At 72.1% G+C, this 366640-nt stretch carries 308 protein-coding genes, 5 tRNA genes, 41 pseudogenes and 1 riboswitch; of the genes and pseudogenes, 221 read left to right on the top strand and 133 right to left on the bottom strand.

What is annotated here, in order from left to right; translation table 11 throughout:
* Positions 1-122: 122 nt before the first annotated feature.
* The 3 genes and pseudogenes from ENC19_RS20165 to ENC19_RS20155 all read right to left on the bottom strand — a co-directional run.
* On the bottom strand, positions 123-1097 hold the full coding sequence (locus ENC19_RS20165; RefSeq protein WP_164448655.1) for an NAD-dependent epimerase/dehydratase family protein: 975 nt from the start codon (positions 1095-1097) through the stop codon (positions 123-125).
* Positions 1098-1142: 45 nt separating this feature from the next.
* Positions 1143-1671: pseudogene (locus tag ENC19_RS20160) on the bottom strand (flavin reductase family protein); the annotation flags it as partial.
* Positions 1672-1736: 65 nt separating this feature from the next.
* Positions 1737-2640: pseudogene (locus tag ENC19_RS20155) on the bottom strand (ABC transporter permease); the annotation flags it as partial.
* A 234-nt stretch (positions 2641-2874) separates the two neighbouring features.
* Between ENC19_RS20155 and ENC19_RS20150 the strand changes: the two are divergent.
* Positions 2875-3417, top strand: a complete 543-nt coding sequence (locus tag ENC19_RS20150; protein WP_373688924.1) for a hypothetical protein — start codon at positions 2875-2877, stop codon at positions 3415-3417.
* 70 nt (positions 3418-3487) lie between these two features.
* Positions 3488-4922 (top strand): annotated as a pseudogene (locus ENC19_RS20145) (serine/threonine-protein kinase).
* A 24-nt stretch (positions 4923-4946) separates the two neighbouring features.
* On the opposite strand, the gene ENC19_RS20140 reads toward ENC19_RS20145, so the two are convergent.
* Together ENC19_RS20140 and ENC19_RS20135 are read right to left on the bottom strand one after the other, a co-directional pair.
* Entirely contained in the window at positions 4947-5282 is a 336-nt protein-coding gene (locus ENC19_RS20140; RefSeq protein WP_164448654.1) for a hypothetical protein, read from the bottom strand.
* A gap of 239 nt (positions 5283-5521) precedes the next feature.
* Positions 5522-5875: a winged helix-turn-helix transcriptional regulator gene (locus tag ENC19_RS20135; protein WP_164448653.1), complete on the bottom strand. Its 354-nt coding sequence runs from the start codon at positions 5873-5875 to the stop codon at positions 5522-5524.
* A gap of 79 nt (positions 5876-5954) precedes the next feature.
* On the opposite strand from ENC19_RS20135, the gene ENC19_RS20130 reads away from it, so the two are divergent.
* The 3 genes from ENC19_RS20130 (at position 5955) to ENC19_RS20120 (ending at position 8742) form a co-directional block, all read left to right on the top strand.
* On the top strand, positions 5955-6569 hold the full coding sequence (locus ENC19_RS20130; protein ID WP_164448652.1) for a hypothetical protein: 615 nt from the start codon (positions 5955-5957) through the stop codon (positions 6567-6569).
* A gap of 95 nt (positions 6570-6664) precedes the next feature.
* Positions 6665-7606, top strand: a complete 942-nt coding sequence (locus tag ENC19_RS20125) for a transporter substrate-binding domain-containing protein (protein ID WP_164448651.1) — start codon at positions 6665-6667, stop codon at positions 7604-7606.
* Positions 7603-8742 carry a hypothetical protein gene (locus ENC19_RS20120; RefSeq protein ID WP_164448650.1) on the top strand — a complete coding sequence of 380 codons (1140 nt, stop codon included), beginning with the start codon at positions 7603-7605 and terminating at the stop codon, positions 8740-8742. Before ENC19_RS20125 ends, ENC19_RS20120 begins: the two co-directional genes overlap by 4 nt.
* 97 nt (positions 8743-8839) lie before the next feature.
* Here ENC19_RS20120 and ENC19_RS20115 read toward each other — a convergent pair whose 3' ends face one another.
* From ENC19_RS20115 to ENC19_RS20080, 8 genes and pseudogenes are all read right to left on the bottom strand, one after another.
* Entirely contained in the window at positions 8840-10003 is a 1164-nt protein-coding gene (locus tag ENC19_RS20115; protein ID WP_164448649.1) for an acyl-CoA dehydrogenase family protein, read from the bottom strand.
* Positions 10000-12023 (bottom strand): annotated as a pseudogene (locus tag ENC19_RS20110) (ATP-binding protein). The gene ENC19_RS20115 and the pseudogene ENC19_RS20110 overlap by 4 nt, the downstream one beginning before the upstream one ends.
* Positions 12024-12141: 118 nt before the next feature.
* Positions 12142-13743 carry an acyl-CoA carboxylase subunit beta gene (locus ENC19_RS20105; RefSeq protein WP_164448648.1) on the bottom strand — a complete coding sequence of 534 codons (1602 nt, stop codon included), beginning with the start codon at positions 13741-13743 and terminating at the stop codon, positions 12142-12144.
* Positions 13740-14948 (bottom strand): acyl-CoA dehydrogenase family protein, encoded by a 1209-nt coding sequence (locus tag ENC19_RS20100; protein ID WP_164448647.1) that lies wholly within the window; start codon positions 14946-14948, stop codon positions 13740-13742. Before ENC19_RS20100 ends, ENC19_RS20105 begins: the two co-directional genes overlap by 4 nt.
* On the bottom strand, positions 14945-16648 hold the full coding sequence (locus tag ENC19_RS20095) for an acyclic terpene utilization AtuA family protein (RefSeq protein WP_164448646.1): 1704 nt from the start codon (positions 16646-16648) through the stop codon (positions 14945-14947). Before ENC19_RS20095 ends, ENC19_RS20100 begins: the two co-directional genes overlap by 4 nt.
* Positions 16649-16678: 30 nt before the next feature.
* A pseudogene (locus tag ENC19_RS20090) lies at positions 16679-17490 on the bottom strand (TIGR03084 family metal-binding protein).
* Between the two features lie 25 nt (positions 17491-17515).
* On the bottom strand, positions 17516-18136 hold the full coding sequence (locus ENC19_RS20085; protein WP_164448645.1) for a TetR/AcrR family transcriptional regulator: 621 nt from the start codon (positions 18134-18136) through the stop codon (positions 17516-17518).
* Positions 18137-18287: 151 nt separating this feature from the next.
* Positions 18288-18965 (bottom strand): Crp/Fnr family transcriptional regulator, encoded by a 678-nt coding sequence (locus ENC19_RS20080; protein WP_013736306.1) that lies wholly within the window; start codon positions 18963-18965, stop codon positions 18288-18290.
* A gap of 220 nt (positions 18966-19185) precedes the next feature.
* On the opposite strand from ENC19_RS20080, the gene ENC19_RS20075 reads away from it, so the two are divergent.
* The 6 genes from ENC19_RS20075 to ENC19_RS20050 all read left to right on the top strand — a co-directional run bounded on the left by ENC19_RS20075 (position 19186) and on the right by ENC19_RS20050 (position 24447).
* A complete protein-coding gene (locus ENC19_RS20075) occupies positions 19186-19848 on the top strand; it encodes an adenosylcobinamide amidohydrolase (RefSeq protein WP_164448644.1) in 663 nt (220 codons plus the stop codon).
* Between the two features lie 58 nt (positions 19849-19906).
* Complete coding sequence (locus ENC19_RS20070; RefSeq protein WP_164448643.1) at positions 19907-21058, top strand: CapA family protein; 1152 nt, start codon at positions 19907-19909, stop codon at positions 21056-21058.
* Between the two features lie 55 nt (positions 21059-21113).
* A complete protein-coding gene (gene nth / locus ENC19_RS20065; protein WP_164448642.1) occupies positions 21114-21893 on the top strand; it encodes an endonuclease III in 780 nt (259 codons plus the stop codon).
* Entirely contained in the window at positions 21890-22498 is a 609-nt protein-coding gene (locus ENC19_RS20060; RefSeq protein WP_164448641.1) for a TlpA family protein disulfide reductase, read from the top strand. The genes nth and ENC19_RS20060 overlap by 4 nt, the downstream gene beginning before the upstream one ends.
* A 2-nt stretch (positions 22499-22500) precedes the next feature.
* The gene (locus tag ENC19_RS20055; protein WP_164448688.1) at positions 22501-23205 is read left to right on the top strand and encodes an NUDIX hydrolase; all 705 of its coding nucleotides are present in this window, start codon (positions 22501-22503) and stop codon (positions 23203-23205) included.
* A gap of 63 nt (positions 23206-23268) precedes the next feature.
* On the top strand, positions 23269-24447 hold the full coding sequence (locus ENC19_RS20050; protein ID WP_164448640.1) for a MarP family serine protease: 1179 nt from the start codon (positions 23269-23271) through the stop codon (positions 24445-24447).
* Between the two features lie 7 nt (positions 24448-24454).
* Here the strand turns inward: ENC19_RS20050 and ENC19_RS20045 are convergent, their stop codons facing one another.
* The 3 genes and pseudogenes from ENC19_RS20045 to eccCa form a co-directional block, all read right to left on the bottom strand.
* Complete coding sequence (locus ENC19_RS20045; RefSeq protein WP_309246297.1) at positions 24455-25069, bottom strand: phosphatase PAP2 family protein; 615 nt, start codon at positions 25067-25069, stop codon at positions 24455-24457.
* Positions 25070-25251: 182 nt separating this feature from the next.
* Complete coding sequence (gene mycP / locus ENC19_RS20040) at positions 25252-26574, bottom strand: type VII secretion-associated serine protease mycosin (RefSeq protein ID WP_208020957.1); 1323 nt, start codon at positions 26572-26574, stop codon at positions 25252-25254.
* A 73-nt stretch (positions 26575-26647) separates the two neighbouring features.
* Positions 26648-30585, bottom strand: a pseudogene (gene eccCa / locus ENC19_RS20035) (type VII secretion protein EccCa).
* 100 nt (positions 30586-30685) lie between these two features.
* On the opposite strand from eccCa, the gene eccD reads away from it, so the two are divergent.
* Positions 30686-32086 carry a type VII secretion integral membrane protein EccD gene (gene eccD, locus ENC19_RS20030; protein ID WP_164448639.1) on the top strand — a complete coding sequence of 467 codons (1401 nt, stop codon included), beginning with the start codon at positions 30686-30688 and terminating at the stop codon, positions 32084-32086.
* A 26-nt stretch (positions 32087-32112) separates the two neighbouring features.
* Here the strand turns inward: eccD and ENC19_RS20025 are convergent, their stop codons facing one another.
* Complete coding sequence (locus ENC19_RS20025) at positions 32113-32619, bottom strand: inorganic diphosphatase (RefSeq protein ID WP_093409905.1); 507 nt, start codon at positions 32617-32619, stop codon at positions 32113-32115.
* A gap of 574 nt (positions 32620-33193) precedes the next feature.
* Here ENC19_RS20025 and dacB point away from each other — a divergent pair.
* The 4 genes and pseudogenes from dacB to ENC19_RS30445 all read left to right on the top strand — a co-directional run bounded on the left by dacB (position 33194) and on the right by ENC19_RS30445 (position 38631).
* Positions 33194-34711: a D-alanyl-D-alanine carboxypeptidase/D-alanyl-D-alanine endopeptidase gene (gene dacB, locus ENC19_RS20020; RefSeq protein WP_164448685.1), complete on the top strand. Its 1518-nt coding sequence runs from the start codon at positions 33194-33196 to the stop codon at positions 34709-34711.
* 148 nt (positions 34712-34859) lie between these two features.
* Positions 34860-35927 (top strand): zinc-dependent metalloprotease, encoded by a 1068-nt coding sequence (locus ENC19_RS20015; protein ID WP_164448638.1) that lies wholly within the window; start codon positions 34860-34862, stop codon positions 35925-35927.
* 16 nt (positions 35928-35943) lie between these two features.
* Positions 35944-37001: pseudogene (tilS, locus tag ENC19_RS20010) on the top strand (tRNA lysidine(34) synthetase TilS).
* A complete protein-coding gene (locus tag ENC19_RS30445; protein ID WP_328824312.1) occupies positions 36907-38631 on the top strand; it encodes a gamma-glutamyltransferase family protein in 1725 nt (574 codons plus the stop codon). Before tilS ends, ENC19_RS30445 begins: the two are co-directional and overlap by 95 nt.
* A gap of 24 nt (positions 38632-38655) precedes the next feature.
* Here ENC19_RS30445 and ENC19_RS20000 read toward each other — a convergent pair whose 3' ends face one another.
* Complete coding sequence (locus tag ENC19_RS20000; protein ID WP_164448637.1) at positions 38656-39618, bottom strand: GlxA family transcriptional regulator; 963 nt, start codon at positions 39616-39618, stop codon at positions 38656-38658.
* A gap of 152 nt (positions 39619-39770) precedes the next feature.
* Between ENC19_RS20000 and ENC19_RS29365 the strand changes: the two genes are divergently transcribed.
* From ENC19_RS29365 to folE, 4 genes are all read left to right on the top strand, one after another.
* Positions 39771-39908, top strand: coding sequence for a hypothetical protein (locus tag ENC19_RS29365; RefSeq protein WP_166458812.1), 138 nt, complete (start codon positions 39771-39773; stop codon positions 39906-39908).
* 99 nt (positions 39909-40007) lie between these two features.
* On the top strand, positions 40008-40583 hold the full coding sequence (gene hpt / locus ENC19_RS19995) for a hypoxanthine phosphoribosyltransferase (RefSeq protein ID WP_164448636.1): 576 nt from the start codon (positions 40008-40010) through the stop codon (positions 40581-40583).
* Between the two features lie 325 nt (positions 40584-40908).
* Positions 40909-42927: an ATP-dependent zinc metalloprotease FtsH gene (ftsH, locus tag ENC19_RS19990; RefSeq protein ID WP_164448635.1), complete on the top strand. Its 2019-nt coding sequence runs from the start codon at positions 40909-40911 to the stop codon at positions 42925-42927.
* A 38-nt stretch (positions 42928-42965) separates the two neighbouring features.
* Positions 42966-43628, top strand: coding sequence for a GTP cyclohydrolase I FolE (gene folE / locus ENC19_RS19985; RefSeq protein WP_166458880.1), 663 nt, complete (start codon positions 42966-42968; stop codon positions 43626-43628).
* Between the two features lie 11 nt (positions 43629-43639).
* On the opposite strand, the gene ENC19_RS19980 is transcribed toward folE, so the two are convergent.
* The gene (locus tag ENC19_RS19980) at positions 43640-44275 is read right to left on the bottom strand and encodes a hypothetical protein (protein ID WP_164448634.1); all 636 of its coding nucleotides are present in this window, start codon (positions 44273-44275) and stop codon (positions 43640-43642) included.
* A gap of 70 nt (positions 44276-44345) precedes the next feature.
* Positions 44346-46897: pseudogene (locus ENC19_RS19975) on the bottom strand (FtsK/SpoIIIE domain-containing protein).
* Positions 46898-47095: 198 nt separating this feature from the next.
* On the opposite strand from ENC19_RS19975, the gene ENC19_RS19970 reads away from it, so the two are divergent.
* Positions 47096-47650, top strand: coding sequence for a hypothetical protein (locus tag ENC19_RS19970; RefSeq protein WP_164448683.1), 555 nt, complete (start codon positions 47096-47098; stop codon positions 47648-47650).
* A gap of 2 nt (positions 47651-47652) precedes the next feature.
* On the opposite strand, the gene ENC19_RS19965 is transcribed toward ENC19_RS19970, so the two are convergent.
* The 8 genes and pseudogenes from ENC19_RS19965 to ENC19_RS19935 all read right to left on the bottom strand — a co-directional run bounded on the left by ENC19_RS19965 (position 47653) and on the right by ENC19_RS19935 (position 55969).
* On the bottom strand, positions 47653-48246 hold the full coding sequence (locus ENC19_RS19965; protein ID WP_164448633.1) for a hypothetical protein: 594 nt from the start codon (positions 48244-48246) through the stop codon (positions 47653-47655).
* Positions 48247-48259: 13 nt separating this feature from the next.
* Positions 48260-49426, bottom strand: a complete 1167-nt coding sequence (locus tag ENC19_RS19960; protein WP_164448632.1) for a M23 family metallopeptidase — start codon at positions 49424-49426, stop codon at positions 48260-48262.
* Positions 49419-49979, bottom strand: coding sequence for a hypothetical protein (locus ENC19_RS19955; RefSeq protein WP_164448631.1), 561 nt, complete (start codon positions 49977-49979; stop codon positions 49419-49421). The genes ENC19_RS19960 and ENC19_RS19955 overlap by 8 nt, the downstream gene beginning before the upstream one ends.
* Positions 49976-51916: an MraY family glycosyltransferase gene (locus tag ENC19_RS19950; protein WP_164448630.1), complete on the bottom strand. Its 1941-nt coding sequence runs from the start codon at positions 51914-51916 to the stop codon at positions 49976-49978. The genes ENC19_RS19955 and ENC19_RS19950 overlap by 4 nt, the downstream gene beginning before the upstream one ends.
* Before the next feature lie 2 nt (positions 51917-51918).
* Positions 51919-54587: pseudogene (locus ENC19_RS19945) on the bottom strand (ATP-binding protein); the annotation flags it as partial.
* Positions 54588-54955: 368 nt separating this feature from the next.
* Positions 54956-55226, bottom strand: a pseudogene (locus ENC19_RS31915) (hypothetical protein); the annotation flags it as partial.
* 49 nt (positions 55227-55275) lie between these two features.
* A complete protein-coding gene (locus ENC19_RS19940; RefSeq protein WP_164448629.1) occupies positions 55276-55638 on the bottom strand; it encodes a hypothetical protein in 363 nt (120 codons plus the stop codon).
* 13 nt (positions 55639-55651) lie between these two features.
* A complete protein-coding gene (locus tag ENC19_RS19935; protein ID WP_164448628.1) occupies positions 55652-55969 on the bottom strand; it encodes a hypothetical protein in 318 nt (105 codons plus the stop codon).
* A gap of 343 nt (positions 55970-56312) precedes the next feature.
* On the opposite strand from ENC19_RS19935, the pseudogene folP reads away from it, so the two are divergent.
* The 7 genes and pseudogenes from folP (at position 56313) to ENC19_RS19900 (ending at position 61067) form a co-directional block, all read left to right on the top strand.
* Positions 56313-57253: pseudogene (gene folP, locus ENC19_RS19930) on the top strand (dihydropteroate synthase).
* Positions 57250-57615: a dihydroneopterin aldolase gene (gene folB / locus ENC19_RS19925; protein ID WP_164448627.1), complete on the top strand. Its 366-nt coding sequence runs from the start codon at positions 57250-57252 to the stop codon at positions 57613-57615. Before folP ends, folB begins: the two are co-directional and overlap by 4 nt.
* Positions 57612-58139, top strand: a complete 528-nt coding sequence (gene folK, locus ENC19_RS19920) for a 2-amino-4-hydroxy-6-hydroxymethyldihydropteridine diphosphokinase (protein WP_164448626.1) — start codon at positions 57612-57614, stop codon at positions 58137-58139. Before folB ends, folK begins: the two co-directional genes overlap by 4 nt.
* A gap of 109 nt (positions 58140-58248) precedes the next feature.
* Positions 58249-58734, top strand: a complete 486-nt coding sequence (locus ENC19_RS19915) for a DUF3180 domain-containing protein (RefSeq protein WP_208020961.1) — start codon at positions 58249-58251, stop codon at positions 58732-58734.
* Between the two features lie 199 nt (positions 58735-58933).
* A complete protein-coding gene (locus ENC19_RS19910) occupies positions 58934-60139 on the top strand; it encodes an ABC transporter permease (protein WP_164448624.1) in 1206 nt (401 codons plus the stop codon).
* Between the two features lie 55 nt (positions 60140-60194).
* Entirely contained in the window at positions 60195-60500 is a 306-nt protein-coding gene (locus tag ENC19_RS19905) for a hypothetical protein (RefSeq protein ID WP_093409856.1), read from the top strand.
* A 75-nt stretch (positions 60501-60575) separates the two neighbouring features.
* Entirely contained in the window at positions 60576-61067 is a 492-nt protein-coding gene (locus ENC19_RS19900; protein WP_164448623.1) for a hypothetical protein, read from the top strand.
* Between the two features lie 108 nt (positions 61068-61175).
* Here ENC19_RS19900 and ENC19_RS19895 read toward each other — a convergent pair whose 3' ends face one another.
* Positions 61176-62171 (bottom strand): ABC transporter ATP-binding protein, encoded by a 996-nt coding sequence (locus ENC19_RS19895; protein WP_164448622.1) that lies wholly within the window; start codon positions 62169-62171, stop codon positions 61176-61178.
* Between the two features lie 2 nt (positions 62172-62173).
* On the opposite strand from ENC19_RS19895, the gene ENC19_RS19890 reads away from it, so the two are divergent.
* From ENC19_RS19890 to ENC19_RS19875, 4 genes are all read left to right on the top strand, one after another.
* Positions 62174-62860, top strand: a complete 687-nt coding sequence (locus tag ENC19_RS19890; RefSeq protein ID WP_164448621.1) for an ABC transporter permease — start codon at positions 62174-62176, stop codon at positions 62858-62860.
* The gene (locus ENC19_RS19885; protein ID WP_164448620.1) at positions 62857-63591 is read left to right on the top strand and encodes an ABC transporter permease; all 735 of its coding nucleotides are present in this window, start codon (positions 62857-62859) and stop codon (positions 63589-63591) included. Before ENC19_RS19890 ends, ENC19_RS19885 begins: the two co-directional genes overlap by 4 nt.
* A gap of 244 nt (positions 63592-63835) precedes the next feature.
* Entirely contained in the window at positions 63836-64837 is a 1002-nt protein-coding gene (locus ENC19_RS19880) for a glycine betaine ABC transporter substrate-binding protein (RefSeq protein ID WP_235944937.1), read from the top strand.
* 160 nt (positions 64838-64997) lie between these two features.
* Positions 64998-66623 (top strand): hypothetical protein, encoded by a 1626-nt coding sequence (locus ENC19_RS19875; protein WP_208020956.1) that lies wholly within the window; start codon positions 64998-65000, stop codon positions 66621-66623.
* 44 nt (positions 66624-66667) lie between these two features.
* On the opposite strand, the gene ENC19_RS19870 is transcribed toward ENC19_RS19875, so the two are convergent.
* Complete coding sequence (locus ENC19_RS19870) at positions 66668-67849, bottom strand: NADH-quinone oxidoreductase subunit D (protein ID WP_208020955.1); 1182 nt, start codon at positions 67847-67849, stop codon at positions 66668-66670.
* 37 nt (positions 67850-67886) lie between these two features.
* Positions 67887-69258, bottom strand: a pseudogene (locus ENC19_RS29575) (SAM-dependent methyltransferase).
* Positions 69259-69373: 115 nt separating this feature from the next.
* Between ENC19_RS29575 and ENC19_RS31910 the strand changes: the two are divergent.
* From ENC19_RS31910 to ENC19_RS19830, 7 genes and pseudogenes are all read left to right on the top strand, one after another.
* A pseudogene (locus ENC19_RS31910) lies at positions 69374-70358 on the top strand (DUF2520 domain-containing protein).
* Positions 70359-70396: 38 nt separating this feature from the next.
* A complete protein-coding gene (panC, locus tag ENC19_RS19855) occupies positions 70397-71245 on the top strand; it encodes a pantoate--beta-alanine ligase (protein WP_164448682.1) in 849 nt (282 codons plus the stop codon).
* Positions 71246-71273: 28 nt separating this feature from the next.
* A complete protein-coding gene (gene panD / locus ENC19_RS19850) occupies positions 71274-71693 on the top strand; it encodes an aspartate 1-decarboxylase (RefSeq protein WP_164448617.1) in 420 nt (139 codons plus the stop codon).
* Between the two features lie 186 nt (positions 71694-71879).
* Positions 71880-72776: a septum formation family protein gene (locus tag ENC19_RS19845; RefSeq protein WP_164448616.1), complete on the top strand. Its 897-nt coding sequence runs from the start codon at positions 71880-71882 to the stop codon at positions 72774-72776.
* A 61-nt stretch (positions 72777-72837) separates the two neighbouring features.
* A complete protein-coding gene (locus ENC19_RS19840; RefSeq protein WP_164448615.1) occupies positions 72838-74532 on the top strand; it encodes an L-aspartate oxidase in 1695 nt (564 codons plus the stop codon).
* Complete coding sequence (nadC, locus tag ENC19_RS19835) at positions 74529-75425, top strand: carboxylating nicotinate-nucleotide diphosphorylase (RefSeq protein WP_164448614.1); 897 nt, start codon at positions 74529-74531, stop codon at positions 75423-75425. Before ENC19_RS19840 ends, nadC begins: the two co-directional genes overlap by 4 nt.
* 19 nt (positions 75426-75444) lie before the next feature.
* A complete protein-coding gene (locus tag ENC19_RS19830) occupies positions 75445-76203 on the top strand; it encodes a type III pantothenate kinase (protein WP_164448613.1) in 759 nt (252 codons plus the stop codon).
* A 194-nt stretch (positions 76204-76397) separates the two neighbouring features.
* Here ENC19_RS19830 and ENC19_RS19825 read toward each other — a convergent pair whose 3' ends face one another.
* Positions 76398-77138: a class I SAM-dependent methyltransferase gene (locus tag ENC19_RS19825; RefSeq protein ID WP_164448612.1), complete on the bottom strand. Its 741-nt coding sequence runs from the start codon at positions 77136-77138 to the stop codon at positions 76398-76400.
* Positions 77139-77228: 90 nt separating this feature from the next.
* Here ENC19_RS19825 and lysS point away from each other — a divergent pair, with 90 nt between their 5' ends.
* The 4 genes from lysS (at position 77229) to ENC19_RS19805 (ending at position 83156) form a co-directional block, all read left to right on the top strand.
* Positions 77229-78737 carry a lysine--tRNA ligase gene (lysS, locus tag ENC19_RS19820; RefSeq protein WP_164448611.1) on the top strand — a complete coding sequence of 503 codons (1509 nt, stop codon included), beginning with the start codon at positions 77229-77231 and terminating at the stop codon, positions 78735-78737.
* A gap of 112 nt (positions 78738-78849) precedes the next feature.
* Positions 78850-79200 (top strand): histone-like nucleoid-structuring protein Lsr2, encoded by a 351-nt coding sequence (locus ENC19_RS19815; RefSeq protein ID WP_093409819.1) that lies wholly within the window; start codon positions 78850-78852, stop codon positions 79198-79200.
* Positions 79201-79628: 428 nt separating this feature from the next.
* The gene (locus ENC19_RS19810; RefSeq protein WP_164448681.1) at positions 79629-82163 is read left to right on the top strand and encodes an ATP-dependent Clp protease ATP-binding subunit; all 2535 of its coding nucleotides are present in this window, start codon (positions 79629-79631) and stop codon (positions 82161-82163) included.
* A 339-nt stretch (positions 82164-82502) separates the two neighbouring features.
* On the top strand, positions 82503-83156 hold the full coding sequence (locus ENC19_RS19805) for a C39 family peptidase (RefSeq protein WP_164448680.1): 654 nt from the start codon (positions 82503-82505) through the stop codon (positions 83154-83156).
* Positions 83157-83205: 49 nt separating this feature from the next.
* Here the strand turns inward: ENC19_RS19805 and ENC19_RS19800 are convergent, their stop codons facing one another.
* Positions 83206-84108 (bottom strand): A/G-specific adenine glycosylase, encoded by a 903-nt coding sequence (locus ENC19_RS19800; protein WP_164448610.1) that lies wholly within the window; start codon positions 84106-84108, stop codon positions 83206-83208.
* Positions 84109-84203: 95 nt separating this feature from the next.
* On the opposite strand from ENC19_RS19800, the gene ENC19_RS19795 reads away from it, so the two are divergent.
* The 3 genes from ENC19_RS19795 (at position 84204) to ENC19_RS19785 (ending at position 86181) form a co-directional block, all read left to right on the top strand.
* The gene (locus tag ENC19_RS19795) at positions 84204-84716 is read left to right on the top strand and encodes a glycine cleavage system protein R (RefSeq protein WP_164448609.1); all 513 of its coding nucleotides are present in this window, start codon (positions 84204-84206) and stop codon (positions 84714-84716) included.
* On the top strand, positions 84713-85306 hold the full coding sequence (locus tag ENC19_RS19790; RefSeq protein ID WP_164448608.1) for a peptide deformylase: 594 nt from the start codon (positions 84713-84715) through the stop codon (positions 85304-85306). The genes ENC19_RS19795 and ENC19_RS19790 overlap by 4 nt, the downstream gene beginning before the upstream one ends.
* 137 nt (positions 85307-85443) lie before the next feature.
* On the top strand, positions 85444-86181 hold the full coding sequence (locus tag ENC19_RS19785; RefSeq protein ID WP_164448607.1) for a hypothetical protein: 738 nt from the start codon (positions 85444-85446) through the stop codon (positions 86179-86181).
* Positions 86182-86244: 63 nt separating this feature from the next.
* Here the strand turns inward: ENC19_RS19785 and disA are convergent, their stop codons facing one another.
* The 4 genes from disA to ENC19_RS19765 all read right to left on the bottom strand — a co-directional run bounded on the left by disA (position 86245) and on the right by ENC19_RS19765 (position 90805).
* Positions 86245-87423 (bottom strand): DNA integrity scanning diadenylate cyclase DisA, encoded by a 1179-nt coding sequence (gene disA, locus ENC19_RS19780; protein WP_164448606.1) that lies wholly within the window; start codon positions 87421-87423, stop codon positions 86245-86247.
* A 97-nt stretch (positions 87424-87520) separates the two neighbouring features.
* Positions 87521-89017: a DNA repair protein RadA gene (gene radA / locus ENC19_RS19775; protein ID WP_166458810.1), complete on the bottom strand. Its 1497-nt coding sequence runs from the start codon at positions 89015-89017 to the stop codon at positions 87521-87523.
* A 72-nt stretch (positions 89018-89089) separates the two neighbouring features.
* Positions 89090-89827, bottom strand: a complete 738-nt coding sequence (locus ENC19_RS19770) for a hypothetical protein (RefSeq protein WP_164448605.1) — start codon at positions 89825-89827, stop codon at positions 89090-89092.
* Positions 89828-89965: 138 nt separating this feature from the next.
* Positions 89966-90805: a UbiA family prenyltransferase gene (locus ENC19_RS19765; RefSeq protein WP_164448604.1), complete on the bottom strand. Its 840-nt coding sequence runs from the start codon at positions 90803-90805 to the stop codon at positions 89966-89968.
* Between the two features lie 46 nt (positions 90806-90851).
* Between ENC19_RS19765 and ENC19_RS19760 the strand changes: the two are divergent.
* The 4 genes and pseudogenes from ENC19_RS19760 (at position 90852) to ENC19_RS19745 (ending at position 94572) form a co-directional block, all read left to right on the top strand.
* Positions 90852-91587: pseudogene (locus ENC19_RS19760) on the top strand (methyltransferase domain-containing protein).
* Between the two features lie 60 nt (positions 91588-91647).
* Positions 91648-92804: pseudogene (locus ENC19_RS19755) on the top strand (acyl-CoA dehydrogenase family protein).
* Positions 92805-92896: 92 nt separating this feature from the next.
* Positions 92897-93946 carry a type III polyketide synthase gene (locus tag ENC19_RS19750; protein ID WP_164448603.1) on the top strand — a complete coding sequence of 350 codons (1050 nt, stop codon included), beginning with the start codon at positions 92897-92899 and terminating at the stop codon, positions 93944-93946.
* Between the two features lie 26 nt (positions 93947-93972).
* A complete protein-coding gene (locus ENC19_RS19745; protein ID WP_164448602.1) occupies positions 93973-94572 on the top strand; it encodes a hypothetical protein in 600 nt (199 codons plus the stop codon).
* Between the two features lie 34 nt (positions 94573-94606).
* Here the strand turns inward: ENC19_RS19745 and ENC19_RS19740 are convergent.
* Positions 94607-95277: pseudogene (locus ENC19_RS19740) on the bottom strand (hypothetical protein).
* Positions 95278-95649: 372 nt separating this feature from the next.
* Here ENC19_RS19740 and ENC19_RS19735 point away from each other — a divergent pair.
* The 4 genes and pseudogenes from ENC19_RS19735 to ENC19_RS30430 all read left to right on the top strand — a co-directional run.
* Positions 95650-96135 (top strand): CarD family transcriptional regulator, encoded by a 486-nt coding sequence (locus ENC19_RS19735; protein WP_007073334.1) that lies wholly within the window; start codon positions 95650-95652, stop codon positions 96133-96135.
* Positions 96136-96191: 56 nt separating this feature from the next.
* Complete coding sequence (ispD, locus tag ENC19_RS19730; RefSeq protein WP_164448601.1) at positions 96192-96887, top strand: 2-C-methyl-D-erythritol 4-phosphate cytidylyltransferase; 696 nt, start codon at positions 96192-96194, stop codon at positions 96885-96887.
* Positions 96888-96903: 16 nt separating this feature from the next.
* Positions 96904-97386 (top strand): 2-C-methyl-D-erythritol 2,4-cyclodiphosphate synthase, encoded by a 483-nt coding sequence (gene ispF / locus ENC19_RS19725; protein ID WP_164448600.1) that lies wholly within the window; start codon positions 96904-96906, stop codon positions 97384-97386.
* A gap of 10 nt (positions 97387-97396) precedes the next feature.
* A pseudogene (locus ENC19_RS30430) lies at positions 97397-98011 on the top strand (tetratricopeptide repeat protein); the annotation flags it as partial.
* Positions 98012-98697: 686 nt separating this feature from the next.
* On the opposite strand, the gene ENC19_RS19715 reads toward ENC19_RS30430, so the two are convergent.
* A complete protein-coding gene (locus ENC19_RS19715) occupies positions 98698-99864 on the bottom strand; it encodes a homogentisate 1,2-dioxygenase (protein WP_164448598.1) in 1167 nt (388 codons plus the stop codon).
* Positions 99865-99944: 80 nt separating this feature from the next.
* Here ENC19_RS19715 and ENC19_RS19710 point away from each other — a divergent pair, with 80 nt between their 5' ends.
* The 6 genes and pseudogenes from ENC19_RS19710 (at position 99945) to ENC19_RS19685 (ending at position 104923) form a co-directional block, all read left to right on the top strand.
* Entirely contained in the window at positions 99945-100811 is an 867-nt protein-coding gene (locus tag ENC19_RS19710; protein ID WP_164448597.1) for a hypothetical protein, read from the top strand.
* Positions 100808-102022, top strand: a complete 1215-nt coding sequence (fahA, locus tag ENC19_RS19705) for a fumarylacetoacetase (RefSeq protein ID WP_164448596.1) — start codon at positions 100808-100810, stop codon at positions 102020-102022. The genes ENC19_RS19710 and fahA overlap by 4 nt, the downstream gene beginning before the upstream one ends.
* A gap of 175 nt (positions 102023-102197) precedes the next feature.
* A complete protein-coding gene (locus tag ENC19_RS19700) occupies positions 102198-102407 on the top strand; it encodes a DUF397 domain-containing protein (protein WP_164448677.1) in 210 nt (69 codons plus the stop codon).
* A 93-nt stretch (positions 102408-102500) separates the two neighbouring features.
* The gene (locus ENC19_RS19695; RefSeq protein WP_164448595.1) at positions 102501-102971 is read left to right on the top strand and encodes an SRPBCC family protein; all 471 of its coding nucleotides are present in this window, start codon (positions 102501-102503) and stop codon (positions 102969-102971) included.
* Positions 102972-103080: 109 nt separating this feature from the next.
* Positions 103081-104330: pseudogene (locus ENC19_RS31905) on the top strand (outer membrane protein assembly factor BamB family protein).
* A gap of 56 nt (positions 104331-104386) precedes the next feature.
* Positions 104387-104923, top strand: a complete 537-nt coding sequence (locus tag ENC19_RS19685) for a WxL domain-containing protein (RefSeq protein ID WP_164448594.1) — start codon at positions 104387-104389, stop codon at positions 104921-104923.
* Here the strand turns inward: ENC19_RS19685 and ENC19_RS30425 are convergent.
* Entirely contained in the window at positions 104904-105248 is a 345-nt protein-coding gene (locus ENC19_RS30425; protein ID WP_235944933.1) for a hypothetical protein, read from the bottom strand. The genes ENC19_RS19685 and ENC19_RS30425 overlap by 20 nt on opposite strands.
* A gap of 95 nt (positions 105249-105343) precedes the next feature.
* Here ENC19_RS30425 and ENC19_RS30420 point away from each other — a divergent pair, with 95 nt between their 5' ends.
* Entirely contained in the window at positions 105344-105523 is a 180-nt protein-coding gene (locus ENC19_RS30420; protein WP_235944932.1) for a hypothetical protein, read from the top strand.
* Positions 105524-105740: 217 nt separating this feature from the next.
* A complete protein-coding gene (locus ENC19_RS19675) occupies positions 105741-106640 on the top strand; it encodes a COG1361 family protein (RefSeq protein WP_208020954.1) in 900 nt (299 codons plus the stop codon).
* Positions 106641-106706: 66 nt separating this feature from the next.
* Here the strand turns inward: ENC19_RS19675 and hisC are convergent, their stop codons facing one another.
* From hisC to hppD, 4 genes are all read right to left on the bottom strand, one after another.
* Positions 106707-107807 carry a histidinol-phosphate transaminase gene (gene hisC / locus ENC19_RS19670; RefSeq protein WP_164448593.1) on the bottom strand — a complete coding sequence of 367 codons (1101 nt, stop codon included), beginning with the start codon at positions 107805-107807 and terminating at the stop codon, positions 106707-106709.
* Entirely contained in the window at positions 107804-108787 is a 984-nt protein-coding gene (locus tag ENC19_RS19665; protein WP_164448592.1) for an RDD family protein, read from the bottom strand. The genes hisC and ENC19_RS19665 overlap by 4 nt, the downstream gene beginning before the upstream one ends.
* A 22-nt stretch (positions 108788-108809) precedes the next feature.
* Positions 108810-109334, bottom strand: a complete 525-nt coding sequence (locus ENC19_RS19660; RefSeq protein ID WP_164448591.1) for an RDD family protein — start codon at positions 109332-109334, stop codon at positions 108810-108812.
* Positions 109335-109604: 270 nt separating this feature from the next.
* The gene (hppD, locus tag ENC19_RS19655) at positions 109605-110810 is read right to left on the bottom strand and encodes a 4-hydroxyphenylpyruvate dioxygenase (protein WP_164448590.1); all 1206 of its coding nucleotides are present in this window, start codon (positions 110808-110810) and stop codon (positions 109605-109607) included.
* A 141-nt stretch (positions 110811-110951) separates the two neighbouring features.
* Here hppD and ENC19_RS19650 point away from each other — a divergent pair, with 141 nt between their 5' ends.
* Positions 110952-111437: an Lrp/AsnC family transcriptional regulator gene (locus ENC19_RS19650; protein WP_164448589.1), complete on the top strand. Its 486-nt coding sequence runs from the start codon at positions 110952-110954 to the stop codon at positions 111435-111437.
* A 6-nt stretch (positions 111438-111443) separates the two neighbouring features.
* Here the strand turns inward: ENC19_RS19650 and ENC19_RS19645 are convergent, their stop codons facing one another.
* Positions 111444-112430, bottom strand: a complete 987-nt coding sequence (locus ENC19_RS19645; protein WP_164448588.1) for an ArsR/SmtB family transcription factor — start codon at positions 112428-112430, stop codon at positions 111444-111446.
* Between the two features lie 80 nt (positions 112431-112510).
* Here ENC19_RS19645 and ENC19_RS19640 point away from each other — a divergent pair, with 80 nt between their 5' ends.
* From ENC19_RS19640 to ENC19_RS19625, 4 genes are all read left to right on the top strand, one after another.
* Positions 112511-113839 (top strand): MFS transporter, encoded by a 1329-nt coding sequence (locus ENC19_RS19640; RefSeq protein ID WP_164448675.1) that lies wholly within the window; start codon positions 112511-112513, stop codon positions 113837-113839.
* Positions 113808-115244 (top strand): outer membrane protein assembly factor BamB family protein, encoded by a 1437-nt coding sequence (locus tag ENC19_RS19635; RefSeq protein ID WP_164448587.1) that lies wholly within the window; start codon positions 113808-113810, stop codon positions 115242-115244. The genes ENC19_RS19640 and ENC19_RS19635 overlap by 32 nt, the downstream gene beginning before the upstream one ends.
* 134 nt (positions 115245-115378) lie before the next feature.
* Positions 115379-117043, top strand: coding sequence for a fumarate hydratase (locus tag ENC19_RS19630; protein WP_164448586.1), 1665 nt, complete (start codon positions 115379-115381; stop codon positions 117041-117043).
* Positions 117044-117093: 50 nt separating this feature from the next.
* A complete protein-coding gene (locus ENC19_RS19625; protein ID WP_166458807.1) occupies positions 117094-118503 on the top strand; it encodes a class II fumarate hydratase in 1410 nt (469 codons plus the stop codon).
* Positions 118504-118688: 185 nt separating this feature from the next.
* Here ENC19_RS19625 and ENC19_RS19620 read toward each other — a convergent pair whose 3' ends face one another.
* Entirely contained in the window at positions 118689-118967 is a 279-nt protein-coding gene (locus ENC19_RS19620; protein WP_164448584.1) for a hypothetical protein, read from the bottom strand.
* Positions 118968-119388: 421 nt separating this feature from the next.
* Here ENC19_RS19620 and ENC19_RS19615 point away from each other — a divergent pair, with 421 nt between their 5' ends.
* Genes ENC19_RS19615 through ENC19_RS19605 form a run of 3 tightly spaced genes read left to right on the top strand, consistent with a single transcriptional unit; the run spans position 119389 to position 120772 of the window.
* A complete protein-coding gene (locus ENC19_RS19615) occupies positions 119389-120201 on the top strand; it encodes a helix-turn-helix domain-containing protein (protein ID WP_164448583.1) in 813 nt (270 codons plus the stop codon).
* Positions 120192-120380 (top strand): DUF397 domain-containing protein, encoded by a 189-nt coding sequence (locus tag ENC19_RS19610; RefSeq protein WP_164448582.1) that lies wholly within the window; start codon positions 120192-120194, stop codon positions 120378-120380. The genes ENC19_RS19615 and ENC19_RS19610 overlap by 10 nt, the downstream gene beginning before the upstream one ends.
* Positions 120377-120772, top strand: coding sequence for a pyridoxamine 5'-phosphate oxidase family protein (locus ENC19_RS19605; protein WP_164448581.1), 396 nt, complete (start codon positions 120377-120379; stop codon positions 120770-120772). The genes ENC19_RS19610 and ENC19_RS19605 overlap by 4 nt, the downstream gene beginning before the upstream one ends.
* A gap of 127 nt (positions 120773-120899) precedes the next feature.
* Here the strand turns inward: ENC19_RS19605 and ENC19_RS19600 are convergent, their stop codons facing one another.
* Entirely contained in the window at positions 120900-121445 is a 546-nt protein-coding gene (locus ENC19_RS19600; RefSeq protein WP_164448580.1) for a CGNR zinc finger domain-containing protein, read from the bottom strand.
* Positions 121446-121528: 83 nt separating this feature from the next.
* Here ENC19_RS19600 and ENC19_RS19595 point away from each other — a divergent pair, with 83 nt between their 5' ends.
* Genes ENC19_RS19595 through ENC19_RS19585 form a run of 3 tightly spaced genes read left to right on the top strand, consistent with a single transcriptional unit; the run spans position 121529 to position 124954 of the window.
* Positions 121529-122488: an EamA family transporter gene (locus tag ENC19_RS19595; RefSeq protein WP_164448579.1), complete on the top strand. Its 960-nt coding sequence runs from the start codon at positions 121529-121531 to the stop codon at positions 122486-122488.
* 13 nt (positions 122489-122501) lie between these two features.
* On the top strand, positions 122502-123242 hold the full coding sequence (locus ENC19_RS19590) for an HAD family hydrolase (protein ID WP_164448578.1): 741 nt from the start codon (positions 122502-122504) through the stop codon (positions 123240-123242).
* Positions 123243-123277: 35 nt separating this feature from the next.
* Positions 123278-124954, top strand: a complete 1677-nt coding sequence (locus ENC19_RS19585; protein ID WP_164448577.1) for a S8 family serine peptidase — start codon at positions 123278-123280, stop codon at positions 124952-124954.
* 58 nt (positions 124955-125012) lie between these two features.
* Here ENC19_RS19585 and ENC19_RS19580 read toward each other — a convergent pair whose 3' ends face one another.
* Complete coding sequence (locus ENC19_RS19580) at positions 125013-125777, bottom strand: endonuclease domain-containing protein (protein WP_235944931.1); 765 nt, start codon at positions 125775-125777, stop codon at positions 125013-125015.
* 502 nt (positions 125778-126279) lie between these two features.
* Entirely contained in the window at positions 126280-126888 is a 609-nt protein-coding gene (locus ENC19_RS19575) for an IclR family transcriptional regulator (protein ID WP_166458862.1), read from the bottom strand.
* Positions 126889-127195: 307 nt separating this feature from the next.
* On the opposite strand from ENC19_RS19575, the gene cysS reads away from it, so the two are divergent.
* Positions 127196-128611 carry a cysteine--tRNA ligase gene (gene cysS, locus ENC19_RS19570; RefSeq protein ID WP_164448576.1) on the top strand — a complete coding sequence of 472 codons (1416 nt, stop codon included), beginning with the start codon at positions 127196-127198 and terminating at the stop codon, positions 128609-128611.
* Entirely contained in the window at positions 128611-129732 is a 1122-nt protein-coding gene (gene rlmB, locus ENC19_RS19565; protein ID WP_164448575.1) for a 23S rRNA (guanosine(2251)-2'-O)-methyltransferase RlmB, read from the top strand. Before cysS ends, rlmB begins: the two co-directional genes overlap by 1 nt.
* Positions 129733-129798: 66 nt before the next feature.
* Here the strand turns inward: rlmB and ENC19_RS19560 are convergent, their stop codons facing one another.
* Complete coding sequence (locus tag ENC19_RS19560; RefSeq protein WP_164448574.1) at positions 129799-130890, bottom strand: ABC transporter ATP-binding protein; 1092 nt, start codon at positions 130888-130890, stop codon at positions 129799-129801.
* Positions 130891-131210: 320 nt separating this feature from the next.
* On the opposite strand from ENC19_RS19560, the gene ENC19_RS19555 reads away from it, so the two are divergent.
* The 3 genes from ENC19_RS19555 to ENC19_RS19545 all read left to right on the top strand — a co-directional run bounded on the left by ENC19_RS19555 (position 131211) and on the right by ENC19_RS19545 (position 134005).
* Positions 131211-131287, top strand: a tRNA-Thr gene (locus ENC19_RS19555).
* Between the two features lie 125 nt (positions 131288-131412).
* On the top strand, positions 131413-132291 hold the full coding sequence (locus tag ENC19_RS19550; protein WP_328824306.1) for a hypothetical protein: 879 nt from the start codon (positions 131413-131415) through the stop codon (positions 132289-132291).
* 76 nt (positions 132292-132367) lie between these two features.
* Positions 132368-134005: a hypothetical protein gene (locus ENC19_RS19545; RefSeq protein WP_164448573.1), complete on the top strand. Its 1638-nt coding sequence runs from the start codon at positions 132368-132370 to the stop codon at positions 134003-134005.
* Between the two features lie 99 nt (positions 134006-134104).
* Here ENC19_RS19545 and ENC19_RS19540 read toward each other — a convergent pair whose 3' ends face one another.
* Both ENC19_RS19540 and ENC19_RS19535 read right to left on the bottom strand, forming a co-directional pair.
* Positions 134105-135220, bottom strand: a complete 1116-nt coding sequence (locus tag ENC19_RS19540) for a glycosyltransferase (RefSeq protein ID WP_164448572.1) — start codon at positions 135218-135220, stop codon at positions 134105-134107.
* A complete protein-coding gene (locus ENC19_RS19535) occupies positions 135207-136307 on the bottom strand; it encodes a glycosyltransferase family 2 protein (RefSeq protein WP_164448571.1) in 1101 nt (366 codons plus the stop codon). The genes ENC19_RS19540 and ENC19_RS19535 overlap by 14 nt, the downstream gene beginning before the upstream one ends.
* Before the next feature lie 206 nt (positions 136308-136513).
* Here ENC19_RS19535 and ENC19_RS19530 point away from each other — a divergent pair, with 206 nt between their 5' ends.
* On the top strand, positions 136514-137281 hold the full coding sequence (locus ENC19_RS19530) for an enoyl-CoA hydratase/isomerase family protein (RefSeq protein ID WP_164448570.1): 768 nt from the start codon (positions 136514-136516) through the stop codon (positions 137279-137281).
* 230 nt (positions 137282-137511) lie between these two features.
* On the opposite strand, the gene ENC19_RS19525 is transcribed toward ENC19_RS19530, so the two are convergent.
* Together ENC19_RS19525 and ENC19_RS19520 are read right to left on the bottom strand one after the other, a co-directional pair.
* On the bottom strand, positions 137512-139038 hold the full coding sequence (locus ENC19_RS19525; protein WP_164448569.1) for a hydroxysqualene dehydroxylase: 1527 nt from the start codon (positions 139036-139038) through the stop codon (positions 137512-137514).
* Between the two features lie 30 nt (positions 139039-139068).
* The gene (locus ENC19_RS19520; protein WP_164448568.1) at positions 139069-139551 is read right to left on the bottom strand and encodes an MSMEG_6728 family protein; all 483 of its coding nucleotides are present in this window, start codon (positions 139549-139551) and stop codon (positions 139069-139071) included.
* A 100-nt stretch (positions 139552-139651) separates the two neighbouring features.
* Between ENC19_RS19520 and ENC19_RS19515 the strand changes: the two are divergent.
* Positions 139652-141527, top strand: a pseudogene (locus ENC19_RS19515) (potassium channel family protein).
* On the opposite strand, the gene ENC19_RS19510 reads toward ENC19_RS19515, so the two are convergent.
* Together ENC19_RS19510 and ENC19_RS19505 are read right to left on the bottom strand one after the other, a co-directional pair.
* The gene (locus ENC19_RS19510) at positions 141439-142671 is read right to left on the bottom strand and encodes an APC family permease (RefSeq protein WP_164448567.1); all 1233 of its coding nucleotides are present in this window, start codon (positions 142669-142671) and stop codon (positions 141439-141441) included. The pseudogene ENC19_RS19515 and the gene ENC19_RS19510 overlap by 89 nt on opposite strands.
* Before the next feature lie 9 nt (positions 142672-142680).
* Entirely contained in the window at positions 142681-143448 is a 768-nt protein-coding gene (locus ENC19_RS19505; RefSeq protein ID WP_164448566.1) for a phosphatase PAP2 family protein, read from the bottom strand.
* 103 nt (positions 143449-143551) lie between these two features.
* Between ENC19_RS19505 and ENC19_RS19500 the strand changes: the two genes are divergently transcribed.
* Entirely contained in the window at positions 143552-144760 is a 1209-nt protein-coding gene (locus ENC19_RS19500; RefSeq protein WP_164448565.1) for a DUF4032 domain-containing protein, read from the top strand.
* 16 nt (positions 144761-144776) lie between these two features.
* Here the strand turns inward: ENC19_RS19500 and nagA are convergent, their stop codons facing one another.
* The 3 genes and pseudogenes from nagA to ENC19_RS19485 form a co-directional block, all read right to left on the bottom strand.
* The gene (gene nagA, locus ENC19_RS19495) at positions 144777-145886 is read right to left on the bottom strand and encodes an N-acetylglucosamine-6-phosphate deacetylase (protein WP_164448564.1); all 1110 of its coding nucleotides are present in this window, start codon (positions 145884-145886) and stop codon (positions 144777-144779) included.
* Positions 145883-146850: pseudogene (locus ENC19_RS19490) on the bottom strand (ROK family protein). The gene nagA and the pseudogene ENC19_RS19490 overlap by 4 nt, the downstream one beginning before the upstream one ends.
* 41 nt (positions 146851-146891) lie before the next feature.
* Complete coding sequence (locus ENC19_RS19485; protein WP_164448563.1) at positions 146892-147821, bottom strand: SIS domain-containing protein; 930 nt, start codon at positions 147819-147821, stop codon at positions 146892-146894.
* A gap of 195 nt (positions 147822-148016) precedes the next feature.
* On the opposite strand from ENC19_RS19485, the gene ENC19_RS19480 reads away from it, so the two are divergent.
* The 6 genes from ENC19_RS19480 (at position 148017) to ENC19_RS19455 (ending at position 153142) form a co-directional block, all read left to right on the top strand.
* Positions 148017-148802, top strand: a complete 786-nt coding sequence (locus ENC19_RS19480; protein WP_164448562.1) for a DeoR/GlpR family DNA-binding transcription regulator — start codon at positions 148017-148019, stop codon at positions 148800-148802.
* Between the two features lie 154 nt (positions 148803-148956).
* Positions 148957-149967 (top strand): ATP-binding cassette domain-containing protein, encoded by a 1011-nt coding sequence (locus ENC19_RS19475; RefSeq protein ID WP_164448561.1) that lies wholly within the window; start codon positions 148957-148959, stop codon positions 149965-149967.
* Positions 149964-150977: an ABC transporter permease subunit gene (locus tag ENC19_RS19470; protein ID WP_164448560.1), complete on the top strand. Its 1014-nt coding sequence runs from the start codon at positions 149964-149966 to the stop codon at positions 150975-150977. Before ENC19_RS19475 ends, ENC19_RS19470 begins: the two co-directional genes overlap by 4 nt.
* Positions 150978-151136: 159 nt before the next feature.
* A complete protein-coding gene (locus ENC19_RS19465) occupies positions 151137-151514 on the top strand; it encodes a DUF3263 domain-containing protein (protein WP_164448559.1) in 378 nt (125 codons plus the stop codon).
* Positions 151515-151688: 174 nt separating this feature from the next.
* Complete coding sequence (locus tag ENC19_RS19460) at positions 151689-152531, top strand: hypothetical protein (RefSeq protein WP_235944930.1); 843 nt, start codon at positions 151689-151691, stop codon at positions 152529-152531.
* Between the two features lie 104 nt (positions 152532-152635).
* On the top strand, positions 152636-153142 hold the full coding sequence (locus ENC19_RS19455; RefSeq protein WP_164448558.1) for a GNAT family N-acetyltransferase: 507 nt from the start codon (positions 152636-152638) through the stop codon (positions 153140-153142).
* Positions 153143-153152: 10 nt separating this feature from the next.
* On the opposite strand, the pseudogene ENC19_RS31900 reads toward ENC19_RS19455, so the two are convergent.
* The 7 genes and pseudogenes from ENC19_RS31900 to ENC19_RS19420 form a co-directional block, all read right to left on the bottom strand.
* Positions 153153-155528 (bottom strand): annotated as a pseudogene (locus ENC19_RS31900) (AAA family ATPase).
* Positions 155529-155563: 35 nt separating this feature from the next.
* Positions 155564-155758: a hypothetical protein gene (locus tag ENC19_RS30415; RefSeq protein WP_235944929.1), complete on the bottom strand. Its 195-nt coding sequence runs from the start codon at positions 155756-155758 to the stop codon at positions 155564-155566.
* A 362-nt stretch (positions 155759-156120) separates the two neighbouring features.
* Complete coding sequence (locus ENC19_RS19440) at positions 156121-156666, bottom strand: GTP-binding protein (RefSeq protein WP_408058087.1); 546 nt, start codon at positions 156664-156666, stop codon at positions 156121-156123.
* Positions 156667-156867: 201 nt separating this feature from the next.
* On the bottom strand, positions 156868-157350 hold the full coding sequence (locus ENC19_RS19435) for a DUF742 domain-containing protein (RefSeq protein ID WP_164448557.1): 483 nt from the start codon (positions 157348-157350) through the stop codon (positions 156868-156870).
* Positions 157347-157811, bottom strand: coding sequence for a roadblock/LC7 domain-containing protein (locus tag ENC19_RS19430; RefSeq protein WP_164448556.1), 465 nt, complete (start codon positions 157809-157811; stop codon positions 157347-157349). The genes ENC19_RS19435 and ENC19_RS19430 overlap by 4 nt, the downstream gene beginning before the upstream one ends.
* Positions 157808-160390: a sensor histidine kinase gene (locus ENC19_RS19425; protein WP_164448555.1), complete on the bottom strand. Its 2583-nt coding sequence runs from the start codon at positions 160388-160390 to the stop codon at positions 157808-157810. Before ENC19_RS19425 ends, ENC19_RS19430 begins: the two co-directional genes overlap by 4 nt.
* Entirely contained in the window at positions 160377-161549 is a 1173-nt protein-coding gene (locus ENC19_RS19420; RefSeq protein ID WP_164448554.1) for a hypothetical protein, read from the bottom strand. The genes ENC19_RS19425 and ENC19_RS19420 overlap by 14 nt, the downstream gene beginning before the upstream one ends.
* 369 nt (positions 161550-161918) lie before the next feature.
* Here ENC19_RS19420 and ENC19_RS19415 point away from each other — a divergent pair, with 369 nt between their 5' ends.
* Both ENC19_RS19415 and ENC19_RS19410 read left to right on the top strand, forming a co-directional pair.
* Positions 161919-164786 (top strand): alpha/beta fold hydrolase, encoded by a 2868-nt coding sequence (locus tag ENC19_RS19415; RefSeq protein WP_164448553.1) that lies wholly within the window; start codon positions 161919-161921, stop codon positions 164784-164786.
* Positions 164786-165685 (top strand): ABC transporter permease, encoded by a 900-nt coding sequence (locus tag ENC19_RS19410; RefSeq protein ID WP_164448552.1) that lies wholly within the window; start codon positions 164786-164788, stop codon positions 165683-165685. The genes ENC19_RS19415 and ENC19_RS19410 overlap by 1 nt, the downstream gene beginning before the upstream one ends.
* A gap of 27 nt (positions 165686-165712) precedes the next feature.
* On the opposite strand, the gene ENC19_RS19405 is transcribed toward ENC19_RS19410, so the two are convergent.
* Positions 165713-166465: a DUF4232 domain-containing protein gene (locus tag ENC19_RS19405; RefSeq protein WP_164448551.1), complete on the bottom strand. Its 753-nt coding sequence runs from the start codon at positions 166463-166465 to the stop codon at positions 165713-165715.
* Between the two features lie 204 nt (positions 166466-166669).
* Between ENC19_RS19405 and ENC19_RS19400 the strand changes: the two genes are divergently transcribed.
* The 5 genes and pseudogenes from ENC19_RS19400 (at position 166670) to paaN (ending at position 172721) form a co-directional block, all read left to right on the top strand.
* On the top strand, positions 166670-167116 hold the full coding sequence (locus ENC19_RS19400; RefSeq protein ID WP_164448550.1) for a DoxX family protein: 447 nt from the start codon (positions 166670-166672) through the stop codon (positions 167114-167116).
* 120 nt (positions 167117-167236) lie between these two features.
* Positions 167237-167372: riboswitch (SAM riboswitch) on the top strand.
* A 9-nt stretch (positions 167373-167381) separates the two neighbouring features.
* Positions 167382-168668, top strand: a complete 1287-nt coding sequence (gene thrC / locus ENC19_RS19395) for a threonine synthase (RefSeq protein WP_164448549.1) — start codon at positions 167382-167384, stop codon at positions 168666-168668.
* 236 nt (positions 168669-168904) lie between these two features.
* On the top strand, positions 168905-169924 hold the full coding sequence (locus ENC19_RS19390) for a GNAT family N-acetyltransferase (protein ID WP_164448548.1): 1020 nt from the start codon (positions 168905-168907) through the stop codon (positions 169922-169924).
* A gap of 51 nt (positions 169925-169975) precedes the next feature.
* A pseudogene (locus ENC19_RS19385) lies at positions 169976-170994 on the top strand (GNAT family N-acetyltransferase).
* Positions 170995-171047: 53 nt separating this feature from the next.
* Positions 171048-172721 carry a phenylacetic acid degradation protein PaaN gene (gene paaN, locus ENC19_RS19380; RefSeq protein ID WP_208020952.1) on the top strand — a complete coding sequence of 558 codons (1674 nt, stop codon included), beginning with the start codon at positions 171048-171050 and terminating at the stop codon, positions 172719-172721.
* Positions 172722-172740: 19 nt separating this feature from the next.
* Here paaN and ENC19_RS19375 read toward each other — a convergent pair whose 3' ends face one another.
* Positions 172741-173271 carry a GNAT family N-acetyltransferase gene (locus tag ENC19_RS19375; protein WP_164448546.1) on the bottom strand — a complete coding sequence of 177 codons (531 nt, stop codon included), beginning with the start codon at positions 173269-173271 and terminating at the stop codon, positions 172741-172743.
* A gap of 210 nt (positions 173272-173481) precedes the next feature.
* Between ENC19_RS19375 and ENC19_RS19370 the strand changes: the two genes are divergently transcribed.
* The 3 genes from ENC19_RS19370 (at position 173482) to groL (ending at position 176780) form a co-directional block, all read left to right on the top strand.
* On the top strand, positions 173482-173685 hold the full coding sequence (locus ENC19_RS19370) for a cold-shock protein (RefSeq protein ID WP_018787966.1): 204 nt from the start codon (positions 173482-173484) through the stop codon (positions 173683-173685).
* 129 nt (positions 173686-173814) lie between these two features.
* Complete coding sequence (locus ENC19_RS19365; protein ID WP_164448545.1) at positions 173815-174882, top strand: hypothetical protein; 1068 nt, start codon at positions 173815-173817, stop codon at positions 174880-174882.
* Between the two features lie 275 nt (positions 174883-175157).
* Entirely contained in the window at positions 175158-176780 is a 1623-nt protein-coding gene (gene groL, locus ENC19_RS19360; protein ID WP_164448544.1) for a chaperonin GroEL, read from the top strand.
* A 97-nt stretch (positions 176781-176877) separates the two neighbouring features.
* On the opposite strand, the gene ENC19_RS19355 is transcribed toward groL, so the two are convergent.
* From ENC19_RS19355 to ENC19_RS19350, 3 genes and pseudogenes are all read right to left on the bottom strand, one after another.
* Positions 176878-177120 (bottom strand): hypothetical protein, encoded by a 243-nt coding sequence (locus ENC19_RS19355; protein ID WP_373688927.1) that lies wholly within the window; start codon positions 177118-177120, stop codon positions 176878-176880.
* Between the two features lie 151 nt (positions 177121-177271).
* Positions 177272-177403 (bottom strand): hypothetical protein, encoded by a 132-nt coding sequence (locus tag ENC19_RS31065; RefSeq protein ID WP_268968058.1) that lies wholly within the window; start codon positions 177401-177403, stop codon positions 177272-177274.
* Positions 177404-177555: 152 nt separating this feature from the next.
* Positions 177556-180194, bottom strand: a pseudogene (locus ENC19_RS19350) (S8 family serine peptidase).
* A 114-nt stretch (positions 180195-180308) separates the two neighbouring features.
* Between ENC19_RS19350 and ENC19_RS19345 the strand changes: the two are divergent.
* Positions 180309-182132 carry a glycerol-3-phosphate dehydrogenase/oxidase gene (locus tag ENC19_RS19345; RefSeq protein ID WP_164448543.1) on the top strand — a complete coding sequence of 608 codons (1824 nt, stop codon included), beginning with the start codon at positions 180309-180311 and terminating at the stop codon, positions 182130-182132.
* An 86-nt stretch (positions 182133-182218) separates the two neighbouring features.
* The gene (locus tag ENC19_RS19340; RefSeq protein ID WP_166458802.1) at positions 182219-182743 is read left to right on the top strand and encodes a hypothetical protein; all 525 of its coding nucleotides are present in this window, start codon (positions 182219-182221) and stop codon (positions 182741-182743) included.
* A gap of 22 nt (positions 182744-182765) precedes the next feature.
* Here ENC19_RS19340 and ENC19_RS19335 read toward each other — a convergent pair whose 3' ends face one another.
* A complete protein-coding gene (locus ENC19_RS19335) occupies positions 182766-184166 on the bottom strand; it encodes an FAD-binding oxidoreductase (RefSeq protein ID WP_164448541.1) in 1401 nt (466 codons plus the stop codon).
* A gap of 66 nt (positions 184167-184232) precedes the next feature.
* Here ENC19_RS19335 and ENC19_RS19330 point away from each other — a divergent pair, with 66 nt between their 5' ends.
* On the top strand, positions 184233-184547 hold the full coding sequence (locus ENC19_RS19330; protein WP_164448540.1) for a DUF4031 domain-containing protein: 315 nt from the start codon (positions 184233-184235) through the stop codon (positions 184545-184547).
* Between the two features lie 41 nt (positions 184548-184588).
* On the opposite strand, the gene ENC19_RS19325 is transcribed toward ENC19_RS19330, so the two are convergent.
* Positions 184589-185233 (bottom strand): HD domain-containing protein, encoded by a 645-nt coding sequence (locus tag ENC19_RS19325; protein ID WP_164448539.1) that lies wholly within the window; start codon positions 185231-185233, stop codon positions 184589-184591.
* Between the two features lie 103 nt (positions 185234-185336).
* On the opposite strand from ENC19_RS19325, the gene ENC19_RS19320 reads away from it, so the two are divergent.
* Together ENC19_RS19320 and ENC19_RS19315 are read left to right on the top strand one after the other, a co-directional pair.
* On the top strand, positions 185337-186593 hold the full coding sequence (locus ENC19_RS19320) for an FUSC family protein (protein WP_328824311.1): 1257 nt from the start codon (positions 185337-185339) through the stop codon (positions 186591-186593).
* A 17-nt stretch (positions 186594-186610) separates the two neighbouring features.
* Complete coding sequence (locus tag ENC19_RS19315; RefSeq protein ID WP_164448537.1) at positions 186611-188107, top strand: PrsW family intramembrane metalloprotease; 1497 nt, start codon at positions 186611-186613, stop codon at positions 188105-188107.
* Positions 188108-188153: 46 nt separating this feature from the next.
* On the opposite strand, the gene ENC19_RS29360 is transcribed toward ENC19_RS19315, so the two are convergent.
* Complete coding sequence (locus tag ENC19_RS29360) at positions 188154-188321, bottom strand: hypothetical protein (protein WP_166458800.1); 168 nt, start codon at positions 188319-188321, stop codon at positions 188154-188156.
* Positions 188322-188407: 86 nt separating this feature from the next.
* The gene (locus tag ENC19_RS19310; protein WP_164448536.1) at positions 188408-188743 is read right to left on the bottom strand and encodes a GroES family chaperonin; all 336 of its coding nucleotides are present in this window, start codon (positions 188741-188743) and stop codon (positions 188408-188410) included.
* A gap of 169 nt (positions 188744-188912) precedes the next feature.
* Between ENC19_RS19310 and ENC19_RS19305 the strand changes: the two genes are divergently transcribed.
* On the top strand, positions 188913-190211 hold the full coding sequence (locus ENC19_RS19305) for an AI-2E family transporter (RefSeq protein ID WP_166458799.1): 1299 nt from the start codon (positions 188913-188915) through the stop codon (positions 190209-190211).
* 98 nt (positions 190212-190309) lie between these two features.
* Here the strand turns inward: ENC19_RS19305 and ENC19_RS30400 are convergent.
* A pseudogene (locus ENC19_RS30400) lies at positions 190310-192551 on the bottom strand (ATP-dependent DNA helicase).
* Between the two features lie 74 nt (positions 192552-192625).
* Here ENC19_RS30400 and ENC19_RS19295 point away from each other — a divergent pair.
* From ENC19_RS19295 to ENC19_RS19280, 4 genes are all read left to right on the top strand, one after another.
* Positions 192626-193132 (top strand): DUF402 domain-containing protein, encoded by a 507-nt coding sequence (locus ENC19_RS19295; protein ID WP_164448534.1) that lies wholly within the window; start codon positions 192626-192628, stop codon positions 193130-193132.
* Positions 193133-193186: 54 nt separating this feature from the next.
* Positions 193187-194119 carry a PPK2 family polyphosphate kinase gene (locus tag ENC19_RS19290; protein WP_164448533.1) on the top strand — a complete coding sequence of 311 codons (933 nt, stop codon included), beginning with the start codon at positions 193187-193189 and terminating at the stop codon, positions 194117-194119.
* 133 nt (positions 194120-194252) lie between these two features.
* Positions 194253-194879 carry a DUF47 domain-containing protein gene (locus ENC19_RS19285; RefSeq protein ID WP_093403380.1) on the top strand — a complete coding sequence of 209 codons (627 nt, stop codon included), beginning with the start codon at positions 194253-194255 and terminating at the stop codon, positions 194877-194879.
* A 4-nt stretch (positions 194880-194883) separates the two neighbouring features.
* Positions 194884-195888, top strand: coding sequence for an inorganic phosphate transporter (locus tag ENC19_RS19280; RefSeq protein ID WP_164448532.1), 1005 nt, complete (start codon positions 194884-194886; stop codon positions 195886-195888).
* Between the two features lie 49 nt (positions 195889-195937).
* On the opposite strand, the gene ENC19_RS19275 is transcribed toward ENC19_RS19280, so the two are convergent.
* Positions 195938-196906 carry a Gfo/Idh/MocA family protein gene (locus tag ENC19_RS19275; RefSeq protein WP_164448531.1) on the bottom strand — a complete coding sequence of 323 codons (969 nt, stop codon included), beginning with the start codon at positions 196904-196906 and terminating at the stop codon, positions 195938-195940.
* Positions 196907-196975: 69 nt separating this feature from the next.
* On the opposite strand from ENC19_RS19275, the gene ENC19_RS19270 reads away from it, so the two are divergent.
* Positions 196976-197806 carry an NUDIX hydrolase gene (locus ENC19_RS19270; RefSeq protein ID WP_164448530.1) on the top strand — a complete coding sequence of 277 codons (831 nt, stop codon included), beginning with the start codon at positions 196976-196978 and terminating at the stop codon, positions 197804-197806.
* A gap of 10 nt (positions 197807-197816) precedes the next feature.
* Here ENC19_RS19270 and mshD read toward each other — a convergent pair.
* The 3 genes and pseudogenes from mshD to ENC19_RS19255 form a co-directional block, all read right to left on the bottom strand.
* A pseudogene (gene mshD, locus ENC19_RS19265) lies at positions 197817-198742 on the bottom strand (mycothiol synthase).
* Positions 198743-198799: 57 nt separating this feature from the next.
* Positions 198800-199672, bottom strand: a complete 873-nt coding sequence (locus tag ENC19_RS19260; RefSeq protein WP_164448529.1) for a polysaccharide deacetylase family protein — start codon at positions 199670-199672, stop codon at positions 198800-198802.
* 70 nt (positions 199673-199742) lie between these two features.
* Entirely contained in the window at positions 199743-200486 is a 744-nt protein-coding gene (locus ENC19_RS19255; RefSeq protein ID WP_281604656.1) for a winged helix-turn-helix transcriptional regulator, read from the bottom strand.
* A 248-nt stretch (positions 200487-200734) separates the two neighbouring features.
* Between ENC19_RS19255 and ENC19_RS19250 the strand changes: the two genes are divergently transcribed.
* From ENC19_RS19250 to ENC19_RS19235, 5 genes are all read left to right on the top strand, one after another.
* The gene (locus tag ENC19_RS19250; RefSeq protein ID WP_164448528.1) at positions 200735-201766 is read left to right on the top strand and encodes a hypothetical protein; all 1032 of its coding nucleotides are present in this window, start codon (positions 200735-200737) and stop codon (positions 201764-201766) included.
* Positions 201767-201872: 106 nt separating this feature from the next.
* The gene (locus ENC19_RS19245; protein ID WP_164448527.1) at positions 201873-202658 is read left to right on the top strand and encodes an LmeA family phospholipid-binding protein; all 786 of its coding nucleotides are present in this window, start codon (positions 201873-201875) and stop codon (positions 202656-202658) included.
* 72 nt (positions 202659-202730) lie between these two features.
* Positions 202731-202808, top strand: a complete 78-nt coding sequence (locus ENC19_RS31485; protein WP_311202345.1) for an Ms5788A family Cys-rich leader peptide — start codon at positions 202731-202733, stop codon at positions 202806-202808.
* A 211-nt stretch (positions 202809-203019) separates the two neighbouring features.
* Positions 203020-203868: a sulfurtransferase gene (locus ENC19_RS19240; protein ID WP_164448526.1), complete on the top strand. Its 849-nt coding sequence runs from the start codon at positions 203020-203022 to the stop codon at positions 203866-203868.
* A gap of 1 nt (position 203869) precedes the next feature.
* Positions 203870-204205: a DUF1416 domain-containing protein gene (locus tag ENC19_RS19235; RefSeq protein WP_164448525.1), complete on the top strand. Its 336-nt coding sequence runs from the start codon at positions 203870-203872 to the stop codon at positions 204203-204205.
* 234 nt (positions 204206-204439) lie between these two features.
* Here ENC19_RS19235 and ENC19_RS19230 read toward each other — a convergent pair whose 3' ends face one another.
* A complete protein-coding gene (locus ENC19_RS19230; protein WP_164448524.1) occupies positions 204440-208816 on the bottom strand; it encodes a S8 family serine peptidase in 4377 nt (1458 codons plus the stop codon).
* 289 nt (positions 208817-209105) lie between these two features.
* Between ENC19_RS19230 and ENC19_RS19225 the strand changes: the two genes are divergently transcribed.
* Both ENC19_RS19225 and ENC19_RS19220 read left to right on the top strand, forming a co-directional pair.
* Entirely contained in the window at positions 209106-209645 is a 540-nt protein-coding gene (locus ENC19_RS19225) for a winged helix-turn-helix domain-containing protein (RefSeq protein ID WP_164448523.1), read from the top strand.
* 12 nt (positions 209646-209657) lie between these two features.
* Positions 209658-210516, top strand: a pseudogene (locus ENC19_RS19220) (hypothetical protein).
* 21 nt (positions 210517-210537) lie between these two features.
* On the opposite strand, the gene ENC19_RS19215 reads toward ENC19_RS19220, so the two are convergent.
* The 3 genes from ENC19_RS19215 to ENC19_RS19205 all read right to left on the bottom strand — a co-directional run bounded on the left by ENC19_RS19215 (position 210538) and on the right by ENC19_RS19205 (position 213435).
* Complete coding sequence (locus tag ENC19_RS19215) at positions 210538-212589, bottom strand: amylo-alpha-1,6-glucosidase (protein ID WP_164448522.1); 2052 nt, start codon at positions 212587-212589, stop codon at positions 210538-210540.
* On the bottom strand, positions 212586-212966 hold the full coding sequence (locus tag ENC19_RS19210; RefSeq protein WP_164448521.1) for an SCP2 sterol-binding domain-containing protein: 381 nt from the start codon (positions 212964-212966) through the stop codon (positions 212586-212588). The genes ENC19_RS19215 and ENC19_RS19210 overlap by 4 nt, the downstream gene beginning before the upstream one ends.
* A gap of 94 nt (positions 212967-213060) precedes the next feature.
* Positions 213061-213435, bottom strand: a complete 375-nt coding sequence (locus ENC19_RS19205; protein ID WP_164448520.1) for a DsrE family protein — start codon at positions 213433-213435, stop codon at positions 213061-213063.
* A gap of 12 nt (positions 213436-213447) precedes the next feature.
* Between ENC19_RS19205 and mtfM the strand changes: the two genes are divergently transcribed.
* Positions 213448-213552: a small membrane protein MtfM gene (gene mtfM / locus ENC19_RS31060; RefSeq protein ID WP_046570768.1), complete on the top strand. Its 105-nt coding sequence runs from the start codon at positions 213448-213450 to the stop codon at positions 213550-213552.
* A gap of 4 nt (positions 213553-213556) precedes the next feature.
* Complete coding sequence (locus tag ENC19_RS19200) at positions 213557-214150, top strand: FABP family protein (protein ID WP_164448519.1); 594 nt, start codon at positions 213557-213559, stop codon at positions 214148-214150.
* Positions 214151-214211: 61 nt separating this feature from the next.
* On the opposite strand, the gene ENC19_RS19195 is transcribed toward ENC19_RS19200, so the two are convergent.
* A complete protein-coding gene (locus tag ENC19_RS19195) occupies positions 214212-215060 on the bottom strand; it encodes an aminotransferase class IV (RefSeq protein WP_164448518.1) in 849 nt (282 codons plus the stop codon).
* A 68-nt stretch (positions 215061-215128) separates the two neighbouring features.
* On the opposite strand from ENC19_RS19195, the gene ENC19_RS19190 reads away from it, so the two are divergent.
* From ENC19_RS19190 to ENC19_RS19175, 4 genes are all read left to right on the top strand, one after another.
* Positions 215129-215557, top strand: a complete 429-nt coding sequence (locus ENC19_RS19190; RefSeq protein WP_164448517.1) for a Fur family transcriptional regulator — start codon at positions 215129-215131, stop codon at positions 215555-215557.
* On the top strand, positions 215554-216666 hold the full coding sequence (ygfZ, locus tag ENC19_RS19185) for a CAF17-like 4Fe-4S cluster assembly/insertion protein YgfZ (RefSeq protein WP_164448516.1): 1113 nt from the start codon (positions 215554-215556) through the stop codon (positions 216664-216666). The genes ENC19_RS19190 and ygfZ overlap by 4 nt, the downstream gene beginning before the upstream one ends.
* Before the next feature lie 44 nt (positions 216667-216710).
* Entirely contained in the window at positions 216711-217538 is an 828-nt protein-coding gene (locus ENC19_RS19180) for a BKACE family enzyme (protein WP_164448515.1), read from the top strand.
* Positions 217539-217631: 93 nt separating this feature from the next.
* Positions 217632-218591 (top strand): asparaginase, encoded by a 960-nt coding sequence (locus tag ENC19_RS19175; protein ID WP_164448514.1) that lies wholly within the window; start codon positions 217632-217634, stop codon positions 218589-218591.
* A gap of 108 nt (positions 218592-218699) precedes the next feature.
* Here the strand turns inward: ENC19_RS19175 and ENC19_RS19170 are convergent, their stop codons facing one another.
* A complete protein-coding gene (locus ENC19_RS19170) occupies positions 218700-219497 on the bottom strand; it encodes an alpha/beta fold hydrolase (protein WP_164448513.1) in 798 nt (265 codons plus the stop codon).
* A gap of 111 nt (positions 219498-219608) precedes the next feature.
* Between ENC19_RS19170 and ENC19_RS19165 the strand changes: the two genes are divergently transcribed.
* From ENC19_RS19165 to ENC19_RS19145, 5 genes and pseudogenes are all read left to right on the top strand, one after another.
* Complete coding sequence (locus ENC19_RS19165) at positions 219609-220265, top strand: helix-turn-helix domain-containing protein (RefSeq protein ID WP_164448512.1); 657 nt, start codon at positions 219609-219611, stop codon at positions 220263-220265.
* A 2-nt stretch (positions 220266-220267) separates the two neighbouring features.
* Positions 220268-221065 (top strand): hypothetical protein, encoded by a 798-nt coding sequence (locus ENC19_RS19160; RefSeq protein ID WP_164448511.1) that lies wholly within the window; start codon positions 220268-220270, stop codon positions 221063-221065.
* A 70-nt stretch (positions 221066-221135) separates the two neighbouring features.
* Positions 221136-221450, top strand: a complete 315-nt coding sequence (locus tag ENC19_RS19155) for a DUF2516 family protein (protein ID WP_164448510.1) — start codon at positions 221136-221138, stop codon at positions 221448-221450.
* A pseudogene (locus ENC19_RS19150) lies at positions 221447-222325 on the top strand (alpha/beta fold hydrolase); the annotation flags it as partial. The gene ENC19_RS19155 and the pseudogene ENC19_RS19150, both read left to right, overlap by 4 nt.
* 216 nt (positions 222326-222541) lie before the next feature.
* Positions 222542-223456 (top strand): SDR family oxidoreductase, encoded by a 915-nt coding sequence (locus tag ENC19_RS19145; RefSeq protein WP_164448509.1) that lies wholly within the window; start codon positions 222542-222544, stop codon positions 223454-223456.
* A gap of 62 nt (positions 223457-223518) precedes the next feature.
* On the opposite strand, the gene ENC19_RS19140 is transcribed toward ENC19_RS19145, so the two are convergent.
* From ENC19_RS19140 to ENC19_RS19120, 5 genes are read right to left on the bottom strand one after another with little or no spacing between them, the layout of a single operon-like run.
* Positions 223519-224517, bottom strand: a complete 999-nt coding sequence (locus ENC19_RS19140; protein WP_164448508.1) for a helix-turn-helix transcriptional regulator — start codon at positions 224515-224517, stop codon at positions 223519-223521.
* Positions 224518-224523: 6 nt separating this feature from the next.
* Entirely contained in the window at positions 224524-225174 is a 651-nt protein-coding gene (locus ENC19_RS19135; protein ID WP_164448507.1) for a response regulator, read from the bottom strand.
* A complete protein-coding gene (locus ENC19_RS19130) occupies positions 225171-226493 on the bottom strand; it encodes a sensor histidine kinase (RefSeq protein WP_235944926.1) in 1323 nt (440 codons plus the stop codon). Before ENC19_RS19130 ends, ENC19_RS19135 begins: the two co-directional genes overlap by 4 nt.
* A 4-nt stretch (positions 226494-226497) precedes the next feature.
* Positions 226498-227232, bottom strand: coding sequence for an ABC transporter permease (locus ENC19_RS19125; RefSeq protein WP_164448506.1), 735 nt, complete (start codon positions 227230-227232; stop codon positions 226498-226500).
* Between the two features lie 11 nt (positions 227233-227243).
* Entirely contained in the window at positions 227244-228152 is a 909-nt protein-coding gene (locus ENC19_RS19120) for an ABC transporter ATP-binding protein (protein WP_164448505.1), read from the bottom strand.
* 128 nt (positions 228153-228280) lie between these two features.
* On the opposite strand from ENC19_RS19120, the gene ENC19_RS19115 reads away from it, so the two are divergent.
* Both ENC19_RS19115 and ENC19_RS19110 read left to right on the top strand, forming a co-directional pair.
* Complete coding sequence (locus tag ENC19_RS19115; protein ID WP_164448504.1) at positions 228281-229102, top strand: EI24 domain-containing protein; 822 nt, start codon at positions 228281-228283, stop codon at positions 229100-229102.
* 1 nt (position 229103) lies between these two features.
* On the top strand, positions 229104-229673 hold the full coding sequence (locus ENC19_RS19110) for an O-acetyl-ADP-ribose deacetylase (protein WP_164448503.1): 570 nt from the start codon (positions 229104-229106) through the stop codon (positions 229671-229673).
* Here the strand turns inward: ENC19_RS19110 and ENC19_RS19105 are convergent.
* The 8 genes from ENC19_RS19105 to ENC19_RS19070 form a co-directional block, all read right to left on the bottom strand.
* Positions 229616-230533: a GNAT family N-acetyltransferase gene (locus ENC19_RS19105; RefSeq protein WP_164448502.1), complete on the bottom strand. Its 918-nt coding sequence runs from the start codon at positions 230531-230533 to the stop codon at positions 229616-229618. The genes ENC19_RS19110 and ENC19_RS19105 overlap by 58 nt on opposite strands.
* A 123-nt stretch (positions 230534-230656) precedes the next feature.
* Positions 230657-231610, bottom strand: a complete 954-nt coding sequence (locus tag ENC19_RS19100) for an endonuclease domain-containing protein (RefSeq protein ID WP_164448501.1) — start codon at positions 231608-231610, stop codon at positions 230657-230659.
* 93 nt (positions 231611-231703) lie between these two features.
* The gene (locus tag ENC19_RS19095; RefSeq protein ID WP_164448500.1) at positions 231704-232711 is read right to left on the bottom strand and encodes a LacI family DNA-binding transcriptional regulator; all 1008 of its coding nucleotides are present in this window, start codon (positions 232709-232711) and stop codon (positions 231704-231706) included.
* Positions 232712-232730: 19 nt separating this feature from the next.
* The gene (locus ENC19_RS19090) at positions 232731-234101 is read right to left on the bottom strand and encodes a GH1 family beta-glucosidase (protein ID WP_164448499.1); all 1371 of its coding nucleotides are present in this window, start codon (positions 234099-234101) and stop codon (positions 232731-232733) included.
* Positions 234098-234931, bottom strand: coding sequence for a carbohydrate ABC transporter permease (locus ENC19_RS19085; RefSeq protein ID WP_164448498.1), 834 nt, complete (start codon positions 234929-234931; stop codon positions 234098-234100). The genes ENC19_RS19090 and ENC19_RS19085 overlap by 4 nt, the downstream gene beginning before the upstream one ends.
* A gap of 76 nt (positions 234932-235007) precedes the next feature.
* On the bottom strand, positions 235008-236015 hold the full coding sequence (locus ENC19_RS19080; RefSeq protein WP_164448497.1) for a carbohydrate ABC transporter permease: 1008 nt from the start codon (positions 236013-236015) through the stop codon (positions 235008-235010).
* 113 nt (positions 236016-236128) lie between these two features.
* Positions 236129-237436 (bottom strand): ABC transporter substrate-binding protein, encoded by a 1308-nt coding sequence (locus ENC19_RS19075; protein WP_164448496.1) that lies wholly within the window; start codon positions 237434-237436, stop codon positions 236129-236131.
* Between the two features lie 176 nt (positions 237437-237612).
* On the bottom strand, positions 237613-238377 hold the full coding sequence (locus ENC19_RS19070) for a maleylpyruvate isomerase family mycothiol-dependent enzyme (protein ID WP_164448494.1): 765 nt from the start codon (positions 238375-238377) through the stop codon (positions 237613-237615).
* Positions 238378-238447: 70 nt separating this feature from the next.
* Here ENC19_RS19070 and ENC19_RS19065 point away from each other — a divergent pair, with 70 nt between their 5' ends.
* Entirely contained in the window at positions 238448-239530 is a 1083-nt protein-coding gene (locus ENC19_RS19065; RefSeq protein WP_164448493.1) for a UDP-N-acetylmuramate dehydrogenase, read from the top strand.
* Between the two features lie 84 nt (positions 239531-239614).
* Here the strand turns inward: ENC19_RS19065 and ENC19_RS19060 are convergent, their stop codons facing one another.
* Together ENC19_RS19060 and ENC19_RS19055 are read right to left on the bottom strand one after the other, a co-directional pair.
* Complete coding sequence (locus tag ENC19_RS19060; protein ID WP_164448491.1) at positions 239615-240409, bottom strand: class I SAM-dependent methyltransferase; 795 nt, start codon at positions 240407-240409, stop codon at positions 239615-239617.
* Positions 240409-241173 carry an SDR family oxidoreductase gene (locus tag ENC19_RS19055; protein ID WP_164448490.1) on the bottom strand — a complete coding sequence of 255 codons (765 nt, stop codon included), beginning with the start codon at positions 241171-241173 and terminating at the stop codon, positions 240409-240411. Before ENC19_RS19055 ends, ENC19_RS19060 begins: the two co-directional genes overlap by 1 nt.
* A 184-nt stretch (positions 241174-241357) precedes the next feature.
* On the opposite strand from ENC19_RS19055, the gene mshA reads away from it, so the two are divergent.
* The 4 genes and pseudogenes from mshA to ENC19_RS31890 all read left to right on the top strand — a co-directional run bounded on the left by mshA (position 241358) and on the right by ENC19_RS31890 (position 244361).
* Positions 241358-242701: a D-inositol-3-phosphate glycosyltransferase gene (gene mshA / locus ENC19_RS19050; protein WP_164448488.1), complete on the top strand. Its 1344-nt coding sequence runs from the start codon at positions 241358-241360 to the stop codon at positions 242699-242701.
* Between the two features lie 102 nt (positions 242702-242803).
* On the top strand, positions 242804-243337 hold the full coding sequence (locus ENC19_RS19045) for a type III secretion system chaperone family protein (RefSeq protein ID WP_164448487.1): 534 nt from the start codon (positions 242804-242806) through the stop codon (positions 243335-243337).
* Between the two features lie 152 nt (positions 243338-243489).
* Positions 243490-243677: pseudogene (locus ENC19_RS31895) on the top strand (hypothetical protein); the annotation flags it as partial.
* A 66-nt stretch (positions 243678-243743) separates the two neighbouring features.
* Entirely contained in the window at positions 243744-244361 is a 618-nt protein-coding gene (locus ENC19_RS31890; protein ID WP_408058088.1) for a hypothetical protein, read from the top strand.
* Positions 244362-244727: 366 nt separating this feature from the next.
* Here the strand turns inward: ENC19_RS31890 and ENC19_RS19035 are convergent, their stop codons facing one another.
* Together ENC19_RS19035 and ENC19_RS19030 are read right to left on the bottom strand one after the other, a co-directional pair.
* On the bottom strand, positions 244728-246041 hold the full coding sequence (locus ENC19_RS19035) for an MFS transporter (RefSeq protein ID WP_164448486.1): 1314 nt from the start codon (positions 246039-246041) through the stop codon (positions 244728-244730).
* Positions 246042-246093: 52 nt separating this feature from the next.
* Positions 246094-247401, bottom strand: coding sequence for an MDR family MFS transporter (locus tag ENC19_RS19030; RefSeq protein WP_164448485.1), 1308 nt, complete (start codon positions 247399-247401; stop codon positions 246094-246096).
* A 151-nt stretch (positions 247402-247552) separates the two neighbouring features.
* On the opposite strand from ENC19_RS19030, the gene ENC19_RS19025 reads away from it, so the two are divergent.
* Positions 247553-248320, top strand: a complete 768-nt coding sequence (locus ENC19_RS19025) for a phosphoglyceromutase (RefSeq protein WP_164448484.1) — start codon at positions 247553-247555, stop codon at positions 248318-248320.
* A 60-nt stretch (positions 248321-248380) separates the two neighbouring features.
* Here ENC19_RS19025 and phoU read toward each other — a convergent pair whose 3' ends face one another.
* The gene (gene phoU, locus ENC19_RS19020; protein ID WP_164448668.1) at positions 248381-249031 is read right to left on the bottom strand and encodes a phosphate signaling complex protein PhoU; all 651 of its coding nucleotides are present in this window, start codon (positions 249029-249031) and stop codon (positions 248381-248383) included.
* Positions 249032-249232: 201 nt separating this feature from the next.
* Here phoU and ENC19_RS19015 point away from each other — a divergent pair, with 201 nt between their 5' ends.
* Together ENC19_RS19015 and ENC19_RS19010 are read left to right on the top strand one after the other, a co-directional pair.
* Positions 249233-250471, top strand: coding sequence for an ATP-binding protein (locus tag ENC19_RS19015; RefSeq protein WP_373688930.1), 1239 nt, complete (start codon positions 249233-249235; stop codon positions 250469-250471).
* A gap of 57 nt (positions 250472-250528) precedes the next feature.
* Positions 250529-251212 (top strand): response regulator transcription factor, encoded by a 684-nt coding sequence (locus ENC19_RS19010; protein WP_093403456.1) that lies wholly within the window; start codon positions 250529-250531, stop codon positions 251210-251212.
* 346 nt (positions 251213-251558) lie between these two features.
* On the opposite strand, the gene ENC19_RS19005 is transcribed toward ENC19_RS19010, so the two are convergent.
* Positions 251559-252368, bottom strand: coding sequence for a hypothetical protein (locus ENC19_RS19005; protein ID WP_164448483.1), 810 nt, complete (start codon positions 252366-252368; stop codon positions 251559-251561).
* Between the two features lie 72 nt (positions 252369-252440).
* Here ENC19_RS19005 and ENC19_RS19000 point away from each other — a divergent pair, with 72 nt between their 5' ends.
* A complete protein-coding gene (locus tag ENC19_RS19000) occupies positions 252441-253385 on the top strand; it encodes a Ppx/GppA phosphatase family protein (RefSeq protein ID WP_164448482.1) in 945 nt (314 codons plus the stop codon).
* A 75-nt stretch (positions 253386-253460) separates the two neighbouring features.
* The gene (locus tag ENC19_RS18995; RefSeq protein WP_216592841.1) at positions 253461-254267 is read left to right on the top strand and encodes a sugar phosphate isomerase/epimerase family protein; all 807 of its coding nucleotides are present in this window, start codon (positions 253461-253463) and stop codon (positions 254265-254267) included.
* Positions 254268-254298: 31 nt separating this feature from the next.
* Here the strand turns inward: ENC19_RS18995 and ENC19_RS18990 are convergent, their stop codons facing one another.
* The 3 genes from ENC19_RS18990 to ENC19_RS18980 are packed head-to-tail and all read right to left on the bottom strand — an operon-like array spanning position 254299 to position 256286.
* A complete protein-coding gene (locus ENC19_RS18990) occupies positions 254299-254856 on the bottom strand; it encodes a CGNR zinc finger domain-containing protein (protein WP_164448481.1) in 558 nt (185 codons plus the stop codon).
* 18 nt (positions 254857-254874) lie between these two features.
* Complete coding sequence (locus tag ENC19_RS18985) at positions 254875-256041, bottom strand: glutathionylspermidine synthase family protein (RefSeq protein WP_164448480.1); 1167 nt, start codon at positions 256039-256041, stop codon at positions 254875-254877.
* 2 nt (positions 256042-256043) lie between these two features.
* A complete protein-coding gene (locus ENC19_RS18980; protein ID WP_164448479.1) occupies positions 256044-256286 on the bottom strand; it encodes a hypothetical protein in 243 nt (80 codons plus the stop codon).
* Positions 256287-256421: 135 nt separating this feature from the next.
* Between ENC19_RS18980 and ENC19_RS18975 the strand changes: the two genes are divergently transcribed.
* The 11 genes from ENC19_RS18975 to ENC19_RS18925 all read left to right on the top strand — a co-directional run bounded on the left by ENC19_RS18975 (position 256422) and on the right by ENC19_RS18925 (position 266527).
* Positions 256422-257342: a proline dehydrogenase family protein gene (locus tag ENC19_RS18975; RefSeq protein WP_164448478.1), complete on the top strand. Its 921-nt coding sequence runs from the start codon at positions 256422-256424 to the stop codon at positions 257340-257342.
* A gap of 91 nt (positions 257343-257433) precedes the next feature.
* Positions 257434-258234 carry an alpha/beta fold hydrolase gene (locus tag ENC19_RS18970; protein WP_164448477.1) on the top strand — a complete coding sequence of 267 codons (801 nt, stop codon included), beginning with the start codon at positions 257434-257436 and terminating at the stop codon, positions 258232-258234.
* Complete coding sequence (locus tag ENC19_RS18965; RefSeq protein ID WP_164448476.1) at positions 258227-258814, top strand: TetR/AcrR family transcriptional regulator; 588 nt, start codon at positions 258227-258229, stop codon at positions 258812-258814. The genes ENC19_RS18970 and ENC19_RS18965 overlap by 8 nt, the downstream gene beginning before the upstream one ends.
* A gap of 232 nt (positions 258815-259046) precedes the next feature.
* Entirely contained in the window at positions 259047-260297 is a 1251-nt protein-coding gene (locus ENC19_RS18960) for a M1 family metallopeptidase (protein ID WP_164448475.1), read from the top strand.
* 42 nt (positions 260298-260339) lie between these two features.
* A complete protein-coding gene (locus ENC19_RS18955) occupies positions 260340-261728 on the top strand; it encodes an efflux RND transporter periplasmic adaptor subunit (RefSeq protein WP_164448474.1) in 1389 nt (462 codons plus the stop codon).
* Positions 261725-262435, top strand: coding sequence for an ABC transporter ATP-binding protein (locus ENC19_RS18950; protein ID WP_164448473.1), 711 nt, complete (start codon positions 261725-261727; stop codon positions 262433-262435). Before ENC19_RS18955 ends, ENC19_RS18950 begins: the two co-directional genes overlap by 4 nt.
* Positions 262432-263616, top strand: a complete 1185-nt coding sequence (locus ENC19_RS18945) for an ABC transporter permease (RefSeq protein ID WP_164448472.1) — start codon at positions 262432-262434, stop codon at positions 263614-263616. The genes ENC19_RS18950 and ENC19_RS18945 overlap by 4 nt, the downstream gene beginning before the upstream one ends.
* A 225-nt stretch (positions 263617-263841) precedes the next feature.
* Positions 263842-264051: a helix-turn-helix domain-containing protein gene (locus ENC19_RS18940; protein WP_007465625.1), complete on the top strand. Its 210-nt coding sequence runs from the start codon at positions 263842-263844 to the stop codon at positions 264049-264051.
* Between the two features lie 221 nt (positions 264052-264272).
* A complete protein-coding gene (locus ENC19_RS18935) occupies positions 264273-264374 on the top strand; it encodes a 30S ribosomal protein bS22 (protein WP_007465623.1) in 102 nt (33 codons plus the stop codon).
* Between the two features lie 117 nt (positions 264375-264491).
* Complete coding sequence (locus tag ENC19_RS18930) at positions 264492-265565, top strand: NAD-dependent epimerase/dehydratase family protein (protein ID WP_164448471.1); 1074 nt, start codon at positions 264492-264494, stop codon at positions 265563-265565.
* A gap of 62 nt (positions 265566-265627) precedes the next feature.
* The gene (locus ENC19_RS18925; RefSeq protein WP_164448665.1) at positions 265628-266527 is read left to right on the top strand and encodes a lysophospholipid acyltransferase family protein; all 900 of its coding nucleotides are present in this window, start codon (positions 265628-265630) and stop codon (positions 266525-266527) included.
* Here the strand turns inward: ENC19_RS18925 and ENC19_RS18920 are convergent.
* A complete protein-coding gene (locus tag ENC19_RS18920) occupies positions 266469-267101 on the bottom strand; it encodes a hypothetical protein (RefSeq protein ID WP_164448470.1) in 633 nt (210 codons plus the stop codon). The genes ENC19_RS18925 and ENC19_RS18920 overlap by 59 nt on opposite strands.
* Before the next feature lie 293 nt (positions 267102-267394).
* Between ENC19_RS18920 and ENC19_RS18915 the strand changes: the two genes are divergently transcribed.
* Both ENC19_RS18915 and ENC19_RS18910 read left to right on the top strand, forming a co-directional pair.
* Entirely contained in the window at positions 267395-267829 is a 435-nt protein-coding gene (locus tag ENC19_RS18915; protein ID WP_164448469.1) for a hypothetical protein, read from the top strand.
* 133 nt (positions 267830-267962) lie between these two features.
* On the top strand, positions 267963-270836 hold the full coding sequence (locus tag ENC19_RS18910; RefSeq protein WP_328824303.1) for a hypothetical protein: 2874 nt from the start codon (positions 267963-267965) through the stop codon (positions 270834-270836).
* 144 nt (positions 270837-270980) lie between these two features.
* On the opposite strand, the gene ENC19_RS18905 is transcribed toward ENC19_RS18910, so the two are convergent.
* Both ENC19_RS18905 and ENC19_RS18900 read right to left on the bottom strand, forming a co-directional pair.
* Positions 270981-271841, bottom strand: a complete 861-nt coding sequence (locus ENC19_RS18905; protein WP_164448468.1) for a DUF5667 domain-containing protein — start codon at positions 271839-271841, stop codon at positions 270981-270983.
* 282 nt (positions 271842-272123) lie between these two features.
* Entirely contained in the window at positions 272124-273071 is a 948-nt protein-coding gene (locus ENC19_RS18900; RefSeq protein ID WP_164448467.1) for an ECF subfamily RNA polymerase sigma factor, BldN family, read from the bottom strand.
* A gap of 539 nt (positions 273072-273610) precedes the next feature.
* Between ENC19_RS18900 and ENC19_RS18895 the strand changes: the two genes are divergently transcribed.
* The 9 genes and pseudogenes from ENC19_RS18895 to ENC19_RS18855 all read left to right on the top strand — a co-directional run bounded on the left by ENC19_RS18895 (position 273611) and on the right by ENC19_RS18855 (position 283135).
* Complete coding sequence (locus ENC19_RS18895) at positions 273611-275188, top strand: AMP-binding protein (protein ID WP_281602936.1); 1578 nt, start codon at positions 273611-273613, stop codon at positions 275186-275188.
* Positions 275181-275432 (top strand): glutaredoxin family protein, encoded by a 252-nt coding sequence (locus ENC19_RS18890; protein WP_093403479.1) that lies wholly within the window; start codon positions 275181-275183, stop codon positions 275430-275432. Before ENC19_RS18895 ends, ENC19_RS18890 begins: the two co-directional genes overlap by 8 nt.
* Positions 275433-275470: 38 nt before the next feature.
* A complete protein-coding gene (locus tag ENC19_RS18885; RefSeq protein ID WP_164448465.1) occupies positions 275471-276139 on the top strand; it encodes an HAD family hydrolase in 669 nt (222 codons plus the stop codon).
* A 337-nt stretch (positions 276140-276476) separates the two neighbouring features.
* Positions 276477-277247 (top strand): redox-sensing transcriptional repressor Rex, encoded by a 771-nt coding sequence (locus tag ENC19_RS18880; protein ID WP_164448464.1) that lies wholly within the window; start codon positions 276477-276479, stop codon positions 277245-277247.
* Positions 277244-278572 (top strand): glutamyl-tRNA reductase, encoded by a 1329-nt coding sequence (locus ENC19_RS18875; protein WP_164448463.1) that lies wholly within the window; start codon positions 277244-277246, stop codon positions 278570-278572. The genes ENC19_RS18880 and ENC19_RS18875 overlap by 4 nt, the downstream gene beginning before the upstream one ends.
* Positions 278569-279539 (top strand): annotated as a pseudogene (hemC, locus tag ENC19_RS18870) (hydroxymethylbilane synthase). Before ENC19_RS18875 ends, hemC begins: the two are co-directional and overlap by 4 nt.
* Positions 279536-281116 (top strand): bifunctional uroporphyrinogen-III C-methyltransferase/uroporphyrinogen-III synthase, encoded by a 1581-nt coding sequence (locus ENC19_RS18865; RefSeq protein ID WP_164448462.1) that lies wholly within the window; start codon positions 279536-279538, stop codon positions 281114-281116. The pseudogene hemC and the gene ENC19_RS18865 overlap by 4 nt, the downstream one beginning before the upstream one ends.
* A gap of 35 nt (positions 281117-281151) precedes the next feature.
* Positions 281152-282135, top strand: coding sequence for a porphobilinogen synthase (gene hemB, locus ENC19_RS18860; protein ID WP_164448461.1), 984 nt, complete (start codon positions 281152-281154; stop codon positions 282133-282135).
* A 493-nt stretch (positions 282136-282628) separates the two neighbouring features.
* Positions 282629-283135 carry a helix-turn-helix domain-containing protein gene (locus tag ENC19_RS18855; protein WP_164448459.1) on the top strand — a complete coding sequence of 169 codons (507 nt, stop codon included), beginning with the start codon at positions 282629-282631 and terminating at the stop codon, positions 283133-283135.
* A gap of 19 nt (positions 283136-283154) precedes the next feature.
* Here ENC19_RS18855 and ENC19_RS18850 read toward each other — a convergent pair whose 3' ends face one another.
* Both ENC19_RS18850 and ENC19_RS18845 read right to left on the bottom strand, forming a co-directional pair.
* Positions 283155-284171, bottom strand: coding sequence for a GNAT family N-acetyltransferase (locus tag ENC19_RS18850; RefSeq protein WP_164448663.1), 1017 nt, complete (start codon positions 284169-284171; stop codon positions 283155-283157).
* A gap of 72 nt (positions 284172-284243) precedes the next feature.
* Positions 284244-285472: pseudogene (locus tag ENC19_RS18845) on the bottom strand (lytic murein transglycosylase).
* Between the two features lie 56 nt (positions 285473-285528).
* Here ENC19_RS18845 and ENC19_RS18840 point away from each other — a divergent pair.
* The gene (locus ENC19_RS18840) at positions 285529-285747 is read left to right on the top strand and encodes an FmdB family zinc ribbon protein (protein WP_164448458.1); all 219 of its coding nucleotides are present in this window, start codon (positions 285529-285531) and stop codon (positions 285745-285747) included.
* Between the two features lie 165 nt (positions 285748-285912).
* Positions 285913-288740 (top strand): annotated as a pseudogene (locus ENC19_RS18835) (ATP-binding protein).
* A 63-nt stretch (positions 288741-288803) separates the two neighbouring features.
* Here the strand turns inward: ENC19_RS18835 and ENC19_RS18830 are convergent.
* From ENC19_RS18830 to ENC19_RS31480, 4 genes and pseudogenes are all read right to left on the bottom strand, one after another.
* Positions 288804-289340, bottom strand: coding sequence for a phospholipase (locus ENC19_RS18830; protein ID WP_164448457.1), 537 nt, complete (start codon positions 289338-289340; stop codon positions 288804-288806).
* A gap of 180 nt (positions 289341-289520) precedes the next feature.
* A complete protein-coding gene (locus ENC19_RS18825) occupies positions 289521-290246 on the bottom strand; it encodes a methyltransferase domain-containing protein (protein ID WP_164448455.1) in 726 nt (241 codons plus the stop codon).
* 76 nt (positions 290247-290322) lie between these two features.
* Positions 290323-290634 carry a hypothetical protein gene (locus ENC19_RS18820; protein WP_164448454.1) on the bottom strand — a complete coding sequence of 104 codons (312 nt, stop codon included), beginning with the start codon at positions 290632-290634 and terminating at the stop codon, positions 290323-290325.
* A gap of 37 nt (positions 290635-290671) precedes the next feature.
* A pseudogene (locus ENC19_RS31480) lies at positions 290672-292308 on the bottom strand (ABC-F family ATP-binding cassette domain-containing protein).
* 61 nt (positions 292309-292369) lie between these two features.
* Between ENC19_RS31480 and ENC19_RS18810 the strand changes: the two are divergent.
* From ENC19_RS18810 to ENC19_RS18800, 3 genes are all read left to right on the top strand, one after another.
* Positions 292370-293122, top strand: a complete 753-nt coding sequence (locus ENC19_RS18810; protein WP_093403500.1) for an ROK family protein — start codon at positions 292370-292372, stop codon at positions 293120-293122.
* Positions 293123-293222: 100 nt separating this feature from the next.
* On the top strand, positions 293223-293591 hold the full coding sequence (locus ENC19_RS18805; protein WP_164448452.1) for a tetratricopeptide repeat protein: 369 nt from the start codon (positions 293223-293225) through the stop codon (positions 293589-293591).
* Between the two features lie 149 nt (positions 293592-293740).
* Positions 293741-293995 carry a Smr/MutS family protein gene (locus ENC19_RS18800; protein ID WP_013736060.1) on the top strand — a complete coding sequence of 85 codons (255 nt, stop codon included), beginning with the start codon at positions 293741-293743 and terminating at the stop codon, positions 293993-293995.
* A gap of 5 nt (positions 293996-294000) precedes the next feature.
* On the opposite strand, the pseudogene ENC19_RS18795 reads toward ENC19_RS18800, so the two are convergent.
* Positions 294001-296376 (bottom strand): annotated as a pseudogene (locus ENC19_RS18795) (M28 family peptidase).
* Positions 296377-296536: 160 nt separating this feature from the next.
* On the opposite strand from ENC19_RS18795, the gene ENC19_RS18790 reads away from it, so the two are divergent.
* The 7 genes from ENC19_RS18790 to ENC19_RS18760 all read left to right on the top strand — a co-directional run bounded on the left by ENC19_RS18790 (position 296537) and on the right by ENC19_RS18760 (position 305458).
* The gene (locus ENC19_RS18790; protein WP_216592847.1) at positions 296537-297787 is read left to right on the top strand and encodes a PP2C family protein-serine/threonine phosphatase; all 1251 of its coding nucleotides are present in this window, start codon (positions 296537-296539) and stop codon (positions 297785-297787) included.
* Positions 297784-299592, top strand: a complete 1809-nt coding sequence (locus tag ENC19_RS18785) for a sensor histidine kinase (RefSeq protein WP_281602945.1) — start codon at positions 297784-297786, stop codon at positions 299590-299592. Before ENC19_RS18790 ends, ENC19_RS18785 begins: the two co-directional genes overlap by 4 nt.
* The gene (locus ENC19_RS18780; protein ID WP_164448451.1) at positions 299589-300041 is read left to right on the top strand and encodes a response regulator; all 453 of its coding nucleotides are present in this window, start codon (positions 299589-299591) and stop codon (positions 300039-300041) included. The genes ENC19_RS18785 and ENC19_RS18780 overlap by 4 nt, the downstream gene beginning before the upstream one ends.
* Positions 300034-300843 carry an inositol monophosphatase family protein gene (locus tag ENC19_RS18775; RefSeq protein ID WP_164448450.1) on the top strand — a complete coding sequence of 270 codons (810 nt, stop codon included), beginning with the start codon at positions 300034-300036 and terminating at the stop codon, positions 300841-300843. Before ENC19_RS18780 ends, ENC19_RS18775 begins: the two co-directional genes overlap by 8 nt.
* 290 nt (positions 300844-301133) lie before the next feature.
* On the top strand, positions 301134-302138 hold the full coding sequence (locus ENC19_RS18770) for a coiled-coil domain-containing protein (RefSeq protein ID WP_164448660.1): 1005 nt from the start codon (positions 301134-301136) through the stop codon (positions 302136-302138).
* 36 nt (positions 302139-302174) lie between these two features.
* Positions 302175-303728: a fused MFS/spermidine synthase gene (locus ENC19_RS18765; RefSeq protein WP_164448449.1), complete on the top strand. Its 1554-nt coding sequence runs from the start codon at positions 302175-302177 to the stop codon at positions 303726-303728.
* 71 nt (positions 303729-303799) lie between these two features.
* Positions 303800-305458: a serine/threonine-protein kinase gene (locus ENC19_RS18760; protein WP_164448448.1), complete on the top strand. Its 1659-nt coding sequence runs from the start codon at positions 303800-303802 to the stop codon at positions 305456-305458.
* A 9-nt stretch (positions 305459-305467) separates the two neighbouring features.
* Here the strand turns inward: ENC19_RS18760 and ENC19_RS18755 are convergent, their stop codons facing one another.
* Together ENC19_RS18755 and ENC19_RS18750 are read right to left on the bottom strand one after the other, a co-directional pair.
* Entirely contained in the window at positions 305468-306139 is a 672-nt protein-coding gene (locus ENC19_RS18755) for a potassium channel family protein (protein ID WP_166458794.1), read from the bottom strand.
* Positions 306129-307463, bottom strand: a complete 1335-nt coding sequence (locus ENC19_RS18750) for a TrkH family potassium uptake protein (RefSeq protein WP_164448446.1) — start codon at positions 307461-307463, stop codon at positions 306129-306131. The genes ENC19_RS18755 and ENC19_RS18750 overlap by 11 nt, the downstream gene beginning before the upstream one ends.
* Positions 307464-307656: 193 nt before the next feature.
* On the opposite strand from ENC19_RS18750, the gene ENC19_RS18745 reads away from it, so the two are divergent.
* The gene (locus ENC19_RS18745) at positions 307657-308778 is read left to right on the top strand and encodes a glycerophosphodiester phosphodiesterase (RefSeq protein ID WP_164448445.1); all 1122 of its coding nucleotides are present in this window, start codon (positions 307657-307659) and stop codon (positions 308776-308778) included.
* A gap of 400 nt (positions 308779-309178) precedes the next feature.
* Here the strand turns inward: ENC19_RS18745 and ENC19_RS29570 are convergent, their stop codons facing one another.
* Entirely contained in the window at positions 309179-309778 is a 600-nt protein-coding gene (locus tag ENC19_RS29570; protein WP_208020951.1) for an LPXTG cell wall anchor domain-containing protein, read from the bottom strand.
* A gap of 417 nt (positions 309779-310195) precedes the next feature.
* Between ENC19_RS29570 and ENC19_RS18735 the strand changes: the two genes are divergently transcribed.
* The 6 genes from ENC19_RS18735 (at position 310196) to ENC19_RS18710 (ending at position 315877) form a co-directional block, all read left to right on the top strand.
* Complete coding sequence (locus ENC19_RS18735) at positions 310196-311401, top strand: substrate-binding domain-containing protein (protein WP_164448444.1); 1206 nt, start codon at positions 310196-310198, stop codon at positions 311399-311401.
* 7 nt (positions 311402-311408) lie between these two features.
* Complete coding sequence (locus ENC19_RS18730) at positions 311409-312152, top strand: ABC transporter ATP-binding protein (protein WP_164448441.1); 744 nt, start codon at positions 311409-311411, stop codon at positions 312150-312152.
* Entirely contained in the window at positions 312149-312934 is a 786-nt protein-coding gene (locus tag ENC19_RS18725; RefSeq protein WP_164448440.1) for an ABC transporter ATP-binding protein, read from the top strand. Before ENC19_RS18730 ends, ENC19_RS18725 begins: the two co-directional genes overlap by 4 nt.
* Entirely contained in the window at positions 312934-313824 is an 891-nt protein-coding gene (locus ENC19_RS18720; protein WP_164448439.1) for a branched-chain amino acid ABC transporter permease, read from the top strand. Before ENC19_RS18725 ends, ENC19_RS18720 begins: the two co-directional genes overlap by 1 nt.
* On the top strand, positions 313821-314951 hold the full coding sequence (locus tag ENC19_RS18715; RefSeq protein WP_164448438.1) for a branched-chain amino acid ABC transporter permease: 1131 nt from the start codon (positions 313821-313823) through the stop codon (positions 314949-314951). The genes ENC19_RS18720 and ENC19_RS18715 overlap by 4 nt, the downstream gene beginning before the upstream one ends.
* A 179-nt stretch (positions 314952-315130) precedes the next feature.
* The gene (locus ENC19_RS18710) at positions 315131-315877 is read left to right on the top strand and encodes an SDR family NAD(P)-dependent oxidoreductase (protein ID WP_164448437.1); all 747 of its coding nucleotides are present in this window, start codon (positions 315131-315133) and stop codon (positions 315875-315877) included.
* A gap of 4 nt (positions 315878-315881) precedes the next feature.
* On the opposite strand, the gene ENC19_RS18705 is transcribed toward ENC19_RS18710, so the two are convergent.
* Positions 315882-316670 (bottom strand): hypothetical protein, encoded by a 789-nt coding sequence (locus ENC19_RS18705; protein ID WP_164448436.1) that lies wholly within the window; start codon positions 316668-316670, stop codon positions 315882-315884.
* 92 nt (positions 316671-316762) lie between these two features.
* Here ENC19_RS18705 and ENC19_RS18700 point away from each other — a divergent pair.
* Both ENC19_RS18700 and ENC19_RS18695 read left to right on the top strand, forming a co-directional pair.
* A pseudogene (locus ENC19_RS18700) lies at positions 316763-318936 on the top strand (RecQ family ATP-dependent DNA helicase).
* A gap of 149 nt (positions 318937-319085) precedes the next feature.
* Positions 319086-320033: a hypothetical protein gene (locus tag ENC19_RS18695; protein ID WP_164448435.1), complete on the top strand. Its 948-nt coding sequence runs from the start codon at positions 319086-319088 to the stop codon at positions 320031-320033.
* Positions 320034-320038: 5 nt separating this feature from the next.
* Here ENC19_RS18695 and ENC19_RS18690 read toward each other — a convergent pair whose 3' ends face one another.
* From ENC19_RS18690 to ENC19_RS18680, 3 genes and pseudogenes are all read right to left on the bottom strand, one after another.
* On the bottom strand, positions 320039-320491 hold the full coding sequence (locus tag ENC19_RS18690) for a helix-turn-helix domain-containing protein (RefSeq protein WP_164448434.1): 453 nt from the start codon (positions 320489-320491) through the stop codon (positions 320039-320041).
* Positions 320492-320609: 118 nt separating this feature from the next.
* Positions 320610-321782 carry a class I SAM-dependent methyltransferase gene (locus ENC19_RS18685; protein WP_164448433.1) on the bottom strand — a complete coding sequence of 391 codons (1173 nt, stop codon included), beginning with the start codon at positions 321780-321782 and terminating at the stop codon, positions 320610-320612.
* Positions 321783-322008: 226 nt separating this feature from the next.
* Positions 322009-323713: pseudogene (locus ENC19_RS18680) on the bottom strand (DEAD/DEAH box helicase).
* A gap of 335 nt (positions 323714-324048) precedes the next feature.
* On the opposite strand from ENC19_RS18680, the gene ENC19_RS18675 reads away from it, so the two are divergent.
* Positions 324049-324750: a ferritin-like fold-containing protein gene (locus ENC19_RS18675; RefSeq protein WP_164448432.1), complete on the top strand. Its 702-nt coding sequence runs from the start codon at positions 324049-324051 to the stop codon at positions 324748-324750.
* Positions 324751-324814: 64 nt separating this feature from the next.
* Here ENC19_RS18675 and ENC19_RS18670 read toward each other — a convergent pair whose 3' ends face one another.
* Entirely contained in the window at positions 324815-325042 is a 228-nt protein-coding gene (locus ENC19_RS18670) for a DUF3107 domain-containing protein (RefSeq protein ID WP_099849490.1), read from the bottom strand.
* 63 nt (positions 325043-325105) lie between these two features.
* Positions 325106-325744: a TetR/AcrR family transcriptional regulator gene (locus ENC19_RS18665; RefSeq protein WP_131302398.1), complete on the bottom strand. Its 639-nt coding sequence runs from the start codon at positions 325742-325744 to the stop codon at positions 325106-325108.
* A gap of 146 nt (positions 325745-325890) precedes the next feature.
* On the opposite strand from ENC19_RS18665, the gene ENC19_RS31885 reads away from it, so the two are divergent.
* The 7 genes from ENC19_RS31885 to ENC19_RS18630 all read left to right on the top strand — a co-directional run bounded on the left by ENC19_RS31885 (position 325891) and on the right by ENC19_RS18630 (position 333847).
* Positions 325891-327840, top strand: coding sequence for a hypothetical protein (locus tag ENC19_RS31885; protein WP_235944923.1), 1950 nt, complete (start codon positions 325891-325893; stop codon positions 327838-327840).
* Positions 327782-328798, top strand: coding sequence for a hypothetical protein (locus tag ENC19_RS31880; protein ID WP_235944922.1), 1017 nt, complete (start codon positions 327782-327784; stop codon positions 328796-328798). The genes ENC19_RS31885 and ENC19_RS31880 overlap by 59 nt, the downstream gene beginning before the upstream one ends.
* A gap of 23 nt (positions 328799-328821) precedes the next feature.
* Positions 328822-329796, top strand: a complete 975-nt coding sequence (locus ENC19_RS18650; protein ID WP_164448430.1) for an alpha/beta fold hydrolase — start codon at positions 328822-328824, stop codon at positions 329794-329796.
* Positions 329797-329959: 163 nt separating this feature from the next.
* Complete coding sequence (locus tag ENC19_RS18645; protein ID WP_235944921.1) at positions 329960-330745, top strand: DUF3152 domain-containing protein; 786 nt, start codon at positions 329960-329962, stop codon at positions 330743-330745.
* Positions 330746-330897: 152 nt separating this feature from the next.
* Positions 330898-331623 (top strand): DUF3152 domain-containing protein, encoded by a 726-nt coding sequence (locus ENC19_RS18640; RefSeq protein ID WP_309246296.1) that lies wholly within the window; start codon positions 330898-330900, stop codon positions 331621-331623.
* Between the two features lie 90 nt (positions 331624-331713).
* A complete protein-coding gene (gene moeZ / locus ENC19_RS18635; protein WP_164448428.1) occupies positions 331714-332895 on the top strand; it encodes an adenylyltransferase/sulfurtransferase MoeZ in 1182 nt (393 codons plus the stop codon).
* A gap of 31 nt (positions 332896-332926) precedes the next feature.
* Positions 332927-333847 (top strand): prenyltransferase/squalene oxidase repeat-containing protein, encoded by a 921-nt coding sequence (locus tag ENC19_RS18630; protein ID WP_235944920.1) that lies wholly within the window; start codon positions 332927-332929, stop codon positions 333845-333847.
* A 42-nt stretch (positions 333848-333889) separates the two neighbouring features.
* Here ENC19_RS18630 and ENC19_RS18625 read toward each other — a convergent pair whose 3' ends face one another.
* Together ENC19_RS18625 and proB are read right to left on the bottom strand one after the other, a co-directional pair.
* Complete coding sequence (locus tag ENC19_RS18625; protein ID WP_164448427.1) at positions 333890-335134, bottom strand: glutamate-5-semialdehyde dehydrogenase; 1245 nt, start codon at positions 335132-335134, stop codon at positions 333890-333892.
* A gap of 36 nt (positions 335135-335170) precedes the next feature.
* On the bottom strand, positions 335171-336280 hold the full coding sequence (gene proB, locus ENC19_RS18620) for a glutamate 5-kinase (protein ID WP_281602963.1): 1110 nt from the start codon (positions 336278-336280) through the stop codon (positions 335171-335173).
* 61 nt (positions 336281-336341) lie between these two features.
* On the opposite strand from proB, the gene ENC19_RS18615 reads away from it, so the two are divergent.
* From ENC19_RS18615 to ENC19_RS18595, 5 genes are all read left to right on the top strand, one after another.
* Positions 336342-336656, top strand: a complete 315-nt coding sequence (locus tag ENC19_RS18615; protein ID WP_164448425.1) for an MGMT family protein — start codon at positions 336342-336344, stop codon at positions 336654-336656.
* A 32-nt stretch (positions 336657-336688) separates the two neighbouring features.
* On the top strand, positions 336689-338191 hold the full coding sequence (locus tag ENC19_RS18610) for an MFS transporter (RefSeq protein ID WP_164448424.1): 1503 nt from the start codon (positions 336689-336691) through the stop codon (positions 338189-338191).
* On the top strand, positions 338188-339651 hold the full coding sequence (locus tag ENC19_RS18605; protein WP_164448423.1) for a pyridoxal phosphate-dependent decarboxylase family protein: 1464 nt from the start codon (positions 338188-338190) through the stop codon (positions 339649-339651). The genes ENC19_RS18610 and ENC19_RS18605 overlap by 4 nt, the downstream gene beginning before the upstream one ends.
* 112 nt (positions 339652-339763) lie before the next feature.
* Positions 339764-340342 (top strand): NADH-quinone oxidoreductase subunit B, encoded by a 579-nt coding sequence (locus ENC19_RS18600; RefSeq protein ID WP_164448422.1) that lies wholly within the window; start codon positions 339764-339766, stop codon positions 340340-340342.
* A 105-nt stretch (positions 340343-340447) separates the two neighbouring features.
* Positions 340448-341761 (top strand): DUF2252 domain-containing protein, encoded by a 1314-nt coding sequence (locus ENC19_RS18595; RefSeq protein ID WP_164448421.1) that lies wholly within the window; start codon positions 340448-340450, stop codon positions 341759-341761.
* 18 nt (positions 341762-341779) lie between these two features.
* On the opposite strand, the gene ENC19_RS18590 is transcribed toward ENC19_RS18595, so the two are convergent.
* Positions 341780-342826, bottom strand: a complete 1047-nt coding sequence (locus ENC19_RS18590) for a glucose 1-dehydrogenase (RefSeq protein WP_281602968.1) — start codon at positions 342824-342826, stop codon at positions 341780-341782.
* 157 nt (positions 342827-342983) lie between these two features.
* On the opposite strand from ENC19_RS18590, the pseudogene ENC19_RS18585 reads away from it, so the two are divergent.
* Positions 342984-343580 (top strand): annotated as a pseudogene (locus ENC19_RS18585) (NADH-quinone oxidoreductase subunit C); the annotation flags it as partial.
* 198 nt (positions 343581-343778) lie between these two features.
* Positions 343779-344741: a complex I subunit 1/NuoH family protein gene (locus ENC19_RS18580; RefSeq protein WP_164448418.1), complete on the top strand. Its 963-nt coding sequence runs from the start codon at positions 343779-343781 to the stop codon at positions 344739-344741.
* Positions 344742-344841: 100 nt separating this feature from the next.
* Here the strand turns inward: ENC19_RS18580 and ENC19_RS18575 are convergent, their stop codons facing one another.
* Both ENC19_RS18575 and ENC19_RS18570 read right to left on the bottom strand, forming a co-directional pair.
* Entirely contained in the window at positions 344842-345873 is a 1032-nt protein-coding gene (locus ENC19_RS18575) for a glutathione S-transferase family protein (protein ID WP_164448417.1), read from the bottom strand.
* Positions 345874-345980: 107 nt separating this feature from the next.
* Positions 345981-346553 carry a Uma2 family endonuclease gene (locus tag ENC19_RS18570; protein WP_164448416.1) on the bottom strand — a complete coding sequence of 191 codons (573 nt, stop codon included), beginning with the start codon at positions 346551-346553 and terminating at the stop codon, positions 345981-345983.
* A gap of 96 nt (positions 346554-346649) precedes the next feature.
* Here ENC19_RS18570 and ENC19_RS18565 point away from each other — a divergent pair.
* From ENC19_RS18565 to ENC19_RS18520, 9 genes and pseudogenes are all read left to right on the top strand, one after another.
* Positions 346650-347287, top strand: a pseudogene (locus ENC19_RS18565) (NuoI/complex I 23 kDa subunit family protein).
* The gene (locus ENC19_RS18560) at positions 347284-347820 is read left to right on the top strand and encodes an NADH-quinone oxidoreductase subunit J family protein (protein WP_164448415.1); all 537 of its coding nucleotides are present in this window, start codon (positions 347284-347286) and stop codon (positions 347818-347820) included. Before ENC19_RS18565 ends, ENC19_RS18560 begins: the two are co-directional and overlap by 4 nt.
* Positions 347817-348242: an NADH-quinone oxidoreductase subunit NuoK gene (gene nuoK / locus ENC19_RS18555; protein ID WP_281602972.1), complete on the top strand. Its 426-nt coding sequence runs from the start codon at positions 347817-347819 to the stop codon at positions 348240-348242. Before ENC19_RS18560 ends, nuoK begins: the two co-directional genes overlap by 4 nt.
* Positions 348239-350184 (top strand): annotated as a pseudogene (locus ENC19_RS18550) (NADH-quinone oxidoreductase subunit 5 family protein). Before nuoK ends, ENC19_RS18550 begins: the two are co-directional and overlap by 4 nt.
* 45 nt (positions 350185-350229) lie before the next feature.
* A pseudogene (locus ENC19_RS18540) lies at positions 350230-351800 on the top strand (complex I subunit 4 family protein).
* A 156-nt stretch (positions 351801-351956) separates the two neighbouring features.
* Positions 351957-353427: pseudogene (locus ENC19_RS18535) on the top strand (NADH-quinone oxidoreductase subunit N).
* Positions 353428-353544: 117 nt separating this feature from the next.
* Positions 353545-354417 (top strand): zinc metalloprotease HtpX, encoded by an 873-nt coding sequence (gene htpX / locus ENC19_RS18530; protein ID WP_164448412.1) that lies wholly within the window; start codon positions 353545-353547, stop codon positions 354415-354417.
* A gap of 270 nt (positions 354418-354687) precedes the next feature.
* A complete protein-coding gene (locus ENC19_RS18525) occupies positions 354688-355947 on the top strand; it encodes an MFS transporter (RefSeq protein ID WP_164448411.1) in 1260 nt (419 codons plus the stop codon).
* A gap of 228 nt (positions 355948-356175) precedes the next feature.
* Positions 356176-356646, top strand: a complete 471-nt coding sequence (locus ENC19_RS18520) for a GNAT family N-acetyltransferase (RefSeq protein ID WP_164448410.1) — start codon at positions 356176-356178, stop codon at positions 356644-356646.
* Between the two features lie 18 nt (positions 356647-356664).
* Here ENC19_RS18520 and ENC19_RS18515 read toward each other — a convergent pair whose 3' ends face one another.
* On the bottom strand, positions 356665-357159 hold the full coding sequence (locus tag ENC19_RS18515; protein WP_164448656.1) for a YajQ family cyclic di-GMP-binding protein: 495 nt from the start codon (positions 357157-357159) through the stop codon (positions 356665-356667).
* 149 nt (positions 357160-357308) lie between these two features.
* Here ENC19_RS18515 and ENC19_RS18510 point away from each other — a divergent pair.
* From ENC19_RS18510 to ENC19_RS18440, 16 genes and pseudogenes are all read left to right on the top strand, one after another.
* Positions 357309-357392: transfer RNA gene (locus tag ENC19_RS18510), tRNA-Tyr, on the top strand.
* 485 nt (positions 357393-357877) lie between these two features.
* The gene (locus ENC19_RS18505; protein WP_164448409.1) at positions 357878-358024 is read left to right on the top strand and encodes a hypothetical protein; all 147 of its coding nucleotides are present in this window, start codon (positions 357878-357880) and stop codon (positions 358022-358024) included.
* A gap of 64 nt (positions 358025-358088) precedes the next feature.
* The gene (locus ENC19_RS18500) at positions 358089-360617 is read left to right on the top strand and encodes a putative bifunctional diguanylate cyclase/phosphodiesterase (RefSeq protein WP_164448408.1); all 2529 of its coding nucleotides are present in this window, start codon (positions 358089-358091) and stop codon (positions 360615-360617) included.
* Positions 360618-360709: 92 nt separating this feature from the next.
* Positions 360710-360782: transfer RNA gene (locus ENC19_RS18495), tRNA-Thr, on the top strand.
* Between the two features lie 25 nt (positions 360783-360807).
* Positions 360808-360880, top strand: a tRNA-Met gene (locus ENC19_RS18490).
* A gap of 132 nt (positions 360881-361012) precedes the next feature.
* The gene (gene rpmG, locus ENC19_RS18485) at positions 361013-361180 is read left to right on the top strand and encodes a 50S ribosomal protein L33 (protein ID WP_093403583.1); all 168 of its coding nucleotides are present in this window, start codon (positions 361013-361015) and stop codon (positions 361178-361180) included.
* 124 nt (positions 361181-361304) lie between these two features.
* Positions 361305-361751: a MaoC family dehydratase N-terminal domain-containing protein gene (locus ENC19_RS18480; protein ID WP_164448407.1), complete on the top strand. Its 447-nt coding sequence runs from the start codon at positions 361305-361307 to the stop codon at positions 361749-361751.
* A 1-nt stretch (position 361752) separates the two neighbouring features.
* Positions 361753-362145, top strand: coding sequence for a MaoC family dehydratase (locus ENC19_RS18475; RefSeq protein ID WP_164448406.1), 393 nt, complete (start codon positions 361753-361755; stop codon positions 362143-362145).
* 137 nt (positions 362146-362282) lie between these two features.
* Positions 362283-362355 (top strand) — tRNA-Trp (locus ENC19_RS18470).
* Positions 362356-362566: 211 nt separating this feature from the next.
* Positions 362567-362956 carry a preprotein translocase subunit SecE gene (gene secE / locus ENC19_RS18465; RefSeq protein WP_164448405.1) on the top strand — a complete coding sequence of 130 codons (390 nt, stop codon included), beginning with the start codon at positions 362567-362569 and terminating at the stop codon, positions 362954-362956.
* 37 nt (positions 362957-362993) lie between these two features.
* Positions 362994-363716, top strand: coding sequence for a transcription termination/antitermination protein NusG (gene nusG, locus ENC19_RS18460; RefSeq protein ID WP_164448404.1), 723 nt, complete (start codon positions 362994-362996; stop codon positions 363714-363716).
* Between the two features lie 197 nt (positions 363717-363913).
* Positions 363914-364345, top strand: coding sequence for a 50S ribosomal protein L11 (rplK, locus tag ENC19_RS18455; RefSeq protein WP_093403591.1), 432 nt, complete (start codon positions 363914-363916; stop codon positions 364343-364345).
* 83 nt (positions 364346-364428) lie between these two features.
* A complete protein-coding gene (rplA, locus tag ENC19_RS18450; protein WP_164448403.1) occupies positions 364429-365145 on the top strand; it encodes a 50S ribosomal protein L1 in 717 nt (238 codons plus the stop codon).
* A gap of 74 nt (positions 365146-365219) precedes the next feature.
* Positions 365220-365330: pseudogene (locus ENC19_RS31470) on the top strand (ABC transporter ATP-binding protein); the annotation flags it as partial.
* A 91-nt stretch (positions 365331-365421) separates the two neighbouring features.
* Positions 365422-366006 carry an ATP-binding cassette domain-containing protein gene (locus ENC19_RS30380; protein WP_328824299.1) on the top strand — a complete coding sequence of 195 codons (585 nt, stop codon included), beginning with the start codon at positions 365422-365424 and terminating at the stop codon, positions 366004-366006.
* Positions 366003-366640, top strand: a 638-nt coding sequence (locus ENC19_RS18440; protein ID WP_164448402.1) for a hypothetical protein, incomplete at its 3' end; no start/stop codon positions are given. The genes ENC19_RS30380 and ENC19_RS18440, both read left to right, overlap by 4 nt.

The raw sequence follows: 366640 nt of genomic DNA, 5'->3' as shown, positions 1-366640 counted from the left end.
GGCCGGCAGGGCGGCGGAAATGGTCGCTGACATGTAACTCAATGTACGCAGCACGAGCCAGTCTCGCCCCTACCGCGGTTTCCGGGGACGACGGCGGTGTCGCCCCTGCCCCGTCCGTGCGACTACCCCAGCCGCTTGCGGAAGTGTTCGATGGTGCGCCGCAGTCCCTCCTCCGGCGCGACGGTCGGCTCGTAGCCGAGCGCTTCCCGGGCGAGGGTGAGATCCGGACGACGCATCTCCGGATCGTCGGCGCTACGCGTGACGAATGTCACCTGAGAGCGGCTGTCGCAGAGCGACACGATCGTCTCGGCCAGCTCCCGCATGCTCATCTCGTGCTCGGTGCCGCAGTTCACCGGCCCGCTCTCGGTCGAGTCCAGCAACAGCAGGATGCCCCGGACCAGGTCGGCGACGTAGCAGATGGAACGGGTCTGGTTGCCGGTGCCGTGCACCGTGATCGGCTCGCCCCGCATCGCCTGCGAGATGAAGGTCGGGATGGCCCGCCCGTCGTCGGGCCGCATCCTCGGCCCGTAGGTGTTGAAGATCCGCACGATCGCGGTGTCCACGCCTCGACTGCGGCGGTACGCCATCGTCGCGGCCTCCGAGAAGCGCTTCGCCTCGTCGTAGACGCTGCGAATGCCGATCGGGTTGACGTTGCCCCAGTACGTCTCCCGCTGCGGGTGTTCCTTCGGGTCGCCGTACGCCTCCGAGGTGGAGGCCAGCAGGAACCGGGCGCCGTCGGCTGCGGCCCGCTCCAGCAGGTGCAGGGTGGCCACCGAGCCGACCCGCAGGATCTCCACCGGCAGCTTCTCGAAGTCCGTCGGGCTGGCCGGCGAGGCCATGTGCAGGATCGCGTCGAACCGCTCCGCCACCGCCGGATGGCTGGGCAACCCGTCGGAGATGTCGGCCTCCACCAGCGTGAAGGTCGGCGTGTCGAGCAGGTGTGCGACGTTCTCCTTGGACCCGGTGACGAAGTTGTCGAGGGCGACGACTGTGCAGCCGCGCTCGATCAGGGAATCCACCAGGTGCGACGGGACGAACCCGGCCCCGCCGGTGACCAGGATGCGGTGACCGGGACCGAAGCGCTGCTCAACCTTCATGAGTTGTCAGCCTAAAGGAGCCCGGTGGCCGGTCCGTCGGGACGGTCAGGCCAGTCCCCGGTAGCGGCCCCGGTGGTGCAGCAGCGGCTCCACGTCGTCGGTCAGTTCCACCCGCTCGATGGTCGCCTCCACCAGCAGACCCCAGCCGTACTGCCGGGCACCGTCGAGGCGGCAGCCGGCCCAGCCGCCCGCGTCGTCCGGCACCGGCCCGTACGGCGTGTCCAGCCAGCCACCGATGGCGAACAGGCCGCCCGGCGAGGGGAACAGGCCGGCGAACCGGTCGGCGAGCTGCCGGTGCGACGGACCGGGCCACGGCGAAAACGGCCGGCCTCCTGACCGCCGCCCACAGCTCCGACTCGGCGTCCACCAGCCTGAAGGAGCAGTCGGCCTGGCTCACCCTCGGCGACCAGGGTCGACGACAATGTCAGGCCGGCCGGCCCCGGCGCCGTCCAGAGGGTCACCGGCGCGGCGAGCCGGCCCCGCAGCCGGCGTACGGGGCGAACGATCCTCGGCCGGCGCGGCGAACGGTCGGTGTGGTGGATCCGGGCACCTGCCCATGATTCACGTGAAACATTGTGACCCGTCCGCCCGGTTCGTGGGCCTCGGCTACAGTTTCGCGAGATGCGGCATATTAAAAACTCAGGTGGACACCACACGGCGATCTGGTGCGACGGTCAGCGGCGGGGTGACCAGGGCGAGCAGTTCGGGCTGGCGGCGGTCCAGCACGTCGCCGGCCAGGTACGCGCCGAGCAGCGCCGCGCCGACGCCGTAGGCCACGCCCAGCGGCAGGCCCAGCCAGAGCCACGCGTCGCCGAGCAGTGCCGCGAGCGAGCACCATCGGTGCGGCGAGCGCCCCGGTGGCCACCATGGCCAGCAGGGTCAGCATGCCCTTGACCACCCCGGCTCCGCTGTTCATCGCGAACGGGTTGCTCGTCTCCGGCAGCGAGCAATACCCAGCACCGAGACGAACGAGCTGACCGCCAACCCGGCACCGTAGGTGGCGACCAGTGCACCCGCCAGCGAACTGATCCACGTCGGCTCGCCGAGCACCAGCGATCACCACGGCGACCACCGCCAGCATCGGCAGCACGTAGAGCGAGAACGCGGTGATCCGGCGCGCAGCTCCAGCCGCCCGGCACACCGGCCAATACGTTTGCCGCGGTACGCGCTGCCGTCGAAGCCGAACTGGTTGGCCAGTCACCGCGGCGAGCAGACCGACGAAGAGCATGGGAGAGGCTGACCAGCACCGGCGAGGAGTCCCTGGCGGCGCTGAAGCCCTGCTCGCTGTCGAAGGTGAAGCCCCGCCCACCGAAATTGACCATCACCGGCACGAAGAGACCGACCACCGCGATGGTGATCAGGTTGGCGCGTCGTCGTATGTCCCGCCACCAGTAGCGGGCCTCCTGGCGACCAGGCACCGGAACCGTCCTGGTGCAGCCAGCCGGTGGCTCCGGGGGAAGAGCTGGGCCACCACGCCGCCGGTGACTCCGGCCGTGCCCGGGTGGGTCCGGCGGTCGCCGCCCACCATCGCCGACTCCAGCGAGCTGACCGGCTCGGCCGCGACGTCGACGGGCTCCGCCCGGCGGCCCGGCCGGTGTGCCCACGCGGTGGGCGCGGGGTCGAGGACCGGGTCGGACCTCGATCCGATTCGTCCGGTCGATCGATGGCCGGTGCGGATCTGCCGGTTTCGGGGATGTGACCGGTCGGGGCCGGCGGCTAGCGTGGCGGGTGCACGCCACCGTCGATGTCGTCGGTCGTGCCGTCGAGGGGGGCGAAGATGAGGCTGCCGCGTTCGGTCGCCGGATGGACGATCGCGGTGTTCGGCGTGCTGGCGCTGGTGTTGGGGGCGGTCGGCCTGCTCTGGCCGGAGGCACTGCTGCGGATGCTCGGCTTCGAGATTCCACCGAGCCGCGCACCTGGCGACTACACGGGTGTCTTCGTGACGGCCTCCTCGATGGCCTCGTTCAACATGGGGGTCTACTACCTGCTCGCCACGGCCACCGAGTGGCGTGCCTTCTACCGCTTCACGGTGGTGTTCCGGCTGGTCACGTCCGCGGTTTTCACCCTCGCGGTGCTGGCCGACATCGCGCCGGGACGGTTCTTCGGGGTGGCGGCCTGGGAGGGCCTGGGCGCGTTGGCGACCGCCGGCGGCCTCTGGTGGGACGCACGTCGGTCCACCGGCGCGGGTACGACCGGTGTCCGACGGATCATCGATCCGACGGTCGGGAGCGGATCGACTCCCGACGAAGCGGAGCGCGACGACGACCGGCGCGGTGCCGGAACATCGGCTGTGGGGCCGGCCACCGATGCGGTTCAGTGAGCGGCCGGCAGAGTTCGGTATTTTCGAGGTTGTGACCGACACCCCGCCCGGCGCCCTGCCGACGCCCATCGTGCCTGGTCTGACTGATTTGCAGGTATTCGCCCGAGGTGGCTACGCCACCGTCTACCGGGCGACGCAGATCTCGGTGGGTCGCGAGGTCGCCGTGAAGGTGGAGAACCGGACGCTGGTCAGCGACCGGGACCAGGCCCGCTTTCTGCGCGAGGCGCGAGCGGCCGGTCGGATGTCGTCCCACCCGCACGTGGTCGACCTGTTCGACGTCGGGGTCACCATCGACCAGCACCCATACCTGATCATGGAACTGTGCGACGGTTCGTACGCCGAGCGGATGCGCAACTCGCCGCTGGACGCCGTCGAGGCCCGCGATCTCGGTGTCAAGATCGCGGACGCCATCGCCCACTCGCACGCCGCCGGCGTGCTGCACCGTGACGTCAAGCCGGCGAACATCCTCCACTCGCATTTCAACCCGGCGGTACTCGCCGACTTCGGCCTCGCCGTGGTCGCCGAGATGCGGGACGCCTCGGTGGCGCTGGAGGTGCTCACGCCGGCGTACGCGCCGCCGGAGATGTTCAGCCACAGTCCACCGTCGCCGGCCGTCGACGTGTACGCGCTCTGCGCCACCCTCTACGCGGTCATGCACGGCCGGCCGCCGCGCTGGCAGAGCGAGCGCAACCCGAGCCTGGTCACCGTGCTGGAGATGTTCCACCAGCCGATCCCCGGCCTGCCCGGCGTCCCGAAGGCCCTGATCGACGTGCTGCGGGCCGGCATGGCCAACGATCCCGCGGACCGGCCGTCCGCCGCGGAACTGCGCGACCTGCTCACCAACCTCACATTGGACGGCTCAGGCGCAGCGGACGGCGGGGCGAGTCCCGGGGTGGCACCGATCGGCGGTGCTGCCACCGGTGGCCATGACGCCGGCCGCCCCGCACCGCCGGCCGGGGCGGATCCACCGAGCGCAGCCGGCGCCGACGCTGGTTCCTCGGTGCGGCGGGGGTGGTCGCTCTGCCGCCTCGGCGGGCGTCGGTGCCTGGGCGGCCGGTGGCGGGCCGTCGCCGCAGCCCAGCATCCCGGCCCGTCCGGCGGCAACCGGGATGCTCCGCCCAGGTTGCGCCACCCACCCCGAGGCGCTTCCCGCCGGTGCCCAGTGCGCGACGGAACTGGAGTGCTTCGGGCCGGTGCAGGTGCGTGGCCAGCGGGCCGAGGCCAGCCGGATGCCCTGCGACGCCCGGCACACCTGGGAGAGCTACGCCCAGGGGCGGTTGCCGGCCGCGCTGGCCGACGCCGGGCACGACGAGATCGTCGCCGACCCCCGAGTCCGGCAGGTCTGCAACGAGGAGACGTTCCGCCTGGTCAGTGGGCTGCGCCAGGCGGTTGGTTGGAATCTTGAGGTGCTGCCGCCGGCGGACGCGGACACCGACCTCACCTACCGCTGCCTGGCCGGGCGGGGCCTGAACGGGCTGGCTTCGCCCACGCTCACCAGCGGCTGATCCGTCCCTGACGGCCGGGGAGGGTCAGCGTGCCCGCCGATCGCGTCGATGTCGGTCCCGCATCGCGCGGACCGCCTCCCGGTCGCCCAGGGTCTCCAGTGTGTCGGCATCGATGCCGGACGGCTCGATCCCCGGCCCCACGGACGGCTGCCCGCGCTCGAGTCGAGCGTCGGCGTCACGCTGACGGGCAGCGGTGACGGCCACTCCCGCGACGGTGGCGAGCAGTACACAGAGCAGCGCGCCCGCCACCCCGAGCAGATCCTGCCGACGCCCTACCACCAGCACCGCGAGCAGCCAGAACGCCGCCAAGGCCGCGACCACCGCCACGGTCCGTGCGTCGGATCCTGAGAACCGTCTCACCCGTCCAGAATGTCGGAGATTGCCGATCTGTCAACAGCAGCCAGCTTCACCGCGCGGAACAGCTGACAAACAACAGCTTGCCGGATGGCGGTGAGCTGCGACAGTGCCGGGCGAGTCGGAAATGCGCCCTTCTGGGCGACGACACTCGTCACCGGACGACCGACTGCCCGGTCGCCCGGTGCCGTCACCGGGGACCCCGCCGCGCCAACGGCCACGGGCGTGTGGTCACCGCCGGCCCGTCAGCGGGCACCGAGCCGTCGGGTGCCGGGCAGGTGGGTGATGCCCCAGGTGGCGATGCTGTCCAGCACCGGCGCGAGCTCCCGGCCGCGCTCGGTCAGGTGGTACTCGTACCGCCGGGGACGCTCGCTGTAGAGGTGGCGTGCGACGATTCCGCACTCCTCCAGCCGACGGAGCCGGTCTGCGAGCGTGTTGGTCGGCATCGCTTCGGCTGCGGCCGCCAGGTCGGCGAATCTGAGCTCACCGCGGAACAGCAGGTCACGCACGATGAGCAGGGACCATCGGTCGCCGACGAGATCCAGCGTGCCGGCGATCGCGCAGTCCGAGCGGGGGGCCGCGTTCCGGGTCGATGACATCCGCACCTCCGAGTCACTTGCGACATACAAGTTACCCCCCTAGAGTCACTTGCAAAACACAAGTCACTTGGAGGGGCCCGTGACCGTGCCCGCGCGTACCCGGTCTTCCTGGTTGTCGAGCCCACCCGCGATCGTCGCCGTCGGCTGGTTCTGCGCCGCGCTCGCGGCGAGCGCCCTGGGTGCCTTCCGTACCTCACCGGGCGACCCGCCGGTGGCGCTGGCCCTCGCCGCTGGCCTACCGCCGCTGACGGTGCTCGTCCTCGCCGGGTGCTCGTCACGATTCCGTGCCTGGGCCCGCAGTCTCGAGCTACGGTTCCTCACCCTGTTGCAGACCTGGCGGGTCGCGGGACTGGCGTTCCTGGCGCTCGCCGCCGTCGACGCGCTACCGGCTGGCTTCGCCCTGCCGGCCGGTCTCGGCGACGTGGCCATCGGGCTGACCGCGCCGCTGATGGCGGCCTTCGTGGTCGACCGCGCCAACCGGATCTTCGTCATCTGGACGGCCCTGGGCATCGCCGACCTGCTTCTCGCCGTCACTCTCGGCGTCCTCTACTCGGCCAGTCCGGCCGGTCTGCTGCGCGTCGATCTCGACACCGGACTCATGTCCACGCTGCCGATGAGCCTCGTCCCCGCCTTCGGCGTCCCCATCACCCTGGTCGCCCACCTGCTGTCGCTGATCAGGCTCTCCGGGCGCTGAGCGCCCGCCGGGACCGGCCCGCCGGATGGTGGTACCTCGACACGGACGGCTACTTTCAGTGCCACAGGAGACACCGAACCGTAGCGAGGTTGCCAATGGGTGTAAGCCTCTCCAGCTCCCGGTGGCGCTCGGTGGCCACCACGGCGGCGGTCGCGCTGACCCTGCTGCTCGGTGCGGCGGCGGGCTGCGACAGTCGGAAGGAGCCGGATCTGCCGTCCGTGCAGGAGAAGCTCCGCGAGTCGCACATCTGGGGCCAGCCGGTCCTACGGATCGGGGTGGCCGACGACGAACCGCTGATGGGTGAGATCCGCGACGGAGACCACGTCGGTTTCGACGTCGAGATCGCCCGGTACATCGCCGCCTCCCTCGGCTACGAGGGAGAGCACCGGCTGGAGTTCGTGGCGGTGTCCACGGAGGACCGGATCCCGGCTCTGCAGGGCGGAGTGGTGGACCTGGTGGTCTCCAGCTTCTCGATCACGGAAGAACGCAAGAAGCTCGTCAGCTTCGCCGGGCCGTACTTCGTGACCACGCAGGAGGTGCTGGTGCCGACCCGGCACAAGGACACCATCCGCACCATCGAGGACCTACGGAACCCGACGTACCGGATCTGCACCAGCGGCGGCTCCACCACCGAGGCGGAGTTGGAGAAGAACCAGGTCCGCACGCTTGTGGTGAAGGACGTCTGGGACTGCGTCAAGGGCATCCGGGCCGGCAAGTACGACGCGGTCAGCTCCGACGAGACGATCCTCGCCGGCTTCCTGGCCCGGTACCCGACCGAGTTCGAGATCGTCGACATGCCGTTCGGCACCAGCGAACTACTCGGCGTCGGCGTGCCGATCGGTGACCCGGCGCTGCGCGACCTGGTCGCCTACTTCCTCGACAAGAGCTACCAGCAGGGACGCAGCGGAGAGGCCAGTCCGTGGCTGACCGCGTACAACCGCACGTTGGGGCCGTGGCTGCGGGGCGAGAAACGGCAGCCGCAACCACTTGACGTACCGAGGCTCGTGGACTTCGACGACAAGGCACCGCAACGATGAGTGCGGCACCCGCCACCGCCGCCGACGACCCGGGCACCGACGGTCCACCGCCGCCCGTGCTACGGACAGCCGCGCCGCCGTCGGCGTTGCCGACGGGGTTGCCGATCCCGGCGGGACGGGCCGAACCGGGCCCCGGCGCGCTGCGGACGGAGGCCGCTGGCGGCTGGGATCAGGTGGAGCGGCGGGCCCGCGCCAGCCAGTCGTTCTGGACGGCGGTGGTCGGCGTACCGGCGATCTTCTCGGTGTTGCGGCTCGGCATCGAGGCCGGCGGAGAGTTGCAGACCACCTTGCTGCTGGTGGCCAACGTGGGACCGGTCAACCTGCTCGCCGGCTTCCTCACCACGGCGGCCCGCCTGCTCTCCACCGTGCTGGTCGCGGTGTTCGCGCTCGGCGGGGTGCTCGCCGCCAGCGGTCATCGGCTGACCCGCCGGCCGCTCTTCGCCCGGTGGACGGAGATCACGCCGGGCTGGTTCGTCGCGGCGAGTTTCCTGATGGCGCTGGTGACCTGGCCGCTGCTGTACCTTCCGCTGCTGCTGCCCACCTTCGCGGCGGCTTTCCAGCTCCGGCCGGAACGCCTGCACGAGCGCCCCGCCGTGCGTGCCCTGATCCTCGTCGCGGCGTACGCCGGCTACCTCTGGCTGCTCGTGCCGACGCTGCGCGACGCCTGGCGGCAGGGCGAGCCGCTGCCGATCGTGCTCCTCGTCGCACCACCGCTGCTGGCTCTCTTCGTCGCCGGACCACTGCCCAGCGTGGTCATCCGCCCGCTCGCCCCGGTGACCCAGCTCGCCGTGCTGGTGGTGCTGGTCTGGGCGGCGCTGCCGGTGATCAGTACCCCCGTGCTGCCGCTGACGGTGACCACGGTAGGCGAAGCGGGCGCCGCCTCTGTGGATGCCACCGAGGAGATCCGTGGACACGTGGTCACCACCGACGACGTCAACATGGTGATCCTGCAGGAACGCGGCGGCGTGCGGTACGTGCCGGTCGACCAGGTACGCGGACAGGTGCTCTGCCCCTCGGAGGAGGAACTGCCCCGGTACCGGCTGCGCATCCACGACTTCCACGTCGAGGACTCGCTGCTGGAAGGACTCGGCCGTCGGGTACGCCCGGTCCACCGGGTCGACGCCGCCTGTCGCTGAGTCTGGGGCGACAGCGCGTCCGCCGTCGCGGGTTGCGGCATGTTGCGCCTTCCACCGGAAATGATCGCGCGACCTGCCGCATCTCGTGATGATCGAGTCAGTAGGACTTGTCCTGGCCGAGAACGTGTTGGGCGACGAAGTTGAGGATCATCTCCCGGCTGACCGGGGCGATCCGGCCCGCCCGTACCGCCCCGAGCAGGGTGGCCACGCCGTACTCGGTGGTCATGCCGGCGCCGCCGAGCGCCTGCACGGCGGTGTCCACCGCCAGCGCCGCCGCGTCGCCGGCCGCGTACTTCGCCATGTTGGCGGAGACGGCCGCCTCCAGGTCCCGGCCGGCGTCGTAGAGCGCCGCCGCCTTCTGGATCATCAGCCGCGCCAGCTCCACCTGCACCGCCGCGTGCGCGAGGGGATGTGCCACTCCCTGGTGGGAGCCGATCGTCCGGCCGCCCCACACCTTCCGGGTCGCGGTGTACTCCGAGGCGCGTTCGATGGCGTACCGGCCGGTGCCGGCGCCCATCGCGGCGACCGTGATGCGCTCCGGGTTGAGCCCGGCGAAGAGCGCCGGGAGCCCGGCGTCGAGCGACCCGCCGACCAGCGCGTCGCCGGGCAACCGCACCTCGTCCAGGTAGAGCAGGAACTGGTTCTCCGGCGACACGATCTCCATGTCCAGCTTGGACCGGGTCAGCCCGGCCGCGTCGGTCGGCACGATGAACAACGCCGGCTTCAACTTCCCTGTCGAGGAATCCTCGGTCCGGGCCACCACCAGGACAAACTGGGCCTCGTCGACGCCGGAGATGTAGCACTTGCGGCCGGACAGCACCCAGTCGTCACCGTCGCGGCGGGCCACCGTGGCGAGGCGGTGGAAGTTCGAACCGGCCTCCGGCTCGGTGATCGCAAAGACGATCTTCTGAGAGCCGTCGGCCAGCCCTGGCAGGTGGCGTTTGCGCTGCTCCTCGGTGCCGTGTCGGTTGATGACGGTGGCCGCGATGGCGGGGGAGACCACGAGCAGCAGCAGCGGGCAACCGGCCGCGGCCAGCTCCTCGCAGACGATGGCCAGCTCGGTGATGCCACCGCCCCCGCCGCCGTACTCGGTGGGGATGTTGACGCCGAGATAACCGAGTTCGCCGGCCTCCTGCCACAGCTCGGTGGTGTGCTCGCCGGCCTTCGCCTTCTCCACGAAGTACCGGTGGCCGTACCGCCGGCCCAACGCCCGCACGGCGTCGCGGAGTTGGTCCTGCTCGGAGGTGAGGTCGAAGTTCATGACGGCGACTCCTCGTCGGGGGTGACCACGGCCAGCACGGCGGCGGTGTCGACCTGACCGCCGGCCGGCACCGGCAGCTCGGCGACCAGACCGTCGGTGGGGGCGAGCACGGGATGTTCCAGCTTCATCGCTTCCAGGGTCAGCAGCAGGTCACCGGCGGCCACCCGCTGACCGACCCGGACGTGCACCCGGGCCACCGTGCCGGGCAGCGGCGCGACCAGCGACCCGGCGGCCAGCTCCGCGGTGGGCAGCGGGAAACGCGGCAGCTCGGTGAGGCTCATCGCCCCCTCCGGGCCGTCCACGAAGACCTGCGATCCCACCCGGTGTACGCGGTAGGTCCGCCGCACCCCGTCGACATCGAGCACGACCCGCTCCGGGTACGCCTCGACCAGCGCGACGGCCGGCGTTGCCGGGCCGGTGCCGCCCTCCGGGGTCGCGGTGCCGGCGGAGTCGGCGGAGGACACCGACCACTCGGCGAGGCCGCCCGAGCGGTCCAGCCGGTAGCGGGTCTCGATTGCCTCGCCGTCCGGGCCGGCGAACCGGATGACCTGCGGGAAGGCGGGCACATTGCGCCAGCCCGACGGCAGGCCGGCCAGCACCGGAGCGGTAGCCCGGCGAGCGGCGGCCGACGCCAGCGCGGCGGCCAGTGCGACCAGGGGCACCTCGGCGGCGGGCAGGATCGGCTCGAAGACCTCGGGGTGCCGGTCAGGAAGCCGGTATCGACGTCGACGGCGGCGAACTCCGGGCTACGCAGGACGCGGACCAGCAGATCCCGGTTGGTGGCCACACCGTGCAGTTCGGCGCGGGCCAGCGCGCGGGCCAGGGCCCGGGCCGCCTCCGCGCGGGTGGGCGCCCACGCGATCACCTTGGCGAGCATCGAGTCGTAGTGGATGCTCACCGCCGACCCGTCGACCACGCCGGAGTCCAGGCGCACGCCCGGTGTGGTCAGCGGCCCGAACTCGGCCGCCACGCCGGGTAGGGCGAACCGGTGCAGGGTGCCGGTCGCCGGTCGGTACCCGTGCGCGGGATCCTCGGCGCAGAGTCGTACCTCGATCGCGTGTCCGGTGGCCGGTGGCGTCGCGGCCAGCGGCAGCGCCCCGCCCTCGGCGACCAGCAGTTGCAGCCGCACCAGGTCCAGCCCGGTGGTCAGCTCGGTGACCGGGTGCTCCACCTGGAGGCGGGTGTTCATCTCCAGGAAGTGGATCTCCCCGTCTGGCGCGAGCAGGAACTCGACCGTGCCGGCACCGACATAGTCGACCGCCCGTCCGGCGGCCACCGCCGCCTCGTGCAGCCGCTCCCGCACCTCGCCGGCCAGGACGCCGGGCGCCTCCTCGACGATCTTCTGGTGCCGGCGCTGGATCGAGCAGTCCCGCGCGCCCAGGGCGACCACGGTGCCGAGGCTGTCGCCGAAGATCTGCACCTCGACGTGCCGGCCCCGTTCGACGTACCGCTCGATGAAGACCGTGTCGTCGCCGAACGCCGCGGCCGCCTCGCGGCGCGCGCCGGCCACGGCCTCGGTGAGCCCGGCGGCGTCGCGGACCACCCGCATGCCGCGCCCGCCGCCCCCGGCGGACGCCTTCACCAGCACCGGAAAGTCCGTCACCTGCCCCGGGTCGGTCCAGGTGGGCAGCATCGGTACGCCGGCCTCGGCGAGCAGCGCCTTGGCGGCCAGCTTGTCGCCCATCGCGGCGATCGCCTTCGCGGGCGGGCCGACCCAGGTCAGGCCCGCGTCGGCGACCGCCGTGGCGAACTCGGCGTTCTCGGCGAGGAAGCCGTAGCCGGGATGGACGGCGTCCGCACCGCACCGGCGGGCCGCATCCAGGACGAGATCGATGCGCAGGTACGTCTCGGCGGGCGCGTTACCGGGCAGCCGGACCGCCTGGTCGGCCTCGGCGACGAACGGCGCGTCGGCGTCCGCGTCGGAGTGCACGGCGACCGTCTCGATCCCGAGCGCCCGGCAGGTGGCGAAGACCCGACGGGCGATCTCCCCCCGGTTCGCGACCAGCAGCTTCCGAATCACCTGCTGTATCTCCTTTCGTTCGCGACTGCGGGACTCCGCTTCGCTGCGTTCCTCGCGCTCACGGGTGTCCGCCTTTCGTTCGCGACTGCGGGACTCCGCTTCGCTGCGTTCCTCGCGCTCACATCCGGAAGACGCCGAAGCCGGCGGTGCCCTGCACCGGTCCGCTGTGGATGGACGAGAGACACAGGCCGAGGACGGTACGGGTGTCCCGGGGGTCGATCACCCCGTCGTCGTAGAGCCGACCGGAGAGGAACAGCGCGCCGGACTGGGACTCGATCTGCTGCTCGACCATCATCCGCATCGCCGCGTCGGAGTCCTCGTCGAACTCGCGACCCCGGGCGGCGGCGGCCTGCCGGGCCACGATGGACAGCACCCCGGCCAACTGCGCCGGCCCCATCACCGCCGACCTGGCGTTGGGCCAGGTGAACAGGAACCTCGGCTCGTACGCCCGGCCACACATGCCGTAGTTGCCCGCGCCGTACGAGGCGCCCAGGTTCACCGTCAGGTGCGGCACCGTCGAGTTCGACACCGCATTGATCATCAGGGCGCCGTGCTTGATGATGCCGCGTTGTTCGTACTCGGTGCCGACCATGTAGCCGGTGGTGTTCTGTAGGAAGATCAGCGGGGTGTCGCTGGCGTTGGCGAGCTGGATGAACTGCGTCGCCTTCTGCGCCTCCTCGCTGAACAGCACCCCCCGGGCGTTGGCCAGCACGCCGACCGGGTACCCGTGCAGTTCACCCCAGCCGGTGACCAGCGCGGTGCCGTAGGCCGGCTTGAACTCGTCGAACTCGCTGCCGTCGAGCACCCGGGCGAGCACCTCGCGCGGATCGAACGGCACCTTGAGGTCGGCGCTGGCGATGCCGAGCAGCTCCTCCGGGTCGTACTTCGGTGGTCGCGGCATCGGGTTGCGCGGCGCCGGACCCCGCTTGCGCCAGTTGAGCCGGCGTACGCACTGCCGGGCCAGCCGGATGCCGTCGCGCTCGTCGGCGGCGAGGAAGTCGGCCAGGCCGGATGTCGTGGCGTGCATGGCCGCGCCGCCCAACGACTCGTCGTCGGCGTCCTCACCGGTGGCCATCTTCACCAGCGGCGGCCCGGCCAGGTAGACCTGCGAACGGTCCCGGATCATGATCGTGTAGTCGGACATCCCGGGCACGTACGCGCCACCGGCGGTGGCGTTGCCGAAGACCACGCTGACCGTGGGGATCTTCTCGGCCGAGAGCCGGGTCAGGTCGCGGAACACCCGGCCACCCGGAATGAAGATCTCCGCCTGGGTGGGCAGGTCCGCGCCGGCCGACTCGACCAGGTTCACCATCGGCAGCCGGTTGGCCAGGGCGATCTCGCCGGCCCGCCGGGTCTTCGCCAACGACCACGGGTTCACCGCGCCACCGCGTACCGTCGGATCGTTCGCGACGACCAGACACTCCACGCCCTCGACCACACCGATCCCGGTCACCACGCTGGCACCGATCGGAAAATCGGTGCCGTACGCGGCGACCGGCGACAGTTCGAGGAACGGGCTGTCCTGGTCCAGCAGCAGCTCGATGCGCTCGCGGGGGAGCAGCTTGCCGCGCTTGTGGTGCCGGGCCACGTACTTCTCGCCGCCGCCGGCTCGGGCGGTGTCGAGCGCGGCGTCCAGCTCGGCGAGGCTGTCCAGCAGCGCGTCCCGGTTCGCGTGGAAGGCCGGCGAGGATGGGTCGATCGCGGTGTCGAGTGTGCTCAAAGGCCCATTCCCTTCGCGATGATCTCGTTCATGATCTCGGTGGTGCCGCCGCCGATGCCGAGGATCCGGGCGTCGCGGTAGTGCCGCTCCACCTCGGCGTCGCGCAGATAGCCGAAGCCGCCGTGCAGTTGCAGGGCCTGATCGACGACCCGGTCGGCGGCCGAGACCGCCACGTTCTTCGCCATCGCCACCTCGGTCACCACCGGCTCACCCGCGGCCACCCGGGCGGCCACCTGGTGCACGTACGCCCGCGCCGCCTCGGCCCGGGTGTGCATCTCGGCCAGCCGGTGCCGGACCAGCTGCCGGCTCGCCAACGGCCGGCCGAAGGTCGACCGGTCACGGCACCAGCTGACGGCCAGCTCGACACAGCGCTGCGCGATGGCGTACGCCTGGGTGGCCAGGGAGAGGCGCTCGGCCGCGAACTGCTGCATGATCGCGAGGAAGCCGGTGTCCTCCTCGCCGATCCGGTTCGCCACCGGCACGCGTACGTCGACGAAGGAGAGTTCGGCGGTGTCCGAGCAGTGCCAGCCGAGCTTCTCCAACCGTCTGCCGACGGTGAAGCCGGGCGTTCCCTTGTCGATGACCAGCAGGCTCAGCGTCCCGCTGCCCGGCACGCCGGTGCGGACCGCAGTGGTCACGAAGTCCGCCCGGACTCCGCTGGTGATGTAGGTCTTCGCACCGTTGACCACGTAGTGGTCGCCGTCGAGGCGGGCGTGGGTGCGGATGCCCGCGACGTCCGAGCCGCCGTCTGGCTCGGTGATGGCCAGCGCGCCGATCATCGAACCGGCGAGCGTCGGCCGGACGTACCGGTCGATCAGGTCGTGCTCCCGGCCGGTCGGGTCGACGCTTCCGGGGGCGTCGGGTCGCCTGGGGAGTTTGCCGCCGGACCCGGCACCGGCCGCGGCGACCATGTGCGGCAGCGCGATGCCGTGCGTGAACAGGGCGGCAACCAGCCCCGACGAGCCGCCCGAGCGGATGATCTCCTCGGTGACGATGATCGAGTCGAGCAGGTCACCGCCGCTGCCGCCGACCGCCTCGGGGAAGCCGATGCCGAGCAGGCCGGTCTTCGCGGCGGTCGCGTGCAACTGGCGGGGCACCTCGCCGGCCCGCTCCCAGTCGGCCAGGTGCGGCAGCACCTCCCGGGTCACGAAGGCGCGGGTCAGCTCCCGCAGTTGACGCCGCTCGGGAGTGTCCACGATCGTCACGGCCGCACCCCCCGGTCGACCGGTGCGACGCTGGCCGCCGGTTCGACCGGCAGGTCGACGATCCGCGAGCGGAGCAACTCGCCGAGGGCCTTGGCCTGCGGGTCGAATCGGGTGGAGGCGGCCACCCCGGCACCGAGCAGCCCCCGGATCACGAAGTTGACGGCGCGCAGGTTCGGCAGTTCGTACCGTTCCACTGTCAACGGGGCGGTCTCCGGCAGCAGCTCCGCCAGCCGCGCCACCGTGAGCCAGCCGCGCAGCCAGGCCCAGGTCGAGTCGGTACGCGCCCAGACTCCCAGGTTCGCGTCGCCGCCCTTGTCACCCGACCGCGCACCGACCACCTCACCCAGCGGGCCTCGCCGGGTCGGACCCGTCGCCGCCGGTCCGGTCACCTCGGTCGCCGGCTCGCCGGCGACCGAGGTGACCGGCGGCGGGTCGATCGGCATCCGGGTGCCGTCGGGGAGCACGGCGACGTGGTCGACCGCCTCCTGTGGCACGGTGTCGGCGGTGAACACGCCGTACGGGGTGGCATCACCGGGCAGGGTGGTGAGGGTGCAGCCCGGGTAGGAGGCCAGGGCCAACTCGACCGCCGCCGCCGAGAAGGCCCGTCCGGCCCGCGTCCGGTCACCGTCGCGCAGATGTACGTGCAGCAGCGCGCTGGCCGTTTCGGTGTCGGCGGCATCCGGGTGGTCGGTGCGGGCCAGGGTGAACTCCAACCCGTCCGGACCGACCGTCTCGGTCAACTGCTCCCGGACCAGGTCCGCCTTGGCCGGGATGTCCAGCCCGCAGAGCACGAACGTCATGGAGTTGCGGAAACCACCGAGGTTGTTGACGCCCACCTTCAGCGTGTCCGGTGGCGGGGTGCCCCGGGTACCGCTGACGAGCACCCGGTCCGGACCGTCCTGAACCAGCCGGACCGAGTCGAGCCGGGTGACCACGTCCGGGCCCAGGTACGCCGGCCCGCCCACCTCGTACAACAACTGCGCGGTGACGGTCTCGACGGTGACCGCGCCGCCGGTGCCGGGATGCTTCGTGACCACCGCCGAGCCGTCCGCGCGCAGCTCGGCGACCGGAAAACCCGGGCGGCGTCCGCCGTCGGGCAGCTCGGTGAAGAAGCTGAAGTTGCCGCCGGTGACCTGCGCCCCGCATTCGATCAGGTGCCCGGCGACGGTGGCGCCGGCCAGCGCGTCGAGGTCGCCGCGCCCCCAGCCGAACCGGCTGATGGCCGGGCCGACGACCAGCGAGGCGTCGGTGACCCGGCCGGTCACCACCACGTCCGCCCCGGCGTCGAGGCAGGCCGCGATGCCGAACGCACCGAGGTAGGCGTTCGCGGTCAGCGCGTCCGGCCGGGCCAGGGCGTCACCCTCGACGTGCCCGACCCGGACGGGCAGCCCGAGCCGGTCGGCAAGGGTGCGGATCGCGGCGGCCAGCCCGGCCGGGTTGAGTCCACCGGCGTTCGTGACAAGCGTGACCCGCCGGTCGATCGCGGTGCCGAGACAGCCCTCCAGTTGCCGGAGAAAAGTCTTCGCGTAGCCCAGGTCGGGGTCCCGCATCCGGTCCCGGCCCAGGATGAGCATGGTCAACTCGGCCAGGTAGTCACCGGTCAACACGTCCAGCGCGCCGCCGTCGAGCATCTCCTGCCAGGCGGAGAACCGGTCACCGTAGAAACCGGAGGCGTTGCCGACCCGCAGCACCCCGCTCATCGGCGGCACCTCCGGGCCGCCGCCGCGCGGCTACGCCGCGCGCTCACGGCTGCGCTCCCGACGCGGTCGTGCGGGAGCGCGGCCGGTGCCGGGCGGGCCGGCGAAGGCCTGGGCGACGTCCAACCACCCGTCGGCGACCGGCCCGGTGGCGACCAGGCGGTGTCGGCGCGGTGCCGGCGCCGGGTCACCAGCAGGCAGAAGTCGAGCGCCGGACCGGTCACCCGGTCGGCGGCGTCCGCCGGGCCGAAGGTCCAGTTCTCCCCGCCGGGTGCCGTCAGCTCCACCCGGACCGGTGCCGTGGGCACCGCCCGACCGTGGGCGGCGAAGCTGTGCCCGACGGTACGGAAGCCGAGGTACGCGATGTGCCGCAGCCGGTCGGTGGCGGGCCGGGTGACGCCGAGCGCCTCGGCCACGTCCTCGCCGTGCGCCCAGGTCTCCATGATCCGGGCCGTCGCCATCGAGGCCGGTGACATGCGGGTTCCGTACCAGGGCAGCTTCTCTCCGGCGGGGGCGGCGGCGAGGGCTGCCGCGAGCGCCGAGCGGCCCTCCCGCCAGCGGGTGAGCAGGACGGCGGGCGGGGCGAGGAAGGCCGCCGCGCCGTCGTCGACCAGCCGGCCAGGGTCCGGTGCGGCGGTCACCGAGGCGTAGAAGGCCTCGGTGTCGGTCGCGGCGAGCCGGGCCACGTGATCCGTCCAGGCCAGGTGAGCGATCTGGTGGGCGATCGTCCAGCCCATCGCCGGAGTTGGTCGCTGCCAATCCTGCGGCGGCAGCGGCGCGACGAGCGCGTCGAGCTGCTCGGACTCGGTGGCCAGATCCGTGAGCAGGGCGGTCAGGTCGACCATGGTGCCTCCGGGCGGGTGGGGCCGGTCAGGGAGCGGTGTCCGTGGCGGCGAGCAGCGCGGTCAACTGGGTCTTCCAGGCTTGCAGCAGCGCGGTGCGGCGGGTCGAGTCGTCGCTGAGCAGGTTGGCGACGCCGAGCCCGCGCAGCAGGTCCAGCGTGGCCTGCACCGCCTCGCGTACGCCGGGGCGCCGCTCGTCCACCCCGAGCAGTTCGACGGTCAGCCGGTGCATCTCCCGACCGATCCGGGCTTCGAGCGGCAGCAGGGCGGTCCGCAGCTCGACGTCGGTGCGCGCGGCCACCCAGAGTTCGAGGGCGGCGACGAAGAGCGGCCCGGTGAAGGCGGCGGCGAGCAGGTCCACCACCCGGTCCAGCCGGTCGGCCTCGGCCGGCAGGGCGTCGGCCTCGGCCCGCAACTCGGCCGCCCGCCGCTCGGTGAGGTGCCCGACGGCCGCGGTTACCAGGGCGGCCCGGGTCGGGTAGTGGTGCAGTTGGGCACCCCGGGAGACGCCGGCCCGAGCGGCCACCACGGTGGTGGTGGTGCCGGACCAGCCGTGCTCCACCAGGCAGTCGACGGTCGCCTCCAACAACCGGGCCCGAGTGGCGCGACTGCGTTCCTGCTGCGGAACGCGAGTCGATGCGGCAGGCATGCGGACAGCCTGCCGCCCTAAAAACAAACAGTCAAGACTGACTTTTTCGGGAGCCGTCGATAGCGCAACTTCAGGGCTGCTGTTGCATCCGGCGCGCGGCAGGCAACAACAACCCTGAAGTTGCACACCCAGCTATGTGGGCTCAGGAAGGTCAGACGCGGGCGCGGCGGGCCAGGCGCTCCGGGTCGAGGATGATGATGCTCTTGCCGTCCAGGCGGAGCCAGCCGCGCGAGGCGAAATCGGCGAGAGCCTTGTTCACGGTCTCCCGGGAGGCGCCGACGAGCTGAGCGATCTCCTCCTGGGTCAGGTCGTGCGTCACCCGCAGCACGCCGCCGTCGCGGGTGCCGAAACGCCCGGCCATCTGGAGCAGGTTCTTGGCCACCCGGCCGGGCACGTCGGTGAAGATCAGATCCGCGAGGGCGTCGTTGGTCCGGCGCAGCCTGCGGGCCAGCACCCGCAGCAACTGCTCGGCGATCTCCGGTCGGTTGTTGAGCCACGGCCGCAGCGCCTGCTTACGCAACCGGGCCAGCCGGCTGTCGGTGACCGCGGTCGCGGTCGCCGTACGCGGACCCGGGTCGAACAGCGACAGCTCGCCGACCATGTCCGACGGACCCATCACGGCGATCAGGTTCTGCCGTCCGTCCGCTGCCCGGCGGCCGACCTTGATCTTGCCGGACAGCAGGATGTAGAGACTGTCGCCGGGCTCGCCCTCGTTGAAGACGACCTCGCCCTTGCGGACCTCGATCGTCTCCATCTCCTTGGCGAGCGCCTCGGCCGCCTCCGGGTCGACACCCTGGAAGATCCCGCTGCGGGCCAGTACCTCGTCCATCGCGCACCTCCGGTTGCGCGTGCCGTCTGCTCGGCCTGGGTCCGCCGTCCGCTGATCCCTCGCGCGCCGACCAGTCTAGGCGCACGTGAGCAGGAATCAGAGGCGCACCCCTGGAATCTTGATCGTTGGGCGTAACGTGCCCGTCGTGATCACCATCTAGAATCCCGCGCCTGGTCAGGCCGGGACCGGCGGGGCGGAGACCCGGACGTAGGGTCACCCCGTGCTGCCCGAGCCCCTGCTGACCACCCGGCGCGAGGACGAACGCGACATTCCGGTGCTCGTCTGGCGTGCCGGGCGACCGCTGCTGGCGGTCAGCTCCGCACCGCTGGGCGGTGGCATCGGCGTACGGCGGTGGGTGCTGAACGCGACGGTGCCCATGTCGTACGACCGGAACGACCCCGCCGACCACCTGGCCGAGCTGGCCCGGGAGTTCGACCTGGACGGGCCCGGAGTGGGCCTGATGACCGGGGTCGACGTGGCCGAGGTGGCGCGGCGGACCGATACCGGCGTGCAGGTCTGGGCCACCGTCGGGCTGGGTACTCCGGTGCCGGCGGCGGCGCCGACCGTGGCGGCACCGGCTCAGCCGGTCGGCACGGTGAACATCGTGGCGTGCGTTCCGGCGCGACTCGGCGACGCGGCGCTTGTCAACGTGGTCGCCACGGCCACCGAGGCCAAGGCGCAGGCGATCGCGGAGCTGGGGCTGAACGGCACCGGCACGCCGACGGACGCGGTCGCCGTGCTCTGCCCGCCGGACGGGCCGGCCCACGCCTACGGTGGCCCCCGCTCCACCTGGGGAGCACCGTTGGCCCGGGCGGTGCACGCCGCCGTGCTGGCGGTGGGCCGCGAGACCGTCGTCCCATGGTCGGATCGGCTCCGGGGCTGAAACTCCCCACCCGATCGGCGGTCGATTCCGTGATATCCGCCCGGTAGGGTCGCGCACGATGTACGCTGCCGCCCTCGCCACGCCCCGCCCCCGCCCCCGCCGCCGCACCCGCGCCGTGCTGGGGGTGCTGCTCGCCGCCCTGCTCCTCGCCGGCTGCGCCGGCACCGACGAGGGCCCGCTCTGGCAGCCCGGCACGGGCGGCGGCGAGGGGGCACCCGTCGAATCGGCCGCCCCCGAGGTCAAGAAGATCTCGCTCTCCGCCACCGGCGACATCGTGATGGCCATGGCACCCGACCGGCTGCCCCCGAACAACGGCAAGGGCTTCTTCAACTCGGTGAAGAAGGCGCTCGCCGCCGACCTGGTCATGGGCAACCTGGAAGAGCCGTTGACGGTGGACACCGGGACCGGCAAGTGCGGTGCCAACTCCACCCGCTGCTTCCAGTTCCGGGCTCCGCCGGAGTACGCCGCCCATCTCGCCGATGCCGGTTTCGACCTGCTCAACCAGGCCAACAACCACGGGTACGACTTCGGGCCGAAGGGCTACGAGAACACCCAGCAGGCGCTGGAGGAGCACGGGCTGGAGCACACCGGCGCGCCCGACCAGATCACCGTCGTCGAGGTGAAGGGCGTCAAGGCCGCCGTCGCCGGTTTCTCGTCGTACCAGTGGTCGAACAGTCTCACCGACATCCCGGCCGCGAAAAAGGTGATCAAGAAGGCCGCCGACCAGGCCGACATCGTCGTGGTGCAGGTGCACATGGGGGCCGAGGGGTCGGAGATGACGCGGGTGCGGCCCGGCACCGAGATGTTCCTCGGCGAGAACCGGGGCGACCCGATCAAGTTCTCCCGCGCCATGATCGACGCCGGTGCCGACCTGATCGTCGGCCACGGCCCGCACGTGCTACGCGGCATGGAGTTCTACAAGGGCCGGCTGATCGCGTACAGCCTGGGCAACTTCGCCGGCGGCGGCAACTCGCTGAGCAACAACGGCCGACTCGGTTGGGGCGGTGTGCTCAAGGTGTCCCTCGAAGCGGACGGTACCTGGGTCGGCGGGTCCTTCACCTCCACGTACATGGACGGCGCCCGCAAGCCCACCATCGACCCCGACGACCGTGGTCTGGGGCTGCTCCGAGACCTCACCGAGCTGGACTTCGCGAAGACCGGCGCTCGGTTCACCGACTCCGGAAAGATCAGTCCACCCGACGCGGACTGATCTCCGGCGGCACAGGCGTTCGAGCCGGTCGGACCGGCGACGTAGGCTGGCCGTCGTGACCAGAAGCGCTACCGAGACCGACCTGGGACGCACCCGTCGCGCGCGGCGGATCGGCCGTGAGCTGACCGAGACACACCCCGACGCGCACTGCGAACTCGACCACGGCAGCCCGCTGGAACTGGCCGTCGCGACCATCCTGTCGGCCCAGTGCACGGACAAGAAGGTCAACGAGGTCACTCCGAAACTCTTCGCCCGCTATCCGACCGCCGCCGACTACGCCGGGGCGGATCGCGGCGAGGTGGAGGAGATGATCAAGCCGACCGGCTTCTACCGCAACAAGACCACCTCGTTGATCCAGTTGGGCCAGGCCCTGGTCGAGCGCTACGACGGCCGGGTACCCAACCGGTTGGCGGACCTGGTCACCCTGCCCGGCATCGGCCGCAAGACCGCGAACGTCATCCTCGGCAACGCCTTCGACGTGCCCGGCATCACCGTCGACACGCACTTTCAGCGGCTGGTGCGGCGCTGGGGGCTGACCACCGAGACCGACCCGGTCAAGATCGAGCACGAGATCGGGGCGATGTTCCCGAAGCGCGACTGGACCATGCTGTCGCACCGGATCATCTTCCACGGCCGTCGGGTCTGTCACGCCCGCAAGCCCGCCTGCGGCGCCTGCACCCTGGCGAAGCTCTGCCCCTCGTACGGCACCGGACCGACCGAACCAGCCGCTGCCGCGAAGCTGCTCAAGGGCCCCCGCGCCCGTGACCTCGCGGCCGCCGCGGGCGTCGACCCCGAGCTGGTCCCGGCGCAGGCGGTGCGGGCGGAGGCACCGTGAACCGCCGGCTCGCGCTGCTGACCCTGCCGCTGCTGCTGGTGCTCGCCACCGCGTGCACCACCGACCCCGAGGCCCCCCGGCCGGCCGGGCAGGGCACGGTGGCCGCCCGTCCCTCCCCGTTCGAGGGCTGCGCCGACCTGACCGAAGGCCCGGCCGGTCCCGGCGACGACGAGGCGACCGGCGACCCGCTGCCCGAGCTGACCCTCACCTGCTTCACCGGTGGCACGCCGGTCGCCCTGCGGAACATCCGCGGACCGGCCGTGGTCAACATCTGGGCCTCCTGGTGCCCGCCCTGCCGCAAGGAACTCCCCGCCTTCCAGCGACTCCACGAACGCGCCGACGGGCAGCTGCGGGTGATCGGGGTGAACAGCCGGGACAGTCGCGAGGGCGCCCAGTCCATCGGTGAGGACTTCGGCGTACGGTTCCCGATGCTTGTCGACCAGGGCGAGGCGGTGCAGCGGGCACTGCGTCGCAACGCCGTCCCGCTCACCGTTTTCGTCGACGCCCGGGGCGGCGTCCGGCACATCGACAGCTCCGGCGCGCTGGACGACGCCCGCCTCGCCGAACTCGTCGGACAACACCTCGGTCTGACGGTGCGGGCGTGAACATGCCCGATCCGGCGGACCGTCAGCCGCCGGGCTGGTTGAAACCGCTGCTCGGTCGGCTCGGCACCGCGCGTACCGAGGACTTCACCCAACTGCGTACGCCGGACCAGGGTGGCCGGGAGAGCGCCGTGCTGGTGCTGCTCGGCGAGGACGCCGCCACCGGCCCGGACGTGCTGGTGCTGCAACGGGCCGCGACCCTGCGCAACCACGCCGGTCAACCGGCCTTTCCCGGCGGCGCGGCCGACCCGGAGGACGCCGACGCCGCCGCCACCGCGCTGCGCGAGGCGAACGAGGAGGTCGGGCTCGACCCGACCAGCGTCACCGTGCTGGCCCAACTGCCGAGGCTGTGGATACCGGTGAGCGACTTCGTGGTGACCCCGGTGCTCGCCTGGTGGCACGCCCCGCACCCGGTGGACTCCCGGGAGCCGGCCGAGGTGGCGCACGTCGCCCGGTTGCCGATCGCCGAGCTGGTCGACCCGGACAACCGGGTCCGGGTACGCCACTCCAGTGGCTGGATCGGTCCCGCCTTCTCCGTACGCGGGATGCTGGTCTGGGGGTTCACGGCCGGGGTGCTGGCCGCGCTGCTGGACATGGGTGGCTGGAGCCGTCCGTGGCCGCGCGGCCGAGTGATCGATCTTCCGCCGATCGGTGCGTCACCCGCCCCGTCGGCCGGCACCGACGAGGTCGACGAGAGCGCCCTGCGCTGATCTGACCGTCACCTTCCGCAAGCGATCGTCTTCGCGCGAGCCCCCGCCCCGTACGCTTGAGCCGTGTCGGCCGTGGATCTCGTCCTGCTGTTGCTCATGCTCGTGTTCGCGATCAGCGGATACCGACAGGGGTTCGTCATCGGGGTGCTCTCGTTCTCCGGGTTCTTCCTGGGTGCCCTGATCGGCCTGCAGGTCGGCCCGATGTTCGCCCAGCAGTTCGTGGACAGCGGCACCCGGGTGCTGATCTCGCTCGTCGCCATCTTCGGCCTCGCCGTGGTTGGTCAGGCGCTGGCCGGCTGGCTCGGCTCGCACCTGCGTCGCACCATCGCCAGCGACGTGGGACGGCGCGTTGACGACATCGGTGGCGCGTTCGTCTCGCTCTTCGCGGTGCTGCTGGTGGCCTGGCTGGTCGCGGTGCCGCTCGGCTCCTCCTCGCTGCCCTGGCTTGCCGCCTCCGTGCGGAGCAGTGCACTGCTCAACGTGGTGGACCGGGTGCTGCCCGACCAGGCGCAGCAGCTCTCCACCGCGCTGCGCGACACCGTCGACACCAACGGCTTCCCGGACGTCTTCGACGGGTTGCGGCGTACCCAGGCCCGGCAGGTCGAGCCGCCCGATCCGGCACTGGCCGGCTCCGAGGTGGTGAGCAGCGGCCAGCGCTCGGTGGTGAAGGTGCTCGGGTCGGCACCGAGCTGCTCGCGCCGGATCGAGGGGTCCGGCTTCGTGTACGCCGACGACCGGGTGATGACCAACGCGCACGTGGTCGCCGGCACCCGCTCGGTCGCGGTGGAACTGGGCGGGGACCGGTACGAGGGCGAGGTTGTCGTCTACGACCCCGACCGGGACCTAGCCGTGCTCTACGTACCCGGACTGCCCGGCCCGTCGATGCGGTTCGCCGCCGGGAACGCCACCACCGGGGCGGACGCGATCGTGCTCGGCTTCCCGCTGGACGGCCCGTACAACGCCCAGTCGGCGCGGATCCGCGACGTCGACCGGATCACCGGGCCGGACATCTACTCGTCGGGGAACGTGAACCGGGAGATCTACACGATCCGGGCGCTTGTCCGCAGCGGCAACTCGGGCGGTCCCCTGGTCTCCTCGAACGGCCTGGTGCTCGGGGTGATCTTCGCGGCTGCGGCCGACGACCCGAACACCGGGTTCGCGGTCACCGCCGCCGAGGCCCGCCCGGTGGCGCTGGCCGGTGCCGAACGCACCCGGGGCACCGACACCGGCGACTGCACCTGACGAAAGGTCAGCCCGACCGGCGCCGGGACCAGACGGTGAACCCGGTGGTGGTGGCGACGACCACCGCCACACCGAGCAGCCACCCGGCCAGCACGTCGCTGCTCCAGTGGACGCCGAGCGCGACCCGGCTGAACCCGGTCACCAGGGCGATCGTCAGCGCACCGAGCCAGACCGCCACGCGGGTCGCGGAACGGGGCCGGGTCCGGGGCACGAACACCACGAGCAGGATCCCGGCGGCGAGCATCGCGTTCAGCGCGTGACCCGACGGGAAGGCCAGCCCGGGTGCCTGCGCCACCGGGTCGGGCAGATCCGGTCGCCGTCGGCCCACGAGCAGTTTCAGCAGGGGGCCGAGCAGACCACCGAACACCATGGTGGTGGTGGCCCAGACCGCGAGCCGCCGGGCGCCGTCGCGGGCCAGCCAGATCACCAGGACCAACGCCGCGGCCCGCAGGGGCATCGGTGCGAAGAGGTCGGTCCAGAAGCTCATCGCCCGGACCCAGACCGGGTGATCCAGGGCGTACCCGTGCAGCTGAGTCGTGATCGCCAGGTCGAGTCGGCGCAGCGGCGGCCAGTCACTCAGCACCAGCATGGCGAGCAGCGCGAACGGCGCGACCAGCAACACGCCGGAGACGGCGTGCGCCGACCGTGCGGCCGGCCGGTCGTCCTGTCCGGGATCGTCCGAGTCGGCGGGTGCGGCCGGATCGACTCGCTCGAAGGTGCCCACGGCGATGGTTGTACCCCGATGGCCGGGCTGATCCCCGGCAGAAGCGCGAAAAATGCCGCGCTGACGACAGCGACGGTCGGTCAGCGGTACGATCGCCGGAACCGGCGCAGCATCAGCACCGCACCGGTGAGCAGCGCTACGAGGATGGCCGAGCCGATCCAGAGCCGCTCCGAGCCGGCGTCGTCCGGCGAACCGGCGGCCCGGGCCCGCCACCGGGTCTCCTGCCCGGAGCCGGTCAGACCGAGTTGCTCGGCGTCGGGATCGCCCGTCGTCGCGGAGCCGGGCGCGGGACCGAAGCCGGTCACGCCCGGCGGGTCGTTGTCGTCCAGCGGGTTCGCGTACGACGACGGCACCTCGGCGGTCAACGCCGCGACCGGGTCCACCAGGCCGTACCCGAACCGCTCGTCCCGACCGGTGGGCCCGATGTCCCTGGCGGTGACCAGCAGTCGGTTGACCACGTCACCGGCGGACATCTGCGGATAGCGGGATCGCACCAGGGCGGCGGTCGCGGCGACCAGCGGTGCCGCGAAGCTGGTGCCCTGCACCCGCCAGTAGCCGCCCGGAGGACGCGCCCCCACCAGCCCACTGGCGGGGGCGGTGAGGACCGTGGCCCGACCGGTGATCGCGCCGCTCCACAGGTTGTCGCTGTTGCGCTCCAGGCCGGAGACCGCGATGACGCCGGGCTCGCGGGCCGGGTACCACACCTTCGCCTCGGGCGAGGTGGCGAGATTCCCGGTGCAGGCGACCACCACGACGTCCCGGGCGAAGGCGTAGTCGATCGCCGCGGCCAGCGCCGCGCTGTCACCACTGCCGCCGAGCGACAGGTTGATCACCTTCGCGCCGTTGTCGACCGCCCATCGCACACCCTTGGCGACGATAAGCGCGTCGTCGTAGCGGTTCTCCGCGTCCAGCACCCGTACGGGCAGGATCCGGGCGTCCGGCGCGAGCCCCACCACGCCGCGGCGGTCGTCGTTGCGTCCCGCGATCAGGCCGGCGACCGTCGTGCCGTGCCCGACCGGATCCGCCTCGGCCGCCCCGCTCGGCGCGACCAGGTCGATCCCGGGTAGCACCTGGCCGGTCAGGTCCGGGTGCGAACCGTCCACCCCGGAATCGATCACGGCCACGACCACGCCGCGCCCGGTCGAGGTGCGCCAGGCCGTCCGCGCGCCCAGCTTGTCGAGCTGCCACTGCTCGTCGCGGACCTGGTCGGCGCGGCGCGCCGAGTCGGGGTTGTGCGCCACCGGCGTGCCGACCGGAGCCGTCCGGACCGGCACGGCGGAGGCGGGCACGACCGCGATGGCGGCCGACAGCGCGGCGGCGGCCGTCGCGAGCAGCGCGCGGTTGGCCAACCGCCCGGCCCTCGCCGGGCCACGGTGCCGCAGCCTGGTCACATCCTCAGCCATTCGTCGCGGGACACATGACGTTCGGAGATTACCGGTTCCGACCCGCCTACAGGGACGTTCCGTGGAGTCGGCGTCACTGTGGCGGCAGGTGAGCCAGTTGGACCAGGCGTACGCCCTCGCGTCGGGTGAACAGCCGGCCGCGCCCGGGCGGCAACGGACCCGGACGGACCGGACCGACGAGCGCCCCCTCCTCCGGGCTGCCCGACAGCACCAGGCCCGAGGTGGACAGTTCCCGTAGCCGCTGCACCAGCGGCTCGTACTGGGCGCGGGCGGCACCGCCGGTGCGGCGCGCCAGCACCAGGTGCAGTCCGACGTCGCGGGCGTGCGGCAGGTGTTCCTCCAGCGCCCGCAGCGGGTTCGCCGGCCCACTCGCCACCAGGTCGTAGTCGTCGACCAACACGAACAGCTCCGGGCCGGACCACCACGACCGCTCCCGCAACTGCGTCGGGCTGACCTGCGGGCCTGGTGCGCGGTCCGCCAGGTAACCGGCGGCCGACTCGACCAGGTCGGCGCTGTGCGCCGCGGCGGTGCCGTAGCCGATCAGGTGTTCGGTGGAGATGACACCGAGCAGGCTGCGTCGGTAGTCCACCAGGATCACCCGCGCCTGTTCCGGCGTGAACCGGGCGACGATCGAGGTGGCCAGGGCGCGCAGGAACGACGACTTGCCACTCTCGGCGTCGCCGTAGACCACGAGGTGCGGCTCGGTGCCGAAGTCGAGAACCACCGGACGTAGGTCCGCCTCGGCGACACCGACCGGGATCCGCAGCCCCGTCGTGGCGTCGAGGTCCAGGTCGGCGTAGGGCAGCACGGCCGGAAGCAGCCTGACCGGGGGCGCGACCGGACCGGACCACGCGTCACCGACCTGCTTCACCAGCCCGGCGGTGTCCGTGCCGGTCGTCCGGGGCAGCGCGGTGAGGAAGTGCAGGCCCGCCGGGGTGATGCCCCGCCCCGGGGTCCGCTCCGGCACGTGCGCCGCCGCCCGCCGGGCCACCACCGAGTCGGACGGATCACCGAGGCGCAGCTCAAGCCGGGAGCCGAAGAGATCCCGGATGGCCGGTCGGAAGTCCAGCCAACGCACCGCGGTGGCCACCACGTGCACGCCGTAGGAGAGCCCCCGGGTCGCCAGGTCGGTGATCAGCGGCTCCAGATCCTCGTACTCGCTTCGCAGCGTCGTCCACCCGTCAACGACGAGGAACACGTCGCCGAACACGTCGGCATCACCCGCGTCGGTGCCGCTGTCGCGTCGCTGTCGCCAGGCGGCCATCGACTCCACGCCCAGCTCGGCGAAGCGGCGCTCCCGGTCGGCGAGCAGGGTGGACATCTCGCCGACGGTACGGCGCACCCCGGTGGGGTCGGCCCGACCGGTGACCCCACCGACGTGCGGCAGGCCACGTACCGAGGCGAGCCCTCCGCCACCGAAGTCGAGACAGTAGACCTGCACCTCGGTCGGGGTGTGCGTGAGGGCCAGCGCGCAGACCAGCGTACGCAGCGCGGTGGACTTGCCGCTCTGCGTACCGCCGACCACCGCGACGTGGCCGGCGGCGCCGTCCAGCGCCAACCACAGCAGGTCGCGGCGCTGCTCGAAGGGCCGATCGACGACAGCCACCGGCACCTGGCGGGCGCCGTGCAGCTCGGGATTGTCGACGGTCAGCCCCCGGACCGGGTCGACCGTGAGCGGACCGACCAGCTCGTCCAGGGACGGGGCGGCGTCCAGCGGCGGCAGCCACACCTGGTGCGCCGGCGCGCCCTGCCCGGCCAGCCGGTCGACAAGCAGACGCAGCAGCGTCCGGGGTCGTCCGTCTCGTCCTCGGCAGCCGGCGGGGCCGGCGGCTGCGGCACCGGTGTGACGTGGGTGGAGAAGGCGAGCAGCCGGGGACGTTCGGTTCCGGCCGCGTCGGCCGCCAGCGCCCGCCGCCGCAACGGGCCGGAGATGTACGCGGTCTTGAACCGCCGCAGCGGCTCGGTGCCGAAGCGCAGGAAACCGTGCCCCGGCGACGGGGGCAGTTCGTGCGCGTCGGGCACCCCGAGCACCGTTCGGGACTCCAGCGAGGAGAAGGTCCGCAGACCGATCCGGTAGGACAGGTGAGTGTCCAGCCCGCGCAGTCGTCCCTCCTCCAGCCGCTGGCTCGCCAGCAGCAGATGCACCCCGAGCGACCGGCCCAGCCGGCCGATCTGGAGGAACAGGTCGATGAAGTCGGGCTTGGCCGACAACAGCTCGGAGAACTCGTCGCAGATCAGCAGCAGCGACGGCAGCGGGGGCAGCGGGTTGCCGGTCGCCCGGGCCCGCTCGTAGTCGCGCAAGCTGGCGAAGCTGCCGGCGCGGCGCAACAACTCCTGCCGGCGGACCAGCTCGCCGTTGATCGCGTCGACCATCCGGTCGACGAGCGGCAACGCGTCGGCCAGATTTGTGATCACGGCGGCGGTGTGCGGCAGGCGGTCGAAGGGCGCGAAGGTGGCCCCACCCTTGAAGTCGACGAGTACGAAGTTGAGCTGCTCGGCGGAGTGGGTGGTGGCCAGCCCGAGCACCAGGGTACGAAGCAGCTCGGACTTGCCGGAGCCGGTGGCGCCGATCAGCAGTCCGTGCGGGCCCATGCCGCCCTGCGCCGACTCCTTCAGGTCCAACTCGACCGCGCCGCCGTCCGGGCCGACGCCGATCGGTACCCGCAGCCGGTCCCGCGGCGATCTCGGCACCCACCCCTGTTGGGCGGTGAAGTCCTCCGGCTCACCGATGCCGAGCAGCTCCGGTAGACCCGGCTCGACACCGGGCGCGGCGTCGGCGCCCCCGGTGGCGGCCAGCCGCAGGGGTGCCAGCCGGCGGGCCACCGCCTCGGCCTCGGCGACCTCGATCGTGTCGGCCGTGCCCACCTCGGCCGATCCGTCGGAGGAGTGGGAGTGCAGTCGACCGTTGCGCAGCTCCAGCAGCAGCGAGAACCGGTCGAGCAGACGCGGCGGCGGGGTGTCCAGGTCGATCAGGGTCACCGCGTCGATGCCGCCGTCCCCGACCAGTTCGGTGGCGCCGGTGACGTCGCCGCCGTCGAACACGATCACCAGATGCGGCCCGTCCGTGGCCGGTCCGATCGGGCTGAATCTCGACCGGCTGGCCAGCACCTGGTCGAGCAGCCGTTCCAGCTCCGCCACGGAACTGGCCACCAGCCGCACCGGACCCAGGGCGTCCGTGCGGGTGGGGTGCTGGGCGTGGGGCAACCACTTGACCCACTCCCAGCGGACGCGTCGTTCCGGCCCGGCACAGACGGCGACCAGCAACTCGTCCGGGGCATGGAAGACCGCGAGCTGGGTGAGCACGGCCCGGGCCAGCGCCTGCGCGGCCGGCGAGCCGGTGGGGCCGACCGGCGCGGCCCGGACGAAGACCCGGGCGAAGCTGCGCAGCGAGAGAGCCACCGGCAGGTCCGGCACCACCGAGTACGCGTCCAGGAAACGGCGCAGCGCGCCCGCCGTCATCGGCTCCAGTTCCTCCGGTGGGCGGGTGACCGGCGGCACCAACGGCGTGGCCAGGGTCTGCGGCCCGACGGCGACCCGGACGACCGCGAAGTCCGGGTCCGTCGGCCGCCGCTCCCAGAGCCGGTGGCTGTGCACCGTCGACCAGAGCAGTGACGGATCGGGGTGCCGGTAACAGAGGCCGGCGCGCTGCCGCTCCACGGTCTGCCGCACCTGCCGACGCAGGGTGGCCAGATGCCGCAGGTACTCCCGGCGGGCCGTCATCATCTCGGACTTCGTCGGGCTGCCCGAGGCGCTGCCCCAGGAGGTCGCCAGCATCGCCAGGGAGGAGAGGCCGAACATGCCGCCGACCAGGTACGCGTACGTCCCGCCGCCGCGGCCGAACATCATCGCCATCGCGACCGTGCCGCCGAGCATCGGCAGCACCATCAGCAGCTGGTGCCAGCGCGTGCCGGTGCCGGCCGGAATCTCCGGGGGCGCCGGCAGCGGCAGGTCACCCATGGGCATGTCGGGCGCCGGGCGTCGTGCCGGCCGCCGGACGACGACAGTGGACACTCGACCTCCCGACTGCGCACGGTGACCCGAACCTGGCTCATGGTAGGTAAAGTCCTGTCGTCCGCGCAGCAGCAGGCCCGCTCGGGATGGAGATGAGTCGATGGCAGTCGGGCTCGCCCGGGTCACCGTCAGCACGCCCCGGCGGCGGGTCGACGTGGCGCTACCGGAGCAGGTGCCCCTCGCCGAGTTGCTGCCCGAGGTGCTGCGCCACGCCGGTGAGGGGCTCGCCGACGACGGAGAACAGCACGGCGGCTGGTTGCTCCGGCGAGCCGACGGCACCGTGCTGGCCGGCGGGCAGGCGCTGGCCGCTCAGGGGGTCCGCGACGGTGCGGTGCTGCACCTGGTACCGGCTCGCACCGAGTGGCCGGAGTTCGAGTACGACGACGTGGTGGAGGCCCTCGCCGACGCCGCCCGCCAGCGGGGCGGGGGCTGGTCATCCGGTGCCACCCGGACGGCGGCACTCGCCGGTGCCGGTGTTCCGCTCACCGTCGGCCTGCTCGCCCTGGCGGCCGCCGGGCCCGGCGACCCCGCCGGTTGGCCGGTCGCGACCGTGGTGGCGAGCCTGCTGGTGCTGGCCGGCACCGTGCTGTCCCGCGCACAGGGCGACGGGCCGGCCGGCGCCACCGTCGGCGGTCACGCGCTGCCCTACGCGGCGCTCGCCGGTGCCCTCGCCGTCAGCTCGGGCGATCCGGTCGGGCCGCTCGGCCCGCTGCGCTGGGTGGGCGCACCGGAGTTGCTCGCCGGGTCGATGGGGCTGCTGCTGGCCTCGGTGCTGGGGCTGTTCGGGGTGGCCACCCGACTGCGGGTCTTCGTGGCCGGCGCGGTGGTGGGCGCGGGAGCCGGATCGGCCGCCCTCGGCGGCCTGGTGCTCGAGCCGGCCGGTGCGGCCGCTGTCCTGCTGTGTGCGTTGACCTTCGCGGTCGGGGCTGCTCCGCTGCTGGCCATCCGGCTGGGCAAGGTGCCGTTGCCGCCGGTGACCCTGCCCACCGATCCGCCGAACGACTCGGACCGGGCCCGTGAGCTGCCGGATCGCGGTCGGGTGCGGGCGGCGGTGGTCCGTACCGAGGAGATGCTCACCGGCATGTTGATCGGCCAGGCCGTGCTGACCGTCGGCGCGGTCGTGATCCTCGTCAGCACCGGTGGCGTCTCCGGTTGGCTGCTGGTCGGGGTGACCTCGACGGTGCTGCTGCTACGTGCCCGACTCTTCACGACGGTCCAGCACCGGATCGCGCCGATGCTGGCCGGCCTGGCCGGGTACGCGGTCCTCGGCGGGGTACTGGCCGGGGCGGCCGACGCGGCGGTCCGGCTGATCATGGTCGCCGGTGGGCTGCTGGTCGCGTTGCTGGTGGTGGCGGGCGGCACGACGTACGCCCGCCGGCCGGTCTCCCCGTACGTCGGACGGGTCACCGACCTGGCCGACACCCTGCTGGTGGTCTCGGTGGTGCCGGTCGCCTGCGCGGTGCTCGGCCTCTACGGACGGGCCCGGGGGCTGCTCGGCTGAGCGTTCCCCGGGCCTCGTCGGCGACGTCAGTGGGTGGACTCGCCGCGTTCCTCGGCTTCCCTGGCGCGCCGGTACGAAGCCTGGATCTCCGCCTCGGCCTCGGTCCGACCCACCCAGGTGGCGCCCTCCACGGACTTGCCCGGCTCAAGATCCTTGTACACCTCGAAGAAGTGCTGGATCTCCAGCCGATCGAACTCGCCGAGGTGGTGGATGTCGCGCAGGTGCTCCTGCCGCGGGTCCTCGTAGGGAACGCAGAGGACCTTGTCGTCGCCGCCCTTCTCGTCCGTCATCCGGAACATGCCGATCGTGCGGCACCGGATCAGGCAGCCTGGGAAGGTCGGCTCGGGCACCAGCACCAGGGCGTCCAGCGGGTCGCCGTCCTCGCCCAGGGTGCCCTCGATGAAGCCGTAGTCGGCCGGGTACTGCGTGGAGGTGAAGAGGGTGCGGTCCAGCCGGATCCGCCCGGTCACGTGGTCCACCTCGTACTTGTTGCGGTGACCCTTGGGGATCTCAACCGTCACGTCGAAATCCATCTGCACGCTCCCTCGTTGGCCCACGCTGGCTTGACGGAACCGGCGGCAGAGCCAGGGAGGCGATTGCCAACCCGCCGACTCCGGCCGCCGCATAGTCTTCGGACCGAAGTAGTGTCACCCAGGCCGGTTCCCGGTGGGGGAGGAGGGGGTCGTGGGGAGGGAAGATTCACACTACCGTCCAGGCGATGCCGCCGAGGGCGCTACGAACCGACCGCCGGCCAAGCCGGTCGCCGGGCGGGTCCCGGTGCCGGACGCGCAGATCCTCCGACCACAACCTCCGACGCCGCCCGTAACACCGACAGCGGTGAACCGGTCCGAGGCGAATCCGCCCCTGGACACCTCGTCGCCGACGACACCGCCTCGGGGTGCCGCCTCCGGACGGGCCGCCGCGCCCGGCGCGGTCACCCCGACGAGCCCGGCCGCGCCCGGTGGTGCCGCCCCGACGAGTCCGGCCGCCGGTTCGGTCGCCGCCGCCCCGACGAGCCCGGCTGCCGGTTCGGTCGCCGCCGTTCCCACGAGTCCGGCCGTTCCCACGAGTCCGGCCGAGCCACCGACCGGACCGGCATCCGTGCCGGTGAGCCCAGCGCCGGTCGGGCCGGCTGCGGGCCCTACCGGCCAACCACCGGCCGGCGTCGCGCCACCACCGGTCGGGCCGGCACCGCGCCGGCGGCTGCCGCTGGTCCTCGCCGCCGTGCTGGTGCTGGTGCTGGTTGCCGTGGGCCTGGTCGTGGTCCGACCCGGGCCGGTGGAGCGCTGGTTGGGCGACGCGCCCGCGACACCGACGGCCAGCGGTGCGGTCGAGCCCGCGCCGGTCCCGGTGCTGGCCGCCGCCGACAGTGGCGCCCCGCCACCCAGCACGGACGGGCTCCGCAGCGCGCTGGAACCGCTGATCGACGACGACGCGCTGGGCGGCCGGGTGAACGTGGCGGTGGCCGACGCCCTCACCGGTGAGATGCTCTTCGACCGCGGTGGCCGGGAGGGGACCGTGCCGGCCTCGGTGACCAAGCTGTTGACCGCCGTGACGGTGTTGACCGCCCGAGGCCCCGGGCATCGGATCCCGACCCGGGCGGTGGCCGGTAAGCAGCCCGGCGAGGTGGTTCTGGTCGGTGGCGGGGACCCGACGTTGGCAGCCGACGCGAAGGGCTTCTACCCCGGGGCGGCCAGTCTCACCGAACTCGCCGAGCAGGTCCGTGCAGCGCTGGGCGGAGTCACCCCCACCAGAGTCGTCGTCGACTCCTCGCGCTACCCCGGTCCGGTCTACGGACCCGGCTGGGACGACGACATCCCCACCGGCGGCTACGGCGGGGCGATCACCGCGCTGATGCTCGACGGAGCCCGCAAGAGTCCGAAGGCCGGCCGGGGCTGGGCCGAACGCGTTGCCGAACCGGACCTGGTCGCCGGCCGGGCCTTCGCCGAACTGCTCGGAGTACCGGTCGACACCGTACGCAAGGGCACTGCCCCGGCGTCGACCGCGACGACCGGAGCCACCGACCCGGTCGGCGGCGCCGGACCCGGTGCCGAGCTCGGCGTGGTGTACTCGCCGCCGCTGATCCGGCTGGTCGACATCATGATCAGCGAGAGTGACAACATCGTCGCCGAGGCGCTGGCCCGCCAGGTCGCCCTGGCCCGGGACCGGCCGGCCTCCTTCGACGGTGCGGCGGCGGCGATGGCCGAGGTGGTGTCCGAGCTGGGTCTGCCGACCGGCGCACTCGACCTGGCGGACGGCAGCGGACTGTCCCGCAAGAACCTGATCAGCCCGGTCCTGCTGACCGAGCTGTTGGCGCTCGCGGCGAGCCCGGACCGACCCGAGCTTGCCGGCATCTTCGGCGGGCTGCCGGTCGCGGGCTGGTCCGGCACTCTGCGCGACCGGTACGGTGCGGCACCCGGCACGGCCGCCGGTGCCGGTGTGGTCCGCGCCAAGACCGGCACGTTGACCCGGGTGCACGCCATCGCGGGAGTGGTGACCACCACCGAAGGCCGCCTGCTCACCTTCGCGGTGCTCACCGACGACGTGCCGCCGGACGGGATGGAGCCGGCCCGGGCCGCGCTGGACCGGATCGCCGCCGCGCTGGCCGGCTGCGGCTGCCGCTGAGGCGGCTCGACGGCCACCGGTCCGGCGTAGCGCAGCGGCGGAGCGGGTCGCGGCCCTGGCCCCGCGACGGCCCGTCGTCCCCCGACCGGCGGACCGGCACCGGGTCGGCCGGCGGGTGGGGTGTCGTGACGCGGGTACGGTGGGTCGCATGGCGCAGTTCGTGGACTGGGATCTGGCTACCGCGACGGCGGGGGCTCTGGGCAAGTCGGGCCCCCGGGTGACGTACGCCGAGGCCACCGAGGTGGTTTCCGAGCTGCGCCGGCTGACCGACGAGGCGGCCGGGCACGTCGCCGACTACACCGGGCTGACCTCGCAGGTCCCCCATCCGCCGGTACGGGTGGTCGATCGGCGGGACTGGGCGGCGACGAACATCGCCGGCCTCCGCGAGGTGATCACCCCGCTGGTCGGCCGGCTCACCGAGGACAAGCAACCCGGTGCCCTCACCGAGGCGATCGGTTCCCGGGTGACTGGGGTGCAGGCCGGCACCGTGCTGGCCTACCTCTCCGGCCGGGTCCTCGGGCAGTACGAGGTCTTCTCCGCCGACCCCGGACAACTGCTCCTGGTCGCGCCGAACATCGTCGAGGTGGAGCGCAAGCTCGGCGCGGATCCACGCGACTTCCGGCTCTGGGTCTGCCTGCACGAGGTGACCCACCGGACGCAGTTCACCGCCGTGCCCTGGATGCGGGCCTACTTCCTCGGTGAGGTGCAGGCGTTCGTCGACGCCGCCCAGGGCGGCGAGCACCTGCTGGAGCGGCTGCGTCGGGGGGTGAGCACCCTCGCTGACGCGGTCCGCGACCCGCAGAGCCGGTCCAGTGTGCTGGACATCGTGCAGACGCCGGGGCAGCGTGCCGTGCTGGACCGGCTGACCGCCCTGATGACGCTGCTGGAGGGGCACGCCGAGTTCGTGATGGACGGCGTCGGACCGCAGGTGATCCCGAGTGTGGAGCGGATTCGGGCCGGCTTCAACCGGCGGCGCGAGGCCGGCAACCCGGTGGAGAAGGCGATCCGGCGGTTGATCGGCATCGACGTCAAGATGCGGCAGTACGCCGAGGGCCGCAGGTTCGTGCACGCCGTGGTGGACCGGGTCGGCATGGCCGGCTTCAACCGGGTCTTCGAGTCGCCGCTGACCCTGCCCCGGCTGTCCGAGCTGAGCGAACCGGATGCCTGGGTGGCACGGGTGCACGGGCCGGTCGGCCCGGTGCCGACGGCCGGCTGAGCGCGTCGCCGCGCCGATGGCCCCGCTGGCCCCGCCGGTGGCCGCGATCCGGATCGCGGTCCGGCGTGCGTTGGTCGATCTGCCGACGGACGGTCCGGTGCTGGTCGCCTGCTCGGGCGGGGCCGACTCGCTGGCCCTGGCCGCGGCCACCGCGTTCGTGGCACCCCGGGCCGGCCGTACCGCTGGACTGGTCACCGTCGATCACGGCTTGCAGGTCGGGTCGCGGGGCCGGGCCGAGGCGGTGGCGCGCTGGGCGGAGGCTGCCGGTCTGTCGCCGGTGGAGATGGTCCGCGTCGAGGTCGCCGGCCGGCCGGGTGGCCCCGAGGCGGCGGCCCGCGACGCCCGCTACCAGGCGCTGGCGGAGATCGCCGAGAGGCACGGCGCCTCGGCCCTGCTGACCGGTCACACCCGGGACGACCAGGCGGAGACGGTGCTGCTCGCGCTGGCCCGGGGCGCCGGCCCGCGCGGACTCGCCGGCATGCCGGCCCGCCGGGATCTCGCCGGTACTCCCCTCGTACGGCCGCTGTTGGAGATCGGGCGGGCGGAGACCCGCGCGGCCTGCACGGCCCTCGGGCTGGTGCCCTGGGACGATCCGCACAACAGTGACCCGGCGTACGCCCGTTCCCGGGTCCGGTCCGACGTGTTGCCCGTGTTGGTCCGGGCCCTCGGCCCGGGTGTGCTGGACAACCTCGCCCGTACCGCCGCGCTGGTGGCGGCGGACAACGCGGTGCTGGACGAACTCGCCGCCGCGGCGCTGAGTGAGGCCCGGCACCCCGACGGTGGCCTGGCCACCCGGGACCTGGCGGCGCTGGCACCCGCGGTGCGCGCTCGGGTGCTGCGGGCCTGGGCTCACGAGTTGGCGCGCCGCCGGCCGCACTGTCGCACCGCCACGTCGCCGCACTCGACGCCCTGGTCACCGCATGGCGGGGCCAGCGAGCCAGCTACCTGCCGGGTGGGTTGCGGGTGCTCCGCCGCGGCGATCGGCTGCTGTCTGCGTCACCCTCGGCTGCGTCGGCCGACCGAACGTCGACGCCTCGGGTGGCCGGGCCCGGCGAGGCGGTCGTCGAAGCATGATCCATCCCCGGCAACCGCTCTACGCGCCGCGCGGTGCCGTGGCCACCAGCCAGCCGCTGGCCGTGGCCGCCGGCCTGGCCGTGCTGCGCCGTGGTGGCAACGCCGTGGACGCGGCGCTGGCCACCGCCAGCACGCTCACCGTGGTGCAACCCCCGCCAACGACATCGGTGGTGACCTCTTCGCCATCGTCTGGGACGGCGAGCGGCTGCACGGACTGAACGCCTCCGGCCGCTCACCCGTCGGGCTGACCCGGGGCCTGGTCCTCGCGGCGACCGGCGGTCGAGGCACCGAGCCGCCCGACGCGTTGGGCGGGGCACAGGCGGTCGGCCCGGCGATGCCGGCCCGGGGCTGGTTGCCGGTGACCGTACCGGGCGTGCCGGCGGGCTGGCGCGACCTGCACGAGCGATTCGGCTCGCTGCCGTTCGCGGAGCTGTTCGCCGACGCCATCGGCTACGCGGAGCGGGGACACCCCGTCTCCACCGCGACCGCGTCGGCCTGGTCCCGTGCGGTCGCCGGGCACGCCGGGCTGTCCGGTCCCGAGTACGCGGAGTTCGGGCGGGTCTTCGCGCCGGACGGGCGGGCTCCCCGCGCGGGTGAGCGGTGGCGCAACCCGGACGCGGCACTGACGCTGCGACTGATCGCCGACAGCCGGGCGGAGGAGTTCTACCGGGGACGGATCGCGGCGGCACTCACCGATCACGCCGCCCGTACCGGCGGGCTGCTCACGGCGGCAGACCTGGCACAGCACGCCAGCGTCTGGGTCGACCCGGTGTCCGTGCCCTACCGGGACCACGAGGTCTGGGAACTGCCGCCGAACGGGCAGGGACTGGCCGCCCTGCTCGCCCTGGGCATCCTTAACGGATTCGACCCGGCGGAGGGGTCGCGGTGGCCGCACCGGCAGATCGAGGCGGTCAAGTTGGGCTTCGCCGACGCGCACGCCCACGTCGCCGACCCCGACCATGCCCCGGTCCCGCCCGGGCTGCTCAGCCCGGACCAGCTGGCCCGGCGCCGCGCGAGGATCACCGAGGCGGCGGCCGAGCGGGTGACCGACGCACCGGAGCGCGGTGGGACGGTCTACCTCTGCACCGCCGACGAGAGCGGCATGATGGTCAGCCTGATCCAGTCCACCTACCTCGCCTTCGGCTCCCACGTGGTGTTGCCCGGATACGGTTTCGCGCTGCAGAATCGCGGTCTCGGCTTCCGGCTCGACGTGGGGCACCCCAACGTGGTTGGCCCGGCGAAGCGGCCGTATCACACGATCATTCCCGGCTTCCTGACCCGGCAGGGCGTGCCGGTGGGGCCGTTCGGGGTGATGGGTGGGCACATGCAGCCCCAGGGCCACGTCCAACTGGTCTCGGCGACCGTGGACGCGGGCCTCGACCCGCAGGCGGCGCTGGACGCGCCACGCTGGTACTGGCACGCGGGTCGCTCGCTGCTGGTCGAGGAGCAGCTGACCACCGGGCCCGGTGGCGCCGCACTCGTGGCCGACCTGCGGGATCGGGGCCACCAGGTGACCGTCGCGTCCGATCCCACCGTCTTCGGCTACGGGCAGGCGATCTGGCGACGCGCCGACGGCGGCTTCGTGGTCGGCTCCGAATCCCGGGTGGACGGCGCGGCCGCCGGATTCTGACCAGCACGATCGTCAGGGGGCCGGTCAACCGGTAGGAGCGCGATCCCGGAACGTGCTGCGGTAGGCCTGCGGCGTGGCACCGACCCGGCGGGTGAAGTGGTGCCGTAGGACGGCGGCGTCGCCGAACCCGGCCCGTTCGGCGACCCCTTCCACCGTGAGTGGGGTGTCCTCCAACAGCCGGCGGGCCAGCAGGACGCGTTGGTTGGTCAGCCAGTCGTGCGGGGTGGTGCCGGTCTCCGCGCGGAAGCGGCGGGCGAACGTCCGTGGGGCCATCCCGGCCCGCGCGGCCAACTCGTCGACCGTGGTCTGCCGGTCCAGATGGCCCATCAGCCACTCCAGCACCGGTTCCAGGGTGGGCGCCTCCGGTGCCTTCGGAATCGGTGCCTCGATGTACTGGGCCTGCCCGCCGTCGCGGTGCGGAGGCACCACCATCCGGCGGGCCAGTCGGGTGGCGGTGGCCGAGCCGTGCGCCTGGCGTACCAGGTGCAGGCAGGCGTCGATGCCGGCGGCGGTGCCCGCGCTGGTGAGCAGCCGGCCGTCCTGCACGTAGAGCGAGTTGCAGCGCACCCGGGCGCTCGGGTGGCGGCGCTGCAACTCGTCGACGTGTCGCCAGTGGGTGGTGCACTCCCGCCCGTCGAGCAGTCCCGCCTCGCCCAGCAGGTACGCGCCGGCACACACGCTGAACAGGTACGCGCCCCGATCGGCGGCCCGACGCAGCGCCTCGTGGACCTCGACCGGCGCGGTGGTGGTCGGATCGTGTGCGGGAACGGCCACCAGGTCCGCCTGCTCCAGCGGAGCCAGATCGGCGTTCGGCACCAGGTGGAAACCGGCGGAGGTGCGTACCGGGGCCTGTCGAGGGCCACATACGTCGAACCGGTAACCCGGCAGCCCGTCGTCGGTGCGGTCGGTACCGAACACCTCGGCGAGCACGCCGAGTTCGAACGGCGCTACGCCGTCCAGGACGAGTACGGCCACTGAACGAAGCATGTGACGAGGGTAACCGCATGGGTGGCAGAAAATCGAGCAGGAGTGGCATTCCTGCCACTGTCGGCAGGGAGGCACGACGCCCAAACTGGCAGATGTCCGGTGCGCACCGGCGGCGACACGACAACCGCAGACGTCAGAAAGCGAGCGCCGCCATGGGTTTCCTGCTCTTTCTACTGTTCTTTCTCTCCCTCGCCCTGCTGTCCGCCCTCGGGCTGACCGCCGACAGTCGTGACTCGGCGGACTGGAAGCCCTCCGACGGGGGGCACAGGTGGCGATCACGCCACTGCTGAGCTGAATGTTCCACTTATCCAGAAAATCCCTGGGCGCGGCCGCCCCGAAACGGGCGGCCCCGCCGACGGCGAACCCGGGGCGTACGGCAGGCTAGAGTCATGGCTGACGGCTCCTGGTACGACGCCGACATCGACCACGTGATCATCTCCGAGGCGCAGATCCGAGAGAAGACCGCTGAGCTGGCCAAACAGGTCTCCGCAGACTACGCGCACGTCTCCGACGGGCTGCTGCTCGTCTGCGTACTCAAGGGCGCGGTCATGTTCATGGCCGACTTCGCCCGGGCGCTGGGTCGGCACGGCCCCCCGGCCGAGCTGGACTTCATGGCCATCTCCTCGTACGGGCAGGGCACCACCTCCTCGGGAGTGGTCCGGATCCTCAAGGACCTCGACCGGGACATCGCCGGTCGGCACGTCGTCGTCGTGGAGGACATCGTCGACTCCGGGCTGACCCTGTCCTGGTTGCTGCGCTACCTGGAATCGCGTTCGGCCGCGAGCGTCGAGGTGGTCGCGCTGTTCCGTAAGCCGGACGCGGTGAAGGTGACGGTGCCGGTCAGGTACGTGGGCTTCGACATCCCGACCGAGTTCGTCGTCGGGTACGGCCTCGACTTCGGTGAGCGCTACCGGGAGCTGCCGTACGTGGGGGTGCTCAAGCCGGAGGTCTACGCCCGCTCCTGACCAGGTGGGTACCGGCGCGTCGGCACCTCCCGCCCGGCGTACAGCCGCCTTTCAGCTGATCGGACTACCGTTGACGACGGTGCCCCGGAGATCCGACTTCGGGCCACGCCGGCTGACATCCGGTTCGCCGTACGCGTAAGTGCTGGGCTCGCCAGCTCATATCGGTCTCGCACGGTGTACCGTCGAATGACCGTGGCGCGGCAATCGCGCCCCGGGGTCGAGGCCGGCCCGCACGGCGGCTCCGGCAGCCGCCCAGGCGGCGACACCCACAGTCGGTCAGGACGTCGATCAGGAGGATGCGGGCGTCTCGGCGCTCGACAACAGCATGGAACGTACGCGTTTCTTCCGCCGACCGGTGTTCTGGGTCATCCTGGTCATCCTCGGCGCCGTCGTGCTCAGTCAGTTGTTCACCGGTGGACCCAGCTACCACCGGGTGGACACGTCCGTCGCGCTCGACCAGCTCAACAAGGGCGGCATCGAGAAGGTCGTCTTCCAGGACAAGGAACAGACGATCCAGCTCGAGCTGGCCGAGGAGACCGAGTTCGGCGACACCACCACGAAGCTGATCGAGGCTCAGTTCCCGTACGAGGTTGGCGACGAGGTCTGGAACGAGATTCTCGAGGCCAAGGCGAACAACCGGATCACCGGACCGGCCGATGTCGAGGTGTCGTCCGACAGCATCTGGGTCAGCCTGCTGGTCAACCTGCTTCCCATCGTGCTGCTCGTGCTGCTGCTGCTGTTCTTCATGTCGCAGATGCAGGGCGGCGGCTCCCGGGTGCTCAACTTCGGCAAGTCCAAGGCAAAGATGATCACCAAGGACACGCCGAAGACGACGTTCGCCGACGTGGCGGGCTCCGAGGAGGCCGTCGAGGAGCTGCACGAGATCAAGGACTTCCTGCAGAACCCGGCGAAGTACCAGGCACTCGGTGCGAAGATCCCGAAGGGCGTGCTGCTCTTCGGCCCGCCCGGTACCGGTAAGACGCTGCTCGCCCGAGCGGTGGCCGGCGAGGCCGGGGTGCCGTTCTACTCGATCTCCGGCTCGGACTTCGTGGAGATGTTCGTCGGTGTCGGCGCCAGCCGGGTCCGTGACCTGTTCGAGCAGGCCAAGGCGAACGCGCCCGCGATCGTCTTCGTTGACGAGATCGACGCGGTCGGCCGGCACCGTGGCGCCGGCATGGGCGGTGGCCACGACGAGCGCGAGCAGACGCTGAACCAGCTTCTGGTCGAGATGGACGGCTTCGACGTCAAGGGCGGCGTGATCCTGATCGCCGCCACCAACCGGCCGGACATCCTCGACCCGGCGCTGCTGCGGCCGGGTCGGTTCGACCGGCAGATCCCGGTCGACGCCCCCGACATGGAGGGCCGCAAGGCCATCCTGCGGGTGCACGCCAAGGGTAAGCCGTTCATGCCCGACGTCGACCTCGACTCGGTGGCCAAGCGGACGCCGGGCTTCAGCGGTGCCGACCTCGCCAACGTGATCAACGAGGCCGCCCTGCTGACCGCCCGGAAGGACCAGCGGGCCATCTCCAACGACTCGCTCGAGGAGTCGATCGACCGCGTGATCGCCGGTCCGCAGCGCCGTACCCGGGTGATGAGCGACCAGGAAAAGAAGATCACCGCGTACCACGAGGGTGGGCACGCGCTTGTCGCCTGGGCGCTGCCACACGCCGCACCGGTGCACAAGGTGACCATCCTGTCCCGAGGTCGTTCCCTGGGCCACACCCTGGTGCTGCCCACGGAGGACAAGTACACCCAGACCCGCGCCGAGATGGTCGACACCCTGGCGTACGCGCTGGGCGGCCGGGCCGCCGAGGAACTCGTCTTCCACGAGCCCACCACCGGTGCCGGCAACGACATCGAGAAGGCCACCCAGCTGGCCCGCGCGATGATCACCCAGTACGGGATGAGCTCCAAGCTCGGTGCGATCAAGTACGGCACCAGCGGCGACGAGCCGTTCCTCGGCCGCAACATGGGCCACGAGCGGGACTACTCCGACGCCGTCGCCGCCGAGATCGACGGCGAGATGCGGGCCCTGATTGAACTGGCCCACGACGAGGCCTGGGAGATCCTGGTCGAGTACCGGGACGTCCTGGACAACATCGTGCTCGAGCTGATGGAGAAGGAAACCCTCTCCACCGCCGACATGGCCCGGATCTGCGCCCGGGTGGTCAAGCGACCGCCGATGGCACCGTACAACGGCTTCGGCAAGCGGCAGCCCTCCACCGAGCCGCCCGTACTCACCCCGGCCGAGAAGGACGCGCTGAAGGTGCAGGCCGAGGCCGACGGCGCGGAGGCGACGGTCGGTGGCGTCAGCTCGAACAACTCCTCGGACGGTTCGCACTGAGCACCGACGAGCCGGCGGCCAGTTCCCCACAGCGGGGACTGGCCGCCTCCGCCACCGAACCCGACACCGACCGCCTCGACTACATCGCCGCCCGGTTGATCAACGGCCGCCTGACCGGGCGTCCCGTCGAGGACACCATGGACCTCGGCCGGATCGAGAAGGCGGTCCGCGAGATCCTCATCGCGGTCGGGGAGGACCCGGACCGCGACGGCCTCCAGCAGACCCCGGCCCGGGTCGCCCGGGCGTACGCGGAACTCTTCGCCGGTCTGCGCGTCGACCCGGCCACGGTGCTCACCACCACCTTCGAGGCCAACCACGAGGAGCTGGTGCTGGTCCGGGACATCGACGTGATGAGCCTCTGTGAGCATCACTTGCTGCCCTTCCGGGGCAGCGCCCACATCGGCTACATCCCCGGTCCCGACGGCCGGATCACCGGACTGTCCAAGCTGGCCCGGCTGGTCGAGGTCTTCGCCCGGCGTCCCCAGGTGCAGGAGCGGCTCACCTCGCAGATCGCGGACCTGCTGATGACGCGGCTGGAGCCGCGGGGCGTGATCGTCGTGCTCGAGTGCGAACACATGTGCATGGCGATGCGGGGCATCCAGAAGTCCGGTGCCAAGACGATCACGTCTGCGGTGCGTGGCACGCTGCAACACGACGCCAAGTCCCGGGCCGAGGCGATGGCTCTGATCATCCCGCGCTGACCGGCGGGCGGTCAGGACGACAGCATCCCCAGCACGATCCCCGCGTTGACCACCACGGCCGGGACCAGGCAGGCCAGCGCGCCGAACCGTGGCGTGCGGTCCACCCGCTCTCCCGGACCCGGCGGAAAGCAGCGGCCCACCGCGAGCCAGCCCAGGCCGAACGCGACCGCCGGTGCCGGCAGCGCCACCAGCACCGTGAACGTGGTCAGCGCGCCGGTACCCGCCAGCAGGTACACCACCCCCAGCAGCACCGGAACGAACAGCCCCAGCGGCCCGTACACCAGCAGATTGCGCGCACGGGCCGGCCAGTGCGCCACCCGGGACAGGCCACGGGCGGCCAGCGTGTCGTCCGCGCCGACAGCCCACCGACGGGCGTCCCGCAGGGCGGTCAACACGGCCGCCGGACCACCGCTCATCGACCGGGTCGCCTCGGCCAGTTCGGGAGGGGTCGGCGCCAGCGAGATCGGTGGTACCTCCAGCTCACGCAGCCGACTCTCCTGCGACACCAGCCGGGTGCGTACCCCGGTCAGTTCCTCCCGGGCGGCCTGGACCGCGCGGGCCTGCTCGCCCGCGGCGGTCGCCGCGCCCCGACGTACCCCGTCGAGCTGCCGGGCCGCGGCCAGGTAGTCGGCCCACGCGGCTCGCACCGGGTCCCCGGCGTACCGGCAGCCCGCTGCCGGACCGGCCCGGCGGCGGTGGCCGGCGAGTGGTCGAGAGTCATCCGGGTTCCCCCTGCTCGCTGCCGGGCACCTCGTACGGAACCAGCACCACACCGCGCTCCGCCGGCCCGTCCCAGAGCACCACCCGGTCGGGCCGAGGCCGCCACTCCACCGGACGACCGAAGACCGGAGTGAGTTGCGCCCCCGGCACACCCGCCACCGCCACAGCGGTCAGCTTGTCCACCGTCTCGTCCGGCTGCACGAGCGTCGCGAACGACGGCACCGTACGCCACCAGCCGAGCAGGTGCTGCCCGGCCGGAGGCCCGTCGCGCAGCAGAGCCCGCAGTCGAGCCGGCGGCAACTGCTCGGCCGGCGCCATGTCCAGCCCGAAGACGACCAGGTACGCCGGCTCGCCGGCGTCCGCCACGGCGACCAGCCCGGCGAGGTCCACCCGGTCAACCTGGTGACGCTCCGCCAACTCCGCGACCAGAGTGTCCGCCAACTGCGCTGCCTCGGCATCCGCCACGGCGACCACGAACCGCGCCGTACCGGCCGGATGGTGGGCCGCGGTGGTGTGGGCGGCCGTCGCCAGCAGGCGGCATGCGGCAGGTCGTGGACCGAGAACCGCGAGGTTGCGCCCCGCCGCCGGTCCGAACGACACCGTCGCGGTGCTGCGCGAGACATCCACCACCCGCCCGAGCAACGCGGCCGGTACCGTCGACTGCCCCGCAACGGCTGCCCGATAGCGGGGATCGTTGCCCAGCAGCGGACGTGCGTACCCGGCGAAGACGACGGGCGGCGTCGCGTTCGGCGGGCGGGCCGACCAGAGGCGATGGCGCAGCCCGGTGACCGCCTCCGGCTCGTCTGCCGGGTCGGGGAACCGGACCATCCGCTCATGACCTCGGATCGCTCCCCGAGGGCCGCCGAGCCCGCCCGCGGTGTTGACCACCGCGCTGCCCACCGGCAGACCGGCCGCGGCGTCGTTGGTGGGTGCCAGCACCGCCCCGCCGCCAGGCAGCGCCACCCGCACCGGGAACTGGCCCGGCAGGGAGTCCCGCTGCCCGCCGTCGGAACGGGTGCCCAGGCCCAGGTCACCCTCGCCGGCCAGCACCAGGTGAACACCGTACGCCCGCCCGGTCCTCGCCAGTGCGTCCAGCCGGGCGGCCACCTCGGCGGAGAGCCGGTCCCGTTCGGTGAGAAGCACCTGCAGGTTCTCCAGCACACAGACGACCCGAGGAAGCGGGCGATGTTTCCGCAACTCGGGGAAGCGCTGCCCACCCGCGCGGGCGGAAGCCTCGGCGCGCCGCTGCACCTCCGCCGTCAACTGATCCAGCAGATCCAGCACGTACTCCCGGTCGGCGGCCATCGCGGCCGCCCGGACCTGCGGGATCCAGGACCTGTCCCGCTCGGTCTGCAGGAATTCCGCGAAGGACTCACCGGCACCGAGGTCCACCAGGTACAGCGACAGCTCTTCCGGGCCGTACCGCGCGACGAGTCCGAGCAGCGCCGTGGTCAGGAAGGTGGACCGGCAGCCCCGTGACCGGCCGCTCACCAACCAGTGCGGGGTCAGTTCGGTGAAGCCGAGCGAGACCGGACGCCCGCCCGCGTCGCCGACGGTGCTGGTCAGCCCGTCCGTCCCGGCCGCCTGCCCCAGCTCGTCCACCGACGGCAGCAGGTGCGACAGGGCGAGCCGGCTGCCGGCCTCGACCTGGGCGGCGATCCGCCGGCACACGGTCTCGACCAACTCGGTCGGCGGATCCGGGTCGACGAACACCGGTGAGTTCAGACCTCCGTCGGTGCCGGCGAACGCCGCACCCGGCGGATTGCCGAGCAGCGCATAGGCCGTCCGCATCGCCAGCGACGTAGCCCTGGGCAGCGCGGCTCGGCCGGCTACCGGCCACCCCGCCACCACCAGGTGCAATCCGGCCGCGGGTCCCTGCTCGGCGAGTGCCTCGATCCGCGCCAGGTCACCAGGCAGGTGCGGTTCGGGCAGCGCGGCCAGCACCAACAGCAGAGAACGGTCGTGCCGGCGAGGACCGGAGGCGTCCGGCGCCACCCACCGCTCCGCCTCCGCCAGCACGGCCCGCAGACCGTCGGCGTCCGTGGCCGGCGGGGCCAGCACCCGGCGTCGCCGAGCGCCGCGAACGGTGCCAACGCGACGCCCGTCGCGTCCACCACCCGCACCAGCAGTGCCCCCGCCGGTGTCGCCGCCAGCAGGCGCAGCAGTACGGCCCGCAGCAACCCGGCGACCCGAGGGTCGCCCGCGTCGGCGTCCATCGCGAGGTGTCCACTGCCGAACATCGGCACCAGCGCCGGGAAACGTGCGTCGTCCAGCGGCGCGGCCGTGCCCACCCGGACGAACGGCGGTGAGCCCTCCCCGGCGGGGTGGGCCGGAGCGACCGCGTCCAACGCGGACCCGGCCCAACCCGGGGCGAGGATGCCGGCCGCGTCGCGCAGCCGCTCGGCCAGCGCGTACTGGCGGCGCTGGTCAGCCGGGACGGGACGGGTCTCGTCGAGGATCGTCGTCGCCGCCGCGACCGTCGCAGCGGCCCGGCGGTGCAGCGCGGCGGCGCGGAGCGTCCGTGCCTTCGGACCGCCCACCGTGTCCACCCCCTCCGCCCGAGGTCGGCACCCACTCGCCGGGCAGAAGTGACGGTATCCCAGCGAGGGCGTCACCTCCGGGATCCGGCGCGGCGCTGCGCCGTTGTTGTCAGGGATCTCACCGATCGGCAGCGTTCGGTCACGATCTGCCAAATCTTGGGCATTGGGTCCGGAGCCGCCAGCGGATAGCCTCAGGGGGTGGAATCAGTGCCGCCCTCCGCCGGTTCCCAGGTCTCCCGCGTACCGGCGCAGAGGACCCCGCCGGAGGAGTTGGCACCGCCTGCGGTCGCGCCGGCGCCGCGCCAGCCCCGGCGACGCCTGCGTACGGTGTTGACCGTGGTGGCGGGGGTGGTCGCGGCGCTCTGTCTGACCGGCGGGGTGGTGGGCTATTTCGTCTACGACCGAGCCACCACCCCCGACCGCAGCGCCCCAGATGTGGTGGTGGACAACTACCTGCGTGCGTTCCTAGTCGACCGCAATGACGTACGCGCCTCGATCTTCATCTGCGAGGGCAGCACGGATCTGGGTCAGCTACAAAGACTTAGGGACGACTTGGCAGACCGAGAGGTGCGATTCGGAACGACAATGTCCACCGTTTGGGGGGAACTTCAAGTGGATCGAGATGGCGACAACGCCGAGGTGCGCGTGAATCTGACCTTTGCGGCGCAGGTTGACGGGATCCGACAAAGTGACCGGCAGGCATGGACGTTCACCACGCGGCTGAACGAGGACTGGCGGGTCTGCTCAGCGACGGCCGGCTGACCTCACTCCACCCACAGCATGTGGACCGGTACCTCCAGGGTGGTCGGTGACTGGCCGCGCCAGGCCCAGCGGTACCACTCCATCTCGGGAGTCACCCGCACACAGATGTCGCCCTCGGCGCCCGAGTAGGTCTCGGTCACCGCACGCAGGTCACGGTGCTCGACGGCGCCGACCATGTGCACGACCCGTCGCCCGGTGACCGAGTCCGCCTCGAAGACCGGCGTCGGTGCTGGGTGGGCCGGGGCGTCCAACGAGACGAGCCGCAGGCGTCCGTCCGTCGTCGGCGTGGTCGCTGCGCCGACCGTCTCGACCCAGACCCGTTCGACCGGCACCAGCGGCGCGAACACCTCGACCTGGTCGGACTCGGCGCGGTACCACTCGTGTTCCGGGATGACCGGGACGTAGGTGCGGCTGTTCTGCACGACCCGTTCGTCGGCCCGCAGGTCGGCACGCCAGCCCAGACCGGGCAGACCGACAAGTACCCGTCGTCCGCGTAGTTCGACGCTTCCCGCGGCGGGGACGATCTCGATCGGACGGGGCGGTTGGGGAGCCCAGTCGGGCTGGTCGGCGAACGGGTCCGGAAGCGGTTCGGTCATGACGGCCCGTGGTTCACCCGACGCCCTTCAACGGCGCACCCTTCGACCGCATGAACGGGACCGGGTCGATGGCACCCCGGCTGCTGCGATCGCCGTCGACGTGCACCTCGAAGTGCAGGTGTGGTCCGGAGGAGTTGCCGCTGCTGCCGACATCGCCGATCACGTCACCGGCCTGCACCGTGTCGCCGACGGCGACCAGGGGACGACTCACCAGATGACAGTAGCGGGTGATGATGCCTTGGGCGTGCAGCACGTCGACGAACCAACCGCAGCCTCCCTTGCCAGGCCAGCCGTCCTCGTCGCAGCTGAGCCGTCCTCTCCGGTCGGGGTCGCAGCGGGAGACCAGTACCCGGCCGGTCGCCGCGACCCTGATATCGGTGCCCCTTATCGCGGAGATGTCCACACCGTTGTGTCCGGGCCGGCTGGCGGTCCGGAATCCGGAGCCGACCCCGCCCGGAATCGGTGCGGTCCAACCGGAGGCGGCGATCTCACCGCCCGCCGCGGCGTCACACACCTGCTGTCCGGCGATCAGCGCGGTTCGTGCCGCGCCACCGGCCAGCGCGTCCACGATCCGTGCGGCCAGTTCCTCGTGTTTGGCGTACGCGTCCGGGAAGGCGCTGATCTGCACCCGCTGTGCGGCCACGGTCAGTGGCAGTTTCTCCCAGTCGGGTAGGTCGACCAGCTTCTCGTAGAACTTGCGGGACGCGTACGCGGGATCCATCCGCTGGGCGACCGTGCCCCACGAGGCCCGTTGCTGGAAGAGACCGACGGAGTCGTGGTCGGCGCCGACTCCCTCGTTCGGGATGTCCCGCGACTCGCCGACCGTGCTGTTGGCCAGGTTGAGCAGCCGCGACTCCTGCATGGCGGTCGCCACCGCGATCACCCAGCCCCGTGGCGCCACCTTCATCTCCTGGCCGACCTTGATGATCACTGCCGCGTTCCGCAGCTGACGTTCCCCGTACTCGGCGAAGCGCGGCATCTTGCCGGTGACATTCACCTCGAAGTCGCCGGTGCACTCCATGCTGGCCGGGCTCAGCTGCTCGGCGGCGTCGCCACCCAGCTCGGTTAGGAAGAAGGCACCAGCGCCACCCGTACAGCAGAGCAGTGTCAGCGTCGCGGTGAGCGCGGCGGCGAGGGCGCCGATCCGGACCGGCCGACGGGGATGGCTCTGCTCACTCATCCCTGCTCCAGTCCACCGCATCCACCAGCCATCGCCCGTCGGGTGCCAGCAGTTCGAGCCGGAGTTGCCCGTCGTCGAGCGGGATCGTCGCCTCCACGAAGGTCTCACCGCGTGGGCGGAGTGTCACGTCGCCGGTGACCGCGCTGGCGGGCACTTCGGTCGGATCGGCGCCGGAAAGCTTCTCGACGAGACCGGTGGTCGAGAACGGGCGTAGCGCGTGGTGCCACTCCTCGGCGGTCTGGCCCGGACGGCCGAGCCAGGCGGCGGCGAAGCGGGCGGCCACCACTTCCGGGGCCGGCTGGCCGGGCCGGGTGACCGGGGACGGAGTGGTCGTCGTGGAGATCGCACCGTCGTCCCCGGTGGTCGGGTGCACAGTGGTGATCGGTTCGGGCGGGCGATTGCTCAGCCCGGCCGCCGGATCGGTCGGGCCGGCCACCAACCTGGCCGCCCCCACCACCCCGAGCACCAGTACGGCGATGCCGAGTGCGGCACCCAGCCGGGACCGTAGCAACCGTCGGAAGAGGAACTCGACCGCCCGCCGCACGATGGTCACCGGGCCTCGGAGCGGACCCGTGGTGCCGGCTTCTCGGGCGTCCGTTCGGCCGAACCGGGACGGTAGATGGCGTAGGAGGGGTTCTCGTCCGGCACGTCCGGCTCGGTCCAGGAGGCCGGCTGCCGACGACGCGGCCTGGGGGCCACCGGAGCGGCCTTGGTGCGCAGTTCCTGGGCGGAGCTGTCGGCACCGTCCGTTCTCGGATCGTCCGGCCGCTTCGCGGCCGCCGGTGCCCCCGCCGGCACCGGATCCGGCCGAGCCTCCGGACGCATCCTCGGCTGCTCGGGTGCGATCGCCCGACGCCGTCCCACGCTTGGCTCGGCGGTGCCGCCGGGCTCGGCGACGTCGAGCCGGGCCGCGGTACGCATGTCCCGGAAGAACCGGCGGTGCCAGGAGCCCGCCGAGCTGACCGCCTCGCTGTTGTCCTTCCCGCCGAGCTGGGTGATCCGGCGGTAGGGGCGCAGCAGCAGCCAGCCGACCACCCCGCAGAGCCAGACCAGCACCACCTGAAGCCAGCCGGGAAGGGTGGCCGTGCTCATGATGAGGTCGACCGCGAAGAGGTAGATGGCGGCACCGGTGCCGAAGATCGCGATGTTGAACAGCGCCGCCACCACCGCGTTACCCAGCCGTCGCAGACCGGCGCTGGCCGGTCGGAGCAGACCGATGGTGCCGAGGATCGGCGCCGCGATGACCGCCCATCGGAAGATCAGGAAGCCGAGCAGCACCAGCAGTGACGCGGTCAGGTCGAACATCGCGAAGAGCAGGGCGGCGAGCACCGCGATGAACCCGGCGCCCACCCGATCCATGTCCCGGACGCCCTTCAGGTACTCGTAGGCCTCCGGATCCTCCCGTTCGATCTGCGCGGCGACCGTCATCCACTGCTGCTTCTTAGCGTTGATGGTGGCCTCACGCGTCTGCGGATTGGCCCGGATCTTCTCCGTCTCCTCCCAGGACAGCGACTTGGCGTCGTAGAGCGCCGCTCCGTACTTCCTGGCGGTCTCGCTGTCGGCCGAGCCGAGCACCCCGCGCAGCCAGTTCCGGTAAAGCATCGCCTCCGCGGCGGTGTCGCTGGCCCGGACCGCTGGTGGCCGCTTGTCCGTGCAGGCGTCCGGATTGGGCATCGCACACCGGTCCGGCGGCACGTCCTTGGCGGCGGGGCCCACCGCGTCGTGCACGACGCCGAGCGTGGAGACGAGGGCACCGTCGGCGAGGTTCGCCGACTTGACCGGCCAGGCGGCCAGTGCGGTGACCGCCACCATCACCACCAACGCCCAGCCCGCCGTGGTCATCGCGTTGCTCATGTCGGACTGGCGCGAGCGCCAGAGCAGGTAGAGCCCGACCACGCAGAGCGTGACGATGCCGAAGACACTGAACACCTTCTGGTAGATGGCCTTGGTGGCCTGGTCCACCAGGGGATCCGCCCAGCCCCACATGGTGCCCGGCTCCCACGCGCGTTCGCGCAGCGCGTTCGAGGCGCCGATGATCGCCGTGGCCATCATGAACTCGCCGTTGGCGATGGTGTTGGTGAACTTGTAGTCCGGGTGCAGCAGCGTGGTCGCACAGCCGGAATCGATGTCGTAGGTGCTGTAGCTGTAGCCGGCGTATCCGTAGTCGCTGTAGTAACCCTTCGGGCCGGGCAGCTTGGAGGCCTCGGGACGGGAAGCGAACCACCCGGCGATGCCAGAATCCGGCGCAGTCGGCGTCGGGGGATTACGGCACGTCGCCTCCGACTCCGCCACCTGCTGCAGCTTGGTGACGCAGGCGCGGAAATCGACCTGCCACTCCTCGGTCGTGCAGAGTTCGGCCGCCGCGGCCTGGTACCCGGCCGAAGCCGCGTACGCCGGTGTGGCGGTGAGCCCGGGCCAGCTGATCGTGGCTGCGGCGAGGACGCCGAGTGCCAGGAGGAGCGCCGTGATCCGTGCCCGGGCCCTCGCCATTGTCACGCCTCCATGTCAGGCAGCACGGTCGGCAGCACCCCTGCGGCGGCGGCGATGGCGGCGGGGGTGGTGTCGAGGTGGTCCAGCAGTCCATCCACGTAGGAGACGTCGACCCGAACCTTCTGGACCCGGCCGTCGACGTCGCGCATCACGAACTCCCGGAAGCCGAGCCGGTTGGCCGAGGTCGCATCGGCGGTGGAGAGCGAGGCGAGGGTGGCCTCGTAACCGTCGTCCACCGGTACGCGTAGCAGTCGCAGCGCCTCGGAGGCGATCTCGGCGTCTTCGGCGATCCGGCCGACGAACACGGTGGAGACGAGGTTCTGTACGTCGAGACCGAGGATGTCCCGGGGGTTCTGCGAGGCGACGAGCGCGGCCAGGTTCCACTTGCGGGAGTCACGGGCGAGCCGGACGAGGAAGGATCGGCCGGAGCGCCACCCCTCCATGAAGTGCGCCTCGTCCAGGCCGACCAGCTTCCGGGAGGCCATCGAGCCGCCGTAGCAGCGGCGGACCGCCAGCCGATGCGCGGTGTGCAGCATCGGCAGGGCGAGTGCCTCCTCGGCCGACCAGTACTCACGTTCGATCTTGAGGTCGGGCAGCCGCAGGCCGGCCATGGTGATCACGGTGAGTGCGGCGTCCGGGCCGAGCAGGCCCTCCGGCGGGCGACCGAAGAAGAGCATCGCCAGTGGCATCTCGGCGGTGTCCAGCAGCAGGTTGGCCAGTTCCCGGCCGGCGTCGTCGTCGAGCTGGCCGAGGCAGGTGACCACGTCGTCCAGAGTGGAGGTCTCCTCGGCGGGCACCTGGCGCACGGCGTGCCGGAACAGGGTGGCGGTGGAGGCCTCCCGAGCCACCTGCGGTGGCACCAGCATCATGCAGATGTCCTGTACCAGCATCCGCCGCTCGGCCCGCGCATTGGAGACGGCGATCTCGAACTCCCGGTCACCGGCGGCTCCGGCGGCGAACTCGCTGCGCAGCGGGGTCGGGATCAGTGAGTACGGCGCCAGCGTGCCGTGCTCGGAGCCGGTCAGGTTCAGCACCCGCGAGTAGGGACGAAGCTCCGGCATCGCGCAGAGCCGGGCCAGCGGGCCGGAGGGGTCGAGCAGGGTCACCTGTACGCCGCGGCGGGCGGCCAGGTAGCCCAACGCGCCGAGCAGCGTGGACTTGCCGCCGCCCGGTTCGGCCACGAAGACCGCCAGGCCGGAGCGCTCCCGCACCTCCATGGGAAAGTGCAGGTCGAGGAAGACCGGGCGGCGGCAGGTCCCGGCGGTACGACCGATCAGGTCGCCACGTCGGTCACCCACCGTGGAGGCGGCCTGCGGCAGCGCCGCCGCGAGCAGGTTGACGGGCATCCTGCGTACGTAACCGGTGTTGGCGATCGGCTCACCCGGAATGAACTCGCGGGCCAGCCAGTCCTGGTTCTTCGGATGCTGCAGGGAGATACGCAGCTCGCGCGAGTAGAGCTGGATGAGCCGACGGGCCCGTTCCAGGCACTCCTCCCGGGTCCGACCGCCGACCGCGATGCGGTGCCAGCCATGGGCGCGGGCCGAGTCGACCGGCAGCCCCGTGGTCATCTCGTCGCCGATGACCAGCGCGCGCTTGGCGAGTCGCTCCAGTTCGGGCGGCGCGTCGATGCCGTGTTCGGCGTAGTCCAACTGCTGTGACCGGATCATCCGGAGTCGGTGTTCGAGGTTGCGGAAGGAGTCGCCGGAACCGAGGATGTCGACCCGGGTGGAGAGCTCCATCGGCCAGGGCAGCCGCTCGTGGAAGTGCAACCAGGGTTCGTGTCGCTCGGGGATCTCCAGCGGCTCCATCCGACCGACGGCGAGCACCGCCACGTGTCGTTCCTCGCCGGTCATCCGGTGGACCAGCTTGACGGTGGAGCCGTACGGCGTGCGGTAGCGCTCGACCTGTTCGGTGAGGGCGAGCAGGTCGCCGCGTTCCCAACGACCGTCGGTGATGGGTGAGAGCGTGCCGGGGGGCGCCATGCAGAGTGCCACCGACCGGTAGAGCAGCCACTCCAGCTCGTGCGCGGTGACGCGCCGCCCCCGCATGCCGAAGGCGCCGAGCACCTCGTCGAACTGCTCGACGGTGCGGCCGAGCTTGCGCCGCTCGCCCTCGGCGACGCCGCGGCCGAAGGTGCGCAGCAGCCGCTCGGTGAGCGAGTCACCGAGGGAACGGCGGGCGAAGGTGACGCCGAGGTAGGTCTGACCCTCGGCGTGATTCACCGACAGCAGGTGGCGTTGCGCGGCGACCAGGTGCTCGCCCCATCCGGGTGTGCCGGGGACGTCGGGCAGCGGTGCGGCGGTGTTGGCGTCGATGGTGCGGGCCCACTCGTCGGCCGGGAAGGGCCGGGTGGTGCGGCGCAGGTGCAGCCGGAAGCCGGCCAGGCCGGCGTACTGCTCGGAGATCGCCGAGAGCAGCGCCTCGCGTTCCGCGTCCGGCCGGAAGGCCCAGCGCACCTCGGGCAGCCAGTACCAGGCGGTGACCGTGTTGGGGGTGAAGGTCAGGTGCCCGGCGATCTCGGTGATGGCCAACTCGACGGCCGGATCACGATCGCCGAACTTGATCCTCGGTGGTCGGACACGGACCGGCTTGACCGGCCGGTCGCGGTGGTCGACGGACCGTTGCCGGGGGGCCGGACGGTTGGCCGGCGGCGCTGACCGACGTGGCGTCTTCCCGGGATCGTCGGTCGGCGCCGGGTCGTTGTCGCGGGCGCGGCGGTCCTCCCGAGCGGGCGGTCGTCGCCGGTGGGCCGGTCGTCGGCGGGCGGCCGGGCGGTCGGCAACCGGTCCGCCGGGTTGGGTGCCATCCGGGGCGGAGCCGGCGGCGTGTTCGTGGCCGGCGCCGGGCCCTCGACCAAGCGGCCGGGTGGCGTGGCCGGCGCCGGGTCGGGCGGTCGCGGTGGCGCGGGCGGCGCCGGTGGCGGAGCCGCTCGACGGGCTGCCGGTGCGGGCCCGACGGCGGGCGGCGGTGCGGATGCGGCTGCTGCGGCAAGGCTCGTGCGGTGCCCGTTGCCCCGCTGGGCGGCACCGGGCCGGGGGTACGCGCCACCGAAGAGGTCGAGGAACGGTGAGTCGATGTCCGCGCCGTCCCGGCTGGCCGGGGCCGAATCGGCCGGAGCCGCTCGGCGCTGCGGCGGGCGGGGTGCCTGGAACACACCGACGCTGCCGTGCGCCGGGGTGGTGGCGAGTGCCGGGTCCAGCGTGGTCTCATCCAGCCCATCGGCTTCCGGGTAGTCGAATGAACGCGCACGGTTACCGTGTGGTGCGGCCGGACGTCCGGCCGGGGATCCCGGCGTGGCGGAGCGGCTCATGCGATCGCCCTGCCCGTGTCCTCGTTCGGCCCGTACGGCGTGCAGCCGGTCATGCCAGTTCCTCCCGGATCCTGATCCTGCTGCCGACCAGGCGCGGATCGCGCTGCTCGGCGGCCGGCTCCCGGGTTCGTCGCCAGTCGGTCAGCGCGGTACGGATCACCATGCGCGCCGGACGGTCCGGGTCGACGTACCGGAAGACGAACGAGGTGGTCACGATCGCGAGGGCGATCTCCCAGGCGGGGAAGAGTTCGACCCGCAGCGTGAACAGCCAGTGGATGAACATGTAGAGGGGGACGAGCAGCATGAACAGCCCGTACTGGGCGTACGGCAGGTGGACCGGAAGGGTGTAGCCGGGCGGCCCGAGATAGACCAGGCGAGCCCGGTAGATGTCGTCGTCGGTGCGCAGCCGCATCTCGTGCCCGCGTCTATTCGAAGATCAGGTTGATCAGGAAGTCGCCGATGAAGAAGAGGGTGGCGGCTCCGGCGATGAAGGCCAACCCGACGATCGCGATGGCCGAGCTGGTCAGCACCTTCGAGATCTCGCCCCGGCTGGCGCGGCCGATGAAGATGACGCCCAGCACGGCGAGCAGGATCGGCGCGATCTTGCTGGCGAAGAAGGTGACGACGCCCTCGGTGTCGATCCCCTTCGGTTCCTCCGCGGCGAGCGGAATCGACGACACCAGGGTGGAGAGCAGGTGGAGGGCGCTTGTGGACGCCGTTTCCATCAGCTCGATGGCGATCACTGAAACCTCCCCAAGTCGCGGCCGGCGGCGCCGCGGTGGTGCAGTAGGCAAGCCTTGCGGGATCGGTGCTCACTGTGCGCAGTGCTCGGAACCCTGCGTACGACAACCGCCACGAAGGGTGGCGATTTTTGGGTGGGTTGTCCCGCTTCGGCCCTCCCTCCAACCGTCGCCATCTCGATGCTGGACAATTCCACAGCGTACGGGCCGCCCCTCTTTGCGACAAGCCGCGAAAATGCTGCCCGAACCGACCCGGACGACCGATCGTACACCTGTTCCAATTGGCATGTCAGGATGCACGACCGGGCCGTCTGCGAGGGGCGGCCGGGCCGGTACCGTCCTACTCGTGACCGATCTGGTACGGGCTCCGGCCCCGGTGGTGATGGGCGTCCTGAACGTCACGCCCGACTCGTTCTCCGACGGCGGACGCTACGCCGACGTCGACGCCGCCGTCGCACACGGCGTCCGGCTGCGTGCCGACGGCGCGGAGTTGGTGGATGTCGGTGGAGAGTCGACCCGGCCGGGTGCCGACCGGGTGGACGCGGAGACCGAGGCCGCCCGCGTGGTGCCGGTCATCCGCGAGCTGGCCGCGGCGGGCGTTCCGGTCAGCATCGACACCACCCGGGCCCGGGTCGCCGTCGCGGCGCTACAGGCCGGCGCGATCGTGGTCAACGACGTCTCGGGGGGTCTCGCGGATCCCGACATGGTCGGGGTGGTCCGGGATGCCGGCTGTCCCTGGGTGCTGATGCACTGGCGCGGCCACTCCCGCCGGATGAACGAGTTGGCCAGCTACGGTGACGTGGTCGCCGACGTCCGTGCCGAACTCGGCCAGCGCGTGGACGCGGCCCTCGCCGCCGGGATCGGCCCGGATCAGATCATCATCGATCCGGGCCTCGGCTTCGCCAAGAACGCCGCCCACAACTGGCAGCTCAGCGCCCGGCTGCCCGAACTGGTCGAACTCGGCTACCCGCTGCTGTTCGGCGCGAGCCGCAAGTCGTATCTGGGTCAACTGCTGGCCGGCCCCGACGGCGTGCCCCGGGCGACCGACGGCCGGACGGCGGCCACCGTCGCCACCAGCCTGCTCGCGGTGGCCGCCGGCGCCTGGGGGTACGCGTGCACGACGTGCGTGCCACCGTCGACGCGCTCGCCGTCTGGCGGGCCACCGGCCGTCCCCGGTTGGCCGCTCCGTCGGCTGCCGACACCGCGTCCGCCGGGTCGGCGGCCGGTCGGGTCGTGCCGTCGGACGCCGCCGAGTGGTCCGCGGTCGACGGGCGGGGGCGGCGATGACCGACCGGATCGAGCTGACCGGCCTGCGGGCGCGCGGCCGGCACGGGGTGTACGACTTCGAACGCGCGAACGGCCAGGAGTTCGTGGTGGACGCGGTGCTCGAACTCGATCTGGGACCGGCCGCCCGGTCCGACGACGTGCGGGACACGGTGCACTACGGCGAGTTGGCCGAGCGGTTGGTCGAGGTGGTCACCGGCGAGCCGGTCAACCTGATCGAGACCCTCGCCGATCGACTGATCGAGGTCTGCCTGGTGGATCCGCGGGTGTCCGGCGTGACGGTCACGGTGCACAAGCCCGAGGCCCCGGTGCCGCACGCCTTCACCGACGTGGCCGTGACGATGCGCCGGACGCGTACCCGATGACCCGCGCCGTGCTCTCCCTGGGCAGCAACCTCGGTGACCGACTCGCCCACCTGCGCACCGCCCTGACCGTCCTCGGTGACAGTGTCCTGCTGGTCTCCGGGGTCTACGAGACGCCGCCGTGGGGTGACACCGAGCAGCCGACGTACCTGAACGCCGTGCTGCTGGCCGCGGACCCGAACGCCGATCCCTACGACTGGTTGGCGCGGGCCCGGGCGGCGGAGGACGCCGCCGGTCGGGTCCGGGACCCGGAACGGCGCTTCGGTCCCCGCACGCTCGACGTCGACGTCGTCGCGGTGTGGACCGACGACGACCGCCCGGTGTTCAGCGCCGATCCCGAGTTGACCCTGCCGCATCCCCGGGCACATCTGCGGGCCTTCGTGCTGCGGCCGTGGATCGACATCCAGCCCTACGGCCAACTGCCCGGGCACGGTTGGCTCACCGACCTGCTCACCACCGGGCCGGTCGCCGTCGAGGTGCCGGAACTGAGCCCCCGGCCCGATCTGACGTTAGAGTCGACGGCATGAGCGAGCGCAGTGAGCGGACCATCAGGCTCAGCGCGACCGGGTCTCATGGCGGGGCGGCGCGCGGCGAGGTACCGGCATGAGCGTGTCCCCGCCACCCGACGGGTCGCGGATGGGCCCCACCCGCATCTCGACCCTGGTGGTGACCGCCCTCGCCGCCGCCGCGGTGGCCTGGCTGCTGATCAGCGGCATCTACTACGAGCGGCTGCCGCCGCTGCCCTGGTTGCCGGTGGTGACCCTCGCCGGACTGGCCGTGCTGGAGGCGTACGCCGCGATCAACACCCGGGGTCGGATCGACCGCCGACCGGGCCGGGATCCGGTCAATCCGTTGATGGTGGCTCGGTTCGTCGTGCTGGCCAAGGCATCCGCGCTGGTCGGTGCCATCTTCACCGGCGGGTACGCGGGGCTGACCGGTTGGTTGTTCGTGCAGCCGACGCGGGCTGCCACCGATGACCGCCCGGCGGCCATCGCCGGCCTGCTGGCCTCGGCCGCCCTGGTGGCCGCCGCACTCTGGTTGGAGCGGGCGTGCCGGGTCCCGGAGCGGCCCGACGACGAGCATGAGCCGGACGACTGGGAGAGCCACCCGGATCGTCGCTAGTGCGACCGCCCCGAGGCTCACCCCGGTGGCCTCGACGTGGCCGGACACCGGACACCGCCCGGGCCGCCGGCCCAGCCCCAGCAGGGGGTTCCGCCCGGCTCGGACGCGCGGGTACGGTGCCTCCGACCGAAAGGCAACGCCCGCCGCCGGTCCGCCCGTGCGTCGGTGGAGTCCGGGCGGCCGCTGGGAGGCAGGAATCATGGGGTACGACGAACCGGGCCGTGACGGACCGCCGGAGCCTGCCTCGGCCGGTCCCGCGACCGCGGAGGCCGTCCTCGACGATCCCGACGCCGAGTCAGGCCGGGACCGTTTCGGCGTCTACATCGTCTGGGAGACGTTCCTGCTGCTCGGCTTCGGCGCACTTGTCTACCTGGTGTGGCGTGAGGATTCGGCGGTGCTGCGCGGCAGCGGGTTGCGGGATCTCATCGTCGACGTGATCGGTCTGGGTCTGCTGGCCCTGGCCGTCGGGCTGACCCTGCGTACCGCCGCGGTCAACCTCGCTGTCGGACCGGTGGCGGTCGCGGCCGGGCTGCACTTCGCCGAACAGAGTGACCGCGGGGTGCTCGGCGCTGTCGGCACGGCCACCGCGGTGGCGGCGATCGGTGGGCTGGTGCTCGGCCTGGTGGTCGTGCTGCTGCACGTGCCCGGTTGGGCGGCGAGCCTCGGTGGTGCCGCCGGCGTCATCGTCTACATCGAGCAGCGCTCCGCGCCGGTGCTGGTGCAGGGCGATTACGACCCGCGGGGCACCGCCGGACAACTCTTCGTCGGCTTCGCCGCGATCGCGGTGTTCGGCGGGCTCCTCGGAGCGGTGAGCCCGATCCGTCGGCTGGTCGGCCGGTTCCGGCCGATCGGCGACCCGGCACGTCGGCGGGGTACGGCGGCCGGTGTGGTGGCCACCACCGGGTACGTCTGCTCCACCGTGCTCGCGACCCTCGCCGGGGTGCTGATCGCCTCGATGGGCGGGACGGTGACCCCGGCGGCGGGACTGGACTGGACGGTGCTGGCGGTGGGCGCGACGCTGCTCGCCGGCACCAGTGCGTTCGGGCTGCGTGGCGGGGTCTTCGGCACGCTGCTGACGGCCGGTGCGATCGGGCTGTTCCTGGCGTACGCGCAGGCCCGTGGTTGGACGGTCAGCCGGTGGGCGGTCGGCGGCGCGGCGCTGGCCGGTGGGCTCGTCGTCACCCGCCTGGTGGAGACGTACGGACGTCCGGTGCCGGTGCTCGGGGCACCGCTCCCGCCGCCGCCGGAGCCGGCCGCCGAGAGCGGGTGGAGTGTGACGCAGCCGCAGCCGGTCGGTGACTGGCCGCCTGTGCTGCCGGCCCAACCCCCCGTCGGCGGCACGGACCCGTGGGGAGCCCGGCGCTGGGAGACCGGCTCGCGTACCTGGGAGGCCGACGATCGGTGACCGGTCGGCAGCTTGTCGGCGCGCCGAGCGTGATCTCGACGGTTAGGCTCGGCACATGACCGACACATCATCGATCTCCGGCGGCCGGTCGTTCGAGGAGTTGGACGTCCTCTCCACCGAGGAACTGCGGGAACGGGCGTTCACCCTCGCCCGGGAGCGCCGGGACGTACGGTTCTTCTGGTCGGTGCTGCGGCACCTGCCGAACGCGGACGAGGCCGCCGCGCTGGACGGCGCGCCGAACTCGGTGGGGCCGACGGTCGACGAGGCGGTGGCCCTCTGGCGCGAGATGACCGGGCACGGCTACGAGGAGTCCGCGCCGCTGCTGCGCGCCGCGTTCATCGACTACCTCATGAAGCACTAGCGGGCCAAACGCGCGTACCACCATAAATGACGCCTCGCGTTTGCCTGCGTCGATCCGCTGGGAAATAGCGGGGCCATGGCTCTCACCAATCGATACAAGTCCGCACCGGGCGCTGGTACGCTCGCCGCGCTCATTCTGGTCCTCGTCTTCGGTAGTCCCTGGTACGTCGACTGGGCCAGGGACAACACCGATCCCGACAGTGCCGGCGGGTGGTTCCTGAGACTGCTCGCCTGGCCGGCCTGGCGATTCGACTCCGACGACTCGATCCAGGAGATCTTCGCCGACGACTTGCGGGCGATCCTCGTGGTCGTCCTCACCTTCCTGTTCCTCTACCTGCTGCCGGGCTCCCAGCTCGCCCGTGCCCGCGGCACCATCAGTCAGTTCTTCGCCGGCTGGGCGGCGTTCGTCTTCGCCGGGGCCTTCGCGGCCCTGTTCACCACGCTGATCCGGACCAACCCGTCGCTGCTGGGCGCCTTCCAGGCGGCGGGGGACGGCGCGGAGTACGGCCTCTTCGTCGGCTGGATCATCGGCATCGCCACCCTGGGCGGCTACCGGGGCCGGCGCTGACCGTACGGCCGGGTCCGTCGTGCGCGACGGACCCGGCCGACCACTCGTGCCGGAGTCACCCGCGGCGCTCCGCCCGCCGACTCGGTCGGGCGACGCAGGCGGGGACACTCAGCCGGCCGACTCCGTGAGCGTCAGGAGGCGTTCCCGGCTGAGCGTCCCGACCGGCTGTCCGTCCTCGGTGACCACGGCCCGGCCACCGGCGGCGGTGAGCAGCACGGCCAGCGCGTCGTACGCCGACCCACCCAGCGGTAGCGACGGGAGGTCCGCGTCGCCGTCGACCGGCAGCGGATCGAGTACCTCCCGGGTCACCGGGGTGACGGCCAGCCGGCGGATGCCCCGATCGGCTCCGACGAACTCGCGGACGAACCCGGTGGCGGGAGCGCCGAGCAGCGTCGCCGGGGTGTCGTACTGCTCCAACCGGCCGCCCTCGGAGAGCACCGCGATCCGGTCACCGAGCCGGACGGCCTCGTCCAGGTCGTGGGTGACCAGGACGATGGTCTTGCGTACCTCCGCCTGCAACCGCAGGAACTCCTCCTGCAGCCGGGTACGCACGATCGGGTCGACGGCGGAGAAGGGCTCGTCCATCAGCAGCACCACCGGGTCGGCGGCGAGCGCCCGGGCCACCCCGACCCGCTGCCGCTGGCCGCCGGAGAGTTCGTGCGGGTACCGCCGGCCGAACTGCGCCGGGTCCAGGCCGACAAGTTCCAGCAGTTCCTCGACCCGACGCTTGACGGTGCCGGTGGCCCAGCCGAGCAGCCGGGGCACGGTGGCGACGTTGGCGGCCACCGTCTGGTGCGGGAAGAGTCCGACGTTCTGGATGACGTAGCCGATCTGGCGGCGCAGTTTGACCGGGTCGGCCCGGGTGACGTCGGAGTCGTTGAGCAGGATCCGACCGGCGGTCGGCTCGATCAGCCGGTTGATCATCCGCAGCACGGTCGACTTGCCGCAGCCGGACGGGCCGATGAGGACGACCAGTTCGCCCTCGTCGACGTGCAGGCTGAGCTCGCGGACCGCCTCGGTGCCGTCCGGGTAGCGCTTGCCGATGCCGTCGAGGGTGATCGACGCCGCGCGTCGATCACCGCCGGCCCCCGGGGTAACGTCCACGTATGTCCTTCCGCCTGAGCTACCGGGCTGATCCGGGTAACCCGTGGTTCTCCTGGCAGTACGTGCGGGACAACTCTGACACGGTGCTCGACGCCCTGCGTGAGCACGCCACGCTGACCCTCCGGGCGGTGCTCATCGCCGCGCTGATCGCCGTCCCGCTGGCCGTGCTGGCCTACTGGTTCCGGCCGCTCACCGGGCCGATTCTCGCACTGACCGGGGTGCTCTACACGGTCCCCTCCCTGGCCCTGTTCGCATTCGTCGCACCCTATCTGGGCATCGGCGTCGCGACCGTGTTGAGCGTGGTGGTGCTGTACGCGCTGCTGGTGATCGTCCGTAACACCGTCGCCGGGCTGAACCAGGTGCCGGCGGAGGTCCGGGAGGCCGCCGAGGGCATGGGTTACGGCCGCTGGGGGCGACTGGTGCGGATCGAGTTGCCGCTGGCCCTACCCGGCATCCTGACCGGCCTGCGGTTGGCCACGGTCTCCACGGTCGCCCTGGTCACCGTCGGTGTGGTGATCGGACGGGGCGGGCTCGGGCAGATCATCTTCGCCGGCTTCCAGAACAACCTCTACAAGGCTCAGATCATGACCGGGACGTTGCTCTGTGTCCTGCTGGCGCTGGTGCTCGACCTGCTGCTGGTGGGGGCCGGTCGGCTGCTCACCCCGTGGCTGCGCGGGAGGACCGGATGAGCGCCGCGACGAATCCGGTGTCCCAGGCGGTGGTCTGGCTCAACGATCCGCTGAACTGGACGAACCCGGGCGGCATCCTGGACCGCCTAGGCGAGCACGTCAGCATGTCGGCCGCCGCGGTGCTGCTGGGCTGCCTGGTGGCCTGGCCGCTGGGTCTCTGGCTGGGCCACATCGGCCGCGGCGGCGGGCTGGTGGTGCTGGTCTCGAACCTCACCCTGGCGGTGCCCACGCTCGCCCTGCTGACCATCCTCCCGTTGACCTTCCTCGGCTTCGGTCGGCCGGCGGTGGTGCTCGCGCTTGCGGTCTTCGCCGTGCCGCCGCTGCTGGCCAACGCGTACACCGGAGTGCGGCAGGTCGATCCGCAGACCCGGGAGGCGGCCCGTGGCATGGGCATGACCGGGGTGCAGGTGCTGCGCCGGGTGGAACTGCCGCTCGCGGTGCCCTATCTCGCGGCCGGTTTCCGGACCGCCGCCGTCCAGGTGGTTGCCACGGCGGCGCTGGCGACCTTCGTCAACGGTGGTGGCCTGGGGGAGATCATCCGGTTCGGGTTCGGCCTGAGCATCGCGGTCGGTGGTGGCCAGATCCTGGCCGGCGGGCTGCTGGTGGCCGGGCTGGCGGTAAGCGTCGAACTGCTCTTCGCACTCGTCGAACGGCTGGTCACCCCGCGCCCGCTGCGCCGCGCCCGGCGCCGTGCCGGGCGACGCGCGGCGGATGCCGTCGCCGGCTCCTGACAAGGGGACGACTCAGGACATCGAGCAACCCGGCGCGGGGGCTGGTCGTGCGATCCGCGTCACCGGTACGGCGTCAGTCGGGTGCGACGACCCCGATGGGTGACGTTCCGGTGACGAATGCCTCCTCGGCTTGTCGGTGGGGCACGGCAGGATGTTGGGTGGACATCGCGGGCGGCAGGCGGGATCGCCCGTCGGACACGCGGCCGGCCCCTCCGGGCCGCGCCGGGACACGGAAGGCGGGCTCATGCGCGCAGGTAGAAGACTGTCCATCGCGGTCGTGGGGGCTGTCGCGGCGGCGACGGTCCTGGCGGGGTGCGGCGACGCCGGTTCCTCCGGCACCGAGGCACCTCAGCAGGGTGCCTCGGGCGAGGGTTGCGCGCCGGTGGCCGGTGAGCAGTTGATCGCACTCGAGGACGACAAGTCGCTGCAGAACGCCGACAACATCATCCCGGCGGTCAACAGCGAGGTGGCGAACCCGCAGTTGATCGCCGCGCTCGACAAGGTCTCCGCAGTGCTCGACACGCCGAAGCTGGTGCAGCTCAACAAGGCGGTCGACGTGGATCGTAAGAGCGCCCAGGCGGCGGCGCAGGAGTTCGCCGACGCCAACTCGCTGACCGACGGCGTGCAGCGCGGATCGGGCGGGCGGATCACGGTGGGGGCGGGCAACTTCACCGAGAGCGAGATCATCGCCGAGCTCTACAAGATTCAGCTGACCGCCGCCGGCTACCAGGTCTCCGTGCAGCAGATCGGCAACCGCGAGTTGTACGAGCCGGCGTTGGAGAAGGGCGAGATCCAGGTCGTCCCGGAGTACGCCGCCACCCTCGCCGAGTTCCTCAACGGCAAGGTGAACAGCGGTGGCCAGCCGGTCTCCTCGCCGGACGTCGACAAGACCGTCACCGCGCTGCGTGGCCTGGGTGAGCAGGTGGGTCTGACCTTCGGCGCGCCGGCGGCCGCGCAGACCCAGAACGCCTTCGCGGTGACCCAGGAGTTCGCCGACAAGTACGGCGTGCGGACCCTCTCCGAGCTCGCCGAGAAGTGCTCGGGTACGGCGACGGTGCTGGGTGGTCCGCCGGAGTGCCAGGAGCGCCCGTTCTGCAAGCCCGGTCTGGAGCAGACCTACGGGCTCTCGGTCGGCTCGTTCTCCTCGCTCGACGGCGGTGGCCCGTTGACCAAGACCGCGTTGCGCAACGGCACGATCAGCGTCGGCCTGGTCTTCTCGACCGACGCGGCGTACGCGCAGAACTGAGCAGCCGCGCCAACCACGTCGGCGCCCCGGTCGAGTCGGCCGGGGCGCCGTCGCGTCGCCAGTCCCGAAAGCGCCGCTGCGGAGCCCCTTCTACACTCGCGACGGACACCTGCCGTCGAGCCGTTCCCAGGTGACGCAACTCTCGGTAGGCTGCGGACCCATGCCCGCCCCGGTGCCCGCCGATCCCCGCAAGCTGCTCACCGTGCTCTTCTGGGGCGGTGTGGCTCTCGCTCCGGTCGCGGCGCTGATACTCCTGGTCGCGGACGGCAACGGGCCGCTGCGCTTTGCCGCAGTGCTGGCCATTCTGGCCGTGGTGCTGATCGGCCTATCCATCGCACTGCGTAGCGACGGCGGTGGACAGCATGCCGAGGAACTCCGCGAGGAGGTCGACGAGCTGCGGCGGGAGCTGCGCGGTGAGATCGTGGCTGCCGCCCAGCGTGGCAACCAGGCGCTCGACGAGATCCAACGGGTCCAACAGGCGCTGGCCGGGCTGCGTCAACGGGTCGACTCGGGTGGCGTCACCGCGGTCGCGAACGACGAGCCGCCCGGCCCGGGCCGGGCCCGGGTTTCGGCACCGGAGGCACCGCCGCGGCAGACCGAACGACCCGCCGCGTCGGCCCGGGTCTACGGCACCGCCCAGCCCGCCCCGGGCCGGACCGGCGGGTACGGCGCAGCGCGTTCCGGGCCCGGCAACGATCGTCCGGCCAGCGGCTCAGCAGGTGTCTACGGTTCGCCGGTCCCTCCCGAGCAGGACGATCGCCCGGGTGAGGCGGCAGGGCGGCCACTGGGGGTGGTCCGGCACACCGAGACGGTGCACGTGACCACCCGGCACACGATCGTCGGCGAGTCCGGTGGCCGGTACGGCGGCTACCCGGCGGCGTGGTCGGGATCGTCGCCCGGAGAGCGCCGGCGAGGGCACGGCATCGACGAGGACGACCACTCGTGGTCCGACGGCGATGATCATTCCCGCCGGGACGACAGTCGTCGCTGGTCCGGTGCGGAGCGCTCGGACGAACGTTCCTGGTCCGGGACGGGCCAGGAGGAGGCGCGCGCGTGGTCCGGCCGTGACGAGGAACGTTCCTGGTCGGGGCGCTCCCACGAGGAGGACCGCCCGTGGTCGCCAGCGCCGGAGGAGAGCCGCTGGTCGACCGGGGACGACGACTGGTCCGCCGCCCGCGACGGCGGCTCGGGCTATCCGGGCGGGCCCGCCGGTGACCGCGACTGGGGCTCACGGGACGACCGGGGCTGGGACGCGGGTGGCCAGCAGTGGGAAACTCCCGCGGACCCGACACCGGCGGCTCGGGGACATCGGGCGGACGACACCGGGGCGTACTGGGCGCAGCTGCGCGCCGGAGACCGGTGGGCGGCGGTACGTGACGACGATCGGGGCCGCGAGGTGCGCGTCGGCGAACGCCGGGCCGAACTGCACGCCGATCCGGTCGGCACCGAGTACCGGGTCGAGGACCGCTGGGCGAGCGTACGCCGCGACGAGCCACGCCGCGCTGCGGGCGACGACGGGTGGCGCGACGGCTGGGGCGAGCCGGAGGGTCGTCCGGCGTTACCCGCCGGTGGGGTGCCGGTGCCGCACGAGTGGCGTCCGCCCCGCGAGCGCGGCTACCAGCCGGAACCAGCGCGGGGCCACCAGCCGGAGCCGGCGTACGGGTACCAGTCCGAGTATCCGCGCGGCGAACGTCCCGGCGGGGAGTCGTACGGCCGCCGGCACCGCGTGGAGGAGCCCGGATACGGTCCGGCGGGGAGCGACGCCGGCGCTGGTCGCTGGCGCTGATCCGGCGACCGTGCGCCCTTCACGAGCCGCGCCGGATCGCGCCGTCACTTGTCGATGTCGCCCACCACGAAGAACATCGAGCCGAGGATGGCGATCAGGTCCGGCACCAGACAGCCGGGCAGCAGGGTGGCCAGGGCCTGCACGTTCGCGTACGAGGCGGTGCGCAACTTGAGCCGCCACGGCGTCTTCTCGCCGCGGGAGACCAGGTAGTACCCGTTGATGCCGAGCGGGTTCTCCGTCCAGGCGTACGTGTGTCCCTCCGGTGCCTTGAGCACCTTCGGCAACCGGGTGTTGATCGGACCGGTGAGCCGGTCGACCCGGTCCAGGCACTGCTCCGCCAGGTCGAGCGAGGTGTACACCTGGTCGAGCAGCATCTCGAAGCGGGCGTGACAGTCGCCGGCCGTTTTCGTCACCACCGGCACGTCGAGCTGGTCGTAGGCCAGGTACGGCTCGTCCCGGCGCAGGTCCAGATCGAGCCCGGACGCCCGGGCGACCGGGCCGGACGCACCGAACGCGGCCGCCTCGGCCGCCGACAGCACCCCCACGCCGACGGTACGGGCCAGGAAGATCTCGTTCCGGCGGATCAGGTTGTCCAGGTCCGGCATCCGGCGGCGTACCTCTCCGATGGCGGCCCGGGCCCGACCGGTCCAGCCGGCCGGCACCTCCTCCTTCAGACCGCCGACCCGGTTGAACATGTAGTGGATCCGTCCGCCGGAGACCTCCTCCAGCACCGCCTGGAGCGTCTCCCGTTCCCGGAAGGCGTAGAACATCGGGGTGATCGCCCCGATCTCCAGCGGATACGAACCGAGGAACATCAGGTGGTTGAGCACCCGGTTCAACTCGGCCAGTGCCATCCGTAGCCAGGTGGCCCGCTCGGGCACCTCCATGCCCATCAGCCGTTCCACCGCGAGCACCACGCCCAGTTCGTTGGCGAACGCCGACAGCCAGTCGTGCCGGTTGGCCAACACGATGATCTGCCGGTAGTCGCGCACCTCGAACAGCTTCTCGGCACCTCGGTGCATGTAGCCGACGACCGGTTCGGCGGCGAGCACCCGCTCGCCGTCGAGCACCAGCTTGAGCCGCAGCACACCGTGCGTGGAGGGGTGCTGCGGTCCGATGTTCAGCACCATGTCCGCGCCGAGCTGCTCCCCGCCGGTGCCCGCCACCAGCCCGGCGCCGGTGCCGACGGTCAGCTCGCGCAGCTCGCCCGTGGTCATGCCCGCCATCGTGCCATGAACCGCCGGGCCCGGCGGTGATCGCCCGTCAGCCGTGCGGACCGTCAGCACCGTCGGTGCGGGTCGCGAGGGGTGGCAGCCGGTCGGCCGGTGGTCCGACGGGCTGCCACAGCCACCAGTGGCCGCCGAGGCCGGCCGGGTCGGTCAGCTCGGGCCGCCGCCGACGCGGTGGCCAGTGCCTGCAGTAGCCGGCCGGGTCACTGGTGGCCAGGCTCAGCGGCGGTCGGCCACCGTCGGCCCCGAGCGCTCGCAACGCCTCCCGCTGTGACGTCAGGACGTACGCACACCGGGCGACCCGCTCACCGGTGGCGGCGACCGAGTCCATGGCCACGTGTGCGGTGACGTCGCAGGAGCCGTCCGGCACCGGCGGCACCTGCCGCCCAGCCCGGTAGCCGGTAAGCGTCCCGTCGAACGGGCGCTCCGCGCGCAGGTGGCCGTAGTCCACGGCCAACGCCAGCCCCTGCTCGACGCACCCCACGGCGTGCGCCCACGCCTCGTCCCTGGTCCGCCCGATCTCCGCCCGCCCCATCGGCGGTATGCGCGTAGGGGTGCGGTCCGTGGGGGTGTGGTCCGTGGGGGTTTCCGGGCAGCCCGGCCGGCTCCGGGCGGGTCAGGCTTGATCCCTGCGCCGGCCGGGCTGCCCGGAAACCCGACGTGGTCGGGCCCGACCCGTCCGTCGGGGTCTGCGGGGGGAGGTTCGGATCATCCGTGCGGGTCCGCGCCCCGGGGGGCTGGTGGGTCGGGGTGGGCCACCAGGTCGTCAGCCAGGTTGTGTCGTCTCGACTTACTGGTTCGCCTGTCGTCTCGGCTCCCGTGGTGGGGTCGACGAGCAGGTAGTGCCAGTTGTGGTCGGTGTGGACGGCGAGGTCGAGGGGGATGTTGTCGAGCCACTCGGTGGCCAGGAGCAGGCCGATGATGCTGGTGGGGATCTCGTTCGTCCAGGTGATCTGGTCGGGAAGGTTCTCTGGGCGCGGGGCGAGTTCGACGGCGGTGAACCGTACCCGCCGAGCCAGCGGAACCGGCGCGGACAGCGACGCATCGACGGACCCGGACGAGACACCACCCGGGCCGGGGCGAACGGCGGCCGTGGTGGTCAGGGTTTCCGGGGAGCCCGCCCGCGCAGGGATCAAGCCTGACCGCCCGGAGCGGGCGGGCTCCCCGGAAACCCCCACGGCGAGTGAGTTGAGCAGTTCGCCACCCCCAGCCCCCACATCCACCACGTCGAACCGGTCGGGGAAGCCCAGGGCGGCGTCGAGGTGGTGGATCAGGCGGAGCAGCGCCGAGGTGAAGACCGGGGAGGCGTGCACGCTGGTCCGGAAATGGGCTGCGGGCCCGGCGCCGGAGACGAAGAAGCCCTCCGGCCCGTAGAGGGCATGCCGCATCGCCTCGCGCCAGCACATCGACATGGGGCCCTCCTCACACCGGTGAACGATTTCACACAACCTTGTTTCAGATCCGCTTCAGAGACGCATACTTGCCCCGACCGGTACCCCGTCTCGAGGACTGGATCGTGACATGAGCGCACGGCTGCGCACCCACTCGGCCGCCTACCGGCGGCCCGCGACCTTGGCGTCGGCCAAGGTCGGCACTCCTGCCCGGCTCACGGTCGGCGTCGTCGGCGCCGGACGGGTGGGCGCTGCGCCGCTGCGCTGGCCGCCGCGGGTCATCGGGTGGTCGCCGCCAGCGGGATCTGGCGCTTCCCCTTCGCCGGCGGGGCCCGCCTGGCGCTGCTGGCTGCTGCCGACGGTTTCGCCGCCCCGGCCATCGAGGTCGCCCGGGCTGCCAGCGACCTGCTGCTGATCGCCGCACTGACGACGCGCCGGCCGAGGTGGTGGTGGCCGGTCTGGCCGCCGACGGCACGTTGCGTCCCGGTCAGGTGGTCAAAAAGCAATACACGTCGGGGGCACACGGCTCTGGGCTGTGCTGGCACCGGCCACAGCGCGGCCGGTGCCCGTCCACTGGCGTTGCATCCCCGCGATGATCTTCGCCGGCACGCCTGACGACCCTCGGCCGGTTGCCCGGCATCTCCTACGGGTGACCGCGCCGACCTGCGCCTCGCCGGCCGCCCGGCTGGTGGTCGACCTTCGGTAAGTGCCGGAGTGGATCGCTGAGGTTGACTGACCGCTGTAACCACGCGGCGCTGGCGCACGGCGAACCACCCAGCAGACTGGTCAACGAGGCGGCCGACCGGTTGGTGCGACGCCGTGGGTGGCCAGTTCGAGAAGGTGCTCGCCCTTGCTGCTGCGTGCCGCGCTGGAGAACGCGCTGCGCCCGGCGACGACACGCGCTTACTGGCCTGGCCTCCCGGGGCGATGCCGGGCACGGTGCGGCGGCACCTGGCGCGGCTCGCCGGTGCACCGCACCCGAGTCGGTCGAGCCCTATCTCGTGCTGGCGCGGCGTACCGCCGATCGGGCCGTCGCGGCCGGCCGGCTGCGTCCGGTCGACGCGGCGGCACTGTTCGGCGTCCTGGACGACTACCGGAGCGGGGTGGTGGCGTGACCGTCGGCGGAGCACAGGTGTCGAGCGGGGTGGAGCACGTGACGGAGCTGGTGCACACGCGGGCCGACCTGGCCGAGGCACGAGCGGCCTGCACCGGGACGGTGGGGGTGGTGATGACCATGGGCGCGCTGCACGAGGGGCACGAGACGCTCCTGCGCGAGGCCCGGGCGCGTGCCGACCATGTGATCGTGACGATCTTCGTGAACCCGCTGCAGTTCGGGCCGAACGAGGACTTCGACCGCTACCCGCGTACCCTCGAAGCCGATCTCGACGTGTGCCGGCGAGCCGGGGCGGACCTGGTCTTCGCTCCCTCGGTGAGTGAGATGTACCCCGGCGGCGAGCCGGCGGTCCGGGTCAACCCGGGGCCGCTCGGCGAGGATCTGGAGGGGCTCAGCCGGCCGGGGTTCTTCCACGGCGTGCTCACCGTGGTGCTGAAGCTGCTTCAGCTCACCCGCGCGGACCTGACCTTCTTCGGTGAGAAGGACTACCAGCAGCTGACCCTGGTCCGGCGGATGTGTCGGGACCTGGACGTTCCGGTCGAGGTGGTCGGGGTGCCCACGGTCCGGGAACCGGACGGTCTGGCGCTCTCCAGCCGCAACCGTTACCTTTCGCCGGCCGAGCGCTCGATGGCGCTGAACCTGTCCCGGGCGTTGCGGGCCGGTGCCGAGGCCGCCTCGGCCGGTGGCGACGCCGCAGCGGTCCTGACGGCGGCACACGTCGCCTTCGGGGGCGGCGAATCCGGCGCGCGGCTCGACTACCTGGTGCTCACCGATCCGGATCTGGAGCCCGGGCCGGTCCGTGGCCCCGCCCGGCTGCTCGTGGCGGCCTGGGTGGGCAACACCCGGCTGATCGACAACACTCCGCTCTGGCTCGACCCGGCTTCCTGACCACACGTACCCCGCGAAAGGCGTCCCGATGTTCCGCACGATGCTCAAGTCCAAGATCCACCGGGCCACGGTGACCCAGGCGGACCTGCACTACGTTGGCTCGGTGACCGTCGACGAGGATCTGCTCGACGCCGCGGACCTGCTCCCCGGCGAGCAGGTGGCGATCGTCGACATCACGAACGGCGCCCGCCTGGAGACGTACGTGATCCCGGGCCGGCGGGGCAGCGGTGTGATCGGCATCAACGGTGCCGCCGCCCGCCTGGTCCAGCCGGGCGACCTGGTCATCCTCATCTCGTACGGGCAGATGGACGATGCCGAGGCCCGCGCGTACCGCCCCCGGGTGGTGCACGTCGACGCGGACAACAAGGTCGTCGACCTCGGCGCCGACCCGTCGACCGCCGCGCCCGGCACGGCCGGCGCTCCGGTGCCCAACCCGCTGTCGGTGTAGCGGGACCGCTCATTGGCCATGTCGCCGAGGGAGACGTACGAGTAGTTGGTGGATTCGCCGCTCAAGTGAACCTTTTGTGCCGGCCGTGAGCGTCGCGCCGCGATTCCGGTCTGTCACCGGAAGGTCATTTCTGGTTACCCTGGAGGCGCCGTCGGGGGACGGCCGCTGACTGGGGGAGGCGGCGCCATGCAGCGTGCGACGAGGACCCTGGTCACGGCCTTCATCGTGGCGGCGCTGCTGGCCGGCTGTGGGTCGACCGGCGGGCTGGACGGCGACCTGGTCGACGACTGGGCCGCGTTGCCGCCGCCCGGGCCCTTCATCCCGGCCGTCGGGGTCTGTCACGAGGCCGACTTCGCCGAGGTGGTGCCGCTCGGGGCGTACGCGCCGGTGGACTGCGCCGCACCGCACCGGGTGGAGACGGTGCACGTCGGCGCCTTCCCCGCCGCACGGAAGCAACCGCCGCCCACCGGTTCCGCCGAGCTGCGGACCGCCTTCGCCGAGTGTGACAACCGGGCCAACGGCCACGTCGGTGACAACTGGCGGGCCGGGCGGCTCCGGTTGGCGGTCGCGGTGCCGTCCGGGCCGGGCTGGGCCGCCGGGTCGCGTTGGTACCGCTGTGACCTGATGGAGGTCAGCACGGTGGAGGCCGGTGCCAAGGTCGTGTTGCGTACCGGCTCGCTGCGCGACGCGCTCCGTACGGCGTCGGCGCTGCGGCTCAGCTGCCAGCAGACGCGTACCGGCGGGGGCGGGGTGGTGCAGACCCTGGTGCCGGTGGCGTGCACCGACCGCCACGACGCCGAGTTCGCCGGGGTCTGGTCGGCTCCGGACCGCCCGTACCCGACCAGCAGTGTGCAGTGGGCACCCTTCTACGCCGGGTGCCGCTCGGTCCTCGCCCGCTTCGCCGGTGTGCCGGACGACGACGATCTGATCTTCCGTACCGACGTGGTGGTGCGGCCGCCCAGCGCCGGTCGGTGGCGGGTCGGCGACCGGGGGATCCGCTGCTATCTGTGGCTCAGCGACCGTCGGGTGACCGGAACGCTCAAGGACGCCGGCCCGGCGGCACTGCCGGTGCGGACGAAGTAGCCGGAACCACTCGTCCCGCCCCCGCCGCCCGAGGCGAAGGGCATTCGGGTTGACTGGGGGCATGGATCTACCGACCGTCGGCCTGCCGGCGTTGCCGACCCGACTGGCCGCCCCGGCGCCCGGCTGGGTGGAGACCACCGACGTGATCGTGGTCGGCTCCGGGGTGGCCGGGCTGACCGCCGCATTGCATCTGCGTGAGGCGGGACTACACGTCACTGTGGTCACCAAGGTCGACATCGACGAGGGATCGACCAGGTGGGCGCAGGGCGGCATCGCCGCGGTCCTCGACCCGACCGACACCCCGGCCATGCACGCCTCCGACACCGAGATCGCCGGCGTCGGTCTGTGCGACCCGGCCGCGGTCCGCGTACTCGTGGAGGAGGGGCCGACCCGGCTGCGGGAACTGATGCGTCTCGGTGCCGAGTTCGACCGCAACGCCGACGGGTCGTTGATGCTCACCCGCGAGGGCGGGCACCGGGCCGACCGCATCGTGCACGCGGGCGGCGACGCGACGGGCGCCGAGGTGCAGCGGGCGCTACACGCGGCGGTACGCCGCGACCCGTGGATCAGGCTCGTCGAGCACGCGTTGGTGCTGGATCTGCTCCGGGCCCCCGGCGACGGTCCGGGTGGGCTCGGTGCGGCGTGCGGGATCACCCTGCACGTGCTCGGCGAGGGCAGTGAGGACGGTGTCGGCGCGCTGCTGGCCCGCGCGGTGGTGCTGGCCACCGGCGGCATGGGGCAGATCTTCGCGGCCACCACGAACCCGGGGGTCTCCACCGGCGACGGGGTCGCCCTGGCCATGCGGGCCGGTGCGGCGGTCACCGACGTGGAGTTCGTGCAGTTCCACCCGACCGCGCTGATCGTGCCGGAGCACTCCCGGGTGCCCGGCGCCGGGCACGCCCAGCAGCCGCTGGTCTCCGAGGCGCTGCGGGGCGAGGGCGCGTACCTGGTGGACACCGACGGCAAACGCTTCATGCTCGGCCAGCACGAACTGGCCGAGCTGGCCCCCCGGGACGTGGTCGCCAAGGGGATCCACCGGGTGCTGCTGGCCACCGGTGCCGACCACGTCCACCTCGACGCCCGTCACCTCGGCGGTGAGTTCCTGGCCCGCCGGTTCCCCACAATCGTCGCGTCGTGCCTGGCCATCGGGGTCGACCCGGGAACCGACCTGATCCCGGTGGCGCCGGCCGCGCACTACGCCTCCGGCGGGGTGCGCACCGACCTGCGCGGCCGGACCTCGATCCCCGGTCTGTACGCCTGCGGCGAGGTCGCCTGCACGGGCGTGCACGGCGCGAACCGGCTGGCCAGCAACTCGCTGCTGGAGGGGCTGGTCTTCTCCCGGCGGATCGCCGACGACATCGCGTCCGGCCTGCCCGAGCAGGCCCGCCCGGCGGACACCGGGGCGTGGCGGGGTGCGGGCGGCTGGGTGCTGCCGGCCGAGACGACACCGGTGTTGCAACGGGCGATGACCAGGGGCGCCGGAGTCCTCCGCTCGGCCGCGACGCTCACCGCCACCGCCGCCGAACTGGTCGAGCTGGGCGTCGCTCGCGGCACCCCGCGCACCGCCGACTGGGAGGCGACGAACCTGCTCACGGTGGCCGCCACACTTGTCGCCGCGGCGTACGCCCGCCAGGAGACCCGGGGCTGCCACTGGCGGGAGGACTTCCCGGTGGCCGACGAGCGGTGGCACGGCCACCTGGTCGGTGCCGTCGGTGGAGCGGGACGGTTGACCACCCGGTGGGAGGAGACGCGATGACCAGCGAGACGGAGCGGCTGCTGCGCGCGGCCGGGCTGGACCCGGACCAGGTACGCCGGATCATCGAGAACGCGCTGGTCGAGGACCTCGGCCCGGACGGGCTCGACGTGACAAGTACCGCCACCATCCCGGCGGCACAGACCGACACCGCCGACGTGGTGGCCCGCGCCGACGGCGTGGTGGCCGGGCTGGCCGTCGCCGCCGCCGTGTTCGAGTCGGCCGCCGAGGCGATCGGGATCGGGCGTACCGTCGAGGTCTCGCTGGTGGCCCACGACGGCGAGCGGGTGGCCCGGGGAGACGTGCTGGCCACGGTGACCGGCCCGACCCGGGTGCTGCTCACCGCCGAACGGACCGCCCTCAACCTGCTCTGCCGGATGTCCGGGGTGGCCACCCACACCCGGGCCTGGGCGGACGCGTTGGCCGGCAGCAAGGCGATGGTGCTGGACACCCGCAAGACCACCCCGGGGTTGCGCGCCCTGGAGAAGTACGCGGTCCGGGCCGGCGGGGGCACGAACAAGCGGATGGGCCTGCACGACGTGGCCATGGTCAAGGACAACCACAAGTTCGCGGCGGGCGGTGTCGCCGCCGCGTACCGGCGGGTCCGGGAGGCGTTCCCGGACGTACCGGTGCAGGTGGAGGTGGACACCCTCGCCGAGGCCGTGGAGGCGGTCGAGGCCGGAGCCGACTTCCTGCTGCTGGACAACATGCCTCCGGCGGTGCTCGCCGAGGTGGTGGCCGCCGTGGGCGATCGGGCCGAGCTGGAGGCGACCGGCGGGCTGACCCTCACCGACGCCGCGGCGGTGGGCGCCACCGGCGTCGACTACCTCTCCGTCGGCGCGCTCACCCACTCCTCACCGATCCTGGACATCGCCCTGGACCTGCGCACGGAGTGAACCCGTCTAGGCTGCGTGCGTGCTGCTCTGCATCGACATCGGGAACACCAACACCGTGCTGGCGACCTTCGACGGCGACAAGCTGGTGCACTCCTGGCGGATCAAGACCGACGCCCGTTCGACCGCCGACGAGCTGGGTCTGATGTTCCGGGGACTGCTCGCCGGCGACGCCGTCGAGATCACCGGCGTGGCCGCCTGCTCGACGGTCCCGGCCGCCCTGCGCTCGCTGCGGACCATGCTGACCCGCTACTACGGGGAACTGCCGAGCGTCATCGTCGAGCCCGGGGTGCGTACCGGGGTGCAGCTGGCCATCGACAACCCGAAGGAGGTCGGCGCGGACCGGGTGGTGAACACGCTGGCCGCGTACACCCTCTACGGTGGGCCCTCGATCGTCGTCGACTTCGGCACCACCACGAACTTCGACGTGATCAGTGGACGAGGAGAGTTCCTCGGTGGCGCGTTCGCCCCGGGCATCGAGATCTCCTTCGACGCGCTCGCCGCCCGCGCCGCCCAGCTGCGCAAGGTCGAGGCGACCCGGCCCCGCTCGGTGATCGGCAAGAACACCGTCGAGTGCCTCCAGGCGGGCCTCTACTTCGGCTTCGCCGGTCAGGTGGACCGGATCGTCGAGCGGATGGCCGCCGAGCTGGGCGAGCTGAAGGCGGTGATCGCGACCGGTGGGCTGGCGTCGCTGGTGCTCAACGAGTGTCGGACGATCACGCATCACGAGCCCATGATCACGCTGATCGGGTTGCGCATGGTGTACGAGCGGAACGTCTGACTTTTCTGGTCTTGCGGTGGGGTTTCCGGGCAGCCCGACCGGCTCCGGGCGGTCAGGCTTGATCCCTGCGCCGGTCGGGCTGCCCGGAAACCCTCGGTGGGGCAGCGTCATCCGTCCCGGTGGGGCGGTGGGTCTGAGGTGGCAGGGCTTGTCGCGCCTGTTGCGGTTGCGGAGTTGGGTCCGTGCGTCGGTGTTCAGGTTCTTCGGGCGCGGGCTACGAGGGTGGTGTACGGGAGGGTGATGGCCTGCTGGTCGGCCAGGTCGGGGTGGGTGTGTAGGAGGGTGCGGACCTGGTGGTCGACCTCGGCTCGGCGGGCGGGGGTGGCGGTGAGGTAGTGGGAGCGGGTGCGGACCAGGCCGAGCAGCTCGTCGGGGGTCAGCGTGGTGGCGTGGGTGAATTCGGCCCACTCGGGGGCGGTGAACAAGTCGCCGAAGTCGGTCACGCTCTGCCGTAGGTGTTCGACGGTGTCGCCGATCTCGGCGATCCGGCTCAGCTCGACCACCCAGCCGCACGAGTCGTCCCGCAGGTTCCACAGCGGCGCGAAGACCCCGCCGGGGCGCAGTACCCGGGCGATCTCCGCGTGTGCCCGTGGCCGGTCGAACCAGTGGTACGCCTGGCCGGTGAGGACGGCGTCGGCGAACCCGCCGGGCAGCGGCATCGCCTCGGCGCTACCGGCCAGCGCGCGCACGTCGGAGCCGACCGACGTCAGGTGGGTCCGCATGCCGGGGTCGGGCTCGACGGCGGTCACCCGGTGCCCCAGGGCGAGCAGTCCACGGGCCAGGATGCCGGTACCGGCAGCCAGATCGACAAGCCGCGCGGGGGCGTCGATGCCGTCGAGCGCCCACCGCAGCGCCGCCTGTGGATAGCGGGGACGGTAGCGGTCGTAGTCGGCGGCGGCGGTGCCGAAGGAGAGGGCCTGGGTGGGGTCGGTCATGACCGGCAGGCTATCCAGTAACGGTCGCCGGGGCGTTTGAGTACGCTCGGGCCTGACCCCGCCCGAATTCTCCCGCCGAGGAAGCGTGCCGTGACCCAACAGAGCCCCGTGCCAGTCGACCCCGCCGACGACCTTCCCGAGCAGATGAAGGTCCGCCGGGAGAAGCGGGACCGGATGCTCGCCGACGGTGTGCAGCCCTATCCGGTCGGCTACCCGCGTACCAGCACCCTGAGCCAACTGCGCGAGCGTTACCGGGAGCTGCCGACGGACACCGCCACCGGCGACCGGGTCTCGGTCACCGGCCGGGTGATCTTCGTGCGGAACACCGGCAAGCTCTGCTTCGCCACCCTGCGCGATGGTGACGGCACCGAACTGCAGGCGATGCTGTCGCTGGACCGGGTCGGCGCGGATCGGCTGGAAGCCTGGAAGCGCCTGGTGGACCTGGGTGACCACGTCGGGGTCACCGGTGAGGTGATCACCAGCCGCCGGGGTGAGTTGTCGGTGCTGGCCGAGGAGTGGGCGGTCACCGCCAAGGCGTTGCGCCCGCTGCCGGTGGCGCACAAGCCGCTCAGCGAGGAAGCCCGGGTCCGGCAGCGCTACGTCGACCTGGTCGTCCGTCCGCAGGCGCGGCAGATGGTCCGTACCCGGGCGACGGCGTTGCGGAGTCTGCGCGATTCGCTGCACGGCGAGGGTTACCTTGAGGTCGAGACCCCGATGTTGCAGTTGCTGCACGGGGGTGCGGCGGCCCGTCCTTTCGTGACCCACAGCAATGCGCTCAACACGGATCTGTATCTCCGAATCGCGCCGGAACTGTTTTTGAAGCGCGCTGTCGTCGGCGGCGTCGAGCGGGTCTTCGAGATCAACCGCAACTTCCGTAATGAGGGCATCGACTCTTCGCACTCGCCCGAGTTCGCCATGCTGGAGGCGTACGAGGCGTACGGCGACTACGACACGATGGCCGAGTTGACCCGTAATCTCGTCCAGCGGGCGGCGATCGCGGTCTCCGGATCGACGGTGGTCACCCACGCCGACGGTCGGGAGTTCGACCTCGGCGGTGAGTGGCGTTCGGTCACCCTCTTCGGTGTGCTTTCCGAGGCGCTGGGCGAGGAGGTCACGGTCCACACCGAGCAGGCGCGCCTGGTCGAGTACGCCGACAAGGTGGGCCTGGCCGTCGACCCGAAGTGGGGGCCGGGCAAACTGGCCGAGGAGCTGTTCGAGGAACTTGTCGTACCCGGCCTTGAGGCGCCGACCTTCGTGCGGGACTACCCGGAGGAGACGAGCCCGCTGACCCGGGCGCACCGCAGCGAGCCGGGCCTGGCCGAGAAGTGGGACCTGTACGTGCTCGGGTTCGAGCTGGGGACCGCGTACTCCGAGCTGGTCGACCCGGTGGTGCAGCGGGAACGGCTGGTGGCTCAGGCCCAACTGGCCGCCCGGGGCGACGACGAGGCGATGCGACTGGACGAGGACTTTCTCCGGGCGATGGAGTACGGAATGCCGCCGGCCGGTGGCATGGGAATGGGAATCGACCGGCTCCTGATGGCGCTGACCGGCCTGGGAATTCGGGAAACCATCCTCTTCCCGTTGGTCCGCCCTGAGTAGTCGTACGAGAACTTACCGCCTCGTTACCGCATCCTATTGACGCGACAAGCATCTGGCGGGTTATTGTGCTTGTGCAGTTGGCAGGAGCAACCCTGCTCGAAAGGAATGTGGCGTGGCCAAGCAGATCATTCACAAGCTGGTCGATGACCTGGACGGCGGGGACGCGGACGAGACCGTCAAGTTCGCGCTCGACGGTGTTCAGTACGAGATCGACCTGTCAGGTTCGAACGCAGAGAAATTGCGCGAGGTATTCGCCCCGTACATCGCCCACGGCACGAAGGTCGGTCGCGGCGGTGTGGTCGTCGGTGGTCGGGCCGCCCGTGGTCGCGGTGGTGCCACCGCCGACCGTGAGCAGAACAAGGCCATTCGGGCCTGGGCGCGCAAGGCCGGCAAGGACATCTCGGACCGGGGCCGGATCCCGCAGGAGATCGTCGACGAATACCACTCGAAGGCCGGTCACTGAGACCAGGCACCACGAGCGGCCATGACGCCGGTCCGGAGAAGCTCTCCGGGCCGGCGTCGGCGTCGGCGGGACTAATCGGGGCATGCCGCGCGTTGTCCACAGCCGGTGGATGTCTTGTCCACAACCTGTGGATGATGCCGTCCCCGGTCGGGGCGCCCCCGTGCGGCGTTCCCGGCGGTCCCGGCGACCGGGCCGAATTTCGCTCTGCGCGTACACAGACCATGCCCGGAACACCCGTTGAGCGTGGATGGTTGTGCAAAACGACGCGTACCGGGCCTACGACGCAGACACACGAGGTCAGCCGAGTCGGCTCGCGGCGATAGAGTAATGAGGCGCGGACGCCCGTCCCGGGCGCTCGCGTATCCGGCCCCGCCGAGAGTCTTGACCACCAAGATCGAGTGCGCACGGCACGTGAGGAGCACGAGGGCATGTTCGAGCGGTTCACCGACCGAGCGCGACGGGTTGTCGTCCTGGCCCAGGAAGAGGCCCGGATGCTCAACCACAACTACATCGGTACGGAACACATCCTGTTGGGCCTGATCCACGAGGGTGAGGGCGTCGCGGCCAAGGCCCTGGAGAGCCTCGGGATCTCCCTGGAGGGCGTCCGCCAGCAGGTGGAGGAGATCATCGGCCAGGGTCAGCAGGCGCCGAGCGGGCACATCCCGTTCACGCCGCGGGCCAAGAAGGTGCTGGAGCTGTCGCTGCGCGAGGCGCTGCAGCTCGGCCACAACTACATCGGCACGGAGCACATCCTGCTCGGGCTGATCCGTGAGGGCGAGGGCGTCGCCGCCCAGGTGCTGGTCAAGCTCGGTGCCGACCTGAACCGGGTCCGCCAGCAGGTGATCCAGCTGCTCTCCGGCTACCAGGGCAAGGAGCCTGCCGCGGCGGGTACCGCGCCGGGCGAGGCCGCGCCGTCGACCAGCCTGGTGCTGGACCAGTTCGGCCGGAACCTGACCCAGGCGGCCCGGGAGGGCAAGCTCGACCCGGTCATCGGGCGGGAGAAGGAGATCGAGCGGGTGATGCAGGTGCTCTCCCGCCGGACGAAGAACAACCCGGTCCTGATCGGTGAGCCCGGTGTCGGTAAGACCGCCGTGGTGGAGGGCCTGTCCCAGAAGATCATCAAGGGCGAGGTGCCCGAGACGCTGAAGGACAAGCAGCTCTACACGCTCGACCTGGGTGCGCTGGTGGCCGGTTCCCGCTACCGCGGTGACTTCGAGGAGCGCCTGAAGAAGGTGCTCAAGGAGATCCGCACCCGGGGCGACATCATCCTGTTCATCGACGAGATCCACACCCTGGTCGGCGCGGGTGCCGCCGAGGGCGCGATAGACGCGGCGAGCATCCTCAAGCCGATGCTGGCCCGTGGCGAGCTGCAGACCATCGGCGCGACCACGCTCGACGAGTACCGCAAGCACCTGGAGAAGGACGCCGCGTTGGAGCGGCGCTTCCAGCCGATCCAGGTCGGTGAGCCGTCGCTGGCGCACACCATCGAGATCCTGAAGGGTCTGCGGGACCGGTACGAGGCGCACCACCGTGTGTCGATCACCGACGCGGCGCTGGTGGCCGCGGCGACGCTGGCCGACCGGTACATCTCCGACCGCTTCCTGCCGGACAAGGCGATCGACCTCATCGACGAGGCCGGTGCCCGGATGCGGATCCGTCGGATGACCGCGCCGCCGGACCTGCGTGACTTCGACGAGCGGATCGCGCAGGTGCGCCGCGACAAGGAGTCCGCGATCGACGCGCAGGACTTCGAGCGCGCCGCGCAGCTGCGGGACAAGGAGAAGCAGCTGCTGGGCCAGAAGGCGCAGCGGGAGAAGGAGTGGAAGGCCGGTGACCTGGACGTCGTCAGCGAGGTCGACGACGAGCAGATCGCCGAGGTGCTGGGCAACTGGACGGGCATCCCGGTCTACAAGCTGACCGAGGAGGAGACCTCTCGCCTGCTGCGCATGGAGGACGAGCTGCACAAGCGCGTCATCGGCCAGGAGGACGCGGTCAAGGCGGTCTCGAAGGCGATCCGGCGTACCCGGGCCGGCCTGAAGGACCCGAAGCGTCCGTCGGGCTCGTTCATCTTCGCCGGCCCGTCCGGCGTGGGTAAGACCGAGCTGTCCAAGGCACTCGCGGAGTTCCTGTTCGGCAGCGAGGACGCCCTGATCCAGCTGGACATGTCCGAGTTCCACGACCGGTACACGGTCTCCCGGCTGGTGGGTGCCCCGCCCGGCTACGTCGGCTACGACGAGGGTGGGCAGCTGACCGAGAAGGTGCGGCGTCGGCCGTTCAGCGTGGTGCTCTTCGACGAGATCGAGAAGGCCCACCCGGACGTGTTCAACACGCTCCTGCAGATCCTGGAGGACGGTCGGCTCACCGATGGTCAGGGTCGGATCGTTGACTTCAAGAACACGGTCATCATCCTGACCACCAACCTGGGCACCCGGGACGTCGCGAAGGCGGTCTCCCTGGGCTTCCAGGCGTCGGAGGACTCGGAGTCCAACTACGACCGGATGAAGCAGAAGGTCAACGACGAGCTCAAGCAGCACTTCCGGCCCGAGTTCCTGAACCGGATCGACGACACCATCGTCTTCCACCAGCTGCGTCAGACCGAGATCCTGTCGATCGTCGACATCATGATCTCCCGCATCGAGACCCAGTTGCGGAACAAGGACATGGGCCTGGAGTTGACCGACAACGCCAAGAAGTACCTCGCGGCGAAGGGCTTCGACCCGGTGCTGGGGGCACGTCCGCTGCGTCGCACCATCCAGCGCGACATCGAGGACAACCTGTCCGAGCGGATCCTGTTCAACGAGCTGACCCCGGGTCAGATCGTGTTGGTGGACTGCGAGGGCGACCCGAACGACATCGACAAGTCCAAGCTCGTCTTCAAGGGGTCCGACCGCCCGGTGGAGGTGCCGGACGCCGTACCGGCCGACCTCGGCGGCAGGACGGCCGCTGCGGGCGCGGACGAGTAGGTTCGTCAGCCGAAGCGACGGCGGCCCGGTGGCGGATGCCACCGGGCCGCCGTCGTCTGTGCGGGTGCGGAGGCATCCGCCCATCCGGTCCGTTCATCCGTTTGTGGGTGTTTGTCGTGACGGCGGTCACGGTTTGCCGGGGCATGGACCGGTCCGCTAGGCGGTTGTACGCAGGAGTAACCGCGACGACCGGCTGGTAGGGCCGACCCGGAAATGCCGGGCCTGCCCAGGTCGTTGCGAATCCGGAGCAGGCGTGTGCCGCGCCGCCTCCAGCCGACGCGGTACTCGCAACCTCCCATCTCCTGGTGTCGTGTCGATCCCCCGAGACGGAAGGCAACGATCATGACTGGTCCGATCCGTAAGGCTGCCCTGACCGCCGCCGGTGCCGTCTGCGCCGGTGGGATGATCGCCGGTCCGGTGGGCGCGAACGCCGCTCCGCCGAGTTCCGACCCACTGGCCGCCGTGACCGAGCGGGGACACGGCAAGGGTGAGCGGCAGTTGAAGGTGCGTTACGAGGCCCAGCCGAACTTCTACTACTGCGGTCCGGCCGCGGTGCGTAACACCCTGAGCATCCTGAACAAGGACGTCTCCCAGGACGACCTGGCCCGCGAGATGGGCACCACCGAGCGGGGCACCGACTCGGCCTTCCTGATCACCGAGGCGCTCAACCGGAAGGCCGGCAAGGATGTCTACCGCACGGTGGAGATCCCCGGTCAGGCCGCTGGCCGGGCCGAGACCGACCGGCTGCGGGAGGACGTCGTCCGCGCCGTCGACAGCGGGCGGGGCGTCGTGGCGAACGTCGTGGGCACCGCCACCGACCTCGACGGGGGCAGCCACACCTTCGACGGCGGCCACTACATCGCGGTGACCGGCTACCGCGACGGCGGCGACCAGATGAAGATCGCTGACTCGGCCGACGCCAGCCGGCCCGAGTACTGGATCAGCACCGACGTGCTGGCCGACTGGATCGCCAGCCGAGGCTATTCCGCCTGATCCACCGCCGACACCGAGGGCCGGCCCCGATGGGGTCGGCCCTCGGTACTCAGCCAGCCACCGGTGCTGGAGGGCCGTCGCCGACCAACCGGAACGACGTCGCACCGATCGGCTCGACCAGGCCATCGTCGACAAGTCCGGCCAGTGCCCGCGCCCGCTGTACGTCGTCGGCCCACACCTGGTCCAGGCGTTGGTGCGGCACCGGCCCGCTGGCCTCCCGGAGCACGCCGAGCAGCAGGCCGCGTACCTGGCGGTCGGTCCCGGCGTACCGCTGTGGTCGGCGGGTCGGACCGGCTGGAGCGGGGCGGCCCGCAGCCCGCCACGCGCAGGTCGACTCGACCGGGCACACCCCGCAGCGAGGCGACCGGGCGGTGCAGACGACCGCCCCCAACTCCATGAAGGCGGCGCTGGCCAGGGCGGCTGCGGCCGGTTCGGCGGGCAGCAGTTCCTCGGTGGCGACCAGATCGGCCGGGCGGGTGGTCGGGCCGGCATCCGGTTCACCGGCCACCGCCCGGCAAACCACCCGGCGTACGTTGGTGTCGACCACCGGGTGACGCTGGCCGTACGCGAAGGCGGCGACCGCCCGGGCGGTGTACGTACCGACGCCGGGCAGGGCGAGCAGCTGTTCCAGCCGGTCCGGCACCGCACCGCCGTGCCGCTCCACGATGGCCACCGCGCACTCGTGCAGCCGGACCGCGCGACGGGGATAACCGAGCCGTCCCCACATCCGGATCGCCTCGGCCGGGCTCGACCCGGCCAGGGCGGCCGGTGTCGGCCAGCGCTCCAGCCACGCCTGCCAGGCGGGCACCACCCGGGCGACCGGGGTCTGCTGAAGCATGACCTCGCTCACCAGGATCGCCCAGGGGTCCGCCTCGGGCCTGCGCCAGGGCAGGTCCCGCGCGTGCTGCTCGTACCACCGGCTCACCCGGCCGGCGAAGGTGGGTTCTGTCATCGCGTCGCCGATGATGTCACGCGTTACGGTCCCGCCGTTCGGACGGTCGGGCGGGCCGACCACGACGACGGGTGCCGATCGGGCAGAATGCCCGGATGAACGAGCTTGCGATCACCGTCATCGGCCGGGACCGGCCCGGCATCGTGGCTGACGTCGCCGAGGTGCTCGCCCGGCTCGGAGCCAACCTCACCGACAGCACCATGACCCGTCTGCGGGGACATTTCGCGATGACCCTGATCTGCGTCGGCCCGGCCGCCGCCGAGGTCGAGACCGCGCTGGCGGCGCTGGCCGCCGACGGCCAACTGCTGGCGACGGTACGCGAAGTGACGCCGGACGGTGAGACCGCGCCCGCCGGCGAACCGTACGTGATGGCGGTGCACGGTGCCGACCGGATGGGCATCGTGGCCGCGATGACCCGGACGCTGGCCGAGGCCGGTGGCAACGTCACCGATCTGAGCACCCGCCTGGCGGGGACGCTCTACGTGGTGGTGGCCGAGGTGGAACTACCCCCCGGTGTGGCCGACGCGCTCACCGGCCGGCTGGCGGAGGTGGCCGCCGGTCTCGGGGTCGAGGTGACTCTCCGACCTGCCGAACCGGACGTCCTGTGAGCGGCACATCGGACGCGCCGAACCGGGAGGCGCAGCCCGACGCGTACGTGGGCCTGGGTGACTGGGTTCCCGAGGCGGTCGGCACCGGCCGCGTCATCCCGGTGCTCTGCGCACCGGACCCGGTGCTCAGCCGGCCCGGAGGCGAGGTCGACCCGACCGCCGGTGAGACGGTGCGACTCGCCGCCGATCTGATCGCGACCATGCGGGTGTCGCCGGGCTGTGTGGGCCTGGCCGCCCCGCAGGTCGGGGTGAGCGCGCAGATCTTCGCGGTGGACGTCACCGGGCATCCCAAGACGGTCACCGGGCATGGCGTCTTCGTGCTCTGCAACGCCCGGGTGGTCGAGGCCACCCGCTGGAAGGCGGGTCGGGAAGGGTGCATGTCGGTGCCGGACCTGACCGGTGACGTGAAACGGGCGAGCCGGCTGGTCGTGGAGGGTGCGCTGCCCGGCAGTGGTGAGACCGTACGCCTGGCGACGGACGGTTTCGAGGCCCGCGCACTGCAGCACGAGATCGATCATTGCGCCGGCCTGCTGTTCCTGGATCGGGTGGCCGGCGCGCACGCGATCTACCAGCGCAAGGTCTACCTCTGAGTCGGGTCGGACGGTCGCCCTGAGTGACTGCCGCCGGTGCGAACCGTCGTGAATGGAGGGTCGGATCCGATGGCACGGGTGAGCCTCGGCGCGTCGCTGCCGTCCGCCGCACCGGCCGCCGCTACGGTGGGGTCATCATGCGTCTGACGGTCGGCCCCCTGCCTCCCACCGTGTACTGGCGGCGTCGCGCCGTCGTGCTCGGTGCGGTGCTGCTTTTCCTGATTGTCCTGTTCTACTCGTGCAACGGGCCCACCGGGGGCAACGACGCGACCGGTGACGGCAAGCCCGAGCCGGGCGTGGCGACCGGCACGCCGGATCCGACCGGGTCGGTGCTGACCCCGCAGACCGGGTCGCCGCCGTCCGGTGACGCCGGGGCCGACCCCGCCGATCCAGCGGGCGAGACCGCCGACGCGGGGGACGAGCCGGAGAACGAACCGAGCCTCAGCAATGACCCGCCGGCGGTTGATCCCGTCGTGGACGAGGGCAACTGTGCGGACACCGAACTTTCGGTGACCGCCGTCGCGCAGCCGGCGGAGGCCGCCTCGGGGGCGTCCGTCGCACTGAGTTTGAAGATCCGTAACCGGTCCGACCGGACGTGCAGCCGGGACGTCGGCGCGACCGCCCAGGAGTTGTACATCAAGGCCGGTGCCGAGGTGATCTGGTCCTCGGACACCTGTGGCACGGCCACCGGGTCGGACGTGCAGTCCTTCACCCCGGGCTTCGAACGCTCCTACCAGGTCAACTGGAACGGCAGGGACAGCAGCCGGTGCGCCAACGGCGTGGCGAACGGGCCGGTGGCGCAAGCCGGACGGTACGAGGTCTTCGCCCGGGTGGGCACCAAGCTGAGCCAACCCGCGAAGCTCGTCGTCAGCTAGCCGGCACTCGGGTCGACCTGCCGGTCCACCGGCGCTGCCTCGACTCGTTCGGGTGAGACGTGGCTAGACGTAGCGTTCCAGGATGGACGCCTCGGCCAGCCGCGACAGCCCTTCGCGTACGCCGCGGGCTCGTGCGTCACCGACGCCGTCGACCGCCTGCAGGTCCTCCACTGTGGCGCCCAGCAACCGTTGCAGGCTGCCGAAGTGCAGCACCAGTCGGTCGACCACGGCCACCGGAAGCCGGGGGACCTTGGCCAGCAGCCGGAAGCCGCGCGGGCTGACCGCGGCGTCCAGCGCGTCCGAGGCCGCCGGATAGCCGATCGCCTTGGCGACCGAGACCAGATCGATCAGCTCGGTGGCACTCAGCAGGTCCAGCTCGACGAGCGCCTCGTCGAGGGTCCGGGGCTTGCGACCGGTGGGCAGGTAGTCCCGGATGACGAGGGTGCGATCGGCATCCACGCCGGCCATCAACTCGTCAAGCTGGAGGGCCAGCAACCGCCCGTCGGTGCCCAACTCGACCACGTAACCGGCGATCTCGTCGGCGATTCGGCGGACCATCTCCAGCCGCTGCATCACCGCCACCGCGTCACGCACGGTGACCAGATCCTCGATCTCCAGGGCGGAGAGTGTGCCGGACACCTCGTCGAGGCGGAGCTTGTACCGCTCAAGCGTGGCGAGTGCCTGATTCGCCCGGGAGAGGATCGCCGCCGAGTCGTCGAGCACGTGACGCTGACCGTTGACGTAGAGGCTGATGATGCGCATGGACTGGCTGACCGAGATCACCGGGTAGCCAGTCTGCCGGGCGACCCGTTCGGCGGTGCGGTGCCGGGTGCCGGACTCCTCGGTCGGGATGGTGGGATCGGGCATGAGGTGCACGGCCGCCCGCACGATCCTTGTGCCGTCGCTGGAGAGCACGACCGCGCCGTCCATCTTGCAGAGCTCCCGGACCCGGGTCGCGGAGAACTCGACGTCCAGCGGAAAGCCGCCCGTGCAGAGCCCCTCGACCACCTTGTCGTAGCCGAGGACGATCAGCGCGCCCGTACGACCCCGCAGGATCCGCTCCAACCCGTCGCGCAGCGCGGTGCCGGGTGCCATCAGGGCCAGGTTCGCGCGCAGCGGATCGCCGGCGACGCCGCCCCCCGTCACGCTCACGCTGATGGGTCGGGCGGGCGAGCCCACCGCAGCGGTGCGGGCGTGGGGCGTCGCGCCGGCTGGCTTGGTGGTATCGCGGTCGATCGGCACGGGCACAGTCTACGGACTGCCCTGCGGTGGGTGCTCTCGCGGTTACTGTGATGTGTCACGATTCCGCCCGCCCTGCCCGACCCGCCCGGTGGCCGGCTCACTCCGCCGACGCCCGCGCCGCGGCTTGCAACGCCGAACGGACGTCGGTGACCTCGATCACGCGCATCTGCTCCGGCCCGGCACCGGTGCTGGTGGGTCCGCAGCCGGGCGGCACGAGGGCCAGCCGGAAACCGAGCCGGGCCGCCTCCGCCAGTCGGCGCGGTACCGCGCCCACCCGCCGCACCTCGCCGGTGAGGCCGACCTCACCGATCGCCACCAGGTGCGGTGCGATCGCCAGGTTGAGCCCGCCGGAGGCGACGGCGAGGGCGACCGCGAGGTCGGCGGCGGGTTCCACCACCCGGATGCCGCCCACGGTGGCCGCGAAGACCTCCCGGTCGTGCAGGGTGAGCCGTTCGGTACGGCGCTGGAGCACCGCGAGCACCATCGCCAGCCGGGCGGAGTCCAGCCCCGAGACGGTACGGCGGGGCGAGCCCGCCACCGTGGCCCCGATCAGCGCCTGAACCTCGGTGAGCAGTGCCCGTCGTCCCTCCATCGCCACCGTCACGCAGGTGCCCGGGACCGGCTCGGAGTAACGGGTCAGGAACAGCCCGGAGGGATCGGCGAGGCTGCTGATGCCGCCCTCGTGCATCTCGAAGCAGCCGACCTCGTCAGCGGCACCGAACCGGTTCTTGACGCCGCGCACCATCCGCAGTGAGGAGTGCTTGTCGCCTTCGAAGTGCAGCACCACGTCGACCAGGTGCTCCAGCACCCGGGGTCCGGCGACCTGGCCGTCCTTGGTGACGTGCCCGACCAGCACGGTGGCGACCCCGCGTCCCTTGGCGACCGCGACCAGGGCGGCGGTGACCGCCCGGACCTGGGTCACCCCGCCCGGTACGCCCTCGGTGCCGGTGGTGGAGATGGTCTGCACCGAGTCGAGGACGAGCAGGCCCGGCTTGACCGCGTCGAGGTGACCGAGCACCGCCGCGAGGTCGCTCTCGGCCGCCAGGAAGAGCTGGTCGTGCAGGGTGCCCATCCGCTCCGCCCGCAGCCGTACCTGGCTGACCGACTCCTCACCGCTGACCACCAGCGAGGGGCTGCCCGCTCCGGCGGCCCACTGTTGGGCGACGTCGAGCAGCAGGGTGGACTTGCCCACCCCCGGCTCCCCGGCGAGCAGCACCACGGCACCGGGCACCAGACCACCACCGAGGACCCGATCCAGCTCGCCGACCCCGGTCGGTCGGGCCCGGGCCGGTGCCGCGCTGATGGTGGCGATGGGCCGGGCCGGCTCGGCGGGCACCCGGGAACTCACCACGCGGCCCGAGACGGTCGGGCCGGTGACCGTGCACTCGACCACGGAGCCCCACTCGCCGCACTCGGGACAGCGTCCCACCCATTTCGGTGGCTGATGTCCGCAGGCGTCGCACTCGTACGCGGGCCGGGGCTCGCGAGCGGCGGCGCGGCTTCGCGAGCCGGTGCCCGCCCGGGACGGGGTCGATCGGGAGATGCTCACCCGAGCGACGCTAACCCCCGGGTACGACGACGGCACCGTCGGCATGGCCGCACCACGCCGACGGTGCCGTCGGGACGTACCTGGATCAGCTCGGTCGGCGTGGCTGGCCCGCCGTGCTCAGTGGCCGCCTTCGCCCTCGTACTCGGTGTGCCGCTCGATGACCGGCGACGGCTGCGGCAGCGGCGAGAGCGGCACGGCGATCGGCGCCGGGCTGGTGACCGTCTCGCCGCCGAAGTCGAAGGTCAGCGTGGCGCTCTGGCCGGCGAGCAGGGTCTCGTTCAGCCCGAGCAGTTGAAGCACCTGCTCACCCTCGGTGTTGAGCTGCACGTAGCTCAGCGGAGGGATCTCGATCCGGGCGGGCCCGGACTCGGGTGACCCGGTCGGGCTCGGCGACGGGGAGTCGTCCGGTGCGGGAGAGTTGTCCGGCGAGGCGGAGTTGTCCGGCGAGGGGGATCCCTCGGGAGACTGCTCCGGCGAGGGGGAGGCCGTCGGCGACGGCGAGCCGGTGGGCGACGGGTTGGTCGCGGCGGCGACCGTGGTGAGCACCACCTCCCGGGCGTCCGGCGAGGTGACCGTGACCGTGACCGGATCCGGCGAGTCGTTGTAGAGGACGACGTTGAGCAGAGCGTCGTCGCCGGCCTGATAGCCCTCGACACCGGGGTAGGCCAGCGCGGCGGCGCGAACGGCGTACCGCCCGTCGCCGGCCTCGAGGTTGACGCCCTGGATCGACGGGACCTTGTTGGCCGTCTCGGAGATCTGGCCGGCGCCGCATCCGGACAGCAGCAGCCCGGCTGCCGCCGCGATCCCGGGCAGCAGCACGGCAGCCCGCCGGGAACCCCTGATCGAGCGCCTCACGTCGGTCCTCCTCGTCACGATCACACCGGCTCGCCGGCCGGAACCGCTGGCCATGCCCGCGCAGACCGGGCTCCAGGGTAGTTGGCGCTGATCGTGGGCCGCACGCCGACCCGGTGCGGCCAGCCGTCGAGGCGGACCTCAGACCAACCGACCGTTCGTGACCAGCAGTACGACGTCGATCAGGGCGACCAGCAGCACCGCGCGGAAGGCAGCCACCGGCCGGGCTTCGGCGTGCTCGCCGGTCCGGCCGGCGTACCAGGCCACGATGAAGATCACGACGGTGGCGGCGACCGCCGCGAGACCCACGCCGGTCGGCGGTCCGGGTGGCCCGAGCACGAGCGTGACGGTCGCCGCGATCAGCAGCGCCACAGCGGCCGCCCGGCTGCCCGTCGCGCCGAGCCGGTGCGGCAGCCCACGGACTCCGGTCCGGGCGTCGTCGGCGAAGTCGGGCAGCACGTTCGCGAAGTGGGCACCCGCGCCGAGCAGGGCCGCCGCGACGACCAGCCAGGCCGGGGGTGGTGGAGCGTCGGGCAGGGCCAGCACCACGAAGGCGGGCAGCGCGCCGAAGGAGACCGCGTACGGCAGCACCGAGATCGGGGTGGACTTCAGCGGCCAGTCGTAGAGCAGCGCCGAGACCAGGGCGACCACGGCGCAGAGCGCCGCCGCCGGGTTCGTGGTCAGGGCCAGTGCCACGGTCGCGGTGGCGGCCACGGCGGCGGCGACCGCGACGGTACGCCGGCCGAGCGCACCGGAGGCCAACGGTTTGTCGGCGCGCCCGACCATCGTGTCGCGGTCGGCGTCGAGCAGGTCGTTGGTCCATCCGACGGTGAACTGGCTGGCCGCCACGGTGAGCACCACCGCGACGACGCCGCCGGGTGGATGCCCGACACCGACGGCGAGCAGGCCGGCCACTGTGGTGACCGCCGCGGTCGGCTCCGGATGGCTTGCTCTGACCAGCCCTAACACCGTCGACGACATAACGGAAGTCTGGTCGTTACCGGGGAGTCGTGCCACGCTCGTTGCCATGCGTGACGCCGGCCTCGTGCTGCCCCGCAACGATCCGCGCCAGTACGACGACCTGGCGGACGAATGGTGGCGGCCGGACGGGGTGTTCGCCATGCTGCACTGGCTGGCCCGGGCGCGGGCCGCGCTGGTGCCCCGGCGGCGCGACCCGGCGCGGTCCTGGTCGACCTCGGCTGCGGGGCCGGGCTGCTCGCCCCACACCTGGCCGGCAAGGGTTACCGGCATGTGGGGTGGACCTGACCCGCTCGGCGCTGGCCCAGGCGGCGGCGCACGGCGTGACGGTGGTGAACGGCGACGCGACGGCCGTGCCGCTGGTGGACGGCTGCGCCGACGTGGTCGCCGCCGGAGAGCTGCTGGAGCACGTCCCGGACTGGCGTGCGGCGGTGGCCGAGGCGTGCCGACTGCTGCGCCCCGGTGGTCTGCTGGTGCTGGACACCCTCAACGACACCGCGCTGGCCCGGCTGGTCGCCGTCCGCATCGCCGAGCGCCTGCCCACCGTGCCGCGCGGCATCCACGACCCTCGGTTGTTCGTCGACGACCGCGAGTTGGTCGCCGAGTGTGCCCGGCACGGCGTCGACCTGCGGGTCCGTGGTGTCCGGCCCGGGGTGCCGGGGCTGCTGCGGTGGCTGCTGAGGCAGGTGACGGGCGTGGCGACACCGACCGGTCAGGCACCACGCATCGTGCCGACCGGGTCGAGGGCGGTGCTCTACCAGGGTCACGGGCTGCGCGACGGATAGCTGATCCAGGTGAGGGTATGGCAATGTCCGAAGAGGGGGTTCCATCCATGACCGAGCGCAGTGGAGCGCCGGCGGGCCCGGCGGCTGGCGCCCCGGCTGGCGGCGCGGGCCGCACACACGACCGGGACGGCTCGTTCCCGGTGGACGACTTCGCCGACCTGCGCGAGGCGGGGCTGTTCGGACTGATGGTCCCGGCCGAGCTGGGTGGCGCCGGTGCCACCTTCGCCGGGTACGCGGCGGTCGCCACCGAACTGGCCCGCGGTAACGGCGCCACCGCCCTGGTGTTCAACATGCACGCCTCGGTGACCGGTGCGCTCGGCGCGGTCACCGAGGAACTGGCCGAGGCGCTCGGCGTACCGGCGGAGGCGCTGGCCGCCCGCGACCGGCTGCTACGCGCGGCGGCCGACGGGGCCTGGTACGCGGTCGCGATGAGCGAGCGGGGCGCCGGTGCCCGGCTGTCCCAGCTCGCCACGGTCTACGAACCGGTCGACGGCGGCTGGCGGATCAAGGGCAGCAAGACCTTCTGCTCCGGTGCCGGCCACGCCGACGGCTACCTGGTGGCGGCCCGGAGCGCCGCCGACCCGTCCGTGGTCTCGCAGTTTCTGGTTCCGGCCGGGGAAGGGCTCACCGTCGAGCCGACCTGGGACGCTCTCGGCATGCGCGCCACCGCCTCGCACGACCTGCACCTCGACGTGACCGTCGGGACCGACCGGCTGCTCGGCGGGGTCGAGGGGCTGGCCCTGGTGGTGGCCCAGCTCATGCCGCACTGGCTGGTGGCCAGCTATGCGGCCGTCTACGTGGGGGTGGCCCGGGCGTCGATCGACGCGGCGGCGGAACACCTGAACACCCGTAACCTCGCCGGCCTGCCGGCGGTACGCGCCCGGCTCGGTCGTGCCGACGCCGCAGTGGCGGCGGCGGAACTGGTGGTCGCCGAGGCGGCCCGACGGGTCGACGACGCACCGGGTGACGAGGAGACCAACCGGTGGGTGTGGCGGGCCAAGCTGCTGGCCGGCACCACCGCGGCGGAGGTGGCCGCGTCCATGCTGGAGGCGGCCGGCACCTCCGCCACCCGACGGGGCCATCCACTGGAACGCCTGTACCGCGACGCTCGCTGCGGGTCGCTGCACCCGGCGACCTCCGACGTCTGTGCCGACTGGCTCGGCATTGCCGCGCTTGGCGGTGACCCGGACCGGGACGGATCGAGTCCTCGTTGGTGAGCGTGAGGGAATGAGCTTGTGGGCCTGGCGGTCGTGGACCGGCGCGTGGTCGGCAGGCGTGAGATGTGAGCTTGCGAGAGGAAGGTGGGACCGTGTCCGTACCGGTTATCGCGGGCCTGGGCACGGCCCATCCGCCCTCGGCCGACCAGCAGGAGTTGTGGGAGAAGTTCTTTTCCCAGCATTTCTCCGGCTCGACCCGGGCCCTGGCCGAGCGGATCTTCGCGCACTCCGGGGTGACCCGGCGGCAGGCGGCAGTCAACCCGTTGCTTGAGGACGTCTCCGACTGGCCGACCGAGCGACGGATGCTCCGTTACCAGGTCGAGGCGTTACCGCTGGGCAAGGAGGCGGTCGGCCGGGCGTTGACCGCCGCCGGACTGGACGCCCGTGACGTCGGCCTCTTCGTCGTGTGCTCGTGCACCGGGTACGCCACCCCTGGGCTGGACATCCTGCTCGCCCGGGATCTGGGCATGGCCGCGACGACCCAGCGGATGTTCGTCGGTCACATGGGCTGCTACGCGGCGCTGCCGGGGCTGGGTGCGGTGGGTGACTTCGTCACCGCCCGGGGCCGGCCCGCACTGCTGCTCTGCGCCGAGTTGACCAGCCTGCACCTGCAGCCCTCCTCGGCCCGGATGGACACCCAGCAGATCGTCTCCCACGCGCTCTTCTCCGACGCCGCGGTCGCCGCGGTGGTCGTTCCCGGTGGGCGGGGGTACGCCGTACGTGAGGTCGCCTCGGTGACCGACACCTCCACCGCCGACCACATGACCTGGGAGGTGACCGACACCGGTTTCCGGATGGGGTTGTCACCGAAGGTGCCGCAGGTGCTGTCGAGGCACGTCCGGGGGCTGGTCGACGAGGTGCTGGCCCGGCACGGCACCCACCGGTCGGAGGTGGACGGTTGGGCCGTGCACCCGGGCGGCCCGCGCATCCTCAACGTGGTGGAGCGTGAGCTGGGACTGGCACCGGCGGCGTTGGCGGCGTCCCGGGAGACGCTCGACGAGCACGGCAACTGTTCCTCGCCGACGGTGCTGTTGATCCTCGACCGCCTGTTCCGGTCGGCACCGGCACCGCGCCGCGTGGTGATGCTGGCCTTCGGGCCTGGCCTGACCCTCTACGCCGCCCTGCTGGAACGTCACGCCTGACCAGTCGACGGAGTTACTCTTCAAGGATGGACGTCGATGCCATCCCCCAGCTGCGCGGAGCACTGTTGGCCGCCGTCGGGGTGGGGGTGCTGACCCTCGGCGGCTGGTGGTGGCAGGCGCAGGCACCGCAGGCGCGAAGCGACACGGGTCTCGTGCCGGGCGGGTCGTCGTCCGTCACGTACTGGCGGGAGAACCCGGTCACCGGTGCCGTGGTGCCCGAGCCGGCGTCCTCGATGGTGATCGACCCGAGTACCGGAGCGGTGGTCGGCACGGACGGCCCACCGGTGGACGGCACCGTCACGAGTTCCGCCGTCGCGGACGGCTGGCGGGGCGCGAACGACCTGGTCTGGACCGAGTCGGCGCGGATCAGCTCCGGCGGCGCGGTGCTTCGGCAGACCCGGATGGAGCGCGGTGAGCGGCACCTGTTGTGGCTGCGCTGCACCGGCCCGGGTGAGCTGCTGGTGGCCGTCAGCGGGGCCCGGTCAGCGGCACCGATGACGATGGGCTGCGACGGTGGGCAGGTCCTGATGGAACTCACCGGCACCGGCGCAGCGGCCCGGTTGTCGTTCTCGCCGGCCGGGTCGCAGCCGGTCCAGATCGAGGCCCGGCTGGTCGTCCTCACCTGAGCAGTCCCGGCGGGGGCCTGGGCGCAGGGCGGGATCAATCGGCCAGTCGGGACAGTTCGGCGTGGTGGTCGGCGATCGAGGTGACCTCGGGTACCACCAGGGTGATCCGGCCGGTGCGGTCGGCGAGCACGGCCGTCACGCCGTGCTGACCGGCCGGCAGGTGCAGGAAGGCGCGTAGGCCGCCGGCCGGATCGGCGAGTGGTCGCACCGGTGTTCCCGGCGGTGCTGCCCGTGGCTGGGCAACCGCCACGGTGACCACGTTCACCCCCGGCGGCACCGCGGTCGCCGCTTCGGTCACCTGCTCCGGGCAGGCGCAACCGTCCACCAGCAGCACCACGACCGGCAGCAGTCCGCGTAGCGGCACCGGTGACTGCCCGCCGTCGACCAGGTCGAGCGCGGGCAGTTGGCGTCCGGCCAGCTGCGCTTGCGCCGGGTCGGGGTGCCGGTGGCCGGTCCGGTCCGGCTGGCCCGGGGCCAGGTGACAGCGGCCAGGCCGGCGATGGTGGTCAGGACGGCGACGATCAGTACGAGCACCGGGCCGGCGGGCGGACGCCAGCGGCGGCGGTCCGCAGCCGCCCGCCGCAGCTCGCGACGGACCTGTTCGGCCTCGTCGGCCAGGGCGGCCAGATCGTCCGGGATGACCACCCGGCCCCACTCCGGCGGCAGGTCGGGCAGCCCGGGACCATCGGCGTCAGCCTTGCCCATTACGACCCCCTGGAACCTCGTGGGTGCGCGGACGCGGCACTCCTCAAGCGTCCCGCACCGGGCCGGGTACCGCTACCGCTGCCCGCGTCCGGCTGCGGCGGGATATCATGGAACGGGTGCGTAGCCCTTGATCTCCAGCGGGTGTGTCGCAGAGCCTCGGCGCTTGTTCTCCCGGATCTCCACCTCCACGACGGTGGTGTCCGGGGGTCATCCCAAAGTTACGCAACGTGTTCGAATCATCGTCTGGATGGTCTGTCAAGCCGAAGAAATACCTCTCACAGGGCCCCTGAGCTGCGCCAACGGTCAGGACAGCGGTGAGACATCGGTGCCTGAGCGTGTTACCCTAGACACAGCGAAAGGGGTTTCGAACCTATGGTTTTCAGTGTCGGCGAGACCGTTGTTTACCCCCACCACGGGGCCGCACTCATCGAGGCAATCGAGACTCGGGTCATCAAGGGCGAGCCTAAGCAGTACCTCGTCCTGAGGGTCGCGCAGGGTGACCTGACGGTCCGGGTACCGGCCGAGAACGCCGAGATCGTGGGTGTGCGCGAGGTGGTTGGCGAAGAGGGCCTCGGCAAGGTCTTCGACGTTCTCCGGGCTCCGCACACCGAGGAGCCGACCAACTGGTCGCGGCGTTACAAGGCGAATCTGGAGAAGCTGGCCTCTGGCAACCCGCTGAAGGTGGCCGAGGTCGTCCGCGACCTGTGGCGTCGCGAGCGGGAGCGAGGGCTGTCCGCGGGTGAGAAGCGCATGCTCGCCAAGGCCCGCGACATTCTGGTCGGCGAGGTCGCGCTGGCCGAGAAGAGCACCAAGGACGAGGCGGAGACGTTGCTCGACAAGGTGCTGACGGAGGCCTAGTCCGCACCGCATCGTCGTACCCGATTCGTAGCGAACAAACCGTCGAGGACCGCGACGTGACCGCGCAGCTCAACCCGTGCGGTGACGTCGCGGTCCTCGTGCCTGCGGCCGGTGCCGGCGTACGCCTCGGGCCCGGTCGACCGAAGGCACTTCGGCTGCTGGCCGGTGAGCCGCTGCTGGTGCACGCGGTCCGTCGGCTGGCCGAAGCCCCCTCGGTGCACAGCATCGTGGTGGCCGCGCCGGCGGCGGAGGTGGCGGCCGTGCGGGAACTGCTCGCACCGGTCGCTCCGGTGACCGTGGTGCCCGGTGGCGCGGAACGGCAGGCCTCGGTGGCTGCCGCGCTCGCCGCGGTACCCGCCGGTCCGGAGATCGTCCTGGTGCATGACGCGGCCCGAGCGCTCACCCCGCCCGCGCTGGTGGAGTCGGTGGCCGCGGCGGTCCGGGCAGGTCACCACGCCGTGATCCCGGTGCTGCCGGTCGTCGACACGATCAAGGAGGTCGACGCGGACGAGATGGTGCTGGGCACCGTCGACCGGGCCGCGTTACGCGCCGTGCAGACTCCCCAGGGATTCCGCCGGGCGGTGCTGACCGCCGCCCACGCCGCCGCCGGCGACGCCCTCACCGACGACGCGGGGCTGGTGGAGAAGCAGGGCTTGGCGGTGCACTGCGTGCCCGGTTCGGAGCACGCTCTGAAGATCACCAGACCGTTCGACCTGGCGCTGGCCGAGCACCTGCTGGCGACCGGGCGGTAGCGCGTACCCTCGGCTCATGATCGTTCCTCGGGTGGCCATCGGGACCGACGTGCACGCCTTCGAGGCCGGTCGGCCCTGCTGGGTGGCCGGTCTGCACTGGCCGGGGCAGGACGGCCTGGCCGGGCACTCGGACGCCGACGTCGCCGCCCACGCCGCCTGCAACGCCCTGCTCTCCGCCGCCGGCCTGGGCGATCTCGGCGCCAACTTCGGCGTCGGGCAGCCCGAGTGGGCCGGGGCCAGCGGGGTGGCCCTGCTCACCGAGACGGCCCGTCGGGTCCGCGCCGCCGGATTCGCCATCGGCAACGTGTCCGTGCAGGTGGTGGGGGTCCGTCCGAAGATCGGCCCACGCCGGGACGAGGCCCAGCGGGTGCTGTCGGAGGCGGTCGGCGCGCCGGTCACGGTCTCCGCCGCAACCACCGACGGCCTGGGCTTCACCGGGCGCGGTGAGGGACTCGCCGGGATCGCGGTCGCCCTGGTGTACGAGCAGCCGAGCGCCTAGGCTCGCCGCGATGTCCGCCGATCCGCCCGCCGCCGACGGCTACCTCGAACGTGCCACGCTCCTGGCCGAGCTGGGCCGCTACGACGAGGCCGCGGCCGAACTCGGCTTCGCGCTGGCGCTCGACCCGGCCGCCGCCGAGGTGTCGACCATGCTGGCCCGGGTGCACCTGGCCGCCGGTCGACCGACCGAGGCGCTTGCCGCCGCCGAGGCCGCGGTGGCTGCCGCGCCGGGTCAGGTGTCCCCGCTCGTCGCCCGTGGGCTGGCCCTCGGTGACCTCGAACGGTACGCCGAGGCCGCCCGCGCGGCAGACGAGATCCTGGCCCTGGGGCCGCAGGACGCGTACGCCCAGCGCAGCGCGGCGGCGATCCTGGCCGGCTCGCGCAACGGCCAGCCGGCGTTGAACGCGGCCTGGCGCGCGGTGGAACTGGCCCCCGAGGAACCGCAGGGCCACCTGGTGCTGGGCCTGGTCGCGGCCAACATGCGGATGTACGACCTGGCGGAGCGGGCCTACCGGGAGGCGCTCCGGCTGGACCCGCGCCTGGCGGAGACGGCCGACGACGTCGGGGTACTGCGGCTGGAACAGCGTCGGTGGAGCGCCGCACTGGAGCGACTTGCCGAAGCGGCGGTGGCGAACCTGCCGCCGACCGACCCGCGCCGCGCCGACGAGGTGCCGGACGAGTCGACCCGGCCGGACGCGGCCGACGACGATCCGGACCGGCCCGGACGCGACCCGGACGAGGCGGGGCGTTCGGCGGCCGGCGACGTCGACGCCAGCCGTCCCGCCGGACCGGAGGACCGTCCGGGCTGGCCGGTGCCGGGCGGAGATGAACCCACCGGCGGGCCGGTGACCGGCCCCACCGGAGAGCCGGAGCGGGGGCGTGGCGAAGCCTGGCCGTCCGGGCCGGACCACCTCGGCACCGGGCCGGTCGTGGCACGCCAGCCGGTGCCGGCGGCATTGCGGCAGTTCGTGCTCTGGGGAGCCGGCTGGTCGGCGGTGGCCGCCCTCGTGGTCGCCTGTTCGACCGCGACCGGCTCCGGATTCTCCCGGCTGCTGGCGGTGGTGGCGGCCGCTGGCGGTGGCATCGTGCTCTGGCAGCAGGCGTCCCGGCTGCCCGGACTGACCCGGACCGTGCTGCCTGTGCTGCGGCGTACCGACCGTCCGCTCGCCCTGGCCGTGTACGCCGCCGCAGCGGCACCGGCGCTGATCCTGCTCTACGCCCTGCTCGGCACCCCGTGGCCGCTGGTCCTGGCCATCGCGATCGCCACCGCCGCCCGGCTGGCGATCATCGGCCGGCCGGTGGCCTGACCGCCTCAGGGACGGCGGGCCCAGGTCCAGGCGTATCCGTCGTCCTCGCACTCCGTCGCGGCGTCGCAGAGGTCGAGCGGGCGGAAGGTGTCGACCATGACCGCCAGTTCGTCGAAGAAGTCCACGCCGATGGCGCGTTCCGCCGCGCCGGGCTGCGGTCCGTGGGTGAAGCCGGACGGGTGCAGCGAGATGGAGCCCTGCTCGATGCCGGAGCCGCGCCGCGCCTCGTAGTTGCCCCCGGTGTAGAAGAGCATCTCGTCGGAGTCGACGTTGTGGTGGTGGTACGGCACCGGGATGGCGTCCGGGTGGTAGTCGACCTTGCGGGGCACGAACGAGCAGATCACGAAGTTCGGGCCGGCAAAGGTCTGGTGCACCGGTGGCGGCTGGTGGATCCGGCCGGTGATCGGCTCGAAGTCGTGGATGGAGAACGCCCACGGGTAGAGGTGCCCGTCCCAACCGACCACGTCGAAGGGGTGGTTGGCGTAGACGTGCCGGGTCCATCCCCGACGATGGCGGACCAGCACCTCGACGTCGGTGCCGTCGACGAGCAGCGGGGTGTCCGGTCCCCGGACGTCGCGCTCGCAGTACGGCGAGTGTTCCAGGAACTGGCCGCGTACGGAGAGGTAGCGCTTGGGTGGGCCGATGTGCCCGGACGCCTCCACGGCGAGCAGTCGGGTCGGGGTGTCGCCGGTGGGCACCAGGCGGTGCACCGTAGAGGTCGGGATGATGACGTAATCGCCGGCCACCGCGTCGAGCACGCCGAACGTCGACTCGACCCGCAGGGTGCCCGCCTCGACGTAGAGGCAGTGGTCGCCGGTGGCGTCGCGGAACAGGGGCGAGGGGCGGTCGGCCAGGACGTAGGCGATCCGCACGTCGTCGTTGGCGAGCAGGTAACGCCGGCCGAGGACCGGGTCCGCGCCGGTTCCGTCGAGCTTGTGGGTACGCAGGTGCCGGGGCTTGAGCGGCAGATTCGGCATCCGCGTCACGGCCGGCGGGGTGAACTCCTCGGCGGCGACGATCGCGGTCGGGGCGTACCGGTGGTAGAGCAGGGACGAGTCGGAGGAGAAGCCCTCCTGCCCCATCAGCTCCTCGGTGTAGAGGCTGCCGTCCGGCTGCCGGAACTGGGTGTGGCGCTTGCGTGGCAGCTCGCCGACGCTGCGGTAGTACGGCATCTCGCCCTCCCGGTCCGCTGTCCGTCCGATAATCGGACGCTGTTGTCCGCTTCTTGAAGCGTCCCGTACATTCTTGTCTCGTGTCAACGCAGCTGCCCACTCTTGTCGCCGGCCTGGTCGACGACGCCGCCGTCTTCCCGCCGGGCAGCGCGCCGCTGCCCGACGCCGTGGCGGCCCACCGGCGGCACCGTGCCGCGTGGTACGCCGACCTGGTCGGCCCGCTGCTGCTGCCCGCCTCGGCGATCACGGCGGGCGAGCTGAGCGGTCTGGTCGACCCCGAGGAGAACTTCGCGATCGGGCTGATCGGTGACACCGGCGTCGACCGGCTGCCCGTCGCGCTGTCGATCCTGCCCCCACTCGGGGTGACCGCCCGACAGGTCGAGGTGCCCGTCGCGCGGCGGGGCGAGGACCCCCAACCTGGGCTGACCGAGCTGGTGAAGCTGGCCGACCGGCTGGACGGCGTCCCCGTCTACGCGGAGGTGCCGCTCACCTTCGGGTTGATGGGTGCCCTGGACGTGCTCGCCGACGCCCGTACCCGAGGGATGTCGGTCGCCGCCAAGTTCCGCACCGGCGGGCTGGCCGCCGAGCTGTTCCCGACGCCCGCCGAGCTGGCCGCGGTGATCTGCGCCTGCCGGGACCGGGAGCTGCCGTTCAAGCTGACCGCCGGGCTGCACCACGCGGTGCGGCACGTGGACCCGGAGACCGGGTTCACCCACCACGGCTTCGGCAACGTGCTCGCCGCGACCCTGGCCGCCGCCGAGGGCGCGACCGTCGCTGCCGTCGCCGAGCTGCTCACTGTGCGCGACGAGCGCCCGCTGGTGCAGGCGGTCGACGGCCGGCACGACGCGGCGCGCCCGCTGTGGGTGGGGTTCGGCTCGTGCAGCATCGTGGAACCACTTACCGATCTGATCCGGCTCGGGCTGGTGAACGGAGGCTTCGAGGCATGAGCGAGAGTCAGCCAGCGAGCTGGGTGCCGGGTGCGGCGGGTTCCGGGTACGGGGTGCACCACCTGCCGTACGGGGTGTTCCGGGTGGGCGACGACGAGCCGCGCATCGGCGTACGCGTCGGCGACCTCGTCCTGGACCTGGCCGGCGCGGAGGCCGCGGACCTGGTGCTGGCCGGTGGCGCGCTGTGCCGGCCGACGCTCAACGCGTTCCTGGCGCTCGGTCGTCCGCAGTGGACCGCGGTGCGGGATCGGATCACCGAGCTGCTGACCGACCCGACGCACCGGGCGGCGGTGGAACCGCTGCTGGTGCCGGTGGACGAGGTGCGGATGGAGCTGCCCTTCGAGGTGGCCGACTACGTCGACTTCTACTCCTCGGAACACCACGCGTCGAACGTCGGCCTGATCTTCCGTCCCGGCCAGCCGCCGCTGCTGCCGAACTGGAAGCACCTGCCGATCGGCTACCACGGCCGGGCTGGCACGGTCGTGGTCTCCGGCACCCCGGTGGTGCGTCCACAGGGGCAGCGACCCAGCTCTGACGGGCCGACGTTCGGCCCGTCCGCGCGGCTCGACATCGAGGCCGAGGTCGGGTTCGTGGTCGGGGTGCCGAGCCCGCTCGGCCGCCGGGTGGCCGCCGCCGACTTCGCCGATCACGTCTTCGGCGTGGTGCTCGTCAACGACTGGTCGGCACGGGACATCCAGGCGTGGGAGTACCAGCCGCTCGGGCCGTTCCTGGGGAAGTCGTTCGCCACCTCGGTCGCCGCCTGGGTCACCCCGCTGGACGCGCTGCGCGACGCGTTCGTCGCCGGCCCGGCGCAGGATCCGCCGGTGGCCGACTACCTGCGCGACGAACCGCACCAAGGGCTGGACCTGCGGCTGAAGGTGCTCTGGAACGGGGAGCCGGTCAGCGAGCCGCCCTTCGCCGACATGTACTGGACCCCCGCCCAGCAGTTGGCGCACCTGACCGTCAACGGCGCCTCGCTGCGCACCGGCGACCTCTACGCCTCCGGCACGGTCTCCGGCCCTCGACGCGACCAGGTCGGCTCGTTCCTGGAACTCAGTTGGGGCGGCACCGAACCGGTCTCCGTGGGCGGGACGGAGCGCACCTTCCTGGCCGACGGCGACACGGTGACGATCACCGCCACCGCACCGGGCCCGGACGGCACCACCCTCACGTTGGGCGAGGTCACGGGCACCGTCCTGCCAGCGAACTGACCTGAACCCGACAGCTGTCCTTGATCGCACAGCGGGTGCGATCAAGGACCGTCACCGTCTTCGTTGATCGCCTCGGAATTCCGTCGCCATGCCGCGCCGGGCCGGCCGGTGCCCCCCTTTTCCGGTCGGCCCGGTCCCGGGTGGCGCAACGTCGAGACTGAGGGAGATGACGACGATGCACGATCTCGTGGACGCGGTCTGGCGGACCAGCAGCCGCTCCAACGACCAGGGTCTCTGCGTGGAGGTGGCCGACAACCTGGCCGCCGTCCGCGGTGTGGTGGGCATCCGCGACTCGAAGGACCAGACCGGGCCGGTGCTCGTGGTGAGCCCGCCGGGCTGGACCGCGTTCGTCGACGCGATCCGGGACGGCCGGTTCGTCGGCTGATGCCAGCAGCAGGGGGTCTCCGGCGGAGGATTCTCCGTACGGGGACCCCGAGCCACGCTCACGCCGCGTACCGTCGGTGCCACGGGAGGTGGCATGTCGACCGTTGCGGTCAACGGCGTGGTCGCGGCATCCGCGGCCGATCTGTGGCGGGTGCTCACCGACCTGTCCCGCCCCAGGTGCGGTGATCGGCCCGTGCAACTGCTGACGCCGGGTACGTTCGGCCCGGGCACGTCCTGGCGGGAGATCCGCAGCCGACCGGGCGGCGGCACGATGGCCGAGGAGTTCGTCGTGCTGGCCGCCGAGCCGCCCCGGCGGCTGGTCCTCGGCTCGCCCGGTGACGGCGTCGACTACCGGATCACCTGGACGCTACGGGACATCCACCGTCGCGGACGCCGCTACGCCTCCGTGACGGTGACGGTGCGGGCTCAGCCGGCCGCGGTTGCCGGCCGCGCGCTGGCACTGTTGCTCGGCGGGTTGGCGGTGCGAGCCGCGGAGCGGGTGCTGCGGCAGGACATAGCCGCCCTGGCCGCCGCAGCCAGTGCCCGCCACGCCGACGTCGCCTGACCCAGCGCGCCGCACGCCTCCGTAACGCCCGGACCCGCGCGGGCGGGGCGGCTCGGGGGCAGGGGGCGGGCCGGAGGCGGCTGGGTAGGGTGCCGTGCGGAGGTGCGGCATGGGGTGGGCGGCGGGTCGGCGGCGGATCGTGGCGGCGGTGGCGGCGGTGGGTGTCGCCGCGGCGGCCGGGATCATCGCGTACCGGGTCCTGGCGCCGGCGGAGGTGAGCACCCCTGCTCGGGACGACTACCCGGCGCGGAGCATGCCTGACCCGGGGGTGACCGGTCGCCTGCCGGTCGCTCCGCTGATCGTCGACGGTCGGCTACGGGTGTACGCCGCCCCTCGGCAGGTGTACGCCGACCAACCGGTCGACAGCCGCAGCCGACGTACCCCGTACTGGTCCTTCCGGCGCTGGCCGGCGAGCCTGGACGCGGTGGTGGCGAGCGGGACGACGGTGGTGAGCCGGTGGTCGGACGGGCAACTCGTGGCGATCGACGCGCGTACCGGTCGGGTGGCCTGGCGGGCGGCCGGGCCGGAGCCTGCGGCGGAGCGGGTGGCGCGACGCACCGGCACGGCGGTCGTCTGGCGGCCGAGCGGGCTCACGGTGAGCCGGACGGCCGACGGCCACCACGTGGTCGTCAGCTCCGGCGACGGCGCGGTCCAGGCGGTCGACCTGGCCGATGGCGGACGGCTGTGGCGGGCGGCGGTGCGCTCCGGCTGCCGGGAGCCGGTGGGTGCCGGCTCGGTGGTCGGCTGCTGACCGTGGACGACTGCGACGGGCCGGCGGTGGTCGAGTTCCGGGACACCGCGACCGGTGTGGTGACGGCCAGGTGGCGACCGCCGGACGCCGGTGACGAGCTGACCGCCACGTTGCTCGGCTGCCGGCCGGACGGTGACGGCTGTGCCGCGCTGCGCACGTCCCGCCCCGGCGACGGGCCCGCCCAGGGTTGGTTGCTCGGCCCGGAGGCTCCGGTCCAGGTGCCGGCGCTGGACGGCCCGGGCACCGAACTGGTCGACGGGACGGCGGTGAGCCTGGTCGACGGGGTGCTCATCGGCGAGACCGTTCCCGGTGGCGAGGAGCGCTGGCGGGTCGAGGTCGGTCCGGGGCGGGTGATCGCGGTCCAGCCCGGTCGGGTGCACGCGCTCACCGAGGCGAACGAGCTCGTCACGGTGGACCCCGCCACCGGTACGCGACTGTCCGGCTTCGTTCTCGACATCGGCTCCGACGGCACCGGCTGGGTGCCGGGCGACGCGTACGCGGCCGCCGGGTTCGTGGTGGTGGAACGGCTGCGTCCACCGGTCGATCCCGATGCTGACGACCAGCGGTACTACCTGACCGCCGAATCGTTGATAGTCGCCGCTACGTGACAATCAGCGGTGCGGTCAGCTCGACAAAACGGACATAAGTTACTTATAGTCCCACTGTGCGTCTCTTGGCAGCCCTGCTGGGCGTGATCGTCATCCTTGTCGCCGCCGCTCCGGCGGAGGCCGCCGCCCCGACCGGGCGGACCGTCCGGTTGGCCGCAACGCCGGGGGTGGACATCACCGTGCCGGCCGCGGTCAACCTCGGCACCGCCTTCGTCGGCGGGGTGTTGACCGGGCCGCTGGGTCGGGTCGAGGTGACGGACGTCCGTGGCCCGATCAACCCGAACACCTGGGTGGCGACGATCTCCGCCACGATCTTCACCACCGGCGGGGGTGGGGCGCAGCGGACCATCTCCAACGCCTCGGTCTTCTACTGGTCGGGGCCGGCGGTGCAGAGCACCGGCGGCGGCACCCTGGTGCCCGGGCAGCTCACCCAGGCGCAGGCGGTGGCGCTGAACGTGACCCGCGAGGCGTTCCGGAAGACCTCCGGCAACGGCAACAACCGGGTCGCCTGGAACCCGAGCCTGCGGATCGTCGTGCCGACCGGCATCGTCGCTGGCACCTACACGGGCACGATCACCCACTCTGTAGCCTGATAGGTGATTTGCCCATTAATGCCAAGTATAGCCGATTTCTCGGCTCGAGCGTGATCGGCATGAGGAAGCCACTTCTTACCCTGACCGCCGCCGCGGCGGCCGTGGTGGCCCTGGCGGCACCCGCCGCCGCCCCGTCCGGCGACACCATCGTGACCTTCACGGTCGCCACCGCGAACCTGGACATCTCAGTCCCGGCATCGGTGAACCTCGGCGCCGCGTTCGCCGGTAACTCCATCACCGGCGAACTGGGCAACGTCACCGTCACGGACAGCCGGGCCGCCCTGAACGCCACCTGGACGGCCACGGTGAGCAGCAGCTCGTTCACCACCGGCACTGGCACTCCCGAGGAGACGATCCTGCCAAACCTGGTCGAGTACTGGTCGGGAGGGGGCAATCTCGACCACCGGTACCGGCACCTTCGTGCCCGGCCAGCCCACCCAGGCCGATGCGGTCACGCTGAACGTGCCACGGGTCGCCTTCTCGAAGACCTCCGGCGCCGGCAACAACTCCGCGACCTGGGCACCGGACATCCGGATCACCATCCCGGGGGGAGCGGTCGGTGGCTCGTACTCGGGGGTGATCACCCATTCGGTGTCATGACCGCGTCAGCGCCCTCGCCCTGGCCGTGACCCTTTTGGTCACGGCCGGGGCGCCGGCGTCGGCCGCAGCCGGGGCGGTGCCGGCGCCCCGGGCGGTGACCCGCGCCGAACCGGCACCACCCGATGTCGTCGACCTGCCGGCGGCCGACCGGCGAGACGGTCGATCCAAGCCGCCGCAGCCGACCGGCAGTGCCTCGCCGAGCCCCAGCGGTCCTGCCGTGTCGGTCGGGGTGCGCCTGCTCGACGCACCGGTGAACCGCCGTGACGACTCCCGGGCGCACAAGTACATCGTCGACCACGTGAAGCCCGGCACCACGATCAAACGACGCATCGTGGTCAAGAACTCCTCGGAGGTCCAGCGCAAGGTCGCGCTCTACGCCGCCGCGGCGACGGTGACGAAGAAGGGCTTCGTCATCGCGCCGGACCGGACCGAGAACGAGCTGAGCAGTTGGATCCGGGTGGAACCCGATGAGGAGGCGCTGGCCGCCGGTGAGGAGGTGGAGGCGCTGGTCACGATCCGGGTGCCGCGCGCCGCCGAAGCCGGCGAGCGGTACGCGGTGGTCTGGGCCGAGATCTCGGGCACGGACGGCCAGCAGATCCGCAACGTCGGTCGAGCCGGCATCCGGGTCTACCTGTCGGTGGGTCCGGGCGGGGAGCCGCCGTCCGGCTTCCAGATCGGGCCGCTGACCGGCCTGCGGGAGCCCGACGGTACGCCGGTCGTCACCGCCGACGTACGCAACACCGGCAAGCGGGCGCTCGACCTGGCCGGCGAACTCCGGCTCGCCGACGGGCCGGGTGGGCTGTCCACCGATCCGGTCCGGGTCGAGGCCGCGACGCTGCCCCTGAACGGCAGCACCACCGTCCGTATCGCGCTCGACTCCCGCCTGCCCGACGGGCCCTGGTCGGCAAAGCTCGACCTGGCCAGCGGCTGGACGAAGCGCAGCGCCAGCGGCAGGGTCAGCTTCGGCGGCGCGACCGTCCCGGCGGCGGCGAGCGCCGACCGGTCGAGCGGGGTGCTGGCCGGCGGACTTGTCGCCTCGGGGCTGGTGCTGGCGCTGCTGTTCGGCTTCGCCTACCGGCGGCGGTCGCAGCAGCGGGAGCCGGTGCCGCAGGGGTAGGAGACTCGGGCCGGTCCGCTGGGGGATGGCGGACCGGCCCGGTAACTCCTCGGTGCGTTCGGGGCGTCAGCTCAGGGCGGCCTCGGCCGCGGCCAGGAAGGCGTCGTTCTCGGTCGGGGTGCCGATGGTGACCCGCACTCCGTCGCCGGGGAACGGACGGACGATCACGCCCCGCGACTCGCACGCCTTGCCGAACTCCACCGCCCGGTCGCCCAGCGGAAGCCAGACGAAGTTCGCCTGGCTGGCCGGCACACCGGGGACGAGCTTGGTCAGCGCCTCACCGACGCGCTCGCGTTCGGCCACCACCAGCGCGCACCGCCGGCGTACCTCGTCGGCCTGGGCCAGCGCGGCCAACGCGCCCGCCTGGGCGGCCATGCTGGTGGAGAACGGCGTGACGACCTTGCGGACCGCCGCCGCCACCTGCGGCTGGGCGACCAGGAAGCCGATCCGCAGACCGGCCAGGCCCCACGCCTTGGACAGGGTGCGCAGCACCGCGACGTTCGGCCGGTCGGCGTAGTCCAGCCCGTCCGGCACCTCCGGGTCCGTGACGAACTCGCGGTACGCCTCGTCGATCACCACCAGCACGTCGTCGGGTACGGCGTCGAGGAAGCGGTCCAGCTCCGCTCGGCGTACCGCGGTGCCGGTCGGATTGTTCGGGTTGCAGACCAGGATCATCCGGGTGCGGTCGGTCACCGCCGCGGCCATCGCCGCCAGGTCATGCCCGTGCCCGGCGTCGTTGGGCACCTGCACGCTTGTCGCGCCGCTGGTCGCCGCGATGATCGGGTACGCCTCGAACGAGCGCCACGAGTAGACGAGCTCGTCGCCGGGCAGGCAGGTGGCGCGGACCAGGTGCTCGGCCAGCGCCACCGAACCGCAGCCCGTCGCCACCCGGTCGACGTCCACCCCGTACCGCTCGGCGAGCGCCTGGCGGAGCGCGACCACGCCCATGTCCGGGTAGCGGTGCACGCCGGCGACCGCCTCGGCCACCGCCTCCACCACGCCGGGCAGCGGGCCGTACGGCACCTCGTTGCTGGCCAGCTTGATCGCCTCGGGCAGGCCCAGCTCACGGGCCAGGTCGGCCGGACTGCGCCCGGGCACGTAGTTGGGCAGCGCGTCCAGGTCGGCGCGGGTCAGCCGCACCGCCGCCTGCTGTCGTCCGTCGGTCATGAGGTCTCTCCCGGTGGGTTGGCGCGGTCGTCGGGGGTACGGGGAAGCTGAACCACCACGGTCTGCGCCCGCTTGTCGTGCAGTGCCTGCCGCAGCGGATGGTCGAACAGCGGTGAGAGCGCGTCGATCAGTTGGAGCAGTAAGCCGAGGCCGCAGCAGTACCAGAGCAGCGTGGGCAGGCCGAGAGTGTTCCAGCGGCGCAGCGCCCGGCCGAAGCCCAGGGGCGCGTCCGCCTCGACCGGCACCGCCCGGACCCGCAGCAGCCGCTTGCCGAAGGTCTGCCCGCTGGCGGCCATCGACGGCACCTCGTACGCCAGCCAGAGCGCGGTGGCGATGAGCAGGATCGTCACCACCAGCGCGCCGGCCTGATCGCCGGCGGCGGGCAGCGGGTCGGTGGTGCGGTCCTGGGACTGCACCCGGCGCCAGAACTCGTCCAGCGGTGCGGAGAGTTCCTGGAGGTAGCGCCAGACGAACCAGCCGTTGACCAGGGCGTTGAGCAGGAAGACGATGCCGAAGTCGATAAGCCGGGCACCCAGCCGGGCGCCGAACGAGGCGAGCGGCATGCCGTGCGGCCGGGGTGCCGGCGGGCGTCCGGGCCAGGTCGGGTACGGCCAGCCGGGCGGCGGCCCCTGCGGCGTGTCACCTGTCGGCCAGGCCGGTCCACCCTGCGACGACGCTGGGCCGCCTGGCCAGCCGGGCGGCGGACCGTGTGGCGCTGCCCCACCACCGGGCCAGCCCGACGGCGAGCCCTGGGGAACGGTGGCCGACGGGGTACCGGCGGCGGGGACGTCGGGCGTGGCAGGTGTCGAGGTGGCTGCAGGCGAGGTCGGCTCCGGTGCCGGCTCGGGCTCGGGCGGCGGTGGCCCGTCGGGTGGTGTCGCGTCGACCGGGATGGGCGCGCCGATCCAGCCCTCGCCGTCCCAGTACCTGCGGGTTTCCGGGTCGGCGGGGTCGACGTACCAACCGGGTGCCACGCTCACGGCGAGGCCTCGCTGCGCTCAGTCACCTCGACACCTTAACGACGACGGTCCCGGCGAACTTGTCGTGGAGGCACTGCTGCCAGGGCTTGTCCCACAACTGCCAGAGGCCGTCGACGTAACTGCCGGCGGGCACCAGCGACCCGCCCACGAACTCCACGAGGTATCGCTTCCCCGCCATCCGTCGATCGAGGGTGCCGGTCGGATCGAGCGGAACCACCTGGAGGCCCATCACCTTCTTGCCCAGAGTCTGGCCGGTCCGCTTGAGGTACTCGACGTGGTACAGCCAGTAGATGCCGAACATGATCACGATGGACGCGGCCTGGAGCAGCAGCATCGGCAGCAGGATCTCCACGACGAACAACCCGGGCTCCGCCACGGTGCCGTCCGGGTTGGTCTCCGGATTCACGTCCAGGATCCGGGCCATGAAGATCACGAAAAGCGGCACGAACACCACCAACAGGGCAGCGACGACGACTGCGGTGTCGATCAGGTAGGCCAGCAGCCGGTCACCGAAGCTGGCCAGCGGCCGCCCACCCGGCCCCAGCACCGGCGGTGGCGGCCCGGCAACCCACTGCGGTGGCGGCTGACCTGGGGGCCAGCCCGGCGGCGGCTGACCCGGCGGCCAGCCGGGCGGCGGGCCACCGGGGACGCCCGGTGGGGGTGGCGAGCCGGCCCAACCTGCGGGGGTGGGGCGTACTGCGGCGGGAGGCCGGTGGGCGGCGGGGCGTCACGGCGGCGGGTGGCGGCCCACCGATCGGTGGGCCGCCACCCGCCGGCGACGTGGGGTGGGGTGGGGGCTGGGTCACGCTCGACAGTGTTACAGGTTGCCGCGCTTTTCCTGCTCACGCTCGATGGCCTCGAAGAGCGCCTTGAAGTTGCCCTTGCCGAAGCCGAGCGAGCCGTGCCGCTCGATCAGCTCGAAGAAGACGGTCGGCCGGTCCTGCACCGGCTTGGTGAAGATCTGCAGCAGGTAGCCGTCCTCGTCCCGGTCGACCAGGATCTTGCGGGACTTGAGTTCCTCGATGGGTACGCGTACCTCGCCGATGCGGGCGCGCAGCTCCGGGTCGTCGTAGTACGAGTCCGGGGTTTCCAGGAAGTCGACGCCGGCCGCCCGCATCGCGTCCACGCTGGCCAGGATGTCGTTGGTGGCCACGGCGATGTGCTGGGCACCGGGGCCCCGGTAGAACTCCAGGTACTCGTCGATCTGCGACTTCTTCTTGGCGATGGCCGGCTCGTTGAGCGGGAACTTCACCTTGCGGGTGCCGTTCGCGACGACCTTGCTCATCAGCGCCGAGTAGTCGGTGGCGATGTCGTCGCCGATGAACTCGGCCATGTTGGTGAAGCCCATGACGCGGCGGTAGAACTCGACCCACTCGTCCATCCGGCCCAGCTCGACGTTGCCGACCACGTGGTCGACGGCCTGGAAGAAGCGCTTCGGCTGGATGCCGGCGTCGATCATCGGCTGCCGGTCCACGATCGGGCCGCGGGCGACGAAGCCGGGCAGGAACGGACCGGTGTAGCGGGACCGGTCGACGAGCGTGTGCCGGGTGTCGCCGTACGCGTCGATGACCGCGAAGCGGACCGTGCCGTGCTCGTCGGTCAGGTCGGTCGGCTCGGTCCGGCCGTTGGCGCCCTGCTGGACGGCGTGCGAGTAGGCCGCGTCGACGTCCGGCACCTCCAGCGCGATGTCGATCACGCCGTCGCTGTGCTTCGTCACGTGTTCGGCGCCGGGTGCGTCGGGGCGTACCGCGCCGGTCAAGACGAAACGGGCGGAACCGCTGGTCAGCACGTACTCGGCGTAGTCACGGTAGCCCTGCTCCGGCCCCCGGTACGCCACGCAGGTCATGCCGAACGCCGTGGAGTAGTAGTGCGCCGCCTGCTTGGCGTTGCCCACCATGAAATGCACGTAGTCGAGGCCCTTGACCGGGAACGGGTCCTTGCTGGTGTCGTGGTCGACGGCGCCGACGAGAGCGTCGACGTCCACCTCCTCGGTCGGCTGGGGTCGGTCGATCGCCTGGGTCATGGTGGCCTCCCTCGCGTACCGGCCGGCCTGGTGGGCCGACGGGATCGTGTGCTGTGTGCCGAGCATCGCGGTGACCGGGCGCACTGGGCAACCCTCACGGCGTACGCTGGTCAGGTTGCACAAACGGTATGGTCTTCACGCATGAACACTGGTCAGGTTGCCCAGCTCGACGAGCTGGACGTGCGACTCATCGAACTGCTCGCCGAGGAACCCCGGATCGGCGTGCTGGAGTGCTCGCGCCGGCTCCGGGTCGCCCGGGGGACCGTCCAGGCGCGGCTCGACAAGCTGGTCGGCCGGGGCGTCATCGCCGGCTTCGGGCCGGACCTCGGCCCGGCCGCGCTCGGCTTCACGGTGACCAGCTTCGTCACCCTGGAGATCAGCCAGCGGCACGGGCACGACCCGGTCACCCGGCACCTGGCGGCGATCCCCGAGGTGTTGGAGGCGCACACCATCACCGGCTCGGGCGACCTGCTCTGCCGGATCGTGGCCCGCTCGAACACCGACCTGCAGCGGGTGATCGACCAGATCGTGGCGTACGAGGGGATCACCCGCGCCTCCACCATCATCGCGCTCGCCGAGCAGATCCCCTACCGGGTCCTTCCACTGCTGCGCTCGGCGGTGCGGTGAGTCCGGTCAGTTCTCCGCAAGCGTGTCGCCGAGGGGAGTGCGGCGGTAGCGGACGGACCGGCCGGAGCGGACCCGGGTGATCAGGCCCGCGTCGCGCAGCACCGACAGGTGGTCGCCGACGCCGCCCAGGCTCATCCCGAGCTGCACGACGAGCTGGCTGGTCGTGGCGGGCAGGGCGAGCGCCCGCAGCACCGCCGCGCGGGACCGCCCGACCAGCCGGTCCAGGGCGTCCTCGGGACGGCCCGGGTCGGGCGGCCCGAGCAGCTCGGCCACCCCGGAGGCCCGGTAGACGATCGCGAACGGCCACGGCGGCTCGACATAGTTGATCATCACGCCGAAGACCGTGGGGATGAAGAGCAGACCCCGGCCGTCCAACGAGTAGCTGCGGGGGTCGCGGTCGGCCACCTCGATCGCGCCGAGGCCGCCGCCGGAGACCCAGCGCAGCCTCGGGTCCAGGTCCGCCACGGCGGCCCCCCAGCCGTACGCGAGCAGGCGGCCCGCGCGATGTACCAGGTCCCGTTCCAGCACGGCCCGCAGTCGCGGCCAGTCCGGCTGTACCAGGGCCGTCCAGGACGCCTCGATCGCGTCGGCCAGCCGGTGCACGACGTCCGGCGCGTCGTAGATGCGGCGGGCGTACGCCGGTGGGGTGGGCAGTCCGGCGAGATTGCGGGACAACTCGTCACGGGCCTGCCCGAGCGGCGTGGCCCGGACCACGGCCAGCTCGTCGGCGAAGGTGCGACCGGTGCCGGCGGGCGGCGGCTGGATGAAGTCGGCGTTGTAGCCGCCCCGGCGCAGCAGCGCCATCAGCGCGCCCACCGCCGGGAAGTCCCGGCGCAGCCGCTCGAACACCGGTCGGGTACGGGCCACCCAGGGCGCCAGCCCCGGCACGGCGTGCTGGCCGGCGTGCACGCGCAGCGCCCAGACCGCCTCGCCCAGCGGCGAGATGGCGTACCGGCTGGCTGCCACGTCCGCCGGGGTGACCTCGATCCGCATCCCCGACCTTTCGCTCTCCAGCGAAAGGATAGAGCGGCCCGGCGCGTGCCACCAGGCTGAGCGGCGTGGACGACACCAGCATGAAAGCGCCGAAGGTGGCCGACCGGCAGGCCACCTTCCGGGACGTCTTCGCCGTCGCCGAGTTCCGGGTGGTCTTCGCCAGCTACGGGATCTTCATGATCGGCGAGACGGTGAAGATGCTCGCCCTCTCCGTGCTGGTCTACGAGCGCACCGGCTCCGGCCTGCTGGCCGCGCTCGCGTACGTCACCGGATTCCTGCCGCACGCGCTGGGTGGGCTGTTCCTGCTGGCCCTGGCCGACCGATGGCCCGCCCGCGCCCTGATCGTCGGCTACGACCTGGCGCGGCTGGCCACGGTGGCGGTGCTCGCCACGGGTGTGCTCTCCCCGTCGGCGATGCTCGGCCTGGTCGCCGTCGTGGCCCTCTTCGGTCCGGTGAGCAGCGCGTCCCGTACCGCGTTGCTGCCCGAGATGCTGCACGGTGACCGGTACGTGCTGGGTCGTTCGCTGCTCACCGTGGCCGCCGGGGGTACGCAGGTGGCCGGTTTCGCCGTCGGTGGTCTGCTGCTCGGACTGGTCGGCCCGTACGGCGCGCTCTGGTTGACCGCGGTGACCTGTGGCCTCTCCGCCCTGCTGGTGCGGTTCGGGTTGACTCCTCGTCCCGCCCGCGTCGGCCGGACGGGCGGCGGCCCGAGAACCGGCGCGTTCCGGGAGACCCTGCGGGTCAACCGGCAGCTCCTGGCGGATCGCCGGATCCGTGGCCTGCTGCTCGCCCAGTGGCTGCCCGGCTCGCTGCTGGTCGGTGCCGAGGGAGTGGCGGTGCCGTACGCGGCCGACCTCGGCCCGGGTGCGAGCGCCGGCGTCCTGCTGATGGCCGGTGCGGGCGGCATGCTCGTCGGCGACCTGCTGGTGGGGCGGTTCGTCGCGCCGGCCCGGCGGGAACGTCTGACGCCGTGGCTCGCGCTGCTGCTGGGCGTACCCATGCTGGCGTTCCTGGCCCGGCCGGCGCTGCTGCCCGCGGCGGTCCTGTTCGCGGTGGCGACCGCGGGTTTCGCCTACCAGCTCGGGCTGGCCCGGCGGTTCCTCGACGCGGTACCCGAGGCGCGCCGGGGGCAGGCGTTCGGACTGGTCAACACCGGCATGATGGCGGCGCAGGGGTTGGCCGCCGCCGGGGCCGGCGCGCTGAGCGAGGTGCTTTCCCCGGGGGTGGTGATGGCCGGCGCGGGGGCCGCCTCGGCCATCGCGACGCTGCTCCTGTGGCCGGTCCTCGCGGTGCCGGCGGTGCGGCCTAAGCGATCTTCCCGGCGCGACACGCGGGGTGGTGCGGGCGGTGGCGAGCGTGGCTGGCTACCGTGTCCCGGTGGCGAAGGGGAGCGGCCTCGGCGTACGTAGCTGGCTGCTGCTCGGCCTGATCACGGTGGTGGTGCTCGCCGCTACCGGAGTCTGGAATCCGTTCCCCACCATGTGGGACTGGGTCAACCGGCCCCAACCGATCTCCCAGCCGGACGTGGTCTGGCAGCAACGTATCGGTGGCACCCCGCGCAGCGTCACCATCGCCGGGCAGAGCGTCGTGATCGAGCAGCGCACCCGGGTGGAGGCCCGCAGCCTGGCCGCCGGCACGCAGCTGTGGGAGCGCAAGGCCGACTGGAGCGCGGTCACCGGCGCCGGGCAGGAAGCCGTCGTCGTCGTGGGCAAGCTGCTGGTCAAGGGGTACGAGGTGCTCGACCCCGGCACCGGAGTGACCCGCCGCCGCGACGACGACGCGGTGGCCGTCTGGACCTACCGCAACCTGCTGCTGGACGCCCGCTGTGTGGAGGCCACCGACTGCACGCTGAGTGCCTGGGACCCGCGCGGCACCACTCCGCTGTGGACCGCGTTCCTGCCCGGAGTCAGCACCGGACTGCTCGCCGACAACCCGAATCTGCTCGACACCCGGCGGCTCGGCGGCAACCGGATCGACGGCGAGGTGGCCGGCCCGGAGGCGGTGCCGCCGCTGCTCGGCTTCCCGGTCGACGGCCGGGTGCACGTGGTGGACACCGCCACCGGCCGGGTGCTCCAGAACGTCGAACCGGGTCGGGAGGAACGGCTCGCCGTGATCGGCGGGCGCCTGCTGCGGATCACCGCCCGGTCACAGGACGGCAGTTGCTACTACGGCATCTCCGGTCGGGACTCGGCCACCGGCCAGGAGGCGTGGCAGCAGTCGGGACTCAACCTCCGCACCGCCGACAGCGCCGGTTGCGTGCAGCGGGAGGACCCGTACGGTGCCCGCAACGTGCTGCTCGGCGTGTCGCCCGACGGCCGGGAGGCGGTCCTCGACGCGTACGACGGTCGGTTGTTGCTGGTCACCGCGAACGGCGAACGGGTGCTCGCCGTCGACGACCGGTACGCGCTGGTCCGCACCGCCGACGGTGGCGCCGTATCCGCCCGTGAACTCGGTGCCGAGCGCACCCGGTGGAAGCGGCCGGCGGGGAAGAAAGCGGATGCGGCCCTCACCCCGTACGCGGCGATCGTCGCCGACGAGAAGCCCAACCGGCTGGTCGCGCTCGATCCGCGTACCGGGCGGGAACTGGCCGTGCTGCGTACCTCCGCGAACGCCCTCGCCGTGGGCCCCGCCGGCATGGTGATCGGGGAGGGCCGGGAGATCGGGTACGTCCGCTTCGGCGCGACGGCCGGCGGCACGCCGGGCGAGGCCGACGGGGCGGACCCGGGGCCCGCCGGCAGCGGAGCGGTGCCGCAGCCGCAGGACAGTTGCGGTCCGAAGAACGAGCTGTGCGCCGCCCCTGACCCCGGTAAGTGACCGGGCCCCCCGGGGGTGGGACGGACCAGACTCTCTGCCCTAGGCTTTGCCGTCATGAGCGAGCGGCAGCGAGCGAATCATCAGCGCAGTGCGATGGTGCCTCACGGCGGCACGAAGCGAAGCGGAGTGTCGTCGTGAGCGGTGCCGATTTCGCGTACGCCCCGCTGCTGCCGACCGGTCCGGACCAGACGGACTACCGCCTGGTCACCGACGAGGGCGTCGATGTGGTCAACGGCCCGGGTGGTCGGCGGTTCCTGACCGTCGAACCGGCCGCCCTGACCGCGCTCACCGCCGAGGCGATGCACGACATCGCGCACTTCCTGCGTCCCGCCCACCTGGCCCAGCTACGGTCGATCATCGATGACCCGGCGGCCTCCCCTAACGACCGGTTCGTCGCGCTGGACCTGCTGCGTAACGCCAACATCGCCGCCGGTGGGGTACTGCCGATGTGCCAGGACACCGGCACCGCGATCGTGATGGGCAAGCGGGGCCGGCACGTGCTCACCGATGGGACCGACGCGGAAGCGATCTCGCGGGGCGTGTGGCAGGCGTACACCCGGTTGAACCTGCGCTACTCGCAGCTCGCTCCACTGACCATGTGGGAGGAGCGCAACACCGGCAGCAACCTGCCCGCGCAGGTCGAGCTGTACGCCGACGACCCGGACGGCCACCCGGACGCGTACAAGTTCCTCTTCATGGCCAAGGGCGGCGGCTCGGCCAACAAGTCGTACCTCTACCAGGAGACGAAGGCGCTGTTGAATCCGACGCGGATGATGCAGTTCCTGGAGGAGAAGCTGCGGCTGATCGGCACCTCCGCCTGCCCGCCGTACCACCTGGCGGTGGTGATCGGCGGCACCAGCGCCGAGTACGCACTCAAGACCGCCAAGTACGCCTCCGCGAAGTACCTCGACGCCCTGCCCACCGCCGGCTCGATGACCGCGCACGGCTTCCGGGATCTGGAGCTGGAGGCGGAGGTGCTGGAGTTGACCCGCAACTTCGGTATCGGCGCGCAGTTCGGCGGTCGCTACTTCTGCCACGACGTGCGGGTGGTGCGGCTGCCCCGGCACGGCGCGTCCTGCCCGGTGGCCATCGCCGTTTCCTGCTCGGCCGACCGGCAGGCGGTTGCCAAGATCACCCCGTCGGGCGTGTGGCTGGAGCGACTCGAAACCGACCCGGCCCGCTTCCTGCCCGAGGTCACCGAGGCGCAGTTGGACGCGACCGAGGTGGTCCGCGTCGACCTCAACCGGCCGATGGACGAGATCCGCGCCGAGTTGTCCAAGTACCCGGTGAAGACCCGGCTGTCGCTGACCGGCCCGCTGGTGGTGGCCCGGGACATCGCGCACGCGAAGATCGCCGAACGGCTGGACGCGGGCGAGCCGATGCCGCAGTACCTGCGCGACCACGCCGTCTACTACGCCGGCCCCGCCAAGACCCCGGAGGGCTACGCCTCCGGTTCGTTCGGCCCGACCACCGCCGGTCGAATGGACGCGTACGTGGCGAAGTTCCAGGCCGCCGGCGGCTCGATGGTGATGCTGGCCAAGGGCAACCGGTCGGCGCAGGTGACCCGCTCCTGCGAGCAGCACGGCGGGTTCTACCTCGGCTCGATCGGCGGCCCGGCGGCCCGACTCGCTCAGGACTGCATCAAGCACGTCGAGGTCCTGGAGTACGCGGAACTCGGCATGGAGGCGGTCTGGAAGATCGAGGTGGCGGACTTCCCCGCGTTCATCGTGGTCGACGACAAGGGCAACGACTTCTTCGCCGAGGTCACCAAACCGGTCCTCACCATCGGTAGGCGCTGAGCGTCACCGGCTCAGCCGATCATCTGCAGGTCGTCGCGGCGCGGGGCAGGATGGTACGCGTGACGACTCCAGAGAGCACCGGCTACCGGATCGAACGCGACTCGATGGGCGAGGTGGAGGTGCCCGCCGAGGCGCTGTGGCGGGCTCAGACCCAGCGGGCGGTGCAGAACTTTCCGATCTCCGGCCGTGGCATCGAGCCGGCCCAGATCAGGGCGCTGGCCCAGATCAAGGGCGCGGCGGCTGAGGTCAACGGCGACCTGGGCGTGATCGACGCGAATGTGGCGGCGGCGATCGCCGCGGCCGCCGCGCACGTGGCCGAGGGCGGGTACGACGACCAGTTCCCGGTGGACGTGTTCCAGACCGGCTCCGGCACCTCGTCCAACATGAACACCAACGAGGTGATCGCCACCCTGGCCGGGCGGGAGTTGGGCAGCAGTGTTCATCCCAACGACGATGTCAACGCGTCGCAGTCCAGCAACGACGTGTTCCCGTCCTCGATCCACCTGGCCGCCACCGAGGCCGTCGTACGGGATCTGCTCCCGGCGCTGACTCACCTGGCGGGTGCGTTGGAGGCGAAGGCCGAGGAGTTCGAGACCGTCGTCAAGGCTGGACGTACCCACCTGATGGACGCCACTCCGGTGACGCTCGGGCAGGAGTTCGGCGGCTACGCCGCCCAGGTCCGCTACGGCATCGAGCGGTTGGAGGGGGTACTGCCGCGCCTGGCGGAGCTGCCGCTGGGCGGCACGGCGGTCGGCACCGGCATCAACACTCCGCTCGGTTTCGCCGCCCGGGTGATCGAGAAGCTGAGGGCCTCGACCGGGCTGCCGCTGACCGAGGCGCGCAACCACTTCGAGGCGCAGGGTGCCCGGGACGCCCTGGTCGAGACGTCGGGGCAGTTGCGTACCGTCGCCGTCGGGCTTTACAAGATTGCCAACGACATCCGCTGGATGGGTTCCGGCCCGCGCGCCGGCCTGCGTGAGCTGCGCATCCCGGACCTCCAGCCGGGCTCGTCGATCATGCCCGGCAAGGTCAACCCGGTGGTCTGCGAGGCGGTCCGGCAGGTCTGCGCGCAGGTGGTCGGCAACGACGCGACGGTGGCCTTCGCCGGCTCGCAGGGCGACTTCGAACTGAACGTCATGCTGCCGGTGATGGGCCGCAACATCCTGGAGTCGATCCGGCTGATCGCCGCGTCGAGCCGCCTGCTCGCCGACCGGTGCGTGGTCGGCCTGGTCGCGGACGCCGAGGTCTGCCTGTCGTACGCCGAGGGCTCGCCGTCGATCGTCACCCCGCTCAACCGTCACCTCGGCTACGACGAGGCCGCCTCGATCGCCAAGGAGGCGTTGGCGAAGCAGATCTCCATCAAGGAGGTGGTGATCTCGCGAGGTCACCTCGACTCCGGCAAGCTCTCCGAGACCCAGTTGGAGGAGGCGCTCGACCTGCTCCGCATGACCCACCCCTGAGCCGCCGTGCCCGGCCCGCTGGTCCGTTCGCCGAACCCACCGGCCCGTCCGCTGGTCCGGCCCGTTCATCCGAGCTGCCCGGCCTGACCGTCTCGCCCGATCAGGCCTGGCTTGATCGACTCCAGTTGCGGCATCTTGCGGTCATCAGCAGCCCGGATGGGCCGGGATGCCGCAACACGAGTCGTTCATTCGTCGGCTGGGCGACGCCGGGGTGCCCAGGCGAGGAAGCGGGCGAACAGCGCCGCCGGATCCGGACCGTCCTGCGGGTTCAGGCGGTACAGGTCGGCGGCCGCCTCGTGCAGCACCGCGCAGAGGTAGACGCTGAGCGCGATCCGGTCATCGGCGTACTCGGCGACGAGATCAAGCCGCGCGGCGGCGCACGGCCAGGGCGCCGCGCAGACCCGGCAGAGCCAGAGCGGCCGCAACGGCAGGTGTGCCCGGCGCGACGCGGTCGGGGCCGTCATCCTCGACCACCAGCGCCCGGACGAGCCGCCCGGGACACGGTTCGAGGTTCGGCCCGGGACACGGTTCGAGGTTCGGCCCGAGAAGCGCTTCGGGTTCGGTCGGGGAAGCGTTCCGGGGCGCTTCGGGGTGCGGTTCGAGGGGTCATGGGCGCGGTCCGGGACATGGCGCGGCCTTCCTGTCGAGCTGAGTCGCTTGCGTCATCGCCCCGGCGGTGGGACCGCCCGGCCGGGGGAGCGGGCGGTCCCACCTCGACGCCGCGCTCGGGGGATGAGCGGCGGGCGTCGCGCTTCACAGTCTGCTGACAACACCACTACGGTCGGAAGTGTTCGTGCCTGCTGTCCGAGGCCTACTGCAGAAGGGCCGGGTCACCGGTGGCGTGGCGCTGGAGTCGATCGACCGGTTCCTGGAGGGCGGCTGGACATGGCGGGTGGGCAGACGACGGCGGCAGCGTTCCTGGTCGCGGAGCTGCGCCGGGCACGGATCCGGCGGGGCTGGAGTCAGGAAGAGTTGGCCAAGGCCGTCAACTATTCGCCGTCGATGGTCAGTGCGGTGGAACTGGGCCAGCAGCCACCCACCCCGAAGTACCTGGAACAGTTCGACAAGGCCCTGGACACCAATGGCCTCTACGGCCGAATGCTCACCCACCTGGTAGCCCTCGACAAAGCCCAGGTCTGGTTACGCGGCTGGCGCGCCATCCTCGAAGAGGCGCAGGCGTTGCGATGGTTCGAACCGGTGCGGGTGCCGGGTCTGCTCCAGACCGAGCCCTACGCCCGCGCGATCTTCGAGGCTGATGACTCGCTGAGCCGTATCGAGCGAGAGGAGCGCCTGGCCGACCGTATGGCCAGCCAGGCTGTCCTATGTCACGAGCATCCGCCGCGAGCGGTGTTCGTGCTCGACGAGTCCGCGCTGCGGCGGCGGGTCGGTGGTCGGAAGGTGATGCTCGACCAGGCGAGACATCTGATCAAAATCGGCACCGACCACCCCTCGGTTCGACTGCACGTTGTGCCGCTGTCGGCCGATGAGTACCCGGGTCTCAACGGTCCGTTCATCCTCGCCAGGTTCCGCGACGGGACCGATGTCGCGTATCTCGGTGGTCAAATCGGTGGCCGAGAACTGGATCAGGCGTCGGATCTGTCGATGCTCCAACGGGTCTGGGAGGCTACTCTCGGCGCGGCGTTGCCGCCGCAGGAGTCGACACAACTGCTGAAGGAGATCGCGGAGTCGTGGAACTGATCGATGCGCAGTGGCGTAAGAGTAGCCGCAGCGGTTCCAGCGACCAGTGTGTCGAGGTGGCGACGAACCTGCCTGGGGTGGTGGGGGTGCGGGACAGTAAGGATTCGGCGGGGGCGGTGCTGAGCTTTGACGCGTACGCCTGGCGGGTCTTTGTCGCGGCGCCGCCGCGCCGGACGTGACCGCCCTGCCCGGCGCGGAGGTGTTGGAGCGGCTGGCGCGGGAGCGGGTCGTCTGGATCTGCACGCTGCGGCCGGACGGCTCGCCGCATCTGACGCCGGTCTGGTTCCACTACGTCGAGGGTGAGTGGTGGATCGGCACCGGCGAGCGCAACCGGAAGGTACGCAACGTCGCCGCCGATCCTCGGGTGTCGCTGGCGCTGCCCGACGGTGATGCGCCGGTTGTCGCCGAGGGCGAGGCGAGCATCGTCCGCCGGCCGTTCCCACCCGAGGTGGTGGAGGCGCTTCGCCGCCGGTACGACGGCTGGGACGTCACGGTGGACGGCCCGGACGGCCGCTACGTGCTGCTCCGGGTCGTGGTGACCCGCTGGCTGATGGCCGGCCGCGCTCGCTGACCGGCGTCGGTCGTTCGAGACGAAGACGTGGGTACATCTGCTGTCGTTCCAGCGACAAGAAACGTATCCACAGTCGGTTGCGGCGAGGCAGGTGCTTCGCGCCCGCCTCGCCGCCGCACACCAGCGCTCAGCTGCGGGCGGCGGCCCGGCGGGCCCGGTAGGCGCTGACGGCGGCCCGGTTGCCGCAGCCGGCCTCGCAGAACCGGCGGGATCGGTTCTTGGACAGGTCGATGAGCACGTTGTCGCAGTCGGGGTGCTCGCAGATGCGCAGCCGGCGCAGCTCGCCACCGCGTACCACGTCCGCGATCGCCATCGCCGCCTCGACCGCGATCCGGGTGGCCAGCGGGGCGTCCCGGGGTACGGCGTGCAGATGGTAGGGCTCGGTGTCGTGCGTGATGAGCTGGGGCAGCGCCCGGTGCTCGCGGAGCAGGGCGTTGACGATCGACACGATCTCGTCGACCTCGGCGTGCCAGATCCGGCGGAGGCGGGGGCGCAGCGCGCGTACCGCACGTAGCTCGGCCTCGGTGTGCTCGTGCCGGCCGCTGTACGAGTGGCTGGTGTAGAAGGCGTCCAGGGCGGCGACGTCCGGTAGCCCTTCGCCGTCGGAGCCGGCGGTGTTCACCAGTGCCGCGGCGGCGATGAGCGAACACTCGGTGTCATGGGCGAAAAGCAACTTGACTCCTGTCGTGGCCCCGTCTAGCGTCATCGGCATAATCTATTTTGCCCATGGCGGGCGGTCGTGCCAAGGAGAGCCCCATGCGTCAACCGCCCGCCGCGGGTGCCGGTCTCGCACTCGCGCTGCTCTCCGCGGTCACCTTCGCCACCTCAGGCACCTTCGCCCGATCCCTGATCGACGCCGGCTGGTCGGCCGAGGCGGTCGTCATCGCCCGGGTCGGTATCGCCGCCCTGATCCTGATGGTGCCGGCAATGCTCGTGCTGCGGGGACGATGGCCGGTGCTGCGCCGCAACCTCACCTCGATCGGCGTCTTCGGGCTACTCGGGGTTGCGGTCGCCCAGGCGTGCTTCTTCAACGCCGTGCGTTACCTGCCGGTCGGCGTCGCCCTGCTGCTGGAATACCTCGGCATCGTCCTCGTCGTCGGATGGACCTGGCTGGTGCAGGGCCAGCGCCCCCGGCGGCTGACCGTCGCCGGCTCGGTGGCGGCCGTGGTCGGGCTGGTCTTCGTGCTGGACCTGACCGGGGCGGGTCGGCTCGACGTGGTCGGCGTCCTCTGGGGACTTGGCGCTGCGGTCGGGCTGGCCGGGTACTTCGTGCTCGCCGGCCGGGTCGACCCGGCCCTGCCGTCGATGGTCATGGCCAGCGGCGGGATGGCCGCCGGCGCCGGAGTGCTGCTGCTGCTCGGCCTGACCGGCGCACTGCCACTGCGGGCCACCTTCGACACCGTGCAGTTCGCCGGCGCGCAGACCAGTTGGCTGGTGCCGATCGTCGGTCTGACGCTGGTGGCCGCGGTCGTCGCCTACCTGGCCGGGATCGCCGCGGTGCGGGTGCTCGGTTCCCGGCTGGCCTCGTTCGTCGGGCTGACCGAGGTGATGTTCGCGGTCCTGATCGCCTGGCTGGTCCTGGGCGAGCTGCCGACGATCGTGCAACTGCTCGGCGGGTTGCTGATCGTCGCGGGTGTGGCGCTGGTCCGCCTCGACGAGCTGCGCAAGCCCGTCCAGCCGGCTCGGGCGGAGGTTACCGAGCCGGCCCTGCGGTGACAGGCTGTCCGGCATGCTGACCACAGTGGTGTTCGATGTCGACGAGACCCTTGTCGATCTGCGGCCGGCCGTCACCGCCGGGCTGGAGGTCGTACTGGCGCAGATGCGGCGGCTCACCCCGGCGGCGGTCGAGGTCACTCTCGCAGACCTGGAATCGGACTGGGGTGCGGTCTTCGGTGACCTGGCCGCCGCGCCGGTGGCCGAGATCCGGCGGGCCGCTCTGGCCCGGTCGCTGGAGCGGGCCGGGCTCGGTGCCCACCTGGACGAGATCAGCGCGATGTTCTTCGCCCGCCGCTTCGCGCTGACCCGGCCGTTCGCCGACACGCTGCCGGCGCTGGCCGCCCTGCGCCAACGATGGACGCTGGGCCTCGCCACCAACGGCAACAGCCGCGCCGAACGCTGCGGCCTCGCCGGCGAGTTCGCCTTCGAGGTGTACGCGCACTGCGACGGAGTGCCGAAGAAGCCCGCCCCGGATTTCTACGCGGCGGTGTGTGCTGCCGCCGGAGCGGACCCGGCGAAGGTGGTACACGTCGGCGACAACCCGGCTCATGACGTGGTCGGTGCGCAGCGGGCCGGCCTGCGGGCCGTCTGGCTGAATCGCCGAGGCGAGCGGTTGCCGACGGATGTGCTGCCGGACGCCGTGGTCACCACGTTGACCGAGTTGCCCAGCGTGCTGGCCGATCTTTCCGGCGAAGCGGATCTTCCGCCGTTTATCCGGCGCTGCTCTGGCGAAACCTCACGCGTTGATGTCTGATGACGCCACGTCCCTCAACGAGAGGATCCGATGTGGTGAGCAAGCGCTTCACCGTCGGTGCCGTCGCGACCGCGGCGGCACTGACACTCACGGTCACAGGTCTGGGAGTGCCCGCCAGCGCCGAGCCGGCGGAACTGCGGACCTTCACCGTGGTCGCCGAGGACGGCGTCTCCACCGACGCGGCGCTGGCCGCGATCCGGTCGGCGGGCGGGACCGTGGTGTCCCGCAGCGACGAGGTCGGTGTCTACCAGGTGACGACCGACCGGGCCGACTTCGCGACGAAGGCGACCTCCGCCGCCGCCCTGATCGGCGCGGCCGAGGAGAAGGCCATCGGGCGCAAACCGCGCCTCGACCGGGTCGAGCAGGAACACCTGCTCGCCGCCGCGGCCGCCAAGGGCGCCGGTAAGCAGCGGGGCAAGAAGATGGACCCGCTGGACGACAAGCTCTGGGGTCTGGAGATGATCCGGGCCGACAAGGCACGCAAGGTGGAACCCGGCGACCGCCGGGTGACCGTCGGCGTCCTCGACACCGGCGTCGACGCCGGTCACCCCGACATCGCCCCCAACTTCGACTGGACGCTGTCGCGCAACTTCGCCCCCGACATCCCGGAGATCGACGGTGAGTGCGAGGTAGCGAGCTGCCTCGACCCGGTCGGCACCGACGACGGCGGTCACGGCACCCACGTCGCCGGCACCATCGGCGCCGCGGCGAACGGGTTCGGCCTCTCCGGTGTCGCGCCGAAGGTCTCGCTAGTCGAGCTCAAGGGCGGCCAGGACTCCGGCTACTTCTTCCTGAACCCGGTCGTGAACGCCCTGCTGCACGCGGGCAAGTCGGGTCTGGACGTGGTCAACATGTCCTTCTACGTCGACCCGTGGCTCTACAACTGCACGGCCAACCCGGCTGACTCGCCGGAGGCGCAGGCGGCCCAGCGGGCCACCATCCGGGCGATGGGGCGGGCGCTGACCTTCGCCCACAACCGGGGCGTGACGCTCGTCGGCGCTCTGGGCAACAACCACGAGGACCTGGGCGACCCGCGTACCGACGTCTCCAGCCCCAACTACGGTGACGTCGCGCCGTACCCGCGTGAGATCGACAACGACAGCTGCTGGGACCTGCCCGCCGAAGGGCCGCACGTCATCAGCGTCTCCTCGGTCGGCCCGTCGGGCAAGAAGTCCGACTTCTCCAACTACGGGACCGAGCAGACCTCGGTGGCCGCGCCGGGTGGCTGGTACCGGGACGGCTTCGGCACGGACACGTTCCGCACCGACGCCAACATGATCCTCTCCACCTACCCGAAGAAGGTCCTCCAGGAGGAGGGTGCGGTCGACGAGGACGGCAACATCGTGCCCGGCGCCGAGACCTTCGTGTTCAAGGACTGCAAGCGCAACGGAGAGTGCGGTTACTACACCTACCTGCAGGGCACCTCGATGGCGGCACCGCACGCCTCCGGGGTCGCCGCGCTGATCGTGAGCCGCTACGGCAAGAAGCAGGGCCGTGACGGCTACGGTATGGCGCCGGACCAGGTCGAGCAGCAGCTCCTCCGGACCGCCGACGAGCGGGCCTGCCCGGAGCCGCGGTTGTTCAGCTACGCCAACGAGGGCCGGCCGGCCGAGTTCGACGCCTACTGCGCCGGCTCGCGCAACTTCAACGGCTTCTACGGGCACGGCATCGTCGACGCGTACGCGGCGGTGACGGTCAAGCCGCGCCGATAGCACGCCTCTGATCGACGGCAGGTGGCCGGGCTGGAACCTTCAGCCCGGCCACCTGCTGTCATCGGTGCCATCCCCGGTCACGTAGGGCGGCGCGGACCTCCCGGACGATCCCCGGGAAGTCCTGGTGGAGGCGGCGACTGGTGACGTGCAGGACCAGCCAGCCGGCACCGACGAGACGGTTGAGTCGCTGTCGGTCACGATGCAACTGCTCGCGGTCCGAATGCCAGTGGCCGTCGTACTCCACCGCCACCCGGACGGCGGGCCAGGCGAGGTCCGGATGCAGGATCAGACCGCCGGACACCTGCACCGGATGCTGAACCACCGGTCGAGGCAGACCGGCCAGCACCAGGCGGATGCGCAGCTGTGACTCGGCCGGCGACTGAGCCGCCGGCTCAGCCAGATCGAAAAGCCAGCTTGCCCGGCGTATCCCGGGACGGCCGTCGTTTCGGGCCGCGAACTGGGCGAGGGCCGCTCGGGTGGTGAGTTGCCGGCCGAGCAGGGTGTCGATGATGGCGATCGCGCGGGTCGGCTCCAGCCAGACGGCACTCTCCCACGCTGCCCGGGTCGGGTCGGTGCGGGGCAGCACGCCCGCGCCGACGCCCTTGGTCGACGGTCCCTGGGACGTCGTGTGCACCTGCAGGCCAGGTTGGCTGCGCAACCCGGCTGGTGCCGGCACGAGCACGTGCACCTTGTCGGTGAAGTTCGCGGCATGCTCGACCCCCGTGCAGGTACGCCGCCGACGGGCCGGCGAACGCTGCCGCGACCGGCAGTTGCAACGCCACGGCGCGGCAGGCCAGCTCGTGATCGCGATCGAGCCGGGCATCGGCGTAGATGTCCCGCCGTAGTCGCGCCCAGGCGGAACTGCGTAGCTGATGCGCGGTGAGCAGGCCCTGGTCGACGGCGTCCGAGCCGCGGAACACCTGCCACGCCAGGGCTCCGGGTCGGTGTACTCGAACTGGCATGCAGAAAAGCCTGCGTGCCCTGGTCCCGCTACGGCAGCCCCTGTGGACAACCAAGGACAGCGCACCGCCCGTCCCCTGTGGACAACTGCCCCGATCATCGCCGAGTGTGCTATGGGGCCACGTCCGGACACGCGGAGCCGACCAGGACAGCAGGGCCTCCGCAGGGATGCCGCTGCGGCGGTGCGCTTGTGGCTCCATCTCGACTTGCGGCAAGTCGGGGTCTCAAGCCGGAGTTTGGCCGCGACTTGCGGCAAGTCGCGCCAGTCGGTGCGGCAAGCCGCGCCGGGCGGTGCGGGTTCGCGCCGGGCGGTGCGGGATCGCGCCGGGCGGTGCGGGATCGCGCCGGGCGGGCAGGGCGGCGAATCAGGTCAGGGCGGTGGCGATGGCGGTGGCTGCGGCCAGCACCTGTGCGCCGACGTCCTCGGCGTCCAGCGGGGCCAGGGCCACCACCCCGACGCTCGCCTCCAGGCCGGGTACCCCGAGCACCGGGGCGGCCACCCCGTACGCGCCCGGTTGCAGCTCACCTGCGGTGCTCACCGGCCCGGCGTCGCCTGACCGGCCGGCCAGGATCGCTCGTCCGGCGGCACCCCGCTCCAGCGGGTGACGGGCCCCGGTGCGGTACGCGACATGGAACGACGTCCAACTCGGTTCGACCACCGCCAGCGCGACCCCCTCGCCACCCTCCACCACCGTGAGGTGGGCGGTGGCTCCGGCCTGTTCGGCCAGCCGCCGCAGCGCGGGCAACGCACCCTCGGCGAGCAGCGGTTGGGCTCGCCGGGCCAGGTGGAGCACCCCGGCACCGAGGCGCAGCCGGCCGGCGGCGTCACGACGCAGCATGCCGTGCCCGGCCAGCGGCCCGACCAGGCGGTAGACGGCGGCCCGACCGATGCCCAACCGGCTCGCGGCCTCCGTGACGGTCAACCCGCCCGGCGCGTCCGCAACCAGATGCAGCAGCCGTAGCCCTCGATCCAGCGTCTGCGACGCCTCGCCGCCCGGCGCCGACCCGCCTGGCGTCGACCCGCCTGGCGTCGACCCGCCTGGCGTCGACCCGCCTGGCGTCGACCCGCTGGCGTCGACCCGCCCGGCGTCGATCGGCCTCGGACCGACCCGGCTGGCACCAGGCCGTCCGGCACTGCCGGCCGGGGGGCCGGGCCGGGTGTCGCTGGAGTGCTCACGATCAGCAGCGTACGGCCAGCGGGGCGGCATCGGCAGGCGCGCAGCGGCCGGGCGGTACCAGGCTCGGGCCGAGCGGGCAACAGCGGACGGCTACCCTTGTACAGTGACGCTACGCCTGTATGACACCGCCACCCGATCGGTGCGGGACTTCGTCCCGCGGGAAGCCGGCAAGGTGGGGGTCTACCTGTGTGGTCTCACCCTCCAGGCACCGCCGCACATCGGCCACCTTCGCTCCGGCGTCAACTACGACGTGTTGCGTCGCTGGCTGGCGGCGGCCGGTTTCCAGGTCACCTTCATTCGCAACGTGACCGACATCGACGACAAGATCCTGGTCAAGGCGCAGGAGCAGGAGCGCCCCTTCTGGTCGATCGCGTACGCCAACGAGTTGAAGCTCGCCGAGGCGTACCGGGCGTTGAACGTGCTGCCACCCACCTACGAGCCACGCGCCACCGGTCACATCCCCGAGATGCACGAGTTGATCGCGCAGTTGATCGAGCGGGGGCACGCCTACCCGGCCACCGACGGCTCGGGCGACGTGTACTTCGACGTGTGCTCGTGGCCGTCGTACGGGGCGTTGTCCAACCAGCAGCCCGACGACATGCAGTCCGCCGGTGACGCGCCGGACCGGGGTAAGCGCGACCCGCGTGACTTCGCGCTCTGGAAGGGCACCAAGCCGGACGAGCCGGCGGACGCCTACTGGCCGTCGCCCTGGGGGCAGGGCCGGCCCGGCTGGCACATCGAGTGCTCGGCGATGTGCTGGCGCTATCTGGGCGCGGAGTTCGACATCCACGGCGGCGGGCTCGACCTGACCTTCCCGCACCACGAGAACGAGTTGGCCCAGTCCCAGGCCGCCGGCCTGCCCTTCGCCAGGTACTGGGTGCATCACGGGCTGCTCAGCATCGGCGGGGCGAAGATGGGCAAGTCGCTGGGCAACGCCCTCGACCTCGACTACGTCGCCTCGCTCGGGGTGCGCCCGGTCGAGCTGCGCTACTACTACGTGGCCGCGCACTACCGTTCGCGGATCGACTACTCCGAGGAGGCGCTGCGCGAGGCTGCCGTCGCGTACCGGCGGATCGAGGGCTTCGTGACGCGGGCCGTGGAACGGGTCGGCGCGGGTGCGCCCGGCGAGCTGCCGGCGGCGTTCGTCGCCGCGATGGACGACGACCTGAACACCTCGGCCGCGCTGGCGGCGCTGCACGAGGTGCTGCGGGACGGCAACAACGCGCTGGCCGGTGGGGACGATGTGACCGTCCGCACGGCGCTCGCCAGCGTGCGCGCGATACTGGATATCCTCGGGGTCGACCCCCTCGATCCGGCCTGGACCGGCGGAGCCCGGGCGAGCGACCTCCGTGGTGTGGTGGACTCCCTGATCGCCCTGGCACTGGAGCAGCGCGCGCAGGCCCGGATCCGCCGGGACTGGGCCGCCGCCGACGCGCTGCGGGATCAACTCAAGCGGGCCGGTGTGGTGGTCGAGGACACCCCACAGGGGCCGCGTTGGACTATTGGAGAGCAGGACTGATGGCCGGCAATTCGCAGCGCCGTGGTCGGCGGGTGGCGTCGAAGGCCAGTGCCCCGAAGGGGTCCGGTGGAAAGAACCGGGACTCCCTCGCCGGGCGCGGCCGGACGTTGCCGGCCGACGAGCGCCCCTGGCACAAGGCGTACTCGGGCACCGAGAAGCTGCCGCAGCGCACCGCCTGGAAGCAGGAGAAGGAGCGCCGGGCGGCGGCCGAGGAGGGGCGGGCCCCGAAGATCGGCCAGCCCGGCAGCAAGGACACCACCTGGGGCAAGGGTGGTGGCCGGGGCACGGCCAACGCCAAGCCGGCGCGCGGTAAGCAGCCCGCTGGGCGTAGCGGCCCCCGGGTCGCGCCGGGGCGCAAGTCCAACCCGGCGAAGGACTCCCCGGAACTGTTGGTGGGCCGCAACCCGGTGCTGGAGGCGCTGCGTACCCAGGTGCCGGCGACCGCGCTCTACACCGCGCTGGGCATCGACATCGACGACCGGGTCAAGGAGATCGTCCGGACCGCCGCCGACCGAGGCATCGCGATCCTTGAGATCAGCCGCGCCGAGTTGGACCGGATGACCGGCGGTGTGCTGCACCAGGGCGTCGGCCTCCAGGTGCCGCCGTTCGCGTACGAGCCGTTCGAGGATCTGGTCGCCGCCGTGCTGGAACACCCGGCCCCGCTGCTGGTGGCGCTGGACGGGGTGACCGATCCGCGTAACCTCGGCGCGGTCATCCGCTCCGCCGCCGCGTTCGGCGCGCAGGGCGTCTTCGTACCCGAGCGGCGGGCGGCCGGCATCACCGCGACCGCCTGGCGGACCAGCGCGGGCGCGGCGGCCCGGGTGCCGGTGGCCCAGGTGACCAACCTCACCCGGTCCCTGAAGGCCTGCCGGGACGCCGGGTTCATGGTGGTCGGCCTGGACGCCGACGGGGAGACGGACCTCTACGACCTGGAGGCCGCCGTCGGCCCGCTGGTCGTGGTGGTCGGCTCGGAGGGACGGGGGCTGTCCCGCCTGGTCGGGCAGACCTGCGACCTCACCGTCAGCATCCCGATGATCTCCGAGGTGGAGTCCCTGAACGCCAGCGTCGCCGCCGCCGTCACGCTGGCCGAGGTGGCGCGCCGCCGGGCCGTCGAGGGCTGAGAACTGCAGAGCGTACGCGAAAAGGGGCGGCCCGCCATCGGCGGACCGCCCCTTTCGGTTGCTACCTCAGATGCGCTTCCCGGTGGCGGAGTGGAAGACGTGGCTCTGGCCGGCGCGCGGCTTCACGAAGATCGTGTCGCCGAGCTTCGGCATGGTCCGGCGGTCGGTGCGGACCACGAACCGCTCGGAGGCACCGTCGAGCGCGGCGTGACCGTAGACGTTGGCGTCGGAGCCAAGGTCCTCGACCAGCTCGACCACGACCGGCATGCCACCCTCGGTCGGGCTGACGATGTCGCAGTCCTCCGGACGGAAGCCCACGGTCACCTTGCCGTTGCCACCCTCGGCGTTGGCCGCCTCGACCTGCTCGCGGGTCAGCGGCACGGACATCTCCGCGAACGACGCGCCCTGCTCGCTGAACGGGACGGTCTTGATGTTCATGGCGGGCGAGCCGATGAAGCCGGCGACGAAGACGTTGGCCGGGGTGTCGTAGAGCGTCCGCGGGGTGTCGACCTGCTGGAGCACGCCGTCGAGCATGACCGCGACCCGGTGGCCCATGGTCATGGCCTCGACCTGGTCGTGGGTGACGTAGACGGTGGTGATGCCGAGCTTGGCCTGCAGCGACGCGATCTGCGTACGGGTCTGCACCCGCAGCTTGGCGTCGAGGTTCGACAGCGGCTCGTCCATCAGGAAGACCTGCGGCTCCCGGACGATGGCCCGGCCCATCGCGACCCGCTGGCGCTGACCACCGGAGAGCGCCTTCGGCTTACGGCTGAGGTACTCCTCCAGCTGGAGCAGCGCCGCCGCCTCCTTGACCCGCCGGTCGATCTCGGACTTGGAGGTCTTGCGCAGCTTGAGCGCGAACGCCATGTTCTCGTACACCGTCATGTGCGGGTAGAGGGCGTAGTTCTGGAAGACCATCGCGATGTCGCGGGCCTTCGGCGGCAGGTGGGTGACGTCCCGGTCGTCGATGTAGATCGCGCCGTCGTCGACGTCCTCCAGGCCCGCGAGCATGCGCAGGCTGGTGGACTTACCACAACCGGAGGGGCCGACGAGGACGAGGAACTCGCCGTCGCCGATCTGGAGGTCGAGCTGGTTGACCGCGGGGCGTTCGGTGCCCGGGTAGATCCGGGACGCCTTCGCGTAGGTGACCGTAGCCATGAGGGGGACGCTTCCTTTCACCGGCAGGAACGTGCCGGACGATCCGAGTGAAGGAGCGACCGGCACTGATGTCCGTACCGGCGCCACGGCAAGCGCGGGGCGAACCCGTGTCGGCCGTGTCACTGCACGGTAAACGGCTTTCGCCGCAATGCCAAGGTCCACGGTCGAGCGGTACTTCCGAAGCATTCGCATTCCGGTCAGTCGGGCACGGTCGGACACGAATCGACGGCCACGCGTCGGGATGTTGACGTTTCCCATGCTCGGGACCCCTGCCGAGCAGGAAAACCGGACGCCGGTCGCTATGCTGGCCACGACACAACGCCCCTGTAGCTCAGCTGGCCAGAGCACCCGCCTTGTAAGCGGGATGTCGCCGGTTCGATCCCGGCCGGGGGCTCCATCCGTATCACGCATGGCACACCGGGCGGACATCTCGGCGTGGCCGGGTGTTCAGACGGGCCCGTTAGGCTCCGCCTCCACCCGTCACGCCGTGATCCGTCACCACGACCAGGGGCGCCCGCCACCGTGCACCATGCCAACCACTACTACGGGCACTCCCACGTGCTGGCCCGCTACTGCGGGCTCGACGACCGGAACCCGCCGCGCATCCACGGCTACCTCCAGCACGGCTGGAACATCGGCGACGGCATGGCGTACGACCACGAGTTCGTGCCGGGCGTACCGCTGTTCCTGTGGTCGGAGCGGACGCGGCGGCGGGCCTGGTCCCTCGGCCGCCGACAGACGTACGTGGTGGGCGCCCCGTGGGCGTACCTGCTGGCGATGGAGCCGGACGGCCCGCAACGACGGGAGGGCACCATCTGGTACCCCTTCCACGGCTGGGAGGGGCAACGGGTCGTCGGTGACCACGACCGGCTGGTCGACGAGATCCGGGCCGTCGAACCGGGCCCCGTGACGGTCTGCCTCTACTGGCAGGAGTACCGGTCCACCCGGGTACGCCAGCACTATGAGCGGGCCGGCTTCCGGGTGATCTGCCACGGCTACCGGGGCGGCCGGTGGCGTGACCTCGACCCGGATTTCCCGCACCGGCAACTGGCCGAGCTGCGCCGGCATCGTCGGGTCGCCTCGAACCGGCTGTGCAGCGCGGTCTTCTACGGCATCCTGGCCGGCTGCGCGCCGGCCGTCTACGGCGATCCGATGCAGTTGGCCGGTGAGGCGCCGATCTGGGGTGGTCAGCCGCGGATCCGGCGCCAGTGGGCGAGCCTGCACGGCCCGCAGGTCGACCCGGACGGCGCCCGTGCCCTGGCCGTCGCCGAGTTGGGTGCCGACCGGCTGCTGCCCCCGGCCGAGCTGCGCCGGCTGTTCCGCTGGCCCGAGCCCACCGGTCGGCACCAGGCCCCCACGGTCCGATCCGCCGATGAACAACACGGCACGGAGGTTGGCTGATGAGCGAGCGCAGCGAGCGAATCCTTCGGCGCAGTGGGGTGGCTCGTCGTGACGCCGAGCGCAGCGAGGTGGCGCGATGAGTGAGGTGCACCTGCTCGGTGGCGAGATGCTCGGCTGGTCGGATCTCGACGGCGCGCACGGTCCGGGCCCGGTACGCGGTCCGGGGCTGGCGGCCCTGTTGTCCGTCGCGTCGGGCCGCACGCTGGTGGTGGGGCCACACGACCCCCAGCTGCTCGACGCGCTGCCCTCGGCCGACCTGACCGTGCTGGTACGGGGACTGCCCGACGCCGAGTCGCTGGCCGACCGTTACGCCGACCGCTCCGGGGTACGGGTGTGCTGCGGTGGCCCGGAGAAGCTCGCCGGCACCGCACCGTACGACACTGTGGTCGCCCTGGACGGCCTGGAGCGCCTCGACTCGGTCGAGGGGACGCAGCTGACCTGGGGCGAGGCGTTCGACCTGCTGGTGTCGGTGCTGCGGCCCGGCGGTCGGCTGCTGCTCGGGGCCGAGAACCCGCTCGGGCTGCACCGGTTGCTGGCGGCGCCGCCGCCGAGCACCGACTCCGACTGGGCGGCACTCGGCGAGTACGACGACACCCGCCCGGCCGGCCCCGCCCGGCTACGGGCCCGGCTGACCGCGTCGGGGCTGCGGATCGGCGGCGTCTGGGCGGTCTTTCCGTCTCCCATCGCGCCGGCCGCTCTGCTCGACACGGAACTGCTGGCCGACCCGGACCTGACCGGGTTTCTCCAGGCAGTGCTCGGCGACCCGGCCGTGCTCGGCAATCAGGCCGTCCCCGGCGACCGGGCCGTGCACGGCGACGGCGGCGGCAGGACGGGTGACCCCGGCACCGGACGTGATGGCCCGGTGCCGGCCGCACCGCTGCTGGCCGACCCGGCTCGGCTGGCCGGATCCGCCGTCCGGAACGGGATCGCCGGCGAGCTCGCGCCGGCCTGGGTGCTGCTCGGCGAGCGCCTGCCGGATCCGCTGACCCTGACGGACCAGACCGTCGCCGCGCGCGCCCACCTTGCGGACGACCGGACCAAGACGGTGCCGCCTGCGGCACTGCTGATGCGGGAGGGTCGGCTCCGGGAGGTGCGCCGGGATCCGGCGGGCGGCTGGCGGTTCGCCGACGGCGAGGCCGTTCCGTCGGGGCGTACCGTCGAGGATCTGGTGGTGGCCGCGACGTTGCGCCGGGACCTGCCGGCGGTGCGGGCGCTGCTCACCACCTGGCAGTCCGGTGCGATGGCGGGGACGCCGGCGGACGCCGTGGTCGTCACCCCTGCCGGCACCTGGCACGGACTGTCCGGTGCCACCGAGCCGATGTTTGTGTTGCGCCGGCTGGCGTCCCGGCTGATCGATGCCGGGCTTGCCGACCTCTGGCCTGCCGGTGAGCTGGCCGCCATGCTGACCACGACGGCCGGCCGGAAGCCGGGGTCGTCGGTCGACGACGTCAGCGGCGCCGCTGCCGGCGGGTGGCGGGAGCTGCTGGTGGACCGGGACCGGCTGACCCGCGAACTGTCCGAGGCGCGCGCGCTTCAGGACTGGTACGAACGGACGCTGACCGAGCGTGACGACGAGATGAAACGGCTACGCCGGATCGTCGCACTGCTGCACGGCACCCCCACCGCACGAGCCGGCCGGCTCCTGCTGGCCGGTGCCCGCACCGCCCGCCGCACCGCCCGTTCCGCCGTCCGCCGCCTCCGCCCCACCGACTGACTGCCGGCCCTGCCTCCGCGATCATGCAGTTGTGGCAGCGACAAATCAGGGCGGGCGTGGCGAAGAGACGACCACAACCGCATGATCGGCGGGGCTCGGTCAGGGTGGGGGGAGGAGGGAGTCGTAGAGGGATTCGAGGCGCCGGGTCTGCTGGTGCAGGTCGAAGTCGGTCTCGGCGCGGTGGCGGGCGGCCTTGCCGAGCTGGTCGCGCAGCGGCGCGTCGGTGAGCAGGCGGCGGAGGTTGGCGGCGAGGGCCGGCCGGTCGCCTTCCGCGCAGAGCAGGCCGTTGGCCTCGTGGGTGACCGCCTCGGGGATACCACTGTGGTAGGTCGCGACGACCGGCACACCGAGACTGAACGCCTCCAGGATGGTGGTGGGCAGGCCCTCGGTGTCGCCGTCCGACGCGGTGCGCGACGGCGCCGCGAGCAGCCGCGCCTCGGCGATGTGCCGCATCACCTCGGGCGGCGGCAGCGCGCCGGGAAACGTCGCGTCCACGCCCAACTGTGCGGCCCGGGCGCGTACCCGCTCGTGCAGCGGCCCGGTGCCGACCAGCAGCACCCGGGGGCGCAGTTCGGACAGCATGCCCAGCGCCTCGACGAGATCCTCGATGCCTTTCTTCTCGACGAACCGGCCGACGAACACGACGTCCCACCGCTTCGGCCCGGCGGCCGGCTCCGGTGGCAACGGCACTCCGGTGTGATGGACGCGGATCTTCTCCGGATCCGCTCCCAGCGCCACCGCCCGGTCCCGGATCGCCCCGGAGACGGCCAGGATCAGCGCGGCCCGACCGAACATGGTCCGCAGGTTCCGCCGGTGCCGAGCGCCGCGCGGACCGGGTGCCGCCGCCTGCCGGGTGACGTCGAGACCGTGCAGGGTGACGACCAGCGGGATGCCCAGCTGTTCGGCGGCCCGGCTGACCAACCAGCCGTCGCCGCCGAAGTGCGCGTGCACCACCCCGGGGCGTAGCCGGGCCAGCAGCCGCCGCAGCCGGGGCGACCCGCCGGTCAGCCGCAACCGCAGCCACTCGCGGCGGCCACGCGGCGTGTCCGGGCACAGCACCACGTCGCTGTCCCGGGACAACGGTGAGACCACCCGGACGGCACCCAGGTAGACCGGACGCCAGGTGGGCAGCGCGTCGGCCTGGTTGCGGACGAACGTCTCCGAGCCCGGTAGCAGGCAGCTGCGCCAGATCACGGCGACCCTATCGCCGGACATCGGCCCCGATCCCCGCCGTCCCGGCGGTGCCGGCCGTTCCCGTCGACGTGCCGGCGGCCGTCCCCGCCGGGTCGGTCGCCGCGCCACCTGGCGCTCGCCGGCCGACATCGGCCTCCGTGCTCGCGGACCGCCCGGGCGAGGCCGGACCGCCGCGCCGGCCCCGGCCGAGGATCCGGTCGCGTACCCGGTGCCGCAGCTGCGGCGGAAGCAGCCAGATCTGCAGGAACGTCAGGTAGTCGACGAGACCTGGCCGCCCGTGCCGGCGCGCCTCGGCGAGCAGCAGCCGGAAGACCCGGAAGCTGCGGGTCGGCGCGGCCATCGAGCTGATGATGCTCATCGTGATCGCCGCGTACGCCCGTGGGGTGATCAGTGGTCGGATCCCGCGCAGCCACTCGAGCTGGGCCTCCCACGGCGAGCTGAGGCTGATCCGTGGCCGGTCCTCGTCCTGGTGCCAGAGCACCAGCGGCTCGGCGGCGATCAGCAGGTCGACGTCCGGGTGGCTCATCGCGCGTACGGTCCAGTCCAGTTCCTGCTGCCGGCGCAGCCCGACGGTGAACGGCACCCGGCGCAGCAGCTCGGTCGGCGCCATGATGGTCGAGGTCTGGATGAACCCGTCGCCGTGGAACAGTCCGCGCCGCAGGGTCAGGTACTCGCAGATCGGCTCGCCCGGCTCCGGCAGCCGCCGGGGCATCACGAACTCCGCCCGGGGCGTCTTGTTGATCAGCCGGCTGGCGATGATCGGGCTGCCGACCGTGGCGCTGCGGGCCAGCTCCAGCTGCGCGGCGAGCTTGGTGGGCAGCCACTCGTCGTCGTCGTCGAGCAGGGCGGTCCAGGGGGCACGCGCCTCGCGTACGCCGGTGTTGCGGGCGTTGGGCGCACCGCCCTTGCCGGGCAGCTCGACCACCCGCAGCCGGGGGTCGCCGATCTCGGCGAGGGCCTTGCCGGTGTCCTCGTCCGGACCGTCGACCACGACGATCACCTCGATGTCGGTGACGGTCTGCGCGAGCGCGCTGCGTACCGCACGGCTCACCAACGCCGGGCGGGCGAAGGTGGGGACGACCACGCTGACCTCGGGTGTGGATGGCATGACCACCTGCTCACTCGTGCTGGCTACGACGGGCGCGCACGGTGACGTTAGGTGGCGTGGGAGGACCCGAGGTGAATGCCGGGCTGCGCCCAGACGTACAGCGGTGGTCGTCGACCGGAGCGGCCCACCCGGCCCGGCGCGGAGCGGACGTCGCTAAGGTCGCCGCAGGTGACGTACGGCGTGGTGCGGCGAGGGGATGGTGGACGGTGGCGGACGCGGACCTGGTGGTCGAGGTCGCGGGTGCGGTGGCCACGGTGGTGATCCGCAATCCGGGCCGGCGTAACGCGATGACCCCCGCCATGTGGCGGCGGCTGCCCACGCTGCTCGACGGACTGGAGGCCGACCCGGCGGTCCGCGTCGTGGTGCTCACCGGCGCCGACGGAACCTTCTGCGCCGGTGCCGATCTTGGCGACCTGGACGAGCTGCTGGCCGCCGGCGACGGCAGCATCGCGGTGGTGGCCGAGGAACGGCTGGCCACCTTCGCCAAGCCGACGGTGGCCGCCGTCCACGGTGCCTGTGTCGGTGGCGGCTGCCAGTTGGCGGTCGCCTGTGATCTGCGAATAGCCGCGGCCGACGCCCGTTTCGGCGTACCGCCGGCCCGGCTGGGGCTGGTCTACCCGGCGCCCACCACCCACCGGCTGGCCCGGCTGGTCGGCCCGGCGGCGGCGAAGTACCTGCTGTTCACCGGCGAGTTGGTGGACGCCGACCGGGCGCTGCGGATCGGGCTGGTCGACGAGGTGCTGCCCGGCGCCGACCTGGCCGCCCGGGTCGACAGCCTCACCGGCGTGATCGCCGAGCGCTCGCAGCTCAGCGTCGCCGCCGCCAAGGAGATCGTCGACGGACGGGCGGACGAGGATCGGATGGCCTGGTGGCACGGGCAGGTGCGGGCCAGTGGCGAGGCCCGGGAGGGCGTGGCGGCCTTCCGCGAGCGCCGTGCACCGGAATTCGGTTGGACGCCGCCCGTCGCACGTTGAGCCGTCAACCGGAGCCAGCCCCGGATCGGTCGGCGACGCCCGGGCCAGCGGGGAGGGGCCGGCGGGCGCGGCGCCGATGTGCAACGCCGCCCCCTGTGCCCGCCGGCCGGCCTGGAACTGGCGGTATCCCGCAACGGCGGTTGACCTTGCGCGATCACGGTAGGTGTGGCCGAGGTGAGGCGGCAACGCATTTCGATGGCCGGGTCAGCCCTGAGCGCCGTCCCTGGAGGTCAGCGTCGGGCGAGCAGACCACGCGGCCGGATCGAGTGCAGCGGCTCGGCGGCACCACCCTCGGCGCGCAGGATGTGGTTCGCCGCGAGGATGCCGGTGGCCGCCGCCCGTTCCATCAGGGCGCTGGGAAAGTCGGTGCCGATGCCGTCGCCGGCCAGGTAGAGGCCGGTGGCGTCGGTGCGGACCCCCGGACGCCAGGCGTGGCTGCCCGGCGTGAAGGCGGGCGCCTTCGCCTCGACCCGGGCCCGCAGTTCGCGTACCCGCAGGCGGGCCGTCTCCGGCCAGAGCACCGCCAGTTCGGCCCGCATCCTCTCGGCCAGCTCGGTGGCGGGCACGTCCGGCTCGCAGGCGTACGCGTGCAACTCGATCACCGAGCCACCGGCGCGTTCGGCCCAGTGGCGGGACTCGCGCTCCAGCCGGTGGTACAGCGTCACCGAGTCCAACGTGGCCTGTCGGGACACCCCGCTGAAGATCGCCCGATCGGGATCGACGTCTCCGTCGCACCAGTACCGGGCGACCGCGTACGGCGGGCCGGGCCGACCGTACGCGGGCATCGCCGCGGCCAGTGCCGGGGCCTGCTCGACAAGCGATGGCGAGCCCGCGACCAGGGCGGCGAGTGCGGGCGGGTCGACGGCGAGCACGACGTGCCCGGCCCGGTACGTATCGTGCGTGCTGTGCACCTGCCAGCCGTCGGGATCGCGGTGCAGGCCGGTGACCGGCTCGCCGGTGCGGATCCGGCCGCCGTGCCGCTCGACGTGCCGGGTCAACGGCTTCCAGATCGACGTCGCGTAGTCCTCGTCGGGGCAGTCGAAGGCCAGTCCTTCCGGATTCCCGAGCAGGTAGAAGTGGAACTGCGCGATCATCTCGGCGGCCGACATCTCCGCCTCGTGATTGAAGAACGAGTGGGAGAAGACCTCGAAGAGCATCGCCCGGGCCCGGTCGGGCAGCCGCAGCGAGTCGAGCAGGTCGTCGGCGGTGGTGTGGTCGAACTCGGCGTAGGTGCGTACCGGGTCGTACGTCAGCAGGGGCAGGGCCGAGTCCCGATCCATACCGCGCAGATCGCGCAGGCGCAGGCTGGGGCTGCGGGCGAGCAGCGTGAGCAGGTTCGCCGGTGGCGCGGGGGGCAGCCGCCCGAACTCCTCGGTCGGCCACTGCGCGCTGAGCACCGGATAGCCGGGGACGGCCCGCAGGAACCGCAGGCTCGGGTCGATCCGGCGCAGGATGTTGCGCCAGTTGTAGTACTGCCGGAAGAAGGCGTGGAAGCCGTGCTCGTTGACCTGGTCGGTCCCGTCGGCGAGGGTTTCCGGCCAGGCACCGAGCCGGCCGCCCAGGGTGGGCGCGGCCTCCAGCACGGTCACCTCGACGCCGCGTTCGGCGAGCACCACCGCCGCGGACATGCCGGCGATGCCGCCGCCGACGACCACCGCGGTGACCGGATGCGGCACGCGGGGGGCGCCACCCCCGCCGGGGTCGACCCGGTGCCGACGTACGCCGATGAACCGTCCGGCCAACTGCGACAGCGTCATCTGACCTCCCGGCCCAGTGTGCTCCTCCGGTCAGGGCAGGCAGCGGCGGGGGCGGTCGGAGGTCGGCCAGACGTACTCCACGTCGTCGGGAACGTCGTCGCCGAAGATGGGCCGGTAGTGCGCCGGATCCTTGCGCAGCAGCGACGAGCGGTGGCTCAGGTGCACCTCGGTTCGGCCGAGCCACGGCGGCAGTTCCCCGGCGACGGCGAGTTCCTGCTGGGTGCGGACCTGCTCGACGCCGCACGCGGCGGCCAGGTCGACGGTCAACGTGGTGGCGCAGGTGTCGGCCCGGCCGGCCGCGCACCAGACCGAGCAGATGTCCAGGCCGTACCGGGTCAGCGCCTCCTCGTACCCGGCCCACATCTTCACCGCCGGGTGGTTGCGCCAGCCGTACGTCGGCCAGGTCAGCCCGCGTAGCACCTGGATCGCCTCCACCCGCTGCTTGCCGAGCCGTCGTTGGTCCAGCGCGCGGGCGCTGGCCAGAAAGTCCGGGTACGGCAGGAAGGTTTGCATGCAGCTGCCCTACCCGTCGCCGGGCCGGACATGCCGCGTCGCGGCTGCCACGATCATGACGGGCTGCGCGGGCTGCGACCGGCTGACTACCATGCGGGGCATGGCGGAGCCGCTGCTCGATCGGGCCCTGCGGGCCAGCCGCCGGTTGCGGGTCAACGGGGAGTCCCGGGCGCACTACGTGATCTGTGGGCAGGATCCGCTCGCCTACTGGGTGGTGCGGACGTTGCTGGCCGGCGAGACACAGGCCGGCCGGGTACGGATCACCCTGATCGTGCCGGAGCGTCGGCGTTCTCCCGGGCCGGACGGCCGTGACCTGCCGGGCATCGAGGTGATCCGGGCCGACCGGCTGGACGAGGTCACCTTCCGCCGGGCCGGGCTTGCCGAGGCCGCGGGGCTGGCCCTGCTGCACCAGGACGACGTGGGAAACATGCACGCCGCGCTCTGCGCGCAGGAGGTGGAGTCCCGGCTGCGCCTGGTGGTGCGGATGTTCAACACCGGGCTGGCCAACGGCGTACGACAGATCTTCCCCGACTCGGCGGTGCTCTCCGACGCCTCGATGGCCGCACCGGCCTTCGTAGCCGCCGCGCTCGGCGAGGTCGCGCCGACGCACTTCCGGCACGGCGGACGCACCCTCTACGTGGCCCGCCGCGACGACGTACGCCCCAGCGAGATCGTCTGCGGGGTGGCCGACACCGGCGACGCCCAGCAGGATCTGGTGCTGCCGGCCGACGACCGGGACGCCGACGTGGTGCTCGCCGAGGCGGTGGGCCGGCCGGCCGGCACCGAGCTGGCCGCGCGGCGGCTGGTCCGGGCGCGGCGGCGGCGTCGGCCGGTGGCGGTGCTGCGCGCGGTCCGCAGCTTCGCCACCCGGAAGATCGGGATAGCGGTGCTGGTGCTGCTCGCCATGGTGGCAGCCCTGGGCGGGCTCTACGCGAACGCGGCGCACGTCGGCTGGAGCGACGCGCTCTACCTGACGCTCGTCACCACCCTCACCGGGCAGGATCCGGACCCCGCCAAGTCGGCCGCCGAGCAGGTCATGCAGGTGGTGCTGAACCTCGCCGGGCTGGCGCTGATCCCGCTGATCACGGCGGTGGTGGTCGACGGGGTGGTGAACGCCCGACTGGCCCTGCACACCGGGCGGATCCTGCCCGAGCGCTCCGGGCACGTCGTGGTGGTCGGGCTCGGCAACATCGGCACCCGGGTGATGGCCCAGCTCAACGACTTCGGCGTCGAGGTGGTGGCGATCGACAAGAGTGCGGACGCGCGCGGCGCCGGGCTGGCCCGACGGCTCGGCGTACCGCTGGTGGTGGGCGACGCGGCGCAGGAGGAGACGCTGCGGGCCGCCTCGGTGGCGACCTGCCAGGCGTTGGTGGTGGTCTCCACGGATGACGGCGCCAACCTCCGCGCCGCGCTCAACGCCCGTGCCCTCGACGACCAGCTCCGGGTGGTGCTGCGGCTCTTCGACGGCGACTTCGCCGAACGGGTGCAGCGGGCGTTCGGCATCGGCACCTCGCGCAGCGTCTCCTACCTGGCGGCGCCGTCGTTCGCCGCCGCCCTGCTGGACCGGGCGGTGATCGCCACCATTCCGGTGGGCCGGCACGCGTTGCTGGTCACCGAGGTTCCGGTGGCCGCCGGCTCGGACCTGGACGGTCGGACGCTCGCCACCGTCGGCCGGGCCGGCAGCGTCCGCCTGCTCGCGCACGCCCGCGCCGGCCAGCGCCTGGACTGGTCGCCGGACCCGCGCATGGTGATCGTGGCGGGTGACCGGCTGACCGTGGTAGGCCCGCCGGGCCGGCCTGAACGCGTTGCCCCGCGAGGTCGCGCCACCGGAGCCGGCACCGCTACGTCCGGCGCGCCGGTACCGCGCGAAGCGACGGAGTGACCCGGTCAGCGGCGGGCTGACCGGAGGGCGTACCAGACGGCACCGAGGGCCAGCACGCCGAAACCGGCGAGCACGCTGGACAGCGGCAGGTTGACCGCGAGCAGCACGCAGCCGACAAGTCCCGCCACGGCGAGCGCCTGCACCGGCAGCTTCCGCTCCGGCTCCCGTCCCAGGGTCAGCGCGGCGGCGTTGGTGATGGCGTAGTAGACGAGCACCGTGCAGGCGGAGAAGCCGATCGCCCCGCGCACGTCGCCGAGCACCACGACCAGGATGACCACGGCGGCCACCGCCAGCTCGGCCCGGTGCGGCACCCGGTACCGGGGATGCACCGCGGCCAGCCCGGCCGGTAGATCCCGGTGGCGGGCCATCGCCAGCGTGGTGCAGCCCACCCCGGCCAGCAGCGAGAGCAGCACCCCGGTCACCGCGATCGTCGCGCCGGCCCGGACCACCCACTCCAGGCCGGGCAGTCCGGCCGCGCCCACCACGTCGGCCAGCGGCGCGGCGGAGGCGGCCAGCCGGTCTGCGCCGAGCACGCCGACGGCGACCACCCCCAGGACCAGGTAGATCACCAGCACCAGACCGAGCGCCAACGGCACCGCCCGGGGAATGGTGCGCTGCGGGTCGCGTACCTCCTCGCCGAGGGTGGCGATCCGGGCGTACCCGGCGAAGGCGAAGAAGAGCAGCCCAGCGGCGGTGAGCACCCCCCGGCCGGTGCCGCCGGGCTGGTCGATCCGGTCGACGGAGACGCTCGTCGCGCCGGCCACCGCGACGAGCGCGAGCACGGCGAGCACCAGGACCACCAGGATCCGGGTGGCGGCGGCGGTCTTGCCGATGCCGCGCAGGTTCACCGCCGTGACCGCGACCACCGCCAGCACCGCGACGAGCCGGGCCTGCCCCGGCCAGAGGTACGCCCCGATGGTCAGTGCCATCGCCGCGCAGCTGGCCGTCTTGCCGATCACGAAACCCCAGCCGGCGAGAAACCCGGCGAACGGGTCCAACCGCTCCCGACCGTAGACGTAGGTGCCGCCGGACTCGGGATAGCGGGCGGCCAGCCGGGCGGAGCTTGTCGCGTTGCAGAACGCGATGAACCCGGCCAGGGCCAGGGCGACAAGCAGGCCGGTGCCACCGGCCGCCGCCGCGGCGGGAGCGAAGACCACGAAGATGCCCGCGCCGAGCATCGACCCGAGACCGATGACGACGGCGTCCGGCACGCCCAGCCGGCGCGTGAGTCGGTCCACGGCGGGACCCTACCGGTGCCGGATGAACGGCCCGTCCCACTGCCGGAGGCGACCGGGTAGCGGCAGGTCGTCCCAGGGCACCCGGTGCAGCAGCCGGTCCAGCAGCAACCCCAGCAGCAGCCCGGCCACCGAGTCGGTCAGCCAGTGCCAGCCCAGATACGTGGTGGTGCACAGCACCACGGTCGGTGGCACGATCCGCACCACCAGCACCACCCGTTGGGGTACGGCCCGGCCAAGGCTGGCCAGCAGTGGGACGAGTAACAGTGCGAGCACGCCGTACCAGACGATCGCGTTGGCGACGTGTCCGGACGGATAGGACTGGGCGAATCGCACCGGCAGGTCGTCCTGGAAGAGCGGAAGCGTCTGCTCGGGCGGCAGGAACGGCTCCTTGACGCTGGCGCTCGGCGCGGGCCGGGCCGTCCAGACCTTCAGCGGGCCGATCGTCAGGTAGGTGAGAACGAAGGCCGCCACGGGGACGAACAGCGGGCGCACGGACCGCAGCCGGACCGCGAGCAGCACTCCCAGTCCAGCCGCGATCAGCGTCAGCGGGGTGCCCTGACCGAGGTAGTTGAACACGACCGCGATCCATCGGGCGGCTGTGGGTCGGTGCGCGTCAGCCCAGTCCGCCACCGCGCGGTCGAGCCCGAAGAACCAGTCGGCGGCAAGGGCGGCGGTCAGCCCGGTGAGAGCGGCCAGCAGGACGGCGTCGAACCACCAGCCGGCCGGGCGTACCGGTGCCAGACGGATGCTCCGGCGTACCGGTGTCGTCTCCCGCACCCCGATCACGCTACCGGCCCGCGCGGTGCTCCCGAGGGCCGGCGACTGTGGGCCGAGCCACGTAGTGAGGCGTTCCGGCGGCGGAAACGTCAAACTTGACGCCGTGCGGATCACCTCGGCCCTCGTCGACCCGGCGTTGCTCGACCTTCCCTGGTCGACCCCGTTGGAGCAGTGGCCGGCCGAGCACCTGGTCGCGCTGCCGCAGGGCATCTCCCGGCACGTGGTGCGGTTCGTGCAGTTGGGCGGGCACGTCTACGCGGTCAAGGAGACCGGCGAGCGGGTGGCCGAGCGGGAGTACGACCTGTTGCGTGCCCTGGAACGGATCGACTTCCCGTCGGTCAAGGCGGTGGCGATCGTCGCCGACCGGGAGTCCGACGCCGGTGAGCCGCTGGACCCGGTGCTGATCACCCGTCATCTCCAGTTCTCCCTGCCGTACCGGGCGCTGTTCTCCCACACGCTGCGGCCACCGACGATGGGGCGACTGCTCGACGCGCTCGCCGCGCTGCTGGTCCGGATGCATCTGACCGGCTTCTTCTGGGGCGACTGCTCGCTGTCGAACACGCTGTTCCGGCGGGACGCGGGTGCCTTCGCCGCGTACCTGGTCGACGCCGAGACCGGCGCGCTGCGCAGCGTGCTCTCCAACGGTCAGCGTGGCGAGGACCTGGAGATCGCCCGGGTCAACATCTTCGGCGAGGCGCTCGACCTTCAGGCGGCCGGCCTGCTGCACGACTCGATCGACCCGGAGGTGGTCTGCGAGGAGGTGGTGCAGCGCTACGAGCGGCTCTGGCACGAGATCACCTACGAGCAGCAGGTCGAACGCGCGGCCCGGCACGACATCGAGGGACGCATCCGCCGGCTCAACGAGCTGGGTTTCGACGTGGCGGAGGTGGCCATGTCTAGCATCGACAACGGTCGCTACCTCATTCGGCCGAAGGTCGTCGATGCCGGGTACCACCACCGTCGGCTGCTCCGCCTCACCGGGCTGGACGCCGAGGAGAACCAGGCCCGCAAGCTGCTCAACGACCTCGACGCGTACCGGGCGGAGAGCGACCTGACCGACGAGCAGCAGGCCGCGCACCGCTGGTTGACCGAGGTCTTCGAGCCGGTGGTCCGGGCGGTACCGGCGCACCTGCGGCGCAAGCTGGAGCCGCAGGAGCTGTTCGCCCAGATCATCGAGCACAAGTGGCTGCTCTCCGAGCAGGCCGGTCGGGATGTGGGGATGCGCCACGCGGTGCAGTCGTTCCTATCGGACGTGCTGGTGCACCGCCCGGACGAGCAGGCCGTCCTCGGCGTGGAGATCTCGACGCGCTGACGTCGCGGCTGTCGGGTCACTCCACCCAGGTGCCGGCCCGCATCACCCGGACGATCTCCAGGTCGTCGTCGAGCACCACCAGGTCGGCGCGGAGCCCTGCCTGGAGGGTGCCCACCTGGTCGCCGAGGCCGAGGGCCAGGGCCGGCGTGGTGGACGCCATGCGTACCGCGTCGGGAACCGAGACCCCGGCGGCCACGGCGCTGCGCAGCGCCGCGTCCATGGTCAGCGTGCTTCCCGCGATCGCCCCGTCCCGGGCGAGCCGGGCCACCCCGTCGTCCACGGTCACTGCCTGGCCGCCCAGCTCGTACTCGCCGTCGGGCATGCCGGCGGCGGCCATCGCGTCGGTGACCAGCGCGCACCGTTCCGGTCCGGCGGTCGAGGTGGCGAAGGTGAGCGTTCCCTCGTGCAGGTGCACCCCGTCGGCGATCAGTTCGCAGATCACGTTCGGCGCGGTCAGCAGCGCCACCACGGGGCCGGGCTCACGGTGGTGCACCGGGCGCATCCCGTTGAACAGGTGGGTGCCGACGGTGGCGCCCGCCGCCACGGCGGCGCGGGTCTGCTCGTACGTGCCGTCGGTGTGCCCGACGGCGACGACCACCCCGTGCCGGGTGAGCAGTTCCACGGCCTCCAGCGCACCCGGCCGCTCGGGGGCGAGGGTGACCATCCGGAGCGCGCCGTCACCGATCTTGATGAGCTCGGTCAGCTCGTCGGTGGCGGGATCCCGCAGGAACTCCGGGTTCTGTGCGCCGCACCGGGCGGCGGACAGGTACGGCCCCTCGAAGTGGATGCCGGCCAGCACGCCCTCGCGCACCAGCGGGGCGAAGGCGGCGGTGGCCGAGCGCATCAGCTCCAACGGTGAGCTGACCAGGCTGGCCACCAGGCTGGTGGTGCCGTGCCCCAGGTGGAACGCGGCCGCGGCCCGGGCCTGGCCGGCGTCGCCGGTGGTGAAGGTGTGCCCACCGCCGCCATGGCTGTGGATGTCCACGAAGCCGGGCACGATCCAGTGCCCGTCGCGCACCGACGGGTACTCCGCGACCGCACTGATCCGGTCGCCCCTGACCTCGACGCAGCCCTGCGAGATCACCCCGCCGGGGGTCACCACCTTGCCGTTCACCCGTACGGTCATGGCGTCTCCATCTGGTCGAGGGCGAGCAGGGCGGCACCGAGGCAGCCCGCCTCGTCGCCGAGGGCGGCCGGGACCAGTCGTGGCTCCCGGTGGAAGGTGAGCCGGTCCCGCAGCGCGGCACGCAGCGGGTCGAACAGCCCGGCGCCGGCCTGGGCGAGGCCGCCGCCCAGGACGATGGTCGCCACGTCGAACAGGGCCTGGGCGGTGGCGAGGCCGTCGGCCAGTGCCTCGACCGTTTCCCGCCAGACCTGGGCGGCCACCTCCTCGCCGGCGTCCGCCCGGGCGGCCACCTCGGCGGCGGTCACCATGGTCCGCCCCTGGCCCGGCCCGGCGGCGGACCCGTCGTCCGACGCGCTGCCGGTGCGCCGGCTCGTGGCCGTGCTGGTGTCGGCGGCCGTGCCGGTCCCGGTGAGTTCGGCGTAGCGGCGGGCGACGGCCGACGCGGAGGCGATGGCCTCCAGGCAGCCGGGCCGTCCGCAGCCGCAGGTCGGTCCGTCGGGACGGACCAGGATGTGACCGAGTTCCCGGCGGCGCCGTGCGCACCGGTGACGGCCTTGCCGGCCACCACGTGCGCGGCGGCGATCCCGGTGCCGATGGCGACGAAGAGGACGTGCCCGGTGTCCCGGCCGGCACCCAACCGCGCCTCGGCGAGGCCACCGGCACGCACGTCGTGGCCGAGCGCCGTGGGCAGGCCGAGCCGCGCGGCCGCCAGGTCGCGCAGGGGTACGTCCCGGAAGCCGACGTTGGCTGACCAGACGGCCACGCCGCGTGCCTCGTCCACGACACCCGGCACCACGATGCCGAGCGCGGTCGGCGTGAGCCCGTCCGCGCACGCCTTGCCGGCGAGCCCCTCGGCCACCGTCAGGATCGTCTCGACCACGGCGTCGGGACCGCGCCCGGCGTCGGTGGGGTGTCGTTCGGCGTGCCGCACGACACCGTCCGCGCCGACCAGCGCGCACTTCATCCCGGTGCCGCCCACGTCGAGCGCGACGGCAACCTCTTCGATCACGTGAGTACCACGGAGCGACTCAGGTGCCGGGGCGCGTCGGGGTCGAGGCCGCGACTGGTGGCCAGCGCTACGGCGAAGCGCTGGGCCAGGATCAGGTCGGCCATCGGGTCGACCGGGGTACGCCCGGCGGCCCACCGGCCGAGCACGGTGCGGTAGCCGTGGGTGCGGCTGTGTGCGAAGGACGCGCCGGTGGCGGCGACATCCTCCGGCAGCCCGTCGGGCAACTCGCCGAAGGCCCAGACCAGCCGGCCGGGGGCGGCCACCGAGATGGGGCCGTGCCGGTAGTCCATCGCGGGGTACGCCTCGGCCCAGAAGGTGGCTGCCTCGCGGCACTTCAACGCGGCCTCCTGGGCCAGTCCGATGGTCCAGCCGCGACCGAGGAAGGTGACCTGTTCGATCAGGCTCGGATCGATCGGCAGCGGGGCCCGGACGGCGACCTCCGCGTCGGCGGCGAGGGCGTCCATGTTGTCGCCGAGGTGGGCGCGGAGCAGCGCCAGCGCGGTGGTGGCGAAGCGGGTCTGCACCACTGAGCGTTCGTCGGCGAACGGCATGGTGACGGCGGCGTCGGCGGTCTCCACCACCGGTGAGCCGGGGTCGCCCACCAGCACCGTGGTCGGGATCCGGCCGCGCAGCGCGGCGATCAGTTCCAGCACCTCGGTGGTGGTGCCGGAGCGGGTGATCGCCAACAGCCGGTCGTAGTGGCGGCCGACGGGGAACTCGCTGGCCTGGAAGGCGTCGGTCTCGCCCTGGCCGGCGGCTTCGCGGCGGGCCGCGTACGCCATGGCCATGAACCAGGACGTGCCGCAACCGACGACGGCGACCCGCTCACCGGGGCGCGGGAGGCGGTCGAGCATCGCCGGGGCCAGTTCGCTCGCCTGGCGCCAGCAGTCCGGCTGGCTCGCGATCTCCGCGTGGACGTACGCCATGAGAACTCCTCGCAGGCCGGAGCCTTGCGCATTACGGCTCGCTAATCCCGTCTTTCGCGCGTCATTCTGCGTGAAACCCATCGGAAATGGCAACCGGGGACGCAATCGAGCAGAGCTGGTTTTTGCGTCTTCGTAGTTTCGAGCACTAGTGTGCACGCAACCAAGCACCGATCGTGCAGACACGGGAGGCCCGGGGTGGACCGCTACGCGAGATGGAACGCCCTGCTCGAAATGCTCACCGACTCGGGCCGGGTCACCGTGGAGGAGGCCGCCGAGCGGCTGGACGTCTCCCAGGCGACCATCCGCCGGGACTTCGACCAACTCGCGCAACAGCAGATGATCACGCGTACCCGGGGCGGGGCGGTCGCCAACGGCGTCTCGTACGACCTGCCGCTGCGCTACAAGACGGCCAAGCACTCGGCGGAGAAGCAGCGCATCGGCGCGGCGGCGGCGGCGCTGGTCTCGCCGGGCACGGTGGTCGGCCTCAACGGCGGCACCACGAGCACCGAGGTGGCTCGGGCGCTGGCGGTGCGTCCGGATCTCAACACCAACGCCGACGGTGCCCAGTTGACCGTGGTCACCAACGCGCTGAACATCGCCAACGAGTTGCTCGTCCGGTCCCGGATGAAGGTCGTGGTGGCCGGCGGCGTGGTGCGGCCGAAGTCCTTCGAACTGGTCGGCCCGCTCGGCGGGGCGCTGCTGCGTGAGGTCACGTTGGACGTGGCGCTGCTCGGGGTGGACGCCATCGACCCGCTCCTCGGTGCCGCCGCCCATCACGAGGGCGAGGCGGCGATGAACAACCTCATGGTGGCGCGGGCCAAGCGGGTGGTGATCATCGCGGACTCGTCCAAGCTCGGCGGTCACGCCTTCGCCCGGATCTGCCCGGTCGACCGGGTCGAGACGCTGGTCACCGACTCCGGGGCCGCTACCGAGGTGGTCGACGCCTTCCGCGCGGCCGGGGTGCACGTCATCTGCGCCTGAGCGTCCCTGGAGTACTGACGTCGCGTCGCGCCGTCGACGCTCACGGTATCGAAATTGCCCGTTTTCGGCGTGGCGCTGCATACCGGGTATTGCCTGTCGCTGCATACCGCGTATGGTGTCGTCGTCGCCCACACACCAACGGGGGAGGTGCAGCTTGCCAGCTGTCCTGGAAATCGAAGGTCTACGAAAGACGTACCGAAGTCGACGCCGTGGCACCCGCAACGCCCTGGACGGCTTCGACATGCGGGTCGAGGCGGGCCAGGTGCACGGCTTCCTCGGCCCCAACGGGTCGGGCAAGACCACCACGCTGCGTACACTGCTCGGCCTGATCCGGCCGGACGGCGGCCGGATGGCGATCCTCGGTCACGAGGTGCCCGACCGGCTGGACCAGGTCGCACCGCAGGTCGGGGCGATCGTGGAGAGCCCGCAGTTCTTCCCGCACTTCACCGCACGAGACACCCTGTCGCTGCTGGCCGGCGCCGGTGACCTGCCCGAGCAGCGGGTGGACGAGGTGCTGGAACTGGTCGGCCTGCGCGACCGGGCCGGTGAACGGGTCAAGACGTACTCGCTCGGCATGAAGCAACGGCTGGCGGTCGCCTCGGCGCTGCTCAAAAACCCGCGGCTGCTGATCCTGGACGAGCCGGCCAACGGCCTCGACCCGGGCGGCATCCGGGAGATGCGCACACTCATGCGCAACCTCTCCGAGGCCGGCATGACGGTGGTCCTGTCCAGCCACATCCTCGGTGAGATCCAGCTGATCTGCGACTCGGTCACCATCATCTCGTTGGGTCGGCGGGTCGCCTTCGGCCCGGTCGACGAGGTGCTGGCCCAGCACTCGTCCGGCGCGGTCCGGGTGCGGCTGGAGGCGGTCACCGACCTTCCGGTCGCCGCCACCGCACTGACCCGGGCCGGCGTACGGGTCACCGCCAACGACGATCATCTGATGCTCGCCGGGGTGGACAAGCCCGCCACGGTCACCCGAATCCTGGCCGAGCAGGGCCTCTACGTCAGCGAACTCGCACCGATCGCGGTCGACCTGGAGAGCGTCTTCCTCGAACTGACCGCCACCGCGCCGGTACCCGGCCAGCACCGGCAGGTCGACCAGTCCGTACGAGTCGACGGGACGGCACCGTCCGCACCCGCCGGAGGAGGTTGGGGCGCGTGAGTCTCTTCCGTACCGAGCTGCGCCGGCTGGCCAAGCGGCGCTTCACCCGCTGGATGACCGCCGGTGGCCTGCTGGTCCTGGTCCTGGTGGCGGTGGGCATGTTCCTGAGCAACCAGAAGATCGGCCCGGATCAGCTCGCCGAGGCACGGCGGGCCGCCGACCAGCAGCATCAGGAGCAGGTCCGCTGGGCCGAACAGGAACGCGCGAACTGTGAGCGGGCCAAGGCGGCGGGTGAGAACGTCGACTACTACCCGGCCGACTGCGCCGAGATCACCCCACCGCCTCGGGAGTCGATCGAGGAACAGTGGTTCCTGCCCTCGACCTTCGACTTCCGGAAGAGCTTCGGCGAGATGCTGATCCCGCTCGCCGGGATCCTGGGAATGGTCGGGTTCGTGGTCGGCGCCTCCTTCGTGGGTGCCGAGTGGAACACCGGCGGGATGATGAACCTGTTGCTCTGGCGGCCGAAGCGGCTGACCGTCCTGCTGACCAAGTTGGGCGCGCTGCTCACCGGGCTGCTCGCGCTGGCGTTGCCCGCCACGGCGGCCTGGTTCGGCAGCATGTGGCTGGTCGCCAACCTGCGCGGCACCACCGAGGGGATGACCTCGGGGACCTGGCAGTCGTTCCTCATCGGTGGTTTGCGCGGCATCGTGCTGGCACTGGTCGCGGCGACGGTGGGCTTCGCCCTGGCCTCGCTCGGCCGGCACACCGCGATGGCGCTCGGCGGGGCGATCGCGGTGATGGTGGTCGGCCAGATCGGGCTCGGCATCCTGCTCTCCATGGCGCAGGTGCGTTTCCCCGAGGCGTGGCTGCTGCCCACCTACGCCATCGCCTGGATGACCAAGAAGGTCACGCTCCAGGACTGGCAGGCGTGCAACGCCACCTACACCGGTGAGTGCGAGCCGGCCACGCTGGACATCACCTGGCAGCACTCGTCGGTGCTGTTCACCGTCGGGATCGTGCTGTTCCTCGGCGCGGCGCTGTGGACGATGCGGCGGCGCGACATCACCTGAGTCGGCCGGTGGCGGACCGACCTTGCCAGGACGGTCCGCCACCGCCCCTCCTTGTCGCGACGGCCCGCCGGTCGGTGGGGTGCGGCAGGTGGTGGCCCTCGTTAGGCTGATGGGCCAGGTTGGCGTTGCCGTGCCGGCCGCCCCCGGATGAGGAGCACGATGCAGCCCGCCGACGCCACCCCGGCAGCGCAGACCGGTTCGGACGCCGTCACGGTGCCACCGCCGCGATCCGCCCCCGAGGTCGAGTCGACGTCACCGGACGCTGGGCAGTCACCTGCCGACGCAGGTGGGGAAACGGCCACGGCCGGCGGGCTCGACGAGCGGGAGCGGGAGATGCTCGCCTTCGAGCGGCAGTGGTGGCGGCATGCCGGTGCCAAGGAACAGGCCATCCGGGACCGGTTCGGGCTCTCGGCCACCCGCTACTACCAGCTGTTGAACGCGTTGCTGGACAATCCGGCGGCGCTGGCCGCCGACCCGGTGCTGGTGGGCCGGCTGGTGCGGTTGCGCGCCTCCCGGGCCCGCAACCGCCGCCGTTAGGCCTGCGATCTCGACGTGTCGTCCGGTGCTCGATGGGTAGGCGGGGGCGCGGGGGGGCGAATGAGCGGCGGGGGGCCCAGGCGGCCGGGACGAACGGCGCATCCGGAGACCGGCGTACCCGAAGCGGCCTCGGACGAGCGCCGCCGCGGTGCGGTGGTCGGCACCGCCCCCGACATGCGGGTACGCTCCGCCTCCGCCCCGCCACCCGGTCGGGCCGTCAACGAGGACCTGGTGTTCCGGTTCGGGCCGCTTGTCGGAGTGCTGGACGGCGCCACCGTGCCGGAGGGCTTCGACACCGGCTGCGTACACGGGCCGCAGTGGTACGTCCGGCACCTCGCCGCCCGACTCGGCCTGGCGGAGGCCGCCCGTCCGGCCGCCACGCTGGTGAGCAACCTGGCCGCGGCGATCCTCGCGGTCCGCGCCGACCACGGCGGGCAGTGCGACCTCGACCACCCCGGCACCCCGTCGAGCACGGTGTGCCTGCTCCGCGACGGCGGCGACCAGGTCGACTACCTGGTGCTCTGTGACAGCCCGCTGGTGCTCGACACCGGTGGGCGCGTCGACGTGGTGGTCGACGACCGCCTGGCCAGCTCGGTGACCGACCTACGGGAGACCGCCGACCTGCTGCCCGATTCGACCGACTGGGCCACCCGCTTCCGGCGTGCCGTCACCGCGCAGCGGGAGCGGATGAACCGCACCCACGGCTACTGGGTCGCCGCCGCCGACCCTGACGCCGCCTACCACGCGGTGGTCGGGACGGTGCCCCGGCACGGGCCCGCGGCGTTGCGTCGCGCCGTGCTGCTCTCCGACGGTGCCTCCGCCGTGGTCGAGGAATTCGGGCTCCTCGACTGGTCCAGCCTGTTGGACGTGGTGGCGGCGGAGGGCCCGGACGGGCTGATCGACCGGGTCCGCGCCGCCGAACGGGACCATCCCGACCGACGGCGTCGACACAAGGCGGCCGATGACGCCTCCGCCGTGTACTGCGAGTTCGCCCGGCCGGACGATCGCGGAGCGTGACCCGGGAGGTGATTCGACCCGACCGGTCGGTCCGCTCCGCCAGAGGGACCGGTCGTTTCCGAACCGGGTGGACGCGCGGCGCCGGGCGCGGAAGACTGCGGCACGTGACTGGTGCGGTCCGGTTGGAGCCGGTGGACGAGCGGAACCTCGAACCGTTGCTCTCGGTGGCGGTGGCCGAGGCGGAGCCGGCCGACGTGATGCCGCCGGTGGAGGCGCCGGCCGGCTGGTCGAACGCGCGACGGGAGGCGTTCCGGGAGTTCCACCGGGCCAGCTTCGGCGGGCTGGACGCGTCCACCCGCAGCGCGATGTACGCGATCGTGGCGGGTGGCGAGGTGGTCGGCATGATCCGGATGAGCCGACGGGACGAGCCCGGTGTCGCCGAGGTCGGCATGTGGCTCGGCCGGTCGGCCCGTGGCCAGGGCATCGGCGCGGCGGCGTTGCGGGAGCTGTTGCACCTGGCCGCGGCGGCCGGCATGCGGACCGTGGTGGCGGACACCGCGCCGGAGAACCGCGGCGCGCTGTCCGTGCTGGAGAAGTGCGGCGCGAAGCTGCGCGACGCCGACGACCGGGTGTACGCCGAGATCTCGCTGGACGACGTGGCCGCCTGCTGACCGGGCGTGCTCAGCCGCGCTGTTCGGCGTACGCGGCGAGCCAGGCGACCTGGGCCGGGTCCAGGGACGGGCGGACCCGCGACCGGGCCGCCGCGACGTGCTCGGCGGTGACCGTGGAGGCGGTCAGCGACTCACGCATCGCGGCCAGCGCGGCCTCCCGGACCAGTGCCGCACAGTCGGCGGCCGAGAACCCGTCCAACTCCGTGCCGAGGGCGGGCAGGTCGACGCCCTCGGCAAGCGGCACGTTGCGCGAGGCGGCCCGCAGGATCGCCGTCCGCCTCGGCGTCCGGTGGCGGCACGTACACCAGCCGTTCCAGCCGCCCCGGGCGCAGCAGCGCCGGGTCGACCAGGTCGGGACGGTTCGTCGCGCCGACCACCACGACGTTGCGCAGCGCCTCCACCCCGTCCAACTCGGTCAGCAGGGCGGCCACCACCCGGTCGGCGGTGCCGCCGTCGGTGGCCTGACCGCGTACCGGGGCGAGGGCGTCCACCTCGTCGAGGAAGACGAGCGTCGGGGCGGCCTCCCGAGCCCGACGGAACAGCTCCCGTACCGCGCGTTCGCTCTCCCCGACCCACTTGGACAGCAGCTCCGCGCCCTTGACCGACAGCACGTTCGCCCGGCCGGTCCCGGCCAGCGCGGTCACCAGATAGGTCTTGCCACAGCCCGGCGGACCGTAGAGCAGCACCCCACGTGGCGGTTGCACGCCGAGCCGGGCGAAGGTGTCCGGGTAGGTCAACGGCCACAGCACCGACTCGGTGAGCGTCTGCTTGACCTCCGCCAGATCACCGACGTCGTCCAGGGTGACCCGGGCAAGTTCGAGCGTGGCGGCGGCCATGCTGGTCGGCCGTACCACCTCCAGGGCGGCGGTGAAGTCCGCCATCAGCACCGTGGGGGTCTGCGCCGACTTCTGCCGCAGTGCCGCGCGTACGCCGGCCTCGCGGACCAGCGCGGCCAGGTCGGCGGCGACGAAACCGGGGGTACGCGCGGCGACCTCGTCCAGCCGTACGTCGTCGGCGAGCGGCACCGGGCGGGTCAGTACGGTCAGCTGCTCCCGGCGCAGGACGGCGTCCGGCAGCGGCACGTCGATCCGCAACGAGAGCAGGTCGGGCGAGCGCAGGGCCGGGTCGACCGCCTCCGGCCGGCTGGTGGTGCCGACCACCGCCGCGCCGGCCTGTACGAGCCGGGCCACGCACCGCCGGAACACGGTCGCCACCGGTCCGGGAGCTCCGCCGGGGCCAGTGCCTCCACGTCGGTGAGCAGCAGCACGGCCGGCCCGCCGGCCAGCGCCCGCCAGCGCCCGCAGCCGGGCCGCCGCCGAGTCGTTTGTCAACGCCGCGACCTCCGGTGCCCAGAGCGGATGCACCCGGGCACCGACCTGGGCGGCCACCGCCCGGACCAGGCCGCCTTGCCGGAGCCGGCCGGACCGCTCACCAGCACCCCCAACGACACGGTGGTGCCCAGCCGGCTGAGCACCTCCCGGTGGTGGAAACCGAGGTCGAGCAGCTCGGTCAGTTCCTCGGCCTGGCGCGCAGGCCGGGCAGCTCGTCCACCGAGGCATCGTCCAGTTCGTCCGTCCGGGCGGTCCCGGCCCGCCCGCTGCCGTCGGTCTGTCGCCGTCCGGTGTCGCCGGCTCGCCCGGCGGTCCACGCACTGCTGCCGTCGGGACCGGCCGCGCCCGCCTTCGGCCGCCGGCCACCGTCCCGGCGCTCAGTCGGCCGGGCGCCGTCGGTCCCGGTGACCCCGTCCCGCCGACGCCCCGCCCGTCTGGTCCGGTCGGACCGGCAGCGACCGAGCCGGTCCCGGCGCCACCGTGGGTCGCGGGGCCGTGCTCCCAGCCGACGAGGGTGTCCATGGTGACCAGCGCGCCCGGATCAGGTTCGGCGGCCAGCACCCGCAGCAGGGTGCTGGTCCAGGCGTAGCCGACCCGGGTGGCGAGACTGCGCCGGGCCGCCTCGACCAGGGTGCGGGTCGAGGCGTCCGGCAGCACGTCCTGAGGCAGCAGGGAGACGTCGTCGCCGGTGGTCACCACCTTGCCGAGCAGTGCCAGCCGCAGCATCTCCGGGGAGACCACCGCGACGACCTCGGCCGGCCCGGCGAGCAGCACGGCGGGCCGGGGCGACCGGAGCCGGGCTCAGTCGCACCTGCCCGCCGTCGCGTACGCCGAGGTTGCCCAGCATCAGGTCGTCGGCGAGCAGCAGCGCCGCGCTGGCCGTGCGTCGGCCGCCGCGACCAGGCCGGCGGTCACCCGTCGCCCTGCCAGCCGGACCGGGTCACCCGGCGCAGCGCGAGGGCGGTGGAGCGCCTCCGCAGCCGGACGATGCCCCGCCGGGCGTCCAGTGCGGCCGGCCGCAGGCTCGCGATCAGGGTCAGCTCGGGTTCGCCCACCGCCCGACCCTAGCGCCTGCTCACCCCTCGTCCGGTCAGCCCGCCGGCTCCTCCCCGGTGAGCAGGGACGGATCCCGGCGGATCAGCTCGGCCAGCCGGGCCGCCGGGTCGTCGCTGAGCCCGTCCTGAGCGGCGGACCAGCCGGGTACGGTCTTCACCGACAACGGCCAGGACGGTGGCGGCGCGGCGGGCTGTCCGCTGACCGTGACCTCCTGGTCGACCCAGGCCACCCGCAGGTCGTACGCCTGCCCGTCGTGCTCGACCTGAGCGGCGACGGCCGCGCCCGGCGTGCGGCGACGGCCGCGCGCAGCGCCTCGGCCACGTCCTCCACCGGGTGCCGTGGCGGTGCCTCGTGGGCCGGTTCGTGGACCCCGGCCCAGCCGGGTCCCGCGTTGCGGCTGTCGGTCCGACCCCAACCGGGGCCGGAACCGTGGCCCGGCTCCGGGCCGGGCTGTTCGTCGGCCGGCACGGTCGGATCCGCGGCCCGTCGGCGCAGCGCCTCCTCACGTCGACGCATCCGGGCCAGAGTCTCGTCCAGTCCGCCTCTCATCCGCCTCACCCCTTCCCACGAGGGGCCTGCGAGCCGGTCGGCTCAGGCCCGTTTCTCCCGGGTGGCCCGGTCCAGCGCGCGGTCCAGGACGACCAGCAGGGCGTCCCGGACCGAGAGCCGGTCCCGCGCGTCGAACTGCACCAGGGGTACATGTTCGCCGATCGCCAGGGCCCACCGGATCGCACTGAGGTCGTGCGCCAACCGCCCGTCGAAGGCGTTCACCCCGACCACGAACGGCAGTCCCGCCCGTTCGAAGAAGTCGACCGCCGGGTAGCAGTCGTCGAGCCGGGCACTGTCGACCACCACCAGCGCGCCGAGCGCACCCCGGGCCAGGTCGTCCCACATGAAGCCGAAACGGGTCTGGCCCGGCGTACCGAACAGGTAGAGCTTCAGGCTTCGATCGATGGTGACACAACCGAAGTCCATCGCCACCGTGGTGGTGGTCTTCCCGGAGCGCTGACCAGGGTCGTCGACCCCGATCCCGGCGGTGGTCATCTCCGCCTCGGTGGTCAGCGGGGCGATCTCCGAGATCGATCCCACGGTGGTGGTCTTGCCGACGCCGAAACCACCGGCCACCAGGATCTTCACCGGGATCGGCGGGGTCGCCCGGTGAGTACCCGGTCCGGCGGGCGTCGCGGCGGGCGGCCGGTACGGCGGCGGCGCCGTGGCGGCGTGCGGCGGTGGCGGTGGCGCGGTGGCCCGGCCGATCGGCGGCGGGCCGGTGCGGCACCGCCGTAGCGGGCCGCGGCGCTGTTGGCGGCGAGCGCGCCCGGTGGTGCGGCGGGCCAGTCAGGAGATTGCACGGAGTCCATCAATCACTCGCAGGATGACGTCGGGGTCGAGGGCGTCGTCGGCGTCGGTCACGTGTACGTCCAGGTGGCCGGCGGCGCGCAGATCGCCCACCAGCACCCGGGTCACGCCGAAGTGCAACCGGGTCTTGGCGGAGATCTCGGCCACCGAGATCGGTTCACCGCAGAGCGCCACGATCGCCTGGAGTTCCGGGCTGAGCCGGGCGGCCGTGACGCTCCATGATTCGGTTGTCGGTCGGGCGGTCACCTGGGTCTCCAGGCCGATCGTGGGGTCGGCGCCGGCCACCCGGCCGGCGGTCAGCACAAAGGGGCGGGGTCCACTCGGCCCGACCTCCTCCGTCTCCGGTCCGATCGCCGCCGGTGCGCCCGCCGGGCCGGCGTAGCCGGCCGGGGAGGACTCGCGCAGGTAGGGCCGGATGCGTATCACCGGCTCCTGTTCGGCACCGGCGGCGTCGGGATTCATTGCTGTACGGAGTTCTTGAGTTCGGCGATCAGACGCGGGGTGAGCGCCCCGCCGGCCCGACCGGCGAAGAGGGTCATCTCGTAGGCGACGGTGCCCAGGTTCGCCGACCGGTCGGCGACCACGCCGAGCACCGAGCCACTGCTGATCGCGCTGATCAGCAGGTAACCCTCGGCCATGTCCACCACGACCCGGTTCAGGCCGCCCAACGCGTACCAGCTGGCGGCACCGCCGGCCAGGCTGGTCATACCGGAGACGACCGCGGCGAGACGCTCCGCGTTGGACCGGTCCTTGATCGCGGACATGGCCATCAACAGGCCGTCCGACGACACGGCGATCGCCTCCAGCACCCCCGCCGTGCCGGAGGTGAAGGAATCCAGCAGCCAGTTGAAGGTGCGGGCCTCGGGGCTGAGGTCGCCGTGGCTCTGGTGGTCGAGGTTCTCGTGCACGTGCGGGCTGGTCAACGTGGCGTTCCTTCGTCGTCGCTGCGGTGGTTACGGACATCGCGCAGAGCCCGGGCGACGCCCGTCTCGAACGCGGTCATGCGATCGCGGACCTCGGCCGGATCGCCCGGGTCCTGAGTGAGCGGTTGCTGCGGCAGTTGCTCGATCAGGTTGGCGCCGGGCACCCTGCGGGACAGCTGGGACAGCCCGGGAGGAGTCGGCGGTGCGACCGGCTGTGGCAGGGCGTCGGTCTGACTCTGCTCGGCCCGGCGTACCCCCGACTCGAACGCCTCGACGGCCGCGCGGGCGGCGCTCGGATCGACGCCACCGGCGTCGACCGGGCCCACCCTCGGTGCCGTCCTCGGCAGGCTGGCGCCCGGTACCCGCTGCCGGACGCCGGGCATCGGGGTCGGCGGAGCCGCCGACACCGGTGCGACCTGCGGCACCGTCACGGTCTCCGGATCGGTCTCGGCCGGCTCCGCGCCGGCCTTGCCGGCGGGCTCCGGGCCGGTGGCGAACGCGTCCCAGGACTCGGACAGCTCCATGCTCTCGGACGCCCGGGTCAGCAACGTGGGGTTGAACCCGGGCGGGGCCACCGCCGGTTCCGTGGGGGAAACGACGGCCAGGTCCACCGCCGCCGGGGCGCCCTTCTGCGGTGGCACCGGTTCGAGCTGGTGTCGGGCCGGCAGCGCGGCCACCGGGGCGGCCCGGCCGACCGGCGGGACCGGAGGGCCGGCCGGCTCGGGCGTCCCGACGACAAGTGACGTACGCGGAATCTGGAGGGTGGCGGTGACACCGCCGCCCGGGGTGGCGGACAGACCGACCGCCCAGTGGTGCCGGCGGGCCAACCGACCCACCACGAACAGCCCGAGCACCTCGGTCGGAGCGAGGTCCAGCCGCTCCCGGCGGGTGAGGCGGGCGTTCTCGTCGGCCAGCCGCGCCTCGGTCATGCCGATGCCGTGGTCCACCACGGTGAGCTGTACGCCGTTCTCGGTGAGTTCGCCGCTGACCAGCACCCTGGTGTGCGGCGGCGAGAAGACCGTGGCGTTCTCCATCAGTTCGGCGAGCGCCAGCACCAGGTCGCCGACGATCGCCGGTGCCGCCGCGGCCTCGGTCGGCACCTGGACATCCACCCGGGTGTAGTCCTCGATCTCACCGAGGGCGAGGCGGGCCACGTTGGCCAGCGGAACCGGCGCGACGTGCGCGACGTCGCCCACCGCACCGGAGAGCACCACCAGGTTGCCCGCGTTGCGCCGCAGTCGGCTGGAGATGTGGTCGAGCCGGTACAGGTTCTCCAGCCGCCCCGGGTCGGTTTCCTGCTGCTCCAACCGGTCGATCAGGGCGATCTGCCGACCGACCAGGTTCTGGGTACGGCGGCCGACGTGACCGAACATCTGGGCGACGTTGCGCCGGCTCGCCGCCTGCCGTTCCACCAGCCTGGCGGCGGTGTTCTGCACCCGTTCGAAGGCGCGGGCCAGGTCGCCGACCTCGTCCCGGGCGTGGACGTCGACGGGATCGAGGCGGACGGGCTGGGCGTTGTCGGTCTCGTCGTCGGCCACCCGGACCAGTTCGGATTCGGCGACCCGGGCGACCCGGTCGGCGGAGCGGGTCAGCCGGGTCAGCGGCCCGGTCACCGTGCGGCCGATGGCCAGGGCGAGCAGCACCACGCCGACCAGGGTCACCGCGACCAGCGTGGTCACCCAGTACGCCCCGGCGAGCGCCGCCTGCCGTTGGGCGCGTACCTCGGCGGTCACGTCGGCGACCAGCTTCTTCTCGACGAACTGACCCAGCGTGATCAGCGAGGAGACCGTCGGGAAGAGGGCCTGGATGGGGATGTCCGCCACCGCCGCCACCGGGTCGAGGGCGCTCTGTTGCAGGAACTCCGGGCTGGTCCGGGCGTCCACCGCGGTCTGCTCGATGTTCACCAGCGCCTGCTGTTCCGGGGTGAGCAGGCCGAGCATCTTGTCGCTCTCCGACTGCAGCGTGGCCATGTTGGCCACGAACGCGGTGGCGAACCGTGGGTCCGGTGCGGCGGCGACCAGGACGATCAGGGCACCACCGCCGCTGAGTCCCTCGCTCTTGCGCAGGATGCTGTCCAGCGCCAGCGTCTGCCGTCCGGCCGAGGTCCGGGTGTCCACGTCGTACGGCAGCCGCAACGAGTCGATCAAGGCGAGGTGAACCGGCCCGTACGCGCCGATCACCTGTGGCGGTGCCGCCTCGCCGGCCAGTACGGCCGTGCGTATCTCGGCCAGTTGGGCAACGCCGTCGAGCGCCTGGCCCACCTCGACCGGAAGCTCGTCGTCGAAGTCGACCCGCAGGTCGACGATCCGGTCGTCCACCTCCGCGATCTCCTGCACCAGTGCGCTGCGCTCGACCTGCCCCAGCAGGAGGCCGATGGCGAGCATGCGTTCCCGCTGAAGATGCTGAAGCAGGGTGCCGACCCGGCCGGCGAGCTGGACGGTCTGGTCGATCTCGCCGGCCCGCTGGGCCACTCCGGCTCGTTCCAGGACCACCGGCAGGGTCAGCCCCAGCATGCAGAGCAGGGGAATGGTCACCAGCAGGGTCAGCTTGCCCCGGATCCGGAGCCTACCGAGCAGCATCGAAGGGCCTCCACCGATCCGGCTCGTGGACCTGTCCGACCGGCTGCAGCGCCGGTGGCGGTTCCACGGGACGGGCTCCGGCGTTGTCCCACCGGACACCGGGTGGCGGTGCCGGTGCGTCACCGGCCACCGGTGCGGCGGAAGTGTCTCGCGGACGGGACATCCAGGTGTTCACCGCGAGCCCGACCAGCAACAGTGCGGCGAGGCCGCCCGCGCCGATAATCAGCAGACGGTCCCGGTCCAGCCCGTCGAGCCGCTCCGCCAGCAACCGGTCGATCTCGTCGAGCAGGACCGGTTGGAGCTGCTTCGCGGCCTGTTGGGCCTCGTTGCGGGCCGCGAGGAGCCGGGTCGTGTCCACCGTGCCGGCCTGGTCGACCGGCTGGGAGTGCAGGGCCATCGTCTCGACGGCCCGCTGGTACGCGTCGAAGGGGGTGAGCACGTTCGCGCCCAGGTCGGCGCTCTCCGTGTTCTCCACCACCGCCCGCAGGTTGTTGGCCAGGTCGTTCGCGGGTTGCAGGGCGGCGGCCCGGAGGGTGGCCAGCTGGCTGAGCGACTGGAGCCGTTCGGCTTCGGACCGGCGGTTCATCAGCACGGCCAGGTCGGTGAGGCGGCCGGCGGCCACCATGGCCTCTGGCATCTCCTCCGCGACGCCGTCCTGAAGGAAGTACGCGTCGACGCCGGCGTCCCGGATCAGGCCGGAGGTCTCCCGGACCTTGTTGTGCAGGGCCAGCAGCAGGTCGGTCACCTCGCCGTACACGGTGAAGGCGGCCTCCCGGTCGGTCAGCGCACGTTCGGGGAGGGCCTCCAACTTTGCGCGGAGTCCGGCCCACCGCTCGCTGGTGCTCAACTCACCGCCGATGCGCGCGTCGACCGTGGCGGCTCGCTCGACCGCCTGGTCGAGGGTGTCCCGGCGCAGCGGCCGGCCGGTGACGGCGGCGCTCTGCGCGTCGACAAGCGCGTCGGTCACCGGCCCGAGGGCGCGGAGGTACTCGACGCCGAGTCGCTCCCGCGCGACCACGTCGCGGTCGGTGTCGACGAGTTGGTGTGCCTGTACGACGAGGAACGCCACCGGCAGCAGCAGCGCGGTGGTGAGTAGCAGCGGCAACAGCCGGCCCGGTGTCCGGGGCCGGCGACGGACCCGCGGAGCGGGAACGGTCATGGTTGTCTCCTCCGGCGTGGCGCAGGTTGTCCGACGGCGTCGACGAGCCGGTCCCGTGCGCCGGACCGGAAAACTAATCGAAGCCTGCTGACTTGGGCCCGGTCGGCGAGGGTCAGCTTTGCGTCACTTCGAGCGATGTGACTGACGGCGATCATTTCGCTCACGCTCGGTGTCACTCCTGCTGTAGATAGGCGTACTTGAGTATAGATTCGAGTGAAAGGCAGGAATTCCCGCGATGCGAAGTCGTCCCAAAGGTTCGCCGACTGGACGGTGTGCGGATGACCTTCGCCGGATGACGTTCGGGCTACCAGAACGGACGTACGGCGGATCTCAGCTAATACTCAGGTTTCGGGCCGTACCGTGTGCCCAATGAGATCGCCGTTCTCGGCCGCGCGGCTCCGACGTGCCCTGCCCACCGGCCGCCGGGCCGTCGCCGCCACGGCTGCTGTCATCCTGCTGGCGGCGGCCGTGCTGTGGGCGGTCTGGCCGGACCGGCCGGGCTTCCGTACCGAGTCCGCGATGCTCACCGTCCGGTCCGGACCGAACGGTGACGAGCCGGTCGACCTGGACACCACGTTGTACCTTCCGCGTGACGCCGCGGCCGGCCGCCCGGCGCCCGCGGTGCTGCTCGCCCACGGCTTCGGTGGCACCAAGGAGTCGGTCCGTACCGACGCCGAGGAGTTGGCCGACCGCGGCTACGCCGTACTGACCTGGACCGCGCGGGGCTTCGGGCGCAGCGGCGGGCAGATTCACCTGGACAGTCCCGACCACGAGGTGCGCGACGCCCAGCGGCTGCTGGACTGGCTCGCCGCCCGCCCCGAGATCCGTACCGACGCCGCCGGTGACCCCCGGGTGGGCGTGGTCGGCGGCTCCTACGGTGGGGCGCTGGCCCTGCTGCTCGCCGCCCAGGACCAGCGGGTCGACGCGATCGTTCCCATGATCACCTGGAATGACCTGTCCCGGGCCTTCCTGCCGGAGAGCACCGGTGGCGAGCCGACCGAGGGCGTGTTCAAGTCAGGCTGGGCCGGCATCTTCTTCGGCGGCGGCGGAAACGTCGGCTCCGGCCCGGCCGGGATCTCCGGCACCGGCGCCGAGACGCCGGAGGGCGCGCCGGGCGCCGGGCCACCCAGCCCCGCCCCGGGCCAGGGGCCTGGTACCGCACCCGGCGCACCGACCGCCGGCGCTCTGCCCGATCCCTCCTGCGGACGGTTCGCCGCCGACGTCTGTGCCGCGTACCTGCGCATCGCCGCCACCGGCCGGGCCGACCAGGCCGCCGTCGACCTGCTGCGGCGGTCCAGCCCGACCGGGGTGCTGGACCGCATCACGGCGCCCACCCTGCTGGTGCAGGGCGCGGCGGACACCCTCTTCCCACTGGCCGAGGCCGACGCCAACGCCCGGGGGATCGCCGCGAACGGGACCCCGGTTCGGGTCGCCTGGTTCACCGGCGGCCACGACGGCGGCGCGGGACCACAGACCGACTCCGACCGGGTCAAGTTCCTCACCGCGCAGTGGCTCGACCACTATGTCGCCGGCGACGGTGCGGCACCGGGCGACACCTTCACCTTCTCCCGGATCGCCGGCTTCGACGCGATGGACCGTGGGCTGGTCGCCACCGGCTACCGCACCGACGACTACCCCGGTCTCGGCGGTGACTCCCGGGTCGAGGTGGCCGTGGCCGGCCCGGCCCAGCCGGTGGCCAACCCGCCCCGCGGCAACCCCGCCGCGATCTCCTCGGTGCCGTTCGCCGGCTCGTTGAGCTCGCTGCTCAGCGGGGTGGCCGGCGACATACCCGGGCAGCACGCCCGGTTCGAGTCCGAGCCGCTGACCGAGGCGGTCGACATCGTCGGCGCGCCGACCGTGTCGCTGCGCGCCGCGTCGAGCAGCGGCGAGGCCGTCCTGTTCGCCAAGCTCTACGTGGTCGACCCGGAAGGGGCAGCCACCCTGCCCAGCGGGCTGATCGCGCCGATCCGACTCAGCGGCCTGCCGGCGAGCATCGACGCCGCCACGCCGGTCACCGTGACCCTGCCCGCGATCGTGCACCGGGTGGCGGCCGGTCACCGGCTCCGGCTGGTGGTGGCCACCTCGGACCAGGCCTACACGACCCCGATCGAGCCGGCCGTCCACGTGGTAGCGCTCGGCGACACCCCCGTCAGCCTGCCGACGGTCGACGCCGATCCGATCCCCACCGAGGCGGCGCTCTGGCGCTGGATCCTGGTCGGGCTGCTCACCGCGATCGTGGTCGGGCTCGTCGTGCTCGTGGCCGTGCTACGCCGGCGGCACCGCCGCCAGGACACCTCGGTGCACCCGGAGTACGCGGACACACCGTTGGCGGTACGCCGGCTGCGCAAGGAGTACGCCGACGGCTTCGTCGCGGTCTCCGAGGTGGACTTCGAGGTGCACCCGGGTCAGGTGGTCGGCCTGCTCGGACCCAACGGTGCCGGCAAGACGACCACGCTGCGGGTGCTGATGGGGCTGACCCAGCCGACCGCGGGGGAGATCTACGTCTTCGGGCACCGGCTGGTGCCCGGCTCGCCCGTGCTGTCGCGGATCGGCGCACTTGTGGAAGGGCCAGGGTTCCTGCCGCACCTGTCCGGCCTGGAGAACCTGCGGGCGTACTGGCGGGCGACCGGCCGGCCGGAGACCGACGCCCACTTCGAGCAGGCCCTGGAGATCGCCGGCCTGGGCTCCTCGGTGCACCGGCGGGTGCGCAAGTACAGCCACGGCATGCGACAGCGCCTCGCCATCGCCCAGGCCATGCTCGGGCTGCCGGAACTGCTGGTGCTCGACGAACCGACCGACGGGCTGGACCCACCGCAGATCGCCGAGATGCGCCGGGTGCTCCAGCGCTACGCCACCGACGGTCGGGCGGTGCTGGTCTCCAGCCATCTGCTCGCCGAGGTGGAGCAGACCTGCACCCACGCGGTGGTGGTGAACAAGGGCCGGATCGTGGCCTCCGGACCGGTCGAGGAGATCGTCGGCGACTCGCCGAGCGTGCTGGTCGAGGTGAGTGACCCGAGTGCTGCCCGGACCGTGCTCGACGGCCTCGGTGGCGTACGGATCCTGGACGACACCGACGGGCAGTTGGTGGTCGACACCAACGGCATTGCTCGCAGCGAGGTGGTCGCGGAGCTGGTCCGGGCCGGGATCGCGGTGGACCGGGTGGTGCCCCGGCGTCGCCTGGAGGATGCCTTCCTCGCCCTGGTGGGCGAGAACTCTCGGGGAAGCGGGGACCGGTGATGGCGGGATCGACTGTCGAGCCGACGCGGGACACGACAACCGTTGCCGCCTCGGGTGCGGCGGTGGGTTACCGGCCCGCCCGGACGCTGCCGTTCGGCGCCGAGTTCCGCCGGCAGGCGTCGCGCCGGCGTACCCAGTTGGCGCTGGGCTTCATGGTGCTGCTGCCGCTGATCATCCTGATCGCGTTCCAGTTCGACTCCAACGACGACGACAACGGTGGCGGAGAGTTCGGCAGCCTGATCGATCTCGCCACCTCCGGCGGGCTGAACTTCACCCTCTTCACCATCTTCGTGTCGGCCTCGTTCCTGCTGGTCGTGGTGGTCGCGCTGTTCTGCGGCGACACGGTGGCGAGCGAGGCGAGTTGGGGCAGCCTGCGCTACCTGCTGGCGATTCCGGTGCCCCGGGCCCGACTGCTCACGGTGAAGCTGCTGGTCGCGCTCGCGTACTCGGCGCTGGCGTTGGTACTGCTCGCCGGCACGGCACTGGCCATCGGCACCCTGCGCTACGGCTGGTCGCCGCTGCGCAGCACGGTCGCCGCCCAACTGGAGCCGGGCGAGGGGCTGCTGCGGCTGCTCGCGGTGCTCGGCTACCTGGCGATCGTCCTGCTGGTGGTCGCGGGGCTGGCGTTCCTGCTGTCGGTGACCACCGACGCGGCGCTGGGTGCGGTCGGTGGTGCGGTGCTGCTGTGGATCCTCTCCAGCATCCTGGACCAGATCACCGCGCTCGGCGTCATCCGGTCGTTCCTGCCGACCCACTACAGCACCGCGTGGTTGGGGTTGCTCTCCACGCCCGTGCAGACCGACGACATCGTGCGGGGCACGGTCTCGGCGATCTGCTACGCCACCGTGTTCTGGGGCCTGGCCTTCTGGCGCTTCACCCGCAAGGACATCACCAGCTGAGCCCGCTGTCCGACGTGTTCGGTCCGGTCAGAGCAGCGGGGCCGGTGTGGTGGGCGGCGGGTTGGGCACCGCCCGCGTCGGCTCCGGCGTGCTCGGCTCGCGTTTCTGCCAGGCGCTGACCCCGAGCCGGTCGGTGTTGCCCAGGTCGATCCGCCCTTGCATGATCACCTGTTGAGCGGGTCGGCCACGCAGCGGGGCGACCTCGAGGTGCTCGGCGTTCGTCGCCACCACGGTCGGGTTGTCGACCAGGTTGCGCCAGAGCAGGGCGGCGCCGGCCGCCTCACCGGGGGCCAGCACCAGCGACCGGGGCGGGTCGTCGAAGCCGGAGGTGATCCCTTTCGCGCCCCGGATCACCCTGACCGGGATGGCCCTGCCGTCCGCGTCCCGCAGGCTCGGCTCCGGATATCCACGCAGCCGGTAAGGGCGGTCGCCGCAGTTGACCAGTTCCAGGCCCATCGCCCGCAGCCCCATCGCGGCGCTGACTCCGCGGTAGGTGATCCGGACGCCGGAGTCGGGGCATTCGGACGTCGGGCCGTTACTCCCCCCAAGATCGCCGTCGCGGGAGGGCGGGCCGCCGAGACCGCCGTCGCTGGGCGGCGTGGTGCCGGAGCTATCGGCGCCCGGTCCACTGGAGCCCGGGACCGGGCCGGGTGGCGCCGCCACGATGTCGCCGGCCGGTGCGCACCCGGCAAGCAGGCCGAACGCTGCCGCGATCGAGATCGGCACGGTGCTGAGCCGACGGCCACCGGGGGCCGAGCTGCGGACCGTCGTGCGTGGCATCGGAGCATCGTCGCACCCGGCAGCGGTAGCCGGTGGTCCCGCCCCTCGCGTAAGCGGGCGGTAAGGAATTCCTCGTGGTACTGCTCGCCGGAAGTTTCGGCCGCTAGACTAATTTTGGGAGCGTTCCCACCAAGAGAGATTGCATCGACAACTATCTATTAAGTCCGCATGCTGGTACCACCACCCCATTCGCAGGAGGTACCAATGCGCACTGACCGGTTCGGCGGGCCGGCTCTGTCCCTGTTCCGCATTGTCATCGGGTTGTTGTTTCTCATTCACGGCATGTCGTCCGTCTTCGGCGTCTTCGGCGGCAACCGTGGTAGCGGCGAGGCGGTGCCGCTCGGCCAGTGGCCGGGCTGGTACGCCGCGGTGATCCAGCTGGTCTGCGGCGCCCTCGTGCTCCTCGGCCTGTTCACCCGGCCGGCGGCCCTGCTGGCATCGGGCTCGATGGCCTACGCGTACTTCGTGGTCCACCAGCCCGAGGCGCTGTTGCCGCTGCGGAACAACGGCGAACTGTCCGTCCTCTTCTGCTGGGCGTTCTTCCTGGTGGCGGTGCTCGGCCCGGGCACCTGGGCGGTGGACAACCTGTGGCGCCGGGAGGCGGCGACGGTCGCCCTGGACCAGGCTGAACCGCGGTCCGTGCCGGCCTGACGGCGAGGCTCAGCGGCGCCGGAGGGCGCGGCAACGGCGCCGCTGAGGTTTCGCTCACAGGCTGGGATTGACAGGCGACGGCCGCGTCCGGATTGCCTAGACTCGGCAACACAACTGCATACCTCATCCAGAGGGGCTGAGGGATACGGCCCGACGACGCCCCGGCAACCACCTCGCGCGCTCACCGATGAGCGTCCAGCGGGGCAGGTGCCAATTCCGTCCCCGCCGCAGGGTGCGATGCGGGGAAAGATGAGAGGACTTCGACATGACGTCGACGCTCGCCCCGTCCGGCATCGACACCGCCGCCAGCCCCGCTCGTGCCCTGGTCTGCCGGGCCTGTTCGGCCCGCTACCCGCTCGCCGCCCAGCATGCCTGTTACGAGTGTTTCGGGCCGCTGGAGGTCGACTACGATCCGGCCGTCCTCGCCACCGTCACCCGCGAGCAGATCGAGGCCGGCCCGCGCAACCTCTGGCGCTACGCCGCCCTGCTGCCCGCCGGCCAGGACCCGGCCACCAGGGTCACCCTCGACCCCGGGTTCACCCCGCTGGTGGCCGCCGACCGGCTCGCCGCCGAGTTGGGCGTCACCGCTCCGCTGTGGGTCAAGGACGACAGCGCCAATCCCACCCACTCCTTCAAGGACCGGGTGGTGTCGGTGGCGCTCACCGCCGCCCGCGCGCTCGGCTTCTCCCGGTTCGCCTGCGCCTCCACCGGCAACCTGGCCAACTCCGTCGCCGCGCACGCCGCCCGGGTGGGTACGCCGTCCGTGGTCTTCATCCCGGGCGACCTGGAGCAGGGCAAGGTCGTCACGACCGCCGTCTACGGCGGCGACCTGGTCGCCATCGACGGGTCGTACGACGACGTGAACCGGCTCTGCGGCGAACTGGTCGAGACCGACGAGTTCGAGGACACCGCCTTCGTCAACGTCAACGTGCGGCCGTACTACGCGGAGGGGTCCAAGACGCTCGGCTACGAGGTGGCCGAGCAACTCGGTTGGCGGATCCCCGCCCAGGTGGTCATCCCGATGGCCTCCGGTGAGCTGCTCACCAAGATCGACAAGGCGTTCAGTGAGCTGGTCGAGATCGGGCTGGTCGAGGCCCCGGCCGGCGGCTGGAAGGTCTTCGGCGCGCAGTCGGCCGGCTGCAACCCGATCGCCACCGCACTGCACGCGGGCACCGACACCATCACCCCGGTCAAGCCGACCGGGATCGCCAAGTCGCTGAACATCGGCGACCCGGCGGCCGGGCTGTACGCCCTGGAGGCGGTGCGCCGCACCGGTGGCTGGATGGACCACGCCGACGACGACGAGATCCGGGCGGCGGTGCGTCTGCTGGCGCGTACCACCGGGGTCTTCGCCGAGACGGCCGGCGGGGTGACCGTGGCGGTGCTGCGCAAGCTCGTCGAGTCGGGCCGGCTGGACCCGACCGCCGAGACGGTCGTGTTCAACACCGGCGAAGGGCTGAAGACCCTCGACGCGGTCGCCGGTGAGGTCGGTCCCACCCACCGCATCAAGCCTTCGTTGCGGGCCGCCCGGGACGCGGGCCTGCTGAGCTGAAGAACGGATGAGTAAGCGGCATTTCGCAGCCAGTGAGCGAAACACGCCGCCAGGGACTTGACGCCCGCAAACGGACGGCGCAAGATGCTCCGTGCGGGAGGGCGCTTCGCCGTAGACTTTCAGTCTTTACGACCCAGCGCCGGAGGCGTTGTGCGATCGTCCCTCCCGACCAACGTCCGAGCGGGCCAGCGAAAATTCGCTGGCCCGCTCGTCTGTCGCTGGCTCAGGCTGCCGGCATGACCATCACCATCACCTCGGTCGAGGCCGCCGACGAGGCGGCCGTCGAGCAGGCGTACCAGATCAGTGCCGCACAGGTGGCCGCCGATGAGCCGGACTTCCCGGCCCCGTGCCGGCAACGATTCGCTGCTCTGCTCCGCCACCCGATGCCGGGCTACGAAACCATCATGCTGCTGGCGCGGATCGACGGCACGCCGGCCGGTTTCCTCCGGCTGGACCTGCCGCAGCTGGACAACACCGAGAACGCCTCCGTTGAGCTGATCGTTCATCCGGCGCAACGCCGCCGAGGCGTGGGCCGAACGTTGGCCGAACATGGGCTCGGCCTGCTGCGCGAGCGCGGGCGTAGACGGGTGAGTGCGATGAGCCGGGCGGAGCTTGCCGGCGAGACCGGCCGTCGGTCGCCGGGTAACGCGTTCGCGGCGGCCATCGGTGCGGTCGACGCCCTGACCGACGTCCGGCGGCGCCTGACCGTCGCCGACCTGGACCAGGCGCGGCTGGACGCGCTGCTGGCCGACGCCCGGAGGCGGGCGGTCGGTTACGAGGTGCTGCGCTGGCGGGGACGTACTCCCGACGACCTGGCGGCCGACGTGGCGTACCTCGACGGACGGTTGCTGGCCGACGCGCCAATGGGCGACCTGGCGTGGGAGCCGGAGCGGGTCGACGCCGAACGGCTGCGCGGCACGGAGCTGGCGCTGGATGCGCGGGGCCGGCGGCGCTACCACGTCGGCGTCCGCCACGAGGCGTCCGGTCGACTGGTCGCGTGGACGCTGCTGGACGTCGGTGCGTCCGCGGACTGGCACTCGTTCCAGCAGATCACCATCGTCGACCCGGAGCACCGGGGCCATCGGCTGGGCCTGCTGTCCAAGATCGAAAACCTGCGACACCTGCTCGCTCACGAGCCCGCCGTGCGGGTCATCGACACGTTCAACGCGGCCAGCAACGACCACATGATCACCATCAACGAACAGCTCGGGTTCCGGGTGCGGGACCGGTGGAGCAACTGGCAGCTCGACGTGTGACCGGCGGGAAATCCGGTGGCGGTGCCCGCCGGTCGGCGGCAGGCTCGCGCCATGGCCGTCACCGTCACGCCGTACGACTCCACCGACGAGGCAGCGCTCGACGCGGCGCACCGCGTCGTCGCGGCGGCGCAGGCCGTCGACCTGCCCGACCTGCCGGTGGGGGACCGGGCCGAGTTCGGGCTCCTGGTCGCCCATCCGCCGCACGGCAACGTGATCCACCAGGCGCTGGCCCGGCGGGACGGCGAGGTGGCCGGCCACCTGCGGATGCGGCTGCCGCAACTGGAGAACACCGGCATCGCCACCGTCGAGCTGACGGTGGACCCGGCGCAGCGGCGGCAGGGGTGGGTCGGGCGCTGCTGGCGTACGCCCGGAAGGTGGCCGCCGAGCACGGCCGGCAGCGGTTGATCGGTGAGACCCCGGGGCCACTGCCCGACGGACCGGGGCGGGCGGCGCCCGGTGCGGCCTTCGCGGCGGCGGCCGGAGCGCAGGCCGCGCTGGCCGAGGTGCGGCGTCGGCTGGACACCACGCGGCTCGACCGGGCGGCCCTGACCGCCCTGCACGATGCCGCCCGCGCCCGCGCCGCCGGCTACCGGACGGTGGCCTGGCGGGGGCCGGTGGCCGAGGAGTACGTGGTCGACGTCGCGCGGCTGGAGAGCCGGCTGCTCGTCGACGCGCCGACGGGCGATCTGGTGATCGAGGCGGAGCGGGTGGACGCCGCGCGGTTCCGGGAGATCGAGCGGATCCAGCGGCTGCGGGGGCGACGGCGCTACCACGTCGGCGCGGTGCACCAGGCGACCGGCCGGATGGTCGCCTGGACAATGATCGACAGAGGTCCGTCCACGCCGTGGCACGCCTGGCAGGAGATCACCATCGTCGACCCCGCACACCGGGGACACCGCCTCGGCCTGCTCGTCAAGGTGGAGAACCTTCGGCACGCGCTTGTCCACGAGCCGGCCCTGGCCGCGATCGACACCTGGAACGCGGCGGTCAACGATCACATGATCAGCATCAACGAGCAGCTCGGGTTCCGCCCGGTCGACGCCTGGACCGACTCGCAGCTGACCATCTGAAGTTGTGACACACCCCTACTGATCTGAGGGCTTCGTGTTGCATGATGGCGGGCATGACGGATACCCCGCACCCCCTCTACGCCAGGCACGCCGAGACCCTCAACCGCGCGCTGACCGCGATCGCGGAGCGGGGATACTGGTCCGCCTACCCGGAATCACCGAGCCCACGGGTGTACGGCGAGACCGCCGCGGCCGACGGCAAGGCCGCCTTCGAGGCGTACCTGGGCGCGGACTTCCCGCTCGACCAGCCGAGCGACGGCGACCGGGTCACCACCGAGCACAGCCCGTTCGGCGTTGCACTGAACGTGCGGTACCCGCACGCCGACGCCGACCAACTGGTCGCCGCCGCGTCCGCCGCGCTGCCGGCCTGGCGGGACGCCGGCCCGCAGGCCCGGGTGGGTGTCTGCCTGGAGATCCTCGACCGGCTGCACAAGAACGTCTTCGAGCTGGCCAACGCGGTGCAGTTCACCAGCGGTCAGGCGTTCGTGATGGCCTTCCAGGCCGGTGGCGCGCACGCCCTGGACCGCGCGCTTGAGGCGCTGGCCTACGCGTACGCGGAAATGACCCGGCACCCGGGCACCGCCGGTTGGGAGAAGGCCGCCGGCAAGGGCGACCCGCTGCGGATGTCCAAGACCTTCCACGTGGTACCCCGGGGCGTGGCCCTGGTCATCGGCTGCAACACCTTCCCGACCTGGAACTCGTACCCGGGTCTGTTCGCCTCGCTGGTCACCGGCAACCCGGTCGTGGTCAAGCCGCACCCGCGCGCCGTGCTGCCGCTGGCCATCACCGTCCGGTACGCCCGCCAGGTGCTTGCCGAGGCCGGCTTCGACCCGAACCTGATGATGCTGGCGCCCGAGGCCCCGGATGAGAAGCTCGCCTCGACGCTGGCCCTGCACCCGGCGGTCCGGATCGTCGACTTCACCGGCTCCACCGAGTACGGCGACTGGCTGGAGGCCAACGCCCGCCAGGCGGCGGTGTACACCGAGAAGGCGGGGCTCAACACGGTGGTGATCGACTCCACCGACGACTTCGCCGGGATGTGCCGCAACCTGGGCTTCACGCTGACGCTCTACAGCGGGCAGATGTGCACCACCTCGCAGAACATCCTCATCCCCCGGGACGGCATCGACACCGACCAGGGCCACAAGAGCTTCGACGAGGTGGCCGGCGGCATCGCCGCGGCGGTCGGCAAACTCACCGGCGACCCGGCCCGGGGAGTGGAGCTGACCGGGGCGATCGTCAACGACGGGGTGCTGGAGCGGCTGGCCGAGGTCGCCAAGGTCGGTTCCCCGGTGTTGGAGTCGCGTACCGTCGAGCACCCGTCGTTCCCGGACGCCGTGGTGCGTACGCCGACGATCGTCAAGCTGGACGCGGGTGACACCGCGACCTACTCGCGGGAGTGGTTCGGGCCGATCTCCTTCGCCATCGCCACCGACTCCACCGCGCACAGCCTGGAGATCCTGCGCTCGACCGTGGGTGCGCAGGGTGCGCTCACCGCGGCGGTCTACTCCACCGACGACGCGGTGCTGGACGCCACCGAGGGGGCGGCGATCGAGGTCGGGGTGCACCTGTCGGCCAACCTGACCGGCGGCGTCTTCGTGAACCAGTCGGCGGCGTTCTCCGACTTCCACGGCAGCGGCGCGAACGCGGCGGCGAACTCGGCGTTGACCGACGGGGCGTACGTGGCGAACCGGTTCCGGATCGTGCAGAGCCGTCGGCACGTCTGAGGTGTGAGGAAGGGACGGTTCAGGCAGCCCGGCGCATTTGGAGTTCGCGCAGGGCGGGGATGTTCGGGTGCGGTACCCGGACACCGGTGTCGACGAATCCCAACCGCTGGTAGGCCCGGTAGGCGCGGTCGTTGCCGACCACCACCTCGAGCATCAGTTCGGTGCGTCCGCAGGCCCGGGACCAGCCCGCCACCCCGCTCACCAGTTCCGCGAGCAGGCCGGTGCGCCGCCAGCCCGGGGTGACGTAGACGGCGTAGAGCACGGTCACCCCGGGCTCGGTCGGGTGCGCCATCCCACCGGCGTGCCCGACCAGCCGGCCACCCGGATCCGCCACGAACTGCGCCGTGTCCGGGCCGGTGGAGACCCGGGCGACCCGGGCGGCGTACTCGGCGTGCGGTCGGGCCGCGGCCTCGGCGATCGTCTCCAGGAACGCCAGCGGCGCGTCCGCGAGCATCTCCAGGCGCAGCGCGCGCATCCGAGCCGCGTCGGCTGGTTCGACCCGGCGGATGACGGCCCGGCGCACCCCGGTTCCGTCGGTGACGTTCGTCATGCCCGCATGCTTATCACAATGACGTACGACGATACGGGAGACTGTAATACGCCCGATTTGTGGTCGTGCGCCGTCGTCACTCCTCGTGTAGCGTGCGATTTCGGTCACCCGTTTCAGCGGTCGTCGCGATTGCCGAAACCGGTGGTTTCCGGGTGCCGGTGCGCCGGCGACCCGAAGTAGTGGAACGCCGTGCAGAGTGAGGAAAACACCGTGGCACAAGGCACCGTGAAGTGGTTCAACGCCGAAAAGGGCTACGGCTTCATCGCCGTCGACGGCGGGCAGGACGTCTTCGTCCACTTCTCCGCGATCGAGATGGACGGCTACAAGGCGCTGGACGACGGTCAGCGAGTGGAGTTCGAGATCGCCCAGGGTCAGAAGGGCCCGCAGGCCGAGCGGGTACGCCTCATCGCCTGAGCGCGGACGACCCACCCCAGGCGACCGATCGTCGTCGAAGGTGGCGTGACCATCGCCGGAGGGGGCTGCGGTGCCGGTGCCCCACAAGGAAAGATCATGGGCCGAACCAGCCGTCGCTGAGGAGGTTCCATGTCCGACCAGCCGCCCCCGACAGGTCCGTCCTCCTCGCCCGCGGACCAACCGCCGCCGCCCGGGCCGCTCGATCCGCCGCCCGGTTCCGGACCGCCGCCGTACGACGCGCAACCGGGTCATCCCGCGCAGCCGCCGCACGTCGGCATGACGCCGTATCCCGGTCAACCGCTGTACCCGGGACAGCCGACCTATGGCTGGCACCACCCCGCAGGCTACGGTCTCGATCCCGCGGACGCCCTGGTCACCCCGCCCGGGGTCGGACTGGGCGGCTGGTTCGCGCGTTGTGTGGGCGCCGCCCGCCGGGGCTGGCGACAACTGCTGCCGATTCTCGTCCTCACCCAGGTGCTGCCGGCCGCGGTGCTGTCGGTACTCGCGCTGGCCGTGGACCCCTCGGCGCGCTGGGACAGTCAACTCACCAGCGACTCCGCCGCGCTGCCGGCGAACTTCTGGACGGATCTCGCCACGCTCCTGTTCGTGCTGGTCGGTGGCAGCCTGCTCCTCGGTCTGATGCAGTCGGTCGGCTGGGCCGCCGGCACCTGGTTGATCACCCGCCAGGCGGTCGGTGAGCAGGTCGGCTCCGCCGCCGCGCTGCGCTACGGAATGCGCCGTGCGCTCGGTCTGTGGGGCTGGACGCTGCTCGTCACCCTGATCGTCGTCTTCGGGTTCTGCCTGTGCTTCCTGCCCGGCGTGTACGCGGTGTTCGCGTTGGCCTTGGCCGGCCCGGTCTACCTGTTCGAGCGGCACGACCCGCTCAGCAGGTCGCATCGCATGCTGCGTGACCGGCCGGGCCTGCTGCTCGGCCGGGTGGCCCTGGTGGGCGCCGCGGTGGTAGGTCTCTCACTGGTGGCGAGCCTGATCGAGTCGCTGGCGATCCTGCCGTTCGGCGCCACTCCGCTGGACTCGCCGGGTACGACGGTGGGTGTGGTGCTGACGATCGCGGCGGTCGCGGTGCTGACCCTGCCGGCGTACCTCGCGCAGCAGGTCGGGCTCGTGGTCACCTACGCCGAGCAGCGGGCGCACGAGGGCCCGGTGAACGCCAACCAACTGGCGGCCGAACTCGGCTGACCCGGGCCATCGTGCTTGCACTCGGCAGGGCAGAGTGCTAAACAAGTCATTGGCACTCGCATGGCGTGAGTGCCAGCTGGTCGGGACGGTGGGGCTGCGGTCGCGCCCGTGACATAACCACGGGTGAGGCACGTGGCCGGTCGTCGCGGGCTATCCGGCCCGGCCGAGGAGACGTCGCCGTCGCCAGGTGGCGACGTCCCAAGGTGCGTACACCAGACGGCCCATCCGGGGCACACACTCGGGTGGCCCGTGAGTGTCCAGGAGGACAACGCCGTATGGCCAAGATGATCGCGTTCGACGAAGAGGCGCGCCGCGGCCTCGAGCGGGGCATGAACCAGCTCGCCGACGCCGTGAAGGTGACCCTCGGCCCCAAGGGCCGCAACGTCGTGCTCGAGAAGAAGTGGGGTGCCCCCACCATCACCAACGATGGTGTGAGCATCGCCAAGGAGATCGAGCTCGAGGACCCGTACGAGAAGATCGGCGCCGAGCTGGTCAAGGAGGTCGCCAAGAAGACCGACGACGTCGCCGGTGACGGCACGACGACGGCGACCGTCCTGGCCCAGGCACTCGTTCGCGAGGGCCTGCGCAACGTGGCCGCCGGTGCCAACCCGATGGCCCTGAAGCGGGGCATCGAGGCTGCGGTCGCCAACGTCTCGGAGGAGCTGCTGAAGCTCGCCAAGGACGTCGAGACCAAGGAGCAGATCGCCTCCACCGCCTCCATCTCCGCCGGTGACACCAGCGTCGGCGAGATCATCGCCGAGGCGATGGACAAGGTCGGCAAGGAAGGCGTCATCACCGTCGAGGAGAGCAACACCTTCGGGCTGGAGCTGGAGCTCACCGAGGGCATGCGCTTCGACAAGGGCTACATCTCGGCCTACTTCATGACCGACCCGGAGCGTATGGAGGCCGTCTTCGACGACCCGTACATCCTGATCGCGAACAGCAAGATCTCGTCGGTCAAGGACCTGCTCCCGATCCTGGAGAAGGTCATGCAGGGCGGCAAGCCGCTGCTGATCATCGCCGAGGACCTGGAGGGTGAGGCCCTGGCCACGCTCGTGGTCAACAAGGTCCGTGGCACCTTCAAGTCGGTCGCCGTCAAGGCGCCGGGCTTCGGTGACCGCCGCAAGGCCATGCTGACCGACATCGCCATCCTCACCGGTGGCCAGGTCATCAGCGAGGAGGTCGGCCTCAAGCTGGACGCCGTCAGCCTCGACATGCTGGGCCGCGCCCGCAAGGTCGTGGTGACCAAGGACGAGACCACGATCGTCGACGGTGCCGGCGACGCCGAGCAGATCCAGGGCCGGGTCAACCAGATCCGGGCCGAGATCGACAAGAGCGACTCCGACTACGACCGGGAGAAGCTGCAGGAGCGGCTGGCCAAGCTGGCCGGCGGCGTTGCGGTGATCAAGGTCGGCGCGGCCACCGAGGTCGAGCTCAAGGAGCGCAAGCACCGCATCGAGGACGCGGTCCGCAACGCCAAGGCCGCCGTCGAGGAGGGCATCGTCCCGGGTGGTGGTGTCGCGCTGGTGCAGGCCGGCAAGACCGCCTTCGACAAGCTCGACCTGGCCGGCGACGAGGCGACCGGCGCGCAGATCGTGAAGATCGCGCTGGACGCCCCGCTGCGGCAGATCGCCGTGAACGCCGGCCTCGAGGGCGGCGTCGTGGTGGAGCGGGTCCGCAACCTCGACTCGGGTCACGGCCTCAACGCCGCGACCGGCGAGTACGTCGACCTGCTGGCCGCGGGCATCATCGACCCGGCCAAGGTGACCCGTTCGGCGCTGCAGAACGCCTCGTCGATCGCCGCGCTGTTCCTCACCACCGAGGCCGTCGTGGCGGACAAGCCGGAGAAGACCCCGGCCGCACCGGCTGGCCCGGGCGGCGGGGACATGGACTTCTGAGTCCAGCTCCAACGCCGGAAGGGGCGGGCCGCGTCAGCGGTCCGCCTCTTCCGCTGTCTCGATGTCCTGGCCCTGGTCGGCGGTGGCCGCTCGTCGACTACGTCGGCAGCGGCCGCTGGTTTCGGCGCTTCCGCGCCCGGTCGTACGGCGGGCGGTGCTGAACCGGCTCGTCCACCAGGATGAGGGGCTCCTCGGGTGGCTCGTCCACTCCGGTCATCTCGGCCAGTTGTTCGGCGTCGCCGTGGTCGAGCCGGTCGATCGGCAGTTGGCCGGGGAGTCCGTCGACCGTGGCCCAGGTGGCCGGTGGGGCTTCCCGGGCCTGATCGTCGTCCATGCTCATGGCTGCCTCCTCTACCGAAAACGGTAGGGCGCGCCGGGCAGTGGGAAGGGCGAATGGCGTTATCGGGATCCATTTCGTTTAATGCCGCTTTTGGCCGCTTTTGGCCCTGCGGGCACGCCAGCGACCCGCTCCGCCGTGAATGCGGCCCGGGTCAGGGCGGTCCGGTGACGCCACCGCGTTGGCCGAACGGGTCGTCGGTGGCGGACCTGGTGACCACGTGGACCACCCCGCAGCAGAGTGCCACGACGAGAGCCGGTACCCCCAGCAGGATCAGCAGGGCCATGCCCCGCCACCGGGCTGTCGACGATGTCCGGAGAGGAGCCGCCGACCCGGACGAATGACCGTGCATGAAGCCGCAAGATAGCAGGTCCGGAGGGGTCAGATAACCCCTCGGGCGAGTACCGCTCGCGTCGGGGTGTGATCGGTCGTGGGCGATCAACCACGCGCCGCCGAGACGGCCGCGTACGCGTCGACCAGGCCGGCGCCGACGAGGTTCGCCGGGCCGCCGCACTCGTCGGACCGGTTCCGGGGGGAGTCGCTGGTCTCGATCGGTTCGGCCGTCTCGCGCAGGATCCGTCGCGTCCGATCCAGGTCGCCGACGAGTTCCGGATTGGCCGACCACATCAACGCGGCCACCCCCGCCACCTGCGGGGTGGCCATCGAGGTGCCGTCGAGCACGGCGTACCCGCCGCCGGGCATCGCGGAGATGACCTCCGCCCCCGGTGCCATCAGATCCGGTTTCGTCGTCCCGGTGGCCGTCGGACCACGGGACGAGAAGGCGGTGACCCGCCGCCGGTCGTCCACCGCACCGACGGTCAGCACATCCGGGTACGGCGCGGGCGGATCCTGCACGGAGCCGCAGAACGGGCCGGTGTTGCCGGCCGCCGCGACGACGAGAATCCCGGCGGCCTCCAGCGCCGCTGTGGCCGGCTGCAGCGCCCGAGGATCGCACCCCTCGATCGGTGGGCAGCCCCACGAGTTGGTCAGGATCTCCGGTGCCCGGGCGGGCCGGCCCTGCCGGAACGGGTCACCGCCCGGCGGGAAGGGCGCCAGCATGAACTGTAGGCAGTCGAGGTAGGCGGCGGGGTTCCCCAGGTTGCGGTCGAGGTTGACGCAGCCGACCCACTGGGCGCCGGGAGCCACGCCGATGCCGTCCCGCCCGACGGCGCTGCCCATCGTGTGGGTGCCGTGTCCGCCGCGGTCGGTCGGTGCCCCAGTGCCGTTCCACGGGTCGAACCATGAGTCGTCGCCGCCTCGGAAACCCTGGGCCAGGGCCGGGTGCCGTCCGTCCACCCCCGAGTCGGAACTACCCACGGTCACCCCGGCGCCGGTGACGCCGAGTTCGGACCAGACCCGGTCCGCGCCGATCATGGTGATGTGCCACGGCGGGCCGGACGGGGCCGGCGCGCTGCCGGTGGCGCTGTCGGCGGGCGCCGGCAACGGGCGCAGGCGTTGGCTGACCAGTACCCGGGCCACCTCGGGCCGGCTGGACAGCCAGGCCCGTACCGCCGGCCCGCCGGCCACCTCGATCGCGTTCACCAGGTAGTAGGGGGTGTGCGGCAGCCGGGCCCGGCGCAGGTCCGCCGCAGGTCGGCCTGGGTCCGGTCGGCGGTGTCGACCAGCCGCCGGTAGACCTCCCCGGCGCGCGCGTCCCGGCCGGCCCGACCTGGCCCGCCGCTCACACCGCTCAAATCCGCCTGTTCCCGCAGCAGTACGAAGAGCCGCTCCCCGTGCAGCCCCGGCTGGCCGGCGACCGAGCCGACCAGGCCGACCGTGACGAGCAGCGTCAGCGCGCTCGCCGCGGCCAGCGCGCGGCTCGGCGTGCGGGCCGAGCGTCGCGCCAGCAGCAGGCCGTATCCGACCGCGAGCACCAGTCCGACGGCGAGTCCGGCACCGGTCGCGGCGGCGACCCAGAAGGGCACGTCGCGGGTGCCGACCAGCAGCAGGCTGACCTCCTCCGGATCGGTGAAGGCCAGCGGGCCGAACACCGAGCCCGACCAGCCAGGCCGCCGGTGCCCGGCCGCCCGCCCTGGCCGGATGGCGGGCCACGACATCTCCGGTTGCCGGCTGGTCCGGCACCGGGCCAGGTGCCAGGTGGGCGACGCCGCGTCCGGCCGCCGGCCGGCGGCTCATGGCCCGCAGCGCGGCCAGCGCGAACCCGGCCGGCGGCAGCGTCACCAGCAGCGGCAACTGCGCGCCGGAGTGGCCGGTGCCGGCACCCACCAGCAGCAGCACCACCCCGGCCACGAGCCCGCCCAGCAGCACCAGCCGGGCCGGTCGGGGCGGTTCGTCGGCGTCGAAACGACCCCAGAACCGGGCGTCGAGCAGCGTCGCGGCCAGCGCGCCGACGGCCGCCGCGGCCAGCCCGGCGAGGACGGTCTCCAGCAGCCCGCCGAGCGCGCCCCACCAGACCCAGGGCAGCAGCAGGGCGAGCCCGGCGGCCATCGCGAGCAGGGCCGCCACCGAGGGACGTACGTCCAGTCGTGCCGGTCGCCCGACCGCCATCGCCTCCGGCCCGGTCCCGTGTCCCGGACCGCCGGATGGCAGCCGGTCCGGCTGATCCGGAAGGCCGACATGCTCTCCGGCCCCGCCGACGGGATGGTCGTGACGGCCCGGGACGGGGTCGGCCAGCCGTGCTTCGTCGGCCCGGCGGCCGGGGCCGAGGACGTGGGACGGCAGCCGGGCCGTCACCACCGCCAGCAGCACGGCCACGAACGCCAGCGCGGCGAGGTACGCCTCGTGGTGCACCGGGGGATCGTCCGCAGCAGCCCGAGCAGGCCGAGCGCGAGCGCGCCGGCAAACCACACCCGGCCGGTGACGCGGACCGCCGCCGAGCGGGGAATGAGGGCCAACGGCAGCGCCGCCGCGGCGACCAACAGCACGGTGAGCAGGCAGACCACCGGCCAGAGCGGCACCAGCCGGTCCAGGCCGCCGATCAGGACCACCTGGTCGACGGCCCAGCCGCCGGTCTGCGCCAGGACCGTGACCGTGACCGTCCAACAGCCGGCGAACACCGCCGCGACGATCGCCCAGGGGCTACCGGTCGAGCCGGGTGTGGTGGGTTCCGCCCGCATCCGCACACAGTACGACGCAGCCGCCCGGTCGTCGGGACGGATCTGCCGGGCGACTGGTCGGGGTGCCCGGGTCGGCACGTGCCGGTGGCGGGTGGGGACGGTTAACGTGGACGGGTGCGTGATCCGAACGTTCTGCGGTCCGTTGCCGGGCAGCTCTCGCCCGCTCGCCGCGCCGCCGACCTGCGTCGGTTGCGCGCCGAGCGGTTCGACGTGCTGGTGATCGGGGGCGGGGTGACCGGTGCCGGAGCGGCTGTCGACGCCGCGTCCCGGGGCCTGAAGGTGGCCCTGGTGGAGGCCCGCGACTTCGCCGCCGGCACCTCCAGCCGGTCCAGCAAGCTGATCCACGGCGGCCTGCGCTACCTGGAGCAGTTGGAGGTCGGCCTGGTGCACGAGGCGCTGACCGAGCGCGGGCTGCTGGCCACCCGGCTGGCGCCGCACCTGGTGCGGCCGGTGCCGTTCCTGGTGCCACTCCCCGCCGGTCAGGGCGTCCGCGACCTGCCCGCCCGACTGCTGCGGCGGGCCTACTACGGCGCCGGGGTGGCCGCGTACGACGCCTTCGCCGGCCTCTTCGGTGGCGGCCGGGGCATGCCGTTGCACCGGCACCTGAGCCGGGAGGGCGCCCGCCGCGTCTTCCCGAGCCTGCGCTCCGACGGCCTGGCCGGCGCGATCCGTTACCACGACGGGCAGGTCGACGACGCCCGCCTGGTGATCACCCTGGCCCGCACCGCCGCCAGCCTGGGCGTGACCGTGGTCAGCAGCGCCCGGGCGGTCGGACTGATCCGACAGGCCCGGGAGGTCACCGGGGTCCGGGTTCGCGACCTGGAGGCACCCTCCGGTGCGCCCGAGGCCGAGTTCGAGGTACGCGCCCGCACGGTCATCGCCGCCACCGGTGTCTGGACCGACGACATGTCCCGGATGCTCAACGACGTCGGCCTGCGGCCCGGTGTCCGGGTGCGGGCGTCCAAGGGCGTGCACCTGGTGGTGCCCCGCTCGGCGATCACCGGCGAGACCGGACTGATCCTGCGTACGGCCACGAGTGTCCTGTTCGTCATCCCGTGGGGCGGGCACTGGATCATCGGCACCACGGACACCGACTGGCGGCTGGACCGCTCCCACCCGGCGGCCTCGGCCAGCGACATCGACTACCTGCTCCGGCAGGTCAACACGGTGCTGGACCGCCCGCTGACCACGGCCGACATCGAAGGTGTCTACGCCGGACTGCGGCCGCTGCTGGCCGGTGAGGCGGACTCCACCTCGAAGCTCTCCCGGGAGCACGCCGTGATCGAGCCGATGCTCGGGCTGCTGCTGGTGGCCGGTGGCAAGTACACGACGTACCGGGTGATGGCCGCCGACGTGGTCGACCGGGCGGTCCGCCGACTCGGCGGTACCCGGGTTTCGCGTACCGCCGACCTGCCGCTGCTCGGTGCGGACGGGTACGCGGCCATGTGGCGGGACCGGGCGGATCTGGCCCGTCGCCACGGGTTGCCGGTGGGCGTGGTGGAGCACCTGCTGGAACGCTACGGCAGCCTGACCCTCGATCTGCTCGCCCTGATCGACGCCGATCCGCTGCTGTCCTCCCCGCTGGCCGGTGCGCCGGAGTACCTCGCCGCCGAGGTGACGTACGCGGCCCGCGCCGAGGGGGCGTTGCACCTGGAGGACGTGCTGACCCGGCGTACCCGGATCTCGATCGAGACCACCCACCGGGGCCTGGAGTCGGCCGAACACGCGGCCGAGCTGATGGGTGCGGTGCTGGGCTGGGACGCGGCTCGCCGGGCTCGGGAGGTGACCCACTACCGGGCCCGGGTGGAGGCCGAGCGACAGTCCCAGCTGATGCCGGACGACGCCACCGCGGACGCCGCTCGGCTCGGCGCTCCGGACGTACGCGGCTACCCGGCGGATCGGAGTGCCGACGACGGCGCGGCAGGCCTGGCCCGCTGACGGTTCCATTATGGAGATCGCCGAGCATGGATATCCATTCAATGGGGTTACGCTCGCTACCTACGGTGGGGTAAGTTCCGCGAGTGATGGCGCTTTCCCGATCACGACTGGTCTTCCTGCCCGGCATCGTTGCGCTGGCGGTCGCTCTCGGCGGTTGCGCGCCGTTCGGCGACAACTCCGAACCACCCGCGGCGGCGAGCGCGCCGGCCGCCGGGCAACCCGGCGGCGCGGGGGCGACCACCGCCGGAAAGGGCCGGGTCAGCCTGCTGCAGAACGACGGGGCCGATGGTCCGCTGCGCACCCTGAACGTGGAGCCGGACGGGCGCTGGGAGTGCGTCGACTGTGCCGGTGACGGAGTCACCTCGACCGGTGAGTTGAGTGCCGAGCACCGGGAGCGTCTCCAGCAACTGCTGGCCGAGCCGGACCTGGCCCTGGAGACCGACGAGGCCCGGGGCTACCGGGTCAGCTGCGTCGGCGCGCTCACCTCCACCCTGCTGACCGCGGCCGGCCTGATCACCTCGCAGGACTGCCCGGGGGAGGAAAGGCCGCCGGTGGCCGAGGAGATCCTGCTGCTGCTCACCCAGAACACGCCCGCCGAGATGGTGGGCTAGCGGCAGCGCCGATGCGGCGTCGTCAGAGCACCTTCCCGGGGTTGAGCAGGCCGGTCGGGTCGAGCGCCGCCTTGATCGCCTGGTGCACACGTACGCCCACCGGGCCGATCTCCCGGGCCAGCCAGTCCCGCTTGAGCAGGCCGACGCCGTGCTCGCCGGTGCACGTGCCGCCCAGGTCCAGCCCCAACCGCATGATCTCGTCGAAGGCCCGCCGGCCGCGTTCCAGGCTCGTCGGATCGGCCCGGTCGACCACGATGTTGGGGTGCATGTTGCCGTCGCCGGCGTGACCGACCACCCCGATCGGCACCTGACACTCCGCCGCGATCCGGGCCACCCCGTCGAGCAGCGCGGCGAGCGCACCCCGGGGCACCGCCAGGTCATCGATGATCAGGCCACCGTTGCCGTCCGGGTACGTGTCCACGGCGTACTTCTCCATCGCCGGGTGGGCCAGCCGGCGGGCCTGCAACAGCGCGGCGGCCTCGACGGCGTCACTTGCCGCGTACACCTCCTCGGCGCCGGCCGCCTCGCAGACCGCAGCCAACTCGGCCAGGTCCGCCGCCGCCCGGGGACCGGTGTCGGCCGCGGCCAGCAGCAGCGCCTCCGCATCGGTGCGCAACCCCATCGGCCGGTACGCCTCGATCGCCGTCAGGTGGGTGCGGTCGAGCAGTTCCAGCAGGCTGGGGGAGAGGCCCTGGGCGGCGATCCGGGCCACCGCCGCGCCGGCGTTCGCGGTGGAACCGAACACGGCCACCAGGGTCAGCGACTCCGCCGGCGCGGGCCGCAGCGCCACCGTCACCTCGGTGATCACTCCGAGGGTGCCCTCCGAGCCGACGAAGAGCCGGGTCAGGTCGTAGCCGGCCACCCCCTTGGCGGTCCGGCGGCCGGTGCGCAGCACCTCGCCGGAGGCGAGCACCACCTCCAGTCCGAGCACGTACTCGGTGGTCACGCCGTACTTGACGCAGCACATCCCACCCGCGTTGGTGGCGACGTTGCCGCCGATGGTGGACGACTCCCAGGAGCCCGGGTCGGGCGGGTACCACAGGCCGTGCTCACCCACCGCCGCGGTGAGCGCGGCGTTGACCACTCCCGGCTGCACGACCGCGATCCGGCTCACGGGATCGATCTCCAGGATGGCGTTCAGCGCGGTGGTGCTGATCACCACCGCGCCGTCGACGGCGTTCGCCGCGCCCGCCAACCCGGTGCGCGCACCCTGCGGCACCACCGGTACGCCGTGTCGCCCGGCCGCCCGGACCACCGCGACGACCTCCTCGGTGCTGCGCGGCCGGGTCACCACCAGCGGTGTGGCCGACGCACACAGGTCGGCCTCGTCCCGCTCGTGCCCACGCAGCAGGTCGGGATCGGTGAGCACCGCGTCCGGCCCGAGAGCGGCGCGGAGGTCGTCGAGGAGCGGGGAGGCGGCCATGCGGCCGAGGCTACGACCGGTCACTGGTGATCATCAACCTGCGCCGACGCCCGGTACCGTGGCCGCGTGATCTACCTGGACCGGCCGTCCTGGCCGGGGCGCGGCCGGCTCTGGTCGCACCTGATCAGCGACGTCTCCCTCGCCGAACTGCACGCCTTCGCGGAGATGCTGGGTGCTCCCCGGCGGGGCTTCGACCGGGACCACTACGACATCCCCGCGGACCGCTTCGCGATGGCCGTCTGGCTCGGCGCGCAGGTCGTGCCCAGCCGCGACATCGTCCGCCTCCTCCGCGCCGCCAACCTCCGCCGCCCCAAACACCTCGCTCGCCCCCGCCCGGACTCCCGCGATCTTGCACTTTCGGTCCCCCATCCGCGGCTTTGACGCCGTTATGTCCCGACGAAAAGTGCAAGATCGACGTCGGGTTAGGGGTGATGAGTCAGGTGGGACAGTTCGCGGGTGAGGTTGGTGTGGGCGGGGTGGGTCCAGCGGGCGGCCAGCTCGGGAATGCGGTAGAGGGAGGGCAGGGCGAGCAGGGCGGCGAGCACCCTGGCCCGGCCGATGCGGTAGTCCGGCTCGGGGACGTGGGCGTACTCCTGGCGGATCGCGGCTGCGTACCTGTCGTACTCCGGTGGTGAGGCGGCCAGCACCGCCAGGTCGGCGTCGCAGAGCAGCGCGCCGTCGGCGTCCGTGGGCGCCACCACATGACCGGCGGTGAGCAGGACCAGCCGGATCACCTCGGTCACCTCGGCGGTGGGCAGTCCCAACCGGGTGAGCAGGGCGTCGGCGAGCGCCGCGCTGGCGCGCTCGTTCTGATCGCCGAGGGCGCGGGGGTCGTACACCGCGTCGTGGCACCACGCGGCGAGCCGGACCAGATCGGGTCGCGACGCGGTCGAGGCGTACCGGTCGACCACGTCGAGCACGGCGGTCAGGTGCGCGACCGTGTGGTAGTGCCGGTGCGGCTCCCGCCACCGTTCGAACAGTTCCACCCCAGCCGCGTCGACCGACGCCGGGTCAGCCGCTCCGGCCGCCCGGGCGGTGGTACGCCACCGTGCCAGCAGCTCCGTCACCGGCCCGAGTCTGCCCGATGCGGCGACGTGTCGCCGGTCTGGGGCCATGTGCCGCTTCGGCGGGGAATGTCCGGGCGTCAGGCGGGTAGTCCCGGCCATGGCGGTGGCCCGGAGCGGACTTTCCCGGCTGCTGCGCCGTGACCGTGCAAGCGACGGCCGGTCCGACGTGGACACGGCTCGGATCGCCGGGACCATGGCGCAGCTGCACCACCGTGGCAAGGCCACCCTGCGCGACCGTCTGCACCGGGTGCGCCTGTCGCTCGGCCTGGCCGCCCAGGCGGGTCTGGCGGCCGGGCTGTCCTGGGTGGCCGCGCACGAGCTGCTGGGCAACCCGCAACCGGTCTTCGCCCCGATCTCCGCCGTCGGCACCCTGGCCGTCTCGGTCGGCCAGCGGTTCCGCCGGACCGTCGAGCTGATCCTCGGGGTGGGCGTCGGGGTGTTCGTCGGCGACCTGCTGATCTACTTCCTCGGCACCGGGCCGTGGCAACTCGGCCTGGTGGTCACCTCCGCCATCGTGCTCACCGTCTTCGCCGGGGGCAGCGTCGCGATCGTCATCCAGGCCGCGGCGACCGCGGTGCTGATCGTGACGCTCAGCCCGTCGGTGGAGGACCTGGAGCTACCCCGGTTCATCGACGCGATCGTCGGCGGCAGCGTCGCGCTGCTGGTCACCGCGATCCTGCTGCCGCTCAACCCGCTACGGGTGCTCAACCGGGCGGCCCGGCCGGCGCTGGATCTGCTCGCCGCCCAGCTCGACGTCGCCGCCGACGGGTTGCGGGAGCGCGATCGGGAGAAGATCCAGAGCGCGCTGGACCGGCTGCGCGACAACAAGGACGAACTGGCCACCTTCTCCGAGGCGATCGAGGGTGCCAAGGAGACCGCGCTGCTCTCCCCGGCGCGGTGGCACCGGCGCAGCGAACTCACCCACTACGCGGAGGCCGCCGATCCGATCGACCGGGCGATGCGCAACAGCGGCACCCTGATCCGGCGCGCGGTGACCCTGGTGGAGGACGACGAGGCGGTCCCGGAGCCGATGCCGGACGCGGTCGGTCACCTGGCCGAGGCGGTACGAATGCTGCAGAAGGAGTTCGCCCAGGGTGAGGAGCCCGAGCAGGCCCGGGAGCGGTCGCTGCGCGCCGTCAGCGAGGCCGGTCGGGCGTACGGCGAGGGGGTGGGTTTCTCGGGCAGCGTGGTGGTGGCGCAGGTGCGTACCACCGCCAGTGACCTGCTGGTCGCCTCCGGCATCAGCCAGGAGGAGGCGAACCGGTTGGTCCGCCGCTCCTTCGGTGAGCTGGACCGACCGGGGGCGCCGGCCGGGCCGGAGCCGACCGTGCGGCGGCCCACCGCGCCTCCGGTCGGCTGAGTCCTCCGGGGGCGGCCATGCGCCCGGCCGGACGGGCCGGGCATGACTACGCTGACCGCATGGCCGTCACCCCGTCCGGCGGATCTCTGCCGCCGTCGCCGTCCGTGCTCGTCGCGCCAGGCGCGGGTGGTGGCGTACCCGGAATGCCACGACGTCGCCTCAGTTGGCGGCGGGCGCTGGTGCTGGTCGGGGTGATCATCCTGATCGCGGCCTGTGCGATCTTCATGCTGTTCACGCTCGGCACCAGTCTCGGCCCGGAGGCGCTGCTGGTCGGTACCGCCGCGGCGGTACTGCCGGTACCGGTGCTGGTGGCCTGCTTCCTCTGGCTCGACCGCTACGAACCCGAGCCGCTGAAGTACCTGATCTTCTGCTTCGCCTGGGGCGCGTTCGTCTCCACCGCGGCGTCACTGACGGTGAACGAGACGGCCGCCGGCTGGTTCGAGGACCAGAACCTGCCCGTCGCCCTCACCGCCGTCCTGGTCGCACCCTTCATCGAGGAGCTGACGAAGACTCTCGGCCCGATCCTGCTGCTGATCTTCCGGCGACGGGAATGGTCGGGCATCACCGACGGCCTCGTCTACTGCGGGCTGTCCGCGATCGGCTTCGCGATGGTGGAGAACATCCTCTACCTGGGCGGGTACGGGTACGCCTCGGGCGTCGAGCAGTACGGGCCGGCGACCGGGGCGCAACAGGTGATCGCCATCTTCATCGTCCGGATCCTGCTGTTCGGGTTCGCCCATCCGTTGTTCACCTCGATGGCCGGTATCGGGCTCGGTATCGCCGCGCGATCGGCGGACCGCCGGGTGCGGTTCTTCGCTCCGGTCGCGGGGCTGCTGCTGGCGATGATGCTGCACGGGACGTGGAACCTGCTGCCGACGCTCACCCAGGCCACCGGTCAGATGCTGATCTCGCTCTTCGGTTTCGTCGGCGTGATGGTGCCGATCTTCTTCGGCATGGTCGGCCTGGCCGTGTGGCTGCGGGCCTGGGAGGGGCGGCTGACCGAGCGGGTACTGCCGGACTATGTCCGGGCCGGTTGGCTCACGCCGCCGGAGGTGGCCGCGTTGAGCAGCCTCGGCCGGCGACACGCGGCCCGGGTGTGGGCCCGGCGGGTGGCCGGTGACGCCGGTCTACGGGCGATGCGCGGTTACCAGTTCGCGGCGACCCGGCTGGCGCTGCTGCGGGACGGTGCCACCCGGGGTCTGGACCGCCGGCCCGTCGACCGGGACCGGACGGCCCGGGAGGAACAGGAGCTGCTGCACTCCATCGCCGCGTACCGGTCGTACTTCGTGGGCCGGGATCCGCAGTCGCCGGTCGGTGTCTGGGACGGACACCGCTACCACCTGCGTTTTCCGGACGGTTCACAGCGGGCGGTGGAGGCTCCCGAGGAGCCGGTGGTGCCGATTCCGGTGGTGCTCACCCCACCGCCCCCGCCACCGCCGTTTCCCGTCGGCTACGGCGGGCCCGGCTGGTACGGTCCACGGCCGGCCGCCCCCTGGCCACCGGGGCATCGCTGACCGCCGACGCCGGCCGGTCGCGAGCTGACCGGCCGGCGGGTGGTGCTCAGGTCATCAGGCTGGTGAGGAAGTCTCCGAGCCCCTGGGCCATCATCATCAGCGCCGCACCGATGGCCTTGAACATCTGTGCGGCGCCCTCCGGCCGGAACGCCATGAAGTAGATCAGAAACGCGAGGCTTCCCCAGGCCAGCACCTTCTTCACGAATACCGGCATCGTCCCTCCCCAGGCCGGTGGTGCGGCTGGCTTCCCGCCGGGGAGCGCGGCAAACGACACGAGGCCGTCGAGGGACCGGTGGCCGGTCAGAGATACAGGCCGGTCGCGTTCTCCTCGACCCGCTCGGCGGCCACCGCGTGCACGTCGCGTTCCCGCAGCAGCACGTAGCCGCGGCCGTGCAACTCGACCTCGGAGCGGTCGTCGGGGTCGAAGAGCACCCGGTCGCCGGAGACGATGGAGCGTACGTTGGGGCCGACCCCGACCGCGGTCGCCCACGCCAGGCGTTTGCCGACCGCCGCGGTGGCCGGAATGACGATGCCGGCGCTGGAGCGCCGCTCACCGTCGCTGCCCTCCATCCGCACCAGCACGCGGTCGTGCAGCAGCCGGATGGGCAGGCCGGAGTCGAGGTTGTCGGCGGTCACGCCGCAGACGCTACCGTGTCGTCCCGCACCGGCCGGCCGGTGGTCACCGGGTTAGCGGACCGGTCGGACGGGGCACTGTGGGTGGCGAATCCGTCCTACCGTTGCCGGGTCGGGCGTATCCTGTCCGACCTGACGCAGTGCGCAGGCGAAGATCTGCCAGGAGGTGCGCTTGAGCCGCTTCGAGCGGATACGCGGACGGCTGCGTCGCGCGTACGAGTCGGGCCGGGAATCGGTTCGCGCGGGTCGCCAGACACCGTCCGACGTCCCGGAGTCGGCCACCGTGGCCTCGCCCTCCAGTCCCGGGCCGGCGGCACCGGCCGCGGCGACCGTGGTCGGTGCCGAACCGACCGCGCCGGTGCACAACTCCACCTCCAGTCGCGACGACGCCGACGTGCCGCACGCGCTGCGGATCGCCGCCGCCTGGTGCTGGCGGCTGATCGTCATCGGCATCGTCTTCTGGGCGCTGCTGAAGCTCGTCGGCACGATCAGCATCGTGATCATCCCCCTGGCGGTGGCGCTGTTGCTGTCGGCGTTGCTGGCACCCGCGGTCGGCTGGCTGCTGCGGGCCCGCCTGCCGCGGTCACTGGCGACGGCGGTGGTCCTGGTCACCGGGCTGGCCGCGGTGATCGGCACGCTCACCCTGGTGGTCAACGAGTTCATCAAGGGCGTGCCGGAGCTGACCGCGAAGTCGACCCAGGGTCTGCAACAGATCCAGGACTGGCTCAAGACCGGGCCCCTGCACCTGTCGGACAACGACCTCGACCGGTACATCGAGGAGACCCAGCGGTGGGTCGACAACAACACCGAGCGGTTCACCAGCGGCGCCCTCTCCACCGCGGCCACCCTGGCCGAGGTGTTGACCGGCACGGTGCTCGTCCTCTTCGCCACCTTCTTCTTCCTGCGTGACGGCAACATCATCTGGCGGTTCCTGGTCCGGCTGCTGCCCGTCGCCGCGCGCTGGAAGGTCGACGACGCCGGTCGGGCCGCCTGGGCGACGCTTGTCGCCTACGTGCGGGCGACGGTGCTGGTCGCCTTCATCGACGCCGTCGGCATCGGCATCTTCCTGGTCATCTTCGACATCCCGTTCGCCTTCCCCCTGGCCGCCCTGGTCTTCCTGGGCGCGTTCATCCCGATCGTCGGTGCGACCCTCTCCGGGGGCGTGGCGGTGCTCGTGGCGCTCGTCGACAGCGGCCCGGTGACCGCGTTGATCATTCTTGGTGTGGTGATCGGGGTGCAGCAGGTGGAAGGCCACATCCTCCAGCCGTTGATCATGGGAAGGGCGGTCGCCATCCACCCGCTCGCAGTGATCATCGGTCTGGCGGCCGGCGTGGTGCTCGCCGGGATCACCGGCGCGCTGGTCGCGGTGCCCATCATCGCGGTGCTCAACACGGCGGTACGTCGCCTCGCCGCCCGACGCGTCCCCGACACCCCACCCGACGCGGTCGTCGTCGCCTCCCGGGCGCCCTGACCGCCGTCCCACGCCTCAGCTGTGGTGGCGCGGCGCGGCGAACGCGGCGGCCGGCAGGCGGTGGACGCCCTGCCCGCCCACCGGTAACGCCGCCCGGCTCAGCTCGCGGCGAGGCGGGCCAGGGCGCCCCGGGCCACCTCCGGACGGGTCGTGTACCAGAACGGGGCAACGAGCGGCGCAGGAACGAGCGCAGCCGCGGGCCGTCTCCAGTCGGGAGTCCAGCACCGCCACCACGCCTCGGTCACCGTTGGCCCGGATCAGCCGGCCCACGCCCTGAGCCAGCCGGACCGCCGCGATCGGGACGCTCACCGCGGCGAAGCCGGAGCCGCCCTGGGCGTCGACCGCCGCCGCCCGGGCCGCGGCGAGCGGTTCGTCCGGGCGCGGGAAGGGCAGCCGGTCGATCACCACGAGCTGGCACGAATCACCCGGAACGTCGACGCCCTGCCACAGCGACATCACCCCGAACAGGCAGCTCGCCCGCTCCTCGCGGAAGCGCCGGACCAGCAGCGGCAACGCCTCCTCGCCCTGGAGCAGCACCGGCAGGTCGGTCCGGGCGCGCAGCAGCTCCGCTGCCTGCGCGCGGCCCGCCGCGAGGAGAAGAGGCCGAGCGTACGCCCGCCGAGCGCGGTGACCAGCGCGAGCAGTTCCTCCCCGGCGGCCTCGGCAGCCTGGACGCCCCGGACGGGGCAGGTGGGCGGCCACGTAGAGGATGCCCTGCCGGGGATAGTCGAACGGCGAGCCGACGTCGAGCGAACGCCACCCGAGCCCGGAGTCGGTCGCCGTGCCCGCGTCCTCCGGTCGGGCTGGCGCGGTACCACCCGCCGCGTCGCCCCGCCCCGCCGGTCGCCGAGCGTCCTCGGTCAGGGCGGCGGGTCGTCGAGCGGCCTCGGCCAGGGCGGCGGCGGCCGGTGACGGTGGGCCGGGCGGGGGCGAGTCGAGACCCAGTGCCCGGGCGACCGTGTCGAACCGCCCGCCCAGCGCGAGCGTGGCCGAGGTGGCCACCACGGTCCGCTCGTCGTAGAGGTGGGTGGCCAGGGTGCCGGCGACCGACAGCGGCGCCACCACAAGTGCCCGGCGTCCGGTCACGTCGTTGCGCTCCACCCAGGCCACGTCGTGCTCGGCCTCCTCCAGCAACCGCTGGGCCGTGGTGGACAACTCGTCGAGGACGGCCTTGGCCTGTTGCTTGCGTACCGGGTCGGGGTCGTCGGCCTTGACGTCGCCGATGCTGTCCAGTGCGGAACGGGTGGCGGCGTCCAGCAGCGTGCAGGCCTCCCGCAGCGGGCCGGGCAGCCCGCTGGTGATGCGTCCGACCGGTGCCTCGGCCAGCCCGACCGCGAGGGCGTCACCCGACGCGGTCAACGCCTCGGCCGTCTCCGGGCGCAGCAGCGGACGGGCCCGCCGGGCGGAGCGGTCGATCAGCTCCGGGGTCAGCTCCGCCTGGGCCGCCGAGGAGACCCGGTCGGCCAGCTCGTGGGCCTCGTCGACGACCAACAGCCGGTGCGGCGGGACGATGTGCCGACCGGCGAGCATGTCGACCGCGAGCAGGCTGTGGTTGGTCACCACGATGTCCGCCTCCCGGGCCCGGGCCCGGGACGCCTCGGCGAAGCACTCCGCGCCGTACGGGCAGCGGGAGGCGCCCACACACTCGCGGGCGGGCATCGAGACCAGCCGCCACGTCTGGTCGTCGACGCCCGGATCCAGCTCGTCGCGGTCACCGGTGTCGGTCTCCAGGGCCCAGTCCCGCAGGCGTTGGATCTGCTTGCCCAGCCGGCCGGCCTCACCGAGCCAGCGCGTGCCGCCGGGACGCTCGGCCGGAGCGTCGAAGAGGGTGTCCTCCGGTTCGTCCGCCGTGGAGTTCTCCAGCCGGGCCAGACAGAGGTAGTGGTGGCGGCCCTTCAGCACGGCGAACGTGGGGCGGCGCCGGAGCAACGGCTCGACGGCGTCGGCCAACCGGGGCAGGTCGTGCTCCACCAGCTGGGACTGCAACGCCAGGGTGGCGGTGGAGACCACCACGGGCCCGTCCACCGTCAGCGCCGGCGCGAGGTACGCCAGGGACTTGCCGGTACCCGTGCCGGCCTGCACCAGCAGGTGGTCACCGCTGGCGACGCACTCCTCGATCGCCGCGGCCATCCGCTGCTGGCCCGGACGGGCCGTGCCGCCGGGCACCGCCCCGACCGCCGCGGACAACAGCTCGGCCCCGCCCGGCCGGTCGCCCCGGCGGCGGGCCTTGTCGCGGGTGGTGTTGGTGCCGGTGGCGGTGCGGGGCGGAGTCACCGTGGCACGGTACCCGCCGGGTCGGACGTGGTCGGTACCGAACAGCCGTGTGTTGCGGCCGCACATAGCGGAAACACCGCCCGGTCGTCCGGTAACTTCCCGACGGCGACGCGTGGGCGGAATCGGTTAGGGTGCGACTCATGCCGAGCGACGTGATCCGGGTGATCTACCGCAAGTTCGACGGCAGCACCCACCGCGACTACCCGGCCCGTCGGTTGGCCGAGGACGACCTCGGCATCTGGCTCGGCGTGTCGGCCGGCACCAGCTCGGTCTACCACGGCCGGCCCTCGGTCGAGCAGATTCCCTTCGTGCTGCTGGTGCCCCACCACGCCTGGTGGACCGGCATGTTCAACCCGCCGCCCCGCACCAGTGAGGTCTACTGCGACATCGCCAGTCCGGCCCGCTGGGAGGGCGAGGACACCGTTCATCTGATCGACCTCGACCTGGACGTGGTCCGGCGCCGGGAGACCGGTCTGGTCGAGTTGCGCGACGAGGACGAGTTCGCCGAGCACCGGGTCCGCTTCGGGTACCCCGACGACCTGGTGGTGGCGGCCGAGGCGGCGGCACGTTGGCTGTTCGGCGCACTCGGCGACGGCACGGAGCCCTTCGCCACCTCGTACCGCAAGTGGTTGGCGCTGGTGGTCTGATCGCCGCGGCCACCTCCGTCGGCGGACCGGCGGCGAACGGGTGATGATGCTCCGATGGTGGACGACGGTGACTTTGACGTGGTGGCGCCGACCGGCGGCGCGGTACGCGACCTGCTCCAGGTGCGGCCCGGTGGCCCGGTGGATCTCGCCGAGATCGACCCCCGCTCGACCCCGGGGCTGCCCGGCCCCGAGGTGACCTGGCCGGACCGCAAGGCCTGGGCCCGCCGGCAGCTCGCCCGGCTGGGTGCGGAGCTGGCCGACCAGCAGGAGATGCTGTTCGCCGGTGCGAAGGCCGACCCGGGCGTCGGGCGGCGGGTGCTGCTGGTGCTCCAGGCGATGGACTGCGGTGGCAAGGACGGCACGGTCAAGCGGGTGGTCGGCGCGATGAACCCGCTCGGCGTGCACATCCGGGCGTTCGGCCCACCGACCGCGGAGGAACTGCGGCACCACTTCCTGTGGCGGATCCGCCGGGCCCTGCCGCCCCCGGGCAGCCTCGGGGTCTTCAACCGTTCGCACTACGAGGACGTGCTGGTGCCCCGGGTTCAGGAGCGGGCTCCGGAGGACCTCTGGCGGCCCCGGTACGCGGAGATCGACGAGTTCGAGCGGGAGTTGACCGACGCCGGGGTGGTCGTGGTCAAGGTCTTCCTGCACATCTCCAACGTCGAACAGGCTAGGCGGCTGCTGGCCCGGCTCGACGATCCGACGAAGCACTGGAAGTACCACCCGTCCGACGTCGACGCCCGGTCCCGGTGGGACGACTACCAGGCCGCGTACGCCGAGGTGCTCGCCCGGTGCGGCACCGAGGTCGCGCCGTGGTACGTGGTGCCGGCGGACCGCAAGTGGTACCGGGACTGGGCGGTGGCGCACCTGCTGCGTGAGACGTTCGACACTCTCGATCTGGGGTATCCGCCAGCCGACTTCGACATCGCACGGGAACGGGAGCGGCTGCTGGGAACCACGGGGCCGGTGAAGGTGAACGGAAGTTGAACGAGCGGTGAATGCGATCTGGCCAGGGGTGGGCCGAAAAATCGCCGGTCTGACGGTTCCCTAGCATTCCCCTCAGCAGGGCGCCCGAGCGACGGCCGCCACCCCTTCCACCCGACACGACGAGGTCCGTGCTGTGAGGTTTTCCTTCCGCCCCAACGAGGGCGCTTTCTACGAGCTCTTCACCAGGGCCGCGCAGAATCTGGTCCGGGGTACCGAGCTGCTCAACGAGCTGGCCCTGCCCGATGTCGAGGTGCAGTCGGTGAGCGAGCGGCTCACCGAGGTGGAGCACGACAGCGACCAGATCACGCACGACCTGTACAAGAAGATCAACTCCACCTTCGTCACCCCCTTCGACCGGGAGGACATCTACCGGCTCGGCTCGCTGCTGGACGACGTGATGGATCACCTGGAGGCGGTGGGCAACCTGCTCTACCTCTACGGGCTGACCAAGCTGCCGTCGTTGCCCCGGGAGATGCACGAGCTGGTGCACGTGCTCGACCAGCAGGCGAAGCTGACCGCCGACGCGATGCCCCGACTGAAGTCGATGAAGGATCTCGAGGACTACTGGATCGAGATCAACCGGCTGGAGAACGACGGCGACCAGGCCTACCGGATGCTGCTGGTACGGCTGTTCTCCGGGGAGTACGACGCGTTGACCGTGCTGAAGATGAAGGAGGTCGCCGACGAGCTGGAGGCCGCCTGCGACGCCTTCGAGCACGTCGCCAACACGGTCGAGACCATCGCGGTCAAGGAGTCCTGATCCTGTGAGTCCCGAGCTCATCGCCGTGCTGGCGGTGATCGGGGTGGCCCTGGTGTTCGACTACACCAACGGCTTCCACGACGCCGCAAACGCGATCGCGACAAGCATCTCCACCCGGGCGCTGACACCCCGGGTCGCCCTGGCCATGGCGGCGGTCGGCAACTTCATCGGCGCCCACTTCGGCGCCGAGGTGGCCAAGACCGTCGGCAGCGGCCTGGTCGAGTTGCCCACCGGTGTCTCCAGCCTCGGCATCGTCTTCGCCGGGGTGATCGGCGCGATCACCTGGAACCTCATCACCTGGTACTTCGGCCTGCCCTCGTCGTCCTCGCACGCCCTGATCGGTGGCCTGGTCGGCTCGACCGTCGCCGCCTCCGGCACCGTGCTGTGGACCGGCATCGGCGAGAGCGTGATCATCCCAATGATCCTGTCGCCGATGGTCGGTTTCATCCTCGGTTACATCGTGATGGTCGCGGTTCAGTGGATCTTCCGGAACGGGCATCCGGGCAAGCTCAACCGCGGCTTCCGCTGGGCTCAGACCGCCTCGGCGGCGGCCATGTCGGTCGGCCACGGCATGCAGGACGCCGCCAAGACCATCGGCATCGTGGTGCTCGCCCTCTTCGTCGGCGGCTACCAGGAGGACGCCACCTACATCCCGGAGTGGGCGTTCTGGACCTCGGCGGCGGTGCTGGCGGCCGGTACCTACGCCGGTGGCTGGCGGATCATCCGGACCCTGGGCCGGAAGATCATCGACCTGCGCCCGCCGGAGGGCTTCGCGGCCGAGACCGTGGCCAGCGGCGTGCTCTACTTCAACGCCCTGGTGCTCGGTGCCCCGATCTCGACCACGCACACGATCACCTCGGCGATCATGGGCGTCGGCGCCACCAAGCGGCTCTCCGCGGTGCGCTGGGGCGTGGCCGGCAACATCATCGGCGCTTGGATCCTGACCTTTCCGGCGGCCGGCTCGATCGGTGCCCTGATGTACTTCCTGGTCCGTCCGGTCTTCAGCTGAGCTGTGTCGAAGGGCCCCTGGGACGGCCCAGGGGCCCTTCGACCGGCCGTCAGAGGTAGGAGACGCCGATCTGGGCGCGGATGTCGTCCAACAGGCCCATGATCTCCAGGGTGGCCGAGTGCGGTACCAACGGGCTCTCGGTCAGTCCCTCGGCCAGGCACCGCTGCACCTCGATGGCCTCGTGCTGGTAGCCCGAGCCGACCAGTTCCTCGGTGATCGTCTCCGGCTCCGCGTCGGCACGGTGCAGGGTGAACCCTGCGGGACGGAAGAACGGCTCGGGTAGGTCGATCCGCCCGGTGCTGCCGGTGATCGAGGCGGTGAGTCCGGTGGCGCCCACCATGCTGCAGCTCAACGTGGCCACGGCACCGGAGTCGTAGCCGAAGACCAGGCCGGTGTTCTCGTCCGTGCCCTCCGGACCCAGCTTCGCCCAGGACCGTACGTGCTGCGGCGGGCCCAGCAGCAGATGGGCCAGGCTGATCGGGTAGACACCGAGATCCAGCAGCGCGCCGCCGCCCAGCGCCCGGGCGCGCATCCGGTGTTCGGGTGGGAACGGCCCGGCGACGCCGAAGTCGGCCCGGACCCCGGTCAGGGTGCCGATTGCGCCGTCGGCGATCAGCTGGCAGACCCGCCGGATCAGCGGGTTGCACCGCATCCACATCGCCTCCATGAGGAAGACCCCGGCGGCGCGGGCGGTGTCGACGAGTTCGGTGCTGGTGGCCAGGTCGAGGGTGATCGGCTTCTCGACAAGCACCGGCTTGCCGGCGGTGAGGCAGGTCAGGGCCGCCTCGTGGTGGGCGGCGTGCGGGGTGGCGACGTAGATCACGTCGACGTCGGCGTCCGCGGCCAGTTCCGCCCAGGAGGCGTACGCCCGTGGTACGCCGTGCCGTTCCGCGAAGCGTTCCGCGGTCTCGGCGGTGCGTGAACCGACCGCGACGAGTTCGGCCCCCGGCACCAGCCGGAGATCCTCGGCGAAGCGGGCGGCGATGTGGCCGGTGGCCAGGATGCCCCAACGAGTCATGGCGCGACGCTACCGAAGATCAGCAGAGCGCTGTACTGGGCATCCACGGGTCGGGACTAGTCTCGGCGCATGACGATCGACCGTGGCTTCCCGGCGCCGCCCGCGCTCGTGGAGCACGCCCGCCGGTTCCGGGCCTCCGGTGCGGTGCCGGCGGTGCCCCGGGTGGCCGCCACCGTGCTGCTGCTCCGCCCGGCCGACGCCGGCTTCGAGGTCTACCTGATCCGTCGGGTCGCGGCGATGGCGTTCGGCGGCATGTACGCCTTCCCGGGCGGTGGGGTGGACCCCTCGGACTCCACGACCCACCTGGACTGGGCCGGCCCGACACCGGCGGACTGGGGCGGGCGCCTCGGGCTGGCCCCGAGCGCGGCCCAGGCGGTGGTCTGTGCGGCGGCCCGCGAGGTCTTCGAGGAGGCGGGGGTGCTGCTCGCCGGGCCGGACGCGACGCGGGTCGTCGGTGACGTCAGCGGCGACGGCTGGGAGGCCGTCCGGGTGGACCTGGAGCAGCGGCGGACCGGCTTCGCCGACCTGCTCGCCAGGCGCGGGCTCACCATCCGGTCGGACCTGCTGCTGCCGTGGAGCCGGTGGGTGACCCCGGAATTCGAGCCGCGTCGCTTCGACACGTACTTCTTCGTGGCGCTGCTGCCCGAGGGGCAGCGCACCCGCGACGTCTCCGGCGAGGCCGACCACACGCTGTGGATCCGGCCCGCAGAGGCGGGGCGGCAGGTCGCCGCCGGTGAGCTGACAATGCTCCCGCCGACCCTGGTCACCCTCCGCGAGATCGCCGCCTGCACCGACCTCGACGCGGTGGCAGCGGCGGCGGCGGACCGCGACGCGGTCACCCCGATCACGCCCCGGCTGGATCTGTCCGACCCCGACCGGCCCCGGTTCCACCTGCCGTGACCCGGGCGGATCAGCCGAGCTGGTAGTTGACGTGGGCGGACCAGCGGGCAAAGCCAAGCCGCTCGTAGAGCGCCACCGCGCCGGTGTTCGACTCGTCGACGTAGAGCATCACCCGGTCAAGCCCGCGTCGGTCACGCAGGTACGCCAGTCCGGCCGTGGTCAGGGCCCGCCCCAGCCCGCCACCGTGCGCGGAGGGCTCCACCCCGAGCACGTACACCTCACCGATGCGGGCGGAGCCGGTGCGCTCGTGCACCTTGGTCCAGTGGAAGCCGAGCAGTCGGCCGGTCGCCGACTCGACGGCGAGCAGGAAGCCGGCCGGGTCGAACCACGGCTCGGCGAGGCGTACCCGCAGGTCCTGCGCGGTCCACCGACCCTGCTCCGGATGGTCGGCGAAGGCGCGCGCGTTGAGCGTCAACCAGGCCTCGTCGTCGCTGCCGGGGCGGAACGCGCGCAGCGTCACCCCGTCGGGCAGGTGCGGTTCGGACAGCGGGGCGGCGAGCGGTCGACGTAGCTGCCAGAGGACCCGGGCGCGGTGGAAGCCGAGGTCGACGGCGAGGGCGGCGGCCGAGGGGTGGTCGCCGTGCGCCCACGCCCGCAGCGGCCCGGTGGCGGCGGCCAGCACCCCCGGGCCAGCGTCCGTCCGGTGCCCCGCCGCCGGTACGCCGGGTGCACCACCAGGTCCACGCCGACGCCGCTGCCCGGGTCGGTCGTGTCGAGGTGTGCGTACCCGGTGAGCGTGCCGTCGACGGAGCGGGCAACCAGGTGGATCGCCGCGGCGTGTTCGTCGCGTAGGCGCAGCAGTACGTGCTCGTCCATCGGGTCCGCGCCGTCGGCGTCGCCGGCGGCACCGGCCAACGCCAGCACGTCGGCGACCTCCGCGGGACCGAGCCGGTCGAGTCGGCTGACCTGGTCGACGTCCGACTGGGTGCTGCTCATCGCCTCACCGTAGTCGCACGGTGGGCCGGCCGCCCGGATGGACGGTGGGTACCCGCGTCACAGTCCGCGCGGTGGCAACGCCTGAACCTCGAACCTGCCGGCCAGTTCGGGCAGGATCCGGTACAGCGCGTTCACGGTGCCCTGACGGTCGCCGCCCGCGTCGTGCAGCAGGACGATCGAGCCGGGTCGTGCCTCGTTGATGACGGAGGCGGCGATCCGGCTCGCGCCCGGCGCCCGCCAGTCGGACGGGTCCAGCGTCCAGTGCAGCGGCGCCATCCCGAGGTCCCGGGAGACGGAGACGACCGAGTAGGTCCAGGCACCGCCGGGCTGTCGGTACCAGGCGATCGGCGCGTCGGGCACCGCGGCGCGGATCGCCTCGCTGGTCCGCATGAGGTCGGCGCGGATCCAGTCGGCGGACCGGGCGCCGAGGGCGACGTCGTGGTCCCAGCTGTGGTTGCAGAGCGTGTGTCCCTCGGCGACGATCTGCTCGACGAGCCACGGGTACGCCTGGGCGTTCTTGCCGACCACGCAGAAGGTGGCCGTGACGTGGTGGTCCCGCAGGATCGCGAGAACCTGGGGGGTGTAGTCGGGGTGCGGTCCGTCGTCGAAGGTGAGCGCGACACCGGCGGTGCCGGTGCTCACCCGGGTACCCATCGGGCCGATGGTCGGATCCTGCTCCTGCGGGTCGGCGGACTGCGACCGGTCCGGCTCGGCGTGCGGCGCACGGGTGTGCTCCGGATCGGCGTCGAGGGCGGACTGGTCCGCGTACTCGGGGTGCTCGGCGCCGGTCGCGGTGACGGCGGCGTCGGTCCGAGACGCGTCGGGTACCAGGCCCCGTCCGAGCAGGAACGCCGAGCCGAGCACCGCTGTCACCACGAGCGTGATGATGCCGACGGCCCGCGCCGCCCCCACCTGGTTAGCGCCCACCAATGCCCCCCGCTGGTCAACTGGCAGTCACCATATGACTCGCGAGTCGACCAAAAGGGGCATACAGGAAATTTTACCCTTCGATGGTGAGGGCCCGCATCGGCAGCGGCGTGTGTTCGGTGGTCTCCGGCAGGTTCCGCGACGACGGCACCACGAACTTGTAGCCCACCTGCCGGACGGTGCCGATCATCGACTCGTACTCGGAGCCGAGCTTGGCGCGCAGGCGACGCACGTGCACGTCGACCGTCCGGGTGCCGCCGAAGTAGTCGTAACCCCACACCTCGCGCAGCAGTTGGTCGCGGGTGAACACCCGACCCGGGTGCTGGGCGAGGAACTTCAGCAGCTCGAACTCCTTGTAGGTGAGGTCGAGCGGGCGACCCTTGAGCTTCGCCGCGTAGGTGTCCGGATCGATCATCAGCTCGCCGGCCCGGATGGAGCCGCCGGCGCCGGCGGTCGCGTTGCTCAGCCTGCCGACCGCGAGCCGCAGCCGGGCCTCCACCTCGGCCGGGCCGGCGGAGGCGAGGATGACGTCGTCGACGCCCCAGTCGGCGTTCAGTGCGATCAGGCCGGCCTCGGTGACCACCGCGACCAGCGGCACGCCGAGCCCGGTGGCGTGCAGCATCCGGCAGGTGGCCCGGGCCTCGCTCAGTTCGGAGCGGGCGTCGACCAGCACGGCGTCCGGGCTCGGGCCGGCGACCAGGGTGCGGACGTCGCGGGGTGCGGTGCGAACCGAGTGCGGCAGCAGGTCCAGTGCCGGTAGCACTGCGGATGGTTCGCCTGCCCGTGCGGTCACCAACAGCAGGATCTCCACGATCACCTCCGTCCCGGCGGCCCGTTGCGGGCCGCGCGCGACCAGCGGCACTCCTGCGGGGTGTGGCGCTGGGAACTTCCGTGGGTCCCGGCGTCGCTGACGGGCGGGTTTCGCCGTTGAGCGTAACCGATTGCTCGCGTACGACCTTGGCGCGGTTTCCTCTTTGCCCTATCTGCCCCTGATCGCGGCGCAGGTTTTAACGTCGTGGAAACGCTGGCACCCGCGATGTGAGGTTGGTCTGGCACGATCGGTGGGTGTTTCCCGCCAACTCGCCCGAGCCCGGCCGTGACCCGTGGGCCGAGGACCCCTCCGCCCCGGGAGGCTCGGCGCCGCGTACCGGTCCGGCGGTTGAGGTCGACGAACCGCGTTCGCGTGGCCCGCGCCGCCTGCGCCGCGGCGGTTCGGCTCGCCGCCCTGACGACGAGACCGACGCCGACGACGAGGAGGAGGCGGAACCGCCGGTCGAGGTACGCCGGCAGATCTCGCTCGCCATCGGTGGTTTCGCCGCGCTGCTCGGCCTCGGCCTGGTGGTCGCGGCGCAGACCTCCAGTCCCGGGCACCGGCTGCCGTTCACCATCGTGGTGCTCGCCGTGCAGGCGTTGTTCCTGCTCGCCTGGACCATGGTCACCCGGCCACCGGCGCTGGCGGTCGTCCTCGGGGTGGGCGCGGTCACCGCGGTGGCGGCCGACGTGGTGGCCGTACGGTCGGCCGAGGCCCGGTTGGCGCCACTGCTCTACGTCGCGGTGGGTGGGGTGCTCGCGGCGGTGCTCGGGCAACTGGTCCGACGGGTGGACCGGGTCCGGGTGACCGACTCGCTGCGGAGCACCGCCACCAGCGTTTTCGGAGTCGTCGCCTTCGCCACGCTCATCGTGCTCAGCCGGATCCCGGCCGGCACCCAGGCGATCACCGTCTGCCTGACCGCGGCCGGGGTGGCGCTCGTCGTCGCCCGGGTGACCGACGCCGTCGCTGCCTGGCCACGACTGGCGCCCCAGGTGCCCAGGGGAGCGGCGGGGGTGGTCGGCGGCGCGATGGTCGGCACGCTCATCAGCGCGCTGCTCGGTGGCTACCTGGTCACCCCGTTCACCCCCACCCGGGCCGCGATCATCGGCCTGGCGGCGGCCGTTGTCGCCGTGCTGGCCGATCTCGCCGTCAGCTATGCGGAGGCGGGGCGGCTGATGGCCGGCGAGATGCCGCCGACCTGGGCTGCACGGCACGTGCAGGGCCCACTCGGTGGTTTCGCGATGGCGGCGCCGGCCGCGTACCTGATGTGCCGGTTGCTGCTCTGACAGCCCGGGGCGGCGCGATCCGGCCCGGCGCGATTGAGAAATCCGGACCACGGGTACCACCGGTCCACCGCTGGCGGCATCGAGGTACGACGAAACAGGAGGCGGCGTGGAGCAGACGCAGGCGTACGAACGGCGACCGCGGCGACGTGGGCGCAAGGTGTTGATCGGGTTCGTCGTCCTGTTGATCGTGCTCGCCGGACTGATCGCCATCGCCGACCGGGTGGCGGCGTCCGTGGCCGAGCGCACCATCGCCGACGAGGTGCGCCAGCAGGTCGCCGAGCAGAACGCCCAGTCCTCGCCACCCGAGGTCGAGGTGGGTGGTTTCCCGTTCCTCACCCAGGTGCTCGACGGCCGCTACGAACGCATCTCGATCAAGCTGCGGGACGTGCGGGCCTCGGTGCAGGGCGACGCGGTCGCGCTGCCCAGTCTGGACGTGGACGCTCGAAACGTACGGGCCTCGCTGGACACCCTGCGCACCGGGCAGGGTGAGGTCGTGGCGGAGACGGTGAACGGCACCGGCACCATCAGCTACCAGAGCCTGTCCGCCCTGCTCGACCGGGAAGGGCTGACCCTCGGTGAACGGGACGGGCAACTCGCCGTCACCGCCCCGGTGGACGTCCTCGGCCAACGACTGACCGTCACCGGCACCGCCGACATCATCGTCGGTGAGCAGGGGCAGGTGTCCCTGAAGTTCGACGACCTGGACGCCGAAGGGCTGCCGGACGTGCCGTTGGCCCGCGCCCTGGTGAGCAACTTCGCCCGCAGCATCTCGGTCGACGTGCCCCTGCCGGAGTTGCCGTTCCAGCTCACCGTCCGCGAGGTCCGACCGCAGCCGCAGGGGCTGACGGTGACCGCCGACGCACGGGACGTGCCGATCAACTCGGCCGGCTGACCAGCGGCCCGGCGTCCCGGATGCTGGTCGGTCCGATAGAGAATTCTGGGATCGCTGGTAGGCTCCCTGCTCATGGGGACGCTCCTCACCAAACGGCGCGCGGTCGACCTGTGCCGCGTGGCCACCTGCCTGTGTCGCCCCGTCATCTGACGGCGGGGCTGTCTCGGGCCGCCTAGCGGCCAAGGCACTCGGGGCATGCGTACCTAGTTCCCGGTGCACCCCACCGGACGCCCGGCAGCGGCGCCGTCGCACGAACCCGTGATCCGTTCCGAGCTATGGGTCCCGCGCGTGGTGCGACACCATCACATCCGACAACCTCCGCGCGCTGGCTCACCATCCATCCTCACCAGGGAGTGATTCGATGAGTCGCGACACCGCACTCGTCTCGGCCGAGTGGGCCGAGAAGAACCTCGACGCCCCGGGCGTCGTCTTCGTCGAGGTCGACGAGGACACCTCGGCCTACGACTCCGGCCACATCGCCGGCGCCATCAAGCTGGACTGGAAGACCGACCTCCAGGACCCGGTCCGCCGGGACTTCGTCAACAAGACCCAGTTCGAGGCGCTGCTGTCCGAGCGGGGCATCAGCAACGACGACGTGGTCGTGCTCTACGGCGGCAACAACAACTGGTTCGCCGCGTACGCCTACTGGTACTTCAAGCTCTACGGCCACCGCGACGTCAAGCTGCTCGACGGCGGTCGCAAGAAGTGGGAGCTGGACGCGCGTCCGCTGGTCACCGACACCGTGACCCGCCCGGCGACGCAGTACGTCGCCGGCGAGCCGGACACCAGCATCCGGGCCTTCCGGGACGAGGTCGTCGACGCGATCGGCACCAAGAACCTGGTCGACGTACGCAGCCCCGACGAGTACGCCGGCCGCCTGCTCGCCCCCGCTCACCTGCCGCAGGAGCAGGCGCAGCGCGGCGGCCACATCCCGACCGCGATCAGCGTGCCGTGGTCGAAGGCGGCCAACGAAGACGGCACCTTCAAGTCGGACGACGAGCTGCGCAGGATCTACGGCGAGGCCGGGCTGGACGACAGCAAGGAGACCATCGCCTACTGCCGCATCGGCGAGCGCTCCTCGCACACCTGGTTCGTGCTCCAGGAGCTGCTGGGCCACCGCAACGTGAAGAACTACGACGGATCGTGGACCGAGTACGGCTCGCTGGTCGGGGTGCCGGTGGCGCTCGGCGACGAGCCGGGGGAGGCCTGAGATGACCGCACCCACCGCAGCAAGCACCGCCGCCGGTTGCGCGGCCCCCGACCAGGCGGCCCCGCTGCCCGCCGGCCTCGACCTGGAGCGGGAGACCGTCATCACCGGTGTCGTCCGCTCCGGGGAGGGCGAGGCGGTGGCCGGCGCGTACGTCCGGCTGCTCGACTCGACCGGTGAGTTCACCGCCGAGGTGGTGACCTCGCCGGCCGGTCAGTTCCGGTTCTTCGCCGCGCCGGGCGCCTGGACCCTGCGCGCACTGTCCCGCCAGGGCAACGGAGACACCACCGTGACCGCTGGCCGCGGCATCAACGAGGTGACGGTAACCGTCACCGACTGACCCCCACTGCAGACGGCGGGTGGCCTGCATCCCTCCCAGGAGGAATGCGGGCCACCCGCCGCCTTCACCCGCGCCCTACGCATCGCCCCGCCGTGCCGCCGCAGCAACTTCGCTGATGTTGCTGCCTCGACGACCGCCGGATGCAGCAGTATCCCGGAAACTGCCGGGAGTCGTGGGCGGGGTGTTGGTGGGGCGCCGGCCCGTGAGGGCCGGCGCCCCGCCGTGTTGGTCGGGTCAGATGCCGGTGGCTCTGGTGCAGGTGGAGGCGGGTTCCAGGGCGAAGTCGAGCGTGCCGACGATGCCCGCCTCGACGCGATGGCGCTGCACCTGCGGCACCCAGCCGTCCTTGGCCACGATCACCTCGTAGCGGCCCTTCGGCAGCCACCAGGCGTAGCGGCCGTCGGCGCCGGCCGTGAGGGTCGTTCCGGTACCGCCCGAGATCAGGTTCACCCGTACCGTCGCCGGGATACCGACCGTGACTCCGCCGCAGGTGGTGCCGGTGACGGTGCCCCGGATCTTGCCCCAGCTGGCCGGCGGCGACACGTTCATCTCCACCGCGACCGGGGTCACCGGGTACGGGCTGTCCGAGGCGATGGCGACCTCGCCCGCGTACCGGCCGGGTTGAGCGACGCCCGCCGCCTCGGTGGCGGTCAGGGTGACGGTCACCGTCCTCGACTCGCCCGGTGCGAGGGTGAAGGTGGTCGGGGACGTTTCCAGCCAGGGCAGGTCCGCCTCGGCTGCGCAGAGTTCCAGGCCACCGAGCCGCTCACTGTCCGCGCTGCCCACGAAGGACGTGGGTGAACCACCGATCTTGTACGCGCCGCAGGCGGCGGCCCCTCGGTACCGGCTGAACCGGACGTTGGGCAGGTCCCGCCAGGCTCCGGCGACCGGGTCGAAGCCGACGGTGCGGTTGGTGACCGCCGTCGAGCCGTCGGTCACCCCGCCGGCCATCACCAGCAGCCCGCCGGCGGCCGCGTACTGGGAACCCCACAGGTCCAGCGGCAGGTCCGGCAGCGGACTCCAACTGTCGGCAGCGGGGTCGTACCGGTAGGCGTCGGTGTACTCGGTGCTGCCCGTACCACCGGCGCAGTAGACCGAGGCGCCGATGCCGCCGCAGGCCAGCCAGGACACCGGGTGCGGGTAGGCGGCACCGGTGCTGAACGAGCCCGCCGCCGGGTCGAACACCACGAGTCCGTCGCTGTCGGTGCAGGTGGCGTCGGCGCAGCCGCCCACCAGGTACACCTTCCCGCCGACCACGGCCGAGCCGGCCGCCGCGACCGGTGCCGGGTTGGTCACTCCCGGCAGGGTGCTCCACGTTCCGGCGGCCGGGTCGAAGACGTCGACCGTGGCCACGGTGGCGTCGTCCGCGCCCCAACCGCCGATCACGTAGAGCTTGCCGTCGACCGCCACCGCGGCGGGCTTGGAGCGCACCGTCGGCAGGTCGGGCAGCGCGGTCCAGGCACCGGACCCCGGGTCGTACACCCAGGCCTTGCGCTCGGTGCCGGTGCCACCGCCACCGCCGACCGAGTAGATCTTCCCCTCCAGCCAGGCGGCGGCGTTGTCGAAGATCGCCGCCGGCAGCTTGGCGATCTCGCTCCACGCCTCGTCCTCGGCGACAGCGGCCTGCGGTGCCGCCCCGCCGTACGCGGTGCCGGTGCGAGCCTTGCTGATCCCCTTCACCTTCTGCTCCCGCAGTGGCGCGCCGGCGCGCCGGAGCAGGTCGAACTGGCCGGCGCGCTCCAGCAGGTCCACGGTGGCCGGCGCGGTGCCGGTGTTGCTGACCGTCACCCGGGTGGTGCGGGTGCTGCCGTACGGCTGATGTGACTCGATCGACGTCGGGCTGACCGTCAGCCGGCCGGCGGCGAGGGCGAAGTTGGCCCGCTTCACCCGGTCGGCGGTGACCGTCACCTCCTTGGTGACCGGTGCGTACGGGGTGCGCTCGGCGGTGAACGGATGGGTGCCGGTGAGCCCGGAGAACAGCCAGTAGAAGCCGTCCGGCTCGGCCGGATCCTCGGGCGTGGCCGCCGAGACCGCCCGCTCCTCGGGACGGTGGTCGCTGGTCACCGTCACGCCGTTGAGCGGGTCACCGGTGTTGCGGTCGGTGGTGGTGCCGACCACCAGCCCACCGGGCACGGGCGAACACTCACGGTTGACCACCGCCACGTCGTCGACCTGCCACCACCAGGCGAAGGTGCCCTTGAAGCGGAAGCGGACAAGTGCGGAAGCGGCGTTCGCGGCCGGGTCGAGTGGTACCTCCTCGACCCGGGGACCACGGCGGCTGGCGGTCTGGTGCCAGACGTTGGTCCAGGTCTCGCCGCCGTCGGTGGAGACGTCGATGTCGGCGGTGTCGCTGATGCCGACGGCGCGCCAGTCGCTGCGGAACCGCAGCACCGGTGCGGCGGTCGTGGACAGGTCGATCGGTGGGGCGATCAGGTCGGTGTCCTGCGTGTTGCCGGAACCGAGGGCGTCACTGTCGATGATGGCGAAGCCGCCGGTGCCACCGGTGAGGTTGCCCCGGGAACGGGGATCGTCGAAGACCCAGCCACCGGAGGCGGTGCGGTTCTCCACCCGCCAGCCGGGCGGGGCGCTCGTCGTGTCGAAGCTCTCGGTGAGCAGCGGCGTGCCGAACTGTGCCGTGTAGCCGGCGGCGGTGCAGGCGGCGTCCACGGGCACCGCCACGTTGACCTTGGTGGCGTCGTCGCCCACGGCCACCTCGCGGGTGACGGTGTGGTAGCCCGGGTACTGGGCGGTCACGGTGAACCGGTACGCGGTGTTGCCGGGCAGGGTGACGGAGTAGCGGCCGGTGACCGGGTCGGTGAAGACCGGATCGCCGGGCCGACCCGCCACCTCGATCTTGGCGTACAACGGCCAGCCGTGACCGGAACCGTCGGTGACCTTTCCGCTCACCGTCACAGCCGGCGTGGCCAGCAGGGCGAAGTCCTGGTCGACGGTGCCACCGTCGGGCACCGTCACGGTCGCCGACTGGTCGGCGTAGCCGTAGGCGCTTGCGGTGAGCGTGGTCTCGCCGGCGGGCAGGGTGAGCGCGTAGCGCCCGTCGGCGTCGGTGGTGGTGCTGCGGGTGCCGTCGGTCACCGTCGCGCCGGACAGCGGGTCGTCGTCGCCGGAGTCGGTGACCACGCCGGTGACCCGGCCCACCGGTCCGCGTGGTGCGTCCCGCACCGCCGCGTACGCGTCGAGCCGCCCCTCACCGAAGACGTTGTTGTCCGCCGGAGTGCCGCCGCAGGTGGTGGCATCGACGTCGCGGGCCGTACGGTCCAGCAACTCCTCGGTCGCGGCGAGGTCCCCGCGCAGGCCCGGTGCCGCCGCCCAGAGCAGTGCCACCGTCCCGGAGACGTGCGGCGCGGCCATCGACGTGCCGTTGAACGAGGCGTATCCGCCGTTGCGGACGCTGGATCGGACGTTGCTGCCGGGCGCGGCGATGTTCGGCTTCAGCGGGTCGGTGCCGGAGCCGCGCCCGGAGAACCCGGCGATGACGTTGTTCACGTCGTACGCGCCGACGGCGTACGCGTCGGTGTAGTCGCCGGGTGAGCCGGCGCTGCCGCAGGCCGGTCCGTCGTTGCCGGAGGAGAAGACGGGGAACATCCCGGCGGCCCGCCAGGCGGCCACGGTCTGCTGGTACCAGGGGTCGCCACCGTCGCCGCCCCAGGAGTTGTTGACGATGTCGGGCCGCAGATCGGGCCGGGGGTTCTGGCCGTTGGCGTCGGTGGGGGCGAGCACCCACTGACCGGCGGCCAGCAGCGAGGCGTCGGAGCAGTTGTTCGACTCGCAGCCCTTGGCGGCGATCCACTTCGCACCGGGTGCGACGCCGATCTGGTTGCCCGCACCGTCGTCGCCGACCATGGTGCCCATGGTGTGCGTGCCGTGATCGTTGTTGTCGCAGGGCGCGGTGCCGGTGCACACGCCGGCCGGGTCGAACCAGTTGTACGCGTGCTCGAAGCTGCCGCCGCCGAGGTTGCCCCGGTAGGAGGCGACGAGCGCGGCGTGGTCGTAGCGCACGCCACTGTCGATGTTGGCCACCACGATGCCCTCGCCGCGGGTACCGAACTCGTCCCACACCCGAGGTGCGCCGATGTTGGTGAGGCCCCATTCGACCGCGGCGGTGCGCGCCCGAGCGGCCTCGGTCTCGGTGGGCCGGATCAGGGGGTAGCTGCGACTCGGCTCGATCCGGGCCACCTCGGGCCGGCGGGCGATCTCGTCGAGCAGTTCCTTGTCGCCCTCGACCCGCACCGCGTTGGCGATCCAGTACGCGGTGTGCGGCACCTTGCGCTCGTCGAGGAGCGTCCGCAGGTCGCGTTGGGTACGGCTGGCCGTGGTGGTGAGCAAGCGGTGCACCTCACCGGCCCGGGCGTCGGGGTCAGGCAACCGGGCGGCCTGCGCCAACGGCGCGGTGTCGGCCAGATAGACCAGGAACGGTGCGGTCGACGTGGTGCCGAGCTGGTCGAGCAGCGCCGGGTCGACGGCGGCCCGGTGCGGCGCCGTCGGTTGGGCCGGCGCGGCGAGCGCCGGTTGACCGGTGACGCCCAGCACGGCGGCGGTCAGCACCGCCACCGCCCGCCAGCGTGGCGACCGGGTGGATGGTCGTGTGAACAAGGTTCCTCCCCACGTCGTCGGTCCCGATCCGTTCGGGCCCGCACACCCGCGCGCCGCGACGCGGCGGCGCGGAGCGGCCGGGGCGATGTGGGTGGCCGGTGGTGGTGCCTCCGCCCGCTGAAAGTCATGCTCTTGCCCCGACCGTCGGTGATCAATGGAAGGCGTCGGTCAGTACTCGGTCAGTGACGAGGCGCGATCCTGACCGTTAGCCTGAAACCAGGTGCCATCGGTGACCGTCACTGGCGATCGGTGGGAGTCGCAGGTCTCGGGGTGCCCTGGGGGAGGCTTCGTGTCCGGTACAGAATTTCCGATCCTGGTCTGCGTCAGCTCCGATGCCACCGTGCGGCAGCGGGTGGTGCAGCGGCTGGAGGGTGTCGGGCCGGTGGTGATCTGTGCGGACCTCGCCCAACTGCGGGCGGTGTTCCCCACGCCACCGACGGAGTCCGGCGGGTCGGGCGACGAGCCTGCCGAGCGCCCCCCGGAACGGCCGGCGACCTGGGGAGACCTGGTGGTCGACCGGGCCGGGCACCTGGTCACCTGGCGTGGTGCACCGCTGGGGCTGACCCGCACCGAGCGGGAACTGTTGGCCCGGCTGGTGAGCCGGCCGATCACGTTGTGGAGCTACGAACGGCTGTTCGCCTCCGTCTGGGGCGGCGCCTACCTCGGCGACACCGCGATTCTGCACTCAGCGGTGAAGCGGCTGCGCCGCAAGCTGCGGGCGCTGTCCGACGGGCCGCAGGTGCAGACCGTACGCGGCGTCGGCTACCGGTTGAGCATGCCGCCGGAGGCCGGCGACGGGCGTCCCAACGGACGGGCGTACCAGGCGTGACACGATGACCGGGTGAGCAGCGCCGTCCATGCCGAGTACCCTTCGCCGACCGGTCCCCGACCACCTGCCGCCGGCTCCCGGTTGCCGCGCTGGCTGATCGCGGCGACGGCGCTCTGGGCGGTGCTGCTGGCCGGCCTCACCTGGATGTCCTCGGCCGAGGATCCGCCGACCGTCCGTGAGCAGCGCACCCTGTCGCAGGCCGGGCCGGTGGTCGACGGCGCGATAGGTGAACTCGTCGCGGCGGCCGGCGGCGGTGTGCCGGCGCTGAGCCCACCCGAGGTCGACCGGGGCTGCCGGATCAGCCCGTTCGCGGACGGTGCGACGCTGATCCGCGCGGTCGACCTGGCCGCGCCGGTGGGCGAGGAGCGGGCCCTGCTGGAGCAGATCGCCGAGCGGCTGCCCGGGCGGTGGCGGGCCGGTGTCCGGCTCACCCCGGAGGGTCCGCGCCTACGCGGCGACGCGGGCGAGTTCGTCACCGTGACCGGGCGGCCGGCGACCGACGGCCGGATCAGGTTCACCGTCGACACCGGGTGCCGGCCGGTGGGTGACGACTACGACAGCGCGGGGTCCGCCCGGCCGGCCCGGAGGCCGACGCACTGGCCGAGGCGGTGCGGGCGCTTAACGGCCGGGCCGGTGCCCCCGACTCGGTGACGAGCGCCCCGTGCCCCGGTGGCGCGACGGCCCGTACCGTCCGGACCGTCGTCGAGCCGGTGGCCGCGGCGCCACAGGCCGCGCTCGCGCCGCTGGCCGGCGGCACGCCGGTGGTGGAAACCCCGAGGTGTACGCCTACCGGCGCGACGGTGTCGCGGTGCTCGCCGATCTCCAGCCGGACCGGGTCGTGGTCTCCGCGACGACGGGTTGCGCCGGCTGAGCGGCGACCCGTCGCTGCCGGTCAGTCAGGTCGGGCCGGCCCCTGGTCGCGACTGCGGCCCAGCGCGTCGACCCGGCCCCATCGGCCGGGGATGTCCAGCAGTTCCACCCGGCCCATGCCGGCCGGCACGTACGGGTCGATGATGAGGTGCTCGCCCTGGGGTTCGAGGCCGAGCATCACCCGTAGCAGCAGCAGCGGGGTGCCCGCCGACCAGGCCTGCGGGCTGCACGCGGTGGGGTACTCCACCGGGTAGTCGGTCAGGTCACGTTCGTAGCCGGCGAAGGCCTCCGGCAGCCGGCCGAAGAAGTAGCGGGACGCCGCGAACATCGACTCGCAGATCCGTCCCGCCTCCTCCCGGAGACCGTACTTCCACAGTCCCCAGGCGATGATCGAGTTGTCGAACGGCCAGACGGTGCCGACGTGGTAGCCGATCGGGTTGTATCGGCCCTGGTCGTCGGCGAGGGTACGGACGCCCCAGCCGGAGAAGAGCCGGGGACCGAGCAGGTGCTCGGCGACCCGCTGCGCCCGGGACTCGTCGACGATGCCGCTCCACAGCAGGTGCCCGATGTTGGACGTGAGCGCGTCGACCGGGCTGCCGTCGGAGTCCAGGGCCAGCGCGTAGTACTCCTTGTCGGGCAGCCAGAAGTCCCGGTTGAAGCGTTCCTTCAACTCGGCGGCCTCGCGTTCCAGCCGGTCGGCGTAGACCGGGTCGTTCCAGCACAGGCGGGCCAGCCGGGCACCGCGCAGCTTCGCGTCGTAGGCGTAGCCCTGCAACTCACAAGTCGCCCGCGGAAAGCTCGGTAGCCGACCGTCGGAGTAGCAGATCGCGTCCCAGGAGTCCTTCCAGCACTGGTTCTCCAGGCCGACCTGAGGGCTGCGGGTCTGGTACCAGACGTATCCGGTGCCGAGCAGGTCGCCGTAGGTGTCGTTCCAGGTCAGCGCGGCTCGAACCGAGAACTCCAACCGTTTGACCAACTCGACGTCGCCGGTCCACCGCTCGTACTCGTCGAGCAGGATCACGAACAGGGCGGTCGAGTCGGCCGCGCCGTAGTAGGGCGAGTGCGGCTGCTCCTCGAAGCCGGCCGACTCGCCGTAGCGCAGCTCGTGCAGGATCTTGCCCGGCTCCTCGTCGCGGAAGTCGTCCACCCGGTGGCCCTGCAGCCCGGCCAGCATGGTCAACGTCGGTGGGATCAGCTCCGGCACGAACGGCAGCACCTGAAGCGAGGTGAAGATGCTGTCCCGGCCGAACAGCGTCATGAACCACGGCAGGCCGGCGGCCATCAGCCGGACGCCGAGCGCGATCGACTCGTAGCGCAGCGCGGCCAGGTCGTTCAGGCTGCGCCGGTACGCCCCGGCCATCGGTTCGCAGTCGCAACCCAGCTTGGGTGCCCGAGCGACGAACTCTGCGTGCTCCACCTCGATCGCCGGCGTCGTCCGGCTGCCCGCGAAGGGCAGCAGGGAGCGGACGTCCTGACCACGGGCACCGTAGATGACGACGTTGACCGTCAACCGGGTGGTCCACTCGCCGTGCGGCCCGATCCGGATCGGAAAGGTCATGCCCCGGCGATCGACCTGGGCGGCGGCGCTGCTCGTGATCGTCGTCTCGCGGTGGAACGCGTCCCGCTGGTAGGTCAGCCGCAGCGAGTTCTCGCCGGGTGCGGCGGTGTTGTGTCCCTTCTTGCGCTGGGTGTCCTTGATCTCGAAGATGTCCGCGAAGTCGGACGCCATCTCCATCCGGACGGTGAAGCTCATCTCCTGCCCGGAGTGGTTGAGCACGGTCAGTTCCTCGGACAGGTCACCGCTGATCGCCCGACTCCTGATCACCGAAACCTTCGCGTCCAGGAAGTGGGTCGGCTCGCCGGGTACCAGGAAGTAGCGGGTCCGGTGGGACACGGCGTCGTCGATGGAGAGCGCGTGCAGCCGCTCACCGTCGATCAGCAGCAGCCAGGTGGACAGGAAGCGGGTGTCGAAGGCGAACAACCCGGTGGGAAAGTCCAGCGAGGGCTCGACGTCTCCACGGCGGTCGCTGACCATGAACGTGTTGCCGTCGAGGATGCTGACCAGCTCCTTCACCGGGTCCACCTGGCGTGTTCGCGGGCGACCTCGCGCGGGTCGCGGGTACCGGGTGCGGACGGGAAGAACAGGCGGAAGGCGAGGAACAGCACCACGTCGCCGCGAAAGGTGCTCTCGTTACGAAGCACCGCGGAGATCGCCTGTGCGCGTCCGGTGACCAGCCGGTCGAAGAGATCGACCCCGCAGTACCAGGTCGCGTCGCCCGGCTCCGCCCCCTGGTCGACCTCTGCCGCGCCGGGCCGCATCCGGACCAGCCAGTGTTCGGTGCGGTGTCCCTCGGACAGGTCGATCCGCAGCGTTCCCACGACCGGAGTGCGGAGGACTTCCGGGGCGCGGGCCGGCAGGGTCGCGAAGAACTGCTGGGTGGCCTCGGTCACACCCGAATCGTAGGCATTCGCCCGCCTTGTCGGGCGGGTTCCGTCGCCTTCCCAGGCAGCATCCCGCGAGCCTGCCCGGGCGCTGACCGGCCAGTCAGTAGACGAGCGCCTGCGCGCCCTCGGCCATCGTCTCCTCGACGAAGACCGCCGCCCCGGCGATCCGTACCCCGGGGATCACGTCGCCGGAGTCGATGTCCCGGCGTGCGGCGCACTGGGTACAGGCCGTCACCGTGCCGGTGGCGAGGATCACGTGCAACAGCTCGGCCAGCGGGGCCGAGTGCGGCAGTTCGAAGCTCTGCGCCCGGCCGGGCAGCGCGAACCAGGTCGACTCCCCGGTCAGCCAGAGGGAGACGGACACCCCGGCGGCGGCTGCGGTGGCCGCCACGGTGAACGCCTGGGCGCACCGTTCCGGTGCGTCGGCGCCGGCGGTGGCCTTGACGACGAGAGTGCGGGCCATGACCGCCAGCATAGGATGACCCGGATGGTCACCGAGATCGGGTTCGTCAGCCTGCTGGTCGCCGGCCTGGGCGCGCTCGCCGGTGGCCTGGTCTACCTGGCGGTACGGATATCGAGAGGCAAGTGGTGATCCGGTGAGTGACGACAATCCGTTGGCGCCGCCGCCCTGGCTGAACGCGCCACCGGTGGAGGCGTACCCCTTCGAGGAGAGTCACGACCTGCGGGTCGGCCCGAAGCTGCACCCCGCGCTCGACGGCCTGCTGCCGTACATCGGCGTGTGGCGGGGGCGGGGGCGGGGCGGCTTCCCCACCATCGAGGACTTCGACTTCGCCCAGGAGATCCGGATCAGCCACGACGGGCGGCCGTTCCTGCACTACGAGTCGCGGGCGTGGATCCTCGACGAGCAGAGCCGGCCGGTGCGGCCGGCCGGCCGGGAGGTCGGCTGGTGGCGTCCGGTGCTGGCCGGTGACCGGGCCACCGACGAGCTGGAGGCTCTGCTGACCACCCCGACCGGGGTGATGGAGCTGCACCTCGGCCGGCGCAAGGGCACCCAGGTGGAGTTCGTCACCGACGCCGTGGTGCGCACCTCCACCGCCAAGGAGGTCACCGCCGGGCACCGCCTCTTCGGCATCGTCGAGGGCGCCCTGCTCTACGCACAGGACATGGCAGCCGTCGGTCAGCCGCTGTCTCCGCATCTGTCCGCCCGCCTCATCCGGGTCGCGGGCTGATCCGCCCGCTGGCGGAACGGGCCTGCCGGGGCCTCGGCTCGGCGCACCCGAGAACGCGGCCTCAGGGCAGCGGAAAGCCGAGCAGTTCCTGCAACGGGCGGGTCAGCGGGCTGAGCGGCAGCGGCTCGGCGTCGAGGGTGTGCACCGCGACCAGGCCGCGTACCGACGAGGTGAGCCATACCCCGTCGGACCCGCGCAGGTCCGCCGGGGTGACCATGCGTTCGGCGGCCCCGCAGCCGACGTCGGCGCAGCGGGCGAGCAGCCAGGCGACGGTGGTGCCGGGCAGGATGCCGGTGCGTCGGGCGGGCACCGTGCACAGCGTCTCCCCGGCCAGCCAGACGAGGTTGGCGGTCGGGCCTTCCAGGGCGTACCCGTCGGAGGAGATCCAGAGCACGTCGTCCACGCCGGCCCGGGCGGCCCAGCGTCGGGCGGCGCTGCTCGCCCCGTACGACGTGGACTTGATGCCCGCCGGCAGCCAGTCCAGTTCCGGGCGGGCCTCGGCGGGCACGCCCAGGGAGAGGGTGGCCACCCGCACGCCGTCGTGCCGGGCCTGCCGGGCTGTGGGGGGCACCTCCGAGAGGGTGGCGTACACCGTCGGTGGGCCGCCGCTCTCCGGCCCCCGGGTGCAGACCAGCCGAAGCGCGCCCTCCACCTCCGCGGGCCAACCGGCGGCCACCTGGTCGAGCAGCTCGACCAGGGCGTCGTCCGCCGGGAGGGTCAGTTCGACGGCCGCCGCGCCGGCCCGCAGCCGGGTCAGGTGCTCCTGGCGCAGCCAGGGCCGTCCGTCGCGGAGGTGCATGGTCTCGAAGAGTCCGTCACCGCGCAGCACGCCGAGATCGTCGCCGCGCAGTATCGGCTCCCCGACCGGCAGCCGCCCGCGACCCAGCACGCCGATCCGCGAGGTCACCACGGGGGCCGAGCATAGTGCGACGCCGGTCGCGCCGGGAGGTGCGCGCCGGCCCGAACTATGATCGGGGGGTGTCCGAATCCTCCCTCGCGGAACTGCTCCGCGCCCGTGGGCTGCGGCTGACGGCGCAGCGACAGCTGATCCTCCAAGCGGTGCTGGACCTGGGGCACGCCACCCCTGAGCAGGTGCACACCGCCGTACGCGAGGTCGCCGCCGGGGTCAACATCACCACCATCTACCGCACGCTGGAGCTTCTGGAGCGGCTCGGCCTGGTCACCCACACCCACCTCTCGCACGGGTCGCCGACCTACCACGCCGCCGGTGAGGACCAGCACGTGCACCTGGTCTGCCGCGAGTGCGGCGCGATCGACGAGATGGATCCGGAACTGATGCGTCCGCTCTCCGACCAACTGGCCGGGGAGCGGGGCTTCCGGGTGGACATCGGGCACGTCTCCTTCTTCGGCCTCTGCGCGCGGTGCGGAAACGGGGAGCAGACATGATCGACATCGCGGGCGCGGTGGCCGTGGAGAGCATCGACGAGGCCAGCCGGGACCAGCCGGAGCCGGTGCACGCCGCAGCCGGGGTGCGGGGCGTGGCGGCGCACTACGGCGACCCGATGCGCGAGCAGCGCCAACTGGACACCGAGGTGGGCCTGGTGGACCGATCGCACCGGGGAGTCGTCGCGGTGCCGGGTGCGGAGCGCATCTCCTGGCTGCACACCCTCACCACCCAGCACCTCGCCGAGCTGGGGCCGTGGCAGGGCACCGAACTGCTCGTACTCTCCCCGCACGGTCATGTCGAGCAGCACGCCATGGTGGCCGAGGACGGTGACACCACCTGGCTCGACACCGAGCCGGGGGCGACCGGTGGGCTGCTGACGTACCTGGAGAAGATGCGGTTCTTCAGCCAGGTCGACCCCCGGGACGCCACTGCCGAGCACGCACTGCTGTCGTTGGTCGGGCCGAAGGCCGTCGAGGCGGTGGCGCTGCTCGATGTGCTGCCGCTCGCCGAGCCGGACGTGGTGGGACTGCCCGGCCCGAAGTTCCGGTCCGGTGAGCTGCCACCCCGCCCGACCGCCCGCTACCACGTGCGGCCGCTGCCGCAGGGTGGCTGGGCCCGGCGCGGTCCGCTCGGCGTGGACCTGCTGGTTCCCCGGCCCGCGATGGACCAGGTGGTCGCGCGGCTGCGCGACAACGGGGTGCCCCCGGTGGGGCTGTGGGCGTACGAGGCGGTGCGGGTGGCCGCCCGGCAGGCCCGGGTCGGCGTCGACACCGACCACCGGACGATCCCCGCCGAGGTGAACCTGATCGCGCCGGCCGTGCACCTGGACAAGGGCTGCTACCGGGGTCAGGAGACGGTCGCCCGGGTGCACAACATGGGCCGCCCACCGCGCCGGCTGGTGCTGCTGCACCTCGACGGGGTGGCCACCGACCAACTACCGGTCGCCGGCACCCCGGTGACCCTGGACGGCCGTCCGGTCGGCTTCGTCGGCACCGCGGTCCTTCATCACGAACTGGGCCAGGTCGCGCTCGCGGTGGTCAAGCGCTCGGTGCCCGACGACGCCGCGCTCCGCGTCGGCGACAGCGCCGCCGCCATCGACCCCTCGTAGACGCCGACTCCGCTGGTGGCCGGGGGCGCTCTAGGATCGCCGGCATGACGACAGGGACGTTGATCACGGTTGCCCCCACCGGCGCGGAGTCGGCGAAGACCGAGGTGCCGGCGCTGCCGGTGACCCTCGACGAGTTGCTGCTCACCGCCAAGGAGTGCGAGGCGCTGGGTGCCGCCGTGATCCACGTGCACATCCGGGACGACGAGGCCCGGCCGACCCTGGACCTGGGCCGGCTCCGCGCGACCGTGGCGGCGCTGCGGGAGAGCACCGATCTCATCGTGCAGCTGTCCACCGGAGGCGCGGTCACCGACCCCGAGGCCGACCGGCTCGCGGTGCTGGAGGCCGCACCGGACATGGCCTCCTGCACCATGGGTACGGTCAACTTCGGTGACGAGGTCTTCCTCAACCGGTGGGAGTTCGTCGTCGAGCTGCACACCCGGATGCAGGAGCGGGGCATCGTGCCCGAGTACGAGATCTTCGACCTCGGTCACCTCGGTGCCCTGCAGCGCCTGTTGGGGAAGTACGGCCTGCCGCACGGCGGCCACGTCCACGTCGACTTCGTGATGGGGGTGCCGGGCGGCATGCCGGGCACCACGGCGACGCTCGTGGCGGCTCAGCAGATGCTCCGGGACCTGCCGGAGGGCACCACGTTCTCGGCGACCGGCATCGGCCGTACCAGTCTTCCGGTGCTGCTCGCCGCGCTCTCGGCCGGCGGTCACCTGAGGGTCGGGATGGAGGACACGGTCACGTACGCGAAGGGCCGCCCGGTGGAGTCGAACATGCAACTGGTGGCGCGGGCGGTCGGCTTCGCCCAGCTCGCGCAGCGTCCACCGCTGAACACCGCCGAGGCCCGGGTGCTGCTCGGCCTGTAAGGCGCGGGTCGCCCGGCGTTCTTTACCCCCGGAGGTGGAGTACCAGCTCACCCCAGGGTGAGCGCGGCCGGACACCTCGGTACCGTCCACGTCGTGGGAAAGACGTACGAGGGCGGCGTGCCGCTCGCCGAGGTGGTCCGGTCCGGTTTCGTGGAGGGCGTGCACCGTGGCTCGGTGGTGGTGCTCGACAGCACCGGCGCACCGCTGGCCGCCGCGGGTGACATCACCTCGCCGATCTTCCCGCGCTCGTCGAACAAGCCGATGCAGGCGGTCGGCATGCTCCGCGCCGGGCTGTCGCTTACCGAACCCGCCGACCTGGCCATCGTCGCGGCCAGCCACGCGGGGGAGGAGTTCCACCTGGCCCGGGTCGCCGGGCTGCTCGCGGGTGCCGGTCTCGACGGGGACGACCTGCACTGCCCGCCGGATCTGCCGGTCGGCGATCTCGCGCGGATGGCGGTGCTGCGGGCCGGCGGCGGCCCGAGCCGGATCCAGATGAACTGCTCCGGCAAGCACGCCGGGATGCTGCTGACCTGCCGGTCCGCCGGTTGGCCGATGGAGGGCTACTGGCGTGCCGACCACCCGCTGCAGCGCCGGCTGCGTGACACGGTGGAGGAGTTCACCGGCGAGGAGGCGGTGGCCGTCGGCGTCGACGGCTGCGGCGCTCCGGTGCTGTCCGCGTCGTTGACCGGACTGGCCACGGCGTTCCTGCGGATGGTCGCCGCCGAAGGTGACACCGGGGCGGGGATGGTGGCCGACGCGATGCGGGCCCACCCGGAGGTGGTCGGCGGTACGCAGGCGGACGACACCCGACTGATGCGTGGCGTACCCGGACTGCTGGCGAAGATCGGCGCGGAGGGTGTCATCGCCGCGGCGCTGCCCGACGTCGGTGCCGTCGCGCTGAAGATCGACGACGGCGCCGGCCGCGCCCGGATGCCGGTCCTGGTCTCGGCCCTGCGCCGACTCGGCGTTGACGCCCCGGTCCTCACGGAGTTCGCCGAAATACCGATCTTCGGTGGCGCCCTCCCCGTAGGCGCCACCCGCCCCCTCTGGTAACCACCCACCCCACCCGCATCCCCACGACTCGTTGATCAAGACGTTTTGGTCGGGTTTCGCGCCGCTCCCGACCAAAACTTCTTGATCAACCGGAGAGGTGGGGGTGGTTTAGGGGAGGAAGGTTAGGAGGGGGGTGTTGATCTGGGTGGGGCGTTCGAGGGGGAGTAGGTGGGCGGCGTTCGGTACGTCGGGTAGGCGCACCGCCTGTCGAGCCTCCGCCGCGATGCGATCGGCCAGGTGACGGATGTCAGGCACGTCCGCCGCCCCGGCCGCGACCAGTACGGGCATGGTCAGCTCGGCCAGTCGCCCGATGGCCGGCGGGTCGAGTTCGGCCACGTCCACGGCGCTGAGTGCCAGCTCGGCGGCGAGCGCCCGTTCGTCCATCTCGGTGGCGAAGGCGACCAACTCCGGGTCGACGTCAGCGGGTTCGCGGTCCGGACCGACCACCCAGAACCGCACCTCACCCGCGGCCGTCGCGGCGAAGTCCTCCGGGTCGACGTCGCCGACCAGGTTCTCCCACAGCTCGTTCGTCTGCTCCGACCATTCGTGACCGGACACCGCGGTGCCGAGCAGGGCGAGGGCGCTCACCCGGTGCGGGTGGGCGAGCGCGGTGTCGATCGCCACCGCCCCGCCGAAGGAGCAGCCGACCAGGGCCGCGCTGGCCAACCCGAGGGCGTCGAGCAGGCCGACCACGTCGTCGTGGTGGGCGAAGGCGCTCGGCGGCAACTCGGACTCCCCGTAACCGCGTAGGTCGACAGTGATCACCCGGTGCCGGGTCGCGAGCGGTGCGATCTGGTCCCGCCACATACGGCGGTCGGCGATACCAGCGTGCAGCAGGACGACAGGCGATCCGGTGCCGGCCTCGTCGTACGCCAGCAGGGCTCCATTTACCTGGATCTTGGTCACCGCAGGACGGTACGACCGGGCGTGCGGGGTTCGCAAGCGGGTGATGAGACGTTGCTAACTCCGGCTAGCACTTTGCTTGCAGCTGCTAGCAGGGCGGGCTAGCGTTGAGTCATGGCCACTCCCAAGGACCTTCCCGACGTCGGCGGGTTCATTCGTGATCTGCGGCGGAATGCGAAGATTTCGCTTCGGCAACTGGCCGAGCAGGCGGGGGTCAGCAACCCCTACCTCAGCCAGATCGAACGAGGCCTGCGCCGGCCCAGCGCCGAGGTGCTCCAGCAGCTCGCCAGCGCGTTGCGGGTCTCCACTCCGGCGATGTACCTGCGGGCCGGTCTGCTCGACGACAAGGAGGGCCAGGGCGTGCTGGCCGCCATCGCCGTCGACCCGGACCTGACGATGGCCCAGAAACAGTCCCTGACCCAGATATATGAGACATTCCGCCGGGAGAACTCGCGGCTGGCCGAGGCGACCGCGACGATGACCGGCGCGAGCGGCGAGGGCGACGCGCCCACCACGGGCGACCGGGCCGGCGGCTCCGTCGCGAGCGGCGCGGCCGGCGTCTCCGACGCGGCTGACGTCACCGCCCCCGACGTGGCGAATCTGGCCGCGACCGGGCCCACCACCACGGCGGGCACCCCGACCGAGGCGGTGCTCGAATCGGTCGCCGTGACCGAGGCGGGTTCCGCGCCCGCTCCGAACAGCACCCCAGCCAGGAAGGCCGCCCGCAAGGTGGTCCGCAAGACCGCGACCGCGGTCCAGGAGGAGAAGTAGTCATGACCCAGCCGAAGACCAACCGCATTCCTGCCCCGATCTACGCCGCGGCCGGCGCCGGTGAACTGGCCCTGCAGCAGCTGCGCAGACTGCCCACCGTGGTCGGTGAGCTGCGTGACCGTGCCGTCGCCGACGGTGGCCGGGTCGTCAGCGAACTCGGCGGCAAGGCCGTCGTCACCGGTTTCGAGCTGCGCCAGAAGGCCAACGACACGCTGCGCAACGCCAACCGGACGGCCGAGTCGCTGCGGCAGAAGGCCGCGCCAGCGGCCGACCTGAACCGGCTGCGCGAGCACGCCGACCTGGCCAAGCTCCGCGAGGCGGCGGATCTGCACAAGCTGCGCGAGACGGCCGATCTGAACAAGCTGCGTGGGGCGGCCGATCTGGACCGGCTGCGCGAGCTGGCCACCCGTAACGCGGCCGCCGTCGTCGCCGGCGCCCAGGCCGCTCAGGAGCGGGCGCTGGCCGCGTACGGGGCGCTGGTGGCGCGGGGTGAGCGGGTCGTCGGCACCGGTGTGCTGGAGGTCGCCGACACGGTGAACACCGACATCGAGGCGACCGAGGCCAGCGTTGCCGCCGCGCCTGCCGCTCCCGCCGAGGAGACCGCACCGGCCGCCGTCAAGCAGGCCGACGCCGCACCGGCCGAGGTGCCGAGCCCGGCCGAGGTGGCCGAGATCGTGGAGGCCAAGCCGGCTGCCGCGAAGAAGACCACCCGGGCGAAGTCGACCACCCGGCAGACCGCCGCCAAGCGGACCGACAGCCCGTCGGCGAAGCTCCCCCGGGGCGCCAAGCGGAGCCAGTGAGTCAGCAGCCGGCGACCCCGGGACCGTCCTGTCGCCACGGACCCGGGGTCGCCGGCATAAGCTTGCCGTCATGGCCAACGCCGCGCCGATCTTCGTCTTCGACGTCCGCTACGTGATCGAGCTGATCCTGTTCGTCTTCGCGCTTGTCGTGCAGGGGGTGGCTCTCGTGCACGCCGTGACGCAACGTTCCGATGCGTTCCCGGCCATCGGGACCCTGCCGAAGGGCGGCTGGATCGCGATCCTGGCGGTCACTCTCCTGCTCACCCTGCTCACCCGCTCCACCCTCAGCATCTTCGGGCTGATCGGGGTGGCGGCGGCGCTGATCTACCTGCTCGACGTCCGGGTCGGGCTACGTGACCTCGGCGACAACCGAGGGTCCTGGTGAGAGCTTTCCGCTGGCCACCACCACCGGACGGTGGACCGCGCACCTGGGGGCCCGGCCCGGGTGCCCCGCGCAGCGGCCGGCCGCCGTTGCCCGACCCGGAGACCGAACTGGTCGCCACCCCGCACGGCGTACGACTGGAGCGGCTGGTCACCGGCGTCGGTGACCCGGTCACCGTCTTCGCGCACGGGCTGGCCAACGGCATCGCCACCACCCGACCCTTCGGCAGCGGCGTCACCGGTCGCCGGGTCTTCTTCCAGTTCCGTGGCCATGGCCGTTCCGACGCGCCCGACGGGCCGTGGAGCTATCTGGACCTGGCCCGCGACCTGCGGGCGATCGCCGACCTCAGCGGTGCCACCCGCGCCTTCGGGGCCAGCCTGGGTGCCGGTGCGCTGTGCCGGCTGCTCGCCGAGAGCCCGGAACGGTTCGAGCGGCTGGTCTTCTTCCTGCCCGCCGCGCTCGACCGGCCACGCGGACCGCTCGCCCGAGCCCGGCTGACCGAGCTGTTGTCGGCGGTGGAGAGTGGGGACGCCTCGGCGGCGGCGGAGGTCGTCTCCACCGAGCTGCCACCGGCCGTACGCAACACGCCGGCCGGCTGGGCCTACCTGCGGCAACGGCTGGACCACCTGCTGCGCGACGGCCTCGCCGCCGGGGCTTGTCGAGCTGCCGGAGCAGGCCCCGCTGCCCGACGCCGGCGTGCTCGCCCGGGTGACTGCGCCGGTGCTTGTCATCGCTGCCGAGGGCGACGAGCTGCACCTGGTGGAGGTGGCCGAACAGCTCGCCGCCGTGCTGCCCCGCCACCCTGACCGCTACGACTGTCCCGGGGTGCTCTGACGGAACGCGCCGACCCGTCCCGCCGCATCGCCGACTCCCTCAACGGCCAGCCTGCCGCCTGCCCCCTGGCGTGGGCGCCCGCCGCCCGCCGCCCGTGGGATGCGGCATGTCGCGGCATCCGGCGCGCGGGACGGCGCGACATGCGGCATGCCGTGACGTCCCGCGCGCGGGAAGGCCCGACATACCGCATCGTGTGGGTCACAGCCGTAGTCGCGAATACCTGCCACCAGGTGGCAGGTATTGCTGGCAGCGTGAGACGCATGACGAAACCGCTCATCGGAACGGTCGCGCTCGTCGCCGGTGCCACCCGGGGCGCCGGCCGGCAGATCGCCGTGCAACTCGGCGCCGCGGGAGCCACCGTGTACGCGACCGGCCGCAGCAGCCGCGCGGGCCGCTCCGAACTGGACCGCCCGGAAACCATCGAGGAGACCGCCGAACTGGTCACCGCGGCCGGCGGCACCGGCATCCCGGTCCGGGTCGACCACCTGGTGCCCGACGAGGTGCGGGACCTGGTCGCCCGGATCGACGCCGAGCAGGGCCGGCTCGACGTGCTGGTCAACGACGTGTGGGGGGCCGATCCGCTGATCACCTGGGAGAAGCCGGTGTGGGAGCAGCCACTCGACGCCGGCTTCCGCACCCTGCGGCTGGCCGTCGACACGCACGTGATCACCAGTCACTTCGCGTTGCCGCTGCTGATCCGCCGCCCCGGTGGCCTGGTGGTCGAGATCGGTGACGGCACGAAGGCGTACAACGACGAGAACTACCGGCTCTCGGTCTTCTACGACCTGGCCAAGACCTCGGTCAACCGGCTCGCCTTCAGCTGGGCCCACGAAGTCAGGCCGCACGGCGGAACGGCGGTCGCGCTCACTCCGGGCTGGATCCGTTCCGAGGCGATGTTGGAGCACTTCGGCGTCACCGAGGCCAACTGGCGCGACGGCGCGGCCAAGGACCCGCACTTCCTCATCTCGGAGACCCCGGCGTTCGTCGGCCGGGCGGTCGCCGCGCTCGCCGCCGACCCGGACCGGGCGCGCTGGAGCGGCCGGTCCGTCTCCGCCGGGGAACTGGCCCAGGTGTACGGCTTCACCGACGTCGACGGCTCCCAGCCGGACGCCTTCCGCTACATCAGTGAGGTGGTCGACGCCGGCAGACCCGCCGACGTCACCGGCTACCGCTGATCCTCCCGCCCCGGTGTCCGCCCGTCTGAGCGGACCGACCGGCACTCTCCCGCCCGGCCGTACTACGCCGGCCGGTCGGGAGACCGGTCCTCGGCGGAGTACAGCGTGGCGGCCCTGATGGCCGCCTCGGCCAGCCGCGCCCGTAACTCCGCTGGCTCGATCACCTCCACCTCCGGACCGAGCGCGAGGAGTTGGGTGTAGGCCACGTCGACGGACTCGACGGGCAGGCGGGTCCGTACCCAGCCCTGCCCGTCGGGTTCGTCCGCGGCGGCGACCGCCGCCTCGTACCCGAACGGGAACTCGGCGAGGTGCCGGAGCCGGCGCAGGCCGGCGGGGCTCAGCCGGATCGTCACCTCGGCCCGCAGCATGCCGCGCAGGAACTCCTCAGCCCGCGCCCGCCAGTGGCCGGCCAGGTCGAATCCCGGATCCCGGTCGAAGCCCTCCTCGTGTGACTCGACCGCGGTGACCCGATCCACCCGGTAGGTGCGCACGTCCTCGCCGACCCGACCCACCAGATACCAGGTACCGCTCTTGAGGACCAGGCCGTACGGGCAGACCCGACGGACGACCTCGTGTTCCCCGCGCCGGTAGCGCAGGGTCACCACCCGGTCCCGCCAGACCGCGCCGGCCAGCTCGGCCAACCACCGCGGCGGTGCGGTCTCGCGGTACCAGCCCGGCACGTCGAGATGGAACCGCTGGCCGGTGCGTGCCGGGGCGTCGCGCAGGCTCGGCGGTAGTGCCGCGAGAACCTTCAGTTCCGCCGCCGCCACCGCGTCGGCCAACCCCATGTCACCGGCCGGGCCGGGCAGCCCGGCCAGGAACAGGGCCTCCGCCTCGTCCCGGGTCATGCCGGTCAGCCGGGTCCGGAAGCCGCCGAGCAGCCGGTAGCCGCCGGCCCGCCCCCGGTCGGCGTAGATCGGCACGCCGGCGGCGGAGAGCGCCAGCACGTCCCGGTAGACCGTCCGCTCGGACACCTCCAGCTCGCGGGCCAGCTCGGCCGCCGTCAACACCTCACGGGCCTGCAACAACAGCAGCAGGGAGAGCAACCGCGACGCCCGCACCGACGCTCACCGTCCACCGGGGGTCAACAACCCCCGGTCGTACGCGACCGCGACCGCGGCGGCCCGGTCGTTGACCCCGAGCTTGGCGTAGACGTGCAGCAGGTGGGTCTTCACCGTGGCCTCGCTGATGAACAGGCGCGCGGCGGCCTCGCGGTTGGACGAGCCCCTGGCCACCAGGGTGAGCACCTCCAACTCGCGTTGGCTCAGCGGTTCCTCTGCTGGCCGACGGGGCGTCCGCAGGCGACCCATCAGCCGGCCGGCCACGCTTGGCGAGAGCACCGACTCCCCTCGGGCGGCGGCGCGTACCGCCCGGACCAGTTCGTCGCGGGGCGCGTCCTTGAGCAGGTAGCCGGTAGCACCGGCCTCGATTGCCGGGAGCACGTCCGCGTCGGTGTCGTACGTGGTCAGTACCAGCACCTTCGCCGGGCTGTCGGCTTCGACCAGGCAGCCGATCGCGGTCACCCCGTCCATCCCCGGCATCCGCAGGTCCATCAGCACCACGTCGGGGCGGCTGCGGGCGGCCATCGTCAGGGCCTCGGCGCCGTCCGCCGCCTCGCCGACCACCTCGAACCCGGGGTCACCGGCGAACATGCCGCGCAGCCCGTCGCGCACCACCGGGTGATCGTCGACGATGAGCAGGCGCACCGGATCGGTCATGCGGCGGCTCCGGGCAGGGCCGGTACGGAGGCCGAGACGGCGGTGCCGCCCCCCGGTTCGGACTCGACGGCCAACTCGCCACCGACCCGGTTGACCCGCTGCCGCATCGCGGTGAGGCCGTAGCTGCCGTTCTCGTTCGGGACTGCCGAGCGGCTGGTCAGGTCGAATCCCGTTCCGTCATCGCGGACGTCCAGGGTCACCACGTCCGACATGTACGACAGGGTGAGCCCGACCCGGGAAGCGGCAGCGTGTCGGGCCACGTTGCTCAATGCCTCCTGCGCCGCCCGCAGCAACGTCACCTCGATCTCCGGGTGCAGCGGGCGGGGCGTCCCGGTGGTGCTGACGCTGGCCGTCACCCCGTGCACGGCCGACCAGCGGTCACCGAGTTCGGCGAGCGCGTCGGGCAGCCGGGCCGTCTCCAGCGGCTCGGGGCGCAGCGCCCGGACCGATCGGCGGGCCTCGGTGAGGCTCTCCCGGGCCAGTGCCAACGCATTGTCCACGTGCCGCCGCCAGTCGGCGGAACGGTCGCGGGTCTGCTCGGCCGCCTCTAGTTGGGTGATGATGCCGGTCAGCCCCTGGGCCAGGGTGTCGTGGATCTCCCGCGCCATCCGCTGCCGCTCGTCCAGCACCCCCGCTTCGCGCGCCTGGGTGATGAGTTGGGCGTGCAGCCCCTCGTTCTCCTGGATCGTCTCGGCGAGTTGGCGGTTGGTGGCGGCGAGTTCCGCCACCAGCCGCTTGCGCCTGGCGTCCTCCCGTTCGCCGACAAGGTTGAACCAGCTCACCGCACCGGCCAGGGCCAGGTTGACAAGCACCAGCACCAGCCACAGCGGCCAGTTCGACCACGAGGACGGCAGGCCGCCGCCCTGCGCGGTGGCGATCAGCACGGCGGTCGCGGCCATCCCGACGAAGCGCCATCGTCCGTCGAGCACCAGGAAGGCGTGCAGGAAGCCGACCCAGGCGAAGAAGCCGTACCACGGGCTCGCGGTCACCAGGACGGCGGCGAAGGCCAGCAGCCCGACGTAGTAGAGCGTCATCGACCCCCGTCGTCCCGGCCACCGCGGAGACAGGATGACGAACCAGGTGACCCAGCAGGCGGTCAACCCGGCGACGACCAGGGTGGGCAGCATCGGCAGCCCGCGCGGTGCCGGTGCGAAGGCGGCCAGCAGCGAGCCGACGAGCAGTCCGCCGTAGGGCAGGAGGCGGTGCAGCCGCGCCTCCCGCGCCCGCCAGTTGGCCAGTCGGTGATCGTGGGTGGGCAGGGCGTCGTCGCGGCCAGCCGTCCGGTCCCCGCCGCCGCTCGTCCCGTCCCCGCCCATCATGCGCTCACTCCCAGCGGAACAGCTTCGCCGCTGCGGCACCGGCCGCCACGGCGATCACGGCCATTATCCCCAGGTGCAGCGGGTGCGGTGCGGTGCCGGTCCAGGCGTCGAGCAGCGCCTGGATCCCGGGCGGCGTGTAGGCGCCGACGTCGGCCAGGAAGTCGGGCAGCAGGAACCGGGGCAGGTACACCCCACCGAGGAACATGACCACGATGAACAGCGGTACGGCCAGCGCCTGGGCCGACTTGGCGGTGGGCGCGACCGCCGCCACCAGCAGCCCCACCGCGAGCAGTGCGGCCGTACCCAGGACGAGTGCCGCCGCGAACCCGAGCGGGTGCTGTGGCAACGGGGTGTCGAACGCCAGCCGGGCGACCACCGCGAGGAGCACCGCGCTGACCAGGATGCCCGTCAGGGCCAGCATGAGTTGAGCGGCCAGCAGTGCCAGTGGACTCGCCGGTGTGGTGGCCAGCCGACGCAGGATGCCGCGCTCCCGGTAGGTGGCCAGCACGGTGGGCAGGGCGTTGATGCCGACCATGGCCAGTGTGATCACCAACAGTGAGGGGGTGAAGTAGGTCACGAAGGACTGGTTGCCGAGGTCCGGACTGGGCTCGCGGAGCGAGGGAATCAGCCCGAGCACCACCAGGATCAAGGTCGGCAGGGCGATGGTGAGCACAAGCGTCGGGATGTCCCGCAGGTGCAGCTTCGCCTCGGTCCTGAGGATCTGGCGGAAGGCGTGCATCGGGTCCTCCTTCAGTCGACGAACCGGCGCCCGGTCAGCTCGACGAACGCGTCGTCGAGCGTGGCCTGCTCCAGCCGTAGGTCGGCGGCGACGATCTGGTGGCGGGCAAGCACCGAGGTGACCGCGTGCAGCACCTCGCCGGTGCCGGTCACCAGGATCTGGCTGCCGCTGCGTGTAACGGCCGTGACCTGCGGCAGGTCGGTCAGCAGCCGGTCGTCGAACGGTGCTGAGGGGCGAAACCGGATGCGCTGCTCGGGCGTGACGGTCGAGACCAGCCCGGCGGGGCTGTCCAGGGCCACCACCCGCCCCTTGTCGATCACGGCCAAGCGGTCGCAGAGCCGTTCGGCCTCCTCCATGAAGTGGGTGACCAGCAGGATGGTCACCCCGCGATCCCGGACCCGTTCGATCAGGCCCCAGGTGTCCCGGCGGGCCTGCGGATCCAGCCCGGTGGTCAGCTCGTCCAGGATGGCGATCCGCGGGTTGCCGACGAGCGCCAACGCGATGGAGAGCCGCTGCTTCTGGCCACCGGAGAGCTTCTCGTACGGGGTGTCCCGCTTCCCGTCGAGACCCAACTCGTCGAGCAACTGCGCCGGGTCGGCCGGCTCGCGGTAGAACGACGCGTAGAGCGTCAGCGCCTCAGCGACCCGGAGCCGGTCGGGCAGTCGGCTCTCCTGAAGTTGCACCCCGACCTGGTGGCGCAACCGGGTGGCGTCCCGGCGGGGGTCGAGCCCGAGGACCGACACCCCGCCCCCGTCTGGGACGCGCAAGCCGGCGACGCACTCCACCGTGGTGGTCTTACCGGCACCGTTCGGGCCGAGTACGCCGAAGATCTCGCCGGCCTCGACGTCGAACGACACGTCGCGCACCGCCACCGTCTCGCCGTAACGCTTGTGCAGGCTGGTCACCTCGATGACCGGCATGGCAACCGCCTCTCGCCGTCGCTTTCGGCTACCACTCAAGGGTGGCGAGGAGCGGCCGGCGACGAATCGACCGGCTGGAGGTGATCTTGATCGGCTCCGGTTGATTCCGGTGATCCGTCAACCGGTGGATGCGTCGGCGAGTGACTACGCTCCTGGGCGTGCACGCATCCGAGCTTCCCTCCACCGCCGTGGGCGCCGGTCGCCGCTTCCTCGGCGGGGCCACGCTCCTGCTGCGGGGCGTCCGCCTGTACGTACGCAGCCCAGGTCTGATGCTGCTCGGCGTCATTCCGGCGCTGATCTCCGGGGCGATCTTCCTGACCGCGTACGCTCTCCTGGTCTTCTTCGTCGACGACCTGGCCGCCGCGGCCACCCCGTTCGCCGACGACTGGGCGACGACGCCGCGCAGCGCGGTCCGGGTGGTCGCCGGGCTGGCCTTCCTCGGTCTCGGTGGCCTGCTCACCGTCCTCACCTTCACGGCGGTCACCCTGGTCATCGGCGATCCGTTCTACGAGAAGATCTCGGAGCGGGTGGAGCGACGCTACGGCGGTACGCCGGACGAGGTCGAGGTGCCGTTCTGGCCGTCGCTGCGGCGCAGCGCCGCCGACTCGCTCCGCCTGGTCGCCCTGGCGGCGCTGTTCGGTCTGCCGTTGTTCGCCGCCGGCTTCATTCCGCTCGTCGGCCAGACCGTGGTGCCGGTCATCGGCGCGGCGGTGGGCGGCTGGCTGCTCGCCGTGGAACTGACCGGCGCGCCCTTCTCCCGGCGCGGCAAGCGACTGCCGCACCGGCGCGCCGCGCTGAAGGCGGACCGCCCCACCGCACTCGGCTTCGGGGTCGCGGTCTTCGTCTGTTTCCTGATCCCGCTCGGCGCCGTACTGCTGATGCCGGCCGCGGTGGCCGGTGCCACCCTGTTGGCCCGCCGTTCGCTCGGCCAACCCATCACGGAGGGCTGACATGGACATCGCCCTGGTCGAGGGAGACATCACCAGCGAGCGGGTGGACGTGGTGGTCAACGCCGCGAACTCGTCGTTGCTGGGCGGCGGCGGAGTCGACGGTGCGATCCACCGCCGGGGTGGACCGGCGATCCTCGCGGAGTGCCGCGCGCTGCGCGCCGCCCGCTACGGGCGCGGCCTGCCGACCGGGCAGGCGGTGGCCACCACCGCCGGTGAGCTGCCGGCCCGCTGGGTGGTGCACACGGTCGGCCCGGTCTGGTCGGACACCGAGGACCGCACCGCACTGCTGCGTGGCTGCTACACCAACAGCCTCGCCGTCGCCGACGAACTGGGCGCGGCAAGCATCGCCTTCCCGCTGATCTCCGCCGGGGTCTACGGCTGGCCGGTCGAGGACGCCGTGCGTCAGGCCCTGTCGGTGCTGCGCTCGGCGACGCCGACGACAATCACCGAGGCCCGGCTGGTGCTGTTCGGCGCCGACACCCACGCCATCGCCGAGCGGGTGTACGCGGAGGGTCAGCCGCCGGGGCGCAGCTCGCGTACGCAGGACCACTGGCTGGCCACCCGTCGGTAGCCGAGCCGGTCGTTGACCGCCAGCATCGGCGCGTTCGCCGCGTCGTTCCCGGTGTACGCGACGGTGACGCCGCGCGCCGCCGCCCGGTGCAGCGCGGCCAGCTTCACCAGCCGGGCCAACCCGCGTCCCCGGTGCTGCGGCACGGTGCCGGTGTAGTCCGACCACATCCGCGCGCCGTCCCGCTTCACCAGGCTGATCGCGGCCAGCTCGCCATCCACCTCGACGCCCATGCTGGCCTCCCGGTCCAGCCCGACGTTGTCCCAGGTGTCGGCGCACCAGGTGGCGTAGCTGATCGCGTCGGAGGCCACGTCGCCCGGCTCGTCGGCGCTGGCCAGCACCTCCACTTGGTGGACCTGGCGACTGTCGACCCCGGCCAGCGGGACCAGCCGGACGTCGTCCGGGGCCGCCGGCAGCGGCGGCAGCGCGCGCAGCTCCAGGGCCGAGAAGCGCTCCTGGCGACTCGGGATGAAGCCGTGCCGGCGGGCGAACGGCAACGACTCCGGCAGCGCCCGCCCACGTAGCCGGATCAGGTCGAGCGGCGCGAGGTGCTCCAGCGCCCGGCTCAGCAGTGCCCCGCCGATTCCGCGTCGCCGCTGGTCGGGATGTACGTGCAGCAGGGACACCTCGCCGACCGCAGCGCTCGTGTTGGTGTTGCGGGACGCCGACACCCAACCGACGACCTGCCCGTCGACCTCGGCGACGAAACCGCCCCAGTGCTGCTCCGCCGGTGGCGTCGAGATGAGCTGCCGGGTGGACGCGACCCCACGGATCAAGAAAGGAAACACGAGCGTACGCAACGCCACCACGGCTGGTGCGTCGTCAGGGTGTGTCGGACGGATCAGCGCGGACGGTGCAGACATGCGCGGCAGGTTAACCAAGCCCGACCGACCTCCGCGCCCGCTTTTCCGCCCCATCTCCGCCGCGCGACACCGGGACGGTGGGTACGTTCCTTGTTGCCCCAGCGACAAGAAACGTACCCACGCTCAGCCTCGCCAGCCAGCGGCGGTCAGCGCGGCGCGGAGTTGGGCGGCGACATCGTCGGGGCGATGGCGGACGTCGAAGGCGGTGAACCGGAGGATGCGGTCGCCGTCGATCCAGATCCGGTTCTGTCGGCGCAGGTCCGCCGCCCAGTGCCGGGCGTCCATGTGGTGCGCGCCGTCGACCTCCACGTGCAGCCGCCACTGTGGCCAGTAGGCATCCAGGTAGCGGATCCGTCCGTCGGCGTCGCGGCGTCGCTGCTGGGCGGTCGGTGCCGGCAGATGGTGGCGTCGGCAGAGCCGTACCAGGTCGATCTCGGAGAGCGCCTCCGCACCACCGGCGATGTCGTGCAGCGTCTGTCGGATCAGGACGCGCCGCCGGGCCTGGGGCAATCGGGCGAGGACCGCGCCGATCTCCGCCGGGGTCGCCCGCCGCTGCTGGCAGCCGGCCGCGAGGATCTGTTGCGCCTCGGCGTCGGTACGCACCCACTGCGCCGCGTCGACCAGGGACCGTGCCATCGACGTGCGGTCGGGCCGCCCACGCTGCCGGTCCTCGTCCGACAGTTGCCGAGCCCGGCGTACCCGGACCGCAGGCAGGCCGAGCGGCAACCGACGCAGTAGGTCTGCCCGACGTCGGTGATGCGGGACCAACACATCGACGGTCTCGTGGCGCCAGTTGCCGCGTAGCCCGCCCGCTGTCGCCGCCGCCAGCCCGGCCAGCACCGCACCCGGACCGGCCGCCAACACCGCCACCCACCAGTGCTGCTCTCGACGGTACGGCTCATCGGTCGAGGCGGCCCGCAGGATTCCCCGACACACCCTGGTCCACCGCCCTGTCGCCAGCAGGTGCCGGACCTTCGCCGGGGACAGTTCGGCGGTGGCCTGCGCCCAGCTGACGATCCCCGACTGCTCGAACAGCAACCACCGCAACGCGTCGGCGTCGTCTCCAGGTATCCGCATCTATCAATTGAACCCGAAGCTGGGTACGTTTCTTGTCGCCCCAGCGACAAGAAACGTACCCACGCACCCGCCGTACATCGCCGTCGGGCGGACTCAGGCGGAGTCGCGGATGATCAGCTCGGTGGGCAGGATGAGTGCCGGCTCGACCTGTTCGCCGGCGGCGAGGCGGAGCAGCAGCCGGGTGCCCTGCCGGCCCAGCTCCACGATCGGCTGCCGGACGGTGGTCAACGGCGGATCGGTGTACGCGGCGGTCTCGATGTCGTCGAAGCCGATCACCGCCACGTCCTCGGGCACCCGCCGTCCCGCCTCGCGCAGCGTACGCAGGGCGGCGTGTGCCATCAGGTCCGACGCGGCGAAGACGGCGTCCAGGTCGGGGTGGGTGGCGAGCAGCTCGCGCATCGCCGCCGCGCCGGACTCACGGGTGAAGTCGCCCACCGCCACCATCTCGGGCAGCCCGGCGGCGACCACGGTGTCCCGGTACCCGGCCAGCCGCTCGATGCCGGCGACCATGTCCTGCGGGCCGGCGATGGTGGCGATGCGACGTCGGCCGCTGTCGATCAGGTGCCGTACCGCGCGGGTGACCCCACCGACCTGGTCGACGTCGATGTACGGCACCTCCGCCCCGTCGAGCGGCCGGCCGCTGCACACCACCGGGATGCCCAGTGCGGCCAGCCGGGCGGGCAGCGGATCGGCCCCGTGCAGCGAGGCGAACAGCACCCCGTCGACGTGTCGACCGGTGGTGTACCGGGCGACCCGCTCGTGCCCGGCCGGCGACCCGGCCAGCATCAGCACCAGCTGCTTGTCGGCGGCCTCCAACTCCTGGGCGGCGCCGCGGATGATCCCCGGGAAGACCTGGTCGTCGGAGAAGACGCGGGTGGCCTCCTCCGGCATCACCAGGGCGATCGAGTCGGTCCGCTGGGTGACGAGGGTCCGTGCGGCCAGGTTCGGCACGTACCCAAGCTCGGCGACCGCCAGACGGACCGCCTCCTGGATCGGTTCGGCGACCGTGGTCGAGCCGTTGACCACCCGGGAGACGGTGGCCCGGGACACACCGGCCCGTCGTGCCACCGCTTCCAGAGTGGGCCGCTGCGCCCCCGTCATCGGAGAAATCACCACCTCGTCACAGCCCGTTCCGGGAGATCACCTCCTGGTACCACCGGGCGCTGGACTTCGGTGTACGCCGCTGAGTGAGGTAGTCGACGTGCACGATGCCGAAACGCTTACGGTACCCCTCGGCCCACTCGAAGTTGTCAAGCAATGACCATACGAGATAGCCGCGCAGGTCGACGCCCCGGGCGATGGCCTCGTGCGCGGCCCGCAGGTGACCGTCGAGGTAGGCGACCCGGTCCGAGTCCTGAAGCGGGGTCGTCGGGTCGGCGGTCTTGTCCGGGAACGCCGCGCCGTTCTCGGTGATCAGCAGCGGCACCGCCGGGTAGTCGGTGGCGATGCGCTCCAGCAGCCGGGTCAGACCGGCCGGCTCGATCATCCAACCCATGTCGGTGAGCGGTCCGACCGGTGCCAGGAACTGCACCTGCCCCTCGGTGCCGGGGTACGCCCCGCCACCGCCGGCACCGTCCGGCCGGCCGGCGACGTAGGTCGGCGCGTAGTAGTTGATCCCGAGCAGGTCGATCGGCGCCGCGATGATCTTCTCGTCCTCGTCCCGGACGAAGGTGGGTTCGACGAACCGTGCCACGTGCTCGCGAACGTCGTCCGGGTACCCGCCGACCAGCAGCGGATCGAAGAAGATCCGGTTGTGCAGCCCGTCGACCAGACGTACGGCCGCGGCGTCGGCGGCGCTGTTCGGGTCGGCGGGGCGTACGTCCGCGGGATTGAGCGTGACCCCGACGCGGCCGGCGCCGGCCGCGCGCAGCGCCTGTACGGCCAGGCCGTGCGCGAGCAGCAGGTGATGGACGGCGCTGAAGGCGGCACCCGGGTCCTGCACGCCGGGGGCGTGCACGCCGTTGCCGTACCCGAGGTACGCCGAGCACCACGGCTCGTTGAGCGTGGTCCAGGTGCCGACCCGGTCGCCCAGGCGGGCGTACACGGCGGAGGCGTAGGTGGCGAAGTGCTCGGCGGTGTCCCGGCTGGTCCAACCGCCCCGGTCCTGCAGCGTCTGCGGCAGGTCCCAGTGGTAGAGCGTGACGATCGGGTCGATGCCCCGGCCCAGCAGCGCGTCCGTCAGTCGGTCGTAGAAGTCCAGGCCACGAGGGTTGACCGGGCCACTGCCGTCGGGCTGGATGCGGGGCCAGGACACCGAGAACCGGTACGCCTGCAACCCCAGCTCCGCCATCAGCGCGACGTCGTCGGCGTACCGGTGGTAGTGGTCGCAGGCGACGTCACCGGTGTGGCCGGCGTGCACCTTGCCCGGGGTACGGCTGAAGGTGTCCCAGATCGACGGGCCGCGCCCGTCGTCGCGGGCCGCCCCCTCGATCTGGTACGCCGCGGTGGCCGCACCCCAGAGGAAGTTGTCCGGGAATCTCAACTCAGTCACGCCTTGACCGCACCTTCCATGATCCCGCCGATGATCTGGCGGCCGAACAGGACGAATACCAGCAGCAGGGGCAGCGTGGCGATGGCCGTGCCGGTGAAGACCTGGGACATGTCCTGGTAGTAGCCGTCGGACAGAGCCCGCAACGATAGCTGCACAGTGGGATTCTCCGGGTCGTTGAGCACCGCGTACGGCCAGAGGAAGTCGTTCCAGGTGGTCATGAAGGTGAGCAGACCGAGTACGGCGGCGGCCGGCCGCAGTGCCGGCACCACCACGTTCCAGTAGATGCGGGCGGTGCCGCAACCGTCCACCCGGGCGGCCTCGATCAGCTCACTGCTGACCGCCTGCCCGGCGTACTGCCGCATCATGAACACCCCGAAGCCGGTGACCAGGGCGGGCATGATCACGGCCGGCAGCCGGTCGTTCAGGTTCAGCTTCGTCATCAGGATGTACAACGGGATGACGCCCAGCTGGGTGGGCACCATCATGGTGGCAATGATGATCATCAGCAGTGCGCTGCTGCCCCGGAATCGCAACTTGGCGAAGGCGAACCCGGCGAGGGTCGAGAAGAACACCACGGAGACGGTGACCGTGATCGCGACGATCGCCGAATTGATCAGGCCGGTCAGGAAGTAGGCGTCGGTGTTGGCGAACAGCCGGGCGATGTTCGCACCCAGGTTGCCGCCGGGGGTCACCGGCGGTGGCAGTTGGCCCATCGCGTCGCTCGACCGGCTGGCCACCACGAACATCCAGTAGATCGGGAAGACCGACAGGACGCCGGCGGCGACGAGTGCGAAGTACGTCAGCGGGCTCGCCCGCCACAACCTGCTCATCGCGCCACCTCGCTGCGCTCGGCGTCGCGATGAGCCACCACGGCACTGCGCTTAATGATTCGCTCACTGCGCTCGCTCACCGGGAGCCTCCCTTCCGCTTGCCGGTGTCCGGCCGGGCGCCGGCACCCAGCCGGCGGATGATCAGTACGTTGATCGCCGCGACGATGGCGATCAGGGCGAAGAGCAGCCAGGCGACCGCGGACCCGTAGCCGAAGTTGTAGTACGGCGCGAAGGCGTTCTCGAACATGTACATGGTCATCGTCTGCGACTCGCGCATCGGCCCACCCCGGATCGCGTTGGTGCCGGAGTGGAACAGCCGGGGCTCGGTGAACAGTTGCAGCCCGCCGATGTTGGAGATGATGACGCAGAAGATGATCGTCGGTTTGAGCAGCGGCACGGTGATGGTCCAGAACTGCCGGGCCCGGTTCGCGCCGTCGATCGCCGCCGCCTCGTAGAGGTCGCGGGGAATGGCCTGCATGGCGGCCAGGAAGATCAACGCGTTGTAGCCGGTCCAGCGCCAGTCGACCATCGTCGAGATGGCCACCCAGGAGGCGAACCGGTTGGACTTCCACTCGATGCCGTCGACGCCGACCAGGTCGAGCAGCCAGTTGACCATGCCGAACTCGCGGCCGAACAGCACGCCGAACACGATCGCCACGGCGGCCGTGGACGTGACGTTGGGCACCAGCACCGCCATCCGCCAACCGGTACGCATCCGCAGCTGCCGGTTGAGCAGATTCGCCAACCAGAGCGCGGCGAGCAGTTGCGGGACCGTGCTGAGGACGAAGATGCCGAGGGTGTTGACCACCGAGTGCCAGAAGTCGCTGTCCGCCAGCAGCCGGGTGTAGTTGTCCGCGCCGACAAAGGTGGGATTGCTGCCCAGCAGGTCCCAGTCGTGCAGTGAGACCCAGAAGGTGTACGCCAGCGGCCAGGCCCCGAAGATCGCGAAGATCACGAAGAACGGGGCGATGTAGAGGTAGGGCGAGTACTTCGCGTCGATCCGGCTGAGCCGGCCGGCCCGGGACGGGCGGGTGCCACGCGGCGCCGGTGTGGCCGGTGGTCGCGCGTCGAGCTGTAACGCCATGACCCGTTGACTCCTTTCCACGCCCCCGCCCCGCGCCGGTCCAGGGCGAGCCGCGGACGCGTGCGCATCACGGCGGAGCCTGGACCGACGGCGGGGATGGGGCCTCGGGCCGGTTACTTGGCGGCGGCCTTCTTGGCGTTGTCGACCGCGTCCTGCCAGCCCTGCTCGGGGGTGCGCTGGCCCAGCTCGACGGTGCGGACCGCGTTCTCCACCTCGGTGCGGACGGCCTGGTTCTTCGGCCCCATGTAGACCGGCTTCAGCGTCTTCGCGCCCTCGCCGAAGATCCTGCCGACGGGCGCGTCGGAGAAGTACGCGTTGGTGGCCTCGGTGATGGCCGGGTCGTCAAGCGCCTGCGGCGAGGACGGCAGCGGGCCCTTGGCCTTGAAGGCGCCGATGTGCCCCTCGGCGCTGGTCAGGAACTTGACCAGCTTGACCGCCTCGTCCTTGTGCTTGCTCTGCTGCGGTACGGCCAGGTGCGAGCCGCCCCAGTTGCCGCCGTTGCCCGGCACCCGGGCGATGTCCCACTTGCCCTTGGCCTCCGGCCCGGCGTTGCCCTCGATCACACCGGTCATCCAGGCGGGGCAGGCGATGGTGGCGAACTTGGCCTGCTTGAAGGCGGAGACCCACTCCTCCGACCAGGAGCCGTACTTGCCGGACAGACCCGCGTTGATGATGTTCATGGTGATGTCCCAGGCCTGCTTCACCGCCGGGTTGGTGTCCACCACCAGGTTGTCGCTGGTGTCGTAGTAGTGGTAGCCCTGCGCGTTGCCGGCGGTCTGGAGCACGATCGTGTTGAAGGTGTTGGTGGCCGCGTCCAGGAACGAGGCGCCGGTGTTGGCGGCCTTGAACTTCTCGCCGGTGGCGATGTAGTCCTCCCAGGTCGGCCAGAGCGCGGAGACCTGCTCCCGGTCGGTCGGCAGGCCGGCCTTGTCGAAGAGGTCGGTGCGGTAGCACATCGCCATGCCGCCCACGTCGGTGCCGAGCCCGATCAGCTTCTGGCCGTCGGCGGTGAGCCCCTGGTTCCACTTCCACTCCAGGAAGTTGCCCTTGAGGTCGGCGGCGCCGTGGTCGAGCAGGTTCACGAAGTTGTCCGGGTTGGCCTTGTACTCGACCATCAGACCCTCTTCGATGGCCACGATGTCGCCGGCGCCCTTGCCAGCGGCGAGCCACTGGGTCAGCTTCGGCGAGTACTCGTCGAGGTTGCCGCCGGTGCCCCGCTCGACGATCTTGATGTTCGGGTTGGCGTCCATGTACTGCTGGTAGAGCTGCTCGTAGCCGAACTGTCCGAAGACGTCGACGGTGAGCGTTATCGTGCCGTCGCCGGCGGCCTCGTCGCCGCCGCCGCAGCCGCCGGTGACGAGCAGGACGCCGGTGGCGGCCAGAGCGACCGCCGCGAGGCGGTGACGCGGGAATGTGCCCATTTCTGGTGACCCCTCTCAGGTCGGGTGGTGGTGGAAGGGCTCTGAGAGCGCTCTCACGTAGCCTGCGGTCCGCCCCGGACCGGTGTCAAGAGAGCGCTCTCTCGCGAGGGGTCACAGAATGGCCACGAGCGACCCTCGTCGCACCGGAGGGCCGCTCGTCAGGACGGACGTGCTGATCAGCCGGTGCGGACCCCGTCGAGCAGAGTGCGGTCGCCGGAGACGGTCAGGGTGTCGAAGCTGACCCGTCCCCAGAGCGCCAGCAGCAGATCGCTCGCGGTGCCGGTGACCTGCACCCGGGCGTGGTGGTCGTCATGATCGAGGATGGTGCCGGTGTCGAGCAGGGCGACCCCCTCGCCGCGCAGCCGCAGATACCACTCGTGGTCGGCGTCGGTGGCGGTCAACCGGACCACGCCCGCCCACGGGCCGCCCGACCTGCGCCGGCCCGCCGGCAACCAGGTGTCCAGCACCTCGCTCACCCCGTCGGCCGCGAGCTTGGCCTCGATCGGTTCACCCGCGGCGATGGCGAGTTGGGCGTCCCAGCGGTGCACCGCCGTCTCGTGGGCCATCCGGCGCGGCCAGAAGCCGGCCTTCTTCGGCTGGGGGGCCCAGTTCCATGCCGGCGCCTCCGGATCGAGGGTCTCGAAGAGCGCCATCAGGTCGTCGTACGCCTGCTGCCACTGCTGCACGGCGGTGACGCCCTCCGCCGGCTCGACCGGCTGTGCCCGGCCCTGCCGCGGCGCCGCCGGATCGCCCGAACCGGCCACCTCGTGCACCCACCGGTAGATGCCGGCGAGATGACGGGTCAGGTCGGTCACGGTCCAACCGGGGCAGGACAGCACGGGTGTCTCGGGCGGTGCCTCGGCCACCGCGGCGGCGAACGCCGGGCCCTCCGCCCGCAGCGCACCGATCCAGAAATCCTTGCTGCCGTGCAATCTGCTCATCGCCATCCTCCCGGGGGTGACCGGGCCACCAGTGGGTGCCACGGCTACCCCTCAGCCTAGGGTGAGAGGCGTGTCTGACGTCTACGCCCAGCCGACAGCCGCCGCGCAACCCGCCAGCACGGACGATCTGGCGCAATACACGACATTGTGCGTGGGTGGGCCGGCCGGCCAGGTGGTCACCGCCACCAATGCCGACGAGATCGTCAGCCGGGTACGCGAGGCGGGCACCGACATCCTCCTGCTCGCCGGCGGTAGCAACGTGGTGATCGGTGACGGTGGCTTCCCCGGCACGGTGGTTCTCGTCCGCTCCCGGGGGCTGCGGGTGCTCGCCGAGGACGAGCGGACCGTGACGGTCCGGGTCGAGGCCGGTGAGCCGTGGGACGAGCTGGTCGCCGCGACGGTACGCAACGGCTGGTCCGGGCTGGAGTGCCTGTCCGGCATTCCCGGCTCGACCGGTGCCACCCCGATCCAGAACGTCGGGGCGTACGGGCAGGAGGTCGCCGAGACCATCACCGCCGTGCAGGTCTACGACCGGACGGCCGGAGCCGTCGGGGAGGTCGCGGCGACGGACTGCGGTTTCGCCTACCGGTCCAGCGTCTTCAAGTACAACGACCGCTGGGTGGTGCTCTCGGTGGACTTCCGGCTGGCCCGTTCGCCGCTGTCCGGCCCGGTGCGCTACGCGGAGCTGGCCCGGGCACTCGGCGTCGAGGTCGGTGACCGGGTGCCACTGGCCCAGGCCCGGGCCACGGTGCTGCGACTACGCGCCGGCAAGGGCATGGTGCTCGACGCGGACGACCCGGACACCCGCTCCGTCGGCTCGTTCTTCACCAACCCGGTCCTCGACGCCGCGACGTACGAGCAGCTGCGGCAGCGGGCCGTCGGGCTGGGCGAGCCGCCGGCCTGGCCCGGTGCCGACGACCTGGTCAAGGTCAGCGCCGCATGGTTGATCGACAAGGCCGGTTTCGGCAAGGGACATCCCGGCCCCGAGGGCACCGCCATCTCCACCAAGCACACCCTGGCCCTGACCAACCCGACCGGCACCGCCAGCACCCGGGCCCTGCTCGCCCTGGCCCGCGAGATCCGCGACGGTGTCCAGTCCCGCTTCGGCGTAACCCTCCACCCCGAACCCGTCCTCATCAACTGCACCCTCTGATCGGGTTGATCAAGAAGTTTTCGTCAGCTCCCGCGCGTGAACCGGACGAAAACTTCTTGATCAACCCGTGCCTGCCGGGCTCGTTCAGGTGGGGGAGACTGCGGGCCAGGGGAGGGTGAGGCGGCCGTGGCGCCAGTGGCGAGGGCGGTCGAGGACGGGCCAGCCCTGGGTGCGGACGGTGGAGACGGTGTGCAGCCAGCGTTGGCGGGGGCCGAAGGGGACGTAGCCGGCGGCGGCGTGCCAGGCGTCGTCCAGGGCCCGGATCAGGTCGTGGATCCGCTCACCCGGCACGTTGCGGTGGATCAGCGCCTTCGGCAACCGCTCGGCCAACTCGGCCGGACTCGCCAGGGTCGCCAGCCGGGCGGCCAGGGTCAGCGAGCGTGGGCCGTCGGCATCGAGCAGCACCCAGCCGGCGAGGCGTCCCAACTCGTCACAGGTCCCCTCCACCAGCAGGCCGCCCGGGGCCAGGCCGGCGCACATCGTGGCCCACGCGCCAGCCACCTCGCTCTCGTCGTACTGGCGTAGCACGTTCAGCGCGCGGACCAGGGCGGGACGCAGACCGGCCAGTTCGAAGCCGCCCCGGGCGAAGGTGAGCCCGGGCGGGTCGGCGGCGGGCTGCGCGTCGGCGACGCGTACCGGATCGATCTCCAGCCCGACCACCCGCACGTCGGCGCGGACGCGTGCGGCGAGCCGGGCCCGCAGCTCCACCGCCGTCACCGGGGCCGCACCGTAGCCGAGATCCACCACGAGTGGATCCGGTGCGGCGCGCAGCGGGTCGGCGCAGGTCTCCACGATCCAGTTGTCCACCCGCCGCAGCCGGTTGGGCCCGGTGGTACCCCTGGTGACCACGCCGAGCGGCCGGGACGCCGGCACCACCATCAGCCCGTCCGGTGCACCTTGTGCTGGGCGGCCTGGGCCAGCGGCCGGACCACGAGCCGGTCCACGTTGACGTGTTGCGGGCGGGTGGCGCACCAGGCGATGCAGTCGGCGACATCCTCGGCGAGCAGCGGCTCGGCGACACCGGCGTAGACCGCCTCCGCCCGCTCGACGTCCCCGCCGAAGCGGGTCAACGAGAACTCGTCGGTCTTCACCATGCCCGGGTCGATCTCGATCACCCGCACCGGGCGCCCGCACAGCTCCAGCCGCAACGTGCCGGCGACCGCCGTCTGCGCGTGCTTCGCCGCGGTGTAGCCGCCCCCGCCCTCGTACACGGTGAAGCCGGCGGTCGACGAGACGACGACGATCGTGCCCGCCCCCGAGGCCTCCAGCATCGGCAGCAGCGCCTGGGTGACCCGCAGCGTGCCGAGCACGTTGACGTCGTACATCCACTGCCAGTCACCGACCGCGCCGGACTCCACCGGGTCCAGCCCGCGTGCGCCACCGGCGTTGTTCACCAGGACCGTCACCGGCCCGCCGGCCTGCTGCGCGGCCCGGGCGAGGCCGGCCACCGACTCGTCGGAGGTGACGTCACAGCTCACCGCGGTGGCGGAGCCGCCGGTGGCGGTGATCTCCTCGACCAGTTCGACAAGCCGGTCGGTACGCCGCGCCGCGGCGAGCACGTGGAAACCCTCGCCCGCGAGCCGCCGCGCGGTGGCGGCGCCGATCCCGCTGGACGCTCCGGTGACGATCGCGACACGACTCATCCGGCCATTCTCGCTCCCCGCCGTGCGACCGCCGGCGGCGCGGTCGCCATGAGGTCGGTCACGCCCGAGACCCTGCCCGACGTATTTCCCGCCGCCGATCGGGAAGATGACATCCGGCGTGGCGTGTTTACGCAGGAGCGCCGGTCGTGCGGGGACGGCATCAACCGTGGCAAAGGGAGCGGACGTGGCGGAAGAGCACACCGGTGTCGGGCGTCAGCGGGGTTCCCTGCCGTGGCCGCGACCCCGGCGGATCGCGACCCTGTCGGTGCACACCTCACCGCTGCACCAGCCGGGCACCGGGGACGCGGGCGGCATGAACGTCTACATCCTCGAGGTCTCGCGGCGGTTGGCCGAGGCGAACGTCGAGGTCGAGATCTTCACCCGGGCCACCTCGGGTGACCTGCCGCCGGTGGTGGAGGTGGCCCCAGGCGTGCACGTCCGGCACGTGATGGCCGGCCCGCTGGAGGGCCTGACCAAGGAGGAGCTGCCCGGCCAGCTGTGCGCGTTCACCGCGGGCGTGCTGCGCGCCGAGGCGGCCCGCCCGCCGGGCCACTACGACCTCATCCACTCCCACTACTGGCTCTCCGGCCAGGTGGGCTGGCTGGCCAAGGACCGTTGGGGGGTGCCGCTGGTGCACACCGCGCACACCCTGGCCAAGGTGAAGAACGCGCAGCTGGCCGCCGGTGACCGGCCGGAGCCCAAGGCGCGTGTGATCGGTGAGGAACAGGTGGTCGCGGAGGCCGACCGGCTGGTCGCGAACACCCGGGTCGAGGCGCGGGACCTGATCGGCCGGTACGACGCGGACCCGACGCGGGTCACCGTGGTCGAGCCCGGTGTGGACCTGGAACGGTTTCGTCCCCCAGCCGGCGACCGGGAGGCCGCCAGGACCGCCGCCCGGATCCGGCTGGGCCTGCCGACCCGTGGCCACCTGGTCGCGTTCGTCGGCCGGATCCAGCCGCTGAAGGCACCCGACGTGCTCGTCCGGGCGATCGCCGCCCTGCGGGCCCGGGATCCCGAGCTGGCCCGTGAGGTCGCGGTGGTGATCTGCGGCGGCCCCAGCGGCACCGGGCTGGACCGGCCCACCGCGCTGATCGAGCTGGCCGCCTCGCTCGGTGTCACCGACCGGGTGCACTTCCTGCCCCCGCGTACCGGAGCGGAACTGCCCCTGCTCTACCAGGCGGCCGACCTGGTCGCGGTGCCGTCGTACAACGAATCCTTCGGCCTGGTCGCGCTGGAGGCCCAGGCGTGCGGTACGCCGGTGGTGGCCGCGGCCGTCGGCGGACTGGTCACCACGGTGCGCGACCAGGTCAGCGGGGGTGCTGATTGCGCGGACGACCCGGCGGACTGGGCGGCTGCGCTGGCCCGCCTGCTGCCCGACCGGGCCCGCCAGGCCGAGTTGTCCGTCGGCGCCGCCCGGCACCGCCCAGGATTTCTCTGGCACGCCGCCGGCCTGCTCGCCGTCTACGGTGAGGCGGTCGCCGACCACCGGGCCGGCCTCACCGCCGAACTCACCGCCTCCCGCTGCTGACGCCGAGACGGGCCCGCTCGCGCCGGGCCACGTGCCACCGGACAGCGCCGGACCACAACGGTGCCCGGGCGGTGCGGTGCTGGTCGCCGTAGAGTTGGCCGGATGAGCGACCTCGGGGCACTTATCGAGTCCGTCTGCGCGGAGCGGGAACTCGCCTGCGAGTCCACCGGCCCCGGGTCGTACGCGGTGACCCTGCCCGGTACGCACAAGCTCAAGACGATCTGCAACCTGATCGTCGGCGAGCACGCGCTGCGGGTCGAGGCGTTCGTGATGCGCCAGCCGGACGAGCGGCGCGAGGAGCTGTGGGCCTGGTTGTTGCAGCGCAACGCCAAGATGTACGCCGTGTCGTTCTCCATCGACGCGGTCGGCGACGTCTACCTCACCGGTCGGGTGAACCCGGACGCGGTCGACGCCGACGAGCTGGACCGGCTGCTCGGCGCGGTACTGACCTACGCCGACGAGTCCTTCGACACGATGCTGGAGATCGGGTTCGGCAGCTCGATCCGCCGCGAGTGGGAGTGGCGGGTGAAGCGGGGTGAGTCGACCGCCAACCTGGCAGCCTTCGCGCACCTGTTCGAGCCCTCGGCGGGGGCCCGGTCGACTCCGCCGACCGCCGGAGGTTCGGACCGCTCCTGACGGGTAAGCCGCAGCGCGCGGTGCGGCGTTGGGACCCGCCGCGCCGAGACGGCGAGTGGCGAGGAGCGTGAGCGTCCATGGCTCAGCGAAGCAGCTCGGGTCGCGGCGGGACCGCGACCAGGACCAAACGGCAGGGTGGCAACCAGACCCCGAACACGCCGAGGATCTCCGAGTCGGAGATCGCCCGGATGCGGGTCGACGACATTCGGGGACAGCTGCGGCGGCACGGGGTCTCCGGCATCTCCGCCCTGCGGAAGCCGGAACTGGTGAAGACACTGACGAAGACGCTGCGGTCCAGTGGCGCCGGGCGCCGCAGCAGCGGTCCGGCCGGCCGGGCCGGCGCCACGAAGAGCTCCGGTGCGAAACAGGCGGCGTCGGGCCGTACCGCGTCGGGCGGGCCAAGGCGCTGGCGAAACGGGCCGCGCCGGGGCGGAAGGGCGACCGGCGCGGCGGCCGTCGACCGCCGGCCCGCAAGACGACGAGTGCGGCACGCAGGTCCACGACGGTACGGCGCGAAAGAGCAACGGCGGGCGCGCGGAGGTCGACGCCGCGCGGGTCGGCCCCGAGCGGCACGACGGCCGGTGGGGCCACCCGCGCCTGCAAGGCGGCACCAACCCGCCGGCCGGCCGAGGCCCGGCCGGCCCGTGGTGGCGCGGTGCGTACCGGGCGCTCGACGTCCCGGTCGGTCCGGTCGTCGCAGGTGATCTCCTCCCTCCAGGACCGGCCGGAACGCCCCGGCCGCAGCCTGGTCACCACCAACCACGACGTCATCCGACGGTGGGCCCGGGAGCGGGGAGCCAGACCGGCGACGATCAGCGGTACCGAGCGCGAGGGCCGGGCCGGGGTGCTGACGTTCAACATTCCGGGTTACCGGGAGAGCAGCCGGATCCGCGAGATCACCTGGGACGAGTGGTTCCACACCTTCGACCTGCGTCGGCTGAATCTGATCTATCAGGAGCAGATGCGGGACGGCCGGCCGAGCAACTTTTTCCGGACCGAGTCACCCGATCGGGAGGACGGGTGAGAGGTTTGCGGGAATAGCGCTCGGGTACCCGCAGTTGGCCTTGACCGAGGGCCTAAGCGCCGTCTCGAAAGGGATCGCGCTGTGACGGGCGAGACAGTCACTCAGGTTGAATCGCGAGGTCGGGCCACACTAACTTTATTGCACCGTGCCACGCTCGGAACCGTTCGGGGGAGCGGCGGATCGATCAGATCTGGACAACCGGGCGAGGCGCGGGGGACGGGTGGACCGACACCGTTGGGGGACGGTGGCCCACCTGTTTGACCGGCGGCGCGAGCGGGCGTCGCTTACGGGGGTGAGTGTCGCCCGCCGCCGCCGGTCGTACGACGTGACATGCCCGGCACGGTCCGTGCCGGGCATGACGCGTCTTCACGCCTGCCCGGCCAGCGACGCCTCGGCCGGTTCCACCTGGCGCCGCAGGGTGGCCACGCGGCGTTCCCGTGACGGCCCGGCGAGCAGGTGCACACCGGCGGCCAGCAGACCCAGCGCGCCGACCAGCAGCCAGTGCCCGTCGCCCCACCGTTGCAGGCTGAAGCCGCCGAGCGTCGGCGCGAGGAACGACGCCGCCGGGAAGGCCAGGTAGAACACCGACTGGTAGCGGGCCCGCAGTGCCGGTGGTGCCAGGTCCGCGTTGATCTGTGCGTTGGGTGGCGCGGCCAGCATCGAGCCGACCGTCCAGACCACGCAGGCGCCCAGGTAGAACGCGAGGTGGTCGGCGATGGCGAGCGCGCCGAAGCCGACGGCGAGCAACGCCGTCGACAGGGCCAGCACGTGAGCCTTCCGGTGACGGTCGATCAGCCGGGGTACGAAGAGCTGCCCGAGCACGATCAGGACGCCACCGAGAGCCACCACCGCGCCGTACGACGACGGCCCCAATCCGTCGGTACGCATGGCCAGCGGCATGATCGTCGACGCCTGCATGGTCAGGACGGCCAGCACGAAGGTCAGTCCGACGAAGACCAGGAAGTGCCGGTCGGTCAACGCGGTGTGCAGGCCGGGACGACGCGGACCTCGGGCGCCGACGATCGGATTCGCCCCTGGTTGCCGACGGGCCAGGGTTTCCGGGACCTTCCAGGCGATGAGCGCGGCGGTGGCCACCGTGGCGACGGCGTCGACCAGGAAGAGGGCCACGTAGCTGGCCTCCGCCAGCAGACCGGCCAGCATCGAGGCGACGGCCATGCCGAGGTTGAAGGCCCAGAACTGCAGGTTGAAGGCGCGGGACCGGCGATGCTCGGGCACCACGTCGACGATCGCGGCGACGAAGGCCGGGCTCGGCATGGAGTGCGTCACCCCGACCAACAGGGCGAGCGCCGCGATCACGCCGAGGTGCTGGCTGAGGGCCAGGGCGACCATCAGGGCGGCGGTGACCACGTGCGCCGCCACCAGGGTCGAGCGTCGGCCCCACCGGTCGGCCAGCACCCCACCGAGCAGCACCCCGGCCGCACCACCCGCGCCGTACGCGCCGACCACCACGCCGGCCAGCGACTCGCTGGCCCCCCGGGCGGCGGTCAGGTAGAGCGACAGGAAGAGCATCGCGAACGCGCCGGCCCGGTTGATCAGCAGGCCGGCCCAGAGATACCAGAAGGTGGCGGGTAACCCACCCGCGGTGTCGGTCAGCCAGCGACGAAGCGCCCCGACCTGCGTCGGGTCGTGCCGCGCGACCTTCCCATTCTGTTCGGACACCTAACAGATCTTGCCCGGATCGCCGGACCGGAGCGGCGCCGGGTGGCGCGGCTCACCCCCGCGAGGTGGCCACCGGCTCGGCGGCCTGCGGTGCGGCGGGCTGCGGTGCGGTCGACTGCACCGTCACCACGGGGGCCGCACCGGCGGTACGCAGGGCGACGGCACGCCGCTCCCGCGCCGGTCCGGACAGTAGGTGGCCCACCGCCATCACCAGACCGATCACGGCGCAGCCGGCCCAGAGAGTCGCGTTGCCGGCCTGCTCCCGCACCAGCCCGCCGAGGATCGGCGCCGCCGCTCCGGCCAGTTGCCAGGAGAGCGAGAAGACGCCCTGGTAGCGACCGCGTAGTTCGGCGGGGGAGAGCTCGGCGATGAGGGTGGCGTTGGACGGCGAGTTGAGCATCTCGCCGAGGGTCCAGATCAGCACCGTGACGGCGTAGAACCAGGCGACCTCGGCGAACGCGGTCAACCCGAAGCCCACGCCCATCACCACCGCGGCCAGGGCGAGCACGTGTGACCGGCTGCGTCCCTTGATCAGCCGAGGCACGAAGAGTTGACCGGCCACGATCAGCACGCCGTTGAGTGCGATCACCGACCCGTACGTGGCGGGGCTCAGGCCGGAGTCGGCCATCGCGATCGGCAGCATCGAGATGTGCTGAAGGAAGACCAGCGCCCCGAGCAGGTTCAGGGCGACGAAGCCGAGGTACACCCGGTCGGTCAGGATGGTCCGCAGGGCTTTCGCCGGCACGCCGCCGCGTGGCATGCCGACGGTGATCGTCCGGGTCTCCTTGACCTTCACGAAGATGATCAGCGCGGTGACCACGGTGGTGGCCGCATTGACCACGAAGAGCAGCAGGTAACCGGCCTGCGCGGCGAACCCGGCCAGCACGGCGGCGCAGGCGAACCCGAGGTTGATCGCCCAGTAGTTGAGCGAGAAGGCCCGCAGCCGGTCCCGCTCCGGCACCACGTCGATCATCATGGCACCGAACGCCGGGCGGGCCGCCTCGGCGAAGAGGCCGAGCAGCAACGCGCCCGCCGCGACCGTCCACAGGTCACGCGCGAAGCCCAGGGCGAGCATCATCGTCGCGGCGCCGAGATGGGCGGTGAGCAGGGTCGGCCGGCGACCCCACCGGTCGGTCAGGGTGCCGCCGGCGGTGGTGCCGACCGCACCGCCGACGCCCCAGGCGCCGAGCACCAGACCGGCCTGCGAGGCGGAGAAGCCGCGTTCCTGGGTCAGGTAGATGGCGAGGAAGACCAGGACGAACGAGCCGAGCCGATTGATCAGCGTGCCCGTCCAGAGGTACCAGAAGGTCCTCGGTAGCCCACCCGTGGTGTCCCGGAACCAACCCCGTATCGCGCGCACGCCGGCGCCCCCGTTTCCGTAATGCCTGATGATCTATTGGATCCTTACCAACCTAGTGGTGTGCCGGAATCAAGGTCACCCGCATTTCCACGTGTTGGTCGTCACCACCCTTCGCGCGCGTGCCCCAGCGGGTTGCGGCAGGATGATCGGCATGACAGCTAGCGAGGGACCCACCGTCGGGACGCTGGTCCTGCTGCGCCACGGCGAGAGCGACTGGAACGCCAAGAACCTCTTCACCGGCTGGGTCGACGTCGACCTGACCGCGAAGGGGGAGGACGAGGCGCGTCGCGGCGGCGAGCTGCTGCGCGAGCACGGCCTGCTGCCGGACGTGGTGCACACCAGTGTGCTGCGCCGCGCCATCCGGACCGCCGAGTTGGCGTTGAACGCCGCCGACCGGCACTGGATCGCGGTGCGCCGGTCGTGGCGGCTCAACGAGCGCCACTACGGCGCGTTGCAGGGCAAGAACAAGAAGCAGACCCTGGATGAGTACGGCGAGGAGCAGTTCATGCTCTGGCGTCGCTCGTACGACACCCCGCCGCCGCCGATCGCGGACGACGACGAGTGGTCGCAGGTCGGCGACCCGCGGTACGCGTTGCTGCCGACCGAGCTGATGCCGCGTACCGAGTGTCTGAAGGACGTCGTCGAGCGGATGCTGCCGTACTGGTACGACTCGGTCGTGCCGGACATCCTGGCCGGCCGCACGGTGCTGGTGGCCGCGCACGGCAACTCGCTGCGGGCGCTGGTCAAGCACCTGGACCAGATCAGTGACGAGGCGATCGCGAAGCTCAACATCCCCACCGGGATTCCGCTCCGCTACGACCTGGACCCGCTGCTGCGTCCCCAGACGCTGGGCGGGACCTACCTCGACCCGGAGGCCGCCAAGGAGGCTGCCGCCGCCGTGGCCAACCAGGGCCGCTGAGCCGGCCGAGCCCGATTGTCGGAAGGGCCCCCTGCGTTGACCGGGGCCCTTCCTCGCGCCTCAGGGGGAGGTGACCGGTTCGCCGGTGATCAGGTAGACCACGTGTTCGGCGCTGTTGACGGCGTGGTCGGCGAAGCGCTCGTAGAAGCGACCCAGCAGGGTGGCGTCGATGGCGGTCTCCACGCCGTACGGCCAGTCCGCGCCGAGCAGCACCCCGAACAACCCCTTGTGCAGCTCGTCCATGGCGTCGTCGTCGCGGTCCAGCTCGGCGGCGAGATCGGCGTCGGGGTGGGCCAGCACCGAGGCGATCTTCTCGGCCATCCGGTCGGCGATGCCGGCCATGTCCGTGAAGACCGGACGCAACTCGGCCGGCACGGCCGGGGACGGGTGCCGGCGCAACGCGGTCTTGGCGACGTGGTCGGCCAGGTCACCCATCCGTTCCAGATCGGCGGCCACGTGCAGCGCGGTGATCATGGCGCGTAGGTCGGAGGCGACCGGTGCCTGGCGGGCCAGCAGGTCGCAGACCCGCTCCTCCACCTGACGGTACAGTCCGTCGATCTCCGCGTCCCGCTCGATGACGGACTCGGCCGCCCGGCGATCGGCGGTGAGCAGGGCCCGGGTCGCCTGTCGCAGCGCCGCCCGAACTCCCTCGGCCATCTCGACAAGCAGTTGGCTGACGGCCTCAAGTTCGGCCCGGAACTCGTCGCGCATTCTCACGTCCTGTCCATCGGGGCCGGCGATCCCGCCGGCGGGTGTTCGCGCAGGTACGCCCGCCAAGCTATGACTCCCGGGCGGACCGGAGGTGAACGCTGATGAACTGCGCCGGACGCGCGGGTGAACTTTCCCGGAAGTGAGAGTGCTTCGTCCTGTTCTGGGCGATAGCCAGGTTAACAATGACCCTACGATCGCCGAGTGACGTGGGCGGTGACGGTGGGTGTGGCGGCGGCCCTGGTGGTCGGGGTGGTCGCCGGCCTTTGGTTGTCCCGCATGGTCCCGTTCGGCAAGGGGAGGCTCGCGATCGTCGACGAAGTGCAGGTCGGGCTCGGCCGCCGCGCGATCGATTCGCTGCGCGCGGGAGTCGTGGTGCTCGACGCGGACGATGTGCCCGTACTTGTCAATCCGGCCGCGCGGGCGATGGGGCTGCTGCGGACCGGTGGCCGACCAGGTTCGATCATGGCGCATCCGCTGGTCCGTACCCTGGCGGGGCAGGTACGGCGCACCGGTGTGCGGCGCGAGATCGAGCTCGACCTGCCCCGGGGCCGCGACAACGCCGGAGAGAACCCGCTCGGTGTGCACCTGCGGGCGATGGGACTGGGCAACGGCTACATCGTGGTGGAAGCGGCCGACGTGACCGAGTCACACCGGTTGGCCCGGGTACGCCGCGACTTCGTGGCCAACGTCAGCCACGAACTGAAGACTCCGATCGGTGCGTTGCAGTTGCTCGCCGAGGCGCTGCTGGACGCCACCGAGCCGGCCGGTGAGGGTCGGCCGGATCTCTCCGAGGACCTGGTCGCCGCCCGGCGGTTCGCCGAGCGGATCCAGCACGAGTCGACCCGGTTGGGGCGGCTGGTGCAGGAGCTGCTGGAGTTGACCCGGCTTCAGGGCGCCGAACCGCAGCCGGCTCCCGAGCCGGTCGCGGTGGACTGGGTGATCTCCGAGGTGATCGACCGCACCCGGACCGCCGCCGCGGCCCGCCGGATCGAGGTGACCGTCGAGGCGGAGCGGGGCCTGACCGTGTACGGCAGCGACAACCAGCTCGCCACGGCGGTGGCGAATCTGGTGGAGAACGCCCTGAACTACTCCGGCGAGGACACCACGGTTCGGATCGCCGCCCGGACCGCCGGGGAGCAGGTGGAGATCGCCGTCACCGACCAGGGCATCGGCATCGCCCCCACCGACGTCGACCGCATCTTCGAACGGTTCTACCGGGCCGACCAGGCGCGGTCGCGAGCGACCGGCGGCACCGGCCTCGGGCTGGCGATCGTCAAGCACATCGCGAGCAACCATGGCGGCCGGGTGGAGGTGGCGAGCACTCTTGGTGGTGGGTCGACGTTCACTCTCCGGCTGCCCGCCCGTCCGCCGGACGACCTGCTGGCGACACTGCCACCTGCTGGGATCGAGGCCGGTCCGGCCGAGCTCCGGCAGGTCTGAACCGCACCTGGATCAGGCTGGGCGCCCGCCCGGTCCGACCGATGAAAGGAAACGCCGTTGAGTCGCGTTCTGGTGGTCGAGGACGAGGAGTCGTTCTCGGACGCACTGTCGTACATGCTCCGCAAGGAGGGGTTCGAGGTCTCCGTGGCCGCCACGGGGACGTCGGCCCTCACCGAGTTCGACCGGACCGGCGCCGACATCGTCCTGCTCGACCTGATGCTGCCGGAGATGTCCGGTACCGAGGTCTGCCGGCAGCTGCGCCAGCGCTCGCACGTGCCGATCATCATGGTCACCGCTCGGGACAGTGAGATCGACAAGGTGGTCGGCCTGGAGATCGGGGCCGACGACTACGTGACCAAGCCGTACTCGCCCCGGGAGCTGGTCGCCCGGATCCGCGCGGTGCTGCGCCGGCAGAGCCCGGAGGCGCCCGAGTCGGGCGCGCCGACGCTGGCCGCCGGTCCGGTCCGGATGGACATCGAGCGGCACGTGGTGACCGTCGACGGCGGTGCGGTGCAGTTGCCGCTCAAGGAGTTCGAGCTGCTCGAACTGTTGCTCCGCAACGCGGGTCGGGTGCTCACCCGGGGCCAGTTGATCGACCGCGTCTGGGGTGCCGACTACGTCGGTGACACGAAGACGCTCGACGTGCACGTGAAGCGGCTGCGCTCGAAGATCGAACCGGAGCCCTCCACCCCGCGCCACATCGTCACGGTGCGCGGTCTCGGCTACAAGTTCGAGCCCTGATCGGACCGGCCGTACCCGCTCCTGACCGCCGTCGTTGATGACGGCCTGTCACGACCTGGTGTAGTTGCGTTGCGTAACCGCACAGCCGCCTACCCAGTGCTCTGTTCCGCTCCTTTGCTCTGCTTACGTATACGCACAACTCGCTGACCAGGACTTATGTGGTCGCTTCGCGGCTGACGTGCGCAACGCCGACCACGCAGAGCTACCTGTGCGTATAGGTAAGCAGAGCAAAGGCGGCGAGGGGGTTGGTCGGGTCGGATGCGGATGGTTACCCGGTGTGAGAGCTTGTTTGCCTCGGCGCGTGGCCAGGCCGACCGGCGGGTGGACTCCGCGTGACGCCCGCGCGTCAGGCGCCGTCGGCCGGGTGCGGGGCGACGAGGCCCTGCCGGGTCCGCGCCGCGCACAGTTCGGCCAGTTTCGCGTACGCGGGCTCGCCGACGAGCGCGGTCAGCTCCGGGGCGTACGACAGGTACATCGGGTCGGCACCGACGTGCGCGTCGGTGGAGGAGGTGCACCACCAGTCGAGGTCGTGCCCGCCGGCACCCCAGCCGCGCCGGTCGAACTCGGCAAGCGTGGACACCAGCACCTTCGTGTTGTCCGGGCGCTTCACCCACTCCTGGTCCCGGCGGACCGGCAGCTGCCAGCACACATCCGGCTTGTACTCCAGCGGATGCGCCCCGTCGCGCAACGCCTGGGCGTGCAGTGCACAGCCGCCCCCGCCCGGGAAGTCCGCGTCGTTGAGGAAGACGCAGGGCCCGTCGGCATCGCGGGTGGCGGTACGCCGGGCCGGTGTCTTGCCGTCGACGGTGTCGTTCGCCGTCCAGTTCTTGAACCCACGCCGATAGTGCTGCCAGGTCTGCGGGGTCAGCCGCTTCGCCGCGGCGCGTACCCGCGACTCGTCGTCCGAGTCGGTGAAGAACGCACCGTGCGAGCAGCAGCCGTCGGCCGCCCGGCCGGCGATGATGCCGTGGCAGCCCTTGCCGAAGATGCAGGTCCACCGGGACAGCAACCAGGTGAGGTCGGCCCGGATCAGGTGTCGTTCGTCCGCCGGGTCGACGAACTCGATCCACTCCCGGGGGAAGTCCAGCGGCACCTCCCGGCTGCGCGGGTCGGCCGGGTCGTCCACCAGCACACGGAGTTCGATCTGCCCTGTCACCCGGCCAGCGTACGCGTGGTGCGGCGGGCAGGTCGCCGAGTGGCGCGAACCGGGTGGGCCTAGGGTTCTCCCATGCGACTGGGTGTCCTCGACGTCGGTTCCAACACGGTGCACCTGCTGGTGGTCGACGCCCACCGTGGCGCGCACCCGTGGCCGGCGCACTCGGAGAAGGCGGTGCTGCGTCTCGCCGAGCAGATCGGACCGGACGGCGCCCTTCGCGAGGCCGGCGCCGACGCCCTGGTCACGGCGGTGGAGGCGGCGCGTACGTCAGCCGCCGGTCTGGAGGTCGACGACCTGATCGCCTTCGCCACCTCCGCGGTACGCGACGCCACGAACGCGGCGGAGGTGCTTACCCGGGTGCGGGACTCCACCGGGGTACGGCTGGAGGTGCTCTCCGGCGCCGACGAGGCGCGGATGACCTTCCTCGCGGTCCGGCGGTGGTTCGGTTGGTCCGCCGGGCGGCTGCTGGTGCTGGACATCGGTGGCGGCTCGCTGGAGATCGCGGCCGGTATCGACGAGGATCCGGACGTCGCGGTGTCGCTGCCGCTGGGTGCCGGTCGGCTGACCCGGGACCGGCTCGACGTGGATCCGGACAGCACCGCCCCGCCCGCGCCGGAGACGGTGGAGCAGTTGCGGGAGTACGTCGACGCCCACCTCGATCCGGTGGTCGAGCGGATGACCGAGGTGGGCTGGGAACGGTCGGTGGCGACCTCCAAGACGTTCCGTACGCTGGCCCGGCTCGCCGGTGCGGCACCCAGCGGGGCCGGGCTCTGGGCCCGCCGCCGGCTCACCCGGTCCGGGCTGCGACAGGTGCTCGGGTTCATCCGGCACATCCCGCCCGCGCAGCTTGTCGAGCTGGAGGGGGTCAGCGCGGGGCGCGCCCACCAACTGCTGGCCGGTGCCGTCGTCGCCGAGTCGGTGATGCGTCGACTCGGGATCGACGCGCTCGACGTCTGTCCGTGGGCGCTGCGGGAGGGTGTGATCCTCAGCCGACTGGATCGACTGACTCCGGTGTGATGCTGATCGTCCCGGCTGTCTGTTTTGCCGGTTCTCGTCATGATGCCCGACCGCATCCCGGCTACCCTCGATGGCGTGACTTCCCGCGTCCCGGTGCTCCTGTCCAGTTCCTCGGTCTTCCCTGAGCGGACCGCGGCGGCGTTTCAGCTGGCCGCCACGCACGGTTACGACGGCCTTGAGGTGATGGTGTGGACCGACGCGGTCAGCCAGGATGCGGGCGCACTGCGCGGGCTGTCCGATCACTACGGAGTGCCGGTACTCTCCGTGCACGCACCGTGTCTGCTTGTCACGCAGCGGGTGTGGAGCCCCGACCCGTGGGAGCGGCTGCGCCGGGCGGCGGTGCTGGCCGAGACGTTGGAGGCGCCGACCGTCGTGGTGCACCCGCCGTTCACCTGGCAGCGGGAGTACGCACGCGGCTTCGCCGAGGGGCTCGACCGGGTGGCCGGCGAGTTCGGCGGCCTCCGGTTCGCGGTGGAGAACATGTATCCGGTACGGATGGCCGGCCGCCAGTTCGTCCCGTACGTGCCTGGTTGGGATCCCACCGAAGCCGGCTACGCCTCGTACACCCTGGATCTGTCGCACTGCGCGGCCTCGCACAGCGACGCCTTGGCGATGGCCGACCGGATGGGCGACGGGCTGGCCCACGTGCATCTCGGCGACGGCACCGGCGAGGGACGCGACGAGCACCTGGTGCCGGGGCGCGGCAACCAGCCCTGCGCCGAGCTGCTGCGCTCGCTTGCCGGGCGGGGCTTCACCGGTTCGGTGGCGGTGGAGGTGACCACCCGGGGCGCGAAGAGCCGGCAGGTCCGTGAGGCGGACCTGCGCGAGGCGCTGGCCTTCGCCCGGCAGCACCTCAGCACGCCGTCACCGGTCGACGCCTGAGAATCGGGCCGGGACGGCCCGTGATCGCAGGTCAGGGAACCGGCGCCAGCGGGTCCGGCTGGCTGGGCACGGCGGCCCGCTTGCGGGCCCGGTGCGCGGCCACGTGTGAGCGGGTGGCGCAGCGCTCCGAGCAGAACCGCCGGCAGCAGTTCGACGAGGTGTCCAGGTAGACGTTGCCGCAGCGGTCGTCGGCGCAGACGCCGAATCGGGCGCTGCCGTACTCGCACAGCCACACCGACAGGCCCCACACCGCGCCGGCCAGATATTCCGAACTGACCGAGGCGCCCCGGCTGGTCACGTGCATGTGCCAGTCGCTGGAGTCGTGCCCCGAGATGCGCGGCTGCACCGGGAACGCCTCCAGCAGGGAGTTCAGCTCGCTCACCGCCTCGGCGTCGCGCCCCGAGGTGCCGTACTCGAAGACGTCACGCAGCCGCTTCTGCGCGCGCCGGAAGGTCGGCAGGTCCCGTTCCGCGACCTCGTCGCGCATCCACTCCTGGTCGTCGCAGAAGATGGCGCGCAGATCGTCGAGATCGTCCAGGCGCGCGTTGACGAGGTCAACCCCGGTCCGGGCGTACGCGTCGAAGTTCACGCCCCAACGGTAGACGACTCACTGCGGGCGTGGCGCGTCGATGTAGTGCGGCAGGAACCGCGCGTAGCCGTCGGTGATCAGGCTCGCGCTCTCCCGCAGCCCGGCACCCGCCGACTCCCCGTAGACTGTCCAACTGCCCAGCACCAGACGGCTCCCGGCGAATTCGGGCAGCGCCCGGAACTCCTGGTAGCAGTAGCCCTCGTCGCCGTAGTCGCCCGGATTGTTGATCTCGCCACCCGGGGTGACGATCCGCACCGCGGCGCCCTCCCGACCGAGCAGCGGCTTGGCGACGTACTCGGACATGCCGCGCGGCGAGTCGAGGTACGCCGGCAGCAGCAACTCGTGCCCCGGGTACAACTCCCACAGCACGGCCAGCAGCGCTTTGTTGGACAACAGCAGCTTCCAGGCCGGCTCGATCCAGGTGGTCGGGGTGCCCGGCCGCAGCGCCAGTGGGCCGTACGGCTCGGCGAGCATCCACTCCCACGGGTAGAGCTTGAAACAGGTGGTGACCGGGCGGTCGTCGGTGTCGATGAAACGCCGGCCGTCCCAGCCGAGATCCTGGATCGGCAGGAGTTCGACGTCCAGCCCCGCCTGGCGGGCGGTCTCGGCCAGGTAGCCGGCGGTCATGTGGTCCTCGCCGGTCTCCTCCTCGTTCGACCAGACCACGTGCACCCGCCGGTCGTACAGCTCGGCGCCGATCTTCGCCCAGCCGCCCACGAGCCGCTCGTGCAGGCTGTTCCACTGGTCCAGGTCCGGTCGGGTGTGCTCCAGCCAGTACCACTGGATGATGCTCGCCTCGACCAGGGCGGTCGGGGTGTCGGCGTTGTACTCCAGCAGCTTCGGCGGCCAGCTGCCGTCGTACCAGAGGTCGAAGCGGCCGTAGAGGGTCGGCGGCGTCTCCCGCAGCGAGCGGGCGACCGCCTCGGCCGCCCACGCCGGGATGCCGAAATCGGCGTACCGGTTACGCGCCACCACGTGTTCGGCGGCGGCCACCGACATGCGGTGCAGCTCCTCGGTGGCCTCCTCCAGCCGCAGCACCTCGTCCAGCTCGAAGGCGTACGTGGCGGTCTCGTCCCAGTACGACATCACCCCGCCGTCGGGCAGTTCCGTGTCGACGTAGACCAGGCCCTGCTCCCGGATGGTGGTGTCCCAGTCGGGGCGGGGTGTGGTCGTCTCGCGACGCACGCCTAGCCGCCGCAGGAGGCGAGGTGGGTGCCGAAGCCGCCGCGCTCGGGCACGGCCGCGCCGACCGGCTCGGGCGCGGCACGGCCGGCGCCGGTCTCGGCGGCGGGGGCCGGCACCCGCAGGGCCAGGGCCACCGTCTCCCCGCCGCCGGCCGGGCCGAGGGCGCAGTCGTCATCGTCGTCGTCGGAGGTCATGTTGCAGCCGGAGAGGGCGAGCGCCAGCGCGGTGATGGCGCCAAGCTGCACGGAGGCCGATCGGAGTCGGCGGCGAGGGCGTTGTTCCACGACATGGTTGTAACCGATGAACGCCATCCCGTCCGCCCCGGGCCGGGGGGTGACGGGGAAGGTACCTGGCGGTCGGGTGGGCGTTACGCTCGGCTCATGCTCCGTTCCGTCATCCTCGCCGCCTCCCGGTCAACCCGGGTCGAGCGGCTCGTCGCGACGGCCCCGTTCTCCCGGGACGTCGTCCGCCGGTTCGTCGCCGGCGCCAAGACCGACGACGCGTTGCGCGCGACCCGCGAACTCGTCGACGACGGTCTCGCGGTCACCCTCGACAATCTCGGCGAGGACACCGTCACCGGTGAACAGGCCAACGCCACCCGGGACGAGTACCTCACGTTGCTGCGGATGCTCGCCGAGGCGAAGCTGACGCCCGCCGCCGAGGTGAGTGTGAAGCTCTCCGCGCTCGGCCAGGCGTTCGACGAGCAGCTCGCGTACGACAACGCCCGGGCGATCTGCGCTGCCGCCGAGGCGGCGGGCACCACGGTCACCCTGGACATGGAGGACCACACCACCACCGACTCGACCCTGGACATCCTGACCAAGCTCCGCAAGGACCACCCGTCGACCGGCGCGGTGCTGCAGGCCTACCTGCGGCGCACCGAGTCCGACTGTCGCGAGCTGGCGTCGGCCGGGTCGCGGGTGCGGCTGTGCAAGGGCGCGTACCGGGAGCCGGAGTCGGTGGCGTACCAGTCCGCCCGCGAGGTCGACAAGTCCTACGTCCGGTGCCTAAACATCCTGATGTCCGGGGACGGCTATCCGATGCTGGCCACCCACGACCCACGCCTGATCGCGATCGGTGAGGACCGGGCACGCTGGTTCGACCGTGACCCCGACCGCTTCGAGTTCCAGATGCTGTACGGCATCCGCCCCGAGGAGCAGGCCCGCCTGGTCGGCGAGGGTTACACGGTGCGCACCTACGTGCCCTACGGCGACGACTGGTACGGCTATCTGATGCGCCGGCTCGCCGAGCGTCCCGCCAACCTGGCGTTCTTCGCCCGCGCGCTCAGCTCCAGGAAGTAGTCCTCGTCCGTGGCCGCACCGCCGGTCGACAGGGTCGGCGGTGCGGGGCGCAACCTTGACGTTGTTGGCTAATGCCATTAGCCTTCTGGCTATGACAACTAGCTGGGTGGAGCGTGCCGCAGGCCGGATCGCGTACGAGGTGCACGGGCAGGGGCCGCTGGTGGTGCTCGCGCACGGCATGGGGGAGAACCGCGGCTCCTACCGGCATCTGATTCCGCTGCTGGTGGCGGCGGGCTACCAGGTCGCCTCGGTCGACGTACGCGGGCACGGCGACTCCAGCGCCGACTGGCCCTCGTACGCGCCGGTGGAGGTGGGCGGCGACCTGCTCGCGGTGGTTCGTGAGCTGGGCGGCGGACCGGCCGTCCTGGTGGGCAACTCGTCGAGCGCCGCGGCCGTGGTCTTCGCCGCCGCCGACGCGCCGGACCTGGTCAACGGGATCGTGCTGGTCGGCGCGTTCGTCAACCAGCCGAGGCTCAACCCCTTCCTGCGGCTGGCGCAGACCGTGGTGCTGCGCAGTCCACGGCTGTTCGGCCTGTTCCACCGCACGCTCTTTCCCGTGCACCGGCCGACCGACGACGCGCAGTACCGCCGGCAGCTGGTGGCGGCGCTGCGCCGCCCCGGCCGGATGGCGCCCGTGCGCGGAGTGATCCATCCGGTGCGGCCGCACTGGACCACCCGCGCCCCGCAGGTGCGCCAGCCGGTGCTGGTGCTGATGGGCACGAAGGACCCCGACTTCCCGGACCCGGGCGCCGAGGCGCGGGCCGCCCGGCGGCTGTTCCCGGTCGCCGAGGCACGGATGATCACCGACGCCGGGCACTATCCGCACGCCGACCGTCCGGAGGCGATGGCGGCGGAACTGGTCGGCTTCCTGGCGGCGGCGAACCGTGCCTAGGGCCGGGCTCAACGCGCAGGTGGTGGTGCGCGAGGCGGCCCGGCTCGTCGACGAGGTCGGATACCACCGGCTCACCCTCGCCGCGTTGGCGAACCGGCTCGGCGTGGCGCTGCCGAGCCTCTACAAGCACATCAAGGGCGTCGAGGCGCTCACGCAGCAACTGTCCGCGCTGGCCACCGCCGAGATCGCCGACGAGATGACCACGGCCGCCGCCGGCCGTAGCGGCGAGGACGCGCTGCGGTCCGTCGCCGCTGCCTACCGCTCGTACGCCCGGCGGCACCCCGGCCGCTATCCGGCCACCCAGCGGGTACCGGATCCGGCCGACCCGGCGCACCTGGCCGCCGGGGAGCGGGCGGTCGGCGTGGTCTACGCCATTCTGCGGGGGTACGGCATCCACGGCGACGCCGCGGTGGACGGAGTCCGGATGTTCCGCGCGGCCGTGCACGGCTTCGTCGCACTGGAGGCGGCCGGTGGCTTCGGGTTGCCCCGGGAACTCGACCGTTCCTTCGACCAGATGATCGCCGCGTTGGGCGTGGCGTTCTCGTCCTGGCCCGAATCGAGGGCGCCCGGTCCTGCCTGAACGTACCGACCGGGACGGCGTCGGTCGATCGCCCTTCCGTCGGCGCCACCGCAGGCCGTACCCTTCGCCGGTGGATCACGGGGGCCCTGTGGGCAGCGATCAGCCAGCGCCGACCGGTGCGACACCGGAAGGGGATACGGCGGAGCCGGCGTCTGCTCCGGCGGTGGAGGGGCCGCCCGCCGGTCCGGAGACCGAAAGCCGGCGACGTCGACGGTGGCCACTGTGGACCGCCATGGTCGCGGCGCTGCTGACCCTGAGTGTCGGCGTTCCGGTGGTGCTGCTGGCCGGCGGAGCGTCCGATGTCGAGGTCGGTGAGCCGGCGACCGCCGCCTCGCCGACGGAGAACCCGACCACGGCCGCCGCCCGACAGGTCGCCGAACGGATCACCGCGCAACTCGACAAGCAGGCCGCCGCCCTGCTCGGTGGTGACCGGTCAGCGTTCGCCGCGATCGCGGCCACGGCGGTACGCCCCGAGCTGCGTCGTCGGTTCGACGCGCTCAGGGCCCTACGGGTCACGCACTGGCAGGGGCGGCCGAGTGGCCTGCCCACCTCCGCGGGTCGGGCGGGCGAGTGGCGGGTGTCGATCGAGTTCCGGTACTGCTTCGTCGTACCGAACTGTCAACCGAGCCCGATGGTGGTCGAGACCCGGTGGCGCGACGGTGCGGAACCCCGGCTGCTCACCCTGCTCAAGTCGAAGTCCTCAGCAACCGTCAACGGCCGCTACAACGGCCAGCCCGGTGCTTTGCCCTGGGAGGTCAGCAAGCTGGCCGTTCTGGTCGGGAAGCGGGTGATGGTGGCCAGCACGCCGGCCCACCGCGACCGGTTGCCGGGCCTGCTGAAGCGGGCCGAGGCGGCGGCGAAGGTGGCGGACACCTACGTCGTGACCGGCACGGCACCCGACCTGTACCGCGTCTTCTACGCCGGGCGCAAGGAGTGGGAACGGTGGTACGGCGGTGACCAACCGGAATGGGGCGCGGGGTACGCAATCAACGTCGGCGGCGGGCACCACGAGGTGGTGCTGGCGCCCGAGACGCTCGACTACGGTCCCGGGCTCGACGAGCTGCTCCGCCACGAGCTGGCCCACACCGCCTCGCTGCCCGACAAGGACTACTGGGACAACTCGGCCTGGTGGCTGATCGAGGGGCTGGCGGAGCACGCCGGTGCCGACGGCCAGTCGGTCGCGCGGTACGAGGGGCTGGTGCCCACCCGACGGCTGGTGCAGGACGACTGGAACGGCAAGCTGGACAAGCTCATGCCCGCCGACGACGCACCCCACGAGCAGGTTGCGGGCAACTACGGGATCGCGTACCTCGCCTTCCGGCATCTGGTCGACCGCTTCGGCGAGGAGCGGGCCTTCGCCTTCTTCAAGGCGGTGGTGTACGACCTGCGGCCACCGGCGCAGACCACCGAGGAGATCTTCGGTCAGTCCTGGGCGAGCCTGCGCAAGGAGTGCGCCGCGTACGTCCGCAAGGCCGTGCGCTGACCTGGGGCCCTGGCAGGGCCGACATCGACAGCGACTCGTAGCATGTGTCGCGTGCGCCGCTCCGACTCGCCGCGGCTGCCAGCCATGCGGCTCCGTCTGCCCACCGTCCTGCTCGCCGTCACCGTGCTGACCGTCACCACCGCCGCCTCCTGCGGTGGCGACGAACCGTCGATCACCCTCGCCGCCGCGGGCCGAGCGGCCGTGGCGGAGGAGATCGACGCCCCCGCCACCGTCGTCGCGCGTGCGGCGGCCACCCTCACCGCCCCGGCGGACGGCACGCTGGCCCGACTCCGGGTCAAGCCGGGGCAGCAGGTCAAGCGGGGCCAGGTGCTCGCCGTGATCAGCTCACCGTCGGCGCGGGAACGGCTCCGCCAGGCGCGTGACGCGTTGAACGCCGCGAAGCGCGCCGGTGGTGGCGGTGGCGGCGGTGACCTCGTCGGTTCCCTGCGCGGCACCGACCGGGCCGCCGAGCAGACCCACGCCGCCGCCCGCGCCGCCGCGGCGAGGATCGACGACCCGGAGCTGCGTAAGGCGCTGCTCACCCAGGTCGAGGCGGCACAGCGGCGGTACGACGCGGCGGCCCGGGCCGCCGACCGGGCGGTACGGGAGGTGCAGCGCGGCGTGCGCAACCTGAACTCCGCCGTCAGCGCGCTCGCCACCGCCCAGCGACTCCAGGCTCAGCAGGCGTACGACCTGGCCAAGGCGACCGTCGACGCGTTGACCCTGCGCGCCCCGATCGCCGGGGTGGTGCAACCGGGCGGCGTCAGCAGCGGCGGCGGCTCGGCGGGGGCGCTCGCCGGGTTGCTGGAGTCCGGTGGGATGCCGGCGGGCGTCGGTGCGGAGGCCCTCGGCGCGCCGGCCGGCCCGCCGCCCGGGGTGGACACCGCGATACCGGTGGGTGGTCGGGTCACCGCCGGCACCGCGGTGCTGACCGTGGTCGACACCCGCGACCTGGGTCTGCTCGCCGAGGTCGACGAGACGGACGTGCTGCTGGTCCGGCCCGGGCTGACCGGCACCGTCGAACTGGACGCCGTCACCGGTGCCAGCTACCCGGCGACGGTCCGCTCGATCGACGTGCTGCCCAGCACCTCCGCCCGGGGCGGGGTGAGTTACCGGGTACGACTCGCGCTCGGCGCGGGCAGCTTCGGTGAGGCCGAGCCGGCGCCCACCCCGCGCCCCGGAATGAACGCGGTGCTGCGACTGCGGGTCCGGGAGGAGGCGGACGCGGTGACCGTGCCCGCGTCGGCGCTCTTCTCGGTCGACGGCAGGGACACCGTCTGGCTGGTCCGCGACGGCCGTGCCGACCAGGCGGTGGTCACCGTCGGCGTGCAGGGCCAGGACCTGGTGCAGATCGTCGACGGGGTGCAGGCCGGGGACCGGATCGTCGTCCGGGGTACCGACCAGGTCCGCGAGGGCCAGGAGATCGGGTGAGCCGGGGTCCGGCCATCGAGGCGTTCGACGTGTCCCGGACGTACGAGTTGGACGGGGTCTCGGTGCCCGCCCTGCGGGGTGTGTCGCTGACCGTCGGGGCCGGCGACTACGTCGCGCTGATCGGGCCCTCCGGGTCCGGCAAGTCCACGCTGATGCACCTGCTCGGCGGCCTGGACCGGCCCAGCGGCGGCCGGCTGGTGATCGGTGGCCGGGAGGTGGGCAGCCTGTCCGCTCCGGAGCTGGCCCGGCTGCGCAACGAGACGATCGGCTTCGTGTTCCAGGCGTTCCACCTGCTGCCGCGTACCTCGGCGGTGGACAACGTGGCGCTGCCGCTGGTGTACCGGGGGGTGGGCGCGCGCCAGCGGCGGGAGCGCGCCGCCGCGATGCTCGGCCGGGTCGGCCTGGGGCACCGGCTGCACCACCGGCCCAACCAACTCTCCGGCGGCGAGCAGCAGCGGGTGGCGATCGCCCGGGCCCTGGTCACCGACCCGACCGTGCTGCTGGCCGACGAGCCGACCGGCAACCTGGACAGCACCACCGGCGCGGCCGTGCTGGAACTGCTGGAACGACTCAACGTCGAGTCCGGGGTGGCGCTGGTGATGGTCACCCACGACGCGGAGGTGGCGGCCCGGGCCCGGCGGCGCATCGCGATGCGGGACGGTGTGGTCGTCGCCGACAGCGCGGCGGACGGCGGGGCCGGCACATGAGGCTGGCCGAGGCGTGGCGGGTGGCCTGGGACGCGCTGCGGGCGAACCGGATGCGCAGCGCGCTGACCATGCTCGGGGTGGTCATCGGGGTGGCCTCCGTGGTGCTGCTGGTGGCCATCGGCACCGGCACCAAGCAGCGGGTGGAACAGCAGGTGGAGGGGCTCGGCTCCAATCTGCTGCTGGTGGTTCCGGGACGGCTGGACATGGGCAGCGCGCCGGCGCTGTCCCCACTCACCCTGCAGGACGTGGACGCGGTCGGGCGGGTGGTCGGTGATCCGAACCGGGTGGCCGTGACGGTCGCCTCGGGCGCGACTGTGCGGGCCGGGAACCGGGAGGATTTCACGACCGTCCAGGGGGTGCTGGAGACGACCCCGACGGTCTTCGCCCGGGAACTGGGCCGGGGCCGTTACCTGACCCGTGCCGATGTCGACACCGGCCGGCGGGTGGCGGTGCTCGGCGACGCGGTGGCCCGGTCCCTCTTCCCGGACCGGGAGGCGGTCGGCCAGCAGATCAACGTGGCGGGTGTCCGCTTCCGGGTGATCGGTGTCTTCACCCCGCTCGGGCAGAGCCTCGGGGTCGACCGGGACGACGAGGTGCACGTGCCGGTGACGGCGGCGCAGCGGCTCTACGGCACCCAGCGGGTCGACGCCATCGCGGTGAAGGCGCCGGACCGGGAACGGATCGACGAGTTGGGTGACCGGATCGTGGCCGAACTCAACGGCCGACACCCGGGTACCGAGTTCAGCGCCGTCACCCAGGAGCAGATCCTCGGTGTGCTGGGTGACATCCTCGGCATCCTGACCGGCGTGCTGGCCGCCATCGCGGGCATCTCGCTGCTGGTCGGTGGGGTCGGCGTCTCGAACATCATGCTCGTCTCGGTTCGTGAGCGGACCCGGGAGATCGGGCTCCGCAAGGCGGTCGGGGCCCGACCCCGGGACATCGGTGTGCAGTTCCTGCTGGAGGCGGTGCTGCTGACCTCCGTCGGTGGGCTCACCGGGATGGCCCTCGGGGTGGGCGGCGCGCTGCTGGTGGCCGCGCTCTCACCCATCCCGGCGGCGGTGACCTGGTGGTCGCTGGCCCTGGCCTTCGGCGTCTCGGCGGCGGTCGGCATCGTCTTCGGGGTGGTACCCGCACAGCGGGCCGGTCGGCTCGATCCGGTGGTGGCCCTGCGCGCCGAGTGACCTCCCCGATACCCGCGGCCGAGGTTGATCGTCGCCAGAATCTTGAGGACGCTACCCGACCAGGGGTTTTTCGCCGCCGCACCGGCACGATCCATGATCAGTTGCAGGAAGGGATCGCGCCGGTCACAGCCGTCCCGCTACCGTACTGGTAACACGCGCGTCGCCGGCCGCGCGGGAGGACCCGTGTGGCGGCACGCGCCGGGCATGGGATGGGTCGGGTGAGCCATGGCCGGGTCGCAGTCCGACGGTCGGCTGTCGGAGGTCAAGTTCCTGACCGTCGCCGAGGTGGCAACGGTCATGCGGGTGTCGAAGATGACGGTCTACCGCCTGGTGCACAGCGGCGAGCTGACCGCGGTGCGGGTGGGCAGGTCGTTCCGGGTGCCGGAGCACGCGGTCCACGAGTACCTGCGCGGCGCCTTCCAGGAGACCGCCTGACCCTGGTGCGGCCGGGTCACGTGGGCCCGGTGGAACGGGCATCGAGCGGGGGCGCGTTGGTCCTGCTGACGCAGTTTCGCTACGCTGGACTCCGATCGTGACCGCTGGTGCGCTCCGCCGCCCTTCCCGCCGGTCCGGTCCCTGTCCGCAAGCGGTCGCCGACGCCACGGGTTCGTGGTGTCCTCCCGGTCGCGCCGCACGTTGCATCGAAAGGCTGTCGTATGGGCTCGGTGGTCAAGAAGCGCCGCAAGCGCATGGCTAAGAAGAAGCACCGCAAGCTGCTGCGCAAGACCCGCGTCCAGCGTCGCCGTCTCGGCAAGTGACCGACGCCGGGCCTGGTCCCGGCGTCCGTCCCTTGCCAACTGTCGACCCTCGGAGGCTCAGGTGATCAGGCCGTGGCTGCCCCGGCTCGGTCCCACCTGCCGGGGTGGGTGCGAGACATGACCCCCGGTGGCTCCCAGAGCCCTCCGGGGGTCGTCGTCGTGACCGGGGCCAGTCGCTATCTCGGCGCGCACGTCGCCGCCCGGCTCGCCGCCGACCCGAGGATCGACCGGGTCATCGGCATCGACCAGTCGGAGCCCGGGCCCGAGGTCGACGCACTGCTCGACCAGGTGGAGTGGATCCGGGTCGACGCCGGCTCGGTCGGTGGCCTCCTCGCCGACCTCGACGTGGACACCGTGGTGCACCTGGCCCTGGTCAGCTCCCCTGATCCGCAACACGGTGGCCGGGCGGCGATGAAGGAGCAGAACGTCATCGGCACCATGCAGCTGCTCGCCGCGTGCCAACGGGCACCACGGCTACGCAAGATCGTGGTCCGCTCCTCCACCGCGGCGTACGGCGCCTCGTTCCGCGATCCGGCCGTCTTCACCGAGGAGACCGAGCCGCGTGAGGTGCCGCGGGGCGGCTTCGGCCGCGACATCCTCGACATTGAGGGGTACGTCCGAGGCTTTCGTCGTCGACGCGGTGACGTCACCGCCACCGTGCTGCGCTTCGCACCGTTCATCGGCTCGACGGCGGACACCACGCTCACCCGCTACTTCGCGCAGCCGGTGGTGCCGACCATCTTCGGCCGGGACGCCCGGTTGCAGTTCCTGCACTTCGACGACGCGCTGGAGGTGCTGCACCGGTCGGTCGTCGGTGATCATCCCGGCACCTTCAACGTCGCCGGGCCCGGCGTGCTCGCGCTGTCGCAGGCGATCCGTCGAGCCGGTCGGGTCGCCGTGCCGGTGCTGGAGCCGGGCCTGTCCGGTGCCGTCGCGCTGGCCCGGGTCATGGGCTTCGGTCGCTACGGCCTCGACCAGGTCGACCTCTTCGTGCACGGACGGGTGGTGGACATCTCCCGGCTGGAGCGGGAGTACGCCTTCACGCCCCGCTCGACCGCCGCCGCCTTCGACGATTTCATCCGGGCACATCACGGGCGCGCCGTGGTGACCCGGGACCAACTGGCCGCCGCCGAGCAGCTGGTGCTGGACCAGATCCGACAGGTTCGGGCCGCCGTCCGGGAGCGGTCGTGACCGGGCCCGAGGAACGACACGACGAGGCACGCCTCGACGGCCGGTACGCCGTGCCGGCGCCGGTGGCTCCCGACCCGACGCGACGCAACGGGCACCGTCCGGCCGCTTCCGACCAGGCGGGCGATGTCTGGGACCGCCGGGTCGCCGCCGGGCTGGCCTTCCTGCGCCGCCGGCTGGCGGGCGACTACGAGGTGGACGAGTTCGGCTTCGACCGCGACCTGACCGGAGCGGTCTTCCATCCCCTGCTGCGCCGGCTCTACCGGGACTGGTTCCGTACCGAGGTCACCGGTCTGGAGAACGTACCCACGGACGGGGCAGGGCTGATCGTCGGCAACCACTCCGGCACCGTGGCACTGGACGCGTTGATCCTCTCCACCGCGCTGCACCACGAGCACCCGGACCACCGCTACCTGCGGCTGCTCGGTGCGGATCTGGTCTTCCGGATGCCGGTGGTCTCCGAGATCGCCCGCAAGACCGGCGGCACGATGGCCTGCAACCCGGACGCCGAGCGGCTGATGCGCCACGGCGAGCTGGTGGGCGTCTTCCCGGAGGGCTTCAAGGGCGTCGGCAAGCTGTACGCGCAACGCTACAAGCTGCAACGCTTCGGTCGGGGAGGCTTCGTCTCGGCGGCACTGCGCACCGGCACTCCGATCATCCCGGTGGCCATCGTCGGCGGCGAGGAGATCTATCCGATGCTCGCCGACATCAAACCACTGGCCCGACTGCTCAAGCTGCCGTACTTCCCGGTTACCCCGACCTTCCCCTGGCTCGGGCCGCTGGGCATGGTGCCGTTGCCGAGCAAGTGGCTCATCGAGTTCTGCCCGCCGATCCCGACGGAGCACCTGATGGACTCCGCGGACGATCCGCTTGTCGTGTTCAACCTCGCCGACCAGGTACGGGAGACTATCCAGCAGACCCTGCACCAGTTGCTGGAGCGTCGGCCTGACCCGTTCGGCCCTTAGACCTCAGGTGCAGGGAGAAGCTGCCCCGCACGGCCGTCACCGTCGCGTCGAACCGGGTGAGCGGTAGTTCCTCATAGACGTCGGCCGAATAGTCCTGCTGGGCCAGCCAGGACAGCAGAGCCGCCGGCTCCTCCGACCGTAGGGCGGGAGCGAGACAGGCGTCGACCACAGCCTTGAGGAACCGCTCGTTGATGTCCACTTTGCTGTCAGGGACCAGGCAGAACAGGGTGGCGACCGACTCGCCGTCGCCAGTTGGACTCTTGAGCACGCCGTAGCGGGTGCGGAGGCCGGTGCCGGGCATCGGCGCGGTGGTGTCGTAGCCACGGCTGGAAGCCTTCGGTGGGGTGTCCCAGCGTTTGCGCCATCCGGCTGCGACGGATTCCACAGTGGTGCCCGGGATGGGCGGCAGCGGGGCGGCGGACGGCGGGTCGCTCGCCTCGCCGCTGGGTGCCGGCTCCGGCACCTGCGGCGTATCGCCTGTCGGTGCGACGGGTGTGAGCCCCGCCGGCCCGGCGGTGCCGGCCGGTTCGCGCTCGTCGTTCCACATTGCCCCGCCGAGGCCGGCCGCGACCACGACCAACAGGGTCAGCCCTGCCAGCAGGATCCATCCGCGCCGGCCAAACCGCGGTGACGGGCGCGCTTCAGCTCCGTCCCGGTCCGTCATGCGTGTCCCCCGTCGTCGTGCACCGTGGCCACATCGGACCCCGTGCGACCGGGCCAAGCTAGCACTGCGTCTGAGTGGGGTCAACGTTGTGTCACGGAGTCAAAGCTGTAAGACTTTCGATGTCTTGTCGGTAGTCACCACACGGGGGAAACGTGAGCGACTTTCGCGCGCACTTATCCTATTTGTCCGTTCTTGTCCTTGGGATGTTGTTCCTGCTACCGCCCGCTCCGGCAGCGGCCGCACCCGGTTGTGTCGGAGCGGCGTGTCGCGGCAAGATGGCGGCGGCCCAGGGCTGTCGGGACGGCGCCTTTGCCATCAACGGCTTCACTCTCGTCGATCCGGACGTGACCCAGCCAACGCGCGGCGACCTGTGGTACAGCCCGGCCTGCAAGGCCATGTGGGGTGAGCTGAACGCCCCCGAACTCATCAGCTTCCTTTACGCGCAGCTCTGGACGCAGAGCGAGTACGGCGGCGTCAACGAGGCAGCGGACTTCTTCCAGATGGGCAACGAGGGAAACTACACCACGCCGATGGTCGACTGGCAGCAGTCGGTCAAGTTCTGCGGCAGCCACAAGGGCGTCGACCCGGACATGGACTTTCCCTCCGGCGGCTACAACGCGTGCACTTCGTGGCGCTGACCCGCACCGGCCGTAAGAAGATGACCATCCACAGTGTAATGACGGGGGAATCGTGCGTTCACTGAAGAGGAAACTGCGGCGCCTGATCGCCGCCGCGACCGCTCTGGTCGTGATACCGGCCGCAGGAGTGCAGGTGTCGGCTCCGGCCGGCGCGGCCGAGCCGGAGCGGCAAGCTGCGCCGGCGGCCTTCACCGCACCGGACGAGGCGCTGGGCAAGGCCTGGCGGAAGTCCACCGACGTGCTGGTGACCGGGGCCGGTGACACCGACGGATACCACCTCTACGTGGCCCGGGAGTCCGATGCGTTCGGGTGGTCCACCCTGGCCACTCTGACGTCCAGCTCACTCGCCGTCGGTCCGTGGACGGGTGCCGTCTGCGTCACCGGGTCCGGTCGGTACGCCGTCGCCGTCTTCGCGCCCAAGAAGGCCGCCAACAAGCCGGAGTTGTCCCGCGCGGGTGCCCTCGCGGCGGTGGTGGAGATCGCCACCGGCAAGGCCACCCACGTGGCGACCGGTGTCGAGCTGGCCTACTTCAACCCGGCCTGCGGGCCAGGTGACCGGGCCCTGCTCACCCGATCCGTGGGTGACGACTTCGCGCTCACCACCGAACTGCTCACCGTCGACGCCGCCGAGGGCCGGGTGACCAAGACCCGTCGCGTCGACGGCCAACTCACCACGCCCGCCCCGGCGCCTGACGGCGACTACGGCATCCTCGGCGGTCAGCTGGTGCGCGTCGAGGCCACCGGCAAGACCACCCGACTGGCCCGGCCGCAGGGCCAACCGTTCGCCGTGCAGGCCACCGCCGGCAGCGGCATCGACCTGGTGAGCGTGGACGGTGAGCAGGCGGTCGCCCAGCGGTTCCGGGACGGCCGGCTGACCGTCACCGCGACCGGCCCCCGAGAGCGGCTCCAGCTCTTCGGGCAGCGCGGCGGTCGCAACGCCCTGGTCGGGCAGGTGAGCATGCGCGGCAGCATGCCGGAGCTGAGCGTCCTCCCGGCGGTCAGGCAGGTGCGCGCACTCTCCGCCGAGGGGCATCTCATCGCCGAGGAGGTGGTCACGCAGCAGAGCATGCGCGCGGTCGGCCAGCCGTTGCGGCCCGCGGACCCGGCCGACGCCGGTGACGTACGGGTGGCGGTGCGGGCCACGGTCAGCGGGCAGGGTGCCGTCCACACGCTGGACACCACCCTGGCACCGAAGCTCGACGTCGAACTGGGCGCCGGCATCGCGTCGGGCCGCGCCGCCGCGAGTGCGGCCGACGTCGGCAGCCCGACGTGCGCGATCCCGCGCAACGACCCCCGGGTGCAGCCCCTGCAACCCAGCCCGGACATGGTCGAGTGGGCTGTCAACCAGGCCGTACACGGACGGCTCAACGTCACCCGGCCGGCGAACTACCTGAAGGCCGGCCTGCCCGCGTACCAACCCCAGGGTCTGTTCCCGCTGCGCCAGCTCGTCGGCGGCGGTCGGGTGCCGGCTCAGATCATGCTCGCCGTCCTGGCCCAGGAGACGAACCTGTCCCAGGCGTCGTGGCGGGTCGTACCCGGTGACACCGGCAACCCGTTGATCGCCAGCTACTACGGCAACCATGACAATCTCGACGTCATCGACTACAGCAAGACCGACTGCGGGTACGGCATCGGTCAGGTCACCGACGGGATGCGGGTGGACAGCAACGTGTTCACCGACACGCAGCGCCGGGCGATCGCCGTTGACTACGCGGCAAACCTCGCCGCCGGGCTCAACATCCTGATCGAAAAGTGGAACCAGATGAACACCGAGCTCAACGCGTACAAGAGCTACATGAACAACAACGACCCGACCTGGGTCGAGAACTGGTTCCTCGCCGTCTGGGCGTACAACAGCGGCTACTACCCGTACGACCGTCGCAACACCGACCTCCAGAAGGGCTATTTCGGGATCGGGTGGTTCAACAACCCGGCCAACCCGAGGTACCCGGCCAACCGGGAGCCGTTCCTGCGCGCGACCATGGCCGACGCCGAGCGGCCCAACGACTGGGCGTACCCAGAGCGGATCATGGGCTGGGTGGAGACGCCGCAGATGAAGGGCTTCCCGATCATGACTGAGGCGTACTCGCATCCGGAGTACAGCTCCAACTCGCCCATCTACCCGGACCGCTTCACCAAGGTGCTGTCCATCCCGGACCGCTACGCGTTCTGCTCCGAGGTCAACAGCTGCTCGCCGGCCACCAACGGCTGCCCGGCGGACTCCGAAGCCTGTTGGTGGCACGGCCACGCGACGTCGGGCAACTGCCTGATGGAGGAGTGCGCCCGGGAAAAACTCAGTTACGGGTCCGGCGCCGCCGAGCCGGGAGTGAAGCGCATCTACCCACGCAACTGCGAGACGTTCACCGGCGACAAGAACGGCAACCGCAACCGGAACAAGCGGATGTCGATGGTCTACTCGCTGAACGACACCGGGCAGTACAACCTCGGGTGCGACATCGGCGCGACTGACGGCAAGTTCACCATCCGCCGTGGGTTTCCGGCCGGCGGCGGCACGGCCCCGTACGCCGAGATCGACCTGCACCAGATCGGCGCGGGCTACAAGGGCCACATCTGGTTCACGTATGTCAACAGCAGCAACCCGAAGCGCCGTATCGTCGGCTCCTGGACGCCGAACCTGGATCTGGTACCCGGGGAACGCGCCCGCTACGACATCGTCGCCCACGTGCCCAGCCACGGCGCGGACTACCACAACGCCGAGTACCTGATCACCACGGGCACGATCGGCGAACAGCGAACCTGTGCGCTCGATCTCGCCGAGGAAGCCGGCTGGGCGCTGCCCGGCGGTATCCCGAACCCGAACCCCGCGAACCTCGGCGAGGACAAGTGGGTCTACCTGGGCTCGTACGAGTTGGGTCGGGGAGCGCAGGTGCAACTGAACAATGTCGGGACGGCACACACGCAGAACTTCGACGCGGTCGCGTTCGACACCATCGCGTTCGTGCCGATCGGCAGCAACGCCGGTCACTCCTGCGGCGACGACTACTGACGGCAGCCGGAAAAACCGCTCCGCCGTCTCTCCCGCCTCGGGCATCAGCTCTGGTGTCCGAGGCGGGACCGGTCGGTGGGGTGAGGTCGCCAGGCGAACAGCCGCACCGGTCCGGTGCCTGGCGGGCCATGAGCGCCTGACCGGTCAGGAGCAGGCGGCGGGGATCGGGCCGAGCGTGTCGCTGCTGACGGTGAACTCCCGGCCGCAGCCGATGGCGGCCCGTACGGCGTCAGCCCGCTCGGCGACGGATTCGAGCAGCGCCAGCGACTCGCCGGTGCGCGCCCGGTCGATCCGGGAGCCCCGACCCTCCAGCGCGCTCAGCGAACGCCGCTGGTCGGTGAGGAACGCGTCGACCGCGGCCAGCGCCGCGGGATCCGAGCGCTGCGCGGCCGCCCCGGTGAGCAGGCGTACGCCCTGCCGGGTGTCCGCGTCCATGTCGTCGAGCACCGCCCGGTATCCACCGGGGCTGCCTTTCACCGTGGCCGCCTCGGCCAATCGGGTGCGGGCGAAGTCGAGAAAGAGCTGACCCCGGCTGATGTCGGAGCTGGTGAGCGCGAGCTGCGCCCGTTCGGTGCCACGCTTCATGCCGTACAGCGCGTCACCGGGCACCGCGTCCTCGCTGGCGGCCGAGATGCCGGAAACGGCCACGGCACCGGCGGCGATGCCGATGAGAATCGCACCGCGAGCGCGGGCCCGACGGGCGGTCACCGGGGGCAGCAGCGACCCACGACCGGAAGACGCCTTCTCGGCCGGGCGGGCGGGGGCCGGCGCGCCGACACCCTCCCGAACGGCGGTGGCCAGCAACATCGCCCGCAGGCCGGTGCGGAATTCCGGGTCGACCTCGGCGTCCGGCGCGTTGGCACCGAGCTGCCGGCCGAGCGTGACGAGTGGTGCGAGCTGGTCGTCGTCCCTGGATCGCACGTGATGACGTCGGCCGCCGTTGGCTTCGTCGAGAAGCTGCGCGAAGCGCTCGGCGCGCCGACGGGAGAAGAGGGCGTTGTCCACCGTGGCACCTCCTCTCGCTGGTCACGGCCGGTCGGCCGCGTTCACCGCCAGCGACCGATGACCTCGTGACATCACGGCGGAGGGCCCTCGTCGGCACCGTCGCAGGTCATCCGGAGGCCCCCGAGGGCTCCCGGCCTGTCACCGGTCGCACCCGGAGAAACGCGCCGTGCCGGGGGCGGGTTACGGCCCGGCCGGTGCCGAAATTACGCAAAGTGATCGCTGTCAGGTCTGGGTGCCCAGCAGCCGACCAGGGCGGGCGACCCTCGTGACGGTGCCGGAAGGTCACGGCTGGAAGCCGTCCGGGAGCAGCCGTGCCAGGGCCCGGACCGCCCGGTACTGCAGCGCCTTGATCGCACCCTCGTTCTTGCCCATCGCCCGGGCGGTCTCGGCTACCGAGAAGCCCTGGAGAAAGCGGAGCACGATGCACTCCTGCTGTTCGGGGTTGAGGCGTTTCACCGCACTCAACAGGGCGACGTTCGTGATGTGCTCCACCACCGCCGCCTCCGGGCTGCCCTCCGGGCCTCGATCCTCCCGATCGGCGTCGAGGACGTCGCCGGTGGTGACCTCCAGCCGGTACCGGCCGGACTTGAAGTGGTCGGCGACCAGGTTGCGGGCGATGGTGACCAGCCAGGCACCGAGGTCGCGCCCCTGCCAGGTGAAGCTGCCGATCCGCTTGAGGGCGCGCAGGAAGGTGTCCGAGGTGAGGTCCTCGGCGAGTTGCCGGTTGCCGACCCGGAAGTAGACGAAGCGGAACACCGTGTCCACGTAGCGGTCGTAGATCAGCCCGAACGCCTCGGCCTCGCCGGCCTGGGCGCGTTCGACGAGGGCCCAGACCTCGGTGGCCGGATCGGAGGGATCCGGGCGGCTCGGGAACCCGGTCGAGGTGCCGGTCGTCGCGGGCACCGCGGGAAGGACCGCGGTCTCGGTGGTGGACACCTCGGTGACCGGTGCGTCCCCACTGCGCCGAGCCTGAGCCGGCATCGTCGGGCGGTTCGGGGAGGCGACCCGACCGCCGGCGGGTTTGGCGTTCCCACCGGGCACGGGTGGTCGATGTGGGGGCTCGTTCTGGTGGGGCCGACTGCCCACCCGTCGCGCGGCGCCGTCACCCCGGACGGCGAGATTGGCCGACGCGTCCGGTGCGCCGTGGGCACCGCCGCGTTCGTTGATCGGAGCGCGGGCGGCCGGTCCGGTCAGGCCGACCGGACGCTCGGCGAAGCCGAAGGTGGTCATCGCGCCGCCTCCGTTCCGCCGGTGGCCGCCGGGCCGGCGACGACCGGTCGACCGGTCGGCGCCGCGTCGGGCAGGGGGGCTCCGGGGCGTGCCGACGGGCGGCAGATCCCCTTGAGGTGCTGGTCCAATGCGCTCAACGGCACGGGGGCCTCCTCGGGCTGAGGGGTGTCGACTCACGGCAAATGGGGTGAGCCGACCCGAGTGATGATAGGGCCAACGTCACCCGCGCGTGGCAAGTCCGTTACACAGGGCCGAAGTATTTCCTGACGTGTCGTCGACCCGGCGGACCGGTTGTCCGTCGGGTGTGGTTGACAACAGACGACTCACATGATCCCCATTGGAACCGCTGTTCGTGCAGGTGGCGGGCGGGATCGATGTCGAGTGCCGGAGTCTGGTGGAGACCGGCGACAGCACCGGGCCGGGCACCCGCGGTGCGTCGCCGTCGCACCTGTACCGCACCGTCGGTGACGCGGTCCGGTTCCGTGGACGGGACTCGCGGGCGTGGCCGTGCGGGTCGGGCTGTGCCAGACTCAGCCACCGTGCAGGATCCTGACTCGGTCTCCGGTCCCAACCTCGCCGACCGTCTTCGCCGGGCGGCGGCGCGGTACCCGGGCAAGCCCGCCCTGCATTGGCAGGATCGGACGATCACCTGGTCCGAACTGGACGAGGCGGTGAGCGGTGCGGCCCGGGCACTGGTCGCCGTGCCGGGGGCCGACGCGACCCGGCCCGGGGCGCGGGTCGCCGTGGCGCTGCCGAACGTGCCGGATTTCGTGATCAGCCTGCTCGGCGCGCTGCGCGCCGGGCTGACCGCGGTACCGGTGAACCCCGGCCTGACCGCGCGCGAGTTGCGACACGTCCTGGCCGACTCGGGCGCGTCGGTGTTGATCGGCACCGAGCGGATCCGGGACCTGGCCGGGGAGTTGGACCTGCCCGCGCTGGTCGCGGTGCACACCAGCGCACCGACGGCGGAAGGCGACCGGACGTTTCCGGCCCAACGCGCCGACGACCTTGCGATGCTGCTCTACACCTCGGGCACCTCGGGCTGGCCGAAGGGAGCCATGCTCTCCCACGGTGCGTTGGCGGCCAACCACGAACAGATCGGCCGGATCGACCCGCCGGTGGTCGGCCCGGACGACACCGTGCTGCTGGCCCTGCCGCTGTTCCACGCCTACGGGCTGAACTCCGGGCTGGGTGCGGTGCTCCACCATGGTGCGACCGGGGTACTTGTCGACGACGCGGGCCCCGACGCGGCGCTCGCCGAGATCGCCCGGCACCGGGTGAGCGTCCTGGTGGGCGTACCGTCGATGGTGCAGGCCTGGGCCCGGGCGGGCACCGACACCCTCGCCGAGGCGATGGCCGCGGTGCGGATCGTGGTGTGCGGCGCGGCGCCGCTGGAGCCGGCCGACGCGGCGCGCTTCACCGAGGCCGCCGGGCGTCCGGTACACGTCGGGTACGGCCTGACCGAGACCGCCCCGGTGCTCACCTCGACCCTGGTCGGCGGCGAACCCCGGCCCGGCTCGATCGGCCGTCCCTTGCCCGGCGTGCAGGTGCGGCTGGTCGGTGCGGACGGTACGGAGCTGTGGCGCGACGGAGTCGCCGCGCTCGACGACGATCCGGACGAGATGGACCTCACCGACCCGGCCTCGGGCACCGATCCCGGACAGCTGGTGGTGCGTGGTCCGAACCTGTTCTCCGGTTACTGGCCGGACGGTGCGGGCGGACCGGACGCGGACGGCTGGTGGCCCACCGGCGACGTGGCGTACGCCGACGCCGACGGCGACCTCTTCCTGGTCGACCGGATCGGCGAGCTGATCCTGGTCAACGGCTTCAACGTGTATCCGCACGAGGTGGAGCTGGTGTTGTCGGCCCATCCGGCGGTGGCGGAGTCCGCCGTAGTGGGTGTGCCGCACCCGAGGACCGGGGAGACTGTGCGGGCGTACGTGGTGCCGAGGCCGCAGGCTGCGGTGGCACGTACCGAGCTGATCGCGCACTGCACACGTAACCTGGCCAGATTCAAGTGCCCGACCGAGGTCGAGTTCGTCGACGTGCTGCCGCGCTCGGTGATCGGGAAGGTACGCAAGACCCTGCTCGGTACGACGGAGGAGACCGATGCGTGAACCCCGCCTGACGCTGATCACCCGCCCCGGCTGTCACCTGTGTGAGGACGCCAAGGCGGCGCTCGACCGGGTGGTCGCGGTCACCGGCGACCGGTGGACCGAGCGGGACGTCAGCGGCGACGTGGAGCTGGAACGCGAGTACGGCGACCGGCTGCCGGTGGTGCTGCTCGACGGCAGGGAACACGGCTACTGGCGGGTCGAGGAGGAACGGCTGCTGCGCGACCTGACCACCCCGCAGCTCTGAGGCCGCCGCGCGGGGGTGCGGCCGGATAGGGTGCGGCGATGACCCCTGCGAGCGCTCATCTGGTGTGGGACTGGAACGGCACCCTGCTCAACGACCTCAGCCTCGTGGTGGCCTGCACCAACGCGGTGTTTACCAGCGAGGGCGGGCCGAGCGTCACCCCCGACGAGCACCGGGTGAGGTTCCGCCGACCGATCGCCGACTACTACGCGGAGATCCTCGGCCGAGCGGTGGACGACGACGCCTTCGGTCGGCTGGACAAGATCTTCCACGAGGCGTACCGGGTGGGTCTGACCAGTTGTGAGCTGGCGCACGACGCCGTGGACGCGATGGCGGCCTGGTCAGGCAGCCAGTCCCTGTTGTCGATGTGGTTCCACGACGAGCTGATACCCACCGTCGAGACGTACGGCCTGACCGGCCGGTTCGCCCGGGTCGACGGGCTGCGGGCGCAGATCGGTGGCGACCGCAAGGCGGAGTCGCTGGCGCGGCATCTCGACGCGTTGGGTGTCGACGGCCGGTCGGTGGTGCTGATCGGCGACTCGCTCGACGACGCTGACGCGGCCCGGTCCGTCGGCGCCCGCGCCGTCCTCTACAGCGGCGGCTTCACCGATCGCGCCCGGTTGCTCGCCTCCGGCCACCCCGTCGCCGACTCGCTCACCGAGGCCGTGACCCTCGCCACCAGTTCCACCGACCCACTGCGCCGTTCATGACGTTGTCGCGCGGGAAATCCGGCGTGTCGGGGCGACAACTTCATGATCGGCGAATTGGAAGGGGAGTCGGGGCTACGTGTGATTGGTCAGAGAAGTCGGGATTGAGCGATAATCGCGCGGGCGCCGATGGCGAGGTGATGATCGATCTTGTGGGATGGAGGGGCCGGTGGGGACGCGGGCCGTGCCAGCAAGATCGCGATTTGTGCACGTCTTCACAAGCGCCTACTCTGTAATTCCGACGCGCCCCGCTAGCACAGCCGGCACCATCGGTCGCCGGCGGGAGTCCCGAAACGGCCGACCGGTGGAGTTGGTCGAGGATCGCACCGCACGGAGTCTCATGAGTCAGCACCGTCACCCTGGCGCGCCCGGCCGCGCAGGTGCCGTACCGGCGCTCCCGGACCTGCCCGAGGCGACGGTGGCCCGGCTCCCCGAGTACCTCCGTGCCCTGCACAACCTCGCGGAAACCGGTCACGAGACGGTTTCCAGCGAAGGGCTGGCCAATGCCGCCGGGGTGAACTCGGCAAAGCTCCGTAAGGACCTGTCCCAGCTCGGCTCGTACGGCACCCGGGGCGTGGGCTACGACGTCGGGCTGCTGATCGATCAGATCGAGTACGTGCTCGGGCTCACCCAGCGCCGGGCGGTCGCCCTGGTGGGCGTGGGTAACCTCGGTCACGCCCTGGCCGGCTACGACGGCTTCGCCAGCCGTGGGTTCCGGATCGCCGCCCTCCTCGACGCCGATCAGGAGCGGGTCGGCGAAGAGATCAACGGGCTGGTCGTGCAGCACATCGACGAACTGCCCCGGGTGGCCGCCGAGGAATCCATCGCGATCGGTGTCATCGCCACCCCGGCCGCCGCCGCGCAACGGGTGGCGGACCAGCTGGTCGCCGTCGGCGTGACGAGCATCCTGAACTTCGCGCCGTGCGTACTCTCGGTCCCCGAAGGGGTCGACGTGCGCAAGGTCGACCTGGCCATCGAGTTGCAGATCCTGTCGTTCCACGAGCACCGCAAGGCATCCCTGACCGCGCTGCCCGCCGCCGGTGGGTCCGCCCTGACCGCCCTTCCCGGTGGTCTCGCGGTCACCGAGAGCCAGGAGGCGATCGGCACGTGAAACTCCTCGTCGTGGGCGCGTCCTACCGCACCGCACCGGTCGCCACCCTGGAACGACTCGCGGTGTCACCCAGCGGGCTCGACCGCACGCTGGGTCGGCTGATCGCGCAGCCGTACGTGAGCGAGGCCGTCCTCGTCTCCACCTGTAACCGGGTGGAGGTCTACGCGGCGGTCTCCGGCTTCCACGGCGGCCTCGGCGACATCTGTGCCGTGCTCGCCGAGCAGGCGGGTTGCCAGCCCGCCGCGCTGGCCAACCACCTCTACGTGCACTTCGACTCGGCTGCGGTGGATCACATCTTCCGGGTGGCCGCCGGTCTGGACTCGATGGTGATCGGCGAGGCGCAGATCCTCGGGCAGCTACGTGACGCCTACCACTGGGCCAGTGCGGCCGACACCGCCGGGCGGCTGCTGCACGAGCTGATGCAGCAGGCGCTGCGGGTGGGTAAGCGGGCCCACTCGGAGACCGGCATCGACCGCGCCGGTCAGAGCGTGGTGACCGCCGCGCTGGGACTCGCCGCCGGTCACCTCGACGACGACCTCACGGGTCGACCCGCGCTGATCGTCGGCGCCGGGGCGATGGGCTCGCTGGGCGTGGCGACGCTGTCCCGGCTCGGTGCCGGACCGCTGACCGTGACGAACCGGAGCACCGACCGCGCCGTCCGGCTGGCCGAGTCCTACGGAGCCGGCGCGCGACCGATGGCCGAGTTGGCCGACACACTTGCCACGGTGGACGTCGTGGTGGCCGCCACCGCCTCGCCCGAGCCGGTCCTCACCCGCGAGGTGGTCGCCGCCGCGACCGCCGACCGCGCCCCTGGGCGTGGCCCACTGGTCCTGCTCGACCTCGCGGTGCCGCGAGACGTCGGCCCCGGCGTCGCCGAGCTGCCCGGCGTCGAGGTGATCGACATCGACCGGATGGCGGCGCTGCTCGCCGACGGCCCGGTCGCCGCCGACGCCGCAGCCGTCAGGCGCATCGTGGCCGGCGAGGTCGAGTCCTTCCTCTGCTGGCTGCGCGGTGCCGACGTGGCGCCGACCGTCGCTGCGCTGCGCGGCCGGGCCGACGACGTGGTCACCGCCGAGCTGCGCCGGCTCGCGCAACGCCGTCCCGACCTAAGCGACGACCAGCGCGCCGAGGTGGCCCGTACGGTTCACCGGGTGGTCCAGCGGTTGCTGCACCAGCCGACCGTCCGGGTCCGTCAGCTCGCCGCCGAACCCGGCGGCGACCAGTACACGGCCCTGCTGCGGGAACTGTTCGACCTCCAGGTCCCGCAGACCTCGCCGGTGGACACCGTGCCCGACATCACCCCACCCACCGGAGGCGAGCGATGAACGAGGCCCCACTGCGCCTCGGTACCCGGGGCAGCAAGCTGGCGATGGCCCAGTCGGGGCAGGTCGCCGAGGCGTTGACGGCGCGTACCGGACGTCCCGTGGAACTGGTCGAGGTGGTGACCGCCGGCGACCGGTCCAACGCGCCGGTGCACCGCCTCGGGGTGGGCGTGTTCGTCTCCGCGCTACGTGACGCACTGGTCGCCGGGACGATCGACTTCGCGGTCCACTCCTACAAGGACCTGCCCACGGCGACCGCGGCGGGGCTGCACATCGCCGCGGTGCCGCCGCGCCAGGATCCGCGCGACGCGCTCGTCGCCCGCGACGGCAGGACGCTTGCCGAACTTCCGCCCGGCGCGGTCGTCGGCACCGGCGCGCTGCGCCGGATCGCCCAGCTGCAGCGCTGGGTATGCCACTGTCGGTCACCCCGATCCGGGGCAACATCGACACCCGGCTGGCCCGGGTGCTCGGCCCGGAGGCCGACCTGGACGCCGTCGTCCTGGCCCGGGCGGGCCTGACCCGCATCGACCGCGCCGACGCCGTCACCGAGACGCTCGACCCGATGCTGATGCTGCCGGCCCCGGCGCAGGGGGCCCTGGCGGTGGAGTGCCGGCTCGACGACACCGACCTGGTCGAGTTGCTCGCCCTGCTCGACCACGCACCGTCCCGCGCCGCGGTCACCGCGGAGCGGGCGATGTTGGCCACCCTGGAGGCCGGATGCTCCGCTCCGGTCGCCGCCTACGCCGAACTCGCCGAGGGCGAGCACGGCGATGAGATCTACCTGCGCGGGGCGGTGATCAGCCCGGACGGTACGCACGAGGTCCGGCTGTCCCGCACCGGTACGCCCGCCGACGCGGCGGAGATCGGTAAGGCACTCGCCGCCGAACTCCTCGACCTCGGCGCCGACTCGATCCTCGGCCCGCAAGGACACGACGGCCCGGGGACCCAGCAATTTGGGAGCACAGAATGACCCGCACCCGTAAGCCCGTAGGCCGTATCGCGTTCGTCGGGGCAGGACCCGGCGACCCGGGCCTGCTGACCCGCCGGGCGCACGACGCCCTGGTCGGCGCCGACCAGGTGGTGTACGACCGGGGAGTACCCGAGTCGCTGCTCGACGTCGTCCGGGCCGAGGCCAGCTCCGACGCCCAGTTCACCCCGGCCGAGGGCGCGCCGGGCGACGTGGCCAAGATCCTGATCTCGGCGGCCCGCTCCGGGCAGAACGCGGTGCACCTGGTGGCCGGCGATCCGTTCGGCCACGACTCGGTGGTCAAGGAGGTGCAGGCGGTGGCGCGTACCGCCGCGCACTTCGAGGTGGTTCCGGGAGTCGGCCAGGCCGAGGGGGTGGCCACCTACGCGGGCGTGCCGCTGCCGGGCGTACGCACCGCCGCCGACGTCGAGGACGTCAGCGTCCTGGACTTCGACGCGCTGGCGGCGGCCGTGCAACGCGGTTCGCTGGCGCTGGCGGTCGACGCCGGTGACCTGGCCGCGATCCGGGACGGGCTGCTGGCCGCCGGCGTGAACGGCGCCACCGACGTCGGAGTGACCGGGGACGGCACCGGGGAGACGCAGTACACCACCACGTCGACCGTGGACTCCTTCGTCGCGGCGGCACTCGGTTTCACCGGCCGGGTCGTGCTGACCGTCGGCGACGGTGTGGGTCAGCGGGACAAGCTCAGCTGGTGGGAGAACCGCCCGCTGTACGGCTGGAAGGTGCTGGTGCCCCGCACCAAGGAGCAGGCCGGCGCGATGAGTGCCCGGCTGCGTGCGTACGGAGCGATTCCCTGTGAGGTGCCGACCATCGCGGTGGAGCCGCCGCGTACCCCCGCCCAGATGGAGCGGGCGGTCAAGGGCCTGGTCGACGGCAGGTACGCCTGGGTGATCTTCACGTCGGTCAACGCGGTGCGGGCGGTCTGGGAGAAGTTCGCCGAGCACGGGCTGGACGCCCGGCACTTCGGCGGCGTCAAGATCGCCTGTATCGGCGACGCCACCGCCGACGCCGTCCGGGCCTTCGGCATCCAGCCGGAGCTGATTCCCTCCGGTGAGCAGTCCTCCGAGGGGCTGCTGGCCGAGTTCTCGCCGCATGACGAGGTGCTCGACCCGGTCGGCCGGGTGCTGCTGCCGCGTGCCGACATCGCCACCGAGACACTCGCCGCCGGGCTCACCGAGCGCGGCTGGGAGGTCGACGACGTGACCGCGTACCGGACGGTCCGGGCCGCTCCGCCGCCCGCCGAGATCCGGGACGCGATCAAGTCGGGCGGGTTCGACGCGGTGCTGTTCACCTCGTCCTCCACGGTCCGGAACCTGGTCGGCATCGCCGGCAAGCCGCACACGCGTACCGTTGTGGCTGTCATCGGGCCCAAGACGGCGGAGACCGCGACGGAGTTCGGCCTGCGGGTCGACGTCCAGCCGCCGCACGCGTCGGTGCCCGATCTGGTGGAGGCGCTCGCCGGCTACGCCGTCGAGCTGCGGGAGAAGCTCGCCGCGATGCCGGCGAAGCAGCGCCGCGGTTCGAAGGTCCAGGGGCCGACCGCGCTGAGGTTCCGGTAGCCGGTCCGGCTCCGGCTGGTCGTCAGGGAGGGTTCATGCCGTACCCAGAGATGCGGCCCCGTCGGCTGCGCCGCACCGCGGCGATGCGTCGGCTGGTCTCCGAGACCCGCGTCGACCCGGCCGAGCTGGTCGTGCCGATGTTCGTCAAGGAAGGGCTGACCGAGCCGCGCGCCATCGCCTCGCTGCCGGGGGTGCTCCAGCACTCGCGCGACTCGCTGCGTAAGGCGGCGGTGGAAGCGGTGCAGGCCGGCGTCGGCGGGATCATGCTGTTCGGCGTGCCCGCGTCGCGCGACGAACGTGGCTCCGGCGGCATCGACCCGAACGGCATCCTCAACGTCGCGATCCGGGACGTGGTCGCCGAGGTGGGCGACGCGACGGTGGTGATGAGTGACCTCTGCCTGGACGAGTTCACCTCGCACGGGCACTGCGGGCTGCTCACCCCGGCCGGCGAGGTCGACAACGACGCCACCCTCGCCGCGTACGCCGAGATGGCCGTGGCCCAGGCCGCCGCCGGGGTCGGGGTGGTCGGGCCGTCCGGCATGATGGACGGCCAGGTCGGGGCGGTACGCGCGGCACTCGACGCGGCCGGTCACACCGACGTGGCCGTCCTCGCGTACGCCGTGAAGTACGCATCGGCCTTCTTCGGCCCCTTCCGGGACGCGGTGGAGTCGGCGCTTGAGGGGGACCGACGGGCCTACCAGCAGGATCCGGCGAACCTGCGCGAGTCGCTGCGCGAGGTCGCGTTGGACGTCGCCGAGGGTGCCGACATGGTGATGGTCAAGCCGGCGTTGCCGTACCTCGACGTGGTGTCGGCGGTCCGCGCCGCCGTGGACGTGCCCGTGGCGGCCTACCAGGTCTCCGGCGAGTACGCGATGGTCGAGGCGGCCGCCGCGAACGGCTGGATCGACCGGGAGCGGGTGATGCTGGAAACCCTCACCTCGATCCGCCGCGCCGGTGCCCAGATCATCCTCACCTACTGGGCCGTCGAGGCCGCCCAACTGCTCCGCCAGCGTTACTGACCCTGCTTCGACCCCGAGCACCCGACAAGGCTGACGGCTGACGGCTGCGCTGTTGCGGCGGCCTGTTCACGCGCCAACCCGTCTGCACTGGTGCGACCATCGACCGAACCAGTGTCATCACCCTGAGTATTTTTCCTCCACCTCTGCCCATGTCCTCCCCCCGTCCTTTGCTCTGCTTCAACCCACGCACAGCTTGCGGAGGGTAGTTGCCGGCGTGCGATAGACCGCGATCTTGACTTCCTTCGCCGCTGGTCAGAGCCTGTTGCGCGGGTTGAAGCAGAGCAAAGGACGCGGAGGTGTTGTGGGAAGGGTCGGAGGGAGATGACACGTCCGCCACTCACCGTGATTGTTGCTGAGGGTAGCGGACCGCTAGCCCTGCCAGGGTCGGGTCGGGTGGGCTGTGAGGGGGTGGGCGGTGCGGAGGGCTCGGGTTATCCACAGGTTTTTCCACAGGGGTTGCCGCGTCGGCTTGGGCAGCGGCAGGGTCGGGTGCATGTCCATCGTCTTCGAGCCGCCGGGCCTCGGCCCCACGGTCGGTCCCTTTCCCATCGCCGGTCTGGTGCGACGTGCCCGCCGGATCGTCGGGCTCAGCCAGCTGCGGATGGCCCGGTTCGCCAAGGTCGCCCCGTCGACCGTCGCGCGGGTCGAGGCGGGCAGCCTGACGCCGAGCCTGGCCGTGCTGGAGCGGCTGGTCGGTGCGGCCGGGCTCTATCTCGTGGTCGTCGACCAGGAGGGGCGGGTCGTGCTGCCGATGAAGGTCTGGGACGACACCCGGGACGGCGCGGACCGGCGCTACCCGGCGCATCTGAACACGATTCTCGACCCCGAACCAGGCGAATGGTGGGCGGACATCTACGGGCTGGCTCGACCGCCGGAGACCTACCACCGTTCCCGGGCCGACCGGGAGGCACGCCGGCGCCGCAGTCAGTGGGAGGTGCGGGTGGCCAAGTACCGTAACGTGCCGCCTCCGCCGGACCCGAGCACCTGGTACCGGAACTGACGGGCGGGCAGCCGACCGGTCAGCGTGTGGCGTCGAGGCGATGGACCAGCTCGGCGACGTCGACGCTGTATTCGCACCAGTCTCGGTCGGTGCGGTAGCCCAGCTCGGCGTTGACCTTGAGCATGGCCTCGTTGGCCTGCGCGTTCCAGGTCTGCACCTCGGTCAGTTGCGGCTCGGCCGAGCGCAGCTCCAACAGCATCCGAGCCTTTATCGCCCGGTCGATGCCGTAGCCCCGGTGATCCTGTACCACGATCGTGTCGTACTGGTCGGCACGGGTCGGATGCTGGGCCGGCACGACCACCTCGGTCAGGCCGGCCACCTCACCGGTCTGCTCGTGCAGGGCGAGCACGATGTACGGCTTCATGCCCCGCCGGTGCAGGCAGTCGAGGCTGTCCCGGAGCCGCTGCGGATCGTACGAGCTGGGTCGTAGCTCGCCGTCCTCGATGTCCCGGATCTCGGCCTTGGCCCGCGCGTACGCCTCGATCAGCTCGTCCGGCGGGCCGCCGGGGTGGAACTGGACGCGGTAACCGGCGCCGAGCCCGGTCGACATCTCCGCCAACTCGGCCCAGTCGACACCGGAGAGGTCGAGGACACTGCGGGTCTCCACGTACTCCCGAATGAAACCGAGTGATTCGTAGAAGGCGACGGCGGGAGTGTCGCCGACCACCTCCACCCCGATCGACTCAAAGCCCTCCTGATAGACCCGGCGGGCTGCGCGCAGGACGAGATCACGGCCCAGACCACTGCGCCGCGCGGACGGATGGACCAGGACCTCCAGCACACCGATGTTGCCGAGCAGCAGCACGTGCACCTGACCGAGGATGGCTCCCGGAGCGCCGTCGACATCTGGATCCTCCTGCGCGATCCAGGAGATCCGCCGTTCGCCCGGCATCACCTCGGCGAGGTATTCCCGCAGGGAACTCTCCCGCCACGGCGGATCCTGCGGAAGATCGGCCGCCAGGACCGCGTTCAGCGTGTCCAGCAGCGACGCGATCTCGGCGGACGACGCGGTCCTGGGGTCCCACTCGCGCACCATCACCCGTCTAGCTTGCCGTCATCCGCAGCCGGGGGGAAGTGTCCAGTTCTCCAATGTATGCGGACGATCACTTCACGTGCGACTGGCCTGTCCGTACCGGTTGGCGGCGTCGAAGACGTCCTGGGCGTACCTTCGGACATCGTTGTACGACAGGATCGCGTTCCACCAGTCGCCCGGAATGGTGAGGTTCCGGCCGCCCTTGCACAGGTACATCCCGGCCGCGAGCGCGGCGTCGTGGATGTTGTGCGGGTCCTTGCGGCCGTCGTTGTCCGCATCGGCGCCGATCTCCTCCCAGGTGGTCGGGATGAACTGCATCGGCCCGATCGCCCGGTCATAGGTGGTGTCGCGGTCCAGCTCGCCCCGGTCGGTGTCGGCGATCCGCATCCGGTTGCCCTGGCCGTCCAACGGCAGACCAATGATCTCCGGGACAGCCCGGCCGTCCGCGCCGAGCTGGGCGTTGTTGGCCTGTCCGTGGCGGGACTCGACCAGGCCGATCGCGGCCAACGTGGTCCAGCTCAGGCCGCAGGCGCGGTCGGTCTCGGCGAGCACCAGCTCGGCGTAGCCGTACGCCTGCATGGCGATCGGGTCGATGCCGACCTTGGCACCGGTGTCTCGGGCCCAGCCGGCCAGGGCGTCGGACGGGCGTCCACCGGCCGGCCCGGCGGTGCCCGGTGGGGTCACGCCGGGCGGGAGGGTCGCGGTGGGGGCGGGAACTGCCCCGGTGGCGGCACCTGACCGGACGGCGGCAGGTCGCTGGGCAGCGGGTCGGCGGTGGCGTCGACCGCCACCGGACGCGGAGCGCCCAGGGTGGCGGGCACCAGCAGCGCACCGGCCGTGGCGGTCGCGGCGACCAGGACGAGCAGGAACACACCCGGCAGGGTCAGTCGGCCACTCGGCCGGCGCGACCAGGCGCGGGTCGCCCGGGCCGCGGCCCGAGGCCCCGGCAGGCGTACGGCGTGCCCGAAGCGCACCCGGCGGCGCCGGGCTGCCGGTGCGCCGGACTCCGGAGTGGACTCCTCGACAGTGGTCTTCGGCGTCGATTCCGCTGCGGTGGCATCCGTCCTGTCGGGAGTCGTAGCGTCGCTCGTGGTGCCGGCGGCGTTGTCGATGGCCTCCGCCGGAACCGGGTCGGTGGGGGGTGGGTCCGGTGCCGCGTCGTCGGCCGGCTTGCCGGAACTCAGCCAGGGGCGGCGGGGACGGGGCAGCCCGGTTGCCGGCCCGTCCGGGCCGCCGCCGGAGTCGGTGCGCGGCGTGGCCGGTCGCAGGGGCCGCAGGGTGGTGCGCTCTTCGCCGTCTGCCACTCGTCGAGTATCACCCATGTCTTCGCCGACGTCAGGTCCGGTCGTAGGCTGACGGCATGCCCCGGTACGAGTTCCGTTGTCGCGCCTGCGGCGCCACCTTCGAGGTCAACCGTCCGATGGCGCGGGCCGGTGAGCCGGCGCCCTGCCCGCAGGGGCACGCCGACACGGTGAAACTGCTATCCACGGTCGCGGTCACCGGCCGTGGTGGTGGCGGGTCCGGTGCCTCGTCCGCACCCGCCGGCGGCGGCTGCTGCGGTGGTGGCTGCGGCTGCTGACCACGCCGCGACTGTGGTCGAAGGGTGGTACGGGTGGCTGCCGGCCTTGCCCGGACGCAGGGTCCGATGGCACCTTGGGTCGGAGTCTCGGCCGACCGTTCTCACGATGCGTGATGATCCGGTCTCGGGAAGTATGGTGCCGAGGCCAGGGGGGAGGTTCCACGCATGCCGCCACGGATCAACCTCCCGACCGGTTGGGTGACATTCGTCTTCACCGACATCGAGGGCTCCACCCGGTTGGCCCAGCTACTCGGGTCCGGCTACCGGCCGGTGCTCGCCGAGCACCGGCGGCTGCTGCGCCGGACGATCGCGGCGGCCGAGGGCGCGGAGCTGCTGACCGAGGGCGACTCGTTCTTCCTGGCCTTCGATGACGCGGGAGCGGCGTTGACCGCCTGCCTGACCGCGCAGCGGGCGCTCGGTGAGCACGAGTGGCCGACGCCCGAGGCGGCCCCCCGGGTCCGGATGGGACTGCACACCGGTTGGGCGGAGCCACGCGACGGCGAGTACGCCAGCCCCGAGGTGCACCGGGCCGCCCGGGTCGCCGCCGCCGCGCACGGCGGGCAGATCCTCTGCTCCGGTGCCACGGCGCGGCGGGCCCGGCCACTGCCGGCCGGTGCCTCCCTGCTCGACCTCGGGCTGCACCGGCTGCGTGGTTTCGACGACCGGGAACGGCTCTTCCAGCTCGTCGCACCCGGCCTGGAACGGCAGTTCCCGCGGCCGCGTACCGCCGACGTGGTGGCGCACAACCTACCGATCCAGGTCACCACGTTCGTCGGGCGGCAGACCGAACGCGCCGAGCTGGCGCGACTCGTGAATCGGCACCGGCTGGTCACCGTGCTCGGCGCGGGTGGCAGCGGCAAGACGCGGCTGGCCGTGGAGTTCGCCACCGACCTGGTGGACGAGTACCCGGACGGGGTGTGGTTCGTCGACATCGCCACGGTCACCGACCCCGGACTTGTCGCCTTCGCCGTCGCCGCGGTGCTCGGCCTGCGCCCGGAGCCGGGCCGCCCGATGGTCGACACGCTTGTGGAGTACGCCGCTCCCCGCCGGATGCTGATCGTGCTCGACACCTGCGACGCCCAGCCGGCGTCCTGCGCCGACGCGGTCTCCCGACTGCTGGCCGGCGGCGGAGGGGTGCGGGTGCTGGCCACGACCCGGGAACCACTGGGGCTGCCGGGTGAGGTGGTGTGGCGGATCCCGCCGTTGAGCGTCGATCCGGCGCCCGACGGCACCGAGAGCGACGCGGTGGCGCTGCTGTTGGATCGTACGGCGGCGGCGCGGGGCGGGCGCCAGCCCGACCCGTCCGAGTCGGCCGACGTACGGCGGGTGGTGCGGCGACTTGACGGTTTGCCGCTCGCCATCGAGCTGGCCGCGGCCCGACTGCGGGTGCTCTCGGTGGGGCAGCTCGCCGAGCGGCTCGACGACGTGCTCGGCACGCTCGACGCCGGCCGTGAGATTCCGTTGCCACCACCGACCGATCGGGGGAACACCGGTAACCAGCGGGACACCGTCGACCTGGCCGCGGCGGCCACCGGCGTGAGTTCCTCGACCCCGGCCACCCGAGCGGCGGCCCGCTCGGCGGTCGAACGGCACCTGACCATGCAGGCGACGGTGACCTGGTCCTACCGGACGCTCGGGCCGCGTGCCGCGCGACTGCTGCGTTGGCTGGCGGTCTTCGCCGGCCCGGTCGACCTGCCGACGGTGGAGTGGCTGCTCGACGACGACCCGCTCGATCCGCTGTCGGTGCTTGTCGACAAGTCGATGGTGCTGGCGGAACCGCACGTGACCGGCTGCACCTACCGGATGCTCGACCCCATCCGGGCGTACGCGGCGCGGCGGCTCGCCGACGCCGGGGAGGAGCAGGCGGCCCGTGACCGGCACGTGGCCTGGTCGGCGCACGCCCTCGAGCGGGCTCACCTCGGCCCGGACGGGCAGCCGGTGACACTGTCGCTGTACGCGCTTGATCCACTCGCCGGTGAGCTGCGCGCCGCGCTGCGCTGGTGCGCCACGGGTGGGAGTGCCCGGGCCGGCCTGCGGCTGGCCGGCGGGCTGGACCAGTGGTGGCGGGAGCGCGGGCTGGCCCGGGAAGGGCGGCTCTGGTTGTTCCGGTTGTACGGCCGGCTGGCCGAGACCGGCGAGGCGGTCCCGGAGGACGAACTGGCGGCGGCCTACCACATGCATTCGCTGCACGCCGGTGGCGACGGCGAGTTCGGCGAGGAGCTGCGCTACTCGCAGCGGGCCGAGGCGGCGGCCCGTCAGGCCGGAGACGCCGGTCTGCTGGCCCGGGTGCTCGCCGGCCGCGCCGCGCCGCTTGTCGACATGGGCCAGTTCGCCGAGGCGGAGCGGGTCTGTCGGGAGGTCATCGACTGGGCGCAGGACCAGGGGGTCGAGTCGGAGGCGCTGTTCGCCGTGCTCCGGTTGGCCGAGCTGCTGTGGCGGCGGGGCGCGCTGGACGAGGCGGCGGAGCTGCTCGGTGCGGCCCGGCCGGTGGAGGCGGCCCGACCGGCCGACCGGGGCGTCGCTCGGTGGACATGCTGCTCGGCATGGTCGCGCTGGCTCGGGGTGACCTGGTGGCCGCGCACGAGCACCTGCTGGCGGCGCTCCGGTCCCGGATGAATCACGGTTTTCACGGGCGGGCCTGCGACACGTTGAACGCGATCGCGGTGCGCTGCGCGCTCGGTGACCAGCCGCTGACCGCGGCCCGGCTCTTCGGTGCCGCCCAGGCGACCCGGGCGGGCCTGCGGTCGACGCCGGGCATCTACGAGGCGTACTGGACGCAGCGGCAGGCCGCGCTGCGGCGGGCGCTTGGCGACGCCGCCTTCGACGAGGCGTACGGCGAGGGTGCCGAACTGGGGTTGGACGAGGCGGTCGCGTTGGCGCTCGGGGTCGAGCATCCCGACCTGGCGGCCGATTCAGGGCGGTTCGCCACCGGCACGGGTCGTTCCGCCCCACGTCAGCCCAGCACCGTCGACCGCCACACCGAGCACGCCTGAGCGACGGTCGCCGACCGGCAGGACGCCCGGCCGCGGGTGCTGCCGGGCGTCCGCCGCTGCTCGTCAGGCGCGAGCGCGTCGTTCCGCGTCGGCCTTCATCCGGGCGGCCCGGTCGATGTCGGACTGCTGCACGGCGGCTACCGAACCGAAGATGGCGACCGCCTGGTAGTACGTCCATGCCAGGCTCAGGCAGGCCGGCCGGACGACGGAGTTGTAGGTGGCGCAGGACCGCTTCAGATCCTCGTAGAAGGCGCTGTCGAGGCGCGGCTTGTTGGCGCTGAACTGGCCGACCGCCTTGTAGTTGCGGTAGCCGAAGTCGTGGCGGGCGCAGGACAGGGTGAACTTGAACCCGAGCGGGTTGTCCGGACTGGACGAGCAGTAGTCGGTGGACCAGTCGAAGTTGTACTCGGCCCAGGGTGCGCGATTCTGGCGGGCGGAGTACCAGGCGTTGTAGCTGCTGACGCTGGTCTGGGTCCAACTGGACAGGACGGACAGCTTCTGCTGCGGGGTGACGGCAGCCGTGGCGGGAGAGGCCACGGCGAGGGCGGTGAGCAGCGCGAGCAAGCCCGAGGCGAGGGTGGTGGCGAGACGTCTGGGCACGGTCATACCTCCGCGGGGGTGTGCGGCAGAGCAGGTTGTTACCGGCGAGTTACCGGGGTTCGATAAGTCTCGATCAATGGCGCGGCCTGCCGGTGTTACCCGCGAGAAATATTGGTGACCGGTGCCGAAACAGACGAATGCCCTGGACACCATCGGTGTCCAGGGCGCTGGCCGGGCGGCCTAGTCGAAGAAGCGGGCCAGGTGGGTGGCGGAGGGGCCGTCGTCAGCCGGTCCCAGCGGGGTGAGGTCGGCGAAGATGGAGGCGCCGTCGCTGCCGGCGTGCAGGGGGTACCAGCGCGGGGTGCCCGGCGGTCGCATCACGCAGATGCCCTTGACGGTCTGCACGTCCAGCAGCCGCACGTGGGTCGGGTCGGCCACCGCGTTGACATGCCCCCACCAAGGGCTCATCACGTGCAGTACGCCTCCGGGACGGAGTACCCGGTGGCACTCGTCCAGCAGCGGGAGGAAGTCGATCAGGTGTTCCAGGATGTGCACCGCGAACAGCACGTCCACCGAGTCGTCGGCCAGCGGCAGGGAGCCGGACAGGTCGGCGACCGCGTCCACTCCGGGGGCGGGAAAGATGTCGAGCCCGAGATTGCCCGGCCACTGCTTGGTGGCACCGCAACCCAGGTCGACCACCACCGGGTCGCGTCCGCCGACCCGTACCCGACACCAGACGCCGAAGACCCCGGCCAGCCGGCCGACCTGCTCGCGTACCAGTCGCAGCTGGGCCTGCTCGTCGACCTCGCCGGTCAGGTGGGCGACACCCCGGTCGAAGCGGACCTCGACACCGAGCGGGCGCAGCCGCTCGTCGTGGCGGACCTGGTCCGCCCATGCCTCGGTGAGGAACCCGTCCACCGCCCGCAGTCGCTCGGCCGAGGACGGAGAATGTGCCAACGCGACCATGCCGGGCCACCTCCGGCCGGCCGTTACCCGGATAATCGCCCGGTATGCGCAGGTTGTGGCGCAAATTCGCGCGGGGTCAGCGCGGGATGGGCCGCCGGGGACGTCCCGAACGCATCCGCTGCCGCGGCGCGGCCGCCGTCCGGGGCCGCTTCAGGTGGTAGCGGTGCAACTCGTTGTTGCCCGGCAGGGACGGGTCCTCGCTCATCGCGACCAACTCCCAGCCCTGGTCGCCGGCCCGGTTGAGGTGAGCCAGCGCGGTGTCGCCGTACGGCGTGACGTCGATCATGGATCCGTCCGGGCCGTACCAGGAGAAGACGACCTCGAAGCCGAGGTCGTTGGTGGCGGCCTGGCGGCGGCGCACCAACAGGGCGTACTCCCACCTGAGCATGGTGTCATTGTCGCCCCGCCGTCCGGATTCCGCTGGATCAAAACTCGGTGATCCGCCCGGCGTCCACCCGCAACCGCCGGTCGAGACGCACCGCCTCCAGCATCCGTCGGTCATGGGTCACCAGCAGCAGCGTGCCCGGAAAACTGGCCAGTGCCGACTCCAGTTGCTCGATCGCCGGCAGATCGAGGTGGTTCGTCGGCTCGTCCAGCACCAGCAGGTTGACGCCGCGCCCCTGCAACAGGGCCAACGCGGCCCGGGTTCGTTCGCCCGGGGAGAGCGTCGCGGCCGGTCGCAGCACGTGCTGCGCGCGCAGGCCGAACTTGGCCAGCAGCGTACGCGCGTCCGCCGGGGAGATGTCCGGCACCGCGGCCCGGAACGCGTCCAGCAACGGCGCGTCACCCAGGAACAGCCCACGGGCCTGGTCCACCTCACCGACCACCACGCCCGGACCGAGCGCGGCCTGGCCGGCGTCCAGTGGCAAGCGGCCGAGCAGGGCGGCCAGCAGGGTCGACTTGCCGGAACCGTTCGCCCCGGTCACCGCCACCCGGTCGGCCCAGTCGATCTGAAGGTGCACCGGGCCGAGGGTGAAGTCGCCCCGGCGTACCACGGCGTCGCGGAGGGTGGCCACGACGGCGCCGGCGCGGGGCGCGGCGGCGATCTCCATCCGCAGCTCCCACTCCTTGCGTGGCTCCTCGACCACCTCCAGGCGTTCGATCAGCCGCTCGGTCTGTCGGGCCTTCGCCGCCTGCTTCTCGGACGCCTCGGATCGGAACTTCCGACCGATCTTGTCGTTGTCGGTGGCCTTGCGCCGGGCGTTGCGGACCCCCTTCTCCATCCAGGCCCGCTGGGTACGCGCTCGTGCCTGGAGTCCGGCCCGGGTGTCGGCGTACTCCTCGTAGTCGGCGCGCGCCTGGCGGCGGGCCACCTCCCGCTCCTCCAGGTACGCCGCGTAGCCACCGCCGAAGTGGTTCACCTGCTGCTGGTGCAGGTCCAGCTCCAGCACCGAGGTGACCGTGCGGGCCAGGAACTCCCGGTCGTGGCTGACCAGCACCGTGCCGGCGCGCAGCCCGGTGACGAAGCCCTCCAGCCGATCCAGGCCGGCCAGGTCGAGATCGTTCGTCGGCTCGTCGAGCAGGAAGATGTCGTACCGGCTGAGCAGCAGCGACGCCAGCCCGGCGCGGGCGGCCTGGCCACCGGAGAGGCTGGTCATCTCCAGGTCGAGATCGACGGCGAGGCCCAGTTCGGCGGCCACCTCCTCGGCCCGCTCGTCCAGATCGGCCCCGCCGAGCCCGAGCCAGCTCTCCAGGGCGGCGGCGTACGCGTCGTCCGCGCCCGGTCGGCTGGCTGCCAGCGCCTCCGTCGCCGCGTCAAGGGCGGCCTGCGCCCCGGTCACGCCGGTGCGGCGGGCGAGGAACGCCCGCACCGTCTCCCGGGCCGGCGCTCCGGCTCCTGGGGCAGGTGCCCGACACTCGCGCCGGGCGGGCTCACCGCGACGCTGCCGGCCTCGACCGGCAACAGACCGGCGAGCGTACGCAGCAGCGTCGACTTGCCGGCCCCGTTGGCCCCGACCAGGCCGACCACGTCACCGGGGGCGACCACGAGGTCCAGACCGGTGAAGAGGGTTCGTTCCCCGTGCCCGGCGGCGAGATCCTTGGCGATCAGCGTGGCGCTCACAAGCAGTCGAGCCTACCCGTCGCCGCGCGGCCGCCCCCCGGGACGAGGCAGACTCACGTGCGTGTTGACCACTCTGGCGATCGACTGCGGCGGCGGCGGGATCAAGGCGTCCGTCCTCGACGGCGCGGGCACCATGCGGGCCCAGCCGATGCGCGTGCCGACGCCGTACCCGCTGCCGCCGGATCTGTTCGTCCGGACGCTCGTGGAACTCGGCGGTCGGTTGCCGGCGGCCGGTCGGGTGACGGTGGGGATGCCGGGCATGATCCGGCACGGCGTGGTGGTGGCCACCCCGCACTACGTGACCCGTTCCGGCCCGCGCAGCCGGGTCGACCCGGCACTGCTGGCCGAGTGGTCCGGGTTCGACGCCCGCAGCGCGCTCTCGGCCGCGTTCGGCCTGCCGGCGCTGGTGCTCAACGACGCCGAGGTGCACGGTGCCGGGGTGGTCGCCGGCACCGGCTGCGAACTGGTGCTGACCCTCGGCACCGGGCTGGGCAGCGCCCTCTTCGACGGTGGAGTGCTCGCCCCGCACCTCGAACTGTCCCACGCCCCGGTGCGCTGGGGCACCACCTACGACACGTACGTCGGTGAGCCCGAGCGCCGCCGGCTGGGCGACGCGTTCTGGTCCCGCCGGATCCGCCAGGTGGTGGAGGGGCTGCGTCCGGTGTTCCGCTGGGACCGGCTCTACCTGGGCGGCGGGAACTCGCGCCGGATCCGCCCCGAGCAGCTCACCCGGATGGGTGACGACGTGGTGGTGGTGCCCAACAGCGCCGGCATCGTCGGCGGCGTCCGCGCCTGGGATCTCGCCACCGTGTAGGAGGGTTCTCTCGGGCAGGAAAAGCCGCCGGGAACAGTCGCGGTACGGCCGGTGTTGTGCCAGCGTCGGAGCAGTGGTGCGACACGGAGGGGGTGGCGGCATGGATCTGCTGGCCGAGTACCGGCGGGCGACCCTGTTCTTCGAGGCGGGCGACCCCGGCAGCGCGGCCCGGCTGCTCGAACCGATTATCGAGGCGGAGCCGGACAACGCCTCCGTCCGACAGCTGCTGGCCCGGGCCTACTTCCAGTCGGCCCAGCTCAGCCGGGCCGAGGAGCAGCTGCGGGAGCTGGTCGACCGCAACCCCAGCGACCACTACGCCCACCATGTGCTGGGCCGGACGCTGGAGCGGCTCAACCGCTACACCGACGCGCTGCGTCACCTGCGCATCGCGGCGGCCATGCACTCGTCCAACGACGACTACACCTCGGCCCTGCGCCGGGTCGAGACCCGGGTCGGCGGCGGCCGCTGAGCTAGGAGACAAGCGTCGAGAGGGCAGCCCGGATGGGCTGCCCTCTCGACATCTGCGGGGTCCGGCAGCCGGCGTGGCCACGATGGCCGGGCCGGCGCCCGGCGTGCCTACGATGGCCGTATGAGAGCCGACCGGGCGGTGGACGTGGCATGAAGCTGAAGCTGGACCTGCACGACATCTTCAACAAGGGCCACGACATCGACCGGGCTCTGCGCGGGATCATGGACGAGGCGGTGGCCAAGAAGGCCACCCTCGTCGAGATCATCCCGGGCAAGGGCTCCGGCCAGCTCAAGAAGCGCGTGCTGCGCTTCCTCGACCAGAAGGACGTCAAGCAGCTCTACCACCGGGTCGAGAAGGACTCCAAGAACTTCGGCCGCCTCTTCGTCCACTTCCGCTGGAAGTAGCTGCCCTACAGCGGGTAGGTGCGGGCTACGGCGAGCATCTCGGAGCTGTGCGAGCCGGCGACGCCGACGTCCGGTGGGCGGGGGCGGAAGCCGGGCAGCGTGTCGAGGCCGTCACTGGCGTCCATCGCGCGCAGCGCGATCCGGTCCGCCTTTGGCGTGACGGTCAGCGTGACCTCGATCCCCTCGGGCTGCGGGGCGTGGAAGACCACCCCGAAGCCCCAGCGCCCCTCACGGGTTTCCACCGGCACCGTCCGGCCTGCGACGACGGCGCGCCGGACCTCAGCGGTGGACGTGTCGACGTGCAGGGTGGTCAGGCGTACCTGGCGCTGCGGGGTGAGCCGCAGGGTAAGTGTGCGTTCGCCGTTCGCGGTGGTGTCGGCCAGCACGTCCAGCCGGGGCGCGGGCAGGTCGGCGGGCTGTGCGGGGCCGCCGAGGAGTTCGTCGCCGCCGATGCCGGGGAACTCGTCGGCGACCTGGACCGGGCCGTCCACGTACTCGTCGGTCCAGGGTTGCGGCTCGGTCTCGTGACTGAGCCAGCGGGCCTGGCCGGTGCCGGCGTCCAGCGCGTACATCAGGTGGGTGGGCACGGGGTGCGCGGCGTCGAACCGGTCGACGGCGAGGCCGACCCCGGCGAGGACCACGGTGGCCAGCGTGGCGGCCCCGGCCGGCAGGGCACCGAGTCGGCGGGCCCGCAGCGCCTCATGCCCCGCTGGCCGCCGGCCTGCGGGTGCAGCAGATCGATCACGGGCAGCGCGGCGAGACCGAGCAGCACCGCGAAGAGCGCCGCGACGCCGCCCATCGCCATGCCGAGCGCCGGAAAGAGCAGCACCACGGTGGGGAGCAGCAGGATCACCGCGACCGCCGCGGCGACGGTCACCGCGATCACCGGTACCGGACCGTCGATGCGGCTGGCCAGCGCCACCAGCCCGCCGATCGCCCCGGCCAGGGCGGGCAGGGTCGCCAGGTACGCCCCACCGGGGGCCAGGAACGCCAGCAGCACGCCGAACAGCGCCAGCCAGCCGAGCCCGCCGACGGCCAGCGCGGCCGGGCCGACCCGGCGTCGGCTCAGCGCGTACCAGGCGAACACGACGGCGGCGGCCAGCGACAGCACGGCCAGCCGGTACCAGGTCGGCCGGTACGGGTCGAGCAGTTCGGCGTAGCCCGGCCGGAGGGCGGCGATCACCGCCCAGAGGAGCTGGGCACCACCGGCGCCACCACGATCGGCACCAGGGCCAGCCCGAAGCCGGCGGCCAACCGACCGCCGGTGACCCGGTTCCGGCGTCGGGCCAGCCAGCCGAGCGCGACCACGCCGGCCAGTGCCAGCAGCGCCAACGGCAGCACCAGCCAGCCGGGGTAGCGGGCGAGGCCGCCGGGCACGGGGAAGTAGGTGGCGTCGTGGCCGGCGCGCAGGTCGGCGAGGTCGATCCGGCCGAACTCCCGGGCGAGGCCGAGGGTGTTGTCGCCGTGGTGCTGGAGGCTGGCCCGGTCCATCGCCGCCGGGGTGTCCAGCGGCGTGTGGTAAATCGCACCCCCGTCGAGGTACGCCGAGTTCAGCCCGCGGAACCCCTCGTCGAGGAAGGCGGTGAAGTCGGTGTCGTTGGGCAGCGCGCGGTACACCTCCACCGCGAACGAGGTGCCCACCGGGTGCGGTGCCGCCTCGCCGAAGACCTCGACCAGGCGGGCGTTCTCCGGTGACGTCTCGAACATGATCACCGGGCCGGTGCGGCCCCGTGCCTCCAGGTTGAGCACCACCCCCTTGCCGGCGGCCAGCGGATGCTCGGAGGCGAACGCCGAGGCTCCGCAGAGGCACGCCTCCTCGGCGTCGGTGAGGACGAGGACGATGTCGTTGCGGGGCGCCGGGCCGTCGGTCAGCGCGCGGGCCACCTCCAGGATGGTCGCGACCCCAGCGGCGTCGTCGTTGCCGCCCGGCCCGGTCTGCACCGCGTCGTAGTGCGCGACCAGGAACACCGTGCCGGTGGGGTCGGTGCCGGGCAGCCGCGCCACCACGTTGCGGACCCGGGCCAGGGGTGGCGCCGCCCGCCGCGCCGCTGAGCTGCCCGGCCTCCTCGGCGACCGTGTCCTGCACCTGCGTCTGCAACCCGAGGCCACGCAGTACGCCTTCCAGGTGGGCGCGCACCTCGTCGTTGGCCGGGCTGCCCGCGACGTGCGGCCGCCCGGCGACCTGCGTCACGTGCGGGTACGCGCGCCGCGCTGAACTCGCCGGTCGGCGTGTCGACCGGGCGAGGTGCCGGAGGACGCAGGTCGAGCAGGGCGCTCGCGCCGACGGCGACGAGCGCGACGAGTGCCGCGAGCGCGGCGAGACGACGTCGACGTGGCCGGGTGAGGGCGCGGTCGGTGACGGGGCTGGGGGGTGCGCCCACGGGTGGCTCCTCGCGAGGGGGTGGTCCTGGAGTGGACCATCATCCTCCATGCCACCTGGGGGCGCTCCGTCATGTTGTGTGCGAACGTTGTCTAATACAGGATCAGCAGGGCGCTCGGAAGGAGCCCGACATCACCAGCGATCATCCGCCAGTCACGGCGGTGACCCGGCCGACCCGGGGGTCCGGGATGACCGGTCCCTCCGTCGTGTCGTGGCCGTACCCGCAGGGCGGGCTGGGTGGCAACCCGAACCTGCCCCCCGGGGAGCGGCTGCGGGTGCTGCTGGTCGAGGACGACGAGGGGGACGCGTTCCTGGTCGGCGAGCTGCTGGCCGAGACGAACTCCGGCATCGACCTGCTGGTGGCGACCAGCCTGAGCGAGGCCCGTCGGCGGATCGCGGGGGTCGACTGCGTCCTGCTGGACCTGGGTCTGCCCGACGCGCAGGGGTTGGACGGGCTGCGGCAGGTGCTGGAGATGTCCGGCAGCGCGGCCGTGTGTGTGCTCACCGGTCGCACCGACGAGCACCTGGGCATCGTGGCGGTTGCCGAGGGAGCCCAGGACTACCTGGTCAAGGGCCAGGTCGACGGGGTGTTGCTGACCCGGGCACTGCGCTACGCGGTGGAGCGCAAGCGGGCCGACGAGAACGCCCGACGGCTGCGTGAGGTGGAGCTGCGCCAGGCCGAGTCGGCCCGGTTGGAGCGCGGCCTGCTGCCCCAGCCGCTGATGTCGACCGACCAGATCGCGGTACACACGTTCTACCGACCCGGAAGGCACGCCGCCCTGATCGGCGGTGACTTCTACGACGTGGTGCAGACCCGTCCGGACCGGGTCGATCTGATCATTGGTGACGTCTGCGGTCACGGCGTGGACGAGGCGGCGCTCGGCGTCGAACTGCGGGTGGCCTGGCGGGCGTTGATCCTCGCCGGGGTGCCGGACGACGAGGTGCTTCCCGCGCTGGAACAGGTGCTGGTGAGTGAGCGCCGGCTGCAGGAGATCTTCGCGACCGTGGCGACGGCCCGGCTCGACCTCGACGCCGGCCGGGCGACGGTGCGGCTGGCCGGCCATCCGCCACCGGTGCTGCTCGCCGAGGGCCGGGTGACTCCGGTGCCGGCACCGGGTGGTCTGCTGCTCGGCGTGCGGCCGCGTCGGCCGGTCGCCTTCGACCTGAAGTTCGACACCGAGGACTGGTCTCTGCTGATGTACACCGATGGTCTGATCGAGGGCCGGGTCGGCGCGGGCGACGAACGCCTCGACGTGCCCGGCCTGACCCGCCTGCTGGCCGAGCCGGCCAGCCAGGCGGTCCCGCTGTCCGACCTGCCGGCCTGGCTGGTCGGTCGGGCGGAACAGCTCAACGACGGTCCGTTCGCCGACGACGTGGCGATGCTGCTCGTCACGCGGGGTGGTGGCCGGTGACCACCACGGGTGCCGGCTGGAGTCTGCGCGGCCGGCTGGCCGTGCTGGTCGTGGTCGTCGGGTTGCTGTTGATCGGGGTGGCCGGCGCGGAGGCGGTGGTCGCCACCCGTAACCGGGCGCACATCGACGCGGTGCTCAACCAGACCGGTCCGCTGCGGGCCCAGTCCCAGGAGTTGCTCGCGGTCCTGGTCGACCAGGAGACCGCGATCCGGGGGTACGCGTTGACCGGCGAGCGGGAGGACCTCGTTCCGTTCGACACCGGCCGGCAGCGCGAGCAGGAACTGGCCACCTCGATGGACCGGCTGCTGGCCGGCTACCCGGAGCTGCGCGACGAGTTCGGCACGGTGCGGCAGCGGGCGGAGCAGTGGCGCCAGGCGATCGCCCTGCCGGTCATCGCCGCCATCGAGACCGGTGGCGCCACCGCCGGCCAGCAACTGCTCACCGATCGGTCGCGGCAGCAGTTCGACCAGATCCGGGTCGCCGTCGACGTGCTGCAGAACGGCATCCTGGAGGTCCGCGACGAGGCTGCCGCCGACGTACGCAGTACCAGCAACCTGCTGGTACTGCTGCTGGTCATCGCGGCACTCGTGGTGCTTGTCGCCGGCGTGGTGCTGCTCACCTCGCTGGAGCGGATGGTGATCCGGCCGCTGACCAGCCTGGCCGGGCAGGTCCGGGAGGTCGCGGTCGGTGACTACGGCCACGGCATCACGGGCACCGGTCCGCCGGAGTTCCAGCGTCTCGGCGCGGACGTGGACGCCATGCGGCAGAAGATCGCCGCGGACCTGGCCGAGGTGCGGGAGGCACGGGAGCGGATCGAGTGGGTCAACACCCAGTTGCAGAAGCAGGCCGAGGAGCTGACCCGGTCCAACCGTGACCTGGAACAGTTCGCCTACGTCGCCTCGCACGACCTGCAGGAGCCGCTGCGCAAGGTGGCGAGCTTCTGCCAGCTGCTCCAACGGCGCTACGCCGGGCGGCTCGACGAGCGGGCCGACCAGTACATCGCCTTCGCGGTGGACGGCGCGCAGCGGATGCAGCGGCTGATCAACGACCTGCTGGCGTTCTCCCGGATCGGCCGGCTCACCACCGGCTTCACCGATGTCGACCTGAACCACCTGATGGCGGAGGTGGCGGCACAGACCGAGCCGGCCCGGCAGTACGCCGACGCCGAGCTGACCTGGGGCGAGCTGCCGGTGATCCGCGGTGAGGAACCCCTGCTGACCAACCTGCTGGTCAACCTGGTGAGCAACTCGGTGAAGTTCCGTCGGGCGGACGTTGCGCCGAAGGTGCACGTCTCGGCCCGGTTGATCGGCGAGGATTGGGAGATCACCTGCCAGGACAACGGCATCGGGATCGAGCCGGAGTTCGCCGACAAGATCTTCGTCATCTTCCAGCGGCTGCACGCCAAGGACGCGTACCCGGGCACCGGGATCGGGTTGGCGATCGTCAAGAAGATCGTGGAGTACCACGGTGGTCGGGTCTGGGTGGACACCGACGTGCCCGAGGGGACGGCGATCCGTTTCACCCTGCCCGCGCTGCCCGCCGACGTCGAGGCCGCCACGAGCACCACCGGGGCGGACGGGGCCGGCGCGGACGTGGACACGGCGGACGGCTCCGACCCGGCGGACGGATCGGAGCCGGCGGAGGCCGGGACGGACGCGGCGCCGGGCCGGGCCGATGACGCGGTCCGGGCAGGTGACGGTACCGTCGGCGCCGAGGCCGGCGGCGGATCGCAACGCCCCTCGGCCGTCGCCGGTTCGTCACAGACCGGCGGTGGGACAGGTGGCATGAAGGAGGCGGTGGGATGACCGCGCCGGCGGACGGCAACAGCCCGATCGAGGTGCTTCTGGTCGAGGACGACCCGGGCGACGTGTTGATGACCCAGGAGGCGTTCGAGGAGCACAAGCTGCGCAATCGGCTCAACGTCGTCTCCGACGGTGCCGAGGCGCTCGCCTACCTGCGCCGCGAGGGCCAGTACGCGGACGCGGAACTGCCGGATCTGATCCTGCTCGACCTGAACCTGCCCCGACGGGACGGCCGGGAGGTGCTGGAGGAGATCAAGAGGGACGAGCAGCTCCGCCGGATCCCGGTGGTGGTGTTGACCACCTCCCAGGCCGACGAGGACATCCTGCGCAGCTACCAGCTGCACGCGAACGCGTACGTGACAAAGCCGGTCGACTTCGAGCAGTTCATCTCGGTGGTCCGGCAGATCGACGAGTTCTTCGTCAGCGTGGTGAAGCTGCCGCCGCGTGGCTGACACCCTGCTCGACGACGTCGCCGGGCTGTTGCGGGAGACCGCCGACCGCGTCGTGCTGCCCCTGTTCCGCCATCTCGACGTCGCCGACGTGAGCGAGAAGGCCCCCGGCGAGCTGGTCACGGTCGCCGACCGTCGGGCCGAGGAAATGATCAGCGCCGGGTTGCTCCGGTTGCGCCCCGGTTCGGCGGTGGTGGGCGAGGAGGCGGTGGCCGACGACCCCGACCTGCTGCGTCACCTACGGGCCTCGGGGGACGTGTGGCTCGTCGACCCGGTCGACGGCACCGCGAACTTCGCGGCGGGCCGCCGCCCGTTCGCGTTGATGGTCTCCCTGCTCACCGACGGTGAGCCAGCGGCCGCGTGGGTGTTCGACCCGCTCGCCGACGCGCTGGCGACCGCCCGCACCGGCGAGGGCACGTACCTGGACGGCCAGCCGTTGCACCTGCCCGACGGGGCGCCACCAGTGGGTGAACTGCGCGGTGCCGCGATGACGAAGTTCCTGCCGGGGCCGTCCCGGCGCACGGTGGAGGCTGGTGGTGCGCGCCTCGGCGAGCTGCTGCCGGGGCAGCACTGCGCCGGCCGCGAGTATCTCGACGTGCTCACCGGCCAGCAGCAGTTCGTGCTGTTCTGGCGGACCCTGCCCTGGGACCACGGCCCGGGTACCTTGCTGGTGCGGGCCGCGGGCGGCGTGGCCCGCCGCCTAGACGGCACCGACTACCACCCCGCCGACACCGAACACGGCCTGCTGGTAGCCGTCAACGCCGAGGTCTGGACCGAAGTCCACAGCGCCCTCCTCCCGACCTGACTCCCTTCGCCGCGTTGATCATGAGGTTGACGGCAGCCTCAGAGATCAAAGTTGCCGTTCACCTCATGATCAACGCGCGGATGGGTGCGGAGGGTGAGGGGGTGGGTACGCAGGGGTGAGGGTTTGTGGGGGTGGGGGGTTGGTGGGGTGGGTGACGGGGCTGGTTCCGGTATCCTGACCGGCGGCCTTCCGCCAGCAGGCCGCCGACCGGCGCCGGCGGGGGTCGCCGCCGCGCAGTGCTGACCATGGGGGCCGGCGGCCGACGAAAGGATGCTTTCGTGCGCAGGTCCATGCCCGTCCGGCGGCACGCCCACCGGCCGCTGATCGCCCTGCTCGCCGCCGTGGCGCTGCTGCTCGGCGTGGGTGCGGTGCCGGCGTACGCCGAGCCCAACGAGGGCGGCAGCAAGAAGCTGCGGGACGCCCTGGAGGCCACCGCGAAAGCGCACATCGACGCCAAGCGCAAGCTGGACGGTTCCAAGAAGCGGCAGAAGCAGATGGCCAAGGAGCTGTCCGCGATGGAGGACCGGCTGGACGAGCTGACCGCCATGGTCGGTGAGGTGGCCGCGCAGTCCTACCGGGTCGGCCGGCTCAGCCCGGCAGCCGTACTGCTGGACAGCGCGACGCCGGAGGCGTTCGTGCAGCGGGCCGCCAACCTCGACATGATGGCCCAGCGGGACGGTCGTCGGATCCGGGAGCTGACCGAGGCCCGGGAGCAGGCCCGGCAGGCCAAGTTGGCGATCAATGCCGAGGTGCGCGAGCAGACCAAGCAGTTGGCCGTGATGGCGAAGAAGAAGAAGGAGGCCGAGGCGGCCCTGGCGGCGGTCAGCTCGGGTAGCGGTGGCGGGTTCAGCGGTGGCAGTTCCACCTCGGCGAAGCCGGCGCCGCGCAACTCCGACGGCTCCTGGCCCGGCGAGTCGTGCTCGGTGAACGACCCGACCACCTCGGGCTGCATCACGCCCCGCACGCTGCACGCGCTGAAGCAGACCCAGGCCGCCGGATACAAGCGGCACGTCTCCTGCTACCGCAGCGGCGGCTCCGGCGAGCACCCCAAGGGTCGGGCCTGCGACTTCTCCGCCGCCACGAACGGCTTCGAGGACCGCACGGCGACCGGTGGCGACAAGTCGTACGGTGACAGCCTGGCCGCCTGGCACGTCCGCAACGCCGACCGGCTCGGCGTGCTCTACGTGATCTGGTACCGCCAGATCTGGCATCCGGGCACCGGCTGGCGGGCGTACAGCGGTAGCGGCAGCCCGGCCGCCGACCACACGAACCACGTTCATCTCTCGATGTACTGACCCGCCGGCCCGGGGCTGCTGCGTACCATCGCCACGATGAACTCTCCAACGCCTGACGTGGCGGCCCCGTCCGCGCCCTCCTTGGCGCCGGTGCCCCGGGCCCTGCCCAACAGGCTCGCCGCGTTCCTGGTCTTCTACTCCAGCGGTGCCGTCCTGGTGCTGGAGACCGCCGCGTTGCGCCTGGTCGGGCCGTACGTGGGGGTCACTCTCCAGGTGACCAGCTCGGTCATCGGCATCGCGCTGGCGGCGATCGCGTACGGGGCGTGGGCGGGCGGCTGGCTGGCCGACCGGCGCAACCCGCGTACGCTGCTGGCCCCGGCACTGGTGCTCTCCGGCATCGCCACCGCGATCACCCTGCCGGCGGTGCGGTACGCCGGTGAGGTGCTGCGCGGCGGTGCGGCCAGCGCCGTGCTGCTGCTGGTCGCGGTCGCCGTCTTCGCACCCGCGATGCTGCTCTCAGCGGTCAGCCCACTGGTGATCAAGCTTCAGCTCGCCGACCTGCGCCGCACCGGTCAGGTCGTCGGCCGGCTCTCCGGCATCGGCACGCTCGGTGCCGTCACGGCCACGCTGGTCACCGGCTTCGTGCTGGTGGCCGCCCTGCCCAGCACGGTGATCCTGTTCGGGCTGGCCGCGTCCCTCGGCATCACCGGCATCGCGCTCGGGGTGTACCTGCACCGACAGGACCGCGCCGTCCTGCCCGGACCGGCCCGGGTAAAGGCCGCCCTGGCGGTGCTCGGCCTGGCCGGGGCCGGGCTGACCATGGTCGCCCCGAATCCCTGCGACGTCGAGACGGCGTACCACTGCGCCCGCGTCCAGGCCGACCCGGGCCGGTCCAGCGGGCGGACGCTGCTGCTCAACTCGGCCCAGCACTCGTACGTGGACCTCGCCGATCCGACCCACCTGGAGTACGCGTACACCCGCTGGATCGGGGCGGTGGCCGACGTGCTCGCCCCGTCGGGCCAGCGGCTCGACGCGCTGCACCTGGGCGGCGGCGGGTTCACCGTGCCGCGGTACCTGACCGCCACCCGGCCCGGCACCGACAACCTGGTGTTCGAGATCGACGGTGGGCTCGTCGAGCTGGGGGAGCAGCGGCTCGGCGTACGCCAGGGACCAGACCTGCGGGCGGTGGTGGGCGACGCCCGGATGCTGGTGGCCGACGAGGCGACCGACAGCCGCGACTTCGTGGTGGGCGACGCCTTCGGACACCTGGTGGTGCCCTGGCACCTGGCCACCCGGGAGATGGCCGCCGAGATCCGCCGGGTGACCCGCCCGGGTGGCGTCTACGTGCAGAACGTCATCGACTACCCGCCGCTGCGGTTCATCCGCAGCGAGGTGGCGACCGTCGCCGCCGAGTTCGCGCACGTCGCCCTGATCGCGCCGCCCGAGGCGCTGGCCGGTGAGCGGGGTGCCAACTTCCTGATCGTCGCCTCCGACACACCGCTGCCGCTGGCCGCGGTCCGGGCCCGCCTCGACGGCGCCAACGAGCCGGCGAGCCTGCTCAGCGGCGGTGACCTGACGGACTTCGTCGGGGACGCGCTGGTGCTCACCGACGACTACGCTCCGGTGGACCAACTGCTCGCCACCGCCTGATCGGGTGACATCCGTGACCGAATCAGACCAGAAAGGTGTAGGCGGCCTCACGTCGGGCAACAACGCCGACCATGGGTGATGCGGTGAGCAGGGGAGCGCAACTGCTCGGTGAGCGGTACCGGCTCATCGAGCAGCTCGGCGCGGGCGGCATGTCGGTGGTCTGGCGCGGCTACGACGAGGTGCTCGGTCGGCAGGTGGCGGTCAAGGTGCTCGCGTCCCGGCTGGCCAGCGACCGGGCGTTCCGGCACCGCATCCGGATCGAGGCCCAGGCCGCCGCCCGGCTCTGCCACCCCAACATCACCAACGTGTACGACTACGGCGAGTCGGTACAGGTCGGGTTGACCGTGCCGTACGTGGTGATGGAGTTGATCGACGGCGGCCCGCTCACCGCACGGTTGGCCCGCGACGGACGCCTGCCGTGGCGGGAGGCGGTGACGGTGGCGGCCGAGGTCGCCTCCGCACTGGCCACCGCGCACGCCCGAGGCGTGGTGCACCGCGACGTCACCCCCGGCAACGTGATGCTCACCGCCACCGGTGTGAAGGTGGTCGACTTCGGCATCTCCGCACTCGTCGGTGAGAGCGAGAAGGGGCCCGACGGCACTCTGCTCGGCACCCCGGCGTACCTCGCTCCGGAACGGCTCGACAACGGCCAGGTCAGCCCGGCCACCGACGTGTACGCGCTCGGGCTGCTGCTGTACCGGATGCTCACCGGTCGGCTGCCCTGGCAGGCCGACACCACCACCCAGATGCTGCGCGCCCACATGTACCGCGAGCCGGAGCCGATGCCCGACGTGCCAAACCTGCCCGCCAGCGTCGCCGCCCTCGTCCACCGTTGCCTGGCGAAGCGACCGGCGGACCGGCCGGCCACCGCCGAGCTGGCCCGGGTGCTCGCCGAGGCGGCCGGCAAGGTGCCGACGGTGCCGGTGGGTGCCGGCGCTGCCGACCCGTCGTCGCTGGCCGACGCCGGTACCACGATCCTGCCCTGGTCCGCGGCGACCGACGCGCTGCCGCTGGCCGGCCCGCGCACCCGGCGTCGGCTGAGCCGGCGGCGCCGGATCGAGGCGGTGACGGCCGCCGCGGGGCTGATGGCCGTCACGGCGGCGGTCTGGGGCGTCACGTCGCACAGCCCCGCCAGCGGCGGCATGGATCAACCGACGCAGGCGCGCATCGGCGGCGAACAGGAGGTCCCCTGCCAGGTCACGTACGCGCTGCGCAAGGATTCCGGCAAGGACTTCACCGCGGAGCTGAGCCTGACCAACACGGGAGACCGTGAGCTGCGCGACTGGACCATGAGCTTCGCGTTCCCCGGCGAGCAGCAGGTGACCACCGCGACCCCGGCGCCGGTCCGGCAGCAGGGCCGGTCGGTGGCGGTGCAAGCGGTCCCGCAACGGCCCGCCCTGGCACCGGGTGCCACCGAGAAGCTGAACCTGACCGGGCGGTACACCGGGACGAATCCGCTGCCGGTGGAGTTCCGGGTCGGCACGGCAATCTGCGGGGTCCAGGTCTCCGGAGTGGCGGGCACCGCGCCCACCACCAAGCCGGCACCCACCCGGTCGGCTCCGGCCAAGACGGTGAAGGCGTCAGCCGGCAAGGCCGGCTCCGGCGACACCAAACCCGAGGCGAAGAAGAAGCCCAAGGCCGAGAAGGCCAAGCCGGACGACGGCAAGGCAAAGGGCAAGGGCGGGGGTAAGCCGCAGCCGGGTAAGCCCGGCAAGGGCCCCGGCCGGTGAGCTGACCGGTCAGGACAGCGTGGCGAAACGCTGGATCTGTTCGATGGTCCCCTCGACGATGAGAATCGTGTCATCGGCGAGCTGCATCTCATCCGACACGTACCGGTACCGCTGCTCGCCGGACCGCTTGATGCCGACCACCCGTACGCCGTAGCGTTTCAGTAGTTGGATCTCGCTGGTCGGGCGACCCGCGAGCGACCGCGGAACGCGGACCCGCGCCACCGCGAAGGCCTCGTCGAACTCCACGAAGTCGAGCGTCCGGCTGATGATCAGATGAGCGAGCCGCTCGCCGGTCTCCGCCTCGGGGAAGAGCACGCGGTGCGCCCCGACCGATGAGAGGATCTTCGCGTGCTGCCCCGAGGTCGCCCGGGCCCAGATCTGCGGTATGCCCAGCTCCACCAGGGCGAGCACGGTGAGCACGCTGGCCTCGACGGAGGCGCCGATGGCCACCACCACCCGTTGCACGTCGCTCAGGCCGAGTTGGCGTAGGACCTCCTCGTCGGTGGCGTCGGCCTGCGTCACCTGATCGATCATCGACGACCATTTCTGCACCTGCTGGGCGTCCCGGTCGATGGCCAGCACCTCGCGGCCGAGGGCGGCGAGCGACTCGGCCAGATGGCTGCCGAATCGGCCGAGGCCGATCACGGCGATGCCGCCCGTGTCCGTACTTCTATCCGACAATTGGTTGCTCCTCTGGGTAGCGGTAGAGCCGGCGTCGGGTGTTCAGCGCGATCGCCGAGCCGAAGGTGAGCGGCCCGACCCGGCCGACGTACATGAGCACGGTCAGCAGCAACTGGCCGCCGTCGGACAGGGACGACAGGACGCCCACCGAGAGTCCGGTGGTGCTGAACGCCGACGTGACCTCGAACAGTGCGGCGTAGAACGGGAGCTTGTCGGTCATCGCGATCAGCGCGGCGGTTCCGGCGGCCACGATCGCGACACTGAGCAGCGCGACGGTGAGGGCCTGCCGCTGGCTGGCGGTGGCGATCCGGCGGTGGCCGACCGTGACGTCCGGCTCGCCGCGGACCTCCGCCCAGATGACGAAGGCGAGCAGGAAGAAGGTGGAGACCTTGATTCCACCGGCCGTGCTGGCGCTGCCGCCGCCGATGAACATCAGCCCGGTCAGCAGGGTGTAGCTCTCCTCCCGCAGCACCTCGGTCGGCACCACCTCGAAACCACCCGTGCGGGCCAGGGCGATCTGCGCGAACGCGGCGACCACCTTGCCGGGTACGTCGTACTGGCCGACGGTCCACGGATTGGCCCACTCGGCGGCCAGGAACGCGACCGCACCGAAGGCGACAAGCGCCGCGCTGCCCCAGATGGTCAGCTTGGTGGCGACCGCCCAGCGGGCCGGCTGCCGCCACTCCCGGACGGCCTCGAACATGGCCGGGAACCCGAGACCGCCGATGATCGCGCCGAGGGCCAGCGGCAGGCTCACCCACGGGTCGCGGGAGAAGGCCAGCAGACCGTCGCGGTAGAGCGAGAATCCGCAGTTGTTGAACGCCTGGATGGAGTGGAACCCGGCGGACCAGAGGGCATCCCAGAACGGTTGGTCGTAGGCCAGCCAGAGCCGCCCGGTGACGATGACGGTCATCGCCAGCTCGCAGGCGAATACCGTGGCGGCGATGCGCAGCAGCAGCCGGCGCACGTCGCCGAGCCCGTACTCCGCGGTCTCGGCCTGCAACAGCAGCCGGTTGTGCAGGCCCAGCCGCCGGGACACGGTGAGGATCACCAGGGCGGCACCGGTCAGGATGCCGAGCCCGCCCAGCTGGGTGAGCACGGTGATCAGCACCAGCCCGGAGCCGGACCAGTAGTTCGGGGTGTCGGTGATGGTCAGGCCGGTGACCGAGATGGCCGACGTGGCGGTGAACAGCGCGGTCATGAAGGGTGCGTGCTGGTACTCGATGGTCATCGGGCGCAGCATCAGCAGGCCGGTGCCGATCAGGATCGCCACCAGGAAGACCAGCGGCACGAGCCGCACCGGGTGACGAAAAAACCGACGCACCAGACAATCTTCTGATTCCGCCCGACGTTCCGGGCCGGAACCGGCATCCCGACCCCGTGTCGCCGGCCTCGCCTTGCTCTGCTTCAAGGGACGCAACGGCGGAGGATTCACCGGATGGTCAGGCGCGGACCAACTGCCGGTCAGCCCGGGCAGGTCTGCTGAGGCGGTCCCCCGACAAGTCAAGGAGACCGCGTTGCGACGTACCCTTTCCGCCCTCGGTGTGTCGGTGGCCCTGCTCGCCGCCGCCGTGGCCACGCCCATGGTCGCCACGGCGAAGCCGGCCGCCGGCCCGGACCCGGCCCGCGTCGGTGACCAGCCCATCGTCATCGGTCACCGGGGCGCCAGCGGCTACCGCCCGGAGCACACCCTGGAGGCGTACCGACTGGCGATCCGGATGGGTGCCGACTACATCGAACCGGATCTCGTCGCGACGGCCGACGGTGTGCTTGTCGCGCGGCACGAGAACGAGATCGGCGGCACCACCGACGTGGCGGCGCGGCCGGAGTTCGCCGACCGCCGGACCACGAAGACCATCGACGGAGCGTCGGTGACCGGCTGGTTCACCGAGGACTTCACCCTCGCCGAACTGCGGACGTTGCGGGCCAAGGAGCGGCTGCCCCAGGTACGGGTGACGAACACCGCGTTCGACGGGCAGTTCCAGGTGCCCACCTTCCAGGAGGTGATCGACCTGGCCCGGGTCGAGAGCAGGGCGCGCGGGCGGGTGATCGGTGTCTACCCGGAGACCAAGCACCCGACGTACTTCGCCTCGATCGGCCTGCCGCTGGAAGAGCCGCTCGTCGAGGTGTTGCGCCGGAACAAGATGACCAAGCGGAACGCTCCGGTGATCATCCAATCCTTCGAGACGGCCAACCTGCGGCGGCTGGACCGCATGATCGACGTCAAGCTGGCCCAGCTGCTCAACGCCGCCGGCCAGCCCTACGACTTCACCCTGGCCGGGGACACCCGCACGTACCGTGACCTGGCGACCCCCGCCGGCCTGCGCTGGATCTCCCGCTACGCGGACGGCGTCGGCGTGCACAAGGACCTGATCGTGCCGCGGAACTCCGCCGGTGGCCTGCTCGCCCCGACCACCCTGGTCAGGGACGCACACCGGGAGAAGCTGATCGTGCACGCCTGGACCTTCCGGGCGGAGAACCAGTTCCTCCCGGCCGACTTCCGGATCGGCACCGACCCGAACGCCCGGGGCGACATCCAGTCCGAGTACGAGCTGTTCTACCGCCTCGGCCTCGACGGCGTGTTCACCGATCACCCCGACACGGCGGTGGCCGCGCGGGTGGGGCTGCCCCGCCCCTGACCCCGACCGTCACGCCAGTGGCCCGCCGTCCGCGAGGACGGCGGGCCACTCCCCACCCCGCTGCGCCCGCCCGGCTCCATTCCGCCTTGGTCTAGCCTGCAACTTCGGGGATACTGCTGCCTCCGCCGCTAACGACTCAGCAGTATCGGGGAAGTTGCTGCCTCCGCGCCCACCACGGTCGCGGCTTGGACCGAATCGCGCGGCTGTTGTCCGGCCAGTAGGCGCGCGGCGCGCGGTGCGCCCGAGACGCCGACGACGGCGGGGACCTGCCGCCGGACCTGACGTCTGATGAGCGGCTCGTGGTCTGAATTCATCTCGGCTGCTCAGGCGCGGGACGGGCGGCCCGGGGCGTCCTCGGGTTGCCGGCCGCGGTGACCGCCCACCCCGCCACAGATCTGCGTCAGCCGTTCAGGTCGCGTCGACGACGTAGCGTCAGGAAACTCGCGCCGAGCACGATCGCGCCAAGACCCAGGGCAGTGACCAGCAGGAGGCCGTCACTTCCGGAGGTGCCGGTGATCGGCAGCTTCGAGCCGGTCGGCGTCGCTGTCGGGCTGCCGGTGGGAGTGGGGGTCGGGGTGGGGCTACCGGTCGGGGTCGGTGTGGGGGTGGGAGTAGGAGTGGGGCTCGCGCTGGCGGCGCAGGTGTGGGTGAGGACGAACTGTAGACCGGGCTCGGGTTCCCCGGTTACCACTGCCGTAGCAGTGACCAGGGTCCAGCCTGCGGGCAGGATCACCCACGCCTTGCTGGTGCCGATCCGGACGATGGCGCTGTCCTCTGCGTCGGGGATGGTTACGTCGACCATGCCGTCGTCGGGCACGCTGAAGGTCGCGGTGACGGACACGAAGTCCCGCTGCACGGACGGCAGGTTGAACACCCAGACGTCCCGGTTCGGGTAGGGCCCGCCGCCGAGGTTCGGGTCGCACTCCTGCTCGAAGTCGGCCGCCGTGGTCGGGACGTTGCCCGGGTTGATGTCGATGGTGGTGTCCTCGACGGGCTGCACCGCCGCCGACCGTACGGGTTGGGCGTGGGCTGGGCCCGAAGCCATTGCCAACGCGATGCCGACCGCCACAACAACCGAGGCCCCTCGAAACAGTTTCACTATCTTCCCCGTGGTGGTGAAAAGTATGTCTTGCTGGACGAGGGCCAGCCTAGGGATAAATCATCCTGTTTGTCCGGTAAATACCTCTCGCACCAGGCTGCCGAGTCGTGGGCCTCACCAACACACCCGTGGGTGCGGCTGTACGTGACATGGCCGAACCGTCGTACGCATGACCGCCTCGCTCTGCCCGGGGTGATGCCAGCGCCATTGCTGACCAGTTACTTGTGTGTTTCGACCACATGGCCCGTGGGTGACGTCACTTCTAGCGTGAGCCGACACATAAGGTTTCCTCCCTCTGAGTCCTCACGTGGAGTCGCAATGACGGTCCGGACGACACGGCGGGTGTTCCTCTCCGCCGCCACGATGATGGCCGCGGCGATCGCCGCCACGGCCTGTGGCAGCCCCCAGGACACCGCCAACGGTGGCGGCGACAGCGCCGCGCCGGTGAAGGTTGGTCTGGTCTACTCCCAGTCGGGAGCGCTGGCCAGTTACGGAAAGCAGTACATCGAGGGGTTCAGGGCCGGCCTGGACTTCGCCACCAACGGCACCAACAAGGTCGGTGACCGGGCGATCGAGATCACCGAGGTCGACGACGCGGGCGACCCGGCGAAGGCGGTGTCCGCGGCCAAGGATCTGATCGGCAAGGGCAACAAGATCATCGCTGGTTCGACGGCCTCGGGCGTGGCGCTCCAGGTGGCCCCGATCGCCGCGCAGAACAAGGTGCTGTTCATCTCCGGTCCGGCCGCCACCGACGCGGTGACCGGCGCGAACAAGTACACGTTCCGCTCCGGCCGCCAGTCGTACCAGGACGTGGTGACCGCGAAGTCGTTCATCGGCGACCCGGCCGGCAAGAAGGTCGTGGTGTTCGCCCAGGACGGCGCCTTCGGCGACGCCAACGAGGCCGCGGTCAAGGCCGTCATCGGCGGAGCCGGCGCGAGCGTCAGCGCCGTCCGGGCGCCGGCCAGCGCGACCGAGTTCACCCCGTTCGCCAGCCAGATCAAGTCCGCCAAGCCGGACCTGCTCTTCGTCGCCTGGGCCGGCACCACCGCCCCGGCCATGTGGCAGACGCTGGACCAGCAGGGCGTGCTGACCTCCACCACGGTCGTCACCGGCCTCGACATCCGTGCCTCGTGGCCCACCTTCGGTGCCGCCGGCAGCAAGATCTCCTTCCTGTCGCACTACTTCGACGGCGCCAGCGACACCGAGGCGGCCAAGGCCGCCAAGGCGAAGATCCCCGGCGGCACGCTCGACCTGTTCCACCCGGACGGCTTCGCCGCCGCCCAGATGGTGGTCCGCGCCGTGGCCGAGGGTGGCGACGACGTCGACAAGATGGTCACCGCGCTTGAGGGCTGGAGCTTCGAGAGCGTGAAGGGCAGCATGACCATCCGCGCCGAGGACCACGCGCTGCTCCAGCCGATGTACCAGGCGAGCCTGACCGGCAGCGGCGACACCTTCACCGCGACCGCTCAGAAGGCGCTCACCGCCGACGAGACCGCGCCGCCTGTTCAGGCGATGAAGGGCTGAGGCGCAGATGCTCACCACCCGCGGTCTGACCTGGCGGATCGGTGAGGTGTCCATCGTCGACTCCGTCTACCTGGACCTGGCACCCGGGGAGTTCCTCGGTGTGATCGGTCCGAACGGCGCCGGCAAGACCTCACTGTTCAACCTGATCACCGGCCTGCGCCGGGCCACCGAAGGCCGGGTGACCCTGGACGGCAGGGACGTCTCCGACCTGCCGCCGTACCGGCGGGCCCGACTGGGCCTGGGCCGTACCTTCCAGGCCTCCTCGGTGTTCGGCTCGCTGAGCGTGCGGGAGAACGTCCGGCTCGCCGTGCAGGCACACCGCGGGGGTTCGCTCAAGTTGTGGCGGCGGGCGGCGGCCGACCGGGAGGTCGCCGCCGCCGCCGACGCGGCGCTCGACCGGGTCGGCCTGGCCCACCGGGGTACGGCGTTGGCCGGCACCCTCGCCCACGGCGAAAAGCGGAAGCTGGAGATCGCCCTGCTGCTGGCCGGTGAGCCACGGGTGATGCTGCTCGACGAGCCGATGGCCGGGGTCAGCGCCGAGGACGTGCCGGAACTGGTCCAGGTGATCCGCTCGTTGACCGGGGACAGCGGCCGGGCGGTGCTGATGGTGGAGCACCACATGGACGTGATCCTCGAACTGGCCGACCGGATCGCCGTGATGCACCACGGCGCGCTGCTGGCCTGCGACACACCGGAGACGGTGATGGCCAACCCGACAGTTCAAGAGGCCTACCTCGGGGAGTCGCTGTGAGCGAGCCCGTACTGACCGTGGAGAACCTGTCGGTCCGGATCGCCGGGCTGCACATCCTCCAGGGAGTGTCGTTCACGGTCGCGCCGACCGGGGTCACCGTGCTGCTCGGCCGCAACGGGGTCGGCAAGACCACCACGCTGCGCGCCGTCGTGGGGCTGACCCCACGGAACGGGGAGGTGCGCGGCACGGTCCGGACGGGCGCGCAGAGCCTGCTGTCCCAGCGGACCCATCGCCTGGTCCGCGGCGGGCTCGGCTACGTGCCGGAGGACCGCTGCGTCTTCGCCGGGCTCACCGTCGCGGAGAACCTGCGGCTCGCCGAGCGGCGCGGCACCCGCCCGGCGTACGACCGGGTGTTCGCCCTCTTCCCCGAGCTGGACCGGCGTTCCCGGCAGCGGGCCGGCTCGCTCTCCGGCGGGCAGCAGCAGATGCTCGCCATCGGCCGGGTGCTGCTCAACGACAACCGGCTGCTGCTCGTCGACGAGCCGACCAAGGGGTTGGCGCCGAAGGTGGTGACCGAGGTGGCCGAGGTGCTGGAACGGGTCGCGGAGTCCGTGCCGGTGCTGCTGGTCGAGCAGAACCTGGCCGTGGTCCGGCGGTTGGCCCGCGACGCGGTGGTGCTCGCCGCCGGGCGGGTCGCCTGGACCGGCGACGCCCAGGAGTTGTTGTTGGAGACCGCGCTGACCCGGTCCCTGCTCGGCGTCGGCTCGGCAGAGGGCCACCAGCACGCCGCGGTGGCGACCGCCGATCACCCGGCCGCGGCGGCCCCGGAGGACGGTAGCTGATGGACGCGATCATTCTGTTGACGCTCACCGGTCTCGGCCTGGCCGCCCTCTACTTCCTGGTCGCCTCCGGACTGTCGCTGGTCTTCGGCCTGGCCGACGTGCTCAATTTCGCCCACGGGCTCTTCCTCGGCGTCGGCGCGTACGCCACCTGGTGGGCGGCGGGGAACCTGCCCGGTGCGGGCCCGGACGGGCTCGGGTTCGTGGTCGCGGTCGCCTTCGGGGTGGCCGCCGGCACGCTGGTGGCGGTGCTTGTCGAGCTGGTGCTGATCCGGCCGCTCTACTCGCGCACCATCGAGCAGGTGCTGGTCACCGTCGGCCTCTCGCTGGCCGGTGTGGCGCTGTTGCAGGCCACCTGGGGTGCGGACGCCCGACCGTTCCCGCGCCCGGCCTGGACCCGCGAGGTGACCTCGATCTTCGGCGCGCAGGTGCCCAACGGCGGACTGCTGCTCATCGTCGCCGCGGCGCTGGTGCTCGGCGCGATCCTCGCCTTCCTCCGCTGGACCCGCTACGGCCTGATCATTCGGGCCGGGGTGGAGAACCGGGAGATGGTGACCGCGCTGGGCATCGACGTACGCAAGGCGTTCACCCTGGTCTTCGCCATCGGCGGGGCAGCGGCGGCGCTGGCCGGGGCGCTGGGCAGCGTCTACTTCGGCACCGTCTCGCCGCAGCAGGGCGGCTCGTTGCTGATCTTCGCGTTCATCGTGGTGGTCATCGGCGGCATGGGCTCGGTGGTCGGGTCCGCGTACGCGGCGGTCGCGGTCGGGCTGCTGCAACAGTTCGTCAACTACTACGGCACCTCCGGGCTGGGTGACATCTGCGTGGTGGCGCTGCTGGCCGTGGTGCTGCTGCTGCGCCCGCAGGGCATCGCCGGGAAGGCGGTTACGGCATGACCGAGGTCAAGAGTCCCGAGGTTCCCGCGCCGCCGGCGGCGGTGCCCGACGAGTTGACCGAGCAACCGGGCCGTTGGAGTCGGCTCCGGCCGTTTCTGCCGCTGGTCGCGCTGGCGGTGGCGCTGATCCTGCCGTACTCGACGCTGCACCTGCCCGGCATCTTCGAGGGCGCGCTGAACTCGCCGGGAACCCTGCAACTGCTCGCCGTGTGTCTGGTCTTCGGCGGGCTGGCGGCCGGGTACGACCTGCTGTTCGGGCGTACCGGAATGCTCTCCTTCGGCCACGCCCTCTACTTCGCCGCCGGTGTCTACGGCACCGACATCCTGATCACCCGGGTCGGGTTGCCGCTGTGGCAGGCCGCGCCGCTGGCCATCGTCGGCGGGACCATCCTCGCCGGCCTGCTCGGTGCGGTGGCGCTGCGTACGGTCGGTATCGCCTTCGCCATGGTGACGCTGGCCTTCGCGCAGGTCGGCGCGATCCTGGTGGCCCGGGACTTCGGTGGGCTCACCGGCGGTGAGGAGGGGCTGCCGTTGGACGTCAGCGGGCTGCCGGACGGGCTGGTCGGGGTCACCAACACGGTCAACCTGTACTGGTTGGCGTTGGCCTATCTCGTGGTGGTGGTCCTCGTGGTGCACCGGGTCAGTGGCTCGCCGACCGGGCGGGTGCTGGCCGGGCTGCGCGACGACGAGCGTCGCATCGGCGTGCTCGGGCTGGACCCGTACCGGTTCAAGCTGGTCGCCTTCACCCTGGCCGGTGGTCTCGCGGCGGCGGGCGGGGTGGTCTACTGCCTGATCGTCGGCGGTGCCTCGCCGCACATCACCAGCAGCGAACTGACCCTGTCGCTGCTGGTGATGGTGGTCCTCGGCGGGCCGGGTACCCGGTGGGGCCCGGTGCTGGGCGGCATCCTCTACATGTACCTCGACCACCGACTGGTGTCGTTCGGCACCTCCGACGCGGTGAACGCGCTGCCGGCGTTCCTCAGCCGGCCGCTGTCCCAGCCGCTGTTCGTGCTCGGCACGGTCTTCATCCTGGCCGTCTACTTCTTCCCCGGCGGCCTGGCCAGCCTCGCTCCTCGGCTGGCTCTGCTCCGCGACTCCCTGCGTCCCGGCACCCGACGCCAGGGTTGATCACGAGGTCGGCGGGGCGGCACAACGGCGTGTCGCCCCGCTAACCTCGTGATCGGTGGCCCGGACCAGCACTGTGGTCCGGGCCGGCCTGGCGTCCGGGCGGCCACCCTCTCGCTACGGCACAGCGGTGACGGGTCCGGACGGTCGCGTACGGGGCAAGCGGTGACGGGGAGGACGGCATGAGCGAGCGGTTGGCCGTGGTCAGCGGCGGTGGTACGGGGATCGGGGCGGCCGTGGCGCGGGCGCTCGTCGTGGACGGGTGTTCGGTGCTCGTCGTGAGCCGGCGCGCGGAGGTGCTCACGGCGACGGTCGAGCGGATCGGCGCCGAATCCGGCCGTCCCGAAGCGATCCGGGCCGTCACGGCCGACCTCACCGACCCCGACCAGGTGGTCAAGGTGGTCGAGGCGGTCGACGGTCGGCCGGTCGACGTGCTGGTGAACAACGCCGGCGGCTACCACAGCGCGGACAGCGCCACGCTCGCCGGGATCGCCGCGAACTGGCGGGCGACCCTGGACACCAACGTGCTCACCGCCGTACTGCTCACCGAGGCGCTGCGACCGGCGCTGCGTCGGCCCGGCGGACGGGTGATCCTGGTCAGCTCCATCGCCGCGCAGCGCGGTGGTGGCGACGCGTACTCGGCGGCGAAGGCAGCGCTGCACGGCTGGGCGTACAGCCTCGCCGCGCAGCTCGGGCCGGACCAGGTCACGGTCAACGTGGTCAGCCCGGGCTACGTGGCGGAGACCGAGTTCTTCGCCGGCCGGATGACCCCGGAGGGCCACGCGCAGCGGGTGGCCGCGACCCTGGTCGGCCGGGCCGGGGTGCCGGACGACGTCGCCGAGTCGGTGCGCTACCTGGCCAGCCCCGCCGCCGGCTACGTCACCGGGCAGGTGCTCGGGGTCAACGGCGGATCGGTGCTCGGTCGCTGACCGGTCAGTCGTTGAGCATGTCGTACGCGGCGGAAGGGGCCGGCTGGGCCTGCTCCTCGGTGAACGCGACGACCGCTGGCGCCGTACCGAAGTCGTAGTACTCGACCACGTACTCGGATGCCTTCTTCTTGCCTGCGGCCGGAATCTCCAGCGTCAGCGAGGACAGGTTGCCGTCCGCGCCGACCACCGCGCTGAGCGGGAGCTGCCCGTCGGCGTCGCCGAGCGCGGCCAGGGCATCCGCCAGCTCCGGCACGGCGGACAGGTCCACCAAGCCGGTGTACGTCCCGGGCTCACCGGCCTGGACGTCGGTGGCCGCGCGGATGATCGCGTCGGCGTTGCCCGGGTCGGTGCCCTCGTAGGTGGGCAGCGAGTCCGGCCCCTCGATCTTCGCCGGATCCAGCTCCATCCACTTGGTGGGCAGCTTCATCAGCTTCTGGATGTCCTTGGCGCCCTTGAAGTTGACCTTCATCCAGGTGCGTGACTCGACCATCCGGAAGGACATCTCCAGCGTGAAGTCCTTGTCCTTGGTGACGGTGTCGATGTCCATGCCCCGGTTCGCCGGATCGACCACGCCGGAGACGTCGCCCGAGGAGTCGCTGGTGGTGAAGCGGAAGGCCGGGTCCTGCTCACCGGGCACGGCCGCCAGCAACTCCTGCTTCGGGTCCGGTGGTGGGGGAGCCGCTTGCGGGGTGGCCTCGTCGTCGCAGCCGGCAACCAGGGTCGCGGCCATCAGGGCGGCGGCCACGGCCGCGAGACGGCGGGTCGTGGCGGTGGTGCCGGTTCGCTGAGTCATCTCGTCTCTCTCTCGGGTATCGAACGGGAATGGTAGAGCACACTCCCGGACGCGGCCGGGCTCTGCTGCCGCGGCGCTGGTAGAAACGTCGGATGGGCCAGGAACGGACGGCGGTACGGCAGCGGGCCGAGGCGGTGTTGCGGCGGCTGGCCGGCACGCAGGCCCGGCTGCGCGAGGACCAGTGGCGGGCGATCGAGGCGCTGGTGGTGGACCGGCGCCGGGTGCTCTGCGTGCAGCGCACCGGGTGGGGCAAGTCGGCCGTGTACTTCGTGGCGACCGCGTTGCTGCGCGCCAGCGACGGTCAGGGCGGCGGGACCGAACCCACCGGCCCGACGGTCATCGTCTCGCCGTTGCTGGCCCTGATGCGGAACCAGGTCGACGCCGCGGCCCGGGCCGGCATCCGGGCCCGCACCATCAACTCGGCGAACCTGGACGAGTGGGACGCCATCACCGCCGAGATCCACGCCGGCACGGTGGACGTGTTGCTGATCAGTCCGGAACGGCTCAACAACCCGGACTTCCGGGACACCGTGCTGCCGAAACTGGCCGCCACCACCGGTCTGCTGGTCGTCGACGAGGCACACTGCGTGTCGGACTGGGGGCACGACTTCCGGCCGGACTACCGCCGGCTGCGTACCTTCCTCGGCAACCTGCCCGACCACACCCCGGTGCTGGCGACGACCGCCACCGCCAACGCCCGGGTGACCCGGGACGTGGCCGAGCAACTGGGCACCGAACCGAGCACCGCGACCGGGCCGCGACCGGACGTCCTGGTGCTGCGCGGCAGCCTGGACCGGGAGTCGCTGCGGTTGGGCGTGCTCGACCTGCCGAGCCCGGCGCACCGGCTCGGTTGGCTCGCCGACCATCTCGATCAGCTCCCCGGTTCCGGCATCGTCTACACGTTGACGGTGGCCTCGGCGACCGAGACCGCCGAGTTCCTCCGCTCGCGCGGCTGGGCGGTGGCCGCGTACACCGGGCAGGCCGAGGACGCCGACCGCCGCGCCGCCGAGCAGGACCTGCTGGACAACAAGATCAAAGCCCTGGTCGCCACCAGCGCGCTCGGCATGGGCTTCGACAAACCGGACCTCGGCTTCGTCGTGCACCTCGGCGCGCCGCCGTCACCCATCGCGTACTACCAGCAGGTCGGCCGGGCCGGGCGGGCCGTCGAACACGCCGAGGTGCTGCTGCTGCCCGGTGCCGAGGACGCGGCGATCTGGCGGTACTTCGCCTCGTTGGCCTTTCCGCCGGAGGAGCAGGTCCGCGCGGTGCTGGCCGCGCTGCACACCGACCGGCCGCTGTCCACGCAGGCCCTGGAACCCCTGGTGGATCTGCGTCGGGCCCGGCTGGAGCTGATGCTCAAGGTGCTCGACGTGGATGGCGCGGTCCGCCGGGTACGCGGCGGCTGGCTCGCCACCGGCTCGCCCTGGACCTACGACGAGGCCCGGTTGCGCCGCGTCGCCGCCGCCCGTACCGCCGAACAACAGGCCATGGTCGAGTACGCGGCGACCACCGGCTGCCGGATGCGTTACCTGCGGGAATGCCTCGACGACGTGGATGCGGTGGACTGCGGCCGGTGCGACCGCTGCGCCGGGCCCCTGCTCGCGTCCGAGGTGTCGGAGGCCGCGTTGAGCGCCGCGCAGACCTTCCTCGGCCGCCCCGGCGTGCAGCTCGCGCCGAAGAAGCTCTGGCCGACCGGGTTGGAGTCGGTGGGCGTACCGCTGAAGGGGCGCATCGCCCCGGCGGAGCAGGCGCTGCCGGGCCGGGCCGTCGGCCGGCTGTCGGACCTCGGCTGGGGTGGCCGGCTGCGCGGGCTGGTCGGGCCCGGCGCACCGGACGGCCCAGTGCCCGACGACGTGGCCGCCGCCGTCGTCGAGGTGCTCAAGGCGTGGGCGCACGGTGACGACCCTGGCCGGACCGGCCGGTCGGGGTGGTCGCGGTGGGCTCCCGGACCCACCCGGCGCTTGTCGGTTCGCTTGCCGAGCGGATCGCCGCCGTCGGCCGGCTGCCGCTGCTGGGCCAGGTGGTCCCCGCCGGGTCGGTGGCCGCCGACGGTCCCCGTGGCAACAGCGCGCAGCGGGTACGCGCCCTGCACGGCACCCTCACCGTCCCCGCCGACCTCGCCGCCGCCGTCGCCGACCTGGGCGGCCCGGTGCTGCTGGTGGACGACCTGGTCGACTCCGGCTGGACCATGACGTTGGCGGCCCGGGAACTCCGCCGAGCCGGTGCTGCCGGCGTGCTGCCGCTGGCGCTCGCCCTCGCCGCCTGAGGGTGCGACCGGAACCACGATCGGGTCGGCTCGCCAGGTGCCCGATCAACGCGGCGGTACGGTGGGCGCATGGCTGACCAGGCACCCGACGCGCCCGCGCTCGGGTCGGTGCGCACCGCCGAGCGACACGCCGCCGGCCAGGCCCCGGCGTGGCTCCGGTAGCCGGCGAGGCGCCTGCCACGGCCTCGGCGGTACCGGATCGCGCCACGCTGCGGTTGGCCCTGGTGGTCGGCGGGCTGGTGCTGGCGGTGCTGCTCGGATTCGGGCTCGGGCGGATCAACGGTGGTGGTGGTCCCACGGCGGCAGGCGGCACGGGCAGCGCGCTGGCCGAGCACCCCCACGCCCCCGGCGCCGGCGCACACTCGCACGGCGCCGACCAGGACGCGGCGGCCGAGGCCGGCGGTCTGGCGGTCAGCCGGGACGGATACACGCTGACCCCACTGGACGACGAGTTCACCCTCGGGCAGGCCGGTGAACTGCGGTTCCAGATCCGGGACGGGCAGCGCCGGACGGTCACCCGGTTCGCTGTCGTGCACGACAAGCCGATGCACGTGATCGTGGTGCGGCGGGACCTGTCCGGGTACCAGCACCTGCATCCGACCATGGCGGTGGACGGCACCTGGTCGGTCCCGCTGACGCTGCCGTCGCCCGGCGTCTGGCGCGCGTACGCCGACTTCACCGCCGTCGCCGACGACGGCCGGCAGACGGCGACCACGCTCGGGGTGGACCTGGTCGCGCCGGGCGACTACACGCCCCGTGACCTGCCCGGCCCGGCGACCACGACCAGGGTCGACGAGTTCACCGTCGAGTACCGGGGCGCTCCGCAGCCCGGGCTCACCGTGCCGGTCGACTTCCGGATCACCGGGGCGGACGGCGTGGGCCCGACGCTGGAGCGCTACCTCGGTGCGTACGGCCACCTCGTCGCCCTGCGCCAGGGTGACCTCGGCTACCTGCACGTGCACCCGGAGGCGGAACTCGTCGACGGCGCGATCCGGTTCTGGCTCACCACACCCGCGCCCGGGCGGTACCGGCTCTACCTGGACTTCGCGACCGGGGGAGCGGTACGCACGGCGGAGTTCACCGTGTCGGTGTCGTAGGGGGCTTAGCCCGCCGTCCGACGCATCGGGGTGGTGGTGGGATCCGAGGGCCGGCGGATCGGCCGTCGGGCGAGGTAGCGCAGCAGGTCGCGGATGTGGTGCTTCTCCTCCGCCGGCACCGCCGGATCCGTCAACCGTTGCAGGATCACCCGCACGTCGGCCTCCACCGGGCCGTCGTCGCCACGCCGCCACGGCCCGGAGCCCGCGTCGGGCAGACCGAGGGCGCGGAAGGCCGCCGCGACCGGCAGGTCGAGCGCCGCGCAGAAGCTGCGGACCTTGGCCAGTTCGGGGTAGTCCTGCCAGTCGCCGGCGAGCCAGCGGAAGACGGTCGAGCGACCGACGCCGGTGTGGGCGGCCAGGTCGGTGACGGTCCAGCCGCGCTCCTCGCGGGCGTCGTCGATGGCACGGCGCACGAAACGCGCGAAGGCCATCTGCGGCGAAACCTCTGCCGAACCCATCCGGTGGGTCTTCCCTCCCGACCGGCACCCGTCGGTGCGCTCTTCGAGAGTAGTACGGGAACGTTGCCGAACAATTGACTGATCGACCAGACGATTTCGGTGGCGGACGGCGATTCCGTCACATCGTCGGCGGCAGTTGCGTGAGCAGCGTCTCCAGCCGGGGGTTGAGCTGCCACTGGGTGACCAGGTCCCGGTACTCCGCGCGCTGGGCGGCGGTCGGTTCGGCGCCGGTCCGGCGGGCCCGGATGAGCAGGTTCCGCGGGGTGTGCGCGGAGTCGACGAACTCGACCACCTCGGCCCGGTAGCCGTGCAGGCGCAGCAACCCGGCACGCAGCGCGTCGGTGAGGACGTCCGCGAAGCGCTCCCGCAGGATGCCCTGCCGGGTCAGCAGGTCGTACGGGGGCGGGGCCGGCCGGGTACGCAGCTGCGCCGCGACGTCGTGATGGCAGCACGGCGCGGCGAGCACCCAGCGGGCGCGCCAGCCCACCGCCCGGGCCAGCGCCTCGTCGGTGGCGGTGTCGCAGGCGTGCAGCGCGAGCACCAGGTCGGGTGACGGCTCGACGGTCGCGTCGGCGATCGTGCCGGCGACGAACCGCACCCGGTCGGCCCAGCCCAGCCGCTCGGCCAGCTCGGTGTTGCGGCGGCGCTGGTCGTCGCGCACGTCCACCCCCACCAGCTCGACGTCGACCCCAGTGCCGGACAGGTAGCGGTACGCGGCGAAGGTCAGGTACGCGTTGCCGCAGCCCAGGTCCACCACCCGAAGTGGTCGGTCCAACTGCCCGGCCAGCCCGTCCGGCAGGGTGGCGGTCAGCGCCCGCAGGAACGCGTCCACCTGCCGTCGCTTGGCCGCCGAGCCGCCGATCTCGGCGAAGAGCGGATCGCCCGGGTCGAGCAGGTACTCCTTGCTTCGGTCGTGCCCGGCGGCGGCCGGGGCAACCGACCGGCTCGCCGTGCTGCGGTGCACCTGGGCCTCGCCCGACTTGGTCACCCGCAGTTGCAGGGTGGCGTCGGCGGTTTCCACGTGCCAGTTGCCGAACGGCTCGGCCAGCAGCGCCTCCACCGCCGCCTCGGCCTCCGGCCCGAGACTCAGGTTCCGGGTGTGCGGCCGGTCCCCGTCGGAGGTGGAGATCTGCAGCCGCTGACCGGCCTTGAGCGCGACGGGACGCAGTTCGGCCCGGACCATCGAGGGACGCTGGCCGCGTCGCCGTCCGGCCGCCACGGCCCGGGTGAGGGCCGGTCCGAGCAGCATCGAGCGGACCTCGGTCAGGGCGGAGTCCAGTGGTTCGGGCATCGCTCCATCTTCCCGGACGATTCGGCGGCATCGTCAGCTGGCAGGCGGCCACGACCCCCCGCACTGCCCATCCGCCAGCTCTGCTTCAACCGACGCACAGGTTCCGGCGGGTAGCCGGTGCGTGGAGTGAAGCGGAGCAAAGGGGGGCGGACAGCAGGTACCGCCCGGGCGGCGACGGGTCGGTCAGCGGCGCTGGCCGCGCTCCGTCGCCTCGGGCGGTACGTCGTCAGTCGGTGGTCGCTTCGGCCGGCGTACCGCTGTCGGCAGCGGCACCGCGGCGGCGTCGGCGGCGGCGCGGACGCGGGGCGGCGTCGGTGGCTCCGTCCTCGCTGCGGTCGGTGGCTGCCTCGGCGGGGGTGCCGTCGACGGCCGTCGAGACGGTCTCGGCGCCCGCCACCGCCTCGCCGGCCCGGCGGCGCCGGCGACGTCGGGGTACGGGTGCCTTCCTCGGCGTCACTCGCGGTGGCCTCGGTCGGCGTGGTGTCCGCACCGTCCTGCCGGCGGCCGCTGCCGCCGCGTCCACGGCCGCCCTCACCACGGCCGCCCTCACCACGGCCACCGTCGCCGCGACCGCGGCGGCGGGTGCCGCGCGGCTCGCCCCGCCGGGAGCGGCCACCACCCAGGTCCTCCTCGATTTCGGCGGCCAACCCGGCGCGGGTGCGTTCCGCGGTGGGCAGGGTGCCGGTGATCTCCGTGGAGATGTGCAGGTCGGTGTAGAGGTGCGGCGAGGTGTGGTACGTCTCCGGCGGCTCGGGCATGTCCAGGCCGAGCGTCTTGTCGATGATCCGCCAGCGGGGCATGTCGTCCCAGTCGACGAAGGTCACCGCGACCCCGCTCGCGCCGGCCCGACCGGTCCGGCCGATGCGGTGGGTGTAGGTGTCCTGGTCTTCCGGACAGTCGTAGTTGATCACGTGGGTGACGCCGCTGACGTCGATGCCCCGGGCCGCCACGTCGGTGGCGACCAGGGTGTCGATCTTTCCGGCCCGGAATGCCCGCAGGGCCCGCTCCCGGGCACCCTGCCCGAGGTCGCCGTGCACCGCCGCGACCGCGAAGCCCCGGAAGTCCAAGTCCTCGGCGACCCGGTCGGCGGCCCGCTTGGTCCGGGTGAAGATAATGGTCAGTCCACGGCTCTCCGCCTGGAGAATCCGGGCCACGATCTCGATCTTGTTCATCGAGTGGGTGCGGTAGACGAGTTGCTCCGTCTGCGGCGAGGGGCCGGTCTCGGCGGTGTGCCCGGCGTGGATCGTGATCGGGTGGCGCAGGAAGCGTCGGGACAGCGTCACGATCGGGTCCGGCATGGTCGCGGAGAAGAGCATGGTCTGCCGGTCCTCCGGCAGCATCGCCAGGATCCGCTCGACGTCGTCCAGGAAGCCGAGGTCGAGCATCCGGTCGGCCTCGTCGAGCACCAGCGCGCGCACCCCGTGCAGGCGCAGGTGCTTCTGCTTGGCCAGGTCGAGCAGGCGGCCCGGCGTGCCGACGAGAATCTCCACACCCTTGCGCAACGCCTCGATCTGCGGCTCGTACGCGACACCGCCGTAGATCGGCAGCACGCGTACGCCCCGGGTGCGGCTGGCGGCGGCGATGTCCTTGGCGACCTGGATGCCCAGCTCGCGGGTTGGTACGACGACCAGGGCCTGCGGCAGCCCGTCGCCACCCTCGTCGGGTGCGAAGACCCGCTCCAGCAACGGCACGCCGAAGCCCAGCGTCTTGCCGGTGCCGGTCGGTGCCTGCCCGATCAGGTCAGCTCCGCGCAGCGCGATCGGCAGCGCGTACTCCTGGATGGCGAAGGCGCGGGTGATGCCGGCCGCGGCCAGCGCGTCGACGGTCTCGTCGCGCGCGCCGAGCTCGGCGAAGGTCGGTGCCTCCGGTCGGACCGGGGCGGTCGGGGCCAGTTCCTGGCCGTCGATGATGTCTTGAATCGGCTCACTCATGTGGATTTGGGGGTGCCCTCTCGTGGGTGCGCCCCGTCATGTCCGCAGGGCGCGTTCGGTATGGCGCGGGCCACACGGTCGGCGGCAGAGAGCCGAACGGACCGGGCCGCACGCGCGCCGTGGGTCGGACTTCGACCGGATCGGAGTTGACTCCGGCCGGATCGGCACCTACGGCAACTCCTCCATGCTACCTGAACGGGTTAAACAGCGTCCCGATTCCATGGGGGCGGGCAACGACGCAAAGGTTTGTAAGTGACCTGTATCACAAACTGTGGGCGATGGTCGGCGATTTGGCGCGGGTCTGCCGCGCCGCCGGCGGACGGTAGCCTGCGCACGTGTCCACCCCCACTCCGCCCGGCCACGGCGTTCCGGCCGCGCCCGGTGACGCCACCACGGTCCCGCCCGGCGACGCCGTCACCGACCTGCTCGGTCTGGTGGCCCTCGGCGAACTGCTCGCCTTCGACCGGATGGCCGCCGATGCCCGGCTCGCCCCCGACCTGCGTCGCCGGGCCGCGCTGAGTGAGATGGCCGCTGCCGAGATCACCAACTACCGGCGGCTGGCCGACCGGCTCGCCGCGCTGGGCGTGCCGCCGGACGACGCGATGGCGGCGTACGTCACACCGTTGCAGGCGTACCACGACTCGACCGAGCCCCGCGACTGGGCCGAGGCGGTCACCAAGGCGTACGTCGGTGACGCCATCACCGACGACTTCCTTCGGGAGATCGCCGCCGCCCTCGGCGAACCCGAACGTCAACTGGTCCTCGACGTGCTGCACGAGTCGCGGTACGCGGAGTTCGCGGCCGCCGAGATCCGGCTCGCCATCGAGACCGATCCGACCGTGGCGGGCCGACTGTCGATGTGGGCCCGACGCCTGGTGGGCGAGGCGCTATCCCAGGCGGGACGGGTCGCCGCCGCCGACCACCGGGCCCTCACCACGCTGATCGTCGCGGGTGGTCAGGTCGACGTGGCGGAACTGTTCCGGCGGCTGACCGCCGCGCACACGGCGCGGATGGTCGCCGTCGGGCTCAACAACTGAGACCGGCAACAGGAGTGCGGCGTTAAACCCCGCCCACTGATCCTGTCGCCGGTCCGTCGGAACGTCAGCGGACGGTGAAACCGACCGCTCGGGGGGACGCCTCGGCGATCTCGACGTAGGCGACCTTGCCCACCGGCACGATGATCCGCCGCCCCTTCTCGTCGGTCAGGGAGAGGGTGCCCTCGCCCCTGGCGACGGCGTCGGTCACGATCCGCTCGATCTCGGCCGGCGACTGTGCGCTCTCCAGGACCAGCTCGCGCGGCGCGTACTGCACGCCGATCTTGACCTCCACTGTGCCTCCTCCATCGGGCGAAATGGCCGCCCTGCGAAGGCTATCCGATCACAAGGTCGAAGGTCAGGCTGACTCACCTTGCAGCGGAAAGCTGGCGATGCCCCGCCAGGACAGCGCCGCCACCAACGCCTCGGCCTCGGCCTTGGGCACCTGCCGCCCACCGGCCAGCCAGAACTGTGCGGCGGTCTCGGCCGCGCCCACCAGGCCCGAGGCGAGCAGCTCGGCGTGCGCCCGGCTGACCCCTGTGTCGGAGATGATCGTGTCGGTGATCGCCGCGATGCAGCCCTGCTCGACCCGCTCCACGCGCTGCCGCACGGCCGGCTCGTTGCGCAGATCCGACTCGAAGACCAGGCGGAAGGCCTCGCTCTCGTGATCGACGAAGTCGAAGTACGCCCGCACCGACGCGCTGACCCGCTCCTTGTTGTCGGTGGTGCTCGCCATGGCGTCGTGCACCTTGGCGACGATCGCGTCACAGTGCGTGTCGAGCAGCGCCAGATAGAGCTCCATCTTGCCGGGGAAGTGCTGGTACAGCACCGGCTTGGAGACCCCGGCCCGCTCGGCGATGTCGTCCATGGCCGCAGCGTGGTAGCCCTGCGCGACGAACACCTCCTGAGCAGCGGCAAGTAGCTGCTTGCGGCGCGCCGAACGGGGCAGGCGCGTGGGTCGGCCGGCGGTCTGGGCGCCGTTCCCCACAGCGGTCATGGGAACCTCCGAGGTTGTCGTACGGGCCGGCATATCACCCGAACCGGTCGGGGCCACTCGGCCCTTCGCGGAATTGGCCCGCCGCTGTAACTTATCGCCACTGTCGCCACACGGTAGCCTCAGCGGGGGCGACCAAGGAGCGCGCGGTGAGTGAAACAGGGCAACCCGGTGCCGCCACCCCGGGAGAGCACGGCGACGGGACGGGTCAGCGCGATGACCTGGCCCGTTCCGGCAACGGGTGGTCGGCGTCCCCGGTCGACTGGTCGTGGGGCCCCGAGGTCGTGCCTGGCTCCGACGTGACCGGTTCGCGGTCGGAGTCTCCGTCCGGTTGGGCCACCGCCTCGTCACGCCACGCCGACCTGCCCGCTCCCGTCGGTGAGCAGGCGGAGCCCGAGCGGCCCGTCCGGGTCAACGGCAACCACGTCAACGGCCACCAGCCGAACGGCGCGCCCGTCGCCGACCAGTCGACCGGTGGCCGGCACGTCCCGGTCAGCGCGCCACCCGGCCTGCGCGGGCCGGCCCAGGATGCGGGCAAGGACCGCCTCGTCGTGCCGGCGCCTCGTCCGGTGCCCTCCGGCGAACAGCCAGGCACCGCCGGAACCGGTCGGCCGACCTCGTCGCCCCCGGCCGTGCAGGTGCCGCCGGTCGGCACCGCCCCCTCCGGCTTCGAGATGCCACCCGGCCTGCACGCACCCTCCGCCGAACGGTCCGCCGACGGCTGGCAGCACGGCTGGGACGACGCTCTTCGGCCGGAGCCGGCCGGTGAGCCCTGGCCGACCGCGCCCGCCGCCGATCCGCCGGCCGGGCCGGCTGACCGCCCTGCGGTCGACGGCACCGACCAGCCCGGCCGCTGGCCGGCCGCGTCGGGCGGCACCGACCAGCCGGCCGGCTGGTCGCCTGCCAAACCGCCCGTCGGTGGGCCGGACCGGCCCACCTGGGCCCAGCCCGACCCGGTCCGCGACTGGGCGCCACCGTGGGCGCGGGACGAGGACGCCCCCACCGACCGTCGGTCCCGTGAGGCGTCGGCCCGGAACTGGGCCAGCGAGCCCAGCCGCCCGTACGAGCCGCTCCGCGCCGAGGCGACGCGACCGTACGAGCCGGTTCGCGCGGAACGGCCCCGGCCGTACGAACCCCGTCGCGACGCCGAGCCCGATCCGGAAGGGCAGCCGCCCATCGGGCCCGACCCGGCGGACCAGCCGGCGGCCGTCGATCCGACCAGCGGCCCTCCGGACTCGCCGCGTCCCACCTGGGCGCGCTCAGCCGACCTGCCGCCGGCCGCTGAGCGTCCGTCCTGGGCGCTGCCCTCCGCCAGCGACGATCCGACCAGCGCACCGTCGGCCCCCAACGTCCGTCGTGGGCGCGGTCGCCAGGTGCCGCCGGCGGCGGAGCGTCCGTCATGGGCGTTGCCGCCGGTCAGCGGTGCGCCGGCCAACGAGGGCCCGCCCTGGGGTACCCGGAACGAGGATGCGCCGCCGTGGGGCAACCGGTCCGGCGGCCCGCCGGCCGACGAGCGGCTGCCGTGGGCGCTGCGCCCGGCCAGTTCCCCGCCGGCCGGTACGCCGTCCGGCGCCGCCGATCCGACGAGCGCCCCACCGGCCGCGGCCCGGCCGCTGGCCCCCACCTCCGGCGTACCGCAGCCGACCGGTCCGAGCCGGCGGGAGACAGCCGAGCCCGGCCCGACGCCGCCGGTCGCCGAGGCCCGGTCGGCCGGCGATCCTCCGGGGTACCGACCGTTCCGGCTGCGGCCGGTTCCGGACGAGCCGGCACCCGCGCCCGCCCCGGTCTCCCGCGCCGCCGGATCCAACCACCACCGGGACAGCCCCGCCCGGCGAGAATCCGGGTGCGTCCGATCGCCGCGAACGCACCCTCTGCGCCCGTCCCGACGAGCGCAGCCCCTATACGGCACGCCGGTCCGCGCCCGATCCGGTCCCGCCGACCGAGCCGGCCGGCGACCGTTCGCGGGACAGCACCACGGCGGTGTTGCCGCAGCGCGTCCCCGCCGAACCGGACGTGCCCGTCGTGCCGGAGCCGCCAGCTGTGGAGCCACCCGCCGAAACCCCGGAACTAGCCCGGATCGCCACTCATCTTCGCCGTGACGACGAGCCGGCCCCGCTGCGGGACCGGCCGGAGGGCTTCGACGTCAACGCGATCCTCGCCGCCGTTCGCGGCGTCGAGGGCGTACGCGACGCCGCCCTGCGGCGTACCCCCGCCGGAGCGCACAGCCTCCGCCTCGACCTCGCTGACGGTGCCGACCCGGCCGAGGTGAGCCGACATGTCGCCCGGTTGTTGCAGGAGCGGATGGGACTGGCTGCGGCACCTCGCGGCCTACCCGGAGTCCCCGCCGTGCCGGTGCGTCGGCGCGCCACGGAGAGCCGGGCGAGGCGGGTGAGACCGCCCGTCCGCGGAGCCGCGGCGCCGTCCGCCAGACCCGGCGGCACCCGGACGGAGACTCCGCCGAGCCGGCCGGAGACGGTGCCGGAAACCACCCGGCGGCGCCGGCAGTCACCGGCACCGAACCGGGGTCGGGCGGTCGTCGACGAGCCGGGTGCGTCCGGCAGCCCGGCGACCCTCGGTGCGTCCTACTCCGGCGGGCAACTCACCACGACCGAGTCCGCGCCGTCGCGACCGCTGGACACCGGTGGGGCGCCGGGCCCCCGGGTGGTGCTCGACCACGTCCAGGTGAGCACGTTCGGGCTCGACGCCAATGTCGAGGTCCGGCTGGTCGCGGGCGACCGGAACGCCTCGGGGTACGCCACCGGGCCCGCCGTGGACGGCTTCGTGCTGCGGTTGTGCGGGGTCGCGGCGGCGGCGGCGATCGACGAGCTGCTCTACGCCGCCGGTCCCACGGCGGAACGTGGCCGGTGTTTCGTGGAGCACGCCGCGGTGGTGCCGTTCGGCAACTGCGAGGTGGCCACCGTGGTGGTGCTGCTGGTCTGCGACGGGTGGGTCGAGCAGTTGGCCGGGTCCGCCCTGGTGGCCGGCGATCCCCGGCAGGCGGTGGTGCGGGCGACCCTGGCCGCGGTCAACCGTCGACTGGAGGCGCTGCTGGCGTGAGCCGTTCCAGGCAAACTGGAACGGTGAAGCCTGCCACCCTCTGGCCCGAACGGCTGTTGCCCGCTCACTCGGTTCCGCCACCCTGGCCGGGGCGGGAGGTGCGACTGGACGGAGCTGTCACCTACGTCCGGGAGACGCCGGCCACCGCCCCGAACGCCGAACCGGCGTTGTACGTGCACGGTCTGGGCGGCTCGTCGCAGAACTGGACCGACCTGGCCGGCCTGCTCGCCGATCGGCTGGACGGTCAGGCGATCGACCTGCCCGGCTTCGGTCGCAGCGAGCCGGGCCGGCGCTACACCGTGCCGGTCTTCGCGGACCGGGTGATCCGCTGGATCGAGTACTCCGACCGCGGGCCGGTGCACCTGTTCGGCAACTCGCTCGGCGGTGCGATCTCGGTACGGGTGGCGGCCCTCCGGCCGGATCTGGTCCGGACGCTGACCCTGGTGTCGCCGGCCCTGCCGTTTCTCGACTTCCGCCGGTCGTTGCAGGGACGGATGCTGCCGCTGCTGGCGATCCCCCGGGGCGAACGGGTGGCCGCCTGGCGGCTGGCCCAGCTCGCGCCGGAGGTGATGGCCCAGCAGGTGATGGAGGCCTGCGTGGCCGATCTCAGCCGGATCAGCGACCAGCGTCGGAGCGAGGCGCTGGCGGAGATCCGGGTGCGCTACGAGGCGGAGCACTACGCGGCGGCGTACGTGCGCACCTTCCGTGGCCTGGTCTCCAGCTTCGTGCGGTCGTACCTGCCCGGGTCGGGCTCGCTGTGGCGGATGGCCGGTACGGTGCGCGCACCCTCGCTGGTCATCGGGGGACGGCAGGACCGGCTGGTCGACGTACGGGTGGCCCCGCAGGCCGCGCGGGTGATCCCGGACAGTCGACTACTCATGATCAATGGTGTCGGGCATGTGGCCCAACTGGAGGTGCCGCGCCTGGTTGCCCGGGCGGTGCTGGGCCTGCTCGCCGAGGCGGGGGAACCCGCCCGCCGGGCAGACCTGGCAGGATGACCGGGTGCCCAGCCCTGGTAGCCGTCGACGGTCGGCTCGTCCCGCTGGCCGTCACGCCGTCCGGCGACCGTTTTCGCACCGTGACCGAGCGGCGGCTCCGGTCGCTGCCGCCGCGCACGGGGTGCGGCGAGGGCTCGGAGCGGGTGCGCTGGTCCGGGTAGCGATGCTGGTGGCCGCCGTCGGTGCCGCGGTGGCGATGGTGGCCGGCGGCACCGGCGTGGGCTCGGGGGCAGCCGACGAGGTCGCACCGGTGGTCTCCGGGCCGGTCGTGGCCCCGTCGTCCCCGGCACCCGTGCGGACACCGTCGCCGGTGGCGGTATCCCCGTCGCCCGCGCCACCGGTCCTGCGGGAGCCCGGTTCGAGACCGTCGACGGGTCCGGGGCGGTTCGGCTACGACGACCGGGCCGGCCCGGTGCTGGGTTCGGCCGGTGACCTCCGGCGCTACCGGGTGGCGGTGGAGTCCGGCGCCGGCGTGGACGCGGGCGAGTTCGCCCTGGCGGTGCGGACGGCGCTGGCCGGCCCGGGCAGTTGGGTGGACAGTGGTCGACTGCGGCTGCGGCAGGTCGAGCGTTCCGCTCGTCACGACTTCACCGTCTACCTGGCCACGGCCGGGACGGCGGGTCGGATGTGCGCCGCCGGAGGGGTGGACATCCGGGTCGGTGGCCGGCCGTACACCTCCTGCCGGGCGCCGGGAAGAGTGATCATCAACCTGGACCGGTGGCGGCTGTCGGTACCGCACTTCGTCGAGGCCGACGTGCCGCTGTCGCTCTACCGGACGTACGTGGTCAACCACGAGGTCGGGCACGAGCTGGGCAACCGGCACGAGCGCTGCCCGGGGCGCGGCGAGCCGGCTCCGGTGATGATGCAGCAGACGCTCTTCCTCAAGGGGTGCGTCGCGAACCCGTGGCCGTACCTGGACGGTCGGCGGTACCAGGGCCCGCCACTCTGAGCGGCGGCCGGACGATCAAATCGCGGTGATGTGCGGGAAAGGGATGCGACGATGGCGTCATGCCCTCTTCGCCCCTTTGGCGCGATTGCGACCACTCGGCTCGACCGTCGGAGCCGGAGAATCGGCCTCGCCGACCGGTGGTGCCGCACCGGGTGGTCGTGACCCTGGGCATGGTGCTGGTGCTGGCCGCCACCGCGGCGGTGCTGCTGGTCCGAACCGGTCAGCGGGTGGCCGCGCCGGAGCAGGGCTTCGGCAACCGGGTCGCCGCCGGGGCGGGTGGCGACGAGCAGGCCCGGCCGAGCAGGTATCCGTGGGTGGGTGACGGCAGCTTCACGGTGGCCGGTGACCAGTCGCCGGTGCACGGCGAGGGCGGTCCGGTGGCCCGCTACCGGGTCGCCGTCGAGCAGGGCACCGGCCAGGATCCGGTCGCCTTCGCCGCCGTGGTCGACGGGGTGCTGGCCGACAGGCGTAGCTGGATCGGCACCGGGGAGCTGCGCGTGCAGCGGATCGCCGAGGCGGATGCGGCCGACTTCACCATCTACCTGGCCACCCCGCGAACCTCCGAGGCGATGTGCGCCGAGGGGGGACTGAGTACCGAGGGCTACACCTCCTGCCGGCTGCCCGGGCAGGTCATCATCAATCTGGCCCGCTGGCTGGAGGCGGTGCCGGACTACGGCGCCCCGCTCGAGGTCTACCGGGCCTACGTGATCAACCATGAGGTCGGGCACGAATTCGGGGAGGGACACGAGGCGTGCCCGGCGCCCGGAGACCCGGCGCCGGTCATGCAGCAGCAGACGTACGGCCTGGATGGCTGCCTGCCGAACGCCTGGCCGCTTCTCGACGGTCGCCGGCACGCCGGTATTCCCGCTCCCGCATAGCGGGCGACGTGTCGCTGCTCATGGTCGATGGGCACGTCGGCGAGCGACAATGGCCCGGTTGTCCGCCACATCGATCCCGGGGAGTCCACCGTGTCGCTGCCCCCGCTCGTCGAACCCGCCGCCGAGCTGACCGTTGACGAGATCCGCCGCTACTCGCGCCACCTGATCATCCCCGACGTCGGGGTCACCGGGCAGAAGCGGCTGAAGAACGCCCGGGTGCTCTGTGTCGGCGCGGGTGGCCTCGGTTCGCCCGCCCTGATGTACCTGGCCGCCGCCGGTGTCGGCACGTTGGGCATCATCGACTTCGACACCGTCGACGAGTCCAACCTCCAGCGCCAGATCATCCACGGGGTCTCCGACGTCGGACGCTCGAAGGCCGAGTCGGCCGCGGCGAGCATCCGGGAGATCAACCCGCTGGTGAATGTCGAGATCCACAACACCGCGCTGGACCGGGACAACGTCCGCGACATCTTCGCCCAGTACGACCTGATCGTCGACGGCACCGACAACTTCGCCACCCGCTACATGGTCAACGACGCGGCGGTGCTGCTCGGCAAGCCGTACGTCTGGGGGTCGATCTACCGCTTCGACGGCCAGGCGTCGGTGTTCTGGGCCGAGCACGGTCCCTGCTACCGGTGCCTCTACCCGGAGCCCCCGCCGCCGGGCATGGTGCCCTCCTGCGCCGAGGGCGGCGTGCTCGGTGTGCTCTGCGCCTCGATCGGCTCGATCCAGGTCAACGAGGCGATCAAGCTGCTCGCCGGCATCGGCGAGCCGCTTGTCGGCCGGTTGATGGTCTACGACGCCCTGGAGATGAGCTACCGCAAGATCAAGGTCCGGAAGGACCCGAACTGCGTGCTCTGCGGGGAGAACCCGACACTCACCGACCTGATGGAGGACTACGAGGACTTCTGCGGTGCGGTGTCGGAGGAGGCCCAGGAGGCGGTGGTCGACGCGACCATCACCGCGTCCGAGCTGAAGGAGTGGCAGGACGCCGGCAAGGACATCTTCCTCGTCGACGTCCGGGAGCCGGCCGAGTACGAGATCGTCCGCATCCCGGGGGCCACGCTGATCCCCAAGGGCGAGATCCTCTCCGGTGAGGCGCTGTCCAAGCTTCCGCAGGACCGGCAGATCGTGCTGCACTGCAAGTCCGGCGTTCGCTCCGCCGAGGCGTTGGCCGCGTTGAAGGCGGCCGGTTTCCGCGACGCGGTGCACGTGCAGGGCGGCGTGCTCTCCTGGATCAAGCAGATCGATCCCTCGCTGCCCGCCTACTGATCCCACCGCCGAGGGCCCCGTCGCCATTTCCATGGGGGCGGGGCCCTTCGCCGCCACCCTGCCGTCGGTCGGATCTCACCTATCCGTCCTCCTGAGGCGAGATCATGTTTGCGCCGGTAGCGTGGCCGCCGTGGTCGACATCGACGCCGCGATCGGGTTCGTGGTGGCTCACGGGGACGCGGTGGAGCGTGCCCGCCTGTCCTGGTTGCGTACCGGCACGCAGCCATCGCCGGAAGTGCTCGACAGCGCCGAGGTCGGGCAGACACTCGGCGGCGGCTGGCCGGCGTCCTGGGGCGACGAGGTCGCGTCGGTGGACGCGACCTGCTTCCGGCTGGCGGAACTGGACGATCTCGGCGCGCTCGGCCGGCCGAGCGCACGTCGGGCGCTGGACTGGCTCGCCGCCGGCCAGCAACCCGACGGTTGCTGGGAGGAGGACCGGGCCCTCGCGGACTCCGCGCCCGAGTGGGCCCGTCCGGGGGACCCGGAGGCGCGCCTGTACCTGACCGCCAACGCCGCGTTCTGGCTGACGGTGGCGGGCCTGGACGCGCGGGCCGCCGGGCCGTTGGACCACCGGGTCGGCGGGGCGTACGCCGGTGTGGTGCACGCCGCCAGCCAGGCGCTCGCCGCTCACCTGCGCCCGGACGGCAGTTGGCCGTCCTTCCTGGCCGCCGGTTGGCTCAGCGCGGCCGTCCTGCACCGGCAGCAGATGTTCTACGAGTCGGCGCAGATCAAGGCGGTCCTGGCGGAGCGGTTACCGCAGGCGTCGGCGGCCGACGCCGCCTGGCTCGCCGTGACGCTGCGCCGGGTGGGCGTCGACCATCAGGAGTGGACGCTTGTCGCCGCCCGACGCCGCCTCACCGAGACGCAGCGCAGCGACGGCGGCTGGAGCAGCGACGACGGCCACCAGTTCGACGTACACGCCACCCTCGCCGTCATCCGCGCCTTCCGCTGACCCCGGCCTCCGCGCACCCCTCCCGTGTTGAGGTGGAGGGGGTCAGGGGCGGAGGTGGCCGGTGCCGGTGACCACGTACTTGGTGCTGGTCAGTTCGGGGAGGCCCATGGGGCCGCGGGCGTGCAGCTTCTGGGTGGAGATGCCGATCTCCGCGCCGAAGCCGAACTCGCCGCCGTCGGTGAAGCGCGTCGAGGCGTTCACCATCACGGCGGCCGCGTCGACCCGGGCCACGAACTCCCGGGCGGCCGACTGCGAGTCGGTCACGATCGCCTCGGTGTGGCCGCTGCCGTAGCGCCGGATGTGCGCGACCGCCGCGTCCAGTGAGTCGACGACGGCGGCGGAGATGTCCGCGCTGAGGTACTCGGTGCCGAAATCCTCGTCGGTGGCCGCCACCACCGCGTCGGAGTGGGCCGCGACCCGGGCGTCGCCGTGCACCGTCACCCCGGCTTCGGCGAACGCGGCAAGCATCGCGGGCAGGAAGGCGTCGGCGATGTCGGCGTGCACGAGTAGCGACTCGGCGGTGTTACAGGTGGACAGCCGCTGCGTCTTGGCGTTGAGCGCGATCGACACCGCCATCGACAGGTCGGCGGCGGCGTCCACGTAGACATGGCAGTTGCCCACCCCGGTCTCGATCACCGGCACGGTCGACTCCTCGACCACGGTGCGGATCAGCGATGCTCCGCCACGCGGGATCAGCACGTCGACGAGCCCTCGGGCCCGCATCAGCTCCTTGACCGAGTCGCGGCTGCTGGCGTCGACCAGTTGCACCAGGTCGGCGGGGAGGCCGGCCTGGTCGATCGCGTCACGCAGCACCGTGACCAGGGCCGCGTTCGAGTGCGCGGCCGAGGAGGAACCGCGCAGCAGCGCCGCGTTGCCGGCCTTGAGACAGATGCCGGCAGCGTCCACTGTCACGTTGGGTCGCCCCTCGTAGATGATGCCGACCACGCCGAACGGCACCCGGATCTGCCGCAGCTCCAGCCCGTTGGGCAGGGTCGAACCGCGGACCATCTCGCCCACCGGGTCGGGCAGCGCGGCCATCTGGCGCAGCGCGTCGGCGATGCCGGCCACCCGCCCCTCGTCGAGGGCGAGCCGGTCCAGCACGGCCGCGCTCAGCCCGGCGTCGCGCCCGGCCGCCAGGTCCGCGGCGTTCGCGGCCAGGATCTCCGGCGTACCCGCCACCAGCGCGTCGGCCATCGCGTGCAGCGCGGCGTCCTTGGCGGTACGCGTGGCCACGGCAAGCGTCTCCGCAGCCGCTCGCGCCCGGCGGGCCTGCTCGCTCACGCTCATCTTCCACTCCTCAGGTGTCGGCCCTGGTCGGGCGATTCACAGCAGCACCAGGTCGTCGCGGTGGACGACCTCCCGTTCGTACGCCGGGCCGAGTGCCGCGGCGAGGTCGGCGGTCGACCGCCCGAGCAGGCCGGGCAGCTCGATCGCGTCGTAGTTGACAAGTCCTCGGGCCACCGGTGCGCCGGAGGTGTCGACGAGGTCGACCGGGTCGCCGGCGGTGAAGGCACCGTCCACGGCGGTTATCCCGGCGGGCAGCAGCGACTTGCGTCGGCCCACCACGGCGGCCACCGCGCCCGGGTCGAGGTGCAGTCGCCCCCGGGGCGCGGTGGCGTGGGCGAGCCAGAACAGCCGGGCGGCGGGTCGCCGGAGGCTGGGGTGGAAGAAGGTGCCGACCGGCTCACCGGCCAGCGCGGCGAGCGCCTGGGTGGCGGAGGTGAGCACCACCGGGATGCCGAAACCGGTGGCGATCCGGGCCGCCTCGACCTTGGTCACCATGCCACCGGTGCCGACCCCCGCCCGCCCGCTGCCGCCGATCTCGACACCGACGAGATCCGCCTCGTCGCGTACCTCGGCGATGCGACGGGAGCCGGGGCGCGCCGGGTCGCCGGTCCAGAGCGCGTCGACATCGGAGAGGAGCACCAGCAGGTCGGCGTCGACGAGCGCGGCCACCAGCGCGGCCAGCCGGTCGTTGTCGCCGAACCGGATCTCCTCGGTGGCGACCGTGTCGTTCTCGTTGACGATCGGCACCGCCCGCAGGTCGAGCAGCTTGCGCAGGGTGCGGTACGCGTTGCGGTAGTGGGCCCGCCGGGTCACGTCGTCGACGGTGAGCAGCACCTGGCCCACGGTGCGGCCGTGCCGGGCGAAGGCGGCCGCGTACCGCCCGATCAGCAGGCCCTGGCCGACGCTGGCGGCGGCCTGCTGGGTGGCCAGGTCGCGCGGTCGCCGGGGCAGCCCGAGTGGGGCGAGGCCGGCGGCGATCGCGCCGGAGGAGACCAGCACCACCTCGCGGCCGTCGGCGGCCCGTAGACCGAGGGCGTCGACAAGCGCGTCCACCCGCCCGTCGTCCAGGCCGCCGGTGGCGGTGGTCAACGAGGAGGACCCGATCTTGACAACGACCCGCCGGGCCGCCGTGACTGCGTCGCGCACCCGCCCATTCTGCGCTGTCGTCGCGGCACGTCCCGCCGCCGTTCCCATAGTCTGGCCGCTTGTGACACCTGACGAGTACGTCGAGGCGGTGCTGGAGCTGGTCGACCGGATCCCGCCCGGCCGGGTGATGTCGTACGGGGCGGTGGCCGACGCGTTGGCCGAGCGCTCCGGGCGGGCGTCGGCCCGGCTGGTCGGGGCGATCATGGCCCGCCACGGTGGTGGGGCCCCGTGGCACCGGGTGGTGAACGCGTCCGGCGGACTGCCGCCCCGGCTGGCCCGCGAGGCGCGGGCACGTTGGCTCGCCGAGGGGACGCCGCTGCGCGGTACCGGGGTGGACATGCGGTCGGCCGGGTGGTGGCCCGGGCAGGGGATGTGACCCCCGCCATAACGTGAGTAATATTCGGCCTCATGACCGCACTGCCGGGTGGCTCCGGCCCCACGCCCGCCTCCGGCCTGGCGTCTACGACCTCCGCCTCGGTTCTGCCGGGCGCGACCTCGACCGTGCTGGGCACGCTGCCCAGGGGCGTGCACGCCGGCTACGCGCTCGGCTCGCTGGCGACCGGGGCCTTCGGCACCGTGCCGGGTCTGCTGCTGCTGCCCTACCTCACCGACACGCTCGGGGTGGCCGCCGGGGTGGCCGCCCTGCTGGTGCTGCTGCCGAAGGCGTGGGACGTGCTGGTCAACCCGGTCGCCGGGCGGATCTCCGACCGCACCCGATCGCGCTGGGGTGCACGTCGTCCGTACCTGCTCTTCGGTGGGCTGGCACTTGCCGTCCTCTTCGGGGCCATCTTCGCCGCGCCGTTCGGAGCCGGTCCCGCCTCCGGGGCGTACGTCGCCGTCGCGTTCCTGGCCACGGCTACCGCGTTCGCCTTCTTCCAGGTGCCGTACGTGGCGATGCCGGCCGAGCTGACGAGTGACTACACCGAACGTACCCGGATGATGACCTGGCGGATCGCGGTGCTGGCGCTGGCCATCCTGGTCGCCGGTGCGGTGGCACCGCTGGTGCGCGACGCGGCCGGCGGAGGCGTTCCCGGGCACCGGTGGATGGGCGTCTTCGTGGCCGCCCTCATCGCGCTCGGCGCCGTCGGCGCCTTCCTCGGCACCCGGTCCGCCCCGCAGGGCACGGTCGGCGAGAGCGAGCCGAGCCTGCGCGCCCAACTCACCGTCGCCGCCCGCAACCGGCCCTTCCGGGCGTTGCTGCTCTGCTTCGTGGTGCAGTCCGCCGGGGTGGCCACCATCCTCGCCGGGGTCCAGTACTTCGCCGACCACGTGCTGGCAGATCCGACGACCGGCCCGACGGTGCTCTTCGTCTGCTTCGTCGGCCCGGCGCTCGTGGTGATGCCGCTCTGGTCCCGGGTGGGTGCGCGGGTGGGCAAGCTCGCCGCCCTGGTGGCGGCGTCGCTGATCCTGGCCGCCGGCGGACTGGCGTTGGTCGCCGCGCCGGTGCTGCCGGCCGCCGTGGTCTACCTGCTGGTCGCGTTCCTCGGCGTCGGGTACGCCGGACAACAGGTGTTCGCGCTGGCCATGCTCCCGGACTGCATCGCGTACGACACCGCGCGCACCGGCCGCCGGCAGGCCGGGGTCTTCACCGGCGTGTGGACGGCCGGTGAGACCTTCGGTCTGGCCCTCGGCCCCGGCATCTACGGGCTGGTGCTCGCCCTGACCGGCTACGTCTCCTCCACCACCGGCACCTCCGCCACCCAGTCCGACACCGCCCGCCTCGGCGTCCTGCTCGGCTTCACGATCCTCCCCGCCCTCCTGATCGGCCTGGCCATCCTCCTGCTGCGCCCCTACGACCTGACCCCCGCCCGCCTCACCTCCCCCACCCCACCCCCGACCACCGCCGATCATGCAGTCGTGGCAGGAACAGAAGCCGCTGAAAACCACGGAAAGGGCGCCACAACTCAATGATCGACGAGAACCGGCCGGACGGGATGCCGGCGGAGCAGGTGCTGGCGGAGATCCGCGAGCTGCGGGCGTTGGATCGACCGACGCACGGGGGGCGGCTGTTCGCGTACGTGTACGACCCCGCGGTGCCCGGGCTGGACGCGCTCGCCACCGCCGCGTACGCCGAGAGCGCACACGTCAACGGGCTCGACCCGACCGCCTTCCCGTCCCTGCTGGCCATGGAGAACACGCTTGTCGCGGCGGCGGCGCGGCTGCTCGGCGGCGGGCCGGGCACGAGCGCACCGGACGTCGTCGGCAGCGTCACCAGCGGCGGCACCGAGTCGCTCATCCTGGCCGTCAAGACCGCCCGGGACGCCCGGCCGGACATCGCGGCACCCCGGATCGTGGTACCGGCCAGTGCCCATGCCGCCTTCGCCAAGGCGGCTCACTACCTGCGGGTGGAACTCGACACCGTGCCGGTCGACCCGAGCACCCTGCGCCCGGCCGTCGCCGGCGTGGCCGCCGCCCTCCGGCCGGAGACGGTGCTGGTGGCCTGCTCCGCCCCCTCGTACGCGCACGGCGTCGTGGACCCGGTCGAACAGATCGCCGAGGTGGCCGCCGCCGCCGGGGTCCGTTGCCATGTGGACGCCTGCTTCGGTGGCTGGACGCTGCCGTACCTGCGGCGCCTCGGCCTGCCGGTGCCCCCGTTCGACCTGGGCGTGCCCGGCGTCACCTCGATCTCGGTGGACCTGCACAAGTACGCGTACGCGCCGAAGGGCGTGTCGGTGCTGCTGCACCGCGATCCGCAACTGCGTGCCCCGCAGTACTTCGCCTACGCCGACTGGCCCGGGTACACCATGATCAACCCAGTGATCTCCTCCACCCGCTCCGGTGGGCCGATCGCCGCCGCGTACGCCACCGTGCGGCATCTCGGTGACGACGGCTACCTGGAACTGACCCGGCGCACCTGGGCGGCGGTGTGCACCCTGACCGAGGCGGTACGCGGCGCCGACGGGCTGCGGCTGGTCGCCGAGCCGGAGTCGACGGTGGTCTGCTTCACCGCCACCGAAACCGGGCCGGACCTGTTCGTGCTGGTCGACGAGTTGGCCGCGCGGGGCTGGCACACCCAGCCCCAGCTGTCGTACGCCGGCCTGCCGCCAAGCGTGCACCTCACGGTGACCGCCGCGGTGGCACCCCGGGCGGCGGAGTTCGGTCCCGATTTGGCCGACGCGGTCGCCGCCGCCCGCGCGGCGGGCCCGGTCGCGTTGCCGCCGGAGCTGCGGGCCCTGGCTGGCACGCTGGCGCCGGAGGGGCTCACCGGCGATGTGGTCGCCGGGCTCGCCGCCGGACTCGGGCTGGGCCCGGGTGGTGGGCTGCCGGAGCGGATGGCCCTGGTCAACACGTTGCTCGACGCCGCCCCACCGGCGCTGCGTGAACGGCTGCTCGTCGAGTTCGTCAGCCTGCTGCAACGTCCCGCGTGGTAGCGCCCACCGGTTCCTGATCGTGCACCGCTCGGCGACGTCCGTCGCCGGGCGGCGGCCACCGCAGACGTCGGGTCGCTGTGGTTGACTGTCGGGGACGGGAGGGGGAGCGGTCGTGCAGCTGCCTGCGGTGCTCGGTGAGCCGATCCGGTTCGTGCTCAACTGGGGCCGGCGCTACTCGCTCTGGGTCTTCAACTTCGGCCTGGCCTGCTGCGCCATCGAGTTCATCGCGACAAGCATGTCCCGGCACGACTTCATGCGGCTGGGCGTGATCCCGTTCGCGCACGGTCCCCGGCAGGCCGACCTGATGGTGGTCTCCGGCACCGTCACCGACAAGATGGCTCCGGCGATCAAGCGGCTCTACGACCAGATGCCCGAGCCGAAGTACGTGATCTCGTTCGGTGCCTGCTCCAACTGCGGCGGCCCGTACTGGGACTCGTACTCGGTGACCAAGGGGGTCGACCAGCTCATCCCGGTCGACGTGTACGTGCCCGGCTGCCCGCCCCGGCCGGAGGCGCTGCTGCACGGCATCCTCCGGCTTCAGGAGAAGATCGCCGCCGAGCAGTCCGGCATCGGCGGGGTGTCCCGCACCGACCCGCTCGCCCCACCGGTCGACGCCCCGCCCCGCGACGGCGCCCCCGCCCGCTCGGTCGCCTCCCTGACCGCACCGCCGGTGCGTCCACCGAATCCCTGACCGGCGGAGGTGCCCGGCCGGGTGTGGACCGCGGTCCGGTCGGTCCGGCGAGACCGGTCGCTCGGCTGGCCGTCCGGGTGGTGTGGCTTCGCTAGCGTACGGATCATGACCGACGTCGCCGAGCAGCGTTCCGCCTTCATCGTCGAGGTGCTGACCGAGGAGTTCGGCACCCTGATGGCGCTCGACCCGGCCGCCTTCCGGCGCAAGTTCCGCAAGATGGCCGCCTCGCCGTTCGCCTTCTACCGGGGCAGTGCCAGCCTCTTCTACGCCGACCAGCGGGGCGACTTCGCCGACGACCGCTTCCTCGACGCGCGGACCAGCCGGGTGTGGATCCACGGCGACCTGCACGCGGAGAACTTCGGCACCTACATGAACGGCTCCGGTCAGCTCGTCTTCAACGTCAACGACTTCGACGAGGCGTACGTCGGGCCGTTCACCTGGGACCTGCGGCGGTTCGTCGCCAGCGTCGCGTTGATCGGCTACACCAAGGCGCTCTCCGACCGGGTCATCAGCGACCTGGTCACCTGCTTCGCGAACGCGTACCTGGTCGAACTGCGGGCCATCGCCGCCGGTGGGGACGACGCCATCGGGTCGATCACCCTGGACAACGCCGACGGGGTGCTGCGCCGGGTGCTCCAGCAGGCGCGGCTGAACACCCGGGTCGACCTGCTGCGCGGACAGACCACCATCGACAACTACGAGCGGCGCTTCTCCGTGGGCGACGGGGTGTACGAGATCGACGGGGACGTGCGGGCGCGGGTGTGCGCGGCGTTCGAGGCGTACCTGGAGACGCTGCCCCCCACGGTGCAGGCCCGGCCGCTCGCCGCTCAGATCAAGGACGTGGTGCTGCGCAAGGGGGTGGGCATCGGCTCGGCCGGCCTACCCTCGTACAACCTCCTGCTGGAGGGGCACACCCAGGCGTTGGAGAACGACGTCGTGATCTACATGAAGCAGGCTCAGGTGCCGGCGGCGGCCCGCTACGTCGACGACGAGCGGGTCCGTGGCTACTTCCGGCACCAGGGGCACCGCACCGCCGAGTCGCAGCGGGCCCTCCAGGCGCACGCCGACCCGTGGCTGGGCTTCACCGAACTCGACGGCGTCGGTCAACTCGTCGCCGAGGTGTCCCCGTACGCGGCCGACCTGGACTGGGCGGACGTCAACGAGCCGGAGGAACTGGCCGGGGTGCTGGCCGACCTGGGGCGGGCGGTCGCCCGGATGCACTCGGTGGCCGACGACGAGTCCAGCCACGACCTGGTCGACTACTCGACCGAGGAGGCCATCGTCGCCGTCGTGGACGCGGACACCGCCGGCTTCGTCGGGCACCTGGTCGACTTCGCCCACACGTACGGGGTACGCGCCCGTCACGATCATCAGCTCTTCGTCGACCTGTTCCGCAACGGCCGGCTGCCCGGCATCTGACCCGAGCCTGCGGGGTGTTCAGCGGGCGAAGTCGAGGACGACCTTGATGTCCTGCGGTCCGGGCGAGTAGGCGGTGGCGTACTGGGCCAGCGGCACCCGGCGGGTGATCAGTGAGGCGAGCCAGGCCGGGTCGGCCTTGGAAAGGGCCTCGGCGGCACCCTCCCAGTGCCGCCGGTTGGCGTTCACCGAGCCGAAGACGACGTTGTTCTCCAGCACGAGGGTCCGGTTCAGCGCGCCCGCGTCGAAGTCGATCGTCCGGCCGCCGCTGGAGACCCCGGCCAGGCAGACGATCCCGTTGGGACCGACCTTGCACATCGCCTCCAGCACGACCGCCGGCGCGCCGGTGCACTCGACGATGACGTCCGGTTCGAGGTCCAGCTGGTCGAGCGGTCCGGAGTGGTACGTGGCACCGAGCGCGCCGGCGAGCGCCGGCTTCGGGCCTTCGGTGGCCAGGTCGAGCACGTGCACGGAGAGGCCCCGCTGACTGGCCAGCAGCGCGGCGAGCAGGCCGATCGGGCCGGCACCGGTGATCAACGCGGTGCGGGGCTGCCACTCCGCCCGCAGGCCGATCCGGTCGACGTGGTCCCACGCCTTGACCATCACACTCGTCGGTTCGAGCAGCATCCCCACCTCGATCAGTGCGGGATCGAGTCCCACCGCGAAGCGGGGCTGCAACCGCCACCGCTCGCGGGCGAAGCCCGGCAGCGCCTTGATGCCGTGCTCGGTGAACAGGCCGTTGCGGCACATGTCCCACTCACCGACCGCGCAGTTCGGGCAGGGCATCGGATCGGGATGCCGGACGATCCCGGCCACCAGGTCGCCCGGCTGCCGGGTGCCGGTCGGATCCTCCAGCACCCGACCCAGTGACTCGTGACCGAGCACCAGGTGATCGGTGCCGGGCGGCGCCTCGCCGTACTGCCCCTCGATGATCTCGATGTCGGTTCCGCAGACGCCGACCGAGAGGGCCTCCACCAGGATCGGTCCCTCTTCGGGGGCCGGTTCGGGGTAGTCGTCGAGCAGCCGCAGCGAGCCGGGTACTCCGGGAATGACGGTCACAGCGCGCACAGACTTCATCCTGGTGGCCGCCGACGGGTGGCACCGGCGAAGCGCACCGGAGTCACCCGCTTGCGTGCACCGGCCGCCCGCGTACCGGGTCGGTTGCCGTCCGGCGCCGCCTCCGCACGAGGCGAGGACGCCGGCCGCAGGGCCTAGGATCAGCGGCATGACACCGGAAGAGGTCGGCCAACGGCTCGTCGCGCTGCTCGCGCCCGTCGAGGCCACCGCGACGGTCTCCGGCGGTCAGGTCCATGCCCGGGCCACCGTCGACGTGCCCCCGCACGCCTGGCGGGCCGCGCTGCTGGCCGCTCGGGACGACACCGAGCTGGCCTGCGACTACTTCGACTGGCTGTCGGCGGTCGACGAGCTGGCCGACGGGTTCGACGTGGTGGCCCACCTCTGGTCCACCGCGCACCGGCACGGGGTGCTGTTGCGGGCCCGGGTGTCCCGCGACACACCGACTGTGGACTCCGTGGTGGCGGTCTACCCGGGGGCCGCCTGGCACGAGCGGGAGACTCACGAGATGTTCGGCATCGACTTCGCCGGGCACGCTGGCCTGCTCCCGCTGCTGCTGCCACCGGAGTTCGAGGGGCACCCGCTGCGCAAGGAGTTCGTGCTGGCATCCCGGGTGGCGAAGCCCTGGCCGGGCGCGAAGGAGCCGGGTGAGTCGGAGGCCGGCGGTGGACGCCGCCCGATCCGACCCCCGGGCGTGCCCGCGCCAGGTGAGTGGGGAGTCGTGCCGACCCCCGCCGGTGCCGGTGGGGTGGGGGAGGGCCCACGCGGCGGCACCCGGCCCGCCCGGCCCGGGAGCGCCCGGCCCGTCCGGCACCGGGTGCCCGCGGGCCGCGTACCCTCGGGAGGCCGGCTCCACCGGGGAGCCGGCGGCCCCCGGCGGCCCGACGGCTGGGGATCCGCCAGCATCCGAGGGTGGTCCGGCGCCGGATGACGGAGGTGGGGCCTGATGCCGCTCTGGCTGGAACTGGTTGTCCGGATCGGTGGCGTGCTGGCCGCCTTCCTCGTCCTGCCGTTGCTGGTGGGCCAGGCGGAACACAAGGTGATGGCGCACATGCAGGGCCGGCTCGGCCCGATGTACGCGGGCGGCTTCCACGGCTGGGCGCAGTTGATCGCCGACGGGGTGAAGTTCGTCCAGAAGGAGGACGTCACCCCGCGCGCGGCCGACCGACCGGTGTTCCGGTTGGCTCCGGCGGTGGCGCTGGTGCCGTACCTGCTGGCCCTGCTGGTGATCCCGCTCGGCCCGAACGACCTGGTCGGGCAGCCGCTCGACATCGGGCTGTTCTTCGTGCTGGCGGTGGTCGGGGTGGGCGTGCTGGCCGTGCTCATGTCGGCCTGGGCGTCGGCCAACAAGTACAGCCTGCTCGGTGGGCTGCGTGGTGCGGCACAACTGCTCGGTTACGAGCTGCCGCTGGTGCTGGCCGCCGCGTCGGTGGCGATGGCCGCCGGGACGCTCAGCCTCTCCGGCATCGTCGAGGCGTGGCAGCCGTGGTGGCTGCTCTGGCAGGCACCGGCGATGGTGATCTTCTTCGTGGCCGGGCTGGCCGAGATCCGCCGGCCACCCTTCGACATGCCGGTCGCCGATTCGGAGCTGGTCTTCGGCTACCTGACCGAGTACACCGGACTGCGCTTCGCGTTCCTGCTGCTGGCCGAGTACGTCGGCATCGTGGTGATCGCCGCACTCACCACCGTGCTGTTCCTCGGCGGCTGGCAGGGCCCGTTCGCCGACGCCCAGCTCGGCTGGCTCTGGACCCTGCTCAAGGTCGCCGCCGTCAGCTTCGTGATCATCTGGCTCCGGGTCTCCTACCCCCGGCTGCGCGAAGACCAGCTCCAACGCCTCTGCTGGCTGGTCCTGGTCCCCGCCGCCCTGGCCCAACTAGTCCTGACCGCCGCCATCCGCCTAACCCTCTGACCCCACCCCGAGACGACCCCCGTTGATCAAGAAGTTCACGTCCGGATTCGAGCCGACAGAGACGCAAACTTCTTGGTCAACAAGCGTGGGTGGGGTGGGCTCAGGGGAGGGGGGTGTGGGAGGGGTTCACGCGCTCGGTGGGGGTGGGGGGTTCGGGTGGGGTGCCGGTGCCGAAGGGGTGGCCGCCGAGGGACTCGCGGTCGTGCGGGGTGAGCCAGTTCGACAGGTCCGGGCCGAGCGGCACCACGCCGGTCGGGTTGATGTCCCGGTGCACCTCGTAGTAGTGCCGCTTGATGTGGTCGAAGTCGATCGTGTCGCCGAAGCCGGGCGTGGTGAACAGGTCCCGCGCGTACGCCCACAGCACCGGCATCTCGCTGAGCTTCTGCCGGTTGCACTTGAAGTGGCCGTGGTAGACCGGGTCGAAGCGGACCAGCGTGGTGAACAGCCGGACGTCGGCCTCGGTGATCGTGTCGCCGACCAGGTAGCGCTGCCCGGCCAGTCGCTCACTGAGCCAGTCCAGCCGGTCGAACAGCCGCCGGTACGCCCGCTCGTACGCCTCCTGGTTGCCGGCGAAGCCGCACCGGTAGACGCCGTTGTTGACGTCGGCGAAGACCACCGCGTTGACCTCGTCGATCTCGGCGCGCAGGTGTTCCGGGTAGAGCTGCGGAGCGCCGGGTCGGTGGTACGCGGTCCACTCGGTGGACAGGTCAAGGCTCATCTGGGCGTAGTCGTTGGTCGCCACCTGCCCGGTGGGCACGTCCACGATGGCCGGCACGGTGATGCCCCGGGGATAGTCCGGGTAGCGCGCGAAGTAGGCCTCCTGGATGCGCTCGATGCCGAGCACCGGGTCCCGCCCGTCCGGGTCGAGATCGAATGTCCAGCTCCGCGCGTCGTGCGTCGGGCCGGCGACGCCCATCGAGATGGTGTCCTCCAGGCCGAGCAGCCGCCGTACGATGATCAGCCGGTTCGCCCACGGGCAGGCGCGGCTGACGACCAACCGGTAACGCCCCGGCTCGACCGGATAGCCGTCCCGCCCGTCGGCGGTGATCCGGGTGGTGATGTAGTTCTGGTCCCGCTTGAACTCACCCGGCTCGACGTACCTGCCGCCGGTGCCCTTGCCGTCCTCGCCCATGTCGCCCCCAGGGTGTGCCCGTCTCGTCCGCACCCCATCATGGCGGATCTCCATCCGACCGGCCCGGTGACCGGGCGGCGGGCCAGAGCGGGGCCGGCGTGGCCCGCTCAGCGTGACCGAGGAGTGATCCGGTCGAGTGGGATGTCCATCTCCCACGGGTCGGCCAGCAGGATGCCGTCGCTCATCCGGGCGTGCTCGACGTAGACGCGCTTGACGGGGTCGAGCCGGTGGGCGTGCACCACGATCCCCGTCTCGGTCTCGATCCGCCAGAAGAAGGGAATGTCCGCCTCGGCGTAGAGCGCCGGCTTGAGCACCCGGTCGATGCTGCGGGATCCCTCCGAGACGATCTCCACCACCAGCAGAACCTCGTTCGGCAGGTAGGAGGAGGGGTTGCGGGCAGCCGCGTCCAGCTCGGTGACCAGCAGGTCGGGAATGAGGGACCGGCTGCGGGACATCCGCACCGACACCCCCTGGGTGACGTCGAACTCGGCGGGGCAGGTCTCCTGCAAGGCGGCACCGAGCAGCATTGCGATGGATTGGTGCAGTCGCGTGGGGGAGGGCGACACGATCAGTTGTCCGTCCAGGAGTTCACGGCGGCGGCCGTCGTCGGGCAGGCGGTCGAGGGCGTCCGTCGTCCACTCGCCCGGCGCCGGGTTGTCGTCGTGCAGCGCGGCGGTCATTGACGGGTCCTTTCCGGTGCGTCGTTTCTCCCCGTGGCCACGGTACTACCGGCTACCTCCGGGGGGTGGTCGCGCGCGCCGTGCCCACAGGGCAGGATGTTCGGCATGAGCGAGCGCGAGCGAAGCGAGGCGACCGGCCTGCCCGGCAGCGGCCTGGTCAAGGGGCTCGCCGTCACGTTGAAGACGATGACGAAACGCGCCACCACGGCGCAGTACCCGGACGTCGCCCCCGAGCTGCCGCCCCGTTCGCGCGGGGTGATCGCGCTGCTGGAGGAGAACTGCACGGTCTGCATGCTCTGCGCCCGCGAGTGTCCGGACTGGTGCATCTACATCGACTCGCACAAGGAGGAGGTGGCGGTGCCGGGGGCCGCCCGGGCACGGCAGCGCAACGTGCTCGACCGGTTCGACATCGACTTCTCGCTCTGCATGTACTGCGGCATCTGCATCGAGGTCTGCCCCTTCGACGCGCTCTACTGGTCGCCGGAGTTCGAGTACGCCGAGTACGACATCAAGGACCTGCTGCACGACAAGGATCACCTGGGCGAGTGGATGGCCACGGTGCCGCCGCCACCGGCCCACGACCCGAACGGCGAGCCGGCCAAGGAGGAGACCGCCGCCGCGCGCGGGCGGCCGGCCCGGGCGCGCCCGCCGCCCGTCCGACCACCCCGGCGGTACGCCCCGAGCGCCGACCCGCGCCACCGCGCGCCGCCGACGACGAAGGCACGCCCGCGTGACCGGGGTGGACGTGCTGCTGCTCGCCCTCGGCGCGGTGGCGGTCGGCTCGGCGGCGCTGGTGGTGGCCACCCGTCACCTGGTCCGTGCGGGGCTCTACCTGGTGGTCTGCCTCGGCGCGGTGGCCGGCATGTACCTGGTGCTCGCCGCCGAACTGGTCGCCTGGGTGCAGGTGCTCATCTACGTCGGCGCGGTGGTGGTGCTGCTGTTGTTCGCCGTGATGCTGACCCGCGCGCCGATCGGCGCCTCCGCCGACCTGGACCGCCCCGGCTGGCCGGCCGCGTTGATCGGCGGGGGGGCCGGGCTCGGGCTGGCGGCGCTGCTCGTCGACGCGTACCGCTGGACAGCGGTGGAGCTACCCGAGGCGGGCACCGCCGAGCGCCTCGGTGAGCAGGTCTTCGGCAACTGGGTGCTGCCCTTCGAGGTGCTGTCGGTGCTGCTGCTCTCGGCGCTCGTCGGCGCCATCGTGCTGTCCCGCCCCGACATCGGCGCCACCGGGGACGCGACGCCGGGTGATCGGGGGCGGTCGCGGTGAGACCCGTCATCCCGTACGTCACGGCGGCGCTCCTGTTCGGTCTCGGCGTGTACGGCGTGCTGCGGCGGCGCAACGCGGTGCTGGTGCTGATGGCCGTCGAGTTGATGCTCAACGCGGTGAACCTGATCCTGGTCACCGCCGACACCACGGCGAAGGCGGTGCTGCCGCACGGCGGGCAGGTCTTCGCGCTCTTCGTGATCGTGCTGGCCGCTGCCGAGATCGGGGTCGGGTTGGCGATCGTCCTCCAGCTCTACCGGATGCGGGCCAGCGTCACCGTCGACGAGATCCCGTTGGCCGAGCGTCCGGCCGACGAGCCGGTGCCGGTCGCTGCCGGCCCGATCGCTCCCACCGGAGCCGGCCCGATCGCTGCCGGCCGGGACGGTCCACACGTTTTCGGTGCCGAGCCGGAGGGCCAGCGGTGAACACCACGACGCTGCTGGGCGCGCTGCTGCCGCTCGTACCGATGACCGCCGGCCTGACCGGCCTGCTGCTGCCACCATCGCCGCGGGGTGGGGCCATCGGCGAGGCGACGGCCGCCGCCTGGCCGCCGCCCTCGGCATCGCTGGCGCGACCGGTGCCCTCGCCCTGGCGGTGGCCCTGCTGGTCACCCTGGACGGCCCGGCCGAGTCGTCGGCCACCTGGATCGAGCTGGGTGGGCTCACCGTCACCCTCGGGGTACGCCTCGACGGCGCCGCCGCCCTGGTCGCCGTCGCGGTCACCGCGGTCGCCCTGGCTGTGCAGACCTACTCGACCGGCTACCTTCGGCAAGGGCCGCCTGAGGAGCCCGACCACCGTTACCCGCCGTACGCGGCGCAGGTCAGCCTCTTCACCGCCGCCATGCTGCTGGTGGTGGTCTCCGGGGACCTGATCCTGCTGCTGGTCGGCTGGGAGGTGATGGGGCTCTGCTCGTACCTGCTCATCGCCCACGACCGGCGGCTGCCGGAGGCGCCGGCCGCCGCGATGAAGGCGTTCCTGGTCACCCGGGTCGGCGACGTCGGATTCCTGCTCGGCATCGCCCTGCTCGGCGTTTCGGCGGGCAGCTTCCGGATCGCCGACGTGCTCGCCCACGACCACGGCACCACCACGCTCACCGCCGCCTGCCTGCTGCTGCTCGCCGGGGTGGCCGGCAAGAGCGCGCAGTTCCCGCTGCACACCTGGCTGCCCGACGCGATGGCCGGCCCGACCCCGATCTCCGCGCTGATCCACGCCGCGACCATGGTCGCCGCCGGCGTGTACGCGGTCACCCGGCTGTGGTCGCTGTTCGAGGCCACGCCGACCGCGCTCGTCGTGCTCGGCATTATGGCCTCGGTGACGCTGCTGCTCGGCGCGCTGGCCGCCACCGCGCAGGACGACATCAAGCGGGTGCTCGCCTGGTCGACGGTCTCGCAGATCGGCTACATGACCGGCGCGCTCGCCGTCGGTTCCCCACCGGCCGCACTGTTCCACCTGCTCACCCACGCGGCGTTCAAGGCGCTGCTGTTCCTCGCCGCCGGTGCCGTGATCCACGCGGTCGGCACCACGCTGATGTCCCGGATGGGTGGGCTGCGGAGCAGCATGCCCGTGACCTTCTGGTGCACGCTGATCGGGCTCGGCGCGCTGGCCGGCGTACCGCCGCTGTCCGGCTTCTGGAGCAAGGAGGGCGTGCTCGCCGCCGCCGAGCAGACCGCCCTGCACGGCGACGGACCGGCACCGGCCTGGCTGGGCTGGCTGGTCTGGCTCGCCGCGCTGGTCGGTGTCGCCGTCACCGCCTGGTACGCCACCCGGCTGCTGCTGCGCACCTTCTTCGGCGCTACCCGCACCCCGCTGCCCCAGCCGCATGACCCGCCGGCCGTACTCCGCTGGCCGGTGCTGGCGTTGGCCGTACCGGCGGCCCTGCTCGGCCTGGCCGGCTTTCCGGGCTGGTTCTCCCGCCACCTGCAGGCCGGCCCGCCGGTCGGGTCCGACGCCGTGTCGGATCTGATGCCGCCGGACGGGCTGATCCACCTCACCCCGACCGTGCTGCTGCCGCTGGCACTGCTCGTGATCGGCGCCGGGCTGGCGTGGGCCGGCTGGCGACGGGACCGCACCGCCGATCCGGCGGCGGCGCTGGGTCCGCTGCGGCCGGTCCTCGCCCGCGCGTTCCGGCTCGACGACGTCCAACACACTGTCGTCGTACGACCGACGACAGCGGTGGCGCGGATGGCGCGCACCACCGACGAACGGGTGGTGGACGGTGCGGTCACCGGCACCGGACGCGCCGCCCGGGTCCTCGGCTGCGGTCTGGGCGTGCTGCATCGGGCGGCGCTGCCCCGGGCCGCCGCCGCGGTGCTGGCCGGCGCGCTGCTGATCGGTCTGGCCGCAGTCCTGATCGGAGCGACGGCATGAGCGAGCGTCAGCGAGTGAATCATCAGTTCGGCGTTTCGGTGCCTCATGCCGTCCCGCAGCGCAGCGGAGGGCCGGCATGAGCGTCGGGAGTTCCTGCTGGTGGCGGTGCTCGCGGTGCCGGCGCTCGGCGCGCTGGCGGTGGCGGCCACCCCCGCGATCAGGCGGCCCGGGTCGTGGGCACCGTGGCCGCCGCGCTGACCCTCGTCGCGGCGGTGGCGCTGCTCGGCGGGCGAGCGGCCGGCTGGTCGGCGTACGCGCCGCCGGATGCCGCAGGCGCGGTGCGTCCCTGGCACGCGGTCGACCTGCCCTGGGTGCCGGGGCTGGACCTGCGCTTCCATCTGGGCGTGGACGGCATCTCCTGGCCGTTGGTGGTGCTCACCGCCCTGCTCACGCTGCTGTGCTGCGGATACAGCCTCTGGCGGGTGCCGGGTGGTGGCAGCGGTCGGGCCCTGGTGGCGCTGCTGCTGGTGGTCGAGGTCGGCATCCTCGGTACCTTCCTCGCCCTCGACCTGGTGCTGTTCTTCCTCTTCTTCGAGGTCGTCCTGCTGCCGATGTACGCGATCATCGTCGGCTGGGGCGGCGACGGCACGGATCCGGTCTCGCTGGACGCGCGGCGGCGGGCCGGGCGGAAGTTCGCCCTCTACACCCTGTTCGGTTCGGTGCTGCTGCTCGTCGGCGTGTACGTCGTGGTGGCCGCCGCCGGCACCGCCGACATCGTGACGCTGACCGGCGGCGCGGAGCTGTCCCGCGCCACGCAGCTCGCCGCCTTCACCCTGCTCGCGTTGGCCTTCGCGGTGAAGAGTCCGCTGTGGCCGCTGCACTCGTGGCTGCCCGACGCGCACACCCAGGCACCCACCGTCGGCAGCGTGCTGCTCGCCGGGGTGCTGCTCAAGATGGGCACGTACGGCCTGATCCGGGTCGCCTTGGGAGTGACTCCCGAAGGTGCCCGGTGGGCGGCGCCGGTGCTCGGCGTGCTCGCCGTCGCCGCCATCCTGATCGGCTCGCTGGTCTGCCTGGCCCAGACGGAACTGAAACGGCTGATCGCGTACTCAAGCGTCGGGCACATGGGCTTCGTGCTGCTGGGCGTCGCCACCCTGACCGCCACCGGCATCCAGGCGGCGCTGATCGGCAACGTCGCCCACGGCATCATCACCGGGCTGCTGTTCTTCCTGGCCGGCGCGATCAAGGACCGTATCCACACCGGCGCGCTCACCGAGCTGTCCGGGCTGCGGGAGACCGCCCCGCGCCTGTCCGGGCTGCTCGCGTTCGCGGCGGTCGCCTCGCTGGGGCTGCCCGGGCTGGCCGGCTTCTGGGGTGAGGCGTTCGCCGTGGTAGCCGCCGTCGAGTCCGGTGGTGCGCTCTGGACCACGCTGGCGGTGCTGGCCGCGATCGGCGGCGCACTGACGGCGGCGTACCTGCTGCGGATGCTGCGGCGGGTCACCCACGGCGAGCCCACCCCGGTGGTCGCCGCGCTCGGTCCCGGCCTGGCTCGTGCCGAACTGGTCGCCTGGGTGCCACTGGTGCTGCTCGCGCTGGCCGTCGGGTTGGCCCCGACGCTGGTGCTGGGCGTCGCCGAAGCTCCGGTCGACGCCCTGGTGGGGGTGGTGGCGCGGTGAGCGAGCGTAGCGAGCGATTCAGTCGGCGCAGTGCGGTGGTGGCTCATCGTGACGCCGAGCGTAGCGAGGTGGCGCGATGAGCGAGCGCAGCGAGCGAATCCTTCGGCGCAGTGCGGTGGTGGCTCATCGTGACGCCGAGCGTAGCGAGGTGGCGCGATGAGCGAGTCGAGTCTGGTGCAGGCCGTCGACCACGTGGCGCTGCTGCCGGCGTACCTGGCCGCCGGGACGGCGGTGCTGGTGCTGCTGGTGGACCTGCTGGCGGCCCGGCCGCGGGCCACCGTGGTCACGGCGGTCACCGGCGCGGTCGCCACCGCGGTCGGGGCGGCGGCGGTCGGTTCGGGGGCCGAGCGACGTACGTTCTGCGTCGGCGCCGACTGCTCGTACCTCTTCGACGGCCGGGCGGCCCTGGTCGCGGCGCTGGTGGCGTTGCTCGTCCTCGGGGTGCTGGCGTTGTCCGGGCCGCTGCTGCGGGCCGGGAACACCCCGGTGGGGGAGTACTGCTTCCTGCTCGCCTGCTCGATGACCGGTGGGGTGGTGCTCGGTGCGGCCGGCGACCTGATCACTCTGATCGTGGCGGTGGAGGTGCTCACCCTGCCGCTGTACGTCCTGGTCGGTCTGCGCCGGGGCAGCCTGGCCAGCGCCGAGGCGGCGGTGACCTTCTTCGTGGTCAGCGTGGTGGCCACCACGCTGACCCTGCTCGGTGCCGCGCTGCTCTACGCGGTCACCGGCGGGCTGCACCTGGAACGGCTGGGCATCCTCCTCGCCGACGAGGCGCTGCTCGACCTGCCACTGACCACGGTCGCGGTGACGCTCGTGGTGGCGGGACTGGCGTTCAAGGTGGCGGCGGTGCCGTTCCACGCCTGGGCGCCGGCCACCTACGACGGGGCCCCTCTGCCGGTCGCCGCGTACCTGTCGACCGCGTCGAAGCTCGGCGGGGTGATCGCGTTGCTGGCGGTGGTGCGTCACGCGCTGCCGCCGGAGGTGACCGGTCCGATGCTGGCCCTGGTGGCCGCACTGACGATGACCGTCGGCAACCTGGTGGCGCTGCGGCAGCGGCGCACGGTGCGGCTGCTCGCCTGGTCCTCGGTGGCCCAGGCCGGCTACATCCTCGCCCCGCTCGGCGCGCTGGCCCTGACCGCCGGGCGGACGCCCGCACCGCCGCGTACGCCGCCGCCCTGGCGTACGCGGTCTTCTTCGTGCTGCTGGAACTGGCCGCCTTCGCCGGGGTGGTGGCGCTGCGCCCGGCCGGTGCGGACGGCGGCAGCCTCGACGACCTGCGCGGCGCGGCACGGCGGCATCCGTGGATCGGTGCCGGGCTGGCGTTCGCGCTGGTCGGCCTCGCCGGCCTGCCACCGGTCTGGCCGGGCTGTTCGCCAAGGTGACGGTGGTCCGGTCGCTGCTCGGCGGCGACGCCGGCTGGCTCGCCCTGGTGGTGGCGGTCAACGCGGTCATCGGCCTGGCCTACTACCTGCGGGCCGCCGTGCTGCTCTACGCCCCCGCCGGCGACGTCACGGCCCCGGTCGCCCGACCCGCCCGCGCGGTGGCTGCCGCGCTCGCGGTGGCGACCGTGGTGGCGCTGGTCGTCGGGTTCGCGCCACAGGTCGTGCTCGATCTCGCCGGAGGCTGAGGTCCGCCCTTCCCTGGGTCACTCAGGTAACTCTCAGTCATGAGACGGATGGTTGACGGGTACCGGTGTGTTGTACCGGTCAGCGGATCCCGGCATCCGTGCACCGAAGGAGTGATCGTGCACCACAACCGTCTGAAGACCGCCGCGCTGCTCGGCCTGCTCACCTCGCTGATCCTGGCGGTGGGCTACTGGTTCGGCGGCAGTGGCGGTCTGGTCGTCGCCGTACTCGTGTCGCTGGTGATGAACGGCGTCACGTACTTCTACTCCGACAAGCTGGCACTTCGCTCGATGCGGGCGCAACCGGTCAGCGAGGCACAGTTTCCCGAGCTGCACCACATGGTCCGGGAGTTGGCCGCCGAGGCCCGGCAGCCCATGCCGCGGCTCTACGTGAGCCCGACCGCCCAGCCCAACGCGTTCGCCACCGGGCGGAACCCGCAGCACGCGGCCGTCTGCGTCACCCAGGGGATCGTCGAGCTGCTCGACTATCGCGAGTTGCGGGGCGTCATCGGTCACGAGCTGTCGCACGTCTACAACCGGGACATCCTGATCTCCAGCGTGGCCGCCGGCCTGGCCGGCATCATCACCATGCTGGCGAACCTCGCCCTGTTCATTCCGCTGGGCGGCAACGACGAGGACGGCCCGAACCCGCTGGTCCTGCTGCTCACCATCATCCTGGGGCCGATCGCCGCGACCGTCATCCAACTGGCGATCAGCCGCAGTCGCGAGTTCCAGGCGGACGCATCGGGTGCCGAACTCACCCGGGATCCGCTCGCCCTGGCCAGTGCCCTAAGGAAGATCCACATGGGTGCCCAGCGACGGCCGTTGCCGGCCGAGGGGCAGCTCACCAGCACCGCACACCTCATGATCGCCAACCCGTTCCGGGGTGGCGGGGTGGCCGCGCTCTTCGCCACCCACCCGCCGATGGAGCAGCGGGTGGCCCGGCTGGAGCAGTTGGCGAGCCAGATGGGCCCCGTGCGTCACCAGCGCTGACCCACCCTGGCACCTGGTCCGCCCCGTCCTGGTCCGGCTCGCGACCGCCGCCCGCGCCTGGCTCGTCTGGCGCGGGCGGCGCCGTCTCGCCCAGGCGGACGGCAGCGCGAGTTGCGGCATGCCGGCCGCCCGGAGGCGGCCCGAGGGAGCAGGCTGCGGCATCCCGGGAACCGGGTGAGCGCCGCCACAGCGTCGGACCGGGTGGACTGTCGAGCGGAGGGCGTTAGGGTCTAACCGAGTCTTGCTCATTACATCTCGTGGAGGTCCGCTGTGGCTGGGCTGCGTCGGTATCTGGCTGTCTGGCAGATTCCGGGCGCACCGACCCTGCTGGTCACCGGCATCATCGGACGACTCGGGATCGGCATGACGCCACTCGCGCTGCTGCTCGTCGTCGAAGGAGTCACCGGACGTTACTCGTTGGCCGCCGCGGCCGGCGGCTGCTACGCCCTCTCCGGCGCCACGCTGAGTCCGGTGGCCGGTCGGATCGCCGACCGGATCGGTCCCACCCCGGTGCTGCTCGGCACCGCGATCGCCCACCCGCTCGCCCTGATCGGGCTGCTCTGGGCGGCCCGCGCCGACGCCGCCCCCTTCGCGCTGGTGCTGCTCGCCTCGGCGCTGGCCGGTGGGACGTACCCGCCGATGACCGCCGCGATCCGGGGCGCGTGGAACGGCCTGACGAACGTCGACTCCGGCCGGTACCACCTGCGCAACACCGCGCTCGCCGCCGAGACCACCCTGTTCGAGATCGTCTTCGTGCTCGGTCCACTGCTGGTGGCCGGGTTCGTGCTGGTCGCCGACGCCGGCGCGGCACTGATCGGTGCCGCGGTGGTGACCCTGGTCGGCACCCTGTCGGTGGCGCTCGGTCAGGCCATGCGCGGCTGGCGTCCGCACTCCCGGGAGCACCATGCCCGTGGCCTCGGTCCGCTCCGGGTCGCCGGCTTCCCGGCCCTGCTGCTCTGCGTGGCCAGCATCGGTATCGCCTTCGGGGCGGCCGGCGTGACCGTCCCGGCCTTCGCCACCCGCTACAACTCCGACGACCCGAACGGCCTCGCCGGCCTGCTGCTGGCCGTCTGGGGGATCGGCAGCGCGATAGGCGGATTCTGGTTCGGGGTCCGCCGGCCGGCCCGCAACATGACCCGCCTGTTCGCCTGGCTGCTCGCCGTGCTCGCCGGCAGCTTCGCCGTCTTCGCCGTGATGCCCACGCCGGGCGCGCTGGGCACCGCCCTGCTGTTCGGCGGAGCCGCCATCGCTCCCGCACTGACCCTGGAGAACACCCTGGTCGGGCGGATATCGCCGACCGGCATGCTGAACGAGGCGTACACCTGGGTGGTGACCATGTCGGTCGGTGCGAGCGCGGTCGGCGGCGCCGTCTCCGGCCTGATCGTCGACCATGCCGGCGGAGTGCCGTGGGCCTTCCTGTTCGCCGGGGCCGCGGTCGCCGTCGGAGCGGTGGTCGCCGCGCTGCCGGCCGGCCCCATCGCCCGCGCGGAGGCCACCGCCCTGCGGGCCGAACAGCCCGTCTCGGCCTGACCCACGCCATCATGGGTACGACGGCAGGATGTTCCTCTTCTTCTCCAACCGGATCGGCTGCCTCGGCTCGATCCTGGTCAGCGCGATCCTGACGGTCGTGCTGCTGCTGATCTTCACCCGTTGAACCGGCTCCGACCGCTGCCCTGTCCGATCGGACCCGGCTCTCGACAAAACCCGTACCCCCGGACCGGGGTCGGGCGATAGCCTCGCGTGCCGAGGAGGCGAGTCATGGAGCTGACCGCGGTGGGCCCGACCCATCCGGCCGTCGTGGCGAGGTGGGCGACCTCTGCCGAGGAGAGCCGACGCTGGTGCTCCCGCGACCGAGTGACGGCGGAGGACGTCAAACGCTGGGGAACCGAGCCCGGCGTGCTCGCGTACCTGGCGCTCGTGGACGGAGAGCCAGCCGGGTACGGCGAACTGTGGCTCGACGACGACGAGGCCGAGGTGGAGTTGGCCCGCCTCATCGTGGCCCCGGCGCTGCGTGGCCGGGGCCTGGGCCGCCGGATGGTCACCCTGCTCACCAACCTGGCCCGGGACCACCAGCCGACGGTGCTGATGCGGTTGCACCCCGACAACGCTCCGGCGCTGCGGTGCTACACCGCCGCCGGCTTCGAACTGGTGCCAGCCGAGCAGGCGGATGAGTGGAACCAGGGCCAACCCGTGCCGTACGTCTGGCTGCGACACCGGCCCGACGAGTAACCCCGGTCGCGCACGGCTTTAGCGGTAGTTGGTGAACTGGAGGGCCACGCCGAAATCCTCGGCCTTGAGCAGCGCGATGACCGCCTGAAGGTCGTCCCGCTTCTTGCCGGTGACCCGCAACTGGTCGCCCTGGATCTGGGCCTGCACGCCCTTGGGGCCCTCGTCCCGGATCTTCTTGCTGATCGCCTTGGCCTTGTCCTGGTCGATGCCCTGGATCACCTTGGCGTCCAGCTTGAACACCTTGCCGGAGGGGCGAGGGTCTCCCGCGTCCAGCGACTTCAGCGAGATGTTCCGCTTGACCAGCTTCTCCTTGAACACGTCCAGCGCTGCCCGGACCCGCTCCTCGGTCTCCGCCTGGAGGCTGATCGCCTCCTCACCCGACCAGGAGATCGCCGCTCCCGTGCCCCGAAAGTCGAACCGCGTCCCGAGCTCCTTCTCCGCCTGCCGGAGAGCGTTGTCGACCTCCTGGCGGTCGACCTTGCTCACGATGTCGAACGACGGGTTCGCTGCCATACTCATGCTCCTGCTGTCCGGCTGGTTTGTGATCCTTTGACCCTGGTTGCCCAGGGGTACGACCCCCTGACGGTACCCGGTTGCGGCAGCAGCGGGTGGAGCCGCTATCCTTGCTTCCGCCGCCGCGCCACGGTGCGGGGGTACGCCCTGGCGGGTTGCCCGAGCGGCCAATGGGAGCGGACTGTAAATCCGTCGCGAAAGCTACAGAGGTTCGAATCCTCTACCCGCCACCAGGTGCGACAACGGCCCTTGACCAGCAGAAATGCTGATCGAGGGCCGTCGTCGTTGAAGTGATCCGGTCCGGCTGAGAGATTCAGGCATCCATGGGGGTGACTGAACGAGGTCTGCGGCCTACTCTGGCGGTGGCGGACTCTCCCGTGATTGGGTCGATCCGTCGGGATATGAACTGACTGAGGTGGCGGGTGGGGGTGCGTTGGAGGCCCTGTCACTTCACAGTGTCGGCCGGCAACACTCCACGATCATGTCCGCTAGATCCAATACGCCGCCTTGGCGGCGGAATAGGCAGTTGGTGCTTTCTTCGACTGTGGCTGCCGTCGTGCCGTCCATGACCGGCTCTGACCTGCGCGGACTCATGCGGACGGGTCGCGCTGCCAAACGACCGGACCGACATCAGGTTCGCGAACTTTCCAGCGATGGACCGGCTGTGGCACCATCGGGGGACCTCCATTGCGTTCCCGTCACCCCGTCAGGAGCACAGATGTCTGCTCAACGTTTGGGCCGGCTGCTCGGCTCCCTTCTGCTGGTCTGCGGCTTGGTGGTCGCGTCAGGCGTCGTCGCTGATCTTGAGTTCAGGTCGGACGGCCTCGAATGGCAGATGCCGGTCCTGGGCACCGTGGTGCGCTGACACCCACCCGTCCCCGCACCGGCGGCCTCGACGCCTCCGGAAACCCGACGTCGCGAGGGGAGCCATGACGTCTCGTGTCGGTTCCCCCTCCCGACGTACCGAGAATGCCTGGGTGATCACCGGGCCCCTCGCCCTGTGCGCAGTGCTCTTCTCGCTCCTACTCGGGCTGACCGTGCGTCCTGCTCTGGGTGACTGGCCGCTCACCCTGCTGCTCACGGTGGCGATGATCGTCGCAGCGATGCCGACGATCAACGTGGTGGTGCGCCGACAGGCACTCGGCATCACCTTCACCGAGATCCCGCTCGTCGTCGCGCTGTACGTGCTGCCACCGCTGTCGGTGGTCCTGGCGTACACCGTGGCCACGCTCGTGGTGCAACTGCGGCGCAAGCTCCTGCCCGCGAAGCTCTGGTTCAACGTCGCCCTCGCGGCGAGCGCCACGTCGCTGGCCACCGTCGTCTACACGCTGCTGCCGAAGCCCGCGGGCGTCGGTCCGGGCGCCTGGGCGGTCATGCTCGCCGCCGTCGGCACCCACACTCTGGTCGCCCTGGCGGCGATGGTCGCCGTGTTCACGATCGTGCAGAGCTGGCAGGCGGGACGGGAACTGCTGCGCGCCGCGCCACCGATGTTGCTCGGCGTCACGCTCAATCTCTTCATCGGCCTTCTCATCATCATCGCCCTGGAGAGCACCCTCTGGGCCGTGCTCCTCTTCGCCGGGCTGGCGATCGCGTTCGCGCTTGTCTATGACACGTACACGCAGTTCATCCGGCAGCACCGCACCCTCGCCGAGATGTACGAGCTCACCAAGGCGATCACCGAGAGTGGATCCGACAGCACTCTCATCGACGTGCTCCTGGTGCGTATCCGAAGCTTGATGCAGGCGGAGTACGCCACGCTCTGGCTGCCCGCACAGGGACGTCATCCCGAGGTTCTGCTCAGCGCGCAGGAGGGCAAGCCGGGCCTGCTCGACGCCGCGCTCACCCCGGCGACGCTGCGTGACGTTGCCGTGGCCCGACAGGAGACGGTGACTCTGGGACGGGGGTTGGGCGGTAGCCCGGAGGTGCGCGAGGCGTTGGGGCCGAATCCGGCCAAGGACGTGATAGTGGTGCCGTTGCGGTCCGGCAAGGCTGTCATCGGCACGCTGGAGGTCGCGAACCGGCTCGGTGACACCAACTTCTTCCGCGCCCCGGACGTCCCCGTCTTCGAGACGGTCGCCGCGCACGCCGCCGTCGCGCTGGAGAATTCCCGCCTGGTCGACCGGCTGCGGCACGACGCGTACCACGATGCGCTGACGAAGCTGCCCAACCGCCGCCGTATTCTCGCCGCGCTGGCCGAGGCGGTCCGGATCCGGGCCCCCGGCGAGGTGGTCGCGCTGCTGCTCTTCGACGTCGACCGGCTGCGCCAGGTCAACGAGGCGCTCGGCCACGCGGCAGGGGACAAGGTCCTCATCGAGGTCGCCGATCGGCTACGTGGCTGTGTGCCGTCGGCCGCGCTGGTCGGGCGGGCCGGTGGCGACGAGTTCCTGGTGACGTTGCGGCTGGAGAGCGCCGAGGCGGCGGTCGAGCTCGCCGGTCAGTTGCGGGAACAGATTCGCGACGAGATGGTCTTCGACTCGCTCACGCTGGACGTGGACACCGCGGTCGGGGTTGTCGTACACCCGGATCACGGCGACGCGCCGGCGACCCTGCTGCAACGGGTGGACGTGGCCGCGACGGCGGCCAAGGCGGTCCCGGGCAGCGTGCAGCTGTACACGCCGGCGTTGGAGTCGCGGTCGCTGCACCGGCTCGGGCTCGCCGGGGATCTGCGCAACGCCCTCGACAACGGCGAGCTGGAGGTCTACTACCAGCCCAAGGTGACGCTGCGGGACCGCCGGCTCATCGGGGTCGAGTGCCTGGCCCGGTGGGAGCATCCGACGCACGGCGCGGTCGCCCCGGCGGACTTCGTCGCCGTGGCCGAGCACACCGGTCAGCTCGGCCGGCTCACCGAGTTCGTGCTCCGGGAAGGGCTGCGGCACAGCCGGGACTGGGCGCACGGCGGCCAGTCGCTCGCCGTAGCGGTCAACCTCTCCGCGCGTACGCTTCTCGACCAGCACTTTCCGGAGCAGATCCGGGACCTGCTCGCGGAGTACGGGGTGCCGGCGCAGCTGCTGACCCTGGAGATTCCGGAAGCCGGCGTGCTGGACGGCACGGAGCGCCCGATCCCGACCCTGCGTCGCCTGCGTGATCTCGGCGTACGGCTCTCGGTGGACGACTTCGGCACCGGCAGTTCCTCGCTGGCCCACCTGCGTCGCCTGCCGGTGCACGAGGTGAAGGTCGACCACTCCTTCGTGCAGGGCATGGCCACCGATCCGGGAGACCTGGCGATCGTCAACGCCGTGGTCACCCTCTCCCAGCAGTTCGGTCTCACCGTGGTGGCCGAGGGCGTGGAGAGCGAGCTGACCCTGGAGTTGCTCCAGGACATCGGCTGCGAGGTCGGCCAGGGGTTCCTGTTCAGCCGCCCATTGCCGTTCGAACGCCTGGAGGCGTGGTTCGGTGCCCAGATCGACCCGGAGTCGATCTCCAGCAGCGAGCTTCCGAGGCTGCGCGTGGTGCCCTGAGCTGGGCGTACGGCGTCCCTGGGGATCCGATTTCACCAGCACGACCGGGCCGTGTACTCTTACCTCTGCGCGAGCACCGAGTGATCGCGCAGGCCCCCTTAGCTCAGTCGGCAGAGCGTCTCCATGGTAAGGAGAAGGTCTACGGTTCGATTCCGTAAGGGGGCTCAGAGGGTCCGGCTGGGCCCACCGCGGCGGTGTAGCTCAGATGGCAGAGCAAGCGGCTCATAATCGCTGTGTCGCCGGTTCAAGTCCGGCCACCGCTACTCTCGTCCGCCCCGGATGTTTCCGGTGGCCGGTGGGACGGGCGCCACAGGCGCCCGCTTTGCGTGTCCGCCCAGGTGGCGCGTACGCTTTAGCGCCGTAGTTGTATCCGTTATCGAGGAAGGCACTCCGCCGTGGCGAAGGCGACCGATGTCCGGCCGAAGATCACTTTGGCGTGTGTGGAGTGCAAGGAGCGCAACTACATCACGCGCAAGAACCGTCGTAACGACCCGGACCGCATCGAGCTGAAGAAGTTCTGCCCCCGGGACGGACGGCACACCCTGCACCGCGAGACGCGCTGAGCCCGTCCGGGCCGATCGGTCCGGATCAGCACCCGTCATGATCGCCGGTTCGTACGGACGGCGCGGCTGAAGCCGACGTCGACCGCTCGGATCGGCGATCGTGCTGTGCGTGTAGGTTCGCGGCATGCCCCTGGACCAGTCCTTCGTCGGTCGGACCTATCCGCCGACCGCCCCCTATCAGGTGGGCCGAGAGAAGATCCGCGAGTTCGCGACGGCTATCGGCGCCACCGATCCCGCGCACCACGATCCGCAGGCCGCCCGCGCGCTGGGTCATCCGGACGTGGTCGCGCCGCCGACGTTCCCGGTGGTGATCACCATGGCCGCCAGCCGTCAGCTGATCGAGGACCCCGCGCTCGGCATCGACTACAGCCGGGTGGTCCACGGCGACCAGCGGTTCGCGTACACCCGGCCGGTGGTGGCCGGCGACGAGCTGGTCTGTGTCAACACGGTCGAGGACATCACCAGCCGGGGCGGCCACGAGTTCCTGACCACCCGGACCGACGTCACCACCACCGCCGGGGAACCGGTGGTCGCGGTCTGGTCCAAGCTCGTCGTACGCGGGGAGGCCTGACATGGAACTGCCTACCCAGACGTTCCGGGTGACCCGGGCGGACCTGGTCCGTTACGCCGGTGCCTCGGGCGACTTCAACCCGATCCACTGGAGCGACCGGTTCGCCACCAAGGTGGGGCTGCCCGGTGTGATCGCCCACGGCATGTTCACCATGGCGCTCGTCGGTCGGGCGGTCACTGCCTGGGCCGGCTCGCCCGACGCGGTGGTCGACTTCGGCGTGCGGTTCACCCGCCCGGTGGTGGTCCCCGACGACGACACCGGCACCGAGATCGTGGTGACCGCCGTGGTCCGTGAGGTGACCGACGCGGGTCTGACCAGGCTGGACGTGACCGCCACCTGCCTCGGCGAGAAGGTGCTCTCGCAGGCGCGGGCCACCGTGCGCACGGCCGGCTGACCGGCACCGGGCGGCGCGTCGGGTAGACCGGTTGGGAAAGTCGGGTCGGTACCCGTACACTGGTCCGCCGTGGGGCAAGTGACCCCTGCCTGGTCGTGTGAAAGTGTGACCCGGGTGGGGTGAGCGTTGCCGCTCACAGGGGTGTAGCTCAATTGGCAGAGCAGCGGTCTCCAAAACCGCAGGCTGCAGGTTCAAGTCCTGTCACCCCTGCGCCTCAGGCCTGACCGTTCCGTGGGTCGCGCCGCCTTCTGGTGGCGCCCGGCCCGTGGTGGTGGCATCGGCGGGGAGGTTCCGAGGCATCGGGCCCTTCCGGTTGATCCGCCGGCCGCGGCCCGTCCCGGGACGGTTGGTCCGGCCGGCGTGACCAAACGCCGCGCACGCGCCCCGCGTGCGACACCGACATCCCGCGACGGAGGGCGAAGTGGCCGACAACAAGCGGCGCGGCGAGGACGCCGACGACGAGCGCCTGAACGACGAGGTCGTCAACGACAGCGCCGAGGATGACGCCACCGACGCGGACGAGCCGGTTTCGCGAGGCGGCACCGCCACCCGTTCGCGGGCGCGGGCGGATTCCGCCGACGGCCGCAAGACGCGTACCGACGCCGACAAGGTGGGCCTGTTCGGTCGCATCGCGCGTTTCATCCGCGAGGTCGTGGCCGAACTGCGTAAGGTCATCTGGCCGACCCGCAAGGAACTGCTGACCTACACGGCAGTGGTGATCGCGTTCGTCACGGTGATGCTGACGATCGTGGCTGTCCTGGACTACGGCTTCGCCAAGGGCGTGTTGTGGGTCTTCGGCAACCCCAGCTGACCGGCTGAACGTGTGATAGTGACGGAAGTGAGCAAGCGTGCCTGAGTACGACGAGACCGCCGAGACCACGGACGAGCAGTCCACGGTGGCGACGGCGGCTGGTGACGAGTCGGTCGAGGCCGCCAGCGAGCCGGAGTTCGCCATGACCGAGCCCGCTCCCGAGGAGGACTTCGACCCGGTCGCGGAGCTGCGGCAGAAGCTGCGCTACGCGCCGGGTGACTGGTACGTGGTGCACTCCTACGCCGGTTACGAGAACAAGGTCAAGACCAACCTCGAGACCCGGATCACCTCCCTCGACATGGAGGACTACATCTACCAGGTCGAGGTGCCGACCCGGGAAGAGGTCGAGGTCAAGAACGGCAAGCGCTCCCAGGTGCAGGCCAAGGTCTTCCCCGGCTACATCCTCGTGCGGATGGAGTTGACCGCGGAGTCGTACTCCTGCGTGCGGAACACTCCCGGAGTCACCGGCTTCGTCGGCGCCACGGACCGGGCCGACCGCCCGGCGCCGCTCAGCCTCGACGAGGTGCTCAAGTGGCTGGCACCGGCCGTCGAGACCGAGCAGAAGAAGGCCAAGCCGGAGGTCAAGGTCCTCGACTTCGAGGTCGGCGACTCGGTCACGGTCACCGACGGTGCCTTCGCCTCCCTGCCGGCCACCATCAGCGAGATCAACGCCGACCAGCAGAAGCTCAAGGTGCTGGTGTCGATCTTCGGCCGGGAGACGCCGGTGGAGCTGAACTTCAACCAGGTCGCCAAGATCTGATTCGTCGACTGCCGGCGGCGGGCAACCGCCGCCGGTCGTCGTTCGTCCGGTTCACCCGTCCGGCGCACCTCCGTGGCTGCCGGGATCCAGGTCTGCGCTACCCTAGAACGTCGCCGCCGTCGCATGCGCGCTGACCGTGCGCGCACCGACGGCGGTGTCGTGTGAACCTTTCCCAGTTCCAAGCCCCAGGAAGAGACATGCCTCCGAAGAAGAAGCTCGTCAAGACGTTCACGCTTCAGCTGCCGGCGGGCCAGGCCACTCCGGCGCCGCCGGTCGGTCCCGCGCTCGGCCAGCACGGTGTGAACATCATGGAGTTCTGCAAGTCGTACAACGCGCAGACCGAGTCGCAGCGGGGCGACATCGTCCCCGCCGAGATCAGCGTGTACGAGGACCGGTCCTTCACCTTCGTGCTGAAGACCCCGCCCGCCGCCCGGCTGCTGATCAAGGCTGCCGGTGTGCAGAAGGGCTCGGGCGTCCCGCACACGCAGAAGGTCGGTTCGGTGACCCGTGCCCAGCTGCGGGAGATCGCCGAGAAGAAGATGGCCGACCTCAATGCCAACGACCTCGACCAGGCTGAGAAGATCATCGCCGGCACCGCCCGGTCGATGGGCCTGAACGTCACCGACTGACGTCGGCCACCACCGAACCGTACGGATCGTGGGAGGGCGCGCGAGCACCGCGGCCCGCCAGAGACCACAGGAGTAGACAGCAGATGCAGCGCAGCAAGAGCTACCGCAAGGCCGCCGAGGTCATCGACCGGTCCAAGCTCTACACCCCCGTCGAGGCCGTCAAGCTGGCCAAGGAAACCACCGCCGTCAAGTTCGACGCCACGGTCGAGGTCGCGATGCGCCTCGGCGTCGATCCCCGCAAGGCGGACCAGATGGTCCGCGGCACGGTCAACCTGCCGCACGGCACCGGCAAGACCGCCCGCGTGATCGTCTTCGCGGCCGGCGCGAAGGCCGAGGAGGCCGTCGCCGCCGGTGCCGACGAGGTGGGCACCGACGAGCTGGTCGCCCGGATCCAGGGCGGCTGGCTGGACTTCGACGCGGCGATCGCCACGCCCGACCAGATGGCCAAGATCGGCCGGATCGCGCGGATCCTGGGCCCGCGCGGTCTGATGCCGAACCCGAAGACCGGCACGGTGACCATGGACGTCACCAAGGCCGTCTCGGACATCAAGGGCGGGAAGATCACCTTCCGGGTGGACAAGCACTCGAACCTGCACCTGATCATCGGTAAGGCCTCGTTCTCCGAGGCCCAGCTGGTCGACAACTACGCGGCCGTCCTCGACGAGGTGCTGCGGGCCAAGCCGTCGGCCGCGAAGGGCAAGTACCTCAAGAAGGTCACCCTCACCACCACGATGGGACCGGGCGTACCGGTCGACCCGAACGTGGTGAAGAACCTGCAGGAGGGCTCGGCCGACAGCTGAGCACGACGCACCGACGCGGCCCCGCCACCTCTGGCGGGGCCGCGTTCGTCTGTCCGGTGTGGCAGGCTCGCGGCATGTGGCTGGAGGACGTCGGGCTGCGGTACCACCGGCGCGGCCCGTGGGTGCTGCGGCAGGTGACGGTGCGCGTGGCGGCGGGCGAGGCGGTGGTGGTGCGGGGCCGCAACGGGGCCGGCAAGTCGACGCTGCTCCAGCTCGCCGCCGGAGTCCTGCGCCCGTCCCGGGCGGGTGCTCGACCGGCCGGCGGTCGTGGGCTGGGTGCCGGAGCGCTTCCCGGCCGAGCAGCCGTTCACGGTCGACGGCTATCTCACCGCGATGGCCCGGATCGCCGGCCTGTCCCCGGCCACGACGGAGCGGACGGTGCGACGCTGGGTCGACCGACTCGGCCTCGGCCCGTTCCGCACGGTCCGGCTGGCTCAGCTGTCGAAGGGCACCGCCCAGAAGGTCGGCCTGGCCCAGGCGGTGTTGCGTCCGCCCGGCCTGCTCGTTCTCGACGAGCCCTGGGAGGGCCTGGACGCCGCAGCGCGTGAGCTGGTTCCGCAGCTGGTCGACGAGGTGCTGGCCGACGGCGGATCGGTGCTGGTCAGCGATCACCGAGGGGAGACGGTCCGGCTGCCCGACGCTCGGGAGTGGTTGGTGGCCGACGGTGCGGTGGTCGAGCGGGTCCCCTCGGGCGAGGCGTCGGTCGCGGTGGTCGAGCTGGAGGTTACGGTGGGCCAGCTGCCGGCCACCGTCGCCCGCCTACGCGCCGAGGGCCACCACGTCCTGCGGGTACGCGGCCAGAGCGCACCGCCCGAGGCCACCGGACCGGGAGCGGAACCGTCGTCCGAGGTGGCCCGGTGACCGCGTTGGTGCGATTCCGGCTCGCCGGCTTCCTGCGTACCGGGCGGGCGTTGGCACCGGTCCTGGCCGGCCTGCTCACCCTGGGCATCCTGTACGGCGGCGGTCGAGCCCAGCCGGCGGAGGCCTACGGCGTATCGGCCGTGGTCCTCTTCCCGGTGCTGGCCTGGCAGACCAAGATCCTGCTGGACGTGGAGCCGGACGTGCAGCGTCGCCTGGCCCTGGTCGCGGTCGGCCCGGCACGGGAGCAGGCGGCCGGGCTGGTCGCCGCGGTGGTGGCTGGCCTTGGGCTGGTGGCGGTCGCCCTGGTCTTTCCCTGGCTGGTCGGCGGGGTGGCCGGTCCCAGCCTGCCCGGTGACCGGTCGGTTCCCGCAGGCGTGGCGCTCGGTCTCTGGGCGCACCTGCTCGCCCTGCCGGCCGCCGTGGCGCTGGGCGCGCTGGCCAGCCGGGTGATCACCCGAAGCGCCGGCTACGGTGTGGCGGTGCTCACTCTCGGTGCGGTCGGCGCACTGGTGCTCGGTTTCTCGGGGTCGGTCGCGCCGTGGCTGGCGCCACCGCTGTTACCCACCGCCAGGGCGCTGGTCGGCCCGTTGTCCGGGTCGACCGCGCTGCTGCTGACGGCGTGGGCGCTGGTCTG

Origin of the sequence: Verrucosispora sioxanthis, from assembly GCF_010560025.1 — a bacterium.
Classification (GTDB): Bacteria; Actinomycetota; Actinomycetes; order Mycobacteriales; family Micromonosporaceae; genus Micromonospora; species Micromonospora palythoicola.
The sequence above is the reverse complement of the archived record's forward strand: the minus strand, read 5'-3'. Positions and strand labels throughout refer to the sequence as shown.

What these genes read in the sequence shown, in the direction of transcription:
- ENC19_RS19180 (WP_164448515.1), top strand. Translation starts at nt 216,711, where the DNA reads ATGACGACAGGGACGTTGATCACGGTTGCCCCCACCGGCGCGGAGTCG.
- hemB (WP_164448461.1), top strand. Translation starts at nt 281,152, where the DNA reads ATGCCGTACCCAGAGATGCGGCCCCGTCGGCTGCGCCGCACCGCGGCG.
- ENC19_RS18880 (WP_164448464.1), top strand. Translation starts at nt 276,477, where the DNA reads ATGAGTCAGCACCGTCACCCTGGCGCGCCCGGCCGCGCAGGTGCCGTA.
- ENC19_RS19130 (WP_235944926.1), bottom strand. Translation starts at nt 226,493, where the DNA reads ATGATGGGCGGGGACGGGACGAGCGGCGGCGGGGACCGGACGGCTGGC.
- ENC19_RS18935 (WP_007465623.1), top strand. Translation starts at nt 264,273, where the DNA reads ATGGGCTCGGTGGTCAAGAAGCGCCGCAAGCGCATGGCTAAGAAGAAG.
- ENC19_RS18665 (WP_131302398.1), bottom strand. Translation starts at nt 325,744, where the DNA reads ATGACCGCTGTGGGGAACGGCGCCCAGACCGCCGGCCGACCCACGCGC.
- ENC19_RS19045 (WP_164448487.1), top strand. Translation starts at nt 242,804, where the DNA reads ATGAGCGACCTCGGGGCACTTATCGAGTCCGTCTGCGCGGAGCGGGAA.
- ENC19_RS19165 (WP_164448512.1), top strand. Translation starts at nt 219,609, where the DNA reads ATGGCCACTCCCAAGGACCTTCCCGACGTCGGCGGGTTCATTCGTGAT.
- ENC19_RS18570 (WP_164448416.1), bottom strand. Translation starts at nt 346,553, where the DNA reads ATGACCGCCGCGCTGCACGACGACAACCCGGCGCCGGGCGAGTGGACG.
- ENC19_RS18885 (WP_164448465.1), top strand. Translation starts at nt 275,471, where the DNA reads ATGACCCCTGCGAGCGCTCATCTGGTGTGGGACTGGAACGGCACCCTG.
- ENC19_RS19270 (WP_164448530.1), top strand. Translation starts at nt 196,976, where the DNA reads ATGACGATCGACCGTGGCTTCCCGGCGCCGCCCGCGCTCGTGGAGCAC.
- ENC19_RS20015 (WP_164448638.1), top strand. Translation starts at nt 34,860, where the DNA reads ATGGCGCAGTTCGTGGACTGGGATCTGGCTACCGCGACGGCGGGGGCT.
- ENC19_RS18710 (WP_164448437.1), top strand. Translation starts at nt 315,131, where the DNA reads ATGAGCGAGCGGTTGGCCGTGGTCAGCGGCGGTGGTACGGGGATCGGG.
- ENC19_RS19910 (WP_164448624.1), top strand. Translation starts at nt 58,934, where the DNA reads ATGGGGTACGACGAACCGGGCCGTGACGGACCGCCGGAGCCTGCCTCG.
- panD (WP_164448617.1), top strand. Translation starts at nt 71,274, where the DNA reads ATGTTCCGCACGATGCTCAAGTCCAAGATCCACCGGGCCACGGTGACC.
- ftsH (WP_164448635.1), top strand. Translation starts at nt 40,909, where the DNA reads ATGGAACGTACGCGTTTCTTCCGCCGACCGGTGTTCTGGGTCATCCTG.
- ENC19_RS18690 (WP_164448434.1), bottom strand. Translation starts at nt 320,491, where the DNA reads ATGGGTTCGGCAGAGGTTTCGCCGCAGATGGCCTTCGCGCGTTTCGTG.
- ENC19_RS18900 (WP_164448467.1), bottom strand. Translation starts at nt 273,071, where the DNA reads ATGACCACCTTCGGCTTCGCCGAGCGTCCGGTCGGCCTGACCGGACCG.
- ENC19_RS18970 (WP_164448477.1), top strand. Translation starts at nt 257,434, where the DNA reads ATGACAACTAGCTGGGTGGAGCGTGCCGCAGGCCGGATCGCGTACGAG.
- ENC19_RS18475 (WP_164448406.1), top strand. Translation starts at nt 361,753, where the DNA reads ATGGAACTGCCTACCCAGACGTTCCGGGTGACCCGGGCGGACCTGGTC.
- ENC19_RS19160 (WP_164448511.1), top strand. Translation starts at nt 220,268, where the DNA reads ATGACCCAGCCGAAGACCAACCGCATTCCTGCCCCGATCTACGCCGCG.
- ENC19_RS19875 (WP_208020956.1), top strand. Translation starts at nt 64,998, where the DNA reads ATGCCCGCCCCGGTGCCCGCCGATCCCCGCAAGCTGCTCACCGTGCTC.
- ENC19_RS19810 (WP_164448681.1), top strand. Translation starts at nt 79,629, where the DNA reads ATGTTCGAGCGGTTCACCGACCGAGCGCGACGGGTTGTCGTCCTGGCC.
- ENC19_RS19390 (WP_164448548.1), top strand. Translation starts at nt 168,905, where the DNA reads ATGACCATCACCATCACCTCGGTCGAGGCCGCCGACGAGGCGGCCGTC.
- ENC19_RS20070 (WP_164448643.1), top strand. Translation starts at nt 19,907, where the DNA reads ATGTACGCTGCCGCCCTCGCCACGCCCCGCCCCCGCCCCCGCCGCCGC.
- ENC19_RS19025 (WP_164448484.1), top strand. Translation starts at nt 247,553, where the DNA reads ATGACAGCTAGCGAGGGACCCACCGTCGGGACGCTGGTCCTGCTGCGC.
- ENC19_RS19080 (WP_164448497.1), bottom strand. Translation starts at nt 236,015, where the DNA reads ATGGCGTTACAGCTCGACGCGCGACCACCGGCCACACCGGCGCCGCGT.
- eccD (WP_164448639.1), top strand. Translation starts at nt 30,686, where the DNA reads ATGGCAGTCGGGCTCGCCCGGGTCACCGTCAGCACGCCCCGGCGGCGG.
- ENC19_RS19145 (WP_164448509.1), top strand. Translation starts at nt 222,542, where the DNA reads ATGACGAAACCGCTCATCGGAACGGTCGCGCTCGTCGCCGGTGCCACC.
- hisC (WP_164448593.1), bottom strand. Translation starts at nt 107,807, where the DNA reads ATGACCGACGGACGACAGCAGGCGGCGGTGCGGCTGACCCGCGCCGAC.
- ENC19_RS20095 (WP_164448646.1), bottom strand. Translation starts at nt 16,648, where the DNA reads ATGAGCGGGGTGCTGCGGGTCGGCAACGCCTCCGGTTTCTACGGTGAC.
- ENC19_RS19800 (WP_164448610.1), bottom strand. Translation starts at nt 84,108, where the DNA reads ATGACAGAACCCACCTTCGCCGGCCGGGTGAGCCGGTGGTACGAGCAG.
- ENC19_RS19375 (WP_164448546.1), bottom strand. Translation starts at nt 173,271, where the DNA reads ATGACGAACGTCACCGACGGAACCGGGGTGCGCCGGGCCGTCATCCGC.
- ENC19_RS19900 (WP_164448623.1), top strand. Translation starts at nt 60,576, where the DNA reads ATGGCTCTCACCAATCGATACAAGTCCGCACCGGGCGCTGGTACGCTC.
- ENC19_RS19795 (WP_164448609.1), top strand. Translation starts at nt 84,204, where the DNA reads ATGAACGAGCTTGCGATCACCGTCATCGGCCGGGACCGGCCCGGCATC.
- ENC19_RS19595 (WP_164448579.1), top strand. Translation starts at nt 121,529, where the DNA reads ATGCGTCAACCGCCCGCCGCGGGTGCCGGTCTCGCACTCGCGCTGCTC.
- ENC19_RS19355 (WP_373688927.1), bottom strand. Translation starts at nt 177,120, where the DNA reads ATGAGCATGGACGACGATCAGGCCCGGGAAGCCCCACCGGCCACCTGG.
- ENC19_RS19155 (WP_164448510.1), top strand. Translation starts at nt 221,136, where the DNA reads ATGGCCAACGCCGCGCCGATCTTCGTCTTCGACGTCCGCTACGTGATC.
- ENC19_RS19840 (WP_164448615.1), top strand. Translation starts at nt 72,838, where the DNA reads ATGGATCTACCGACCGTCGGCCTGCCGGCGTTGCCGACCCGACTGGCC.
- ENC19_RS18960 (WP_164448475.1), top strand. Translation starts at nt 259,047, where the DNA reads ATGGTCGCGGCGCTGCTGACCCTGAGTGTCGGCGTTCCGGTGGTGCTG.
- ENC19_RS18850 (WP_164448663.1), bottom strand. Translation starts at nt 284,171, where the DNA reads ATGGTGCGCGAGTGGGACCCCAGGACCGCGTCGTCCGCCGAGATCGCG.
- groL (WP_164448544.1), top strand. Translation starts at nt 175,158, where the DNA reads ATGGCCAAGATGATCGCGTTCGACGAAGAGGCGCGCCGCGGCCTCGAG.
- ENC19_RS18915 (WP_164448469.1), top strand. Translation starts at nt 267,395, where the DNA reads ATGTTGTTCCTGCTACCGCCCGCTCCGGCAGCGGCCGCACCCGGTTGT.
- ENC19_RS19110 (WP_164448503.1), top strand. Translation starts at nt 229,104, where the DNA reads ATGGACATCGCCCTGGTCGAGGGAGACATCACCAGCGAGCGGGTGGAC.
- ENC19_RS20135 (WP_164448653.1), bottom strand. Translation starts at nt 5,875, where the DNA reads ATGTCATCGACCCGGAACGCGGCCCCCCGCTCGGACTGCGCGATCGCC.
- ENC19_RS19410 (WP_164448552.1), top strand. Translation starts at nt 164,786, where the DNA reads ATGGCGGGATCGACTGTCGAGCCGACGCGGGACACGACAACCGTTGCC.
- ENC19_RS18575 (WP_164448417.1), bottom strand. Translation starts at nt 345,873, where the DNA reads ATGGGCGAGGACGGCAAGGGCACCGGCGGCAGGTACGTCGAGCCGGGT.
- ENC19_RS19000 (WP_164448482.1), top strand. Translation starts at nt 252,441, where the DNA reads ATGCGACTGGGTGTCCTCGACGTCGGTTCCAACACGGTGCACCTGCTG.
- ENC19_RS19535 (WP_164448571.1), bottom strand. Translation starts at nt 136,307, where the DNA reads ATGCCATCCACACCCGAGGTCAGCGTGGTCGTCCCCACCTTCGCCCGC.
- ENC19_RS20025 (WP_093409905.1), bottom strand. Translation starts at nt 32,619, where the DNA reads ATGGATTTCGACGTGACGGTTGAGATCCCCAAGGGTCACCGCAACAAG.
- ENC19_RS19715 (WP_164448598.1), bottom strand. Translation starts at nt 99,864, where the DNA reads ATGCCGTACTACCGCAGCGTCGGCGAGCTGCCACGCAAGCGCCACACC.
- ENC19_RS19315 (WP_164448537.1), top strand. Translation starts at nt 186,611, where the DNA reads ATGCGCCCGGCCGGACGGGCCGGGCATGACTACGCTGACCGCATGGCC.
- ENC19_RS19785 (WP_164448607.1), top strand. Translation starts at nt 85,444, where the DNA reads ATGCGTCTGACGGTCGGCCCCCTGCCTCCCACCGTGTACTGGCGGCGT.
- ENC19_RS19115 (WP_164448504.1), top strand. Translation starts at nt 228,281, where the DNA reads ATGCGTCGGCGAGTGACTACGCTCCTGGGCGTGCACGCATCCGAGCTT.
- ENC19_RS18765 (WP_164448449.1), top strand. Translation starts at nt 302,175, where the DNA reads ATGAACTCTCCAACGCCTGACGTGGCGGCCCCGTCCGCGCCCTCCTTG.
- ENC19_RS19295 (WP_164448534.1), top strand. Translation starts at nt 192,626, where the DNA reads ATGCCGAGCGACGTGATCCGGGTGATCTACCGCAAGTTCGACGGCAGC.
- ENC19_RS18595 (WP_164448421.1), top strand. Translation starts at nt 340,448, where the DNA reads ATGACCGACGTCGCCGAGCAGCGTTCCGCCTTCATCGTCGAGGTGCTG.
- ENC19_RS19340 (WP_166458802.1), top strand. Translation starts at nt 182,219, where the DNA reads ATGGCGCTTTCCCGATCACGACTGGTCTTCCTGCCCGGCATCGTTGCG.
- ENC19_RS18520 (WP_164448410.1), top strand. Translation starts at nt 356,176, where the DNA reads ATGGAGCTGACCGCGGTGGGCCCGACCCATCCGGCCGTCGTGGCGAGG.
- ENC19_RS19870 (WP_208020955.1), bottom strand. Translation starts at nt 67,849, where the DNA reads ATGGCGGGCATGACCACGGGCGAGCTGCGCGAGCTGACCGTCGGCACC.
- ENC19_RS18730 (WP_164448441.1), top strand. Translation starts at nt 311,409, where the DNA reads ATGCTCACCACCCGCGGTCTGACCTGGCGGATCGGTGAGGTGTCCATC.
- folB (WP_164448627.1), top strand. Translation starts at nt 57,250, where the DNA reads ATGACCGACCGGATCGAGCTGACCGGCCTGCGGGCGCGCGGCCGGCAC.
- ENC19_RS18705 (WP_164448436.1), bottom strand. Translation starts at nt 316,670, where the DNA reads ATGACTCAGCGAACCGGCACCACCGCCACGACCCGCCGTCTCGCGGCC.
- ENC19_RS19700 (WP_164448677.1), top strand. Translation starts at nt 102,198, where the DNA reads ATGCACGATCTCGTGGACGCGGTCTGGCGGACCAGCAGCCGCTCCAAC.
- ENC19_RS19735 (WP_007073334.1), top strand. Translation starts at nt 95,650, where the DNA reads ATGGTTTTCAGTGTCGGCGAGACCGTTGTTTACCCCCACCACGGGGCC.
- ENC19_RS19400 (WP_164448550.1), top strand. Translation starts at nt 166,670, where the DNA reads ATGCGCACTGACCGGTTCGGCGGGCCGGCTCTGTCCCTGTTCCGCATT.
- ENC19_RS19460 (WP_235944930.1), top strand. Translation starts at nt 151,689, where the DNA reads ATGCGGGTACGCTCCGCCTCCGCCCCGCCACCCGGTCGGGCCGTCAAC.
- ENC19_RS19365 (WP_164448545.1), top strand. Translation starts at nt 173,815, where the DNA reads ATGTCCGACCAGCCGCCCCCGACAGGTCCGTCCTCCTCGCCCGCGGAC.
- ENC19_RS19275 (WP_164448531.1), bottom strand. Translation starts at nt 196,906, where the DNA reads ATGACTCGTTGGGGCATCCTGGCCACCGGCCACATCGCCGCCCGCTTC.
- ENC19_RS19240 (WP_164448526.1), top strand. Translation starts at nt 203,020, where the DNA reads ATGAGTCGCGACACCGCACTCGTCTCGGCCGAGTGGGCCGAGAAGAAC.
- ENC19_RS18805 (WP_164448452.1), top strand. Translation starts at nt 293,223, where the DNA reads ATGGATCTGCTGGCCGAGTACCGGCGGGCGACCCTGTTCTTCGAGGCG.
- ENC19_RS20120 (WP_164448650.1), top strand. Translation starts at nt 7,603, where the DNA reads ATGAGTGCGGCACCCGCCACCGCCGCCGACGACCCGGGCACCGACGGT.
- ENC19_RS18685 (WP_164448433.1), bottom strand. Translation starts at nt 321,782, where the DNA reads ATGCCCGAACCACTGGACTCCGCCCTGACCGAGGTCCGCTCGATGCTG.
- ENC19_RS19640 (WP_164448675.1), top strand. Translation starts at nt 112,511, where the DNA reads ATGAAAGCGCCGAAGGTGGCCGACCGGCAGGCCACCTTCCGGGACGTC.
- ENC19_RS19845 (WP_164448616.1), top strand. Translation starts at nt 71,880, where the DNA reads ATGCAGCGTGCGACGAGGACCCTGGTCACGGCCTTCATCGTGGCGGCG.
- ENC19_RS18580 (WP_164448418.1), top strand. Translation starts at nt 343,779, where the DNA reads ATGCCGCTCTGGCTGGAACTGGTTGTCCGGATCGGTGGCGTGCTGGCC.
- ENC19_RS18515 (WP_164448656.1), bottom strand. Translation starts at nt 357,159, where the DNA reads ATGGCAGCGAACCCGTCGTTCGACATCGTGAGCAAGGTCGACCGCCAG.
- ENC19_RS29365 (WP_166458812.1), top strand. Translation starts at nt 39,771, where the DNA reads ATGGGTTTCCTGCTCTTTCTACTGTTCTTTCTCTCCCTCGCCCTGCTG.
- ENC19_RS19580 (WP_235944931.1), bottom strand. Translation starts at nt 125,777, where the DNA reads ATGCCCGGCTCGATCGCGATCACGAGCTGGCCTGCCGCGCCGTGGCGT.
- ENC19_RS20080 (WP_013736306.1), bottom strand. Translation starts at nt 18,965, where the DNA reads ATGGACGAGGTACTGGCCCGCAGCGGGATCTTCCAGGGTGTCGACCCG.
- rplK (WP_093403591.1), top strand. Translation starts at nt 363,914, where the DNA reads ATGCCTCCGAAGAAGAAGCTCGTCAAGACGTTCACGCTTCAGCTGCCG.
- nagA (WP_164448564.1), bottom strand. Translation starts at nt 145,886, where the DNA reads ATGACCGTACGGGTGAACGGCAAGGTGGTGACCCCCGGCGGGGTGATC.
- ENC19_RS19420 (WP_164448554.1), bottom strand. Translation starts at nt 161,549, where the DNA reads ATGACCGTTCCCGCTCCGCGGGTCCGTCGCCGGCCCCGGACACCGGGC.
- ENC19_RS19405 (WP_164448551.1), bottom strand. Translation starts at nt 166,465, where the DNA reads ATGCCACGCACGACGGTCCGCAGCTCGGCCCCCGGTGGCCGTCGGCTC.
- ENC19_RS31065 (WP_268968058.1), bottom strand. Translation starts at nt 177,403, where the DNA reads ATGGCCCTGCTGATCCTGCTGGGGGTACCGGCTCTCGTCGTGGCACTC.
- ENC19_RS19205 (WP_164448520.1), bottom strand. Translation starts at nt 213,435, where the DNA reads ATGCTGGCGGTCATGGCCCGCACTCTCGTCGTCAAGGCCACCGCCGGC.
- ENC19_RS19965 (WP_164448633.1), bottom strand. Translation starts at nt 48,246, where the DNA reads ATGACCGAACCGCTTCCGGACCCGTTCGCCGACCAGCCCGACTGGGCT.
- ENC19_RS19540 (WP_164448572.1), bottom strand. Translation starts at nt 135,220, where the DNA reads ATGTCCGGCGATAGGGTCGCCGTGATCTGGCGCAGCTGCCTGCTACCG.
- ENC19_RS19765 (WP_164448604.1), bottom strand. Translation starts at nt 90,805, where the DNA reads ATGTCGTCGACGGTGTTAGGGCTGGTCAGAGCAAGCCATCCGGAGCCG.
- ENC19_RS31485 (WP_311202345.1), top strand. Translation starts at nt 202,731, where the DNA reads ATGGGGACGCTCCTCACCAAACGGCGCGCGGTCGACCTGTGCCGCGTG.
- ENC19_RS19915 (WP_208020961.1), top strand. Translation starts at nt 58,249, where the DNA reads ATGGGCCCCACCCGCATCTCGACCCTGGTGGTGACCGCCCTCGCCGCC.
- ENC19_RS19695 (WP_164448595.1), top strand. Translation starts at nt 102,501, where the DNA reads ATGTCGACCGTTGCGGTCAACGGCGTGGTCGCGGCATCCGCGGCCGAT.
- nadC (WP_164448614.1), top strand. Translation starts at nt 74,529, where the DNA reads ATGACCAGCGAGACGGAGCGGCTGCTGCGCGCGGCCGGGCTGGACCCG.
- thrC (WP_164448549.1), top strand. Translation starts at nt 167,382, where the DNA reads ATGACGTCGACGCTCGCCCCGTCCGGCATCGACACCGCCGCCAGCCCC.
- ENC19_RS18825 (WP_164448455.1), bottom strand. Translation starts at nt 290,246, where the DNA reads ATGGTCGCGTTGGCACATTCTCCGTCCTCGGCCGAGCGACTGCGGGCG.
- ENC19_RS19105 (WP_164448502.1), bottom strand. Translation starts at nt 230,533, where the DNA reads ATGTCTGCACCGTCCGCGCTGATCCGTCCGACACACCCTGACGACGCA.
- ENC19_RS19095 (WP_164448500.1), bottom strand. Translation starts at nt 232,711, where the DNA reads ATGACGGGGGCGCAGCGGCCCACTCTGGAAGCGGTGGCACGACGGGCC.
- ENC19_RS19960 (WP_164448632.1), bottom strand. Translation starts at nt 49,426, where the DNA reads ATGAGTGAGCAGAGCCATCCCCGTCGGCCGGTCCGGATCGGCGCCCTC.
- ENC19_RS18760 (WP_164448448.1), top strand. Translation starts at nt 303,800, where the DNA reads ATGGGTGATGCGGTGAGCAGGGGAGCGCAACTGCTCGGTGAGCGGTAC.
- rlmB (WP_164448575.1), top strand. Translation starts at nt 128,611, where the DNA reads ATGGCCGGCAATTCGCAGCGCCGTGGTCGGCGGGTGGCGTCGAAGGCC.
- ENC19_RS18945 (WP_164448472.1), top strand. Translation starts at nt 262,432, where the DNA reads ATGAGGCTGGCCGAGGCGTGGCGGGTGGCCTGGGACGCGCTGCGGGCG.
- ENC19_RS19940 (WP_164448629.1), bottom strand. Translation starts at nt 55,638, where the DNA reads ATGCGGCTGCGCACCGACGACGACATCTACCGGGCTCGCCTGGTCTAT.
- ENC19_RS19885 (WP_164448620.1), top strand. Translation starts at nt 62,857, where the DNA reads ATGAGCGCCGCGACGAATCCGGTGTCCCAGGCGGTGGTCTGGCTCAAC.
- radA (WP_166458810.1), bottom strand. Translation starts at nt 89,017, where the DNA reads ATGCCGACGGTGCCGTCGTCGTACCCGGGGGTTAGCGTCGCTCGGGTG.
- ENC19_RS19625 (WP_166458807.1), top strand. Translation starts at nt 117,094, where the DNA reads ATGGTACGCGTGACGACTCCAGAGAGCACCGGCTACCGGATCGAACGC.
- ENC19_RS18820 (WP_164448454.1), bottom strand. Translation starts at nt 290,634, where the DNA reads ATGCTCAGGTGGGAGTACGCCCTGTTGGTGCGCCGCCGCCAGGCCGCC.
- ENC19_RS19525 (WP_164448569.1), bottom strand. Translation starts at nt 139,038, where the DNA reads ATGACGCTGTCGCAGTTGGCCGGACGGTTCATCGGCGTACGTCGGCAC.
- ENC19_RS20165 (WP_164448655.1), bottom strand. Translation starts at nt 1,097, where the DNA reads ATGAAGGTTGAGCAGCGCTTCGGTCCCGGTCACCGCATCCTGGTCACC.
- ENC19_RS18770 (WP_164448660.1), top strand. Translation starts at nt 301,134, where the DNA reads ATGCCCGTCCGGCGGCACGCCCACCGGCCGCTGATCGCCCTGCTCGCC.
- ENC19_RS18605 (WP_164448423.1), top strand. Translation starts at nt 338,188, where the DNA reads ATGATCGACGAGAACCGGCCGGACGGGATGCCGGCGGAGCAGGTGCTG.
- ENC19_RS20115 (WP_164448649.1), bottom strand. Translation starts at nt 10,003, where the DNA reads ATGAACTTCGACCTCACCTCCGAGCAGGACCAACTCCGCGACGCCGTG.
- ENC19_RS18480 (WP_164448407.1), top strand. Translation starts at nt 361,305, where the DNA reads ATGCCCCTGGACCAGTCCTTCGTCGGTCGGACCTATCCGCCGACCGCC.
- ENC19_RS18865 (WP_164448462.1), top strand. Translation starts at nt 279,536, where the DNA reads ATGACCCGCACCCGTAAGCCCGTAGGCCGTATCGCGTTCGTCGGGGCA.
- ENC19_RS18930 (WP_164448471.1), top strand. Translation starts at nt 264,492, where the DNA reads ATGACCCCCGGTGGCTCCCAGAGCCCTCCGGGGGTCGTCGTCGTGACC.
- ENC19_RS19645 (WP_164448588.1), bottom strand. Translation starts at nt 112,430, where the DNA reads ATGCGGATCGAGGTCACCCCGGCGGACGTGGCAGCCAGCCGGTACGCC.
- ENC19_RS18735 (WP_164448444.1), top strand. Translation starts at nt 310,196, where the DNA reads ATGACGGTCCGGACGACACGGCGGGTGTTCCTCTCCGCCGCCACGATG.
- ENC19_RS18625 (WP_164448427.1), bottom strand. Translation starts at nt 335,134, where the DNA reads ATGAGCGTGAGCGAGCAGGCCCGCCGGGCGCGAGCGGCTGCGGAGACG.
- ENC19_RS20000 (WP_164448637.1), bottom strand. Translation starts at nt 39,618, where the DNA reads ATGCTTCGTTCAGTGGCCGTACTCGTCCTGGACGGCGTAGCGCCGTTC.
- ENC19_RS19615 (WP_164448583.1), top strand. Translation starts at nt 119,389, where the DNA reads ATGGCGGGTGGGCAGACGACGGCGGCAGCGTTCCTGGTCGCGGAGCTG.
- ENC19_RS19905 (WP_093409856.1), top strand. Translation starts at nt 60,195, where the DNA reads ATGACCGACACATCATCGATCTCCGGCGGCCGGTCGTTCGAGGAGTTG.
- ENC19_RS18890 (WP_093403479.1), top strand. Translation starts at nt 275,181, where the DNA reads ATGCGTGAACCCCGCCTGACGCTGATCACCCGCCCCGGCTGTCACCTG.
- fahA (WP_164448596.1), top strand. Translation starts at nt 100,808, where the DNA reads ATGAGCGAGAGTCAGCCAGCGAGCTGGGTGCCGGGTGCGGCGGGTTCC.
- ENC19_RS19950 (WP_164448630.1), bottom strand. Translation starts at nt 51,916, where the DNA reads ATGGCGAGGGCCCGGGCACGGATCACGGCGCTCCTCCTGGCACTCGGC.
- ispF (WP_164448600.1), top strand. Translation starts at nt 96,904, where the DNA reads ATGATCGTTCCTCGGGTGGCCATCGGGACCGACGTGCACGCCTTCGAG.
- ENC19_RS20055 (WP_164448688.1), top strand. Translation starts at nt 22,501, where the DNA reads ATGCCCGATCCGGCGGACCGTCAGCCGCCGGGCTGGTTGAAACCGCTG.
- ENC19_RS19125 (WP_164448506.1), bottom strand. Translation starts at nt 227,232, where the DNA reads ATGCACGCCTTCCGCCAGATCCTCAGGACCGAGGCGAAGCTGCACCTG.
- ENC19_RS19135 (WP_164448507.1), bottom strand. Translation starts at nt 225,174, where the DNA reads ATGACCGATCCGGTGCGCCTGCTCATCGTCGACGATCACCCGGTGGTG.
- ENC19_RS19485 (WP_164448563.1), bottom strand. Translation starts at nt 147,821, where the DNA reads ATGGCGTACGTCCACGCGGAGATCGCGAGCCAGCCGGACTGCTGGCGC.
- ENC19_RS19060 (WP_164448491.1), bottom strand. Translation starts at nt 240,409, where the DNA reads ATGGTGGTGCCGGCGTCCCGGCCGCTCGGCGTGGTCACCAGGGGTACC.
- ENC19_RS19590 (WP_164448578.1), top strand. Translation starts at nt 122,502, where the DNA reads ATGCTGACCACAGTGGTGTTCGATGTCGACGAGACCCTTGTCGATCTG.
- ENC19_RS18505 (WP_164448409.1), top strand. Translation starts at nt 357,878, where the DNA reads ATGTCTGCTCAACGTTTGGGCCGGCTGCTCGGCTCCCTTCTGCTGGTC.
- ENC19_RS19055 (WP_164448490.1), bottom strand. Translation starts at nt 241,173, where the DNA reads ATGAGTCGTGTCGCGATCGTCACCGGAGCGTCCAGCGGGATCGGCGCC.
- ENC19_RS19070 (WP_164448494.1), bottom strand. Translation starts at nt 238,377, where the DNA reads ATGAGCAGATTGCACGGCAGCAAGGATTTCTGGATCGGTGCGCTGCGG.
- ENC19_RS19120 (WP_164448505.1), bottom strand. Translation starts at nt 228,152, where the DNA reads ATGCCGGTCATCGAGGTGACCAGCCTGCACAAGCGTTACGGCGAGACG.
- ENC19_RS19560 (WP_164448574.1), bottom strand. Translation starts at nt 130,890, where the DNA reads ATGGCTACGGTCACCTACGCGAAGGCGTCCCGGATCTACCCGGGCACC.
- ENC19_RS20085 (WP_164448645.1), bottom strand. Translation starts at nt 18,136, where the DNA reads ATGCCTGCCGCATCGACTCGCGTTCCGCAGCAGGAACGCAGTCGCGCC.
- ENC19_RS19235 (WP_164448525.1), top strand. Translation starts at nt 203,870, where the DNA reads ATGACCGCACCCACCGCAGCAAGCACCGCCGCCGGTTGCGCGGCCCCC.
- ENC19_RS18720 (WP_164448439.1), top strand. Translation starts at nt 312,934, where the DNA reads ATGGACGCGATCATTCTGTTGACGCTCACCGGTCTCGGCCTGGCCGCC.
- ENC19_RS19435 (WP_164448557.1), bottom strand. Translation starts at nt 157,350, where the DNA reads ATGAATCCCGACGCCGCCGGTGCCGAACAGGAGCCGGTGATACGCATC.
- ENC19_RS19745 (WP_164448602.1), top strand. Translation starts at nt 93,973, where the DNA reads ATGGACGTCGATGCCATCCCCCAGCTGCGCGGAGCACTGTTGGCCGCC.
- ENC19_RS18975 (WP_164448478.1), top strand. Translation starts at nt 256,422, where the DNA reads ATGCTCCGTTCCGTCATCCTCGCCGCCTCCCGGTCAACCCGGGTCGAG.
- paaN (WP_208020952.1), top strand. Translation starts at nt 171,048, where the DNA reads ATGACGGATACCCCGCACCCCCTCTACGCCAGGCACGCCGAGACCCTC.
- rplA (WP_164448403.1), top strand. Translation starts at nt 364,429, where the DNA reads ATGCAGCGCAGCAAGAGCTACCGCAAGGCCGCCGAGGTCATCGACCGG.
- mtfM (WP_046570768.1), top strand. Translation starts at nt 213,448, where the DNA reads ATGGTCACCGAGATCGGGTTCGTCAGCCTGCTGGTCGCCGGCCTGGGC.
- phoU (WP_164448668.1), bottom strand. Translation starts at nt 249,031, where the DNA reads ATGCGCGACGAGTTCCGGGCCGAACTTGAGGCCGTCAGCCAACTGCTT.
- ENC19_RS18855 (WP_164448459.1), top strand. Translation starts at nt 282,629, where the DNA reads ATGTCCATCGTCTTCGAGCCGCCGGGCCTCGGCCCCACGGTCGGTCCC.
- ENC19_RS18800 (WP_013736060.1), top strand. Translation starts at nt 293,741, where the DNA reads ATGAAGCTGAAGCTGGACCTGCACGACATCTTCAACAAGGGCCACGAC.
- ENC19_RS19075 (WP_164448496.1), bottom strand. Translation starts at nt 237,436, where the DNA reads ATGGGCACATTCCCGCGTCACCGCCTCGCGGCGGTCGCTCTGGCCGCC.
- ENC19_RS18610 (WP_164448424.1), top strand. Translation starts at nt 336,689, where the DNA reads ATGACCGCACTGCCGGGTGGCTCCGGCCCCACGCCCGCCTCCGGCCTG.
- ENC19_RS20125 (WP_164448651.1), top strand. Translation starts at nt 6,665, where the DNA reads ATGGGTGTAAGCCTCTCCAGCTCCCGGTGGCGCTCGGTGGCCACCACG.
- ENC19_RS20150 (WP_373688924.1), top strand. Translation starts at nt 2,875, where the DNA reads ATGAGGCTGCCGCGTTCGGTCGCCGGATGGACGATCGCGGTGTTCGGC.
- ENC19_RS18780 (WP_164448451.1), top strand. Translation starts at nt 299,589, where the DNA reads ATGACCGCGCCGGCGGACGGCAACAGCCCGATCGAGGTGCTTCTGGTC.
- ENC19_RS18630 (WP_235944920.1), top strand. Translation starts at nt 332,927, where the DNA reads ATGGGGGCGGGGCCCTTCGCCGCCACCCTGCCGTCGGTCGGATCTCAC.
- ENC19_RS29360 (WP_166458800.1), bottom strand. Translation starts at nt 188,321, where the DNA reads ATGCCGGTATTCGTGAAGAAGGTGCTGGCCTGGGGAAGCCTCGCGTTT.
- ENC19_RS19085 (WP_164448498.1), bottom strand. Translation starts at nt 234,931, where the DNA reads ATGAGCAGGTTGTGGCGGGCGAGCCCGCTGACGTACTTCGCACTCGTC.
- ENC19_RS18645 (WP_235944921.1), top strand. Translation starts at nt 329,960, where the DNA reads ATGCTGGTGGCCGCCGTCGGTGCCGCGGTGGCGATGGTGGCCGGCGGC.
- ENC19_RS19620 (WP_164448584.1), bottom strand. Translation starts at nt 118,967, where the DNA reads ATGACGGCCCCGACCGCGTCGCGCCGGGCACACCTGCCGTTGCGGCCG.
- ygfZ (WP_164448516.1), top strand. Translation starts at nt 215,554, where the DNA reads ATGATCGACATCGCGGGCGCGGTGGCCGTGGAGAGCATCGACGAGGCC.
- ENC19_RS19425 (WP_164448555.1), bottom strand. Translation starts at nt 160,390, where the DNA reads ATGCTGCTCGGTAGGCTCCGGATCCGGGGCAAGCTGACCCTGCTGGTG.
- hppD (WP_164448590.1), bottom strand. Translation starts at nt 110,810, where the DNA reads ATGACCCAGGCGATCGACCGACCCCAGCCGACCGAGGAGGTGGACGTC.
- ENC19_RS19890 (WP_164448621.1), top strand. Translation starts at nt 62,174, where the DNA reads ATGTCCTTCCGCCTGAGCTACCGGGCTGATCCGGGTAACCCGTGGTTC.
- ENC19_RS19100 (WP_164448501.1), bottom strand. Translation starts at nt 231,610, where the DNA reads ATGCGGATACCTGGAGACGACGCCGACGCGTTGCGGTGGTTGCTGTTC.
- ENC19_RS19650 (WP_164448589.1), top strand. Translation starts at nt 110,952, where the DNA reads ATGAACACTGGTCAGGTTGCCCAGCTCGACGAGCTGGACGTGCGACTC.
- ENC19_RS18940 (WP_007465625.1), top strand. Translation starts at nt 263,842, where the DNA reads ATGGCCGGGTCGCAGTCCGACGGTCGGCTGTCGGAGGTCAAGTTCCTG.
- folK (WP_164448626.1), top strand. Translation starts at nt 57,612, where the DNA reads ATGACCCGCGCCGTGCTCTCCCTGGGCAGCAACCTCGGTGACCGACTC.
- ENC19_RS18840 (WP_164448458.1), top strand. Translation starts at nt 285,529, where the DNA reads ATGCCCCGGTACGAGTTCCGTTGTCGCGCCTGCGGCGCCACCTTCGAG.
- ENC19_RS18955 (WP_164448474.1), top strand. Translation starts at nt 260,340, where the DNA reads ATGTGTCGCGTGCGCCGCTCCGACTCGCCGCGGCTGCCAGCCATGCGG.
- ENC19_RS18715 (WP_164448438.1), top strand. Translation starts at nt 313,821, where the DNA reads ATGACCGAGGTCAAGAGTCCCGAGGTTCCCGCGCCGCCGGCGGCGGTG.
- ENC19_RS18500 (WP_164448408.1), top strand. Translation starts at nt 358,089, where the DNA reads ATGACGTCTCGTGTCGGTTCCCCCTCCCGACGTACCGAGAATGCCTGG.
- ENC19_RS19825 (WP_164448612.1), bottom strand. Translation starts at nt 77,138, where the DNA reads ATGACCGACCCCACCCAGGCCCTCTCCTTCGGCACCGCCGCCGCCGAC.
- ENC19_RS19290 (WP_164448533.1), top strand. Translation starts at nt 193,187, where the DNA reads ATGGTGGACGACGGTGACTTTGACGTGGTGGCGCCGACCGGCGGCGCG.
- ENC19_RS19465 (WP_164448559.1), top strand. Translation starts at nt 151,137, where the DNA reads ATGCAGCCCGCCGACGCCACCCCGGCAGCGCAGACCGGTTCGGACGCC.
- ENC19_RS19415 (WP_164448553.1), top strand. Translation starts at nt 161,919, where the DNA reads ATGAGATCGCCGTTCTCGGCCGCGCGGCTCCGACGTGCCCTGCCCACC.
- ENC19_RS19335 (WP_164448541.1), bottom strand. Translation starts at nt 184,166, where the DNA reads ATGGCCGCCTCCCCGCTCCTCGACGACCTCCGCGCCGCTCTCGGGCCG.
- ENC19_RS19545 (WP_164448573.1), top strand. Translation starts at nt 132,368, where the DNA reads ATGAGTGAGGTGCACCTGCTCGGTGGCGAGATGCTCGGCTGGTCGGAT.
- ENC19_RS19520 (WP_164448568.1), bottom strand. Translation starts at nt 139,551, where the DNA reads ATGCAAACCTTCCTGCCGTACCCGGACTTTCTGGCCAGCGCCCGCGCG.
- ENC19_RS19880 (WP_235944937.1), top strand. Translation starts at nt 63,836, where the DNA reads ATGCGCGCAGGTAGAAGACTGTCCATCGCGGTCGTGGGGGCTGTCGCG.
- mycP (WP_208020957.1), bottom strand. Translation starts at nt 26,574, where the DNA reads ATGGCTGAGGATGTGACCAGGCTGCGGCACCGTGGCCCGGCGAGGGCC.
- hpt (WP_164448636.1), top strand. Translation starts at nt 40,008, where the DNA reads ATGGCTGACGGCTCCTGGTACGACGCCGACATCGACCACGTGATCATC.